Genomic DNA, 362,500 nt, shown 5'->3' on the forward strand with positions numbered 1-362,500 from the left:
AGCGTTCTGTAAGCCTGTGAAGGTGAGTTGAGAAGCTTGCTGGAGGTATCAGAAGTGCGAATGCTGACATGAGTAACGACAATGCGAGTGAAAAACTCGCACGCCGAAAGACCAAGGTTTCCTGCGCAACGTTAATCGACGCAGGGTTAGTCGGTCCCTAAGGCGAGGCTGAAAAGCGTAGTCGATGGAAAACAGGTTAATATTCCTGTACTTCCAGTTATTGCGATGGAGGGACGGAGAAGGTTAGGCCAGCCTGGCGTTGGTTGTCCAGGTTTAAGGTGGTAGGCTGAAATCTTAGGCAAATCCGGGATTTCAAGGCCGAGAGCTGATGACGAGTTGCCTTTAGGCGACGAAGTGGTTGATACCATGCTTCCAAGAAAAGCTCCTAAGCTTCAGATAACTGGGAACCGTACCCCAAACCGACACAGGTGGTTAGGTAGAGAATACCAAGGCGCTTGAGAGAACTCGGGTGAAGGAACTAGGCAAAATGGCACCGTAACTTCGGGAGAAGGTGCGCCGGCGAGGGTGAAGGACTTGCTCCGTAAGCCCATGCCGGTCGAAGATACCAGGCCGCTGCGACTGTTTATTAAAAACACAGCACTCTGCAAACACGAAAGTGGACGTATAGGGTGTGACGCCTGCCCGGTGCCGGAAGGTTAATTGATGGGGTTAGCGCAAGCGAAGCTCTTGATCGAAGCCCCGGTAAACGGCGGCCGTAACTATAACGGTCCTAAGGTAGCGAAATTCCTTGTCGGGTAAGTTCCGACCTGCACGAATGGCGTAACGATGGCGGCGCTGTCTCCACCCGAGACTCAGTGAAATTGAAATCGCTGTGAAGATGCAGTGTATCCGCGGCTAGACGGAAAGACCCCGTGAACCTTTACTATAGCTTTGCACTGGACTTTGAATTTGCTTGTGTAGGATAGGTGGGAGGCTTTGAAGTGGGGACGCCAGTTCTCATGGAGCCATCCTTGAAATACCACCCTGGCAACTTTGAGGTTCTAACTCAGGTCCGTTATCCGGATCGAGGACAGTGTATGGTGGGTAGTTTGACTGGGGCGGTCTCCTCCCAAAGAGTAACGGAGGAGTACGAAGGTGCGCTCAGACCGGTCGGAAATCGGTCGTAGAGTATAAAGGCAAAAGCGCGCTTGACTGCGAGACAAACACGTCGAGCAGGTACGAAAGTAGGTCTTAGTGATCCGGTGGTTCTGTATGGAAGGGCCATCGCTCAACGGATAAAAGGTACTCCGGGGATAACAGGCTGATACCGCCCAAGAGTTCATATCGACGGCGGTGTTTGGCACCTCGATGTCGGCTCATCACATCCTGGGGCTGAAGCCGGTCCCAAGGGTATGGCTGTTCGCCATTTAAAGTGGTACGCGAGCTGGGTTTAGAACGTCGTGAGACAGTTCGGTCCCTATCTGCCGTGGACGTTTGAGATTTGAGAGGGGCTGCTCCTAGTACGAGAGGACCGGAGTGGACGAACCTCTGGTGTTCCGGTTGTCACGCCAGTGGCATTGCCGGGTAGCTATGTTCGGAAGAGATAACCGCTGAAAGCATCTAAGCGGGAAACTTGCCTCAAGATGAGATCTCACTGGGATCTTGAATCCCCTAAAGGGCCGTCGAAGACTACGACGTTGATAGGTTGGGTGTGTAAGCGCTGTGAGGCGTTGAGCTAACCAATACTAATTGCCCGTGAGGCTTGACCATATAACACCCAAGCAATCTGCTACGCAGATTGTGGTGGTGAAGACGAAAGACCCGAAAATTCGTAAGACCACAAATATCGCATATCCGAATTCGCTGGGCTGTCCATCTGGACATTCTGGCAACAGAATTTCTTGACGACCATAGAGCATTGGAACCACCTGATCCCATCCCGAACTCAGTAGTGAAACGATGCATCGCCGATGGTAGTGTGGGGTTTCCCCATGTGAGAGTAGGTCATCGTCAAGATTCATTTCGCAAAACCCCTATCTGCACATGCAGGTAGGGGTTTTGTCTTTAAGTAGGAACTACAGAGATTCGCAGGCACGTCCTAGGGACGGGCCAGCACACAGAATTTCTTGACGACCATAGAGCATTGGAACCACCTGATCCCATCCCGAACTCAGCAGTGAAACGATGCATCGCCGATGGTAGTGTGGGGTTTCCCCATGTGAGAGTAGGTCATCGTCAAGATTCAAACCCAAAGCCCCTGTCTGCGATGCAGACAGGGGCTTTGTCTTTTACGGGTTTCAATATCGGTTAGAACTGATAGCTGACCGTGGCGCTCACATTGCGCTCTTCACCCATGTAGCAGTAGTTCAGGCTGGCACATGAGGTGATGTAGCTTTCATTGGTAAGGTTGTTGGCGTTCAAGCGCACATCCACACCCGTCAGGCCGACCTTGCCCAGGTCATAGCCGATCGAGGCGTCGAACAGGGTGTAGGAAGGCACCTTCATGCTGTTTTCCGCATCGACCCAGCTGTACCCCACATATCGCACCCCACCGCCCAGCCGCAGGCCATCCAGTGCCCCCTGGCGGAAGATATAGTCGGCCCACAGCGAGAGCATCTGTTTCGGCGCCTGAGTCGGCGAATTACCCTTGTTGTCCACGTTGCCTGAGACAAGGCTCGGCATTGACTTCGAATACTCGATATCGGTGAAGGTATAGCCACTCAGCAGTTTGAGGCTGTCGGTCAGCTGTACATGGGCCTCAAGCTCCAGCCCTTGCGAGCGGACTTCACCGACAGGGCGATAGAAGTCTTCGTCAGGCTGTTTAGACGCCAAATTCTCCTGCTCGATGCGGAACACCGATGCGGTGAACAGGTTGTCGCTCCCTGGTGGCTGATATTTGATGCCGGCTTCCCACTGAGTGCCCTCCGTCGGTGCCAGCGGCCGGCCTTGCTGGTCGGACACGGTGTTCGGGTTGAACGACTCCGAGTAGCTGATGTAGGGCGCAATGCCGTTCTCGAACAGGTAGAGCACCCCTGCCCGGGAGGTGAACCTGGAGCGTTGATCACTGACCTTGCTGTCGCTGTCACGGTTCTCTTCGGACACCTTCACCCAGTCCTGGCGCAGCCCCAATGAAAAGCGCCACTGGTCCAGCTCCACCAGATCCTGCAGGTACACACCCGTTTGTTGCAAGCGCCGCTGGTAGCGGTTCTCGCCCAGTACCTGAAGATTGCCATTGCCGTACTGTGGATTGCCGGCATCCAGTGGGCCGACGGTGCCATAGCGCCATGCCACGTCGGCTTTGCGCCGCTGGTAGTCAGCCCCCAGTAGCAAGGTGTGTTTGGCCGCCCCGGTAAAGAATTCTGCCTGCAGCATGTTATCAATGATGTACGAATGCAGACGCTCGTCGCCGCCGGTATAGGCGCGATTTAACATGTTGCTGTCAACATCTGCCCAGCCGGCGGAGTACACCTGGTCCATCGACACGTCGGAATCCTGATAACGGAAGTTCTGCCGCGCTGTGAACACATCATTGAAGCGATGCTCAAACTGGTAGCTGAAGGATTGCTGCGTGCGCTCGTAGTTGTCGATGCTCGGCTCGCCTTCGAAGAAATGGTCTGACAGGCGCAAACCGTTGCGCTTGTGCAGCATGCCATCAGCAGGGTTACCGCCGTGGTACCCACCGTCAGGGTCGTGCTGCAAATAGGCCTGCAGCGTGAGTGAGGTGTCTTCGGTGAAGTCGACACTGATAGCAGGGGCGATGGCGTAACGTTCTTCCTTGTTGTGGTCGAACTGAGTGTCGGAAGCATCCGCCAAACCCGTCAGGCGATACGCAATGCGTTTGTCGTCATCCACAGGACCACTGAAGTCGAAGCCCACGCCACGCTGGCCCTGAGTACCTACCGTGGCCTGAACCTGATGGTAAGGGGCAAAGAGTGGCTTCTTGGTGGTCAGGGCTACCAGGCCACCCGGCGAGCTTCGCCCGTACAGTACCGAAGACGGTCCCTTGAGAATGTCGATGCGCTCAAGAAAGTATGGGTCTACCTGCATTGTGCTGTAGGTGCCGTTGTCTCCCATTGACTTGAGCCCATCGACGTAGATGTTGTCCACCGAACCGTCGTTGAAGCCGCGCATGGCTACATAGTCATAGCGATGAGTGGCACCGTACGGGTTGGTCAGTACTCCAGGCGTGTAGCGCATGGCTTGGGCAACGGTCTGAGAGCCCTGATCGTCCATTTGCTGTCGAGTAACTACCGAGACCGATTGGGATGTCTCCACCAAGGGCATGCTGGTCTTGGTCGCCACCTGGCTGTGCGTGGCGTTGTAACCCTCCATGCTGCCCAGTGCGTTGCCGAGGGAGAAACTACGGATGTCGGTGTCTGGTAACGCCAGGGCGGCGTTCTGACGCTGTGCCTGCAGCACATAGTTACGTCCCCCCTGGCTGACGGCTTCCAGTCCGCTGCCATTTAGCAACTGGCGCAGCGCTTGATCGGTAGTGAACTTCCCCTGCAGTCCGTTGGAATGCAGGCCATCGGTCAGCTGAGGCGTGCTCGATAGGGTGATGCCGGCCTGACGAGCGATCTTGTTGAGCACATCGGTCAGTTGGCCAGCCGGTATTGCATAGTCATGGCTCACTTCGGCTGTGTCGGCCGCTACGGAAAGTTGCGGAGCAGTTGCCAGGCCCAGGGCGGTACCAAACAGAACAGCCCGGATGGCGTGGCGCAAGTGAGCTGATTGCAGGACTGGACGAATATCATTCGGGCTGAAAGTGTGGGTTAACACCGGGTTGGTAGGCATGAAGGGTCCGTTAAAGTGTCGAGGGCAGAAAGTGTTGCTTACTGTCCTAGCCGGACCTGGATTCAAAACCCGCCAGAAATCGATAACGCCTTATCAGGTCATGCTCTCTACATGCACCCACCAGCGTGTACGTCGACGAAGTCGTACGGGCAACGTCTGCGGTAGCAGCCGAAGCAGTTGTTCCGGGTCTTCGAGGCGGAACACCCCCGACAGGCGCAGGTCGGCAATCTCATTGCTGCAGCCCAGGTAACCATGGCGATAGCGGCTGACCTGCGCGAGGAAGTTGGAGAGGAGCATGTCCTGAGTGACGATCAACCCTTCAGTCCAGGCCATCGCATCCATCTCCATGTGCGCGAGCCGGTGCGCACCTTGAGCATCCAGGCGCCAGTTCTGGCCACCTTCGATCCACTGAAGTTGGCCAGTACCAGGCCGGTGTATCGCCACTTTGCCGTGGCTGACGCTGACACGTGTGCAGTCGCTATCCTGATAGGCCACAAAGCGTCCTTCGAAGCCTTCCAGCAGCGCGTCGCGGGTTTGTACCAGCAGGGGATGCCGGGGGTTGCAGTTGATCATCAATTCCCCATGCTTCAAGCGGACCAGACGCTGTTGATCATGGAAGGCCAGGTCCACGGCACTGCAGGTATTGAGTTGCATCAGTGAGCCATCGGGCAGGGTGAAGACGCGTCGCTCGCCCGTGCCGGTGGCATAGTCTGACGTCCAGGCACTCACAGTATCGAGGTCTTTGGCCAGCCAGCTCGCAGATCCTGCCATGACAACGCCGCCAAGCAGCTTCAGCGCCTGTCGGCGGCGCAGGCGCTGCTGGCTGGTTTCCAGTGTCTGCAATGCCAGCCCGGCACCGGGAATAGCGCGCAGGTCAAGGTCCTGATGAAGGTGAACCACACGCTGCCAGGCCTGTTCGTTTTCGTGGTGGCTGCTGCGCCAATGCGCGCACTGTTGTTGCAGAGCTGGATCGTGCCCGCTTTCACGCAGCCGCAGCATCCACTGAATGGCCTGCCTGACCGTTTTTGTATCAGGGCGTGCGACGGTCATGGATTCAGCAGTCGTCTTCATAGCGCAGCACGTAGCAGTGATAGAGCGCATCGGCGATGTAGCGCTCAACGGTGCGCACGGAGATCCCCATCTGTTCGGCGATGGCCTGATGCTTCAGCCCCTCGCATTGAGCCAGCAGGAATGCGCGACGGACCTTGGGTTTGAGGCCGTCGAGCATGCGTGCAATACGCTCAAGCAATTCCAGCAGCAGCTCGCGGGTCTCGACTGAGGGGGCCAGTGCTTCCGGCACATGGGCCAAAGCCTCCAGGTAGGCCCTGTGCAGTTCCTCGCGGCGCCAATGATCGATCACCAGCCCACGCGCTACCGTGCGCAGGAAGGCCCTGGGAGCATTCAGCTGCAATTGTTCACGACGCTGTAGCAAGCGGACGAAGGTATCTTGGGCGAGGTCAGCCGCATCGGCTGCGTTGCCGAGCTTGCTACGCAGCCAGGTATGCAACCAGCCGTGGTGGTCACTGTAGAGCGTTTGCACGGAATCGTTGCTGGGCATGGAGGAGGGCGCCGGCATCAATGGACGTTAATGATAATTAGTCTCATTGTTGGCGGAGCAAGATTAATTTGCAACCCATCAATTACCGCGTAAAGCTGGTGATGGGCTAACGCCCCAATTGCGTATCCAGGTAATTGCGGATCACCCGCGCCCCGCCATTGAGGTGCCGTTCCAGCACCGCTACCGCTTCGTCCACCAGCTTGTCGCTGGCTGCATCTACCAGTGCGTTGTGATCGTCCTGAGTGAGCTTGCCCAGGCCCATGGACGAAAGATGGAAACGCAGGAAGCGTTCTTCCTCGTTCAGTTCGTTCTCGATAAGGCGCAGTAGTTTCTTGTTCGGCGCCTTGCTGTACAGCGCCATGTGGAGCAGGCGGTTGAGGCGGCCAATTTCGGTGTGGCTGGTCTCGTTCTCCAGTTGCTGGATATACCCGCGGGCGCTGGCGATGTCGCTGGCATCAAGCAGCGGGATAGACTGGCGCAGCGCCTCGCTCTCGAGCAATACGCGAAGGGCATAGGTGTCCACTGCATCCTCGCCGATCAGCGGTGCAACGACGGCGCCCTTGTGCATCTCCACTTTCAACAGGGATTGCGCTTCGAGCTGGCGCAGGGCTTCGCGCACGGGCATGCGACTGACGCCGTACAAGGTGGCGAGCTCTTGTTGGCGAACTGCAGTACCAGGGGGCAAGCGACCATCGAGAATGGCGCTGCGCAGGCGTTCTTCGATCACGGCACGGGCCTGATGCGGCAACAACTGCTCGCTGGCCAGCACATTGCTCAATTTGATTTTCTTGGCCACGCGACGCCTGCCTCAACGATGACTGTATTGGATCCAATGACACTAGTAACAGCTTGTGAGGGTGTCAAACCTGCACCCACACTGGTACGGGCGCCCCAAAAGCGCGGCTATGGTGGAGGAAGTCGCACGTCAAAGGAAGCTGCCTATAGAAAGATGTAAGCAGAAAGTATAGGCGGGCTGACAGCCGGGTGCGTGATTGCAGGGTGCCATTGTCTTTTGCGGTGGCAAGCCCCACCATCGCTGCTTTCGACTGGTCTGAACAGGGCTTCGCAGTGGCGATATCCTGGTTGCTCAAAACCGTAGTGCGATATGTCGGCTTTGCCGCGCTGCTGGGCAGTCTTCTGCTGGGCGGCTTGCACGCGGATTGGGATTTCTCCCAGATCAGCCGCAAGTCGCAGGCTCTGTACGGCCCACTAGGTGCCGGGCAGGGGCGCATCGATGCCTGGCAGAGCCTGATGGCCACGCAGAAGCAGGGTACCGAGCTTGAACGGTTGCAAGTGGTCAACCGCTTCTTCAACCAGCAATTGCGTTATGTCGAGGATATCGATCTGTGGCATGAGGTCGACTACTGGGCCACACCTGTGCAGGCACTGATCAAAGGTGCAGGGGACTGCGAGGATTACGCCATCGCCAAATATTTCAGTCTACGGCGCATGGGAATCCCCAGCGAAAAACTGCGCATCACCTACGTCAAGGCGCTGCGGCAGAACCGGGCACACATGGTCCTGACCTATTATTCAAGCCCACAGGCCCAGCCTTTGGTGCTGGACAGTCTGATGGATGCCATAAAGCCGGCAAGCCAGCGTACCGACCTGCTGCCGGTGTACGCCTTCAATGGCGAGGGGTTGTGGCTGACGGGCGCCGCAGGGAACAAGAAGGTTGGTGATACCAAGCGGCTGTCACGCTGGCAGGATTTGTTGAAGAAAATGCAGGCCGAAGGGTTCCCGGCCGAGCCGGTTTACTGAAGGAGCACAGATGTCACTGTTCAAACAATTGCTGTTGGCCATTTGCCTGTTCCTGGTGGTCGCCTTCAGTGGCAGTTTCATGGTCAGCCTGGAAAGCTCGCGCAGCCAATACGTCAACCAGCTGCGCTCGCACGCCCAGGATGCGGCCACCGCGCTGGCGCTTTCGCTGACGCCGAATATCGACGACCCAGCGATGGTCGAGCTGATGGTCAGCTCGATTTTCGACAGTGGTTACTATGCAAGCATCAAGGTCGTCGACCTGGGTTCCAATGCCGTGCTGGTGGAGCGTCACGCCGAGCCAGACCCTGGCGGTGTGCCGCTTTGGTTCGTGCGCCTGATCGGCCTTGAGGCCGCCGGCGGCGATGCAATCGTCAGTCGTGGCTGGCAGCAGGCCGCGCGCGTTGAAGTGATCAGCCACCCGATGTTCGCCATTGCCAAGCTTTGGCAAAGTGCCTTGGGCAGCCTGGGTTGGTTGCTGTTGTGCGGTGCGGCCAGTGCCGTGCTCGGTGCTTTGCTGTTGCGCCGCCAGTTGAGGCCGCTGGACTACATGGTCGAGCAATCCCACGCTATTGCTCGCCGCGAATTCCTCAGCCTGCCAGAGTTGCCACGCACGCCGGAGCTACGCCGCGTAGTGCAAGCGATGAACCAGATGGTCGAGAAACTCAAAGCCCTGTTCACCGAGCAGGCCGAGCGCAGTGAGCGGCTGCGTGCGGAGTCCTACCAGGACAGCCTGACCGGGCTGTCGAACCGCCGCTATTTTGAAATGCAGCTGAACAATCGGGTAAGCAACCTGGAAGACGCGCGCGCCGGCTACCTGCTGTTGCTGCGGGTTCAGGGCCTGGCTGGCTTGAACGCCCGCCTTGGCGGCCAGCGTACCGACCAGTTGCTGCAAGCGGTAGGTGAACAGCTGCGTCGTACTTGTGCCAGCTACCCGGAAACCAACGACCTCATTTCCCGCAGCCGCGGCGGCGAATTTGCAGTGCTGGCACCGGGCATGGTGCATGAGGAGGCAGTACACCTTGCCCAGGCTCTGGAGGCAACGTTGCAGAGCCTGCACGAAACGGGGGCCAGTGATATCGACCCGGTGGCTTGTATAGGCCTGGCGCCGTTCAGCCCTGGTGATTCACCCCAGGCATTGCTGAAGCTCGCCGACGAGGCTCTGGCCCGCGCTGAGAACCAGCCAACGCCGGGCTGGGTATGCCTTGAGCAAGGTGTTGCTGCGGTTGCCGCAGATAGCCAGCATGCCTGGCACGAACGGCTCGACCAGGCGTTTATCAATGGGCATTTCGAGTTGTTCTTCCAGCCAGTGATGGAGTGCGCTTCCTCGCAACGGGTACTGCACCACAAAGTTATTTCGCGTTTGCGCGATGGCCAGGGCGAGGCCTTGCCGGCGGGCCGCTTCCTGCCTTGGCTGGAGCGCTTCGGCTGGATGCCGCGGCTGGATGTGCTGGTGCTGGAGAAAGTGTTGGCGCACCTGCGAGGGCATGACCAGGTGCTGGCGTTGAACCTGTCCGCCGCCACCCTGGCCGACCCCAAGGCCCTTCAACGCATTTTCGAGCTGCTGGGCCAGAATGCGGCGCTCGGCCCGCGGCTGGTTTTTGAAATTGGCGAGGAGCAGTTGCCTGAGCAGGCAGCATTGGAGCAACTCACCCGGCGCCTGCATGGGCTTGGTTTCGGGTTGGCTTTGCAACGCTTCGGTGGGCGCTTCAGTATGATTGGCAACCTGGCGCACTTGGGCCTGGCGTACCTGAAGATTGACGGCAGTTACATCCGCAACATCGATCATGAGCAGCACAAGCGGCTGTTCATCGAAGCGATCCAGCGTGCGGCGCATAGCATCGACCTGCCGCTGATTGCTGAGCGAGTCGAGACGGAAGGGGAGCGGTTGGTGTTGCTGGAGATGGGAGTAGGCGGGATTCAGGGGCAACTGGTGGGTGAGCCTGCGCCTTGGCGCTGAATGGCCTCTCGCGCGCCGCTGTAGGAACAGCCTAGAGTCGCAAAAGGGCCGCATAGCGGCCCCAGGTTCACGTAGCGATGTGCAGGGCTGCTTGTACAGCCTTGTCGCGACACGAGGCCGCTCCTACAGCAATGGCGAAACCAGCAGGTCGGCTATCACCGCTCGCGCAGCGCTTCCGAGCGCGCCTTCATGATCGGCTTGAGCAGGTAGCTCATGATGGTTTTCTTGCCTGTCATGATATCCACCGTCGCCACCATCCCCGGAATGATCAGCAGTGGCTTCTCGTCGGTCCCTAGGTGACTGCGATCGGTGCGCAGCTTGATCAGGTAATACGTAGTCTTCTTGTCTTCATCGGTAATGGTGTCGGCGCCAATCTGCTCCAGCTTGGCCTTGAGCCCACCGTAGATGGTGTAGTCATACGCGCTGAACTTGACCGTCGCTTCCTGGCCAGGGTGCAGGAAGGCGATGTCTTTGGGCAGGATCTTTGCCTCGATGACCAGCGTGTCGTCCAGTGGCACGACTTCGATGATATCGCTGCCTGGCTGGATTACCCCGCCAATGGTGTTCACCAGCAGTTGCTTGACGATACCGCGTACTGGCGAAGTGACCAGTGTGCGGTGCACCCGGTCGTCCAGCGCCTTGCTGGTGGCGGTAGCCTTGTTCAGTTCGGTGCGTGCCTCGTTCAGCTGGGTCAGCGCTTCACTTCGGAACTTGCCACGCGTCTCTTCGATCTTGCTTTGCACCTCGCGGATGGCCGCCTCTGCGCGTGGGATCGCCAGCGCAGTGGAGTCCAGCTGACCGCGGTTTTCCACTTCAGCACGGCGCAGGCGCAGCACTTCAACCTGGGAAATCGCGCCGGTTGCCACCAGCGGTTCGGACATACTGATTTCCTTGCGCAGCAGCTCAAGGCTGTTGGCGTACTGGGTGCGCTTGGAGCTGTATTCGCGCAGTTCCTGCTGGCGTTGGACCAACTGCTGTTGCAGGCCGCCAATTTCGTCCTGCAGTTGCTGGCGCCGGCTCTGGTACAGCGACTCCTCACTGGCCGCCTGGTTTGGCGCGGCTTTACGCAGCTTTTCGTCGATTATCAGCGGGCTGTCCTGTACCTCGGCACTCAAACGTTCGACCCGCAGGGCCATGGCCAGGCGGTCAGCCTCGGTTTCACCAACGTTGGAGGCGAAGCGGGTTTCATCCAGGCGCAGCAATGGCTGGCCCACTTCGACGATCTGCCCCTCCTTGGCGAAGATTTCGGCGACGATGCCGCCCTCCAGGTTCTGGATCTTCTGTACCTTGGAAGAGGGAATGGCCTTGCCTTCACCCCGCGTAACTTCGTCGATGGGCGCAACGCTGGCCCATACAATCAAGAACACGAAGAACAGGATCACGCCCCAGATGGTCAGCCGCACCACCCGCGGTGCATCTTCGATCAGGGCTTTGTTTACCTCGGGCAGCGGCTGGCCGCCAAGCGAGTCGCTGCCTTTGAAATAGCGCCGCAGGCCGTCCTTGAACTGCCCCATATCCAGCTTATGCAACACTGATCTGCCCCTTCTTCAGTGCATCCATGACCGCGGCTTTCGGGCCGTCGGCGACAATCTGCCCGCGATCGATCACGATCAGCCGGTCTACCAGTGACAGCAACGAGGCACGGTGCGTGACCAGCAGTACCGTCTTGCCCTCCACCACCGCCTGCAGGCGCTGCTTGAGGCGTTCTTCACCGGTGTTGTCCATGGCGCTGGTCGGCTCGTCCAGCAGCAGGATCTGCGGGTTGAGAAGCAGCGCACGGCCCAAGGCGACGTTCTGCCGCTGGCCGCCGGACAGGTTCTGCCCGCGTTCACCCACTTGCAGCTCGTAGCCGTCGGGGTGCAGCCGGGCGAATTCATGTACGCCCGCCAGTTCAGCGGCCTGCAGGATCAATTCGTCCTCGATGTAGCGGGCGCCGCTGACCAGGTTGTCACGCAAGGTGCCGGCCAGCAGCTGGATGTCCTGTGGGACGTAGCCGATGTTGTGGCGCAGTTCGCTGACATCGATCTGGCGAATGTCGACGCCATCGACCAGCAGCGAGCCACCATCGGCCTCGTACAGGCCGACAATGAGCTTGGCCAGCGAGCTCTTGCCCGAGCCGCTGCGACCGATGATGCCGACCTTCTCGCCAGGGCGGATGGTCAGGTTGATATTCTTCAGGGCCAGGTTCTGCTGGTTCGGATAAGTGAAGTCGACACCGCGGAACTCGACGCTGCCCTGTAGCACCTTGCGGCTCAGCGGGCGCTCTTCGAAGTTGCGCTCTTGCGGCAGATCCATCATGTGGTCGGTGGAGACCATGGTCACCTTGGCTTGCTGGTAGCGGGCGAGCAGGCCGTTGAGTTGGCCCAACGGGCCGAGGGCGCGGCCGCTGAGCATGTAGCAAGCCACCAGGCCGCCCATGCTCAGGTTGCCGTCGATGATCAGGTACACGCCGACGCAGATCATTGCCACGCCTGCCAGTTGCTGGATCAGCAGGGTGATGTTCATCGCCAGGCTCGACAGCACTTTCACGCGCAGTTCCAGCCGGCTCAGGGTGCCGAGGGTTTGCTCCCACATATACTGGCGTTCGCTTTCGGCGTTGTTGACCTTTACCGCATCCAGACCCGCCAGGGTTTCGATCAGGCTGGACTGGCGCTCTGATGCCAAAGCCATGGTCCGCTCCATGGTCGCCATCAGTGGCCGCTGCAGGGCGTAGCCGATGCCCAGAGCCAGCGGGAAAGCGATGATCGGTATCCACACCAGGTGCCCGCCAATGATGGCGATGACGATCAAAATCAGGATGGTAAAGGGCAGGTCGATCAGGCTGGTCAGGGTCAGCGAGGCGAGGAAGTCGCGCAGGCCCTGGAACTCGTGAATGTTCTGGGCAAAGCTGCCGACCCGCGCCGGCCGGTACTTCATCGACATGCCGACGATACGTTCAAACAGCGTTGCCGAGATGATCAGGTCGGTCTTCTTGCCGGCCAGGTCCAGGCACAGGCCGCGAAGGCCTTTGAGGATCAGGTCGAAGATGTACGCGCCGGCGATACCGATGGCCAGTACCCAGAGCGTCGAGGTGGCCTGGTTTGGCACCACCCGGTCATACACGTTCATCACGAACAGCGGCGCGGCCAAGGCGATCAGGTTGATCACCAGGCTGGCGGCGATAGCGTCGATATACAACCACTTGCTGCGCAGCAGGGTGTCGCGGAACCACGACTTCGCGCGTGGGATGAGGTTGCCGTGGTTGACATCGAACTTGTGCTGCGGCTGCGCGAAGAACACGCGGCCGCTGTAGTCGCTTAGCAGTGCTTCGCGGCTGACGTGCACCTCGCCACCGTCGCTCTCGCTGAGTAGCAGGCGCGCGGTGTCATCGTTCTCCCAGCCGAGCAGGACGGCGCTGCGGCCCTCCTTGAGCAGCAGCATGGCCGGCATGGCGATACTTGGGATCTGCTCCAGCTTTCGCTGAAGCAGGCGCCCCTGCAGGCCTGCCCGGGCTGCAGCGCGGGGCAGCAGTTCAGGGCTCAGGCGCTGGGCGGGTAGCGGTAGACCTGTTGTCAGCATGACCCGGCTGGCGGGCTTCTGGTGCAGGACACACAGGCTCAGCAGACTATCCAGCAGGGGATCGTCATGCTGACTGCGTGGATCGTGGCTGAGTTGGACTCGACTGACTTCGGATTCCACGCGGCGCTCTCTTCATCCTTGTGGTGGGTGGGGTGGGTGTGCCGTCGTTAAGGTCGGGTCGGCTCACCCTGGCTCTCTATTGGTACGGCAAAGCTGTGCTGATTAGGGTTATCACGCCCCGGTGCTTGAGCAGCTGGCCAATGTTCGCCTTGAATCGGTGTTGAGTAAACAATTCTACGTGCTTCATTTTCACCAGACTTAGCGGGGCAATGATTGTTTCATTTTTGATCCAGCCATCATCCGGCTTGTTGCAGCATAGCCTGCCACTCAGCCAAGGGAAGCAAGGGCTGTGGGTTCCAGCTTAGTCATTGTCAGTAAACAGGCGCTGGTTTGTTGGCGCATATCCGTGGCTTGTTAGTCAAAATTCATCTATAGAAAGCAGATCCTTTGCTTTCTTGCATTCAATATTCGCAAGCGATTTCCCATGATAGGGAGGCCAGTATTTGCGCACTCGTACGCCATGTCTTTGATTTGCGACAAATCGCTGCTTGTGGCTTGCGCAGCGTTGAAAGCCTGGTGTGCCTCGAGCGAGCAAGCGCTCCCGGGTCAGGCTGGTTATCGACCTCTGCCTGGCCGCATTCCGGCAAGGTTTGTGCTTATTCGGCAATCAGTGTCCGGGCATTTGACAGTGATCTGGATATTGACGCCAGTAATGCTGACATTGCCGAAGGAGGACAGTCTCGCCGCATGATTTACGGGTGTTGAGGTGTATGAAAAAGTGCTGGAGCTGACGGCTTAACACCCTTTAGATGATGTAAGACATTTGTCCTAAGGAAACGCTTGGCTAAGGTACAAATATCAATGTGACATTACATTGCCGATTGTTTAGGATGGCATGTATAAGGTCAATAGTTTGGCAGTTAGGCAATTCCAAAAAGTTATAGACGGAATATTGACGTCAAAAATCGTCAAGAGATCATCGACATAGTTCCGCCTGAAGTGGCTAGCAAGCGCCGCTCTGGCAGGGAAGTACCCATCGGGTCACACGGAGAGTCCAATGAGCAGCGTTGTAGCCATCGTCAAAAGCATTGTCGGCCAGGTTATTGCGGTATCCCCAGAGGGCATCCGGCGTGTACTTATCGAAGGTGACCGCCTGTTGACCGGTGAGGAAGTGCTCACCGGTCCTGGTGGCGCAGTTACTCTGGAGCTGGCTGATGGCCGTACGCTCGATCTGGGCCGTGACAGCCAATGGAGCGCCGATGCGCCTGACAGCAGCACCGACCTGAGCCAGGCGGCAGCCCAGGCCGCGCCTTCGGTGGAAGAGCTGCAGCAGGCTATTGCTGCTGGTGTTGACCCGACTACTGAGCTTGAAGCTACCGCCGCTGGCCCGTCATCAGCGGGTGGTGGTGCGCTGGGCGGTGGCCACAGCTTCGTGATGCTCGAAGAAACGGCTGGCCGTGTTGACCCGACGGTTGGTTTCCCGACTGACGGGCTGGGCTTTGCGGGCGTGCTCGATAACGAAGAAGTGGGCCTGCTGGACACTAACGGCAACAACCTGGTGACCACACCGACGGATACCAACGTTGCTACTGAGCTGACGCTTGGCGCAACCCCTTCTATCAGTGAAGCGGGTGGCGTAATCGTTTATACCGCCACCGTTGGTCAGGCGCCGACCACCAACCTGGTAATTACGCTGTCCAACGGTGCCGTGATCGTTATTCCGGCTGGGCAGACCAGTGGTAGTGTCAACGTCGTAGTTCCGGCAAACGACACGCCCTACATCGACGGGGGCCAGATTTCGGCGACCGTGACCGGCAGTTCCGGGGGTGGCGGGCTGACGGTGACATTGCCGCAAACGCCAGCGGTTACCCAAGTGACCGATACAATCGACACTACAACCGCGACCCTCACCGCCTCGCCAAGCGTGACCGAAGGCGGCGTGATCACCTACACCGTGACCCTGAGCAACCCTGCCCAGACGCCGGTGACCGTGACCCTGTCCAACGGCCAAACCATCACCGTTGAGGCCGGCAAAACCCAGGGCAGCGTCGACTTCCAGACCCCGGCCAATGACGTCTACAACAACGGCTCGACCGTCAGCGTCACCATCGAGAACGCCACGGGCGGTAATTTCGAGCAACTGACCCCGAACCCGACGCCGGCTCAGACCACGATCAACGACTCGGTCGATACCACCACTGCAACCCTGACCGCCTCGCCAAGCGTGACCGAAGGCGGCGTGATCACCTACACCGTGACCCTGAGCAACCCTGCCCAGACGCCGGTGACCGTGACCCTGTCTAACGGCCAGACCATCACCGTTGAGGCTGGCAAAACCCAGGGCAGCGTCGATTTCCAGACCCCGGCCAATGATGTCTACAACAACGGTTCGACCGTCAGCGTCATCATCGAGAACGCCACGGGCGGCAACTTCGAACAGCTGACCCCGAACCCGACGCCGGCTCAGACCACGATCAACGACTCGGTCGACACCACCACCGCGACCCTGACGGCGAGCCCGTCGGTCACCGAAGGCGGCGTGATCACCTACACCGTGACCCTGAGCAACCCTGCCCAGACGCCGGTAACCGTGACCCTGTCCAACGGCCAGGTCATCACCGTTGAAGCCGGCAAAACCCAGGGCAGCGTTGATTTCCAGACCCCGGCCAATGATGTCTACAACAACGGTTCGACCGTCAGCGTCACCATCGAGAACGCCACGGGCGGCAACTTCGAACAGCTGACCCCGAACCCGACGCCAGCTCAGACCACGATCAACGACTCGGTCGACACCACCACCGCGACCCTGACAGCTAGCCCGTCGGTCACCGAAGGCGGCGTGATCACCTACACCGTGACCCTGAGCAACCCTGCCCAGACTCCGGTAACCGTGACCCTGTCCAACGGCCAGGTCATCACCGTTGAAGCCGGCAAAACCCAGGGCAGCGTCGACTTCCAGACCCCTGCCAATGACGTCTACACCAACGGTTCGACTGTCAGCGTCACTATCGAGAACGCCACGGGTGGCAACTTCGAGCAACTGACCCCGAATCCGACCCCGGCTCAGACCGCGATCAACGACTCGGTCGACACCACCACCGCGACCCTGACGGCGAGCCCGTCGGTCACCGAAGGCGGCGTGATCACCTACACCGTGACCCTGAGCAACCCTGCCCAGACGCCGGTAACCGTGACCCTGTCCAACGGCCAGACCATCACCGTTGAGGCCGGTAAAACCCAGGGCAGCGTTGATTTCCAGACCCCGGCCAATGACGTCTACAACAACGGTTCGACTGTCAGCGTCACCATCGAGAACGCCACGGGCGGTAATTTCGAGCAACTGACCCCGAACCCGACGCCGGCTCAGACCGCGATCAACGACTCGGTCGATGCCACCACCGCGACCCTGACCGCCTCGCCAAGCGTGACCGAAGGCGGCGTGATCACCTACACCGTGACCCTGAGCAATCCTGCCCAGACGCCGGTGACCGTGACCCTGTCCAACGGCCAAACCATCACCGTTGAGGCCGGCAAAACCCAGGGCAGCGTTGATTTCCAGACCCCGGCGAATGACGTCTACAACAACGGTTCGACCGTCAGCGTCACCATCGAGAACGCCACGGGCGGCAACTTCGAGCAGCTGACCCCGAACCCGACGCCGGCTCAGACCGCGATCAACGACTCGGCCGACACCACCACTGCGACCCTGACCGCCTCGCCAAGCGTGACCGAAGGCGGCGTGATCACCTACACCGTGACCCTGAGCAATCCTGCCCAGACGCCGGTGACCGTGACCCTGTCCAACGGCCAAACCATCACCGTTGAGGCCGGCAAAACCCAGGGCAGCGTTGATTTCCAGACCCCGGCGAATGACGTCTACAACAACGGTTCGACCGTCAGCGTCACCATCGAGAACGCCACGGGCGGCAACTTCGAGCAGCTGACCCCGAACCCGACGCCGGCTCAGACCGCGATCAACGACTCGGCCGACACCACCACTGCGACCCTGACCGCCTCGCCAAGCGTGACCGAAGGCGGCGTGATCACCTACACCGTGACCCTGAGCAATCCTGCCCAGACGCCGGTGACCGTGACCCTGTCCAACGGCCAAACCATCACCGTTGAGGCCGGCAAAACCCAGGGCAGCGTTGATTTCCAGACCCCGGCCAATGACGTCTACAACAACGGTTCGACTGTCAGCGTCACTATCGAGAACGCCACGGGCGGCAACTTCGAGCAACTGACCCCGAACCCGACGCCGGCTCAGACCACGATCAACGACTCGGTCGACACCACCACCGCGACCCTGACGGCGAGCCCGTCGGTCACCGAAGGCGGCGTGATCACCTACACCGTGACCCTGAGCAACCCTGCCCAGACGCCGGTGACCGTGACCCTGTCCAACGGCCAGGTCATCACCGTTGAAGCCGGCAAAACCCAGGGCAGCGTCGACTTCCAGACCCCGGCCAATGACGTCTACAACAACGGTTCGACCGTCAGCGTCACCATCGAGAACGCCACGGGTGGCAACTTCGAGCAACTGACCCCGAACCCGACGCCGGCTCAGACCACGATCAACGACTCGGTCGACACCACCACCGCGACCCTGACGGCGAGCCCGTCGGTCACCGAAGGTGGCGTGATCACTTACACCGTGACCCTGAGCAACCCTGCCCAGACGCCGGTGACCGTGACCTTGTCCAACGGCCAGGTCATCACCGTTGAAGCCGGCAAAACCCAGGGCAGCGTCGACTTCCAGACCCCGGCCAATGACGTCTACAACAACGGTTCGACTGTCAGCGTCACCATCGAGAACGCCACGGGCGGTAATTTCGAGCAACTGACCCCGAACCCGACGCCGGCTCAGACCGCGATCAACGACTCGGTCGATGCCACCACCGCGACCCTGACCGCCTCGCCAAGCGTGACCGAAGGCGGCGTGATCACCTACACCGTGACCCTGAGCAATCCTGCCCAGACGCCGGTGACCGTGACCCTGTCCAACGGCCAAACCATCACCGTTGAGGCCGGCAAAACCCAGGGCAGCGTTGATTTCCAGACCCCGGCCAATGACGTCTACAACAACGGCTCGACCGTCAGCGTCACCATCGAGAACGCCACGGGTGGCAACTTCGAGCAACTGACCCCGAACCCGACCCCTGCCTCGACTGTCATCAATGACAGCATCGATGCCGTCACCGTAAGCATTGTCAGCAATGGAAATGTGACCGAAGACCAGCAACCTTCCTTTACTGTGAAAGTTAGCCAGGCGCTGGACCGTCCGTTGACCGTAACCCTGTCGAACGGCGACACCGTGACGATCGAAGCCGGTAAGACCGAAGTCGAGTACAAGACCTCGGTTCAAGGCGATGACGTCTATCTTGATGCAGGCTCCATCACGCTCAGTGTTACCGACGCTACAGTTCCGGGTGCCACCTTCGAGAAGCTGGCCTTGGGTGGCCCGGCTACCGTTGAGATCTCGGACACTATCAGTGAAGTGGTGGCCAAACTGACCGCCAGCCCTTCGGTGACCGAAGGCGGCGAGATCACCTACACCATCACCCTGACCAACAAAGACGGTCTGCCGATCAACAACCACTCGGAGCTGTACTTCAAGCTGACCGACGGCACCACCGTCGTCGTGGCAGCGAACAGCACCACCGGTTCGGCCACTGCAACCGCCCCGGACAACGTCTATGTCGGCACCAACGCGCCGGTGGTCAATGCCATCGACGCGGTCAGCGGCGCAGATGCGTGGAAGTTCGAAAACCTGAACCTGGACAAGACCCCGGTCAGCACCGAGGTCACCGACGAGCCAGGCACCCCAGGCAGCGAAGGCGACATCGTCAAGGTCACCATCACGGCTGACCAGACTTCGGTGGCCGAGAACGTCAAACCGACGTTCACCGTACACATCAACACCGCCCTGGCTCACGACCTGGTCGTGACCCTGAGCAACAACGCTCAGGTCACCATCAAGGCCGGTGAGACCAGCGCGCCGTACACCCACGACGCGCAAGGCGATGACGTCTACAACGATGCGGGCCAGATCAGCCTGGGCATCAACTCGGCGGTGGACGCCACCGGCGCTGCGTTCGAGAACCTTGAGTTGGGCGGTGCTGCTTCGGTTCAAGTGACCGACACCCTCGACGAAGTCGTGGCCAAGCTGACTGCCAGCCCTTCGGTGACCGAGGGCGGCGAGATCACCTACACCATCACCCTGACCAACAAAGACGGTCTGCCGATCAACAACCACTCGGAGCTGTACTTCAAGCTGACCGACGGCACCACTGTCGTCGTGGCAGCCAACAGCACCACCGGTTCGGCCACTGCAACCGCCCCGGACAACGTCTATGTCGGCACCAACGCGCCGGTGGTCAATGCCATCGACGCGGTCAGCGGCGCAGATGCGTGGAAGTTCGAAAACCTGAACCTGGACAAGACCCCGGTCAGCACCGAGGTGACCGACGAGCCAGGTACCCCAGGCAACGAAGGCGACATCGTCAAGGTCACCATCACGGCCGACCAGACTTCGGTGGCCGAGAACGTCAAACCGACCTTCACCGTACACATCAACACCGCCCTGGCCCACGACCTGGTCGTGACCCTGAGCAACAACGCTCAGGTCATCATCAAGGCCGGTGAGACCAGCGCGCCGTACACTCACGACGCGCAGGGCGATGACGTCTATCAGGACGCTGGCCAGATCAGCCTGGGCATCAACTCGGCGGTGGACGCCACCGGCGCTGCGTTCGAAAACCTCGAGTTGGGCGGTGCCGCGAAAGTGGATGTCACCGACACCCTCGACGAAGTGGTGGCCAAGCTGACTGCGACCCCTTCGGTGACCGAAGGCGGCGAGATCACCTACACCATCACCCTGACCAACAAAGACGGTCTGCCGATCAACAACCACTCGGAGCTGTACTTCAAGCTGACCGACGGCACCACCGTCGTCGTGGCAGCCAACAGCACCACCGGTTCGGCCACTGCAACCGCCCCAGACAACGTCTATGTCGGCACTAACCAGCCGGTGGTCAATGCCATCGAGGCGGTCAGCGGCGCAGATGCGTGGAAGTTTGAAAACCTGAACCTGGACAAGACCCCCGTCAGCACCGAGGTCACCGACGAGCCAGGCACCCCAGGTAACGAAGGCGACATCGTCAAGGTCACCATCACGGCTGACCAGACCTCGGTAGCCGAGAACGTCAAACCGACCTTCACCGTGCACGTCAACCAGCCGCTGGCTCACGACCTGGTCGTGACCCTGAGCAACAACGCCCAGGTCACCATCAAGGCTGGCGAAACCAGCGCACCGTACACCCACGACGCACAGGGCGATGACGTCTATCAGGACGCTGGCCAGATCAGCCTGGGCATCAACTCGGCGGTGGACGCCACCGGCGCTGCGTTCGAGAACCTCGAGTTGGGCGGTGCTGCTTCGGTTCAAGTGACCGACACCCTCGACGAAGTGGTGGCCAAGCTGACTGCGACCCCTTCGGTGACCGAAGGCGGTGAGATCACTTACACGATTACGCTGACCAACAAAGACGGCCTGCCGATCAACAACCACTCGGAGCTGTACTTCAAGCTGACCGACGGCACCACTGTCGTCGTGGCAGCCAACAGCACCACGGGTTCGGCCACTGCAACCGCCCCGGACAACGTCTATGTCGGCACCAACGCGCCGGTGGTCAATGCCATCGACGCGGTCAGCGGCGCAGATGCGTGGAAGTTCGAAAACCTGAACCTGGACAAGACCCCGGTCAGCACCGAGGTGACCGACGAGCCAGGTACCCCAGGCAACGAAGGCGACATCGTCAAGGTCACCATCACGGCCGACCAGACTTCGGTGGCCGAGAACGTCAAACCGACCTTCACCGTACACATCAACACCGCCCTGGCCCACGACCTGGTCGTGACCCTGAGCAACAACGCTCAGGTCATCATCAAGGCCGGTGAGACCAGCGCGCCGTACACTCACGACGCGCAGGGCGATGACGTCTATCAGGACGCTGGCCAGATCAGCCTGGGCATCAACTCGGCGGTGGACGCCACCGGCGCTGCGTTCGAAAACCTCGAGTTGGGCGGTGCCGCGAAAGTGGATGTCACCGACACCCTCGACGAAGTGGTGGCCAAGCTGACTGCGACCCCTTCGGTGACCGAAGGCGGCGAGATCACCTACACCATCACCCTGACCAACAAAGACGGTCTGCCGATCAACAACCACTCGGAGCTGTACTTCAAGCTGACCGACGGCACCACCGTCGTCGTGGCAGCCAACAGCACCACCGGTTCGGCCACTGCAACCGCCCCAGACAACGTCTATGTCGGCACTAACCAGCCGGTGGTCAATGCCATCGAGGCGGTCAGCGGCGCAGATGCGTGGAAGTTTGAAAACCTGAACCTGGACAAGACCCCCGTCAGCACCGAGGTCACCGACGAGCCAGGCACCCCAGGTAACGAAGGCGACATCGTCAAGGTCACCATCACGGCTGACCAGACCTCGGTAGCCGAGAACGTCAAACCGACCTTCACCGTGCACGTCAACCAGCCGCTGGCTCACGACCTGGTCGTGACCCTGAGCAACAACGCCCAGGTCACCATCAAGGCTGGCGAAACCAGCGCACCGTACACCCACGACGCACAGGGCGATGACGTCTATCAGGACGCTGGCCAGATCAGCCTGGGCATCAACTCGGCGGTGGACGCCACCGGCGCTGCGTTCGAGAACCTCGAGTTGGGCGGTGCTGCTTCGGTTCAAGTGACCGACACCCTCGACGAAGTGGTGGCCAAGCTGACTGCGACCCCTTCGGTGACCGAAGGCGGTGAGATCACTTACACGATTACGCTGACCAACAAAGACGGCCTGCCGATCAACAACCACTCGGAGCTGTACTTCAAGCTGACCGACGGCACCACTGTCGTCGTGGCAGCCAACAGCACCACGGGTTCGGCCACTGCAACCGCCCCGGACAACGTCTATGTCGGCACCAACGCGCCGGTGGTCAATGCCATCGACGCGGTCAGCGGCGCAGATGCGTGGAAGTTCGAAAACCTGAACCTGGACAAGACCCCGGTCAGCACCGAGGTCACCGACGAGCCAGGTACCCCAGGCAGCGAAGGCGACATCGTCAAGGTCACCATCACGGCTGACCAGACTTCGGTGGCCGAGAACGTCAAACCGACGTTCACCGTACACATCAACACCGCCTTGGCTCACGACCTGGTCGTGACCCTGAGCAACAATGCCCAGGTCACCATCAAGGCTGGCGAGACCAGCGCGCCGTACACCCACGATGCGCAAGGCGATGACGTCTATCAGGATGCTGGCCAGATCAGCCTGGGCATCAACTCGGCGGTGGACGCCACCGGCGCTGCGTTCGAGAACCTCGAGTTGGGCGGTGCTGCTTCGGTTCAAGTGACCGACACCCTCGACGAAGTCGTGGCCAAGCTGACTGCCACCCCTTCGGTTGCCGAAGGCGGCGAGATCACCTACACCATCACGCTGACCAACAAAGACGGTCTGCCGATCAACAACCACTCGGAGCTGTACTTCAAGCTGACCGACGGCACCACTGTCGTCGTGGCAGCCAACAGCACCACGGGTTCGGCCACTGCAACCGCCCCGGACAACGTCTATGTCGGCACCAACGCGCCGGTGGTCAATGCCATCGACGCGGTCAGCGGCGCAGATGCGTGGAAGTTCGAAAACCTGAACCTGGACAAGACCCCGGTCAGCACCGAGGTCACCGACGAGCCAGGCACCCCAGGCAGCGAAGGCGACATCGTCAAGGTCACCATCACGGCTGACCAGACTTCGGTGGCCGAGAACGTCAAACCGACGTTCACCGTACACATCAACACCGCCCTGGCTCACGACCTGGTCGTGACCCTGAGCAACAACGCTCAGGTCACCATCAAGGCCGGTGAGACCAGCGCGCCGTACACCCACGATGCGCAAGGCGATGACGTCTATCAGGATGCGGGCCAGATCAGCTTGGGCATCAACTCGGCAGTAGACGCCACTGGCGCTGCGTTCGAAAACCTCGAGTTGGGCGGTGCCGCGAAAGTGGATGTCACCGACACCCTCGACGAAGTGGTGGCCAAGCTGACTGCCACTCCGTCGGTGACCGAAGGCGGCGAGATCACCTACACCATCACGCTGACCAACAAAGACGGTCTGCCGATCAACAACCACTCGGAGCTGTACTTCAAGCTGACCGACGGCACCACCGTCGTCGTGGCAGCCAACAGCACCACCGGTTCGGCCACTGCAACCGCCCCGGACAACGTCTATGTCGGCACCAACGCGCCGGTGGTCAATGCCATCGACGCGGTCAGCGGCGCAGATGCGTGGAAGTTCGAAAACCTGAACCTGGACAAGACCCCGGTCAGCACCGAGGTCACCGACGAGCCAGGTACCCCAGGCAGCGAAGGCGACATCGTCAAGGTCACCATCACGGCTGACCAGACTTCGGTGGCCGAGAACGTCAAACCGACGTTCACCGTACACATCAACACCGCCTTGGCTCACGACCTGGTCGTGACCCTGAGCAACAATGCCCAGGTCACCATCAAGGCTGGCGAGACCAGCGCGCCGTACACCCACGATGCGCAAGGCGATGACGTCTATCAGGATGCGGGCCAGATCAGCTTGGGCATCAACTCGGCAGTAGACGCCACTGGCGCTGCGTTCGAAAACCTCGAGTTGGGCGGTGCCGCGAAAGTGGATGTCACCGACACCCTCGACGAAGTGGTGGCCAAGCTGACTGCCACTCCGTCGGTGACCGAAGGCGGCGAGATCACCTACACCATCACGCTGACCAACAAAGACGGTCTGCCGATCAACAACCACTCGGAGCTGTACTTCAAGCTGACCGACGGCACCACCGTCGTCGTGGCAGCGAACAGCACCACCGGTTCGGCCACTGCAACCGCACCAGACAACGTCTATGTCGGCACCAACGCGCCGGTGGTCAATGCCATCGACGCGGTCAGCGGCGCAGATGCGTGGAAGTTCGAAAACCTGAACCTGGACAAGACCCCGGTCAGCACCGAGGTGACCGACGAGCCAGGTACCCCAGGCAACGAAGGCGACATCGTCAAGGTCACCATCACGGCCGACCAGACCTCGGTGGCCGAGAACGTCAAACCGACCTTCACCGTACACATCAACACCGCCCTGGCCCACGACCTGGTCGTGACCCTGAGCAACAACGCTCAGGTCATCATCAAGGCCGGTGAGACCAGCGCGCCGTACACTCACGACGCGCAGGGCGATGACGTCTATCAGGACGCTGGCCAGATCAGTCTGGGCATCACGTCCGCTGTGGATGTAGACGGTCACACCTTCGAGAACCTGCAACTGGGCGGCAACGCTTCGGTTCAAGTGACTGACACCCTCGACGAAGTGGTGGCCAAGCTGACCGCGACCCCTTCGGTGACCGAAGGCGGCGAGATCACCTACACCATCACGCTGACCAACAAAGACGGTCTGCCGATCAACAACCACTCGGAGCTGTACTTCAAGCTGACCGACGGCACCACCGTCGTCGTGGCAGCGAACAGCACCACCGGTTCGGCCACTGCAACCGCCCCGGACAACGTCTATGTCGGCACCAACGCGCCGGTGGTCAATGCCATCGACGCGGTCAGCGGCGCAGATGCGTGGAAGTTCGAAAACCTGAACCTGGACAAGACCCCGGTCAGCACCGAGGTCACCGACGAGCCAGGTACCCCAGGCAGCGAAGGCGACCTGGTCAAGGTCACTATTACTGCTGACCAGACCTCGGTGGCCGAGAACGTCAAACCGACCTTCACCGTGCACGTCAACCAGCCGCTGGCCCACGACCTGGTCGTGACCCTGAGCAACAATGCCCAGGTCACCATCAAGGCTGGCGAGACCAGCGCGCCGTACACCCACGATGCGCAAGGCGATGACGTCTATCAGGATGCGGGCCAGATCAGCCTGGGCATCAACTCGGCGGTGGACGCCACCGGCGCTGCGTTCGAAAACCTCGAGTTGGGCGGTGCCGCGAAAGTGGATGTCACCGACACCCTCGACGAAGTGGTGGCCAAGCTGACTGCGACCCCTTCGGTGACCGAAGGCGGCGAGATCACCTACACCATCACCCTGACCAACAAAGACGGTCTGCCGATCAACAACCACTCGGAGCTGTACTTCAAGCTGACCGACGGCACCACTGTCGTCGTGGCAGCCAACAGCACCACCGGTTCGGCCACTGCAACCGCCCCAGACAACGTCTATGTCGGCACTAACCAGCCGGTGGTCAATGCCATCGAGGCGGTCAGCGGCGCAGATGCGTGGAAGTTTGAAAACCTGAACCTGGACAAGACCCCGGTCAGCACCGAGGTCACCGACGAGCCAGGTACCCCAGGCAGCGAAGGCGACATCGTCAAGGTCACCATCACGGCTGACCAGACTTCGGTGGCCGAGAACGTCAAACCGACGTTCACCGTACACATCAACACCGCCCTGGCCCACGACCTGGTCGTGACCCTGAGCAACAACGCTCAGGTCATCATCAAGGCCGGTGAGACCAGCGCGCCGTACACTCACGACGCGCAGGGCGATGACGTCTATCAGGACGCTGGCCAGATCAGTCTGGGCATCACGTCCGCTGTGGATGTAGACGGTCACACCTTCGAGAACCTGCAACTGGGCGGCAACGCTTCGGTTCAAGTGACTGACACCCTCGACGAAGTGGTGGCCAAGCTGACCGCGACCCCTTCGGTGACCGAAGGCGGCGAGATCACCTACACCATCACGCTGACCAACAAAGACGGTCTGCCGATCAACAACCACTCGGAGCTGTACTTCAAGCTGACCGACGGCACCACCGTCGTCGTGGCAGCGAACAGCACCACCGGTTCGGCCACTGCAACCGCCCCGGACAACGTCTATGTCGGCACCAACGCGCCGGTGGTCAATGCCATCGACGCGGTCAGCGGCGCAGATGCGTGGAAGTTCGAAAACCTGAACCTGGACAAGACCCCGGTCAGCACCGAGGTCACCGACGAGCCAGGTACCCCAGGCAGCGAAGGCGACCTGGTCAAGGTCACTATTACTGCTGACCAGACCTCGGTGGCCGAGAACGTCAAACCGACCTTCACCGTGCACGTCAACCAGCCGCTGGCCCACGACCTGGTCGTGACCCTGAGCAACAATGCCCAGGTCACCATCAAGGCTGGCGAGACCAGCGCGCCGTACACCCACGATGCGCAAGGCGATGACGTCTATCAGGATGCGGGCCAGATCAGCCTGGGCATCAACTCGGCGGTGGACGCCACCGGCGCTGCGTTCGAAAACCTCGAGTTGGGCGGTGCCGCGAAAGTGGATGTCACCGACACCCTCGACGAAGTGGTGGCCAAGCTGACTGCGACCCCTTCGGTGACCGAAGGCGGCGAGATCACCTACACCATCACGCTGACCAACAAAGACGGTCTGCCGATCAACAACCACTCGGAGCTGTACTTCAAGCTGACCGACGGCACCACCGTCGTCGTGGCAGCCAACAGCACCACCGGTTCGGCCACTGCAACCGCCCCAGACAACGTCTATGTCGGCACTAACCAGCCGGTGGTCAATGCCATCGAGGCGGTCAGCGGCGCAGATGCGTGGAAGTTTGAAAACCTGAACCTGGACAAGACCCCGGTCAGCACCGAGGTCACCGACGAGCCAGGTACCCCAGGCAGCGAAGGCGACATCGTCAAGGTCACCATCACGGCTGACCAGACTTCGGTGGCCGAGAACGTCAAACCGACGTTCACCGTACACATCAACACCGCCCTGGCCCACGACCTGGTCGTGACCCTGAGCAACAACGCCCAGGTCACCATCAAGGCTGGCGAGACCAGCGCACCGTACACCCACGACGCACAGGGCGATGACGTCTATCAGGACGCTGGCCAGATCAGCCTGGGCATCAACTCGGCGGTGGACGCCACTGGTGCTGCGTTCGAGAACCTGGAACTGGGCGGCAACGCTTCGGTTCAAGTGACTGACACCCTCGACGAAGTCGTGGCCAAGTTGACCGCGACCCCTTCGGTGACCGAAGGCGGCGAGATCACCTACACCATCACCCTGACCAACAAAGACGGTCTGCCGATCAACAACCACTCGGAGCTGTACTTCAAGCTGACCGACGGCACCACTGTCGTCGTGGCAGCCAACAGCACCACCGGTTCGGCCACTGCAACCGCCCCAGACAACGTCTATGTCGGCACTAACCAGCCGGTGGTCAATGCCATCGAGGCGGTCAGCGGCGCAGATGCGTGGAAGTTTGAAAACCTGAACCTGGACAAGACCCCGGTCAGCACCGAGGTCACCGACGAGCCAGGTACCCCAGGCAGCGAAGGCGACATCGTCAAGGTCACCATCACGGCTGACCAGACTTCGGTGGCCGAGAACGTCAAACCGACGTTCACCGTACACATCAACACCGCCTTGGCTCACGACCTGGTCGTGACCCTGAGCAACAATGCCCAGGTCACCATCAAGGCTGGCGAAACCAGCGCACCGTACACCCACGACGCGCAGGGCGATGACGTCTATCAGGACGCTGGCCAGATCAGCCTGGGCATCAACTCGGCGGTGGACGCCACTGGTGCTGCGTTCGAGAACCTGGAACTGGGCGGCAACGCTTCGGTTCAAGTGACCGACACCCTCGACGAAGTCGTGGCCAAGTTGACCGCGACCCCTTCGGTGACCGAAGGCGGCGAGATCACCTACACCATCACCCTGACCAACAAAGACGGTCTGCCGATCAACAACCACTCGGAGCTGTACTTCAAGCTGACCGACGGCACCACTGTCGTCGTGGCAGCCAACAGCACCACCGGTTCGGCCACTGCAACCGCCCCAGACAACGTCTATGTCGGCACTAACCAGCCGGTGGTCAATGCCATCGAGGCGGTCAGCGGCGCAGATGCGTGGAAGTTTGAAAACCTGAACCTGGACAAGACCCCGGTCAGCACCGAGGTCACCGACGAGCCAGGTACCCCAGGCAGCGAAGGCGACATCGTCAAGGTCACCATCACGGCTGACCAGACTTCGGTGGCCGAGAACGTCAAACCGACGTTCACCGTACACATCAACACCGCCTTGGCTCACGACCTGGTCGTGACCCTGAGCAACAATGCCCAGGTCACCATCAAGGCTGGCGAAACCAGCGCACCGTACACCCACGACGCGCAGGGCGATGACGTCTATCAGGACGCTGGCCAGATCAGCCTGGGCATCAACTCGGCGGTGGACGCCACTGGTGCTGCGTTCGAGAACCTGGAACTGGGCGGCAACGCTTCGGTTCAAGTGACCGACACCACCGACGAAGTGGTGGCCAAGCTGACCGCGACTCCTTCGGTGACCGAAGGCGGCGAGATCACCTACACCATCACGCTGACCAACAAAGATGGTCTGCCGATCAACAACCACAGTGCATTGACCTTCACGCTGAGCGACGGCAAAACCGTCATCACCGTGCCGGCTAATGGCACCGTGGGCACTGCCACCGTGACTGCCCCGGACAACGTCTACGTCGGTACCAACGACCCTGTCGTGATGTCGATCGCAACCGTTGGAGGCGCAGATGTCGGCAAGTTCGAACAACTGACACTGGACAAGACCCCGGTCAGCACGTCGGTTACCGACGAGCCAGGTACGCCGGGCAACGAAGGCGACCTGGTCAAGGTCACCATCACGGCCGACCAGACCTCGGTGGCCGAGAACGTCAAACCGACCTTCACTGTTTACGTCAACCAGCCGCTGGCTCACGACCTGGTCGTGACCCTGAGCAACAACGCCCAGGTCACCATCAAGGCCGGCGAAACCAGCGCGCCGTACACCCACGCTGCTCAGGGTGATGACGTCTACAACGACGCCGGCCAGATCAGCCTGGGTATCACCTCGGCAGTGGACGCCACTGGTGCGACCTTCGAGAACCTCGAGTTGGGCGGTGCGGCTTCGGTCCAAGTGACCGACACCACCGATGAAGTAGTGGCCAAGTTGACCGCGACCCCGTCGGTGACCGAAGGCGGTGAGATCACTTACACCATTACCCTGACCAACAAAGACGGCCTGCCGATCAACAACCACAGTGCATTGACCTTCACGCTGAGCGACGGCAAAACCGTCATCACTGTGCCGGCCAACGGCACCGTGGGTACTGCTACCGTGACTGCCCCGGACAACGTCTACGTCGGTACCAACGACCCTGTGATCAAATCGATCGCAACCGTTGAAGGTGCGGATGTCGGCAAGTTCGAGCAACTGACCCTCGACAAAACCCCGGTCAGCACGTCGGTCACCGACGAGCCGGGCACCCCAGGCAACGAAGGCGATCTGGTTAAGGTCACCATCACCGCCGACCAGACCTCGGTAGCTGAGAACGTCAAACCGACGTTCACCGTACACATCAACACCGCCCTGGCCCACGACCTGGTCGTGACCCTGAGCAACAACGCCCAGGTCACCATCAAGGCTGGCGAAACCAGCGCGCCGTACACCCACGCTGCTCAGGGCGATGACGTCTACAACGACGCCGGCCAGATCAGCCTGGGTATCACCTCGGCAGTGGACGCCACTGGTGCGACCTTCGAGAACCTCGAGCTGGGCGGTGCGGCTTCGGTCCAAGTGACCGACACCACCGATGAAGTAGTGGCCAAGCTGACCGCGACGCCTTCGGTGACCGAAGGCGGTGAGATCACTTACACCATCACGCTGACCAACAAAGACGGCTTGCCGATCAACAACCACAGTGCATTGACTTTCACGCTGAGCGACGGCAAAACCGTCATCACTGTGCCGGCCAACGGCACCGTGGGTACTGCTACCGTGACTGCCCCGGACAACGTCTACGTCGGTACCAACGACCCTGTGATCAAATCGATCGCTACCGTTGAAGGCGCAGATGTCGGCAAGTTCGAACAACTGACACTCGACAAGACCCCGGTCAGCACTACCGTCACCGACGAGCCGGGTACCCCAGGCAACGAGGGCGACCTGGTCAAGGTCACCATCACGGCCGACCAGACCTCGGTGGCCGAGAACGTCAAGCCGACGTTCACCGTGCACATCAACACCGCCCTGGCTCACGACCTGGTCGTGACCCTGAGCAACAACGCCCAGGTCACCATCAAGGCTGGCGAAACCAGCGCACCGTACACCCACGACGCGCAGGGCGATGACGTCTATCAGGACGCTGGCCAGATCAGCCTGGGTATCAACTCGGCAGTAGACGCCACCGGCGCTGCGTTCGAGAACCTCGAGTTGGGCGGTGCTGCTTCGGTTCAAGTGACCGACACCCTCGACGAAGTGGTGGCCAAGCTGACTGCGACCCCGTCGGTCACCGAAGGCGGCGAGATCACCTACACCATCACGCTGACCAACAAAGATGGTCTGCCGATCAACAACCACAGTGCATTGACCTTCACGCTGAGCGACGGCAAAACCGTCATCACCGTGCCGGCCAACGGCACCGTGGGCACTGCCACCGTCACTGCCCCGGACAACGTCTACGTCGGCACCAACGACCCTGTCGTGATGTCGATCGCAACCGTTGGAGGCGCGGATGTCGGTAAGTTCGAACAGCTGACGCTGGACAAGACCCCGGTCAGCACGTCGGTCACCGACGAGCCGGGTACCCCAGGCAACGAAGGCGACCTGGTCAAGGTCACCATCACGGCCGACCAGACCTCGGTGGCCGAGAACGTCAAACCGACCTTCACCGTACACATCAACACCGCCCTGGCCCACGACCTGGTCGTGACCCTGAGCAACAACGCCCAGGTCACCATCAAGGCTGGCGAAACCAGCGCGCCGTACACCCACGCTGCGCAGGGCGATGACGTCTACAACGATGCTGGCCAGATCAGCTTGGGCATCACGTCTGCTGTGGATGTAGACGGTCGCACCTTCGAGAACCTGCAACTGGGCGGCAACGCTTCGGTTCAAGTGACTGACACCACCGACGAAGTGGTGGCCAAGTTGACCGCGACCCCGTCGGTGACCGAAGGCGGTGAGATCACTTACACCATCACGCTGACCAACAAAGATGGTCTGCCGATCAACAACCACAGTGCATTGACCTTCACGCTGAGCGACGGCAAAACCGTCATCACCGTGCCGGCCAACGGCACCGTGGGCACTGCCACTGTCACTGCCCCGGACAACGTCTACGTCGGCACCAACGACCCTGTCGTGATGTCGATCGCAACCGTTGGAGGCGCGGATGTCGGTAAGTTCGAACAGCTGACGCTGGACAAGACCCCGGTCAGCACGTCGGTCACCGACGAGCCGGGTACCCCAGGCAACGAAGGCGATCTGGTTAAGGTCACCATTACAGCTGACCAGACCTCGGTAGCCGAGAACGTCAAACCGACCTTCACCGTCCACGTCAACCAGCCGCTGGCCCACGACCTGGTCGTGACCCTGAGCAACAATGCCCAGGTCACCATCAAGGCTGGCGAGACCAGCGCGCCGTACACCCACGCTGCGCAGGGTGATGACGTCTACAACGATGCTGGCCAGATCAGCCTGGGTATCACCTCGGCGGTGGACGCCACTGGTGCGACCTTCGAGAACCTCGAGTTGGGCGGTGCGGCTTCGGTTCAAGTGACCGACACCACCGACGAAGTAGTGGCCAAGCTGACTGCCACCCCTTCGGTCACCGAAGGTGGTGAGATCACCTACACCATCACGCTGACCAACAAAGACGGCCTGCCGATCAACAACCACAGTGCATTGACCTTCACGCTGAGCGACGGCAAAACCGTCATCACCGTGCCGGCTAATGGCACTGTGGGCACTGCCACTGTCATTGCCCCGGACAACGTCTACGTCGGCACCAACGACCCTGTCGTGATGTCGATCGCAACCGTCGGAGGTGCGGACGTCGGTAAGTTCGAGCAACTGACACTGGACAAGACCCCGGTCAGCACGTCGGTTACCGACGAGCCAGGTACCCCAGGCAACGAAGGCGATCTGGTTAAGGTCACCATCACAGCCGACCAGACCTCGGTGGCCGAGAACGTCAAACCGACGTTCACCGTGCACGTCAACCAGCCGCTGGCTCACGACCTGGTCGTGACTCTGAGCAACAATGCCCAAGTCACCATCAAGGCCGGCGAGACCAGCGCGCCATACACCCACGCTGCGCAAGGCGATGACGTCTACAACGATGCTGGCCAGATCAGCCTGGGTATCACCTCGGCGGTGGACGCCACTGGTGCGACCTTCGAGAACCTCGAGTTGGGCGGTGCCGCGAAGGTAGATGTCACCGACACCACCGACGAAGTCGTGGCCAAGCTGACTGCCACCCCGTCGGTCACCGAAGGCGGCGAGATCACTTACACCATCACGCTGACCAACAAAGACGGCTTGCCGATCAACAACCACAGTGCATTGACCTTCACGCTGAGCGACGGCAAAACCGTCATCACTGTGCCGGCCAACGGCACCGTGGGTACTGCTACCGTGACTGCCCCGGACAACGTCTACGTCGGCGCTAACGACCCTGTCGTGAAGTCGATCGCAACCGTTGAAGGCGCGGATGTCGGCAAGTTCGAGCAACTGACGCTGGACAAGACGCCGGTCAGCACTACCGTCACCGACGAGCCGGGCACCCCAGGCAACGAAGGCGATCTGGTCAAGGTCACCATCACGGCCGACCAGACTTCGGTGGCCGAGAACGTCAAGCCGACCTTCACTGTTCACGTCAACCAGCCGCTGGCCCACGACCTGGTCGTGACCCTGAGCAACAACGCCCAGGTCACCATCAAGGCCGGCGAGACCAGCGCGCCGTACTCCCACGCTGCGCAAGGCGATGACGTTTACAACGACGCTGGCCAGATCAGCCTGGGCATCACGTCTGCTGTGGATGTAGACGGTCGCACCTTCGAGAACCTGCAACTGGGCGGCAACGCTTCGGTTCAAGTGACCGACACCACCGACGAAGTGGTGGCCAAGCTCACCGCGACTCCTTCGGTGACCGAAGGCGGCGAGATCACCTACACCATCACGCTGACCAACAAAGACGGCCTGCCGATCAACAACCACAGTGCATTGACCTTCACGCTGAGCGACGGCAAAACCGTCATCACCGTGCCGGCCAACGGCACCGTGGGCACTGCTACCGTGACTGCCCCGGACAACGTCTACGTTGGCACCAACGACCCTGTGATCAAATCGATCGCTACCGTTGAAGGCGCAGATGTCGGCAAGTTCGAACAACTGACACTGGACAAGACCCCGGTCAGCACGTCGGTTACCGACGAGCCGGGCACCCCAGGCAACGAAGGCGATCTGGTCAAGGTCACCATCACGGCCGACCAGACTTCGGTGGCCGAGAACGTCAAGCCGACCTTCACCGTGCACATCAACACCGCCCTGGCTCACGACCTGGTCGTGACCCTGAGCAACAATGCCCAGGTCACCATCAAGGCCGGCGAAACTAGCGCGCCATACACCCACGCTGCGCAAGGCGATGACGTCTACAACGACGCTGGCCAGATCAGCCTGGGCATCACGTCTGCTGTGGATGTAGACGGTCGCACCTTCGAGAACCTGCAACTGGGCGGTGCCGCTTCGGTCCAAGTAACCGACACCACCGACGAAGTGGTGGCCAAGCTGACCGCGACGCCTTCGGTGACCGAAGGTGGCGAGATCACCTACACCATCACGCTGACCAACAAAGATGGTCTGCCGATCAACAACCACAGTGCATTGACCTTCACGCTGAGCGACGGCAAAACCGTCATCACCGTGCCGGCCAACGGCACCGTGGGCACTGCCACCGTCACTGCCCCGGACAACGTCTACGTCGGTACCAACGACCCTGTCGTGATGTCGATCGCAACCGTCGGAGGTGCGGACGTCGGTAAGTTCGAGCAACTGACACTGGACAAGACCCCGGTCAGCACTACCGTCACCGACGAGCCTGGCACCTCAGGCAACCCGGGCGGCAGCAACGAAGGCGATCTGGTCAAGGTCACCATCACGGCCGACCAGACCTCGGTGGCCGAGAACGTCAAACCGACGTTCACCGTGCACGTCAACCAGCCGCTGGCCCACGACCTGGTCGTGACCCTGAGCAACAATGCCCAGGTCACCATCAAGGCCGGCGAAACTAGCGCGCCATACACCCACGCTGCGCAAGGCGATGACGTCTACAACGACGCTGGCCAGATCAGCCTGGGCATCACGTCTGCTGTGGATGTAGACGGTCGCACCTTCGAAAACCTGGAGCTGGGCGGTGCCGCGAAGGTGGATGTCACCGACACCACCGACGAAGTCGTGGCCAAGCTGACCGCGACCCCTTCGGTCACCGAAGGCGGCGAGATCACTTACACCATCACGCTGACCAACAAAGACGGCTTGCCGATCAACAACCACAGTGCATTGACCTTCACGCTGAGCGACGGCAAAACCGTCATCACCGTGCCGGCCAACGGCACCGTGGGTACTGCCACTGTCACTGCCCCGGACAACGTCTACGTTGGCACCAACGACCCTGTGATCAAATCGATCGCTACCGTTGAAGGCGCAGATGTCGGCAAGTTCGAACAACTGACACTGGACAAGACCCCGGTCAGCACGTCGGTTACCGACGAGCCAGGTACGCCGGGCAACGAAGGCGACCTGGTCAAAGTCACCATCACGGCCGACCAGACTTCGGTGGCCGAGAACGTCAAGCCGACCTTCACCGTGCACATCAACACCGCCCTGGCTCACGACCTGGTCGTGACCCTGAGCAACAATGCCCAGGTCACCATCAAGGCCGGCGAAACTAGCGCGCCATACACCCACGCTGCGCAAGGCGATGACGTCTACAACGACGCTGGCCAGATCAGCTTGGGCATCACGTCTGCTGTGGATGTAGACGGTCGCACCTTCGAGAACCTGCAACTGGGCGGCAACGCTTCGGTTCAAGTGACTGACACCACCGACGAAGTGGTGGCCAAGTTGACCGCGACCCCGTCGGTGACCGAAGGCGGTGAGATCACTTACACCATCACGCTGACCAACAAAGATGGTCTGCCGATCAACAACCACAGTGCATTGACCTTCACGCTGAGCGACGGCAAAACCGTCATCACCGTGCCGGCCAACGGCACCGTGGGCACTGCCACTGTCACTGCCCCGGACAACGTCTACGTCGGCACCAACGACCCTGTCGTGATGTCGATCGCAACCGTTGAAGGCGCAGATGTCGGCAAGTTCGAGCAACTGACCCTCGACAAGACGCCGGTCAGCACTACCGTCACCGACGAGCCAGGTACGCCGGGCAACGAAGGCGATCTGGTCAAAGTCACCATCACGGCTGACCAGACCTCGGTGGCCGAGAACGTCAAACCGACCTTCACCGTACACATCAACACCGCCCTGGCCCACGACCTGGTCGTGACCCTGAGCAACAATGCCCAGGTCACCATCAAGGCTGGCGAAACCAGCGCACCGTACACCCACGACGCGCAGGGCGATGACGTCTATCAGGACGCTGGCCAGATCAGCCTGGGTATCAACTCGGCAGTAGACGCCACCGGCGCTGCGTTCGAGAACCTCGAGTTGGGCGGTGCTGCTTCGGTTCAAGTGACCGACACCCTCGACGAAGTGGTGGCCAAGCTGACTGCGACCCCGTCGGTCACCGAAGGCGGCGAGATCACCTACACCATCACGCTGACCAACAAAGATGGTCTGCCGATCAACAACCACAGTGCATTGACCTTCACGCTGAGCGACGGCAAAACCGTCATCACCGTGCCGGCCAACGGCACCGTGGGCACTGCCACCGTCACTGCCCCGGACAACGTCTACGTCGGCACCAACGACCCTGTCGTGATGTCGATCGCAACCGTTGGAGGCGCGGATGTCGGTAAGTTCGAGCAACTGACACTGGACAAAACCCCGGTCAGCACTACCGTCACCGACGAGCCGGGTACCCCAGGCAACGAAGGCGATCTGGTTAAGGTCACCATCACCGCCGACCAGACCTCGGTAGCCGAGAACGTCAAACCGACCTTCACCGTCCACGTCAACACCGCCCTGGCCCACGACCTGGTCGTGACCCTGAGCAACAACGCCCAGGTCACCATCAAGGCTGGCGAAACCAGCGCGCCGTACACCCACGCTGCTCAGGGCGATGACGTCTACAACGACGCCGGCCAGATCAGCCTGGGTATCACCTCGGCAGTGGACGCCACTGGTGCGACCTTCGAGAACCTCGAGCTGGGCGGTGCGGCTTCGGTCCAAGTGACCGACACCACCGATGAAGTAGTGGCCAAGCTGACCGCGACGCCTTCGGTGACCGAAGGCGGTGAGATCACTTACACCATCACGCTGACCAACAAAGATGGTCTGCCGATCAACAACCACAGTGCATTGACCTTCACGCTGAGCGACGGCAAAACCGTCATCACCGTGCCGGCCAACGGCACCGTGGGCACTGCCACCGTCACTGCCCCGGACAACGTCTACGTCGGCACCAACGACCCTGTCGTGATGTCGATCGCAACCGTTGGAGGCGCGGATGTCGGTAAGTTCGAACAGCTGACGCTGGACAAGACCCCGGTCAGCACGTCGGTCACCGACGAGCCAGGCACCCCAGGCAACGAAGGCGATCTGGTTAAGGTCACCATCACCGCCGACCAGACCTCGGTAGCTGAGAACGTCAAGCCGACCTTCACCGTGCACATCAACACCGCCCTGGCTCACGACCTGGTCGTGACCCTGAGCAACAACGCTCAGGTCACCATCAAGGCCGGCGAAACCAGCGCGCCGTACACCCACGCTGCGCAGGGTGATGACGTTTACAACGACGCTGGCCAGATCAGCCTGGGCATCACCTCGGCGGTGGACGCCACTGGTGCGACCTTCGAGAACCTCGAGTTGGGCGGTGCGGCTTCGGTTCAAGTGACCGACACCACCGACGAAGTGGTGGCCAAGCTGACTGCTACCCCGTCGGTGACCGAAGGCGGCGAGATCACCTACACCATTACCCTGACCAACAAAGACGGCCTGCCGATCAACAACCACAGTGCATTGACCTTCACGCTGAGCGACGGCAAAACCGTCATCACCGTGCCGGCCAACGGTACCGTGGGTACTGCTACCGTGACTGCCCCGGACAACGTCTACGTTGGCACCAACGACCCTGTGATCAAATCGATCGCAACCGTTGAAGGTGCGGATGTCGGCAAGTTCGAGCAACTGACCCTCGACAAGACGCCGGTCAGCACTACCGTCACCGACGAGCCTGGTACCCCAGGCAACCCGGGCGGCAGCAACGAAGGCGACCTGGTCAAGGTCACCATCACGGCTGACCAGACCTCGGTGGCCGAGAACGTCAAGCCGACCTTCACCGTGCACATCAACACCGCCCTGGCCCACGACCTGGTCGTGACCCTGAGCAACAACGCCCAGGTCACCATCAAGGCTGGCGAAACCAGCGCGCCGTACACCCACGCTGCTCAGGGCGATGACGTCTACAACGACGCCGGCCAGATCAGCCTGGGTATCACCTCGGCAGTGGACGCCACTGGTGCGACCTTCGAGAACCTCGAGCTGGGCGGTGCGGCTTCGGTCCAAGTGACCGACACCACCGATGAAGTAGTGGCCAAGTTGACCGCGACCCCGTCGGTGACCGAAGGCGGTGAGATCACTTACACCATCACGCTGACCAACAAAGACGGCTTGCCGATCAACAACCACAGTGCATTGACCTTCACGCTGAGCGACGGCAAAACCGTCATCACTGTGCCGGCCAACGGCACCGTGGGCACTGCCACCGTCACTGCCCCGGACAACGTCTACGTCGGTACCAACGACCCTGTGATCAAATCGATCGCAACCGTTGAAGGTGCGGATGTCGGCAAGTTCGAGCAACTGACCCTCGACAAAACCCCGGTCAGCACGTCGGTTACCGACGAGCCAGGTACGCCGGGCAACGAAGGCGACCTGGTCAAAGTCACCATTACGGCTGACCAGACTTCGGTGGCCGAGAACGTCAAACCGACGTTCACCGTGCACGTCAACACCGCCCTGGCTCACGACCTGGTCGTGACCCTGAGCAACAATGCCCAGGTCACCATCAAGGCTGGCGAAACCAGCGCACCGTACACCCACGACGCGCAGGGCGATGACGTCTATCAGGACGCTGGCCAGATCAGCCTGGGTATCAACTCGGCAGTAGACGCCACTGGCGCTGCGTTCGAGAACCTCGAGTTGGGCGGTGCTGCTTCGGTCCAAGTGACCGATACCACCGACGAAGTGGTGGCCAAGTTGACCGCGACCCCGTCGGTCACCGAAGGCGGCGAGATCACCTACACCATCACGCTGACCAACAAAGACGGCTTGCCGATCAACAACCACAGTGCATTGACCTTCACGCTGAGCGACGGCAAAACCGTCATCACCGTGCCGGCCAACGGTACCGTGGGTACTGCTACCGTGACTGCCCCGGACAACGTCTACGTTGGCACCAACGACCCTGTGATCAAATCGATCGCAACCGTTGAAGGCGCAGATGTCGGCAAGTTCGAACAACTGACACTCGACAAGACCCCGGTCAGCACTACCGTCACCGACGAGCCGGGTACCCCAGGCAACGAGGGCGACCTGGTCAAGGTCACCATCACGGCTGACCAGACCTCGGTGGCCGAGAACGTCAAGCCGACCTTCACCGTGCACATCAACACCGCCCTGGCCCACGACCTGGTCGTGACCCTGAACAACAACGCCCAGGTCACCATCAAGGCCGGCGAAACCAGCGCGCCGTACACCCACGCTGCGCAAGGCGATGACGTCTACAACGATGCTGGCCAGATCAGCCTGGGTATCAATTCGGCGGTAGACGTCACTGGCGCTAAGTTCGAGAACCTGCAACTGGGCGGTGCGGCTACCGTTCAGGTTACCGACACCACCGACGAAGTGGTGGCCAAGCTGACCGCGACCCCTTCGGTCACCGAAGGCGGCGAGATCACCTACACCATCACGCTGACCAACAAAGACGGCTTGCCGATCAACAACCACAGTGCATTGACCTTCACGCTGAGCGACGGCAAAACCGTCATCACCGTGCCGGCCAACGGTACCGTGGGTACTGCTACCGTGACTGCCCCGGACAACGTCTACGTTGGCACCAACGACCCTGTGATCAAATCGATCGCAACCGTTGAAGGTGCGGATGTCGGCAAGTTCGAGCAACTGACCCTCGACAAGACGCCGGTCAGCACTACCGTCACCGACGAGCCTGGTACCCCAGGCAACCCGGGCGGCAGCAACGAAGGCGACCTGGTCAAGGTCACCATCACGGCTGACCAGACCTCGGTGGCCGAGAACGTCAAGCCGACCTTCACCGTGCACATCAACACCGCCCTGGCCCACGACCTGGTCGTGACCCTGAGCAACAACGCCCAGGTCACCATCAAGGCTGGCGAAACCAGCGCGCCGTACACCCACGCTGCTCAGGGCGATGACGTCTACAACGACGCCGGCCAGATCAGCCTGGGTATCACCTCGGCAGTGGACGCCACTGGTGCGACCTTCGAGAACCTCGAGCTGGGCGGTGCGGCTTCGGTCCAAGTGACCGACACCACCGATGAAGTAGTGGCCAAGTTGACCGCGACCCCGTCGGTGACCGAAGGCGGTGAGATCACTTACACCATCACGCTGACCAACAAAGACGGCTTGCCGATCAACAACCACAGTGCATTGACCTTCACGCTGAGCGACGGCAAAACCGTCATCACTGTGCCGGCCAACGGCACCGTGGGCACTGCCACCGTCACTGCCCCGGACAACGTCTACGTCGGTACCAACGACCCTGTGATCAAATCGATCGCAACCGTTGAAGGTGCGGATGTCGGCAAGTTCGAGCAACTGACCCTCGACAAAACCCCGGTCAGCACGTCGGTTACCGACGAGCCAGGTACGCCGGGCAACGAAGGCGACCTGGTCAAAGTCACCATTACGGCTGACCAGACTTCGGTGGCCGAGAACGTCAAACCGACGTTCACCGTGCACGTCAACACCGCCCTGGCTCACGACCTGGTCGTGACCCTGAGCAACAATGCCCAGGTCACCATCAAGGCTGGCGAAACCAGCGCACCGTACACCCACGACGCGCAGGGCGATGACGTCTATCAGGACGCTGGCCAGATCAGCCTGGGTATCAACTCGGCAGTAGACGCCACTGGCGCTGCGTTCGAGAACCTCGAGTTGGGCGGTGCTGCTTCGGTCCAAGTGACCGATACCACCGACGAAGTGGTGGCCAAGTTGACCGCGACCCCGTCGGTCACCGAAGGCGGCGAGATCACCTACACCATCACGCTGACCAACAAAGACGGCTTGCCGATCAACAACCACAGTGCATTGACCTTCACGCTGAGCGACGGCAAAACCGTCATCACCGTGCCGGCCAACGGTACCGTGGGTACTGCTACCGTGACTGCCCCGGACAACGTCTACGTTGGCACCAACGACCCTGTGATCAAATCGATCGCAACCGTTGAAGGCGCAGATGTCGGCAAGTTCGAACAACTGACACTCGACAAGACCCCGGTCAGCACTACCGTCACCGACGAGCCGGGTACCCCAGGCAACGAGGGCGACCTGGTCAAGGTCACCATCACGGCTGACCAGACCTCGGTGGCCGAGAACGTCAAGCCGACCTTCACCGTGCACATCAACACCGCCCTGGCCCACGACCTGGTCGTGACCCTGAACAACAACGCCCAGGTCACCATCAAGGCCGGCGAAACCAGCGCGCCGTACACCCACGCTGCGCAAGGCGATGACGTCTACAACGATGCTGGCCAGATCAGCCTGGGTATCAATTCGGCGGTAGACGTCACTGGCGCTAAGTTCGAGAACCTGCAACTGGGCGGTGCGGCTACCGTTCAGGTTACCGACACCACCGACGAAGTGGTGGCCAAGCTGACCGCGACCCCTTCGGTCACCGAAGGCGGCGAGATCACCTACACCATCACGCTGACCAACAAAGACGGCTTGCCGATCAACAACCACAGTGCATTGACCTTCACGCTGAGCGACGGCAAAACCGTCATCACCGTGCCGGCCAACGGTACCGTGGGTACTGCTACCGTGACTGCCCCGGACAACGTCTACGTTGGCACCAACGACCCTGTGATCAAATCGATCGCAACCGTTGAAGGTGCGGATGTCGGCAAATTCGAGCAACTGACGCTGGACAAAACCCCGGTCAGCACCGCTGTGACCGACGAACCAGGTACGGGAACGCCGGGCACCGGCAACCAGGGTGACGTCACCACCGTTGGTATTACCGGCACGTCTTCTCTGACCGAAGGTGAAACCGGCCAGTACACGCTGACCCTGAGCAACGCGTCCAAGTCCGAAGTCACTATCACCCTTAGCTACAGCGGTACCGCCAAAAACGGTGATGACTTCACCGGTGTTGCGACCGTGAAGATTCCGGCCAACAGCACAGGCACGACGTTCAACATCGCTACCATCGATGACAAACTGGTCGAAGGTACCGAGAACTTCGTCGTGAAGATCGAAGCCGCCACGGGTGGTAACTTCGAGAACCTGCAGGTTGATAGCAGCAAATCGAGCGTGACGACCACCATTCTCGACAATGACCACCTGCCGGTTTCGCCTGGCGGCGCAGTATTTGGCGTGGAGGACACCGATTACGTGTTTGCCTGGAGTGATTTCAAAGTCACTGATGCCGATGGCAACACTGATCTATCCGTGACCATTACCTCGCTTCCGGCCGCCGGCAACCTGCAGTTCTTCAACGGTACTGCATGGGTAAATGTGGCCGTTGGCCAGGTGGTCAGCCAGGCTGATATCACTGCCAAGAACCTGAAGTTCGTTCCGGCCCTCAACCAGTCGGGTACGGACAACTACGGTGGTAATGGCGTGGGTAACCAGAAGGCTGACTACGCCCAGTTCAAGTTCAAGCCGAACGATGGCACCAACTTGGGCAGCGAAGTGACCATGAAGGTCGATATCAGCCCGGTTGCCGACAAACCGACCCTGAGCTTCGGCAGCGCCGATATCGAGTCCAAAGGGCTGACCAAGGAAGTCTGGACCAGCCTCAAAGGCCTGGGTACTGGCGGCAACGGCATTACCGGCGAGGATCTGAAGACGGTCTTTGCCAACTCCGGCAGCGCGAACTCCAGCAGCACCACAACCAACGTGCAGTCCGATGGCAGCGTCACCGCTGGCACCGGTTCGAAAACGTCGGGCCTGATCTACCTGGAAGCCGGCAAGGTCTATACCTTCAGTGGTTTGGCCGACGACAGCTTCGTGGTCACCATCGGTGGCAAGACTGTAGTCACGGCTACCTGGGGAGCCGGTGGCGGGGTGTCGGGTACCTTTACCCCAAATACCAGCGGCTACTACCCGATCGAGGTCTACCATGCCAACCAGTCCGGTCCAGGCAGCTATGACCTGAACATCCAGGTAGGCTCCGGTGCCGTTACCGACCTGAGCAGCTCGAACGTCAAGATGTACCAGAACGTTACCGAGATGGCGAACGCAGGCCTGGGCGTGTCCGACCTGCACACCGTGAATGGTCAGAGCTACTACGACGGCTACAAGCTCAACGAAGGGCCTGAGGGTGGCTCGGTGAAACTGGTCGGTATTTCCACCGCCCTGACCGACACTGACGGCTCCGAAAGCCTGAACGTGACACTCAGCGGTATCCCGAAAGGTACCGTGTTGAGCGATGGTGCAGGCCACACGGTCACGGTTGGTACTGCCCCGGTCGATGTGACAGGCTGGAAACTCAGCAGCCTGACGCTGACCCCGCCGGCCTATTACAAAGGCTCGTTCGACATCACGGTTACCTCGACTGCCACCGAAAGCCTGGGCGGCTCGGCCATCACCACCGGCAATATCCCGGTGACGGTGTACGCTGCGACCTACAAGGCCAGTGTGGGTACCTCGGGCAATGACACGATGACCGGTAGTGAAGGCAACGACATCATCGTCGCTGACGTATCCGGGCTCAACGTGGTTCAGGGCAAGAACTACAACATCGCCTTCATGGTCGACAGCTCGGGCAGTATGAGCGACAAGTCGATTGCCGACGCCAAGACGCAGTTGGCCTCGGTGTTCAACACGCTCAAGGCCAGCCTGGGCTCGGACACCTCGGGTACCGTAAACATCTTCCTGGTCGACTTCGATACCCAGGTAAACAAGAACGTGGCAGTGAACCTTGCCGACCCGGATGCTTTGAGCAAGTTGCAGGCGGTATTGAACTCGATGGTGGGCGGCTACTACGGTGGCGGTACCAACTATGAAGACGCGTTCAAGACCACGTCCAACTTCTTCAACAGCACCATGGCCACCGGCAACAAAGGTGCGGAGAACCTGACTTACTTCATTACCGACGGTAAGCCAACCTATTATCAGAGCGGTGAGTCCACCAACCCTAGCCTGTGGAAGAATGGCAAGAGCCTGGATGATGTAGTCAACGTCAACAATTACAAGATGGGTGACACGTTCAGCGCCTGGGCCGATGCGACTCACAAGGTCGAGATCAGCAGCAATGGTGTGGTCAAAGTGCTGACCTATACCGAGAACCGCCGCGGTGAGTTGGTGCTTGACTCCACCAAGACGGTCGGCACCCTTCACGCACAAGGTGATGGTACCTATGAACTCTCCAGCCTGGACGGTACCGGCTACGCGGATTACTGGAACTACGTCTACTCGGCCGCAGGTTCTACTGAAAGTTTCGCAGTATTGGGCGGCACCAATGGCTTGAGCAAAGTCCAGGCTATCGGCCTGAACAGCGATGTCACGCTGAACGATCTGAAACCTTACGACAGTGCCGGCAAGCCACAGACCAATATCGACCCGTCCGATTTGGCCAAGGCGATTCTCGGTCACTCCGAAGCAACGGTGCCAGGTGCCGACACCATTGATAGTGGTAACGGCAACGACATCATCTTCGGTGACCTGATCACCCTCAACGGTGTTGTCAGCGAGGGCTACCAGGCCCTGCAGACGTACGTTGCACAGAAGAGCGGTGTTGAAGTCAGTGCTGTCACTACCAGCAATGTTCACCAGTACATCACCGAGCACTACACCGAGTTCGATATCTCCGGTGCCAAGGACGGCAACGACATCCTGTCGGGCGGCAATGGCAATGACATCCTCTTCGGCCAAGGTGGTAGCGACACGCTCGATGGTGGCAAAGGTAACGACATCCTGCTGGGCGGTACCGGCAATGACTCCCTGATCGGTGGCCAGGGCAACGATATCCTGATCGGTGGCAGCGGTGCCGACACCTTCGTATGGAAGGCTGGCGACATCGGTAACGACGTGATCAAGGACTTCAACAAGGCCGAGGGTGACCGTATCGACCTGAAGGACCTGCTGCAGGGCGAGAAGGGCAGCACCATCGACAACTACCTGAAGCTCACCACGGTGGAGGGTACGACCACGTTGCAAGTCAGCAGCGAAGGCAAGCTCAACGCCGAAGGTGGTATCGCCAACGCCGACGTGACCATCAAGCTGGAAGGCGTCAACTGGTCCAACCAGACGATCAACTCGTTGATCAGCGGTGCCGATCCGACCATCATCATCCACAACAAGGACAGCTGACAGACCACCGGGGCCGCACAGCGGCCCCGGCTCTTTCCTGCCACCCGCCAACAGCGCATACTCTGGCGCCGGGCCTGCGCGCCCGGCGATCTTTGCCTATGCTGCTGTCTACCAACAAGGAACCAACGTGACGAGGGACATCGCCATGTTCTACGTGCAACGCAACGCCGCCGGCCAGTTGCTGCGGGTGGAAGCAGCCGCGTTTGATCAGTTCACCGAAATGCTCCCTTCAGACCATGCCGATATCCAGGAATGGTTTGCCGATGATGTCGTGGAAAACAGCCTCAACCAGCTCAAACAAAGCGACCTGGACATGATCCGCGTGCTTGAGGACCTGATCGACGTGCTGACCGCCAAGGGCGTGTTCAAGATCACCGACCTGCCCGCCGGCGCGCAGGCCAAGCTGCTCAACCGTTCCACGGCGCGCAAGGCGCTCAGCAGCCTCAATAACCTGATTGACGAAGAAGAGCAGGGCGGGCTGATCTGACTGCCGGACGTTCCTGCGACAGTGATATTGTTATTCCTTAATGGTATTTAAAATATTGACTTTATGACTTTATAGTCACTTTCACTGCGTACCCGTCGACCAATCGATGCGCCGCACGACTTGAACCCACACGGGAAATCCCCGTGCGTTTCTGATCGTTGCGCGCCATTGAGGTCGCGCATTGCGTGGGAGTGAAAAATGTCAGCCGCCTTGAACGCCTTGTCGTCCATCGACAGCGCCCAGCCGCAAGTTTTTGAAGTTCGCCCCTTCTCGGGTGCCGTCGGCGCCGAGATCTTAGGCCTGGACCTGGCCAAACCGGTCAGCGCCGAGGATTTCACCCGTATCCATCGCGCCCACCTCGACCACCATGTGCTGGTGTTCCGCGACCAGCGTATCAACCCGGAACAGCAGATCGCCTTCAGCCGCCGCTTCGGTGAGTTACAGATCCATGTGCTCAAGCAGTTCCTGCTGACTGGCCACCCCGAGATCCTGATCGTTTCCAACATCATCGAAAATGGCCAGAACATCGGCCTGGGTGATGCCGGCAAATTCTGGCACTCGGACCTGTCGTACAAAGAGCTGCCAAGCCTCGGTTCCATGCTGCATGCCCAGGAACTGCCCAGTGAAGGCGGTGACACCTTGTTCGCCGACATGCATAAAGCCTGGGACGCTGTACCTGACACCCTGCGCAAAGTTGTCGAGGGCCGCAGTGCCGCTCACTCCTATACCGCCCGTTACGCTGAAACCAAATTCGAAGGCAACTGGCGCCCGACCCTGACTGCCGAGCAACTGGCGCAGGTAAAGGAGGTCATTCACCCGGTAGTCCGCACCCACCCGGAAAACGGCCGCAAGGCCCTGTTCGTCAGTGAAGGCTTCACCACCCGCATTGTCGGCCTGCCTGATGATGAAAGCCGCGACGTGCTGCAGCAGCTGTATGCCCTTAGCGTGCTGGAGCAGAACATTTACCGCCACCAGTGGCAGCCCCATGACCTGGTGTTCTGGGACAACCGCTCGCTGATCCACTTGGCCACCGGCTGCCCCGCGCACCTGCGGCGCAAGCTGTACCGCACCACCATCCAGGGCGATGCCCCGTTCTGACGACTGAGGAAACCATCATGCGCAAATCCATCAGCCGCCTGGCGGCAAGCATCGGCCTGGGCGCAAGCCTGGTCGTCGGCAGCCTAGCCGCCCCCGCCGTGGCCCAGGCCGAAGGCAAGATCCGTATTGCCGAACAATTCGGCATCGTCTACCTGCTGCTGAACGTGGTGCGTGACCAGCACCTGATTGAGAAGCACGGCAAGGAGCAGGGCATCGACATCGAAGTCGATTGGGCGCAGCTGTCGGGTGGCTCGGCCATCAACGACGCATTGTTGTCCGGTTCGGTGGACATCGCCGGCGCCGGTGTCGGGCCGCTGTTGACCGTCTGGGACCGCACCAAGGGCCGGCAGAACGTGAAGGCCGTGGCTTCGCTGGGCAACTTTCCGTACTACCTGGTCAGCAGCAACCCCAACGTGAAGACCATCGCCGACATCTCCGACAAAGACCGTATCGCCGTTCCGGCGGTGGGTGTTTCGGTGCAGTCGCGCTTCCTGCAGTACGCCGCTGCCCAGCAGTGGGGCGACAAGGAATACAACCGCCTCGACAAATACACCTTGGCCGTGCCGCACCCGGACGCCACCGCCGCACTGTTGGCGGGCGGCACCGAGCTGAACGGGCACTTCTCCAACCCGCCGTTCCAGGACCAGGTGCTGGCCAACAAGGATGTGCACGTGGTGCTCAACAGCTACGACCTGCTCGGCCCCAACTCGCCGACCTTGCTGTTTGCTACCGAGAAGTTCCGCAAGGACAACCCCAAGACCTACAAGGCCTTCGTCGATGCCCTGGCCGAAGCCGCAGACTTCGCCCAGAAAGACAAGGCCGCTGCCGCCGACACCTATATCCGCGTAACCAAGGCCAAGATCGACCGCGACGCGCTGATCAAGCTGATCGACAACCCGCAGTACGAATTTACCGTTACGCCCAAGAACACCTACAAGCTGGCCGATTTTCTCTATCGGGTAGGCGCCATCAAGCACAAGCCGCAATCGTGGAAGGATTACTTCTTCCAGGATGAACGCCCGCTGCAGGGGAGCTGACCGATCATGACCGCCCCATTGCCAGGCCACACGGCCAGCAACCTGAGCCGTGTTACAACGCCGCCTTTGCTCAAGGTGGATAACCTCAGCCTCGAATACCGTACTGCGCAACGCGTGGTGCGGGCCACCCATCAGGTCAGCTTCGAAGTCGACCGCACTGATCGTTTTGTACTGCTCGGCCCCTCCGGCTGTGGCAAGTCCACCCTGCTCAAAGCCGTGGCCGGTTTTATCCAGCCGCAAGAAGGCCAGATTCTGCTGCAGGGCCAGACAGTTCGTGGCCCAGGCCCCGACCGCATCGTGGTGTTCCAGGAGTTTGACCAGTTGCCGCCGTGGAAAACGGTGAAGCAGAACGTCATTTTTCCGCTGCTGGTGTCTGGCCAACTCAAGCGTGCGGAGGCTGAGGAACGGGCGCTGCATTATCTGGAGAAGGTCGGTCTGGCCGCCTTTGCCGATGCTTATCCACACACGTTGTCCGGTGGTATGAAGGCACGTGTGGCAATTGCCCGGGCCTTGGCCACCCAGCCCAAGATCCTGTTGATGGATGAGCCGTTCGCCGCCCTGGATGCGCTGACCCGGCGCAAGATGCAGGAAGAGCTGCTGCTGCTGTGGGAGGAAGTGCGGTTCACCCTGTTGTTCGTCACCCACTCCATCGAAGAAGCGCTGGTGGTCGGCAACCGCATCCTGTTGTTGTCGCCCCACCCGGGGCGGGTGCGCGCCGAAGTGCACAGCCATCAATACGGCTTGGGCAGCCTGGGTGGCAGCGACTTCCAGGCCAGTGCCCGGCGTATCCACCGTTTGCTGTTCGATGAAGCCGATATCCCGGAACAGCCTGACAACCTTGGGTTCAACGATATTCGTATCGCCTACTGACAGGAGCCTCAGCCATGACCACTACACCTGTACGCCAGGAATACGAGGTGCAGCTGGAGCCCCTGCTCAGTGTGCCTGTAGAACGACAACTCCCCTTGGCCCAACGCCTGTGGCAACAAGGCTGGTTGAGAAAGGCGGTCATATTGCTGGTGATCGCTGTGCTATGGGAAGCCGTTGCCCGCTACCAGGACAATGACCTGCTGCTGCCAAGCTTTCTGCAAACCGCTGCGGCGCTATGGGACGGCATGGTCAGTGGCGAACTGCCCGCCAAGGTCGGTGTTTCGCTGGTAATACTGCTCAAAGGCTATGTGCTGGGTATCGTCCTGGCCTTTGGCCTGACCAGCCTGGCGGTGTCGACCCAATTGGGCCGAGACTTACTGGGCACGCTGACCTCGATGTTCAACCCGTTGCCGGCCATTGCCCTGCTGCCGCTGGCCTTGCTGTGGTTCGGGCTGGGTGACAACAGCCTGATCTTCGTGCTGGTGCATTCGGTGCTATGGGCGTTGGCGCTGAATACTTATGCCGGCTTCCTCGGTGTGTCGGAGACGCTTCGCATGGCGGGCCGCAACTATGGTCTGAAGGGCCTGCGGCTGGTATTGCACATCCTCGTGCCAGCAGCCCTGCCGTCGATCTTGTCGGGGTTGAAGATCGGCTGGGCGTTTGCCTGGCGTACCCTGATCGCCGCTGAATTGGTGTTTGGTGCCAGCAGTGGCAAAGGCGGGTTGGGTTGGTACATCTTCCAGAACCGCAACGAACTGTATACCGACAAGGTCTTTGCCGGGTTGGCGGTGGTGATCCTGATCGGTCTGCTGGTGGAAGGGCTGGTGTTCAATACGCTGGAGCGGTTGACTGTTCGGCGATGGGGGATGCAGCGCTAGCCGGTAAGCCAGTACCGGCCTTTTCGCGGCAGATTGACGCTAGAATCCGCGTCTGCGGGATCTTCGTCCTTGAAAGAGGGGCGAGGCGCAGAACCGCCGCGAAAGACCCTGTACTGGCTACAAATTCTGATACTGAGCTGCCGCATTGCTCAGAATCCTGCCAATCTCCTCCCGCAAGCCGGCAGGCTGCTCTACCACCACCCTGTCCCCATGGCTCAACAGCCACCAGCGTAATGGCCAACCGTCACTTACCGTGCCGCGTAACCGATGCCCATGCTCCAGCGCCGTCAGTTGCATGTCGCTGCTCAATGGCGCATCCCGCAACTGCCGCGCCAGTGCATCGCTGATTCGCGCCACCAGCTCCACGCCCTCACCCTGCGATGGCTGCAACGCATCCCCTCGCAGATGTGTCAGCAAGTCGAAATTACCGCGCAATTCGCCCACGGCACTGGCCGACCAGTGCCAACCGAACGGAATGCTCTTGTCATTGCGCTCCAGCGGGAATATCAGCGAAAGCTCGTTGAGGTCACGCTCGACAGTGCGTTTGCTGACCGTGAACCCCACGTCACGCAGGCGCCAGACCAGCTCGGCGCTGGTTATGCCTGGGGAACGGCTGGGCAACTGGCGCAGCAGCGCCCACTGTCGGCTAAGGGTGGCGCGAGTGGTGGCGAACGGCAAAAGATAACGTCCTTGTCTAGGCTTGCCGCAATAGGATGGCGGCATGCGAGGGGCATGGCAATTGGCCACAGCCTGCTCAGATCAAGGAAGTCGCATTTGGTTGCCTCGTGCCGGTTCGTTCGCGACAGGTTTTGACGTGACATCACGCAGAATCACGCCTCATCACAGCCGAAGGTTGGGGTTGTGCGTCGTTCAATGAGGATGAACATGTCTGTTGCCAGCAATATCCATTCGCTACTTGCCCGCCTTCTGCCCGAGCGGGTCATCGCCCCTCCGGCTCCTGTAGGAAAGCGACAGCGGCTGTTCTCCGGTGTGGGCTTGCCCAGCCAGCGGTCGCTGCTGGTCAACCGCCTGGATGAGGCCAACGACCTGCAGGCGGTGTATGTCGACCTGCGCCGCCAGGCATTGCAAGGCAGCGTGTCCGCATTGAACGACCTCGGCTGGATCTGGCTCAACGGCAAGTACTGGCGGGCCGATACCGTGCTGGCCGGGCACCTGTTGCGCATGGCGGCCCTGCAGGGCAATGCTGCTGCCTGGTTCAACCTTGGCCAGCAGCACTACTTCGGCAAAGGCATCGACCCTTCCTATGTGCAGGCGGCGGAGTGTTACCGGCAGGCCTTCGACCGCGGCATGCTGCATGCCGCCGCCGCACTGGGTGACCTGTACGAGGAGGAGGTGTGCGACGGTGACCTGGAGTGGCAGGTTGACCTGGTGCAGGCCTACCAGTGGTTCATGCGTGGCGCCGAACAGGGCGAGGCGCGTTGTCGTTTTGAAGTGGGCTACCGGTTGATGCATGGGCTGCACGTAGAGGCCAACCTCAAGGCAGCGCTGTACTGGCTTGAGCTGGCAGCAGCGGCGGGGGTGGTGCAAGCGGCAGAGGAGCTGGCGGTGCATTTCAGCAGCCGTGATGCGGTGCGGTATCAGGAGTGGCGGGACCGGGCGGTGCAAATGGGCAGCACATTGGCCTTGACCATGAAGCTGGAAGACCAGATCCAGCCCTGAGTATTTCTCTCCAGTGCTGCACAGGGATTGCGTAGATCCCGAACCCGGTGCAGCCCCTGTGTGCGGGTTTACCCGCGAAGCGCGCCAGCACTGGCTGAAAAATGAACAACATTTCACCCCGGCTATCCGTCGCCCCCTGTTGACGACAGGGGGATGTCGGGGCGTATATTGATAGTTAGCAAACTATGAATATACTTGGTTCTCTTCATGTCCCTTGATTTCCTGCGCCTGCAAGTCAGCAGTGGCCTGGTAGTTGCTGCCCGCCACTGGCGGCGCATCTGTCATACCGCCTTGACCGGTTACGGCATTTCCGAGGCCTGCGCTGCGCCGCTGCTGATGATCGTGCGCCTGGGCGACGGCGTGCACCAGGTGGCTGTGGCCCAGGCCGCCGGCCTGGAAAGCCCGTCGCTGGTACGCCTGCTTGACCAACTGTGCAAAGCTGGCCTGGTGTGCCGCAGCGAGGACCCACTGGATCGCCGCGCCAAGGCACTGAGCCTGACTGCCGAAGGCCGTGCCCTGGCCGAAGCCATTGAAGCCGAACTGGTGCGCTTGCGCCGCGATGTGCTCGGCGGTATCGATCAGGCCGACCTGGAAGCTGCCTTGCGTGTGCTTCGTGCCTTCGAGGCTGCCGGTCTGGGCAGCGCAGGCGGGGTGGCATGAACGGTTTCTTCAGCTCTGTCCCTCCGGCCCGTGACTGGTTCTACGGCGTGCGCACCTTCGGCGCGTCCATGATTGCCCTGTACATTGCTCTGCTCATGCAACTGCCGCGTCCCTACTGGGCCATGGCGACGGTGTACATCGTCTCCAGCCCCTTCGTCGGCCCGACCAGCTCCAAGGCGTTGTACCGTGCCGTCGGCACGTTGCTCGGCGCTGGCGGGGCAATCTTCCTGGTGCCGCCGCTGGTGCAGTCACCGTTGCTTCTGAGCATCGCCGTTGCCCTGTGGACCGGCACCTTGCTGTTCCTTTCGCTGAACCTGCGCACGGCCAACAACTACGTGCTGATGCTGGCCGGTTATACCCTGCCGATGATTGCCTTGGCCGTGGTGGATAATCCGCTGGCAGTGTTCGATGTGGCCTCTTCTCGCGCGCAGGAAATCTGTTTGGGAATTGTCTGCGCGGCAGTCGTCGGGGCTATCTTCTGGCCACGACGGCTGGCGCCGGTGGTAGTCGGTGCCACCGGAAACTGGTTCACCGAGGCGATTCGCTACAGCGACACCTACCTGGCCCGCGATGCCAGCGCTGACAAGGTCGGTGGTATGCGCGGGGCGATGGTCACCACCTTCAACTCGCTGGAGCTGATGATCGGTCAGCTCGCCCACGAAGGTGCCGGCCCGCATACCCTGAAGAACGCCCGCGAATTGCGCGGGCGGATGATCCATCTGCTGCCGGTGATCGACGCCCTCGACGATGCACTGGTTGCCCTGGAAGGCCGCGCCCCGGCCCAGTTCGCCCAGCTTCAACCCGTGCTTGAAGCGGCTCGTGAATGGCTCAAAGGCACTGCCGACAGCGCTTCGGTAGCGCACTGGGCTACGTTGCACGAGCAGATCGGCCGCTTGCAGCCCGCTACAGCCGCCCTCGACCAGCGCGCCGAGCTGCTGTTGTCCAACGCCCTGTACCGCCTGACCGAATGGGCCGACCTGTGGCAGGACTGCTGCACCCTGCAGCATGCCCTGCGTACCGATGATGCCAAGCCTTGGCGTGCGGTGTATCGCCACTGGCGGCTGGGCCGCCTGACAGCGTTTTTCGATCGTGGCCTGATGCTGTACTCGGTAGCCTCCACGGTCCTGGCGATCGTGGTCGCCTGCGGCCTGTGGATCGGACTGGGCTGGAACGACGGCGCCAGTGCGGTAATCCTCGCGGCAGTTGCGTGCAGCTTCTTCGCCGCCATGGACGACCCGGCACCGCAGATCTACCGGTTCTTTTTCTGGACGCTGATGTCGGTCATCTTCTCCAGTCTGTACCTGTTTTTGGTACTGCCCAACCTGCACGACTTCCCGATGCTGGTGCTGGCCTTTGCCGTGCCGTTCATCTGCATAGGCACCCTGACCGTACAGCCGCGCTTCTACCTGGGCACCTTGCTGACCATCGTCAACACGTCGACCTTCATCAGCATCCAGGGCGCCTACGACGCCGACTTCTTCACCTTCCTCAACTCCAACCTTGCCGGCCCCGCGGGCCTTCTGTTCGCCTTTATCTGGACCCTGGTGATGCGCCCGTTCGGCGTGGAGCTGGCGGCCAAGCGCATGACCCGCTTCGCCTGGCGCGACATCGTCGAAATGACCGAGCCTGCGACCTTGGCCGAGCACCGCCAGGTTGGCGTACAGATGCTCGACCGCCTGATGCAGCACCTGCCACGCCTGTCGCAAACCGGCCAGGACAGTGGCGTGGCACTGCGCGACCTGCGCGTAGGGTTGAACCTGCTCGACCTGCTGGCGTACATGCCGCGCGCCGGCCAGCAGGCTCGCGAGCGCCTGAACACTGTGGTCGAGGAAGTCGGTGCGCACTACGCCGCCTGCCTGCGTGCTGGCGACCGCCTGCATGCCCCGGCCGCACTGTTACGCAACATGGAACGCGCTCGCCTGGCGCTGAACCTGGACGAGCTGTACGAGCGCGGTGATGCCCGCACCCACCTGCTGCATGCCCTGAGCGGCCTGCGCCTGGCGCTGTTGCCTGGTGTGGAGGTGATGCTCGAACCCGCCGAACAACCGCAACTGCCCCCCGGCCTCGACGGAGCACCCCTGTGATTGGTGAACTGGATATCAGCGGGGTGTTCCTGCCCACGCTGCTGGTGATGATGTTTGGCACCTACCTGCTGTTCCTTGGGGTGCACGCGGTGCTGGTGCGCCTGCATTTCTACCGCCTGGTCTGGCACCGGGCGTTGTTCAACGTTGCTCTGTATGCCGTGCTGCTTGGTGCGGTGGACCACTTTTGCCGAAACCTGATGCTGCCATGAAAAAACCTATGCTGACCTTGGGCCGTGTGGTCCTGACCTTGCTGGTAGTGACCTTCGCCGCCGTGCTCGTGTGGCAGATGGTGGTCTACTACATATTTGCCCCCTGGACCCGTGACGGCCACATACGCGCCGACGTGATCCAGATCGCCCCCGATGTGTCGGGACTGATCCAGAAGGTCGAGGTGCGCGACAACCAGACCGTCAAACGTGGCGACGTGCTGTTCACCATCGACCAGGACCGCTTCACCTTGGCCCTGCGTCAAGCCAAGGCAACCCTTGGCGAGCGCCAGGAGACCCTGGCCCAGGCTTCCCGCGAAGCGCAGCGCAACCGCAAGCTGGGCAACCTGGTGGCCGCCGAGCAACTGGAAGAAAGCCAGTCCCGCGAGGCCCGTGCCCGTTCGGCTGTCAGCGAGGCACAAGTGGCTGTCGATACTGCCCAGCTCAACCTTGACCGCTCGGTGGTGCGCAGCCCGGTAGACGGCTACCTCAACGACCGCGCGCCGCGTAACCACGAGTTCGTCACTGCTGGCCGCCCGGTGCTTTCGGTGGTCGACAGTGCCTCCTACCACGTCGACGGCTACTTCGAGGAAACCAAGCTGGGGGGTATCCATATTGGTGACGCCGTGGATATCCGCGTGATGGGCGACAACACCCGCCTGCGTGGCCATGTGCAGAGCTTCGCCGCTGGCATCGAAGACCGCGACCGCAGCAGTGGCGCCAACTTGCTGCCCAACGTCAACCCGGCGTTCAGCTGGGTACGCCTGGCCCAGCGCATTCCGGTGCGCATCGCCTTTGACGAAGTGCCGCAAGACTTCCGCATGATCGCCGGGCGCACTGCCACGGTGTCGATCATCGAGGGCCAGCGCCCATGAAACAGCTGATCCTGGCTGGCCTGTGCCTGTCGCTGGGGGCCTGCATGATGGTGGGCCCCGACTATGAGGTGCCTGGGGATGCGGCCGTGCAACGCAATGACCTGAACGGCCCGCTGCGCCAGGATGCCGACAGCGTCGTATCGGCACCGGTCCCCGAGGACTGGTGGCAGCTGTATCAGGATCAGCGGCTGAACGAGCTGGTGCGTCAGGCGCTGAGTGCCAACACCGAACTGCGCGTGGCGGCGGCCAACATCGCCAAAGCTCGCGCCCAGGTGGAGGTGGCTGAATCGCAAGGCGGCTTCAACGGTGGCGTCAAACTCGGCGCTCAGCGGTTGCAGGAGTCGGGCGAAGCTTTCCTGCAGCCTGAGAAGGTGCCGGTAGCCAATATCGGTGAGGCCATCATCAGTGCCTCGTACCAGTTCGACCTGTGGGGCACCTTCAAGCGTGGTACCGAGGCTGCCAAGGCAAATGCCGACGCGGTGCAGGCCGCTGCCGACACTGCCCGCATCACGCTTGTGGCGGACGTGGTCAAGGCTTATACCCAGGTGTGCTCGGCCAACGAGGAATACCACATTGCCCGTGAGTCCCTCGATTTGCAGGAGCAAAGCGTGAAACTCAACCAGCGCCTGCGCGATGCTGGGCGTGGCGATGAAACCCAGGTCACCCGCTCGCAGACCCAGTTCAAATCGTTGCGTGCCGAACTGCCACGCTTCAAGGCCGAACGCGAGACGGGCATGTACACCCTGGCTGCGCTGCTGGCCAAGCCGGTCGACCAGTTGCCTGCCGGTACCGCCGATTGCGCCGAGCTGCCGCACCTGAACCAGCTGGTCCCAGTGGGCGATGGCGCGGCCTTGCTCAAGCGCCGCCCCGACGTGCGCCAGGCCGAACGCCAGCTGGCTGCCGCCACCGCCTATATTGGCGTGGCCACTGGCGCCTTGTACCCGGACATCAGCATTGGCGCCCAGGTTGGCACCATCGGTATCCTGGAGAACCTTGGTGAGCCTTCGACCAACCGCTGGGGTTTTGGCCCGCAGATCAGCTGGAGCATCCCCACCAACGGCACCCGTGCCCGCATTCGCATGGCCGAGGCCTCGACCCAGGCGGCACTGGCGCACTTCGATGGCGTGGTGCTGAACGCCATTCGCGAGACCCAGACCCGCCTGGCACAGTACAGCGCCTTGCTCGATCGGCGCGATGCGCTGGCCGAGGCGGAGAAGTCGGCGAAGGAAGCCGCGGACCAGACGCACCGGTATTACCAGGCAGGGCGTGAGTCGTTCCTGGCGGATTTGCAGGCCACGCGGACCTATACCGATATGCGTGCGCAGTTGGCTGCAGCCAATAGTCAAGTGGCGCAGGGGCAAATTGCCGTGTTCCTGGCGTTGGGTGGTGGTTGGAAGGGCACCGCCAACCGCTGATGCGATCCTTGAGGGCTGTTCCTCTATGCCCTCCACTTCATCTGATTTGTAGCAAGATTTTTCATGAAATCTGCCCAGCACCCTTGAGTGAAGCAAAGTGGAAGTGAACAATGTTCTCTTTCGCATTTCCTTCGAGACTGGCCATGAAAACCCGTTCCCGCCTGCTTGCCTGGCTGCCGGCTGCATTGCTCGGCCCGTTGCTGGCGCTGTGCAGCACCTTGGCGCTGGCCGAGTCCCCCGCCGAGGCTGCCAAAGCACAGCACCTGCTGGACTACATTGGCGCCGACTACCCGCCGACCGTGCAGGACGGCAAGGTGATCGACGAGGGCGAATACCGCGAGCAACAGGAGTTCAGCGCGGTATTGGCTGACCTGGTCAAAGGCCTGCCCGCAAATACTGAACAAGCGGCTTTGGAGCAGGGCGTCCAGGCGCTGCGCCAGGCCATCGACCAGCGTCAGGAAGGTACCGCGGTCGCCAAGCAGGCCCGGCAGCTGGGTGCGCGACTGGCGGTGGCCTACGAGGTCAGCCAGGCTCCGGTGATTACCCCGGACCCCGCCCGCGGCGCTGCGCTGTACGCACAGAACTGCTCGATCTGCCACGGCGACACCGGCGCCGGCGATGGCCCGGCTGGCGTGGGCCTGGAGCCTGCACCCGCCAACCTGCGTGATGCCTCACGCCTGGACCAGTTGAGCCTGTTCGACCTCTACAACACGCTGGCCCTGGGTATCGACGGCACCGAAATGCCGTCGTTTGCCGACCAGCTGGACGACCGCCAGCGCTGGGACGTGGCCGCGTACATCGCCAGCTTCACCGCCAAGCCGGAAGCGGGCAAGGGTGACAAGACCTGGAACCTCGCCGACCTGGCTCGCCAGACGCCGGCCGAAGTCGCCGCCAACGAAGGCACTGCGGCCGTCGAGGCATTCCGTGCCCAGCGTGCCCAACCGCCGCAAGTAAAGCGCGGCCCGGCGCAATTGCTCGAATACACGGCCAGCACACTGGACAAGAGCCTGGCGGCCTACCGCGCAGGCGACCACGATCAGGCTTATGACCTGTCGGTGGCGGCCTACCTGGAGGGTTTCGAGCTGGTGGAAAGCTCGCTGGACAACATCGACACCCAGGCGCGCAAGGACACCGAAAAAACGTTGATGGCCTACCGCCAGTCCTTGCAGGACGGCTTGCCCGTGGCCCAGGCCGAACAGCGTCTGGCCGACGCCAAAACCAAGCTCGAGCAGGCGGCCGAGCTGCTGGGCAGCGATGGCCTGAGCTGGACGCTGAGCTATATCTCCGGTTTGCTGATCCTGCTGCGTGAAGGCCTCGAGGCGATTCTGGTGCTGGCGGCGATCCTGGCCTTCCTGCGCAATACCGGGCAGCAGTCGGCAGTGCGTAGCGTCAACACTGGTTGGGGCCTGGCGCTGGTTGCCGGCTTCGCCACCTGGGCGCTGGCGGCCTATGTGATCGATGTGGGGGGCGCTCAGCGCGAGCTCCTGGAAGGCTGCACAGCACTGTTCGCTGCTGTGATGGTGCTATGGCTGGGTGTGTGGATGCATGACCGCCGCCACGCCGCCGCCTGGAAGGACTACATCAAGAGCAGCCTGGTCAGCGGTGGCGGGCGCTTCGGCTTTGCTGTGCTGGCATTCTTCTCGGTATACCGCGAATTGTTCGAAGTGATCCTGTTCTACGAGACCCTGTGGCTGCAGGCAGGCCCTGCCGGGCATCAGGCGGTGCTGGCGGGTGGCGCGACGGCATTGTTGCTGCTGGTGGGCCTGGCCTGGGTGATTCTGCGGGGCTCGGCCAAGTTGCCGCTATCGCTGTTCTTCAGCATCAACGCCGCACTGCTGTGCGCGCTGTCGGTAGTATTCGCCGGGCATGGCGTGAAGGCGCTGCAAGAGGCCGGTGTGCTGGGCACACGGCCAGTGGCGTTCTTTGAGTTCGACTGGCTGGGGATTCATGCCGATGCCTACTCGCTGTCGGCGCAAGCGGTGGCCTTGCTGGCCATCGTGTTCCTTTACGGCCGCTCGTGGCTGGCGGAAAAGCGCAGTACTGCGGCCAACTGACTGGAGCCTGCGCGGTCCTGCAGGGACCGCGCAAGGTCTCAGATCTTGCGCAAGCCTGATGCTCAGGCCGGCTGTGGCGCCTTGAGAATGTTCTGTAGCAATTGGACACTTTCAACGGCGTCATGACCCAGGCTGGTCAGGTAGCCGCCATCCGGCTGATCGGTCAGCCCCTTCTCATGCAGGCGTTGCGCAGCCGCGATCAGGGCAGGGGATGCGGTGCTGGTTATCTTGATGCCTTCCTGGCTGCTGTCGTGTTTGAACAGCGCGAGTACTTCCATTTCGTCGATCAAATCGGGGGTAAAAGGCATGGCGACTCCTGACTTCCAGACAAGGATTGCGGCACTTTCTACGGTGCCTGATCTTCGAGTGTAGCCGGGTTATTCGTCGTCGCCTTGATCCATCTCAGGCGGCAGCTCCGGCAGTGCCCGCAGAGCGTTCTCATACCACTCGCCGTTGAACGCACGGTCCTCTACCAGCATGTTGTCGATCTCGAAGGCCAGCACATGGGCCATCAGGTTCAGAATGTCTTCACGCTCATAGCCGACCAGCGTCAGCTTGTTGAAAGTGGCCTTTGCTGCAGGCGGCTCGCCGCTTTCGATCTGGTTTTCGATGGCCTGGGTCAGCGTTGCCTCGGCGAAGGCTTCGTCGTCGTCATTGTCGATGTCGGTGGGCTCGCTCATCGCGGTACTCCTAGGATGGGATGCAACAGTGTGCCATGCCTATGGCGGCAATGCCCGGGCATTGACGGGGTGCATGACGCTGGTCAGGGGCAGGTGTTCAGTCTATAAAGGCCACGCCAACCCCTTACGGCCTGGAGGCTGTTTCGTCATGCTCAAGCTTTATGGATTCTCGGTCAGCAACTACTACAACATGGTCAAGCTGGCCCTGCTCGAAAAAGGCCTGCCTTTCGAAGAAGTCACCTTCTATGGCGGCCAGGCGCCAAAGGCGCTGGAAGTGAGCCCGCGGGGCAAGGTGCCGGTGCTTGAAACCGAGCATGGCTTCCTCAGCGAAACCAGTGTGATCCTCGACTATATCGAGCAGACCCAAGGCGGCAAGGCGCTGCTGCCAGCCGACCCGTTCGGCCAAGCCAAGGTGCGGGAGCTGCTCAAGGAAATCGAGTTGTACATCGAGCTGCCTGCGCGTACCTGTTATGCCGAGTCGTTCTTTGGCATGTCGGTCGACCCGCTGATCAAAGAGAAAGCGCGTGCGGACCTGCTGGCCGGGTTTGCCACGCTCAAGCGCAACGGGCGCTTTGCCCCCTATGTTGCGGGCGAGCAACTGACGCTGGCAGACCTGATGTTCTGCTTCTCGGTCGACCTGGCCAACGCGGTGGGCAAGAAGGTGCTGAACATCGACTTCCTGGCGGACTTCCCGCAGGCCAAGGCGTTGCTGCAACTGATGGGGGAGAACCCGCACATGCCGCGGATCTTGGCGGACAAGGAAGCGTCGATGCCGGCCTTCATGGAGATGATCCGCAGCGGCAAGCGCTAGGATCTGTGTTGGGTCATTCGCGGGTAAACCCGCCCCTACAGGTACAACCGTTGTAGGAGCGGGTTTACCCGCGAACGAGGGCGAAGGCCTCGCCCCGGGAGTTAGCGAGACGCCAACAGGGCCTTGCCACGAACCACGGCAGCACGCACCTGCGCCGGCGCCGTACCACCAATGTGGTCACGCGCATTCACCGAGCCTTCCAGAGTCAGCACGGCAAACACGTCCTGCTCGATCTGGTCGCTGAACTGGCGCAGTTCGTCCAGGCTCATCTCGGCCAGGTCCTTGCCAGTGTCCACACCATACTTCACCGCGTGGCCAACGATCTCGTGGCAGTCACGGAACGGCAGGCCACGGCGAACCAGGTAGTCGGCCAGGTCGGTCGCGGTGGAGAAGCCGCGCAGGGCCGCTTCACGCATGATGGCGTGCTTGGGCTTGATCGCCGGGATCATGTCAGCGAAGGCCCGCAGCGAGTCGCGCAGTGTATCGGCGGCGTCGAACAGCGGTTCCTTGTCTTCCTGGTTGTCCTTGTTGTAGGCCAGTGGTTGGCCTTTCATCAGGGTCAGCAGGCCGGTCAGGGCGCCGAACACGCGGCCGCTCTTGCCACGTACCAGCTCTGGCACGTCCGGGTTCTTTTTCTGCGGCATGATCGAGCTGCCGGTGCAGAAGCGGTCCGGAAGGTCGATGAACTGGAACTGCGCGCTGGTCCACAGCACCAGCTCTTCGGAGAAGCGCGAAAGGTGCATCATCGCCACGCTGGCAGCGGCGCAGAATTCGATGGCGAAATCACGGTCCGACACGCCATCCAGCGAGTTGCCGGCCACGGCTTCAAAGCCCAGCAGCTTGCAGGTCAGTTCACGGTCGATCGGGTAGGTGGTGCCGGCCAGCGCGGCGCTGCCCAGTGGCATGCGGTTGGTGCGCTTGCGGCAGTCGACCAGGCGCTCATAGTCGCGGCTGAGCATTTCGAACCACGCCAGCAGGTGGTGGCCAAAGGTGACCGGCTGCGCCGTCTGCAGGTGGGTGAAACCAGGCATGATGGTTTCGGCTTCACGCTCTGCCTGCTCCAGCAGGCCCTGCTGCAGGCGGGTGATTTCGCCCAGGATCAGGTCGATTTCGTCGCGCAGCCAAAGGCGGATGTCGGTGGCCACCTGGTCGTTGCGGCTACGGCCGGTGTGCAGCTTCTTGCCGGTGATGCCGATGCGGTCGGTCAGGCGTGCTTCGATGTTCATGTGCACGTCTTCAAGGTCGACACGCCAGTCGAAGTTGCCGGCTTCAATCTCGCCCTGGATGGTTTTCAGGCCATCGATGATGGTGTCGCGCTCGGCATCACTGAGCACGCCGACCTGCGCCAGCATGGTGGCATGGGCAATCGAACCCATGATGTCGTGACGGTACAGGCGCTTGTCGAAATCTACCGAGGCGGTGAAACGGGCGACGAAGGCGTCGACGGGCTCACTGAAGCGGCCGCCCCAGGACTGATTGGTCTTGTCGGTGCTCATGGATTCACTCATTGCAGGCGTGAACGAAAAAGTGGCGTCGATGATAGCAGGGTTGGGCTGGCTGCCGCAGGGCGCCGGTCGAGAGAAATGCCCGGAAAATCGCATAGAAGGATTTCAAGGAATGAACGGCAGTGTTCCACGGACCGTCTACAGTTGGACAAAGGACTGGCAGTGAATCTGCCGGGCCGAGTGAATCTTTGGCCATCGCACCGGTCTAGAGCGTGACCGCAGTGTCGCTCGAACCACACCTGTCTACGCTATACCTGTGCGAGACTCATTCAGGAATCCAGCGCAATTATGAATGTCCTGATCGTTGATGACGAACCCCAAGGCCGTGAACGCCTCAGCCGGCTGCTCGGCGAACTGGAGGGTTACACTGTGCTGGAGCCCAGCGCCACCAACGGCGATGAGGCCTTGGCGCTGATTGAAAGCCTCAAGCCCGATGTGGTCCTGCTGGACATCGGCATGCCAGGCCTGGATGGCCTGCAGGTTGCCGCTCGCCTGTGCGAACGCGAGGCGCCGCCGGCGGTGGTGTTTTGCTCCGGGGATGATGAATACGGTGCAGAGGCATTCAAGGACAGTACCCTCAGCCATGTGACCAAGCCCTTCCAGGCCCAGGCCTTGCGCGATGCCTTGCGCAAGGCCGAAAAACCCAACCGCGCCCAATTGGCGGCGCTTACCCGGCCGGCCAATGAAGGCGGCGGCCCTCGCAGCCATATAAGTGCCCGCACGCGTAAAGGCATCGAACTGATCCCTTTATCCCAGGTGATCTATTTCATTGCCGACCACAAGTATGTGACCTTGCGTCACGAAACCGGGGAGGTGCTGCTTGACGAGCCACTCAAAGCCCTGGAAGACGAATTCGGCGAACGCTTCGTGCGCATCCATCGCAATGCGTTGGTCGCCCGCGAGCGCATCGAACGCTTGCAGCGCACCCCGCTGGGGCACTTTCAGCTGTATCTGAAAGGCCTGGACGGCGATGCCTTGACCGTCAGCCGTCGCCATGTGGCCGGTGTGCGCAAGATGATGCAGACCCTCTGAGGCCCTTGGACTCGGGCCGCTCCTGCACCTGACTGTGTGTGGCCTGTTGATCCGTATCTGCAAGCGATACCGGCGATGCTGTTATGATCGGCGGTATTTCTCTGGATCGGGGCGTTTCATGTCCACTCGCGAAATCCGCATTGCCACCCGTAAAAGTGCTTTGGCCCTGTGGCAGGCCGAATACGTCAAGGCCCGCCTCGAGCAGGCCCACACCGGTCTGCAGGTGACCCTGGTGCCCATGGTCAGCCGCGGTGACAAGTTGCTTGACGCGCCGCTGGCAAAAATCGGCGGCAAGGGGCTGTTCGTCAAGGAACTGGAAACCGCGCTGTTGGACAACGAAGCCGACATCGCCGTGCACTCGATGAAAGACGTGCCCATGGACTTCCCCGAGGGCCTGGGCCTGTACTGCATCTGCGAGCGTGAAGACCCGCGTGATGCCTTCGTTTCCAATACCTTTGACAGCCTCGAAGCGCTGCCCGCCGGCAGTATCGTCGGTACCTCAAGCCTGCGCCGTCAGGCCCAGTTACTGGCGCGCCGCCCGGACCTGCAAATCCGTTTTCTGCGCGGCAACGTCAACACCCGCCTGGCGAAGCTGGATGCCGGCGAGTACGACGCCATCATCCTCGCCGCGGCGGGCCTGATCCGTCTGGGCTTCGAGGACCGCATCACCTCCACCATCAGCGTCGATGACAGCCTGCCGGCAGGTGGTCAGGGCGCGGTGGGCATCGAGTGCCGCAGTGCCGACGTTGAGATCCATGCACTGCTGGCGCCACTGCACCATGTCGACACCGCTGACCGGGTGATCGCCGAGCGCGCGCTGAACAAACGCCTGAATGGTGGCTGCCAAGTGCCGATCGCCTGCTACGCGGTACTTGAAGGTGACCAGCTGTGGCTGCGCGGCCTGGTCGGCCAGCCTAGCGGCGGGACCTTGCTGGTGGCCGATGCCCGTGCACCCCGTGCCGCTGCCGAGGCCCTGGGCGTACAGGTGGCCGAAGACCTGCTGGGGCAGGGCGCCGAGGCCATTCTGAAGGAAGTCTACGGCGAGGCCGGTCACCCGTGAGCCAATGGCGCCTGTTGCTGACCCGGCCTGCCGAGGACTGCGCGGCGCTGGCGCAAAGCCTGGCGGCAGCGGGAGTGGGCAGCAGTTGCCTGCCACTGCTGGAAATTGAACCTATTACCGTGCAAGCCCCACAGCGACTGTCGCTGGAGGGCTTGCATGACTTCCAGGCGATCATTGTGGTCAGCAAGCCGGCCGCCCGGCTGTTGCTTGAGCATCTGGCCGAGACCAGCATCCAGCCTCCGCAGCGAGGCTGGTTCACCGTAGGTGAGGCAACCGCTGGGGTGCTGCAGGGTGCAGGGCTGGAGGTAAGCTTTCCGCCGCGTGGCGATGACAGCGAAGCCTTGCTGGCATTGCCGGCCCTGCGCCAGGCACTTACCGAGCCGGCACCGCGTGTCTTGATCGTTCGCGGCGTCGGAGGTCGCGAACTGCTGGCAGAGCGTCTTGCAGAGCAAGGTGCTAGTGTCGAATATCTGGAACTGTATCGTCGCTGCCTGCCAGCCTACCCGGCGGGTACGCTGATGCGCCGCATTGAAGCGGAACGCCTCAATGGCCTGGTGGTCAGCAGTGGGCAGGGTTTTGAACATTTGCAGCAGATGGCCGGTGCCGATTGGCTGCGGCTGGCCCAGTTGCCGCTGTTCGTGCCCAGCCCGCGGGTCGCCGAGCAGGCCAAGGCCGCCGGGGCCCAACAGGTTGTGGATTGCCGTGGCGCCAGTGCCACGGCCTTGCTGGCAGCCGTGCAGCGTAGCGCTGCACCTGCCTCTTAAGGCGCTAAGCTGAATGCGGTGCGCCCCCATGCAAAGGATGGATACGTGAGCGAGACTGTCTTGTCCAATAACGATCAACCGTCGGCACAGGCGCCTGCGGAACCCGTTACCACCCCACCTGCCAAGCGCTCCGGCAGTGGCCTGGCAGCGTTGGCCTTGCTGCTGGGTGCGGCCGGGGTGGCGGTAGGTGGCTGGGGTGTCTGGCAGGTGCGTCAACTGCAGGGCAGTGAGTTCAACCAGGGCCAGCACATCGAGGCGCTGACCCAGCGCGCCGAGGCGTTGCAGCAACGTGAACAGCAGATCAGTGCGCAACTGGCCAGTCTGCCAGCCGCCAGCGAGCTGGAAGACCGCCGGCGTTTGGTAGCCCAACTGCAGGGCGACCAGCAGCGGCTCAGTCAGCGCCTGGAAACCGTGCTGGGAGAAAGCCGCAAAGAGTGGCGCCTGGCCGAAGCCGAGCACCTCCTGCGCTTGGCTACCCTGCGCCTTTCCGCGTTGCAGGACATCACCAGTGCCAAAGCCTTGGTCGAAGGCGCCGACGAGATCCTGCGCGAGCAGAGCGACCCGGGTGCCTTCGCCGCCCGCGAGCAACTGGCACGCAGCCTGGCCACGCTCAACAGCACTCAGCAACCGGACCGCACAGGCCTGTTCTTGAAGCTGGCTGCGCAGCGTGAGCTGGTACAGCAGTTGAGCGCCCAGTCCCCCGAGTTTGACAGTAACGCCGATGCGCTTGGCGCCCTGACCGCCGACGGTGATGGTGCCAGCAGGCTGTCGCAGTGGTGGGCAGAAATATCCAAGTACTTCCAGATCGACTTCAACGCTGATGAAAACGTGCGTCCGTTGCTGGCCGGGCAGCAACTGAACCAGCTGCGCCTGGCCCTGAGCCTGACTATCGAGCAGGCCCAGTGGGCGGCGCTCAATGGTGATGCCAAGGTTTACACGCAGGCGCTGGACGACGCCCGCAGCGTACTGCTGGCCAACTTCAATGCAGACAACCCGCAAAGCAAGGCCATGCTCGACAGCCTCAATGCGTTGGCCGATCAGCCGGTGTCGGTGGTTACCCCTGACCTTAGTGAAAGCCTGGCGGCAGTGCAGGCCTATATTCAGCGCCGTCACCTGCCGGCCGAGGCTGAAGGGGGCAAGCCATGAAGCGTGTCTACCTGTTGGCCGTGCTTGCGATCGTGGTTGCTGCGGCACTGGGCATCGCGGTCGCCAAGCACAGCGGCTATGTACTGATTTCCTATGGTGGCTTCCGTTATCAGTCGGGGCTGTGGGCAGCCTTGGCGGGTATTTTGGCGGTCGTCCTGCTGCTGTGGTTGCTGCGCTATCTGGTCGGCCTGGTGCTGACTTCCAGTGGTGTGGTCAACCCGTGGTCACGGCGTAACCGCAGCCGACGTATCCGCCTGGCGATCGAACAGGGCCAGCTTGATCTTGCCGAAGGCCGCTGGGCCAGTGCCCAACGGCACTTGCACCGTGCCGCCGAGGCTGAGCGCCAACCGTTGCTGTACTACCTTGGTGCCGCGCGTGCTGCCAACGAGCAAGGTCGTACCGAAGACAGCGACAACCTGCTGGAGCGTGCCCTGGAGCGCCAGCCGCAAGCGGAGCTGGCCATTGCCCTGACCCATGCCCAGTTGCAAATGGACCGTGGCGAAAACGATGGGGCCCTGGAAACCCTGCTGGCCATGCAGGAACGCCACCCGCACAACGGCCAGGTGCTGCGCTTGCTGCAACGCCTTTACGTGGAGCGCGGCGACTGGTCTGCACTGATCCGCCTGATGCCCGACCTGCGCAAGGGTAAAGTGCTGCCCGCCGCCGAGCTGGCTGCTCTGGAACAACGCGCCTGGGGCCAGAACCTGAGCCTGGCGACCACCCGTGGCGAAGATGCGCACAGTGCACGCCAATCCTTGGAGCGTGCCTGGCAGCAGTTGACCGCAGCCCAGCGCCAGGAGCCGCAACTGGTGCTGGCGTACGCCGAGCAATTGCGCCAGGTAGGTGCCCAGAACGAGGCCGAACAGGTGCTGCGCACGGCCCTCAAGCGCGACTACGAAAGCCACCTGGCCCGTCTTTACGGCCTGGTGCGTGGTGATGACCCGGCGCGTCAGCTGCAAACCGCTGAAGGTTGGCTCAAGGCTCACCCGCAAGACGCCAGCCTGCTGCTGACCCTGGGCCGTCTAAGCCTGCAAAACCGCTTGTGGGGCAAGGCGCGTGACTACCTGGAAAGCAGCCTGCGCATGGAGCGCAACCCCGAGGCCTGTGCAGAGCTGGCCCGCCTGCTCGCGGGGCTGGGCGAGACCGAGCGCAGCAACCAGCTGTTCCAGGAGGGCCTTGGCCTGCTGGACGAGCGCCTGCTGGCGCTGCCTTTGCCAGAAGGCGTACGCGCCTGACCTACCCCAAGGCCCGCGCAAAGGTGCGGGCTTTGGGGGCAGGTAATTTATCTTTCGCTGTCAGTTTGATCTGAAGTCCATTTCTTCCGTCGCCTCCTACGGCGTATCTGGAAATTTCCTACGCGATTCAGTGACTTGTCGTTGCTGTCGTGCCTTGAAACAAAGCGTGTCTTTCCTCTACCGTTTCAAGCCACTACTTCTTCCCCGGGACCTTCACCGCCCATGCTGCCGGCCCGTTTGCGCACCTTTTTTCTTCCTGCCTGCCTGGTTGCACTGGCGGTACTGGTTGCGTCTTTCCGTCTGGAAAACACAGTGGGGCTGATGCCGTGCCCGTTGTGCCTCAGCCAACGGTTGCTGCTTGGCGTGTACGCGCTGCTGTGCTTCGCAGCCGTGCTGCAGGCGCCGGGCACGCGGGGCATCCTTCGTTATGCTCGCCTGGTGCTGGGCTGCTCGCTGGCCGGCGCATTGCTGGCAGCACGGCATGTCTGGTTGCAGGGGGCTGAGGGGGTCAATGAGGTATGCCCGGTGCCGATCGGGCGAGTGTTCGAGCAATCCTGGGGTGAGGCGGCACGGCAACTGTTGCTGGGTGGCCCGGATTGTCGTTCGCTTGCCTGGAGCTTTCTCGATCTGACACTGCCGGAATGGAGCCTGTTAGCCTTCCTGCTGCTGGCGGTGGTGCCCTTGAGTTGCCTGCTGGCGTATCGTTTCCGCACCCTGGCAAGAACATGACCTGGCGCAAGGTTGTGCCATTAGCGCGACCAATGGTGATGTAACAGGGTATTAAACACTTGTATGAACTTTGTGTGCTGCGTACCTTGAAGGGCAGCACGCGCGGGAATAATCTCCCAGCACGCATACCGGAAAAACAACTGCTCGATGCCGTCCTGCTGATGTCACCTTTGTGCTGCGCGGTCGTGGTGCGAGGTGCAGCGGCATCTACCCAGAAGGGAAGAGATCGCCATGCTCGATAGTTGTCAGAACGCCCAGGAACGCTGGGGTGGGGTTCACAAGCTGATCGACCGTTGGCTGGAGGAGCGCCAGGAACTGGTGCAGGCTTTTCGCGCCCTGCGCGATGTGAGGCCAGCCTTCGCCGACAAGGACACCAACGGGGACTTTTGCGCCCTTCTGGTCGACTACGTTTCGGCGTGGCACTTCGAAGTCTGCGAGCAACTGGTCAGCGAGGCCAAGGCGTTCGGAGACAAGAAGGCGCTGAAGCTGGCCGAAGAGATCAACCCACGGATCAACGACAGTACTCAGATCGCACTGGCCTTCAATGACCATTGCACCAAGGGGGAGTGCAAGGACACCGAACGCTTTGCCGAGAAGCTGGCCAAATTGGGCGGGTTGTTGCATGAGCGCTTCGAGCTTGAAGACTGCCTGATCGAAGTGCTGCACAACGCACACAAAGAAGAGGGTGCAGTGCAGGCCTGAGGTTGGCGTCAGTCGCCAACCGCCAGCAGTTCGATCTCGAATACCAAGGGGGTGTAGGGTGCAATCAGGTCTCCCGCCCCCTCGGCGCCATAGGCTTGCGCTGAAGGAATTACCAGGCGCCACTTGGCGCCGGTGTGCATTTTCGGCAAGGCGACCTGCCAGCCTTCGATAACCGAATCCAGGTTGAACCATTGGGGGGTCTGGTTTTGGTCGAATACTGAGCCATCCGGCAATCTGCCCACATAGCGCACCTGCACTTTGCCGCCCGCTTTTGGCTGTGCACCCGTGCCTGCCTGCAATTCGCTGTACAGCACACCTTCCGTTAGTTCGTGCACCCCATAACGCCCACGTTCATTAGCCATGAAACGCGTTTCGGCGGCCTGCAGCTTTTGCACAGCGGCGTCGCCTTCCTGGGCTTCATGCTGCTGCAGCACCGCGTGCATGCGTGCCTTGTCGAGTTTCAGGGGTTGCCCCTGATAAGACTGCTTCAGGCCTTCGACCAGTGCATCCAGCTGCAAGCCCGGCATCTCCTGGCGCAGGCGTTCACCCAGGCTGGCACCCAGGCTGTAGGCCAAATCGTGTTCGTCGTTGTCGGCCAAGGCGAGCGGTGCCATCAGGCATAAACCCAAAACAAGATATCGAGGCAACGCCTGACTCCCAAATACCAGCAATGATTAATTCAGCAACTACACTTTCACGCAGCTGCAAGATAACAACTTTGCCCAGGCATGCAACGCGGCGTAAACATTACGGTCAACATGCCCTAGCGGCGGTAGCAGCAGAAGCATAGTATGAGCCGCAATCTCGTCAGCCAGGAGGTAAACCATGTCGGCCAAAAAGAAGCCAGTAAGTACGCCGTTACACCTGCTCCAGCAACTTTCGGGCAGCTTGCTCGAACACTTGGAAGAGGCCTGCTCGCAAGCGCTGGCTGATGCGGAAAAACTGCTGGCGAAGTTGGAAAAGCAGCGTGGCAAGGCGCAGGAAAAACTGCACAACGGTCGCCTGAAACTGCAAGACGCGGCCAAGGCAGGTAAAGCCAAGGCGCAAAGCAAGGCGCAAAAAGCCATCGGTGAACTTGAAGAACTGCTCGAGTCTCTAAAGGAACGTCAAACCCAGACTCGCTCTTACATTCAGCAACTCAAACGCGATGCTCAGGACAGCCTCAAGCTGGCTCAGGGTGTAGGCAAGGTACGCGAAGCTGCAGCCAAGGCCCTTGATCTGCGTGCGGCTAAACCCACCAAGCCCGCTGCTGCCAAGCCTGCGGCCAAACCAGCTGCCAAGGCGACCGCTGCCGCCAAGCCTGCGGCCAAACCAGCCGCCAGGGCGACCGCTGCTGCCAAGCCTGCGGCCAAACCAGCTGCCAAGGCGACCGCTGCCGCCAAGCCTGCGGCCAAACCAGCCGCCAGGGCGACCGCTGCCGCCAAGCCTGCGGCCAAACCAGCTGCCAAGGCGACCGCTGCCGCCAAGCCTGCGGCCAAACCAGCCGCCAGGGCGACCGCTGCCGCCAAGCCTGCGGCCAAACCAGCTGCCAAGGCGACCGCTGCCGCCAAGCCTGCAGCCAAACCAGCTGCCAAGGCGACCGCTGCCGCCAAGCCTGCAGCCAAACCGGCTGCCAGGGCGACCGCTGCCGCCAAGCCTGCGGCCAAACCGGCTGCCAAGGCGACCGCTGCTGCCAAGCCTGCAGCCAAACCGGCTGCTAAGGCGACCGCTGCTGCCAAGCCTGCAGCCAAACCTGCGGCCAAGCCAGCTGCCAAAGCCCCTGCTGCCAAGCCGGCCGCAAAACCAGCTGCCGCCAAGGCACCTGCACGCACGGCCGCCAAACCCGCTGCTAAGCCTGCTGAAGCCAAGCCCGCTACACCACCGGCGGCCACAACCAACTCGGTGAGCCCGCCTGCTGCTGCACCGTCGGCACCTGTGAGTACTCCGGCTCAGGCACCTTCGGCGTCCTGAAGCGCAGCCGCTGCGACGCGCAACTGAACTAGCGCGTCATGATGCAGAGCCTGGTCCGGTGCCAGCCGGGCCAGCCAGTCGTCCGCGGGCTCATGGGAGCCCACGGGCCACTGTTGTGAGCGTTCCTGCAAGCGCTCCAGCAAGGCTTTTTCAGCCCGCAACTCCAACCCCTTCACCTGCTCACGTAATGCCGCCAGTTGTGTATCACCCGATGCTGTGGCTCGCCATTGCTGGCGCAGGCTGCGTAGCGGAGTGACCACGTCACGCTGCCAGGGCTCGGCAAGTTCTTGCAGTGCTTGCGCGCGTTCGCCCAGTACGGCCACACCACGTGCTTGCAGCCAGGTCGCGCACAGCAGCAGGCAGACATCGCCACCCAGTGCCTGCAATTCAAGGCAGGCGGCTTCCACGCCGGGCCTGGCATACAGGGCCAGGGCGTAATTCCACAGGTCGGTGTGCATGGTTCCACTCGCGCTATGGGCCGAGGAAGCTGGTAGACTCCGCGACCATCATGATCAGACTATCCAACCTCACTTTACAGCGTGGTCCGCAGCGCTTGCTAGAAGGCGCCGAGATGACCCTGCACGCCGGTCACAAGGCCGGCCTGATCGGCGCCAACGGCGCCGGAAAATCCAGCCTGTTCGCCTTGCTGCGTGGTGAGCTGTCGCCCGATGCCGGTGACTGCCAACTGCCCGGCGACTGGCGCATCGCCCACATGCGCCAAGAGGTCGACACCCTCGACCGCCTGGCTGTGGACTATGTGCTTGACGGCGACGTGCGCCTGCGCAAGGTCCAGGCCGAACTGGCCGCGGCCGAGCACGCCCACGACGGCACCGCCCTGGCGCGCCTGCACAGTGAGCTGGAAAGCGCCGACGGCTATACCGCCGATGCCCGTGCGCGCAAGTTGCTGGCTGGGCTGGGCTTCACCAACGAACAGATGGACCGCCGTGTCGGCGATTTCTCTGGTGGCTGGCGGATGCGCCTGAACCTGGCCCAGGCACTGATGTGCCCGTCCGACCTGTTGCTGCTCGACGAGCCCACCAACCACCTCGACCTCGACGCGATCCTGTGGCTGGAAGACTGGCTCAAGGGCTACCCCGGCACGTTGTTGCTGATCTCCCACGACCGTGACTTCCTCGATGCCGTGGTCGACCATGTGCTGCACGTCGAGCAACGCAAGCTCAACTTGTACAAAGGCGGCTACACCGCCTTTGAGCGCACCCGTGCCGAGCGCCTGGCGCAGCAGCAGCAGGCCTACGAGAAGCAGCAGGCGCAGCGCGCGCACATGGAGAAGTACATTGCCCGCTTCAAGGCGCAAGCCACCAAGGCCCGCCAGGCGCAAAGCCGAATCAAGGCCCTGGAGCGCATGGAAGAGCTGTCGGCGGCGCATGTCGATTCGCCGTTCGACTTTGTCTTCCGTGAATCGCAGAAAATTTCCAGCCCATTGCTGAGCCTTTCCGAAGGTAGCCTGGGTTATGGCGACAAGGCCATCCTCGACAAGGTCAAACTGCAGCTCACCCCAGGCGCTCGTATTGGTCTGCTTGGGCCCAACGGCGCCGGCAAGTCGACCCTGATCAAGAACCTTGCAGGTGAGCTGGAGCCGTTGTCGGGCCGTCTGGTTCGTGGCGAGAACCTGGCTGTAGGCTACTTTGCTCAGCACCAGTTGGACTCGCTGGACGACAAGGCCAGCCCGCTGCTGCACCTGCAGCGCATCGCCCCTACCGAGCGTGAGCAGACGCTGCGCGACTTCCTCGGCGGCTTCGACTTCCACGGTGCCCGCTGCGACGAGCCAGTGGTTAACTTCTCCGGTGGCGAAAAGGCTCGCCTGGCACTTGCGCTGATTGCCTGGGAGCGGCCAAACCTGCTGCTGCTTGACGAACCGACCAACCACCTGGACCTGGAAATGCGTCTGGCACTGACCATGGCCTTGCAGGAGTTTGCCGGTGCAGTGGTGGTGGTGTCCCACGACCGTCATTTGCTCAAGAGCACCACGGACGACTTCCTGCTGGTGGCCGACGGCAAGGTCGACACCTTCGACGGTGACCTGGAGGACTACAGCCGCTGGCTGGTCGAGTACCGCCAGCGCAGTGCGCCGGCCAGTACTGCACCGGCCAACCCGGACAAGACCGACAAGAAAGCCCAGCGCCAGGCTGCCGCAGCCTTGCGTCAGCAGTTGGCACCGCACAAGAAGGCTGCCGACAAGCTGGAAACCGAGCTCAACCAGGTGCACGCGCAATTGGCCGAGATCGAGACCGCGCTGGGTGATGGTGGCCTTTACGAGGCGGCGCGCAAGGACGAGTTGCGCGACCTGCTGGCGCGCCAGACCAAGCTCAAGCAACGCGAAGGCGAGCTGGAAGAGGCCTGGATGGAAGCGCTGGAAACCCTAGAAAGCATGCAGGCCGAACTCGAGGCGTTGTCCTGATGGAGGAACTGCGTTCGCTGCTGCCAGGGCAATGGATGGACACCTTCTGGCTGGGTTTGCAGATCCTCTTGATCCTGGCCGCGGCGTTCGTCCTGCAGCGCATCATTGCTCGCGGGTTGAGCCGCCTGGGCCAGCGTTACCCGTTGCCGCCGGAGTTGCTGGTGCCTGTGCGCGGTGGGCTGCGCTGGCTGATCATGGGCAGCGCGCTGCTGTTCGTGCTGGAGCGCATGGGTGTTTCGGCGACCGTGTTGTGGACAGCACTTTCCGGCTTCGTAGCGGTAGCGGCGGTGGCCTTCTTCGCCATGTGGAGCGTGCTGTCCAACCTGTTGTGCGCGGTGTTGATCTTCACGGTCGGGCCGTTTCGCATCGGCGATGTGGTCGAGCTGGTCGACACCCTCGACAAGCCAGGCGTGAAAGGCCGGGTGATCGCTATCAACCTGCTGTTTACCACCCTGCTGGAAGTGCCCGAAGCGGGCGGGGCGCTGGTGCAGGTGCCCAATAGTCAGTTCTTCCAGAAGTCGGTGCGGCGCTGGCGCGGGGCCGAGGTACAGGCCCTGCACAAAGAAACAGCTGCCGAAGCGGACTGAGCCTGCACTGGCCCCACAAATCCATCAGAAATCACTGGTTATTTTTTCGCCAAAACCTTAGCTTAACGTTTTGCAACAAATGTTCGAGCGAGGTGTGTGATGTCGATGGAAGTATGGTTAGGCTTTTTTGCCGCCTGCTGGGTGATCAGCCTTTCACCCGGTGCCGGGGCGATTGCCTCGATGTCCAGCGGCCTGCAATACGGCTTCTGGCGTGGTTACTGGAACGCCCTGGGCCTGCAGCTGGGCCTGATCATGCAGATCGCCATCATCGCCGCCGGCGTCGGTGCCGTCCTGGCCGCCTCGGCCACGGCGTTCCAGGTCATCAAGTGGTTTGGCGTCGCCTACCTTGTGTACCTGGCCTACAAGCAGTGGCGTGCCCTGCCGATGGACATGAGCGATGAATCAGGCGTGCGCCTGATCGGCAAGCCGCTGAGTCTGGTGTTCCGTGGTTTTCTGGTCAACATCAGCAACCCCAAGGCGCTGGTGTTCATGCTGGCGGTGCTGCCGCAGTTTCTCAATCCCCATGCGCCGCTGCTGCCGCAATATGTGGCGATCACCGTGACCATGGTCACTGTCGACCTGCTGGTGATGGCGGGGTACACCGGGTTGGCTTCGCATGTGTTGCGCATGTTGCGCACGCCCAAACAGCAAAAGCGTTTGAACCGCACCTTTGCCGGGTTGTTCATTGGTGCAGCCACCTTCCTGGCGACCTTGCGCCGCGCGCCGGTCTGACAGACCGCATACAGGCCATTCGCGGGCAAACCCGCGATTGGCCCATCACTATTTCTCCTTGTCCACCAACCCCTTCAGCAGATCTATCGGCAGCGGGAAGACGATGGTCGAGCTCTTGTCCCCGGCAATCGTCCCCAGCGTCTGCATATAGCGCAACTGCATCGCCCCCGGCTCCTTGCTCAGCATTTGCGCGGCTTGCATCAGTTTCTCCGACGCCTGCAGTTCACCCTCGGCATGAATCACCTTGGCCCGACGTTCGCGCTCGGCCTCGGCCTGGCGGGCGATGGCGCGTACCATCGACTCGTTCAGGTCAACGTGCTTGATCTCGACGTTGGCCACCTTGATGCCCCAGGCATCCGTCTGCGCGTCCAGCACCTGGCGGATGTCCATGTTCAGTTGCTCGCGTTCTGCCAACAGCTCATCCAGCTCGTGTTTGCCCAGCACCGCCCGCAGGGTTGTTTGGGCCAGCTGGCTGGTCGCTACCAGAAAATCCTCGACCTGAATGATCGCTTTCTGCGGGTCGAGCACGCGAAAGTACAACACTGCGTTGACCTTGACCGAAACGTTGTCTCGGGTGATCACATCCTGCGGCGGCACATCCAGTACCACTGTACGCAGGTCGACCCGTACCATTTGCTGGATCACCGGGATCAACAGGATCAGCCCCGGCCCTTTGACCTGCCAGAAGCGCCCCAGTTGGAACACCACGCCGCGCTCGTATTCGCGCAGGATGCGAAACGCCGACAGCACCAGCATGGCCAGCACAATCAGAACGGCGCCGAAACCGACTTGCATGAACATGGTCATTCTCCTTGCGTCGCTGGGGCGGCGGCGCTCACTTCCAGCATCACGCCATGGCGCGCGGTCACCCGTACGTTCTGGCCAGTTTGCAGCGGCGTTGCGCACTGCACTTGCCATTGCTCGCCCTGAGCCAGCACAACACCACAGAAGGGGTCGCTTGCCATCACCTGGGTGACGGTAACCAGGCTGCCGACCAGGCCGGCGTCGCCGCTGACCAGTGCCCGTCGGCGGGCCTTGAGGGCCATGCCCAGCACGCCACCGATCAGGAGTGCCGAGAGCAGCGCCAAGGTGCCGATCAAGGCCAGCGGGATGCCGAAACCGGGGGCGTCGGTGTCGATCAGGATCAACGCGCCGACCACAAAGGCAACGATGCCGCCGAAGCCGACCACGCCGAAACTGGGCAAGAAGGCTTCGGCGATCATGAAGGTGATGCCAAGCAGGATCAGCGCCACCCCGGCAAAACTCACCGGCAATAGCTGCAGCGCATACAGCGCCAGCAGCAGGCAGATACCACCGACCACACCGCCCACCGCAGAGCCGGGGTTCATGAATTCGAACAACAGGCCGTAAACGCCGATCATGATCAGGATCAGCGCTACGCTGGGGTTGGTGATTACCGCCAGAACCCGTGTGCGCCAGTCCGGCAGGTGCTCGACCACGCTGGCACCTGCGGTCTGCAACTGGCGTGTCTGGCCGGCCACCTGAAGCGTTTTGCCGTCGAGCTTGCGCAGCAGGTCAGACAGGTCATCGGCCACCTGGTCGATCACGTTCAGGCGCAAGGCCTCGCTGGCGGACAGGCTGACCGCCTCGCGCACGGCCTTCTCCGCCCAGTCGGCGTTGCGGCCGCGCATCTGCGCCAGGCCACGGATGTAGGCGGCTGCGTCGTTGACCTGTTTGCGTGCGAGGGTTTCATCGTCGCCGCCTTTGGCTTTGTCGTCACTGGGCGTGCCAGGCGGGCCGCCGATCCGCACTGGCGTGGCAGCACCCAGGTTGGTCCCGGGCGCCATCGCCGCGACATGGCTGGCGTAGAGAATATAGGTGCCGGCGCTGGCGGCACGGGCGCCGCTGGGGGCAACGTAGCTGGCGACGGGTACGGAGCTGGCGAGAATCGCCTTGATCATCTGGCGCATGGCACTGTCCAGCCCGCCCGGGGTATCCATGCGGATAACCACCAGTTGCGCGCCTTGCGCCTGGGCCTGGCCGAGGCTGCGCACCAGGTAGTCGGCGCTGGCCGGGCCGATGGCGTCGTCAATGCCCAGCACCCACACCGCGCCGGGCGCTGCCTGGCCACCTGGCGTGATGCCAAGCAACAACAGCAGCAACAGCCAACGCCAGCAGCGGGCGATCACCTGTCGTCACCTCATTTGCGCGTATTACACAAGTTTAGCCCCGCCCACCCGTACCCGGCCTAAAATTGAAGATTGGGGGGCGAAACCGGAGGTGCATCATGCGTATGGCAAAGACCCTGCAGGCCCGCCTGGACAAGGCCAACTGCGACTACGACATCATTCCCCACCCACATTCGGCCACCAGCCTGGAGTCGGCCCGAACGGCCGGCGTGCCCGCCGAGCGGGTCGCCAAGTCGGTGATGCTCGATGACCGTCATGGCAACTACATCATGGCCGTGCTACCGGCCAACCGGCACCTGGACATGACCAAGGTGCGTATGTCCGGGGCCTGGCATCTGACCCGTGAAAGTGGTCTGCCGAGCCTGTTCAATGACTGCGAACGCGGTGCCGTGCCGGCCCTTGGCGATGCTTACCAGATAAAAATGCTGCTCGACCCGAGTCTTACCCGCCAAGGCGATGTCTACCTGGAGGCGGGTGACCACGATCACCTGATTCACATGAGCATGGAGCAGTACATGAAACTGGTGCCGCACGCCGAAGTGCGCGAGCTGTGCTGATGTTTTCAAACCAATGCCAGGCGGGCGTCGTGGACGGCTTGCCTGGCGCTAAGGAGGAACCATGGAAGCGCCGATCCATCCCTTTGCCGAACTGTTCAAGCAGTTGGGCTTGCCCGACGATCCCAAGAGTATCGATCAGTTCATCACCAGCCATTCCCCGCTGAAGAACGAAATAAAGCTGGTGGATGCGCCGTTCTGGACCGACTCACAGCGTGCATTTCTCCAGGACATCATCATTGAAGATTCCGATTGGGCCGTGCCCTTCGATCAACTCAACGAAGCCTTGCGCCGCCCCCGAAAATAAAGCGCCGAGCGGCACCTGACGAGTGATCGGCCGTTGCTATGCTCAGGAAAACAATAAGGGGATAGCGCGATGAAAGATCCCTACGCACCAGGTTTCTGGTGTTCCGTGACGATCCTGGGCACCCTGACGGCCAGTTACTTCTATGGCATCAGGCAGACGCAACAGATGAACCAGGCCGTGCATTTCCTGTATGCCGCTGCCGCAGTCACTGTAGCGGTTGCACTGGTGGCGCTGACATGGATCGCCTGGCAGCAGTTGCGCCTGAACAAGCGCGAAGTGGTGCAGGGGCGAACGTTGCTGACCATCTGGAACACCAAGGTTGCGCTACGCCGCGTCGAGACGGTTTTCGACCGTTATTTCTGGGGCAGCTACTGGCATTCGGGGCGTACCTTCGAAGAGGTCATGGGCGAGCTCAGGGGCACTCCGCTGGAGCAGAGCCTGGATGCGCTGAAGCGCCAGTGCCGGGTGCTCGACCGCGAAATCCATGACCGCCATCACCACTGGCTGGCCAACGCTCGCGACCTGTCCAGCGTGGCCCAGGCGATGGCCCGCGAACGCTACCAACTGGACCTCGGCGAGCCCACGCACAGCGGCCACGGCAATACGGCAGTGCTCAACCGTGACCTGGAAGTGCTGGTATACACCTGGTCGGCGCGCCTGCGTAGCTTCGACCATCAGCTGGACGAACTGGAGCGCGCCTACCATTGAGGCGTTTCATTCGCCGCGGATGTACTGCTCCATTTGCTTGATCAGGCTCGCCTGTTCGTCAATGGTTTCCTTGACCAGGTCGCCGATCGACAAAAGGCCGAGCAATCTGCCGTTGTCGACCACCGGCAGGTGACGCAGGTGCCGGTCGGTCATCAGGTTCATGCAGAAATCGAGCTTTTGCTTGGGCTCCACGGTGACCACCGGTGCGCTCATGATTTCGCGTACCGGCGTGGCGGCGGAAGAGCGGCCCTTGAGGACCAGCTTGCGCGCATAGTCCCGTTCACTGACGATACCCACTACCTGGTCACCCTCGACCACGGGCAGCGCACCGATGTTTTTCTCCGCCAGCAGTTTCAGGGCGTCGAGCACCGAGTCATCCGGGCCGATGGTGTACACGGTCTGGTGCTGGGACTTGGTCTTGAGGATTTGTTCGACGGTCTTCATACGGGCCTCTGCGGGTGAAAAAAGCACTGTCTCGGAGTAACTAAAGCATCCGGTACGGCGCTCTGCACGGCAATGCAGGAAACGGCATGGAGGCGATTGAAAAACGTCATGGCTGTTCGCTTGTAGCGGCCTTTTCGCGGCTAAAGCCGCGAAGAGGCCGGTACTGCGCATCAAAGCTTCGGCATCTGCCCGATCCGCGCCACCATTTCGCTCACCACCTGCAAGTCCAGCATGAACTGCTCCACGGTCTTGAACTCATTGTCGTTGTGCCCGGTGTATTTCACGTCCGGCATGGCCAGGCCAAATTGCACACCGTTGGGAAGATCGTGCACCGAAGTCGCGCCGGCCGAGGTACCGAACTCATGCTTCATACCCAGGTTCTCGGTGGCCACAGCGAGCAGGGCCTTGACCCATTCGCCTTCAGGGTTGCGGTACATCGGCTCGTCCAGGCTGAAGTCGAACGCCACCGAGGTGTTGCTTTGCCGGGTCCATTTGCCCAGTTTGTCGGCCAGTTCGTCCTTGATCGTGGCGATCGGCTTCCCCTTGGGAATGCGCAGATTCACCGCAAGTTTCAAGCCTTTGTCATCCACCCCGACAAAAGTCAGCGAGGTGGTCAGCGGGCCCATGAACGGGTCCTTGAAGGCCACGCCTAGCTTGTTGCCCAGGTAGTCCAGGCCCCAGTTTTCGGCGGCGTAGCGGGCCGCGTCGGTAAAGTGGTTGTGCTTGAGCGACACCTGCTGGCCGAGGCCATTGATGAAGTCGAGCATACGCGCCACCGGGTTGATGCCGGATTCCGGCTCCGAAGAGTGTGCGGAAACACCGGTCACGGTGAGCAAGACTTGCTTGCCGTCGGCCTTGGCGTCGATGCTGAAGTCGCTTCCATGCTGCTTCACATATCTGGCACCGGCTTGCTGCAGGTGCTTGACCAGCTGTGCCGGGTTGTCAGAAATCAGGGTCGCAACCGAAGTTGTCGGGATCTGGTTGGTGGCCAGGCCACCGGTCAGGTTGACGATCTCGGCACCCTTGCCGCTGGCTGGGCGTTTGGTGAAGCTGGCCATGACCGTGCCGTAGCCTTTCTCGGCAATCACTACGGGGTAGCCGCCGTCGAGGGCCAGGTTGTAATCGGGCGTAGGGTTGCGCTCAAAGTAGTAGGGGATGGCATCACCGCTGGTTTCTTCGGTGGTGTCGATCAGCAGCTTGAACTGCCGGGCGAGCGGCAGGTTTTCGTCCTTGGCCACTTTCAGTGCGTACATCGCCACCACGATGCCGTTCTTGTCGTCTTCGGTGCCGCGGCCGTACATGCGGTCACCCACCAGGGTGACCTTGAACGGGTCCAGGCGCGTACCGTCGGCCAGCTTCCAGTTGTCCGGGTTGACCGGCACGACGTCAGCGTGGGCATGGATGCCGATCACTTCCTTCCCGCTGCCCAGCGAGATCTCGTACACCCGGTTGTCGATGTTGCGGAAGGCCAGGCCGAAGCGGTCGGCCAAGGCCTTGATCTTGTCGGCGATCTTGAGGAATTCAGGGTTTTCGTACTGCGGTGTACCCTCGACGTTGAAGGTGGGGATGGCTACCAGTTCACGCAGGGTTTCGGTAGCGGCTTTGCCGTACTTGATGCGGGTATACAGGCCGAGCAGGCGGTTGATCTCGTCTTGTTGCCCGGCGGCCAATGGCTTGTTGGCCAGGTAGGCGTCGACGGTTGCCTCAAGGTTGTCGGCCTTGCCCTGGTCGCTGCCTTTGAGCTTGCCGAGGAATTGCCTGAAGTCGCTTGGGTCGCTGCCGTCGAAGGCTTTGATGATGGCTGCGGACTGCTGCTGGGTGAGGTTGGCTTGAGCAGGCAGGGTAAACAGGCCGATGCCGGCCAGCAGCAGGGTGGTGGCGGTGAGTTTTTTCAACTGCATGGTTGTGCGCATTCCTTTGCCAATCATTGTTCAGGGTTACCCGTTCGGGAAACGGGAAGACGCCCACGCTAACACCAATGACCCGTGGTACGGGAGTACCAGAAAGGTGACATGTCGCACAAACGAAAAAGCCCCGGGCTCAGGCCCAGGGCTTTCTTGATATGGCGCACTCGGCGGGATTCGAACCCACGACCCCTGCCTTCGGAGGGCAGTACTCTATCCAGCTGAGCTACGAGTGCAACGCGCACGCATGATACCCATCTGTGTCGTTGACGTCCATCGCCTTGATCTGTAGCTGTTTTTACCGTGTTGGCTGTGCAGATCCCTGTGGGGCGGATACACGACAATACAGATCGGAAATGAACAACGGTGGCCCGGGGGGTACCGGCCGTAACTGGGCGCACGCCAATGCCATCGATTACGGCGCCGATGACGACAGCATCATCGTTTCAGCCCAGCATCAGGGCGGGGGGAAATTGGCCGTGACAAGCAGTAAAACGAATTTTGGCTTCGCCCCACGTCCGGCCGCAGCATCGTCTACCCTTCAGCGGCCATTCTGCGGGCGATTTCAGATGGGCTGTTCAACCATTCGTTCTTTTTTTCGAACAGCCTATTGTCCAACACCCCAGCAGCCGCTTAGCATTCGTTTGAGATTTCAAACGCTCGATGCCCTGCCTTGGGCGCTTTTCAACAATCAACAATTCGGGAAGCCGACATGCAGCTCAAAGACGCTCAGTTGTTCCGCCAGCAAGCCTATATCAATGGTGAGTGGCTGGATGCGGACAACGGCCAGACCATCAAGGTGACCAACCCGGCCACCGGCGAAGTCATCGGTACCGTGCCGAAGATGGGCACCGCGGAAACCCGCCGTGCCATCGAAGCCGCCGACAAGGCCCTGCCGGCCTGGCGTGCCCTGACTGCGAAAGAGCGCTCGGCCAAGCTGCGTCGCTGGTTCGAACTGATGATCGAGAACCAGGACGACCTGGCTCGCTTGATGACCACCGAACAGGGCAAGCCGCTGGCCGAAGCCAAGGGCGAAATCGCCTACGCGGCCTCGTTCATCGAGTGGTTTGCCGAAGAAGCCAAGCGCATCTACGGTGACACCATCCCAGGCCACCAGCCAGACAAGCGCCTGATTGTCATCAAGCAGCCAATCGGCGTTACCGCGGCCATCACCCCGTGGAACTTCCCGGCCGCCATGATCACCCGTAAAGCCGGCCCGGCCCTGGCCGCTGGCTGCACCATGGTCCTCAAGCCGGCTTCGCAAACCCCATACTCCGCTCTGGCCCTGGTCGAGCTGGCCCACCGTGCCGGCATCCCGGCTGGCGTGCTGAGTGTGGTTACCGGCAGCGCCGGCGAAGTTGGCGGCGAACTGACCGGCAACTCCCTGGTACGCAAGCTGTCCTTCACCGGCTCGACCGAAATCGGTCGCCAGCTGATGGAAGAATGCGCCAAGGACATCAAGAAGGTTTCCCTGGAGCTGGGTGGCAACGCCCCGTTCATCGTGTTCGACGACGCCGACCTGGACAAGGCGGTCGAGGGCGCGATCATCTCCAAGTACCGTAACAACGGCCAGACCTGCGTCTGCGCCAACCGTATCTACGTGCAGGACGGCGTCTACGACGCGTTCGCCGAGAAGCTGGCCGCTGCAGTTGCCAAGCTGAAGATCGGTAACGGCCTGGAAGAAGGCACCACCACTGGCCCGCTGATCGATGGCAAGGCTGTCGCCAAGGTCCAGGAACACATCGAGGACGCCGTCAGCAAAGGCGCCAAAGTGCTGTCCGGTGGCAAGCTGATCGAAGGCAACTTCTTCGAGCCGACCATCCTGGTTGACGTACCGAAGACCGCTGCTGTCGCCAAGGAAGAGACGTTCGGCCCACTGGCGCCGCTGTTCCGCTTCAAAGACGAAGCCGAAGTCATCGCCATGTCCAACGACACCGAGTTCGGCCTGGCCTCGTACTTCTACGCCCGCGACATGAGCCGTGTGTTCCGTGTCGCCGAAGCCCTGGAGTACGGCATGGTGGGTATCAACACCGGCCTGATCTCCAACGAAGTGGCGCCGTTCGGTGGTATCAAGGCTTCGGGCCTGGGCCGCGAAGGTTCCAAGTACGGTATCGAGGACTACCTCGAAATCAAATACCTGTGCATCAGCGTCTGATAGCACGGTAAAGGCTTTACCTCTGCCAGCGGGGCGCGAGAGCGACGTCTCGCTGGCCTTTTTTACATTGCAGTACCTGGTGGCCAGGGCGTTCACGACAGTCGATCAACGAATACTGTTCGCGAGCACTCCCAGCCGCCCCCGAATAAAAGCGCCATTCCTGTCGGCGCAATGAGGGCATTATGAGCAAAACCAACGAATCCTTGATGCAACGTCGTGTAGCTGCCGTCCCACGTGGCGTCGGCCAGATCCACCCGATCTTCGTCGACACCGCGAAGAACTCGACCGTGATCGACGTTGAAGGCCGCGAACTGATCGACTTCGCCGGCGGCATCGCAGTACTGAACACCGGCCACCTGCACCCGAAAGTGGTTGCAGCCGTGCAAGAGCAGCTGACCAAGGTCAGCCACACCTGCTTCCAGGTGCTGGCTTACGAACCCTACGTAGAGCTGTGCGAAAAGATCAACAAGCTGGTCCCAGGCGACTTCGACAAGAAGACCCTGCTGGTCACCACCGGCTCCGAAGCCGTTGAAAACGCCGTCAAGATCGCCCGTGCTGCCACTGGCCGCGCTGGCGTCATCGCCTTCACCGGCGGTTATCACGGCCGTACCATGATGACCCTGGGCCTGACCGGCAAGGTCGTGCCGTACTCCGCTGGCATGGGCCTGATGCCAGGCGGCATCTTCCGCGCCCTGTTCCCGAGCGAACTGCACGGTATCAGCGTTGACGACGCCATCGCCTCGGTCGAGCGCATCTTCAAGAACGACGCCGAGCCGCGCGACATCGCCGCGATCATCCTCGAGCCAGTACAAGGCGAAGGCGGCTTCCTGCCAGCGCCGAAAGAGCTGATGAAACGCCTGCGCGCCCTGTGCGACCAGCACGGCATCCTGCTGATCGCCGACGAAGTACAAACTGGCGCTGGCCGTACCGGCACCTTCTTCGCCATGGAACAGATGGGCGTTGCGCCTGACCTGACCACCTTCGCCAAATCCATCGCTGGCGGCTTCCCGCTGGCCGGTGTGTGCGGCAAGGCCGAATACATGGACGCCATCGCGCCTGGCGGCCTGGGCGGTACCTACGCCGGTTCGCCGATCGCTTGCGCCGCGGCCCTGGCCGTGATCGAAGTGTTCGAAGAAGAAAAACTGCTGGACCGCAGCAAGGCTGTGGGTGAGCGCCTGACCGCCGGCCTGCGCGAAATCCAGAAGAAGTACCCGATCATCGGCGACGTCCGTGGTCTGGGCTCGATGATTGCCGTCGAAGTCTTCGAGAAAGGCACTCACACCCCGAACGCTGCTGCTGTTGGCCAGGTTGTCGCCAAGGCTCGTGAAAAGGGTCTGATCCTGCTGTCTTGCGGCACCTACGGCAACGTCCTGCGTATCCTGGTTCCGCTGACCGCCGAAGACGCGCTGCTGGACAAAGGCCTGGCCATCATCGAAGAGTGCTTCGCTGAAATCGCCTGATGTGACGCGCTTCAGAAAAAACCCGCCTCGGCGGGTTTTTTTATGCCCAGATAAGCCATGTGGCGCTATGGTTATCGGAGGACTGGCTTTGGAAGCTGCGACGGACTGTGTGTCAGGGTATTCAGGAGTAGTTGGTGATGAGCGCTGCAGCCCCCACCCCACCAAGCGTACTGATTGTCGAAGGCGATCCTTGGGTACGGGACATGCTCAGCGAGATGCTGCTCAGCGTGCGCTGTGACGCCCGCCTGCAGGTATGCGCTGACGGCGCGCAGGCGCTCAGTGCCTTGTCCAGCAAGCCGGACCTGATCATCGCTGCCCGCGAGCTGGCCGGTATCGACGGCCTCGACCTGCTGCGCAAGGTGCGCGCCAAAGGGCCAGGGGTGCCGTTCATTCTCATGAGTAACCGCAATGACAGCGCCAGTGTGCGCGAAGCGCTGCCCCTGCACCCCACGGCTTACCTGAGCAAGCCACTGAACCTGGATAACCTGCGCAAGCGCCTGCAAGAGTTGCTGCTGGCCGTTGGCGAGGAGATTGCCTGCCCGGTACCGGCGTTGCAGGCGGGAGCCAGCCTGCCAGCCTACCTTGAGCAGCGCCGCGCTACCGCCGATGGCGGGCCGCTGCTGGCCGATGTGCAGGTAGCGATCAATCGAGCGCTAAACCCTCAGGGCCTGAACCTCAGGGTGCTCGAAGAGGAGGTGCGTAACGACCCGCAGGTGACGGCGGTGCTGATCGCTGCCGCCAATAGTGCGGCATTGCACCGTGAAGCCCCGGTGCAGACGTTGCTGCAGGCCCTGAACAAGCTTGGCAGTACCCAAAGCATGAACCTGATCCTGGGCATGACCCTCAAGCGCAGCGCACGCCTCAGCGACCCACTGTTGGCAGAGCACGCCGCCCGTTACTGGGACCTGTCACTGCACACTGCCGAATATGGCCGCACCTTGGCGCGCATGCTCGAACTGGACGAGGGCCGTTGTTATTGCGCGGGCTTGCTGCATTGCCTGGGCGACCTGGCGGTGTTGCGCTGCCTGCAAGAGTGGCGGTTGGCCGGGGGAGACCTGGACGAGCGCAATGTGCAGCAATCGCTGGAAGAGTTTGGTGCGGCGTTCGGCTCGGCGCTGCGTACCCGCTGGCGTTTGCCGCTGGCACTGCGCGAGTTGATCGCTGCGATCTACCAGTTGGGCGGTGGCGTTTACTCGCGGGAGATCCTGGCCATGAACCTGGCTGGGCAGTTGTCGCGGCTGCCGGCTGGGCAGGGGCTGGAGAAGGTGGCCAGCGGCAAGACGGCGCGCCTGCTCAAGCTTGGCCTGCCGGAGCTGAGGCGGTTGCGCAAAGAGGAGAACCCGGAAGTAAAACCGCAGGAAGAACCGCCGGTGGCTGGGGCCGAGGTTTCCAGCTGAGATTCGGGGGCCGCATTGCGGCCCTTCGCGGGCTTGCCCGCTGCCACAGGTGTGGCGCCGGGCCCGCGAATACCGGCCAAAGCCGGTGCCCTTGCCGCCTGATCAGCCGCGGACTATCTGGTTCTTGCCCTGCCGCTTGGCCTGGTACATTGCCGCATCGGCCCGCGCATACAGGCTGTCCAGCGCCACATCCTCATCGGTCAGCTCGGTCAGCCCCTGGCTCACCGTCACCCCGTACGTCTGCTGGCCATGGCTGAAGCTCAAGTGCTGAATCTGCCGTTGCAAGCGCTCGGCAATCTGCTCCGCGACCTGGGCGTTGCAGCCCGGAAACACCGCCGCAAATTCTTCGCCGCCAATGCGTCCGAACAGGTCGCCCCGGCGTAGCACTGCCTTGCCGCTGTCGGCGATGTGTTGCAGCACCTGGTCGCCTTCCTGGTGGCCATAGCTGTCATTGATGCGTTTGAAGTCGTCGATATCCAACAGCAGGAAAGCCAGCGGTGTGCCGTCCTCGCGTGCACTGTCGAAGGCTTGCTGAGCACATTCGAAAAAGTGCCTGCGGTTACTGCTCTGGGTCAGCACGTCGGTGGTGGCCAGGCGCTGCAGTTCGCCTTCAAGCTGCTTCTTCTCGGTGATGTCTTCGGCGATACCGACAATGATTACCCGGTCGCCATCGTGCTGCTGGTTGATGTAGCACTTGTCGCTCAGCCAGCGCAGTTGCCCATCGGCATTGAGGATGCGGTACTCGCGGTCTTCCACCGCGCCCTTGAGCAGTACCTGGGCCAGGCTACGCTCGGCGAACTCGAGGTCGTCGGGGTAGATGCTGTCACGCCATTCGTTGTAGTCAGCCAGCACCAGGCTGACCGGGCGGCCGAAGATGCGCTCGTAGGCTGGGCTCACGTACAGCACCTGACGGGTTTCCCAGTCGAAGGCCCAAAGCACTGCGTTGACGCTGTCGAGCAACGAGCTGAACAGCTGATCACGCTCACTCAGGCGGGCAACCTCACCTTGGGCGTGGAGCAACGCCAGTAAAGTCTGGGCAGCTTCGGGAGGAGGGGTGCCGGGGAAAATCGTTGGAATGTTCTTGGCCATGTGCACGGAGCAGGTCTCAACGTGAAAGCGTGCGGCCAACATCCGGCCCGCCACGCAGGCGATATTCCGGATTCGAGTGGAGAGGCGGGGGCGAAGTTCCGAACGGCACGCCCCGTTGCGGGGCGTGCCGATCAACGGCGGTCAGGCGCCGGTCGGGCGCAGCGAGTAAGTCTTGAGTTGTGCTGCGAAGTCGCGCAGTGCCTGGATGCCGCTGGTTTCGGCCTCGTGTACCCAGTCTTTCATGGCAGCCAGCATGTCGTGGCCGTTGGCACTGGTGCGCGCCCAAATCTGCTGCAGGGCCAGGCGTTTTTCGTAGATGGTTTTCAGTGCCTGGCTGTGCGCGAGCATGGACTCGATGCGCACGTGGTGGCGGTCTTCCAGCAGGCTGGTTTCGCGCGAGAGCAGCCGTTTGGCACGGCGGAAGCGGTGACGCACCGAGGCGTCGACACGGGCCAGTTCCTGTTTCACCAGCGGGCCGATCACCAGCTTGCGGTACTGGGCCATGATCTGGAAGCGGTTGTTGAGGATGGCCATGGCGGTGTCCATGTCCAGGCTGGCCTTGCCGGCCACCCGGTGGGCGATGGGCGCCACGCGCTGCACCTTGGCCAGACGCAGCAGGCAGAACAGGCGGATCCACGCCCAGCCCATGTCGAACTCCCAGCGTTTGACCGAGAGCTTGGCCGAGTTGGGGTAGGTGTGGTGGTTATTGTGCAGTTCTTCACCGCCGATGATGATGCCCCAGGGCACCAGGTTGGTGGCGGCGTCGCGGCATTCGAAGTTGCGATAGCCCAGGGCATGGCCCAGGCCGTTGACCACACCGGCGGCCCAGAACGGAATCCACATCATCTGCACTGCCCAGATGGTGATGCCCAGGGTGCCGAACAGCAGCAGGTCGACCACCGCCATCAGTGCGATACCGCCCAGTTTGTAACGCGAGTACAGGTTGCGCTCGATCCAGTCATCCGGGCAGTTCTTGCCATAGATACGCAGGGTTTCGGGGTTGCGTGCCTCTTCACGGTACAGCTCGGCACCTTTACGCAGCACCGTGCCCAGGCCCTTGTACACCGGGCTGTGCGGGTCGTCGGGGGTTTCGCACTTGGCGTGGTGCTTGCGGTGGACGGCGGTCCACTCACGGGTGTTCTGCGCCGTGGTCAGCCACAGCCAGAAGCGGAAGAAGTGCTTGAGCGCGCCGTTGAGCTCCAGGGCCCGGTGCGCGGAGTAGCGATGCAGGTAGACCGTGACGCTGACAATGGTCACGTGGGTCATCAACAGAGTGATGCCGACCAGTTGCCAGGCCGACAGGTCGAGCAGGCCGTTATACCACATAGGTGCAAATACCCTCGAAATGCAGGGGGAAGGGCTGATTATCCCTTGGCGGGGAAATAAAACCAGTCAACCGTTGAGATAGGAGGTCACGACATGTTTCAGCCTTTATAATGCCCGCTCCTTTTTGATGGCCTTTCCCACCCGACATGTCTGTTTCCGTTCGCGACGCCTTGCGCATGGCTGCGCTGTATGTGGTGCTCTCGATCCTCTGGCTTGCGCTGGCGGAGGTGATGCTGCACAGCATGACTGACGACCCCTTGGCACTGACTGTGGGGCGGCAGATCAACGTGGTGGTCTGGGTGCTGCTCAGTGCCTTGCTGATCTACGTGTCGCGCGTGCGCCTGCTCAATTTCATCGGCCATGGCGCGCGTTTGCGTTGCGAAGACCGTGAACGGCTGCGCATGGCTGCCGCGGTGTTCGACAGTACCCTCGAGGGTGTGCTGGTGACCGACCGCCAAGGCCTGATCGTGCACGTCAATCGTGCCTTCATGCGCATCACCGGCTACCAGCAGGATGAGGTCATCGGCCAGCGCCCGAGCAAGTTCAAGTCGGGCCGCCATGGCCTGGCCTTCTACCAGGAAATTTTTGCCACCCTGGCCGAGAAGGGCGAGTGGAGTGGTGAAATCTGGAACCGGCGCAAAAGCGGGGAAATCTACCCGCAGTGGCAGACCATTTGCGCCATTCGTGATGACGAAGGTGAGCTCAGCCATTACGTGGCGGTGTTCAGTGACATCAGCGCCATCAAGCATTCGGAACAAGAGCTTGCCTACCTCGCCCACCACGACCCGCTGACCGGCCTGCCCAACCGCCTGCTGTTTACCGACCGGGTGGAGCAGGCATTGGCGGCGGCGCAGGCCAACAAGCGCGGTTGCGCCCTGTTGCTGCTGGACCTGGACCATTTCCAGAGCATAAACGACGGCCTGGGCCATACCATTGGCGACCAGTTGCTGAAGCTGGTAGGTGAGCGTCTGGGAGAGGTGTTGGGTAACGGCATGACCCTGGCGCGTCTGGGCGGCGACGAGTTCGGCGTGCTGGCCGAAAACTGCCAGCAGGTTGGCCAGGCGGGCAAGCTGGCGCAATGCATCATCGAGCGCATGCGTGAGCCGTTTCAGTTCGAGGGCAATCGTCTGTTCATCAGCGCCAGCGTCGGAATCAGCCTGTTCCCCAGCGATGCCTTGAGTGCCGAGCAGTTGCTGCGCAATGCCGACTCGGCGTTGTACAAGGCCAAAAGCAACGGTCGGGCCTGTTATGCGCTGTACACCGAAGAGCTGACCGCCCACGCCCAGCATCGGGTCGAGACCGCCGCCGAATTGCGTCGGGCCCTGGAGCAGGATGAACTGCGGGTGTACTTTCAGCCGGTACACGACTTGGCGACGGGCCGGCAGGTCGGGGTCGAGGCGTTGGTGCGCTGGCAGCACCCCGGGCGCGGCCTGGTACCGCCGAGTGAGTTCATCCCGATTGCCGAACGCACCGGCCTGATTGCCGAGATCGATACCTGGGTGCTGCAACAGGCCTGTCGGCAAATGGTGCAGTGGCAGGCTGAAGGCCGGCAGCTGGCATTTGTTGGGGTGAACATCTCCAGTCGCCTGTTTGGCCAGCATGAGCTGTATCGGCAGGTAGCCGAAGTGCTGCACGACACCGGCCTGGCCCCGGCCTTGCTGGAGCTGGAAGTGACCGAAAGCGCGGTGATGGAAGACCCTGAGGTGGCGCTGGAGCAACTGCACCGCTTGCGCGAACTGGGGGTGACCCTGGCCATCGACGACTTTGGCACCGGGTATTCGTCACTGCTGCGGCTCAAGCGTTTGCCGGTGCAGAAGTTGAAAATCGACCAAGGGTTTGTGGCTGGGTTGCCAGTGGATGAGGACGACATCGCCATTGTGCGGGTGATCATCGCCTTGGCCCGTAGCATGGGTATGCAGGTGCATGCCGAGGGCATCGAGCAGGCGGAACAGGCCAGCTTCCTGTTGCAGGAGGAGTGCCAGTTGGGGCAAGGGTACTGGTTCGGGCGGCCAGTGCCGGCTGCGGATCTTCGCTGGGATTGAGACCGGGCTGCAAAGCAGCCCTCAGATTTCAACGCTTGTTCAAACCCTTCGCCAGGCGGTCCCCTACCAGCTGGATCAACGCCACTAACGCTACCAGCATGGCGATCACGGTCAGCATGATCTGGCTGTCGAAACGCTGGTAGCCATACCGATAGGCGATATCCCCCAGCCCGCCGGCACCAATCGCCCCGGCCATCGCCGACGAGTTGATCAAGGTCACCAAGGTAATGGTGAAGCCCCCGACGATCCCCGGCAGCGCCTCGGGCAACAGTACATGCCAGACGATGTGCCAGCGCCGGCAGCCCATGGCCTGTGCGGCTTCCACCAGACCATGGTCGACCTCACGCAGGCTGACCTCGGCAATCCGCGCAAAGAACGGTGTGGCGGCAATGGTCAGCGGCACCACTGCCGCCCACACACCATAAGTGGTACCCACCACCAGGCGGGTGAAAGGAATCAGCGCAACCATCAGGATCAGAAACGGAATCGAGCGGAACAGGTTGACGAAGGCGCCCAGCACCCGGTTCAGCGGCCGCGCCTCGAAGATCCCACCCTTGTCGCTGGTGACCAGCAGCACCGCCATGGGTACACCCACCAGCAGGGCGATCAGTGACGAAACCCCAACCATCAGCAGCGTATCAAGCAAGCCTTCCAGCAGGCGATCAAACCACATGGCCCAATACCTCCACGTCCTCGGCCCAACGGCGGGCACGTTCCAGCAATTGATGGGTGTCGTGCGGCGAGTGTTGCACCGAGAGGATGAGTTGCCCCAAGGCATGTTCGCCGATGGTTTCCACGCCGCCCTGCAGCAGACGCACACGCCCGCCCAGGTCGTTGAACAGGGCAGACAGCTCTGGCTCGCCAAGCACCGTCAGTTTCAGCACTACGGCGCTGTTGCCGCTCGCCGGGTGGGCCTGGAGGCTGGCTTGCAGTGCGGCGGGTAGCTTGGCCTGCAAAGGGGCGAGCAGGGTGCGGGTAACCTCGTGACGAGGTGAACCAAACACCCGCCAGACCTCGCCCTGCTCGACCACTGCGCCGCGTTCCAGCACCACAACCCGGTGGCAGATGTCGCGAATCACCGCCATTTCGTGGGTGATCAGCACGATGGTCAGGCCCAGGCGCTGGTTGATATCGCGCAGCAGCTCCAGGATCGAGGCGGTGGTTTCCGGGTCCAGCGCCGAGGTGGCCTCGTCGCACAGCAGGATCTCGGGGGTGTGCACCAGTGCCCGGGCAATGCCCACGCGCTGTTTCTGCCCGCCGGACAGTTGCGCCGGGTACACGTGATGTTTTTCCTGCAGGCCGACCAGTTCCAGCAACTCGCGCACCTTGCGCTGGCGTTCGGCTTTTGCCACGCCGGCGACTTTCAACGGCAACTCGACGTTCTGCCACACGGTCTTGGCCGACATCAGGTTGAAGTGCTGGAAGATCATGCCGATGCGCCGGCGCAGGGCCACAAGCTGGTCCTCATTGAAAGGCGCGATATCCACCTGGTCGATCAATACGCGGCCCTGGCTGGGTTGCTCCAGGCGGTTGATGGTGCGCAGCAGTGATGACTTACCGGCGCCGCTGCGGCCGATGATGCCGAAGATCTCGCCATGGCGGATGTTCAAGTCGATGCCTTGCAACGCCGGCTGCGCCTGGCCCGGGTAGGTCTTGCCCAGGCCGATGAAGCGCACGTGGGCTTCATTGACCTCGGGGCGCAGGGCCTGTTCCCTGGCCATTGGCGGCAGTGCTTGGGGTGTAGGCGCCCTGAGCGCGCTGGCCTGGCTCATTTCAGCCTTCCCAGCCGGCTTGGTAGAGCTTGCCGTGAGCTTTGTTCAACGCAGCGCGCACCGCTGGCGAATGCTGGTAGATGTCGACGAACTTGGCCAGGCGTGGATCGTCCTTGCTTTGCGGGCGAATGACGAACTGGATCACGTATTCCTTGTTTTCCAGCCCATCGAACAGCAACGCCGAGGTGGCATCGAAGGTGTTGGCCAGGCGGATGTAGGCCGGGTAACCCTGCACCAGGTCGGCGTCGTCGTAGGCACGTACCAGTTGCACCGCCTCGACCTGAAGGATCTTCAGCTTTTTAGGGTTGGCGACGATGTCATCCTCGGTGGCCTTGTAGCCCACGCCGGGCTTCAGGGTGATCAACCCGGCCTTGGCCAGCAGCAGCAGGCCACGGCCGCTGTTGATCGGGTCGTTGGCGATGGCCACGCTGGCGCCTTCAGGCAGCTCGGCAAAGCTTTTGTACTTTTTCGAGTACAGGCCAACGTTGTTGATGATGCCCGGGGCGTAAGGCACGAGGTTGAAGCCTGCAGCAGCCTTGGCGTTTTCCAGGAAAGGGATGTGCTGGAAGTAGTTCGCGTCGATGTCGCCGCTGTTGAGGCTGACATTGGGCGCAATCCAGTCGCTGAACTCGATCAGCTTCACTTCCAGGCCTTGCTTGTGGGCTTCTTCAACCGCGGCTTCCAGCGGAATGGCAAAGGCCGAGGTGGTGCCGATCTTCAACGGCTCGGCAGCAAGGGTACCGGCGCACAGGCCGAGGGTGATGGCAATGGCCGCGACGGGCCGGAACAGTTTCTCAAGCATGGTGCAGGGCTCCAGTCGGGGTAGGGGTAAAGCGGTAAGCCGAGCCAGGGTGGTCGGCGGGTAAGTGCGGGTGGTCGGTATGGAACAGTTTTTCGCGCAGGGTGCCTTCGGTGTAGGCAGTCTTGTAGCGGCCACGCTGCTGAAGTTGCGGGATGACCAGCTCGACGAAGTCCTCGAAGCTTTCCGGGGTGACGGTGCGGGTCAGGTTGAAACCGTCCAGGCCGGTTTCATCGATCCACGCGATCAACTGCTCGGCCACCTGTTCAGGCGCGCCGACCAGGGTTACGTAGCGGCCGCCCAGGGCGTGCTGTTGCAACAGGCGCCGGCGGGTCCAGGCGTTGTCTTGCAACTGGCGCGTGGCTGACTGGATGGCGTTGCCCTGGTTGAAGGCAATGGGTTCGTCCAATTCATAGGCGGCGAAGTCGATGCCAGTGGACGCGGCGAAGTGCGCGACGCCCGCTTCGGCGCTGGCGTGGCGCAGGTACTCGGCGTGTTTGGCCTGGGCCAGTTGCTCGGTGGCCGCAACGATCACCGTGATGCCCATGAACACTTTGACTGCCTGCGGGTCGCGGCCGGCGGCCTGGGCGGCCGCGCGAACCTTGTCGACCTGGGCGCGGGTGGCTGCCTTGTCTTGGCCACTGATGAACACGCATTCGGCATGGTTGCCGGCGAAGGCCAAGCCACGCGGCGAGCTGCCGGCCTGGAACAGCACCGGGGTGCGCTGCGGTGAGGGCTCGCACAGGTGGTAGCCTTCGACCTTGTAGAACTCGCCCTGGTGCTGAACCTTGCGCACCTTGTCGGGCGTGGCATAGACGCGATGCTCGCGGTCGGCGACCACTGCGTCATCGGCCCAACTGCCTTCCAGCAGCTTGTACAACACCTGCAGGTATTCATCGGCCTGATCGTAGCGGCGATCATGCGCCGGTTGCTGCGCCAGGCCCATGGCCCGGGCAGCGCTGTCGAGGTAGCCGGTGACAATGTTCCAGCCCACCCGGCCATTGCTCAGGTGGTCGAGTGTGGAAAGTCGCCGGGCGAACAGGTACGGCGCCTCGTAGGTGAGGTTGGCGGTAAGGCCAAAACCCAGGTGACGAGTGACTGCAGCCATGGCGGAGACCAGCAGCAGCGGGTCGTTGACAGGCAGCTGGATCGACTCCTTGAGGGTGACGTCCAGAGACTGGCCGTAGATGTCGTAGGTGCCGACGATGTCGGCAATGAAAAGCCCGTCGAACAGACCCCGCTCCAGCAGGCGTGCCAGGTTGGTCCAGTAGTCCAGGGTCTTGTACTGGGTTGAAGTGTCCCGTGGGTGGGTCCACAGTCCGTGGTTGATGTGCCCGATGCAGTTCATGTTGAAGGCATTGAGCAGAATCTGCTTGGCCATCAGATGGTCCCCCGGCGTGGCGGGTTGGCATCGTTGAGGTAGTAGTTGCCGATGGCGTGGTACTTCCAGCGCACCGGGTCGTGCAGGGTGTGCACGCGAGCGTTGCGCCAGTGGCGGTCGAGGTTGTGTTCGGCCAATGTTGCCTGGCTGCCGCCCAGTTCGAACAGGGTGGTACCGGCGGTGAGGGAAACTTCGGTGCTGATGGCGCGTGCTTCGGCCACGGCAATGGAGGCGGCGGCAACGTTGTCGGCAGTGCTGTCGTCGCGTGCGCGGTCGAGGTATTCGCCTGCGCGCTCCAGCAGGGCTTCGGCCGCGTGCAAGCGGATCGCCAGATGGCCGAAACTTTTCAGCGTCAGCGGGTCATCCGTGGCCTTGTCCAGGCCGGAGTCGACCCACGGACGGCTGCGGGTGCGCACGAAGTGCAGGGCGTCTTCATAGGCGGCGCGGGCAATGCCGGTGTCGATGGCGGCATGGAGGATCTGCGCCAGCGGGCCAACCGGGGTGGGGCGCTCGAAGGCGCTCTGGAACGGCACCACGTCCGCTGCGCTGACGTACACGTTATCGAACACCACCGAACCGCTGCCGGTGGTGCGCTGGCCGAAGCCGCTCCAGTCGTCGATCACCTGCAGCCCCTGGCTGTCGGCCGGGACGAAGGCCAACTGTTGTATGCCTTGTTCATCCACGACCGAGGTTGGAATGCGTTGGGCATAGATGGCGCCTGTGGAATAGAACTTGCGCCCGTTGATGCGGAAACCGTCGCCGTCACGGCTCAGGCGGGTGGTGCGCTCGTGGGCGGTCTTGGTGCCCAGCTCGGCCAGGGCATTGCCGAAACGGCGGCCGGCCAGTACCTCGGTGTACAGGCGCTGTTGCTGTTCGGGGCTGCCGTTTACCCGCAGCACTTCCAGACCGTAGAAATGATTCTGCGGAATCTGCCCGAGCGAACCGTCGGCCTGCGCGATACGGGCGATGACCTTGGCCAGGGTGACGTTGGATACGCCGGCACCGCCGAAGGCTTTGGGCACGCTGATGGCCCACAGGCCGGAGCGGGTGAACAGCTCGAGTTCGGCCAGCGGCAGGCGGCGCTCGCGGTCGCGCAAGGCGCTGTCGCGGCGCAGTTGCTGGGCGATGTCTTCGGCGACGGCCAGGGCTTGGGCGTCGTTGGTGATGATAGCGATTGTCATGGAGTTCTCCGGGGGCCGCTTTGTGGCCCTTCGCGGGCTTACCCGCTCCCACAGGTGAAGTGATGCCCGTTCAGGCGGTGGCAATCCTGTGGGAGCGGGCAAGCCCGCGAAGGGCTGCGCAGCAGCCCCAAAGGCAGCAAATCAGATCCAGGAATGCCGTGCAGGCAGTGTGCCGTTAAGGTGGTAAGCGCCCACCGCGTGGTACTTCCAGCGCACCGGGTCGTGCAGGGTGTGCACCCGAGCGTTTCGCCAGTGGCGGTCGAGGTTGAACTCGGCAAGGGTGGCGCGGCTGCCGGCCAGCTCGAACAGCTTTTCGCTGGCCTGCAGGGCAATTTCGGTAGTCAGCACCTTGGCCTCGGCCACCGCAATCGAGGCACGTGCCGCACTGGCTGCGTCGATAGGCGCAGCATTGACCTCGTCGAGTACCCGAGCGGCTTTGCGCAGCAGCGCTTCGGCGGCGTGCAGCTCGAGTTTCAGGCGGCCGATGTCGGCAATTACATAAGGGTCGTCACTGGCACGGTCGACGTTGGCTTCAATCCACGGCCGGGACTTTTCGCGCACGAAGGTGATCGCATCATCGATAGCTGCTTCGGCGATGCCAGCGTCGATCGCCGCCTGGATCAGCTGCGAAGCGGCGCCCTGAATGTTGGGGATATCGCGCTGGCGCCAGTTGTCGATTACCAGTTCCGCGTCTACCGGCACCTGGTCCAGCAGCACAGTACCGCTGGCGGTGGTGCGCTGGCCGAACCCGGACCAGTCATCGACAATGCGCAAGCCCGGGCTTCCCCGGCGCACGAATGCCAGGCGCTGGCGGCCTTCGTCGTCGAGGGCTTTTACCGCCACCCAGTGGGCGAACAAGGCACCGGTGGAGTAGAACTTTTCGCCACTTATGCGGTAGCTGTCGCCGGCGCGCGTGATTCGGGCCTTGAGGGTGAGGGTATCCCTGGTGCCACGTTCAGGCCCGGCATTGCCGATGCGCCAGCCGTCGAGCACGCTGCGGAAGATCAGCGCTTGCTGCGCCTCGCTGGCCGTCAGGCGCAGCAGTTGCAGCATGCCGAACTGGTTCTGCGGGATCTGCCCCAGGGCGGGGTCGGCGGCGCTGATCAGGCGGAACACTTCGGCGACGGTTGCGAACGATACGTCGGGGCCACCGTAGGCCTTGGGTACGCTGATGCTGCCAAGACCGCTGCGGGTAAACAGTTCGATTTCGGCCCAGGGCAGTTTGCGTTGCTGGTCGCGCCGGGCAGCTTGCTCACGGGCGACCTTGGCCAGTTCGCGGGCCGCTTGCAGGGCTTCGGCGTCGTTGCGCAGTACCTTGGCCGGCAGCAGCGGGGGCGAGCTGTCGAGATCGCTATGGAATTGGGTGTTGGCTTGGCTGGGCATCAGTGCCGCTCCTTGGCTGCACTCAATGCCCTGGCGTTACGCACTGGGGTGATTGTGATCCTGACCATTCCTGACCTCACAAAATAGTTATGTCGCTACAGCTGATCGCGACAGATGTGTGCTGGTCCGGTGGTCCGGTTTATATACCCTAATGATTTATAAAAATTTTATGAACTAACTTTTTGGAATATTTATAGAAGGGGGGATTTGTTATGGGCGTGCTGGCCTCTTCGCGGGTAAACCCGCTCCTACACATGCCTCAAGATCTGTGCATTCGCTGTAGGAGCGGGTTTACCCGCGAAAGGGCCGGAACAGGTTTACTCGGAGGCCGCAGTCCCGAGGAACTTGCGCAAGAACTGCCGGGTACGTTCTTCCTTCGGCGCCGCGAACAGCGCCTTGGCCTCGCCCTGCTCCACGATCACGCCCTTGTCGAAGAAGATCACCCGGTTCGCCACGTCCCGGGCAAAGCTCATCTCGTGGGTGACGATGATCATGGTGCGCTTTTCCTCGGCCAGGCCGCGGATGGTCGCCAACACTTCACCGACCAGCTCCGGGTCCAGCGCCGAGGTCGGTTCGTCGAACAGGATTACCTCTGGTTCCATGGCCAGGGCACGGGCGATGGCCACGCGTTGCTGCTGGCCGCCGGACAGGCGCCGTGGGTAGGCGTCTTCCTTGCCCGCCAGGCCGACTTTGGCCAGCAGGCGCCGGCCAAGCTCAATGGCCTGTTCGCGAGGCGTCTTCTTGACGATCACCGGCCCCTCGATCACGTTCTCCAGGGCAGTGCGATGGGGGAACAGGTTGAAGTTCTGGAACACGAACCCGGCCTGCTGGCGCAAACGGCGAATCGCACCCTGCTGCCCGCCCAAAGGGCGGTTGGCATCGATGCTGATGGCGCCGATCTGGATCTGCCCGGCATCGGGGGTTTCCAGCAGGTTAAGGCAGCGCAAGAAGGTGGTTTTGCCCGAGCCACTGGGGCCGATGATGGCCACCACTTCACCGGGCTGCACGGTCAGGTCGATACCGTTGAGCACGGTCTGGCCCTTGAACCGCTTGGTCAGGCCTTTGACTTCAATCATGCTCAATGCTCCTGGTCATGCTGGTTGACCCGCGCTTCCATGCGGTTCTGGAAGTGCGCAAGGACGCTGCACAGCACCCAGTAGATGACCGCGACCGCCACGTACATGGTGAACACTTCGAACGTGCGCGCAGTAATCAGCTGGGCTTGGCGGAACAGCTCGGGCACCTGGATGGTTGCCGCCAGGGCAGTGTCCTTTACCAGCGAGATGAAGCTGTTGCCCAGCGGTGGCAGCGCGGTGCGCAAGGCCTGTGGCAGGATCGCCCGGCGCATGGCTTGCACGCGGGTCATGCCGATGCTGGCGGCTGCTTCCCACTGGCCCCGGTCGATCGAGGAAATGGCTGCGCGCAGGATCTCGCAGATGTAGGCCGCCATGTTCAGCGACAGGCCGATCAGCGAAGCGGGGATCGGGTCGAGCTCGATGCCGATTTGCGGCATGCCGAAATAGATGACGAACAGCTGCACCAGCAGCGGCGTGCCGCGGAAGAACGACACGTAGACCCGCGCCAGCCAGTTCAGCGGCAGAATCTTCGACAGCCGCATCAGCGCCAGGGCAAAGCCCAGCACCAGACCGAAGAACATGCCGCCGACACTGAGCAGCACCGTATAACCCGCGCCCTTCAGCAGGAAGGGCGCGGAATCGACAACGAGTTGCAGGCTTTCAGCGATCATTTGGTGACATCGGCACCGAAGTACTTCTCGGACAGCTTGGCCAGCGTGCCGTCAGCTTTTAGCTTGTCGATGGCCTTGTTGATAGCTGCCAACAGTTCCGGCTCACCTTTGCGCAGGGCCACGCCGCTTTCCAGGCGCGAGAAGGCATCGCCAGCAAGTTGGGTGTCCTTGGCTTTTTGCGCGTATTCCAGCGCCGCCAGGCGGTCGATCAGGATGGCGTCGATACGGCCGTTGCGCAGGTCAGCGAACTTGCTTGGGTCGTCTTCATAGGTGCGCACATCGGCTTGCGGCACGTCTTTTTTCACCCACTGTTCGTAGTTGGTGCCAAGGCCTACGCCGACCTTTTTGCCGGCCAGGTCCTGTGCGCCCTTGATGTTCAGCTGCTCGGCTTTCTTCTTCAGGATCAGTGCCTGGATGCCGGAGACAGTGTAGGGCTCGGAGAAGTCGTACTTTTTCTTGCGCTCCTCGGAAATGGTCACCTGATTGACCACTACATCCAGGCGTTTGGATTCCAGCGCGGCGAGGATACCGTCCCACTTGGTCGGCTGGATCTTGGCCTTGACCCCCAGCTCCTTGGCCAGCAGCTCAGACAGCTCCACTTCGAAGCCGGTCAGTTTGCCGTTTTCGTCCTGGAAGCTGAATGGCGGGTAGGTGCCCTCGAGGCCGACGTTGATGACGCCTTTTTCCTGAATGGTCTTCAATTGCTCGCCGGCGAAAGCCTGGCTGAGCAGGCCGGCACCCAGCAGGAGGGCCAGGCTGGCGTTGAGTAGCGGTTTGGCGAATTTCGACATGTCAGAGCCCCGCGCTTGTTGTCTAGGTAGTGAGGTGGCGACTATAGGGTTGGCTGATTAGGCCGGGAAATACTAAAAAATAACTTTAATATTCCTTTTTTGATTTGCGCCAGGTGCTGGCTGCTTTGAGGGTAGGCGACGATACCCACTCCGTCATCGCGGCTTATGCCTGACTTAGTGCAGGATGGAATAAAGCGTTGTTTTTTCCAAGCCTCAGATTTGCCGTAAAGTGGGTTGCAGCAGGCAGGTTCAGCCTTTTCGCGGGCCTGGCAACAAAATCAGATGGCCTATACGGCAGGAGAACACCGTGAGCGAACAACCTTCATCCGCGCATTGGCAGTTGCAGAGCATTGTCACTGGCCTGCGCGGGGCCCGTGAGCAATGGCGCACCCGTAATGGCCGCAGTATTGGCGAGCAGGGCGGGCGCGAGCTGCCGTCGCGTGAAGCGATGCGACAGATTCTGGAGCAACTGTGCGGGGCGCTGTTCCCCATGCGCCTGGGGCCAGTCGACCTGCGCGAAGAAAGTGAAGACTTCTACGTCGGCCATACCCTGGATGCCGCGCTGACCGCCTTGCTGGCCCAGGCTCGTCTTGAACTTCGCTACGCGGCACGGCAAAGCAAGGCTGAGCTGGCGGGCGTCGACGCCCGTGCGCTGAGCCTGATCCAGGGCTTTGCAGCTGCGCTACCGGAACTGCGCGTTCTGCTCGACACCGATGTGCTGGCCGCCTACCACGGCGACCCGGCAGCGCGCAGCGTCGATGAAGTGCTGCTGTGCTACCCGGGCATCCTGGCGATCATCCATCACCGGCTGGCACACCACCTGTACAAGGCTGGGCTGCCGCTGCTGGCGCGGATCAGTTCGGAGCTGGCGCATTCGGCCACCGGTATCGACATTCACCCGGGGGCGCAGATCGGCCCGAGCTTCTTCATCGATCATGGTACGGGTGTGGTCATTGGTGAAACCGCGATCATCGGCGAGCGCGTGCGCATCTACCAGGCGGTGACCCTGGGCGCCAAGCGTTTCCCCAGCGATGAGTCGGGTACGCTGCATAAAGGCCTGCCACGCCACCCGATCGTCGAGGACGATGTGGTGATCTATGCCGGGGCCACGGTGCTGGGGCGTATTACCATCGGTAAGGGTTCGACCATTGGCGGTAATGTGTGGCTGACGCGCAGTGTGCCGGCTGAAAGCAACATTACTCAGGCCAACCTGCAACTGGATTGCCAGGACAAGAACTGATCCCGCATTGCGATTGCCTTGCTGGCCTCTTCGCGGGCAAGCCCGCGCCTACGACGGACGTACCAGATGTAGGTGCGGGTTTACCCGCAAGAGGCCGGAACAGGACGACACCAATCGGCGCCCCAATTCGCATTGAAATCCGATCCATGTTTAACTTGAACGCTTGTTCAATGAAAAACGCTGGTCCGCTGCCGGTGTTCAACAGGAGGATTCCTTTGCTGAACCCGTTCATTCCGAACCTCACGTCATTCGACGAGGTGCACGCCCTATGAGTGCACCGAACCCTTCCGCTGCCAACGGCAAAATCCGCATGAACCCCCCGGTGTTCTACTTTGCGGCGAGTTTCATCCTCATCTTTGGCCTGGTAGTCATCTCCAACCCGCAAGCCGCAGGTGACTGGTTGCTGGCGGCGCAGAACTGGGCGGCCAACACGGTCGGCTGGTACTACATGCTGGCGATGACGCTGTACCTGGTCTTCGTGGTGGTCACCGCCTTGTCTGGCTACGGCAAGATCAAACTCGGTGCCGACCACGACGAACCCGAGTTCAGCTACCTGTCGTGGGCCGGCATGCTGTTCGCCGCCGGCATCAGCATCACGCTGTTCTTCTTCTGTGTCTCCGAACCGCTGACCCACATGCTGCAACCGCCCCAAGGCGAAGCCGGCACGGTCGAGGCCGGGCGCCAGGCGATGCAGATCCTGTTCCTGCACTGGGGCCTGCATGGCTGGGGGGTGTTCGCCTTCGTCGGCATGGCATTGGCCTATTTCGCCTACCGACACAACCTGCCGCTGGCCCTGCGTTCGGCGCTGTACCCGCTGATTGGCAAGCGCATCAACGGCCCGATCGGTTATGCGGTGGATGGCTTCGGCATCATCGCCACGGTGTTCGGCCTGGGCGCCGACATGGGCTTTGGGGTGCTGCATCTGAACGCGGGCCTGGACTACCTGTTCGGCATCAGCCACAGCCAGTGGGTGCAGGTGATCCTCATCACCCTGATGATGGGCGCGGCTGTGGCCGTAGCCGTGGCCGGGGTGGAGAAGGGGGTGCGGGTGATGAGCGACATCAACCTGTTCCTGGCCTGTGCGCTGCTGCTGTTCGTGCTGTTCGCCGGGCCTACCCAGCACCTGTTCAACACACTGATCCAGAACCTGGGCGACTACCTGGGTGCGTTGCCGCGCAAGAGCTTCGACGTGTATGCCTATGGTGAAAACCGTGGCTGGCTGGGCGGCTGGACAGTGTTCTACTGGGCCTGGTGGATTGCCTGGGCGCCGTTCGTGGGCCTGTTCATCGCCCGCATCTCCCGTGGCCGTACCATCCGCGAGTTCGTCTTTGGCGTGCTGCTGATTCCGCTGGGCTTCACCCTGGCGTGGATGTCGATCTTCGGCAACAGTGCCTTGGACCAGGTGATCAACCACGGCATGACCGCACTGGGCCAGTCGGCGCTGGACAACCCGTCGATGAGCCTGTACCTGCTGCTGGAAACCTACCCCTGGAGCAAGGCAGTCATCGCCACCACGGTGTTCATCAGCTTCGTGTTCTTCGTCACCTCGGCCGACTCGGGCACCGTGGTGCTGTCGACCTTGTCGGCCAAGGGCGGTGACGCTGATGAGGATGGGCCGAACTGGCTGCGTATCTTTTGGGGGGCGATGACTGCACTGATCACCAGTGCGCTGTTGTTCGCTGGCAGCATCGATTCGCTGAAGTCGGCAGTGGTGCTGACGTCGCTGCCGTTCTCGCTCATTCTGCTGTGCATGATGTGGGGGCTGCACAAGGCGTTCTACCTGGAGTCGCAGCGGCAGATCGCGCAGATGCACTCGCTGGCCCCGTTCGCCCAGTCACGTCGCGGCCGTGGCGGCTGGCGCCAGCGCCTGAGCCAGGCGGTGCACTTCCCGTCACGTGATGAGGTGTACCGTTTCATGGATGATGTGGTGCGCCCGGCGATTGCCGATGTGCGTGAAGTGTTCGAGCAGAAAGGCCTGGTGCTGATTACCCAGGACGACCCTAGCCATGACAACGTCAGCCTGAAGATTGGCCATGGCGAGGAACAGCCGTTCATTTACCAAGTGCAGATGCGTGGCTATTTCACACCATCGTTCGCCTTGGGGGGGCTGGGTACGCAGGAGTTGAAGAACCGCCGCTATTACCGGGCGGAGGTGCACCTGAGCGAAGGCAGCCAGAACTATGACCTGGTGGGCTACAGCAAGGAGCAGATCATCAACGACATCCTCGACCAGTACGAGCGGCACATGCAGTACCTGCACCTGGTGCGCTGACCAAGCTCTCCTGGCCTGGGCTCTTCGCAGGCAAGCCCGCGAAGAGCCCAGGACAGGCAACCGCTAGTAGGGTGCATCCCCAAGGATGGTCGCCCGGTGCATCACCCGCCGGTTCGGCCGGTAATCATCCACCGCAAAATGCTGGGTCACGCGGTTGTCCCAGAACGCCACGTCATGCTCCTGCCAACGCCAGCGAATGCTGAACTCCGGTCGCGTCGCATGGGCGAACAGCAGCCTCAGCAGCGCATCGCTTTCCAGTTCGCTCAGTTCATTGATGCGTGTAGTGAACCCTTCATTGACGAACAACGCCTTGCGCCCGCTCACCGGATGCGTGCGCACCACCGGGTGCGACAGCGGTGGGTTGTTGCGCCGGGTGGCCTCCCAGCGCGTCAGGTCTTCCGGCGTGGTGCCAAAGCGCTCCAGCGGGAACGACTTGGTGAAGTCGTGGGTAGCGGTCAGCCCGTCCAGCATTTCACGCAGCGGCGCCGACAAAGCCTCGAAGGCCGCAATGCCGCTGGCCCAAAGGGTATCGCCACCGTAAGCAGGCAATTGCTTGGCGCTGAGTACCGCGCCCAGTGCCGGGGTCGGCAAAAAGGTCACGTCGGTGTGCCACACGGCGTTGTCGCGCACATCGGTAACCGCCGTGTCGAGCACCAGCACCTGCGGGGTGTCCGGCACGTTGGGGTAAATCGGGTGGATGTGCAGGTCGCCGAAGCGTGCGGCAAAGCGCGCCTGCTGTTCCGGGTTGATCGGCTGGTCACGGAGGAACAGCACCTGGTGCTGGAGCAGTGCCTGTTCGATGGCATCGCGCTCTTCTGCGCTGATATCGCGGCTGATGTCCACGCCGCTGATCTGGGCGCCGAGTGCTGGGCTTAGGGGAGTGATGGTCAGGCTCATGTCGGTCTCTTCAATCGGGCGCCAGTGTGCTGGCGTGGACAATGGAATTCAGTGAATCTGCCCATGCCAGGGCACCAGCTTGCGTTGCAGGGCACGCAGGCTCATTTCCAGAGCGAAGGCGATCAGGGCGATCAGCAGGATGCCCAGCACCACCACGTCGGTGACCAGAAACTGCGCCGCCGATTGCACCATGAAGCCCAGGCCGCTGGTGGCGGCGATCAGTTCAGCGGCCACCAGGGTCGACCAGCCGACCCCCAGGCCAATGCGGATGCCGGTAAGGATGTCAGGCAATGCACTGGGCAAAATGACGTGGCGGATCAGTTGGGCCTTGGTTGCGCCCAGCGACTGCGCCGCGCGCAGCTTGGCCGGATCTACCGTGCGCACACCGGTGGCTGTGGCAATGGCGATGGGGGCGAAGATTGCCAGGTAGATCAGCAGCACTTTCGACAACTCGCCGATACCGCACCAGATGACGATCAGCGGCAGGTAGGCCAGCGGCGGGATGGGCCGGTAGAACTCGATCAGCGGGTCGAGAATGCCGCGGGCTACGCGGTTGTAGCCGATAGCGATGCCGACTGGTATTGCGGTCAGGGTCGCAGCCACCAGCGCCAGGCCGATGCGGCCCAGGCTTGCGCCCAGGTGCTGCCACAGGCTGGCATCCATGTAGCCTTGGGTCAGCAAGGCCCATGCCTTGGCCAGGATGTCACCGGGCGAGGGCAGGAACAGGGGCTCTACCCAACCGGCAGCCGTCACCAGCCACCAGACCAGTAGCAGGCTGGCCAGGGTCAGGGTGCTGATCCAGCGGGTGGACAGTGGGCGGCGTAGCGTGGCGGCTGGCCGGGTTTGGGTGTTGTGTTTGCCGGCGACCGGCAGGTCCAGGCTGCTCATGCGCGCTCCTGCAGGCTTTGGCGTTGGGAAAACACCCGCGCCAGCACATGCTCGCGGGTTTCGATGAAGGCTGGATCGGACTTGATGGCCCGGGCCGATTCGCCAGCGGCATAGCGCTGGCCGAAGTTCAGCTGCAGGCGTTCCACTACGCGTCCCGGGTTGGGCGCCAGCAGTACCAGTTCGCTGGCGAGGAACACCGCTTCTTCGATGTCGTGGGTAATCAGGAACACCGGCTTGGCGGTGCGTTGCCAAACTTGCAATAGCAGCTCTTGCATCTGCTCACGGGTGAAGGCATCGAGGGCACCGAACGGTTCATCCATCAGCAGTACCCGAGGGTCAGCCGCCAGCGCCCGGGCAAGGCCCACGCGCTGCTTCTGGCCACCGGACAATTGCCAGATACGCCGTTCGCCGAAGCCATCGAGGTCGACCAGGGTGAGCATTTCGCGGGCCTTGGCCTCACGCTGGGCGCGGGGTACGCCGGCCAGTTCGAGGCCGAAGGCGACGTTGCCCAGCACGTTCTGCCATGGCAGCAGGGCATCGTCCTGGAACACCACGCCGCGTTCTGCACCGGGGCCCTGCACCGGCACACCATCGAGGGTGATGTGACCGCCACTGGGGGCGACGAAGCCGGCGATCAGGTTGAGCAGTGAGGTCTTGCCGCTGCCGGAAGGCCCCAGGGCCACCAGCAGTTGGCGTGGTCCCAGGCTCAGGTTGATGTCGGCCAGCACCGGGGTGCTGGCGCCTGGGTACTGTGCGCTGATGCGCTCCAGCTCGAGCAAGGCCATGACGGGCTCCGGATCAGTTTGGAAGGAACTTGGCGCTGACGTACGGCGAGTAGTCCGGCAGCACTGCTTCGACTTTGCCTTGCTGCTTGAGGAAGTTGGCGGTGTCCGTCAGCGCTTGGGTGGTCGGCGCGCCCAGGGCGTTGGCCTGGTCAGCGGCCAGCGGGTAGACGTTGCCCTCCAGCAGCACCGGGATGTCGCTGGCCTTGGCACCGGACAGCTTCACCAGCTTGTCTACGTTGCCCTTGTCGGCCAGCCAGGCTTTCGGGTCTTTGCGGTAGTCGGCGTAGGCATCAAGGGTGACTTTGGCAAAGGCCTTGACCACATCAGGGTGTTTCTCGGCGAAGTCCTTGCGCACGATCCAGGCATCGAAGGTAGGCGCGCCTTTCTGGGCCAGTTCGCCGGAGGTGATCAGGACCTTGCCGTTTTCCTTGGCCACGCCCAGGGCCGGGTCCCACACGTAGGTCGCATCGATGTCGCCGCGCTTCCAGGCGGCAATGATGGCCGGCGGCGCCAGGTTGAGAATCTGTACCTTGGAAGGGTCGATATTCCAGCTTTTCAGTGCCGCAAGCAGGCTGTAATGCCCGGTGGACACGAACGGGACGGCGACCTTCTTGCCGATCAGGTCTTGCGGCGACTTGATGCTGTCACGGGCCACCAACGCTTCACCCGCGCCAATCTGGGTGGCGATGAGGAAGGTTTCAACCGGCAGCTTGCGGGTGGCGGCAGCGGCCAGCGGGCTGGAGCCCAGGTAGCCGATCTGCACGTCGCCGCTGGCCACGGCAGTGATCACGTCTGCGCCGTTATCAAATTTGCGCCAGTCGATGCTGGCCTTGCTGGCTTTTTCGTAGTCGCCATCGACCTGTGCCACTTTGGCCGGGTCGACAGTGGTCTGGTAGGCCACTGTCAGGTCGGCTGCCTGGGCCAACCAGCTGGTGCTGGCGAGGGTCAGGGCGGCGAACAGGCGCAGCGGAGCGTGCGGGATCATGGTTGAACCTCTCGTCAGGCAAGTCGGGTTGGATGACGAGAAGGCTAAATGATCTAAGAAAATTAAAATAAATAACTTTTTTGCATTAGCTTAGGAGCCAAACGCTTTAAAGCCATGACCCGTGACGAAGCCAGAGGTGGCTGCAAGACCCTATAGAACGATTTGGCATTAGGTTATGAGCAAACGTTTGCAAATAACCAAAAGTTATTAAATGAGTCGCAGCTACAACGAATGGCAGTAAAGGTTCCTAATATATTCCTTAAAAGTCTTACAAATTCATAAAACAGTCATTTTGGATTTATAGGATTGTCATTATCCTGTAGCGCAGGTGGCGTCTTAGACCAAAGTCGCGAAACGTTTAGAAACGATTGACTTAACAGTCACGCTTTGGGACTAAATCGCCCATCCCGGTGAGCGGGGCATCAGACCCCTCCGCCAGAGATACACAAAAATTAGAACGTAGAGGAGCAAAACATGTACAAGTCCAGCCTGGCTCTGGCCGTGGCACTGGGGGTTCTCGCCCAACAAGCAGGCGCTGCCGGTTTCGTTGAGGACAGCAAACTGTCGCTCAGCTCGCGCACCATGTACTTCAACAACGACAACCGTGAAGATCACGCAAAACCGGGTGCGGAGCGCCCGGATCAGCGTGAGTCGGGCCAGGGCTTCAAGCTCGACTACATCTCGGGCTTTACCCAAGGCACCGTAGGCTTTGGTGTTGATGCCCAAGCGCTGTGGGGTATTCACCTGGATGGTGGCGAGGGTTACCACAAGTCCGGCTTCTTCCCGGATGACGGCAAAGGTTCTGCAGCCCAGTGGGCTCGTTTCGGTGCCAATGCCAAGGCGCGCTTCTCCAAGACCGAAGCGCATTTCGGTAGCGCGCTCGCACCGAACCTGCCGATCCTGGTTTCCAACGATGGTCGTCTGCTGCCACAAACCTTCGAGGGTGGCACCATCCAGTCGAAGGAAATCGACAACCTGACCATCAACGCGGGTCAGCTGACCCACGCCATGGGCCGTGCTTCGAGCAACCGTACCGGTCTGTCTGTCGCCGGTTCCAATGCCGAGAGCAACAAGTTCCGCTATGGTGGCCTGGACTACAAGCTCACTCCAGACCTGACCCTGCAGTACTACTACTCGAACCTGGAAGACTTCTACAAGCAGCACTTCCTGGGCGCGACCCACGTGTTCAAGATCGCTGACGACCAGTCGTTCAAGACCGACCTGCGCTACTTCGACAGCAGCAGCGACGGCAAGAATGGCAACGACAGCGCTTACAACTTCAACAACAACGGTGGCTACGCCAAAAACACCGGCGAGATCGACAACAAGACCTGGTCCGCCATGTTCACCTATACCTTGGGTGGCCACGCGCTGATGCTCGGTCACCAGCAAGTGGGTGACGATGGTGGCTTCGTATGGTTGAACCAGGGCAGCCTGAGCAACGACAGCGGCACCTCGGAAGGTGCTGGCGGCTCCAGCTTCTACCTGTTCACCGACAGCATGATCAACCAGTTCGCACGTGCTGGCGAAAACACCACCTTCGGTCAGTACTCCTATGACTTCGCGGCGCTGGGTGTGCCAGGCCTGAAGGCATCGGTTGCTTACCTGCGTGGTGACGATATCCGCAACAAGTCGGGCAGCGGCACCTACAATGAATGGGAACGCGATGCGCGCATCGACTACACCCTCCAGGAAGGTGCCCTCAAAGGCTTGGGCTTCAGCCTGCGCCAAGGCGTGTACCGTGGTGCCGGCGAGAGCAGTGCCGACCAGGATCAGGCTCGCTTCATCGTGAACTACACTTACAGCTTCCTGTAAGTCGTAGCCACAAAGAAAGCCTCGCCTAGTGCGAGGCTTTTTTGTGCCTGCTAATTTGTATGCGTTATGGTTATAAATAAATCGTTATTTATTCTTTTTGTTTTTAACTGAATGCAGGCACATTGAACCCATACGGTACAGAACCCAGCCCAGGAGCCGCAGCCCATGAGCCTCAAACTCGGCGATATCGCCCCCGATTTCGAACAGGATTCCAGCGAAGGCAAGATCCGCTTCCACGAGTGGCTGGGCAACAGCTGGGGGGTGTTGTTCTCTCACCCGGCCGACTTCACCCCGGTGTGCACCACCGAGTTGGGCCTGACCGCCAAGCTGAAGGACGAGTTTGCCAAGCGCGGGGTCAAGGCCATCGCCCTGTCGGTGGACCCGGTCGACTCGCATCACAAGTGGATCGATGACATCAACGAAACACAGAATACCGTGGTCAACTTCCCGATCATTGCTGACGCTGACCGCAAAGTGTCCGACCTTTACGACCTGATCCACCCGAACGCCAGCGACACCCTGACCGTGCGCTCGCTGTTCATCATCGACCCGAATAAAAAGGTGCGCCTGACCATTACCTACCCGGCCAGTACCGGGCGCAACTTCAACGAAATTCTGCGGGTGATCGACTCGCTGCAGCTGACCGACAACCACAAGGTCGCCACACCGGGTAACTGGCAGGACGGCGATGAAGTGGTGATCGTGCCTTCGCTCAAAGACGAGGAGGAGATCAAGCAGCGCTTCCCCAAAGGTTACCGGGCGGTCAAACCCTATCTGCGCCTGACCCCTCAACCCAATCGTTAATGGATTCCTCGTTGCATTGCTCTTAGCCAAGCAGGGATTTTCGGGCCGTTTCGACGGCCCTTTTTTATGCCTGTAAAAAACCTGTGGGAGCGGGCGCGCCCGCGAGGAGGCCCTTATGGGTAAAGACAATAATGGAATAAACAAATAAAAAAATATGATTTCTAGATATATGTAGCAGCTGTTAATGTCACCTCCAACAGAACACAAGGAAGCGCAGCAATGCTGGTCGTCTCAATCGGTGGTAGCCCAAGTCTCCGTTCACGCTCCGGCGTGCTGCTCGAGCGTTCGCGCCAGTGGCTGCAGGATCGCGGCGTTGAAGTGGTGACATTCCAAGTGCGTGACTTTCCCGCCGAAGACCTGCTGCATGCCCGTTTCGACAGCCCGCATGTGCAACACTTTCAGCAGCTGGTGGCCCAGGCCGATGGCCTGATCGTCTCCACCCCGGTGTACAAGGCTTCGTTTTCCGGTGCCCTGAAAACCTTGCTTGACCTGCTGCCCGAGCGCGCCCTGGCCCACAAGATCGTGTTGCCCATCGCCACTGGCGGCAGCATCGCCCACATGCTGGCGGTGGATTACGCATTGAAGCCGGTGCTGTCGGCACTCAAGGCACAAGAGACCCTGCAAGGGATCTTTGCCGACGACAGCCAGGTGGCTTACGCAGAAGGCACAAAGCCCGCGCAGTTGGTACAGGCGCTGGAAGAACGCCTGCACGACTCGCTGGAAACCTTCCACGTCGCCCTGGCCCGTCGGCCGCGCCCCGTGGCCCCCGGCGTACTGAACGAACGTCTGATCAGCGCTCGCTGGAGCATCTGAACGGCATTACCCGCTTCACCACCTTACTCGCCCGTTAACGAGGCAAGCAGGTGCAACCCGAACCCCATTCGCACAGGAGAGCGCCATGCGCACAGTCTTCTTGCGTCGTGGTCTGGTCGCCCTGTTTGCGGCGGCTGTGTCCTTCGGCGCCATTACCCAAGCCCAGGCCGAGAGCTTGCGTATCGGTTACCAGAAATACGGCACCTTGGTGCTGCTCAAGGCCAAGGGCACGCTGGAGAAGCGCCTGGCCGAGCAGGGTGTACAGGTGCAATGGACCGAATTCCCCGGCGGCCCGCAGCTGCTTGAAGGGCTGAACGTCGGTTCCATCGATTTTGGTGTAACCGGCGAGACTCCTCCTGTGTTTGCTCAGGCCGCTGGCGCCGACCTGCTCTACGTGGCCTACGAGCCGCCAGCGCCGCACAGCGAAGCGATCCTGGTGCCCAAGGGCTCGCCGATCCAGTCGGTGAAGAACCTCAAGGGTAAAAAGGTCGTCCTCAACAAAGGCTCCAACGTGCACTACCTGCTGGTCCGCGCCCTGGAAGACGCCGGCCTCAAGTACAGCGACATCCAGCCTGTCTACCTGCCGCCAGCCGACGCCCGCGCCGCCTTCGAGCGCGGCAGCGTGGATGCCTGGGTGATCTGGGACCCTTACCAGGCCGCCGCCGAGCAGCAGCTGCAAGCGCGCACCCTGCGTGACGGCAAGGGCCTGGTCGACAACCACCAGTTCTACCTCGCCACCCGCAACTATGCGACACAGCACCCAGCGGTGATCAACACCGTGATCGAGGAAGTGCGCGCCGTGGGTGAATGGTCCCAGGCCAACCCGCAAGAGGTGACCGACCAGGTTGCCCCGCTGCTCGGCCTGCCTGCCGGCATCACCCTGACCTCTGTCAAACGCCAAGGCTACGGCGCTGCGCCGCTGACCCCGGACGTGGTGGCCGCGCAGCAGAAGATCGCCGACACGTTCCAGGCGCTGAAGCTTATTCCCAAGCCGCTGAGCATCAAGGACGTGATCTGGACACCCCCTGCCAAAGTCGCTAGCGCGCCTTGATTGACTGCCAGTGCCGGGGCGCCGCTCCGGCTAGAGCCACCCTTGAGGAGACGACTCCAATGAGCCTTAACATTTTCTGGTTCCTCCCCACCCACGGTGACGGCAAGTACCTGGGCACTTCCGAAGGCGCACGTGCGGTCGACCACGGTTACCTGCAGCAGATCGCGCAGGCTGCTGACCGCCTTGGTTTTGGTGGGGTGCTGATCCCGACCGGGCGTTCCTGCGAGGACTCCTGGCTGGTGGCCGCGTCGCTGATCCCCGTGACCCAGCGCCTGAAGTTCCTTGTAGCCCTGCGCCCGGGCATCATTTCGCCGACCGTGGCAGCACGTCAGGCGGCCACCCTCGATCGCTTGTCCAATGGCCGTGCGCTATTCAACCTGGTGACCGGTGGTGATCCGGACGAGCTGGCGGGTGACGGCCTGCACCTGAACCACCAGGAGCGCTACGAAGCCTCGGTCGAGTTCACCCGTATCTGGCGCAAGGTGCTGGAAGGCGAAAACGTCGATTACGACGGTAAGCACATCCAGGTAAAGGGCGCCAAGCTGCTCTACCCGCCGATTCAGCAACCACGCCCACCGCTGTATTTCGGCGGCTCGTCCGAGGCCGCCCAGGACCTGGCGGCCGAACAGGTCGAGCTGTACCTGACCTGGGGCGAGCCACCGGCAGCCGTTGCCGAGAAGATCGCACAGGTGCGCGAAAAAGCGGCTGCTCAAGGGCGCGAAGTACGCTTCGGTATCCGCCTGCACGTGATCGTGCGGGAAACCAACGAAGAGGCTTGGGCCGCCGCCGAGCGCCTGATCTCGCACCTGGACGATGAGACCATCTCCCGCGCCCAGGCCTCGCTGGCGCGTTTCGATTCGGTGGGCCAGCAACGCATGGCTGCCCTGCACGGCGGCAACCGCGACAACCTGGAAGTCAGCCCCAACCTGTGGGCAGGTGTTGGCCTGGTACGTGGCGGGGCGGGCACCGCACTGGTGGGCGATGGCCCCACCGTGGCAGCACGGGTTAAGGAATATGCCGACTTGGGTATCGATACCTTCATCTTCTCGGGTTATCCACACCTGGAAGAGTCTTACCGCGTGGCGGAGCTGCTGTTCCCGCACCTTGATGTGCAGCGCCCAGAGCAGCCGAAAACCGGAGGTTATGTAAGCCCGTTCGGCGAGATGGTGGCCAACGACATCCTGCCCAAATCTGTGTCGCAGAGCTGAGGGCCTGGCCATGAGTCGTGCAACTTCCTCCAACCTGACCCAGCGCCTGGCGCCGTGGGCGCTGCCGGTGCTGCTGTTGGCCATATGGCAACTGGCCGTCAGCGCTGGCTGGCTGTCGACGCGTATCCTGCCGGCACCTAGCGCAGTGGTAAGCGCGGGCGTCGAACTGGTGCGCAGCGGCGAAATCTGGACCCACCTGGCCATCAGCGGCTGGCGTGCAGGCCTGGGCTTTGTCATCGGCGGCAGCATCGGCCTGGTACTGGGCTTCATCACCGGCTTGTCGAATTGGGGTGAACGCCTGCTCGACAGCTCGGTACAGATGATCCGCAACGTGCCGCACCTTGCGCTCATACCGCTGGTGATTCTGTGGTTCGGTATCGACGAGTCGGCAAAGATCTTTCTGGTCGCGCTGGGCACGTTGTTCCCGATCTACCTGAACACCTACCACGGCATTCGCAACGTTGACCCAGCGTTGGTGGAAATGGCGCGCAGTTACGGCTTGTCCGGCTTCGGCCTGTTCCGCCAGGTGATCCTGCCGGGGGCGCTGCCTTCGATCCTGGTGGGCGTGCGTTTCGCCTTGGGCTTCATGTGGCTGACGCTGATTGTTGCCGAAACCATTTCGGCCAACGCTGGCATCGGTTACCTGGCAATGAATGCTCGCGAATTTCTTCAAACCGACGTGGTAGTGCTGGCCATCGTCCTGTATGCCGTACTCGGCAAGCTTGCCGACCTTGCGGCCCGGGGCCTGGAGCGCGTGTGGCTGCGCTGGCACCCGGCCTATCAAGTTGCCAGGAAGGAGGGCGCATGACCGTGCTCAAGGAACAGCCACCACGCCTGCTGCGTGGCACCCCGCTGGCCTCCAAGGGCCTGCGCAAGACTTTTGGTCAACGCGAAGTTCTGAAGGGTATCGACCTGCACATTCCGGCCGGCCAGTTCGTGGCCATCGTCGGCCGCAGCGGCTGCGGCAAGAGCACTTTGCTGCGGCTGCTGGCCGGGCTGGACCAGCCCACCGCCGGGCAACTACTGGCTGGTGCCGCGCCGCTGGAAGAGGCCCGTGAAGAAACCCGCCTGATGTTCCAGGACGCGCGGCTGCTGCCGTGGAAAAAGGTGATCGACAACGTTGGCCTTGGGCTGTCTGGTGACTGGCGACAGCGTGCACTGGAGGCCTTGGATGCGGTTGGCCTGGCCGACCGCGCCAACGAATGGCCGGCAGCGCTCTCGGGAGGCCAGAAGCAGCGCGTGGCTTTGGCCCGAGCCTTGATTCACCAGCCCCGCCTACTGCTGCTGGACGAGCCACTGGGGGCGCTGGATGCATTGACCCGCATCGAGATGCAGCAACTGATCGAACGCCTGTGGCGTCAGCACGGCTTCACTGTGCTGCTGGTGACCCACGACGTCAGCGAGGCGGTTGCCGTGGCTGACCGGGTGATCCTGATTGAGGACGGCGAGGTCGGGCTCGACCTCACTGTTGACCTGGCACGGCCCCGGGCGCGTGGTTCGCACCGTCTGGCCGTGCTGGAAAGCGAAGTGCTCAACCGTGTTCTGTCCACCCCGGGCACTGCGCCCGAGCCGGATCCTGTAGCCCCTCTGCCCACGCAACTGCGCTGGGCACACTGAATCCCAAAAGCCAAAAGGAAGCAAACCATGACTATCAAAGCCATCAATGTTCGCAACCAGTTCAAAGGTACTGTGAAAGAAATCCTCGAAGGCCCGGTACTGTCGGAAATCGACGTGCAGACGGCTTCGGGTATCGTCACTTCGGTGATTACCACCCGTTCCGTGCGTGAGCTGGAGTTGCAGGTGGGCAGTGAAGTGATTGCCTTTGTGAAGTCGACTGAAGTGTCTATCGCCAAGCTGTGATGCGGCGGGTCGATATTGGGGCTGCTTTGCAGCCCTTCGCGGGTGAACCCGCTCCTACACTTCCCCGCGTTAACCCTGAGATTTGGTGGTGCGCGATCGACGTAGGAGCGGGTTCACCCGCGAAGGGCGCGCAACGCGGCCCCACGATTCAGCGGGAACGCTTGGCCAGAAACGGCGGCAGATACAACCCCAGATACGCTTCGAATACCCGCTTGCCTTCCTCGGCCATGCGCGGGGTGATCGCCTCGTGCAACTGCACCGACCGTGCATACACCCGGTCGCTCAACTCCATGGCTAGGGCAAACACATCCACATCCGGTGGCATCACCGGCAGGTAAAAATGCTGGTCGAACAACGTGTGCATCAAGTCGCCCAGTTCCATGTCGTGCTGCCGGTCGGCCTGCACCACCTCGCTCAGCCCATGCTGCGCCAGGATCAACTGCCGCGCCGCTGCATCCTCGTTATAGATATCAAGCATGCGTTGTTCGATCAGGCGTGACAGTTCGTGCCAGGTGCTGAACGCGCTGCTGTCGATCGGAGCGCTCAGGGCTTCGCGAAACGCCCGGTGCACATCTGCAGTAAGTGCCTCCAGCAAGGCCGGCACGCTGGCGAAAAAGTGATACACCGACGAAGGCGGAATCTGCGCCCGCTCGGCCACGCTGTAGATAGACAGTGCTGCCACCCCTTGCTCGGCCAACAGCTCACGCGCAGCCGCCAGGATCGCCTCGATCCTGGCCTGGCTGCTGGCGCGCGGTTTGCGCGGGGTGGTGGTGCGGTTCATCAGCTGCTGATTGCCAGGATGCTGGCCTGGTAGGCGCCGACGAACAGGTCGAAATCACCGACTTCGTCTCGCTCCAGCTCGGACTGCCTGGCGAGCGACTCTCGGGCCAGCGTCTCGAATGCTTGCTGCTTTTCGTTGCTCAGCGGTTGCTCGCGGAAAGTCTCGGCGTGCACACGGCTCTGGCGCAGCGAGAACTGGACGAAACTCTCGTCATGCTCGGTCATGCGTGCCAGCACCTGGGCCGACGGGGTCAGCGAGGTGTCGTCGACCTTGGCCTGCTGCGCATCCAGGGCCTTGGCGTGCTCATCAGAACCTTGCGCCTGGTCGAGCAGATTGGCCAATTGGCGGATACGCTCGATCAGCTCGCTGGCCCAGTCTTTCAGGCTGATCGGCTGGCCATTGCGGTGCAACTCCAGGCCCGGACGACGACCTTCCTTGACCACGGTCAGGAAGTTGCTGGTGCACTGGCCGCACTCACCGTTGTCCAGTTGCGGGCTGTCTTCCAAGGCGCAGAACAGCAGGAATGCGTCGAGGAAGCGCGCCTCGGTCAGGTCGATACCGACCGGCAGGAACGGGTTGATGTCCAGGCAACGCACTTCCACATACTGCACGCCCCGCGAGGTCAGGGCCTGGATCGGCCGCTCGCCGGTGTAGGTGACGCGCTTGGGGCGGATGTTCGAGTAGTACTCGTTTTCGATCTGCAGAATGTTGGTGTTCAGCTGAACCCACTCGCCATCCACATGCGTGCCGATTTCAACGTAAGGCGGGTAGGGCGTGCCAACGGCCTTGCGCAGGCTGTCGGTGTAGCTGGCCAGGTTGTTGTAGCAGGGCGTCAGGCCGGCCTGGGCGTTGCTCTGGTAACCCAGGTCGCTCATGCGCAGGCTGGTGGCATAAGGCAGGAACAGGGTTTCGGCATCCAGCTCTTCGAGCTGGTGCGGGCGGCCACGCAGGAAGCCTTTGTCCAGGGCCGGCGAGGCGCCGAACAGGTACATCAGCAGCCAGCTGTAGCGGCGGAAGTTACGAATCAGCGCGATGTAGGCCGACGACTGGTAGTCGCGGTCATTTTCCGTACTGCCTTCGGCTTCGCGCAGCAGTGGCCAAAGCGCTTCGGGCAGCGAGAAGTTGTAATGAATACCGGCGATGCACTGCATGGTGCGGCCGTAACGCAGGGCCAGGCCCTTGCGGTAGACGTGTTTGAGCTTGCCGATATTCGAGCTGCCGTACTCGGCGATCGGGATGTCCTCCTCGGCCGGCAGCGTGCACGGCATCGACGGGCTCCACAGGTATTCGTCGCCCAGCTTGCTGTAGACGAAACGGTGGGTCTCTTCGAGGCTTTCGAGCACCTTGGCCGGATCGGCCAGGGCCGGGGTGATGAACTCCAGCAGCGACTCGGAATAGTCGGTGGTGATCTGCTCGTTGGTCAGCGCCGATCCCAGTGCTTCCGGATGCGGGGTCTGGGCCAGGCGACCTTCATCGGTCACGCGCAGGCATTCGCGCTCAATACCGTGCAGGCACTGCTTGAGCAGGGGGAGATTGGCGCCGAGCAGGCTCAGGCGGCGGTTGAGGAGTTCGCTCAAGATGTATTCCTTCACGCGTCAGTCGCCCCAATATGGGGGTAGAGATAACGGTCTACAAGGGTAGGAAGAAAGGAACTGGCGTTGTCGCCTGGTTTACGCGGTTCCAGCAGTGCCAGCGCACTGCTGAAAATACCGCAGATATTGCTTGGTGAGCTAGAGAACCGCGAAGGTTCCTTGCGCTTTGGCCACCAGCTTGTCGCCCTGAACTACGTCAGCGTCGACCACCAGGGTGCGCCGCCCGGCGTGCAGCACGCGGGCGGTGCACAGCACTTCGCCGTCGCTGACGGCACGCATGTAGTTGATCTTGCACTCGATGGTGACGCTTTGCTGGTCAAAGCCATGGCTGGCCGAGCAGGCCAGGCCCATGGCGATATCCACCAGGCTGAAGATCGCCCCGCCGTGCAGCTTCTGGCCACGGTTGCGCAACTGGGGCTCCAGCGCCAGGGCTACCTCGGCAACACCTGTGTCCAGGTGTTGCAGGCGGCAGCCCAGCAGTTGGCTGAAGGCGCTTTCGACGTATTCGCGTGGTACGTCCATTACTTCTTCTTCAATTGCTTGGCGTTGGCGAACAGCGAGGCCATGGCGTTGTTGGCCGGCGCAGCCGTGGCGGTTTCACGCTGGCGCGGTGCCTGCTGCTGGCGGCTGCCACCATTGCCGCGGTTACCACCGCGGTTGCCTTCGACCTTCTCGCCCGGGGTGTCGCTCATGCGCATGGACAGGCCGACGCGTTTGCGCGGGATGTCCACTTCCATGACCTTGACCTTGACCACATCGCCGGCCTTGACCGCTTCACGCGGGTCTTTGACGAACTTCTCCGACAGCGCCGAGATATGCACCAGGCCATCCTGGTGCACGCCGATGTCGACGAAGGCGCCGAAGTTGGTAACGTTGGTCACCACGCCTTCGAGGATCATGCCCGGTTCCAGGTCCTTGAGGTCTTCGACGCCGTCCTGGAAGGTGGCGGTCTTGAACTCCGGACGCGGGTCGCGGCCGGGCTTGTCCAGCTCTTGCAGGATGTCGGTGACAGTTGGCAGGCCGAAGGTTTCGTCGGTGAACTTTTTCGGGTCCAGGCGCTTGAGGAAGCTGCTGTCACCAATCAGCGAGCGGATGTCGCGGTCGGTATCGGCAGCAATGCGCTGCACCAGCGGGTAAGCCTCAGGGTGCACCGCAGAGGCGTCCAGCGGGTTGTCGCCGTTCATCACACGCAGGAAGCCGGCGGCCTGCTCGAAGGTTTTCTCACCCAGGCGGCTAACCTTTTTCAGCGCTGCACGGGTGGCAAACGGACCATTGGCATCGCGGTGGGCGACGATGTTCTGTGCCAGCGTGGCATTGAGGCCGGAGATGCGCGTCAGCAGCGCCACCGAAGCGGTGTTCACGTCCACGCCCACGGCGTTCACACAGTCCTCGACCACCGCGTCCAGGCCACGTGCCAGTTTCAGCTGGGACACGTCGTGCTGGTACTGGCCGACACCGATGGATTTCGGATCGATCTTCACCAGTTCGGCCAGCGGATCCTGCAGGCGGCGGGCGATCGACACGGCGCCGCGGATCGACACGTCCAGGTCCGGGAACTCGCGGGCGGCCAGTTCCGATGCCGAGTACACCGAAGCACCGGCTTCGGAGACCATGATCTTGGTGATTTTCAGGGCTGGATATTTCTTGACCAGCTCGGCCACCAGCTTGTCGCTTTCGCGGCTGGCGGTACCGTTGCCGATGGCGATCAGCTCCACCGAGTGTTTGGCGCACAGTGCGGCCATGATGGAAATGGTGCGGTCCCAGTCGTTCTTCGGCGCGTGCGGGTAGACCGTGGTGTGGTCCAGCAGTTTGCCGGTTGCGTCGACCACGGCGATCTTGCAGCCCGTACGCAGGCCTGGGTCGAAGCCCAGGGTGGCGCGGGGGCCGGCCGGGGCGGCCAGCAGCAGATCGTGCAGGTTGTGGGCGAACACGTTGATCGCCTCGCCTTCGGCATTGTCACGCAGCTCGCCGAACAGGTCGGTCTCCAGGTGGGTGTACAGCTTGACCTTCCAGGTCCAGCGCACCACTTCTCCCAGCCACTTGTCGGCGGGTCGGCTGCGGTTTTCGATGCCGACGTGGTTGCCGATCATCAGTTCGCACGGGTGCAGGGTGCCGGGCAGTTCTTCGCCGACCTTCAGCGAGACGCTCAACACGCCTTCGTTGCGCCCGCGGAAGATCGCCAGGGCACGGTGCGATGGCGCAGTACGCAGCAGCTCGTCATGAGCGAAGTAGTCGCGGAACTTGGCGCCTTCTTCTTCCTTGCCAGCCACGACGCGGGCGCTGAGCACGGCTTCCTGCTTGAGATAGCTGCGCAGCTTGTCGAGCAGGGCGGCGTCTTCGGCAAAGCGCTCCATCAGGATGTATTTGGCGCCTTCCAGCGCGGCCTTGACGTCGGCCACGCCCTTTTCGACGTTGACGAAGCGTGCGGCTTCGCTTTCCGGGGCCAGGGTCGGGTCGTTGAACAGGCCATCGGCCAGTTCGCCGAGGCCGGCTTCCAGGGCGATCTGGCCCTTGGTGCGGCGTTTCTGCTTGTAGGGCAGGTACAGGTCTTCGAGGCGGGTCTTGGTGTCGGCCAGCTTGATCTCGCGGGCCAGTTCCGGGGTCAGCTTGCCCTGTTCCTCGATGCTGGAAAGGATGCTGGCGCGGCGCTCGTCGAGTTCGCGCAGGTAGCGCAGGCGCTCTTCCAGGTGGCGCAACTGAGTGTCGTCAAGGCTACCGGTCACTTCCTTGCGGTAGCGGGCGATGAAGGGCACGGTCGAGCCTTCGTCCAACAGGCTCACGGCCGCCTCGACCTGCTGCGGGCGTACGCCCAGTTCCTCGGCGATACGGCTGTTGATGCTGTCCATGTAAACCACCTGACATTTGTGAATACGGGGGTCGCCTGTGGGCTTTTTGCCCGGCGGCGCTGGATGAAAGCCGCGCATTATACCCATCGCAAACGGCTTGCGGTGATGGCGCCCGGCCAGCCGGAACTGGCGCCGGGGGAAAAATCTGCTAACAATGCTCACGCAACGTGCAGCAATGGCTACGCCATAATGCGCGGCGATATCAGAGGAGTTATTCATGACCGGCACGCCAAACACCGCTGAAGGTGACAAGATTCTCATCGTCGACGACGATCCGGGGCTTAGCAGCCTGCTGGAACGTTTCTTCACCAGCAAGGGCTACCGTGCCCGTGCAGTGCCCAACACCGAGCAGATGGATCGCCTGCTGCAGCGCGAGGTGTTCAACCTGGTGGTGCTCGACCTGATGCTGCCAGGCGAGGATGGTCTGTCCGCCTGCAAGCGCCTGCGCCAGCAGAACAACCAGATCCCGATCATCATGCTGACCGCCAAGGGCGACGAGCTCAGCCGCATCAAGGGCCTGGAGCTGGGCGCCGACGACTACCTGGGCAAACCGTTCAACCCGGACGAACTGATGGCCCGGGTCAAGGCGGTGCTGCGTCGCCAGGCGCCGAGCGTGCCGGGTGCGCCGGGCAGCGAGGACGAGTCGGTCACCTTCGGCGACTATGAGCTGTCGCTGGCCACCCGCGAGCTCAAGCGTGGCAACGAAGTGCACATGCTCACCACCGGCGAGTTCGCTGTGCTCAAGGCTCTGGTGATGCACGCCCGCGAGCCGTTGACCCGCGACAAGCTGATGAACCTGGCGCGCGGCCGCGAATGGGATGCGCTGGAGCGCTCCATCGACGTGCAGATCTCACGCCTGCGTCGCATGATCGAGCCGGACCCGTCCAAGCCGCGTTACATCCAGACCGTCTGGGGCGTCGGCTACGTGTTCGTACCGGACGGAAACGCCGGAAAATGATGCCTGAACGTCGATGAAAACACCGCTCTGGTTTCCGCAAAGTTTCTTCGCCCGCACCCTGTGGCTGGTGTTGATCGTCGTTCTGTTCTCCAAGGCGCTGACCCTGGTCTACCTGCTGATGAACGAGGACGTGCTGGTCGACCGTCAGTACAGCCATGGTGTAGCGCTGACCTTGCGCGCCTATTGGGCCGCCGACGAAGAAAACCGCGACAAGATCGCCGAGGCGGCAGGTCTTATCCGGGTGACCGGCTCGGGTGTGCCCGAAGGCGAGCAGCATTGGCCCTACAGTGAAATCTACCAACGGCAGATGCAGGCCGAGCTGGGTGACGACACCGAAGTGCGGCTGCGCATTCATGCACCGCCCGCGTTGTGGGTCAATGCGCCAAGCCTGGGTCCGGGTTGGCTGAAAGTGCCGCTGTACCCGCACCCATTGCGTGGGCAGAAGATCTGGAACGTGCTGGGCTGGTTCCTGGCCATTGGCTTGTTGTCCACAGCATCGGCGTGGATTTTTGTGCGTCAGCTCAACCAGCCGCTCAAACGCTTGGTGTTCGCCGCCCGCCAGCTTGGCCAGGGGCGCAGTGTGCGCCTGCCGATCAGCGATACCCCCAGCGAGATGACCGAGGTGTACAAGGCGTTCAACCAGATGGCCGAGGATGTCGAGCAGGCCGGGCGCGAGCGCGAGTTGATGCTGGCCGGGGTTTCCCACGACTTGCGCACGCCACTGACGCGCCTGCGTCTGTCGCTGTCCTTGCTGAACAGCGACAACGAGCTGAGCGATGACATGGTTCGCGACATCGAGGACATGGACGCGATTCTCGATCAGTTCCTGGCCTTCATCCGCGATGGCCGTGACGAGCCGGTGGAAGAGGTCGACCTTGCTGACCTGGTGCGTGAGGTGGTGGCTCCGTACAACCAGCCGGTAGAGCGTGTGCGCCTGTGCCTGGAGCCGATTCCACCGTTCCCGCTGCGTCGGGTTTCGCTCAAGCGCATGCTGGGCAACCTGATCGGCAACGCCCTGCACCATGCTGGCAAGGGGGTCGAGGTGGCTGCCTATGTGTCAGGCGACGAGAGTGCGCCGTATGTGGTGCTCAGTGTGCTGGACCGGGGCACCGGTATTGACGAGTCGGAGCTGGAAACTATCTTCAACCCGTTCATTCGCGGTGACCGGGCGCGGGGCGGCAAGGGCACCGGGTTGGGGCTGGCGATCGTCAAGCGGATTGCTGCGCAACATGGCGGGAACGTGGAGTTGCGTAACCGGTCTGGCGGCGGGATCGAGGCGCGGGTCAGGTTACCGCTGGGGCTGCTGCTGCCGCGTAATGCTGTGTGAGGCTCACTGGCCTCTTCACGGCTAAAGCCGCACCTACAGGGATTGCGCAGTACCTGTGGCAGCGGCTTAGCCGCGAAGCGGCGGGTACAGGCTTGAGTCAGCCTTTGCCCTTGGTCCGGGTCTGATTGGGCCCGCCATTCTTCTCCAGGTGCTCGATGATCATCCCGGCGACGTTCTTGCCGGTGGTGACTTCGATGCCCTCCAGCCCTGGCGACGAGTTTACCTCCATCACCAACGGCCCGTGGTTGGAGCGCAGGATATCCACACCCGCCACGCTCAACCCCATCACCTTGGCCGCCCGAATGGCGGTGATGCGCTCTTCAGGGGTGATTTTTATCAGGCTGGCGACGCCACCCCGGTGCAGGTTGGAGCGGAACTCGCCCGGTTTGGCCTGACGCTTCATCGAGGCAATCACTTTGTCGCCTACCACGAAGCATCGGATATCTGCGCCACCGGCCTCCTTGATGTACTCCTGCACCATGATGTTCTGCTTGAGGCCCATGAACGCTTCGATTACCGACTCGGCCGCCTGGGGGGTTTCACACAGCACCACGCCAATGCCCTGGGTGCCTTCCAGTACCTTGATCACCAGCGGGGCACCGTTGACCATCTGGATCAGGTCGGGGATGTCGTCCGGCGAGTGGGCGAAACCGGTGATCGGCAGGCCGATGCCGCGCCGCGACAACAGCTGCAACGAGCGCAGCTTGTCGCGCGAGCGGGCAATGGCTACCGACTCGTTGAGCGGGTATACGCCCATCATTTCGAATTGGCGCAGCACCGCGCAGCCATAGAACGTAACCGAAGCACCTATGCGCGGGATCACTGCATCGAAGCCTTCCAGCGGCTTGCCGCGGTAGTGGATCTGCGGCTTGTGGCTGGCAATGTTCATGTAGGCCCGCAGGGTATCGATCACCACCATTTCGTGGCCACGCTGGGTACCGGCTTCGACCAGGCGGCGGGTGGAATACAGACGCGGATTGCGCGACAGCACAGCGATCTTCATGCAGCACCTGTGACAGGGGAAAGGGTGGCCGGGAAGGCCGGTTTGTCTTGTACGTATTTCAGGCCTGGGTTCACCACCAGCTGGCCGTGTATCAGGGCCTTGGAGCCAAGCAACAGGCGGTAGCGCATGTTCTTGCGGCAGGCCAGGGTGAATTCCACCTCCCACACACCATCACCCAGCGCCAGTGACGTGCGGATGACGTAGCGGGTCTGGGCGTGGCCGTTGGAGCTCTTGATGGTTTTCATCGTCACCAACGGTGCCTCGCAGCGGCGGTGGCGCAACTGCACCACCGAGCCTAGGTGCGCAGTGAAGCGAACCCAGGGCTGGCCGTCGCGCTCGAAGGGTTCCACCTCGGTGGCATGCAGGCTCGACGTGCTGGCACCGGTGTCGATCTTGGCGCGCAGCCCGGCCACGCCGAGGTCAGGCAGGGCGACCCACTCGCGCAGGCCGATCACAGTCAAATGGTCAAATGTCTTCACGAAGCGCACCCTGCGAATGAGGTGGTGAACTTTAAGCACGGCGGGGACTTTTTGCATCCGTATGTGAAGGTAGTACAGTTCGATGAAAGACAGAATCCGAGGTAACGGGATGGCACAAAAAGCCGAAGACGACGACAAGGTTCGCCTGGACAAATGGCTGTGGGCGGCGCGCTTCTACAAGACGCGAGCGCTGGCCAAGGCGGCGATCGAGAGTGGCAAGGTGCATTGCCGGGGCGAGCGATGCAAGCCGGGCAAGGAACCGCGGGTGGGCGACGAGTTCGTGCTGCGTACCGGCTTCGATGAGCGCACGGTGGTGGTGAAGGCGCTGTCGGTGGTGCGTCGTGGTGCCCCAGAGGCGCAAGCGTTGTACGAGGAAACCGAAGAAAGTGTGCGTCGCCGTGAACAGGCGGCAGAGATGCGTAAGGCCGGGGCCATGGGCGTGACCACCGATGGCCGGCCGACCAAGAAGCAGCGGCGGCAGATTCACCAGCTGCATGGAAGTTACGATTGAATGGGGCTGCTGCGCAGCCCCAGGAATCTAGCGCAACACCGCCATTCGTCCGACCAACGGTAACGTGGACAGCAGCTTGAACAAGGGCGCTGTCCAGCGCATCAACGCCTCGCTGCCTTTGGCCGCCAGCGGCGTGTAGTAGCTCCAGCCCAGCGCCAGTACGGCCATCAGCAAGCCGCCGATGTAGTCGTCCTGCCCCCAGTGGGCACCGGCCACCAGGCGCGGCAGCATGAACAGCGCTGCGAGCCCCCAGACCACCAGGTACTGCGCAAGGCCGCGGCTGAACACGCTCATGAACAGCGCCCAGATCAGCAGCACCGAGGCATGATCACCCGGGAAACTCTTGCTGGAGCGGTCCTTGAGTTCCCAGGCAGCCTCCAGGTTCGGGTAATAGTCACTCAGGTGCACGACGTCGTCGAAGATCATCGATGGACTCTTGTGTTGCCACCCGGCTGCATCCACCCACTTGGAAAACAGCGCGCGAATCACCACTAAGAGGAGTAGCGTGACCAGAAAGCCGAAAAATGCCTGGCGAACCTGAGCGGCCTTGAACACCCAGTCACCACGAATGAGCACAGCGAGCAGGATCAGGCCGACGACGATGTCGAACGGGCGTAGGCTGCCGATGGTCCAGATGTAGCGCCAGGTGGTGCTATCGGCCAGCGGCGCGTTCAGGCTGCGGAACAGCCACTCGTCGAAAGTCAGGCACAGGATCTGGCCAAAAGGCCATAACCAGAAACACAGTAGAGCGATGGGAAGCAGCGTACAGGCTGCCAATGGTCCCCAGGACCACCTTGCTTGGAACAGTGGTCGATTGTCCATAAAATACCTCTATTGCAAACAGGAATCGGAGCGCCTTGTGAGCGCTCTGTCACGGGTTCTCGCCGATTCTCGACAACCCTTGTAACCATTTTGTCATCATTTTTTAGATAGCCGAAACCTATGAGCGATTTGCCTGATACAGATTTCACCCAACGTTTCCTCTTCGACGAGCGCGATGTGCGCGGCGAGTGGGTGTCTCTCGATGACAGCTACGCCGCAGTGTTGGCGCGTCATGAGTACCCCCAGCCGGTCAGGGTGCTGCTCGGTGAGTTGATGGCCGCCACCGCCTTGCTGGTGGGTGCGATGAAGTTCGATGGCTTGCTGATTCTGCAGGCGCGTTCGGCTGGGCCGATTCCGCTGCTGATGGTGGAATGCTCCAGCGACCGCGAGATCCGCGGCATGGCCCGCTACGAAGCGGACCAGATTTCGGCTGATGCCACCCTGTCGCAGCTGATGCCCGACGGCCACCTGACCCTGACCATCGACCCGGTCAAGGGCCAGCGCTATCAGGGGACCGTCGACCTCGATGGCGCCAACCTGTCGGAATGTTTCACCAGCTACTTCGTCCAGTCGCAGCAGCTCAATACCCGTTTCTGGCTCAATGCCGCAGGCGGCAAGGCCCGTGGGCTGTTGCTGCAGCAACTGCCGCGTGATCGCCAGCCGGATGATGAAGAGCGCGAAGACAGCTGGCAGCACGTGGTGGCCCTGGCCAAGACGCTCAAGCCTGAAGAGTGGACAGAGGGCAACGAAACCCTGCTGCACCGCCTGTACCACGAAGACGCCGTGCGCCTGTTCGATATCCAGCCACTGCGCTTCAATTGCAGCTGTTCGCGGGAACGCTCCGGCAATGCGCTGGTCAGTCTGGGCGAACACGACGCCAAGGCGCTGGTGGACGAATGTGGCGGGACGGTAGAGATCGATTGCCAGTTCTGCAACGAGCGCTACTTCTTCGATGCCAGCGATGTGGCGCAACTGTTTGCGGGTGGCGGTACTGACGTGGCCTCAGAAACTCGTCACTGAAACGTTAAATCACAGGATAATCTCCTGTCGAATTGCGCAAAAGCGCAGTTCTGACAGGAGGGGCCTACTTTTTTTGGGCGTTTCTGGCATAATCCGGCCACTTTTTTCGCTGTAGTAGTTTTTTCAAGACAACTACAAAACGTTTGGAGCACTCGGCCTCGGGCCGGATGGGGTATCTCATGACGCAAGCCAACAACACCGTGTACACCGACCTGAGCGTCGATGAGCTGGTAAAAGAAGCGCTGCAACGCGGTGAAGGCGTACTAGCCGATACTGGCGCACTGGTCGTGGAGACTGGTCACCGTACTGGCCGCTCGCCGGCTGACCGTTTCATCGTCGAAGAACCTTCCACCCAGGACGCCATTTCCTGGGGCCCGATCAACCGCAAGTTCCCGGCCGACAAGTTCGATGCCCTGTGGGCTCGCGTCGAGGCGTTCAACAACGCCCAGGATCACTTCGTTTCCTATGTTCACGTAGGGGCCGCAGCCGAGCACTACCTGCCGGTGAAGATGACCACCCAGACTGCCTGGCAGAACCTGTTCGGTCGTTGCCTGTTCATCAACCCGGAGCAGTTCAACCCGGCTGGCCGCGACCAGTGGCAGATCCTCAACGTCGCCAACTTCGTGTGCGAGCCTGAGCGTGACGGCACCAACTCCGACGGTTGCGTGATCATCAACTTCGCCCAGAAGAAAGTGCTGATCGCTGGCATGCGCTACGCCGGCGAAATGAAGAAAGCCATGTTCTCGGTGCAGAACTTCCTGCTGCCGGCTGCCGACGTACTGCCAATGCACTGCGCAGCCAACATCGGCGAAGAAGGCGATGTGACCTTGTTCTTCGGCCTGTCCGGCACTGGCAAGACCACCCTTTCGGCTGACGAAAGCCGTTACCTGATCGGTGACGACGAGCACGGTTGGGGCGAAGGCGTTGTCTTCAACATGGAAGGCGGCTGCTACGCCAAGTGCATCGACTTGTCCGAAAAGAACGAGCCGGTCATCTGGAAAGCCATCAAGCACGGCGCAGTACTGGAAAACGTCGTTCTCGACGCCAACAAGCACGCCGACTACACCGACGTCAGCCTGACTCAGAACAGCCGTGCGGCCTACCCGCTGGAGCACGTTGCCAAGCGTTCGGAAGCGAACCTGGGCGGCGAGCCTAACGCAGTGATCTTCCTCACCTGCGACCTGACAGGTGTTCTGCCTCCGGTTTCGATCCTGAACAACGAGCAGGCGGCCTACCACTTCCTGTCCGGCTACACCGCGCTGGTCGGTTCCACTGAAATGGGCTCGGGCGGCGGCATCAAGTCGACCTTCTCCACCTGCTTCGGCGCACCGTTCTTCCCGCGTCCGGCTGGCGAGTACGCTGAGCTGCTGATCAAGCGTATCAATGGTTTCAACTCCAAGGTCTACCTGGTCAACACCGGCTGGACTGGTGGTGGCTACGGCGTTGGCAAGCGCTTCAGCATCCCCACTACCCGTGCCGTGATCGCTGCCATCCAGAGCGGCGCATTGGTCGGTGCCGAAACCGAGCACCTGGACATCATCAACCTGGACGTGCCGAAGGCCGTTCCGGGCGTTGAAACCGAACTGCTCAACCCGCGCACCAACTGGGCTGACAAAGCGGCCTACGACGAGGCTGCCAAAGGTCTGGCCAAGCTGTTCATCGAAAACTTCAAGAAGTTCGAAGTTTCCGACGCCATCAAGGCCGCTGGCCCGCAGCTGTAAGCCGAGCTCAGCCGCAACGAGAAAGCCGCCCCCAGGGGCGGCTTTTTTGTGGGTGCGGGCTTGCCCGCGAAAGGGCCGGGCCTGCTGGCCAATTTCCACCCGTGGTTCACCGTCGCAGCCGCCATCGTATTCGCGGGTAAACCCGCTCCTACATACTGATCGGTGGTGGGCGCAGGCCGTCGTGTAGGAGCGGGTTTACCCGCGAAAGGGCCGGGCCTGCTGGCCAATTTCCACCCGTGGTTCACCGTCGCAGCCGCCATCGTATTCGCGGGTAAACCCGCTCCTACACACTGATCGGTGGTGGGCGCAGGCCGTCGTGTAGGAGCGGGCTTGCCCGCGAAAGGGCCGGACCTGCTGACCAATTTCCACCCGTGGTTCACCGTCGCAGCCGCCATCGTATTCGCGGGTAAACCCGCTCCTACATACTGATTGGTGGTGGGCGCAGGCCGTCGTGTAGGAGCGGGTTTACCCGCGAAAGGGCCGGACCTGCTGGCCAATTTCCACCCGTGGTTCACCGTCGCAGCCGCCATCGTATTCGCGGGTAAACCCGCTCCTACACACTGATCGGTGGTGAGCGCAGGCCGTTGTAGGAGCGGGCTTGCCCGCGAAGGGGCCCGCATAGGCAGCGAAAGTCTGTTTTTTCTGTTTCACTGTCGGCATCCATAGCGAAGACAAGAGCCAGCCAGATGACCGAAGCCCCTCAGCGCACTGCCTTCTCCCACTTCCACCCGATCCTCACCCGCCCCCAGGACAACGACCTGAACGGCCACATCGCCGGTGCAACGGTGCACGGTTTTTTCGAAACCGCGATACAGGCGTTTCTCGTCGAGCAGGCGGAACTGGACCTGCGGCACGGTGAACTGGCCGCCTTCGTGGTCAGTTCGGCTGCGGATTTCTACGCGCTACCGGGCTTCCCGGATTTGTTGGAGGTGGGGTTGGGAGTGACGCGACTGGCGGGCAGCACGGTAGAGTACCGGCTGGCGCTGTATCGCCCGGGCGAACCGGAGGCGTGCGCAGCAGGCACGGTAGTGCAGGTGTTCATCGAGCGCGACAGTGGCCGGCCTGTGGCGTTGCCAGAGGCGCTGCAGGTGATTCTGTCCGGCCTCGTGCTGGAGCGGCAGGCATAAAAAAGCCCCGCTGGCAGGGGCGGGGCTTTTGTTGCCGGGGGCAGGGCCCTCAGGCGTTAGTCGCGCCAGTGGCGCTTGTGCTTGCGGTGGCCATAGTGGTGACCACGGTCCCAGTGACGACGGTCGTCGTCGTAGCCGCGACGATAGCGGCGGCCATCGCGGTAATCGTCTTCGTCGGCCTCTTTGCCCAGGTAGTTACCCAGCGCACCACCGGCACCACCGCCGGCTGCCGCGCCAATGTAGCTACCCGTGGTGCCGCCCACGGAGCGACCGACCACGTTACCACCTGCAGCGCCCAGCGCGCCGCCGATAGCGGCCTCACCACGCTGGCGTTTGTCTGCGCCCAGGGCGCCACCTGCCGCACCGCCCAGACCGGCACCAATGGCGCCGCCGGTGCTGCCACCGATGGAGTTGCCCACGACAGAGCCCAGTACCCCACCCAATGCGCCGCCAATGCCGGCCTCGGTGGTGCCGCCTGCCATGGCAACGCCGCTGAGCAAGCTGAAAGACAACAACAGAATCGAGGAGTACTTCTTCATCAAGAGAGCCTCATAGGGATGACGAGGCGAATTTGAGGCTAAGAGACGTGGCTGGCAACGGAAATCCGACGAGTAACACGAGTTGTACACAATTCTCTAACTTGCTGTATTTACTATGAAACTTTATCGTTTTTAGGCTGTCTGAGACCTTTATGACAAAGCCCTGAGCCGCCACGGAACAGGGCTTTTTTCATTTTTACAGGATACGCCCGTCCTCGCGCGCACGCTCCAGCTTGATGGCAATGAACTTCGATGTTGGCGTATGGCTACCAACACCAATGCTCTCCAGTGGCACCAGCGGGTTCACCTCCGGGTAATACGCCGCCGCCTGCCCGGCAGGTATGTCGAAGGCCAGCAGGGTAAAGCCTTGCACCCGGCGCACATGTTCATCCCCCCACAGCGAAACGATGTCGACCTTCTGCCCCGGCTGGAAGCCCAGGCGGATGATGTCGGCTTCGTTGGCGAACAGCACCTCGCGTTGGCCGCGCACACCGCGGTAGCGGTCGTCCAGGCCGTAGATAGTGGTGTTGTACTGATCGTGCGAGCGCATCGATTGCATGATCAAGTCTGGCAACTGGCCGCTGGCCCGTACGCGTTCGTCAAGCAGCGTGTCGGGCAGCAGGTTGGCCTTGAAGTTGGCGCGGCCGGTGCTGGTCGCCCATTCGCGGCTGGCCGCGCTGTTGCCCAGATAGAAGCCACCCGGATTACGCAGGCGCTGGTTAAAGCCGCTGAAACCGGCAATGGTGTCGCCGATCAGATCGCGAATGCGGTCGTAGTCAGCCACCAGCCAGTGCCAGTCCACCGGTTGCTTGCCCAGCGTGGCGGCGGCGATGCCAGCGATCACTGCAGGTTCCGAGCGCATTTGCGTCGACAGCGGCTTCAGCTGGCCGTTGGAAGCGTGGACCATGCTGAACGAGTCTTCCACCGTGACTGCCTGCGGCCCGTCGGCCTGCAGGTCGATGTCGGTGCGGCCCAGGCACGGCAGGATCAGTGCCTGCTTGCCATGGACCAGGTGGCTACGGTTGAGCTTGGTGCTGATGTGCACGGTCAGCTCGCAGTTGCGCAGCGCCTGGGCGGTACGCTCAGTGTCGGGTGTGGCTTGGGCGAAGTTGCCGCCCAAGCCGATGAAAACCTTGGCCCGGCCATCGAGCATCGCGTGAATGGCTTCGACGGTGTTATGGCCATTGCGCCGTGGCACGGGGAAGCCAAAGCGCTTTTCGATGGCATCCAGCAGCGCCTCTGGCGGGCGCTCGTTGATGCCCATGGTGCGGTCACCCTGCACGTTGCTGTGGCCACGCACCGGGCACAGGCCGGCGCCGGGCACGCCGATGTTGCCACGCAGCATCTGCAGGTTGACGATTTCCTGAATGGTCGGCACCGAATGACGGTGTTGGGTGATGCCCATCGCCCAGCACATGATCACCCGCTTGCCGCGGCAGTACATGCGCGCGGCCAGTTCGATATCGGCCAAGGTCAGGCCGGACTGTGCCTGGATGTGCGACCACGGCGTGGCGTCCACCACGGCCAGGTACTCGTCGACACCATGACCATGTTCGGCGATGAAGGCGTGATCGAACACGGCCGGTTCGCCGTTGGCCTGGGCTTCTCGTTCCCATTGCAGGACGAACTTGGCCATGCCGCGCAGCATCGCCATGTCGCCACCCAGGGCCGGGCGGAAGAAGGCGGTGTTGGTCGGACGGTCACTGTTGGTCAGCATTTCCAGTGGGTTCTGGGGGTGCTGGAAGCGCTCCAGACCACGCTCCTTGAGCGGGTTGATGCACACCACCTGGGCGCCACGTTTTACCGCATCGCGCAGTGGGTCGAGCATGCGCGGGTGATTGGTGCCGGGGTTCTGGCCCCAGACAAAAATAGAGTCGGCGTGCTCGAAGTCGTCGAAGGTGACTGTACCCTTGCCGACCCCGACGCTTTGCCCCAATGCCACGCCGCTGGCCTCATGGCACATGTTCGAGCAGTCAGGGAAGTTGTTGGTGCCGTAGGCGCGCACGAACAGTTGGTACAGGTACGCCGCTTCGTTGCTGGCACGTCCCGAGGTATAGAATTCGGCCTGGTCAGGGTTGGCCAGCTTGTTCAGTTCGCGGGCGATCAGGGCGAAGGCGGCATCCCAGCTGATCGGCAGGTAACGGTCGCTGGGTGCGTCGTAGACCATCGGTTCGGTCAGACGCCCTTGGTACTCCAACCAGTAGTCGCTCTGCTGTAGCAGCGAGGTGACGCTGTAACGGGCGAAGAAGGCAGCATCGACACGGCGCTTGGTAGCTTCCCAGTTCACCGCCTTGGCGCCGTTCTCGCAGAACTTGACCATGCCGCTTTCCGGCGAATCCCCCCAGGCGCAGCCGGGGCAGTCGAAACCGCCGTTCTGGTTGGTCTTGAGCAGGGCGCGAATGTTCTTCAGCGCGTTATCGCTGCCGACCCATGCCTTGGCCACGCTACGCAGTGCGCCCCAACCGCCGGCGGGGCCGTGGTAGGGCTTGTAGCGAGGAGGGGAGGCTGGGGCGTTGTCCGGAAGAGGTTGGTACGAGGTCACGACTGTTACGACTCCGCCGCTGGGCTGTAGACCCGCGGTGCGCTGTGCTTGGGCAAATGGATAAGGTTGAGGTTGTGCTTGCGTGCCCATTGCAGGGCAAGGCCGGTGGGCGCCGACAGGCTGACCAGGGTCTGGATGCCGGCACGCAGTACTTTCTGGATCAGCTCCAGGCTGCAGCGGCTGGTGACGATGGCCAGGCCACCCTGGGTGTCGATGCGTTGTCGCAGCAGGGCGCCGATCAGTTTGTCGAGGGCGTTGTGCCGGCCGATATCTTCGCGGCCAAGCAGCAGTTCGCCTTGGCGGTCCATGAACAGTGCTGCATGCACGGCACCGCAATGCTGGCCCAGTGGCTGGAAGGCGTCGATGCGCTCGCGCAGGCCGACCAGCCACTGGGCCGGGGGCAGGGGCGCACCCGGCAACACGGCCAGATTCGGCAGCGCCTGCTCCAGGGCCTCGACCCCACACAGGCCGCAACCACTGGTGCCGGCCAGTTGGCGGCGCTGGTTTTTCAGGTTCCAGAACGCCCGGCTGGAGATTTCCAGGTCGGCGTACATTGCCGAGCCGCTGCCGGAGAGCTTGAGGTCGTAGATTTCTGCGGTGCCTTCGACAATGCCGCTGCCGACGCTGAAACCGACCGCGAAGTCTTCCAGATCGGTAGGGCTGACCAGCATCACCGCCTGGTTGAGGCCGTTATAGACAATGGCCAGGGCCACTTCCTCGGCCAGCGGGGTGCTGTCGCGTTTGGCGTCGCTGAGCTGGACGTAATCGTAGGTGTTGCTGGCGGCGGGCATGGACAAGGGCGATGAGGCCGCGCAGACCGGAGGCTTGCTGTTCATCGGGGCGCTGAATACCGGCGGCTTTCTGATAGCACAAGCCTAGGCGTGCGGGCCGGCGGCGTCTAATCGCTAGGGTCTATGCCTTGATAGACCGCGTCGATTGGTCGCGCAGGGCGGGAGTGGTAAAGCTGGCCTAGACTCCTGTGTCCAAGGTTTCGTCAACAAGGAGAGCGCAATGAGCCTGTTCAGTTTCGTGAAGGAAGCCGGCGAGAAGTTGATCGACCTGCTGACCCCTGGCAACGCCAATGCCGAAGAGCAGCTTAAGAAACACGTGGAAGCTGTTGGCCTGGGCAACCCCAACATCACGGCCACTGTAGAAGGAGACAAGATCATCCTCAAGGGTGAAGTGGCCAGCCAGGAAGAGAAGGAGAAGATCATCCTGGCGGCGGGCAACATCAGCGGCGTGGCCAGTGTCGAGGACCAGATCACCGTGACCGGGCCGGTAGTCCAGGCGGCAAGGTTCGTCACTGTGAAATCGGGCGACACACTTTCAGCCATTGCCGTGGTCGTGTATGGCAGTGCCAACCAGTACAACAAGATTTTCGAGGCCAACAAGCCGATGCTCAAGCACCCGGACAAGATCTATCCGGGGCAGGTGCTGCGTATTCCTGACTGATCGCTGAAGTCTGTGCCGGCCTCTTCGCAGGCATGCCCGCTCCCACAGGTTGAGCGCCCTCTCACGGCTGGCGCAGTATCTGTAGGAGCGGGTTCACCCGCGAAGAGGGCCTCATAGGCCTACCAGTAACTCCCGGTAATCCTCGACCGCCGCAAACTCTTCAGTATCCCGCGGCCCTGCTTTGCTATCTGGCTGGCGCACCGCCAGCAAGTGCCCCACACCAAACCGCCGCGCACTGCGCAGAATCGCCAGCGTGTCATCAATGAACAGGCTGCGTTCTGGTTCGAAGCCGATATCCGCCTGCAGGGCATCCCAGAACTGCGGGCTTTCCTTCGGGTAGCCATAGTCGTGCGAGCTGATCAGCCGCTCGAAGTACGGTGCCAGCTCCACCCGTTCCAGCTTCAGCGACAGCGAGTCACGGTGGGCATTGGTGATCATCACGACACGCTTGCCGGCCTGGCGAATCGCCGCCAGGAAGGTATCGGCATCCGGGCGCAGGGCAATCAGGTCGGCAATTTCCCGCTTCAGCTCGCGAATGGGCAGGCGTAGCTCGCGGCTCCAGAAATCCAGGCAGTACCAGTTCAATGTGCCGGCATTGCGTTCGAACAGCGGTTGCAGCTCCATTTCCGCCATGGCCCGGCTAACACCGTGCAGCTCGGCATAGCGCTGGGGCAGGTGGTCCAGCCAGAAGCGGTTGTCGTAATGCAGGTCGAGCAGGGTGCCATCCATGTCCAGCAGGACGGTATCGATGGCAGACCAGGGAAGAACAGGCATGGGAAACTCTCGATCAGTCGGCAAGCCACGGTATAGTAACCCGTTCACGCCAAGGAGCCGCCCCATGCGCCAGAAACCCACCGTACTCAGCCGCGAAATTGTCGCCAGTAGCCGCCTGTTCCGCGTCGAAGCCGTACAGCTGCGCTTCAGCAATGGCGCCGAGCGCACCTATGAGCGCCTGGTGGGCCGGGGTAACGGCTACGGCGCGGTGATGATCGTGGCCATGCTCGATGCCGAGCACGCCGTGCTGGTGGAGGAATACTGCGGTGGCTCCGATGAATACGAGCTGTCGTTGCCCAAGGGCCTGATTGAGCCGGGCGAAGACGTGCTGGCGGCAGCCGACCGGGAGCTCAAGGAAGAAGCCGGTTTTGGCGCACGCCAGCTGGAGCACCTGACGGAACTGTCGCTGTCGCCGGGCTACATGAGCCAGAAGATTCAGGTGGTGCTGGCCAGCGACCTGTACGAAGAGCGCCTGGAAGGCGACGAGCCCGAGCCGATGCGGGTCGACAAGGTCAACCTGCGTGAGTTGTCGGCCTTGGCCATGCATCCGCAGTTCACCGAGGGCCGCGCCCTGGCGGCGCTGTACCTGGCCCGTGACCTGCTGATTCAGCGGGGGCTGCTGGAGCTATGAACGACCTGCAACTGATGCACGAAGTGGTCAAGCTGGCGCTGACGGCAGGCGAGGCGATCCTGCCATTCTGGCGCGCCGATGTCGCGGTAACCAACAAGGCCGACGATTCGCCGGTTACCGCCGCCGACCTGGCCGCGCACCGGGTAATTGCCGATGGTCTGCTGGCGCTGGCGCCGCAGATTCCGGTGCTGTCCGAAGAGGACTGCAATATTGCGCTGGCCGAGCGGCAAAGCTGGAGCCGCTGGTGGCTGGTCGATCCGCTGGATGGCACCAAGGAATTCATTGCCGGCAGTGAAGAGTTCACGGTCAACATCGCCCTGATCGAGAACGGCGAGGTGGTGTTTGGCGTGGTGTCGATGCCCACCAATGGGCGCTGCTATTTTGGTGGGCGCGGCATGGGGGCCTGGCGTGCAGATGCCGGTGAGGCAGCCCAGCTGATCCAAGTACGCAACGCACCCGCGCAGGGCGAGCGTTTTACCGTGGTGGCCAGCCGTCGGCATTCCAGCCCGGAGCAGGAAGCGCTGTTGGCCGGCCTTGGGGCTGCGGTGGGCGAGCTGGAGCTGGCCAATATCGGCAGCTCGTTGAAGTTCTGCCTGCTGGCCGAGGGCAGCGCCGATTGTTATCCGCGCCTGGCGCCGACTTCGCAGTGGGACACTGCTGCGGCGCAGGGTGTGGTGGAGGGGGCCGGTGGCGAAGTGATCGGGCTGGATGGCTTGCCCTTCCGGTATCCGCCACGCGAGTCGCTGCTCAATCCGCATTTCCTGGCATTGCCTGCCAATGCTGCATGGCGCCAGGCCTTCCTGAACCTCATCTAACTGCCTGGCACGATCCTGTGGGAGCGGCCTTGCGGCCCTATCGCGACGCAAGGCCGCTCCCACAAAGGCCGCGTTAGTCGTACTAGCGGTGCAGAACGTACTGGCCGCTGAATTTCACTGCAGGCTCGTCACTTCCGGCATTGCTCACGGTGGTTTCCAACGTCAACCGCGCCCGCCCACGGCGCTGGTACAGGGTCAGGAACCGCTCCCAGGTTTTCTCGTCCGGCGCCGCACAACGCGCCACTGCCGTGCCGGTCACTGGCAACGGGTAGCTGATCTGCCCTTCCTGGATGACGATATGCCCGTCATCGATCCCCAGTTCACGCAGGCGTAGGTGCAGCCAGCCCCAACCCACCAGCACTGCTGCGCAGTACAGGCTGCCGCCGAACATGGTGCTTTTGTGATTGACGTTGGCCGCCAGCGGCAGCTGCAGGCGCAGGGTGTGCTGCTGCCAATCGATCACTTCCAGGCCCATCTCGCGTGTCAGGGGGATGTCGCTGTGCAGTACGGACTGCAGGTACTGGCTATTGGTGCTCATTAACGGTTGTCCTCTTGATCGTCATGCCCGCCGCTGCCGCCGTCGAAGTTCAAGCCATGCTTGCGCAGCTTGTCATGCAGGGTTTTGCGGGGGATACCCAGTGCTTCGGCCAGGCTCCGCATGGAGCCGTGTGGCTGGGCCAGTTCGGCGGCGATCAGCGAACGTTCGAACTGCTCGACCTGTTCGCTGAGGTTGCCGCTGAGCATGGGCGCTGCCGGCGCTGCTGCCGAGGGTGCCTGGCCATCCAGTGCCAGTTCCAGGCCAAGGGCGAAACGCTCGGCGGCGTTCTGTAGCTCGCGGACGTTGCCTGGCCAGTCATGACGCAGCAGCAGGGCGCGTTGCGCGGGTTGCAGCGCATGCGGCGACAGGCCATGACGTTGGCTGGCAGCATCGGCGAAATGCTGGAACAACACCAATATGTCGTCGCCGCGTTCACGCAGTGGCGGAATACGCAGCGGCGCCACGTTCAGGCGGTAATACAGGTCCGCGCGGAAACGCCCTTGGTCGGCAGCCTGACGCAGGTCTTCCTTGGTGGCGGCTATGATGCGGATGTCCAGCGGGATCAACTGGTTGCCGCCCAGGCGTTCGACCACCCGCTCCTGCAGCATGCGCAGTAGCTTCACCTGTACATCCAGGCTCATGCTCTCGATTTCGTCGAGGAACAGCGTGCCGCCGTTGGCAAATTCGAACTTGCCGATACGGCGTTTCTGCGCGCCGGTGAACGCACCGGGCTCGTGGCCGAACAGTTCGCTTTCGACCACCGACTCGGCCAGCGCGCCGGCGTTGATCGCCACGAACGGCCCTTCGCTGCGGCTGGACAGGTCGTGCAGCGCGCGGGCCACCACCTCTTTGCCAGCGCCCGTCTCACCCAGAATCAACACGTCGGCGCGGGTGCCGGCCAAGGCGCCGATCTGCTCGCGCAGGCGCAGCATGGCCGGTGAATGGCCGACCAGGCGGGTTGCCAGTTGCTGGCGGTCGCTCAGTGCCAGGCGCAGGCTACGGTTGTCCAGCACCAGTCGGCGCAAGGCCAGGGCGCGGCGTACGCTGTCGAGCAGGGCGTCTGTGGCAAAGGGTTTTTCCAGGAAGTCATAAGCCCCGGCACGCATCGCCTGCACCGCCAGCGGCACATCGCCATGGCCGGTTATCAGCAGCACCGGCAGTTCGCTGTCGCGGCCGTGCAGTTGTTCCAGCAACTGCAGGCCATCGATGCCCGGCATGCGGATGTCGCTGACCACCACGCCTGGCCAGTCGGCCTCGATACGTTCGGCCAGGCCTTGGGCTTCGGGCAGGGCGACTACCTTGAGCCCGGCCAGGTCCAGGGTCTGGCTCAAGGCTTGGCGCAGGTGGGGGTCATCGTCGACCAGGATGACCTGGGCTCGGCTGTCGATCAGTGTCTCGGTGGTCATGCCGAGGGGTCCTCCGAATTGGGCAAAGTAGCGCCAGATGCGGCCACACGCAGCTGGAGGGTCAGCATTGCACCACCTTCCGGGTGGTTGGCCAGCAGCAGTTCACCGCCCAGGGCGCGCATCAGGCTTTCACAGATGGCCAGCCCCAGGCCCAAGCCCTGGGTACGGGTCTTGGTGGTGAAGAACGGCTCCTTGGCGTGCTCCAGGGCCTGGCGGCTGAAGCCGGGGCCGTTGTCACGGATGTACAGGTAGACGCAGTCATCACGCTGCTCGGCACTTAGCCACAGGCGGCGCGGGTTGGCTTTTTCGGTCAGGGCGTCGAGGGCATTGGCCAGCAGGTTGCCTAGCACCTGGCGCAGGCGGGTTTCGCCGGCCTGTACCCACAAGGTGGCTTCCGGCAGGTCGCGGATCAGCTCTACGGCCATCGCCCGGCGGCGCTTGGCCAGCAGCGCCAGGGCATCGTCCAGGGCCGGCTGCAGGGCAACGCTCTCCGGGGCATGGCGGTCACGACGTGCGAAGGCACGCAGGTGGGCAATGATCGAGGCCATGCGCCCGGTCAGCTCGCCGATCAGCTTGAGGTTGCCGCGGGCGTCTTCGGTACGTTGGTGGTCGAGCAGGATCTCGGCGTTTTCTGCGTAGCTGCGGATGGCGGCCAGGGGCTGGTTCAACTCATGGCTGATACTGGCCGACATGGTGCCGAGCACCGACAGCTTGCCGGCCTGCACCAGTTCGTCCTGCGCACGCACTGCCTCCTGCTGAGCGTTTTCGCGCTCCAGCACGGCATTTTTCAGGCGGGTATTCAGGCCTTCAAGGTCGGCGGTGCGTTCGGCCACGCGCTTTTCCAGTTCCTGGCGGCCACGGGCTTCGAAGTCGATGCGGTCGATGTAATGGCGCCGCCGTTGCATCACCAAGCCTGCCAGTAATATCAGTACCAGCAGCGTTCCGGCACCGATGGCCATTACCGTCTGCACCGAGCGATCAACCAGCGTGCGTGGGGCGAGGATGCTGACTTGCCAGCCAGTTTCCTTGATGTCGCGGGTCTGGGTGATCCAGGCCTGCGGGTTGAGAACCAGCGGCTGTGGGGCCTGGGTCGGATAGGGCTGGATGGCGATAATGGCCTGGCGCTCGGCGTCGGTCAGCGTGCGGGTAGCACGGAAGCGCCAGTCGGGCCGCGAAGTCAGGATGACCACGCCATTGTGATCGGTCAGCAACAGCTGCTCGGGCGTACGGCCCCACAGGGTTTCGGTGTGGTCGAGATCGACTTTGACCACCAGCACGCCGACGATCCGCTCGCGGTCGCGCACGGCCGCGGCAAAGAAGTAGCCGCGCTTGGCCGAGGTGGTGCCTTGGCCGAAGAAACGGCCCAGGTGGCCAGCCATGGCTTCGTTGAAGTAGGGGCGGAAGGCGAAGTTTCGGCCGACGAAGCTGTCGTGCTTGTCCCAGTTCGAGGCGGCCAAGGTGTTGCCGCTGACGTCCATCAGGTACATCACCTCGGCACCGGTCTGCTGCACGATATCCTTGAGCAGGCGGTTGGCGTTGGTCACCGCTTCCAGGCGGAAAGGGTCGGCCAGCACGCCACGCAGCGCCGGCAAGTCGCCGAGAATTTGCGGCAAGGTCTCGTAGCGGTGCAGGGTGCCGAGCAGGTTGGCCACATACAGGTCGAGGGTCTGGCGGTTCTGCGAGGCCAGTTCTTCCTGGTAATAGCGTTCGGCCAAGTGATGCAGGGGCCACAGTAATGGGGCCAAGATCAGCGCCAGCAGGGCCAGGCTGCGCCAGCGGGGACGGCGTGGGGGCGTGGGCTTTGCAATCATCAGGTAAATGCGCCAGAAAAGTCTGACGCAATTATGCGCTAGTTAAGGCAGCAGTTCCGCCTCTGCCAATGGCAGGCCCACCTTGTCCTTGTCCGACAACAGCGGAGGCTGCTGCAGCCCCCAGTCGATGGCCAGTTGCGGGTCATCCCAGCGGATGCAGCGGTCGGCGCCCGGGTTGTAGTAGTCGGTGGTCTTGTAGAGGAACTCGGCCGATTCACTCATCACCGCAAACCCGTGGGCGAAGCCAGGCGGAATCCACAGCTGGCGATGGTTGTCGGCCGACAGGTGCACCGCGACCCATTTGCCGAATGTTGGCGAGCTTTTGCGCACGTCCACGGCGATATCGCGGATCTCCCCGTGCACCACGCGCACCAGCTTGCCCTGGGTGTTTGCCACCTGGTAGTGCAGCCCACGGAGCACGCCCTTGATGGAGCGCGAGTGGTTGTCCTGGACGAACTCCATCTTCACGCCGGTTTGCTTTGAGAACTCACGGGCGTTGAATGCCTCGAAGAAAAAACCACGGCTGTCAGCGAACACCTTTGGCTCGATGATCAGTACTTCAGGGATTGCTGTAGGGATGATGTTCATAGCGGCTCGCTGGTCCGTCGTTCAAGTATTGACACTAGTCGGCCTTGCCGAAATTTTCCGCGCGTAGCTGTAACAGGATGCATAAGGTGTGGCTATGGTGGACGGCAGGCCGTTCCTTTCAACAGACCAGCTCTGATATGTGTCGATTGTTATCGATTTAAATTCGCCGAGTGGCGCGGCATTCTTCGATTTTCAGGCTTCAATTATCGATATATATCGGTTATAAATTGACAAACGCCCCAGCACACCCGGCTCAGGGCCATCACAGAGGTCACCCATGAAAACCCTCAACTCCACGCCCCGTGCCGATGGTTTCCACATGCCCGCCGAGTGGGCCCCGCAGACTCAGGTGTGGATGGTCTGGCCGGAGCGCCCGGACAACTGGCGCCTGGGCGGCAAGCCGGCGCAGGCTGCCCACGTAACCCTGGCCAAAGCCATTGCCCGCTTCGAACCTGTGACCGTTGCGGCCTCCGCCGGCCAGTACGAAAACGCCCGGCGCCAACTCGACCAGCCGAACATTCGTGTGGTTGAAATCAGCAACGACGATGCCTGGGTGCGTGACACCGGCCCTACCTTCGTCATCAACGACCATGGCGAAGTGCGCGGCGTAGATTGGGGCTTCAATGCCTGGGGCGGCTTCGATGGCGGCCTGTACGCACCCTGGAACCGCGACGAGGAACTGGCCGCCAAGGTGCTGGAAATGGAGCGCTGCCAGCGCTACCAGACCGAAGGTTTTGTGCTTGAAGGTGGTTCGATCCACGTAGACGGTGAAGGCACCGTGATCACCACTGAGGAATGCCTGCTCAACCGCAACCGCAACCCGCACCTGAGCCGCGAGCAGATCGAAGCGGTGCTGCGCGATCACTTGGCGGTCGACACCGTGGTATGGCTGCCCGATGGCCTGTACAACGACGAAACCGACGGCCACGTCGACAACTTCTGCTGTTACGTGCGCCCGGGCGAAGTGTTACTGGCCTGGACCGATGATTCCAACGACCCCAACTATGCGCGCTGCCACGCGGCCATGGATGTGCTGAAGAACACCCGCGACGCCAAGGGCCGCGAGTTCATCGTGCACAAGATGCCGATCCCGGGCCCGCTGTTCGCCACTGCCGAAGAGTGCGCCGGTGTCGACCAGGTCGCCGGCAGCCAGGAGCGTGACCCGTCGGTGCGCCTGGCGGGTTCGTACGTGAACTTCCTGATCGTCAACGGTGGCATCATTGCCCCAAGCTTCGACGACCCGGCAGATGCCGAAGCCAGAGCGATCCTGGCAAGGATCTTCCCCGACCATGAGGTGGTGATGATCCCGGGCCGCGAGCTGCTCTTGGGTGGCGGCAACATTCACTGCCTGACCCAACAGCAGCCGGCGCCGGTCAAGCGCTGAGCGCGTAATGAATGAAGAGGCCCGTCATGTGATGGGCCTCTTTTCTGCGCGGGCGACGCCCGGAGGCCGAGCTGGCATACGTTTTGTATTGTTTTTCAAGCAGATAGCGAGATGGCACGGTCAGGCCGCGCCTCTGATCTGTAACAATACCTACGTAAATTAGCCGCTCACGGGCCAGGGAGTACGTGTGGACATGAACGCAGCAAGTGAGTCGGCTTTGCGCCCATCGGCAGTTGATCGCCAATCGCTCAGGCTTTTGGCGAAGCGGTTGAAACACCATGGAAGCATCAGGGTCAGGACGACCGACTCGACCGACCCACGACGTCTGCTTGCCGGGCGATACCCCCAAGGGTTGATCAGCGAAGCAGAGATGCAGGCGCTGATGGCGGTGTGGCACTGATCGATTGCACCTGTACCTGCCTCTTCGCGGGCATGCTCGCGAAGAGGCAGGTACAGGCAACTAAGATCAGAAACTGTAGCTACCCGTCACCACAAGGCTACGCGGATCGCCCACCTGGATCTGCGCCGCACTGGTCGCCGAGCTGTAGTAGGTCTTGTCAGCAATGTTGCTCAATGCCGCCCGCACATCCCAGTCATGGGTCCGATACCCCGCCAGTGCATCCCAACGGCCATACCCTGGCAATACCGTGGTGTTCTGGTTGTCCGCATAACGTTCGCCCACCAGTGTCAGCCCGGTTTCGGCGTACCACCCCAATTCTGGCTTCCAGGTCACGAACAGGCTGCCATTGCGCTTGGCCACGTCATTGATGCGGTTGCCTTCCTGGCCGTTATTGTCCTTGACGATGATCGCATCCTGCAGGCCAATGCCGCCGCGTACATACCAGTTGCCGACGATGTTGCCGGTGGCCGTCAGTTCGATGCCGCGCGAACGCTGCATGCCGCTGAGCAAGATGATGTTCGGGTCGTTCGGGTCGCGGGTGCGGCGGTTGTAAAGTTCCAGCTCGTAGATGGCCAGGGTGGTGGTCAGGCGCTGGTCGAGCCAGTCACTTTTCACCCCGATTTCCTTCTGCCGGGTCTGCTCCGGACGGGTGTCGTTGGTATTGCCCGGCGCCCCCGGGGTGATGCCGATCAAGCCTCCGCCCACTGGCGAGAAGGTCTTGCTCCACGAGGCGTAGAACGAATGGTCGCGCCATGGCGTGTAAACCACGCCCAGGCGTGGGCTGGTGCTGTTGCTGTCCTGCGGTTCGCGCAAGCCATCCTTGTTGGTGGTTTCCACTTCGAACTGGTCAAAGCGCACGCCGGCGAGAACCTGCCACTGATCGTTCAGGCGAATCTGGTCCTGCAGATAAACCCCGCGGCTGTCGACCACGGTGTGGTTGTTGCTCGATACCGCCAACGTACCATTGTGCGGCTGGCTGGGTTTGCCCAGGCCTGGCAGGTTCTGGCTGCCGGCGCTGTATAGCAGCGGGTCGCGCCGCTGGTTGCCGAACTCCAGGCCCAGCAGCAGCTTGTGTTCAAGGCCCAAGGTGTCGAAGTCGCCCTCGGCCTCCAGGTTGTTGAACAGGTTGCGGGTGTTCAGGTCCTGCTGCCAGCGTTGGCGGGTCAAGGTATTGGTGCCGGCGTTGTAGCCCGTGACATAGGTGTTGTCGAACTCGCTGTCGAGTTTGAACAGGCCCAGGGTGTGGCGCAGCTGCCAGGTTTCGTTCAACTGGTAGTTCAGGCGCGAGCGCAGCGATTGGGCGCGGTCGTCAATGTAGTCGCGATGGTCGCCGTAGGTGGCGCTGCGGCTGACGTCTGCCGGGCGGCCGTTGACGCTCGGGATGCCGCGGTCTGGTGTGCGGTTGTAGCGGCTGTATTCATACTGCACCAGCCAGTTCAGGTCGGGGGTGATCTGCCAGCTGATCGATGGGGCGAACAGTTGGCGGCTGCCGTCGATACCATCGCGAAAGCTGTTGTTGTCCTGGTTGCCCATGTTCAGGCGCAGGCTGACCGTGTCGCTGGGGTCTGCGCTGAGGTCGGCATACAGGCTGCGCAGGTCTTCGCTGCCGGCCTGCGCTTCGATGGTCGAGCGGCGACCCGGCTCTGGTGCCTTGCTGACCCTGTTGACGATGCCGCCCTGGCTGCCACGGCCATACAGTACCGCTGCAGGCCCCTTCAGCACTTCGACCCGCTCGATGTTGTGCAGGTCGCGGATGTATTGGCTGTCGTCGCGGATACCGTCCAGATAAAAGTCGTTGCTGGCCTCGAAGCCGCGGATGCGTACGCTGTCAAAACGGGTGTCGGCGCCGCTGCTGACGTTTGGGATACCCTCCAGCGCCTTGCCCAGCGTGTTGCTGCCGTAATCCAGCACATTGGCGGTTTTCACCGTATCGATGGCCTGCGGCACATAACGCACGGGCGTCGAGGTGCGGGTTGCGGTGCTCACCTCCTTGACCCGCGGGTTGTCCTTCTCGCGCTCGCTGTCGGCGGTAACCGACGACTCCGGCAGTGTGGTGGTGGCGGCGCTGGCCAGGCTGGCGCTGAACAGCAGCGACAGGCCGAGCGTCAGGGGTGAAAGGCGGCAGGGTACAAGCATGGGCACATCCGGAGCGGGCAGTTGAAAATAAAGTGCGGATGGTAATGCTTGTTATTTGCTCTTGCTCGGCTATTTGTAAAGGGTTGTCTTTACATATGTGTCAGTTTGTAACTGCCTCTAAGGCCACGCTTTGCCTACTTTCAGGAAATTGTCCGCTCGATCAAAAGGCAATTTCCTACACAAGATAAATTGCCCGCTGATAGCGCAAACCTGCATGGAAATGCACCAGACAGGCCGGTAATTTCGGTTATATCAACCTGCATTTCACGACTTTTTGACATTTGTAATCGCACACGGCTAGGATTCGGCCAACGCCAGCTGGCCATGGTATTGGCCAAGCTGCTGCCAAGGGCCGCCGTGAACTTACCGGTCGGCCCGCCCGGCTGGATCCGCATAGCGTCGAACCTACGAAGGGGCGTTGGTTCCTGGCGTCATATTGCAGAGCGTTTTTGATTAAGAAATAAGGAAAACAACATGTTGAAAACCAGGATCAGCCTGGTCGCCCTGGCGATGATCGCCGCGACCCAGGCTCAGGCCAATGACCAGGCTGACAGCAAGGGCTTCATCGAGGACAGTCACGCCAACGTCCTTCTGCGCAACGCCTACATCAACCGCGACAAGAAGCATGGCACCGACGACCAGATCGAATGGGGCCAGGCGTTCATCGCCAACTTCTCCTCCGGTTTCACCCAGGGCACCGTTGGCGTCGGTGTTGACGCATTCGGCCTGTACGCCGTGCGCCTGGATGGCGGCAAAGGCCACAACGGTGGTGGCGGCGTCGACTTCTTCAAACCGCACGAAACCACCAATGCCGAAGGCAACGCCAGCTCGCCGCACAACCTGGCGCGTGGTGGTGCTGCTGTGAAGTTCCGCATTTCCAACACCGTGCTGAAGTACGGTGACCAGATGCCAGCACTGCCAGTGCTGCAGTACGACGATGCACGTCTGCTGCCAGAAAGCTTCACCGGCACCCTGATCACCTCCAAAGAGATCCAGGGCCTGGAACTGAACGCCGGCCGCTTCACCCAGGAAGCGCGCAAGAGCGCCGAGCGCCGTGATGGTGGTGGCCTGAAGTCGATCAACGTCTTAGGTGGCAGCTACAAGTTCACCGACAACTTCACCGCTTCGCTGTACACCGCCGACAACGAAGATGTGATGAAGAAGCACTACCTGGGCTTGAACTACGTCTTCCCGATCGCCAGCGACCAGTCCCTGACCCTGGACTTCAACGGCTACAAGTCGGACATCAACAACAAGTACGTAAAAGCCGCAGGCCTGAACGGCGACTCCAACACCATCTGGAGCCTTGCAGCCACCTACGCGTACGGTGCGCACTCGTTCACCCTCGCTCACCAGCGCAGCACCGGCAGCACTGGCTACAACTACGGCTTCTACCAGAACGCCGGCGGCGTGGGTGACGGTGGTTCCACCATCTACCTGGCCAACTCGTACTGGTCCGACTTCAACGCCGAAGACGAGCGCTCCTGGCAGCTGGGCTACGGCCTGGACTTCGGTGCCTACGGCATTCCGGGCCTGACCTACAAGCTGGCTTACGTGGTGGGTGACAACATCAACACCCGTAACGTCGCCAACCCGCAAGGCTTCGGCGAAGGTAAAGAGCGCGAGATCTTCAACCAGATCCGTTACGTGGTGCAGGATGGCCCGGCCAAGGACCTGTCGATCAAACTGCGTAGCTCGTTCTTGCGTACCAACAACGCCGTGCAGCAGAACGGTTACAACGACGACGGCAACGAAGTCCGCGTATTCGTCGAGTACCCGATCAGCATCTTCTGATTCTGATCTGATGTATCGAACAGCCCCGGCCTATGCCGGGGCTGTCTCTTTTCGGCGAACGGTTACTGGTTGAGCCGGCGCTGGGCTTACGGTCTCCGGCGCAAAACTGTCGCTACGCGCCATCCGCCACATCCGCGCATAAAACTCGCTTTCGATCGAGCCACTGAGTAATTCGCCCGGCTTGAGGAATGTGTGCAAGTCCGAAAACAACCCGATTTCGCTGGGGCTGATGCGCCGTGCCAGGTGCTTGGGCTTGAGCTCCGAAGGGTGCTCCAGGCCTGCGGCAGCCAACATCTCGGCCAGTGCGTGCAGTGTGTTGCGGTGGAAGCTGGCCACCCGCTCGGCCTTGTCTGGCACCACCAGGGCGCGCTGGCGCAGAGGATCTTGGGTCGCCACGCCGGTCGGGCATTTGTTGGTGTGGCAGCTCTGCGACTGAATGCAGCCAATGGCAAACATGAAGCCGCGTGCCGAGTTGACCCAGTCAGCGCCGATGGCCAATACGCTGGCAATGTCGAAGGCGCTGACGATCTTGCCCGCCGCACCAATGCGGATGCTGGAGCGCAGGTTCAGGCCGACCAACGTGTTGTGCACGAACATCAGGCCTTCGCGCATTGGCACGCCCATGTTGTCGCTGAACTCGCGAGGTGCCGCGCCGGTGCCGCCTTCCTTGCCGTCGACAACGATGAAGTCAGGGGTGATGCCGGTGGCGAGCATGGCCTTGGCAATGCCCATGAATTCCCAAGGGTGGCCCAGGCAGAACTTGAAGCCAACGGGCTTGCCGCCCGAAAGCTCGCGCAGGCCGGCTACGAACTGCAGCAGCTCGACCGGTGTGCGGAAGGCGCTGTGCGCCGCCGGCGAGATGCAATCCTCGCCTACACGTACGCCACGGGTCTCGGCAATTTCGGGGCTGACCTTGTGCCCCGGTAAAATGCCGCCGTGGCCAGGCTTGGCGCCCTGGCTGAGCTTGATCTCGATCATCTTCACCTGTGCCGAGCGGGCCTGTTCGGCGAAGCGCTGTGGGTCGAAACGACCGTCCTCGGTGCGGCAGCCGAAGTAGCCGCTGCCAATTTCCCAGATCAGGTCGCCGCCGTGTTCACGGTGGTACGGGCTGATACTGCCTTCGCCGGTGTCATGGGCAAACCGGCCCATGCGCGCGCCGCGGTTGAGCGCAGCGATGGCGTTGGCGCTGAGGGCGCCGAAACTCATCGCCGAGATGTTGAAGATCGAGGCCGAGTAGGGCATTCGGCACTGCGGCCCGCCGATGGCAATGCGGAACGAGGCAGGGTCTGGCGTGGCCACCGGTAGCATGGAATGGCTGATGAACTCGAAACCAGGTTTGTAGGCGTCGTTGAGCGTGCCGAACGCTTTCTCGGCGCTTTCGTTCTTGGCGCGGGCGTAGACCAGCGAGCGTTGCGAGCGGGAGAACGGCAGCTTGTCGTCGTCACCTTCGATCAGGTACTGGCGGATTTCCGGGCGGATGGTTTCGATCAGGTAACGGATATTGCCCAGGATCGGGTAGTTGCGTCGCACCGCATGGTGGCTTTGGCGCAGGTCATTCAGGCCGACCAGGCTGAGCAGCGCGGTGATCAGCGTTACCGGCCACAGCCAGGCATGTTGGGCCAGCAGGGGCAGGCTGGCGAAAGTGAAGACAAGGCAGAGTACGAGGCAGGCGTAGCGGCTGGGAAGAGAGTGTTTCATGGGTCCATCGCAGGCAGGATGACCGGGCATAGGATAGGCAAACGCAGGGGACGGAAAACCTGGGTAATCGGTAAAAGACTGTTACCTGATTGCGAATTCCCAGGCCTGCGCAGCCCTATGTTGTGGGCCTTGTGTCGCGATGGGCTGCGCAGCTGCCCCAGATATTGGTGTCACGGCACTAATCGTCGGGGCTGCTGCACAGCCCATCGCGACACAAGGCTCCCACAGAAGATCGCGTTAGCCAGGCAGCAGTATGCTGACCCGCAACCCACCGCTCTCACGGTTAGACAGCATCAGCTCACCCCCATGGCTGGTGGCGATCCGCTGGGCAATGCTCAACCCCAACCCATATCCGCCGGACGCCTGGTTACGCGACCCGTCACCGCGCACGAAGGGGTCGGTAATGGTCGCCAGCAGGCCCGGGGCAATCCCTGGCCCGCAGTCGTCGATATGGATCAATACACCTGTGGTGGCCCGTTCCAACGTGACCGAAATGTTCTTGGCGTAGCGCAACGCGTTGACCAACAAGTTTTGCAGGCAGCGCTGCAACAGCAAGGCATCTACCAGCAAGTTGCCCGCCTTGCCGTGCACCGGAAGTGGTTCTGCGGCAGTGGCCAGGTCCGCACACTGGCGCGCAACCAATCGGTCCAGGTCCACCTGCTGCAAATTCTGCTGCTCTCCGGCACGCAGGTAATCCAGAACCTGACCGATCATATTGTCCATCTGCGTGATGTTCTGCCGCAGGCGCTGACGGTGTTCGTCATCGGGTAAGCGCTCCAGTCGCAGGCGCATGCGGGTCAGTGGGGTGCGCAGGTCATGAGACACGGCGGCCAGGAAGTAGGCCTTGTCGTTGACCATGGCAATCAGCCGCTGCTGCATCGCGTTGAACGCCTGCGCCGCCTGGCGCACTTCCTCTGGGCCATCCAGCGCCAGGGGAGGCTGCTCGAGGTTGCTGCCCAGGCCGCGTGCGGCATCGGCCAGGCGCCGCAACGGGCGCAGGCACAGGCGCACGGCAACCAGGCATACCAGCAACACCGCGACGATGCGCAGCGCATACACCCGCAGCAGGTAATCGCTGATCAGCACCCAGGCCGACTCGCCGCTCCAGCCCTGCAGTTCCTGGCCCGCAACGGTCAGCCAGTGGCCATCGGCCAGCGGCACCGCGAACTGGATATGCGCCTGGGCCGTGCGCAGGCCGAACAGGCTGCGCCAGACGATCGGCTGGCCCAGTTCGTCGGTGAGTTGCACGTTCATCAGGCGCACGTCCTGGGCATGCCCCAGCTCGTACTTCAGGGCCTGCTGCAACAACAGCTCGACCCGCCTGTGCCCGCGGCGCTCGTCATGCTCTTGCGCAGGCGGGCTTTCGACGCAGTGAAGCTGGTAGTGGGCTGGCGCCTGCAGCGTACCGCCGTGGCAGTCGGCCTGGGTAATCAGGGGTGCGCTGCGTGCAGCAACCAGTCGCACGGGCACCTCTAGCGCCTGAGCGAAACGCACATCGAACCAGATGCTGCTCGACATCAACTGGATCACCAGCGTGCCACTGACCATGATCAGCAGCAGCTGACCAAACAAGGTGCGAGGCCATAGCCGGTGAAACCAGCGCATGTCAGGCACCGGCCGCGAGGGGGGCGAGACTCAGCAGGTAGCCTTCGTTGCGGATGGTCAGGATTTGCGCGGTCCCCGCCGGCGCCCGGCGCAGCTGCTGGCGCAGGCGGCTGACACACATGTCCACCGAGCGGTCGTCGGGCAGGTGGTCGCGGCCGAACGCGCTGCGGGTCAGTTGGTCACGGGAGACCACTCGGTTGTTGGCTTCCAGCAGTTCGCGCAGCACGCGGTAGTCGGAGCGCGGCAGGGTCAGGGTCTCGCCATCCGGGCGGGTGAGCAGGCGCTTGACGTGTTCCAGGCGAAAGCCTGCGAACAGCTGGGCGTCCACCACGGGTTCTTCGGCAGAGGTGCCCAGGCGTTGCGGACGACGCAGTACGGCTTTGATCCGGGCGATCAGTTCGCGTGGTTCGAAGGGCTTGGCCAGATAGTCGTCGGCGCCTACTTCCAGGCCGATGATGCGGTCCAGCGTACTGCCCTTGGCTGACAGCATGATCACTGCCAACCCAGGTGTGGCCTGCAACTGCCTGCACAGGCTAAGGCCGTCCTCGCCCGGCAGCATCAGGTCGAGCACCACCAGCTCCACTTTGTGCCGGGCCAGCTGGTCGCGCATCTGTTGACCGTCGGCTGCCGCCAGTACGTTGTAGCCGGCATCGGTCAGGTAATCACAAAGAAGTTCGCGGATCTCGTCGTCATCATCGACAACCAGCAGGGTCGTGCTCATGCAGAAAAACACCTGTTCGTTGAGGGCCGGTGGCGCTCGTTACGTTCAATTACATCCCCGTACATGTCGGGTCTGGAGCCCGGAGGGCTGATCCCTAGAATCCTAACAAAAAATCATCTGCAAATACGAAGCCTTCCCAAATGAATCCCCAAAGCATCACGCCAGTGTTCACCCCCTTCAGTCAAAGCGGCAATTGCCTCAAGCCGCTGGCCTTCTGCGTCGCCGTCGCCATCAGCGGTGGTGCAGTGGCTGCCGACGGCAAACCCCTTGAACTCGACGCCACACAGATCGAAGACAGCGCATTACAGCCTGCCGACGAGGCCGGCCAGTTGGGCTATACGGTCGAGAGCACCCGCAGCTCCACTGGCCTGGCACTGACACCACGGCAGACACCGCAATCGGTTACCACCATCACCCGCCAGCAGATGGATGACCGCGACATCCACACCATCGAGCAGGCATTGGAAGCCGCCCCAGGCGTAACGGCCAACAAGTCCGAGGTGGGTGGGCGCACCGACTACCGCGCGCGTGGTTACTCGATCAGCAACTGGAAGGTTGATGGCCTGCAGACCCAGGGCGGCTCCGATTTCAGTGGCAGCGGCAATGCGCTGAACATGGACCTGTACGAACGCATCGACATCGTGCGCGGCGCCAACGGCCTGCTGGGCGGCACCGGCGACCCCTCGGCTACCGTCAACCTGATCCGCAAGGCACCCACCAAAACCTTCGGCGGCAGTGCCTATGCCACTTACGGCAGCTGGGACAAGCGTCGTCTGGGTGCTGACTTGAACCTGCCTCTGTCCGAAGATGGCCGCCTGCGTTCGCGCTTCGTGATGACCCAGCAGGATGCCAACTCCTTCCGCGACAACCAGTCCGAACGTTCCCGCGCCGCGTTGGCCAATTTCGAGTTCGACCTGGACGACGCCACCACCCTGGGCGCCGGTTACCAGTATGAATACAACAAGGTCGTGGGCGGCGGCTGGGGCGCGAACATCCCGATCTGGTACCGCGATGGCAGCAAGACCGACTTGCCGCGCAGCACCAACGTGGTGCCCAGCTGGAGCTTTGGCGAGTACACCACCCGCACTGCGTTCGGTTCGCTCGAGCACCGCTTCGACAACGACTGGACCCTGGACCTGAAAGCCGCCCAAGCCACCACCGAAGCCCTGAACCATCGCGGCCTTGCCAAGGTGAACTCAGCTGGGCGCGGCAGCTACGGTGGCTATTGGGACCAGGACGGCAGCGGCGCCGTGCTGAACGGTTTGCACAGCTCCAGCGACACCACCCAGCAGTCCGCGCAAATCGACCTGTCCGGCCCATTCCAGCTGTTCGGCCGCACCCACCAGGCCATGGTCGGCTACAACGACAGCCGCACCGTCGGCTGGTCGCCTCAGTACACCTGCACCATGGTCGGCGACGGCATGACCAGCGCGCCTGCACTGGGTTGCCAGTTCCGCGCCAACAACGGCTTCCCGGTCACCGACTGGCACAATGGCGTGGATGACGACTACGACCTCATCGCCTCGCGCACCGGCCTTCACAGCAAGACCACCACTCGCCTGCAGGGCATGTACGCCGCCACCCGCCTGAGCATCACCGACCCGTTGTCGGTGATCGTTGGCGTGCGCACCAGCAACTATTCCTCGGTCACCCGCAGCGTGGCCGGCGAGCGCAGCAGCCAGGAAGAAAACGGCATCGTCACCCCCTACCTGGGCGCGGTGTATGACCTCAACGACAACTACTCGGTATACGCCAGCTACACCGACATCTTCACCCCGCAAACCTCTGAAACCAGCAGTGGCAGCAAGGTCGAGCCGATTCGTGGGCAAAGCTACGAGACAGGTATCAAGGGTGAGTGGTTCGATGGCCGCCTGAACGCCTCGGCGGCGTACTTCCGCACCAAGCAGGAAAACAAGGCCGTGTTGGACGGCGACCTGACCACTCCGACTGGCGGCAGCGCCTACAAGGCCGGCTCCGGGCAGGAAACCGACGGTATCGACCTGGAAGTCGCAGGCGCCCTGACCCCCAACTGGAACGTCTACGCCGGCTACACCTATCTGCACTTCCGCCGCGTCGACAGCGACGGCCGCAGCGACCCGTCGCACCTGTTCAAGGCCTCCACCACCTACCGCTTGAGCGGCCCGCTCGACCGCCTGACCCTGGGCGCCGGCGTGACTGCGCAGACCAACATCCGCGCCATCTCCAGCCCGGCTGGCCAGCCTACGAACGGTGTGAGCAATGGTGCCACTGACGTGAACTGGTCCGGTTATGCCATCTGGAATGCCATGGCCAAGTACCAGCTGACCGACGACACCAGTGTCAGCCTCAACGCCAACAACCTGTTCGACAAGCACTACTACACCCAATACGGGTTCTATGCCGGGGCCATCTACGGCGACCCGCGTAACCTGTCGTTGACGGTAAGCACCGCGTTCTGATCAAGCCCTTCCACAGGGCCTGGCGCTGTACCTGTGGGAGCGGGTTCACCCGCGAACACCGGCGAAGCCGGTGCCTGCACGCGCATCGCCCGCTCCCACAGAAGCAGCGCTGGGTTCAAGGCCTGCGCTGGGCCGCCAAGCGGCCCTTTCTTACCTGGGCTCTACCGCTTGCCCTGGATCAACCGGCTTCTCCAACTGGCCCTCGAAGCTATCCCAATCCTTGCCAAACAGCTCCACCGGATGCATGGTCCGGTCTGCGCCATTGCCACAGGCTAGCGCCTTGGCAGGGCAGTAAAGGTCGCAACCCCAGCAGATACGCTCGGGGTGGCGAGGGTTTGTGGGGAATCTCTTGGCCATGCTCAACCTCCCTCAGGGCTACCTGATCTGAACGTAAACCCCTCGCCCAGCCCGTCGTTTGACGGGCATCAATCCATTGGCGATCGCCAGGTCACCGTACATCGCGCATCCAGATATCTGGTTGACAGATATCTGGATCAGAGATATTTTCCACCCTATGTTGGTGCGCCGGGACAACACAATGCGGGTCATAACGAAAGCGGCGGTAACCAAGGCGATTGAAGCCCACGGCCAGTGGAAAGCGCCCCTAAGCCTGTGGCTGACGACCTTCGACAGGGCGACGCTGCGGTTTGAATCTTTTGAACAGTTGAGGCAGACGTGGGTCACTGTGTCTGGCTGGAATGTTGATCGCATCCCCCACTCAAAACTTAGGCCCGCCAGCCGCAAAGGGCCGCTTGATATCTACGTGTTCGATATCAAGAAAAACGAATGCCGCCTGATCGCGTGGCTCAATGCGCGAACGGGCACTCTCTACATCAAGGCCATTCTGTCGCACGCCGAGTACGACAAATGGTGCAGAAGCGATATCAGGTAGCAACCTGGGCCGCGCGATATTTCAATTCGACAGGTGACAACATGAAGCGGGATAAAATCGAAGCCAATGGACTAGATGCATTCATCGCTAATATTTCACCCATGCTCGATGGCCTGAACACTCAGATGGCAACCATGGCCCAGCTTCTAGCCGCCTGCCATGACCCCATCAAGGACGATGCCGAGCTTGAGGCACGCATGGCATTGATCGACGAGCTCTACTCCCATGCGGACAGCGAAGGCCACGCTGCGGCACGCTTTGCCGAGATGGTTGCGGACCGCGTCTACGAGTATGAGAGTGAGTCTGTATTGGTGCCGTTCGCGAGCCAGGCCGAAGCGTTGGCCTTTCTGCTGTCGGACAGGGGCGTGAAGCAGAAGGACCTGTCGGCGATAGCGACCCAGAGCGCGGTATCCGAGATTCTGAACAACAAGCGGAAGATGACGGTTGCCCAGATAAAGGGCTTTGCTGAGTTTTTCAGCGTACCGGTTGAGTTCTTCATGCATGGGGTGGTTTGAAATCAAAGCCTTTGCTTGACCGAATGCTCCATATGAAGCGACCAGGCATGAAAAACCTCTCAATTTGTGCAGGGTTGCCGGACCAGCCATAGCCATGGTGGCTGTATTGGTGTAGACGTTCTGTCAATACACTGAGGTGAGTGTTTTACAATCTTGCGAGCCCCGCGGTGGTGGGGTATCGCAGGGTCGATGATGCACTTTGCTTTATCGCAAAAGGAGTTGCTTTGGAGCACCATTCAACCGGCAAGCGCGGCGTGAGTTACGATCCGCCGCAACGGCGGCAACGCAGGGACATCCCTTCCATCGTGCGCCGGGTGACGATGGGCGTTGTGGTCGTCTGGTTGGCACTTGTGGCAAGCCTTGGCGGCTGGATAACACAGCGCCTTACGGCAGAAGAACTCGACAACCTGGCGGCAGGCGCCGAATACGAAGCCCAGATTACGGGGCGAATCGTAGACCGCCTGTTCACCGAAATGGCCAGCGTGGCCAACATGGTGGCCCGTCAAAGCGAAGTGATCCAACTCGCTGCCCGATATCGCCACGATCCGCCCGGCTTCGCCGCACTCACGCGTGAGGAGCGCGCTTCGAAGTTCACCCGTGACCCGCTGGTGCGAAGCGTGGGTGATTTCATGGATAGATTGGCCAGCGATCTCCACTATGGCCGTATCTACATGAACAATCTCTCAGACGATACGGTGACGGCCAGCAACTGGGCGGAGTCATTCAGCATCGTTGGCCAGATCTATACGGGCAGGGCCTACCTCATCGACGCATTGCGCACCGGCAGTGGTGAGATGTTCGGCATCGCCCGCTTGAACAAAACCCCCTCCTATTTCGTCGCCAGCCGCATCGACGATGCTGACGGCAAGCCACTTGGCTCTGTCACGGTCAAGTTCGATGCCCCGGACATAGCCCTCTACCTGACAGGGCGTCACATTGCCTTGATAGTGAACCGTCAGGGCCGTGTGACCACCGCGTCCAGCGAACTTTTCATGCTGCGTAACGTGGTGACACTGCTCCCGCCCGATATTCGCAGGCCTCTGGATGGCGACGAAGAGCCGGGCGAGCCCATGGATATCCGCGCTGTGGCAGACGCGGGTCAGGCCAATCAATGGCTCATTGACGGGCACCCTTATCTGGTGCATCGCCAGCCTCTGAACGACGCGCAATATCAGCTGCTGACGCTGGCAAAGCTTGATCACCTGCAGCCGATGCGTCAGCAGTACTACTGGACCGGAGCCTCTGTGGCAGCGCTCGGGTTGATCTTGATCTTGCTCTCCAGCCGTGTGGCCGGGCAGATGCTATTGCGCCGCCAGGAAGAACGCTATGCAGCCAACTATGACGCGCTGACCGGGTTGAAGAACCGGCGCGCGATCCTGGCTGCCTTGCATCGGCATTTCGCGTTGGCGAAGCGAACGGGGCAGGGGGTGCTGGTGGCGTTTATCGACCTCGACGAATTCAAGGCGATCAACGACACCTACGGGCACGAGGTGGGGGACAAGTTCCTGATCGAAGGCAGCCGGCGCTTGCAGGGCGGGTTGCGGGCAACGGATGAACTTGGGCGCTGGGGTGGTGACGAGTTCGTTGTGATCGGCTTGACCGCTTCGATCCACCCGGACGAAATGGCCAAAACTGCCGCAGCGATGCGCAGACGGCTGGTGCCGCTGCTGATTGGTAGCTACGAGTTTGACGACTGCCGGTTCGATTACGCGGGTGCGAGTTTTGGTATTACGAGTGTTGATCCCGCTGCGACTTCGCTGCAGGCCGCGCTTAAAGCGGCGGATCAGTTGATGTATGCCGATAAAGAGGTGCGGCGGGGGTTGCGGAGGGTTTGAGAGGGGGCTGCTGGATCGAAAGCAAGCACCAAGCTTTCGGGAGTGGCCTTCGCAGCCCGCCCCTAAGCCAGCAGTCTCTCGCAGCTTGTTGCATCCACCGCCGCATCCAGCTCAGCCCCAGCCAAATGCATTGAGGATAAGGTACTACCAATCGCACACTAAGAGAATTTTGCAGGGAGTTAAGAGTTCATTAAGTAGTACCTTATAGGCGTTAAGGTGTCATGAAGTGATACCTTATAAAGGGGTTAAACTAGCACAGGTAAGCCACGGTTGTGGTTCTGGACGATAGATCTGCGTCGCTTCGGCACCAGTCCAGGCTAGATCAGGCTTCTGCTGCGACTGGCGGTTTCTGGCCAATTGCGCTCAGCGTGATCATCAGGATCACTGTGCCATTGGCTTTTAATAAGGTTAGGTGCATGGGAGCGGGGCAGCTGTAGCCCGTTCCAATGAAGCCGCGGGGCCTAGTGCGATCGGTGGATAACTTCATAGCGAGCTTGAGAAAGAATGCGGCGGGCTACTCGGTTCGCATGGCACTGCTGAGGCGCGTGAGGTTCTCAGGCGCCTGGTTCGCGAACTGATTCTGCGTCACACATGCTCATCGCGGTTTGCCTCCAGAAACCGGCTCCATCAGGTTGTGATTATCGGGGTGTTGGGGCTGCTGCGCAGCCCATCGCAGGCAAGCCAGCTCCTACACCGATCGCGGTGGCTTCAGGGCAGTAAGCGTCTGCCCAACACATCTTGCTCAATGTTCAGGGTTCTTCTGTATGCAGGAAATCTACCTCGTAGATACCCCGCGCCGCGCGGATGGTAACAGGGGATATTGGTCTTATGTCACTCAACTCCCATGCGAGCCAGCCGTCTTCAAAATAACTTGCGCAGGCTGCTTCCATGTCAGCCAGGATGAACGGACGCACGGCTTTTACGCGCACAATCGCGACCGCAATACCGTCATCATCTTCCTCCCCGTCGGCATGAAGAAAACGCCCATTTTCGACAATCAGAAGATCCTCGGTAGGTTGTAAGTCTGGATGCCAACGACGGACTTCGAGTGTTTTCTGGCCAGAAGCGATTCGACTGCCACTGGGCCGTACAATTGATAAAGCCTTGATGGTTCTCTCCTAAAAGATATGCGTCCGGCTAAGTTACTTTGTCGGAGGGATGGGAGGTACCGCTACGAGCGCAAGCTTGAGCTGCGGCCAGATTTTCACCCAATTTTTGGACTTGAGGCGGCTTTGATAGATCGCAGTTTTCTCCGTGGCGAACCTCCCCGCTGGCCTGATAATCAAGTCAAAAAGATCATCAAGCCCCAAGGGCGCCGCGACCTCGCATGAGCCTTTCTCTCGCAGTGCTACGGCTACCGCCGTTGCGGTTTCTGGCCAGTAGCGCATTGCGTCGGTCGCTGAGAGATATGGCTTATCGCCGTTCTGAGCATGCATTCTCGCTTGATTTTTCACAGACCATAATACGTTCGGCTCTAGACCTCTGAGAACTGCTTCCAGGGCTTCATCTTGCTCTGGTGTGCAGCGTTGTGCATCAAACCAGATGACATCAACGTCTGTTGAAATCGGGGATGAATCGCGCCCGTGCAGATAATCCCAAACCGCGTTTCGTACAAAGCCTGCTCCGATCCAGCAGTCTGGCAATCCCAAGGAGCGCACTATTTCGAGTAACCGCCACCGAATGGGGTCATCTGAGATAATCGCTTGGATTTTCGAACTATTGTCCACTCAGAAATCACCTTGTTGCAGCTAGGCCGATACCCACTGATGCGGCAGTAGCTGCCCGATCTCACTGGCCCGTTGCGTCGGCAACCGCGTCAGCACATCTTTAAGGTAGGCATACGGATCATGCCCATTCATGCGCGCTGACTGGATCAGGCTCATGATTGCAGCCGCCCGCTTGCCACTGCGCAGTGACCCGGCAAACAGCCAGTTCGAGCGTCCGAGTGCCCACGGCCGTATCTGGTTCTCCACCTGGTTGTTGTCGATGGGCACAGCCCCATCGTCCAGGTAGCGCGTCAGCGCTACCCAGCGTTTCAGGCTGTAATCGAGGGCTTTAGCTGTGGCTGATCCGTTGGGCACCAGGTCGCGCTGGGCCAACATCCAGTCATGCAGTGTTTTGCTGATCGGTACCGCCAGTTCCTGACGTATTCGCCAGCGATCTTCATCACTCATGTCCCGCGCCTGGCGTTCGATCTCGTACAAGCCGCTGATCGAGTGCAGCGCTTGTTCGGCCAACTGGCTTTTGTTCGCAACATGCAGATCGAAAAACTTGCGACGGGCGTGGGCCATGCAGCCGATTTCAGTGATGCCTTGCTCAAAACCAGCTTTGTAGCCAGCGAAGTCATCGCAGACCAACTTGCCGTTCCAGTCGCCCAGGAAGTTGCGCGCATGTTCGCCTGCACGACTGGGGCTGAAATCGTAAACCACAGCTTTGAGTGCCGAAAACGGCGTAGTGCTGTAGGCCCAGACGTAAGCCCGGTGGGTTTTCTTCTCGCCCGGCGCAAGCATTTGCACCGGTGTTTCGTCAGCGTGAATCACACCCTGTTTCAGCACAGCTTCACGCAGCGCATCGACCAGCGGCTGGAGTCGCACGCCGGTCTGTCCAACCCACTGGGCCAAAGTCGAGCGAGCAATCGCCAGCCCGGCGCGGCCAAAGATTTTCTCCTGTCGGTAGAGCGGCAAGTGATCGGAAAACTTGGCCACCATCACATGGGCCAACAGGCCTGCGGTTGGAATACCTTTGTCGATGACCTGCGCGGGCACCGGCGCCTGAATCAGAGTTTCGCACTGACGGCAGGCCCATTTGCCACGCACATGTTGCTCGACGGCAAACACGCCCGGCGTGTAATCCAGCTTCTCGCTGACGTCTTCCCCAATACGCTGAAGTTGGCAGCCACAGGCGCACAGAGTGTTTTCTGGCTCGTGGCGAATCACGGTACGCGGAAATTGCGGCGGCAATAGTGCACGTTTGGGTGATTGCCGTGGCTCGGCCTGTGACGAAGCGGGAAGAAGCTGTTTTAGTTCTGCCTCGATAGCTTCAAGGTCTGTATCGAGCAGGTCATCCAGCAAGCTGCCTTGTGCCGGGCTGATTTGCTCGCTGCGCTTGGCAAACTTGTGGCGTTTGAGCAGGGCGATTTCGAACTTGAACTGTTCGATGAGGATTTCATCGTTCTGGATCTTCCTGCTCATCGCCTCGACCTGAGACTGCAACTGCAACGCCTGTGCCGCCAAGGCACGAAGCTGTTCCGGGGTCATCTGATCGAGATTGGGCGAGAAAGTCATGCTGCCGATTGTGCCAGAGCAGGCGCAGGACGACGACAAGCAGACCAGTCAAATGGCCGGCGATTACAGCATGCTGATCACACCACCTGCGCCGACTCGTTGCCACGGCAGGCCTAGTACCAACGCCTGGAGTTGTTCACTGTCGAGTTCGACTTCGCAACCATGGCGAATGCTGGGCCAGTGAAACTTGCCTTGATTCAGTCGACGCGCGGCAAGCCAGACGCCGACGCCATCGTGCACCAGCACTTTCATCCGGTTAGCCCGGCGATTGGCGAACAGATAAGCGCAGTGCGGCTTCGCCGCACCGAACACCGCAATCACCCGGGCCAATGCCGTTTCGGTGCCGGCGCGCATGTCCATCGGCTCGGTGGCCAGCCAGATCGCATCGATGCGGATCATCGAGCGACAGCCCGGATAAATTGCGCGCAGCCCTCGGGATCTGAGGTTGGCCATTTGACGGTCATCACTAGCCCGGCCATGGGCAACTCGATGATCGCTGACGCTTCGGCTGGCCGTTTAGGTGCGGCTTTTAACGGGACGAAGGCTGGCAGCGAGGTTGTTGCAGGCTGGTCTCGATAGAGCGGCATCCATTTGCGGATGACATTGGCGTTGATGCCGTGGCTGATGGCGACACTGGATACGGTCGCCCCAGGTTGCAGGCATTCCTGAACGACCTGGGCTTTGAAGGGTTTCGGATAAGAGCTTCGTTGGCGCATGGAAATCCTGGCGATAAGGGTGATTGCGTCCGCTTAAAAATACGCGGACACCATCGCCCTTAAAGCTGGAGTTCGGAAGGTGAATTCGCCGGACGCTTACTCAGGGCATCCGTAAGGCAGGGGATTGGGGGCTGCGGGGGGAAAACAAAAAAGGCCCACCTTTCGGTGAGCCTTTTTTGGTACTGCGTATGGTGCCGGCACCAGGAATCGAACCCGGGACCTACTGATTACAAGTCAGTTGCTCTACCATCTGAGCTATACCGGCAATGGGGCGTCATTATAGCGATCGTTTGGCGCCTGTAAACCACTTCCTTGCGAATGTTCGCAAAAGACCTAAGTCACCGGCCTAAAAGAAGAATTTTCCTACCAGCCGCGGTGCATGGTGGTGACGCTAGGCTCGCTTTTGCCCGGGTTGAAAAACAGCTTGTCGTTGTCGCAGCCGCGCTTGCGGCATGGGGCTTCTGTGCGCAGGGGCAGGCCTTTGTCGCCGCCCAGCTGCATGCCGGGGTGGTTCCAGCCCAGGTTGCTGTTGGGGTGGGGCGAGGTGCCGCCGGCGCAGCCGGTCAGGGCCAGGGCGAAGGTCAGCAGGGCGAGGGGGGTGGCTCGGGTCACGATGCTCAGGTCCGGTGGTCCATTGTCGGTTCTGGCGCAACGCCAGAAGGTCGCGGGGCTGGCGGGCAGCGCGCGACGTCACTTTTTAATGATTTGGGGGGCGGATGATACACCGTTGCGGGGGTGGAGCATTAGCCTTGTGTTGTCTGGTATGGCCTCTTCGCGGGTGAACCCGCTCCTACAAGGGGGCGGGTAAGCCGGGTTATCTGTGTAAGGGAATTCTGAACCATGGGGTCAAAAGCTTCAGGGTTTGGATGCTTCGGAAGTATCCTACGCGCGCCGCCGAAGTAACGCTGTTGTCGGGGAAGTGGCTCACGGATACCGTTTTCGGGTCGCTCTGGCGACTGGGTGTGAGAACCCGACTTGAATAAGCGTTACCCGCCATGGTGGTCGTACGTGGGCAGACCTCGGTCTGGCCGGGCTTCCTTATTCACTCGGTTTCTCACCCTGCGTACGGCTGCCGCCCCAAATCCGTGAGAAAGATTTTTGGCAGTCTCCTTCCGTGAATAAGGATTTGCCATGAAAAAAGATGTTTCTGAGCCAATCACAACCGCAGGCGTGGAAACCTTCCTCGCAGCCGGTAACCCATCCCTCAATCTGCTACGCGTAGAGCCCGGCGTCCCCGTCGACGCGGCCTACGAGCATGTCTCGATCCTGATGGGCTACATCAAGCACCTGGTGCGCGAGGGGGATATGGAGGACGACCATAAATTCCTGGGTGCAGCCGATTACCTGTGCGACATGGCCAAGGCGCTGATGAACGATATCGAGATTGCCAAGGGCAAGGCGCATTAGGCATTGACGCGGTCATTTGTGGGAGCGGCCTTGCGTCGCGAAAGGGCCGCAAAGCGGCCCCCGTTTTCGGCACAATCTCTGAAATCGCCGGGGCTGCTTTGCAGCCCTTTCGCGACGCAAGGCCGCTCCCACAAAAGCCGCTTGCGCTAACCACAAGAAATGTTTATGCACAAGTGGCATTTGGGACCTGAGCGAAAGGCATGCCGGATCGCTACGCCGCTTGTCTTTGCGCAAACGCCTGTTTTTACTGGGCTGTAGCCGCAAGCAGGAATAAGCCAAGCGCTTGAAATAGCGCTTGGATCCAACAGGTAATCACAAGCTTGTTCACAGACTTATCCACAGGTTGTGCTGCGGCTAACCGTCGCGTTCCGCGAGAATGAGCAGGTTGCGCGGGGTCAGTGGGTAATCGCAGAACAGGCCCAGGCGCACGTCATAGCCTTGTTCTTCGAGGAACAGGGCGCGATCGAGTACCAGCCACAGCTCCAGTGGCCGACGGAACAGGTTGCGTACGCGTTCCAGGTTCCGGACCTCGGCCAGGCGTTGCCAGCCCGCAGCTTCCAGCATTGCCCAGTCCGGGTTGCCGCTCACTGGCAATTGCTTCAGTTCAGCCAGGTCACGGCAGTATTGCTCGAAGGGCTTCTCCAGCCAGGCCACCGGCAGGGAAGGTGTCGGCAGGTATTCATCGCTCTGGCGCTGCTGGCGTTGCAGCAGGTCGAAGCCCAGGCGCCGGGCCATCGAGGTGTCGCGCTGGCGCCGCACGCGGGCGCCGGCAGTGACGGTTTCGCTCAAGGGCAGGCCCAGGTCGTCAAGCGACAGCTGCAGGCTCGACGCCTGCGCGGCTGTGGATAACGCCTGGTATTGCTGCGCGGCGATGCGGTTGTAGCAGCAGGGGGCTACGGCCAGTTGCCGGCAACCTTGCTGGCTGGCCAGTTGCATCAGGCGTACATGCAGATCGCCACAGGCATGCAGGGCAACCACGCTTTTGTCGTCAGCCAGGTGGCGAGCGCTGTCGCTGGCCATCACATCCTGATGTACGTGCTGTGCTTGCAAGTGGTGGTGTGCACTCAGGGCCTGACCGGCAGCGACCAGGTCGGCGTCGTACTCCAGGCAGGTCAGGTGTTGCCCGGGTTGCAGCAGGCGACGGCCGAGGTGGCCTTTGCCAGAACACCAGTCCAGCCAGTGCCGGGGCTGCTCGCGGAAGGCTAGGTGGCTGGCGAAGGCTTCGATCTGCTGCCATTTGCGGCCGGGGACGGCGACGTCCAGGCGGTGGGCGGCAGGCGGTAGATTGGTTTGCGCAAGGCTGCCGAGCGTGGCGAGCTGTCGGGCTTGCTCGGCCAGTTGCGGAAATGGGGCAGGCAAGCGGTCAGCGGCGCTGTCGGCTTCGGCGTCTGCCAGTGAACATTTGCGCAGGTGGGCGGCAAGCTCTGGGTGGGTGGTTTCCCAGGCCAGTTGCAGGGTGGTGAAGGGGCGGGGTTTCCACAGCTGTTGGTGCTCGATCAGGAACTGGTCGAGGGCCTGGAAGCGGGTGCTTAGGTGGTGGCTGTGGAGGGGACTGGGCATGGGGATGTGTGTTGGGGTTGAGGGCCTGTTCGCGGGTAAACCCGCTCCTACGAAGGTTCAGCATAGGCCTGTTGTAGGAGCGGGCGTGCCCGCGAAGAAGGCTAGGAGATGTTAGCGGCCTTGGCAGGCATCCACGCGCAACCAGCGCTCCAGCAGCTTGAAGCCTTGCACCAGCATGAACGAGATCACCAGGTAGAACACGCCTGCGGCGAAGAAGATCTCCACCGGCAGGTAGGTGCGGGCGATGATGGTACGGGCCATGCCGGTCAGCTCCAGCAGGGTCACGGTACTGGCCAGGGCACTGGCCTTGAGCATCAGGATCACTTCGTTGCTGTACGCCGGCAGGCCGATGCGCGCAGCGCGTGGCAGCATGATGTAGAACAGCGCTTTGCCACGCGACATGCCCAGCGCCCGTGCCGCTTCGATCTCACCTTTAGGAATCGCCTGCAGCGCGCCACGCAGGATCTCGGCAATGTACGCAGCGGTGTGCAGGGTCATGGTCAGCACCGTGCACCAGAACGGATCGCGCAGGTACGGCCACAGCGAACTGGAGCGCACCGCATCGAACTGCGCCAGGCCGTAATAGACCAGGAACAACTGCACCAGCAGCGGCGTGCCACGGAAGAAGAAGATGTAGCTGAACGGCACCGCGCGCACGTACCAGTGGCGCGAGGAACGGGCGATGCCCAGCGGGATGGCCAGGATCAACCCGGCAACCACGGCAATGGCCACCAGCTCCAGGGTCAGGACCGCACCCTCGGCCAGGCGTGGCAGCCATTTGAAGATGACTTCCCAATTCATTATTCAGCCCTCGCAAAGCCGCGAGCGGCGCGTTTTTCCATGAAATGCATACCGGTCATGGCAAGCACGGTCAGGCCCAGGTAGATGCAGGCTGCGACCATGTAGAAGGTGAACGGCTCTTTGGTCACGGTCACGCCGATCTGCGAATGACGCATGATTTCTTCAAGGCCGATTACCGATACCAGGGCGGTGTCCTTCATCAGGATCATGAACAGGTTGCCAAGGCCGGGCAGGGCGATGCGCCACATCTGCGGCAGGATGATGCGCGAGAGGATGCGGCCCTTGGACAAGCCCAGCGCCAGGCCAGCTTCGCGGTGGCCTTTGGGGATCGCCAGGATAGCGCCACGGAACACTTCGGTGGCGTAGGCGCCAAAGCACAGGCCCAGGGCGATCACGCCCGCGGCGAAGGCGCTTAGCTCAAGGCCCGGCATGTTCAGGGCTTCGCCGAGGCTGTTCATGAGCCCGACGGTGCCGAAATAGATAAGCAGTACCCACAGCAGTTCGGGCACGCCGCGAACCAGGGTCGAGTAGAAGCCGCCAAGCCATTGCAGCGGCTTGAGCGGGGAGGTCTTGGCCAGGGCGCCGAGCAGGCCCAGGACCAGCCCCAGCAGCAAGGCGCAAAGCGCCAGTTTTACGGTCATCAGGGTGCCGGCCATCATGGCCGGACCGAATCCGTGCAGGTCGATATTCATGGGCAGGTCATTTTAGGGACTGGCGCGCCACTTGGGCGCGCCGGTCAGGGCGGGTCATTCGATACTGAACGGGAAGTACTTGTCGTTGATCTTCTTGTACGTGCCGTCGGCCTTGATCTCTGCCAGGGCTTTGTTCAGGTCGTCGCGCAGCTTGGTATCACCTTTGCGCACGGCAATACCGATCTTGTCGCTGTCCATCACCGGCTCGCCCTTGAACTCGAAGTTCGAGCCGTCTTTGCTCTTCAGCCACTCGTACTGCACGTACTTGTCGGCGAGGATGCCGTCGATACGGCCGGACACCAGGTCCAGGTAGGCGTTTTCCTGGGTGTCGTACAGTTTGATATCAACATCCGGGTAGTTGTCTTCAAGGTAGGTGCCGGCCAGAGTGGCGCGCTGGGTGCCGATGACCTTGCCCTTCAGCGACGCTTTGTCGGTCTTGAAGTCGACGTTTTTCGGCGCGATGAACTGCAGCTTGTTGGAGTAGTACGGATTGGTGAAGTCCACAGCCTGCTTGCGTTCGTCGGTGATCGACAGCGACGACACCAGGAAGTCGAACTTCTTGGCGTTCAGGGCCGGGATGATGCCGTCCCAGTCGGAGGTAACGACCGAGCACTCGACTTTCATCTTGGCGCACAGGGCGTCGCCAATGTCTTTGTCGAAGCCAACCACGTTACCGCTGGCATCCTTGTTGTTGAACGGTGGGTAGGCGGCTTCGATGCCCATGCGCAGTTTTTCTGCGGCCATGGCGTTTGCCGACATCACCAGCGTGGCAGCAGCTGCCAGGAGAAACTTCTTGTAGGTGTGCATGTATTGCTCCGTTAGCGGTGGCTGGACATGAATTGCTTGCAACGCGCCGAGGTCGGGTTTTCGAAGACCTGCTGCGGCGATCCCTGCTCTTCGACCAGGCCCTGGTGCAGGAAGACGACTTCACTGGACACATGGCGGGCAAAGCTCATCTCGTGCGTTACCAGCAGCATGGTACGGCCTTCTTCGGCCAATGCGCGGATAACGTTAAGCACTTCCTGGACCATTTCCGGATCGAGGGCCGAAGTGGGCTCGTCGAACAGGATGACCTTGGGCTTCATGGCCAGGGTACGGGCAATGGCGGCGCGCTGTTGCTGGCCACCGGAAAGCTGGGCGGGGTAGCTGTGGCGTTTGTCGTAGATGCCGACCTTGTTCAGCAGCGCTTCGGCGGCTTCGATGGCTTCGGCCTTGCTTTGGCCGAGCACGCGGCGTGGCGCCTCGATGATGTTGTCGAGGATCGACATGTGCGGCCACAGGTTGAAATTCTGGAAGACAAAGCCGATTTCGCTGCGCAGGCGATTGATCTGGCGGTTGTCGGCTGCGATCAGGTCGCCATTCTTGGCGGCCTTGAGCTTGAGGGCTTCGCCGGCGACCAGGATTTCGCCCTGGTGCGGGTTCTCGAGCAGGTTGATGCAGCGCAGCAGGGTGGACTTGCCGGAGCCGGACGACCCCAGGATGGAGATCACGTCACCGTCGCGAGCGGTCAGCGAAATGCCCTTTAGAATTTCCTGCTCGCCGTAGCGTTTGTGCAAATTGCGGATTTCCAGCGCGGGCGTGGCCTGAGCCATGTGCGGTCCTCATGTGTTCGGGTGCGTTCCCAGCTGTTGGCGGCCTTCCTGGCGTGCGCCAAGCTAGCATAGCGGCATTATGACGGCCAACAGGGTCGCCGGGGACTGGGGGCGCTGGTGGGGCAGTTTGTCGCATCGCTACAGCGTAACGTCGCGCAGATGTCCGCGAAGGTGTCGCCCAGCACCAGAGCCTTGATGAAAAAAGGCGCGATGGTGCCAGCTTTGGCCGGCTCATGGAAGCTGTTTTGACCCATTGGAGGGGTAAACCCGACCTTTTGCCAGTGCAAACGGGTTCACCCACGAATGCCATGTTGATGTCACAAGGTTGTACCTATGGGTTGCACTTTTTGGCATTGCGGTGGTGCACAGGTGTTACCGAGGAGCACCTTTGGTGCATTTGTAAGTGGGTATTTCAGTAATCCGATGATTTGATGCCCTTTCGGTCATGCAATGGCCGAAAGCCCTCCAAGCCGCATCCTCAAAGGCCTGCAGAATTTTCTGACGGGTGTATTCGGCATGTGGCGCGCTTATTGCCAGTTGGAAACCGCCGATTGCAGCGACGCCTAGGTCATCCCCTGGCGCGCTCTGTACCCGCAGTCGGCGTGGTCCACTCCTTACAAAGGTAGTTTCAATGAGCGGTAACAATTCCAATGACCTCGCTCAGGGGCTCAAACAACGGCATGTGACCATGCTGTCCATCGCTGGCGTCATCGGTGCCGGCCTGTTCGTAGGCTCCGGCCACGCCATCGCAGCTGCCGGCCCTGCCGTGCTGCTGGCTTACGCTGCCGCCGGTACGCTGGTCGTGCTGGTCATGCGTATGCTGGGTGAAATGGCAGTCGCCTCGCCTGACACCGGTTCGTTCTCTACGTATGCCGACCGTGCCATCGGGCGCTGGGCCGGTTTCACCATTGGCTGGCTGTACTGGTGGTTCTGGGTGTTGGTAATTCCGCTGGAGGCCAACGCCGCCGCGGCCATTCTGCATGCCTGGTTCCCGGCGGTTGACCTGTGGGCGTTCTCCCTCATCATTACCCTGGCACTGACACTTACCAACCTGTGCAGCGTGAAGAACTACGGTGAGTTCGAGTTCTGGTTTGCCCTGCTCAAAGTGCTGGCGATCATCGGCTTCATCGCTGTGGGCTGTGCTGCCTTGTTCGGCTTTGTACCGAGCAGCCAGGTGAGCGGTGCCAGCCACCTGTTCGATACCCAGGGCTTCATGCCCAACGGCCTGGGCGCAGTGCTGGCAGCCATGCTGACCACCATGTTCTCGTTCATGGGTACCGAAATCGTCACCATCGCCGCTGCCGAGTCGAAGGACCCGGGCAAACAGATCAGCCGTGCCACCAACTCGGTAATCTGGCGTATCTGCCTGTTTTACCTGGTGTCGATCTTCCTGGTCGTGGCCCTGGTGCCGTGGAACGACCCGGCCTTGGCCGAGACGGGCTCCTACCAGACCGTGCTGAGCCGTATTGGTGTGCCGAATGCCAAGCTGATCGTCGACATTGTTGTGCTGATTGCCGTGACCAGCTGCCTGAACTCGGCGCTGTACACTTCTTCGCGCATGTTGTTCTCGCTGAGCAAGCGTGGCGACGCTCCGGCCATCGCCCAGCGCACCACCAAGGCGGCGACCCCGCACGTGGCGGTACTGCTGTCCACCGCGGCTGCGTTTCTCTGCGTGTTCGCCAACTTCGTGGCACCGGCCCAGGTGTTCGAGTTCCTGCTGGCCAGCTCTGGCGCCATCGCGCTGCTGGTGTACCTGGTGATTGCCGTGTCGCAGCTGCGCATGCGCGCCCAGCGTGAAGCCCGCGGCGAGAAGATCACCTTCAAGATGTGGCTGTTCCCGGGCCTGACCTGGGCGACCATTGCCTTCATCGTTGTCATTCTGGTGGTCATGGCGCTGCGTGAGGATCACCGTGCGGAGATCATTGCGACTGCGTTGCTGAGTATTGGTGTGGTGGCGGCTGGCTTGCTGGTGCACCGCAAGCGCGAGGCTGCCGGGCGGGCGGCGCTGGACAGCTGATCCGCGCTGGCTGAAATGAGAAGGCCGCGCCCTGTGAAGGGTGCGGCCTTTTTTTGTTGCCTGTGATGGCCCTTTCGTGGGCAAGCCCGCAGGTTCGCCACAGGCCCGTAGGAGCGGGTTTACCCGCGAAAGGGCCGGGCCTGCTGGCCAATTTCCCTGGCTAATCACCGTCGCAGCCGCCATCGTATTCGCGGGTGAACCCGCTCCTACAGGGGCCGCGCGGAGGCCACAACGGGTTACATGGCCCTGTCAGCCAAACTGCTTCTGCTGTTGCTTGGCCACGAGTTCGGAAGCAGCGATATAGGCGTCCTGGAACTCATCACTCTCCAGCCAGGCCATGGTGGTCTCTTCGTCAGCGCCGTCCAGCCATTTGCGGTAGGCGTTGAACACCAGCACGATGTAGTCGGTGGCGTGTTCTTCCTTGTGCCCCTTGAGCACCAGGGCGAGCAGCGGATCCACCAGGAACACCGAGATCATTGGCACCAGGCCGCCTTCCTGGGCTTCCTTCATCTTGTTGAACATCGCGTCGTAGCTGCCCGACTCCATGGCCTTGTTGTACACCTGCTCGACGCTGGCGCTGTCGCCGGCGCTGGCCTTGACCGCTTGGCCGCTGCGTACCATGCGGTTCTGCTTGGCCTTGCTGGCGGCGCGCTTGGCGCGTTTCTGTTGCTTGGTAGGGGTGGCCATGGGGAAATCCTTGGGTGTGTCTGAAAGTGCGCGTATTGAAGCGCAATTGCCCGATAAACCCAAGCCGTGCGCCTGGGCGCTGCAGCTTGAGATGTCTGTGGGATACATATCCAGATTATGCGAACCGTGGGCCCTGCGTAGCTTCTCTCCTGTTGCCAGCCATGCTGGCTGGCAGCCTGTCACTGCGCCAATTCGGCGTCTGTGAGTGATGCGCACGTTTGCGCTACAAAGGAGGAGTCATGAAGCACTTTTATCTGGTCACCCTGTACGGCTACACGGACGATGGCAGGGTTTACTATCCAACCGGTTTCGCCGATTGCGACGAGCAAAGGATTACAAAGGCTGACATCGCCGCCATTATCGAAAAAGGCAAGCAACACGGCCACCTTCAGTTGCACAGCATCTCCTACATGGGGCACATGACCGAGGACGCATTCAATCATCTTCGTTCCATGTCGGACGAGTAAGGTTTGGCCCGCAGTCTGCTTATGGCTGCGGGTTTCTCGATTGCATGGCGAGCCTTCAGGTTGCGTTGTGAAATCTGGTGTTCTTCGAAGCCGCATGAAGTTAAAAATCACAGGCAACAAAAAACCCGCACTAGGCGGGTTTCTTGTTGTCGCTTCGGGTAACTTTGCAACCACCAGAAGCTTGAAGGTGGTGCCCAGAGACGGAGTCGAACCGCCGACACGAGGATTTTCAATCCTCTGCTCTACCGACTGAGCTATCTGGGCGACGAGGTGAATTAAATAGATTTCCGGACCGCTCGTCAACGACTTTTTGAAAAAATTTTAAATTAATTCCGTCGCTTACGATTTTTGGGGTCATTCGGCCGGTGGAACGTAGCCTTCGGCCTGGGCGTATTCTTCGCCGGCGAAAAACTTGTCCATCTCAGCCTGGAGGAATTTGCGGTCCTCGGCGTTCATCATGTTCAGGCGCTTCTCGTTGATCAGCATGGTCTGGTGCTTCTGCCAGTCGGCCCAGGCTTTCTGCGAGATGTGTTCGAAGATGTCCTGGCCCTTGGCACCGGGATAGGGCGGGCGTTCCAGGCCTGGCAGTTCTTCTTGGTATTTGCGGCACATCACGGTGCGGGTCATCGGGCGTCTCCTGCAATCAGTTCGTCGGTCGCGCGTTCAAGCAGCTTTTTCACCGGGGCGGCGAGGCCCAGGCGCGGCGGGGTGGCGAGGTTATACCAGAGCCAGTCGGCCTCGACCACGTGCTCGCCGACCGGGTCGACGCGCACGAGCCAGGGCTCAATCGCCAGCTGGAAGTGGCTGAAGGTGTGGGTCAGGCCGTCCATGGCGTGGCGGCCAGCCAGGCGCAGGCCGTGCTGGTAGGCCAGGTCGTCGAGCTGGGCGATGTCGTCCAGCTCCGGGAGGCTCCACAAACCACCCCACAGGCCGCTGGAAGGGCGGCGGTAAAGCAGGATGGCGCCTTCGTGGTTGGCCAGCAGTGGCATCAGTGTGCGCCGTTGCGGCAGCGCCTTACGCGGTTTGGGCTCGGGGTAGCGGGTTTCTTCGCCGTGCAGGTGCGCTTCGCAGCCGCGCTGCAACGGGCAGATCAGGCAACTGGGCTTGCTGCGCGTGCACAGCGTGGCGCCCATGTCCATCATCGCCTGGGTGTAGTGGTTGGCGCGTTGTTGCGGGGTAAAGCGCTCGGCAGTGGCCCATAGCTGGTTGGCAACCTTGGGTTCGCCGGGGTAGCCGGCCTGGGCGGTGTAGCGTGCCAGCACGCGCTTGACGTTGCCGTCGAGGATCGGTGCGCGGATGCCCATGCTGATGCTGGCGATGGCGCCGGCAGTGGAGCGGCCAATGCCGGGCAGCTCGGTAAGCTGCTCGACGCTGCGCGGGAATTCGCCGCCATGTTGCTCGACGACGACCTTGGCGGCCTTTTGCAGGTTACGTGCGCGGGTGTAGTAACCCAGGCCCGTCCACAGGTGCAGCACTTCGTCCTCCGGTGCCTCGGCCAGGGCTTGCACGGTTGGCAGGGCCTGCATGAAGCGGTCGAAGTAGTTGAGTACGGTGCTGACCTGGGTCTGCTGCAACATGATTTCCGACACCCACACCCGGTACGGCGTGATGCCCTGTTGCCAGGGCAGGTCGTGCCGGCCGTGCTCGTCATACCAGTCCAGCACTGCGCTGGAGAACTGCTCGGGGCTCATCGGTTGAACAGCCCCTTGAGCGCGTCTTTGAGTTCCGGGCTCACTTTGTCTCCAAGTTTTTCGTCAAGTTTTTCATCGATCTTGTCTTTCAGGCGGTTGCCGGCCAGCTTGGCGGCAACCTTGCCCAGGCCGTTCTGGTCCAGGCGGCAGGCCTTTGCGCCGAGTTCCAGCGGACCACGGCAGCGCAGGGGTACTTCAACACCCACATAACGTTCGTTGACCTGGCAGGCCGGGTCCGGCATGGCACGCTGGTCGCCTTCGACGACTATGCCGATGTTGTAGTCCATGCCTAGCACGCGCAGGTCGAGGTCACCATGGCCATTGACGGTCAGGCCCGGGATGCGCGCCTTGAGGTCCGGGTTGCTGGCGACGCCATTGCGTACCACCAGGCTGCCGCGCAGTTCCTGGAACGGGGTGTCCTTGCCGCGTGGTTCGCTGCTCAGCGTCTTGCGATTGAGCGTGGCGATGGCCTGGCACAGCTGCTGTTCCAGGTTGGCATTGACCAGCACGCCATCGTTGATGGCGAAGTTTGCGCTGCCGTTCAGGGTGTCGACCAGTGCTTTCTGGCTGTTACCGGTGGCTGTCAGATCACTGGTCAGGGTCAGCAGGCCCTTGACCGGCGGCGTCTGTTCCTTGCCTTCGGTCTTGATGAAGTGTTCCACCGGCACCCGCTGGATATTGGTGTTCACACCCAGCTGTGGCACGGCAGGGCGCACGTCGACCGTGCCCTTGGCTTCGAAGGTGCCGTTGTACAGCTCTCCGCGCAGGGTTTGCAGGGTCAGCAGGCCGCCTTGGCCAACGGCCTTGAGCTGGGCGCTCTCGATCGGCAGCTTATCCAGGGTCAACGAGCCGAAGGCCAGGTCGGCCTGCAGGTCGAGGGCGCGCAGACGGTCGACCGGCAGCAGCTTGTCGTCGCTCCATGCCACTTGCGTTGGGGCGTTGGGCAGTGGTGTGGTGCCGGCACCGGCTACGGCGCTGGCCTCTTGTTGCTTGACCTCGGCCTGGCGCGCAGCGGTGGCGCCCTTGGCTTCTTCGCTCTTGGCCGGCAGGTAGCGGTCGGCGTCGAAGGTGTCGCCCTTAAGTTGCAGGCGCAGGGCTTGTTTGGCGAAATCTTCGACGGCCACGCGGCCGCTGAAGGTGCTGTCGTCCAGCTTCACCGCCAGGTCTTCCAGGGCCAGGCTGCTGGGCGTGCCCTGCAGGCGAGTCACCAGCTCCAGCTTGGCGAAGGCGGCCGGGTCGTTGGTGGCCGGCAGCGGGTGGCCAATGCTTTCAAGGAAGGCGCGCAGGTTGAACTGGGCGATGGACAGGCCGCCGCTCAGCTGGGGTGCCTTGTCCAGATCACGCAGGTTCAGCTCACCGAGGGCGCGCAGTTGGTTGGCCGAAACTTTCAGGCCGTTCCACGAGGCGACATTGGCGGCCAGGTCGACCAGCAGTTGGCCCTGGGCGGCGAAGGTCACGGTCTTGCCGCCGGTAGGCTCACCCGAGGTCTCGCCCGACAGGCGCATGTCTTCGAAGTTGTAGCGCTTGAGCTTGCGGTCGAAGCGCAATTCGCCGGCCAGCTCGGTACGGGCCTTGATGCTCGGCTGGCTGGCGCTGATGAAGGCGCTGGCCTTGAGCGGGATGTTTGCGCCTTCATGGACCGGGCCGGTGCTCAGCTGGATGCTTTCGGCGCTGTAGTTTTGGCCGGTCTTGGCATCGGTGTACTGCACGCGGGCGTTGTTCACGGTCAGGCTGTCGATGTCCAGCTTGATGGCGCGGTCGTTGCTGTCGGTGGTCGCAGGCGTCTGCTCGGCAGGTGCCTGTGCCTGTGCGGGTGCATCGGTGCCTGCGCCATTCTGCGCGGGCAGCGGCTTGCCGATGTCCTCCCAGTTGCCATGGCCCTGTTCGTCACGCGCCAGGGTCAGGTTCAGGCCCTCGACACGTACGTCGCTCATTTGCACTTCGCGGCGCAGCAGCGGCAGCACACGGACTGAAAGGCCAAGCATCTGCAGGTCGGCGAACGGTTCCTTGGGTTTGTTCAAGGTAGCGATGCTGGCTTCATGCAGCTCCAGACCCAGCCACGGGAACAGGCTCCAGCCGATGTCACCGTTGAGGGTCAGTTCGACGTGAGCCTTGTCGCGTGCCAGCTGGCGAATCTCGTCTTTGTAGTTGTTGGGATCAAAGAGGTGGGTCAGGGCGAAGCCCAGCGCCACGATGATCAGCAGTAACCCGAGAAGCCCCAGCCCCAGGATTTTGCCGAACGCTTTCATGGGCGAGTCCTTTTAGTCCGTTAGTGAGTTCAGGCGGCAGAGTATAACGCTGTAGCGGTTACCCCTGCTTGTACGACTAGAGATGTAGAAAATTCCTACGCCTGCATCAGAGGGTACGGCTTTCGACAGCTTAATACTGAGCTTTTGCCGGGGACATGACCGATTCAGTTAGGCAAAAATGGACGATGGCAGATTGCTTTCATGCTGCTTGATGCTGCTACCCTTGCGCCGCTTCGCGAGCACCCTCCCTATAACAAGGATCAGATTCATGACCAGTACCGTCGCGACGGGAAGCTCGGCCAGTGAGCCAGGCTTCCTGTCGAAGGAACGCATAATCGCCCGCCCGGGCTTCAACCGCTGGCTGGTCCCGCCAGCTGCCTTGGCCATTCACCTGTGCATCGGTATGGCCTACGGCTTCTCGGTATTCTGGCTGCCCTTGTCGCAAGCCCTGGGGATCACCGCCCCCGTCGCCTGTGCGGCAGACATGGGCTTCATGGCCCGGATGTTCAGCGCCGAATGCGACTGGCCAATCTCGATGCTGAGCTGGATCTACACCCTGTTCTTCGTCTTCCTCGGTTGCTCGGCGGCGGTGCTGGGCGGCTGGCTGGAGCACGCCGGCCCGCGCAAGGCTGGCCTGGTGTCGGCCTTGTGCTGGTGCGGTGGCATGCTGCTTTCGGCGATAGGTGTGAAAACCCATCAATTGTGGCTGATGTGGCTTGGCTCCGGCGTGATTGGCGGTATCGGCCTGGGCCTGGGCTACATCTCACCCGTGTCGACCTTGATCAAGTGGTTCCCGGACAAACGCGGCATGGCCACCGGTATGGCGATCATGGGCTTCGGCGGCGGGGCCATGGTCGGGGCGCCGCTGGCCACCGCGCTTATGGGGCATTTTGGCAATGAGCACGAAGTTGGCGTATGGCAGAGCTTTGTCGCCATGGCGGCGATCTACTTTGTGTTCATGACCGCTGGCGCCCTGGCGTATCGCGTACCACCGACCGGCTGGAAGCCTGAAGGCTGGGCTGCGCCGTTCAAAAATGCCAGTAACGCCATGGTCACCGACCGCCACGTGCACGTCAGTGTGGCCTGGAAGACCCCGCAGTTTGCGCTGATCTGGCTGGTGCTGTGCCTGAACGTGTCGGCGGGCATCGGCATTTTGGGCATGGCGTCACCGCTGCTTCAGGAAGTGTTCGCCGGTAAATTACTGGGCAACGAACTGACCTTCAGCCAGCTGAGCACTGCGCAGTTGGCGCAGATTGCCGCGATCGCCGCCGGCTTTACCGGCCTGCTGAGCCTGTTCAACATTGGCGGCCGGTTCTTCTGGGCATCGTTCTCCGACTACATCGGCCGCAAGAACACCTACTTTGCCTTCTTCGCCTTGGGCGTGGGCTTGTACAGCCTGGTGCCGAACATGGGGCACCTGGGCAACGTGGCGCTTTTCGTGGCAGCGTTCTGCATCATTCTGTCGATGTATGGCGGTGGTTTTGCAACGGTGCCGGCCTACCTGGCCGACCTGTTTGGTACGCAGATGGTGGGTGCCATCCATGGCCGCCTGCTGACCGCCTGGGCGGCAGCGGGGGTGCTGGGGCCGGTGCTGATCACCTACCTGCGCGAGTATCAACTGGCAGCAGGCGTGGAGCGGGCGGCGGCTTATGACATGACCTTGTACATTCTCGCGGGTCTGCTGGTGCTGGGCTTTATCTGCAACATGCTGGTGCGCCCGGTGGCCGACAAGCACTTCATGAGTGATGCCGAACTGGCGGCCGAGCGCGCGTTGAGCCATGACAAGGGCGCCGATGGGGCGCGGTCGCTGGAGTGGAAGGCGGCGCCAGGCAGCCTGCCACTGGTGCTGCTGGCCTGGGCGGTGGTGGTTGTGCCGTTGGCCTGGGGTGTCTGGGTGACCTTGCAAAAGACCGCTGTGCTGTTCCATTGATCAGGGGGGGGCGCGTGTTGCGCCCCTTTCGCCGCTGCAGGAGCGGGCTGCTGTGGTTGTATAGACCTGTAGCAGCATCCAGCCCGCGTAAAACCTGGCTTTGCCATATGTCATCCGCGTTTCAAGCTGGCGCGTTCTGGGCCTATAATGAAACCCTTTTCGCCCAATGATTTTGCGGAGCTGGTGATGGTCGAACGTAAGGCTTCCGTCGAGCGCAATACCCTGGAAACCCAGGTCAAGTGCTCGATCAACCTCGATGGCAGTGGCAAGGCCCGATTCGATATCGGTGTGCCTTTCCTTGAACACATGCTGGACCAGATCGCCCGCCATGGGCTGATTGATCTGGATATCGAGTGCAAGGGTGACACGCATATCGACGATCACCATACCGTCGAAGACGTCGGCATCACCCTGGGCATGGCATTCGCCCAAGCTATCGGTGACAAGAAAGGTATCTTCCGCTACGGCCACGCCTACGTGCCGCTGGACGAAGCGCTGTCACGCGTGGTCATCGACTTCTCTGGCCGCCCAGGCCTGCAGATGCACGTGCCGTATACCCGTGCAAGCGTTGGCGGTTTCGATGTCGACCTGTTTCAGGAGTTTTTCCAGGGCTTCGTCAACCACGCCCTGGTAACCCTGCACATCGACAACCTGCGTGGCCACAACACCCACCACCAGATCGAAACCGTATTCAAGGCTTTCGGCCGTGCCCTGCGCATGGCCATCACCCTCGACGAGCGTATGGCCGGGCAGATGCCTTCCACCAAAGGGTGCCTGTAAATGCAAACGGTAGCCGTAATCGACTATGGCATGGGTAACCTGCACTCGGTGGCCAAGGCGCTTGAGCACGTAGGTGCCGGTAAAGTGCTGGTGACCAGCGATGCCTCAGTGATCCGCGAGGCCGACCGTGTGGTGTTCCCGGGCGTGGGCGCGATTCGCGACTGCATGGCCGAAATCCGCCGCCTGGGCTTCGACAGCCTGGTGCGCGAAGTCAGCCAGGACCGCCCGTTCCTCGGCATCTGCGTCGGAATGCAGGCGCTGCTCGAGCACAGTGAGGAAAACAACGGCGTCGACTGCATTGGCCTGTTCCCTGGCCAGGTGCGCTTTTTCGGCAAAGACCTGCAAGAAGAGGGCGAGCACCTGAAGGTGCCGCACATGGGCTGGAACGAAGTCAGCCAGACCATCGACCACCCGCTGTGGCACGACATCCCTGACCGCGCACGTTTCTACTTCGTGCACAGCTACTACATCAATGCCGGCAAGCCTGGCCAAGTGGTGGGACGCGGTCACTATGGCGTCGACTTCGCCGCAGCGCTGGCCGACGGTTCGCGTTTTGCCGTGCAGTTCCACCCGGAGAAGAGCCATACCCATGGCCTGCAGCTGCTGCAGAACTTCATCGCCTGGGACGGGCGCTGGTAAATGAGCAGGTCGAAGACCAAGGCCCCGACCATCACCCTGGCCCCCGAGCAGGAGCGCGAAGCGCTCGATACCTTGAAGCGTTTTCTCGAAGACCGCTTCGAGCTGCAGTTGGGGTCGTTCGAGGTGGCCGAGGTCCTCGAGCTGTTCAGCAAAGAGATTGCACCCCATTACTACAACAGGGCGATTGCCGATGTTCAGCTGCACCTCAAGGAGCGGTTCGAGAGCATCGAAAGCGACCTGTGGGCACTCGAGAAGCCCTGAAACCCAACAAATAGACAGGTTCCCAAGATGCTGATTATCCCCGCTATCGATCTGAAGGACGGTGCTTGCGTGCGCCTGCGCCAGGGCCGCATGGAAGACTCTACGGTATTTTCCGACGACCCGGTGAGCATGGCCGCCAAGTGGGTCGAGGGTGGCTGCCGCCGCCTGCACCTGGTCGACCTCAACGGCGCCTTCGAAGGCCAGCCGGTCAATGGTGAAGTGGTTACCGCCATCGCCAAGCGCTACCCGAACCTGCCGATCCAGATCGGCGGCGGTATCCGTTCGCTGGAAACCATCGAACACTACGTCAAGGCTGGCGTCAGCTACGTGATCATCGGCACCAAGGCCGTCAAGCAGCCCGAGTTCGTCGCTGAAGCGTGCAAAGCCTTCCCGGGCAAGGTCATCGTCGGCCTGGACGCCAAGGACGGTTTCGTCGCCACCGACGGTTGGGCCGAAGTGAGCTCGGTGCAGGTCATCGACCTGGCCAAGCGTTTCGAGGCCGATGGCGTCTCGGCAATCGTCTACACCGACATCGCAAAGGACGGCATGATGCAGGGCTGCAACGTGCCCTTCACCAAGGCACTGGCTGAAGCCACCCGTATCCCGGTGATCGCCTCGGGCGGCATTCACAACCTGGGCGACATCAAGGCGCTGCTGGACGCCAAGGCCCCGGGCATCATCGGCGCCATCACCGGCCGTGCCATCTACGAAGGCACCCTGGATGTCGCTGAGGCCCAGGCCTTCTGTGACAACTACCAAGGCTGAGGACTGAACCATGGCACTGGCCAAGCGCATTATCCCTTGCCTGGACGTGGACAACGGCCGGGTGGTCAAGGGCGTCAAGTTCGAGAACATCCGTGATGCCGGCGACCCGGTGGAAATCGCCCGTCGCTACGACGAGCAAGGTGCCGACGAAATCACCTTTCTCGACATCACCGCCAGCGTCGATGGGCGCGACACCACGCTGCATACCGTCGAGCGCATGGCCAGCCAGGTGTTCATCCCGCTGACGGTAGGGGGTGGCGTGCGGACCGTGCAGGACATCCGCAACCTGCTCAACGCCGGTGCCGACAAGGTCTCGATCAACACCGCCGCGGTGTTCAACCCAGAGTTTGTCGGTGAGGCGGCGGACCGTTTCGGTTCGCAGTGCATCGTTGTCGCCATCGATGCCAAGAAGGTGTCCGGGCCAGGTGAAGCGCCGCGCTGGGAGATTTTCACTCACGGCGGGCGCAAGCCGACCGGGCTGGATGCAGTCGAGTGGGCGAAGAAGATGGAAGGCCTGGGCGCTGGCGAGATCTTGCTGACCAGCATGGACCAGGACGGCATGAAGAACGGCTTCGACCTGGGCGTTACCCGCGCTATCAGTGATGCGCTGGGGATTCCGGTGATTGCCTCGGGGGGTGTGGGTAACCTGCAGCACTTGGCTGACGGCATTCTGGAAGGGCATGCCAGCGCGGTGCTGGCGGCCAGCATCTTCCACTTTGGCGAGTACACAGTGCCTGAAGCCAAGGCTTACATGGCTTCGCGCGGGATCGTCGTTCGCTGATCCATTGATCGGGGCTGCTTTGCAGCCCTTCGCGGGCACGCCCGCTCCCACAGAGATCTCAGCAAACCTGGACTGCCCCCAAGAGTTGGATTGGTGTCCAACTTCTTGGGGGCAGTCCACAAACCTGTGGGAGCGGGCGTGCCCGCGAAAGGGCCGCGAAGCGGCCCCAAAGGCCTCACCCGTGGTTCTTGCCGAGCAGCGCGTGGTAAAGCTCGGTATCCCCGAGTATCCCCACCACCCTGTCGTTATCCTGCAGCACCAGCTTGTTGCCGGTTTGATAACGAATCTGCAGTGCCTCACGCATGCCGATGTCAGCGTGCACCACGGTCGGCCTGCGCTCCAGCAGCTCCACATCTTGCCCCGGTGCCCATCTCTGCATATCCAGCCCGTTCTGGCCCTGGCGTGCACGCTTGAGCGCGCCGCCTTCGCCAAGGTCCAGCCACGAATCGATACCTGGGTCCAGGCACACCGAGCCATTGACCCGTTTGCAATTGTCCAGGCTGCGCATCAGGCTGCGCCCGCACAGCACGTTCAGCGGGTTGGTATGGGCGACGAAAGTGCGCACGTATTCGTCGGCCGGGTTCAGCACGATCTCCTCCGGCTTGCTGTACTGGATGATCCGCCCGTCCTTCATGATCGCGATCCGGGTACCCAGTTTCAGCGCCTCGTCCAGGTCGTGGCTGACGAACACGATGGTTTTGCTCAACTTGGCCTGTAGGCCAAGCAGCTCATCTTGCAGGCCCTGGCGGATCAGTGGATCCAGTGCCGAGAACGGTTCGTCCATCAGCAAGATGTCGGCATCCATCGCCAGCGCCCGGGCCAGGCCCACGCGCTGCTGCATGCCGCCAGACAGCTCATCCGGCTTCTTGTTGCGCCACTGGGTCAGGCCCACCAGCTCAAGCTTCTCGTCGACCAGCTTGCGCCGTTCCTTTTCCGGGCGACCCTGCATTTCCAGGCCAAAGCTGATGTTCTCGCGCACCGTCAGCCAAGGCATCAGGGCAAACTTCTGGAACACCATGGCAATGCGCTTGGTGCGCATCATCTTCAGCTCGGCCGCGGAGCAGTTGGCAATGTCGATGTGCTTGCCTTCGTGCTCGACGAACAACTTGCCACGGCTGACGGTGTTGAGGCCGTTGATGCAGCGCAGCAGGCTCGACTTGCCCGAGCCAGACAAGCCCATCAGTACGCAGATCTCGCCTTTGTTGATATCGAGGTTGGCCTTTTCGACACCCACCACCAGGCCGGTCTGCTTGAGGATCTGCTCGCGGGTCTGGCCTTGGTCCAGCAGCGCCAGTGCCTCGCGCGGCTTGTTGGAGAAGATGACGTCGACGTCTTCGAAACGAATGATGCTCATGCCTCACCCCTTACCGGCAGTTCCGGTTGCTTGCAGATACGGTCGAGCATGATTGCCAGCAGCACGATCGCCAGGCCCGCTTCGAAGCCCAGGGAGATATCGGCGGTGTTCAGTGCGTTGACCACAGGTTTGCCCAGGCCGTCAGCGCCAACCAGAGCGGCAATCACCACCATCGACAGCGACAGCATGATGCATTGAGTGACACCGGCGGCGATGCTTGGCATCGCGTGCGGCAGTTCGATACGGGTAAGCAGTTGACGACGCGAGCAGCCAAAGGCCTTGCCGGCGTCCATCAACTCTTGCGGCACGTCGCAGATGCCCAGGTAGGTCAGGCGAATGGGCGCGGCAATGGCGAACACCACGGTGGAGATCAGCCCCGGCACCACGCCCAGGCCGAACAGGGTCAGGGTAGGGATCAGGTAGACGAAGGTGGGCACCGTCTGCATCAGGTCGAGCACCGGGCGCATGGCGGTATAGAACATCGGCTTGTGCGCGGCGAGGATGCCCAGTGGCACGCCGATCACCACACATACCACCGTGGCGAAGGTGACCTGCGCCAGGGTTTCCATGGTTTCCTGCCAGTATCCCAGGTTGAGGATCAGCAGGAACGACAGGGCGACAAATGCGGTCAGGGCCCACTTGCGCTGGATGAAGTGCGCCAGGGCGGCGAACAGGGCGATAAGTACGAACGGGTTGAAGAAAGTCAGGGCGCTGGTGACGCCATGGATCATGAACTCCAGGCCTTGCGCGATGGCGTCGAAGTAATTCGCGCCGTTCTGGGTCAGCCATTCGACGAACGACGCGATGTACTGGCCCAGAGGTATTTTCTGATCGATAAGCATGATAGCGAGCTTCCACCTGCATAGATTGAAATCAACCCGGGGCAGGCACGGTCCTGCCCCGAGGTAGCGCTACTGCGTAGTTCGTTATTGCGTAAGCTTGGCCTTGACCGCCTCCAGGCCAGGCTTGCCATCAACGGTGGTAACGCCGGCCAGCCAGGCATCCAGCTTGCCTGGGTTGTCCTTGATCCATTTCTTGGCGGCGGCCTCGGGTTTCATCTTGTCGTCCAGGACATAGCCCATCATGGTGCTTTCATCCTTGAGCTCGAACGACAGGTTCTTAAGCAGTTGGCCAACGTTGCTGCATTCCTGCGTGTATCCTTTGCGGGTGTTTGTCAGCACGGTCGCCTTGCCGAAGTCGGGGCCGAAGAAGTCGTCCCCGCCGGTCAGGTACTGCATCTTGAAGCGGGTGTTCATCGGGTGTGGCTCCCAGCCCAGAAACACCATTGCCTCGCCGCGTTTCTGCGCGCGGTCAACTTGCGACAGCATGCCCGCCTCGCTGGACTGGACGATCTTGAAACCTGCGTCCTTCAAGCCAAAGGCGTTCTTGTCGATCATGCTCTGGATGGTGCGGTTACCGTCGTTACCCGGTTCGATGCCGTAGATCTTGCCGTCCAGTTCCTTCTTGAACTTGGGAATGTCGCTGAAATCCTTCAGGCCCTTGTCGTACAGCGCCTGGGGGACTGCCAGGGTGTACTTGGCGTTCTCCAGGTTGGCGCGCACGGTTTCTACCGTGCCGGCGTCGCGGTACTGCTTGATGTCGTTCTCCATGGTCGGCATCCAGTTGCCGAGAAACACGTCCAGGTCCTTGCCGGTGGCCAGCGACTTGTAGGTCACCGGTACCGAGATCATGGTGGTGTGGGTCTTGTAACCCAGGGCTTCGAGCACAACGCTGGTGGTCGCGGTCGTGACTGTGATGTCGGTCCAGCCGACATCGGAGAAGCGTACAGTCTGACATTGCTCGGGTTCGGCTGCTTGGGCCAGCAATGGCGCGGACAGCAACGCAACCAGTAACAGCGAGGGTGAACCTTTCATGGATGGACTCCTGAGATATTGTCTTCGGGTTCGCGTGGGTCGCCGGGCTTTCTGAGGGTCCGGTCGACCAGGCCTGCAGAGGGCAGGATGCGTGGCCGTGCTTTACGAGTCGCTTTCGATAATCCTCCAGCTCCGGGCAATCGCCTACTGGTTGGGTCGTATCCAGTACGGAACGGGTCGTATCCAGTATGGGCGATGTCGCTTATGGATTTTTCCACCCCCTCGCGCGCATTTTTGCGTCACCAGGCCGCTGGAAAACGGCGCGGTGGGCGCAGTTTCTGGTTGAGAACAGCGCGGCGCTGCTGGACAAAAGTACGTCGGTTGCAGACGGCGAGGTGGGCGGTAAAAGCCCGATGATGCTGGCATTCAAGGCGGCCCGCTGTTTGAGCCTAGCAGCTACCCCGCCCTGCGCATGGCGCGCAGAGACAAGCCCAGCAAGAGGTGATTCGACAATGGCCATCAGCGTGTTCGACCTGTTCAAGATCGGTGTCGGGCCCTCCAGCTCCCACACCGTCGGCCCCATGCGTGCTGGCGCCCTGTTCGTTCAGGGCCTGCGCGAACGCGGTGAGCTGGAGCGTGTAAAACGGATCGAAGTGCGCCTGTATGGCTCGCTGTCGGCCACCGGTATCGGCCATGGCACCGACAACGCCACCATCATGGGCCTGATGGGCGAGTGGCCTGACGCCATTGACCCGACCCAGATCGTGCCGCGTATCGCCGACCTGCGCGAAACCAACACCCTGCAGCTGGATAGCCGCTTGCCCATCGAGTTTGTCTGGGCCCGCGACATGCTGCTGCTGGACGAGAACCTGCCCTATCACCCCAACGCCATGACCCTGATTGCCGAAGGCGAGCAGGGCGAGTTGCACCGCGACACCTATTACTCGGTGGGCGGCGGCTTTGTGGTCGATGCAGCCCAAGCCGCCAGCGGTGTGCTGGATGCTGACCAGACAGTGTTGCCGTACGACTTCAACAGCGCCGCCGAACTGCTGCGCCTGTGCAAGCAAAACGACCTCAGCGTGTCGCAATTGATGATGGCCAACGAGAAGGTCTGGCGCAGCGAGGAAGACATCCGCGCTGGCCTGCACAAGCTCTGGGAAGCCATGCAGGAATGCGTCAACAACGGCCTCAAGTACGAGGGCACGCTACCCGGCGGGCTGAACGTGCGCCGCCGTGCCGCCAAGCTGCACCGCAGCCTGCAGGAAATCGGCAAGCCCAACGTGATCGGCTCGACCATGAGTGCCATGGAATGGGTCAACCTGTTCGCCTTGGCGGTCAATGAAGAAAACGCCGCCGGCGGGCGCATGGTGACCGCGCCTACCAACGGCGCGGCAGGCATCATCCCGGCGGTGCTGCATTACTACATGCGATTCAGCGATGCGGTGGATGAGTCCAGCGTTGTCGATTACTTCCTGGCTGCCGCCGCTGTGGGCATCCTGTGCAAGAAGAACGCTTCGATCTCCGGTGCCGAAGTGGGTTGCCAGGGGGAAGTCGGCTCGGCCTGCGCGATGGCCGCAGCGGGGCTTGCCGAAGTGCTCGGCGCCACCCCGCCACAGGTTGAGAACGCCGCTGAAATTGCCCTGGAACACAACCTCGGCCTGACCTGCGACCCGGTTGGCGGGTTGGTGCAAGTGCCCTGCATCGAGCGCAACGCGATTGCTGCGGTGAAGGCTATCAACGCGGTGCAGATGGCGTTGCGCGGCGATGGTGAGCACTTCATTTCCCTCGACCAGGTAATCCGCACCATGCGCGATACCGGGGCCGATATGCACGACAAGTACAAAGAGACCTCGCGCGGCGGCTTGGCGGTCAGCGCTATCGAATGTTGATTTCCTGACGTGACCTCCAGGGCCGCCTCTTCGCGGGCAAGCCCGCTCCTACAGGAACTGTGAAATCCCTGTAGGAGCGGGCTTGCCCGCGAAGAGGCCCTTGAGGCTGATGCAGGTGCAACACAACCGCCAATGCCTCTTTATGGTGCGGCGCCACGCTACCGATCGTCGGATGTCGCGATCAGTGTGAGGGTTGTCGGTGACACTTAAAGGTGTCGCTTCTGGGAAACCCACGCGGCGCGTGTCACTAAACTGCTCAACCGTTACAGGCGACGCGCTAGCTCGCCTGTTCTGGACGACTGGCCAACACGATGCAAGCACTTGAATTGCCCCATAAAGGCGTCGTTTTCAGGTTTTTTTGGATGGCCGTTCAAGTTTAGGCACGGCGTTTGCGTTGAGATTGGCAAGCCTACCCCCGGAAAATGACCGAGGGGTCATAACAAGAAGTAAGTGCCCGCCTGAGGCACACCCTGCATTTGTGTGAGGAGAAATCGCGATGACGTCGTACACCTCCGGGAATCCAACCCAGAACCGCACAGCACCCCAGTCCATCGGGTTTCTTCTATTGGACAATTTCACCCTGATTTCCCTGGCATCGGCGGTCGAGCCGCTGCGCATGGCCAACCAGCTGTCTGGTCGTGAGCTGTATCGCTGGCACACGCTGACCATCGATGGCGGCCAGGTGTGGGCCAGCGATGGTCTGCAAATCACACCGGATGCTGCCATCAGCAATGCTCCGCCTATCGACACCGTGATTGTCTGTGGTGGTGTTGGCATCCAGCGTTCCGTCACCCGTGAACACGTCACCTGGCTGCAAGCCCAGGCCCGTCAGTCGCGCAGGCTGGGCGCCGTGTGCACCGGCAGTTGGGCACTGGCCTGCGCTGGCCTGCTCGACGGCTTCGATTGCAGCGTGCACTGGGAATGCCTGGCCGCGATGCAGGAAGCCTTCCCGCGGGTGAACATGAGTACCCGCCTGTTCACCCTTGACCGCAACCGCTTCACCAGCTCCGGTGGCACCGCGCCGCTGGACATGATGCTGCACCTGATCAGCCGTGATCACGGCCGCGAGTTGTCGGCAGCGATCTCCGAGATGTTCGTCTACGAGCGTATTCGCAACGAGCAGGACCACCAGCGTGTGCCGCTCAAGCACATGCTTGGCACCAACCAGCCGAAGTTGCAGGAAATCGTCGCGTTGATGGAGGCCAATCTGGAGGAACCGATCGACCTGGACGAACTGGCGGTCTATGTGGCGGTTTCGCGGCGTCAGCTGGAGCGCCTGTTCCAGAAGTACCTGCACTGCTCACCTTCGCGCTACTATCTGAAGTTGCGCCTGATCCGTGCGCGACAGCTGCTGAAGCAGACGCCGATGTCGATCATCGAAGTGGCATCGGTGTGCGGCTTCGTGTCGACCCCGCACTTCTCCAAGTGCTATCGCGAGTACTTTGGCATTCCGCCGCGTGACGAGCGCGTGGGCTCCAACACCGCGCAGCAGGTGGCCATGATGCCGATTCCTCAGGCCATGACCCTGTCGCCGCACAGTGGGCCGATGGCGGCCCTGAGCCAAGCGCGCAACGAGTCGACATTTGCCAGTGTAAGGCTCTAATACCGAGTCGACTTTTTCGCGGGACAAGCCCGCTCCCACAGGTCACCCGCTGAACTGAGTCAGCGGTGACCTGTGGGAGCGGGCTTGTCCCGCGAAGGGGCCGGTCCTGGGTAAATGAATTACGCGCGTTTGTTGAACTGCGCCAGCGCCGGCAACAGCTGCTTGTCGATGGCTTGGCGCACTGCCGGCAGGATCGTCGCACTACCGGTGTACATTTGCTCCACCATCCCCTTCAGCGCCCGCGCATTGGGCTCGGTCAGCCCACGAACCACCGCTTCACACGCCTGTTCGGCACTGGCCCCGGCCGGAATATCGAAACCGCGCGCGCGCAGGTGGCCGGCGAGGTCGTCCTGATCAATCAAATCCGCATGCATCATGGCTGTTGTCCCTTTTATCGCTAAGAGAGTGCTGCTGTGATTTACGACCGATTCTGTGACGTGCGCGACAGCCTCGCAAGGACAGAATGTCGCCATGGCTGCTTTGGCTAAGAACAGGTCGTTTACGACTAAATCCCCTGCCAGGCAAGCACGCACACTGAAGCCATTCACGGTACAGAGGGTTTGGTCACCCTCGCTCACGCACAGTGGATGTTGCTCGCTCTTGGCCCCGGTAGCTCACGGCTTTCCGGGGTTATTTTTTTGCAACTGTTATTTATGTCAGTTGTTGAGAATCGATGCATATAGACTGGAAAAATCAAAGTTTGGCTTATTGGATGCAGTGTTTATTTTTGTAAGGTGCACAGCCTCGGAGCACACAGACTGTTGGGGATATTCGTGTCGATGCCACTAGGGGCTAAGGTTCCTTTCGAACGTCAGAAGGTGCGCGAGCCGACCTGGTAACAATGTTTTCGACGTTTAGAATTTACTGTGGTATCGCGAAAACGCCAGCGTCCCTGGAGACGGCTTTCTCGGCCATTAGTTGCTTTGGTGCGTTAACCCACGAATTAGGGCATAACATGGGGACCTCGCATAGCGACGAGGATCCAAGCATATAGCGCCAAATTTCCATACGCAGATGCGGACGTTGCAGTGCGCCATACCCTATCACTCAACCCGCAGCTGCAGAATCAAGGGGTTCCGATAGGTACGGCGGATAAGAATGATGTGGCGCGAACTTTCAAGGCGCCATGGCGCTTCCTAGATTTGGAAACCCTGGCGCCCGCTCTCTGATCACTCAAGAGGGAAGTTTTATGGTACGCCCCATGTATTGCGGCGCCGGCGCCCCCTCCTGTTGCTCTACCAAGTGGTTCAATTGGCAAACAGTCGTGTGCCCAAAAGGCGCTGACTTCGGCCCCGCCAGGTCCACGTGCAGTAACATCTGCTCGCTCGCCGCCAGGACCTCGTCGAACCCTGCCCGGTGCAGGCTGTGATACACGTGAAGACGCTTGCGATCAAAACCGATGATCTGCGTCTGCACCCACACCTCGGTGCCCAGCTTCACCTCGTGCAGATAATTGATATGCGCCTCCAGCGTGAACAGTGAATTACCGCTTTGCCCGCGGCTGTCGGCGTCCAGGCCAATGCGCTCCATCAGGGCATCGGTCGCGTAGCTGAAGATCAGCAGGTAGAAGGCATCCCGCAGGTGCCCGTTGTAATCGACCCAGTCCTCCTGGACCGTGGTGCGGTAGGTGATCAGAGCGGGCATCTTGGCCTCCTTAATCGCTGAACGACATGCCGTGGCTGGCCTTGCTGGACTTCACCGCTTCCAGTACCGCCAGCAGGGTGTCGTCACGGTAGCGCTCCAGTGCAGCGATGCTGCGCTCGCCCTGTTGCTCGGAAGTGCCGCTCACCACATCGTCGATCAGCTTGTCGGTCAGTTCCGGTGCTGGCAGGTACGTCCAGGGCAGCTTCAGGGCAGGGCCGAACTGTGACATGAAGTGGCGCATGCCGGCATCGCCACCGGCCAGGGTATAGGTAAGGAATGTGCCCATGAACGACCAGCGCAAGCCTGCGCCGAAGCGGATCGCGTCGTCGATTTCGCCCGTGGTGGCAACGCCGTCGTTGACCAGGTGCAAGGCCTCGCGCCAGAGCGCTTCTAGCAGGCGGTCGGCGATGAAGCCTGGCACTTCCTTGCGCACATGCAGTGGGCGCATGCCGAGTGTGGTGTAGATGGTTTTGGCAGCTTCAATGGCCTCGGGTGAGGTGCGGCTGCCGCCGACGATCTCGACCAGCGGCAGCAGGTACACCGGGTTGAACGGGTGGCCGACGACGCAGCGCTCAGGGTGAGTGGACGACTCGTAGAACTCGCTGGGCAGCAGGCCCGAAGTGCTTGAGCCGATGATTGCGTCAGGCTTGGCTGCGGCGCTGATTTTGGCGTGCAGGCCGAGCTTGAGGTCCAGGCGCTCTGGTGCGCTTTCCTGGATGAAATCGGCGTTGTGCACGCATTCCTCAATGGTTGTCACGAACTTCAGGCGGTCTTGCGATGCGCCAGGGGCCAGGCCTTGTTTTTCCAGTGCCGGCCAGGCGTTGGCGACACGTTTGCGCAGTGCCTGTTCGGCGCCGGGCGCCGGGTCCCAGGCCACCACATCCAGGCCATGGGCCAGGGCGCGGGCGACCCAGCCGCTGCCGATCACGCCGCTACCCAGGGCGGCGAAGGTTTTGATCTCGGTAATGAAGGGCATATCGATCTCCTGAAAGGATCAGCGGCGCTTGAGGTTCATTTTTTCCCGGCCTTCTGCCGGGCTGAGCACGCGGCCACCCATGCGGGTGATGATCTCGCTTGCGCGTTCCACCAGTTGGCCATTGCTGGCCAGCACGCCACGGTCCAGATACAAGTTGTCTTCCAGGCCCACCCGCACATTGCCGCCGAGCAACACGGCCTGCGCGGCCATGGGCATCTGCATGCGGCCGATGCCGAAGCCGGCCCAGGTGACGTTGGCAGGCAGGTTGTCGACCATGGCCTTCATGGTGGTGGTGTCGGCCGGTGCGCCCCACGGGATGCCCAGGCACAGCTGGAACAACGGGTCTTCGAGCAGGCCTTCCTTCATCATTTGCTTGGCGAACCACAGGTGGCCGGTGTCGAAGATTTCCAGCTCGGCCTTCACCCCCAGTTCGGTAATGCGCTTGGCACCGGCGCGCAGTTGGGCCGGGGTGGACACGTAGATCGAGTTGCCATCGCCGAAGTTGAGGGTGCCGCAGTCGAGGGTGCAGATTTCCGGCAACAGTGCTTCGACATGGGCAAGGCGCTCCAGCGGGCCGATCAGGTCGGTGCCCGGGCCGAACGCCAGCGGCGTTTCACCCGGGCCGATTTCCAGGTCGCCGCCCATGCCGGCGGTGAGGTTGACGATGATGTCCACGTCGGCTTCGCGGATACGCTCCATGACTTCGCGGTAGAGGTTTACATCTCGGCTGAAACGGCCGGTCTGCGGGTCGCGGACGTGGCAGTGGACCACGGTGGCGCCGGCCTTGGCGGCCTCTACGGCGGATTCGGCGATCTGTTTGGGGGTGACCGGGACCAGGTGGCTTTTCGAGGCGGTGTCGCCGGCACCGGTGAGGGCGCAGGTGATGATGACGTCGTGGTTCATGGCGGGTTCCTTGTATGGTCAATGCTGGCCTCTTCGCGGGCAAGCCCGCTCCTACAGGGAGCCGTGATGGCCCTGGCGAGCGCGTTACCTGTGGGAGCGGGCGTGCCCGCGAAAGGGCCCTGTCAGTTGGCGGTAAGCTTGAGGTTGTCCGCAGCCGGCTTGCCATCGAAGGTGGTCACACCCTCAAGCCAGCGGGCCTTGTCCTCGGGGTGGTCCTTGAGCCACTGGCGGGCTGATTCCAGCGCGTCCTTGTGGTCGAGCAGTGGCTGCATCATGCGGCTCTCGTCCTCGGCGCTGAACTTCAGGTTGGCCAGCAGGCGGTGGGCATTGGGGCAGCGTTCGGCATAGTCCGGCGCCGTCACCGTCCAGACCGTCGCGCGGCCTTCGTCAGGGCCGAGTGCATCCTGGCTGTCACCCAGGTAGGCCATGTCGATGTTCACGTTCATCGGGTGTGGCGCCCAGCCGAAGAACACCACGGCCTCCTTGCGCCGCACGGCGCGGTCGACGGCGGCGAGCATGCCGGCCTCGCTGGACTCGACCAGCTGGAACTTGCCCAGGTCGAACTGGTTCTTGGTGATCATCGCCTTGATCTGGGTATTGGCGCCGGAACCCGGTTCGATGCCATAGATCTTGCCGCCCAGCTCTTTCTCGAACTTGTGGATGTCGGCGAACGTCTTCAGGCCCTTGTCGTAGAGGTATTTCGGCACGGCCAAGGTGGCGCGCGCGTCCTCCAGGCTTGGCTTGTCCAGCACCTTGACCTGGTTGGCATCGACGAACGGGGTAATGGTCTGGGTCATGATCGGGTTCCAGTAACCCAGGAACATGTCCAGGCGTTTGTCGCGTATGCCGGCGAAGATGATCTGTTGCGAGGCACTGGTCTGTTTGGTCTGGTACCCCAGGCCGTCGAGCAGTACCTGGGCCATGGCGCTGGTGGCAATGACGTCGGTCCAGTTGACCACGCCCAGGCGCACGTTTTTGCAGGCGGCGGGCTCGGCGGCGAAAAGCGGGGTGGCGACGATGCTGCTCAGGGCAAGGGGCAACAGGCTGCGGCGGATCAAGCTGTGCATGGTGGCTCTCCATCGGCAGTGCATATTGTTATTGAGGGCGGCCTCTGCGGACCGTGTGAATACGCTACGCTGGCGCTACCTTGCCCAAGCGCACGCTAGCGACAGGAATTAGCACCGGGGCGACCAGTTTCTGTGGAGGAGGGGATGATGGAGACGATTGCCTTTCTGTTGGTGCCCGGCTTTTCTGCCATGGGGTTCATTTCGGCGGTGGAGCCACTGCGGGTGGCCAATCGTTTTGGCGGGCAGTTGTACCGGTGGCAGGTGCTTAGCCTGGACGGTGAGGCGGTGCTGGCGAGCAATGGCATGTCGATCAATGCCGATGCCGCCCTGGGGGAAGGAGAGCCGGCCAACATCCTGCTGGTGGTTGCGGGCTTTGAGCCACTGGCCAATGTCGCACCCAAACTGCTGCATGCGCTGCGCCGGCTCAACCACGAAGCTGTCATGCTCGGTGGCATCGACACGGGCGCAATGGTGCTGGCCGAGGCAGGGCTGCTCGAGGGCTACCGGGCGACATTGCATTGGGAGGCGCTTGAGGCATTCAAGGAACGCTATCCAGGCCTTCAAGCCACCCAGGAGCTGTTCGAGATTGACCGCAGCCGTATCACCTGTGCCGGCGGAACCGCCTCGATCGATTTGATGCTGCACCTGATTGCCCAGTCTCACGGCAGCGAACTGGCGGTCAAGGTGTCGGAGCAGTTCGTGCTGGGTCGTATCCGTCAGCGCCAGGACCACCAGCGCATGCAGATCGGTGCGCGTTATGGCATCAGCAACAAGAAGCTGGTCCATGCCATTGGCGAAATGGAAAAACACATCGAGCCACCGTTGAGTACGCTGGAACTGGCTGCCGCGATCAAGGTGACACGGCGTCAACTGGAGCGTTTGTTTCGCATGCACCTTGATGCAACCCCGAGCGGTTTCTATCTCGGGTTACGGCTGGACAAGGCGCGCCAGCTGTTGGCCCAGACCGACATGTCGGTGACTGAAGTCAGCCTTGCGTGCGGGTTTGAACTGCCATCCTATTTCACGCGGCGCTACAAGCTGAGGTTTGGACGGTGCCCGCGGGAGGAGCGACGGCCCAGCGGTACAAAATGAGCTTCAATCCAGTTCACGCTCGAGGATGGCCCTTAGCTTTTCGCGATTCCTTGTTTGCAGATCTTTGCGAAGCGGGGCGAAATCCGCTGCATTGAAGCGTGCACCCAGGTGGTCGAATACCAGGTTCAACTTTCTGGTTGGCTCGACCGGGTCGGTAATGCAGTAGGCATAAAACAGGATCGCAACCGGGACTTGGTCCCCTTCATGGTCCATTTCGATACTGAGATGTGAAGAGGCGTTCATGACGGTGAAGGTACACGTACCTGCCGACTGCAGAGCGGCTTGAACATTTTCGTCGAGGCTCTTGAACCAAGGCCCTTTTTCGCGCGGTGGGGGTAGAAAGCCACTGTACACATCGCTTAATGCAAGCAAGTGCGGCTCATACACAATGGTTTTATGTGTATGTTCGAGCAGGGTGAATTTCAATGATTGCAAGGTGGCGATAGCGACAGTGAACCATTGCTGAGGCTGGGTTTCCATCGAGTATTTTTCATTGGCCACTGCTTGTGAATAACGCAGGCATAGCTGCAAATCTTCCCATGTATCGAGTGTCAGCCAGGGCGCAGGCTTGATGCTTAGCCGCTCCTCGAATATTCGGGTGTCCAGGCTCGTATCGTCCATGTGGCATTGCTCCTTGATGGATGCAGATGACCAGAACCGGGTACCAGCGCGCTCTGGTACCCGGCCTCGCTAATCAGATAGCGAGAAACGCGCCGAGGTCGCCTTTGATCTTCTCATTCACAAGGTCACGTGCAGCGTCGAAGTGACGAACGCTGAACGTGCCCTGTTGCGAAGCGCGATAGACGCGGGTAGAGGTTTTGTCGACCTTGCGGGTCAGGGCGCCTTCACGCTCGACTTTCGAGTCGTAGCTGGCCTGGAAGCTGGTCATGTGCATCGCGGGCAGGCCTTGTGGCGTCATTTCGCACTGGGCGACCACGAAGTTGCTCGATTTGCCGGTTTCGCTATGGCTGTGCTTTTCCAGGTGCGCCTTGACTTCCGGCTTCTGCACGACAATTTGCAGAACACGCCTGGCGCAGGCGGCGCGACGAGGGTCCGCGGAGACGCTGATGGTGACGGACTTGGTAATCAGCTGTGCCAGGGTCAGGTTGTCCTCATCAATGGCATCTTCGGCATGTGCTGCGCCCGTCATGGTCCAGCCAAACTTGATCAGGCCATCGTTGTAGAAGTTGTACCACTCGCGCTGCTGGGTCTCCTTGTCGAACTTCTTGTTGGCCAGTTCGGTCATCAAGCGCATGCCGGCCAGGATGTCTTCTGCAATGTTGGCAGGGACATTGTCAGCGAAGATGCAGATGGTCTGGCCGGTAGCGGCTACGCGCTCTTGACCCTCTTTGCGGATTTTTTCCATTTCAACTTTGATGTCAGCCACTTTGTAATTCCTTGATAGTTGTGAGTTCCAAGACACACATGGTGAGCACGTGGTCTGGGGGCACTATCGAGCAATTACGCAGGGGGCATCAGCGGCATGTTGTTCCTCTGGAGTTGATCCTTCACTCGCGCGTGCTGATCAATCTTCGGGCGCCGGCTCGTCACTGTTTTGCGCGCCCAGGCTGCGCAAATACTCGGCTCGCTCATCGCTGCGCTGTGCAATGCAGCTGTTCCAGGCGATCTGGTAGGCCTTGCTGCCGGGTTGTTCAGCATGGGTTTCGACCTTGCAGTCTGCATCGCGCAGTTGGCTCCAGACTTTCTCGGCTGCCTCTATTCGCGACATCAGGCCTGCCTCGTCGCCGAACTGATCACGCATGCGCGCGACCAGGTCGTCATAGGCCGACTGCAGCTCACGCTCGGCGACCTGCTTGTTGAATGCTGCACAGGCGAAGGTTTGCTGGTCGGTCTCCACATTGTCGCAAGGTGTGCTTTCGTCCTCACTGGCCTGGGCCCCGCTCACGATGGCCAGCAGCACCAGCCATGCCATTGATTTCATCCGTTTTCTCCTCAACAGGCTGTCGAATCGCAGGGATTCTCGCTCAGCCAGAGGCCAGGTGGTAGCTCCCTGACCAAATGTTCATGTACCGGCCGCAAATGTCGTTATCGAGACTGTCTCTCATCCCCGGAACACGCGCCAGACGCGCTCTTGTCGCGCATTGACGCTTTCGGCAAACCCCCTGTCGTTTTTGCACCGGGGCGCCTCGGGGCACAGGCATATGCTGGCCTCAAAGCGCCGGCAGAAGGTTTGGCGCGACCCAACTCTATAAAAGGGGACAGCCTGATGAGCCCAGCCGAATTACACGCCGACAGCATCGTCATCGATGGCCTGATCATCGCCAAATGGAACCGCGAGCTGTTCGAAGACATGCGCAAAGGCGGCCTCACTGCGGCCAACTGCACGGTGTCGGTCTGGGAAGGGTTCAAGGCTACCGTCGACAACATCGCGTCCAGCCAGAAGCTGATCCGCGACAACAGCGACCTGGTGATGCCGGTGCGCACCACCGCCGACATCCGCAAGGCCAAGGAGCTGGGCAAGACCGGCATCCTCTTCGGCTTCCAGAACGCCCATGCGTTCGAGGACCAGATCGCTTATGTGGACGTGTTCAAGCAGCTGGGCGTGGGCATCGTGCAGATGTGCTACAACACCCAGAACCTGGTGGGCACCGGCTGCTACGAGCGTGACGGCGGGCTGTCCGGCTTCGGTCGCGAGATCGTTGCCGAGATGAACCGTGTCGGCATCATGTGCGACCTGTCCCACGTTGGCTCCAAGACTTCCGAAGAAGTCATCCTCGAATCGAAAAAGCCGGTGTGCTACTCGCACTGCCTGCCCTCGGGCCTGAAAGAGCACCCGCGCAACAAGTCGGACGAAGAGCTGAAGTTCATCGCCGATCACGGCGGTTTCGTTGGCGTCACCATGTTCGCGCCGTTCCTGGCCAAAGGCATTGACTCGACCATCGATGACTACGCCGAGGCCATCGAGTACACCATGAATATCGTCGGTGAAGACGCCATCGGTATCGGTACCGACTTCACCCAGGGGCACGGCCAGGACTTCTTCGAATACCTGACCCATGACAAGGGCTACGCCCGCCGCCTGACCAACTTCGGCAAGATCATCAACCCGCTGGGCATTCGCACTGTCGGCGAATTCCCCAACCTCACCGAGACCTTGCTCAAACGCGGCCATTCCGAGCGCGTGGTGCGCAAGATCATGGGCGAGAACTGGGTAAACGTCCTCAAGGATGTCTGGGGCGAGTAAGCCGCTCTCCAAGCCTGATAGCCCCTGCCAGCAACGCCGGGGCACCCACAAAAAAATTTTATGGAGTTGAGTTTCCATGGCCAAAATCGCCCCGCAATTGCCAATCGAAGTCGACAGCGAGACCGGTGTCTGGACCAGCGACGCCTTGCCGATGCTGTATGTGCCTCGTCATTTCTTCGTCAATAACCATATGGGCATCGAGGAAGTGCTGGGCGCCGACGCCTATGCCGAAATCCTCTACAAGGCTGGCTACAAGTCCGCCTGGCACTGGTGTGAAAAAGAGGCCGAGTGCCATGGCCTGGAAGGCGTCGCGGTGTTCGAGCACTACATGAAGCGCCTGAGCCAGCGTGGCTGGGGCCTGTTCGAGATCCAGGATATCGACCTGGATAAAGGTACCTGCAGCGTCAAGCTCAAGCACTCTGCGTTCGTGTACGTCTATGGCAAGTGCGGCCGCAAGGTCGACTACATGTTCACCGGCTGGTTCGCTGGCGCGATGGACCAGATTCTCGCTGCCCGCGGCAGCAAGATCCGCACCGTGGCCGAACAGGTCTATGGCGGGTCGGAAGAAGGCCACGAAGATGGCCTGTTCGTTACAAAGCCGTTGTAAGCCGGAGATAGCGTCATGGCATTCGAAGCAATGTTCCAGCCGATCCAGATCGGCAAACTGACCATCCGCAACCGTGTGCTCAGCACCGCGCACGCCGAGGTCTACGCCACTGACGGCGGCATGACGACCGACCGCTATGTGAAGTACTACGAAGAGAAGGCCAAGGGCGGCATCGGCCTGGCCATCTGTGGCGGCTCGTCGGTGGTTGCCATCGACAGCCCGCAGGAATGGTGGGCATCGGTCAACTTGTCGACCGACCGCATCATCCCGCACTTCCAGAACCTTGCCGACGCCATGCACAAGCATGGCGCCAAGATCATGATCCAGATTACCCACATGGGCCGCCGCTCGCGCTGGGACGGCTTCAACTGGCCGACGCTGATGTCGCCATCGGGCATTCGCGAACCCGTGCACCGCGCCACCTGCAAAACCATCGAGGTGGAAGAGATCTGGCGGGTGATCGGCAACTACGCGCAGGCTGCGCGGCGTGCCAAAGAGGGCGGCCTGGACGGCGTGGAGCTGTCGGCAGTGCACCAGCACATGATCGACCAGTTCTGGAGCCCACGGGTCAACAAACGTACCGACGAATGGGGCGGTACCTTTGAAGGCCGCATGAAATTCGGCCTGGAAGTACTGAAAGCTGTGCGCGCCGAAGTGGGTGACGACTTCTGCGTGGGCATGCGTATCTGTGGTGACGAGTTCCACCCTGATGGCCTCAGCCACGAGGACATGAAGCAGATCGCTGCCTACTACGACGCCACCGGCATGCTCGACTTCATCGGCGTGGTCGGCTCGGGTTGCGATACCCACAACACCCTGGCCAACGTCATCCCCAACATGAGCTACCCGCCGGAGCCGTTCCTGCACCTGGCAGCCGGTATCAAGGAAGTGGTCAAGGTCCCGGTGCTGCATGCGCAGAACATCAAAGACCCGAACCAGGCCACGCGCATCCTTGAAGGCGGCTACGTGGACATGGTCGGCATGACCCGTGCGCACATGGCCGACCCGCACCTGATCGCCAAGATCAAGATGGGCCAGATCGACCAGATCAAGCAGTGCGTCGGTGCCAACTACTGCATCGACCGCCAGTACCAAGGCCTGGATGTGCTGTGCATCCAGAACGCCGCGACCTCCCGTGAGTACATGGGTGTGCCGCACATCATCGAGAAGACCACCGGCGTCAAGCGCAAGGTGGTGGTGGTTGGCGCAGGCCCTGCCGGCATGGAAGCGGCCCGCGTGGCTGCTGAACGCGGCCACGACGTGACCCTGTTCGAGAAGAGGGACCAGATTGGCGGGCAGATCACCATTGCCGCCAAGGCCCCGCAGCGTGACCAGATTGCCGGTATCACCCGCTGGTACCAGCTTGAGCTGGCTCGCCTGAAAGTCGACTTGCGCCTGGGCACTGCCGCTGATGTGGCCGCCATCCAGGACCTGCGCCCGGACGTCATCGTGCTGGCCGTAGGTGGGCACTCGTTCCTGGAGCAGAACGAGCACTGGGGCGCTGCTGAAGGGCTGGTGGTCAGCAGCTGGGATGTGCTCGATGGCAAGGTAGCGCCGGGCAAGAACGTGCTGGTGTACGACACCATCTGCGAATTCACCGGTATGTCGGTCGCCGACTTCATCGCCGACAAGGGCAGCCAGGTCGAGATCGTAACCGACGACATCAAGCCAGGCGTGGCCATGGGCGGTACCACCTTCCCCACCTACTACCGCAGCATGTACCCCAAAGAAGTGATCATGACCGGCGACATGATGCTGGAAAAGGTCTACCGCGAAGGCGACAAGCTGGTGGCGGTACTGGAGAACGAATACACCGGCGCCAAGGAAGAGCGCGTGGTCGATCAAGTCGTGGTTGAAAACGGCGTGCGCCCTGACGAAGAGCTGTACTACGCGCTCAAGGAAGGTTCGCGCAACAAGGGCCAGATCGACGTGGAGGCGCTGTTCGCCATCAAGCCACAGCCGATCCTGAGCCAGCCGGGCGAAGGCTACCTGCTGTACCGCATCGGCGACTGCGTGGCCCAGCGCAACGTGCATGCGGCGATCTACGACGCCTTGCGCCTGTGCAAGGACTTCTGATCGTTAACAGTCGCCGCCATCGGGCGCGATCCCTGTAGGAGCGGGTTTACCCGCGAATGCGTCAGCACTGACAACACTGTTGCCTGACCGGACGCATTCGCGGGTGAGCCTGCTCCTACATGGGGCCAGTCCCGCCCTCTGGTCGGCGCAAGAATCCAGCTGTTTGTGGGAGTCTCCCATGTTGAACACCCTTCTACCCATCCTGCTGTTCGCTGCCCTTGGCCTGGCAGTGCTCGGTGCCTTGCGCCGGGTGCGCATGTGGCGCCGTGGCCGGCCGTCCAAGGTCAACCTGATCGGCGGCCTGCTGGCCATGCCGCGCCGCTACCTGGTGGACCTGCACCATGTGGTTGAGCGCGACAAATACATGTCCAAGACCCACGTGGCCACTGCGGGCGGCTTTGTGCTGTCTGCTGTGCTGGCCATTCTGGTGCATGGTTTTGGCCTGCAGAGCAAGATCCTCGGCTATGCACTGCTGGTAGCCACGGTGATCATGTTCACCGGTGCCATCTTTGTCTTCAAACGCCGCCTGAACCCGCCCTCTCGTCTGTCCAAGGGCCCGTGGATGCGCCTGCCGAAGAGTTTGCTGGCGTTCGCCGTGAGCTTCTTCATTGCCACCCTGCCGGTCGCCGGTATCCTGCCGGCCAACACGGGTGGTTGGGTGATGGTCGCCGTTCTGGGCCTGGGCGTGCTGTGGGGTGTGTCGGAGCTGTTCTTTGGCATGACCTGGGGCGGCCCGATGAAGCACGCCTTCGCCGGTGCCTTGCACCTGGCCTGGCACCGCCGTGCCGATCGCTTCGGCGGCGGCCGCTCCACCGGCCTCAAGCCGTTGGACCTGGAAGACCCGAACGCACCCCTTGGCGTGGAAAAGCCGGTGGACTTCACCTGGAACCAGCTGCTGGGCTTCGATGCCTGCGTGCAGTGCGGTAAATGTGAAGCCATGTGCCCGGCCTTTGCCGCTGGCCAGCCGCTGAACCCGAAAAAACTCATCCAGGACATGGTCATCGGCCTTGCCGGTGGCACTGACGCGCAATTTGCCGGTAGCCCATACCCTGGCAAACCAATCGGCGAACACGGTGGCAATCCACACCAGCCGATCGTCAATGGCCTGGTCGACGCCGAAACGCTGTGGTCCTGCACCACCTGCCGTGCCTGCGTCGAGGAGTGCCCGATGATGATCGAGCACGTCGATGCCATCGTCGACATGCGCCGCCACCTCACCCTGGAAAAGGGCGCAACCCCGAACAAGGGCGCCGAGGTGCTGGACAACCTGATCGCCACCGACAACCCCGGCGGCTTCGCCCCCGGCGGGCGCATGAACTGGGCTGCCGACCTTAATCTGCGGCTGCTGTCTGAAGTGAAAGCGACCGAAGTGTTGTTCTGGGTCGGTGATGGTGCCTTCGACATGCGTAACCAACGCACTTTGCGTTCGTTTGTCAAAGTATTGAAAGCCTCGGGTGTGGACTTCGCCGTACTCGGCCTGGAAGAGCGCGACAGCGGCGACGTGGCGCGTCGTCTGGGCGATGAGGCGACCTTCCAGCAACTGGCCAAGCGCAACATCCAGACCTTGGCCAAGTACAAGTTCCAGCGCATCGTCACCTGCGATCCGCACAGCTTCCATGTGCTGAAGAACGAATACGGCGCCCTGGGCGGTGACTACCAGGTGCAGCACCACAGCACCTACATCGCCGAACTGATCGCGGCCAAGAAGCTCAACCTGGGCCAACACAAGGGCGGCAGCGTCACCTACCACGATCCGTGCTACCTGGGCCGCTACAACGGCGAGTACGAAGCCCCGCGCGAAGTGCTCAAGGCGCTGGGTATTGAGGTGCGCGAGATGCAACGCTCGGGCTTCCGTTCCCGTTGCTGCGGTGGTGGTGGCGGTGCGCCGATCACTGACATCCCTGGCAAGCAGCGTATTCCCGATATGCGCATGGACGACATTCGTGAGACCGAGGCCGAGCTGGTAGCCGTGGGTTGCCCGCAGTGCACCGCCATGCTTGAAGGCGTGGTCGAGCCGCGCCCACAGATCAAGGACTTGGCCGAACTGGTGGCCGACGTGCTGATCGAGGAGGACGCATCCACTGTCCCAAAGCCGCAAACGGCTAAACGTGAACCTGCGGAGGTGCACTGATGAGCGACATTATCCGCCGCGACCCACGCGCCGAGTGGATCGCCCGTAACCGACTGCACCCGCTGCATGCCGCGATGCAGACGCAGCAGACCAGCTGGATGGGGCCTAACGGCATCATCCGCAAGAACCCACATGCGATTGCCGCAGGCTTTGTCGGCCCGGCCGGCATCAAGCGTATCGACCGCAGCGGCGCCCAGCAGGGCACCGGCGCGGGCGGGCGGCGCACGGCAGCAGTCGAGGTCAAGTTGCCACTGCACCAGGTGGCGGCGCCGGCGTTCTACATTGCCGTTGTGCCGGACATGGTTGGCGGCCGCCTGAGCAGCCACGACCGCGACCTGCTTGGCCTGGCCCACAGCCTGGCCGGCAGCGACGGGGCGGTGCTGGCCGTGGTGTTCAACGAGCACAAGGAAAGCAACTTTTCCACAGCCGGTGTCGATCGCCTCCTGGTTATCGAAGGCGAGGCCTTTGAAGGTTATGCACCGGAGCAACTGGTGCAAGGCCTGCGGGCTGTGGATAACCAGTTCGCGCCGCGCCACTGGCTGCTGCCTGACAGCCGCACCGGTGGCGGCGAACTGGGTCGGCGCCTGGGCGCCGCGCTGGGCGAGCGCCCGGCAACGCGGGTATGGCAGGTCAAGGACGGCCAGTGCATCGGCCGCGCCGGCGCCGGCCAGCAAGACCTGCAACGCACCGTGCCGCGCCTGATCCTGGCGGCGGCCGAGTGCGCCGAGCCGGTCAGCGAAACCCGTCACGAAGCGCTGCCGGTGGAGTTGTCCACAAGCGTGGTACGCAGCCTGCCGCGCATCGAAGACCTTGGCTCGGTGGCTGTCGACCCGGCCACCATTGCCATGGCCGAAGCGGAGTTCATCGTTTCGGGCGGCAACGGTGTCAAGGACTGGGACCTGTACCACAAGGCCACCGCAGCCCTCGGCGCTACCGAAGGTGCCTCGCGGGTGGCGGTGGACGACGGCTTCATGCCGCGTAACCGCCAGGTGGGGGCTACCGGCACCTGGGTTACCGCGCGTGTCTACGTGGCTGTGGGTATCTCGGGCGCGATCCAGCACCTGCAGGGTATCGGTGCCTGCGACAAGGTGGTGGCGATCAATATGGATCCAGGCTGCGACATGATCAAACGGGCTGACCTGTCGGTGATTGGCGACAGCTCGGCGATTCTCAAGGCGCTGATCGAGGCTGTGGACAACTACCGCAGCGGCGGCCAGCGCGACGCGGCATAAGGGCACGAGCATGAGTACGAAAGTGATCAGCCTGGTTTCCATTGGTGCCCACCCCAGCTCTGGCCGCGCCCGCCGCGCCGAGCAGGATGCCCGTGCCGTGGAGCTGGGTTTGCAGCTGGCTGGGGATAACTTGCAGGTGGTGCATGCGGGCAATCCACAGGAAGAGGCCTTGCGCGCTTACCTGGGCATGGGCCTGGACCACCTCGACGTGCTGGAGCAACCGGCCGGGGCCGATGTGCTGGGCGTGCTGGGCGATTATTTGCGCGACGCCGGGGCCCAGTTGGTGCTGACCGGCAGCCAGGCCGAGACTGGCGAGGGTTCGGGCATGTTGCCGTTCCTGCTGGCCGAAAAGCTCGGCTGGCCGCTGATTGTCGGGCTGGCTGAGGTGGAGTCGATCGACAACGGCACCGCGCAGGTATTGCAGGCTTTGCCGCGTGGTCAGCGGCGTCGCTTGAAGGTGCGTTTGCCATTGCTGGCGACTGTGGATAACGCTGCGCCCAAGCCGCGCCAGAGCGCTTTTGGGCCTGCGCGCCGGGGGGTATTGGCGGCGCGTAATGTGGCCATTGTCGAAGATGAACTGTTGGCTGAAGCCGAGTTGCAACCGGCCCGTCCAAGGCCCAAGCGCTTGAAGGTGATCAAGGCCAAGAGTGGCGCCGACCGCATGAAGGCCGCGACGGCCAAGGCCAGTGGCGGTGGTGGCAAGGTGCTGAAGGACGTTTCGCCGCAGGAAGGCGCTGAGGCGATCCTCAAGCTGTTGGTGGAAGAGGGCGTGCTGCGCTAAAGGCTCATGCACTCCCCGGCAAGGCGTTCTCCTGGAGCAACGCTAAATTACTGATTTTCCAGTGACCGAGTGCGGGCGGGCATGCCCCGCCAACACCGGCGCAGCCGGTGCCAGGCACTGGGTCTCCTGCTCCACGGGACAAGCCCGCTTCCACAAGGGCGTCCCGATCTGCCAGACGCACATTCTATCTGTGCATAAGTCCCTGCCGGACCCATCACACTGCTCGTCAGGCACGGATATGCATGCCTCCAGCTCGTATTGCCCACAATCGCTGTTAGCTGCTCTGTGGATAATCTGTTGGGCACTAGCTGGAGTACGCGTAGGGCGTGGCTTGCGAAGAAATGATTAAAAAACGATCAAGGTGGGTCAGAAGTCTCGAATTCTTGATTATCAGAGCTTTGAACCGCTTATCCACAGAACTACAGTTGTCGGCTCCGTGTTTTGCTCACAAAGTCTGTTAGTGTCTCTGTGGACAAGTTGTACGGAGTGCACTGTAGCCCTTTAAAAACAAGGGCTCCGTTGTTTTGATCAAAAATTGATCATCTGCTTGAATCCGATTGATACCTGTGGGCACTGACAGAATTGCCAGTGTTTGAGTACGCGGCGGCTGGATATCCTCCATAGAACCATTCCAGGAGTTATCCACATGACCCTCATGCCAGCAGTTGTCAACGGATACTCACCCTATGGCTATCGAACGCATCGCGGAGCTTGTGTACTTGCGTTCAACGGCGAGCGGCGAGACCCGTTCACGGGTTGCTATCACTTGGGTAACGGTTATCGTGCCTACAATCCGGCATTGATGCGGTTTCAAGCCCAAGACTCCTTCAGTCCTTTTGGGGCAGGGGGGTTGAACGGTTATGCATATTGCGCTGGCGATCCGGTTAACCGAGTCGATCCCAGTGGCCATAGTTTTGATGTTGGGGGCTTGCTGCTGCGTGGTTTAGGTATGCTGTCGAACGGAGCGACGATTGCTTATAACTTTCTCGGACCTACGCCTGAAACCTGGATAGGCCTTAATGCCACACGAGTGAGCACCTTCGGTTCCATACTGAGCTTAGGAAGCTCCGCGGCATTGTACGCAGGGGTGCCGAGCGCTATTTTTGGCGCGAACGTGGGTACGGCAATCAGTGCTGCAGCAACGCTCACGCGAGCGATCAACGCAGCGATTGGGCCGGGGAGCCGCCCATTGAATCAGATCAAGACGAATTGGAATTTGATGACAGGAGGCTTATCCGAGGCGCCAATGCCGCACGAGTTCGTGCTGGAAGTTGTCACTCCAACTGGTAGGCCACCCGTGACCCCTTCGAATCAGAATGTCGTGTATGACATCAATGGAAGAATACGGCTGCGGGGAATTGCGGGTGCTTCGCCGCCTTCACAAGCGTTGGATATACGGCGACCGCGTAGTCAGTCACAGTGAGCCAACTGCTATGAGGTTACGCCCTGCCGCAAAGTGCATTTTTTGCGGCAGGGCGTTTTTGTTTACTGAGCCTGCACTTCTTTCAGGTAGGCCGCCGGCTCTGCTCCCAGGTTGTTGAGCATCCGCCCGCTGTACCAGTCAATGAAGTTCACCACACCAAACTCGTAAGTCTTCGAATACGGGCCGGGTTGGTACGCGGTGGAGTTGATCCCACGCTGGTTCTCTTCCGCCAGACGGCGGTCCTGGTCGTTGGTGGCGTCCCACACCTTGCGCATGTTCTCGGGGTTGTAGTCCACGCCTTCCACGGCATCCTTGTGCACCAGCCACTTGGTGGTGACCATGGTTTCCTGGGCGCTGATCGGCCACACGGTGAACACGATCATGTGGTCGCCCATGCAGTGGTTCCACGAGTGCGGCAGGTGCAGGATGCGCATCGAGCCAAGGTCCGGGTTCTTGATGCGACCCATCAGCTTCTGGCAGGCCTGCTTGCCGTCCATGGTCATCGACACGGTGCCCTTGAGCAGCGGCATGCGCACGATGCGGTTACGCAGGCCGTGGCTCTTGTGCAGGTAAGGGATCTTCTCGGCTTCCCAGGCAGCGGCGGAGGCGGCCACGTGGTCCTTGAATTCCTGGCTGGCACGCGGGTCGTTGGTGTCGTCCCATTCCAGCAGGGTTTGCAGCAGTTCCGGGTGCGAACCGGAGCAGTGGTAGCACTCGCGGTTGTTTTCCAGCACCAGTTTCCAGTTGGCCTTTTCCATCAAGGTGGTCTGCACCGCCACCTTGGTGTTCTCCATGTCGTACGGTTCCATGTAGTGCTCGAGCGTGGCCAGGAACTCGTCGATGGCGGGCGGGTTTTCCGCCAGGCTGATGAAGATGTAGCCGCCGGCCACCTTCACGTTCACTGGCTTCAGGCCATATTCCTTCATGTCGAAGTCGGCGCCCATCTCGGTACCGGCGAACAGCAGGCGACCGTCCAGTTCGTAGGTCCACTGGTGGTAGTGGCAGACCAGCTTGGCCACCTTGCCTTTGTCGCTGACGCACAGGCGTGAACCGCGGTGACGGCAGACGTTGTGGAAGGCGTGCACCTTACCTTCGGCACCCCGGATAACGATGATCGGGTTCTTGCCGATCTGCAGGGTGATGTAGTTGCCTTTCGCCGGGATCTCGCAGGTCATGCCGGCGATCAGCCATTCTTTGTGGAAGATCTCCTGCATGTCGATCTGGAACAGACGCTCGTCGGTGTAGAAAGGCTGGGGCAGCGAGTAGGTTCGCTCGCGGGTCTGCAGCATCTCGGCGGTGGCCTTGCGTGCAGGTTCCAGTGGATCGCCCAGGCTCAGGGTTGCGGTGACGTCCATCGTGTATTCCTCGGGGCCGTATGCGGCCGGCAAAAGGTGGCTAATCGTTGTTGTGGTGCCGCAAGGCTGCTTGTCAGAAAACAGCATGTTGTTTTGCCGTGGAGTGTGCGTCCGAAGACGTCGCGAACCGTATCCATGGGCGACATGGCCGATTTGAATAACGACGCGCCAGCCCTTGTATCGCGGGGCTGGTCGCGATAAGCACGCCGATGTCGCTGGCAGGAATGTACGTCGCTCTCAGCTTGCGCATTATCCAAGCCATATAAAGCCCGATAGTCGGCTGCTGGAGATGAACATGTCCGATACCTTCCTCAATCCGGTCACTACCCAGACCTGGGCCAACGGCCGCCACATCGTGCGCTGCGTCAAGGTCATCCAGGAGACCTGGGACGTGCGCACCTTCTGCTTCATGGCCGACCAGCCAATCTTGTTCTTCTTCAAACCAGGGCAGTTCGTCACCCTGGAGCTGGAGATCGAAGGCAAGCCGGTAATGCGTTCATACACCATTTCCAGCTCGCCATCGGTGCCGTACAGCTTCTCGATCACCGTCAAGCGTGTGCCGGGTGGCCTGGTGTCGAACTTCCTCCACGACACCATGCACGAAGGCGCCGAGCTGCCGGTGCACGGCCCGGTGGGGCTGTTCAACGCCATCGACTTCCCTGCTGGCAAGGTGCTGTACCTGTCGGGCGGTGTCGGTATTACCCCGGTAATGTCGATGGCGCGCTGGTTCTACGACACCAATGCCAACGTCGACATGGTGTTCGTTCACAGCGCCCGTTCGCCGAAAGACATCATTTACCACCGCGAGCTGGAACAGATGGCGTCGCGCATCCCCAACTTCAGCCTGCACATCATTTGCGAGAAGCACGGGCTGGGTGAGCCGTGGGCGGGTTACCGCGGTTACCTGAACCAGCGGCTGATGGAGTTGATTGCGCCCGACTACATGGAGCGCGTTGTGTTCTGCTGTGGCCCGACGCCGTACATGACGGCGGTCAAGCGCATGCTGGAAGCGGTCGGCTTCGACATGAAGAACTATCACGAGGAGTCGTTCGGTGCCACACCTCCAGAGGCCAAGGCTGATGCGGTGGAGCACGCCGAGCAGGCAGCCGATGCACCTGAGCTGGATGTTTCCGACCTCAACCTGGTGGAGTTCATCGGCAGCGAGAAGAGCATCCGCGTTGCCCCGGGCGAGACCGTGCATGCTGCTGCAGCCAAAGTTGGCCTGATGATCCCCAAAGCTTGCGGCATGGGCATCTGCGGCACCTGCAAGGTGCTCAAACTGGGCGGCGAAGTAGAAATGGAGCACAACGGCGGCATTACCGAAGAGGATGAAGCCGAGGGCTACATCCTGTCGTGCTGCAGCGTGCCGAAAGGGGATGTGCGGATCGATTACTGATTCCAGATAGCGGGGCCCCGACAGGTACCTCGCTAACCCCTTTGCGCCCTGTCATTTCTGTCAGTAATCATGAGGGGCCGTTGGCTATAGAATATGCTCTACAAAACAGGGGGGGGCATGGTGGACGAAGGAATATTGCATCTCCATTTATCCAGCTCATTCCTGCCCAATGCTGGCCGTAGGGTCTGCGCATATAGCCCTTATGGTGTAGTTCATGACAATGGCGCTGCCATGATCGCATTCAATGCTGAACTGCGTGACAGCGCTACCAGTAATTATCTGCTCGGAAAAGGCAGGCGTATGTACAGCCCAGCATTAATGCGATTTCTCAGCGCGGATCGGCTAAGTCCCTTCTCGCGGGGAGGAATCAATGCATACGCTTACTGCCATGGGAATCCTGTCAACCGAGTGGACCCCACTGGCCAATACAGCGTCCCCAAGGTCATTGCGAACACTGTTTGGCTTGGAAAACGTGTCAAAGCGTCTATGTCCAATCTTAAGGGGCTGAAGCGGCTAGACGATAGGAACAAGTGGGTAAAGAAGGTCGGCGTAGTGATGGTTGCGGCGGGAGTGCCGGGTGCTAACTGGGTCAACGCGGCAAGCTTTGCTGTAAAAATGGGAAGCGCGACAGTTGATATCGGCTTCTTCTTTGGCCGTAAGGCTGTTGACTATTTTGTCATGCATAAAGTCAGGCCCATGATAGCGGGGATCCTACCGCCCAATGGGCTCTCGCATGTCAATAGTGCCCCTCCTGTGTCGCAGGTCACGCAAGTTCGAGAGGGGCACTCATCAAGGCGGCATAGCAGTGCCTTTTAGGCTCAGGTGCGGAACCGCGCCACCAAACTATTAAGGTCCACCGCCAACCGCGACAGCTCTGCACTCGCCGCACTGGTCTGATGGGCACCGGTAGCGCTCTGCACCGACAAGTCATTGATGTTCACCAGATTGCGGTCCACTTCCCGCGCCACCTGTGCCTGCTCTTCCGCCGCGCTGGCAATCACCAGGTTACGCTCGTTGATCTGGGCTACCGCCCCGGCAATCGTATCCAGCGCCATGCCCGCACCGCGGGCGATGTTCAGCGTCGATTCGGCGCGTTCGGTGCTGGTGCGCATCGACTCAACCGCTTCTTCGGTACCCCCCTGGATGCTGCCGATCATCCGCTCGATTTCACTGGTCGACTGCTGGGTACGATGGGCGAGCGCGCGCACTTCATCGGCGACTACGGCAAAGCCACGGCCCGCTTCACCGGCACGCGCCGCTTCGATGGCAGCGTTCAGCGCCAACAGGTTGGTCTGGTCGGCCAGCCCTCGAATCACATCCAGCACTTTGCCGATATCACGCGATTGCTCGGCCAGGTGGGTGATCAGTTTCGCCGTAGCCTGCACATCACCGCTCATGCGCTCGATGGCGCCGACCGTTTCCATTACCAGGTCGCGACCATCGCCGGTCGAGCGGCTGGCCTCGCTGGACGCTTCGGAAGTGCTCACGGCATTGCGCGCCACTTCTTCCACAGCACTGGTCATTTCCGTAACGGCCGTGGCGGCTTGTTCGATTTCGTTGTTCTGTTGCTGCAGGCCGCGGGCACTTTCGTCGGTGACCGCATTCAGCTCTTCGGCCGCCGAGGCCAATTGGGTGGCGGAGCCGGCGATCTGTTGCAGGGTGTCACGCAGCTTGTCCTGCATGCGCGCCATGGCGCGCAACAAGCGGGCCGCTTCATCAGTGCCTTCGGCGCGGATGACGTGGGTCAGGTCACCGTCGGCGACCTGCTCGGCACTCTTGAGCGCTTCTTCGATGGGCTTGACGATGCTGCGGGTCAGCAGGAACGCGCAGAGGAAAGTCAGCACGGTGGCCGCGACCAGCAGGCCGATCACCAGGGCGAAGGCGGCCGCGTACTGGCTGGCGGCCTTTTCGTTGGTGGCGCGAGTCTGGTCGGTGTTGATGCGCACCAAAGTGTCCATCACCTTGTTGACCTGCTCGGAGTTGGCCAGCAGGTCGCGGTTGAGCAGGTCGCGCAATTCGGCAGTACGGTCGGCCTGGCTGAGGCTGCGCATGCGCGATTCCAGCTGGCGGTACTGGTTGAGCAACTGGCCGTACTGGTCGAATGCAGCCTGTTCGTCAGCGGCGCCGATCATCGGCAGGTAGGCCTGGCGTGCGCGGTCGATCTGGGCGTTACGCTGGTCCAGCAAGGCAAGGGTGTCGCGCAGGGTTTCCGGTTCGCGGTTGAGCAGCAGGCGGTAGGAGAGGGTGCGCATGCGCAGGTTAAGCGCGGTGAGCTCGTCGAGGATCTTGATACTTGGCACGCTGACCTGCTCGATAACCACGCCGGCCTGGCGGATGTTGCCCATCTGCACCAGCGAGAAGATACCAAGGCCGAGCATCAGCAGGCCGATAAGCGCGAATCCGAGTAGCGCGCGGGGGGCAATATTCATGTTGCGTAGAGACATTGAAGAAGGGATCCAGGCAGGGAAAAGAACGTGAGTGAAGTGCGACGAAATGGGACTTGCCGGGCTATCGGTCGTGACCGGCCAGTCTTGAGTACCTGCTGTCAAAATTGTGAGGTAGCTAACCATTTCCTGACCGGCGGTTGACCCAGGTCGGAACAAGGGGGTGATTACCCTGTCAATCTGCGGGCCAGACACCTTGTGAATCCGATTTTTAATGGCGATGGGCCGCACTTTTCTTTATCGTGTGCGCCCCTCGCAACAACCTGAGATAGACCCATGCTGGAAGCTTCCCTGAATCAAATCGAGCAACTGGTCAGCGACCTGATGCAGAAGAACGCTCAACTCACCGAGCAGAACACCGCCCTCGGCCAGGAACTGGCCCAGGCCAAGGAAGAAAACGAAACCCTGCAGCTCTCGCTGATGGAGCAGGAAGAGAAGAACGGCGCTACCGCAGCGCGCATCCAGGCCTTGGTTGATCGCGCCAGCGCGGGCGTTGTCGGCGCATGAGACTGCAAGAGCAGCCGATCAATGTCGTGTCGATTCTCGGCATCGACTATTCGATCAAGGCGCCCGAAGGCCAGGAAGAAACCCTGGCCCAGGCGGTACGGATGCTCAACACTGCCCTGAACGAGACCAAGCGCCAGTACCCGACCTTGATCGGTGACAAGTTGCTGGTGCTGGCTGCCCTCAACCTTTGCTCCAAGCAGGTTGAGCTGCAGAAGGAACATCAGCAGACGCTGGCGCGCACCCAAGCGCAGATCGATGCCACGGTGGATGCCATCGTGCGGACCATTGCAGAGCAATAAGACCGCACACCGTCCCGTGTAGGAGCGGGTTTACCCGCGAAAGCGTCAATGGCTTCAACATCGCATTCGCGGGTAAGCCCGCTCCTACAGGGTGCATCTGATTGCTTCAGATCACTGGATTAACTGGATACGCAAGTGTATACACTTTCCGCAAAACAATAATGTTGCGGGGGGTAGGGCATGGGTATCTGGCGCAAGAGCATCCAGTGGCAATTGATCACCAGCATGGGCGCTGCCCTGCTGGCGAGCATCCTGGTGGTGGTCATTATCTTCACCGTGGCGCTCAACCGCCTCACCGACCGCTACCTGGTCGACACTGCCCTGCCAGCCAGCATCGAAGCAATCCGCAACGACATCGAGCGCATGCTGGGCCAACCGTTGGTTGCTGCCGCGGACATTGCCGGTAACACCCTGCTGCGCGACTGGCTTGCTGCCGGTGAAGATCCCGCGCAGGCACCCCAATTCATCGAATACCTGGCCGCCGCCAAACAGCGCAACCACGCCTTCACTACGCTGTTCGCCTCGACTGAAACCGGCCACTACTACAACGAGAACGGCCTGGACCGCATCCTCAGCCGCAGCAACCCCAAGGACAAGTGGTTTTACGGTTACATCGACAGCGGCGCCGAGCGGTTCATCAACATCGACATCGATGGTGCCACCGGCGAACTGGCTCTGTTCATCGACTATCGCGTGGAAAAGGAAGGCAAGCTGGTGGGTGTGGCCGGCATGGGCTTGCGCATGACCGAATTATCGAAGCTGATCCACGACTTCAGCTTTGGCGAGCACGGCAAGGTGTTCCTGGTGCGCAACGATGGCCTGATCCAGGTGCATCCCGATGCTGCCTTCAGTGGCAAGCGCCAGCTTGCCGAACAGCTTGGCGCGGACGCAGCCAAAGGCGTCATGACCGGAGGCGAGAGCCTGCGTAGCAGCCGCTTCAGCCGTGACGGTGAGCGCTACCTGGCGCTGGGCCTGCCGCTGCGCGACCTCAACTGGACCCTTGTGGCCGAAGTGCCAGAGTCGGAAATTTACGCGCAAATGCATCAGGCCGTCTGGCTGACCAGCCTGATCGGTGGCGCCGTCGCGTTGGTGTCGCTGCTGTTGGTGGTACTGCTGGCGCGTGGCCTGGTGCGGCCGATCCGCCGCGTTACCGCCGCATTGGTTCAGATTGGCGGGGGAGCGGGTGATCTCAGCCATCGGCTGGACGATTCGCGTCAGGATGAGCTGGGTGACCTGGCCCGTGGTTTCAACCGCTTCCTGGACAGCCAGCGCAGCCTGATCGGCGAGGTGTTGAGTACCTCCGAGCGGCTGCGGCGGGCCGTGGAGCAGGTAACCCAGGTGGTGGACAACACCGCCGAGCGCTCCGGGCGCCAGCAGGAGATGACCGAAATGGTCGCCACTGCTGTACACGAGATGGGCCTGACCGTGCAGGACATCGCCCGCAATGCCGGCGATGCGGCCCAGGCGTCGCAGTCGGCACGAGACGAGGCGCTGCAGGCCCGCGAGGTGGTGCAACGATCCATTCGGGGCATTGAGGGCATGTCAGGCGACATCGGCAAGGCGGCCGATGCGGTCAGCCAGCTGGCCGACGAAGTCGCCTCGGTCGATGAAGTGCTCGCGGTAATCCGCAGCATTTCCGAGCAGACCAACCTGCTCGCGCTGAACGCTGCCATCGAGGCCGCGCGGGCAGGGGAGATGGGGCGGGGGTTCGCTGTGGTGGCCGATGAAGTACGTACGCTGGCCAGGCGCACACAGCTGTCCACCGATGAAGTGCAGCAGATGATCCAGCGCCTGAAGCTGGGTGCAGGTTCGGCGGTGAGTTCAATGCAGGCAGGGCAGCAGGCGACCGGCAGTGGCGTGGAATCGAGCCAGCGCACCGGGGCATCGTTGAGCGCGATTACCGACCAGGTTGAGCACATCAGTGACATGAACCACCAGGTGGCCACGGCTACCGAGGAGCAGTCGGCGGTGACCGAGGAAATCAACCGGACGGTGCAGGGGATTTCCGATTTGGCGCGTGAGACGGCGGCGGAGGTGCAAGGGTGCCGCGAGGAGTGTCAGGCGTTGCGTGGGTTGGCTGATGACCTGGCGCGGCAGATGGGTGGGTTCAGGCTCTAGATCGCGGGGGCCGCAAGGCGGCCCCGACTCTCGCTCAGTCACCAATGATCGCGCGGATATCCGCCGCCAGCTCACGCACCCGCGCTTCTTCGGTATCCCACGAGCACATGAAGCGCGCGCCACCGTTGCCAATGAAGGTATAGAAGCGCCAGCCCTTGCCCCGCAGCGCCTCGATGGCGTGCTCCGGCATCTGCAGGAACACCCCGTTGGCCTCTACCGGGAACATCAGCTCTACCCCCGGCAGGTCACTGACCAACGATGCCAGCAGCTGCGCGCAATGATTGGCGTGGTTGCCATGGCGTAACCAGGCGCCACCTTCCAGCAGCCCGACCCATGGCGCCGACAAGAAGCGCATCTTCGACGCCAGTTGCCCGGCCTGCTTGCAGCGATAATCGAAGTCTTCGGCCAACTGGCGGTTGAAGAACAGAATCGCCTCGCCCACCGCCATGCCGTTCTTGGTGCCGCCAAAGCACAGCACATCCACACCGGCCTTCCAGGTCAGTTCGGCCGGGCTGCAGCCCAGGAAAGCACAGGCGTTGGTAAAGCGTGCGCCGTCCATGTGCAGGTTCAGGCCCAGCTCCTTGCAGGTGGCGCTGATCGCCTTCAGCTCGTCGGGGCGGTACACCGTGCCGACTTCGGTGGCCTGGGTAATGGTCACCACGCGCGGCTTGGGGTAGTGGATATCCTGGCGTTTGAGCGCCACTTCACGAATAGACTGTGGCGTCAGCTTGCCGTTGACGCTGGCCGCTGTCAGCAGCTTGGAGCCGTTGGAGAAAAACTCCGGCGCACCGCATTCGTCGGTTTCGACGTGGGCGGTCTCGGAGCAGATCACGCTGTGATAGCTCTGGCACAGCGACGCCAGGGCCAGGGAGTTGGCCGCGGTGCCGTTGAAAGCGAAGAACACCTCGCAGTCGGTTTCGAACAACTTGCGGAAATACTCCGAAGCACGCTCTGTCCACTGGTCGTCGCCGTAGGCGCGGTCGTGGCCGTGGTTGGCTTTTTCCATCGCCGCCCAGGCTTCGGGGCAGATGCCGGAATAGTTGTCGCTGGCGAATTGTTGGCTCTTGTCTGTCATGGCACGGTCCTGTGAACGACGCAGATCAGCACTCTAAACCATCGATTCAGCACTTGCCTATACAACCCGTGCATCGGCTGATTTCTGTGTTGTCCGGGCTGGCCCTTTCGCGGGTGAACCCGCTCCCACAGGGCGTCGTAAGCCTTCAGAGCGCCGCCGTACCTGTAGGAGCGGGTTCACCCGCGAAAGGGCCAGCACAAACAGCACAACAGCGAATGTCGTAAACGCGCCATTGCAAGGCGTGCGCAGGCATCTGACCCGACCCCGCCAGTCATAACATCGCCACAAAGGGCCACAGTGCCCCACGACAAAAAACGATCGCTGCCGGGAGATACACAATGTTCAGCAAGCAAGACCAGATCCAGGGTTACGACGATGCACTGCTGGCGGCGATGAATGCCGAAGAACAGCGCCAGGAAGATCACATCGAGCTGATCGCCTCGGAGAACTACACCAGCAAGCGCGTCATGCAGGCCCAAGGCAGCGGCCTGACCAACAAGTACGCCGAAGGCTACCCGGGCAAGCGTTACTACGGTGGCTGCGAGCACGTAGACAAGGTAGAAGCCCTGGCCATCGAGCGCGCCAAGCAGCTGTTCGGTGCCGATTACGCAAACGTCCAGCCGCACTCCGGCTCGTCGGCCAACGGCGCGGTCTACCTGGCCCTGCTGCAAGCCGGTGACACCATCCTGGGCATGAGCCTGGCCCACGGTGGCCACCTGACCCACGGCGCCAAAGTGTCGTCCTCGGGCAAGCTGTACAACGCTGTCCAGTACGGCATCGACACCAACACCGGCCTGATCGACTATGACGAAGTCGAGCGCCTGGCGGTCGAGCACAAGCCGAAAATGATCGTTGCCGGTTTCTCGGCCTACTCCAAGACCCTCGACTTCCCACGCTTCCGCGCCATCGCCGACAAAGTGGGCGCACTGCTGTTCGTCGACATGGCCCACGTTGCCGGCCTGGTTGCCGCTGGCCTGTACCCGAACCCGATCCCGTTCGCCGATGTGGTCACCACCACCACCCACAAGACCCTGCGCGGTCCGCGTGGCGGCCTGATCCTGGCCAAGTCGAACGAAGAGATCGAGAAAAAGCTGAACGCCGCTGTATTCCCGGGTGCCCAGGGTGGCCCGCTGATGCACGTGATCGCTGCCAAGGCAGTGTGCTTCAAGGAAGCGCTGGAGCCTGGATTCAAGGCCTACCAGCAGCAAGTGATCGAAAACGCCCAGGCCATGGCCCAGGTGTTCATCGACCGTGGCTACGATGTGGTTTCCGGTGGCACCGACAACCACCTGTTCCTGGTCAGCCTGATCCGTCAGGGCCTGACTGGCAAAGACGCCGACGCCGCCCTGGGGCGTGCGCATATCACCGTCAACAAGAACGCCGTGCCGAACGACCCACAGTCGCCGTTCGTCACGTCGGGCCTGCGTATCGGCACCCCGGCCGTCACCACCCGCGGCTTCAAGGTCGCCCAGTGCGTGGCCCTGGCTGGCTGGATTTGCGACATCCTCGACAACCTCGGTGACGCAGACGTCGAAGCCGATGTGGCGAAGAACGTCGCGGCGCTGTGCGCAGATTTCCCTGTCTACCGCTGAGTGGAGTCACACACCATGCAACGTTACTCGGGCTTCGGCCTTTTCAAGCACTCCCTCAGCCACCACGAAAACTGGCAGCGCATGTGGCGCACGCCAACCCCTAAAAAGGTTTACGACGTGGTCATTGTCGGCGGTGGCGGCCATGGCCTGGCCACGGCCTACTACCTGGCCAAAGAGCACGGCATCACCAACGTTGCCGTGATCGAGAAGGGCTACCTGGGCGGCGGCAACACCGCCCGTAACACCACCATCGTGCGTTCCAACTACCTGTGGGACGAGTCGGCGCACCTGTACGAGCACGCCATGAAGCTGTGGGAGGGCCTGTCCCAGGACCTGAACTACAACGTGATGTTCTCCCAGCGCGGCGTTTACAACCTGTGCCACACCCTGCAGGACATGCGTGACTCCGAGCGTCGGGTCAGCGCCAACCGCCTCAACGGCGTGGATGGCGAGCTGCTGAACACTGCCCAGGTTGCGGCCGAAATCCCGTACCTGGACTGCTCGAAGAACACCCGCTACCCGATCCTCGGCGCCACCGTACAGCGCCGTGGCGGCGTTGCCCGTCACGATGCCGTGGCCTGGGGCTTCGCCCGCGCTGCCGACGCCCTGGGCGTCGACCTGATCCAGCAAACCGAAGTGATCGGCTTCCGCAAGGAAAACGGCGCGGTCATCGGTGTTGAAACCAACAAAGGCTTCATCGGCGCCAAGCGCGTCGGCGTGGTCACCGCCGGTAACTCCGGGCACATGGCCAAGCTGGCCGGCTTCCGCCTGCCGCTGGAATCGCACCCGCTGCAAGCGCTGGTATCCGAGCCGATCAAGCCGATCATCGACAGCGTGATCATGTCCAACGCCGTACATGGCTACATCAGCCAGTCCGACAAGGGCGACCTGGTGATCGGTGCCGGTATCGACGGCTGGGTCGGCTACGGCCAGCGCGGTTCGTACCCGGTGATCGAGCACACCCTGCAGGCCATCGTCGAGATGTTCCCCAACCTGTCGCGTGTTCGCATGAACCGCCAGTGGGGCGGCATCGTAGACACCTCGCCGGACGCCTGCCCGATCATCACCAAAACCCCGGTCAAGAACATGTTCTTCAACTGCGGTTGGGGTACTGGCGGCTTCAAGGCGACCCCCGGTTCGGGCAACGTCTTCGCCGCGAGCCTGGCCAAGGGCGAAATGCACCCACTGGCCGCGCCGTTCTCCATGGACCGTTTCTACAACGGCGCACTGATCGACGAACACGGCGCCGCCGCCGTCGCCCACTAACCGGAGACACCGTCATGTTGCATATTTTCTGTCCCCACTGCGGCGAGCTGCGCTCCGAAGAAGAGTTCCACGCCTCTGGCCAGGCACACATCGCCCGCCCGCTGGACCCTAACGCCTGCTCCGACGAGGAGTGGGGTACCTACATGTTCTACCGTGACAACCCACGCGGTATTCACCATGAACTGTGGGACCACGTTGCCGGCTGCCGCCAGTACTTCAACGTCACCCGTGACACCGTGACCTACGAAATTCTGGAAACCTACAAGATTGGCGAGAAGCCGCAAGTGACCGCCAATGGCAAAGCCGCCAGCGCCACGTCGACCGTCAAAGGCCAAGGGGAAAAAGTATGAGCCAGACCTATCGCCTCGCCAGCGGCGGCCGTATCGACCGCAGCAAGGTCCTGAACTTCACCTTCAACGGCAAGACCTACCAGGGTTATGCCGGTGACAGCCTGGCCGCCGCGTTGCTGGCCAACGGCGTCGACATTGTCGGCCGCAGCTTCAAGTACTCGCGCCCGCGCGGCATCATCGCCGCCGGTACCGAAGAGCCGAACGCCATCCTGCAGATCGGCTCCAGCGAAGCTACCCAGATCCCCAACGTGCGCGCCACCCAACAGGCACTGTACGCGGGCCTTGTCGCCACCAGCACCAACGGCTGGCCGAACGTCAACAACGACGTCATGGGCATCCTCGGCAAGGTTGGCGGCAGCATGATGCCGCCGGGCTTCTACTACAAAACCTTCATGTACCCCAAATCGTTCTGGATGACTTACGAGAAGTACATCCGTAAAGCCGCCGGCCTGGGCCGTGCGCCGCTGCAGAACGACCCTGACAGCTACGACTACATGAACCGGCACTGCGACGTGCTGATCGTCGGCGCCGGCCCTGCTGGCCTGGCTGCCGCACTGGCCGCTGCGCGCAGCGGTGCCCGCGTGATCCTGGCTGACGAGCAGGAAGAGTTCGGCGGCAGCCTGCTCGACACCCGCGAAACCCTCGACGGCAAGCCTGCTGCCGAGTGGGTCAACGCCGTGGTCAAAGAGCTGGAAGGCCTGCCGGAAGTGACCCTGCTGCCACGTGCCACGGTCAACGGCTACCACGACCATAACTTCCTGACCATTCACGAGCGCCTCACCGACCACCTCGGCGACCGCGCCCCGATCGGCCAGGTTCGCCACCGCGTGCACCGCGTTCGCGCCAAGCGCGTGGTACTGGCTGCCGGCGCCCACGAGCGCCCGCTGGTGTACGGCAACAACGACGTGCCGGGCAACATGCTGGCCGGTGCTGTTTCCACCTATGTTCGCCGCTATGGCGTGGCGCCGGGTCGCAAGTTGGTACTGTCGACCAACAACGACCACGCTTATCGCGCCGCGCTGGACTGGCACGACGCAGGCCTGCAAGTGGTCGCCATCGCCGACGCCCGCCACAACCCACGTGGCTCGCTGGTTGAAGAGGCGCGTGCCAAAGGCATTCGCATCCTCACCTCCAGCGCCGTGATCGAGGCCAAAGGCAGCAAGCACGTCACCGGCGCCCGTGTGGCGGCGATCGATGTGCAGGCGCACAAAGTCACCAGCCCAGGCGAAATCCTCGAGTGCGACCTGGTCGCGTCCTCGGGCGGTTACAGCCCGATCGTGCACCTGGCTTCGCACCTGGGCGGTCGCCCGGTATGGCGTGACGATATCCTTGGCTTCGTGCCGGGCGATGCCCCGCAGAAGCGCGAGTGCGTCGGTGGTGTCAACGGCGTGTATGCCTTGGGCGATGTGATTGCCGATGGCTTCGAAGGCGGCGTCCGCGCAGCCAGCGAGGCCGGTTTCAAGGCCACTGTCGGCACCTTGCCAAAAACCGTGGCGCGCAAGGAAGAGGCCACCGTGGCACTGTTCCTGGTGCCGCACGACAAAGGCACCAAGGGGCCGAAGCAGTTCGTCGACCAGCAGAACGACGTGACCGCCGCCGGCATCGAGCTGGCCACCCGTGAAGGCTTTGAGTCGGTCGAACACGTGAAGCGCTACACCGCGCTGGGCTTCGGTACCGACCAGGGCAAATTGGGCAACATCAACGGCCTGGCCATCGCCGCCCGTTCGATCGGCATCACCATCCCGGAAATGGGCACCACCATGTTCCGCCCCAACTACACGCCGGTCACTTTCGGCGCGGTAGCGGGCCGTCACTGTGGTCACCTGTTCGAGCCCGTGCGCTTCACTGCCCTGCATGCCTGGCACGTGAAGAACGGCGCCGAGTTCGAAGACGTCGGCCAGTGGAAGCGCCCGTGGTACTTCCCGAAAGCCGGCGAAGACATCCATGCTGCCGTCACGCGTGAATGCAAGGCCGTGCGCGACAGCGTGGGCCTGCTGGACGCCTCGACCCTGGGCAAGATCGACATCCAGGGCCCGGACGCGCGCGAATTCCTCAACCGCATCTACACCAACGCCTGGACCAAGCTCGACGTGGGCAAGGCCCGCTACGGCCTGATGTGCAAGGAAGACGGCATGGTCTTCGACGACGGCGTAACCGCCTGCGTCGGCGACAACCACTTCATCATGACCACCACCACCGGCGGCGCTGCCCGCGTGCTGCAGTGGATGGAGCTGTATCACCAGACCGAATGGCCAGAGCTGAAGGTGTACTTCACTTCGGTCACCGACCACTGGGCCACCATGACCCTGTCCGGCCCTAACAGCCGCAAGCTGCTGAGCGAGCTGACCGACATCGACATGGACAAGGAAGCCTTCCCGTTCATGACCTGGAAGGAAGGCAACGTCGGTGGCGTGCCGGCCCGCGTGTTCCGTATCTCGTTCACCGGCGAGCTGTCGTACGAAGTGAACGTGCAGGCCAACTACGCGATGGGCGTGCTGGAACAGATCATCGAGGCTGGTAAGAAATACAACCTGACCCCGTACGGCACCGAGACCATGCACGTACTGCGTGCAGAGAAGGGCTTCATCATCGTTGGCCAGGACACCGATGGTTCGATGAACCCGGACGACCTGAACATGAGCTGGTGCGTTGGCCGCAACAAGCCGTTCTCGTGGATCGGCCTGCGTGGCATGAACCGCGAAGACTGCGTACGTGAGAACCGCAAGCAGCTGGTGGGCCTGAAGCCGGTCGACCCGACCAAGTGGCTGCCGGAAGGCGCCCAGCTGGTGTTCGACCCGAAACAGCCGATCCCGATGGACATGGTCGGCCACGTCACCTCCAGCTACGCGTCCAACTCCCTGGGCTACTCGTTCGCCATGGGTGTGGTCAAAGGCGGCCTCAAGCGCATGGGCGAGCGTGTCTACTCGCCGCAGGCAGATGGCAGCGTGATCGAGGCGGAAATCGTGTCTTCGGTGTTCTTCGATCCGAAGGGTGAGCGGCAGAACGTCTAAGGCCCCGGATGGCGGCGCAGCCTGATTGCACGGCTGCGTTGCCCTGACGAACAAGAATTCAAGGCAGGTAAGAAATGAGCGCTATCAACGTCTTCCAGCAAAACCCCGGCGCCGAGGCCAAAGCCCAGTCGCCACTGCACCATGCCGACCTGGCCAGCCTGGTAGGCAAAGGCCGCAAGAACGCAGGCGTGACCCTGCGTGAACGCAAGTTCCTCGGTCACCTCACCCTGCGTGGTGATGGCCACAACCCGGAATTCGCCGCCGGCGTGCACAAGGCCCTTGGCCTGGAGCTGCCCGTGGCGCTGACCGTGGTCGCCAACAAGGACATGTCGCTGCAATGGGTCGGCCCCGACGAGTGGTTGCTGATCGTACCCGGCGGTCAGGAGCTGGCAGTCGAGCAAAAGCTGCGCGCGGCCCTTGAAGGCCAGCACATTCAGGTCGTCAATGTCAGTGGCGGGCAAAGCCTGCTGGAACTGCGTGGCCCGAACGTGCGCGACGTGCTGATGAAGTCCACCAGCTATGATGTTCACCCGAACAACTTCCCGGTGGGCAAGGCCGTGGGCACCGTGTTCGCCAAGTCGCAACTGGTGATCCGCCGCACTGCAGAAGACACCTGGGAGCTGGTAATTCGCCGCAGCTTCGCCGATTACTGGTGGCTGTGGCTGCAGGACGCTTCTGCCGAATACGGCCTGAGCATCGAAGCCTAAGGAGCAAGAACATGAGTCGGGCACCGGATACCTGGATTCTCACCGCCGACTGCCCGAGCATGCTCGGCACCGTCGACGTGGTGACGCGTTACCTCTTCGAGCAGCGCTGCTACGTGACGGAGCATCACTCCTTCGATGACCGGCAGTCGGGACGCTTCTTCATTCGCGTCGAGTTCCGTCAGCCGGACGATTTTGACGAGGCGGGCTTCCGGGCCGGCCTCGCAGAGCGCAGCGAAGCGTTCGGCATGGCTTTCGAGCTGACCGCACCCAACCACCGCCCCAAGGTGGTGATCATGGTGTCCAAGGCTGACCATTGCCTGAATGACCTGCTGTATCGCCAGCGCATTGGCCAACTGGGTATGGATGTGGTGGCCGTGGTGTCGAACCATCCTGACCTAGAACCCTTGGCGCATTGGCACAAGATTCCTTATTACCACTTCGCCCTCGACCCCAAGGACAAGCCTGGGCAAGAGCGCAAGGTGCTGCAGGTGATCGAGGAGACCGGTGCTGAGCTGGTTATTCTTGCCCGCTATATGCAGGTACTGTCGCCCGAGCTTTGCCGCCGTCTGGATGGTTGGGCGATCAATATTCACCACTCGCTGTTGCCGGGTTTCAAAGGCGCCAAGCCTTATCACCAGGCCTACAACAAGGGCGTGAAAATGGTCGGTGCCACGGCGCACTACATCAACAACGACCTGGACGAAGGGCCGATCATTGCCCAGGGCGTCGAGGTGGTGGATCACAGTCACTATCCCGAAGACCTGATTGCCAAAGGACGGGATATCGAATGCCTGACATTGGCGCGGGCGGTGGGTTATCACATCGAGCGGCGGGTGTTCCTGAACGCCAACCGGACTGTCGTTCTGTAATAACCGGTACCAGCCTCTTCGCGGCTAAAGCCGCTCCTACAGGTACTGCACAGCCCTCGGGTTGGTGCGGTCCCCGTAGGAGCGGCTTTAGCCGCGAAGAGGCCCGCGCACCGGCCGCCCCTCTGTTTGCCCATATTCCCCAACGACACTCCTGCCGCTAAAAGGCATCTCTCTGTCGCTCCCAGTCAGCGCAGATCTCCCCATCCGGCCCACAATTCCCTCATTCCAGAAACACATGCCGCCCACGGATGGCGGCGCGTTCAACCACCGCTGCATAAATAAAAATCAAGCGAGGTAAGAGCATGTCTGGCAATCGTGGAGTGGTGTATCTCGGCGCTGGCAAGGTCGAAGTACAGAAGATCGACTACCCGAAAATGCAGGACCCGCGCGGCAAGAAAATCGAACACGGCGTCATCCTGAAGGTGGTCTCCACCAACATCTGCGGTTCTGACCAGCACATGGTCCGTGGCCGCACCACTGCCCAGGTCGGCCTGGTCCTGGGCCACGAAATCACCGGTGAAATCGTCGAGAAGGGCCGCGATGTCGAGCGCATGCAGATCGGCGACCTGGTATCGGTCCCGTTCAACGTCGCCTGCGGCCGCTGCCGCTCCTGCAAAGAGATGCACACCGGTGTCTGCCTCACCGTCAACCCGGCCCGCGCCGGCGGTGCCTACGGCTACGTTGACATGGGCGACTGGACCGGTGGCCAGGCCGAATACGTGCTGGTGCCGTACGCCGACTTCAACCTGCTGAAGCTGCCTGAGCGCGATAAGGCCATGGAAAAGATCCGTGACCTGACCTGCCTGTCCGACATCCTGCCCACCGGCTACCACGGTGCCGTGACTGCTGGCGTTGGTCCAGGCAGCACTGTCTATGTTGCTGGTGCCGGCCCGGTCGGCCTGGCCGCCGCTGCCTCGGCGCGCTTGCTGGGCGCCGCCTGCGTAATCGTCGGTGACCTCAACCCGGCCCGACTGGCACACGCCAAGTCGCAGGGCTTCGAAGTGGTCGACCTGTCCAAGGACACCCCGCTGCACGAGCAGATCGTCGACATCCTCGGCGAGCCGGAAGTGGACTGCGCTGTCGACGCCGTCGGCTTCGAGGCCCGTGGTCACGGGCACGAAGGTGCCAAACACGAGGCCCCGGCCACCGTGTTGAACTCGCTGATGCAAGTGACCCGCGTGGCCGGCAACATCGGTATCCCGGGCCTGTATGTAACCGAAGACCCAGGCGCAGTGGATGCCGCTGCCAAGATCGGCGCGCTGAGCATCCGCTTCGGCCTGGGCTGGGCGAAATCGCACAGCTTCCACACCGGCCAGACCCCGACCATGAAGTACAACCGCCAGCTGATGCAGGCGATCATGTGGGACCGCATCAACATTGCTGAAGTGGTGGGTGTGCAGGTGATCAACCTGGATCAGGCGCCGGAAGGGTATGGCGAGTTTGATGCGGGTGTGCCGAAGAAGTTTGTGATTGACCCGCATAAGATGTGGGGCGCGGCGTGATTAGTGCTGAATAAAAATAGCCCCTCGATTCGAGGGGCTTTTTTTACAGCTGTGTTCAACTATCGGGCATTTTGTAAGTTGGTTTGCCCTGATCTCAGTGCCTCGATTTGATTTTCAATTGTATGGTACTTGGTGGTTTCATGGCTGATATCTTGTTCGATTTGTGAGAGTAAGTTCCTCTCGTGATTAGGCTTATTGCCGACACTGATTTGCCTGTTTATTGTCGAGACAAGATTACTTCTTTTTTCTCCTAGAGCGAGTAAGCGATTCTCGCTGCTTGTCAATTTGGTTTGTAGATACATCGCTTGCCTTGCATCATTTGGGGAAGAGTATCCAATACCGAATTGATTGTTGCTGCGCGATTCTGCAAGTCTGGCTCCGGCTGGAGGGGGGGGCAGTGGTCTACCTTCATTCGGACGGCGTCGTGGAGCCGCTGAATAGTTGTTGGAAACTTGGGTGGCGGGCCTGTTGGGAGCAGTAGGACGGTTACGAGAGGGAGTTCTGAACCCCACTGCGTTCCCCAGCCCCTTCAGCGCTCTGATAATCAAGGTTGACGCTTGTCCAGAGGAATCGATTTTGTTGATCGGATCATTCTCGCAGTAAGCGTAGGAGTTTACGCCACCATCGCCAAATGGGCTCTGAAGTAAATCCGGGGCACAAAAACGTCTGAGTGTAGTATTAAATGGACGGTGTCCGTTACCTAAAATGTCCATTTGGCTAAATGGGTCGCGCCATTGCCCATTGAATAGGATTAGTGTCTTGATAGCTTGGGGGGGGAGATATCCATAAGGTGATAGTGACACAGCCTCGTGCAGTATTCCGAGAACTGAATTAGCACGATCAATTGACAGTAGATTTACTTGTTTGGATTGTGCGAGCTGTGCAGCTGGTATTTCTTGCGCCCATAGAATTTGCCGATGTCCCTGAGCTGATATTTCAGATGCTAGGTGCCCATTTTGGTAAAAGTGCATTATATCTGGAGTTGCCGATTTTTCGGGGGGCACCGTTGCGACATCGGCGTGTTCTAAAATCTGAGATACTGGATTGTCGGTCATGGCTTGTTGCCTTCGGAGATGTATCTAGAGTGTTTACTTTGCATGCCCTAATTTGCCAGCACAACTAGCATAATTATCAGGTGGTTGGGCATTTGGAACAAACCCCTAAACCTAGAGTCCAACACACGTTTCCCCGGCCAACCTGGTCCACGAGGTCCCTCCCGATGAAAGCAATCACCCTGGCAACCCTGATGACCCTGGCCGCAAGCCCGGTGTTCGCCTTCAACCTCAGCGACGCCGCCAACGCCGTGTCCGCCATGCAGAACCAGCAACAACAAGGCCAGATACAGGCACCGGAAGCGCAGGCCAATCTGCTCAACACCCTGGGCAGCCAGCTGAACATCACCCCCGAACAGGCGGTAGGCGGAGCAGGAGCCATGCTGGGGCTGGCGCGCAACAACCTTAGCAGCGATGACTACGGGCAACTGACCAAGGCGGTGCCAGGGCTGGACCTGCTGGCCGGTGCAAATGCGCTGGGCGGGTTAAGTGGGTTGAGTGATTTGCTGGGCAAGAACAGCGAAAGCCAGTCGGCCTTGAGCAATGCGCTGGGCAACAACGTGGAAAACCGCAGCGACCTGGACAGTGCGTTCAAGGCGCTGGGCATGGACACCGGGATGATCGGGCAGTTTGCGCCGTTGCTGCTGCAGTACCTGGGGCAACAGGGGATTGCCGGGGCGTTGTTGCAGAATCTGGGGAGTTTGTGGGCCACACCGGCGCCGTTGGCTCAGCCCTCGGTCTGAAGGTCGGGTGAGGATTCTTGCGCAGTCTGCCCGGGCCTCTTCGCAGGGTACCCGCGAAGAGGCCCGGGCAGACACTTAGAAAATATCAGCTCATTTCCTGCCGTAGCTGCTCGATCCGCTGGTCCTTGGCCACCCACACCTGGTTGACCCAGGCCTGCACCGTTTGCCGAAACTCGGGATCATTCTCGTAATCCCCCGCCCACAACGCCGGGTCCAGCTCACGCACCTGAATGTCGATAATCACCCGGCTGATGCTGCCATTGAGCAAGTCCCAAAACCCCGGCGCCTTGTTGCCGGGGTACACGATGGTCACGTCCAACAGGGCATCCAGCTGCTCGCCCAATGCGGCGAGCACAAACGCCACACCGCCCGCCTTGGGCTTGAGCAGGTAGCGATACGGCGACTGCTGCTCCTGGCGCTTGGCTTCGGTAAACCGGGTGCCTTCCAGGTAGTTGACCACGGTCACTGGCTGGCGCTTGAACAGCTCGCAGGCCGCCTTGGTGATTTCCAGGTCCTTGCCCTTGAGCTCCGGGTGCTTTTCCAGAAACGCCTTGCTGTAGCGCTTCATGAACGGGTAATCCAGCCCCCACCAGGCCAGGCCAAGCAACGGCACCCAGATCAGCTCCTTTTTCAGGAAGAACTTGAAGAACGGTGTCCGGCGGTTGAGGCTTTCGATCAGCGCCGGGATGTCGACCCAGGTCTGGTGGTTGCTCACGGCCAGGTACGAGGTGTCCTTGCGCAGGTTTTCCACACCGCGGATGTCCCACTGAGTAGGGATGCACAGGGCGAAGATGGCTTTGTCGATTTCCGACCAGGTTTCGGCCACCCACATCACTGCCCACGAGGCATAGTCACGCCCACGGCCTGGCAGCACCAGCTTGAGCAGGGCGAAGACCAGCAGCGGGCAGATCAACACCACGGTGTTGAGCAGCAGCAGGGTGGTAGTGAGAATGCCGGTCAGCAGGCGACGCATAAAGAGACTCTTGTTGTGGGAGATAAACGGTTGGCAATGATAAGCAGGGCGGTGGCCTACGCCAAATGTCCAATGCCCGACGGCGGGGACAAATGTTTCACATTATGTTGGTTAGGCTCGTGACAGCGAACCTATCTGCCCAGTGCAGTCTAAGCATTGACCCTCTCAAGGAAGCCTGCTTGTGAAATCTCTTTTAGCCATGTTGTCGCTGTTGGCGCTGCCGGTGATGGCCGCCGAACCCACTATCTACGGCCGTTACGAGAATATTGCCCTGCCTGAACTGGGCGAAACCCTGAAAGCCAAGATGGACACTGGCGCCTTCACCGCGTCGCTGTCGGCCAAGGATATCGAGCTGTTCACCCGCGATGGGGACGAGTGGGTGCGCTTCCGCCTGGCGACCAAGGAATCGGACGGCAAGGTGTACGAGCACAAGGTCTCGCGCATCAGCAAGATCAAGGGCCGTGCCGATGAAGAGGACGAAGGGGATGCGCCAGAGATCTCCAAGCGCCCGGTGGTCGACCTGGAGTTGTGCCTGGGGGATGTGAAGCGCACCGTCGAGGTGAATCTGGTGGACCGCAGCAACTTCAACTACCCGCTGCTGGTGGGTTCCAAGGCGCTGCGCGAGTTCAAGGCGGCGGTCAACCCGGCGAAGAAGTTCACTGCTGGCAAGCCAGGCTGCTGATCTGAAGCGTGCGCCATACAATGTAGGAGCGGGCTTGCCCGCGAACACACATAATGGGGTGTCAGGCACCGGCTTCGCCGGTGTTCGCGGGCAAGCCCGCTCCTACACTGAAATGTGCCAACCTTCAAAACCGCAAGGCCGGACGCCATGCCCCATATCCTCATCGTCGAAGACGAAGCCGCCATCGCCGACACCCTGGTCTACGCCCTGCAGGCCGACGGTCACAGCACCGAGTGGGTAACCCTGGGCAGTGCCGCCCTCGAGCAGCAGCGCCAGCGCCCGGCCGACCTGGTCATCCTCGACATCGGCCTGCCCGACATCAGTGGCTTCGAAACCTGTCGCCAGCTGCGTCGGTTCACCGAGGTGCCGGTGATGTTTCTCAGCGCGCGGGACGGTGAAATCGACCGCGTCGTGGGCCTGGAAATCGGTGCCGACGACTACGTGGTAAAACCATTCAGCCCTCGTGAAGTGGCCGCGCGCGTTCGGGCGATCCTCAAACGCATGGCCCCGAGGGCCGAGGTTGTCGGCGAAACCACCTTGTTCCAGCTCGACACCTTGCGCATGCAGATTACCTACCGCAGCCAGCCGCTCACGCTGACCCGGCATGAGTTCCGCTTGCTGCAATGCCTGCTCGAACAACCGCAGCGGGTGTTCAGCCGCGAACAGCTGCTCGACGCTTTGGGCGTGGCCTCCGACGTGGGCTATGAGCGCACCATCGACAGCCATATCAAGAGCCTGCGCGCCAAGCTGCGCCAGGTAGCGGGTGACGCCGAGCCGATCCAGACCCATCGCGGCCTCGGTTACAGCTATAGCCCGGAGCACGCCTGATGCGGTTGGGCATTCGCATCTTTCTGGTGTACTTCCTGTTCGTCGGCTTGGCCGGTTACTTCTTGCTCAATACCGTACGCGAACAGATTCGCCCGGTGGTGCGCCAATCCTCCGAAGAAACCTTGGTAGACACTGCCAACCTGCTGGCAGAAATCCTGCGGGATGACGTCAAGGCCGGCACCCTGAACCAGGGCCGCCTGCCCGAGGTGCTCGAGGCCTACGGCTCGCGCAGCCCGGGCGCACAGATCTGGGGGCTGGCCAAGAACCAGGTCAGCCACCGCATCTACGTCACTGACGCCAAGGGCATCGTGTTGCTGGACTCCAGTGGCGAGGCCCTGGGCAAGGATTACTCGCAGTGGAATGACGTGCTGCTGACCCTGCGTGGCCAGTATGGCGCCCGCTCCACCCGCAGCGACCCCAACGACGAAAGCACCTCGGTGATGCACGTTGGCGCGCCGATCATCGACAACGGCAAGATCATCGGCGTTGTCACCGTCGCCAAGCCCAATAGCTCATTGCAACCCTACATCGACCGCTCCGAGCGGCGCCTGCTCACCCTGGGGCTAGGGCTGATCGGCCTGGGCTTGTTGATCGGCGCGGCTCTGTCGTGGTGGCTTGCGCGCTCGCTGCGCAAGTTGGCAGGTTATGCGCAGGCGGTCAGCGAAGGGGAACGTGCGGAGCTTCCGCATTACAAGGGCGGCGAGCTGGCGAACCTGGCACAGGCAGTGGAACGCATGCGCACACAGCTGGAAGGCAAGGCCTATGTCGAGCGCTACGTGCACACCCTGACTCACGAGCTGAAGAGCCCGCTGGCGGCCATCCGTGGTGCTTCCGAGCTGTTGCAGGGCGAGGACATGCCCGCTGATCAGCGGGCGCGCTTTGCCGGCAATATCGAGCGCGAGAGCGAGCGTTTGCAGCAGATGATCGAGCGGCTGCTCAACCTGGCCAGGGTCGAGCAGATGCAGGCGCTGGAGGACGAGCAGCAGGTGGCGCTGGCGGCGTTGGTCGATGAGTTGCTGCTGGCCCATGCAGCGCGTATCGAAGGCGCCCGTTTGCAGGTACGTCAGCGGGTGCCTGCCACTTTGCGCTTGCTCTGCGATCCGTTTCTGATGCGCCAGGCGTTGGCCAACCTGCTCGACAACGCACTGGACTTCACCCCGGAAGGGGGCACGCTGCTGTTCGACCTGGAGCGCGATGGCGAACGGGTGGCGTTGAGCTTGTTCAACCAGGGGCAAGCGATACCGGCCTACGCCATCGGGCGGGTCAGCGAGCGGTTCTACTCGCTGCCGCGACCCGGGAGCGGGCGCAAGAGCACCGGGCTGGGGCTGAACTTCGTGGCCGAGGTGATGCAGTTGCATGGCGGGGCATTGGCGGTGGACAACGTCGATGGCGGGGTGCGCGTGCGGTTGTGGCTGCCGGTTCGGCGCATCAGCTGAGACAGCCGGGGCTGCACAGCAGCCCCAAATACACTCAAATCACACAGTCTCTCCACAAAGCCTCCACGCAAGGCGCAGACACTGCGCCCACTGCCACAGGAGGCCACATGAACAAGACCCTCGGTTTCAAACTCGGCATGATCGCCATGCTGATGTTGCTGTTGCTCATCCCGCTACTGCTGATCAACGGCCTGATCGACGAACGCCAGGCCATGCGCGACGGCGTGCTGCGCGATATTGCCCAGAGCACCAGCTTCGACCAGCAACTCAGCGGCCCGCTGCTGGTGGTGCCGTACCGCAAGTACCAGCGCCGCTGGATCGAAAAGGACGGTGAGCGTACCCAGGAAACCAGCACCATCGCCGGCCACCTGTACTTCCTGCCGGAAACCTTCGACGCCGACCTGGGTGTGGACACCGAACTGCGCGCCCGCGGCATCTACCAGGCCCGGTTGTTTCACACCAAAGGCCGTATCAGCGGCCGCTTCAAGCTCCCGGCGCATTGGGGCATCGACAAGGACTTTGACGACTACCGCTTCGACACGCCGTTCCTGGTGGTGGGCATCAGTGATATCCGCGGTATCGAAAGTGCTCTGGAGCTGAGCATGGACGAGCAAAAAGTGCCGTTCGAGCCCGGCACCCAGCTCGACTGGATGCGCGGCGGCGTGCACGCCAGCCTGCCGGGGCTGGACGGGCTACAGGCGCGAGCGTTCAGTTATGGCTTTGACCTGGCGCTGCAAGGTACCGGCCAATTGCACGTGGTCCCCGTGGGCCGTACCAGCAGCGTGGACATGCGCGCCAACTGGCCGCACCCGAGCTTCGTCGGCAACTACTTGCCCAACCGCCGCGAAATCGATGCTCAAGGCTTCAGTGCCCATTGGCAAACCTCGTTCTTTGCCACCAACCTTGAGGATGCCATCCGCCAGTGTGCTAACGCCGGGCAGTGTACGGATTTCAGTGAGCGCAGCTTTGGCGTGAGTTTTATAGACCCGGTGGACCAGTACCTGAAAAGCGAGCGGGCAATCAAATACGCGTTGTTGTTCATTGCCCTGACCTTTGCCGGCTTCTTCCTGTTCGAGGTAATGAAGAACCTGAGCGTGCACCCCGTGCAGTACATCCTGGTGGGCGTGGCGCTGGCGTTCTTCTATCTGCTGCTGCTGTCGTTGTCCGAGCACATTGGCTTTGGTCTGGCGTATGGGCTGTCGGCTTCAGCCTGTGTGATGCTGATCGGCTTCTACCTGAGCCATGTGTTGCGCAGCCTGTGGCGAGGGGTGGGTTTTGCAGCGGGTTTGGCGGCGTTGTACGCGCTGCTCTTCGGGCTGCTGAGTGCCGAAGACTATGCGCTGCTGATGGGGTCGCTGTTGTGTTTCGGCTTGCTTGGGGTGTTCATGGTGCTGACCCGGCGGCTGGACTGGGCGCGTGTGGGGAGGGCGGCATGAGGGAGGATAGAGAGATCGGGCGCTGGTTGGCGCTCAGGATCGGGCTGTTGTTTCCTGTGATACCGAGGTGAGGCCTTCGCGGGCACGCCCGCTCCCACAAGCCAACCACAGATAGCGCACACTGTGGAAAACCTTGTAGGAGCGGGTTTACCCGCGAAGGGGCCCTCAGGCCACTGGCGCTGTAGCGACCATCGATGGCCGCTTGACCACCTCGGCATACCACGCCGCCAACCCAGGCTGGCGCTCACGCCAGCCAAACCCGGGCTGACGCAAATCCAGATAGCCCAGCGCACAGGCCACACCAATCGCCGCCAGGTCGAAGCCGGAGATCAGCTCCGGCAAGTGCTCCTGCTCCAGGTTGGCCAGGCTACGGCGGATCTTGTCACCCTGCGCTTGCAGCCAGCCATCCCAGCGCTTGTCTTCTGGCCGCAGGAAGCTCTCATACCGGCTCGACACCGCCGCATCCATGATCGCATCGGCCTGTGATACCAAGGTCATGCGCCGCCAGCGCGCCGAGCCTTCTCGCGGCAGCAGCGGCAGGCCTACGTGCTGCATGTCGAGGTACTCGCAGATTACCCGGCTGTCATGCAGCACGGTGCCGTCTTCCAGGCGCAGGGCCGGGATCTTGCCGATCGGGTTGTCCAGGTTGAGCTGCGGGTCGCCGCTCACCGGGCTGATGTTCACCGGCTGCAGCTGCACACGCTCAAGCTGGCCGGTTTCGTGCAACACCACCATGACCTTGCGCACGAAAGGCGACAATGGCGAGTGGAACAGGGTCATCGTGCTCATGCTTCAGTTACCTTGCAGGCTGGGTGGCAGGCACACGCCGGTGCCGCCGATGCCGCAGTAGCCGTCCGGGTTCTTGGCCAGGTACTGCTGGTGGTAGGCCTCGGCGAAATAGACGGTCGGTGCCTGGTCGATTTCGGTGGTGATCTCGCCGAAGCCGGCCTTGCTCAGCTCGGCCTGGAAGGCGTCGCGGCTGGCCTTGGCCTGTTCCAGCTGTTCCGGGCTGGTGCAGTAGATGGCCGAGCGGTACTGGGTGCCGATGTCGTTGCCTTGGCGCATGCCTTGGGTCGGGTTGTGCAGCTCCCAGAACATTGCCAGCAGTTCGCGGTAGCTGACCTTGTCCTTGTCGAACACCACCAGCACCACTTCGGTGTGGCCGGTCAGGCCCGAGCAGACTTCTTCGTAGGTAGGGTGTGGTGTGAAGCCGCCGGCGTAGCCGACCACGGTGCTGACCACACCTTCACGCTGCCAGAAGCGGCGCTCCGCGCCCCAGAAGCAACCCAGGCCGAAGATGGCGAAGTCGATGGCGCCTTCGAAGAACGGGCCGAGCAGCGGGGTGTCTTTGAAGACGTAGTGGAACTCGGGCAGGCTCATTGGCGTGTCGCGGCCAGGCAGGGCCTGTTCCGCAGTTGGCATGACGTTTTTGTTCACCAGGATTTCCGAACGCAGGACCATGGCCGTTCCTCTGTGTTTATTCAGTGGGGTAGGGGTTTGGGCCTTCGCGGGCATGCCCGCTCCCACAGGTACAGCACAGGTTTCAAAGGTTGTGGTGTTTCTGTGGGAGCGGGCGTGCCCGCGAAAGGGCCCGAATGGCTTCTATAGTGCCCGAGGATTACGCAGCTGTCAGGCCACCGGGCCACGCGGATAGCGCTTCAGCCGCTCGGCCAGCTCGCGCCCGGGAATCGGCCGGTCGAACAGGTAACCTTGGCCCACGTCGCAGCGGTGACGGCGCAGGAACGCCAGCTGCTCCGGCGTCTCGATCCCTTCGGCCACCACCTTCAGCTTCAGGTTGTGGGCCATGGCCACCACCGCCGAGGTGATTTCCATGTCGTCCTGGTTGTCGGGGATTTCGTTGATGAAGCTGCGATCGATCTTGAGGATGTCGATCGGAAACTTCTTCAGGTAGCTCAGCGACGAATAACCGGTGCCGAAGTCGTCCATGGCCAAGGTCAGGCCCAGGGCCTTCAGCTCGTCCAGCTGGCGGTGGGTGTCTTCGCTGGCTTCCAGCAGCAGGCCTTCGGTCAATTCCAGCTCCAGCAGGTGCGGGGGCAGGGCTTCTTCCTTGAGGATGGTGCTGATCGACGCCACCAGGTCCGGGTCGGAGAACTGTTTGGGCGACAGGTTGATGGCTACATGCAAGTTGCCCAGGCCGGCCTTGCGCAGTTGCTGGCTCATGCAGCACGCCTGGCGCACCACCCATTTGCCGATAGGGATGATCAGGCCGGTTTCCTCGGCCACGCTGATGAACTGGTCCGGGCGGATCATGCCGCGTTCGGGGTGGTTCCAGCGCAGCAGCGCTTCCAGGCCCAGCAGGCGACCGCTGCGCAGGCACAGTTTGGGCTGGTAGAACACGTCCAGCTCATTCTGGGTCAGGGCACGGCGCAGGTTGTTCTCGACGAACAGCTTGTAGCTGGCTTCGGCGTTGAGCACTTCGGTAAACACCTGTACCTGGTGTTTACCGTTGGCCTTGGCCTTGTGCAATGCAAGGCCGGCATTCTTCATCAGGCTGGCCGGGTCGACGCCGTGCAACGGTGCACAGGCCAGGCCTACCGAGGCGGTGACGTTGATCAGCTGGTTGTCGACGAACATCGGCTTGTCGAGGGTGCACAGCAACTGCTGGGCGACGCCTTGGCCATCTTCAAGGCTGGTGTGGTCGAGCAGCACGGCGAACTCGTTACTGGCAAAGCGCGCCAGGATGCCACCGCTGTGCAGGCTGTTGCGCAAACGCCTGGCCAGGCTGATCAGCAGCTTGTCGCCGGTCTGGTGGCCTAGGCTGTCGTTGATGCGCTTGAAGTTGTCGATGTCCACCAGCAGCAGGCACATCGAGCTTTCGCCATCGCGGGCGAAGCGCTCGTCCAGGCTGCGGATGAACGCCGGGCGGTTGCCCAGGTTGGTGAGGTTGTCGGTGTAAGCCAGGCGTTCGATGCGTTGCTGGGCCAGCTTGGTCTGGGTGACGTCTTCGTAGATGCCGATGTAGTGGGTCAGCTCACGGTTGTCACCGTACACCTTGGAAATCGACAACTGGCCCCAGTACGGCTCCAGGTTTTTGCGCCGGCTCTTGAACTCGCCCTGCCAACTGTTGCCCATGGCCAGGCTCGACGGCGAGTCGAACAGCAGTTCGCTGAGGTTCTCCAGGGCCGGTAGCTCGCCCAGCTGGCGGCCCTGCACTTCGTCGGTACTGTACTGGGTGATGGCGGTGAAGCTGGGGTTGACGTACTCCACCCGGCCGTCGCGGTTCACCAGCAGAAAGGCGCTGGCGCTCTGCTCGACCGCACGCTGGAACAGGTGCAGGGCGCTGGCCGCGGCCCGTCGTTTGTGGTTTGTGATAACTTGGGCGAACTGGTCGGCCAGCTCGCCGGCAAAGGCAATCTCGTCCGACTGCCAGGCCCGTGGCTGGCCGGTTTGCTCCAGGCACAGCACGCCAATCACCTGGCCATCGACACGGATGCTGGCGTCGAGCATGGCCTTGTTTTCCGGGCGCATGCTTTGCGCCAGGGCGCGGGTGCGCGGGTCGTGGCCGGCGTTGTGAGCGTCGATGGCGCGGCTTGCGTGCAGTGCATCCAGGTAGTCGGGGAAGCGGCTGGCATCGATGGCTTCGGGCTGGCGGTGCTCCTGTGCGTCGCGGTACCAGGCGATGATCGGTTCCAGGCGTTGGTCTTCCAGGTGCCAGATGCTGGCGCTGTCGACCTTGTAGATTTCGCAGGCGCTCTGGGTGATTAGCTGGGCCGCTTCGAGCAGCGAGTTGCCCGCGCTGTAGCGATGGCGGGCAAGGCGCAGGATAAGGTCCTGCTGGCCGCGCACCCGCTCCAGGTGCTCCAGTTGTTCTTGCTGCGTGCGCTGGTTCAGCTGCAGGGCCAGTTGCAGGCGGTTGTTGCGTGACTCCAGGTCGCTGGCGCCGGGTTCGCCGGTCTCTTCCTGCTGGTCGTCGAGCACGCTCAGGTAGCCGCGCAACAGCTGGCGGTTGTGTTGCTTGTAGGCTTCACCCGCTTCCAGCAGGCGCAGCGAGGTGCTCGGCGTGTGCAGGGTGTAGCGCACGCGATAGTAGCCGCGCTGCGCCAGTTGCAACTGGATTTCGTCGTGCAGCCGGTAGCGTGCTTCGGGTTCCATCAGGCTGGCGTAGGGCGCGTCAATCAGGGCACACAACTCGCCGGTTTTCAGGCCGAACTGGCGCTCACAGGCTGGGTCAAGGTAGAGCATGGCCCAGGTGGCTTCGTTGAGCCTTTCGAAACGCAGCATGCCGAGCCGCGAGGGCACGGGTAACTGTGTCACGACCTCGGCCGCCACACGGCTGGCGGCATCGGGTTGGCTTTTCATCGAAGACTCGCTTGAAGAGGGAACGCTGCCTTGTGGCTGCGGCGGATTTGGCAAGGTTGCATCATGTCCCGAGGGCTGGCAAGCGGCCATGCTTGATGCTGTGGACAGGTTATCGGCTGACGTGGCCGATTCTGCAGTTTGGCTGGAGATTTTGGGGCCGCTTTGCGGCCCATCGCGACACAAGGCCGCTCCCACACGGATCGCGCCAGCTTTTAGAAATTGAGCAAGACAGTTGCTCCCACAATGTGGACTGCGATTGCCTGTGGGAGCGGCCTTGTGTCGCGAAAGGAGGGCGAAGCCCTCCCAGCTTTTTCCAGGCAAAAAAAAGCCCCGCCAATCGACGGGGTTGAGGTACGAGCGTGGCAGCTCGAAAAGGGTACTGCCCCTCGCAAGGAGGGGCAGTGTGCTGGCTTACAGCAGCATGGTGCGGATATCGCCCAGCACGTCGCCCAGGCGCTTGGTGAAGCGCGCGGCGGCAGCGCCGTTGATCACACGGTGATCGTAGGACAGCGACAGCGGCAGCATCAGCTTTGGCTGGAAGGCCTTGCCATCCCAGACTGGCTGCATGGTCGCCTTGGAGACGCCCAGGATAGCCACTTCCGGCGCGTTGACGATCGGCGTGAAGCCGGTGCCGCCAATGTGGCCGAGGCTGGAGATGGTGAAGCAAGCGCCTTGCATCTCGTCGGCCGACAGCTTCTTGGTGCGCGCCTTCTCGGCCAGTGCAGCGGCTTCGGCAGCCAGTTGCAGCAGGCTCTTCTGGTCGACGTTCTTGATCACAGGGACCAGCAGGCCGTCCGGGGTGTCCACGGCAAAGCCGATGTGCACGTACTTCTTGCGGATGATGGCCTTGCCGCTTGGCGCCAGCGAGCTGTTGAAGTCCGGCAGTTCCTTGAGCAGGAAGGCGCAGGCCTTGAGCAGCAGAGGCAGCACGGTCAGCTTCACGCCAGCTTTCTCGGCCACGGCCTTCTGCGCAACGCGGAAGGCTTCCAGCTCGGTGATGTCGGCAGAGTCGAACTGGGTCACGTGCGGCACGTTGAGCCAGCTGCGGTGCAGGTTGGCAGCACCGACCTGCATCAGGCGGGTCAGGGCCACTTCTTCCACTTCACCGAACTTGCTGAAGTCCACGGCAGGGATCGGCGGGATGCCAGCACCACCGGTCGCACCGGCGGCTGCCGGCGCTTCCTTGGCCTTCTGCATCATGGCCTTGACGTAGACCTGCACGTCTTCTTTCAGGATGCGACCGTGCGGGCCGGTGGCAGCAACTGCACCCAGCTCGACACCGAATTCACGGGCCAGCTGACGAACAGCAGGGCCTGCGTGAACCTTGGCATTGCTGCCAGCGGCCGGTGCGGTAGCAGCCGGTGCAGGGGCAGCAGCCGGGGCTGCAGCGGCAGGTGCGGCAGCCGGAGCAGCCTCAGCCTTGGCTGGTGCAGGAGCAGCAGCCGGTGCCGGCGCGGCAGCCGGGGCGGCACCCGCCACTTTCAGCTTGAAGATCAGGTCGCCAGTGCCGACTTCGTCTTCCAGCTTGCACAGCACTTCTTCGACCACGCCGGCGGCCGGCGACGGGATTTCCATGGAAGCCTTGTCGGACTCCAGGGTAATCAGCGACTGGTCGGCTTCGACGGTGTCGCCGACTTTGACCAGCACTTCGATGATCTTGGCCTTGCCCGACGAACCGATGTCCGGCACGTGGATGTCCTGCACGCTGGCAGCAGCCGGGGCTGCGGCCGGAGCAGCCGGAGCGGCTTCAGCGGCTGGCGCTGGCGCCGCAGCCGGAGCAGCGGCAGCGGCCGGAGCCTCAGGGGCCGCAGCAGCGGCGCCCTCGGCTTCCAGGACCAGCAGCTCGTCGCCTTCTTTCAGGCGGTCGCCCAGCTTGACCTTCAGTTCCTTGATGACGCCGGCCTTGGGCGCCGGAATTTCCATGGAGGCCTTGTCGGACTCCAGGGTCAGCAGGCTCTGGTCAGCCTCGATACGATCACCGACCTTGACGAACAGCTCGATGATTTCACCTTCACCGCTGCCGATGTCAGGTACGCGAATGAGTTCGCTCACTTAAAAATACTCCTCAGCAGTCCAGTGGGTTGCGCTTGTCCGGGTCGATACCGAACTTGACGATAGCGTCTGCAACAACCTTGGGTTCGATCTCGCCACGGTCAGCCAGGGCTTCCAGGGCAGCCAGCACCACGAAGTGGCGGTCGACTTCGAAGAAGTGACGCAGCTTCTTGCGGCTGTCGCTGCGACCGTAACCGTCGGTACCCAGGACTTTGAACTCTTTGCTCGGTACCCACTGGCGAATCTGCTCGGCGAACAGCTTCATGTAGTCGGTAGAGGCGATAACCGGGCCTTTGCGACCGTTCAGGCACTGCTCGACGTAGGTCTGCTGTGGCTTCTGGCCAGGCTTCAGGCGGTTGGCGCGTTCCACGGCCAGGCCGTCGCGGCGCAGTTCGTTGAAGCTGGTGACGCTCCACACGTCGGCACCGACGTTGAACTCTTCACGCAGGATCTTCGCGGCTTCGCGGACTTCGCGCAGGATGGTGCCGGAGCCCATCAGCTGTACGTGGTGTGCGGCTTCGCGGGTGTCCTCTTCCAGCAGGTACATGCCCTTGATGATGCCTTCCTCGACACCGGCCGGCATGGCTGGCTGCTGGTAGGATTCGTTCATCACGGTGATGTAGTAGAAGATGTCCTGTTGCTCTTCGGTCATCTTCTTCATGCCGTCCTGGATGATCACCGCCAGCTCGTAGCCGTAGGTCGGATCGTAGGTGCGGCAGTTCGGGATGGTGCCCGCCATCATGTGGCTGTGACCGTCTTCGTGCTGCAGGCCTTCACCGTTGAGGGTGGTACGGCCGGCGGTACCGCCGATCAGGAAACCACGGGTGCGGCTGTCGCCAGCGGCCCAGGCCAGGTCGCCAATACGCTGGAAACCGAACATCGAGTAGAAGATGTAGAACGGCAGCATCGGCTGGTTGTGGCAGCTGTACGAGGTACCGGCAGCGATGAACGACGACATGGCGCCGGCTTCGTTGATGCCTTCCTCGAGGATCTGGCCCTTCTTGTCTTCGCGGTAGAACATCACCTGGTCTTTATCGACTGGCTCGTAGAGCTGGCCGACCGACGAGTAGATGCCCAACTGGCGGAACATGCCTTCCATACCGAAGGTACGGGCTTCGTCCGGGATGATCGGGACGATGCGCTGGCCAATGTCCTTGTCCTTGACCAGCTGCGCCAGAATACGCACGAAGGCCATGGTGGTGGAGATTTCGCGGTCGCCCGAGCCGTCCAGGATCGCTTTTAGCGTTTCCAGTGGCGGGGTCGGCACGCTGAAGCTCTTGGCACGGCGCTGCGGTACGAAGCCACCCAGGGCTGCGCGGCGCTCGGCCAGGTACTTGGCTTCGGCAGAACCTTCTTCCGGCTTGAAGAACGGCAGGTTCTCCAGGTCGGCATCCTTGACCGGGATGTCGAAGCGGTCACGGAAGTGACGCAGGCTGTCGACGTCGACCTTCTTGGTGTTGTGCGCGGTGTTCTTGGCTTCGCCAGCACCGGTGCCGTAACCCTTGATGGTCTTGGCCAGGATGACGGTCGGCTGCTCTTTGTGGTTCACAGCCTGGTGATACGCCGCGTAGACCTTGTACGGGTCGTGACCGCCACGGTTGAGCTTCCAGATCTCTTCGTCGGACAGGTCTTCGACCATGGCCTTGAGTTCCGGGGTGTTGAAGAAGTGCTCGCGAACATACGCGCCGTCTTTGGCTTTGTAGTTCTGGTATTCGCCGTCGATGACTTCGTCCATGCGGCGCTGCAGGGCACCGTTGGTGTCCTTGGCCAGCAGTGGGTCCCAGAAACGGCCCCAGACGACTTTGTTGACGTTCCAGCCACCGCCACGGAACACGCCTTCGAGTTCCTGGATGATCTTGCCGTTGCCGCGAACCGGGCCGTCGAGGCGCTGCAGGTTGCAGTTGATGACGAAGATCAGGTTGTCCAGCTTCTCGCGGCCGGCCAGGGCGATTGCACCCAGGGATTCCGGCTCGTCGCACTCACCGTCGCCCATGAAGCACCAGACCTTCTGCTTGCCGGCCGGGATGAAGCCACGGGCTTCCAGGTACTTCATGAAGCGTGCCTGGTAGATCGCCTGGATCGGGCCCAGACCCATCGAAACGGTCGGGAACTGCCAGAAGTCAGGCATCAACCATGGGTGCGGGTACGAAGACAGGCCGTTGCCGTCCACTTCCTGACGGAAGTTGTTCATCTGGTCTTCGCTGATACGGCCTTCCATGAAGGCACGGGCGTAGACGCCAGGCGAAGCGTGGCCCTGGAAGAAGACCAGGTCGCCGCCGTGTTCTTCGGTAGGGGCCTGGAAGAAGTAGTTGAAGCCGATGTCGTACAGGGTGGCACTGGAGGCGAAGCTAGAGATGTGTCCGCCCAGGTCCGAGTCTTTCAGGTTGGTACGCATGACCATGGCCAGCGCGTTCCAACGCACCATCGAGCGAATGCGGCGTTCCATGAACAGGTCGCCAGGCATGCGTGCTTCGTGGGTGACAGGGATGGTGTTGCGGTATGGCGTGGTGATCGCATACGGCAGCTGGGAGCCACTACGGGTGGCCAGCTCGCCCATACGGGTCATCAGGTAATGAGCGCGGTCTTCGCCTTCTTTGTCGAGGACCGACTCCAGGGCATCCAGCCATTCCTGGGTTTCGATTGGATCGAGGTCTTGCATGGCTTGCTCCAGGGCGGAAAGGCAACCAGAATCGATTGCCTGAGATTGCGACTGGCCTTATGGGCAGACGTCGTGAATTCTTGGATTACCGGGGTGTCTTCCGGCGCGTTGTAGTTTTACTACATTTGCTTTCGCATTTCATGCTTTTACACGACACGAGTAGTAGTAAAACTACATTTGTGCGACGTTTGGTCGCACCTTGGCTTGTGAGGAAAAACGTTCATGTTGGTTGGCATTGTGTCGCGAACGGGTGGTTCTTGATGTTTGTTGCCAAGTTTTCGTTTTTTTCAGCTATTTCCAACTTTTGTACGACAGTCCAACCGTGGTCCGGCTTCCCCTTGGCCGCTTTTTCCCCTCTATTTCACGCCGATCAAGGATAGACCATGCGCCTACCTTTGCCCTCCGATCTGCCTGCCACCTTGCAGCCGCTGGTCACTCGCAACCAGCAGTTCATCAGCGATGCCGTGGCCGGCCACCCCGAACTCGACCTGCAGGCCTGGAGCCCGCTGCACCGGCAGCAGTTCGACCAGGTGGCTGCTGCCAGTGAATTCGTGCTCAGTTTGGCCCAGCGCGAGCCCGCCATGCTGTTCGCCCTGCTGGCCAGTGGCGAGCTGGAGCGGCGATACGCCCCGGGTGAGCTGCGCGGGCAAATCGCCGCAACAGCCCAGGCGGCACAGAGCGAGGACGAGCTGGCGCGCAATCTGCGCCGCGCGCGCAACCGCCAGCAGTTGCGCATTATCTGGCGCGACATTACCCGTCAGGCGGAACTTGGCGAAACCTGCCGCGACCTGTCGGACCTTGCCGATGCGGCCATCGACGAAGCCTACCAATGGCTGTACCCGCGCCATTGCCAGCAATTCGGGACGCCCATCGGCAACCGCAGCGGCCAGCCGCAGCACATGGTGGTGCTGGGCATGGGCAAGCTGGGAGCGGTAGAGCTTAACCTGTCGTCGGACATCGACCTGATCTTCGGTTTCCCCGAGGGCGGTGAAACCGAAGGGGTGAAGCGCTCGCTGGATAACCAGGAGTTCTTCACGCGCCTGGGCCAAAGGCTGATCAAGGCGCTGGACCCGGTTACCGTCGACGGCTTTGTATTCCGCGTTGACATGCGCCTGCGTCCCTATGGTTCGGCGGGTGCCCTGGTGCTCAGCTTCAATGCACTGGAGCAGTACTACCAGGACCAGGGCCGTGACTGGGAACGCTACGCGATGATCAAGGCGCGGGTGGTGGCCGGCGACCAGGCGGCCGGCGCGCAGCTGCAGGAGATGCTGCGCCCGTTCGTGTACCGCCGCTACCTGGACTTTTCCGCAATCGAAGCGCTGCGCACCATGAAGCAGCTGATCCAGCAGGAAGTGCGGCGCAAGGGCATGGCCGAGAACATCAAGCTGGGTGCCGGTGGTATTCGCGAAGTGGAGTTCATTGCCCAGGCTTTCCAGCTGATCCACGGCGGGCGTGACCTCAGCCTGCAGCAGCGGCCGTTGCTCAAGGTGCTGGCCACCCTGGAAGGCCAAGGCTACCTGCCGCCAGCAGTGGTGGCCGAGTTGCGCGAGGGCTATGAGTTCCTGCGGTACACCGAGCACGCCATCCAGGCCATTGCCGACCGCCAGACGCAAATGTTGCCGGAAGGTGAGACTGATCAGGCACGCGTGGCCTATGTGCTCGGTTTTGCCGACTGGCAGAGCTTCCACGACCAGTTGATGTACTGGCGTGGTCGTATCGACTGGCATTTCCGCCAGGTCATTGCCGACCCGGATGATGAAGACGGCGAAGGCGAACTGGTGGTGGGTGGTGAGTGGTCGCCGTTGTGGGAGCAGGCGCAGGATGAAGAAGCCGCTGGCCGGCAATTGCAAGAGGCTGGCTTCAAGCAACCCGCCGAAGCCTTGAGGCGCCTTGCCGGGCTGCGTTCCAGCCCGCAGTTGCGCTCGATGCAGCGCATCGGCCGTGAGCGACTTGACGCATTCATCCCACGGCTGCTTGCCCAGGCGGTGGAGCATGACAACCCTGACTTGGTGCTTGAGCGGGTGCTGCCATTGGTCGAGGCTGTGGCAAGGCGTTCTGCCTACCTGGTACTGCTGACCGAAAACCCCGGTGCCTTGCGCCGTTTGCTGACGCTGTGCGCCGCCAGCCCGTGGATTGCCGAGCAGATTGCCCTTTACCCGCTGCTGCTCGACGAACTGCTCAATGAGGGCCGCTTGTTCAGCCCGCCCTTGGCGCCAGAACTGGCCAGCGAGCTGCGCGAGCGCCTGACGCGCATCCCCGAGGATGACCTGGAGCAGCAGATGGAGGCGCTGCGCCATTTCAAGCTGGCCCACAGCCTGCGCGTGGCCGCCTCGGAAATCAGCGGCAACTTGCCGTTGATGAAAGTCAGCGACTACCTGACCTGGCTGGCTGAAGCCATCCTCGACCAGGTGCTGGCCTTGGCCTGGCGCCAGACCGTGGCCCGCCACGGCCAACCCAAGCGCAGCGACGGCAGCCTGTGCGACCCGGGTTTCATCATCATCGGTTACGGCAAGATGGGCGGCCTGGAGCTAGGCCACGGTTCGGACCTGGACCTGGTCTTCATCCATGACGGCGATCCGCAGGCGGAAACCGACGGTGCGAAGCCTATCGACAGCGCGCAGTTCTTCACGCGTCTGGGGCAGCGCATCATCCACCTGCTGACCACCCAGACCAACTCGGGCCAACTGTACGACGTGGATATGCGCCTGCGCCCGTCCGGCGCCTCGGGCCTGCTGGTCAGCTCGCTGGGTGCCTTCGAGCGCTACCAGCAGCACGAAGCCTGGACCTGGGAACACCAGGCGCTGGTACGGGCCCGTGTGCTGGTGGGTTGCAAGCAGGTGGGTACGGCATTCGAAGGTGTGCGTGCCAAGGTACTGGGCCAGGCCCGCGACCTGGAAAAACTACGCGGCGAGGTGAGTGAAATGCGCGCCAAGATGCGTGACAACCTCGGTACCAAGGCTACGGCTGCCGGTACCGCGGCGAACGCCTTCGACGCCGGCGTACCCTTCGATATCAAGCAGGATGCCGGCGGTATCGTCGATATCGAATTTATGGTGCAATACGCCGCTTTGGCCTGGTCCCATGACCATCCGGCCATACTTCGATGGACCGATAACATCCGCATTCTGGAAGAGCTGGAGCAGGCGAACCTGATGCCGGCCAGTGACGCGGTGCTGTTGCGTGAAGTGTACAAGGCGTTCCGCTCGGCCTCCCACCGCCAGGCCCTGCAGAAGCAGGCCGGGGTGATCGATGCGGCACAGTTTGCCGATGAACGCCGTGAAGTGCGGCGGATCTGGGGTGAACTGGGGCTGACTTGAGATTGTTGGGGCCGCTGTGCGGCCCTTTCGCGACACAAGGCCGCTCACACCATTGGCCGGCGTATGCAGTACCTTTTGTGGGAGCGGCCTTGTGTCGCGAAAGGGCTGCAAAGCAGCCCCAAAGGCTCATGCCTCACCACCGGTGTTACACTGTCGGCCACATAGCCTGAATATAAAGAGGGGAGGCCAGGCTGTACCGCAGTCTGTAGCCTCCCCGAGCGTTTCTGGACTAAGCATGAGAATACTGATCATTGGCCCCAGCTGGGTCGGCGACATGGTGATGGCGCAGACCCTGTTCCAGTGCCTGAAACAGCAGCACCCCGACTGCGTGATCGACGTGCTGGCCCCTGAATGGAGCCGGCCGATCCTCGAACGCATGCCTGAAGTGCGTCAGGCCTTGAGCTTCCCGCTCGGTCACGGCGCGCTGGAGCTGGCCACACGTCGGCGCATCGGCAAGTCCCTGGCCGGCCAGTACGACCAGGCTATCCTGCTGCCCAACTCGCTCAAGTCGGCGCTGGTGCCCTTTTTTGCCGGCATTCCCAAACGCACCGGCTGGCGCGGTGAAATGCGCTTCGGCCTGCTGAACGATGTGCGCAAGCTGGACAAGGCCCGCTATCCGCTGATGATCGAGCGCTTCATGGCCCTGGCTTACGCACCCGGCGCCGAGCTGCCGCAGCCATACCCGCGCCCCAACCTGCAGATCGAAGCGCAAAGCCGTGACGCCGCCCTGGCCAAGTTCGGCCTGGAACTGGACCGTCCGGTACTGGCGCTGTGCCCTGGCGCCGAGTTTGGCGAAGCCAAGCGCTGGCCGGCAGAGCACTATGCCGCTGTGGCCGATGCGATGATTCGCCAAGGCTGGCAAGTGTGGCTGTTCGGCTCGAAGAACGATCACCCGGTCGGTGAGCAGATCCGCGACCGGCTGATTCCGGGGTTCCGTGAAGAGTCGTCCAACCTGGCCGGTGAGACCTCGCTGGCCGAGGCCATCGACCTGATGTCCTGCGCCCATGCCGTGGTGTCCAACGATTCCGGCCTGATGCACGTGGCCGCTGCGCTGAACCGTCCGTTGGTGGCGGTGTACGGCTCGACTTCACCCGGCTTCACCCCACCGCTGGCCGAACAGGTGGAAGTGGTGCGCACCGGTATCGAGTGCAGCCCGTGCTTTGACCGCACCTGTCGCTTCGGCCATTACAATTGCCTGCGTCTGCTGGAACCGGGCAAAGTGATTGCCGCCCTGCACAGCCTCAGCGGACCGGACCTGATCGATACCGTGGCCGAGGTCGACTAAGTGCGGGTACTGATCATCAAGACCTCGTCGCTGGGGGATGTCATCCACACCCTGCCGGCGCTTACCGATGCCGCCCATGCCATTCCCGGCATCCGTTTCGATTGGGTGGTGGAAGAAGGCTTCGCCGAAATCCCCAGTTGGCACCCCGCGGTCGACCAGGTCATCCCGGTGGCGATCCGTCGCTGGCGCAAGAACCTTTGGCAAACCATCAAGAGTGGCGAGTGGAAGGCGTTCAAGCAGCGCGTGCGCGAGCGCAAGTACGACCTTGTGATCGACGCCCAGGGCCTGGTCAAGTCGGCCTGGTTGACCCGTTACGTGAAGGCACCCGTAGCCGGCCTGGACCGCTACTCGGCGCGCGAAGGCTGGGCCAGCCGCTTCTACGACCGGCCTCTGTCGGTCGCTACCGGCCAGCACGCAGTGGAGCGGGTACGCCAACTGTTTGCCATGGCCCTGGCCTATGACCTGCCAGAAGGCATCGGCAACTACGGCCTGGACCTCGACCGCCTGCAACTGCCCCCGGCTGCGCCCTATGTGGTGTTCCTGCATGGCACCACCTGGGCGACCAAGCATTGGCCCGAAGCCTACTGGCGCGAACTGGCCGAGCGCATGGGCCGGCGCAAGCTGGAAGTGCGCCTGCCTTGGGGTAATCCGGCTGAGAAGGCGCGGGCCGAGCGAATTGCCCAAGGCTTGAACAACTGCCAGGTGCTCCCCAAATTGAACCTTGCCGGCGTCGCTCGTGTTCTGGCGGCGGCAAAGGCCTGCGTGGCGGTCGATACCGGCCTTGGCCACCTGGCGGCGGCACTCGATGTGCCCACCCTTTCGCTGTTTGGCCCAACCAACCCGGGCCTGACTGGCGCCTACGGACGGACCCAGATTCACCAGGCCAGTGACTGGCCTTGCGCTCCCTGCCTGCAGAAGAAGTGCACCTACAAACCGAGCGCCGATGACCTGGCCCGGTTCGATCTGAAACGCGAGTGGCCCCTGTGCTTCACTCGCCTGAATCCCGAGCATGTGGCGAGCCGCTTGAGCGCGTTGCTGCTGGCTGAGGATGTCCGTTGATGCAACTGGCTTTCGTGCTTTACAAATATTTCCCCTTCGGCGGGCTGCAGCGCGATTTCATGCGCATTGCCCTGGAATGCCAGAAGCGGGGCCACCAGATCCGTGTGTATACGCTGATCTGGGAGGGTGACATTCCGCCGGGCTTCGAAGTGCTGGTGGCGCCGGTGAAGGCGATCTTCAACCACCGCCGCAACGAGAAGCTCAGCGCCTGGATGGCCGCCGACCTGGCCAAGCGCCCGGTCGACCGCCTGATCGGCTTCAACAAGATGCCGGGGCTGGACGTGTACTACGCCGCCGACGGCTGCTTCGAGGACAAGGCGCAGACCTTGCGCGGTGGCCTGTACCGCCGCTGGGGCCGCTACCGGCACTTTGCCGAGTACGAGCGTGCGGTGTTTGCCAAGGACGCCCATACCGAAGTGCTGATGATTTCCGAAGTGCAGCAGCCGCTGTTCATCAAGCATTACGGCACCCCGGTAGAACGCTTCCACCTGCTGCCGCCAGGTATTTCCCAGGATCGCCGTGCGCCGGCCAATGCCGCCGAGATCCGCGCCGAGTTCCGCAAGGAATTCAACCTGGGGGATGACGACCTGCTGCTGGTGCAGATTGGCTCAGGCTTCAAGACCAAAGGCGTGGACCGCAGCCTCAAGGCACTGGCCGCGCTGCCGTCGGCCCTGCGCAAACGCACCAGGCTGATGGTGATCGGCCAGGACGACCCCAAGGTATTCCAGCTGCAAAGCGCTACCCTGGGCCTGGGCGACCAGGTGCAGTTCCTCAAGGGCCGCAGCGATATCCCGCGCTTCCTGCTGGGCGCCGACCTGCTGATTCACCCGGCGTACAACGAGAATACCGGTACGGTGCTGCTCGAAGCGTTGGTCGCCGGCTTGCCGGTGCTGGTGTCCAAGGTGTGCGGTTATGCCCACTACATTGCCGAGGCCGACAGCGGCCTGGTGCTGGACGAGCCGTTCGAACAAGATCAGCTCAACGGCTATCTGCAGCGCATGCTCGAAGACCCGCAGGCGCGTGCCAGCTGGTCGCGCAATGGCCTGGCATTTGCTGATAGCGCCGATCTGTACAGCATGCCGCAGCATGCTGCCGACGTGATCCTGGGGCAAAAAACCGCATGAAGCTGATATTGGCCGAACCCTTCAAACGCCTGTGGGCCGGGCGTGATGCCTTCGACGCCGTGGAGGCGCTGCAAGGCGAGGTCTATCGCGAGCTGGAAGGGCGCCGCACGCTGCGCACCGAAGTGGCTGGCGAGGGCTTTTTCGTCAAGATCCACCGTGGCATCGGCTGGGGCGAGATCTTCAAGAACCTGTTCACCGCCAAGCTGCCGGTGCTCGGTGCCGGCCAGGAGTGGAAGGCCATCCAGCGCCTGCATGAGGTGGGTGTGCCTACCATGACCGCAGTTGCCTATGGCGAGCGTGGCAGCAACCCGGCAGCGCAGCACTCGTTCATCATCACTGAAGAGCTGGCGCCGACCATCAGCCTGGAAGACTTCAGCATCGACTGGGTCAAGCAGCCGCCTGAGCCGCGCCTGAAGCGTGCACTGATCGCCGAGGTGGCGAAGATGACCGGCGGGATGCACCGCGCCGGGGTCAACCACCGCGATTGCTACATCTGCCATTTTCTGCTGCACACCGACCGACCGGTGACGGCAGATGACTTCAAACTGTCGGTGATCGACCTGCACCGCGCGCAAACCCGTGCCAGAATCAGCCGCCGCTGGCGCGACAAAGACCTGGCTGCGCTGTACTTTTCGGCCCTGGACATTGGCCTGACCCAACGCGACAAGCTGCGCTTCCTGCGCGGTTACTTCCAGCGTCCGCTGCGGCAGGTGCTGAAGGACGAAGCCGCGCTGCTCGCCTGGTTGGAGCGCAAGGCCCAGAAACTCTACGATCGCAAGCAACGCTATGGGGACGCACTCTGATGGCGAGTTGGACACTGGCGCCGGGGTACGAACACCTGGCGGCGGACTTCGGCAGCCTCGACGCGGTGTTCGCCCTCCAGGGCGAACGGCTGACCCGCGACCCGCTCAGTGAGGTGGTACGCATCGAGCGTGACGGGATCAACTACTACGTCAAGCGCTACACCGGGGCCGGCAAGCACATGCGCCGGTACCTGGGGCGGCCACGCATCAAGGCCGAATGGCAAAACCTCAAGCAGTTCGCCAAATGGGGTATTCCCACTGCCGAAGTCGTGGCCTGGGGCCTGGAGCGCAACGGCCTGGCCTTTGGCCGTGGCGCTATGATCACCCGTGAGCTGCCGCACACCGAAGACCTGTCGGCCCTGGCCGATAACAACGATGCGCGCTTGGCCGACCGCAGCTGGGTCGACCATGTCAGCCGTCAACTGGCGCGCCATACCCGGGTCATGCACCAACACCGCTTTGCCCATAACGACCTGAAGTGGCGCAACCTGCTGGTCGATGACCAAGGCACGCTATTCTTCATCGACTGCCCTACCGGCGACTTCTGGCGCGGTTTCATGTGGCGCCACCGGATGATCAAGGACCTGGCATGCCTGGACAAAGTGGCCAAATACCACCTGTCAGCTACCCAGCGCCTGCGCTTCTACCTGCAATACCGTGGCCGCGACCGGCTGAATGTGCGTGACAAGAAGCGCATTCATCGGGTACTGGGCTTTTTCGAGGGAAGGGAATGACCGATTACCTGGCCAGCGCGGACCTCGCGCTGCTCAAGCGCCATGGCCTGGACAACTTCGAGGCACTGTGGGCGCTGCAACTTGATGCTGTGGACGAACCCAACACCGGCCGTGGTGGCTGGAGCAGCGTCTTCCGTCTGGAACTCGAAGGCAAGGGCTACTACCTCAAGCGCCAGAGCGACTACCTGACCCGTACCTTGCACCGGCCGTTCGGCGAGCCCACCTTCGCCCGCGAATTCCGCAACATCAGTCGCTACCAGAAGCTGCGCATTCCGGCATTGCAGGCGGTGTTCTACGGCGAGCGCAAGCAGGGCGGCAAGCACCGGGCTATCCTGATGACCCGCGCTCTGGACGAATGGGCCGACCTCGACAGCCTGCTGGCGCAGTGGCCGCGGTTGGGTGAAGCCGAGCGCACTGGCATCCTGCAGGCCTGCGGTCAGCTGGCACGCACCCTGCACAGCGCCGGCCAGGTGCATGGTTGCTTCTACCCCAAGCACATTTTCCTGCGTCAACGCCGTGAGGGTTGGGACGCGCAATTGATCGACCTGGAAAAGACCAGGCCGCTGCTGTTCGGCATGCGTGACCGCCTCAAGGACCTGGAGCCGCTGCTGCGCCGCGCGCAAGCCTGGCGCGTGCCGGATGTACGTACTTTGCTGGCGACCTACCTGGGGCAGCCGGCTGACGGCGCGCTGGTCGACACCTGGCTGCAACGGCTGACGCAACGCCGTCGTGAAAAAGAGGCTCGCTGATGCGTTTGTCTGAACTGAAGGATGCCGGGCGCAGCCCGACGCTGCCCCTGAGTATCACGTTGGTTGATGCCGCCGGCAGTGCCGACTTGCAACTGCTCACCCTGCTGCGTGTGCTGCCGGGCCAGCGTTATGTGGGCGCTGGTGTCTGGCGTGGCACACCGGTGCTGGCGAAGCTGCTGGTCGGTGGTAACGCCGCGCGGCATTTCCAGCGCGAACTGCAGGGTGTGAAGTTGCTGGCCGAACAAGGCCTGACCACACCGACGCTACTGGCCGACGGCCTCAAGGAAGGCGAGGGCGGCTGGCTGCTGTTCGAGTTCCTTGACGGTGCCCAAAGCCTGGCCGATGCCTGGGCCGCAGTGGAAAACCTGCCAGTGCTGGCGGACGAGCAGCACCTGGTACTGGGCGAAGCGCTCACGGCTGTGGCGCACATGCACGCCCAAGGCCTTTGGCAGGAAGACCTGCACCTGGACAACCTGCTGCGCCATGCCGGCAAGCTGTACCTGATCGACGGTGCGGGCATCAGGGCGGAAACACCCGGTCAGCAGTTGTCGCGTCCACGCGTGCTGGAAAACCTCGGGGTGTTCTTCGCCCAGTTGCCCAAGCGCCTGGAGCCGTTCATCGAAGAGCTGCTGGTGCATTACCTGCTGGCCAATGCCGAGCATGCGTTGCCGCTGGAAGCCCTGCAGAAACAGGTGGACAAGGTGCGCCACTGGCGGCAGAAGGACTATCTGGACAAGGCTGGCCGCGAGTGCAGCCTGTTCAGCGTCCAGCGCACCCTCTCGGGCTTGCAGGCGATCCGCCGCAGTGAGGTCCAGGCCATGCAGCCAGTACTGGAGCAGGCCGATGCGCTGATCGACAAGGGCCATTTGTACAAGACCGGTGGCGCTGCCAGCGTGGCGCGCATCGAGGTCAATGGTCGCCCGTTGGTGATCAAGCGCTACAACATCAAGAACACCGCACATTGGTTCAAGCGCTTCTGGCGCCCGAGCCGGGCCTGGCATTCCTGGATTGAAGGTCACCGCCTGGAATTCCTCGACATCGCCACGCCACGCCCCCTCGCGGTGCTGGAGCAGCGGGTGCTGGGCCTGCGCAGCCGTGCTTACCTGGTCACCGAGTATGTCGACGGCCCGGACCTGACGGCATGCTTCGCGCCCTACGTCGAAAGCGGCGATGCGCCCGAGGAGCAGGTGGATGCCTTGGTGCACGTGATGCAGCAGCTGATTCGCGAGCGCATCAGCCACGGCGACTTCAAAGGCCATAACCTGTTCTGGCACAACGGCCAATGGTCGTTGATCGACCTCGATGCCATGTGCCAGCACGCCACCCAGCTCAGCTTCGCACCGGCCTATGCCCGTGACCGGGCGCGGCTGCTGCGCAACTGGCCCAATGGGAGTGCCTTGCATCAGCGGCTGGACCGGCTGTTGCCAAAACTGGTCGACTGAGGCCGCCGGTTCCGGCTGTCAGTGGGCCGGCGGTGGTTGATCTGGCAATGTCAGCCAGTCACTGCTGCGCCCTGCCTGACGAACGCGTATCAGCCACTGGCCGTTTTCGTGGCGCAGCACCGCCCACGGCACCACGCCGGCGTTGCTGGCGATGGCAAGCTGCAAGTGGTAATGATCCGGCAGCAAGTGGCGGCGCACAGGCAACTGCCCGTCCTTGAGCGCCAGGTACAGCTGATCGTCAGCTTGAAAAAGCCCTTGTTCGATGTTTACCGGCAGGCCGTCCACAGGCGTTTGCAGATAGCAGTCCTGCAGTAATTGTGTCAGGTCGGGCAGCCCGTCGTACCAGAGCACCGGTGAGTCGATGACCCACTGCCCGTCGGCTTTGCGCTTGAGCGGTTGCTGCAGATAGGCATCTGGCTGGTCAGGGTCGATGGCTCGCCAGCGGTAGCCGTCGAAGCTGACCCGGTAATAGCGGTTGTCGTTGTCCTTGACGAAGTACAGTGATTGCCCACCAAACGCCGAGCTTTGCTCGTAGACACCTTCACCGTAGATACCGTCTATGCGATAGCGCAGGCTGCTGCTGCCCGATTGTACCTGGAGGCGTGCGGGCAGCGGCAGTGGCGGTGGTTTGGGGATCCCGCGCAGGGATCGGCGTAGCACTCTGGAACCCAGAAAACTGGTACCCGCATCGTTGAGGTGGCTAAGCGCCTGATAGGCATGCCGCATCACCCCTTCGACATCCTCTTGCTTGAAGGCCTCGGCGCCGTCCCAGATGTCGATTGCCATGCGGCTGATCGACAGCACCAGCAGCGCACGGTTCGGCAGCAGCAGGCTGATGAAGTCCAGCAAGCGCCAGCTCAACGCCATGACCGATTCCGTATTCACTTCCCTGGTCGTCATGCTGTCGGCGTCGGCTTGGGCAATCAATGCTCGGGCCTCGGCCATGTAGTAGACGAAGAACAGGTCGTCCTGGATCTCGGGTGTCGTCAAATGTGTGCTCATGCGACCCTTCTCCAGCAGCCGCTGCACCGTGACGGCTGGCAGCAATGGCAGACGCTGGGCTACGTATGCTCTCAACGTGGGCTGTTGGCGCAATGTGCGAAGCAGTTCGCGGGTTGTTCGAAAACGGCGCCAGGCCCTGCGGTCCGGGGCATCCGGGGTGTACAGCACGCATGCCGGAGACTTGTAGGGGAGGCTGTTGAGCAGAAGCACGCCCTGCAGGGTATGGCCCATGATGTTCAACTGCCGAACAGTGACCGGGTAGCCTGCTACTGGCGCACGCAAGGCATTGTGTGGTTGGTCCAGCACTGCGCGCACCCAGTTGTAGCCATGTTCGAAAGGGTCTTCGCCAAAGTGTCCGGCGTAGCGCGCCTTCACGGCTTCAGCGTGCATGCGTGCACGGTTGACCTTGCTGTGCGCAGTCAGGCGCCATTTGCCCGCTCTGGAACTGATGAGCTGGGTGTGCAGGTACTTTGCGTAGCTGTCACCCACGTTCAGTTCCCGGACCATGTGCTTGACATACTGCGGCGTGAGCCCGGCGGGCATGGCTTTGCCGTGGGCATGGATTACCCGGGCAGTCAGCCAGTAATCGCTGTCGAACCACGGCAAGTTCTTGAGGGCGATCTCTTCGAGGGTGTTGATTTCCTCGACCATTTCCACCATCTCGTGGCCCACGCGTCGCATGCCTACATAGGTGACATAGGATGAGAGGGCGAAGGGATGCATGATGGCGCCCGTGCGGCGGGCGCGCACGACGATGATCTTGATCTCGCGAGGATCTGTGTCGTATCCCAGGTCATGGCTCAGGCGCTCGCGAAGGCGTGCGTTGGCCCAGGCCAACAGGCTATTGCGTTGCTTGAAGTCGTTAAGGCTCAGCACTCCCGGGGCAGCAGCCTGCTCGGCGATTGCCACCAGCGTTTGCATGGCCTGCATCATATGGCTCAGGCCTTGCGCAGATGTATTGCGCAGCCAGTTGGGCAGATTCTTCTCAAGCAATTGAGAGTAGCGTGTTTGCAGGATGGGTTTGGCGCCGACTTCGGGCCATAGCGCCAGGGCTTTATGTATTCGGGTGTGCTGGTCGGGTGAGCCGTTGCTCCACAAGCCGGTGTCACTCAGGCGTTGGCGTTGGGCTTCTATCACACTGTCGATCTGGGCCTCCAGCAGGCTGTCGGCGTACCAGTCATAGCGCAGGCGCTGTGACCGGCGAGCGCGGTCCGCCTGCGTGTCAGTGTACAGATGCAGCAGCGGTCTGCTCTGGAGTGGGTCTTCCAGGCGTTCGCAAAGCTCCTGGTGCAGTGCGCCCAAGGAGTCGAAAGCCTCGATGCCTTGTGACAGGCTGCACAGCAAAGCAGCGCCTGCGGCATCCTGAGGCGTGAGCATAGGGCCTTCGGCGGTACCGGCAACGATGATCAGTGTGCCTGGCAGGTAGCTTCGCCAGTTGGGCCGTAGGCCTTCCAGCAGAACGCGGTAGACCTGTGGCCTTTTGGCCAGGGGCATATGCCTGCGCTGGGAGGGTAGTGGCTGTTGCAGGCAGGCCCATAGTTGATCGGCTGAGCGGTAGCCCAAGGTCTCGTCGCCCAGGCGCAGTTCAACCTCGGCCAGCATCAGCGCCTTGCGCAGTGCCAGCAGCTTTTGTCTGGGGGTTTCGCCTTGCTCATCGGCCGTGGTCCAGAAGCTGGCCAGTTCGCCGTGCAGCCAGGTGCGCGTGTCGGGGTTGATGGGGTGTTGAAGGTCGAGGGTCGGAAGGCCGTCGAGCAAGTCACCGATTTGTCGGTCGATCTGTTCCAGTTGTTCGAGGGGGCGCATGGGGCGGTTCCTTGGTTGAGGAAAACCCCATGCTTGGCAATACCTGCGGTTGCGGGGTGGTAGCGGGCTAGCGCCCCCGACGCCAGAGCAGCCCGCGCAGGCTCAGCAGGGCCGGCAGGCCCAGGCCGGCCCATGCCAGAACGTCCCAGCCACCGTCGCCGAGCAGTGCGGCGAACAGGCCCAGAAAGCCAAGCAGGGCAATCAACGCTGGCCAGGCGAAGAGGCGCGCAGTGGGTTGCGACCTGTGGCTCATGCGCGTGCCTCCCTGGGTTTGCGCTGCTTGCCCCACCACAGGTAGAGGCCGCTGCCGAGCACGATGATTGTCAGCACGTCCAGTAACGCCCAAAGGATCTGCATCGGTCGCCCGCCGTAATCGCCGAAATGCAGTGGCTGCGACAGGCCCATGGCATCCATGTACCAGGGACGGTTGCCGACGGCAGTCACTTCAAGGGTGCGAGCATCGATCAGTACTGGCGTGAACAGGTGCGAACTCAGGTGGGTGGCACCGTTCATGAACACCGCATAGTGGTGCTCGCTGGAGAAACGCGTGCCAGGAAACGCGATGAAGTCCGGTGCGCATGCCGGGTGCGGCCCGCTCGGCAATTTCCAGCAGGCGAGAGGCTGGGGCGCGCTCGACGAGCGGCGGGGCGTCGCGGTAGGGGGCAACCATCGCAGCCAGGCTGTCGTTGCGCCAGGCTGCGATGACCAGGTCGGACAGGGCACTGATTACCCCGGTCACGCTCACCGTCAATGCCCAGGCCAGGGTGACCACGCCGATCAGGTTGTGCAGGTCGAGCCAGCGCAGGCGGCGGGACTTCTTGTGGCGTACGGTGCCGAATTCCAGGCGGCGCATGAACGGCGCATAGAGCACGGTGCCGGAGACAATCGCGACAATGAACAATACGCCCATGAAGGCCAGCAGCAGCTTGCCCGGCAGGCCTGCGAACATGTCCACATGCAGGCGCAGCATCACCATCATGAAACCGCCGTTGGCGGCCGGCATGGCCACCGCCTCGCCGGTGCGTGCATCGAGCATGAAGGTGTGCGACAGGTTGGGGTCGGTGCCGGCGGTGGCGGCGGTAATGGCGACCACGCCGTTGGGCTCGTCTTCATCGTAGCCGAAGTACTGCATGACCTCGCCGGGGCGATGTTGTTCGGCCTTGAGCACCAGTTGCTGCAGGTCGAGGTGCGGGGTGCCTGCCGGCATTTCACGCAGTTCAGGGGCGTCGCCTAGCAGGTGTTCGAGTTCGTGGTGGAAGATCAGCGGCAGGCCGGTGACTGCCAGCAACAGCAGGAACAGGGTACAGACCAGGCTGCTCCAGGTGTGGATCAAGGACCAGCGGCGGATGGTGGGGCTCTTCATCACGGTACCGATTGTTGTCGGTTGGAACCCGGGGCCGCAAGGCGGCCCCAGCTCACTCAGAACTTGTAAGTGGCGCTGGCGACAACGCTGCGCTCATCGCCGTAGTAGCAGTAGTACGCGTCACAAGTAGAGAGGTAGTCCTTGTTCAGCAGGTTGGTGGCGGTGACCGCGACCGACGCGCCCTTCAGGCTGCCGTTCAGGCGACCCAGGTCGTAATGCACCGACCCGTCGAAGACGGTGTAGGCCTTGGCCTTGCCCAGGTAGGTATTGCCTTGGTCGCCGTAGGTATTACCGGTATAACGCGCGCCCAGCCCGATGCCGAAGCCGTCGAGTACGCCTGAGTGCCAGGTGTAGTCGCCCCAGATGGACGCTTGCTGGTTAGGCATCAGTTGCAGGCGGTTACCTTTGAAATCGCCATCCTGCACCTCGGACTTGGCCAGGGTGTAGGCGGCAATCACCTTCAGGTTGTCGGTCACATCGGAAACCGCTTCCAGCTCAAGGCCGCGGACTTTCACTTCACCGGTCTGGCTGGTGATGGTCACACCACCGACCGTGTTGGTGACCGAGACGTTTTTCTGAGTCAGGTCGTACACGGCTGCCGACAACAGGGTGTTGGACCCCGGTGGCTGATACTTCACGCCCAGCTCCCACTGCTTGCCTTCGGTGGGCTTGAACGAGTCCGAGGCCGACACACTGGCATTGCTGGACGGCTGGAACGACTCGGCATAGGACAGGTACGGCACGAAGCCCGAGTCGAACACGTAGCTGATGGCTGCGTTGCCGCTGAACTTCTTGTCCCGCTGGGTATTGGTGGCATCGCCCTGGTTGAAGAACTTGGTGCCGGTGTGCACCCAGTCTTCACGACCGCCCAGGGTCAGGCGCCAGTTACCAAGCGCCATCTGGTCCTGCACATACAGGCCAGTCTGACGGGTTTTCTGGTTGTAGTCGTAAAACGCGGTCGAGCGATCAGGGCGAGTGATCGGCAGCCCGTAGACCGGATTGTTGACGTTGCTGTCCGGCACGGTGAAGTCGAAGATCGACAGGTAGTTGGTGTTGATGCGCTGGTGGTCCAGACCGATCAACAGCGTGTGGTTGATGTCCCCGGTAGCGAAGTCCGCCTGGAAGTTGTTGTCCACCGCGAACTGGCTGATGTCTTCATCGGTGTTGGTGGACATGCGGCTGACAGTGCCATCGTCTTTGACCGGGCCGCCGGGCTCGTAGTAACTGCCAGGGGTGATGGTCTGGAACGACAGGTCTGACTTGGTGTAGCGCAGGTTCTGGCGGAACTGCCAGACGTCATTGATGCGGTGTTCGAAGGCGTAACCCAGCGCGTAGTAAGTACGGTCGTAGAACTCGTAATCCGGGTCACCCAGGTTTTTGTGGTGCGAGATCTTGCCGAACGGCATGTCGATCTTGGTGCCCTGGATGGGCCGGAATTGGCTGGTGGCACCGGTATCGTCACGGGTGAACTGGGTCAGGAAGGTCAGCGTCGTGTCTTCGTCAATGTTCCAGGTCAGGCTTGGGGCAATGTTGTAGCGCTTGTTGTCGATGTGGTCGATCTGGGTGCCACTGTCACGGATAACGCCACTGACGCCATAGAGAAAGCGACCTTCATCGTCGATCTTGCCGGTGCTGGCGAAGTTGATCTGGCGATGGTTGTCGCTGCCGTATTGAAGCTCGATTTCGTGAGCGCTTTCCGCTTGCGGACGGCGGCTGACCATGTCCAGCAGGCCGCCAGGTGGGGTCTGGCCGTAGATCGAAGAGGCCGGGCCGCGCAGCAGGGCGAGGCGGTCGAGGTTCCAGGTTTCGGCTTTCGGGTTGGCGTACACGCCGCGTGGCAGCGGCAGCCCATCGAGGAATTGCGTTGGTTCGAAGCCGCGCACGCGCATCCAGTCATACCGCGTATCGCTGCCGAAGCTGGCGGAGACGATACCTGGCATATAGCGCACTGCATCATCCAGGCTGTGTACACCGCGGTCTTTCATTTGCTCGCGGGTGGCCACAGAGATGGAGCGGGGGACCTCCACAAGTGCCGTGTCAGTCTTGGTGCCAGCAGCAGTGCGCTTGGCCACGTAGCCTTCAACCGGGCCCCAGGCGCTTTCGCTGGCGCTGGTGGCATTCACGGTGGTTTCCGGCAAGGCCAGTGTGCCATCCGGCACGGCCACCAGGCTGTAGCTGCCCGCACTGCTCTGCTGCAACTGCAGGCCGGTACCGCTCAGGGCGGCTTGCAGGGCGCCCAGGCCGTCGTATTGGCCGCTTACCGGGGCCGAGGTGCGTCCGCTGACCAGTGCCGGGTCGATGGCCAAGGCAATGCCGGCCTGGCTGGCGATCTGGTTGAGGGTGGTGGCCAGTGGCGCGCTGGGCAGGTTGTAGGCGCGCGACATGGATTGCTCGGCGGCGAACAAGGCAGGGCTGGTCAGCGGGGCAGCCAGGCCGATGGCCAGGGCCATCAGGCTGGGGCGCAGAATATGATCAACGGCACGGGACATGCGGCGGTTCCTCGACGGGTAAGTGCTTGCTGCTTCCTTGCCGAGCGAGATCTGAAAAGTGACAGGGTGAATCTGAAAAATATTGAGAATTATTTAAAAGAGGGTTTGCCAGCACCGGCCTCTTCGCGGGTGAACCCGCTCCTACGACGACCGTGATGTGTGCCCACCACCGTGGTAGGAGCGGGTTTACCCGCGAATACGGTGGTGGCGGCAACGGTGAACGGCGGGTGGAAATTGGCCAGCAGGCCCGGCCTCTTCGCGGGTGAACCCGCTCCTACGACGACCGTGATGTGTGCCCACCACCGTGGTAGGAGCGGGTTTACCCGCGAATACGGTGGTGGCGGCAACGGTGAACGGCGGGTGGAATTTGGCCAGCAGGCCCGGCCTCTTCGCGGGTGAACCCGCTCCTACGACGACCGTGATGTGTGCCCACCACCGTGGTAGGAGCGGGTTTACCCGCGAATACGGTGGTGGCGGCAACGGTGAACGGCGGGTGGAATTTGGTCAGCAGGCCTGGCCTCTTCGCGGGTGAACCCGCTCCTACGACGACCGTGATGTGTGCCCACCACCGTGGTAGGAGCGGGTTTACCCGCGAATACGGTGGTGGCGGCAACGGTGAACGGCGGGTGGAATTTGGCCAGCAGGCCCGGCCTCTTCGCGGGTGAACCCGCTCCTACGACGACCGTGATGTGTGTCCACCACCGTGGTAGGAGCGGGTTTACCCGCGAATACGGTGGTGGCGGCAACGGTGAACGGCGGGTGGAATTTGGTCAGCAGGCCTGGCCTCTTCGCGGGTGAACCCGCTCCTACGACGACCGTGATGTGTGCCCACCACCGTGGTAGGAGCGGGTTTACCCGCGAATACGGTGGTGGCGGCAATGGTGAACGGCGGGTGGAAATTGGCCAGCAGGCCCGGCCTATTTGGACGTGACGTTCACCCACCACTGCGTATGGCGCTCGATCTTCACCGGCAACGCCGGCACCAGCGAGGCCAGCGCCAGGTCGGTGTTGGTCAGCGGGAAGCTGCCGGTCACACGCAGGTCGGCGACCTTGGCATCCACCCCGAGGTAGCCGCTGCGGTACTGGCCCAGTGTGGCGAGCAGGTCGCCCAGGCGTACGTTGTCGACCACCAGCATGCCGCGGGTCCAGGCATCGGCACCGGCAGGCACCGTGCCAACCTCGCCGAGGCCGTTGGCGTTCATCAACACCTGCTGGCCTTCGCGCAGCACCTGTTCGTCGCCGCTGTTATGCGGCATGGCGGCGACCGAGGCTTGCAGCACTTCCAGGCGCGTACCGCCGGCTTCGCGGCGCACCAGGAAGCGCGTGCCCAGTGGCCGCAAGCGACCGTCTTCAGTGCGTACCAGCAGCGGGCGCGAGTCCTGGTGGCCGGTTTCGACCGAGATTTCGCCTTGGTGCAGCACGATCACCCGTTGCGCGCCGGCGTAGTCGATGTCCACGGCGGTGTGGGTGTTCAGGCTCAGCAGTGTGCCGTCTTCCAGGCGCAAGGTACGCAACTCTCCCGTGGCGGTGCGCTGGTCAGCCAGCCAGTAGCTGGGTGCCAGCGACGGGGCGCCGCCCCATGCCAGCAGCGCGCCGAGCAGAAACGTGCCAGCCAGCCCGCCGCCAACCTTGCCAATGCGTCGCCGCAGGCTGGCGCGTGATTGCAGCAGCGCTTGGCGTGCCGGGCCAGCCGCCGCGCTAACGCGTTGGTCCATGGCGCCGAGCTGGCGCCAGGCACGTGCGTGCTCTTCGCTGGCGGCATGCCAGCGCATGAATTCATTGCGCTCATCAGGCGTGCTGCTGCTGTCGCCGAGGCTGAGTTTCCAGGCAATCGCGGCTTCCAGGACCCGGGACGAAACCGGGACGTTGCTCACGTCGGCTCCCCATACAGGGCTACATAGCACTGGCGCATCCCTTGGGCGATGTACTGGCGCACCCGCGACACCGAAACGCCAAGGCGCTCGGCAATCTCGGCATGGCCCATGCCGTCCAGGCGGCTGTGCAGAAACGCAGCGCGAGCCTTGCTCGACAGCTTGCCGAGCAGGCGGTCGATGGCTTTGAGGTCTTCAAGGATCAGGTGCTGCATTTCTGGCGACGGCTGTTCGGCTTCAGGGATCAATGCCAGCTCGGCCAGGTAGGCTTGTTCCAGCGCGGTGCGACGGAAGTGGTCGAACATCAGCCCCTTGGCCACGGCGGCCAGAAACGCGCGGGGTTCGCGGGGTGTCTCCAGTTGCTCACGACCAAGCAGGCGCACGAAGGTGTCCTGGCTCAGGTCTTCGGCACGTTGGCGGCAGGCCATGCTGCGTTGCAGCCAGGCGAGCAGCCAGCCGCGGTGGTCGCGGTACAGCGCACCGACCAGATCGGCGTGTGGGCTTTGTGCAGAAGACAAGCAGCGTCCCCCCGGAACGAATGCATTAACTAACGATAATTATTCTCGATTGTTGCAGAGGGGAGGGGGTGGGTGCAATGGACGCTTATCGGATTGCCATCATGGGGCTTGGTTTGAGTTATGTGGCGCCGGTGGGATCGAGCTTGCTCGCGATACGCCGCGCGGGCGGCGCTCAATCTCACCGGCGCTGCAAATCCCACGCCTTACAAACCATGACTCTGCATCTTGCGCCGTCGCCACCCGCGCAACCGTTGCTCCAGCTGCAGCGGGCTGTCCAGCTGCTGGCGCCGGGCCTGGCTGAACAGGATCAGCGCAAGCTCTGCGGTCACCTGGGCATCGGCACTGGCATGATGGCGTTCTTCAACCTGCAAGCCAAACCGTGCCACCCAGTCATCCAGCCCGGCCTCGCGCAGTACCGTGTCTGGGTTGAGCATCGGTGCCAGTTCGGCAACGTCGAGGAACATTGACTGCAAGCGATGCCCAAGGGTCTCTTTCAGCGCACGGGCCAGCATGCGCTGGTCGAATGGCGCGTGAAACGCCAGCACCGGGCTGTTGCCAATGAAATCGAGTAAATCCAGCAAGGCCTCGGCTGGGTCGCAACCGGCAGCCAATGCGCTGGGGCCCAAGCCGTGGATCAGTACGCTGGCGTTGGTCTTCTGCAAAGGCCGGTGCAATGTGCGTTCGAACTGCTGGGCAAAGTCGATGGCACCGTCCTCGATGGCCACCGCCCCAATCGACAGTACCTGATCACGGTTGGGGTTGAGCCCGCTGGTTTCCAGGTCCAGCACCACCCAGCGCTGCTCACGCAGGGTACATACCCCCAGCGGCACGGGCTTGGGCAACCGGGCCAGGCGCTGGCGCTTGGCGTGGTCCAGCTCGGGCGCGCTGGGGCGCAGCCAGGCGAACAGGCTCACAACTGGTACCTCAAGGCCAGGCTGCTTTGCAGGCGCTGGGCCTGGCGCAGCGACTCGCGCAGGATGCGCCGGTCCAGGTGGTTGAGGCTGTCCGGGTCGACCCGGTTGGAGTAAGGCAGGTTGTCGCGTATCTGGCGCTGGTGCTGCTGCATGCGGGTTTGCTGGATGAAGTGGTAGGCCTCTTCATAGGCGGCGCCGTCCAACGGCTCGATCACGCCCTTGGCCACCAGTTGGCGTAGGCGCTCCAGGGTATTGCAGGCTGCTATGCCATTGGCCAGGGCCAGCAAACGGGCACCATCCACGAAGGGCGTCAGGCCCTGGACCTTGAGGTCGAGGGTCGCCGCCTTGTCGTTGCCCTGGCGTGTCAGCACGAACTCGCGCAACCGGCCCACCGGCGGGCGTTGGCGCAGGGCGTTGTCAGCCATCATGCGCTGGAAGATGCGGTTGTCGGCTACCTGTGCCAGCAGGCCTTGGCGCAGCTGCTCGCAGCCTTGCTCGTCGCCCCACACCACCCGCAGGTCGAAGTAGATGCTCGAGCCCAACAGGTTCTCCGGGCTGGCTTCGCGAACAAACCCGGCAAAGCGTCGCGCCCACTCGCTGCGCGACAGGCACAGTTCGGGGTTGCCGGCCATGACGTTACCCATGCACAGGGTGAAACCGCACTGGGCCAGGCATTGGTTGATGTATTGCGCCAGCGGCAGCAGGCGAGCGCGGATGGCGTCGGCCTCGGCGCTGTCGACTGCTTCGAAGAGGATGCCGTTGTCCTGGTCAGTGTGCAGGGTCTGCTCACGTCGCCCTTCGCTGCCAAAGCACAGCCAGCTGAACGGCACGCCCGGGTCGCCACGTTCGGCCAGGGCCAGTTCGATGACCCGGCACACGGTATGGTCGTTGAGCAAGGTAATGATCTGGGTGATCTGCGTCGACGATGCGCCATGGGCCAGCATGCGTTCTACAAGCTGGCTGATTTCGCCGCGCAGCGAAACCAGCGTATCCAGGCGTGGTGCATGGCGTATGGTGCGCGCCAGGTGAACCAGATCGACCCGTTGCAGGGAGAACAGGTCGCGCTCGGAAACCACGCCGCACAAGCGTCCGTTTTCCACCAGGCAGACATGGGCAATATGCCGCTCGGTCATGGCCATGGCGGCATCGAAGGCGCTGGCCTGGGGTGGGAGGTAGAACGGTTTGGCGGTCATGTGCTGGTCGATGGCGGCGCCCAGGTCGGCATCTACTGTCGCCACCACCTGGCGCAGGTCGCGCAAGGTGAAGATACCGATGGGGTAGCGCTGCGGGTCGACCACCACGATGCTGCCCACCTGTTGCTCGTGCATCAGCCGCACGGCTTCGCGCAGGGGCGTATGGGCGCTGCAGACCACCGGATGACGCATGGCCAGTTCACCCAGGGGGGTGTTCAGCGAGTATTGGGTGCCGAGGGTTTCCACAGCGCGCTGGCGTACTTGCTGATTGACCTGATCAAGCAGGCTGCTGACACCGCGCAGGGCAAAATCCCGAAACACTTCAGACATCGAGAACACGCGGATGAATGCGGCCTTGTTCAGTTGCAGGCAGAAGGTGTCTTCCCCGGCCAGGTGCTCGGTGCGGGTTGCCCGCTCACCCAGCAGGGCTGCCAGCGGGAAGCACTCCCCGCTGGTGATCTCGAACGTGGTTTCGACACCCGGTTTGGCCAGGTGCTGGCGCTCGCCAACCACGCGGCCCTGCTTGACGATGTAGAAGTGCTCGACCGGCCCGTCGGCAGGTTTGACGATGCTTTCACCGCAGGCGTAGAAGCGCAGCTGGCACTGCTCGACCAAGAAGGCCAGGTGGCTGTGCTCCATCTGATTGAACGGCGGAAAGCGCTGCAGGAACTGCAATGTGCCTTGGATGTTTTGCAGTACCGCTGTCTTGCCCGCCTGGCTGTAGGCGTCCTTTTTGCTCATGAAACTGACCGTATCGCTATGCCGAACTATATATATCTATATATAGGTACCGGCCATGTTGTTCTCTGCCTCCATGGTCGGCTTGCGGCGGGGTGGTGCCCATTGGACGTAAGTCTATGAGCGCCCTTGTCAAAGACCCGACGAAAGGCGAAACGGGTTACGCAAGTAATGCGGTCCTAATGCTGAAGCGGAATTATTTTGACGAGACAAGCATGCCCGAGCACACCGACATCCTGAGCGACGCCGAGCGCGAGGCCTTGGCCGTGATAAACCAAAGTGCGCCTGTGGCAGCTAGACCGTTGGTGCTTGTGGTGGATGACAACGCGGTTAACCGCGAGGCGCTGATCCTGTACCTGAAAAGCCGGGGCATCGATGCGGTGGGGGCGGATGGGGCCGAGGAAGCCAGGTTGTACCTGCACTACCAGAAGCGTATCGGGTTGATGATTACCGATTTGCGCATGCAGCCTGAAAGTGGACTGGACTTGATCAGGACAATTCGCGCGTCGGAGCGGGCGGCGTTGTCGATCATTGTGGTGTCGGGTGACACCGATGTGGAAGAAGCAGTGGATGTGATGCACCTAGGGGTGGTGGACTTCCTGCTCAAGCCGGTGGATTTGGGCAAGCTGTTGGAGCTGGTGAGGAAAGAACTGAAAATGGGTTGATGCGCCGAGGGGGCCGCAAAACGGCCCCCTGGCGCAGATGTTACTTACAACCCGTTACGCGCCTTGAACTCGCGGCGACGGCGGTGCAGTACCGGCTCGGTATAACCGTTCGGTTGCTTGCCACCTTCCACTACCAGTTCTACAGCCGCCTGGAACGCCACGTTGTCGTCGAAGTTCGGCGCCATCGGGCGGTACAGGGCGTCGCCAGCGTTCTGCTGATCGACCACCACGGCCATGCGCTTGAGGCTTTCCAGCACCTGCTCCTGGCTGACCACGCCGTGGCGCAGCCAGTTGGCCAGCAGCTGGGCAGAGATGCGCAGGGTGGCACGGTCTTCCATCAGGCCGACGTTGTTGATGTCCGGCACCTTCGAGCAACCCACGCCCTGGTCGATCCAACGCACCACGTAGCCGAGAATGCCCTGGGCGTTGTTGTCCAGCTCGTTGCGGATCTCTTCGGCCGACCAGTTGGTGTCGGCAGCCAGCGGAATGGCCAGAATGTCGTCCACCGACGCCGGGGTACGTGAAGCCAGTTCACGCTGGCGCGCCTGTACGTCCACCTTGTGGTAGTGCAGGGCGTGCAGGGTGGCGGCAGTTGGCGACGGTACCCAGGCGGTGTTGGCACCGGCCAGTGGGTGGGCGATCTTCTGCTCGAGCATGGCGGCCATCAGGTCAGGCATGGCCCACATGCCTTTGCCGATCTGCGCACGGCCTTGCAGGCCGGTGGCCAGGCCAACGTCGACGTTGTTGTTTTCGTAGGCGCCGATCCACTTCTCGTTCTTCATGGCACCTTTGCGCACCACGGCGCCGGCTTCCATCGAGGTGTGGATTTCATCGCCAGTGCGGTCAAGGAAACCGGTGTTGATGAACGCCACGCGCTCGGCGGCTGCCTTGATGCAGGACTTGAGGTTGACCGTGGTACGGCGTTCCTCGTCCATGATGCCGACCTTGACGGTGTTGCGCGGCATGCCCAGCAGGTCTTCGACCTGGCTGAAGATCTCGGCGGCGAAGGCCACTTCCTCAGGGCCGTGCATCTTCGGCTTGACGATGTACACGCTGCCGCTGCGGGTATTCTTGCGGCTGGTGTTGCCGTTGAGGTTGTGCAGGGCGATCAGGTTGGTGAACAGCCCGTCCTGGATACCTTCGGGGATTTCGTTGCCTTGGGCATCGAGGATCGCCGGGTTGGTCATCAGGTGGCCAACGTTGCGCACGAACAGCAACGAACGACCGTGCAGGGTCACGCTGCCGCCGTTAGGCGCTGCGTACTCGCGGTCCGGGTTCATGGTGCGGGTGAAGGTTTTGCCACCCTTGCTCACGCTTTCGGCCAGGTCGCCTTTCATCAAGCCCAGCCAGTTGCGGTAGACGATGACTTTGTCGTCAGCGTCTACGGCTGCAACCGAGTCTTCGCAGTCCATGATGGTGGTCAGTGCCGACTCCATCAGGATGTCTTTGACGCCAGCGGCGTCGGTGCTGCCGACGGGGGTGCTGGCATCGACCTGGATTTCGAAGTGCAGGCCGTTGTGCTTGAGCAGCACGGCAGTCGGCGCGGCGGCGTCGCCGTGGAAGCCGATCAGTTGCGCATCGTCGCGCAGGCCGCTGTTGCTGCCGCCTTTCAAGGCAACAACCAGCTTGCCGCCTTCGATGCGGTAGCCCGTGGAGTCAACGTGCGAGCCGGCGGCCAGTGGCGCGGCTTCGTCGAGGAAGGCGCGGGCGAAGGCGATGACCTTGTCGCCGCGTACCTTGTTGTAACCCTGGCCTTTTTCGGCGCCGCCTTCATCGCTGATGGCGTCGGTGCCGTAAAGGGCGTCGTACAGCGAACCCCAGCGGGCGTTGGCGGCGTTCAGGGCGAAGCGGGCGTTCATCACCGGAACGACCAGTTGTGGGCCGGCCATGTGGGCGATTTCTTCGTCCACGTTCTGGGTGGTGGCCTGGAAATCGTCGGCTTGTGGCAGCAGGTAGCCGATTTCCTGGAGGAATGCTTTGTAGGCTGCGGCGTCGTGGGCCTGGCCTTTGCGTGCCTGGTGCCAGGCGTCGATCTTGGCTTGCAGCTCGTCGCGCTTGGCGAGCAGGGCTTTGTTCTTTGGAGCGAGGTCATTGATGATCTTCTCTGCACCCGCCCAGAACTGCTCGGCGACGATGCCGGTCCCGGGGATGGCTTCGTTGTTCACGAAGTCGTACAGGACCTTGGCGACCTGAAGGCCACCGACTTGAACGTATCCAGTCATTGCTTGCCTCACTCTGCTCAGCTATTTCGCTCTTCTGTATTAAGCCTGTAGCGCTTCTCTAAACACGGCACCAGTGCATGCTCCCGGTTTTGCTCGGGGGCGGCTGGGTGCGGCCTGCCAGACAGGCTGGCGGGCAGTGTGCGTATTTTCACAGGCGCCTTGGCAGACATCCAAACGACGTTTTGTAGTCCGCGCCACGGGATACTACATGAAGCAGTAGGCGGGGCAAAATCAGACTAAAAGCGCCGTTATGCGACCCGTTGGTCGCGTATGGTCACGCTGGGAGAGGGTATGTTCGCAAAAAACAGGTGGATTGTTCCAGATAAATCTTGAAACAGTACACGATTGGCTGTGCAGATTGCCCTGCGGCAGGTTGCCGCGCCTTGCCTATACTGACTCGATCCCCCGATTTTCTGCCGCCCGGCGCGGTCCGACACGAGGAAGGGCTTGTGGATCATCTTGTACTGACTGTAATTGCCCCTGACAAGGCCGGCCAGGTCGAACGTATTGCCCAGTGCATCGCCGACCACAGTGGTAACTGGCTGGAAAGCCGCATGTCGCGTATGGCCGGGCAGTTTGCTGGCATTCTGCGGGTGGCGGTGCCGGCAGAGAATTACGCCGAGCTTGTGGCCTCGCTGCAGGGGCTGGCCAGGTATGACATTCGCGTGCTGATTGCCGAGAGTGGGATCGAGCCGTCGTGCACCTGGAAGCCAATTGCCATGGAGCTGGTGGGTAACGACCGGCCGGGGATCGTGCGGGACATTACCCGCTTGCTGGCCGAGTTGCAGGTAAACGTCGAGCGGTTTTCCACAGACGTGCAGCCGGCGCCGATGAGCAGTGAGCCGTTGTTCCACGCCGACGCATTGCTGGCGTTGCCGTTGACCTTGCCGCTGGAAGAACTGCAGCAGCGGCTGGAGAGCCTGGCGGATGACTTGATGGTGGAGTTGAAGCTGCGGGCAGAGGATTGATCAGCGATTGCCGGGGCCGCTTTGCGGCCCTATCGCGACACAAGCCCGCTCCCACACGGTCCTGCGTACACCGGACAAATGTGGGGCGGCCTTGTGTTGCGAAGCGGCCATCTGCGGTTATCCCGATATCACGGGGAAGGCCCTGTGGATAACCTGGGGGTGTACCTCTCCAGCCCAGGTATCACGTGCCTTGTACTGTTTTGCTCAAAAAATGCTCAATTATCAGCAGCTTGTGCACAAAGCGCGGGGACGAGGGTGTGGATAACCTATGGAGATGTCTCTGCAGGCCAGGCGCTACATGGCCTGCAGATCTTTGATCGTTTTCTGATCAGCTACGTTTGCGCAAGTTCAGCCATGCATCGACGCTGTAAATCGCCAAACCTGCCCAGATGAACATGAAGGCCGCCAGGGTGCTCGACGACAAATGCTCATCGAACAGCACTACAGCCTGCAACAGCACCAAGGTCGGTGCCAGGTACTGCAGGAAGCCCAGCGTGGTGTACGGCAGGTGCCGTGCGGCGGCGTTGAAGCATACCAGCGGCACCAGCGTCACCGGCCCGGCCGCCATCAGCCACAGCGCCTCGCTGCTGGTATAGAACGCGCCCTGGGCACTCATCGCGGCCGGGTGCAGCAGCAGCCAGCCAAGGGCCAGCGGCACCAGCATCCAGGTTTCCACCACCAGGCCGGGCAGTGCCGCCACCGGCGCCTGCTTACGGATCAGCCCATAGAAGCCGAAGCTCAACGCCAGCACCAGTGACACCCACGGCAGGCTGCCCACTTGCCACACCTGCTGCGCCACACCCACGGCAGCCATGCCCACCGCCAGCCATTGCAGGCGGCGCAGGCGCTCGCCAAGAATCAGCATGCCCAGCAGTACGTTGATCAGTGGGTTGATGTAATAGCCCAGGCTGGCCTCGAGCATACGGCCGTTGTTCACCGACCACACGTAGGTCAGCCAGTTACCGGCGATCAGTGCCCCGCTCAGTGCCAGGATGCCCAGCCGGCGCGGGTTGTTGCGCAGTTCCCGCCACCAGCCGGGGTGTTTCCACACCAGTAGCAGCAGCGAGCCGAACAGTGCTGACCAGAGCACCCGGTGGACAATGATTTCCACCGCCGGGACGCTCTGGATTGCCTTGAAGTAGAGGGGGAAAAGGCCCCAGATGATGTAGGCGCTCAAGCCCAGTATGTATCCGCGACGCGGGTTTGCGGCGTGCATGCAGAATCCTTGCTTAGGTTGCTAAATAAAGCGACGCCTATTGTAGACAGAGGCGGGCGTGCTTCTAGAACAATTTCAGCGGTGCTTCATCCAGCGCAGCCATCTGTTCGCGCAAGGCGAGAATCTGGTCGCCCCAGTAGCGTGGCTGGCCAAACCAAGGGAAGCTGGGCGGGAACGCGGGGTCGTCCCAGCGCCTTGCCAGCCAGGCGCTATAGTGCAGTTGCCGCAGGGCGCGCAGGGGCTCGATCAGGGCCAGTTCGCGCGGGTCGAAGTCGTGGAACTCGTTGTAGCCGTCGATCAGCTCGGCCAGTTGCCCCAGGCGCTCCTCGCGGTTGCCGGCCAGCATCATCCACAGGTCTTGCACCGCTGGGCCCATGCGGCAATCGTCGAGGTCGACCACGTGGTACACCTCGTCACGGTGCATCAGGTTGCCGGGGTGCAGGTCGCCGTGCAGGCGAATGAGCTGGTGTGGTGTGCGAGCGTAGATGTCCTCCACCCGCTTGAGCAGATCGCGGGCCACGGACTCGAACGCCGGCAGCAGTTCACGCGGGACAAAATTACCCTCCAGCAAGGTGTTCAGCGAGGCGTGGCCAAAGTTGTCCACAGCCAGTGCCTCGCGGTGCTTGAACGGCTTGCTGGCGCCCACGGCATGCAGGCGGCCAAGTAACTGACCCAGGCGATACAACTGGTCGAGGTTGCCAGGCTCGGGGGCGTGGCCGCCGCGACGGGGGAACAGCGTGAAGCGGAAGCCCTTGTGTTCGAACAAGGTGCGGTCATCGTGCTGCAGGGGCGCAACCACCGGGACTTCGCAGTCGGCGAGTTCGGCCGTGAAGGCGTGTTCTTCGAGGATGGCTGCATCGCTCCAGCGGCCTGGGCGGTAGAACTTGGCAATCAGCGGCTGCGCGTCTTCGATGCCCACCTGGTACACGCGGTTCTCGTAGCTGTTCAGCGCCAGCACCCGCGCATCGCTGAGAAAGCCCAGGCTTTCCACTGCGTCCAGGACCAGGTCGGGGGTGAGGGTGTCGAAGGGGTGGGACATGGTGGCTCCGGAGGGTAAGCGGCGTGGGGCCATGGTAGCGCGTTATGCCTGTGCCGGCTTCTTCACAGGCAGGCCCACAATCTGCTCACCGCGTGGCCAGGCTATGCCGGTATCCCGATCAGCACATAGGACGGATGGAACTGCACCCGCACCGAACTGCCGGCCGCCACCTGCTGCCCAGCCAACCACTGCGCCTCTGCAATGGCACACAACGTCTGGCCATTCCCCAGCGCCAGCCTGACCTCGCTGGGGCCGTCATCCTCGGCCAGCACTTCTTCCACCGTCGCGCTCAAACAGTTACTGCCCCTCTCGGCTTCTTCCTCTTGCGCCAGTAAACGCACCCACCCGGCCTTTAGCAGTGCCACCACCATCGTTCCCGGTGTCAGCTCCAGGCGCGCCGTGCTGTCGTGGGTGATCAGCGCATCGATCTCCAGCCCGCCACCCAATGCCAGGCTGACGCGGTCATACCGGCCTTCAGGGCGCAGGCCGCTGACCTGGCCCTGCAACTGGTTGCGCGCACTGGTGCGCAGCATCAGGCGCCCGAGCAGGTCGAGGTCGCTGGATTCTTCGGCGGCTTCAAGGATTTGTGCCTGCAGGGCCTGCAGCCTTTGGTACAGGCGCAACACCCGCTCGCCTTCCGGCGACAAGTGCGCACCGCCACCGCCGCGGCCACCGGTGCTGCGCTTGACCAAGGGCTGGCTGGCCAGGTTGTTGAGCTCGTCGATGGCATCCCAGGCCGCCTTGTAGCTGATACCTGCGGCCTTGGCGGCGCGGGTGATCGAGCCTTGTTCGGCAATGTGCTGCAGCAGCGCGATGCGCTGTGGGCGGCGGGCGATGTGCTGGGTGAGAACGGGGGGTAGGGACATGGGTATTCCGTATACAAGGGTGCTTTACAAAGGGGCAGGTCGCGCCTGGTCATACATACCCCGGTTTGGGCGTACGTGCCAGGCAATACACATCCACCCGCCGCGCACCTGCCTTGCGCAGTGCCTGGGCGATAGCCTGCGCAGTGGCACCGGTGGTCAACACATCATCGACGATGGCGACATGCTTGCCTTCCAGTTTGCCCATGACCGCGAACGCCTGGCGCAAATTGCGCTGCCGTGCCTTGGCGCCCAGATGTTGCTGTGCCGGTGTCTCGCGTGTGCGGACCAGCAAACGCTCGTTGCAGGTTACCCCGACGTGCGACGACAACCACCGCCCAAGCATCCCCGCCTGATTGAACCCCCGCTCGCGTAGTCGACGCCTGGCCAAAGGCACAGGCAACAGCAGGTCAGGGCGAGGCAACCCTTCGGCATAGCGATACAGCAGCCCCTGCCCCAGCAGCTCAGCCATCAGGCGTCCCAAAGGCCATTGGCGATTGTGCTTGAAACGGCTAATCAACGTGTCCACCGGAAAACCGAAATGCCACAGGGCAATGACCTGATCGAAGGCCGGCAAGCAGCGGCCACACGGGGCGCAGGTCAAGCCGGCCATGGGCAAGGGCAGGGCGCAATGCCGGCACTGATCACCCAGCCAGGGCAGCGCCTGTTCGCAGGTAACGCACAGCGGGTAAGGCTGCTCGGCAGGCTCATCGCATAACAAGCACTTCTGATTAATAAGTGAGCACTTGTAAACCAGTCGCTTCCAGTGCAGTTGACAGTTCATAGGCCTTCCATGACTATGCGAGCTATCCGTGATGCGCTGGCGGGCTTTCCTGTCCCGGCGCCAGCTACAGCCTAAACAAGGAAACGCCGATGAGCGCCAGCACAACTGCAACAACACGTCACGATTGGGCCCTGGCCGAGGTCAAGGCGCTGTTCCAGCAACCGTTCAATGATTTGCTGTTCCAGGCGCAGACCGTGCACCGCGCGCACTTCGACCCCAACCGCGTGCAGGTTTCGACCTTGCTGTCGATCAAGACCGGCGCCTGCCCGGAAGATTGCAAATATTGTCCGCAGTCCGGCCACTACAACACCGGGCTGGAGAAACAGAAGCTGATGGAAGTGCAGAAGGTGCTGGAAGAAGCTGCCCGCGCCAAAGCCATCGGTTCTACCCGTTTCTGCATGGGGGCGGCGTGGAAGCACCCGTCGGCCAAAGACATGCCCTACGTGCTGGAGATGGTCAAAGGCGTCAAGGCCATGGGCCTGGAAACCTGCATGACCCTCGGCAAACTCGACCAGGAGCAGACCAAGGCCCTGGCCCACGCTGGTCTGGACTACTACAACCACAACCTCGACACCTCGCCGGAGTTCTACGGCAGTATCATCACCACACGTACCTACAGCGAGCGCCTGCAGACCCTGGCCTACGTACGCGATGCCGGGATGAAAATCTGCTCTGGTGGCATTCTGGGCATGGGTGAATCGCTGGATGACCGCGCCGGCCTGCTGATCCAGCTGGCCAACCTGCCGGAACACCCGGAGTCGGTGCCGATCAACATGCTGGTCAAGGTGGCCGGCACGCCGCTGGCTGAGGAAGAGGACGTCGACCCGTTCGACTTTATCCGTATGCTGGCCGTGGCCCGTATCCTCATGCCCAAGTCTCACGTGCGCCTGTCCGCCGGCCGCGAGCAGATGAACGAGCAGATGCAGGCCCTGGCCTTCATGGCGGGCGCCAACTCGATCTTCTACGGCGAAAAGCTGCTGACCACTGCCAACCCCCAGGCCGACAAGGACATGCAGCTGTTCGCACGCCTGGGCATCAAGCCCGAAGCGCGTGAAGAGCACGCCGACGAAGTGCACCAGGCAGCCATCGAGCAAGCGCTGGTCGAGCAGCGCAGCAGCGAGATGTTCTACGACGCCGCGACAGCCTGATATGGCTTTCGACCTGGCAGCGCGCCTGGCCGAACGGCGCGCCGCAGACCTGTATCGGCAGCGGCCATTGCTGGAAAGCCCGCAAGGGCCGGAAGTGGTGGTCGACGGCCAGCGGTTGCTGGCCTTCTGCAGCAATGACTACCTGGGCCTGGCCAACCACCCCGAGGTGATCGCCGCCTGGCAGGCCGGCGCCGAGCGCTGGGGTGTGGGTGGTGGTGCCTCGCACCTGGTGGTTGGCCACAGCACCCCGCACCATCAGGCTGAAGAGGCACTGGCTGAACTCACCGGCCGCCCGCGCGCCCTGTTGTTCTCCACCGGCTATATGGCCAATCTGGGCGCCATCACCGCGCTGGTGGGGCACGGCGACACGGTACTGCAAGACCGCCTCAACCATGCCTCGCTGCTGGATGGCGGGCTGCTCAGTGGTGCCCGCTTCAACCGCTACCTGCATAACGACCCGGCCAGCCTGGCCAGCCGCCTGGACAAGGCAGTCGGCAATACCCTGGTGGTGACCGATGGCGTATTCAGCATGGACGGTGACCTCGCCAACCTTCCGGCGCTGGCCGATGTCGCCCGTGCCCGCGGAGCCTGGCTGATGGTTGACGATGCCCATGGCCTGGGTACCTTGGGCGCACAGGGCGGCGGCATCGTCGAGCACTTTGGCCTGGGCGTGGATGACGTACCGGTGCTGATCGGCACGCTGGGCAAGGCTTGCGGCACTGCGGGCGCCTTTGTTGCTGGCAGCGAAGCGCTGATCGAGGCGTTGGTACAGTTCGCCCGCCCCTATATCTACACCACCAGCCAGCCACCGGCGCTGGCCTGCGCCACACTCAAGAGCCTGGAGCTGCTGCGCCGCGAAACCTGGCGTCGTGAGCACCTGGCAGCCTTGATTCGCCAGTTCCGAGAAGGCGCGCAGCAGATGGGGCTGCAATTGATGGATAGTCCGACGCCGATCCAGCCCATCGTCATCGGCGACAGTGCGCAGGCGTTGCGCCTGTCACGCCTGCTGCGTGAGCGCGGCTTGCTGGTGACGGCCATCCGTCCACCCACCGTGCCGGCTGGCAGCGCACGCCTGCGGGTAACCCTGAGCGCCGCACACAGCGAGGCGCAGGTGCAGCTATTGTTGAATGCATTGGCCGAGTGTTATCCACAGTTGGAGAACGCCGATGCGTAATCGACTTGTTCTATTGCCCGGCTGGGGCTTGGGAACTGCTGCGCTGGAGCCGCTGGCCGCTAGCCTGCGTGCCCAGGATGCCCGCCTGCAGGTAGAGCTGATGCCCCTGCCAGAACTGGCCCACAGCGATGTGCAGGCCTGGATCGACCATCTGGACCGCAAGCTGCCCAACAATGTCTGGCTGGGTGGCTGGTCACTGGGTGGCATGTTGGCCAGCGCGCTGGCGCACAAGCGTGGCGACCACTGCTGCGGGCTGCTGACCTTGGCCAGCAACCCCAGCTTCCTGGCCCGGCCAGATTGGCCCCATGGCATGGCCGAAGACACCTTCGGCACCTTCCTCGACGGCTGCCGCAACCACACCCAGGTCACCCTCAAGCGCTTCCGTACCTTGTGCAGCGACGGCGCCCTGCAGCCGCGCACCTTGTTGCGCCAGCTGGGTGTCGGCGTGCCGGATACCGACCCGTTGTACCTGGCTACTGGCCTTGAAGTGCTGGCCAAGCTGGACACCCGTGAAGCCTTGCAGGCCTATGGTGGCCCGCAACTGCACCTGTTCGCTGGCAGCGATGCGCTAGTGCCGGCAGAGGCGGCAAAGGCGTTGAGCGAGCTGTTGCCCGATGTAGAAGTGGGCCTGGTCGAAGACAGTTCCCACGCGTTCCTGCTGGAGTACCCGCAGGAGCTGGCGGCGGGCATCAAGAGTTTTCTGCATGAGAGTGGCGATGACTGACCTTTCCCGTCCGACCCTGCCCGGCGCATTGCCCGACAAGCGCCAGGTGGCGGCCTCGTTCTCCCGCGCCGCGGCCAGCTACGACAGCGTGGCGGCCCTTCAGCGTGCTGTAGGCTTGAGCCTGCTGGAGCAGTTGCCGGCAGGCCTGAAGCCGTCACACTGGCTGGACCTGGGCAGCGGCACCGGCCATTTCAGCCGCATGCTGGCCGAGCGTTTCGCCCAGGCCAGCGGCGTGGCGGTGGATATAGCCGAAGGCATGTTGCTTCATGCCCGTCATGTAAAGGGTGGAGCGCAGTATCACGTGGTTGGCGACGCCGAGCGTTTGCCGCTGTGCGATGGCAGCGTCGACCTGGTGTTTTCCAGCCTGGCGGTGCAGTGGTGCGATCAGTTCGCCAGTGTGCTGGCCGAGGCGCAGCGGGTGCTGCGCCCAGGTGGAGTACTGGCCTTCAGCAGCCTGTGCGTGGGCACCCTCGACGAACTGCGCGCCAGCTGGCAGGCGGTGGATGGCCTGGTGCATGTAAACCGCTTCCGCCGTTTCGAAGACTATCAGCGCCTGTGCGCAGCCAGCGGTTTTGAGCAGCTTGAGCTGGAGCGGTGCCCGCATGTGCTGCACTACCCGGATGTGCGCAGCCTGACCCACGAACTGAAGGCGTTGGGGGCGCACAATCTGAACCCTGGGCGACCTTCCGGCCTCACCGGCCGGGCGCGAATGCAGGGCCTGTTGCAGGCCTATGAGGCATTTCGCCAACCCGCGGGGCTGCCAGCCACCTATCAAGTGGTCTATGGTGTGTTGCGCAAGCCACTGGCGTAAGGGGAGCACGATGAGCCAGGCCTTTTTCATTGCGGGTACCGATACCGATGTCGGCAAGACCACCATCGCCGCTGGCCTGTTGCATGCGGCGCGTTTGCAGGGCATGAGCACACTGGGTGCCAAGCCGGTTGCCTCGGGCTGCACCATGACGCCGAAAGGTTTGCGCAATAGCGATGCCCTGGCGCTGATCGACGAAAGCACGGTCAAGCTGCCCTATGAGCAGGTCAATCCGTTTGCCTTCGAGCCTGCTATTGCCCCGCATGTGGCGGCGCGCGAGGCAGGGGTGACGCTGGCTGTGCCAGAACTGCTCGCGGCGATGCGCAATGTGCTGCAACAAAATGCCGACTTCACCCTGATAGAGGGGGCCGGTGGCTGGCGCGTACCGCTGTCGGGCCTGGAGAACCTGTCCGACCTTGCCGTTGCCCTGCGGTTGCCGGTGATTCTGGTGGTAGGCGTGCGGTTGGGTTGCATCAGCCATGCCTTGCTCAGCGCCGAAGCGATCGAGCGTGATGGGCTGCAGTTGGCGGGTTGGGTGGCAAACATCATCGAGCCGCGCACCTCACGCCTGGAAGAGAACCTGGCCAGCCTTGCAGAGCGCTTGCCGGCGCCTTGCCTGGGGCGGGTGCCCAAGCTCAAGCAGGCCAGTGCCGACATGGTGGCTGAGCATCTGCAGCTGGATCTGCTGGATTAGTGTGATGCAGGCCCGGCCTCTTCGCGGGTAAACCCGCTCCTACGAGGGGACGCATACCGTTGTGGGCGCGGGTTTACCCGCGAGGCGGCCAGTGCAGGAATACCCAAGGCCTATCAACTGGCATTGAGCCATTAGGGATTTAAACGGGCCTTTTCGCCCCTAGCCTGTTTTAATTGGGGCTGTTCGTCATCCAGCGTCAATGGAGTCCTGACATGGAAATCACCGGTAGCTCCGCCTACTACGCGGGCCTGAGCGCAATCCAGACCGGCCAGAACCGCGTCGATCAGGCCGCCAGCCAGATCGCCAACACCACTGCCGAACGTACCGCCACTAGCCAGTCCAGCGATTTTCAGGCCGAACGCCTGCGCGCGGTCGACCGCAGCCAGCAGATGGACCTGGCCACCAGTGTCGTGCAACAGGCGGTGGGCAAGACCGAAGTCGAGCTTGGCGCGAAGGTCGCCAAGGCATCCGACGAAATGCTTGGCCGGATCATCGACACCTACGCCTGAACACTTGCGTCATCCCCTATTTCAGCGCCTGCCCTTGTAGGAGCGGGCTTGCCCGCGAATGCGTCCGATCAGACAACAATTTTGTCTGGTCGGGCCTCTTCGCGGGCAAGCCCGCTCCTACAAGGGTTTGTGCCATGGCATGACTGATTTGCCATTTTTCGTGGCGTAAATGGCACCATAGTCCATCCTTGACAGAAAGCTGAGCTAAACGTAAGTTTCAAACAACTGTTTGATCGGCTTCCGCCAAGCGCGGGTCACCCCACAGAACTCACCTAGAGGTTCATCGCAATGCCTGACTACAAAGCCCCCTTGCGTGATATCCGCTTCGTTCGCGACGAGCTGCTTGGCTATGAGGCGCACTATCAGAGCCTGCCGGGCTGCCAGGACGCCACGCCCGACATGGTCGACGCGATCCTTGAAGAAGGCGCGAAGTTCTGTGAGCAGGTGTTGTCGCCGTTGAACCGCGTGGGTGACCAGGAAGGCTGCACCTGGAGCGAATCGGGGGTGAAAACCCCAACCGGCTTCAAGGAAGCCTACCAGCAGTTCGTCGAAGGCGGCTGGCCGAGCCTGGCACATGACGTCGAGCATGGCGGCCAAGGCCTGCCAGAGTCGCTGGGCCTGGCCCTGAGCGAAATGGTCGGTGGCTCGAACTGGTCGTGGGGTATGTACCCAGGCCTGTCGCATGGCGCGATGAACACTATTTCTGCGCATGGCACTGCCGAGCAGCAGCACACCTACCTGACCAAGCTGGTGTCCGGCGAGTGGACCGGCACCATGTGCCTGACCGAACCGCACTGCGGTACCGACCTGGGCATGCTGCGCACCAAGGCCGAGCCACAGGCCGACGGCAGCTACAAAGTGTCGGGCACCAAGATCTTCATTTCGGCCGGTGAGCACGACATGGCCGACAACATTGTCCATATCGTCCTGGCCCGCCTGCCGGACGCACCGGCCGGTACCAAGGGGATTTCGCTGTTCATCGTGCCGAAGTTCCTGCCCAACGCCGAGGGAGGCGTGGGCGAGCGCAACGGCGTGAGCTGCGGCTCGATCGAACACAAGATGGGCATCCACGGTAACGCTACCTGCGTCATGAACTTCGATGCTGCCACCGGCTACCTGATCGGCCCAGCCAACAAAGGCCTGAACTGCATGTTCACCTTCATGAACACTGCTCGCCTGGGTACCGCGCTGCAAGGCCTGGCCCACGCCGAGGTGGCGTTCCAGGGTGGCCTGAAGTACGCCCGTGAGCGCCTGCAGATGCGTTCCCTGACCGGTCCGAAAGCACCGGACAAGGCCGCTGACCCGATCATCGTCCATCCCGACGTGCGCCGCATGCTGCTGACCATGAAGGCCTTCGCCGAAGGCAATCGCGCGATGGTGTACTTCACTGCCAAGCAGGTGGACATCGTCAAGTACAGCCAGGACGAAGAAGAGCGCAAGAAGGCTGATGCCCTGCTGGCGTTCCTGACCCCGATCGCCAAGGCATTCATGACCGAAGTCGGTTTCGAAGCCGCCAACCACGGCGTACAGATCTACGGTGGCCATGGCTTCATCGCCGAATGGGGCATGGAGCAGAATGTGCGCGACAGCCGTATCTCCATGCTGTACGAAGGCACTACCGGTATTCAGGCCCTCGACCTGCTCGGTCGCAAAGTGCTGATGACTCAGGGCGAAGCACTGAAGGGCTTCACCAAGATCGTGCACAAGTTCTGCCAGGCGCAGGAAGGTAACGAAGCGGTCAAGGAGTTCGTCGAACCGCTGGCGGCCATCAACAAGGAGTGGGGCGAGCTGACCATGAAAGTGGGCATGGCTGCCATGAAGGACCGTGAAGAAGTGGGTGCGGCTTCGGTCGATTACCTGATGTACTCCGGCTATGCCTGCCTGGCTTACTTCTGGGCCGACATCGCCCGTCTGGCCGCCGAGAAACTGGCAGCCGGTACCAGCGAGGAGGCGTTCTACACCGCCAAGCTGCAGACTGCCCGCTTCTACTTCCAGCGCATCCTGCCACGTACCCGTACCCATGTGGCGACCATGCTGTCGGGCGCCAACAACCTGATGGCGATGGACGAAGAGCACTTCGGCCTGTCGTACTGATACTGGCGCTGTAGCCAAAACCCGCCTGCCCTGACCGGCAGGCGGGTTTTTTTGTCTTCAGGTTCAGCGTGGTCCCTCGTAGGAGCGGGTTTACCCGCGAAAGGGCCGGCCCTGCTGACCAATCTCGATCAGCCGTTCACCGTTGCCGGCGCTACCGTATTCGCGGGTAAACCCGCTCCTACCACGGTGGTGGACACACATCAGGGGTTGGACACAGGCCGTCGTGTAGGAGCGGGTTCACCCGCGAAGAGGCCGTGCCTGCTGGCCAATCTCCATCAGCCGTTCACCGTTGCCGGCGCTACCGTATTCGCGGGTAAACCCGCTCCTACAAGGCTCGCGTGGCGGCCGGAAGTTCGTTCATCCAACCGCAAATTCAACTGTTCCAGTGCACTGCCGATGAAGTGAGGGCACAATGCCATTATGAATCTGCCGGGTTGGAGATTACCCTTGTTTCGTTTTAACGCTGTTCGCGCAAGCCACTTCCTGCCGTCGCTGTTCTTGTTGCTGGCAGGGCTCGCCGCAGCCTATGTGAGAGACCTCAGCGTCTTTTTCACATCGCTGTTCAATGTCCTGCCTACCTTGGTTCTACTACTGGGCGGCGCCTACTGCGCGGTTTATCGCCGCCAGCGTGAGCTGTTCCTGATGCTGACGGTGTACATCGCCTACTTCCTGCTCGATACCCAGACCGACTTCTACCGTGACCATGGCCGCGTGCGTGAGGACGCCGCGGTGATCTTCCACCTGGTCTGCCTGTTGCTGCCGGCGCTGTTCGGGCTGTACGGCGCCTGGCAGGAGCGCACGCACCTGCTGCAGGACCTGGTCGCCCGCGGTGCCGTACTGTTTGCCGTGGGCAGTGTGGCGGTGGCCCTCCAGCAAAGCTACCCCGAGGCGTTGCTGACCTGGTTGGCGGAGATCCGCTGGCCGGCTTTGCATGGCCACTGGATGAGCCTGATCCAGATGGTCTACCCACTGTTCCTGGGTGTGTTCATTCTGCTGGTGGTGCAGTACCTGCGTGCACCCCGGCCGCTGCACGCTGCGCAGTTGATCGGCCTGCTGGGCATTTTCTGGATGCTGCCGCAAACCTTCATCCTGCCGTTTACCTTGAACATCATGTGCAGCCAGGTAATGTTGATGATCGCCGCAGCCGTGGCGCACGAGGCTTATCAGATGGCCTTCCGTGACGAGCTGACTGGCCTGCCGGGGCGTCGTGCGCTGAACGAGCGCATGCAGCGCCTGGGGCGTAACTATGTGATCGCCATGACCGATGTCGACCACTTCAAGAAATTCAACGACACCCACGGCCACGATGTCGGTGACCAGGTGCTGCGGTTGGTCGCCAGCCGCTTGTCCAAGGTCACCGGCGGTGGCCGCGCCTACCGTTATGGCGGGGAGGAGTTCGCCCTGGTGTTCGCCGGCAAGACTGCCGCGGAATGCGTGCCGCATGTGGAAGCCGTGCGTGAAGTGATCGCCAATTACGTGATGCACCTGCGCGATCAGCACAACCGCCCGCAGGACGATACCGCCGGGCGCCAGCGCCGGGCGGGCAGCGCCGGCGGCACGGTCTCGGTCACCATCAGTATCGGCGTGGCCGAGCGCCAGGCCGATCATCGAAACCCCGAGGCGGTGCTGAAATCCGCCGACCAGGCGCTTTACAGTGCCAAAGGCGCGGGGCGAAATTGTGTCATGGTGCATGGGCGACAATCACAGCGTGGGGCAGTGCGCACGGCGTGACCAGTCGAGACTATGCAGTCGATTGATGACCCTATGTCTCGCAAAAGTTGTTCGGTTACACTGCCAGTAACCCCAGTGTCGCGGTTCCCCGAGACCGCCCCGACCCGACTAGCGAGAGGTTGTCATGGCTGACTATAAAGCGCCGCTGCGCGACATGCGCTTCGTACTGAATGAAGTCTTCAACGTGGCCGAGCAGTGGACGCAGTTGCCCGGGCTGGCCGAGGTTGTCGATGCCGACACGGCCATGGCCGTGCTGGAAGAAGCCGGCAAGGTCACCGCCAGGACCATTGCGCCGCTCAGCCGCGCCGCCGACGAAGAGGGCTGCCACTGGGACAACGGCGCGGTACGCACCCCAGCCGGTTTCATCGAGGCCTACAACACCTACGCCGAAGGCGGCTGGGTGGGCGTGGGCGGCGACCCGCTGTTCGGCGGTATGGGTATGCCCAAGGCCATCTCGGCCCAGGTCGAGGAAATGGTCAACGCGTCCAGCCTGGCTTTCGGCCTGTACCCGATGCTGACCGCCGGCGCCTGCCTATCGATCAACGCCCACGCCAGCGAGGCCTTGAAGGAAAAATACCTTCCGAACATGTATGCCGGCGTTTGGGCCGGCTCCATGTGCCTGACCGAGCCGCATGCCGGTACTGACCTGGGCATCATCCGCACCAAGGCCGAGCCCCAGTCTGATGGCAGCTACAAGGTCAGCGGTACCAAGATTTTCATCACGGGTGGCGAACACGACCTGACCGAGAACATCATCCATCTGGTGCTGGCCAAGTTGCCGGATGCACCGGCGGGGCCGAAAGGTATTTCGCTGTTCCTGGTGCCGAAATTCCTGGTCAATGAAGACGGTAGCCTCGGCGCGCGGAACCCGGCCACCTGCGGCTCGATCGAGCACAAAATGGGCATCCAGGCTTCGGCTACCTGTGTGATGAACTTCGACGAAGCTGTCGGCTACATCGTCGGTGAGCCGAACAAAGGCCTGGCGGCCATGTTCACCATGATGAACTACGAGCGCCTGGGCGTTGGCATTCAAGGCCTGGCGTCGGCCGAGCGCTCCTACCAGAACGCCGTGGAGTACGCCCGCGATCGCCTGCAAAGCCGTGCCCCGGCCGGCCCACAAGCCAAGGACAAGGCTGCCGACCCGATCATCGTCCACCCGGACGTGCGTCGCATGCTGTTGACCATGAAGGCGCTGATCGAAGGTGGCCGCGCATTCTCCACTTATGTGGCCATGCAACTGGACAGTGCCAAGTACAGCGAAGACGCCAGCGTGCGCAAACGCAGCGAAGAGCTGGTGGCACTGTTGACGCCGGTGGCGAAGGCCTTCCTCACCGACCTGGGCCTGGAGTGCGCAGTGCACGGCCAGCAGGTATTTGGCGGGCATGGTTACATTCGTGAGTGGGGGCAGGAGCAGTTGGTGCGCGACGTGCGCATTACCCAGATCTACGAAGGTACCAATGGCATCCAGGCCCTCGACCTGATGGGGCGTAAAGTGGTGGCCAGCGGCGGGGCATACTACAAGCTGTTCTCTGACGAGATTCGTCAGTTCATTACCGGTGCAGGCAGCGAACTGGACGAATTCGCCAAGCCACTGGGCGCTTCGCTCGACCAGCTCGACGGGTTGACCGAGTGGGTACTGCAACAGGCCAAGGGCAACCCGAATGAAATTGGCGCGGCTTCGGTCGAGTACCTGCATGCCTTTGGCTATGTTGCCTATGGCTACATGTGGGCACTGATGGCGCGGGCGGCCCAGGCGGGCGAGGGGGATGCGCCGTTCTATTCGGGCAAGCTGGGTACGGCGCGGTTCTACTTCGCGCGGTTGCTGCCACGGGTGGATTCGCTGGTGGCTTCGGTGAAGGCGGGAAGTGAGTCGCTGTACCTGCTGGATGCCGAGCAGTTCTGATCGATTTCTGGGGCTGCTGCGCAGCCCAATCGCGACGCAAGGCCGCTCCCACAGGTATCGCCTAAGTTTGGATATGTGGGCCTTGCGTCGCGATTGGGCCGCAAAGCGGCCTCAGCCATCGCATATCTGTGAATGAACTCCCTGTGTAAGCTTTTTCCTACACGACGCGGTGACTTTTCACCACTGTTCTAAGATTGGATCCACGGTTAATCTTTACCACATGGACGTTGCGCAGGAAGCGCATAGGACAGATCAAGGATGACGACGAAGGACCACCTGCCAGGATGGCGGGGCGATACGGATGTCACAGGGAAACAGTCTGGAAAACCCCGCTTCGGCGGGGTTTTCTTTATGTGCGTGTTTTAGGCCAGCACATCCAGCGGTGATGCCCCCAGCAGGCGGGCGTCCGTCTCTTCCTCAAGCAATGTGCGCAGCAGCTCTACAGAGGCCTGCTGGCGCTGGGCATCGCGAAATACCAGGCCAACCTTCAATGGCACGCGCGGCTCGCTCAACGGCTTCCACAGCAGCCCCTGATCATCTTCGGCGGCCTCCTTGGCGCGCCCCGGCAGAATGGTAGCCAGCGCCGTGTGCGCGAGGCTATCGAGAATCCCTGCCATATTGTTCATCTCTGCCTGCACCTGCGGCCGTCGGCCTTGGCTGGCCAGCTGCGCCTGCCAGATCTGGCGGATCTGGAACTCTTCGCCCAGCATCAGCATGGGCAACTCGGCGGCCTGACGGATGGACACCTTCTTGAAGTCCTTCAGCGGGTGGGTATCGGGTATGACCAGTTGCAGCTCATCTTCGTACAACAGCAGGCCATGCAGCCCTGGCTGGCGCGGCGGCAAGTAGCTGATGCCGATGTCCAGGTTGCCGTTGAGCAGGCGCCGTTCGATCTCCATCCCCGACAACTCGTAAATCTGCACGACCAGGTGAGGTTGAGCCTTGCGCAGCCGTTCAAGCAGCTGCGGTATCAGGCTTGGCCGCACGGTCTGCAATACACCGATAGCCAAGGTGCGCAGCGACTGGCCCTTGAAGTTGCGCATAGCCTCGTGGGCGCGCTGCAGGCCGTCGAGCAACGGCAGGGCATGGTTGTACAAGGTGTGGGCGGCCAGGGTCGGCAGCAAGCGTTTGTTGCTGCGCTCGAACAGGCTCAGGTCGAGGCTGTGCTCCAATTGGCGAATCTGCTGGGAAAGCGCCGGCTGTGACAGCGACAGGCGTTCGGCGGCACGGCCTACGTGGCCTTCTTCGTACACCGCGACGAAATAACGCAGTTGGCGGAAATCCATAAGCAACACTTATCAAAAATGCTGGAAAAACGAAATGGTCGAAAACCCTGCTGAAGCCTAGTCTATCGCCGTATTCCAAAGGGTTACAGCGATGATTCGGTCGATTGTTACCCCGGATGAAAAACACTTTTGATAGGAAAGGCAAAATATCGAGTGCCGGCACCAAGACCGCACCGTGGCTGCCCTTTACCGTGATTGGTTGGAGCCCTTGATGAACCTGTTCAACCTGCGCCGCTCGGCTCCTGCCGCCGCCGCCGAGCCCAAGCGTGCGCCGGTGATCGTGCCGCACGCGTCTGAGCTGTCGCCTGAGCGCCTGATGCCCGGCGCCGAACGTGCAGCGCAGGTATTCGTGCGTGGCCAGGGCTCGTGGTTGTGGGACAACGAAGGGCATGCCTACCTGGACTTCACTCAGGGCGGTGCGGTCAACAGCTTGGGCCACAGCCCCAGCGTGCTGGTCAAAGCGTTGGGCAACCAGGCTCAGGCGTTGATCAACCCAGGCTCGGGCTTCCACAACCGTGGCCTGCTGGGGCTGGTCAACCGGCTGTGTCAGAGTACCGGCAGTGACCAGGCCTACCTGCTCAACAGCGGTGCCGAGGCCTGTGAAGGGGCGATCAAGCTGGCGCGTAAGTGGGGCCAGCTGCACCGCAATGGCGCCTATCACATCATTACTGCCAGCCAAGCCTGCCATGGCCGTAGCCTGGGCGCGCTGTCAGCGTCCGACCCGTTGCCGTGCAATCGCTGCGAACCTGGCCTGCCGGGTTTCAGCAAGGTGCCGTTCAATGACCTGGCGGCGCTGCACGCCGAGGTGGATTCACGCACCGTGGCAATCATGCTCGAGCCGATACAGGGCGAGGCGGGCGTTATTCCCGCTACTCAGGAATACCTCAAGGGTGTGGAAACGCTCTGCCGCGAACTGGGCATCCTGCTGATCCTTGATGAGGTGCAGACCGGTATTGGTCGCTGTGGTGCGCTGCTGGCCGAGGAGCTCTATGGCGTGCGTGCCGACATCATCACCTTGGGCAAGGGCCTGGGGGGCGGCGTGCCGCTGGCCGCCTTGTTGGCGAGGGGCAAGGCATGCTGCGCCGAGCCTGGTGAGCTGGAAGGCAGCCATCACGGCAACGCGCTGATGTGCGCCGCCGGCCTGGCGGTGCTGGACAGCGTGCTGGAACCTGGCTTTCTGGCCCAGGTACAGGACAACGGTCGTCACCTGCGTGAAGGCCTTAGCCGCCTGACCGGGCGCTATGGTCAGGGTGAAGTGCGCGGTCACGGGCTGCTATGGGCCCTGCAACTGAAAGAAAACCTGGCTCGCGAACTGGTGGCTGCGGCCCTGCACGAAGGCCTGCTGCTCAACGCGCCGCAAGCGGATGTAGTGCGCTTTTCACCGGCGCTGACTGTGAGCAAAGGCAACATCGACGAAATGCTGCTGCGCCTGGCGCGCGCTTTCGCCCGCCTGCATGCCCAGCAGCAGGCCCGTCGCGAAATGCCGGCGTAGCGGCCTGGCAAAGAATTCAACGAACCGTCTGGCGTTCCTGCGCATCGCCCCTGGCCTGTTTCATTCGGCCCGGGGCGTTTTTTTTTGCCTGTGGAACCTCTACGGCTGGGAGCTAGTCTTTGATGTAACCCTTCAGGAGAGACTCGCATGGACTTTATTCGCATCATCATCGCCATTCTTCTGCCACCGCTGGGCGTGTTTCTGCAGGTGGGGTTTGGCGGGGCGTTCTGGCTGAATATTCTGCTGACCTTGCTGGGGTACATTCCGGGGATCGTGCATGCGGTATACATCATCGCCAAGCGCTGACACAGGCAGAGACTCGCCCCTGCAGGAGCAGCGCAAGGTCGCTCCTGCTCGGGGCGCCTGGAACTATTGCGCCAACACCCGGCAATAGAATTTCCACTCTTCTTCCAAGGCATGCGCCAGGTTCTCCGCCTTGCGGAACCCGTGCCGCTCCTGCGCATAAAAATGCCCTTCAGCGTCGATCCCGTTGGCCTGTAGCGCCGCCAACATGGCGCGTGTCTGCTCCGGCACTACCACCGCATCCAGCTCACCCTGGAAGAAAATCACCGGCACCTTGATGCGCTGCGCATGCAGCAGCGGCGTGCGCTGGCGATAGCGTTCAGTGTCGCGCTGCGGGTCGCCGATCAGCCAGTCCAGGTAATCGCCCTCGAACTTGTGGGTGGCACGGCCCAGGGCTATCGGGTCGCTGACCCCGTACAGGCTGGCGCCGGCGCGAAACACGTCTTGGAACGCCAAAGCGCACAGGGTGGTGTAGCCCCCGGCGCTGCCGCCGCGGATGAACGCCTTGCGTTTGTCGACCACGCCCTGAGCCGCCAGGTATTCGACTACCGCGCAGGCATCGGCCACATCGCTCTCGCCCCAGCGCTGGTGCAGTGCCTGGCGGTATTCCCGACCATAGCCGGTGCTGCCCCGGTAGTTGAGGTCGGCCACGGCAAAGCCGCGCTGGGTCCAATACTGGATACGCGGGTCGAGCACGGGATAACAGGCTGAGGTTGGCCCGCCGTGGATGAACACCACCAGCGGTGCGGCGCCTTGCGGCTGCGCTGGCGGGTAGAAGAAACCATGGGCCTGCTCGCCGCCACTGTCGTAATGGATCGGCTGCGGCAGGCTGATTTGCCCTGCCGGCAGCATTTCGGCACCACCGGCCAGCACGCGTACTTCATGGTTGCTGCGGTCAATGGCAATGACTGCCGGGGGGCTGATGGGCGACGCGGCGATGGCATACAGGTGTTCGCTGTCCATGGCCAGGCTGCGAAAGCGTGTGTAGGCACTGGCGAAACGCTCCATACGGCCATCTTCACCACGCAGCCCCAATTGCCCGAAGCCGTCTTCGAACCAGCTGGCCAGGTAGCTTTGCGGGCCCAGTGCCAACCAGGTACAGGTGCCCAATTGCCAAGGCGCAGCAGCATGGTCTGCCGGTGCGGCAGGCAACGCCTGCCATTGGCCATCGACCTCACCCCAGGGTTGCCAGAAACCATTGCGGTCGGACAGGCAGTAGAGCCGACCTTCGGCATCGAAGCGTGGTTGTTGCAGCGATTCTTCTGCGGCGGCTACACATTGCGCCGGCCCCCAGTGGCCGCTGGCATCGCGCGCGCGATACATCAGCCGGGTGACGGTCCAGGGCTGCGCCGGGCGGTCCCATTCGATCCACGCCAGGCGCTGGCCATCGGCACTGACGGCAGGCGAGGCGTAGAAGTCGGCGCCCTCGGCGAGCACCTGGCGGCTGCTGTTACCCAGAGCGACCAGGCGGTGCTCTACCTGCTCGGCATGGCGCTCTTCGACGGCCAGCACCTGGCCGTCGTGCCACTGCACATCGCCGTAGCGGCAGCTGACATCCTGAGTCAGCGCACGCGGTAGCGAATCGTCCAGCGGCTGGGTGTAGACCTGCTGGTCCTTTTCGTTGACGAACACCAGCCCGTCGCCACCCAGGCAGAAGCTGCCGCCGCCGTACTCATAGACCCGGCTGCGTACGCTGAAGCCGTCCGGAGTCAGGCAGCGGGCCTGGTAGTGCAGCCAGTGCCAGATACGGCACGCTCCATCGGCCGGGCGGAATTCGTTCCAGAACAGCCCGTCGGCACTGACCTTGAGTTCGGCGAAGTCGGTGCCGGCGGCAACCGCCTGGGCCGCGCTGAACTCAGCCGCGGGCGATGACACGGGAGTTTCGATCATTGCGGAAGGTCATCTGTTCGATCGCGAGCTGGGCGGTTTCTGCCTCCTCGCGGGCCTTGAGGATGATGCCGTGCTCGGTCGATTTGGCGCACACCGGGTCTGCGTTGCTGGCATCGCCGGTCAGCATGAAGGCCTGGCAGCGACAGCCGCCGAAGTCCTTTTCTTTCTCGTCGCAGGAGCGGCAAGGTTCGCGCATCCACTCATAGCCACGGAAGCGGTTGAAACCGAACGACTCATACCAGATATGGTGCAAGTCGTGGTCGCGTACATTCGGAAACTGCACGGGCAGCTGGCGGGCGCCGTGGCAGGGCAAGGCGGTACCGTCCGGGGTGATGGTGAGGAACAGGTTGCCCCAGCCGTTCATGCAGGCCTTGGGGCGCTCTTCGTAGTAGTCAGGGGTAACGAAAATCAGCTTGCACGGGTTGCCCTCGGCCTTGAGCTTGTCCCGGTATTCGTTGGTGATACGTTCTGCCCGCTCGAGCTGCGCGCGGGTTGGCAGCAGCCCAAGGCGGTTGAGGTGCGCCCAGCCATAGAACTGGCACGTGGCGAGCTCGACAAAGTCGGCCTCCAGGGCAATGCACAACTCGATGATGCGGTCGATCTTGTCGATGTTGTGCCGATGGGTGACGAAGTTGAGCACCATCGGGTAGCCATGGGCTTTTACCGCGCGGGCCATTTCCAGCTTCTGTGCAAAAGCCTTTTTCGAGCCGGCCAGCAGGTTGTTCACCTGCTCGTCGCTGGCCTGGAAGCTGATCTGGATATGGTCCAGGCCGGCCTTCTTGAAGTCGGCGATGCGCGCCTCGGTCAGGCCAATGCCCGAGGTGATCAGGTTGGTGTAGTAACCCAGGCGGCGGGCCTCTGCGATCAGCTGGGCAAGGTCCTGGCGTACCAGCGGTTCGCCGCCGGAAAAACCGATTTGTGCGGCGCCCATTTCCCGCGCTTCAGCCATGACCTTGAACCACTGTTCGGTGCTCAGCTCCTGGCCCTGGGCGGCGAAGTCCAGTGGGTTGGAGCAGTAAGGGCACTGCAGCGGGCAGCGGTAGGTCAGTTCGGCCAGCAGCCACAGCGGCAGGCCGACCTCGGGCGTGGGCGGCAACTCAGGCGAGGACGATCCAGTGTTCGGCACGGGCCACCTCCATGAACTGCTCGATGTCATCGGCCACTTCCGGGACACCGGGGAATTGCTGTTCGAGTTCGCTGATGATCGCTGCCACGTCACGCTGGCCGTCGATCAGGCCACCGATCAGGCTCGCGCTGTCGTTGAGCTTGATCATGCCTTCGGGGTACAGCAACACATGGCCCTTTTGCGCCGGCTCGTACTGGAAGCGGTAGCCGGGGCGCCAGTTGGGTACCTGGTTACGGTCGAAACTCATAGGGTGATTCCCTTGTGCCACACCCGTTCCTGGGTGACGGAGTGATAGGGTGGGCGGTTCAGTTCGTAGGCCATGCTCATGGCATCGAGCATACTCCAGAGGATATCCAGCTTGAACTGCAGTATCTCCAGCATACGCTCCTGGCCCGCACGGGTGGTGTAGTGCTGCAGGGTAATCGCCAGGCCGTGTTCCACATCGCGTCGCGCCTGGCCCAGGCGGGTACGGAAATACTCATAGCCGGCGGGGTCGATCCACGGGTAGTGTTGCGGCCAGCTGTCCAGGCGTGACTGGTGGATTTGTGGGGCGAACAGCTCGGTCAGCGAGCTGCTGGCGGCTTCCTGCCAGCTGGCGCGGCGGGCGAAGTTGACGTAGGCGTCCACGGCAAAGCGCACGCCTGGCAATACCAGTTCTTGCGAGCGCAATTGGTCCGGGTCCAGCCCGACAGCCTGGCCCAGGCGCAGCCAGGCTTCGATGCCGCCATCCTCGCCGGGAGCACCATCGTGGTCGAGCAGGCGCTGGATCCACTCGCGGCGCACTTCGCGGTCCGGGCAGTTGGCCAGGATCGCGGCATCCTTCATCGGGATGTTGACCTGGTAGTAGAAGCGGTTGGCTACCCAGCCCTGGATCTGCTCGCGGGTGGCGCGCCCCTGGTACATCGCCACGTGGTACGGGTGATGGATGTGGTAATAGGCGCCCTTGGCGCGCAGGGCCTGCTCGAATTCGGCAGGGGACATTGGCAGTGCGTCGCTCATTCGGCTGGCTCCTGTAGAACGATTATCTGGCCGGGCACATCCCTCTCCCTTGTGGGAGCGGGCGTGCCCGCGAACACCGGCGAAGCCGGTGCCATGGACCGTGTTGGCTTTTTCGCGGGCATGCCCGCTCCCACAGGGTCTGGTGTCGCCTCACAGACTGTTTTACAACGCGATGCTCATGCCATCGAAGGCAACTTCGACGCCTCGGCGCAGGACTTCGGCGCGCTCGGGTGAGTCTTCGTCGAGAATCGGGTTGGTGTTGTTGATGTGGATAAGTACCTTGCGCTGGCGCGGGAAGCCGTCGAGCACTTCCAGCATGCCGCCAGGGCCGTTCTGGGCCAGGTGACCCATCTCGCGGCCGGTGCGGGTGCCCACGCCACGGCGCTGCATTTCGTCGTCTTCCCACAGGGTGCCGTCGACCAGCAGGCAGTCGGCACCGTGCATCATCGCCAGCAGCTTTTCGTCTACCTGGCCCAGGCCCGGGGCGTAGAACAGCTTGCCGCCGGTGCGGGTGTCTTCGACCATCAAACCCAGGTTATCGCCCGGGTGCGGGTCGAAGCGGTGTGGCGAATAAGGCGGCGCGGCGCTGCGCAGGGGGAAGGGGGTGAACTTGAGGTTGGGGCAGGCGTCGATCACGAAGCTGCCTTCCAGCTCGATACGGTTCCACTGCAGGCCACCGTTCCAGTGGCTGAGCATGTTGAACAGCGGGAAACCGGTGGTCAGGTCCTGGTGGACCATGTCCGTGCACCACACCTGATGCGGGCAGCCTTCGCGCAGGCTGAGCAGGCCGGTGGTGTGGTCGATCTGGCTGTCCAGCAGGACGATGGCGTTGATACCGGTGTCGCGCAGTGCCCGGGCCGGCTGCATCGGCGCAAAGGCCTGCAGTTGGGCGCGGATGTCGGGCGAGGCATTGCACAATATCCAGTGCACACCGTCGTCGGACAGGGCGATGGATGACTGGGTGCGCGCCGTGGCTTTCAGGGTGCCATCACGGTAGCCCTTGCAGTTGACGCAGTTGCAGTTCCACTGCGGGAACCCGCCACCGGCGGCGGAGCCGAGAACCTGGATGTACATGGCCACTCTCTATGCAGAAACCGGATCGGAAAAACGAAAACGCCCCGGCAGGCCGAGGCGTGAAACCCTAAGCCTGGCTTAGCGGTTAGCGAAGTACATGGTGACTTCGAAGCCGATACGCAGGTCAGTGTATGCAGGTTTGGTCCACATGGAATTACTCCTTCCGAATGAGGGTTGGGTTGTTCAGCTACTACTTGGGTACCGCCATGCGTTGGCAGTTCCGTGAAAACGGGATTGCGCTATCTTACAAGAAAAATTTGAACCGGAAGGTTAATTATTCGAGAAGCGCCGTTGCAGTTCGCGTAATAATCATCGATTTTCGCCCTGCCAGGAAGTGTCTGGCGCGGCAGCGTTGGCCAAACATAGCCAAGCGGAACCTGGGTTGAGCAGGTCGCTCAGCAGGTGGTCCAGATCCGTCTGCCGCGTAGTCAGGATAGACCTGCGCAGCACATCCAGCCGATCGGCTTGTGTGGCCAAGTGTGTCTGCCACGCCCATTCGGCGACATCGGCATTGGCCATGGCGGGTTCGTCGAATTGCCCAGCCAACGCCTGGCTAGCGGCCGGGTCAAGGGTGACGCCATGGCGCAGCAGGCTGAGCAGGTGGTCGAGCACCTGTGCCTGACCGGTGTGGGGGGATTGCACGCCGAACAACAGCCCACCGACCCCCTCGACCTGACGAAAGGCGCTGAACACCGCGTAGCCGAGTTGCAAGTCTACCCGCAGGCGCTGGTAAACCGGCCCTTGCAGCAATTGGGCTAACAGGCGGCCCGCGGCCTCTTTTGCCGCCGGCAACGGGCAGAACAGCAGCAGGGCATGTTCGCTGCCTGGCACTTGGGCATGCTGCCAGCGGTGGTTGGCCCATGACGGCAGGGGGCCAGGCCGCGAGCCTTGCCCAGGGCACTGCAACAGCGCGGTGCCCAAGGCGTTTAGCGCGGTATCCTCGAAGCCTGCAGCCATGCCATGCCACTCGGTGTTCAGCCACAGGGTGTCAAGTTGCTGCTGGGTAAGCGTGCAGGCAGGCACCACTGCGGGCAGGCTACCCCGTACCGCGTCTGGCAGTTGCTTGAGCAGGGCCCTGATGGGGATCAGGGCCGGGGGCAGCGCCGTGCAGGGCAGCCAGCAACTGGCAGGTGGCTTGAGCATCAAGGCCAAGGCTTGTTCCACTGCCCGCAGCACTGCTGCTGGCAGGCCGGCGCAGCGCAACTGCCAGTATTCTCCGGCGCTGCTGTACTGCAGTTGCACGGAGGCGCGGTCACAGCGTTCCTGCAGTGGTGCCAGGGCCAGTTCCAGCACACGCTGTAGCTGCTGGCGCAAAGGCGAAGGTACATACCAGCGCAGGTACAGCGCAGCGTATTGGCGCGCGGGCGGGAGCTGGTCACTGATCTTCAGCGCTGCCGGCAGCGGCTGCGCCTTGGCATGGGGCAGGTCAGCCTTCAGCAATGGATCGACTGGCAAAAGCTGCCAATCGCCATGGTCGCCACCTGGCAGGCTTTCCAGCAGGGCGCCAAGCGCCTGCAACCCTTGGGCATCCAGCCTGGCGAACGGCTGGCCTGTGCTGTCCCGGCGTGCCAGCTCGAGCGCGCTGGCACTGTGCGCACGGCTGTGCTGCAACAGGCCGAATTGGTGGTTCAACTGTTCGCGGTCGGCCTGGCGGATGAACCTGAACCAACCTTGCAGCAGGGCGCTGGCTTCGTCCGGGCAAGCGTCGGCACTGAGCTTCAGGTCAAGGTGCCACAGCAGCTGACCGGCGAACGCATACAGCCTTTCGGCCGTGAAACGTTGTAGCCAGTCACGCTCGCGAAGCGCGCCCAGCCAGGTACCTGGGCGGCTGTCCTCCAGGTAAGCGATCAGCAGTTCCAGGGCGTGCTCGGCGCCGCTGGGGAGGCCTTGGTGAGTGAAGGTCAGGGAGCTAGCGATTGCTGGCAGTGGCGGCGGCGGCATTTGCGGCACGCGCTCACCTGCGGCGAACAGTTCGGCATGCTGCCGGGCAAGGTGTTCAAGTTCATCCAGCGGCTGCGGACCGCAAAGGCTCAGGCAGATCTGGCCGCCTTGGTAGAAGCGCTGATGAAAGCCCGCAAGCGCTTGCTGGAAGGCCGCATCGTGCAAGGCCAGGGTGTATCGATTGCCAGCATGAAAAGCGCCCAGTGGATGCTTGGCTGACACTGACTGCAGCAAGGCGAACTGCTGTTGGGCCGATGGATTGCGCGACCAGGCGATGAATTCGGCATGGATCACTTCGCGTTCACGGCGTTGGCGTTCGATGCCCAGATCCGGTTCTGCCAGCATTTGGCACAGGCGCTCGAGACCGCCACCGAGCGTGTTGGGGGGCACCTCGAAGAAAAAGTCGGTGGCGCGTTCCCGGGTGCTGGCGTTGACCTGGCCGCCCAGGGCTTGCACGTAGCGCATCAGGCCGTCTTCCAGCGGGAAGCGCGGGGTACCGAGGAAGAACAGGTGTTCGAGGAAGTGCGCCAGACCGGGCCATTTGGCAGGCGCGTCGTGGCTGCCCGCGTGCACCCGCAGTGCGGCGGCCGAGCGCTTGAGGCGCGGGGCGTGGCGCAGGGTCAGTTGCAAGCCGTTGGCGAGGGTAAGTTGGCGGATGGCGTCAAGCATGGGGGCTCCGGTGGCTGCGCTCCATGCTAACCGATTTGTTCGTAGGCCCGGCCTTTTCGCGGGTAGGGCGCCGGTATGAAAGGCAGCGCAGACCCCGTGGGAGCGGGCGTGCCCGCGAATGGGCCGCATAGCGGCCCTTGTCAGCCTTTACGCAGGTGCAGCTCCTGGCGCAAATCGGTCAGGTAGGGAAACGCCGTGCGCCCCTGCACCACCCGCTCATGTTCAAGCTCTGCCAACAACTGGCACTCATCCCGCCCGGCCATGGCCAGCAAGCTGCCATCCGGGCCGATGATGCTGCTCTGCCCGCAATACTCGATCTCGTCTTCCGCACCGCAGTAGTTGGCATATACCAGGTAGCACTGGTTTTCCTGTGCCCGCGCTCTCACGGTCACCTGGCAGGTAAAGTCGTACGGCGTCATGTTCGCCGTCGGCACCAGGATCAGCTCGGCGCCATCCAGCGCCAGGCGTCGGGCGTTCTCCGGGAACTCGATGTCGTAGCAGATCAGCAGGCCAACCTTCCAGCCTTCCAGTTCCACCACCGGGAAGTGGTCGGCACCTGGGCTGAACATCGAGCGGTCCAGTTCACCGAACAGGTGCGTCTTGCGGTAATTGCTCAGGCTGCGGCCATGCGCATCGATCAACTGCACGCTGTTGTAGATCGCCCCGTCATCGCCGCGCTCCGGGTAGCCATAGACAATGGCGATACGGTGCGCCTGGGCGATCTCTACCACGGTCATGGCTGCCGGGCCATCGGCGGCCTCGGCCAGGCGCTCGACCTGGGCCAGGCCGATGTTGTAGCCGGTCAGGAACATCTCCGGGCACACCAGCAACTGTGCGCCGCGTTCGGCTGCCAACTGCGCCTGGTGGCGCAGCCGTTGCAGGTTGCCGGGGACATCCAGTGGCTTGGGTGCGCCCTGGTACAGAGCGATGCGCATGGTGCCTCCTTGTCTCAATCCGCCAGGGCGATCGGGCCGATTTCGTTGAACACATCGCCCGGGCCGGGGTTGTCGGGGTGGGTGTGGCCACCAAAGTGGTTCATGATACCCCACACCGCATTCAGCGACGTCTGCACCGCGCCTTCAACCCAGGCGGGGGTCCATGACACGTCGTCACCGGCAATGAAGATACCGCGCTGCTCCGCCGGCATGTCCTGCTGCATGAAGTGCGCGTACATGCGCTGGTTGTAGCGGTAATGGCCCGGAAGCGCGCCTTTGAAGGCGCCGAGGAAGTACGGGTCGGCCTCCCAGGAAACCGTGATCGGGTCGCCGATGATGTGGCCGGCGATATCGGTCTTCGGGTAGATCTTCTTCAGCGCATCCAAGGCCAGTTGTACGCGCTTCTCCACCGGGTGCGGCAGCATCTTCAGCGCGTCGCTCATCCACGAGTATGACAGGCAGATCACCCCGGGCTTGTCGTTGCCGTTGTCGAACAGGTAAGTGCCGCGGGTGAGGCGATCGGTGAGGGTCATGCTCAGCAGGTCACGGCCGGTTTCCGGGTCCTTGTCCTTCCAGAACGGGCGGTCGACCATGACGAAGGTTTTCGACGATTGCATGTAGCGGGTACGGTCCAGGGCCATCCACATCTTTTGCGAGAACAGCGATTCTTCGCAGTCGATCTGGGTGGTCAGCAACCAGGTCTGGCAGGTGGCGAGTACTGCGCTGTAGTGGCGGGTATCGCCCCAGTTGTCGGTGACCGCCAGGCGGCCATCGGCGGCGCGGGCAATGCGCTTGACCCCGGTACGCGGTGCGCCGCCATGCAGCGTGCTCAGGCTGGTGCCCTCTGGCCAATGCACGCAGCGTTCCGGTACGTGGCGCCAGATGCCTTGTGGCACTTGTTCCACGCCCCCGACCACCAGGTGCTGGTGGTCGTCGCAGTTGGTCATCACCACGCGGAAGATTTCCAGCATCGAGTTGGGGAAGTCCGAGTCCCAACCGCCGGTGCCGAAACCGACCTGGCCGAACACTTCGCGGTGCTGGAAGCTCAGCTTGGCAAAAGAGCGCGAGGTGGCGACGAAGTCGTAGAAGGTGCGGTCGTCCCACAGCGGCACCAGCTTGTTCCAAAGTTCCTTCAGGCGCGGTACATCACGGTCGCGGATGGCCTGCTGGATATCGGCGAACTGCGCACCACTCTCCAGCGCATCGGCCCAGGCGTCGGCTACCTCATGAAACAGTTGCGGCAGGTCGGTGGGCTTCTCGGCGTAGTAGGTCTGGCCTTCCAGGTCGATCACCGTGCTGCCCGAAGCTGGGGTCAGCGGGTTGGGGAAGGGCTTGGTTTCCAGGCCCAGCTTGTCGACGTAGTGGTAGAAGGCGGTGGACGACACCGGGAAGCGCATGCCACCCAGCTCGGCAACGATCCCGTCAGTGCCATTGAAGGCTTGCGAGCGCAGCCGGCCGCCCAGCTTGGAAGCCTCGTACACCACCGGCTTGAGGCCCAGCTTCATCAGCTCGTAGGCCGCTACCAGGCCGGCGATACCGGCACCGACAATGGCCACCTCTTCCCCATGGCGCTCAGCCGGAATGCTGCCCAGGCCTGCCGGGTGTTCCAGCCAGTCGTCGAACGCAAAAGGGAAGTCCGGGCCGAAAATGGTGATCGGCTTCTTGCCGTCGGCGGGGTGGCGGTTCTTCTTGTTCATGAAATGACCTTGCCAGAGAGGCTGCGCGAGGAGCGGAGCCTGAGTATAGGAGATGCCTGGGGGTCATTTTAGGGAGTGAGGTGTTCGTTATTAAGGTGCAGAGTGTTGTCTGAATGTAGTTAGTTTCGTCGTAATGATTAAGCTTATGTTCATTAAGACGAGGCAGGCGGTCGAGGTAGTTCACAAACCGCCCTGGCCCTTTGTAGGAGCGGGTTCACCCGCGAATGCGTCGGTAGATTCTCTGCCCTATTCGCGGGTAAACCCGCTCCTACAACCGGCCTCATCGATAACCCCACCCGAGCGCCAGTCCGTTCAAAGCGGCTGTCCACGGTCCACCTTGCTGCTGAGAATGATCGACGTGGTGGTTTTCTCCACCCCGTCGACACTGCCAATCTGGTCGAGCAACTGATCCAGCTGCTCGGGCGAGTCCGTACGCAGCCAGGCCACATAGTCGAATTCGCCGCTTACCGCACACAGCTGCTGCACCTGGCCCATGGCACTCAGGCGCCGCACCACGTCCTTGCCGGAGCGTGGCTGCACCTTGATCCCGACATACGCCTGCAACCCGCCGCCTATCACACTCTGGCCCAGGCGTACGCCATAGCCGGAGATAACCTTGTTCTTCTCCAGACGCTCCAGGCGCGAATTGACGGTGGTGCGGGCGATGCCCAGCTGGCGGGCGAGGGTGGCGACGCTTTCGCGGGCGTTGATCTGCAGCAGGGCGATCAGCTGGCGATCGATTTCATCCAGCGTGATGGAGCGGGCATCCGACATGGCGAGTCTCTACGGTTGGCCCGCTAGCCTAGCCAGCCTGTGCCAATCAGGGCAAGGCCAGGTACAGTCGATCACCGTTGACGGCGTCGGCTTGGCACTTTGGGTGAGAACGGCCGCGCATGTCCGAAGGCTGCGTCTTCGGCACTAATTCGGCATGATGAAGCGCTAGTCCAACGGGAACCTCAGCGTGAACCTTGACCACCTGCTCGAATGCTGGCGACTGGAAGTCTCTAACAAGAAAAGGCCCGGGCGCCCTATCAGCCTGCTGTTCAACGTGCTGCGCCGCGCACGCAAGGACAACAAACTGCGTTTCCTCTTCGCCTATCGCCTGGCCCAGTACCTCGACGCCCGCGGCGGCCTTGCCCGGCGTCACGCCCGGCGCATGCAACAGCGGCTCAACCTCAAGTATGGGGTGGACATCGACATCGGCGCCCAGATTGCCCCCGGCCTGCGCATCGCGCACCTGCCTGGGGTAGTGATTACCCGGTATGTGAGCATCGGGCGCAACTTTTTCATCCGGCAGAACTGCTCGATCGGCATCAAGACCCTGGGGTTGCAGGAGTACGCACTGCGCATTGGTGACAACGTGAGCATGGGCGCCAACAGTTGCATCGTTGCTGATCGCATCGACATTGGGGATGACGTAGTGATCGGCGCGATGTCGTTGGTTACGCGGGATATTCCGTCTGGCATGACCTTCTACAACCCACGACAGGTCGAGATGCGTCCGGGAGGGGATTAACCAACAGAGTTACATTTTTGCGGACGCTGGCGATGGCTTATTGATACCTTTTCCGCCGCTACCCTCTGGACGATATCGTTGTTGGTCATGACGTACTCGGGTTCGTGGCCTGGTAGGGACGTTCGGGCTGGTTGATCTGATAACGGGTACTGCGCCCTCCGCCGGGCAGTCGCCGCAAGCAGCCTTTCTCCAGCAGGTCGCTTAAGTGCCGAGTTGCGGTGGCCTTGGAGACCTGTGCCACAGATTGGTACTGCGAAGCACTTATGCCTGCCTCAAAGCCTTTCTCGCCGCCGTCAAGCAGCCGATTGAGTACTTTGATCTGCTCGGGGGCAAGAGAGTCTGTGCGATGTGCCTGCCAAAAGCGCGCTTTGGCCAGTACGCGGTCGATACGGGCAAGTGCCTGCTCCAGACTTTTGAGCAATGTGCCGAGAAACCACTGCAGCCAGGCAGTGATATCCAGCGTGCTTTTCTGGCTCGCTTCGAGGATGCGGTAATAGCCGGCTCGGTCGTTGAGGATGCTTGCGGACATGGCGTAAAAACGGATGGCTTGCTGTTCGCCTTGGGCCAGCGCCAAGTCTGTGATGGCGCGAGTAAGACGGCCGTTGCCGTCATCGAAGGGGTGCAGGGTGACAAACCAGAAGTGGGCGATGCCGGCGCGTAGCAATGGGTCGAGGCTGGCATCGCTGCGGCTGCTCTCGAACCAGGCGAGGAACTCGGCCAATTGAGTTTCCAGCCCGGCACGGGGTGGAGCTTCGAAATGCACGGTAGGACGGTCAACGCGGCCTGAAACGACCTGCATGGGCTCCTCGCCCCGCAGTGTGCCAATACGTAGCGGGCGTGCCAGCAGGTTGTCGCCACTGGGGAACAGCCAGCAGTGCCAGCCGTACAGTCGCTCCAGATCCAAAGGTTGCTGGTGCGCGCGGATGGCATCGAGCAGTAACGCTGCCAAGCCTTCCGAGCGTGCAGTGGTGCGGCCTTCTTCGTTTATCCCCAGGCGCCGCGCCAGTGATGAACGCACTGAGCCGACATTCAGCTGCTCACCCTCGATAGCTGATGAGGTGACGATGTTCTGTAGCAGGGCATCCAGGCTGCTCTGCGCCTCGGTATCGCTACCGACAGCGCCGAGCATGCCAAGCAAGCGCCCCTGGGCCTGATTGCAGGCGCGCAGCAGCTGGGCAAGCGGTTCGGCTTGCCAGGTGAAGTGTGGCCAGTTGGACTGCTGCCAGATCCAGTAGGGTTCATTCATAGGCTTGCTCATTTGTGAGCCGATTAGCGAGCCTATTCGGCTCATTATGTGAGCTGATAATGCTGGCTATTCGGCTCATTGTCTAATCCTCACGCTAGGGTGCTTGGCTGGAAGAGTGCGCTTGGTCAGGGTTGTCGGTTGGGCGGGAATTTGCGGTGGTTCGGGATAGATTGTTGTATTTGCCCAAGTGGCTGATTAGCTGCTGGGCTTTGGTGGCTTCGGCGCGCTGGGTGGTCGGCTTCTTGGTGGGGCTGATTTCGCTGAGATGGTGTTTCAGCGCCACTTCCAAGGTCATGCGCTCGGCGCCGCTGCGCTGGATGTACACGCCCCGAACATTTATTTCTTGCGGGCATGAAAAAGCCGCGCAGTGCGCGGCTTGTAAGCTGGTGGGCCCACACGGACTCGAACCGTGGACCAAAGGATTATGAGTTCGCAAGCGAGCATGACAGTCTGTAGAAGTCAGCGTTTGCTGAGCGAAATGTACCGTAAAGATGCATCGCTGAAAGCCTAATAAAATCAGTAGATTAACGTAATCTACCGATGCAGCGAGAAGCTTTGCTGTGTACCGCTAGTGTACCTTTCTTCACCAGATTTGGTAGCTTCAGCATCAAGCTAGAGGTGGTGCGGACTATCGTACCTCATAGTCATAGAATTCCGGTCGTGGACTAGCTCGGGCCTGCGTAGGTCGGGCGAACAGCAGAAAGGAGCGCATCACCTGCTGTCAGCGCCAACTCCAGGATAATGGATAATTTCGAGAGCATGTATGAATGACGCCGTAGCGTTCCAGACGAGAGCGCGAACGATTGACCACCTCGGCAGAGAGCAGATCGCCGATGTGCCGACTGCCGTGAGTGAGCTCTGGAAAAATGCTTACGATGCTTACGCGCATGAGGTTTCACTACAGATCCACAGCGCTGATCAGCCTGCTGCCGTGGTAATGGATGATGGTCATGGCATGACCCGTAAGCAGTTTTTGGAAAAATGGCTGGTGGTTGGTACCGAGTCGAAGGCTGGCAACGATTCAGTTCCCAAAGCGCTTAGAAATGGCTTGTCCGAGAGACCCAAGCAGGGTCAAAAAGGCATCGGAAGGCTCTCGGTCGCCGCCTTGGGATCTACGGCCTTGATCGTTTCTAAGCAGGCACAGGAAAAGTTCGTAGCATGCTTGATAGATTGGAGGCTGTTCGAGAATCCTTATATCTTGCTCCAAGATATTAAGCTGCCTGTCAGAGAATTTTCTGAAGCAGCGGAGCTTGCAGTACTCATCCCAGAGATGCGTAGCTCTCTTCTAGAGAATTTGACCGGAGCTGATGGAGATGATGGACGTGCTTCAAGGCTATCATCCGCTTGGAGAGACTTTGATCAACTCATAAAAGAGCGTGATGAAACGGAGCAATCAGTTTCTACTCAGATCAAAAATTCTGCATCCTATGAGTTGGATCTGAATACACTCCTTAACTCGTGGCCGGTTTGGACGGGACAGAAGGAATCTGGTACGGCAGTAATTATTACCGAGCTCAACTCGGCGCTTTTGGCATGGATTGCAGACGGGGAAGATGTTAATTCAGACGAGGTAGAGGCAATCAAAGCCTCAATGGTTCGTACTCTTTCAGGGTTCTCTGATCCATATGTTGAAAATGATGAGGCCTTAGATTATCGGGTTGTTGTCCATAATCGTTCTGGAAGTAAGACTGTTGTTGGTCGAGAAGATGGCTTTGGCCTTGAATATCTGGAAAGTCTCGATCATAGCCTAATAGGTGAAATAGATGAGTACGGGGTATTCCGGGGGAGGGTGAAAGTCTTCGGGAAAGATATCGGAAATGTCGAGATCGTGCCTTCACACCCGATACCTACGTCAAATAAAGATAGGATAGGTAATTTTCTTCTTTGCTTGGGAGCGTTTGAGCCTATCCCACGTTCGAGTTCTCTAACTGAGGCAGTGCACGCTAAGGTTGTGGAGAGGGCTGAAACCCACTCAGGTTTGAATATTTATCGGGATGGCTTAAGGGTAATGCCCTATGGACGCCCAGAAAGCGACTTTTTCAAAATTGAAGAGCGAAGACAGTTTCACGCCGGACGAGAATTTTGGGCAAGTCGGCGGATTTTTGGCCGTATTGGCATTACTCGATCAGATAACCCTAACTTGAGAGATAAGGCCGGCCGTGAGGGGCTGATTGATAACGGAGCGAGTCGCGCGATACAGGCATTGGTTGTTGACTTACTTAAGGTAACTGCTCGTAGATATTTTGGCACAGATGCTCCTGTCCGAAAGGAGCTCTTGCCAGGTGTGGAAGCGGAAAATGACGCGGCTGCAAAGAATGCAAAGCAGGCGCGAAGCGGTCAACTTGCAAATTTCAAATCCTCGGTCAAAAATCAACTGCCCGACCTGAAAATTGCTCTCTCGAAAGCAAAATCGCTCGAAATCCACCTTAACTCGGTTTTGGATGGAAATGAGTTGGATGAGTTGTGGAAGTTGTCTACTGCTGTAAGCGACTTGCAAGACTCAAGGTCCGAATTACGGCTTCCCCCAAAACCCAAAGTTTTAGGGAAGTTTGAAGAGCGTTACAGAGAATATAGGGATCAATATGCTATCTTGGTAGATGTCATTGAAGACGTCCGGCAAAGATGGGCGGTTGAGACGGAGCGACTGAAGGCCAAGCCTGCAATTGATGTCGTAAAGTCTCGATTGGCCAGTCACCAGAGTGCTTTGAGTGATCAATTATCTCGTTGGCGGAGGGCAGTTGTCGATATTTTGACAACAGAGCAGGCTCGCATAATTAACTCAGTTCAAGATGATCAAAAAGAATATTATAAGCAGGTTTCGCCCTTGCTTTTTGAGGTCGAAAACGAAAGGGTGGCGCTGACAGCCGCCTTGTCGGAGCTAGATGAAACTAGGCAAACACTGAATGATCAGTTTTCATCAAAATACGAGTCGTATAAACGTAGCTTGCAACAGCTCGCAAATGGGGTGGACCTAGATGGTGCCTTTGCGTACGCCGGCGCTAGAAGTGAAACGCTTGAAGGGCGGTTAGAGAAGTTACAAAGCTTAGCCCAGGTCGGTATTAGTGTAGAGATTTTAAGCCATGAACTGCATTCCCTTGACAGGCGGCTTCAGACGAGTTTAGACAATCTTCCTGGCGAAATTAAAAAAACGAAAGAGTTTGCAGAAGCTAATTGGGCACGTCAAGAGTTAGTGGAAAGGCTTAGATTCTTGTCGCAGATGCAAATATCGGGAAGCGACGTGCGTCAGAGGATAACGGGTTCAGATATAGATGAGTATCTGAGAGCGTTCTTCGGGAATTCGCTTTCTGAAAAAAGTGCTGTTATTAAGACTTCTGATGTGTTCAAACGGGTGGCTTTCTACGAGTTTCCATCTCGGATTTTCCCCGTTTTTATCAACTTGATTAATAACTCTCTCTATTGGCTTCCCTCTGTGGGGGAAAGAACAATCCAGATCGACATTGTCGAGGGTTCGATAGTTATTTGTGATTCAGGGCCTGGTATCGATCCCGACGATGTAGATAACTTATTTGAGCTGTTCTTTACAAGGCGAATAAGGGGGCGAGGTGTTGGGTTGTACCTTTGCAGGCAAACATTGGCTGCAGGTGGACACACTATCAATTACACCGAAGACAAGCCTTGGAAGCAGCTGTCGGGTGCATGCTTTGTAATAAATTTGCGGAACGGATTCGATGCCTAATATATCTCCCGAGTTGTTGAAAGAAGCCTTTATTGATCCAATCCGTTTCGCGCTAGTGGTGGATGACGAATTTCCAACCTACTCGCAAATGGCTCGCCAGGAGCTTGAGAGCTATGATGCTGCTCGTGCTGAAAGTTTGTTTGGGTTCTGTCGTAGGCAGGGCTGGCTTTGTGATGTAGATAATGCCGTTCGAGTCGCGGAAGAGTTTGAACGAGATAAGCACCTGAATCAGTCTGATCTCTTGATACTCGATTTTCATCTCGAATCTGATAAGCCCGAAGACCCCACCCGGGCGTTAGGTGTGCTTCAGTCTTTAGCCGCATCTGATCACTTTAACTTAGTTATTATCTACACGGCAGCTCCGCCATTGGATGTCGTGCGAGATGTTGCATTTAGCTTGGGCGGTGGAGTAAGTATTTCTCAAGAGAATTCTGATAATGTTTCGGATTTTATCGAAGGCATTGACCCTGATGTGTATGAGGGTATTTTAGATTGCTCGAATGCAGAAGTTATACAGAACTTCTTGGCTTCTAAGCGGCCAAACGGCAGCGCCCGCGCTTTAATACAAGCACTTCGTGATGCTGGGATAGATCAGAACCTTATTGGGAGTGCTGTGGCATATATTTGTATGGAGCAACTGAAAGAAAGTCTCTCGGGGATAGTTACAGGCCGCCGTAAAGCATCTGCAAATGTGGAGGTCAGTTTTTCGGCTGATGGGCCTGTGTGGGTGGCAGAGGGGAACTTATTCGCCGTCGTTGTTAACAAGCAGGAAGCGGTAGATGTTCTGCTGGAAAGATTAAAGAGTGCCTTGGTCTCGTGGAACCCTTCACCGCTTAAACTCATGATGATCCAGGCCCGCGCGGCGCTAGAGAAAGCAGGAACTACCGTCGACTTGAAGGTTCTGGATACCCCACGTCGCCAGGCAGGGTGGCTCTTGAGGATTCTTACGGCTACTGATGCCGTCGAGAGAAAGCGGCACATTCATGAACTATATGGTCGTTTGTTTGAACGCCTAGTTAAACATGTTGATGATGTTGTGATAGGTTTCGGCTGGAAATTGTTCGAGGAATTTACAGAGCGCCCTGCGGCTATTGCCAAGGAAATGGCCAAAGCCACAACGGTGACGGATGAAGAAATTTACCATGCTCTCAATGAGCATCTTTGTTCGGACTCCTACACGGACGGGGTCATAACGACCGGAGTCGTATTTAGATGCAAGCGCGGAAATGATTTTAGCTACTGGCTATGCGCTTCTCCGGCTTGTGATTTAGTCGTAGGCCAAAATGCCAATGGCTGGGATGGCGACTTGCATCCTTATCGGCCAATTAACGCTGTAAGGCTTACGCCGGTCAGTGCTATAAGGAAAAGACTAGAAAGTGCAACAAATGGCAGGGATATATTCTTGTATGTGGACGGAGTTGCGTTAGTGTTGGAGGTCGCAGATAGCATAACCCGTCAGATGAAAATGGAAACTTTACTTTTGGCTGATGGTGGGGCTATCAACTCCTCGAGCTTTACTGGTCTTATCATTGCGCTTGATGATAAAAAGAGTCCGGGGGTTATTTCTGTGGAGTTCCAGTCTGTAGCTCTATTGCGGTCCGACTACGCTAATAAGTTTTTGGCGGAGTCTGGCTATCAGCGTGCACGCATAGGAGTTGATTTTGTGCCTATCCCTAAACAGGCCGGCTAGCCGGCTTGTTGTGTTAAAGCTTTGTAAATTTCTTCAATAATCGCTTTCGCCAGTTCTACTGGTACAGCATTACCAATTTGCTCTCCGGCGGCCATCAATCCGCCGCCGAAGACAAAATCATCAGGGAATGTTTGGAATCGTGCTGCTTGGCGTAGTGTAATTCCATGATTTTCAGTCGGGTGTACAAAACGCCCCTTTGAAGGGTTTATGCAAGCGGTTGTCATGGTTGGCGCTGGTTTAGAAGGATTGATGCGGCCATATACATCATTATGGCCACCGTGTCCTTCGTGACATTTTAGAGTGCGTCCAGACTGAGAGCGACTTCCTCCATTAATAGGAGTGCATCTGAATAATTCGACCATTTCAGGGGAATGATTCATGTGAATGTTATTTGGATCGTTTTCCTCAGAGGGATAGAATGCCACTGAAGCATTTTTCCAAACAGGTCTGCTGTCTCGACAAGGTTCGGGCGTGTTTGGAGACACATGGGTCGGGCGTGGTGGCCATTGGATGTCTAACGGCCTTCTGGAGTCTACTCCTAGTATAAATACTCTCTTTCGATTTTGTGGTACGCCAAAATCGCAGGCATTTAGAACAGCCGGGGGAAATAAATTGTACTCCGCTTCGCGCCCCATCTCGTAGAAGCGTTGAAGATATTCCTTGTGCCTCGGCCAGAGTAAGCCAGGGACATTTTCTACTAAGAAAACTCTCGGTCTAATCGTTTTTACGTAGTCGAAATACCTACATAATAGAGCATTTCGAGGGTCCCCCACGCCTTTGTCTTTGATGCGGTGGCTAGAAAACCCTTGGCACGGAGGCCCACCAATTATAAAGTCGCATACTCCTGGCTCGATTCCCCACTGTTTAAGTGCTTCTTCAGGATCAAGCGGAAGTATGTCTCCATTGATGACAGGAACGTTCTTTCCGGCATATTTCGGTATGTTGTCCGAATATGTTTTTGCAGCCTTTTCTTTGATCTCAAGGGCGCCGACTACGTCTATGCCAGCCCGGATAGCACCCAGCGAAAAACCGCCCGCGCCGGCGAATAAATCAACGCATTTCACGACGGATGGCTCCACGGCGCCTGTCGCTCCGGAAGGTTCACGCTGCTCGACGCCAGGCTGCAGCAGCCGGCCATCAGCATTTTCAGGGGTCACTTGAAGCATTGATGGCCCACAATCCAAAAATCCTCCATTGTAAGGATATGGAATTTTGGCGCAATGGGTTTGAGTGGCAATATTTCACTACGATCTGGCTGCTAGGCGCGCCCGCGGTGCCTTCGAAGCGTGAGAAATGCTGGAGGGTTTGTGTGAAGACTATGTCAAGCCTCATGGGTAATGCTCCATCTCTCCAAGCTAGCCCGAATCGCGCTACTTACAACCTCTGTATGCATTCTTATTAATTGACTAAGTGCTTCGATTCGCTCAATGGTTACCGGTTCGTAACGTCCCTCATTCAAGCTCCGAGCAATTTGATTAAGGTTCCTGCCTAGCGCCAGCAACTGATAATTTGACTCACCCAAGGCCTCAATTTCAGGCATGCTGAATTGGGACTCACGCGTGAGTCCCACACGGATGGCATCTACGATCCAGCGTCTTGAAGAACAGCGCTCAAAATCGGCGCGTTCCTTGATAGCTTCCTTTTCGGATTTCGTTAGCAGTATTTCAAACCGTTCCTTTGGGTCCTGAATGTTTTCCGTCTGCGTGTAGGATCTGGGCAGTTGAACGGTGCCTATATTCTCAAGCTGGTGCTCGATTGCTTCCTTCAACGCAGCGCCCGGTGTCTTGCCTAAATGGCTGCAATAGCTGATCCAGCGCAATTTCAACTCCACTCCGAGATGAACATTAATAGAGCGACCGCCGTTTGCCACAGCTGCACCTCCTGAATTTGGGTGGATGGGAACATCTGGGCTGAATCTAGTGTGCGCACATACTACCGGCGATTAGCCTATCCTGCAGTAGTCCTTCCTAGCGATCGTGATTTCGTCATGACGAAAAATTTGGGATGTATGGTACTTTTTAATAATTAGCCAAAGTGAGATAATAGTTGTCGCCAAAATACAGTGTTTTGGTTCAATTCTTCGAGCGCTGTAACCGCCTCGCTGATGCTTATTGCATTATGGGCGCGGCCCTTAAAAGACGGGGCCTACACCGGGTAAGACTGGCGCATAGTCATCCCAAGAACGGTATAGCCGTACCGGGTGCGATTCCTGAACAGATCGACAGGCCGGACAGACGGTCCAGCGTTCACCATGTCCAATGGAGAGGTGACTATGGATCTGTTCAAGCGTTTCGCCTTCAAAGGCGTCCGACCATTTAGTTTTGCGACAACACTCGCGTTGATGCTGGGCTCGCAGCAGGGATATGCGCAAATCCCGGTAACCGTTACTACCCAAGTGACGGATTCCCCCATGACAGTCGCAGAGTTCGCAGCTAACACGACTCGCTGGGCCCAGCAGGTTCAGCAGATGACATCTCAGATTGATCAGATGAAGCAGCAGTACGGTGCGCTCACAGGGTCGCGTGGACTCGGTCGAGTATTCGATGACCCGCAGCTGCGAGATTATCTGCCACAAGATTGGCAGGCTGTGTATGACGCAGTGAAGCGTGGCGGCTATTCAGGCCTGAATGGTCGTGCTGGTTCGATCTATGCGGATAACAAGGTGTTCGATGCTTGCGGAAGCCTGGTTCAGGATCAGCAGCGCGATGCTTGCCGAGCACAGGCGGTGAAACCTTCGCAAGATAAAGCGTTTGCGCTGGAAGCCTATGACCAGGCCGAAGCCCGACTACGCCAGATTGACCAGCTCATGGGGCAGATCAATCAAACGCAAGATCCCAAAGGGATCGCAGAGCTGCAAGGTCGCATCGCGGCAGAGCAAGCGATGATCCAGAACGAGCAGACCAAATTGCAGATGTTCCAAATGGTCGCTGAGGCTGAGGGTAAGATTCAGGAGCAGCGACAACGGGAATTGAACGCCCAGGTGCTCGACAAGAGAGGCTACAAGAATCGCGAAGTGCTGAACCTGGGAGGCAACTGAAATGATCTCGTACGCTCATATCCTCCCCTTGGTCGTGTGCTTCTTCATCCTCACTTCCTTACGACGATTCTGGATTTGCATTGGCCGGTTCGGGGCTTTGAAAGAGGTGTCAAGACGTGCACCTGAGTTGATCCAGAGCGATCTCCTGGCGGCGTCGGCCGCGATCATGCCTTTTGTACTGGCGCTTGCCGATTGGTTGCAGATAGTGCCGCCCCGAGCAACTGGGCCAATTTCGTCAACGCTCGCAGTTTTGATCTCGTTCGCATGTGCACTGGGTTCGTCGCTATTGATTTCGAGGTCTGAATACCGCATCGCGGGTAGTTGGGCAGGGACAAGGGAAAGCGCGTTGAGAACGCTTGCAGCACTTCAGATTATCAACGCTGCTGAGCTGGCCTATTCGCTAAAATTTGCTGGGGAATTCCGTACGGAGGCGGAGCATCTGCCGCCTCGTGAAGTGAATGGGGCGGATCAGAATCGGGAGGGCCGGAAATGACAGCCTCTCGTTTCCCAATTGTTGTTTTGTTTCTGCTCACGGGCTGCGGGGCGGATGAACCGATCCATTCTGTCGATTGGTACAAAGCCCACAGCTCGGAAAGGGATATCCAAATATCGGAGTGCGAGCGACATGCCGGGACTCTGGCCCTTTTGCCGAACTGCGTTAATGCCAAGCAGGCCAGGAATGAGCAGCAGCTTGATCAGCGCGGCTATCGGAAGCGCGAAATGCTGAATTTGGAGGGGCAATGACCATGGAGTCCAATTTTTACGAATGGGTAGGTGGCTCAATCGACTCGGTGTTGAACGGCTACGTGCAACTCATGGCACATAGTGTCATTGATAACTCCTCGGGCTTGTTCGTTGCTGGCGGCGGCCTTTTCTTCATGATCCTAGGCCTTCTGTCCGTCGGTGGCTTCATCGAGCATCCTCTCCCGCATGTCTTCAAGCTCATGTTGAAATGGGTATTCATCGGCGCATTGGCACTCAATGCTGATACGTACCTTGGTTGGGTCGTGGAAGCGATTCGCGGCCTGGAGGTTGGCTTGGCAGATGCGTTCTCGCCAAATGGCAAAGGTGTGGCTGCCACATCGGTGTATCAGGTGATTGATAGAGCCATGACCGATGGATTTGATATCGCTTCCGATCTGATTGCTCGCGCCGGACGTCGTGGCATGACCGAGATAGGCATGATTCTTTATGACTGGCTTATTGCAGGAACGATGATCATCGCAACATTCCTGATTACGCTGCCCGCTGGAGCGATGATCATCACGGCCAAGGTGCTGTTGGCGTTTTTGCTGGGGTGCGGACCACTGTTCATCGCACTGCTGCTGTTTGGGCAGATGACCAGCAAGTGGTTCGATCAATGGTTCGCCCAGGTGATGACCTACATCATTCAATGCGCAGCGATCACCTCAGTGCTTACGCCGGGAATGAAGTTCTTTTCGACAATGCTGGCCGATGTGCAGCCCACCGCTGGAAACGGCCCAGCGACCGACATGCTGGAGATCCTCGCGTTGAGTGGGATCGTGCTCTATATGGTTTATCAGGCTTACTCATTGGGAGGTCAGCTTGCAGGTGGTCTGTCGTCCAGTGCGATCACACTGCGGCAGATGGCTCAGGCTGCGGTAAACCCAGCCAAGGCGGTCTTCAACACAGTTAATCCGATGTCAACGCGTCGTGACCTGCAGTCGGGCATGATGACGACTGCGAGAGGTTTGAATCATGTGATCGCAGGGAACAGTGTTTGGAATCCCGCCTACCGGCAGCATGTCATGCAGAACCTGGGCAAGAACTGGGGTAGGGCGAGAGGAGGGAAGGTCGGCAGTTAAAGGTTTATTGGTGCCGTGGAGCATGCTGCGCGCCCTGGCGGGCTTACCCAAAGGGGCTCTGCCCCTCTGGACTTCCCGCCCTCGCCGGTAGCAGGGGCCGCAGGGAAAGGCATCCAGCAGCCCCCGCATGTAGGATTGGAGGTGCGCAGCGTCAAGGGTTCGCTTCGCCGTCATCCTCGCCCGGTCCCGTTTCACGGGCTGCGGCCTCCGGTGACGCCCTTGACCCTCGTTTATCTGTTCAGCGCTGAAATTGTCTTGCTTTAGTCACCGACACGAGGGGAAAGCCCGTGAATACTTCGGAGAGCATCATCACCACGAGTGCTGAGCGGGAGCGGCGTCGGAAGGCTGTCGAGTATGCTTGCGCGTCAATCGGGCTCGAGGGCTTTGTAATGAGCGTTGAAGAAAAGCGACGCGCTCAAGCTTTTGTGGACGGGAAGCTCACCTTGACCGAATTTGTTTCAGCCAGCATCCACGAATAGCTGGAAGCTGGGTCAAGGGCATCACCGCAAGCCGCAACGGAGCGCAGCCCGGAGGGCGAGCACCGAACGGGTGAGGATGATGGGCGTAGCCGTACCCTTGATGCAGCTGTAAGCGACCAAGCCTAGCGACAGGGGGAGGAACAAGGCGAAGCCGCCGGACCTGCCCCTGCCGCCCGTCCGGCAAGGATAGGACGCGGGATGCAACCGAAGGGGTTGCCCAAGCGAAGCGCGGAGTGTTCGGAACCATGATGTTCTCATTGGTTAGGACGGTTTCGCTGCAGCTTGGCGAGGAACTTGTTTCCAATCTCACGATTGATTTCGAGCACTTGCGCGTTCTGGCGTTCTTGGGCAGGCATCGCGGATTTTCGTTTTCTTTCCCTGGCGATTTCGAGTCCCAGGTTTGCTCTGAACTGCCCCGCCCGGTACTTCATCGCGACTCCTGAAAGCCAATACTCGGGAGCTTTCCTGATGAGGCCGTTGGCCATAGCTCCTGCCAGTTCATCGAGGAGCATTTGCGCATCATCAAGCGAAATGCCCTGGAGTATCCGGTCAACCGAGCTTTTCGAGTGCATAGACAACCCACCGGGATAGGCCAACTGCAAGACGTTTGCTAGCGCTTCCCGTAGTGGTGTCTTTGATTTTGTTTTCTTTGGTAGTTCTTGGTCCGTCACCTTGGCGACAGTGGGTGGTGACCCTATGCTGCCACTCCCCCCTGCCACATTGATGTCATGGGGGGGGGGACACAGCTGTGTCGTTCTCTACCACGTTGACTGTGTAGAAATTACTCGTTTGCGAGCCGTCGCTCCTGAAGCGCGGCGTGGAAGTGACGTATCCGGCACTGCACAATTTTTTAAGAACTCTCTGAATGGTGCGCGTGGATACCCCGCACTTATTGGCTAGGTGCTTTACACTTGCAAAACAGGGCTCGTTCGGGTTTTCGCACTTTGCAATGTATACCAATATCAGCTTCTCCTGCGCAGGCAGATTCTGGTTGTACACCCAGTCAATTGTGCTGTAGCTCATAGTTAAGCTCGCAAAGCAGGTACGTCGAGAGATAGTGCCTGGTTGACTTGTAGCGTGCGGAAATACACTCGCCGCCCCACGCGTACTACGGTAGGCTTCAGCTTTCGTGAAAGCTCTGAATCGCTGTACATGGCGACTCTGAAGCCATCTGGCGATCTGTCCAACAGGCTTGCAACCTGTGCCATGCTCATCAAAGGGCCGAATCGGTCTAGAAGGTACTCTTCAGCAGTCATGGACTTTCTCCTTGCTTACGTTGAATTACGTATCTTTGTAAGTTCGGAGTGAAGCTATCAATTAAGTTTGGTGACAGTAAAGACAGTGGAGTGTCGTTGAGTTGTCACCAAGCCTCGTTCTAAGATCTGCTGGAAAACAGTGTTGAAAACACGTTGAAAACAACATGGCAACAGAAAAGAAAACAAGAGGAAAACAAAATGGCGGTTATTTAGTTCCTAGTCTATCTAGCTTATGAACTAAATCTTCAGCCCGCAGATGAGTGTAACGCTTGAGCATCTGCATCGATTTATGCCCGCTGATTGCCGAAACTTCTTGATCGGAAAGACCGCCCTCAACCAGTCTACTCACGGCTTCGTGCCGCAGATCGTGAAAACGGAAGTCCGGCACGCCAGCCTTTTTCTTGATGGCGGCCCAGATCTTGGTGAACGCATAGGGGCGACGCTTTCCATCACGCCCAGGCTCACCGAAAAAAACCAGATCGCAGTCAATTGGCCGCACGGGATTCGCCAAGGCGACGCGGAAAACCTCGGTAGCGAGCTTCGTCAACGGAACCGTGCGAGCACTATCATTTTTTGTATCCGACAGCCGGACGATCCGTTTTTGGACATCCACCTGTGATCGCCGCAGGCCTGCGATCTCTGATGCGCGCATACCCGTTGCCAAGGCTATCTGGACGATCCAGCCCAGCATTGGATTGCTGTGCTTGCCCACAGCGGCCATAAGGCGCTTTTCCTCATCAGCCATCAGGCGCCTGTTACGACCTTCACCGGGGCTCGGTTTTCGAATGTTGAGCACGGGGTTAAAGGTGAGGCCAAGTCCCCACTCCTGAATTGCGACTGTGAACAGGTGGCTGAGTAGGGCAAGCTCCAGCCGCACAGTGTTATTACTCGTGGGTTGGCCGCGGTTGGTCAGCGAGCCCAGACGTGTATCGCGATAGTTGGCGATCACCTCGGATGACAGAGCTGCAAGCGAATACTTTCCCAGGTGCTGGATCAGCTGCTGAGCCTTGGTCGCCTCGGCCTTCTGCGTGGTGGGCTTCTTGGTAGGGCTAACTTCGCGCAGATATCGCTGCAGCGCATTTTCGAGTGTCAGTCGCTCGGACCCGCTGCGCTGGATATAGACACCCCGCACCATTTCATCTTCGGTGCGCCGCGACCAATCCTCGGCGTCGCGTTTGGTGCGGAAGGTTTTGGCGTTGGTCGGCCATCCGGTCTTGCGGATAACGGCCTTCCAGGTGCCGGCAGGGGTTTTGACGATTGTGGCCATCTGAAGGACTCCAAAGGCGTGCAAGCGAAGCCGCACTGTACCTAATTTGTACCTTCGGACCATAGGACTGATCCGCCTGCCACAAACCTAAAAAGCCGAAAGCCGCGTAATACGCGGCTTCAAGGTTGGTGGGCCCACACGGACTCGAACCGTGGACCAAAGGATTATGAGTCCTCTGCTCTAACCGACTGAGCTATAGGCCCTCAGTAAGTGGGCGGATTATAACGAGGGTTTCGCACCTGTGCCATCTGAAAGATCCGATAGTGCTATGCGAAGAAACGCGGCCGCGAATTCCTCTGGTGGTAGCGGGAGGCTGACGATGTAGCCCTGGATCTGCTCGCAGCCTTCGGCTGCCAGAAAACGTTGCTGGGCCTGGTTCTCCACGCCTTCGGCAATGATGGTCAACTGCATGCTGCGGCCCAGGGCAATGATCGCCCGGGCAATGGCGGCGTCGTGTGGATCGTCGGGCAGGCCGCGGATGAACGACTTGTCGATCTTGAGGATGTCCAGCGGCAGGCGCTTCAGGTAGCTCAGCGAGGAATAGCCGGTGCCAAAGTCGTCGATGGCTAGCTGTACACCCAGTTTTTTCAGTTGGTACAGCACGGCCAAGGCCTCCTCTGCCTGGCTCATGATGAAGTTCTCGGTGATTTCCAGCTGCAGGTCACCGGCCCTCAGCTGGTAGTGCTTGAGCAGTTGTTCGATGCGCCGTGCCAGGTGTGGGTGGCGCAGCTGGGCGCCGGCAAGGTTGATCGACAGCGGGCCGAAGGGTTCGTAGTGCTGCTTCCAGGCTTGCATCTGCCGGCAGGCTTGCTCCAGTACCCAGTCGCCGAGCTGCAGGATGGTGCCATTTTCTTCCGCCAAGTGGATGAAGTGTTCCGGCGGTACCTCACCAAAGGTCGGGTGGCTCCAGCGGATCAGCGCTTCGGCACCCACCAGGCTCTGGGTCTTCAGGCTGAGCTTGGGCTGGAAGCACAGGCTCATTTCGTTGCGTTCGACGGCCCGGCGCAGCTCATGCTCCAGGGCGATGCGCTCGCTGGCCTGGGCGGTGAGGTCGCGGGTGTAGGCTTCGACGCGGTTGCGGCCTTTGGCCTTGGAGCGGTACATGGCGGCGTCGGCGTTGCGGATCAGTGTGGAGACGTCAGTGCCATCCTGTGGGTAAAGACTGATGCCGATGCTGGCGCTGGTGAAAAACTCATGCTCGCCGGCTTGGAACGGTGCGTTGAAGCAGGCCAGTAGTTTGTTGGCGATAGTGCTGGCGTCACTGGGCTTGTGCAAGCCGGGCAGCAGAATGATGAATTCGTCGCCACCCAGGCGGGCTACGGTGTCAACGTCGCGTACCTGCTCTTTCAGGCGCTGGGCGATGCCCTTGAGCAGCAGGTCGCCGACCGGGTGGCCAAGGCTGTCGTTGATGTGCTTGAAGCGGTCGAGGTCCAGGAACAGCACTGCGCCCTGGCGGTTGGACACCTGCGCGCAGGTAAGTACGCCCTGCAGCCGGTTTTCGAACAAGGTGCGATTGGGCAGGCCGGTCAGCGGGTCGTGGTGGGCCTGATAGTCGAGTTTGGCCTGGGCGTGCTTGATGCTGGAGATGTCTGCAAAAACCGCCACGAAGTGGGTGATCTCGCGGTCGCTGTTGCGCACGGCACTGATGGTCAGCCAGCTTGGGTAAAGTTCGCCGTTCTTGCGCTTGTTGTAGATTTCGCCCTGCCAGTGGCCCTCGGCGGTAAGCTGGTGCCACATGGCCAGATAGAAAGCGCTGTCGTGCTGGCCAGAGGCGAGCAGGCGCGGGGTCTGGCCGAGGGCCTCGATCTCGCTGTAGCCGGTGATTTCGCTGAAGGCGCGGTTGACGGCACTGATGCGCTGGTCAATGTCGGTAATCAGCACCCCTTCGGCAGTGTTCTCGAACACAGTGGCGGCCAGCTGCAGTTTTTCTTGCATCAGGTGACGCTCGGTGATGTCGCGGGCGATGGTCAGCATGCAGTCGACGCCGGTAATCGGCAGGGGCCGGGCGGACAGCTCGCACAGTCGGATCTGCCCGTCGCTGCGGCGGATATGGCAGGTGAAGTCGCGCACGAAGCCGTCGCGGTTGAGCTGGTCGACCAGGCGTTTGCGCTCGTTGAGGTCGACCCAGATACCCAGGTCCAGCGAGGTCTGGTCGATGGTTGGGTTGAGGTCGTAGCCGGTGAGGCGGCAGAAGCCTTCGTTCACCTCCAGCAGCAAACCGTCGCTCTGGCGCGACAGCAGCAGGCCGTCGGGCGAAGCGTGGAAGGCCTTTGCGAACTTTTCTTCCGAAGTTTGCAGCTGCTGCTGGGTCTCCTTGAGCTGGCTGATGTCGCGTACTGCCACTACCAGCGCGGGTGTGCCGTCCAGTTCGAAGGTTTCAGCCGAAGTCAGGCCAGTGAACAGTTGGCCGTTGCTGCGGCGGAAGCTCATTTCCAGGTTACGGATACCACCTTGGTGCAACCTTTGAAGCAGGAGCGGGCCACTACCCTCTACGCCCCACAGGTCAAGGTCGGTGGCGGTGCGGCCTATGACCTGGTCTGGGGGCAGCCCGATCTGCTCTTCGAAAGCCTCGTTCACCTCCAGCAGGCAGCCATCGCTGTGGCGGGCGATCAGCAATATATCGGGGCACTGCTGGAATACCGAGGCAAACTTCTGTTCGGACAGCCGCAGGGCGTCCTCCGTGCGCTTGGTTTCGCTGATGTCGATCATCAGCCCGCGCATCACTGGCTGGTGGCCGTGCTCGATCATACTGACGATGTTGCGTATCCAGAGGGGCTGACCGTCAGCCCGGATCACCCGGTAGTCCAGGCTGTGGTCGCGCCCCGCTGCGGTCTCGCTGTCGCAGTAGGCCTGAGCCCAGAGCGCGTCCTCCGGGTGCAGGATGCTGCGCCAGAAACCGGGCCTGAGCCAGTCGCTCAATGGGTAGCCAAGCAGGTCTTCGGCATGGGGTGAAACGTAGCTGTAGGTGAAGTCGTTGGCATCGGCTTCCCAGGCGATGGCTGACAGGCTCTCGACCAGGCCGCGGTAGTGGTACTCGCTGCTGCGCAGTTCTTGCTCAAGGGCGATGCGCCGGGAAATTTCCGAGCTGAGCCGGCGGTTGATGCGAATGACCACTGCCAGCACAGCCATCAGCAACAGCACCGTTGGCAGGCCATACACCAGCAGGTCGGACCAGAACATCCGCTGGTCGACCACATTGCCCACCCAGTGCTGCTGGATCTGGCTGATTTCGCTGCTGCTCATGTCGGCCATCACTTTGTCGAGGATGCCGACCAGCACGCTCTTGTCGCGGGGAACGCCCATCGCCAACTGGTAGCGGTAGGGCGTTTCGCCGCTGACGTATAGGCCGTCAAGCTTGAGTTGGCGCAGGCTCCAGATACTGGAAGCGAGGTCGCCGACCACGGCATCCACTTGGTCGGTGGCCAGGGCTTGCAGCGTGGAGCTGACGTTTGGCAGGGCAACCAGGTTGAGGTCCGGGTGGTGGGTACGCAGCAACTCGTGCGGGGCGTAGTTCTCGACCACGGCAATTTTCAGGCCGTACAGGTCAGCCAGCTTGCGCGGTTGTGCGCCGCCTTTGTGCGCGAGGATGACAATGGGGAAGTCGAGGTACGGGCGAGTGAAAGCCAGGAAGCCCTGGCGTTCGGGGGTGGACATGATGCCGGGCAGCAGGTCGATACGGCTTTCCCGCGCCTGCGCCAGCACCTCGGTCCAGCTGCTGGGTTCGACCGGTTTGAACGTCACGCCCAGGCGCTGCTGGATCATGGCGATGTAGTCGGCGGCCAATCCCTGGTACCGGCCCTCCTGGTCGCGAAACTCGAACGGTGGCCAAGAGGCGTCTACGCCCAGTTTCAGCTGCGGGTGGGCAGCCAGCCAGGCGTTCTCCTCATCTGTCAGGGTCAGGGCGCCGGCCGTTGTGTTCCACAAAATCAGGATCAGCAACAGAATGGCCGGCTTCAAGGACATGGCAGCCTCGCACTCAGGTGGTCTGCAGTCGAGTGTAGACGGGCATTGCCGCAGGTGTGCAACGGAAGGCGGGCTTTATGTCACGGGCCACTAAAGAAAAACCCCGGCCTGGGCCGGGGTTTTGTCATCACTCGTCGAGGAAGGAGCGTAGGTGCTCGCTGCGAGTCGGGTGGCGCAGCTTGCGCAACGCCTTCGCTTCGATCTGACGGATCCGCTCACGCGTTACGTCAAACTGCTTACCCACCTCTTCGAGGGTGTGGTCGGTGTTCATGTCGATACCGAAACGCATGCGCAGCACCTTGGCTTCACGTGCGGTCAGGCCCGAGAGCACGTCACGGGTGGCTTCCTTGAGGCTTTCGACCGTGGCCACGTCTATCGGGGACTGCATGGTCGAGTCCTCGATGAAGTCGCCCAGGTGCGAATCTTCGTCGTCACCGATCGGGGTTTCCATGGAGATCGGCTCTTTGGCGATCTTCAGTACCTTGCGGATTTTGTCCTCAGGCATTTCCATGCGCTCGCCCAGCTCTTCCGGAGTCGGTTCGCGACCCATTTCCTGCAGCATCTGGCGGGAAATACGGTTGAGCTTGTTGATCGTCTCGATCATGTGCACCGGAATGCGGATGGTGCGTGCCTGGTCGGCGATCGAACGGGTGATCGCCTGACGGATCCACCAGGTGGCATAGGTCGAGAACTTGTAGCCACGACGGTATTCGAACTTGTCCACCGCCTTCATCAGACCGATGTTGCCTTCCTGGATCAGGTCGAGGAACTGCAGGCCACGGTTGGTGTACTTCTTGGCGATGGAAATCACCAGACGCAGGTTCGCCTCGACCATTTCTTTCTTGGCGCGGCGGGCCTTGGCTTCACCGATCGACATGCGACGGTTGATTTCCTTGATCTCGGCAACGGTCAGGCCGGTTTCGGTCTCAAGGTCGATCAGCTTCTGTTGGCAAGCGACGATGGCAGCGTTCTTTTCACCCAGGGCGGCAGCCCACTTGGTGTTGCGCTTGGCCAGGTCACCGCTCCAGGTCTGGTCGGTTTCGTTGCTTGGGAACATGCGCAGGAAGTCGGCTCGCGGCATGCGGGCGTCACGTACGCACAGCTGCATGATGGCGCGTTCTTGCTGCCGCAGACGGTTCAGGGCATCACGTACACGCTCGACCAGTACCTCGAACTGCTTCGGTACCAGCTTGATCGGCATGAACAGGTCAGCCAGGGCCTGCAGGGCCTCGATGCTTTCCTTGTGGTTGCGACCATTTTTCTTCAGGACCTTGGAGGTTGCCTGAAGTTGATCGGATACCGCACCGAAGCGTTGGGCTGCGACGACCGGATCCGGGCCGCTCTCGGCCTCTTCCTCGTCGTCACCGCTTTCGGATTCTTCTTCGTCGTCGTCGGACTCTTCCTTCGCCGCAGCGGCCTTGGCACCTGGGATCGGCACTTCTTCGGTTGGCGCGGCAATGTTGTCGTCAGGGTCGATGTAACCGCTGAGAACGTCCGACAGGCGGCCACCCTCGGTGGTGACGCGATCATATTCGCCGAGAATGTAGTCGACAGTGCCCGGGAAGTGGGCGATGGCGCCCATGACTTCACGAATGCCTTCCTCGATACGCTTGGCGATTTCGATCTCGCCTTCGCGGGTCAGCAGCTCGACAGTACCCATTTCGCGCATGTACATGCGCACCGGGTCGGTCGTGCGGCCGATATCGGTTTCAACTGCCGCCAATGCAGCAGCGGCTTCTTCGGCCGCGGCTTCATCGGTGTCGGCTTCCGCCAACAGAAGGGCATCCGCATCCGGAGCACTCTCGAATACGTTGATCCCCATGTCGTTGATCATGCGGATGATGTCTTCCACCTGTTCCGGATCTGAAATATCCTCAGGCAGGTGGTCGTTGACCTCCGCGTAAGTCAGGTAGCCCTGCTCACGACCGCGGGTGATCAACTCTTTGATACGAGACTGCTGTTGCGCTTTTCCGGACATAACACCCTATCCACTGAAGGTCTTGGCGGGCAAAAAACAAGCCGAGGATTATACCCGAGCATGGGCCTCACGCGCCAGATGAGGTCGGCGTTTGTGCGGGAACATTTCGGCTCAGCAGGGCGAGGAGCTGGGTTTTTTCCTCGCTGGTCAATTCGCTTTGACGTGATTTCCTGAGCAGTTGTTCCAGGCTGCGCTCGCGTTGGCGGGCGGACAAGCTAGTTATAGTGTCGAAAAACTGTTGTTCAAGGTTGTCGGCCACGATAAGCCATTCCTTTTCCGCCAGGGCCCGCAGCAGGCGGCCCTGTTCGGTGCCATGCCAACGTGCGATCAACTGCATTGAGCTTAGCCCAGGATTTTTCTGCGCGGCTTCGATCAACGCCACCAGCAGCTGGCTGTACAGGTGTTCTTCGTCGGCGAAGTGGCTGGCATCTTCCACCTTGCCGGCCAGCAGTGGGTGGTGCAGCAGGGTGCGCAGGGCGGCCAGGGTGGGCGGCTCGACCGGTGCTGGCACGCGGGGAGGTGCTTCGTCGCGTTGCTGCCAGGGCTTGCCGCCCTTGCGGTTCTTGTCCCAGGGTTTGTCGCTCCACGGCTTCTTGCTGCCCCCCTTGTTGGGTTTCCATGCCTGCTCCTGATGAACGGGGGCATAGTCGTGCTGCGGCATGTCGCCATAGTCGGGGGTGTAGCTGGCCATGGCGTCGTAATCGTAGCCAGGGTCGTAGTCCGGCATGCTGCTGGTCGCCGGCGCTTGCTGCGCCAACTGCTCGACCTGCTGCGGGTCGAGGCCGGTGATTTCCTTCAGGCGGTTGCGCATCAGCTGACGCAGGTTGGCGCCGGGGATCTTTTCGATCAACGGTGCGGCCAAGGTCGCCATATGCGCCTTGCCTTCCAGCGAGCGCGGGTCGGCTTCTACGCCAAGTTGCTCGAAGAAGTAGTCGGCCAGCGGTTGGGAATGCTGGTTGATACGGGCCATGAAGGCGTCGGTACCTTCGGCGCGCACCAGGCTGTCCGGGTCTTCGCCTTCGGGCAGGAACAGGAAGCGCGCGCGACGGCCGTCCTGCAGGTTCGACAATGTCGATTCCAGTGCGCGCCAGGCGGCCTTGCGCCCGGCCTGGTCGCCGTCAAAACAGAACAGCACGCTGGGCACCACGCGGAACAGGCGCTTGAGGTGCTCTTCGCTGGTGGCGGTGCCAAGGGTGGCCACGGCATTGCGCAGGCCTTGCTGGGCCAGGGCGATGACGTCCATGTAGCCCTCGACGACGATGATCTCGTCGAGGTTGCGGTTGTGCTTGCGCGCCTCGTACAGCCCGTACAGCTCCTGCCCCTTGTGGAACACCGGGGTTTCCGGGGAGTTCAGGTACTTGGGCTTGTCGTCGCCGAGCACCCGGCCACCGAAGGCGATGATGCGCCCGCGGCTGTCACGTATCGGGAACATCACCCGGTCGCGGAAGCGGTCGTAGCGCTTGCCGCTCTCGGCGTTCTCGATCAGCAGGCCGGCATCGATCATCACCTTCTGTTGCAGGGTGTCGGCACCCAGGTGCTTGAGCAGGTTGTCCCAGCCGGGCGGGGCAAAGCCCAGGCCGAAGTCGCGGGCAATTTCCCCGGACAGGCCGCGGCCCTTGAGGTAGTCCACCGCTGCCTTGCGGGACGGGTGGCTGCGCAGGGCCTGGCGGTAGAACTCCGAGGCGGCGTCCAGAAGCGGGTACAGTGGCGAGTCAGTGGGCTGGCGCGGCTTCTGGTCGCGGCGGCCTTGCTCGCGGGGCACTTCCATGCCGGCGGCGCGGGCCAGTTCTTCGACGGCCTGGGGGAAGTCCAGGTTGTCGTGGTCCATGACAAAGCCCAAGGCGTTGCCACCGGCGCCACAGCCGAAGCAGTAGTAGAACTGCTTGTCGGGGCTGACCGTGAAGGACGGGGTTTTTTCTTTGTGGAACGGGCAGCAGGCCGAGTAGTTCTTGCCGGTTTTTTTCAGCTGGACGCGCGAACTCACCACGTCGACGATGTCGAGGCGGTTGATCAGGTCGTCAATGAAACTCTGGGGAATCAGCCCGGCCATGGCAGTCTCGTTATCTGGCAACTGGCAAGTCTAATCGCTCACGCGCCGAAGGGGGCGAGTGCTGCTTGGGGAAGTGCGAGGGAATGTGTGCTCGTCGCCAGCCCCTAAGGGCTCGTCAGTCGGACGTGCACGTCTGGTCATACAGCAAGGAGGACCAGCTCTGACGTTTCAGGCAGGTTGCCCATGATGCAGTTCGCATGAAGCTTGTGCAGGGCCTTGAGCTAGCTGCTCAAGTTTGAAACGACCACTGCCATCGCCCGGGGGTTAGCCGGGCAGGGCAGAAGCTTTGCGTTGAACGCCTGTATTAGTACAGACGAACGGCGCGGCGCTGTTCGCGCTGAACTTTCTTGGCGTGACGCTTAACAGCAGCAGCTGCTTTGCGCTTACGCTCTGCGGTCGGCTTCTCGTAAAACTCGCGGCTACGAACTTCAGCCAGTACACCGGCTTTTTCGCAGGAGCGCTTGAAACGACGCAGAGCTACGTCGAAGGGTTCGTTCTCTTTAACTTTGACGGCTGGCATCCAGGGCTACCTTAATTCATTACCGGGGTAGACGTGCTCCTGGCAAAACAAAGGTGTGCTGGAGAACGTCGGTTTTCAAGGGTTGCGGATGTTAACCCTTAGCAAGCCGGAATGCAAAGCCTCTGATCGAAAACCGCTGGTCGGCACCCGACACGGGGACTATCATGCGCGGCTTCGAATTCAGCCCCCACAAGGGACGAGCCCATGCTAGTACTGGGATTGGAAACATCCTGCGACGAAACCGGCGTCGCATTATACGACAGTGAACGCGGTTTGTTGGCCGACGCACTGTTCAGCCAGATCGACCTGCACCGCGTCTTCGGCGGCGTGGTGCCCGAGCTTGCCTCGCGTGATCACGTCAAGCGCATGCTGCCGCTCATCCGCCAGGTGCTGGACGAGGCAGGTTGCGTTGCCACCGAAATCGACGCCATCGCCTACACCGCGGGCCCCGGCCTGGTCGGCGCCTTGCTGGTGGGCGCTTCCTGCGCCCAGGCGCTGGCCTTTGCCTGGGACATCCCGGCGATCGGTGTGCATCACATGGAGGGTCACCTGCTGGCACCCATGCTGGAAGAAAACCCGCCAGAGTTTCCGTTCGTCGCTTTGTTGGTTTCCGGTGGCCATACCCAGCTGGTTCGGGTCGATGGCATCGGTCAGTACGAACTGTTGGGCGAGAGCCTGGACGATGCTGCCGGTGAAGCGTTCGACAAGACCGCCAAGCTGATCGGCCTCAATTACCCGGGTGGTCCGGAAATCGCGCGTCTGGCCGAACAAGGTGTGGCCGGGCGCTTCGTGTTCCCGCGGCCAATGACCGATCGTCCAGGCCTGGAATTCAGTTTTAGTGGCCTCAAGACCTTTGCCCTGAACACCTGGCAGCAATGCAAGAATGCTGGCGACGACAGTGAGCAAACCCGTTGCGACCTGTCCCTGGCATTCCAGCAGGCGGTGGTGGAGACTTTGACCATCAAGTGCAAGCGGGCGCTCAAGCAGACCGGCCTCAAGCGGCTGGTCATCGCGGGTGGCGTGAGTGCCAACAAGGCCCTGCGCGCGTCCCTGGAGGACATGCTCGGTAGCATCAAGGGCAACGTGTACTACGCGCGCCCGCAATTCTGTACCGACAATGGTGCGATGATCGCCTACGCCGGTTGCCAGCGCCTACTGGCCGGGCAGCAGCAAGACCTGGCGATCAGCGTGCAGGCACGCTGGCCGATGGAACAGTTGCCGCCGCTGTAAGGTAGCGTGTCGAAGGTTCAGAAATGCCGTTCGCGCCCTGCAAACAAGTCGCGCAGGTTGTTGCGGTGGCGCCACACGATCATCACTGTCAGTACGCTGATCGGCAGCAGGGCTTCGGGCTCGCGCCAGGCCAGCAATGGCAAGGTGAGTGGCGTGGCAATCAGTGCGGCCAGTGAGCTGGTGCGCGTGAGGTAGAAGGTCAGCAGCCAGGCGCCGATGGCCAGCAGCGCGGCCGGGAAATACAGGCCCATGAGCATGCCGGCAGCCGTCGCCACGCCCTTGCCGCCCTTGAAACGGAAGTACAGGGGGAACAGGTGGCCCAGCACCGCGCATATGCCCACCCAGGCCTGCGCATGCAGGTCCAGCCCGGCAGCGCGGGCGAGCAATACCGGCAAAAGGCCCTTGCACAGGTCGCCTAGCAGGGTCAGGATCGCCAGTTTACGGCCTGCCAGGCGTAGCATGTTGGTGGCGCCGGCATTGCCTGAGCCGCTGGAACGCGGGTCCGGGCTGCCCGAGAGGCGGCTGAGAACAATGGCGAAGGACAGCGAGCCGAGCAGGTAGGCGAGCAACGCCAGTAACCAAAACATGCTAACTATTCCGGGCGAGGACGCCCTGATTCTAACGGCGCCAGTCGCCCTTGTCGTGCTGTGGAGAGAAGTGCTTGGACAGAGTGTTCATCGAAGGCCTGGAAGTCGATACCGTTATCGGTGCCTATGACTGGGAGCGGGATATTCGCCAGTGCTTGCGCCTGGACCTGAGCTTTGCCTGGGACAACCGCCCGGCCGCCGCCGGAGACGACCTGAGCCTGGCGCTGGATTACGCCAGTGTGTCGGCGCGCATCCAGGCGTTTGCCGAACAGGCCCGTTTCGAACTGGTTGAAACATTTGCCGAGCGCCTGGTGGCCACCCTGATGGACGAGTTCCACATCCCTTGGGTGCGCTTGAAGCTGACCAAGCCGGGCGCGGTGCCGGCGGCCCGTGGTGGTGTAGGCGTGGAGATCGAGCGCGGATGTCTTTGAGCACGGTTTACCTGGGCTTGGGCAGCAATATCGACCGTGAGGCGCATTTGTGCGCCGGGCTCGATGCGTTGGCTGGCATCCTGACCGACATGCGCTGTTCGCCGGCATTCGAAAGCCAGGCGGTGGGCATCAAGAGCGGGCCGTTCATCAACTTCGTGGTGACCGGGCAAACCGCGTTGCCGTTGATCGAGCTGGACCGCCGGCTGAAGTTCATCGAGGCCGACAATGGCCGCTATGCCCCGGACCGCAAAGGGTTGCCGCTGGATATCGACGTGCTGATGTATGACGATTTGCACGGTACCTTCGATGGGCTGGTATTGCCCCGTGCCGAGATCCTGAAGAACGCTTTTGTGCTGTGGCCGCTGTCGTTGCTGGCACCCGACCTGGTGCATCCGGGGGTGGGCAAGTGCATGGCGCAGCTGTGGCAGGAAGCGCAGATCGATCAGGTACTGGCCCCGGTCGCCTTTGAGTGGCGCGGGTTGCAGTTGACGCCCGCTTAAGCCTGTATCGGCCTCTTCGCGGGTAAACCCGCTCCTACAACGGGCTGAGCCCAACCTCTGATGTGTGCCCCCTGTAGGAGCGGGTTTACCCGCGAATACGGTGGCGGCTGCGACGGTGAACAGCGGGTGGAAATTGGCCAGCAGGCCCGGCCCTTTCGCGGGTAAACCCGCTCCTACAGCGGGCTGTGCCCAGCCCTTGATGTGTGCCCCTGTAGGAGCGGGTTTACCCGCGAAGAGGCCGGTAGGTCTAACCGCGCTGGTAAGCTTCGAGCGCTTTCAGCCGTTCACCTTTGAGTGCTTCGCCCAGTGCCTGCCCCGTGAGCCCGGCTTGCACCAACGGTTTCACATCCACCGCTCGCGCCGCCGCTGCTGCGCCTCGCAGGTAATCGGCCTGTGGGTAACCCTGCTCGCCATCGCCCCGCGCCGCCATCTCACAAACGGTCAGAAAATCCTCAAATCGCTGCGGCCGTCGGTAAACATCGAACTTCTGCAACAGCTCCAGCAGTGCCGTGGCAGGCAGTTCGAGCGCCTGATTGCCCTGCGCCAGGCATTCCCCTGTCAGCATGGCCAGTTCCTGGCACTCACGCGGTGCCTTCAGGCGCTGGTTGACGGCTTTGATCGATGTCGGTGCCAACCCCCGCAACAGGCAGGCCCAGCGCACGTGCAGCGGTTGTTCGTGCACCGCTGCCTGCTCCAGCGCCGCCAATGTCCGGGAGCTGTCATCGAGCTCAGGCAGCAGCTCCTGCAGGGCCCCACACGCGCTCAGCACCTTGAAGAATACCTGCGGTTGCACCTCCATCAGCGCGCGCTCGATTTCCTTCCAGCTGCGCTCGGCAGTGAGTGCCTGCAGTTCGCCCGAGGCACTGATCTGGCGCATCAGCGCCAAGGTTTCATCGGCAACCCGGAACCCCAGTGGTGCGTAACGGGCAGCAAAGCGTGCAACACGCAGCACGCGCAAAGGATCTTCGGCGAATGCCGGGGAAACGTGGCGTAGCAGGCGTTTATCCAGGTCTTGCTTGCCTTGGTAGGGGTCATATACCGTGCCGGCCTCATCCTCGGCCATCGCATTGATGGTGAGGTCGCGACGGATCAGGTCCTCTTCCAGGGTTACGTCGGGGCTGGCGTGAAAAGTGAACCCGCCGTAGCCTCGGCCACTCTTGCGCTCGGTGCGCGCCAGGGCGTATTCCTCACCGGTTTTCGGGTGCAGGAACACCGGAAAATCGGCACCCACCGGCCGATAGCCCTTGGCGAGCATTTCTTCGACGGTGGCGCCCACCACCAGCCAGTCGATATCGCTGACAGGGCGGCCGAGCAGGCGGTCGCGCACGGCGCCGCCAACTTTGTAGATGTGCATGTGCAGCTCTCCATAACTGCCGACAGGATAACCCGTCGGCGGTCATGGGGTTGCATCAGAGGTGGTGGATAACAGCCAGGTCCATGCGGCCGTAGTCGGCGCTTTCGCTATGCTCGCCGCGCGGCGGCATGTGGTGAGTACTCATCACTTGCTCGCCTTGCACGGTCTCCAGGTGGATATCGAAGCCCCACAGGCGATGCAGGTGCTTGAGCACTTCGTCGGTCGAGTCGCCCAGCGGTTTGCGGTTGTGTTGCTGGTGTCGCAGGGTCAGCGAGCGGTCTCCGCGGCGGTCGACGCTCCAGATCTGTACGTTCGGTTCACGGTTGCCCAGGTTGTACTGCGCTGCCAGCTGCTCCCGAATCACCCGGTAACCGGCCTCATCATGGATGGCGGGCACCAGCAGGTCGTCGCGCTGGTCGTCATCGAGGATGCTGAACAACTTGAGGTCGCGCATCACCTTGGGCGACAGATACTGCAGGATGAAGCTCTCGTCCTTGAAGCTGCTCATGGCGAACTTGATGGTAGAAAGCCAGTCACTGCCGGCAATGTCGGGGAACCAGTGGCGATCTTCTTCGGTGGGGTTTTCGCACATGCGGCGGATGTCGGTGTACATCGCAAACCCCAGCGCGTAGGGGTTGATGCCGCTGTAGTACGGGCTGTCGAAGCCGGGCTGGAACACCACGCTGGTGTGCGACTGCAAGAACTCCATCATGAAGCCTTCGGTAATCAGCCCCTCGTCGTACAGGTCGTTCATCAGGGTGTAGTGCCAGAAGGTTGCCCAGCCTTCGTTCATGACCTGGGTCTGGCGCTGCGGGTAGAAGTACTGGGCGATCTTGCGCACGATGCGCACTACTTCACGCTGCCAGGGTTCAAGCAGCGGGGCGTTCTTCTCGATGAAATACAGGATGTTTTCCTGCGGTTCGGCGGGGAAGCGCCCCTCATCGCGGTCGTTGCCCTTTTCGGCGTTTTTCGGAATTGTCCGCCAAAGGTCGTTGATCTGACGCTGAAGGTGCTCTTCGCGCTCCTGTTGCCGGCGCCGCTCTTCTTCGGCAGAAATAGGGTAAGGCCGCTTGTAGCGGTCGACACCGTAGTTCATCAGGGCATGGCAGGAGTCGATCAAGTCCTCCACAGCATCGATACCGTGGCGCTCCTCGCACTGGGCGATGTACTGCTTGGCGAACACCAGATAGTCGATGATCGAACTGGCGTCAGTCCAGGTACGGAACAGGTAATTGCCTTTGAAAAAACTGTTATGGCCGTAGCACGCGTGCGCAATCACCAGTGCCTGCATGCACATGGTGTTTTCTTCCATCAGGTAGGCGATACAAGGGTCGGAGTTGATCACGATCTCGTAGGCCAGGCCCATCTGGCCGCGGCTGTAGGACTTTTCCGTACTGAGGAACTGCTTGCCGTAGGACCAGTGGTGGTAGCCCAGCGGCATGCCGACCGAGGCGTAGGCGTCCATCATCTGTTCGGCAGTGATGACCTCGATCTGGTTGGGGTAGGTGTCCAGGGCGTAACGCTCGGCCAGGCGGCTGATTTCCCGGTCGTAGGTCTGGATCAGCTCGAACGTCCACTCGGACCCAGTGGAAATGGGTTGGCGTCTCTGTGCTCTGGCGGTCATGTGGCTAACCTGCGCTGGAAGAGTTCACGGAAGACCGGGTAGATATCGCCGGCCGATACCAACTGCTGCTGGGCGAACGTGTCGGGGAAAGCATCTCCGATACGCTCGTATTCATACCACAGCGCCTGGTGTTCACGGGGGGTGATCTCAACGTAAGTGTAGTACTGCACATGCGGCATGATCTGTTTGGAGAGGATGTCGCGGCAGATGGGCGAGTCGTCGTTCCAGTTGTCGCCATCAGAAGCCTGCGCGGCATAGATGTTCCAGTCGCTGGCCGGGTAACGCTCGGCCATGATCTCCTGCATCAGCTTGAGGGCACTGGAGACGATGGTGCCGCCGGTTTCCCGCGAGTAGAAGAACTCTTCTTCATCGACTTCCCGGGCACTGGTGTGGTGGCGAATGAACACGACTTCGATGCGCTCGTAGTTACGCTTGAGGAACAGGTACAGCAGGATGAAGAAGCGCTTTGCGATGTCCTTGGTGGCCTGGGTCATCGAGCCGGATACGTCCATCAGGCAGAACATCACTGCCTTCGAGCTGGGGTTGGGTTGCTTGACCAGCAGGTTGTACTTGAGGTCGAAGGTGTCGAGGAAGGGCAGGCGGTTGATACGTGCCTTCAGGCGCTCGATTTCCTGTTCGACTTCCTGGATATCGGTGAAATTGTCTGGCTCTTCGACCCGCAGGCGATCGAGTTCCTTTTGTGCTTCGCGCAGCAGGGCGCGGCTGCTGCCGGTCAGGGCGATACGCCGGGCATGGGCCGAGCGCAGGGTGCGCACGATGTTGATGCGTGACGGGTTGCCTTCGTTGGCGATGCCGGCGCGAACAGTCTTGAAGGTATCGGCGCCAGTCAGGTGACGTTTGACCAGGTTGGGTAGCTCAAGGTCTTCGAACATGAATTCGAGAAATTCTTCCTGGGTGATCTGGAAGACGAACTCGTCCATGCCCTCGCCGGAATTGCCGGCCTTGCCGCGACCGCCACCGCCTCCACCGCCTTGCGGCCGTGGGATGTGTTCACCGGCAGTGAACTCTTTGTTGCCAGGATGCACGATGGTCTGTTTGCCCCCACGACCATGATGCAAGACGGGTTCGTCGATGTCGCGCCCGGGAATACTGATCTGCTCGCCGTGTTCCATATCCATGATGGAACGGCGGCTCACCGCCTCTTCGACGGCCTTCTTGATATGTTCGCGGTACCGCCGCAGGAAGCGCTGGCGGTTGACCGTGCTCTTGTTCTTGCCGTTCAGGCGTCGGTCTATAACGTAGCTCATGGTCCCTCCGGTGACTGGATGCAGCTGCAACCCACAAGCTGCAAGCCACAAGCTTCAAGCTGCAAGAAAGAGCAGCCACCGCCGCTGCAAGCTGTGACGCGGGCAGCAATGCCAACGCCAGGCAGCTTGCAGCTTGCGGCTCGTAGCTTGCCGCTTTATTGCGATTTCCTGACCCGCAGGTACCATTCCGACAGCAGGCGCACCTGTTTGTCGGTATAGCCACGCTCCACCATCCGGGTGACGAAGTCGTTGTGTTTCTTCTGGTCCTCTTTGCTGGCCTTGGCGTTGAAGCTGATGACCGGCAGCAGGTCTTCGGTGTTGGAGAACATTTTCTTCTCGATTACGACCCGCAGCTTTTCATAACTCAGCCAGCTTGGATTCTTGCCATTGTTGTTAGCGCGTGCGCGCAGTACGAAGTTGACGATCTCGTTGCGGAAGTCTTTCGGGTTGCTGATGCCAGCCGGTTTCTCGATCTTTTCCAGTTCCTCGTTGAGCGCAATGCGGTTGAGAATTTCGCCGGTTTCCGGGTCGCGGTATTCCTGATCCTGGATCCAGAAGTCTGCATACAACACGTAGCGGTCGAAGATGTTCTGGCCGTATTCGCTGTAGGACTCCAGGTAGGCGGTCTGGATTTCCTTGCCGATAAACTCGATGTAGCGCGGTGCCAGGTATTCCTTCAGGTAGCGCAGATAGCGTTCGCGCACTTCAGCCGGGAATTGTTCCTGTTCGATCTGCTGTTCGAGGACATACAGCAGGTGCACCGGGTTGGCGGCAATTTCGTGTGGGTCGAAGTTGAACACCTTGGACAGGATCTTGAAGGCGAAGCGCGTCGACAGGCCGTTCATGCCTTCGTCGACACCCGCAGAGTCCCGGTATTCCTGGATCGACTTGGCCTTTGGATCGGTGTCCTTGAGGTTTTCCCCGTCGTAAACGCGCATCTTGGAATAGATATTGGAGTTCTCTGGCTCTTTCAGGCGGGAAAGCACCGTGAACTGAGCCAGCATCTTGAGCGTATCTGGCGCACAGTGGGCCTTGGACAGCGAGCTGTTGACCAGCAGTTTGTCGTAGATCTTTATTTCATCGCTGACCCGCAGGCAGTACGGCACCTTGACGATATAGATCCTGTCGATGAACGCTTCGTTGTTCTTGTTGTTACGGAAGGTGTGCCACTCCGATTCGTTGGAGTGCGCCAGCAGAATCCCGGTATAGGGAATCGCCCCAAGGCCTTCAGTACTGTTGTAGTTGCCTTCCTGGGTGGCGGTGAGCAAGGGGTGCAGGACCTTGATCGGCGCCTTGAACATTTCGACGAATTCCATCAGGCCCTGGTTGGCCCGGCACAGCGCGCCCGAGTAGCTATAAGCATCGGCGTCGTTCTGTGGGTATTCCTCAAGTTTGCGGATATCGACCTTGCCGACCAGGGCCGAGATGTCCTGGTTGTTTTCATCGCCGGGTTCGGTCTTGGCAATGGCGATCTGGTTAAGAATCGACGGGTACAGCTTCACCACCTTGAACTTGGAGATGTCCCCGCCAAACTCCTGCAGGCGCTTGGTGGCCCAAGGCGACATGATGGTATTGAGGTAGCGCCGTGGGATGCCGAACTCTTCCTCGAGAATGGCCCCATCTTCGGTGGCATTGAACAAGCCCAGAGGTGACTCGAATACCGGCGAGCCCTTGATCGCGTAGAACGGCACCTTTTCCATCAGCTGCTTGAGTTTTTCCGCCAGCGAGGACTTGCCGCCGCCTACCGGGCCCAGCAGATAGAGGATCTGTTTCTTCTCTTCCAGGCCTTGGGCGGCGTGGCGGAAGTACGACACGATCTGGTCGATGCACTCTTCCATGCCATGGAAGTCGGCAAAGGCCGGATAGCGGCGGATAACCTTGTTGGAGAAGATGCGCGACAGCCTGGAGTTGGTAGAGGTGTCGATCAGCTCTGGCTCACCGATGGCCAGCAACAGCCGTTCGGCCGCCGATGCGTAGGCACTGCGATCCTCTTTGCACAGCTCGAGGTACTCCTGCAGCGAGAGTTCTTCCTGGCGCGTAGACTCGAAACGTTGTTGGAAGTGGCTAAAAATACTCATGACGTCACCTCGCTCGATACGTGGAGACGACGCCGGATCAGTCAGCTGATGCTGGCATGCAACCGGGTTGGCCGATTGCTGTATACCCCCCAGAACACCCTGTAACGCTACCGATGACCCGCACGCCGGTGTACCGGCTCTCCCCTTTTTGGATGGCCTGAGCTTAAGCGTAGTTGGTTATCTGCAAGGTAAAGGGGCGAGAAAGGCAGAAGTTACGAACGACCGTTCGTCAGATAAGCCGCAAGCCCGCGCGGGGCACGGGCTGCAGGGGAAAATAAAAAATTATTCAGCCTTGCCCTGGGCGGTCTCGGCCGGGTAGGTCGCGCGCCACAGTTCGAAGCCGCCGTCCACGCTGTAAACGTCGGAGAAACCCTGGCCTACCAGGTAGGCAGCAGCACTTTGGCTGGAATTGCCGTGATAGCAGACCACCAGGGTTGGCGCGTCGAGGTCGGCGTTGCGGATGAAATCGGCGACCGAGTGGTTATCCAGGTGCCGGGCGCCGGTGATGTGGCCGGCGGCGAAGGCCTGCGGGTCGCGAATGTCGACGACGACCGCACCTTCTTTCTTGCGAAGCTCCAAGGCCTGCTCAGGAGGGATGCGCTTGAATTCGCTCATGGGTACTACTTCCTTCAGGTGTGGTCGTTGAGTGTAGTGGGTTGTGCCGGCTGGCGCAGGGTGCCGTCGTCGGCGCAGTCGCAGCGGTGGTATTCGCCGCTGTCGACGTTGTACAGGGTCATGGCGCCGCCCCATACGCAGCCAGTGTCCAGGGCGATGACGTCGGGCTCGGTGACCTCACCCTGCAGAGCGGCCCAATGGCCAAAGATGATCTTCACGTGGCGTGAGCGGCGGTCCTTGTGCGCGTACCAGGCTTTGTAGCCTTTGGGCGCGCTACCCAGGCCTTCCTTGCTCTTGAGGTCGAGTTTGCCATCGGCCGTGCAGAAGCGCATGCGGGTGAAGTAGTTGGTGATGACCCGCAGGCGTTCGACGCCGGCGAGGTTCTTGCTCCACTTGTTCGGCTCGTTGCCATACATGCCGTCGAGGTACAGCTGCAGGCGGGTGTCGTCACGCAGCACTTCCTCGACCTCGGCAGCGAGCTCCAGGGCTTTGCCAAGGGTCCATTGTGGCGGTATGCCGGCATGAACCAGGGCGATGCCGCGGGGCTCGTCGTAATGCAGCAGCTTCTGCTGGCGCAGCCAGTCGAACAGCTGGTCGGCGTCCGGCGCTTCGATGATCTCGCGCAGTGTGTCGCTTTTCTTGAGGCGCTCGACGTTGTGCCAGGCGGCCAGCAGGTGCAGGTCATGGTTGCCCAGCACGCAGACCAGTGAATGACGGATCGAATACAGGAAGCGCAGGGTTTCCAGTGACTCGGGGCCGCGGTTGACCAGGTCGCCGACCAGCCACAGGCGGTCGACGGCGGGGTTGAAACTGACGCGATCGAGCAGGCATTTGAGTGGCTGCAGGCAGCCCTGCAGGTCACCGACGGCGTAGGTGGCCATCAGTGCAGCGCTCCGGGCACTGCCAGCCGAAAGGGGGCAATCTCGGCGTCGAAGCGCTTACCGTCTTCGGCGAACATCTGGTAGCTGCCCTGCATGGTGCCAACGCGGGTGCTGATGACGGCACCACTGCTGTAAGTGTGGCTCTGGCCTGGGTCGATGTTGGGTTGCTGGCCGACCACACCGGCGCCGCGGACTTCCTCTACCTCGCCGTCACCGTTGGTGATCAGCCAGTGGCGCGACAGCAACTTGGCGCTGAGCGAGCCGTTGTTCTGCACGGTAATGGTGTAGGCGAAAGCGAAGCGACTGTTTTCGGGGTCGGATTGTTCTTTCAGGTAGCGGGTCACGACGCTGACGTCGATTTGATAGCGGGGGTCGGACATGCAAGGGCCTTGGGCGAACTGACGCAATAATGCAGTCTAGGCCATTGGGAGGGGGGAGGGCCAGCGGTGATCGGGCTTGGGGGGTGTGTTGTCTGTGCCGGCCTCTTCGCGGGTAAACCCGCTCCTACAAGGGGTCGCACAGGATTTGAGGGTTGTGCGATCCCTTGTGGCCCGCGAAGAGGCCGGAACGGGCTAAATCAGGCTTGTTGCTGATCAGCCAGCTGGTCAGCCAGGCGCACGAAGGCTGCCAGGTCGAGCTGTTCAGGGCGCAGGCTGCCATCAACGCCGGCAGCCTCGATGGCGGCGCTGTCCAGCAGGCCTTTCATGGTGTTGCGCAGCGTCTTGCGGCGCTGGTTGAACGCTTCGCGAACGACACGCTCCAGCAGCAGGTGGTCCTTGGCCGGGAACGGCAGCACTTCGTGCGGCACCAGGCGGACGATTGCCGAATCCACTTTCGGGGGTGGGTTGAAGGCACCAGGGCCGACATTGAACAGGTGCTCCACGCGGCAGTGGTACTGCACCATGATCGACAAGCGCCCCCAGTCACCGCCGCCAGGGCCGGCGGCCATGCGCTCGACCACTTCCTTCTGCAGCATGAAATGCATGTCGCGGATCAGCCCGGCGTGGCTGAGCAGGTGGAAGATCAGCGGGGTGGAGATGTTGTAGGGCAGGTTGCCAACCACCTTGAGGCTGCGCGGCGGCACGCCCAGCTGGTTGAAGTCGAACTTCAGGGCGTCGCCCTGGTGCAGGCGGAAGTTGCTGCGATCAGCGAACTTGTGCTGCAGGATCGGCACCAGGTCTTTGTCCAGCTCCACCACGTCCAGCTGTGCGCCACTGCCCAGCAGGCCTTCGGTCAGGGCGCCTTGGCCCGGGCCGATTTCCAGCAGGTGTTCGCCGGCCTTGGCGTTGATGGCACGCAGGATGCGGTCGATGATACCGGCGTCGTGCAGGAAGTTCTGGCCGAAGCGCTTGCGCGCCCGGTGTTGGTATTGCTCGTTCATGGTCGGTTCTCGGCCATCTGGTAGGCGGTTTCCAGTGCGACGCGCAGGCTGCCGGTGTCGACTTTGCCAGTGCCGGCCAGGTCCAGGGCGGTGCCGTGGTCAACCGACGTGCGGATGATTGGCAGGCCCAAGGTCACGTTCACTGCTGCGCCGAAGCCTTTGTACTTGAGTACGGGAAGGCCCTGGTCGTGGTACATCGCCAGCACCGCATCGCAGTGCTCCAGATATTTGGGGGTAAACAGGGTATCGGCCGGCAGCGGCCCGCGCAGGTCCATGCCTTCGGTGCGCAGGCGGGCCAGGGTCGGCTCGATGATGTCGATTTCTTCGCGGCCCAGGTGGCCGCCCTCGCCCGCGTGCGGGTTGAGGCCACACACCAGGATACGCGGGTTGGCAATGCCGAACTTGTCGCGCATGTCGGCATGCAGGATGCGGGTTACACGTTCGACGCGCTCTGCAGTGATAGCGTCGGCAACATCACGCAGTGGCAGGTGCGTGGTCACCAGGGCCACGCGCAGGCCGCGGGTGGCCAGCATCATTACCACTTGTGCGGTGCGGGTCAGTTCGGCAAGGAATTCGGTATGCCCGGAAAAGGCGATACCGCTTTCGTTGATCACTCCCTTGTGAACCGGGGCCGTGATCATCCCGGCGAAGTGCCCGTCCAGGCAGCCTTGCCCAGCGCGGGTCAGGGTTTCCAGCACGAACGCTGCGTTGGCCTTGTCCAGCTGGCCTGGCACCACCGGAGCCGCCAAGGGGGTATCCCAGACGTACAGGCTACCTGCGGGTGCCGGGAGGTCAGGCCATTGGCCCGGGGCTACCGGCAGCAGGCTGACGGCCAGCCCCAGCTGCGTGGCCCGCTCGGCGAGCAGGTCACGGCTGGTGATGGCGATCAGGGGGTGGGGCTGGGCGTCTGCGGCGAGCAGCAGGCACAGGTCGGGGCCTATGCCGGCCGGCTCGCCGGGGGTGACGGCGAAGCGCAGGGGCTTCACTGGGCGGCCTGGTCAGCGCCAGGCAGCTTGATTTCAACGTAGGCTTCGTCGCGGATCTGGCGCAGCCAGGTTTGCAGCTCTTCGTCGTACTTGCGGTTGCGCAGTACGCTCAGGGCCTGCTGTTCGCGAGCCTGCTCGGTGCTGTCGGTGGCGCGGCGGCCCAGCACTTCCAGAACGTGCCAGCCGTACTGGGTCTTGAACGGTTTGGTCACTACGCCTTGCTGGGCATTGGCCATCTGTTCACGGAACTCCGGTACCAGGCTGTTCGGATCGACCCAGTTGAGGTCGCCGCCGTTGAGTGCCGAACCCGGGTCTTCCGAGAAGCTCTTGGCCAGTTCGCCGAAGTCTTCGCCGTTCTTGATCCGATCGTACAGGCGCTCGGCCAGCTGCTGGGTGGCCGCCTCGCTGCGGATCTCGCTTGGCTTGATCAGGATGTGGCGTACATGCACTTCGTCACGCAGTACGTTCTCGCTGCCGCCGCGCTTCTCCTCGAGCTTGAGGATGATGAAGCCGTTGGGGATGCGAATAGGCTGGGTAATTTCGCCCACCGGCATGCTGCTGAGCATCTTGGCGAAGTCGGGTGGTAGCTGACCGGCTTTACGCCAGCCCATCTCGCCGCCTTCCAGGGCGTTTTCGCTGGCCGAGTTGGCAATCGCCATCTGGCCGAAGTCAGCACCCTGGCGCAGTTGCTGGTAAACGTCACCGACCTTGCGCGCAGCCTTCTGGATATCGTCCGAGTTGGCGGCTTCCGGGGTCGGGATAAGGATGTTGGCCAGGCGGTACTCTTCCGACATCTGCATCTTGCCCAGGTCCGAGGCCAGGAAGTTCTTCACTTCCTGCTCGGACACCTGAATGCGTTCGGCAACGCGGCGTTGGCGCACGCGGCTGATGATCATCTCGCGCTTGACCTGCTCGCGAGCGTCGTCGAACGACAGGCCGTCATGGGCCAGTGCCGCGCGGAACTGGTCCAGCGACATACCATTGCGCTGGGCAATGGTGCCAATGGCCTGGTTCAGCTCTTCGTCGGTGATGCGGATGCCAGAGCGCTCGCCGATCTGCAACTGCAGGTTCTCGACGATCAGGCGTTCCAGTACCTGCTGTTCCAGGGCGCTGGTCGGCGGCACGCCGCCGCCGCGCTTGGCGATGGTTTGCTGGACCTCATGGACACGCTGGTCCAGCTGGCTTTGCATGACCACGTCGTTGTCGACGATAGCCACCACGCGATCAAGAGGTTGCACCGCGGCATGCACCGCGCCACTCAGCAAAGCGACGCCCAGCAACACTGGGCGCAGACGATCAATAAGCTTGGTCTTCACGTTCACGGTAACCTTGAATGCCTTGGTCGAGGAAAGACTCGACCTTGTTGCCAACTACGCCGCCGAGGCCTTTCAGGACGATCTGAAGGAAGACACCGTGGTCGCCTTTTTCGTTCTGTGGAAGGGCCTGGCTGAAATCGTCGTAGTCGATCCAGTAACGGTTGATCAGGCGCAGCTTCCAGCAGCAGTTGTCGTATTCGAAACCACCCATGGCTTCCAGGGTACGGTTGCGGTTGTAGTCATGCTGCCAGCGAGCGATAACGTTCCATTGCGGCACGATCGGCCAGATGACCGAGAAGTCGTGCTGCTGGATCTTGTAGTAATCCTTGATGTAGTTCGGATCGCCCGGGGTGCCATAGTCACCGCCGCCCACTTTCCAGGTACCCGTGGTCGAGTCGTAGGCAATGGTGTCGTTACGGTAGCGATAACCGAGGTTGACGATCTTGTTCGGGTTGTCTTCAGGCTGGTAGTGGAACATCGCGCTGCCCGAGCGGGTGCTGCGGCTGTCCGGGTCCCAGTTGAAGTCCGAATTGAGGCGCCAGTCGCGGTTGAAGTAGTAGTTGTACACCAGGGCGTATGGCGATACATCGGACTGCGCGTCCTTGCGGGTGCGGTAGTCGATGCCTGGCAGCTGGACCTTGCGGTCTTTGAAGTAGTAGGCCTGGCCGATGCTGAAGTTCTGGCGCTCGAAGCCGTTGTCTTCGATCCAGCGTGTGGTCACGCCCAGCGACAGTTTGTTTTCGTCGCCGATACGGTCAGTGCCGCTGAAGCGGTTGTCGCGGAACAGCGAGTCGTAGCTGAACAGGGTTTCACCCGTATCGAACAGCGGGATGTCCTTCTGGTCCTTGTACGGAACATAGAGGTAGAACATGCGCGGTTCGAGGGTTTGACGGTAATTGTTGCCAAACAGCGAGGTGTTGCGGTCGAAGTACAGGCCGCTGTCGACGCTGAAGATTGGCACGTCGCGGCTAACAGAGCTGTCGTAGCTTCCGTACGCGTCTGGATTGGCGGTTTGCAAGGCGATTGCATCGGCTTTGCCTTTGCTGTCCAGATCAAGATCGTACTGGGTGTAGGCATATTTCAGCTTGGGTGTGAGGAACCCATAGCTGGCTGTCATTGGATAGCTGATTGACGGCGCGACATTCAGGCGCGTGCCGTTGGCCCGCTCGATACCTTGAATATTTTCGTCAAGCCGACGACCATCGGGCCCCGCTGTGAGGTCCAGGTTGCCGTCCTTGTCGAACACAGTGTCGTTCTTCAAGTCACGTTCGAAGCGCGCGGCCTCGGTTTCGTAAGCGAAGTTCAACCCCCCTGGCTGAGAAGGCAGTACGCCATTGAGGGTAATCTGCGGCAGTCGATCATAAGGCGTGATCTGCGAAATGGTCGCCGCCTCATAGGCATGTACGTTCAGCCGCGCGGTGTAGCTATCGCCCCGGTAGGTCAATGCACCCTGCTGATTCAGGAAGTCGCGGCTTTCCACGCCAATCTGGTCAGATTCCAGGTCCTGGAAGTAGAACGGGTCGCTGATGTCGGTGTAGTCCACCTCGGTCATCAGGCGTTCGTCCAGGCCACCCTTGTGCTGCCAGTTGACCATCCAGCGCTGATCTTTGTAATCCGTCTGATCTTTGCGGTCGTCGTTCTTGTCGTTCAGGTAGGCGCCGCCGAACTGGCCTTCGCTGGAAGGTGTCAGGTAGCGGAACTCGCCTTCCATCAGCAGGCCGCGCTTGGCCATGTAACGCGGGTACAACGTGGCGTCGTAGTTAGGCGCCAGGTTGAAGTAGTACGGCGTGACCAGCATGAAGCCGGTGTCGCTGCTGGTGCTGAACGACGGCGGCAGGAAACCGGACTGGCGACGGTCGTCAATCGGGAAGTAGATGTACGGTGTATAGAACACCGGGAAATCCTTGACCCGTAGCGTAACGTTGGTCGCAGTACCGAAACCGGTGGCCGGGTTCAGGGTGATGTTGTTGCCCTTCAGCTGCCAGGCGTTGCTGCCCGGTTCGCAGGTGGTGTACGTACCGTCTTTGAGGCGGATGATGGCGTTTTCGCCACGCTTGGCGTACAGGGCACTGCCGCGGATGTGCGACTTGTGCATCACGTATTCGGCGTTGTCGACCTGGGCTTCGCCAGTGTCGAGCTGGATCTGGGCCTCGTCACCGACCACCAGCGAACCGTTGTCACGGATCTTGACGTTGCCCTTGAGCTCGCCACGGTTTTCGGCCTGGTAGAGGTTGGCCTCGTCGGCTTCGGCCTGCATGCTGCCCTGGCGCATTACCACGTCACCGGCGAGGGTAGCGACCTGCTGCTCCTGCTGGTACTTGGATACCTTGGCATTGATGTAGGTTGGCGACTCGTCCTTCGGCGTGGTGTCGGCCATGCCCGGGCGGGTTGGCTCGATATACGCGCCACCGCAGTACGGGCCGGTTTCAGCCAGCTGCGCGGCGGTGAGCTTTTCACGCGGAACCCAGTCCAGGTGGCTGTAGTCTTCGCTGCGCGACTTCAGACCACGGCCCTTGGCCTCGGTAACCAGCACGGGCCGGTCCGCAGTTTCGGCTTCGCCCGCCGCTTCGGTACCGGAGCTGACGGCTGCACCTTCGTGCACCGGGCGCGGTGGCAAGTTGTTGACTGGGGTTTTGGGCTTGCAGTCCCAACCACCGGCGGCGGACACTTGGCAGTCGAACTGTTCGGCTGCCACTACGTATGAGGTGGCCAGAGGTTGCAGGGCCAGCAGACCGCCGGTTACCAGCAACGGAAACTTTTCTACGAAACGCGGGGGATTTCAATGCCATCTTATTAGTCCGGGCTTCCTGCGTGCCATCTGCCCGCGTGTGGGGCCGCACGCCTCTCGATGGTCTGAAAAAGATGCTGGATAATAAAGCATGACCCGCTTGACGGCTAGGGCCGTCGGAGACCCTTGCAATGCCTGAACACGATGTACGCCTGCAACAACTGACGGTCTGGCTCGATGAACAGCTCAATGATCTTTTCCGTGACAACGCCTGGGGCGAGGTGCCTGCAGGCAGCTTGACCGCTGCCAGCAGCGACGCCAGCTTCCGCCGCTATTTCCGCTGGCAGGGCGCTGGCCACAGTTTCGTGATCATGGATGCGCCCCCCCCGCAGGAGAACTGCCGACCGTTCGTCGCCATCGACCACCTGCTGGCCAGCGCTGACGTCCATGTGCCGCTGATCCACGCCCAGGACCTGGAACGCGGCTTTTTGTTGCTTGGAGATCTGGGCACTCAGACATACCTTGACATCATCAATGCCGACAACGCCGATGGCCTGTTCGCCGACGCCATCGATGCCCTTCTGAAGTTCCAGCGTTTGCCGATGGACGCGCCGCTGCCCAGCTACGATGACGCCCTGCTGCGCCGTGAAGTGGAACTGTTCCCCGAATGGTACGTTGGGCGTGAGCTGGGCCTGACCTTCACCGATGCACAGAAGGCCACCTGGCAGCGCGTCAGCCAGTTGCTGATCGACAGCGCCCTGGCGCAACCCAAGGTGCTGGTACACCGTGACTACATGCCGCGCAACCTGATGCAGAGCACCCCCAACCCTGGTGTGCTGGACTTTCAGGATGCGGTATACGGCCCGGTCACCTACGACATTACCTGCCTGTTCAAGGACGCCTTTGTCAGCTGGCCGCAGGCGCGGGTCGAAGGCTGGCTGAGCGACTACTGGCAGCGGGCACAGGCGGCTGGCATCCCGGTGCACGCCGAGTTCGAAGCCTTCCACCGCGCCAGTGACCTGATGGGCGTGCAGCGGCACCTGAAGGTGATCGGCATCTTCGCCCGTATCTGCCACCGCGACGGTAAGCCGCGTTACCTGGGCGACGTGCCGCGTTTCTTCGCCTATATAAATGAAGTGATCGGTCGCCGGCCCGAATTGGCGGAGCTGGGTGAGCTGATTGCCGAGTTGCAGGCCGGAGCGCGTGCATGAAGGCCATGATCCTGGCTGCGGGGAAGGGCGAGCGCATGCGCCCGCTGACCCTGCACACCCCAAAACCGTTGGTCCCGGTCGCCGGCCAGCCGCTGATCGAGTACCACCTGCGCGCCCTGGCGGCAGCGGGCGTGACCGAAGTGGTGATCAACCATGCCTGGCTTGGCCAGCAGATCGAGGACCATCTGGGCGACGGTAGCCGCTTCGGCCTGAGCATCCGCTATTCACCTGAAGGTGAACCGCTGGAAACCGGCGGCGGCATCTTCAAGGCCCTGCCTTTGTTGGGTGAGGCGCCGTTCCTGCTGGTGAATGGCGATGTGTGGACCGACTACGACTTCGCGCGTTTGCAGGCTCCCCTGCAAGGCCTGGCTCACCTGGTGCTGGTCGACAACCCTGGCCATCACGGCCGCGGTGACTTCCGCCTGATGGGCGAGCAGGTCGTTGACGGCGATGACGCGCCAGGCACGCTGACCTTCAGCGGCATTTCTGTGCTGCACCCGGCGCTGTTCGAAGGTTGCCAGGCGGGTGCCTTCAAGCTGGCACCGTTGCTGCGCCAGGCGATGGCGGCCGGCAAGGTATCTGGCGAACACTACCGTGGGCACTGGGTGGATGTTGGCACGCTTGAACGCCTGGCCGAGGCTGAGTCTCTGATTGGCGAGCGCGCCTGACATGTGGTGGCCAGGCACGGTGATAGGTGTGGGTGCCGGCTTTGCCGTTGCGAGCATACCGGGTGCCTTGCTCGGTGCGTTGCTTGGGCAGGCCATTGACCGCCGGCTGCGCTTGCAAGGCTGGGAAGACATGCGCGAACGCCTGGGTGGGCGCCCCGCATTACGCGATGACGAGTTGTTGTTCGTGATGCTCGGGCGTCTGGCCAAGTGCGATGGCCGGGTAGCCGAGCAGCATATCGAGCAGGCGCGTCAGGAGATGGTGCGCCTGGACCTGGCCGAGGCAGCCCGGCTGCGCGCCATCAATGCGTTCAACCGTGGCAAGGCGGGCAAGGACCGGCTTGGCGGGCACCTGCGGCGCATCAGTCAGCAGCCCCACGCGGCGGAAGGTACCTTGCGGGCCTGTTGGCGCATGGTCTGGGCTGACGGCAAGATGGGCAACAAGGAGCGTGAGCTGCTGCTCGACTGGGGGCAGAAGCTGGGCATGAGCCGACGCCAGGTGCAGGCCATGTCGCTGGAGTACGAGCCGCGCAAGGCCACGGGCGCAGAAAGCGTGCCCATGACCTACGCGGCAGCGTTGCGCTTGCTGGCGGTGGACGCAGACACCGACACCGATAAGGTCAAGCAGGCGTATCGTCGGCTTGTCAGTCGGCATCACCCGGACAAGCTGGCGGGTACTGGTGCCAGCGAGGCGCAGGTGCGTGAAGCGACCGCACGCACCCGTGAGTTGCACCAGGCCTATGCCATGATCCGCAAGCGGCGCGGCCTTTGACGCCCCGCCACAAGGATCAAGCCGAACTCAGCCCTGAGGGCTCATCCACCCCCGCACCCGGCGGAACAATTGCTCTTGTTCCGCCGCTTTGTTTGCTGGCATGGCAATCAATGACAATTGTCGGTACTGGCTATCCTTCTGCCGCTTGCTGGCCTGCAGCCGTTGCTGGGCTGCGTTGCGGTCAGCGCTGCGGGTGGCGTAGTAGATATCGGCCGTGGGTACCTTCAAGGTTGGGGCCAGGCTTTCCAGGTCCTGCTCCACCCGTGCAGGGGTCTGTGCAGCGACCATCACCAGTTTTTGTACCTGCGGTGGCTGCTTCTCGCTCAGGTAGCGCGCCGCCCAATATGCACCGCTACCATGGCCGATCAGTACGATGCTGCGGGCATTGTGTTGTTGGGCGAACGCCACGGCGGCATCCAGGCGGGCGAAGATGCGTTCGGCATCTGCCGGGTCGGCCTGCTCGCTGGCTTGTTCGGCATCGGTGCTTTCTGCTGTGTCGGCATCGGCCGCGGTGGCTTGGGCCACGTTGGCGTTGGCGTCGGCCGGTACGTCCTTGACCGGTGCGCTTTCGCCTTTGTCTGGCGCAGGCGCTACCGGTGGTGTGGCTTCGACCCGTGCTTGCGGGCTGTCTGCGAGCAGGTCGGGCAGGCTTACGCTGAGGCTGTGCCAGCCGATATCCGGGAATTTTTGCCGCAGTGGGCCGACTGCATTTGGCCAGTCGGCCGTTTCGCCTGCACCGGGGACAATGATCACCGCCCCTTGCGGATCGTTGTCGTTGGCCGGCTTCCACAGGGCCAGGAAGCTGTCGGCACCGGCCTGCAGGGTCTGCTGCTCAGCCTTGGGCAGCAGCCGCTCCAGCGCCAGTGCATCCTCCTGGCTGCGTTCCAGCAAGGGTGGGCGTGGGGCCTCGGCAGCCGGTGCCATGGTATTTGCAGGTGGTTTTTCGGCATCGGCGGCCAGGGCGCCGAGTGGAAGGACCGAGGCCAGGCAGCACATTGCCAGCGTCGTGCGATAAAGTGTGGACATGAGTCAACCCAAGGCCAGAATGAAACCGGCAGCCTAATAGTATTTGCCCGTGACGGCCATGCTGCATGGCCGTCTTTACCAAGTCGAGCGTATAGATGAAGCGAGTGCGTCGCCTGTTGGTTATCGGCTGCTTGTGGCTGCCCTTGATTGCCTGGGCCAAGCCCGAGGCGCTGCCCTCTGTGGTGCTGGAGCCTGACCAGCAGCAGTGGCTGGACACCCACCGCAGCCTGCGTGTCGGCCTGGTGTTGCAGGCGCCCTACGCCCAGTTCGACCGGCGTCTGCAGCAACTGTATGGGGCCAATGTGGAGCTGGTGAACAGCCTGGCGCAGGCGCTGCGGCTGGACCTCACCTGGCGTAACTTCAGTGACCAGGCCAGTTTGGAACATGCCCTGCAGAGCGGCGAAATCGACTTCGCCCCTGGCCTTACCCAGACGCCAGCCAGCCTGCGCCTGTGGCTATTTAGCGACCCATACATGCGCGTGCCACAGCTGGTGGTGGGGCCGCGCACCGGGGCCATGGCCGTGGAGCTGGAAAAGCTTGAAGCCGAGCAACGCGTCGCGGTGCGCATGCCCAGCCCGCTGGCGGATTACCTGCGCGGCAACTACGGCAACCTCAACCTGCAGGGGGTGCCCGACGATCGTGAGGCCTTGCAACTGGTGGTAGGTGGCCAGGCCAGTTTCGCCGTGCTGGATGAAGCGCAGCTCAGCCGCCTGTCGCGCGAGAGCGAGTTCGGTGAGCTGGCGGTGGTCGGCGATATTGGCCTGCCGCAGCTGTTGCGTATCGGTTCGCGGCGCGACTGGCCGCTGCTGGCCGATGTACTTGAACGTGGCTTGCAGGCAGTGCCGGCCAAGGAGCTGGAACAACTGCATCAGCGCTGGTTGCAGCCGAAGTACCCGCGCCTGAGCGAGTCGCCGGGCTTCTGGCAGAACATGGCCTTGCTGTTCGGTCTGTTGCTGTTGTGTGCCTTGGCCACGCTGGTGTGGCAACGCCGTCAGCAGCGCCAGCTGGAGCGCAGCCTGTTGGCCGCGCGGGAGAGCCTTGTTGAACGCCAGGTGCGCGAAGAGGCGTTGCGCCTGAGCCAGTTCGCCATCGATCAGAGCACCGTGGGTATCCTCTGGGTCAACTGGGACAGCCATGTGCGTTACGCCAACCATGCCGCCGAGCGCATGTTGGGCTACAGCGAAGGGGCGTTGCTGGAGCGGCCGCTGAGCGACTTCGAGCCGAGCCTGAACATGGACCGTTGGCTGGAGCTGTGGAAAGGGGCGCGGACAGGGGCGGGGGGTGTCGGTCAGTTTGAGACGCAATGCCGGCGGGCTGATCAAAGCTTGCTACCCGTGGAGCTGTCACTGAGCTTTCTGCGCTTTCGTGATTCCGAATATCTGGTGGTCTACCTCGCCGATGTCACTGAGCGCCACCGTGCCTTGGCGGCCCTTCGCGAAAGCGAGGCGCGGCTCAAGGGCATTGCTGGCAACGTACCAGGGTTGGTGTTTCGCCTGGAACGTGACCCGGCCGAGGGCGATCTGGAGTTCCCCTATATCAGTGAGGGTAGCGAGGCATTGGTGGGTTATGCACCCAGCGAGATCCAGCACCCGCAGATGGGCCTGCGCAACCTGGTGCACCCCGAGGACCGTGCTGATTATCACAAGGTGCAGGACCTGGCCCTGGCCAGCGACCAGGACTGGTCCTGGCAGGGGCGCATCCTCACCCGGCAGGGCGAACAGCGCTGGGCCGATATCAAGGCCAGCGCCCGGCATCTGGGCAACGGCCAGGTGGTGTGGGACGGTGTAGTCTGGGACATCACACAGGGCAAGCGGGCCGAGCTGGCGCTGGCAAAGTCCCAGGAGCAGCTGCGCGAACTCTCGGCCCACCTGGAGAGCGTGCGTGAAGAAGAAAAAGCCCGTATCGCCCGGGAAGTGCATGATGAGCTGGGGCAGATGCTGACCGTGCTCAAGCTGGAAGTGTCGATGTGCGAGCTGGCCTATGCCGAGCTGGACCCTGGCCTGAATGATCGCCTGGCGAGCATGAAACGCCTGATTGCCCAGTTGTTCCAGTTGGTGCGCGATGTCGCCACTGCCTTGCGTCCGCCGATCCTCGATGCCGGCATTGCCTCGGCCATCGAATGGCAGGCGCGGCGTTTCGAGGCACGTACGCAAATCCCCTGTCTGGTGCAAGTGCCCGATAATCTGCCAGCATTGAGTGATGCCAAGGCCACCGGGCTGTTTCGTATCCTCCAGGAGGCGCTGACCAATGTGATGCGTCACGCCCAGGCGCACAGCGTAGAGATTGAGCTGGTACGTGAGGGCGGACAGTTGCGCATGACGGTCAGTGATGATGGCCAAGGCTTTTGCCGCGAGCAGACCCGGCCTACCTCGTTTGGCCTGGTGGGTGTGCGCGAGCGGGTGCTGATGCTGGGGGGGAGCATGACGCTGGAAAGCGAGCCGGGCGAAGGCACCAGCCTGAGTGTGGCCATTCCGTTGGAGTAGGAGAGCAATCGTGATTCGAGTACTGGTGGCCGAAGACCACACCATTGTCCGTGAAGGCATCAAGCAGTTGATTGGCCTGGCCAAGGACATGCAAGTGGCGGGGGAGGCCGGTAATGGCGAGCAGTTGCTCGAAACCCTGCGCCACACACCGTGCGAGGTGGTACTGCTGGATATCTCGATGCCGGGTGTGAACGGCCTGGAGGCGATCCCGCGTATCCGTGCGCTGCACGATGCTCCAGCGATCCTGATGTTGTCGATGCATGACGAGGCACAGATGGCGGCGCGGGCGCTGAAGGCCGGTGCTGCGGGCTATGCCACCAAAGACAGTGACCCGGCGCTGTTGTTGACGGCGATTCGTCGGGTGGCCGGTGGCGGGCGTTATATCGACCCGTCGCTGGCCGACCGCATGGTGTTCGAAGTAGGCCTCACCGAATCCCGGCCGTTGCACACACTGCTCTCGGAGCGGGAGTTTTCGGTGTTCGAGCGCCTGGCCCAAGGCGCCAACGTCAACGACATCGCCCAGCAGTTGGCGCTGTCGAGCAAGACCATCAGCACCCACAAGGCGCGCCTGATGCAGAAGTTGAAAGTGAACTCGCTGGCGGAGCTGGTGAAGTACGCCATGGAGCACAAGCTGGTCTGATTGCGACATGCCGTTTTGATGACTACGCCGCTCTCTGTTGTAGGGTCGGGTTTACCCGCGAGGAAGTCTGGCCTGCCATCTGCGGTGCCTGAACCGGCCTATTCGCGGGTGAACCCGCTCCTACAAGGGGGCGATGCAGCGCTGAGGTGAGTGTTCAAAACCCGCCATCCTTGTAGGGCGATCCCTACAACAAATCTTCCATCCGGATGATGGCATTCTCTCAGTGCCCCCGATTTTCGGGCGCTTGCGTCTCTTCTACTCTTTTGCCTACGCAGTCATCCAACAAGAAGGTGCAGGCATGAGCGAGGCGAAGTCGAACGCTGCAACCGGCGAAACGCTGGTCAGCTTCCGTGGTGTGCAGAAGAGCTACGACGGCGAGTCGCTGATCGTCAAAGACCTCAACCTGGATATCCGCAAGGGCGAGTTCCTCACCCTGCTTGGCCCGTCCGGCTCGGGCAAGACCACCAGCCTGATGATGCTGGCGGGCTTCGAGACCCCCACCGCCGGTGAAATCCAGCTTGGCGGCCGCTCGATCAACAACGTGCCGCCGCACAAGCGTGATATCGGCATGGTGTTCCAGAACTACGCGCTGTTTCCGCACATGACCGTGGCCGAGAACCTGGCCTTTCCGCTGACCGTGCGCAACCTGAGCAAGACCGACATCAGCGAGCGGGTTAAGCGTGTGCTGAACATGGTCCAGCTCGACGCTTTCGCCAAACGCTACCCCGGCCAGCTGTCTGGCGGCCAGCAGCAGCGTGTGGCGCTGGCCCGGGCATTGGTGTTCGAGCCGCAACTGGTGCTGATGGACGAGCCACTTGGCGCGCTGGACAAGCAGCTGCGCGAACACATGCAGATGGAGATCAAGCACATTCACCAGCGCCTGGGTGTGACCGTGGTGTACGTGACCCACGACCAGGGCGAAGCGCTGACCATGTCTGACCGCGTGGCGGTGTTCCACCAGGGCGAAATCCAGCAGATCGCCGACCCGCGCACGCTGTACGAAGAGCCCTGCAACACCTTCGTCGCCAACTTCATCGGCGAGAACAACCGCATTAGCGGCACCCTGCTGGCCAGCGATGGCAAACGTTGCCAGGTGCAGTTGCCTCGCGGTGAACGGGTCGAGGCGCTGGCGGTGAATGTCGGCCAGGCCGGCGAGCCGGTGACCCTGTCGATACGCCCGGAACGCGTGCGTCTGAACGGCCACAGTGAAAGCTGCGTGAACCGGTTCTCTGGCCGGGTGGCCGAATTCATTTACCTGGGCGACCACGTGCGGGTGCGTCTGGAGGTTTGCGGCAAAGGCGACTTCTTCGTGAAGCAGCCCATTGCCGAGCTCGACCCGGCGTTGGCCGTGGGCGATGTGGTACCGCTGGGCTGGGAGGTGGAGCACGCCCGCGCGCTCGATCCGATTGCCGAAGCCCATTGATGGATTGCTTCACCAACCCTGTACTGTGGAGAGAATAATAATGCGCAAGCAGTTGAAACTGACCGCCCTGGCTTTGGGGCTGTTCACCGCTGGCCAGGCCATGGCCGCAGACCTCACCGTGATCTCGTTCGGGGGCGCCAACAAGGCTGCCCAGGTCAAAGCGTTCTACGAACCCTGGGAAAAAGCGGGTAATGGCAAGATTGTCGCGGGTGAGTACAACGGCGAAATGGCCAAGGTCAAGGCGATGGTCGACACCAAGAGTGTGTCGTGGAACCTGGTAGAGGTTGAGTCGCCAGAGCTGGCGCGCGGCTGCGACGAGGGCATGTTCGAAGAGCTCGACCCAGCCCTGTTCGGCAATGAGGCCGACTACGTGCCTGGTGCCATTCAGCCTTGCGGCGTGGGCTTCTTCGTCTGGTCCACGGTCATGGCCTACAACGCCGACAAGCTCAAGACCGCCCCCACCAGCTGGGCCGATTTCTGGGACACCAAGCAGTTCCCGGGCAAGCGCGGCCTGCGCAAGGGCGCCAAGTACACAATGGAATTTGCACTGATGGCCGACGGCGTTGCGCCCAAGGACGTCTACAAAGTGCTGGCAACCAAGGAAGGCCAGGACCGCGCCTTCAAGAAACTCGACGAACTCAAGCCCAGCATCCAGTGGTGGGAAGCGGGTGCACAGCCACCGCAGTTCCTGGCCTCTGGCGACGTGGTCATGAGCTCTGCCTACAACGGCCGTATTGCCGCTGTGCAGAAAGAAAGCAACCTCAAGGTGGTGTGGAACGGCGGCATCTACGACTTCGATGCATGGGCAATTCCTAAAGGCGCCAAAAACGTCGAAGAGGCGAAGAAGTTCATCGCCTACAGCGTCAAGCCCGAGCAGCAGAAGATCTACTCCGAAAACATCGCCTATGGCCCGGCCAACTCCAAGGCCGTGAGCCTGCTGTCGGACGACGTGAAGAAAGACATGCCGACCACGCCTGAGAACATTGCCAACCAGGTGCAGATCGACGTGGCGTTCTGGGCCGACAACAGCGAGCAGCTGGAGCAACGCTTCAACGCCTGGGCGGCGAAGAAGTAAACGTCCAGTGTGTGGGGCCGCAAAGCGGCCCCCAATTCAGCCTGTATTGCGGAGTTCGCCATGGCCATTGCAGTGCCCCTCAACGAAGGCGCAGGTTCAAGTCTCAAGCAGCGCCTCAAACACGCCGAGCGGGTCAACCGCTGGAAGGCGCAGGCGTTGATCGCGCCGCTGGCGCTGTTTCTTCTGCTGGTGTTCCTGGTGCCGATTGCGGCGCTGCTGTACAAGAGCGTCGGCAACCCTGAAGTGGTCGGCGGCCTGCCGCGCACGGTGGAAGTCATCAGCCAGTGGGATGGCAAAAGCCTGCCAGGCGAGGACGTTTACAAGGCGCTGAGCCAGGATTTGGCCGAGTCGCGCAAGAACCAGACCCTTGGTGACCTTTCCAAACGCTTGAACATGGAGCTGGCCGGTTACCGCAGCTTGTTGACCAAGACTGCCCGTGCACTGCCCTTCAAGGCTGAGCCTGCCTCTTATAAGGATGCGTTGCAGGCTGTCGACGAGCGTTGGGGTGACCCGGCTTATTGGCAGGCGATCCGCCGCAATACCAGTTCGGTGACTTCTTTCTACCTGTTGGCCTCGGTGGACCATCGCATCGATGACCTTGGTGAGCTGGCCAAGGCCACCCCGGACCAGGCCATTTACCTGGACATTTTTGTCCGTACCCTGTGGATGGGGGTGGTGATTACCACTATCTGCCTGGTACTGGCCTACCCACTGGCCTACTTGTTGGCCAACCTGCCGACCCGGCAGAGCAACCTGCTGATGATTCTGGTGCTGTTGCCTTTCTGGACATCGATCCTGGTGCGGGTGGCGGCCTGGATCGTGCTGCTGCAGTCGGGCGGGCTGATCAACAGCGCGCTGATGGCCATGGGCATCATCGACCAGCCGCTGGAGCTGGTGTTCAACCGCACAGGTGTCTACATCTCGATGGTGCACATCCTGCTGCCGTTCATGATCCTGCCGCTGTACAGCGTGATGAAGGGTATTTCCCCGAGCTACATGCGTGCGGCGATCTCGCTGGGCTGCCACCCGTTCGCCAGTTTCTGGCGGGTGTACTTCCCGCAGACTTACGCCGGTGTTGGCGCCGGTTGCCTGCTGGTGTTCATCCTTGCCATCGGTTACTACATCACCCCGGCGCTGCTGGGTAGTCCGAACGACCAGATGGTCAGCTACTTCGTCGCCTTCTACACCAACACCAGCATCAACTGGGGCATGGCCACCGCACTGGGCGGGCTGTTGCTGCTGGCGACCGTGCTGTTGTACCTGATCTATAGCTGGCTGGTCGGCGCCAGCCGTCTGCGCCTGAGCTGAGGAGCCTGTCATGCTGAGCCCATACATGTCGCCCGTGGAGCGGGTCTGGTTCTACAGCCTGCGTATTCTCTGCGGCTTGATCCTGCTGTTCCTGATCTTGCCAGTGCTGGTGATCGTGCCGCTGTCGTTCAACAGTGGCAGCTTCCTGGTGTACCCGCTGCAGGGCTTCTCGCTGCAGTGGTATCAGGACTTCTTCGGCTCGGCCGAATGGATGCGGGCGTTGAAAAACAGCATCATCGTTGCCCCAGCGGCCACGGTGCTGGCCATGGTGTTCGGCACTTTGGCGGCCATCGGCCTGACCCGTGGCGATTTCCCCGGCAAGTCGCTGGTGATGGCGCTGGTGATCTCGCCCATGGTGGTGCCGGTAGTGATCATCGGGGTGGCCAGTTACCTGTTCTTCGCCCCTCTGGGCATGGGCAACAGTTTCACCTCGCTGATTCTGGTGCATGCGGTACTGGGTGTGCCGTTCGTCATCATTACCGTGTCGGCGACGCTACAGGGGTTCAACTACAATCTGGTGCGTGCGGCGGCCAGCCTGGGAGCCTCGCCTCTGCTGGCTTTCCGTCGGGTGACCCTGCCGCTGATCGCGCCCGGTGTCATCTCGGGCGCCCTGTTTGCCTTTGCCACCTCGTTTGACGAGGTGGTGGTGACGCTGTTCCTCGCCGGGCCGGAACAGGCAACTCTGCCGCGGCAGATGTTCAGTGGTATTCGCGAGAACCTGAGCCCGACCATTGCCGCGGCGGCGACCTTGCTGATTGCGTTCTCGGTGTTGTTGCTGCTGACCCTGGAATGGTTGCGTGGGCGTAGTGAGAAGCTGAGGACTCAACAGCCGGCTTGATGATGGGTTGCCTGTGCCGGCCTCTTCGCGGCTAAAGTCGCGGAGGCCGGCACAGGTTGCGCTGGTCGACACCAATTGATACCAATCAGCCTTCATCGCTTTCCCTGAGTTACAATGCGCGCCACCGTGACTCTGCCAACAGGTGCGCCATGCAGCCCTACGCTATTGCCCCCTCCATTCTCTCTGCCGATTTTGCCCGCCTGGGTGAGGACGTCGACAAGGTATTGGCTGCGGGTGCAGACATCGTCCACTTCGATGTCATGGACAATCACTATGTCCCCAACCTGACCATCGGTCCGATGGTTTGCACCGCTCTGCGCAAGTACGGCGTTACTGCGCCGATCGACGTGCACCTGATGGTCAGCCCGGTTGACCGCATCATTGGCGACTTTATCGAAGCGGGTGCCACCTACATCACCTTCCACCCTGAAGCCACGCAGCACATCGACCGTTCGCTTCAGCTGATCAAGGATGGTGGTTGCAAGGCCGGCCTGGTGTTCAACCCGGCCACCAGCCTGGACGCCCTGAAGTATGTGATGGACAAGATCGACATGGTGCTGCTGATGAGCGTCAACCCAGGCTTCGGCGGGCAGAAGTTCATCCCCGGCACCCTCGACAAGCTGCGCGAAGCGCGTGCGCTGATCGACGCCAGTGGCCGTGATATCCGTCTGGAGATCGATGGTGGCGTGAACGTCAACAACATCCGCGAGATCGCTGCCGCTGGCGCCGATACCTTCGTGGCCGGCTCGGCGATCTTCAACGCCCCGGACTACCAGGAAGTGATCGCCAAGATGCGCGCCGAACTGGCCCTGGCCCGCCCATGAGTGGCTTCGAGCAGCTGTTCCCGGGGGCGCTGCCAAGGCTGGTAATGTTCGATCTGGACGGTACCCTGATCGATTCCGTGCCTGACCTGGCCGCCGCTGTGGACCGCATGCTGCTCGAACTGGGGCGCCCGCCTGCTGGCCTTGAGGCAGTGCGCCATTGGGTTGGCAATGGCGCCCAGGTGCTGGTGCGCCGCGCGTTGGCGGGCGGCATCGACCATGCCGACGTGGACGATGCGCTGGCAGAACAGGCGCTGGCGCTGTTCATGGACGCTTATGCCGAAAGCCATGAACTTACCGTGGTCTATCCTGGCGTGCGCGACACCCTGCGCTGGCTGCGCAAGCAGGGCGTGGAGATGGCGCTGATTACCAACAAGCCTGAGCGCTTTGTTGGCCCACTGTTGGACCAGATGAAGATCGGTAATTTCTTCCGCTGGATCATTGGTGGCGACACCCTGCCGCAGAAAAAGCCCGACCCGGCGGCGTTGCTGTTTGTCATGCAGATGGCCGGTGTCACCCCGCAGCAGTCCCTGTTTGTCGGTGATTCGCGCAGTGACGTGCAGGCGGCCAAGGCGGCTGGCGTGCAATGCGTGGGCCTGACCTACGGCTATAACCATGGCCGGCCGATCGACGACGAATCCCCCAGCCTGGTAATCGACGACCTGCGCGCATTGCTGCCCGGTTGCGCAGACCCGGCCACTGGGATAACGTTGGCGGACCTTCAAGCCTCACAAGACAGAGAGTCCACCGTGGCGGTTACTGGCAAATTCTGGATGAAAGTCATCAAGGCCTTGGCCCGTTGGCGTTGGCGCGCCTGACTTCAGCCTGCCGGCGTGTGCCGGCCCGTCCGTTTGCCTGACCTATTGCTGCTTGCCACGAGACCACTCATGAACCGCGAAGAATTCCTGCGCCTGGCCGCTGCCGGCTACAACCGTATTCCCTTGGCCTGTGAAACCTTGGCCGACTTCGACACGCCGCTGTCGATCTACCTGAAACTGGCTGACCAGCCCAACTCGTACCTGCTCGAATCGGTGCAGGGCGGCGAGAAGTGGGGCCGTTACTCGATGATCGGCTTGCCATCGCGCACCGTGATGCGTGTGCATGGCTACCATGTCAGCATCCTGCACGATGGCGTCGAGGTGGAAAGCTGCGAGGTCGAAGACCCGCTGGCATTCGTTGAAACCTTCAAGGACCGCTACAAAGTTGCCGATATCCCCGGCCTGCCGCGTTTCAATGGCGGCCTGGTTGGCTACTTTGGCTACGACTGCGTTCGTTATGTAGAAAAGCGTCTGGGCGCCAGCCCCAACCCGGACCCGCTGGGCGTACCGGATATCCTGCTGATGGTGTCCGACGCGGTGGTGGTGTTCGACAACCTGGCGGGCAAGATGCACGCCATCGTGTTGGTCGACCCCGCTGAAGATCAGGCCTTCGAACAGGGCCAGGCACGTCTGCAAGGCTTGTTGGAAACCTTGCGCCAGCCAATCACCCCACGCCGCGGCCTGGACCTGAGCGGCCCGCAGGCGGCCGAGCCGGCGTTCCGCTCCAGCTACACCCGCGAGGATTACGAAAACGCCGTCGGTCGTATCAAGGAATACATCCTGGCCGGGGACTGTATGCAGGTGGTGCCGTCGCAGCGCATGTCGATCGACTTCAAGGCTGCGCCTATCGACCTGTATCGCGCGCTACGCTGCTTCAACCCGACGCCATATATGTACTTCTTCAACTTCGGTGACTTCCATGTGGTCGGCAGCTCGCCCGAAGTGCTGGTACGTGTCGAGGACAACCTGGTCACCGTGCGCCCGATTGCCGGTACCCGCCCGCGTGGTGCGACCGAAGAGGCCGATCGTGCGCTGGAAGACGACCTGCTGTCGGACGACAAGGAAATTGCCGAGCACCTGATGCTGATCGATCTGGGCCGCAACGATGTCGGCCGTGTGTCTTCGACCGGCAGTGTGCGCCTGACCGAGAAGATGGTGATCGAGCGTTACTCCAACGTGATGCACATTGTTTCCAACGTTACCGGCCAGCTGCGTGAAGGCCTGACGGCGATGGATGCACTGCGGGCGATTCTGCCGGCTGGCACCTTGTCGGGTGCGCCCAAGATCCGCGCGATGGAGATTATCGACGAGCTGGAACCGGTCAAGCGTGGGGTTTACGGCGGTGCTGTCGGCTATTTTGCCTGGAACGGCAACATGGATACCGCAATTGCCATTCGTACTGCGGTGATCAAGGATGGCGAGCTGCATGTGCAGGCCGGTGGCGGCATCGTTGCCGACTCGGTGCCGGCGCTGGAATGGGAAGAAACCATCAACAAGCGCCGGGCGATGTTCCGTGCGGTGGCGTTGGCCGAGCAGACTTCCGCCAGATAAATTGATTGGGGCTGCTGCGCAGCCCATTCGCGGGTAAACCCGCTCCTACAAGGTTGTGTAGGAGCGGGTTCACCCGCGAAAGGGCCGGGCCTGCTGGCCAATTTCTACCTGCCGTTCACCGTTGCCGCCGCTATCGTATTCGCGGGTAAACCCGCTCCTACAAGGGATGCGCAAGCCTCAGGTATACGAGGCCGTCGTAGGAGCGGGTTCACCCGCGAATGGGCCGGGCCTGCTGGCCAATCTCCACCCGCGGTTCACCGTTGCCGCCGCCACCGTATTCGCGGGTAAACCCGCTCCTACAAGGGTTGCGCAAGCCTCAGGTACACGGGGCCGTCGTAGGAGCGGGTTCACCCGCGAATGGGCCGCAAAGCGGCCCCCAGCAATTCAAAAGTCCACGCTAACCCCCACGCTAACGCCCTGCTGCGTCAACTCATCACTCTTGCGCCAATTGTAGTTCCCGCGCAAATGCACCCCTGCCACCAGTTCATGGCTCACACCCAGGCTCGCCCGGGTCAGGTCGCTGTGCGGCGTATACCCGGTCAGGGTGAAATCATTCGCTGGCAAGCTGGTCAGGTGCATTGTCACATCCTGCTGGTCGTCCTCGAACTCATGCTCCTGCGCCACCTCGGCAAAAAGCCGGGTATTTGGCTGTACCTGCACACTGCCCAACAGCCCCACGCCCAGGCGACGTGACGTGCGCTCCTGGTCATCGAAGCCAAGCGCCGTCGAGCGCCCGCTCTTCTCTTCGTAGCCATCCACCTTCACCCGCGCATAGTCGGCACTGATGAAAGGTGCCAACTGCCAGTTGCTGGTGTCGGCCGCCAGGTTGTAGCCCAGCCGCCCGGACATTGCCCAGGCCTCGCCGTCGGTGTCGCCTTTTTCACTGCGGTCATTCACGCCCAGGGCGAAGGTACGCTTGAGGTCGCTGTAGTCCAAGTGCCCGGCGGTCAGCGCCGCGTCGGCCCACCAGCGATCCTGACGGTATTGGGCAAAGGCGCTGGCCATATAGCTGTTCAGCTTGTAGTCCGAATCCTGTTCGCCAGCTTCCAGCTTCTGCCGGTACGCACCGCCGGCCAGGCCCAGGCGCCAGGCGTCGTTCAGGCGATAGCTGCCGCCCACGGTCAGGTTGTAGCCGCGGCCGTCACCGCTGGCCGCGCTGCGCTGGCCGTCGAAGTCCAGGTCCTGAGCGCCACTGGCGACAAAGGCTTGCCATTGGCCAACGGCTTGCCAAGGCGTCTGCCACTGATTGCGCAACTCATCCTGATGAGCCCGCAGGCTGGCGTGGGCCATTTCCGGTAGCAGAGTCAGTTCCCAGGGGGCTGCGAGGATCGAGTAGGCGTAATCGGCAATCAGCTGCTGACCCGTGATGGTCGGGTGGACCGAGTCGTTGAACAGCAGTTTGGTCGGGTCTGGCGTTGTGCCGTTGATACCGTACACCGGGTTTTCCACGCAGCTATCACCGCTGTAGCAGGTACCGACCAGGTTCTGGTCGCTGGCCAGGCCGTACTGACTGGGGCTGGACAGCGCCTCGCTCAACAGCACAGGGATGTTCAGTGGAATGATCTGGGCATCGATCTGCCCTAGCTGGCTGATCAGTGACTGGTTGAACGCAGCGGAGAGCAGTGACAGTGGGTTTTGCTGTGGCGTGCCGCTGAAATTGGGCGTTTGGCCGAGGTCAGGTAGCAGCCAGACCATGATGTAGCGCGCGCCTCCTTGCTGAAGGGCTTGGGCGCTGGCAGCCAGGCGGGCGCCGGCGGCTACGGCGTCGGCCGGGCTATTCACCAGGCCCTGCAGGAAGTCGTTACCGCCACCTGTCAGGTAATACAAGGCATTTGGGTCGGCGCGCAGGCCGTTGGCCAGGTAGCCGGGGCGCTCGCGCAGCACCAACCCGGCATTGGGGTTTCCTGGTGGGATGACGGTCTCGGACGTTGTCGTGATCGAGTCCAGGATCTGTTGGGTGGTGTACCCGCCAACTGCCCAGTTATTACCATCGGGCTGGATGCCTATGGATGTCGACGGGTTCAGGTCGCCAGGCGCGACGCCCAGGCGGCCACCGAGGATCATCGGTGACACCGGAGCGAAGTTGCCGTCGGCATCGCGGTTGGTGAAACGCGCGCCTGGGGTACCGCCGCTCAGGTCGGGAAACTGCCCTGCATCGGCGAGGCTGTCGCCAAACACGATGAGGGTTGAATAGGGCGAAGGGCCGGCCAACGCCTGGCTACAGGCCAAGGCCAGTGAAGCGAGGGTAAAGCGCAATAACGGGGCTTTTCGCATCAGGGAACATCCTTTTCTTTGTTTTTATCAGGACAACCCCATCGACCTTAGCAAATCGTAGTGCTTCGCTCCCAAGTCCATTCGTTTCCCCGTGTTTACAGGCATATTGCGCCCGTCGCCCCGGTAGGCTACTGTGCCGGGACGTATGAGCGAGACCTATCCTGTGTTGATCGTCAGCAAACTCTTGATGCGCGTAATCAAGGCCCACGCCCGTTGGCGTTGGCGCGCCTGACTTTATCTCCTGCCGGCCCGCCCGGCCCGCCCCCGTTTGCCTTCTCGTTTACCGCCTGTTGTGGCAAAGCCGCGCCTGTGGCTGGTGCAGGAAGGTTCGAATCATGAAGTCAGTAGATTCAAGAGGTTTAACACCATGTTACTGATGATCGACAATTACGACTCATTCACTTACAACGTCGTTCAGTACCTTGGCGAGCTGGGTGCCGAGGTCAAGGTCATTCGCAATGACGAATTGACCATCGCTCAGATCGAGGCCCTCAACCCTGAGCGCATCGTCGTATCCCCGGGCCCATGCACCCCAAGCGAGGCGGGCGTGTCCATCGAGGCCATCCTGCATTTCGCCGGGAAGTTGCCAATCCTCGGCGTATGCCTGGGCCACCAGTCAATCGGGCAGGCCTTTGGCGGCGACGTTGTACGTGCACGCCAGGTCATGCACGGCAAGACCAGCCCGGTATATCACCGCGACCTGGGCGTGTTCGCCAGCCTTAACAACCCGCTGACCGTGACCCGTTACCACTCGCTGGTGGTAAAGCGTGAAACCTTGCCCGACTGCCTGGAAGTGACCGCCTGGACCTCCCATGCCGACGGTTCGGTCGATGAGATCATGGGCCTGCGCCACAAGACGCTGAATATCGAAGGGGTGCAATTCCACCCTGAGTCGATCCTGACCGAGCAGGGCCACGAACTGTTCGCCAACTTCCTCAAGCAGACCGGCGGCCGCCGTTAAGGATCGAACATGGATATCAAGAGTGCGTTGAGCCGTATCGTCGGCCAGTTGGACCTTACTACCGAAGAAATGCGCGAGGTCATGCGCCAGATCATGACCGGTCAGTGCAGCGAGGCGCAGATAGGCGCTTTCCTGATGGGCATGCGCATGAAAAGCGAAAGCATCGACGAAATCGTCGGTGCGGTGTCGGTGATGCGTGAGCTGGCCGAAAAGGTCGAGCTGCAAAGCCTCGATGGTGTCGTCGATATTGTCGGGACCGGCGGTGATGGCGCCAACATCTTCAACGTGTCCACCGCTTCGTCCTTCGTCCTGGCGGCGGCGGGTTGCCCGGTGGCCAAACATGGTAACCGCGCAGTATCGGGCAAGAGCGGCAGTGCCGACCTGCTGGAAGCTGCCGGCATCTACCTGAACCTGACGCCGACTCAAGTGGCACGCTGCATCGACAGCCTGGGCATCGGCTTCATGTTCGCGCAAAGTCACCACTCGGCCATGAAACATGCCGCTGGCCCACGTCGAGAACTGGGGTTGCGCACCCTGTTCAATATGCTCGGCCCGCTTACGAATCCGGCCGGAGTGAAGCACCAGGTGGTCGGTGTGTTCGCGCAAACCCTTTGCCGCCCGCTGGCTGAGGTGCTGCAGCGCCTGGGGAGCAAGCATGTGCTGGTCGTACACTCGAAGGATGGTCTGGACGAGTTCAGCCTGGCTGCACCCACCTTCGTTGCCGAACTGAAAAACGGCGAAATCACTGAATATTGGGTAGAGCCGGAAGACCTCGGCATGAAGAGCCAGAGTCTTCATGGCCTGGCTGTCGAGAGCCCTCAGGCTTCGCTGGAGTTGATCCGCGATGCGCTGGGCCGGCGCAAGACCGAGAACGGTCAGAAGGCCGCCGAGATGATCGTGCTTAATGCTGGCGCGGCGCTGTATGCCGCTGACCATGCTATGAGCCTGAAAGCCGGTGTAGAACTGGCCCATGATGTACTGCACACCGGCTTGGCCTGGGAAAAGCTGCAGGAATTGGGTGCCTTTACTGCAGTATTCAAGGTGGAGAACGAAGCATGAGTGTGCCGACGGTGCTGGAAAGGATCATTGCCCGCAAGTTTCAGGAAGTGGCCGAGCGCAGTGCGCGCGTCAGCTTCGCCGAACTGGAGGGCCTGGCCAAGGCCGCTGACGCCCCGCGAGGCTTCGCCAACGCGCTGATCGAGCAGGCCAAGCGCAAGCAGCCCGCGGTGATTGCCGAAATCAAGAAAGCTTCGCCAAGCAAGGGCGTGATCCGCGAGCACTTCGTGCCAGCGGAAATCGCGGTCAGCTACGAGAAGGGCGGGGCCACCTGCCTGTCGGTGTTGACCGATGTCGATTATTTCCAGGGTGCCGATGAGTACTTGCAGCAGGCCCGCGCGGCGGTTTCGCTGCCGGTGATCCGCAAGGACTTCATGGTCGACCCTTACCAGATCGTCGAAGCCCGGGCCCTGGGCGCAGATTGCGTACTGCTGATCGTGTCGGCGCTGGATGACGTGAAGATGGCTGAACTGGCGGCCACCGCCAAGGACGTCGGCCTCGACGTGCTGGTAGAAGTGCACGATGGCGATGAACTGGAGCGCGCGCTTAAAACCCTGGATACACCGCTGGTTGGGGTGAACAACCGCAACCTGCACACCTTCGAGGTCAGCCTGGAAACCACCCTTGACCTGCTGCCGCGCATTCCGCGTGACCGTCTGGCGATTACCGAAAGCGGTATTCTCAACCGGGCCGATGTGGAGCTGATGGCAATCAACGAGGTTTACTCGTTCCTGGTGGGAGAGGCGTTCATGCGCGCCGAGCAGCCTGGCCTGGAATTACAGCGGCTGTTCTTCCCCGAGCAGGTGAAGAAGACTGTTCAGCAACTGGACTGATCAAATGAAGCCGGCGTTTTTGCCGGCTTTTTTGTACCTCTAATGGCCTCTTCGCGGGCAAGCCCGCCCCTACACGGGTACGCGCCCTGTCGTAGGAGCGGGTTTACCCGCGAAGAGGCCAGTGAAATCAACATCATAGGTGGATCAATGACCGATCAACCCCTGGCCCTGAGCGTCGAACAAGGCCTGCACGCCGAGCAGGAACTGCTGGCCGCCGTCTGCCGAGGCGAACGCGAAAGTGGTGTGCTGTTCTGGCGCCCCACCGACCACGCGCTGGTCATGCCTCGACGCATGAGCCGGCTGGGCAACTTCGAGGTCGCCTGCGCGGAATTGGCTATTGCTGGCTGGCCGGTGCTGCTGCGAGAAACTGGCGGTGAGCCGGTGCCTCAGTCGCATTCGACGGTGAACGTTGCACTGGTCTACGCCGCGCCGCGCAGTGAAGGCGACCACGGCCGTATCGAAAATGCCTACGAGCGCCTGTGTCTGCCGCTGTGCGATGTGCTGCGCGAGTGGGGCGGGGTGGCGTCAGTCGGGGAAATCGACGGGGCCTTCTGCGATGGCCGCTACAACGTCAACCTCAATGGCCGCAAATTGGTGGGTACCGCCCAGCGCTGGCGTCAGGGCCTGGGTGGCAAGCGCCCTGTGGTGCTGGTGCACGGTGCGCTGCTGCTGGACAACGAGCGTGAGTCGATGGTGGCGGCGGTCAACCGCTTCAACGAGTGCTGTGAGCTGGAGCAACGCTGTCGCGCCGATGCGCACATCGCCTTGCACGAAGTGGCGCCGGCAGCGCCCTGGTTCGAGCGCCTTTCGCAGGCCTACGCCAAGGTGCTGGCCGAGTTGCCCAAGGACTAGCGGGTACCGTAGACCACCATGGTCTTGCCCTTGACCTGCACCAGGCTGCGTTCCTCGAGGTCCTTGAGAACGCGGCCGACCATTTCCCGAGAGCAACCGACGATTCGGCCGATTTCCTGACGGGTAATCTTGATTTGCATGCCATCGGGGTGAGTCATGGCGTCGGGCTGCTTGCACAGTTCCAGCAGGCAGCGGGCAACTCGCCCGGTCACGTCGAAAAATGCCAAATCGCCAACCTTGCGCGTAGTGTTGCGCAGGCGCTGGGCCATTTGACTACCCAGGGCGTAGAGGATTTCAGGGTCCTGGCGCGCCAGTTCGCGAAACTTTTCGTAGCTGATTTCGGCCACTTCGCATTCGGTCTTGGCGCGTACCCAGGCACTGCGCTGCTGCTCGCCATCAACGGGCTCGAACAGGCCTAGCTCGCCAAAGAAATCGCCATTGTTGAGGTAGGCAATGATCATTTCATGGCCGTCGTCGTCCTCAATGATGATGGTTACCGAACCCTTGATGATGAACGACAGTGTCTCGGCCCGGTCGCCGGCGCAGATGATGTTGCTTTTGGCGGTGTAGCGGCGGCGCTGGCAATGCACCAGCAGTTTGTCGATGTTCTTGATCTTAGCGGGTAGGGCAGAGGCGACCATCACGAAATCCTGTTCGATACGAGGCATAGGCTTTTTATAGAGGCTGGCTGGCGGAAAGCGCCAGTCATTTGGCGCCAGCTTATCAGACACTACGGTATGTTTCGGTAGTAAACCGACACGTCACGTACTTTTCCCACAGCCGCACAAGGTCTAAGCTGACACCCTTTTCCGAAAATCAGGAGTCCAGGTAGATGAAGGCACGTATCCAGTGGGCCGGTGAGGCGATGTTCCTCGGCGAATCGGGGAGCGGCCATGTCGTCGTGATGGATGGCCCGCCCGAGGCCGGTGGCCGCAACCTGGGTGTGCGCCCGATGGAAATGCTGCTGTTGGGCCTGGGTGGCTGCAGCAGCTTTGACGTGGTCAGCATCCTGAAGAAGTCGCGCCAGGCGGTGGAAAGCTGCGAGGCATTTCTGGAGGCAGAGCGCGCCAGCGAAGACCCCAAGGTGTTCACCAAGATTCACATGAACTTCGTGGTGAAGGGGCGTGGGCTGAAAGAAGCGCAGGTCAAGCGGGCGGTGGAGCTGTCGGCGGAAAAGTATTGCTCGGCTTCGATCATGCTCGAGCGTGCCGGGGTTGAGATTACCCATGGGTATGAAATCGTAGAGCTGGGTTAAGGCTGAGATTCCGGGGCCGCTTTGCAGCCCTTGTGGAAGCGGGTGAACCCGCTCCCACCTGCGGCCCGGGCGAGCTTCAGTCGCGCAGGGCCGGAAGGGCCATCCGCAACCATTGCGGAAGACGGCTTCTTAGCGCCTGGCTCAACCGCTCCCGGCGCTTTTGGTAAACCAGGCCAAGCCAGATAACCCCCAGCCCGATCATGGTCAGCACCACCGGGAACAGCAACGACTGGGCAAACACCTCGTACGACAGATATCCCAGATAAGCCGCCACCCCCAGCGCACCAAACACCATGAACACCGGCCGACGCAGCAGCACCGCCATGCCCATCAGCGCAATGTTGATCAGGCAGTACATGGCCTTGCCCAACTCACTGCCGCTGTCCAGCAGCGTCAACCCGCCCCAGAATGCTGCCAGCCCGGCGAGGTAACCCCAGCGGGCGTAGTCTTCACGCGTGCGGCCGTCTATCACGAGGAACACCACCAGCAAGCCCAGCCCAAACCACAGGGAGACGTGGCGACGCTGCTCCCAGCTGAACGGTGAGCCGAAGAACCACTCGCTAAGGTCCATCGACATGAACCACAAGGCCACGGCCATTGGCATGACGACGAACGGGTAGGGGATCAGCCGAAGCATTAGCAGCCCGGCAAGCACCGTGGCTGCTTCCATCGCCAGCCAGCCGCCTTGCACGTAGGTGTAGTACTGGTGGTAGTCAGCCTGCGCATCGTCCAATGGCCACCAGCCGAGCATGCGCTCGATAGCGAATACCGCCAGCGGCACGATGCTGACGGCTACTGCTGCCAGCACGCCAGCGGCGACGGGCTGGGCGCGGCGTTGCAGATTGAGGGCGAACAAGGTGATCAGCAGGATATAGAGGCTGGCGATGATCAACAGCGCGCCGTCACCGAGGCTCATCCAGGCCTCGGTGAGCAACCAGCCCATTGCCGCCATGATCAGCATGGCGCCAAAGTAGAAGGCAACATGGGCCAGCTGAAAGCTGCCACGTGGTGCGGGTTGCTGGCGCAGGAATGCCAACAGGCTTTGGTCCTGGCCTGGTTGGAGAATGCCTGCTTGCACGGCGCGCGCCAGGTCCTTGGCGTCGAATCGATCCGTCATGGTGATGCCTTCAGATGCGGTATGTGCTCTTGGTCATGACCTTGGCCAGCAAGCTCATGCCAAAGCGGACGGGGGCCGGGAAGCGATAACCACCGGCTTCCAGTGCAGACTCGGCGTGCTGCTCTTCGTCTATGCGCATCTGCTCGAGAATGGCCCGGGATTTTTCATCTTCGTGCGGGAGTTGCTCCAGGTGCTCGTCGAGGTGCTTGCACACCTGATGTTCGGTAGCGGCGACGAAGCCCAGGCTGACCTTGTCGCTGACCAGCCCGGCCAGTGCGCCAATGCCGAACGACATGCCGTAGAACAGAGGGTTGAGCACGCTCGGGTGGCTGTTCAGCTGGCGAATGCGCTGCTCGCACCAGGCCAGGTGGTCGATTTCTTCCTCAGCGGCATGCTCCATGGCCTTGCGCACTTCGGGCAGCTTGGCGGTCAGGGCCTGGCCTTGGTACAACGCCTGGGCGCAGACTTCACCGGTATGGTTGATGCGCATCAGCCCGGCAATATGGCGGGCCTGTTGCTCGTCCAGGTCAACGTCTGGCTGGACGATGGCCGGCGATGGCCGGGCGGGTTGGCCGCTGAAAGGCAGCAAGGTGCGCATGGCGGTATCGGCCTGCAGCAACAAGCGGTCGAGCGGCGAGTAGTGACGTTCGGTAGCCATCGGGCACCTCCGCAAGAATGTGCCCGACAGTTTACCGCAATAGCGGCGGGGTCGCTTGCCGTGGGTCAGCCCGGTGGCCAGTTCATCTGGCGCTGGCCAAGCACGTGCATATGGATGTGGTAGACAGTCTGGCCGCCTTTGGGGTTGCAGTTCATGACCACGCGGAAACCTTCCTCGCAGCCTTGTTCGACAGCCAGGCGCTGGGCGGTGAACAGGATGTGGCCAGCCAGGGCCTTGTCTTCTTCGGTCAGGTCATTGAGGGTGCGAATGTGCTTTTTCGGGATGACCAGAAAATGTACCGGTGCCGCGGGTGCAATGTCCTTGAAGGCCAGGATCTGGTCGTCTTCATAGATGATATCTGCCGGGATTTCCCGGTTGATGATTTTGAGGAATAGATCGTCCACAGCACTTGCTCCATGGTGAGGGTCGGGCCGAGTGTACTCAGCCGGGCGCCGCTCGCCCAGTGGCTATTCCATGCCTAAGGGGCAATAGCGGCGGTGGATGGCCCCGGCCAGCTTGCGCACCAGCCAGCGCGGCAATAGCCGCGGTGCGAACGCCAGCCAGCGGTTGCGCCGGCCAGGCATGATCAGTGCGCGGTTCTTGTCCAGTGCCCGCACGGTGTACAGCGCCACTTCCTCGGGGCTGAGACAGCGCGGCTTGCCATCGAGCCGCGCAATGCGCCGGCGTGCGGAACGTACCGGGCCAGGGCACAGTACAGAGACCTTGATGCCGGTGCGCTTGAGTTCTTCGCGCAGGGCCTGTGAAAAGCTCAGCACATAGGCCTTGCTGGCGGCATAGGCGGCCATCCATGGGCCAGGCGCCACCCCGGCCAGGCCGGCGACGTTGAGAATCTGCCCGCCACCCTGCACAGCCATCAGGTTACCGATGGCGTGACACAGGCGGCTCAGGGCCAGCACGTTGACTTCCAGCAGATCCTGTTCGTCGGCCCATTCATGGGCCAGGAACGGCCCATAGGTGCGCAAGCCCGCGCAGTTGACCAGCAAATCGATACGCCGCTCACCTTCTTCCAGCTCGAGCACGAAGCCTGAAAGGCGCAACGGCTGACTGAGGTCGCAGGCGCGGAACAGCACCTCGACACCGAAACGCTGGGTCAGCTCGATGGCGACAGGCTCCAGCGTTTCTCGTTGGCGTGCCACCAGGATCAGATTGCGCCCGCGCCGTGCCAGCGCTTCCGCCAAGGCCAGGCCCAGGCCGCTGGAAGCACCAGTGATCATGGCGTAACGGGTCATGCAAGGCTCCTGGGGGCGGAAGAGGGCGCCTAGTGTACAACTTGCCCGTGCAAGGTGTTGCCTTTTGCTACAAGGCGCGGGCGCGCAAAACCTGGCAGCGTTCCAGGGCTTGTCGGTACTCGCCATGCAGGCGCTCGATCAATGCGCTGGCGCTGGGCAGGTCATGGATTGCACCGACGCCCTGGCCCGCTGACCATACGGTCTTCCAGGCCTTGGCTTCGTCATCGATCGGCTTGAGCTTGCCTTGCACCTGCCCGCCTTTGAGGGCGTTCATGTCGTAGCCGGCCTGCTCCAGGCTCTGGCGCAGGAAGCTGGCGGGGATGCCGGACACCACGGGTGTGTGGATGATGTCGGCGGCATGGGCGTTCAGCAGCATCTGTTTGTAGGCGCCCTGAGCCTGGCTTTCTGTGGTGGCGATGAAGCGCGTGCCCATGTACGCCAGGTCCGCCCCCAGCAGTTGTGCGGCCAGGATTTCGTGGCCGTGGTTAATGCAACCAGCCAGCAGCAGGGTCTTGTCGAAGAACTGGCGAATTTCTGCGGCCAGGGCGAACGGGCTCCAGGTGCCGGCATGGCCGCCTGCGCCTGCGGCGACGGCGATAAGGCCATCGACACCCGCTTCGGCGGCTTTTTCGGCATGCCGGCGGGTGATGACATCGTGGAGCACCAGGCCGCCGTAGCCGTGTACGGCATCGACCACTTCCTTTACTGCCCCCAGGCTGGTGATAACGATTGGTACACGGTGTTCGACGCACAAGGCCAAGTCGGCCTGCAGGCGCGGGTTGGTCGGGTGGACGATCAGGTTGACGGCGTAGGGCGCTGGCGCCTGCAGTTGAGCCAGGCCTGCCTCGATCTCTTCCAGCCAAGCCTTGAAGCCAGCGCTGTCGCGTTGGTTCAGGGCCGGGAAACTGCCAACCACGCCGCTGGCGCAGCAGGCCAGCACCAATTGGGGGTTGGAGATGAGGAACATCGGTGCGGCAACCACGGGCAGCCGCAGGCGTTGTTCGAGCGAGGCAGGTAGCGACATGGCAAGGCTCCTTGAGCGGGTGGCTATGTCAGAACGGTTTCACCACCACCAGAATGACGATACCCAGCAGGATCAGCACGGGCACTTCGTTGAACCAGCGATAGTAGACGTGGCTGCGGGTGTTGGTGCCATTGGCGAAGCGTTTGCGCTGGGCACCGCACACGTGATGGTAGCCGGTCAGCAGGATCACCAGGGTGAGCTTGGCATGCAGCCACCCCTGGCTCAGCCAGCCGGGATTGAGGTACAGCATCCAGGCGCCAAAAACGTAGGTGGCGATCATCGCCGGATTCATGATGCCGCGGTACAGCTTGCGCTCCATGGTCGCAAAGCGTTCCTGGCTGATGCTGTCCTGGCTCTGGGCGTGGTAGACGAACAGCCTGGGCAGGTAGAACAGGCCGGCGAACCAGCAGACCACGCTGACGATATGCAGCGCTTTGATCCATAGGTAAAGCATGGAGGGAGTTCCTTCAGGTAATCACGGTCGTCAGATAGTAGTGGTCAAGCGCCCGAAGGGTCACCCGAAGAGTTGTTACAGGCGCCCTGCGCCCCTATTATCGTGCGCTTTCCAGACGGCTCGTTGATAAGGGGCAAGCGTTATGATCAAGGTCGGTATCGTCGGCGGCACGGGTTACACCGGCGTCGAACTGTTGCGTCTGCTGGCACAGCATCCACAGGCCGAAGTGGCGGTCATTACTTCGCGCTCCGAGGCGGGCGTGGCGGTGGCGGACATGTACCCGAACCTGCGCGGCCACTATGACGGGTTGGCGTTCAGCGTGCCGGACAGCAAGGCTCTGGGGGCCTGTGATGTGGTGTTCTTCGCCACCCCGCATGGTGTTGCACACGCCCTGGCCGGTGAGCTGCTGGCGGCCGGCACCAAGGTGATCGACCTGTCTGCCGACTTCCGCCTGCAGGATGCCGCCGAGTGGGGCAAGTGGTACGGTCAGCCGCATGGCGCGCCTGAGCTGCTCAAGGACGCGGTATACGGCCTGCCAGAAGTGAACCGCGAGAAGATCCGCCAGGCGCGTCTGATCGCTGTGCCGGGTTGCTACCCGACTGCCACCCAGCTGGGCTTCCTGCCGCTGCTGGAAGCGGGCCTGGCCGACGCGTCGCGCCTGATCGCCGACTGCAAGTCGGGTGTCAGCGGTGCTGGCCGTGGCGCCGCGGTCGGTTCGCTGTTCTGCGAAGCCGGCGAGAGCATGAAGGCCTATGCAGTCAAGGGGCATCGTCACCTGCCAGAAATCAGTCAGGGTTTGCGCCTGGCCGCAGGCAAGGATATTGGCCTGACGTTCGTGCCGCACCTGACGCCTATGATCCGTGGTATCCACGCCACCCTGTACGCAAACGTGGTCGATACCTCGGTCGACCTGCAGGCGCTGTTCGAGAAACGCTACGCCGATGAACCGTTCGTCGACGTGATGCCAGCAGGCAGCCATCCGGAAACCCGCAGCGTGCGTGGTGCCAACGTCTGCCGCATTGCCGTTCATCGCCCGCAGGGTGGTGACCTGGTGGTGGTGCTGTCGGTGATCGACAACCTGGTCAAGGGCGCCTCCGGCCAGGCGGTGCAGAACCTCAACATCCTGTTCGGGCTGGATGAACGCATGGGCCTGTCCCATGCCGGCTTGCTGCCGTAAGGCCGCCAGCATTGGAAAAGGCCCGCGTCGTGCGGGCCTTTTTGCAGGTCGCGACTAAAGCCGCACAATTCTTGACCGATTTTCTCGGGAAAGCGGATAATACGCGTCATCGAGTTTTATGGCGGCTACCGCGCCGGGAGAATCAACATGAGCGTCGAAACCTTCACCCCTACCGGTCTGGAGTTTACCCACGGGGCAGCCCAGAAGGTGAAGAACCTGGTCAATGAGGAAGGCAATGAGCGTCTGAAGCTGCGAGTGTTCGTTACCGGTGGCGGTTGCTCGGGCTTCCAGTACGGCTTCACCTTCGATGAAGACGTGGCCGAAGATGACACCATTGTCGAGCGCGAGGGCGTTTCCCTGGTGGTCGACCCGATGAGCTTCCAGTACCTGGCGGGTGCCGAGGTGGACTATCAGGAAGGCCTGGAAGGCTCGCGCTTTGTGATCAAGAACCCGAATGCCGCGACCACCTGCGGTTGCGGATCGTCGTTCTCGATCTAAGGGCTGGGCATACGAAAACGCCGCGCAATTGCGCGGCGTTTTGCTTTTTGGCGTAGTGGCTATGCCGGGTAGATCGCGCCCAGTACGCGTAGGCCCTTGGCGGCAGTGACGCTGGGGCGGTTGGCGGCGATACCCTCCAGGCAGCAGTGAGCCAGCCAGGCGAAGGCCATGGCTTCGACCCAGTCCGGGTCTACGCCATAGGCGCCAGTGCTTGCAACACGGGCCGCCGGTAGCAGCTGGCCAAGACGGGCCATCAGCGCGCCGTTGCGGGCGCCCCCACCACAGACCAACAGCGCTTCGGTGCTTTGCTGGGCTTTGCCAAGCGAATCGATGATGCTGCGTGCGGTCAGCTCCAGCAGTGTCGCCTGCACGTCCTGGGCCCGGTATGCCGGCAGGTTGGCCAGGTGGCGATCCAGCCAAGGCAGGTTGAACACCTCGCGGCCGGTACTCTTGGGGCCGCTGCCGGCAAAGAACGGGTCAGCCATCAGTGCGCTGAGCAACCCGTGCTGAACCACACCCGAGGCAGCCCAGGCGCCATCTGCATCGTAGGCGTGGCCGTGCTCGCGCTCGATCCAGGCATCCAGCAGCACGTTCCCCGGGCCGCAATCGAACCCATGAACTGGCTTGTCCTGCTCGATCAGGCTGAGGTTGCTGAAACCGCCTACGTTGAGGATTGCCAGGCGTCGGCCAAGCTGGCTGAACAGGGTTTCGTGGAAGGCCGGTACCAGTGGCGCGCCCTGGCCTCCGGCAGCCACATCGCGACGGCGGAAGTCGGCGACCACGCTGATGCCTGTCAGCTCGGCGAGCAGTGCGGGGTTACCGATCTGCACAGTAAAGCCGCGGGACGGTTCATGGCGAATGGTCTGGCCGTGGCTGCCGATGGCGCGAATGGCTTCGGGCTTCAGTCCCTGGCGAGCCAGCAGTTGGTGGATACCTTCGCCGGCCAGGCTGGCCCAGCGGTTTTCCGCCAGTGCGGCACGGGCAATCTCGTCAGTGCCGCTGCTGCACAGGGCCAGCAGGTCCTTGCGCAGGTCCGGGGGCATGGGCAGGTAGTGGGTGGCGAGCAGTTCAAGCTGCTCGCCTTGTTCGATCAGGGCGATATCCAGGCCATCGAGGCTGGTACCGGACATCACCCCCAGGTAGAGCGCCATGGGTTAGCGCTTGTTCGCTGCGAGCAGGGTGGCCTTTTCCTGATCCATGCGGGCAATCAGCGGCTGGCTCTGCTGCAGGAAGCGCTGACGCTCGTTCTTGGCAATCGGGTCAGCCATTGGCACCTTCTGGCTCAGCGGGTCGACGTGCACGCCGTTGACCTGGAACTCGTAGTGCAGGTGTGGGCCGGTGGACAGGCCGGTAGTGCCGATGTAGCCAATGATCTGGCCCTGTTTGACCGTACTGCCGGTCTTGATGCCTTTGGCAAAGCCCTGCATGTGGCCATACAGCGTCTTGTAGCGGTTGCCATGCTGAATGATCACGGTATTGCCGTAGCCACCACGGCGCCCGGCCAGTTCGATGCGACCGTCACCGGCTGCCTTGATCGGCGTACCTCGTGGGGCCGCGTAGTCGACGCCTTTGTGGGCGCGGATCTTGTTCAGGATGGGGTGCTTGCGACCGGCGGAAAAGCGCGAGCTGATGCGGGCGAAGTCCACCGGGGTGCGGATGAATGCCTTGCGCAGGCTGTTGCCGTCGGCGGTGTAGTAGGTAGTGTTGCCCTGCTTGTTGGTGTAGCGCACGGCAGTGTAGGTTTTGCCGCGGTTGGTGAAGCGCGCAGAGAGGATGTTACCGGTGCCGACGACCTTGCCGTCCATCACCTTCTGTTCGTAGACCACGTCGAACTCGTCCCCTGGGCGAATATCCTGGGCGAAGTCGATGTCGTAACCCAGCACGCGGGCCATGTCCATGGTCATGCTGTGGGACAGGCCGGCGCGCTGGGCGGAAGCTGACAGCGAGCTCTTGATCACGCCGTGGGCATAGGCGGTGCGTATCACCGGCTTGCTGATTTCACGGTTGAATGTGTAGCCCTTGGCGGTTTTGGTCAGGCGAATGGTTTCGAGGTTGCTGACTTTGCTGTGCAGGCTGGCCAGCTGGCCATCCTTGTCGAGCTCGAACTGCAAGACCTGGCCGTGCTTGAGCTGGCTGAATTGCTTGGCCTGCTTGTTGCTGGCCAGCAAGTCATGCACAGCATTGGCGGGCAGGCCGACCTTGGCGAACAGGGTGGACAGGGTATCGCCGCGGGCCACGGTGACTTCGCGGTGGCCAGGCTCCTTGGCGGCCTCGGCAACCGGTTCGGCAGCCGGGGCCTGTTGATCGGCCTTCTGGGTTTCGGGGGTAGCCTCTTCGATCTGGGCGAAAGGCGAGCCTTGCTCACCTTCGCTTTGCACCAGGGGCGCAGCGCGGGATTCGTCTTTCAGCTGCTCGGCAGGGCTTTCGAGCTCGAGGTTGAGGGTAGTTTTCTTGGCTTCCACTTCGCTGGAAGGAAATACCAGCAAAGCCAGGCTGAGCAGGGCGGCGATGCCGCTGGCGGCCAACAGATGGCTCTTCGGATAAAGCGGGGGCGCTTTAGGCGGTTCGTTGGTCATGGGCAAGGTGACTTTGAAAAAGGTGAAATGGAAAAGATGAATGACATGATGAAGATGAAATAACTGTATAAAATATAACCAAATCCATTTTCACGCAAGGGCGCGTAGACGCCGCAAGCCTGTGTTCGGGTCACATTCCTTTGCGAAACTTGTATTTGACGGCCGATCTTGTATGGTTGGCTCCCCCTGAATCTGAGCCTTGCGGGTTTGTCTATGAAGTCGGTTGAAGAGCAGCTGGCGCTTATCAAGCGCGGTGCGGAAGAAGTACTGGTCGAGTCGGAACTGGTGGAGAAGCTCAAGCGCGGCCAACCTCTGCGCATCAAGGCCGGCTTCGACCCGACCGCTCCGGACCTGCACCTGGGTCACACGGTGCTGATCAACAAGCTGCGCCAGTTCCAGGATCTGGGCCACCAGGTCATCTTCCTGATCGGTGACTTCACCGGCATGATCGGTGACCCGAGTGGCAAGAGCGCCACGCGCCCGCCGCTGACCCGCGAACAGGTGCTGGAGAACGCCGAGACTTACAAGCAGCAGGTGTTCAAGATTCTTGACCCGGCCAAGACTGAAGTCGCGTTCAACTCCACGTGGATGGACAAGCTGACCCCTGCCGACTTCATTCGCCTGGCTTCGCAGTACACCGTCGCGCGCATGCTGGAGCGTGATGACTTCGACAAGCGTTACACCTCCAATCAGCCGATTGCCATCCACGAGTTCCTCTACCCGCTGGTGCAAGGCTATGACTCGGTGGCGCTGAAGGCGGATGTTGAGCTGGGTGGTACCGACCAGAAGTTCAACCTGCTGATGGGGCGTGAACTGCAGCGGTCTTATGGGCAGGAAGCGCAGAACATCGTGACCATGCCACTGCTCGAAGGGCTCGACGGTGTGAAGAAGATGTCGAAGTCGCTGGGCAACTATGTCGGCATCCAGGAAGCGCCAGGGGTGATGTACAGCAAGCTGGTGTCGATCCCGGATACCCTGATGTGGCGTTACTTCGAGCTGCTGAGCTTCCGTTCGATGGAAGAAATCGAGCAGTTCCGGGCCGATGTTGCCAATGGCGCCAACCCACGTGACATCAAGATCAAGCTGGCGGAAGAAATTGTGGCGCGCTTCCACGGTGAGGAGGCTGCGGCCAATGCTCACCGTGCTGCCGGTAACCGTATGAAGGAAGGCGAGCTGCCGGAAGACTTGCCGGAGATCGAAGTGGCTGCGGCGGAAGACCTGCCAATTGCTGCGGTGTTGAATCGGGCTGGTCTGGTCAAGAACTCGGCTCAGGCGCGAGATTTGCTGAGTGGCGGCGCGGTGAAGGTTGATGGTGCAGTGGTCGACAAGGACTTCATATTTGTCCTTGGTGCTACGCATGTGTGCCAGGCGGGCAAGAAGTCGTTTGGC

Annotated in this window: 292 protein-coding genes, 4 tRNA genes, 3 rRNA genes and 5 pseudogenes (2 of these 304 only partly in view); 154 read left to right on the forward strand and 150 right to left on the reverse strand. The window is 61.5% G+C overall.

From position 1 onward, the window contains the following. The 3 genes from ACZ889_RS04640 to rrf (ACZ889_RS04650) form a co-directional block, all read left to right on the forward strand. Positions 1-1,710 (forward strand): 23S ribosomal RNA (locus tag ACZ889_RS04640); it begins 1,185 nt to the left of the window's first position. Positions 1,711-1,840: 130 nt separating this feature from the next. Beyond that, a 5S ribosomal RNA gene (rrf, locus tag ACZ889_RS04645) occupies positions 1,841-1,956 on the forward strand. A 109-nt stretch (positions 1,957-2,065) separates the two neighbouring features. Next, positions 2,066-2,181: ribosomal RNA gene (gene rrf / locus ACZ889_RS04650) — 5S ribosomal RNA — on the forward strand. A 66-nt stretch (positions 2,182-2,247) separates the two neighbouring features. On the opposite strand, the gene ACZ889_RS04655 is transcribed toward rrf (ACZ889_RS04650), so the two are convergent. The 4 genes from ACZ889_RS04655 to ACZ889_RS04670 form a co-directional block, all read right to left on the reverse strand. Continuing rightward, positions 2,248-4,662, reverse strand: a complete 2,415-nt coding sequence (locus ACZ889_RS04655) for a TonB-dependent siderophore receptor (protein ID WP_180689023.1) — start codon at positions 4,660-4,662, stop codon at positions 2,248-2,250. Between the two features lie 165 nt (positions 4,663-4,827). Then, positions 4,828-5,784, reverse strand: a complete 957-nt coding sequence (locus ACZ889_RS04660; RefSeq protein ID WP_180689022.1) for a FecR family protein — start codon at positions 5,782-5,784, stop codon at positions 4,828-4,830. A gap of 4 nt (positions 5,785-5,788) precedes the next feature. Beyond that, positions 5,789-6,292 (reverse strand): sigma-70 family RNA polymerase sigma factor, encoded by a 504-nt coding sequence (locus ACZ889_RS04665; protein WP_003256011.1) that lies wholly within the window; start codon positions 6,290-6,292, stop codon positions 5,789-5,791. A gap of 106 nt (positions 6,293-6,398) precedes the next feature. Beyond that, complete coding sequence (locus tag ACZ889_RS04670; RefSeq protein WP_003256010.1) at positions 6,399-7,088, reverse strand: GntR family transcriptional regulator; 690 nt, start codon at positions 7,086-7,088, stop codon at positions 6,399-6,401. A 203-nt stretch (positions 7,089-7,291) separates the two neighbouring features. On the opposite strand from ACZ889_RS04670, the gene lapG reads away from it, so the two are divergent. Both lapG and lapD read left to right on the forward strand, forming a co-directional pair. Next, entirely contained in the window at positions 7,292-8,053 is a 762-nt protein-coding gene (gene lapG / locus ACZ889_RS04675) for a cysteine protease LapG (RefSeq protein ID WP_011953175.1), read from the forward strand. A gap of 10 nt (positions 8,054-8,063) precedes the next feature. Next, positions 8,064-10,010 carry a cyclic di-GMP receptor LapD gene (lapD, locus tag ACZ889_RS04680; RefSeq protein WP_003256007.1) on the forward strand — a complete coding sequence of 649 codons (1,947 nt, stop codon included), beginning with the start codon at positions 8,064-8,066 and terminating at the stop codon, positions 10,008-10,010. A gap of 155 nt (positions 10,011-10,165) precedes the next feature. Here the strand turns inward: lapD and ACZ889_RS04685 are convergent, their stop codons facing one another. Both ACZ889_RS04685 and ACZ889_RS04690 read right to left on the reverse strand, forming a co-directional pair. Then, a complete protein-coding gene (locus ACZ889_RS04685) occupies positions 10,166-11,524 on the reverse strand; it encodes an HlyD family type I secretion periplasmic adaptor subunit (RefSeq protein WP_476258011.1) in 1,359 nt (452 codons plus the stop codon). A 7-nt stretch (positions 11,525-11,531) separates the two neighbouring features. After that, positions 11,532-13,688 carry a type I secretion system permease/ATPase gene (locus tag ACZ889_RS04690; RefSeq protein WP_003256004.1) on the reverse strand — a complete coding sequence of 719 codons (2,157 nt, stop codon included), beginning with the start codon at positions 13,686-13,688 and terminating at the stop codon, positions 11,532-11,534. A 997-nt stretch (positions 13,689-14,685) separates the two neighbouring features. Between ACZ889_RS04690 and ACZ889_RS04695 the strand changes: the two genes are divergently transcribed. The 6 genes from ACZ889_RS04695 to ACZ889_RS04720 all read left to right on the forward strand — a co-directional run bounded on the left by ACZ889_RS04695 (position 14,686) and on the right by ACZ889_RS04720 (position 49,610). Continuing rightward, positions 14,686-45,240, forward strand: coding sequence for an immunoglobulin-like domain-containing protein (locus tag ACZ889_RS04695; protein ID WP_476257202.1), 30,555 nt, complete (start codon positions 14,686-14,688; stop codon positions 45,238-45,240). 145 nt (positions 45,241-45,385) lie between these two features. Further along, positions 45,386-45,727 carry a hypothetical protein gene (locus ACZ889_RS04700; protein WP_003255921.1) on the forward strand — a complete coding sequence of 114 codons (342 nt, stop codon included), beginning with the start codon at positions 45,386-45,388 and terminating at the stop codon, positions 45,725-45,727. Between the two features lie 198 nt (positions 45,728-45,925). Beyond that, entirely contained in the window at positions 45,926-46,825 is a 900-nt protein-coding gene (locus tag ACZ889_RS04705; RefSeq protein WP_180689020.1) for a TauD/TfdA dioxygenase family protein, read from the forward strand. Positions 46,826-46,842: 17 nt separating this feature from the next. Further along, entirely contained in the window at positions 46,843-47,862 is a 1,020-nt protein-coding gene (locus ACZ889_RS04710; RefSeq protein ID WP_003255916.1) for an ABC transporter substrate-binding protein, read from the forward strand. A gap of 6 nt (positions 47,863-47,868) precedes the next feature. Beyond that, positions 47,869-48,732: an ABC transporter ATP-binding protein gene (locus ACZ889_RS04715; protein WP_180689018.1), complete on the forward strand. Its 864-nt coding sequence runs from the start codon at positions 47,869-47,871 to the stop codon at positions 48,730-48,732. Positions 48,733-48,746: 14 nt separating this feature from the next. Further along, positions 48,747-49,610: an ABC transporter permease gene (locus ACZ889_RS04720; protein ID WP_476257203.1), complete on the forward strand. Its 864-nt coding sequence runs from the start codon at positions 48,747-48,749 to the stop codon at positions 49,608-49,610. A gap of 117 nt (positions 49,611-49,727) precedes the next feature. Here ACZ889_RS04720 and ACZ889_RS04725 read toward each other — a convergent pair whose 3' ends face one another. Next, positions 49,728-50,288 carry a WYL domain-containing protein gene (locus ACZ889_RS04725; RefSeq protein ID WP_003255912.1) on the reverse strand — a complete coding sequence of 187 codons (561 nt, stop codon included), beginning with the start codon at positions 50,286-50,288 and terminating at the stop codon, positions 49,728-49,730. A gap of 207 nt (positions 50,289-50,495) precedes the next feature. On the opposite strand from ACZ889_RS04725, the gene ACZ889_RS04730 reads away from it, so the two are divergent. The 7 genes from ACZ889_RS04730 (at position 50,496) to ACZ889_RS04760 (ending at position 58,584) form a co-directional block, all read left to right on the forward strand. Beyond that, positions 50,496-51,290: a tetratricopeptide repeat protein gene (locus ACZ889_RS04730; RefSeq protein WP_108078195.1), complete on the forward strand. Its 795-nt coding sequence runs from the start codon at positions 50,496-50,498 to the stop codon at positions 51,288-51,290. A gap of 207 nt (positions 51,291-51,497) precedes the next feature. Further along, positions 51,498-51,950, forward strand: a complete 453-nt coding sequence (locus ACZ889_RS04735; protein ID WP_003255908.1) for a MarR family winged helix-turn-helix transcriptional regulator — start codon at positions 51,498-51,500, stop codon at positions 51,948-51,950. Beyond that, the gene (locus ACZ889_RS04740; protein ID WP_180689016.1) at positions 51,947-54,034 is read left to right on the forward strand and encodes an FUSC family protein; all 2,088 of its coding nucleotides are present in this window, start codon (positions 51,947-51,949) and stop codon (positions 54,032-54,034) included. Before ACZ889_RS04735 ends, ACZ889_RS04740 begins: the two co-directional genes overlap by 4 nt. Next, entirely contained in the window at positions 54,031-54,243 is a 213-nt protein-coding gene (locus ACZ889_RS04745; protein WP_003255905.1) for a DUF1656 domain-containing protein, read from the forward strand. The genes ACZ889_RS04740 and ACZ889_RS04745 overlap by 4 nt, the downstream gene beginning before the upstream one ends. Further along, entirely contained in the window at positions 54,240-55,115 is an 876-nt protein-coding gene (locus ACZ889_RS04750) for an efflux RND transporter periplasmic adaptor subunit (protein ID WP_476257204.1), read from the forward strand. The genes ACZ889_RS04745 and ACZ889_RS04750 overlap by 4 nt, the downstream gene beginning before the upstream one ends. Then, positions 55,112-56,530 (forward strand): efflux transporter outer membrane subunit, encoded by a 1,419-nt coding sequence (locus tag ACZ889_RS04755; protein WP_476257205.1) that lies wholly within the window; start codon positions 55,112-55,114, stop codon positions 56,528-56,530. The genes ACZ889_RS04750 and ACZ889_RS04755 overlap by 4 nt, the downstream gene beginning before the upstream one ends. A 110-nt stretch (positions 56,531-56,640) precedes the next feature. Then, on the forward strand, positions 56,641-58,584 hold the full coding sequence (locus ACZ889_RS04760; protein WP_180689014.1) for an FTR1 family protein: 1,944 nt from the start codon (positions 56,641-56,643) through the stop codon (positions 58,582-58,584). A 62-nt stretch (positions 58,585-58,646) separates the two neighbouring features. On the opposite strand, the gene ACZ889_RS04765 is transcribed toward ACZ889_RS04760, so the two are convergent. Both ACZ889_RS04765 and ACZ889_RS04770 read right to left on the reverse strand, forming a co-directional pair. Continuing rightward, complete coding sequence (locus tag ACZ889_RS04765) at positions 58,647-58,892, reverse strand: TIGR02647 family protein (protein ID WP_003255900.1); 246 nt, start codon at positions 58,890-58,892, stop codon at positions 58,647-58,649. 69 nt (positions 58,893-58,961) lie between these two features. Next, the gene (locus ACZ889_RS04770; RefSeq protein ID WP_010951568.1) at positions 58,962-59,264 is read right to left on the reverse strand and encodes a hypothetical protein; all 303 of its coding nucleotides are present in this window, start codon (positions 59,262-59,264) and stop codon (positions 58,962-58,964) included. 148 nt (positions 59,265-59,412) lie between these two features. Here ACZ889_RS04770 and ACZ889_RS04775 point away from each other — a divergent pair, with 148 nt between their 5' ends. Next, the gene (locus ACZ889_RS04775) at positions 59,413-60,075 is read left to right on the forward strand and encodes a glutathione S-transferase (protein ID WP_476257206.1); all 663 of its coding nucleotides are present in this window, start codon (positions 59,413-59,415) and stop codon (positions 60,073-60,075) included. A gap of 101 nt (positions 60,076-60,176) precedes the next feature. Here the strand turns inward: ACZ889_RS04775 and argH are convergent, their stop codons facing one another. After that, positions 60,177-61,571, reverse strand: coding sequence for an argininosuccinate lyase (argH, locus tag ACZ889_RS04780; protein WP_003255897.1), 1,395 nt, complete (start codon positions 61,569-61,571; stop codon positions 60,177-60,179). A gap of 297 nt (positions 61,572-61,868) precedes the next feature. Here argH and ACZ889_RS04785 point away from each other — a divergent pair, with 297 nt between their 5' ends. The 7 genes from ACZ889_RS04785 (at position 61,869) to ACZ889_RS04815 (ending at position 68,248) form a co-directional block, all read left to right on the forward strand. Next, the gene (locus tag ACZ889_RS04785) at positions 61,869-62,612 is read left to right on the forward strand and encodes a LytR/AlgR family response regulator transcription factor (protein ID WP_003255896.1); all 744 of its coding nucleotides are present in this window, start codon (positions 61,869-61,871) and stop codon (positions 62,610-62,612) included. A gap of 118 nt (positions 62,613-62,730) precedes the next feature. Then, the gene (gene hemC, locus ACZ889_RS04790; protein ID WP_003255895.1) at positions 62,731-63,672 is read left to right on the forward strand and encodes a hydroxymethylbilane synthase; all 942 of its coding nucleotides are present in this window, start codon (positions 62,731-62,733) and stop codon (positions 63,670-63,672) included. Beyond that, entirely contained in the window at positions 63,669-64,436 is a 768-nt protein-coding gene (locus ACZ889_RS04795) for a uroporphyrinogen-III synthase (RefSeq protein WP_003255894.1), read from the forward strand. The genes hemC and ACZ889_RS04795 overlap by 4 nt, the downstream gene beginning before the upstream one ends. A gap of 45 nt (positions 64,437-64,481) precedes the next feature. After that, a complete protein-coding gene (locus ACZ889_RS04800; protein ID WP_003255892.1) occupies positions 64,482-65,582 on the forward strand; it encodes a uroporphyrinogen-III C-methyltransferase in 1,101 nt (366 codons plus the stop codon). After that, entirely contained in the window at positions 65,579-66,817 is a 1,239-nt protein-coding gene (locus tag ACZ889_RS04805; RefSeq protein ID WP_230064770.1) for a heme biosynthesis protein HemY, read from the forward strand. Before ACZ889_RS04800 ends, ACZ889_RS04805 begins: the two co-directional genes overlap by 4 nt. Positions 66,818-67,039: 222 nt before the next feature. Then, entirely contained in the window at positions 67,040-67,546 is a 507-nt protein-coding gene (locus ACZ889_RS04810; protein WP_004576400.1) for a disulfide bond formation protein B, read from the forward strand. 231 nt (positions 67,547-67,777) lie between these two features. Further along, positions 67,778-68,248 carry an Rsd/AlgQ family anti-sigma factor gene (locus tag ACZ889_RS04815; RefSeq protein WP_003255887.1) on the forward strand — a complete coding sequence of 157 codons (471 nt, stop codon included), beginning with the start codon at positions 67,778-67,780 and terminating at the stop codon, positions 68,246-68,248. 8 nt (positions 68,249-68,256) lie between these two features. Here the strand turns inward: ACZ889_RS04815 and ACZ889_RS04820 are convergent, their stop codons facing one another. Then, entirely contained in the window at positions 68,257-68,895 is a 639-nt protein-coding gene (locus ACZ889_RS04820; RefSeq protein ID WP_003255886.1) for an FKBP-type peptidyl-prolyl cis-trans isomerase, read from the reverse strand. 178 nt (positions 68,896-69,073) lie between these two features. On the opposite strand from ACZ889_RS04820, the gene ACZ889_RS04825 reads away from it, so the two are divergent. Next, positions 69,074-70,198, forward strand: a complete 1,125-nt coding sequence (locus ACZ889_RS04825) for an AlgP family protein (protein ID WP_476257207.1) — start codon at positions 69,074-69,076, stop codon at positions 70,196-70,198. Here ACZ889_RS04825 and ACZ889_RS04830 read toward each other — a convergent pair. Beyond that, positions 70,177-70,656 carry a TIGR02444 family protein gene (locus tag ACZ889_RS04830; RefSeq protein WP_476257208.1) on the reverse strand — a complete coding sequence of 160 codons (480 nt, stop codon included), beginning with the start codon at positions 70,654-70,656 and terminating at the stop codon, positions 70,177-70,179. The genes ACZ889_RS04825 and ACZ889_RS04830 overlap by 22 nt on opposite strands. A gap of 50 nt (positions 70,657-70,706) precedes the next feature. On the opposite strand from ACZ889_RS04830, the gene ACZ889_RS04835 reads away from it, so the two are divergent. The 3 genes from ACZ889_RS04835 to ACZ889_RS04845 all read left to right on the forward strand — a co-directional run bounded on the left by ACZ889_RS04835 (position 70,707) and on the right by ACZ889_RS04845 (position 73,936). Next, a complete protein-coding gene (locus ACZ889_RS04835; protein ID WP_100774345.1) occupies positions 70,707-72,617 on the forward strand; it encodes an ATP-binding cassette domain-containing protein in 1,911 nt (636 codons plus the stop codon). After that, entirely contained in the window at positions 72,617-73,204 is a 588-nt protein-coding gene (locus ACZ889_RS04840; RefSeq protein WP_003255880.1) for a mechanosensitive ion channel family protein, read from the forward strand. The genes ACZ889_RS04835 and ACZ889_RS04840 overlap by 1 nt, the downstream gene beginning before the upstream one ends. Before the next feature lie 99 nt (positions 73,205-73,303). Continuing rightward, positions 73,304-73,936, forward strand: a complete 633-nt coding sequence (locus ACZ889_RS04845) for a LysE family transporter (RefSeq protein WP_476257209.1) — start codon at positions 73,304-73,306, stop codon at positions 73,934-73,936. Positions 73,937-73,984: 48 nt separating this feature from the next. On the opposite strand, the gene ACZ889_RS04850 is transcribed toward ACZ889_RS04845, so the two are convergent. Then, on the reverse strand, positions 73,985-74,737 hold the full coding sequence (locus tag ACZ889_RS04850) for a slipin family protein (protein ID WP_064491757.1): 753 nt from the start codon (positions 74,735-74,737) through the stop codon (positions 73,985-73,987). A gap of 2 nt (positions 74,738-74,739) precedes the next feature. Beyond that, positions 74,740-76,086, reverse strand: a complete 1,347-nt coding sequence (locus ACZ889_RS04855; protein WP_180689007.1) for an NfeD family protein — start codon at positions 76,084-76,086, stop codon at positions 74,740-74,742. Between the two features lie 98 nt (positions 76,087-76,184). Between ACZ889_RS04855 and ACZ889_RS04860 the strand changes: the two genes are divergently transcribed. The 3 genes from ACZ889_RS04860 (at position 76,185) to ACZ889_RS04870 (ending at position 77,655) form a co-directional block, all read left to right on the forward strand. Further along, a complete protein-coding gene (locus ACZ889_RS04860) occupies positions 76,185-76,643 on the forward strand; it encodes an aminoacyl-tRNA deacylase (protein WP_003255874.1) in 459 nt (152 codons plus the stop codon). Between the two features lie 61 nt (positions 76,644-76,704). Further along, on the forward strand, positions 76,705-76,947 hold the full coding sequence (locus tag ACZ889_RS04865; RefSeq protein ID WP_003255873.1) for a DUF2789 domain-containing protein: 243 nt from the start codon (positions 76,705-76,707) through the stop codon (positions 76,945-76,947). A gap of 69 nt (positions 76,948-77,016) precedes the next feature. After that, on the forward strand, positions 77,017-77,655 hold the full coding sequence (locus ACZ889_RS04870) for a hypothetical protein (RefSeq protein ID WP_003255871.1): 639 nt from the start codon (positions 77,017-77,019) through the stop codon (positions 77,653-77,655). A 6-nt stretch (positions 77,656-77,661) separates the two neighbouring features. Here ACZ889_RS04870 and ACZ889_RS04875 read toward each other — a convergent pair whose 3' ends face one another. The 3 genes from ACZ889_RS04875 to ACZ889_RS04885 all read right to left on the reverse strand — a co-directional run bounded on the left by ACZ889_RS04875 (position 77,662) and on the right by ACZ889_RS04885 (position 80,239). Then, positions 77,662-78,099 (reverse strand): CBS domain-containing protein, encoded by a 438-nt coding sequence (locus ACZ889_RS04875; protein ID WP_180689006.1) that lies wholly within the window; start codon positions 78,097-78,099, stop codon positions 77,662-77,664. Positions 78,100-78,269: 170 nt separating this feature from the next. Next, positions 78,270-80,000, reverse strand: coding sequence for a dipeptidase (locus ACZ889_RS04880; RefSeq protein ID WP_180689005.1), 1,731 nt, complete (start codon positions 79,998-80,000; stop codon positions 78,270-78,272). Positions 80,001-80,162: 162 nt separating this feature from the next. Beyond that, positions 80,163-80,239: transfer RNA gene (locus ACZ889_RS04885), tRNA-Arg, on the reverse strand. Positions 80,240-80,359: 120 nt separating this feature from the next. Between ACZ889_RS04885 and ACZ889_RS04890 the strand changes: the two genes are divergently transcribed. The 4 genes from ACZ889_RS04890 to ACZ889_RS04905 all read left to right on the forward strand — a co-directional run bounded on the left by ACZ889_RS04890 (position 80,360) and on the right by ACZ889_RS04905 (position 85,015). Continuing rightward, positions 80,360-80,806, forward strand: a complete 447-nt coding sequence (locus ACZ889_RS04890; RefSeq protein ID WP_476257210.1) for an aryl-sulfate sulfotransferase — start codon at positions 80,360-80,362, stop codon at positions 80,804-80,806. Beyond that, complete coding sequence (gene gabD, locus ACZ889_RS04895; RefSeq protein ID WP_010951596.1) at positions 80,716-82,158, forward strand: NADP-dependent succinate-semialdehyde dehydrogenase; 1,443 nt, start codon at positions 80,716-80,718, stop codon at positions 82,156-82,158. The genes ACZ889_RS04890 and gabD overlap by 91 nt, the downstream gene beginning before the upstream one ends. Before the next feature lie 182 nt (positions 82,159-82,340). Continuing rightward, entirely contained in the window at positions 82,341-83,618 is a 1,278-nt protein-coding gene (gene gabT, locus ACZ889_RS04900; protein ID WP_003255866.1) for a 4-aminobutyrate--2-oxoglutarate transaminase, read from the forward strand. Between the two features lie 137 nt (positions 83,619-83,755). After that, positions 83,756-85,015 (forward strand): response regulator, encoded by a 1,260-nt coding sequence (locus ACZ889_RS04905; RefSeq protein ID WP_121782724.1) that lies wholly within the window; start codon positions 83,756-83,758, stop codon positions 85,013-85,015. 102 nt (positions 85,016-85,117) lie between these two features. Here the strand turns inward: ACZ889_RS04905 and ACZ889_RS04910 are convergent, their stop codons facing one another. Both ACZ889_RS04910 and desA read right to left on the reverse strand, forming a co-directional pair. Then, positions 85,118-86,146, reverse strand: a complete 1,029-nt coding sequence (locus ACZ889_RS04910; RefSeq protein WP_003255864.1) for a GGDEF domain-containing protein — start codon at positions 86,144-86,146, stop codon at positions 85,118-85,120. A gap of 99 nt (positions 86,147-86,245) precedes the next feature. Continuing rightward, positions 86,246-87,430, reverse strand: a complete 1,185-nt coding sequence (desA, locus tag ACZ889_RS04915) for a delta-9 fatty acid desaturase DesA (RefSeq protein WP_180689003.1) — start codon at positions 87,428-87,430, stop codon at positions 86,246-86,248. A gap of 146 nt (positions 87,431-87,576) precedes the next feature. On the opposite strand from desA, the gene dibA reads away from it, so the two are divergent. Further along, positions 87,577-89,472 carry a phosphodiesterase DibA gene (dibA, locus tag ACZ889_RS04920; protein ID WP_180689002.1) on the forward strand — a complete coding sequence of 632 codons (1,896 nt, stop codon included), beginning with the start codon at positions 87,577-87,579 and terminating at the stop codon, positions 89,470-89,472. Between the two features lie 28 nt (positions 89,473-89,500). Here dibA and ACZ889_RS04925 read toward each other — a convergent pair whose 3' ends face one another. From ACZ889_RS04925 to tcyJ, 9 genes are all read right to left on the reverse strand, one after another. Next, positions 89,501-90,145: a methionine ABC transporter permease gene (locus ACZ889_RS04925; RefSeq protein ID WP_476257211.1), complete on the reverse strand. Its 645-nt coding sequence runs from the start codon at positions 90,143-90,145 to the stop codon at positions 89,501-89,503. Then, positions 90,135-91,244: a methionine ABC transporter ATP-binding protein gene (locus ACZ889_RS04930; RefSeq protein WP_033726693.1), complete on the reverse strand. Its 1,110-nt coding sequence runs from the start codon at positions 91,242-91,244 to the stop codon at positions 90,135-90,137. Before ACZ889_RS04930 ends, ACZ889_RS04925 begins: the two co-directional genes overlap by 11 nt. 1 nt (position 91,245) lies before the next feature. Continuing rightward, positions 91,246-92,046 (reverse strand): MetQ/NlpA family ABC transporter substrate-binding protein, encoded by an 801-nt coding sequence (locus tag ACZ889_RS04935; RefSeq protein WP_064491763.1) that lies wholly within the window; start codon positions 92,044-92,046, stop codon positions 91,246-91,248. Then, positions 92,039-93,424, reverse strand: coding sequence for an LLM class flavin-dependent oxidoreductase (locus tag ACZ889_RS04940; RefSeq protein WP_054889040.1), 1,386 nt, complete (start codon positions 93,422-93,424; stop codon positions 92,039-92,041). Before ACZ889_RS04940 ends, ACZ889_RS04935 begins: the two co-directional genes overlap by 8 nt. Further along, positions 93,424-94,605, reverse strand: a complete 1,182-nt coding sequence (locus ACZ889_RS04945) for an SfnB family sulfur acquisition oxidoreductase (RefSeq protein WP_047603223.1) — start codon at positions 94,603-94,605, stop codon at positions 93,424-93,426. Before ACZ889_RS04945 ends, ACZ889_RS04940 begins: the two co-directional genes overlap by 1 nt. 141 nt (positions 94,606-94,746) lie before the next feature. Then, positions 94,747-95,988: an SfnB family sulfur acquisition oxidoreductase gene (locus tag ACZ889_RS04950; RefSeq protein WP_180688999.1), complete on the reverse strand. Its 1,242-nt coding sequence runs from the start codon at positions 95,986-95,988 to the stop codon at positions 94,747-94,749. Positions 95,989-96,305: 317 nt separating this feature from the next. Beyond that, a complete protein-coding gene (gene tcyN / locus ACZ889_RS04955; RefSeq protein WP_003255850.1) occupies positions 96,306-97,064 on the reverse strand; it encodes an L-cystine ABC transporter ATP-binding protein TcyN in 759 nt (252 codons plus the stop codon). Between the two features lie 2 nt (positions 97,065-97,066). After that, positions 97,067-97,735, reverse strand: a complete 669-nt coding sequence (gene tcyL, locus ACZ889_RS04960; protein WP_409282918.1) for a cystine ABC transporter permease — start codon at positions 97,733-97,735, stop codon at positions 97,067-97,069. Further along, on the reverse strand, positions 97,732-98,526 hold the full coding sequence (gene tcyJ / locus ACZ889_RS04965; RefSeq protein ID WP_003255847.1) for a cystine ABC transporter substrate-binding protein: 795 nt from the start codon (positions 98,524-98,526) through the stop codon (positions 97,732-97,734). The genes tcyL and tcyJ overlap by 4 nt, the downstream gene beginning before the upstream one ends. Positions 98,527-98,833: 307 nt before the next feature. On the opposite strand from tcyJ, the gene epsC reads away from it, so the two are divergent. Together epsC and betT are read left to right on the forward strand one after the other, a co-directional pair. Next, positions 98,834-99,766 carry a serine O-acetyltransferase EpsC gene (gene epsC, locus ACZ889_RS04970; RefSeq protein ID WP_003255846.1) on the forward strand — a complete coding sequence of 311 codons (933 nt, stop codon included), beginning with the start codon at positions 98,834-98,836 and terminating at the stop codon, positions 99,764-99,766. 268 nt (positions 99,767-100,034) lie between these two features. Next, a complete protein-coding gene (gene betT, locus ACZ889_RS04975) occupies positions 100,035-102,038 on the forward strand; it encodes a choline transporter BetT (RefSeq protein ID WP_003255844.1) in 2,004 nt (667 codons plus the stop codon). Positions 102,039-102,101: 63 nt separating this feature from the next. Here the strand turns inward: betT and tauD are convergent, their stop codons facing one another. From tauD to tauA, 4 genes are read right to left on the reverse strand one after another with little or no spacing between them, the layout of a single operon-like run. After that, positions 102,102-102,935 carry a taurine dioxygenase gene (gene tauD / locus ACZ889_RS04980; RefSeq protein ID WP_047603219.1) on the reverse strand — a complete coding sequence of 278 codons (834 nt, stop codon included), beginning with the start codon at positions 102,933-102,935 and terminating at the stop codon, positions 102,102-102,104. A gap of 48 nt (positions 102,936-102,983) precedes the next feature. Then, complete coding sequence (tauC, locus tag ACZ889_RS04985; RefSeq protein ID WP_019750186.1) at positions 102,984-103,823, reverse strand: taurine ABC transporter permease TauC; 840 nt, start codon at positions 103,821-103,823, stop codon at positions 102,984-102,986. Continuing rightward, on the reverse strand, positions 103,820-104,608 hold the full coding sequence (gene tauB / locus ACZ889_RS04990) for a taurine ABC transporter ATP-binding subunit (RefSeq protein WP_010951613.1): 789 nt from the start codon (positions 104,606-104,608) through the stop codon (positions 103,820-103,822). Before tauB ends, tauC begins: the two co-directional genes overlap by 4 nt. Before the next feature lie 13 nt (positions 104,609-104,621). Next, on the reverse strand, positions 104,622-105,593 hold the full coding sequence (tauA, locus tag ACZ889_RS04995; RefSeq protein WP_003255840.1) for a taurine ABC transporter substrate-binding protein: 972 nt from the start codon (positions 105,591-105,593) through the stop codon (positions 104,622-104,624). Positions 105,594-106,067: 474 nt separating this feature from the next. On the opposite strand from tauA, the gene ACZ889_RS05000 reads away from it, so the two are divergent. The 8 genes from ACZ889_RS05000 (at position 106,068) to ACZ889_RS05035 (ending at position 113,144) form a co-directional block, all read left to right on the forward strand. Next, positions 106,068-107,408, forward strand: a complete 1,341-nt coding sequence (locus ACZ889_RS05000; RefSeq protein ID WP_108191881.1) for an OprD family porin — start codon at positions 106,068-106,070, stop codon at positions 107,406-107,408. 165 nt (positions 107,409-107,573) lie between these two features. Further along, positions 107,574-108,212 carry a peroxiredoxin gene (locus ACZ889_RS05005; protein WP_003255836.1) on the forward strand — a complete coding sequence of 213 codons (639 nt, stop codon included), beginning with the start codon at positions 107,574-107,576 and terminating at the stop codon, positions 108,210-108,212. Positions 108,213-108,431: 219 nt separating this feature from the next. Continuing rightward, positions 108,432-109,025, forward strand: coding sequence for an NADPH-dependent FMN reductase (ssuE, locus tag ACZ889_RS05010; RefSeq protein ID WP_003255835.1), 594 nt, complete (start codon positions 108,432-108,434; stop codon positions 109,023-109,025). An 85-nt stretch (positions 109,026-109,110) separates the two neighbouring features. Then, positions 109,111-110,076, forward strand: a complete 966-nt coding sequence (locus ACZ889_RS05015) for a sulfonate ABC transporter substrate-binding protein (RefSeq protein WP_476257212.1) — start codon at positions 109,111-109,113, stop codon at positions 110,074-110,076. A 59-nt stretch (positions 110,077-110,135) separates the two neighbouring features. Next, complete coding sequence (gene ssuD, locus ACZ889_RS05020) at positions 110,136-111,284, forward strand: FMNH2-dependent alkanesulfonate monooxygenase (protein WP_476257213.1); 1,149 nt, start codon at positions 110,136-110,138, stop codon at positions 111,282-111,284. Between the two features lie 10 nt (positions 111,285-111,294). Then, positions 111,295-112,092 carry an aliphatic sulfonate ABC transporter permease SsuC gene (gene ssuC, locus ACZ889_RS05025; protein WP_003255831.1) on the forward strand — a complete coding sequence of 266 codons (798 nt, stop codon included), beginning with the start codon at positions 111,295-111,297 and terminating at the stop codon, positions 112,090-112,092. Next, entirely contained in the window at positions 112,089-112,901 is an 813-nt protein-coding gene (ssuB, locus tag ACZ889_RS05030; RefSeq protein ID WP_180688997.1) for an aliphatic sulfonates ABC transporter ATP-binding protein, read from the forward strand. The genes ssuC and ssuB overlap by 4 nt, the downstream gene beginning before the upstream one ends. Before the next feature lie 27 nt (positions 112,902-112,928). Further along, on the forward strand, positions 112,929-113,144 hold the full coding sequence (locus ACZ889_RS05035; RefSeq protein WP_003255829.1) for a TOBE domain-containing protein: 216 nt from the start codon (positions 112,929-112,931) through the stop codon (positions 113,142-113,144). 148 nt (positions 113,145-113,292) lie between these two features. On the opposite strand, the gene ACZ889_RS05040 is transcribed toward ACZ889_RS05035, so the two are convergent. The 4 genes from ACZ889_RS05040 to ACZ889_RS05055 form a co-directional block, all read right to left on the reverse strand. Beyond that, complete coding sequence (locus ACZ889_RS05040) at positions 113,293-113,925, reverse strand: TetR/AcrR family transcriptional regulator (RefSeq protein WP_180688996.1); 633 nt, start codon at positions 113,923-113,925, stop codon at positions 113,293-113,295. After that, entirely contained in the window at positions 113,925-115,502 is a 1,578-nt protein-coding gene (gshA, locus tag ACZ889_RS05045; protein WP_029611781.1) for a glutamate--cysteine ligase, read from the reverse strand. Before gshA ends, ACZ889_RS05040 begins: the two co-directional genes overlap by 1 nt. Before the next feature lie 153 nt (positions 115,503-115,655). Further along, positions 115,656-116,039 (reverse strand): PaaI family thioesterase, encoded by a 384-nt coding sequence (locus ACZ889_RS05050; protein ID WP_003255824.1) that lies wholly within the window; start codon positions 116,037-116,039, stop codon positions 115,656-115,658. After that, positions 116,039-118,363 (reverse strand): Tex family protein, encoded by a 2,325-nt coding sequence (locus ACZ889_RS05055; protein WP_004576371.1) that lies wholly within the window; start codon positions 118,361-118,363, stop codon positions 116,039-116,041. Before ACZ889_RS05055 ends, ACZ889_RS05050 begins: the two co-directional genes overlap by 1 nt. Positions 118,364-118,580: 217 nt before the next feature. On the opposite strand from ACZ889_RS05055, the gene ompR reads away from it, so the two are divergent. Together ompR and ACZ889_RS05065 are read left to right on the forward strand one after the other, a co-directional pair. Further along, complete coding sequence (ompR, locus tag ACZ889_RS05060) at positions 118,581-119,321, forward strand: osmolarity response regulator transcription factor OmpR (RefSeq protein WP_003255821.1); 741 nt, start codon at positions 118,581-118,583, stop codon at positions 119,319-119,321. A gap of 13 nt (positions 119,322-119,334) precedes the next feature. Further along, entirely contained in the window at positions 119,335-120,648 is a 1,314-nt protein-coding gene (locus tag ACZ889_RS05065) for an ATP-binding protein (RefSeq protein WP_014589336.1), read from the forward strand. Between the two features lie 97 nt (positions 120,649-120,745). Here the strand turns inward: ACZ889_RS05065 and rimK are convergent, their stop codons facing one another. Continuing rightward, positions 120,746-121,651 (reverse strand): 30S ribosomal protein S6--L-glutamate ligase, encoded by a 906-nt coding sequence (gene rimK, locus ACZ889_RS05070; RefSeq protein WP_003255817.1) that lies wholly within the window; start codon positions 121,649-121,651, stop codon positions 120,746-120,748. Continuing rightward, entirely contained in the window at positions 121,648-122,130 is a 483-nt protein-coding gene (gene rimB, locus ACZ889_RS05075) for a retropepsin-like aspartic endopeptidase RimB (RefSeq protein WP_004576370.1), read from the reverse strand. Before rimB ends, rimK begins: the two co-directional genes overlap by 4 nt. A 109-nt stretch (positions 122,131-122,239) precedes the next feature. Between rimB and ACZ889_RS05080 the strand changes: the two genes are divergently transcribed. After that, positions 122,240-122,641, forward strand: coding sequence for an RNA-binding S4 domain-containing protein (locus ACZ889_RS05080; RefSeq protein WP_003255812.1), 402 nt, complete (start codon positions 122,240-122,242; stop codon positions 122,639-122,641). Between the two features lie 27 nt (positions 122,642-122,668). Here ACZ889_RS05080 and ACZ889_RS05085 read toward each other — a convergent pair whose 3' ends face one another. Continuing rightward, entirely contained in the window at positions 122,669-123,463 is a 795-nt protein-coding gene (locus tag ACZ889_RS05085; protein WP_104886822.1) for a phosphatase PAP2 family protein, read from the reverse strand. A 120-nt stretch (positions 123,464-123,583) separates the two neighbouring features. Here ACZ889_RS05085 and hslO point away from each other — a divergent pair, with 120 nt between their 5' ends. From hslO to ACZ889_RS05100, 3 genes are all read left to right on the forward strand, one after another. Further along, on the forward strand, positions 123,584-124,483 hold the full coding sequence (gene hslO, locus ACZ889_RS05090; RefSeq protein WP_180688994.1) for an Hsp33 family molecular chaperone HslO: 900 nt from the start codon (positions 123,584-123,586) through the stop codon (positions 124,481-124,483). Between the two features lie 179 nt (positions 124,484-124,662). Further along, a complete protein-coding gene (locus ACZ889_RS05095) occupies positions 124,663-126,204 on the forward strand; it encodes a phosphoenolpyruvate carboxykinase (protein ID WP_003255806.1) in 1,542 nt (513 codons plus the stop codon). Positions 126,205-126,890: 686 nt separating this feature from the next. Continuing rightward, positions 126,891-127,331: an acyl-CoA thioesterase gene (locus ACZ889_RS05100; protein WP_003255804.1), complete on the forward strand. Its 441-nt coding sequence runs from the start codon at positions 126,891-126,893 to the stop codon at positions 127,329-127,331. Between the two features lie 56 nt (positions 127,332-127,387). On the opposite strand, the gene ACZ889_RS05105 is transcribed toward ACZ889_RS05100, so the two are convergent. The 3 genes from ACZ889_RS05105 to fdhD all read right to left on the reverse strand — a co-directional run bounded on the left by ACZ889_RS05105 (position 127,388) and on the right by fdhD (position 131,248). Beyond that, positions 127,388-127,870, reverse strand: coding sequence for a glycine zipper domain-containing protein (locus tag ACZ889_RS05105; RefSeq protein WP_003255803.1), 483 nt, complete (start codon positions 127,868-127,870; stop codon positions 127,388-127,390). 196 nt (positions 127,871-128,066) lie between these two features. Further along, the gene (locus tag ACZ889_RS05110; RefSeq protein ID WP_476257214.1) at positions 128,067-130,412 is read right to left on the reverse strand and encodes an FdhF/YdeP family oxidoreductase; all 2,346 of its coding nucleotides are present in this window, start codon (positions 130,410-130,412) and stop codon (positions 128,067-128,069) included. A gap of 5 nt (positions 130,413-130,417) precedes the next feature. After that, on the reverse strand, positions 130,418-131,248 hold the full coding sequence (gene fdhD, locus ACZ889_RS05115) for a formate dehydrogenase accessory sulfurtransferase FdhD (RefSeq protein ID WP_476257215.1): 831 nt from the start codon (positions 131,246-131,248) through the stop codon (positions 130,418-130,420). A gap of 175 nt (positions 131,249-131,423) precedes the next feature. Here fdhD and lysM point away from each other — a divergent pair, with 175 nt between their 5' ends. Then, positions 131,424-131,864 (forward strand): peptidoglycan-binding protein LysM, encoded by a 441-nt coding sequence (lysM, locus tag ACZ889_RS05120; protein ID WP_004575933.1) that lies wholly within the window; start codon positions 131,424-131,426, stop codon positions 131,862-131,864. A 111-nt stretch (positions 131,865-131,975) separates the two neighbouring features. Here lysM and yrfG read toward each other — a convergent pair whose 3' ends face one another. Beyond that, positions 131,976-132,638: a GMP/IMP nucleotidase gene (gene yrfG / locus ACZ889_RS05125; RefSeq protein ID WP_003255795.1), complete on the reverse strand. Its 663-nt coding sequence runs from the start codon at positions 132,636-132,638 to the stop codon at positions 131,976-131,978. A gap of 64 nt (positions 132,639-132,702) precedes the next feature. Here yrfG and nudE point away from each other — a divergent pair, with 64 nt between their 5' ends. Together nudE and cysQ are read left to right on the forward strand one after the other, a co-directional pair. Beyond that, the gene (gene nudE / locus ACZ889_RS05130) at positions 132,703-133,269 is read left to right on the forward strand and encodes an ADP compounds hydrolase NudE (RefSeq protein ID WP_180688990.1); all 567 of its coding nucleotides are present in this window, start codon (positions 132,703-132,705) and stop codon (positions 133,267-133,269) included. Further along, positions 133,266-134,084, forward strand: coding sequence for a 3'(2'),5'-bisphosphate nucleotidase CysQ (gene cysQ, locus ACZ889_RS05135; protein ID WP_003255792.1), 819 nt, complete (start codon positions 133,266-133,268; stop codon positions 134,082-134,084). Before nudE ends, cysQ begins: the two co-directional genes overlap by 4 nt. Before the next feature lie 82 nt (positions 134,085-134,166). Here the strand turns inward: cysQ and ACZ889_RS05140 are convergent, their stop codons facing one another. Genes ACZ889_RS05140 through rfbC form a run of 4 tightly spaced genes read right to left on the reverse strand, consistent with a single transcriptional unit; the run spans position 134,167 to position 138,427 of the window. Beyond that, on the reverse strand, positions 134,167-134,622 hold the full coding sequence (locus ACZ889_RS05140; protein ID WP_004575932.1) for a thioesterase domain-containing protein: 456 nt from the start codon (positions 134,620-134,622) through the stop codon (positions 134,167-134,169). After that, entirely contained in the window at positions 134,622-136,028 is a 1,407-nt protein-coding gene (locus ACZ889_RS05145) for a sigma-54-dependent transcriptional regulator (protein WP_003255789.1), read from the reverse strand. The genes ACZ889_RS05140 and ACZ889_RS05145 overlap by 1 nt, the downstream gene beginning before the upstream one ends. Then, positions 136,025-137,839, reverse strand: coding sequence for a sensor histidine kinase (locus ACZ889_RS05150; RefSeq protein ID WP_180688989.1), 1,815 nt, complete (start codon positions 137,837-137,839; stop codon positions 136,025-136,027). Before ACZ889_RS05150 ends, ACZ889_RS05145 begins: the two co-directional genes overlap by 4 nt. Positions 137,840-137,881: 42 nt before the next feature. Beyond that, positions 137,882-138,427 carry a dTDP-4-dehydrorhamnose 3,5-epimerase gene (rfbC, locus tag ACZ889_RS05155; RefSeq protein ID WP_476257216.1) on the reverse strand — a complete coding sequence of 182 codons (546 nt, stop codon included), beginning with the start codon at positions 138,425-138,427 and terminating at the stop codon, positions 137,882-137,884. A 277-nt stretch (positions 138,428-138,704) separates the two neighbouring features. Between rfbC and aguA the strand changes: the two genes are divergently transcribed. Then, complete coding sequence (aguA, locus tag ACZ889_RS05160) at positions 138,705-139,811, forward strand: agmatine deiminase (protein WP_019438876.1); 1,107 nt, start codon at positions 138,705-138,707, stop codon at positions 139,809-139,811. Between the two features lie 193 nt (positions 139,812-140,004). Next, entirely contained in the window at positions 140,005-140,211 is a 207-nt protein-coding gene (locus tag ACZ889_RS05165; RefSeq protein ID WP_033726529.1) for a hypothetical protein, read from the forward strand. Positions 140,212-140,277: 66 nt separating this feature from the next. Here the strand turns inward: ACZ889_RS05165 and ACZ889_RS05170 are convergent, their stop codons facing one another. Continuing rightward, positions 140,278-142,347 carry a TonB-dependent receptor gene (locus ACZ889_RS05170; RefSeq protein WP_100774353.1) on the reverse strand — a complete coding sequence of 690 codons (2,070 nt, stop codon included), beginning with the start codon at positions 142,345-142,347 and terminating at the stop codon, positions 140,278-140,280. 474 nt (positions 142,348-142,821) lie between these two features. On the opposite strand from ACZ889_RS05170, the gene ACZ889_RS05175 reads away from it, so the two are divergent. Continuing rightward, a complete protein-coding gene (locus tag ACZ889_RS05175) occupies positions 142,822-144,141 on the forward strand; it encodes an OprD family porin (RefSeq protein ID WP_003255784.1) in 1,320 nt (439 codons plus the stop codon). 30 nt (positions 144,142-144,171) lie between these two features. Here ACZ889_RS05175 and ACZ889_RS05180 read toward each other — a convergent pair whose 3' ends face one another. The 3 genes from ACZ889_RS05180 to ACZ889_RS05190 form a co-directional block, all read right to left on the reverse strand. After that, positions 144,172-145,839, reverse strand: a complete 1,668-nt coding sequence (locus ACZ889_RS05180; protein WP_173879228.1) for an FMN-binding glutamate synthase family protein — start codon at positions 145,837-145,839, stop codon at positions 144,172-144,174. A gap of 237 nt (positions 145,840-146,076) precedes the next feature. Continuing rightward, positions 146,077-147,444 (reverse strand): ATP-binding protein, encoded by a 1,368-nt coding sequence (locus ACZ889_RS05185; protein WP_476257217.1) that lies wholly within the window; start codon positions 147,442-147,444, stop codon positions 146,077-146,079. Between the two features lies 1 nt (position 147,445). After that, the gene (locus tag ACZ889_RS05190; RefSeq protein WP_060545248.1) at positions 147,446-148,165 is read right to left on the reverse strand and encodes a response regulator; all 720 of its coding nucleotides are present in this window, start codon (positions 148,163-148,165) and stop codon (positions 147,446-147,448) included. Between the two features lie 140 nt (positions 148,166-148,305). Between ACZ889_RS05190 and ACZ889_RS05195 the strand changes: the two genes are divergently transcribed. Next, positions 148,306-150,603 (forward strand): TonB-dependent siderophore receptor, encoded by a 2,298-nt coding sequence (locus ACZ889_RS05195; protein ID WP_476257218.1) that lies wholly within the window; start codon positions 148,306-148,308, stop codon positions 150,601-150,603. 150 nt (positions 150,604-150,753) lie between these two features. Here the strand turns inward: ACZ889_RS05195 and ACZ889_RS05200 are convergent, their stop codons facing one another. Beyond that, the gene (locus tag ACZ889_RS05200) at positions 150,754-150,960 is read right to left on the reverse strand and encodes a DUF3079 domain-containing protein (RefSeq protein ID WP_011953227.1); all 207 of its coding nucleotides are present in this window, start codon (positions 150,958-150,960) and stop codon (positions 150,754-150,756) included. Between the two features lie 58 nt (positions 150,961-151,018). Between ACZ889_RS05200 and ACZ889_RS05205 the strand changes: the two genes are divergently transcribed. The 3 genes from ACZ889_RS05205 (at position 151,019) to ACZ889_RS05215 (ending at position 153,845) form a co-directional block, all read left to right on the forward strand. Then, positions 151,019-151,495 (forward strand): type II toxin-antitoxin system HigB family toxin, encoded by a 477-nt coding sequence (locus ACZ889_RS05205; protein ID WP_230849509.1) that lies wholly within the window; start codon positions 151,019-151,021, stop codon positions 151,493-151,495. A gap of 41 nt (positions 151,496-151,536) precedes the next feature. Beyond that, positions 151,537-152,010 carry a helix-turn-helix domain-containing protein gene (locus ACZ889_RS05210; RefSeq protein ID WP_004575922.1) on the forward strand — a complete coding sequence of 158 codons (474 nt, stop codon included), beginning with the start codon at positions 151,537-151,539 and terminating at the stop codon, positions 152,008-152,010. 224 nt (positions 152,011-152,234) lie between these two features. After that, on the forward strand, positions 152,235-153,845 hold the full coding sequence (locus tag ACZ889_RS05215; RefSeq protein ID WP_088513481.1) for a sensor domain-containing diguanylate cyclase: 1,611 nt from the start codon (positions 152,235-152,237) through the stop codon (positions 153,843-153,845). Between the two features lie 749 nt (positions 153,846-154,594). Here ACZ889_RS05215 and ACZ889_RS05220 read toward each other — a convergent pair. From ACZ889_RS05220 to ACZ889_RS05250, 7 genes are all read right to left on the reverse strand, one after another. After that, on the reverse strand, positions 154,595-154,954 hold the full coding sequence (locus ACZ889_RS05220) for an ASCH domain-containing protein (protein ID WP_080580377.1): 360 nt from the start codon (positions 154,952-154,954) through the stop codon (positions 154,595-154,597). Between the two features lie 33 nt (positions 154,955-154,987). After that, positions 154,988-155,572, reverse strand: coding sequence for a nucleotidyltransferase family protein (locus ACZ889_RS05225; protein ID WP_014756466.1), 585 nt, complete (start codon positions 155,570-155,572; stop codon positions 154,988-154,990). Between the two features lie 21 nt (positions 155,573-155,593). Next, on the reverse strand, positions 155,594-157,129 hold the full coding sequence (gene tnpC, locus ACZ889_RS05230) for an IS66 family transposase (RefSeq protein WP_014861581.1): 1,536 nt from the start codon (positions 157,127-157,129) through the stop codon (positions 155,594-155,596). Between the two features lie 63 nt (positions 157,130-157,192). Further along, positions 157,193-157,528: an IS66 family insertion sequence element accessory protein TnpB gene (gene tnpB / locus ACZ889_RS05235; protein WP_014861582.1), complete on the reverse strand. Its 336-nt coding sequence runs from the start codon at positions 157,526-157,528 to the stop codon at positions 157,193-157,195. Beyond that, the gene (gene tnpA, locus ACZ889_RS05240) at positions 157,525-157,845 is read right to left on the reverse strand and encodes an IS66-like element accessory protein TnpA (protein ID WP_144180134.1); all 321 of its coding nucleotides are present in this window, start codon (positions 157,843-157,845) and stop codon (positions 157,525-157,527) included. Before tnpA ends, tnpB begins: the two co-directional genes overlap by 4 nt. A 189-nt stretch (positions 157,846-158,034) precedes the next feature. After that, positions 158,035-158,110: transfer RNA gene (locus ACZ889_RS05245), tRNA-Thr, on the reverse strand. Positions 158,111-158,208: 98 nt separating this feature from the next. Next, positions 158,209-158,457: a hypothetical protein gene (locus tag ACZ889_RS05250; protein ID WP_135198937.1), complete on the reverse strand. Its 249-nt coding sequence runs from the start codon at positions 158,455-158,457 to the stop codon at positions 158,209-158,211. 519 nt (positions 158,458-158,976) lie between these two features. On the opposite strand from ACZ889_RS05250, the gene ACZ889_RS05255 reads away from it, so the two are divergent. Further along, on the forward strand, positions 158,977-159,252 hold the full coding sequence (locus tag ACZ889_RS05255) for a DUF3077 domain-containing protein (RefSeq protein WP_019439071.1): 276 nt from the start codon (positions 158,977-158,979) through the stop codon (positions 159,250-159,252). A 354-nt stretch (positions 159,253-159,606) separates the two neighbouring features. On the opposite strand, the gene ACZ889_RS05260 is transcribed toward ACZ889_RS05255, so the two are convergent. The 5 genes from ACZ889_RS05260 to ACZ889_RS05280 form a co-directional block, all read right to left on the reverse strand. Then, positions 159,607-160,812 (reverse strand): adenovirus L4-33K/L4-22K family protein, encoded by a 1,206-nt coding sequence (locus ACZ889_RS05260; protein WP_476257219.1) that lies wholly within the window; start codon positions 160,810-160,812, stop codon positions 159,607-159,609. A gap of 111 nt (positions 160,813-160,923) precedes the next feature. Then, complete coding sequence (locus ACZ889_RS05265; protein WP_019439073.1) at positions 160,924-161,613, reverse strand: ABC transporter permease; 690 nt, start codon at positions 161,611-161,613, stop codon at positions 160,924-160,926. Then, positions 161,613-162,305 (reverse strand): ABC transporter permease, encoded by a 693-nt coding sequence (locus ACZ889_RS05270; protein WP_003255749.1) that lies wholly within the window; start codon positions 162,303-162,305, stop codon positions 161,613-161,615. Before ACZ889_RS05270 ends, ACZ889_RS05265 begins: the two co-directional genes overlap by 1 nt. 54 nt (positions 162,306-162,359) lie before the next feature. Further along, positions 162,360-163,112 carry an ABC transporter substrate-binding protein gene (locus tag ACZ889_RS05275; RefSeq protein WP_054888459.1) on the reverse strand — a complete coding sequence of 251 codons (753 nt, stop codon included), beginning with the start codon at positions 163,110-163,112 and terminating at the stop codon, positions 162,360-162,362. An 11-nt stretch (positions 163,113-163,123) separates the two neighbouring features. Next, positions 163,124-163,897 carry an ABC transporter ATP-binding protein gene (locus tag ACZ889_RS05280; RefSeq protein WP_003255746.1) on the reverse strand — a complete coding sequence of 258 codons (774 nt, stop codon included), beginning with the start codon at positions 163,895-163,897 and terminating at the stop codon, positions 163,124-163,126. A gap of 631 nt (positions 163,898-164,528) precedes the next feature. On the opposite strand from ACZ889_RS05280, the gene gabP reads away from it, so the two are divergent. Next, positions 164,529-165,914, forward strand: coding sequence for a GABA permease (gene gabP, locus ACZ889_RS05285; RefSeq protein WP_180688981.1), 1,386 nt, complete (start codon positions 164,529-164,531; stop codon positions 165,912-165,914). A gap of 249 nt (positions 165,915-166,163) precedes the next feature. Here the strand turns inward: gabP and ACZ889_RS05290 are convergent, their stop codons facing one another. Continuing rightward, on the reverse strand, positions 166,164-166,601 hold the full coding sequence (locus tag ACZ889_RS05290) for a hypothetical protein (RefSeq protein WP_003255744.1): 438 nt from the start codon (positions 166,599-166,601) through the stop codon (positions 166,164-166,166). 239 nt (positions 166,602-166,840) lie between these two features. Between ACZ889_RS05290 and ACZ889_RS05295 the strand changes: the two genes are divergently transcribed. Continuing rightward, complete coding sequence (locus tag ACZ889_RS05295) at positions 166,841-167,068, forward strand: hypothetical protein (RefSeq protein ID WP_003255743.1); 228 nt, start codon at positions 166,841-166,843, stop codon at positions 167,066-167,068. A gap of 188 nt (positions 167,069-167,256) precedes the next feature. Here the strand turns inward: ACZ889_RS05295 and ACZ889_RS05300 are convergent. The 4 genes from ACZ889_RS05300 to ACZ889_RS05315 all read right to left on the reverse strand — a co-directional run bounded on the left by ACZ889_RS05300 (position 167,257) and on the right by ACZ889_RS05315 (position 171,008). Then, positions 167,257-167,332 (reverse strand) — tRNA-Phe (locus tag ACZ889_RS05300). Between the two features lie 90 nt (positions 167,333-167,422). Continuing rightward, positions 167,423-167,695: an oxidative damage protection protein gene (locus tag ACZ889_RS05305; RefSeq protein WP_003255742.1), complete on the reverse strand. Its 273-nt coding sequence runs from the start codon at positions 167,693-167,695 to the stop codon at positions 167,423-167,425. After that, the gene (mutY, locus tag ACZ889_RS05310) at positions 167,692-168,759 is read right to left on the reverse strand and encodes an A/G-specific adenine glycosylase (protein WP_003255741.1); all 1,068 of its coding nucleotides are present in this window, start codon (positions 168,757-168,759) and stop codon (positions 167,692-167,694) included. The genes ACZ889_RS05305 and mutY overlap by 4 nt, the downstream gene beginning before the upstream one ends. Continuing rightward, the gene (locus ACZ889_RS05315) at positions 168,756-171,008 is read right to left on the reverse strand and encodes an AsmA family protein (RefSeq protein ID WP_476257220.1); all 2,253 of its coding nucleotides are present in this window, start codon (positions 171,006-171,008) and stop codon (positions 168,756-168,758) included. Before ACZ889_RS05315 ends, mutY begins: the two co-directional genes overlap by 4 nt. A 268-nt stretch (positions 171,009-171,276) precedes the next feature. Between ACZ889_RS05315 and ACZ889_RS05320 the strand changes: the two genes are divergently transcribed. The 6 genes from ACZ889_RS05320 to hisF all read left to right on the forward strand — a co-directional run bounded on the left by ACZ889_RS05320 (position 171,277) and on the right by hisF (position 176,164). After that, positions 171,277-172,938 carry an OFA family MFS transporter gene (locus ACZ889_RS05320; RefSeq protein WP_476257221.1) on the forward strand — a complete coding sequence of 554 codons (1,662 nt, stop codon included), beginning with the start codon at positions 171,277-171,279 and terminating at the stop codon, positions 172,936-172,938. Between the two features lie 186 nt (positions 172,939-173,124). Then, on the forward strand, positions 173,125-173,718 hold the full coding sequence (gene hisB / locus ACZ889_RS05325; RefSeq protein ID WP_003255736.1) for an imidazoleglycerol-phosphate dehydratase HisB: 594 nt from the start codon (positions 173,125-173,127) through the stop codon (positions 173,716-173,718). Then, entirely contained in the window at positions 173,719-174,357 is a 639-nt protein-coding gene (gene hisH / locus ACZ889_RS05330) for an imidazole glycerol phosphate synthase subunit HisH (RefSeq protein ID WP_003255735.1), read from the forward strand. Then, entirely contained in the window at positions 174,358-174,618 is a 261-nt protein-coding gene (locus ACZ889_RS05335; RefSeq protein WP_003255734.1) for a DUF2164 domain-containing protein, read from the forward strand. Between the two features lie 27 nt (positions 174,619-174,645). After that, positions 174,646-175,383, forward strand: coding sequence for a 1-(5-phosphoribosyl)-5-[(5-phosphoribosylamino)methylideneamino]imidazole-4-carboxamide isomerase (gene hisA, locus ACZ889_RS05340; protein WP_003255731.1), 738 nt, complete (start codon positions 174,646-174,648; stop codon positions 175,381-175,383). Positions 175,384-175,393: 10 nt separating this feature from the next. Beyond that, positions 175,394-176,164: an imidazole glycerol phosphate synthase subunit HisF gene (gene hisF / locus ACZ889_RS05345; protein ID WP_003255729.1), complete on the forward strand. Its 771-nt coding sequence runs from the start codon at positions 175,394-175,396 to the stop codon at positions 176,162-176,164. Between the two features lie 175 nt (positions 176,165-176,339). Here the strand turns inward: hisF and choV are convergent, their stop codons facing one another. The 3 genes from choV to ACZ889_RS05360 all read right to left on the reverse strand — a co-directional run bounded on the left by choV (position 176,340) and on the right by ACZ889_RS05360 (position 179,392). Further along, the gene (choV, locus tag ACZ889_RS05350; protein WP_003255727.1) at positions 176,340-177,518 is read right to left on the reverse strand and encodes a choline ABC transporter ATP-binding protein; all 1,179 of its coding nucleotides are present in this window, start codon (positions 177,516-177,518) and stop codon (positions 176,340-176,342) included. Further along, positions 177,515-178,363, reverse strand: coding sequence for a choline ABC transporter permease subunit (gene choW / locus ACZ889_RS05355; protein ID WP_172830946.1), 849 nt, complete (start codon positions 178,361-178,363; stop codon positions 177,515-177,517). The genes choV and choW overlap by 4 nt, the downstream gene beginning before the upstream one ends. An 81-nt stretch (positions 178,364-178,444) precedes the next feature. Beyond that, positions 178,445-179,392: a choline ABC transporter substrate-binding protein gene (locus ACZ889_RS05360; protein ID WP_180688979.1), complete on the reverse strand. Its 948-nt coding sequence runs from the start codon at positions 179,390-179,392 to the stop codon at positions 178,445-178,447. A 452-nt stretch (positions 179,393-179,844) separates the two neighbouring features. Here ACZ889_RS05360 and ACZ889_RS05365 point away from each other — a divergent pair, with 452 nt between their 5' ends. Further along, positions 179,845-181,221 carry an L-serine ammonia-lyase gene (locus tag ACZ889_RS05365; protein WP_010951662.1) on the forward strand — a complete coding sequence of 459 codons (1,377 nt, stop codon included), beginning with the start codon at positions 179,845-179,847 and terminating at the stop codon, positions 181,219-181,221. Positions 181,222-181,717: 496 nt separating this feature from the next. Further along, the gene (gene gbdR / locus ACZ889_RS05370) at positions 181,718-182,824 is read left to right on the forward strand and encodes a choline metabolism transcriptional regulator GbdR (protein WP_003255719.1); all 1,107 of its coding nucleotides are present in this window, start codon (positions 181,718-181,720) and stop codon (positions 182,822-182,824) included. 119 nt (positions 182,825-182,943) lie between these two features. Here the strand turns inward: gbdR and ACZ889_RS05375 are convergent, their stop codons facing one another. Continuing rightward, complete coding sequence (locus ACZ889_RS05375; RefSeq protein ID WP_003255717.1) at positions 182,944-183,201, reverse strand: hypothetical protein; 258 nt, start codon at positions 183,199-183,201, stop codon at positions 182,944-182,946. Positions 183,202-183,665: 464 nt separating this feature from the next. Here ACZ889_RS05375 and ACZ889_RS05380 point away from each other — a divergent pair, with 464 nt between their 5' ends. Then, the gene (locus ACZ889_RS05380; RefSeq protein WP_476257222.1) at positions 183,666-183,818 is read left to right on the forward strand and encodes a hypothetical protein; all 153 of its coding nucleotides are present in this window, start codon (positions 183,666-183,668) and stop codon (positions 183,816-183,818) included. Positions 183,819-183,997: 179 nt separating this feature from the next. Here the strand turns inward: ACZ889_RS05380 and ACZ889_RS05385 are convergent, their stop codons facing one another. From ACZ889_RS05385 to choX, 4 genes are all read right to left on the reverse strand, one after another. Further along, positions 183,998-184,468: a thioesterase family protein gene (locus ACZ889_RS05385; protein ID WP_070096867.1), complete on the reverse strand. Its 471-nt coding sequence runs from the start codon at positions 184,466-184,468 to the stop codon at positions 183,998-184,000. A 10-nt stretch (positions 184,469-184,478) separates the two neighbouring features. Then, entirely contained in the window at positions 184,479-185,444 is a 966-nt protein-coding gene (locus tag ACZ889_RS05390) for an L-carnitine dehydrogenase (protein WP_476257223.1), read from the reverse strand. An 18-nt stretch (positions 185,445-185,462) separates the two neighbouring features. Next, positions 185,463-186,347, reverse strand: a complete 885-nt coding sequence (gene cdhC, locus ACZ889_RS05395) for a 3-dehydrocarnitine:acetyl-CoA trimethylamine transferase CdhC (protein ID WP_003255710.1) — start codon at positions 186,345-186,347, stop codon at positions 185,463-185,465. Between the two features lie 122 nt (positions 186,348-186,469). Then, the gene (gene choX / locus ACZ889_RS05400; protein WP_014589378.1) at positions 186,470-187,414 is read right to left on the reverse strand and encodes a choline ABC transporter substrate-binding protein; all 945 of its coding nucleotides are present in this window, start codon (positions 187,412-187,414) and stop codon (positions 186,470-186,472) included. 144 nt (positions 187,415-187,558) lie between these two features. On the opposite strand from choX, the gene ACZ889_RS05405 reads away from it, so the two are divergent. Further along, positions 187,559-188,506, forward strand: coding sequence for a GlxA family transcriptional regulator (locus tag ACZ889_RS05405; protein WP_011953245.1), 948 nt, complete (start codon positions 187,559-187,561; stop codon positions 188,504-188,506). A gap of 3 nt (positions 188,507-188,509) precedes the next feature. On the opposite strand, the gene ACZ889_RS05410 is transcribed toward ACZ889_RS05405, so the two are convergent. From ACZ889_RS05410 to ACZ889_RS05420, 3 genes are all read right to left on the reverse strand, one after another. Next, positions 188,510-189,127 (reverse strand): hypothetical protein, encoded by a 618-nt coding sequence (locus ACZ889_RS05410; protein WP_476257224.1) that lies wholly within the window; start codon positions 189,125-189,127, stop codon positions 188,510-188,512. Positions 189,128-189,200: 73 nt separating this feature from the next. Then, positions 189,201-189,893, reverse strand: coding sequence for a hypothetical protein (locus ACZ889_RS05415; RefSeq protein WP_180688977.1), 693 nt, complete (start codon positions 189,891-189,893; stop codon positions 189,201-189,203). A gap of 138 nt (positions 189,894-190,031) precedes the next feature. Beyond that, positions 190,032-190,448, reverse strand: coding sequence for a lysozyme inhibitor LprI family protein (locus tag ACZ889_RS05420; protein ID WP_180688976.1), 417 nt, complete (start codon positions 190,446-190,448; stop codon positions 190,032-190,034). Positions 190,449-190,733: 285 nt separating this feature from the next. Between ACZ889_RS05420 and ACZ889_RS05425 the strand changes: the two genes are divergently transcribed. From ACZ889_RS05425 to ACZ889_RS05455, 7 genes are all read left to right on the forward strand, one after another. Further along, positions 190,734-191,711, forward strand: a complete 978-nt coding sequence (locus ACZ889_RS05425) for a dipeptidase (protein WP_003255700.1) — start codon at positions 190,734-190,736, stop codon at positions 191,709-191,711. A gap of 76 nt (positions 191,712-191,787) precedes the next feature. Beyond that, entirely contained in the window at positions 191,788-192,318 is a 531-nt protein-coding gene (locus ACZ889_RS05430; RefSeq protein WP_003255698.1) for a DUF5943 domain-containing protein, read from the forward strand. A gap of 15 nt (positions 192,319-192,333) precedes the next feature. After that, on the forward strand, positions 192,334-194,394 hold the full coding sequence (dgcA, locus tag ACZ889_RS05435; protein ID WP_003255697.1) for a dimethylglycine demethylation protein DgcA: 2,061 nt from the start codon (positions 192,334-192,336) through the stop codon (positions 194,392-194,394). 178 nt (positions 194,395-194,572) lie between these two features. Next, a complete protein-coding gene (gene dgcB / locus ACZ889_RS05440; protein WP_004575952.1) occupies positions 194,573-196,525 on the forward strand; it encodes a dimethylglycine demethylation protein DgcB in 1,953 nt (650 codons plus the stop codon). Continuing rightward, positions 196,525-197,757 (forward strand): electron transfer flavoprotein subunit alpha, encoded by a 1,233-nt coding sequence (gene etfA, locus ACZ889_RS05445; RefSeq protein ID WP_180688975.1) that lies wholly within the window; start codon positions 196,525-196,527, stop codon positions 197,755-197,757. Before dgcB ends, etfA begins: the two co-directional genes overlap by 1 nt. A 10-nt stretch (positions 197,758-197,767) precedes the next feature. Continuing rightward, positions 197,768-198,538 carry an electron transfer flavoprotein subunit beta gene (gene etfB / locus ACZ889_RS05450; RefSeq protein ID WP_010951675.1) on the forward strand — a complete coding sequence of 257 codons (771 nt, stop codon included), beginning with the start codon at positions 197,768-197,770 and terminating at the stop codon, positions 198,536-198,538. Between the two features lie 646 nt (positions 198,539-199,184). After that, positions 199,185-199,961, forward strand: coding sequence for an RHS repeat-associated core domain-containing protein (locus tag ACZ889_RS05455; RefSeq protein ID WP_476257225.1), 777 nt, complete (start codon positions 199,185-199,187; stop codon positions 199,959-199,961). A gap of 62 nt (positions 199,962-200,023) precedes the next feature. Here ACZ889_RS05455 and gbcA read toward each other — a convergent pair whose 3' ends face one another. Continuing rightward, the gene (gene gbcA, locus ACZ889_RS05460; RefSeq protein WP_003255692.1) at positions 200,024-201,316 is read right to left on the reverse strand and encodes a glycine-betaine demethylase subunit GbcA; all 1,293 of its coding nucleotides are present in this window, start codon (positions 201,314-201,316) and stop codon (positions 200,024-200,026) included. Between the two features lie 295 nt (positions 201,317-201,611). Between gbcA and gbcB the strand changes: the two genes are divergently transcribed. Together gbcB and ACZ889_RS05470 are read left to right on the forward strand one after the other, a co-directional pair. Beyond that, positions 201,612-202,712, forward strand: coding sequence for a glycine-betaine demethylase subunit GbcB (gbcB, locus tag ACZ889_RS05465; protein ID WP_110744753.1), 1,101 nt, complete (start codon positions 201,612-201,614; stop codon positions 202,710-202,712). Positions 202,713-202,943: 231 nt separating this feature from the next. Continuing rightward, positions 202,944-203,528: an RHS repeat-associated core domain-containing protein gene (locus ACZ889_RS05470; RefSeq protein ID WP_371921791.1), complete on the forward strand. Its 585-nt coding sequence runs from the start codon at positions 202,944-202,946 to the stop codon at positions 203,526-203,528. A gap of 2 nt (positions 203,529-203,530) precedes the next feature. Here the strand turns inward: ACZ889_RS05470 and ACZ889_RS05475 are convergent, their stop codons facing one another. Together ACZ889_RS05475 and ACZ889_RS05480 are read right to left on the reverse strand one after the other, a co-directional pair. Further along, a complete protein-coding gene (locus tag ACZ889_RS05475; protein ID WP_414003953.1) occupies positions 203,531-204,403 on the reverse strand; it encodes a methyl-accepting chemotaxis protein in 873 nt (290 codons plus the stop codon). Then, positions 204,386-205,282 (reverse strand): annotated as a pseudogene (locus tag ACZ889_RS05480) (MCP four helix bundle domain-containing protein); the annotation flags it as partial. The pseudogene ACZ889_RS05480 and the gene ACZ889_RS05475, both read right to left, overlap by 18 nt. 150 nt (positions 205,283-205,432) lie before the next feature. On the opposite strand from ACZ889_RS05480, the gene ACZ889_RS05485 reads away from it, so the two are divergent. From ACZ889_RS05485 to ACZ889_RS05500, 4 genes and pseudogenes are all read left to right on the forward strand, one after another. Beyond that, complete coding sequence (locus tag ACZ889_RS05485) at positions 205,433-205,663, forward strand: hypothetical protein (protein WP_110744750.1); 231 nt, start codon at positions 205,433-205,435, stop codon at positions 205,661-205,663. Beyond that, positions 205,660-205,962, forward strand: a complete 303-nt coding sequence (locus ACZ889_RS05490; RefSeq protein ID WP_110744749.1) for a cell division protein ZapA — start codon at positions 205,660-205,662, stop codon at positions 205,960-205,962. Before ACZ889_RS05485 ends, ACZ889_RS05490 begins: the two co-directional genes overlap by 4 nt. A gap of 225 nt (positions 205,963-206,187) precedes the next feature. Next, positions 206,188-207,216, forward strand: a pseudogene (gene mcpH / locus ACZ889_RS05495) (methyl-accepting chemotaxis protein McpH); the annotation flags it as partial. A 135-nt stretch (positions 207,217-207,351) separates the two neighbouring features. Further along, positions 207,352-208,080, forward strand: a complete 729-nt coding sequence (locus ACZ889_RS05500; RefSeq protein WP_407473313.1) for a methyl-accepting chemotaxis protein — start codon at positions 207,352-207,354, stop codon at positions 208,078-208,080. Positions 208,081-208,114: 34 nt separating this feature from the next. On the opposite strand, the gene ACZ889_RS05505 is transcribed toward ACZ889_RS05500, so the two are convergent. Further along, positions 208,115-209,155: a threonine aldolase family protein gene (locus tag ACZ889_RS05505; protein ID WP_476257226.1), complete on the reverse strand. Its 1,041-nt coding sequence runs from the start codon at positions 209,153-209,155 to the stop codon at positions 208,115-208,117. A 338-nt stretch (positions 209,156-209,493) separates the two neighbouring features. Here ACZ889_RS05505 and ACZ889_RS05510 point away from each other — a divergent pair, with 338 nt between their 5' ends. The 7 genes from ACZ889_RS05510 (at position 209,494) to fdhA (ending at position 218,452) form a co-directional block, all read left to right on the forward strand. Beyond that, entirely contained in the window at positions 209,494-210,747 is a 1,254-nt protein-coding gene (locus ACZ889_RS05510) for a serine hydroxymethyltransferase (protein WP_003255681.1), read from the forward strand. A gap of 15 nt (positions 210,748-210,762) precedes the next feature. Then, positions 210,763-212,013, forward strand: a complete 1,251-nt coding sequence (locus ACZ889_RS05515; RefSeq protein ID WP_003255680.1) for a sarcosine oxidase subunit beta family protein — start codon at positions 210,763-210,765, stop codon at positions 212,011-212,013. Positions 212,014-212,027: 14 nt separating this feature from the next. Then, positions 212,028-212,363, forward strand: coding sequence for a sarcosine oxidase subunit delta (locus ACZ889_RS05520; protein ID WP_003255679.1), 336 nt, complete (start codon positions 212,028-212,030; stop codon positions 212,361-212,363). Further along, positions 212,360-215,374: a sarcosine oxidase subunit alpha gene (locus ACZ889_RS05525; RefSeq protein WP_108191848.1), complete on the forward strand. Its 3,015-nt coding sequence runs from the start codon at positions 212,360-212,362 to the stop codon at positions 215,372-215,374. The genes ACZ889_RS05520 and ACZ889_RS05525 overlap by 4 nt, the downstream gene beginning before the upstream one ends. A gap of 74 nt (positions 215,375-215,448) precedes the next feature. Next, entirely contained in the window at positions 215,449-216,081 is a 633-nt protein-coding gene (locus ACZ889_RS05530; RefSeq protein WP_014589391.1) for a sarcosine oxidase subunit gamma, read from the forward strand. Positions 216,082-216,092: 11 nt separating this feature from the next. Then, positions 216,093-216,950 (forward strand): formyltetrahydrofolate deformylase, encoded by an 858-nt coding sequence (gene purU, locus ACZ889_RS05535; RefSeq protein WP_003255675.1) that lies wholly within the window; start codon positions 216,093-216,095, stop codon positions 216,948-216,950. Positions 216,951-217,252: 302 nt separating this feature from the next. Continuing rightward, positions 217,253-218,452, forward strand: coding sequence for a formaldehyde dehydrogenase, glutathione-independent (gene fdhA, locus ACZ889_RS05540; protein WP_003255673.1), 1,200 nt, complete (start codon positions 217,253-217,255; stop codon positions 218,450-218,452). A 59-nt stretch (positions 218,453-218,511) separates the two neighbouring features. Here fdhA and ACZ889_RS05545 read toward each other — a convergent pair whose 3' ends face one another. Further along, entirely contained in the window at positions 218,512-219,507 is a 996-nt protein-coding gene (locus ACZ889_RS05545) for an RHS repeat-associated core domain-containing protein (protein WP_180688970.1), read from the reverse strand. A gap of 164 nt (positions 219,508-219,671) precedes the next feature. Between ACZ889_RS05545 and ACZ889_RS05550 the strand changes: the two genes are divergently transcribed. Next, a complete protein-coding gene (locus ACZ889_RS05550) occupies positions 219,672-220,247 on the forward strand; it encodes a DUF2780 domain-containing protein (RefSeq protein ID WP_180688969.1) in 576 nt (191 codons plus the stop codon). A gap of 85 nt (positions 220,248-220,332) precedes the next feature. Here the strand turns inward: ACZ889_RS05550 and ACZ889_RS05555 are convergent, their stop codons facing one another. Next, positions 220,333-221,220, reverse strand: coding sequence for an acyltransferase (locus ACZ889_RS05555; RefSeq protein ID WP_180688968.1), 888 nt, complete (start codon positions 221,218-221,220; stop codon positions 220,333-220,335). 181 nt (positions 221,221-221,401) lie between these two features. Between ACZ889_RS05555 and rloA2 the strand changes: the two genes are divergently transcribed. From rloA2 to creD, 4 genes are all read left to right on the forward strand, one after another. After that, on the forward strand, positions 221,402-221,902 hold the full coding sequence (rloA2, locus tag ACZ889_RS05560) for a retropepsin-like aspartic peptidase RloA2 (protein WP_014860930.1): 501 nt from the start codon (positions 221,402-221,404) through the stop codon (positions 221,900-221,902). Between the two features lie 147 nt (positions 221,903-222,049). After that, positions 222,050-222,730 carry a two-component system response regulator CreB gene (gene creB, locus ACZ889_RS05565; protein ID WP_108078224.1) on the forward strand — a complete coding sequence of 227 codons (681 nt, stop codon included), beginning with the start codon at positions 222,050-222,052 and terminating at the stop codon, positions 222,728-222,730. After that, complete coding sequence (gene creC / locus ACZ889_RS05570) at positions 222,730-224,166, forward strand: two-component system sensor histidine kinase CreC (protein WP_003255662.1); 1,437 nt, start codon at positions 222,730-222,732, stop codon at positions 224,164-224,166. Before creB ends, creC begins: the two co-directional genes overlap by 1 nt. 107 nt (positions 224,167-224,273) lie before the next feature. Then, complete coding sequence (gene creD, locus ACZ889_RS05575; RefSeq protein WP_476257227.1) at positions 224,274-225,602, forward strand: cell envelope integrity protein CreD; 1,329 nt, start codon at positions 224,274-224,276, stop codon at positions 225,600-225,602. Positions 225,603-225,767: 165 nt separating this feature from the next. On the opposite strand, the gene ACZ889_RS05580 is transcribed toward creD, so the two are convergent. From ACZ889_RS05580 to aceE, 5 genes are all read right to left on the reverse strand, one after another. Beyond that, complete coding sequence (locus tag ACZ889_RS05580; RefSeq protein ID WP_019437095.1) at positions 225,768-226,391, reverse strand: glutathione S-transferase; 624 nt, start codon at positions 226,389-226,391, stop codon at positions 225,768-225,770. Between the two features lie 3 nt (positions 226,392-226,394). Beyond that, positions 226,395-227,063: a peptide-methionine (S)-S-oxide reductase MsrA gene (msrA, locus tag ACZ889_RS05585; protein ID WP_010951691.1), complete on the reverse strand. Its 669-nt coding sequence runs from the start codon at positions 227,061-227,063 to the stop codon at positions 226,395-226,397. Between the two features lie 168 nt (positions 227,064-227,231). Continuing rightward, a complete protein-coding gene (locus tag ACZ889_RS05590; RefSeq protein WP_017148050.1) occupies positions 227,232-229,922 on the reverse strand; it encodes a putative bifunctional diguanylate cyclase/phosphodiesterase in 2,691 nt (896 codons plus the stop codon). Between the two features lie 411 nt (positions 229,923-230,333). Next, entirely contained in the window at positions 230,334-231,974 is a 1,641-nt protein-coding gene (gene aceF, locus ACZ889_RS05595; RefSeq protein WP_003255652.1) for a dihydrolipoyllysine-residue acetyltransferase, read from the reverse strand. A 13-nt stretch (positions 231,975-231,987) separates the two neighbouring features. Continuing rightward, on the reverse strand, positions 231,988-234,633 hold the full coding sequence (gene aceE / locus ACZ889_RS05600; protein WP_003255651.1) for a pyruvate dehydrogenase (acetyl-transferring), homodimeric type: 2,646 nt from the start codon (positions 234,631-234,633) through the stop codon (positions 231,988-231,990). 383 nt (positions 234,634-235,016) lie between these two features. Here aceE and glnE point away from each other — a divergent pair, with 383 nt between their 5' ends. From glnE to ACZ889_RS05640, 8 genes are all read left to right on the forward strand, one after another. Then, the gene (gene glnE, locus ACZ889_RS05605; RefSeq protein ID WP_173879283.1) at positions 235,017-237,950 is read left to right on the forward strand and encodes a bifunctional [glutamate--ammonia ligase]-adenylyl-L-tyrosine phosphorylase/[glutamate--ammonia-ligase] adenylyltransferase; all 2,934 of its coding nucleotides are present in this window, start codon (positions 235,017-235,019) and stop codon (positions 237,948-237,950) included. 235 nt (positions 237,951-238,185) lie between these two features. Further along, complete coding sequence (gene waaF, locus ACZ889_RS05610; protein ID WP_003255649.1) at positions 238,186-239,235, forward strand: lipopolysaccharide heptosyltransferase II; 1,050 nt, start codon at positions 238,186-238,188, stop codon at positions 239,233-239,235. Next, the gene (waaC, locus tag ACZ889_RS05615) at positions 239,236-240,294 is read left to right on the forward strand and encodes a lipopolysaccharide heptosyltransferase I (protein WP_003255648.1); all 1,059 of its coding nucleotides are present in this window, start codon (positions 239,236-239,238) and stop codon (positions 240,292-240,294) included. After that, positions 240,294-241,418: a glycosyltransferase family 4 protein gene (locus tag ACZ889_RS05620; RefSeq protein WP_003255647.1), complete on the forward strand. Its 1,125-nt coding sequence runs from the start codon at positions 240,294-240,296 to the stop codon at positions 241,416-241,418. The genes waaC and ACZ889_RS05620 overlap by 1 nt, the downstream gene beginning before the upstream one ends. Beyond that, on the forward strand, positions 241,415-242,221 hold the full coding sequence (gene rfaP, locus ACZ889_RS05625; RefSeq protein ID WP_003255644.1) for a lipopolysaccharide core heptose(I) kinase RfaP: 807 nt from the start codon (positions 241,415-241,417) through the stop codon (positions 242,219-242,221). The genes ACZ889_RS05620 and rfaP overlap by 4 nt, the downstream gene beginning before the upstream one ends. After that, positions 242,221-242,955, forward strand: a complete 735-nt coding sequence (locus ACZ889_RS05630; protein WP_003255642.1) for a lipopolysaccharide kinase InaA family protein — start codon at positions 242,221-242,223, stop codon at positions 242,953-242,955. Before rfaP ends, ACZ889_RS05630 begins: the two co-directional genes overlap by 1 nt. Next, a complete protein-coding gene (locus tag ACZ889_RS05635; protein ID WP_121782764.1) occupies positions 242,952-243,704 on the forward strand; it encodes a lipopolysaccharide kinase InaA family protein in 753 nt (250 codons plus the stop codon). Before ACZ889_RS05630 ends, ACZ889_RS05635 begins: the two co-directional genes overlap by 4 nt. Further along, positions 243,704-245,146 (forward strand): lipopolysaccharide kinase InaA family protein, encoded by a 1,443-nt coding sequence (locus ACZ889_RS05640; protein WP_019750251.1) that lies wholly within the window; start codon positions 243,704-243,706, stop codon positions 245,144-245,146. The genes ACZ889_RS05635 and ACZ889_RS05640 overlap by 1 nt, the downstream gene beginning before the upstream one ends. An 18-nt stretch (positions 245,147-245,164) precedes the next feature. Here the strand turns inward: ACZ889_RS05640 and ACZ889_RS05645 are convergent, their stop codons facing one another. The 8 genes and pseudogenes from ACZ889_RS05645 to ACZ889_RS05680 all read right to left on the reverse strand — a co-directional run bounded on the left by ACZ889_RS05645 (position 245,165) and on the right by ACZ889_RS05680 (position 257,040). After that, complete coding sequence (locus ACZ889_RS05645) at positions 245,165-247,951, reverse strand: dermonecrotic toxin domain-containing protein (protein WP_476257228.1); 2,787 nt, start codon at positions 247,949-247,951, stop codon at positions 245,165-245,167. 67 nt (positions 247,952-248,018) lie between these two features. Next, positions 248,019-248,204 (reverse strand): hypothetical protein, encoded by a 186-nt coding sequence (locus ACZ889_RS05650; protein WP_014860432.1) that lies wholly within the window; start codon positions 248,202-248,204, stop codon positions 248,019-248,021. Further along, positions 248,201-249,314 (reverse strand): annotated as a pseudogene (locus ACZ889_RS05655) (PepSY-associated TM helix domain-containing protein). The gene ACZ889_RS05650 and the pseudogene ACZ889_RS05655 overlap by 4 nt, the downstream one beginning before the upstream one ends. Before the next feature lie 56 nt (positions 249,315-249,370). Next, the gene (locus tag ACZ889_RS05660; RefSeq protein ID WP_003255632.1) at positions 249,371-251,803 is read right to left on the reverse strand and encodes a TonB-dependent siderophore receptor; all 2,433 of its coding nucleotides are present in this window, start codon (positions 251,801-251,803) and stop codon (positions 249,371-249,373) included. Between the two features lie 917 nt (positions 251,804-252,720). Then, positions 252,721-253,677, reverse strand: coding sequence for a FecR domain-containing protein (locus ACZ889_RS05665; RefSeq protein ID WP_003255630.1), 957 nt, complete (start codon positions 253,675-253,677; stop codon positions 252,721-252,723). Continuing rightward, entirely contained in the window at positions 253,674-254,192 is a 519-nt protein-coding gene (locus ACZ889_RS05670) for an RNA polymerase sigma factor (RefSeq protein WP_003255629.1), read from the reverse strand. Before ACZ889_RS05670 ends, ACZ889_RS05665 begins: the two co-directional genes overlap by 4 nt. A gap of 203 nt (positions 254,193-254,395) precedes the next feature. Further along, a complete protein-coding gene (locus tag ACZ889_RS05675; RefSeq protein WP_011953275.1) occupies positions 254,396-255,106 on the reverse strand; it encodes a 3'-5' exonuclease in 711 nt (236 codons plus the stop codon). Then, complete coding sequence (locus ACZ889_RS05680; protein WP_047603141.1) at positions 255,103-257,040, reverse strand: putative nucleotidyltransferase substrate binding domain-containing protein; 1,938 nt, start codon at positions 257,038-257,040, stop codon at positions 255,103-255,105. Before ACZ889_RS05680 ends, ACZ889_RS05675 begins: the two co-directional genes overlap by 4 nt. Before the next feature lie 116 nt (positions 257,041-257,156). Between ACZ889_RS05680 and ACZ889_RS05685 the strand changes: the two genes are divergently transcribed. Next, on the forward strand, positions 257,157-257,702 hold the full coding sequence (locus ACZ889_RS05685) for a response regulator (RefSeq protein ID WP_033726058.1): 546 nt from the start codon (positions 257,157-257,159) through the stop codon (positions 257,700-257,702). Between the two features lie 44 nt (positions 257,703-257,746). On the opposite strand, the gene ACZ889_RS05690 is transcribed toward ACZ889_RS05685, so the two are convergent. Next, on the reverse strand, positions 257,747-259,924 hold the full coding sequence (locus tag ACZ889_RS05690) for a malate synthase G (RefSeq protein ID WP_003255621.1): 2,178 nt from the start codon (positions 259,922-259,924) through the stop codon (positions 257,747-257,749). A 449-nt stretch (positions 259,925-260,373) separates the two neighbouring features. On the opposite strand from ACZ889_RS05690, the gene ACZ889_RS05695 reads away from it, so the two are divergent. After that, positions 260,374-260,892, forward strand: a complete 519-nt coding sequence (locus ACZ889_RS05695; RefSeq protein ID WP_003255620.1) for a glycine cleavage system transcriptional repressor — start codon at positions 260,374-260,376, stop codon at positions 260,890-260,892. Between the two features lie 328 nt (positions 260,893-261,220). Here ACZ889_RS05695 and rarD read toward each other — a convergent pair whose 3' ends face one another. The 4 genes from rarD to ACZ889_RS05715 form a co-directional block, all read right to left on the reverse strand. Next, positions 261,221-262,108 carry an EamA family transporter RarD gene (gene rarD / locus ACZ889_RS05700; protein ID WP_003255619.1) on the reverse strand — a complete coding sequence of 296 codons (888 nt, stop codon included), beginning with the start codon at positions 262,106-262,108 and terminating at the stop codon, positions 261,221-261,223. Positions 262,109-262,172: 64 nt separating this feature from the next. After that, a complete protein-coding gene (locus ACZ889_RS05705) occupies positions 262,173-263,147 on the reverse strand; it encodes a serine/threonine protein kinase (protein ID WP_004577117.1) in 975 nt (324 codons plus the stop codon). A gap of 101 nt (positions 263,148-263,248) precedes the next feature. Continuing rightward, positions 263,249-264,013: a TOBE domain-containing protein gene (locus ACZ889_RS05710; protein WP_476257229.1), complete on the reverse strand. Its 765-nt coding sequence runs from the start codon at positions 264,011-264,013 to the stop codon at positions 263,249-263,251. 49 nt (positions 264,014-264,062) lie between these two features. Further along, entirely contained in the window at positions 264,063-264,794 is a 732-nt protein-coding gene (locus tag ACZ889_RS05715) for a ComF family protein (protein ID WP_003255613.1), read from the reverse strand. A gap of 89 nt (positions 264,795-264,883) precedes the next feature. On the opposite strand from ACZ889_RS05715, the gene bioB reads away from it, so the two are divergent. The 9 genes from bioB (at position 264,884) to ACZ889_RS05760 (ending at position 275,579) form a co-directional block, all read left to right on the forward strand. Next, entirely contained in the window at positions 264,884-265,942 is a 1,059-nt protein-coding gene (gene bioB, locus ACZ889_RS05720; protein WP_003255611.1) for a biotin synthase BioB, read from the forward strand. 1 nt (position 265,943) lies between these two features. After that, on the forward strand, positions 265,944-267,116 hold the full coding sequence (gene bioF, locus ACZ889_RS05725; RefSeq protein WP_476257230.1) for an 8-amino-7-oxononanoate synthase: 1,173 nt from the start codon (positions 265,944-265,946) through the stop codon (positions 267,114-267,116). Then, positions 267,109-267,840 carry an alpha/beta fold hydrolase gene (locus ACZ889_RS05730; protein WP_004577121.1) on the forward strand — a complete coding sequence of 244 codons (732 nt, stop codon included), beginning with the start codon at positions 267,109-267,111 and terminating at the stop codon, positions 267,838-267,840. Before bioF ends, ACZ889_RS05730 begins: the two co-directional genes overlap by 8 nt. Beyond that, positions 267,833-268,651 (forward strand): malonyl-ACP O-methyltransferase BioC, encoded by an 819-nt coding sequence (gene bioC, locus ACZ889_RS05735; RefSeq protein WP_180688960.1) that lies wholly within the window; start codon positions 267,833-267,835, stop codon positions 268,649-268,651. Before ACZ889_RS05730 ends, bioC begins: the two co-directional genes overlap by 8 nt. A gap of 10 nt (positions 268,652-268,661) precedes the next feature. Then, positions 268,662-269,342 (forward strand): dethiobiotin synthase, encoded by a 681-nt coding sequence (gene bioD, locus ACZ889_RS05740; protein WP_003255605.1) that lies wholly within the window; start codon positions 268,662-268,664, stop codon positions 269,340-269,342. Positions 269,343-269,554: 212 nt separating this feature from the next. Beyond that, the gene (locus tag ACZ889_RS05745; RefSeq protein WP_003255603.1) at positions 269,555-269,851 is read left to right on the forward strand and encodes a hypothetical protein; all 297 of its coding nucleotides are present in this window, start codon (positions 269,555-269,557) and stop codon (positions 269,849-269,851) included. Positions 269,852-270,139: 288 nt separating this feature from the next. Continuing rightward, positions 270,140-271,945 carry a phenylacyl-CoA dehydrogenase gene (locus ACZ889_RS05750; RefSeq protein ID WP_010951720.1) on the forward strand — a complete coding sequence of 602 codons (1,806 nt, stop codon included), beginning with the start codon at positions 270,140-270,142 and terminating at the stop codon, positions 271,943-271,945. A gap of 447 nt (positions 271,946-272,392) precedes the next feature. Next, the gene (locus ACZ889_RS05755) at positions 272,393-273,676 is read left to right on the forward strand and encodes a GGDEF domain-containing protein (protein WP_003255601.1); all 1,284 of its coding nucleotides are present in this window, start codon (positions 272,393-272,395) and stop codon (positions 273,674-273,676) included. Positions 273,677-273,800: 124 nt separating this feature from the next. Beyond that, positions 273,801-275,579 (forward strand): acyl-CoA dehydrogenase C-terminal domain-containing protein, encoded by a 1,779-nt coding sequence (locus ACZ889_RS05760; RefSeq protein WP_047603137.1) that lies wholly within the window; start codon positions 273,801-273,803, stop codon positions 275,577-275,579. Between the two features lie 362 nt (positions 275,580-275,941). On the opposite strand, the gene ACZ889_RS05765 is transcribed toward ACZ889_RS05760, so the two are convergent. Continuing rightward, complete coding sequence (locus ACZ889_RS05765; protein WP_476257231.1) at positions 275,942-276,865, reverse strand: LysR family transcriptional regulator; 924 nt, start codon at positions 276,863-276,865, stop codon at positions 275,942-275,944. Between the two features lie 211 nt (positions 276,866-277,076). Between ACZ889_RS05765 and ACZ889_RS05770 the strand changes: the two genes are divergently transcribed. Continuing rightward, positions 277,077-278,357 (forward strand): aspartate aminotransferase family protein, encoded by a 1,281-nt coding sequence (locus tag ACZ889_RS05770; RefSeq protein ID WP_180688957.1) that lies wholly within the window; start codon positions 277,077-277,079, stop codon positions 278,355-278,357. A gap of 147 nt (positions 278,358-278,504) precedes the next feature. Then, positions 278,505-278,663 carry a YqaE/Pmp3 family membrane protein gene (locus ACZ889_RS05775; protein ID WP_003177654.1) on the forward strand — a complete coding sequence of 53 codons (159 nt, stop codon included), beginning with the start codon at positions 278,505-278,507 and terminating at the stop codon, positions 278,661-278,663. Positions 278,664-278,726: 63 nt separating this feature from the next. On the opposite strand, the gene ACZ889_RS05780 is transcribed toward ACZ889_RS05775, so the two are convergent. The 10 genes from ACZ889_RS05780 to ACZ889_RS05825 all read right to left on the reverse strand — a co-directional run bounded on the left by ACZ889_RS05780 (position 278,727) and on the right by ACZ889_RS05825 (position 289,765). Next, positions 278,727-280,550 (reverse strand): S9 family peptidase, encoded by a 1,824-nt coding sequence (locus ACZ889_RS05780; protein WP_180688956.1) that lies wholly within the window; start codon positions 280,548-280,550, stop codon positions 278,727-278,729. Beyond that, positions 280,516-281,676: a pyrroloquinoline quinone biosynthesis protein PqqE gene (gene pqqE, locus ACZ889_RS05785; RefSeq protein WP_014860209.1), complete on the reverse strand. Its 1,161-nt coding sequence runs from the start codon at positions 281,674-281,676 to the stop codon at positions 280,516-280,518. The genes ACZ889_RS05780 and pqqE overlap by 35 nt, the downstream gene beginning before the upstream one ends. Then, complete coding sequence (gene pqqD, locus ACZ889_RS05790) at positions 281,648-281,923, reverse strand: pyrroloquinoline quinone biosynthesis peptide chaperone PqqD (protein WP_010951728.1); 276 nt, start codon at positions 281,921-281,923, stop codon at positions 281,648-281,650. Before pqqD ends, pqqE begins: the two co-directional genes overlap by 29 nt. After that, on the reverse strand, positions 281,920-282,675 hold the full coding sequence (gene pqqC / locus ACZ889_RS05795) for a pyrroloquinoline-quinone synthase PqqC (protein WP_003255592.1): 756 nt from the start codon (positions 282,673-282,675) through the stop codon (positions 281,920-281,922). Before pqqC ends, pqqD begins: the two co-directional genes overlap by 4 nt. A 162-nt stretch (positions 282,676-282,837) precedes the next feature. Continuing rightward, positions 282,838-283,749: a pyrroloquinoline quinone biosynthesis protein PqqB gene (gene pqqB, locus ACZ889_RS05800; protein ID WP_003255590.1), complete on the reverse strand. Its 912-nt coding sequence runs from the start codon at positions 283,747-283,749 to the stop codon at positions 282,838-282,840. A 78-nt stretch (positions 283,750-283,827) separates the two neighbouring features. Then, a complete protein-coding gene (pqqA, locus tag ACZ889_RS05805; RefSeq protein WP_003243383.1) occupies positions 283,828-283,899 on the reverse strand; it encodes a pyrroloquinoline quinone precursor peptide PqqA in 72 nt (23 codons plus the stop codon). Between the two features lie 159 nt (positions 283,900-284,058). After that, positions 284,059-286,359 carry a pyrroloquinoline quinone biosynthesis protein PqqF gene (gene pqqF / locus ACZ889_RS05810; protein ID WP_476257232.1) on the reverse strand — a complete coding sequence of 767 codons (2,301 nt, stop codon included), beginning with the start codon at positions 286,357-286,359 and terminating at the stop codon, positions 284,059-284,061. Between the two features lie 140 nt (positions 286,360-286,499). Further along, positions 286,500-287,294 (reverse strand): carbon-nitrogen hydrolase family protein, encoded by a 795-nt coding sequence (locus ACZ889_RS05815; protein ID WP_003255587.1) that lies wholly within the window; start codon positions 287,292-287,294, stop codon positions 286,500-286,502. 14 nt (positions 287,295-287,308) lie between these two features. Beyond that, the gene (locus tag ACZ889_RS05820) at positions 287,309-288,991 is read right to left on the reverse strand and encodes a flavin monoamine oxidase family protein (protein ID WP_003255585.1); all 1,683 of its coding nucleotides are present in this window, start codon (positions 288,989-288,991) and stop codon (positions 287,309-287,311) included. A gap of 312 nt (positions 288,992-289,303) precedes the next feature. Next, on the reverse strand, positions 289,304-289,765 hold the full coding sequence (locus ACZ889_RS05825; protein ID WP_011953292.1) for an Lrp/AsnC family transcriptional regulator: 462 nt from the start codon (positions 289,763-289,765) through the stop codon (positions 289,304-289,306). Between the two features lie 187 nt (positions 289,766-289,952). Here ACZ889_RS05825 and ACZ889_RS05830 point away from each other — a divergent pair, with 187 nt between their 5' ends. Next, the gene (locus tag ACZ889_RS05830; protein WP_121782776.1) at positions 289,953-290,507 is read left to right on the forward strand and encodes a serine acetyltransferase; all 555 of its coding nucleotides are present in this window, start codon (positions 289,953-289,955) and stop codon (positions 290,505-290,507) included. Between the two features lie 85 nt (positions 290,508-290,592). Here the strand turns inward: ACZ889_RS05830 and ACZ889_RS05835 are convergent, their stop codons facing one another. Then, entirely contained in the window at positions 290,593-291,753 is a 1,161-nt protein-coding gene (locus tag ACZ889_RS05835; protein WP_180688951.1) for a Fic family protein, read from the reverse strand. Positions 291,754-291,925: 172 nt separating this feature from the next. Beyond that, a pseudogene (locus ACZ889_RS05840) lies at positions 291,926-292,087 on the reverse strand (site-specific integrase); the annotation flags it as partial. Positions 292,088-292,516: 429 nt separating this feature from the next. On the opposite strand from ACZ889_RS05840, the gene ACZ889_RS05845 reads away from it, so the two are divergent. Both ACZ889_RS05845 and ACZ889_RS05850 read left to right on the forward strand, forming a co-directional pair. Next, positions 292,517-295,450, forward strand: a complete 2,934-nt coding sequence (locus tag ACZ889_RS05845; RefSeq protein WP_476257233.1) for an ATP-binding protein — start codon at positions 292,517-292,519, stop codon at positions 295,448-295,450. Continuing rightward, on the forward strand, positions 295,443-297,140 hold the full coding sequence (locus ACZ889_RS05850) for a response regulator receiver domain (protein WP_476257234.1): 1,698 nt from the start codon (positions 295,443-295,445) through the stop codon (positions 297,138-297,140). Before ACZ889_RS05845 ends, ACZ889_RS05850 begins: the two co-directional genes overlap by 8 nt. On the opposite strand, the gene ACZ889_RS05855 is transcribed toward ACZ889_RS05850, so the two are convergent. Together ACZ889_RS05855 and ACZ889_RS05860 are read right to left on the reverse strand one after the other, a co-directional pair. Then, complete coding sequence (locus tag ACZ889_RS05855; RefSeq protein WP_476257235.1) at positions 297,137-298,306, reverse strand: DNA cytosine methyltransferase; 1,170 nt, start codon at positions 298,304-298,306, stop codon at positions 297,137-297,139. The two genes, ACZ889_RS05850 and ACZ889_RS05855, sit on opposite strands and share 4 nt — an antisense overlap. A gap of 155 nt (positions 298,307-298,461) precedes the next feature. Continuing rightward, on the reverse strand, positions 298,462-299,010 hold the full coding sequence (locus tag ACZ889_RS05860) for a plasmid mobilization relaxosome protein MobC (protein WP_476257236.1): 549 nt from the start codon (positions 299,008-299,010) through the stop codon (positions 298,462-298,464). 402 nt (positions 299,011-299,412) lie between these two features. On the opposite strand from ACZ889_RS05860, the gene virB5 reads away from it, so the two are divergent. The 5 genes from virB5 (at position 299,413) to ACZ889_RS05885 (ending at position 302,482) form a co-directional block, all read left to right on the forward strand. Continuing rightward, entirely contained in the window at positions 299,413-300,177 is a 765-nt protein-coding gene (gene virB5, locus ACZ889_RS05865) for a P-type DNA transfer protein VirB5 (RefSeq protein WP_476257237.1), read from the forward strand. Between the two features lies 1 nt (position 300,178). After that, positions 300,179-300,670, forward strand: a complete 492-nt coding sequence (locus tag ACZ889_RS05870; protein WP_476257238.1) for a hypothetical protein — start codon at positions 300,179-300,181, stop codon at positions 300,668-300,670. Continuing rightward, a complete protein-coding gene (locus ACZ889_RS05875; RefSeq protein ID WP_476257239.1) occupies positions 300,667-300,921 on the forward strand; it encodes an EexN family lipoprotein in 255 nt (84 codons plus the stop codon). Before ACZ889_RS05870 ends, ACZ889_RS05875 begins: the two co-directional genes overlap by 4 nt. Then, a complete protein-coding gene (locus ACZ889_RS05880; RefSeq protein WP_476257240.1) occupies positions 300,918-302,003 on the forward strand; it encodes a TrbL/VirB6 family protein in 1,086 nt (361 codons plus the stop codon). Before ACZ889_RS05875 ends, ACZ889_RS05880 begins: the two co-directional genes overlap by 4 nt. A gap of 287 nt (positions 302,004-302,290) precedes the next feature. Beyond that, complete coding sequence (locus tag ACZ889_RS05885) at positions 302,291-302,482, forward strand: antitoxin VbhA family protein (protein WP_104572872.1); 192 nt, start codon at positions 302,291-302,293, stop codon at positions 302,480-302,482. Positions 302,483-302,736: 254 nt separating this feature from the next. Here the strand turns inward: ACZ889_RS05885 and ACZ889_RS05890 are convergent, their stop codons facing one another. The 8 genes from ACZ889_RS05890 to rpsU all read right to left on the reverse strand — a co-directional run bounded on the left by ACZ889_RS05890 (position 302,737) and on the right by rpsU (position 313,516). After that, the gene (locus tag ACZ889_RS05890; protein ID WP_476257241.1) at positions 302,737-303,054 is read right to left on the reverse strand and encodes a hypothetical protein; all 318 of its coding nucleotides are present in this window, start codon (positions 303,052-303,054) and stop codon (positions 302,737-302,739) included. A gap of 154 nt (positions 303,055-303,208) precedes the next feature. Further along, a complete protein-coding gene (locus ACZ889_RS05895; RefSeq protein WP_476257242.1) occupies positions 303,209-303,505 on the reverse strand; it encodes a helix-turn-helix domain-containing protein in 297 nt (98 codons plus the stop codon). A 438-nt stretch (positions 303,506-303,943) separates the two neighbouring features. Beyond that, the gene (locus tag ACZ889_RS05900) at positions 303,944-305,005 is read right to left on the reverse strand and encodes a site-specific integrase (protein WP_476257243.1); all 1,062 of its coding nucleotides are present in this window, start codon (positions 305,003-305,005) and stop codon (positions 303,944-303,946) included. A gap of 126 nt (positions 305,006-305,131) precedes the next feature. After that, positions 305,132-305,208, reverse strand: a tRNA-Ile gene (locus ACZ889_RS05905). 16 nt (positions 305,209-305,224) lie between these two features. After that, the gene (locus ACZ889_RS05910; protein WP_180688950.1) at positions 305,225-308,968 is read right to left on the reverse strand and encodes a bifunctional diguanylate cyclase/phosphodiesterase; all 3,744 of its coding nucleotides are present in this window, start codon (positions 308,966-308,968) and stop codon (positions 305,225-305,227) included. A 127-nt stretch (positions 308,969-309,095) separates the two neighbouring features. Then, positions 309,096-310,946, reverse strand: a complete 1,851-nt coding sequence (gene rpoD / locus ACZ889_RS05915; RefSeq protein WP_003255578.1) for an RNA polymerase sigma factor RpoD — start codon at positions 310,944-310,946, stop codon at positions 309,096-309,098. Between the two features lie 67 nt (positions 310,947-311,013). Next, positions 311,014-312,996: a DNA primase gene (gene dnaG, locus ACZ889_RS05920; protein ID WP_010951735.1), complete on the reverse strand. Its 1,983-nt coding sequence runs from the start codon at positions 312,994-312,996 to the stop codon at positions 311,014-311,016. 304 nt (positions 312,997-313,300) lie between these two features. Next, complete coding sequence (rpsU, locus tag ACZ889_RS05925; protein WP_003255575.1) at positions 313,301-313,516, reverse strand: 30S ribosomal protein S21; 216 nt, start codon at positions 313,514-313,516, stop codon at positions 313,301-313,303. A 204-nt stretch (positions 313,517-313,720) separates the two neighbouring features. Between rpsU and tsaD the strand changes: the two genes are divergently transcribed. Then, positions 313,721-314,746, forward strand: a complete 1,026-nt coding sequence (gene tsaD, locus ACZ889_RS05930) for a tRNA (adenosine(37)-N6)-threonylcarbamoyltransferase complex transferase subunit TsaD (RefSeq protein ID WP_021782705.1) — start codon at positions 313,721-313,723, stop codon at positions 314,744-314,746. A gap of 17 nt (positions 314,747-314,763) precedes the next feature. Here tsaD and plsY read toward each other — a convergent pair whose 3' ends face one another. Further along, a complete protein-coding gene (gene plsY / locus ACZ889_RS05935) occupies positions 314,764-315,333 on the reverse strand; it encodes a glycerol-3-phosphate 1-O-acyltransferase PlsY (RefSeq protein ID WP_014589441.1) in 570 nt (189 codons plus the stop codon). 74 nt (positions 315,334-315,407) lie between these two features. On the opposite strand from plsY, the gene folB reads away from it, so the two are divergent. Together folB and folK are read left to right on the forward strand one after the other, a co-directional pair. Then, on the forward strand, positions 315,408-315,764 hold the full coding sequence (gene folB / locus ACZ889_RS05940; RefSeq protein WP_003255570.1) for a dihydroneopterin aldolase: 357 nt from the start codon (positions 315,408-315,410) through the stop codon (positions 315,762-315,764). After that, a complete protein-coding gene (folK, locus tag ACZ889_RS05945) occupies positions 315,755-316,264 on the forward strand; it encodes a 2-amino-4-hydroxy-6-hydroxymethyldihydropteridine diphosphokinase (RefSeq protein ID WP_010951738.1) in 510 nt (169 codons plus the stop codon). The genes folB and folK overlap by 10 nt, the downstream gene beginning before the upstream one ends. 247 nt (positions 316,265-316,511) lie before the next feature. On the opposite strand, the gene ACZ889_RS05950 is transcribed toward folK, so the two are convergent. The 11 genes and pseudogenes from ACZ889_RS05950 to ACZ889_RS06000 form a co-directional block, all read right to left on the reverse strand. Beyond that, positions 316,512-317,618, reverse strand: coding sequence for a multifunctional CCA addition/repair protein (locus ACZ889_RS05950; RefSeq protein WP_476257244.1), 1,107 nt, complete (start codon positions 317,616-317,618; stop codon positions 316,512-316,514). A gap of 55 nt (positions 317,619-317,673) precedes the next feature. Beyond that, positions 317,674-319,242, reverse strand: coding sequence for a SpoVR family protein (locus tag ACZ889_RS05955; protein ID WP_003255566.1), 1,569 nt, complete (start codon positions 319,240-319,242; stop codon positions 317,674-317,676). Next, entirely contained in the window at positions 319,239-320,510 is a 1,272-nt protein-coding gene (locus tag ACZ889_RS05960; protein ID WP_003255564.1) for a YeaH/YhbH family protein, read from the reverse strand. The genes ACZ889_RS05955 and ACZ889_RS05960 overlap by 4 nt, the downstream gene beginning before the upstream one ends. A gap of 155 nt (positions 320,511-320,665) precedes the next feature. Continuing rightward, positions 320,666-322,588, reverse strand: coding sequence for a PrkA family serine protein kinase (locus tag ACZ889_RS05965; protein ID WP_003255563.1), 1,923 nt, complete (start codon positions 322,586-322,588; stop codon positions 320,666-320,668). Positions 322,589-322,870: 282 nt separating this feature from the next. Next, on the reverse strand, positions 322,871-323,203 hold the full coding sequence (gene glpE / locus ACZ889_RS05970) for a thiosulfate sulfurtransferase GlpE (protein ID WP_476257245.1): 333 nt from the start codon (positions 323,201-323,203) through the stop codon (positions 322,871-322,873). 14 nt (positions 323,204-323,217) lie between these two features. Then, a complete protein-coding gene (locus ACZ889_RS05975; protein ID WP_004576191.1) occupies positions 323,218-324,084 on the reverse strand; it encodes a symmetrical bis(5'-nucleosyl)-tetraphosphatase in 867 nt (288 codons plus the stop codon). Then, positions 324,084-324,464 (reverse strand): Co2+/Mg2+ efflux protein ApaG, encoded by a 381-nt coding sequence (gene apaG / locus ACZ889_RS05980; RefSeq protein WP_003255559.1) that lies wholly within the window; start codon positions 324,462-324,464, stop codon positions 324,084-324,086. The genes ACZ889_RS05975 and apaG overlap by 1 nt, the downstream gene beginning before the upstream one ends. Before the next feature lie 197 nt (positions 324,465-324,661). Further along, a complete protein-coding gene (gene rsmA / locus ACZ889_RS05985; protein ID WP_003255558.1) occupies positions 324,662-325,465 on the reverse strand; it encodes a 16S rRNA (adenine(1518)-N(6)/adenine(1519)-N(6))-dimethyltransferase RsmA in 804 nt (267 codons plus the stop codon). Further along, positions 325,462-326,451, reverse strand: a complete 990-nt coding sequence (pdxA, locus tag ACZ889_RS05990) for a 4-hydroxythreonine-4-phosphate dehydrogenase PdxA (RefSeq protein ID WP_003255557.1) — start codon at positions 326,449-326,451, stop codon at positions 325,462-325,464. Before pdxA ends, rsmA begins: the two co-directional genes overlap by 4 nt. Next, complete coding sequence (surA, locus tag ACZ889_RS05995) at positions 326,448-327,773, reverse strand: peptidylprolyl isomerase SurA (protein WP_019750284.1); 1,326 nt, start codon at positions 327,771-327,773, stop codon at positions 326,448-326,450. Before surA ends, pdxA begins: the two co-directional genes overlap by 4 nt. Then, positions 327,748-330,556 (reverse strand): annotated as a pseudogene (locus ACZ889_RS06000) (LPS-assembly protein LptD). Before ACZ889_RS06000 ends, surA begins: the two are co-directional and overlap by 26 nt. 130 nt (positions 330,557-330,686) lie before the next feature. Between ACZ889_RS06000 and ACZ889_RS06005 the strand changes: the two are divergent. From ACZ889_RS06005 to ACZ889_RS06015, 3 genes are read left to right on the forward strand one after another with little or no spacing between them, the layout of a single operon-like run. Beyond that, positions 330,687-331,706 (forward strand): aminoglycoside phosphotransferase family protein, encoded by a 1,020-nt coding sequence (locus tag ACZ889_RS06005; protein WP_011953308.1) that lies wholly within the window; start codon positions 330,687-330,689, stop codon positions 331,704-331,706. Further along, positions 331,703-332,374, forward strand: a complete 672-nt coding sequence (murU, locus tag ACZ889_RS06010) for an N-acetylmuramate alpha-1-phosphate uridylyltransferase MurU (RefSeq protein ID WP_003255553.1) — start codon at positions 331,703-331,705, stop codon at positions 332,372-332,374. Before ACZ889_RS06005 ends, murU begins: the two co-directional genes overlap by 4 nt. Before the next feature lies 1 nt (position 332,375). Beyond that, entirely contained in the window at positions 332,376-333,143 is a 768-nt protein-coding gene (locus tag ACZ889_RS06015; RefSeq protein ID WP_476258012.1) for a TerB family tellurite resistance protein, read from the forward strand. Between the two features lie 27 nt (positions 333,144-333,170). Here the strand turns inward: ACZ889_RS06015 and ACZ889_RS06020 are convergent, their stop codons facing one another. After that, a complete protein-coding gene (locus tag ACZ889_RS06020; protein ID WP_054888494.1) occupies positions 333,171-334,169 on the reverse strand; it encodes an alpha/beta hydrolase family protein in 999 nt (332 codons plus the stop codon). Positions 334,170-334,264: 95 nt separating this feature from the next. On the opposite strand from ACZ889_RS06020, the gene ACZ889_RS06025 reads away from it, so the two are divergent. The 9 genes from ACZ889_RS06025 to trpE all read left to right on the forward strand — a co-directional run bounded on the left by ACZ889_RS06025 (position 334,265) and on the right by trpE (position 345,126). Continuing rightward, positions 334,265-336,652 carry a PAS domain-containing sensor histidine kinase gene (locus tag ACZ889_RS06025; RefSeq protein ID WP_180688946.1) on the forward strand — a complete coding sequence of 796 codons (2,388 nt, stop codon included), beginning with the start codon at positions 334,265-334,267 and terminating at the stop codon, positions 336,650-336,652. Positions 336,653-336,659: 7 nt separating this feature from the next. Then, positions 336,660-337,292 (forward strand): response regulator, encoded by a 633-nt coding sequence (locus tag ACZ889_RS06030; RefSeq protein ID WP_173401663.1) that lies wholly within the window; start codon positions 336,660-336,662, stop codon positions 337,290-337,292. Positions 337,293-337,590: 298 nt separating this feature from the next. Beyond that, positions 337,591-338,715 carry an ABC transporter ATP-binding protein gene (locus ACZ889_RS06035; RefSeq protein ID WP_003255547.1) on the forward strand — a complete coding sequence of 375 codons (1,125 nt, stop codon included), beginning with the start codon at positions 337,591-337,593 and terminating at the stop codon, positions 338,713-338,715. A gap of 40 nt (positions 338,716-338,755) precedes the next feature. Next, positions 338,756-339,790, forward strand: a complete 1,035-nt coding sequence (locus ACZ889_RS06040) for an ABC transporter substrate-binding protein (RefSeq protein WP_004576195.1) — start codon at positions 338,756-338,758, stop codon at positions 339,788-339,790. A gap of 60 nt (positions 339,791-339,850) precedes the next feature. Further along, the gene (locus tag ACZ889_RS06045) at positions 339,851-341,098 is read left to right on the forward strand and encodes an ABC transporter permease (protein WP_011953311.1); all 1,248 of its coding nucleotides are present in this window, start codon (positions 339,851-339,853) and stop codon (positions 341,096-341,098) included. A 10-nt stretch (positions 341,099-341,108) separates the two neighbouring features. Next, the gene (locus tag ACZ889_RS06050; protein ID WP_003255542.1) at positions 341,109-341,936 is read left to right on the forward strand and encodes an ABC transporter permease; all 828 of its coding nucleotides are present in this window, start codon (positions 341,109-341,111) and stop codon (positions 341,934-341,936) included. Between the two features lie 149 nt (positions 341,937-342,085). Then, complete coding sequence (gene rpe, locus ACZ889_RS06055) at positions 342,086-342,760, forward strand: ribulose-phosphate 3-epimerase (RefSeq protein ID WP_003255539.1); 675 nt, start codon at positions 342,086-342,088, stop codon at positions 342,758-342,760. Further along, entirely contained in the window at positions 342,757-343,575 is an 819-nt protein-coding gene (locus ACZ889_RS06060) for a phosphoglycolate phosphatase (RefSeq protein ID WP_054888495.1), read from the forward strand. Before rpe ends, ACZ889_RS06060 begins: the two co-directional genes overlap by 4 nt. 69 nt (positions 343,576-343,644) lie before the next feature. Next, the gene (trpE, locus tag ACZ889_RS06065) at positions 343,645-345,126 is read left to right on the forward strand and encodes an anthranilate synthase component I (RefSeq protein WP_014589456.1); all 1,482 of its coding nucleotides are present in this window, start codon (positions 343,645-343,647) and stop codon (positions 345,124-345,126) included. Positions 345,127-345,510: 384 nt separating this feature from the next. On the opposite strand, the gene estP is transcribed toward trpE, so the two are convergent. Further along, positions 345,511-347,400 carry an esterase EstP gene (estP, locus tag ACZ889_RS06070; protein WP_476257246.1) on the reverse strand — a complete coding sequence of 630 codons (1,890 nt, stop codon included), beginning with the start codon at positions 347,398-347,400 and terminating at the stop codon, positions 345,511-345,513. A 367-nt stretch (positions 347,401-347,767) separates the two neighbouring features. Between estP and ACZ889_RS06075 the strand changes: the two genes are divergently transcribed. The 4 genes from ACZ889_RS06075 to ACZ889_RS06090 all read left to right on the forward strand — a co-directional run bounded on the left by ACZ889_RS06075 (position 347,768) and on the right by ACZ889_RS06090 (position 351,102). Further along, positions 347,768-348,361, forward strand: coding sequence for an aminodeoxychorismate/anthranilate synthase component II (locus ACZ889_RS06075; RefSeq protein ID WP_004574924.1), 594 nt, complete (start codon positions 347,768-347,770; stop codon positions 348,359-348,361). 9 nt (positions 348,362-348,370) lie between these two features. Continuing rightward, positions 348,371-349,420, forward strand: coding sequence for an anthranilate phosphoribosyltransferase (gene trpD, locus ACZ889_RS06080; protein WP_014589458.1), 1,050 nt, complete (start codon positions 348,371-348,373; stop codon positions 349,418-349,420). Continuing rightward, positions 349,417-350,250: an indole-3-glycerol phosphate synthase TrpC gene (trpC, locus tag ACZ889_RS06085; RefSeq protein ID WP_103443394.1), complete on the forward strand. Its 834-nt coding sequence runs from the start codon at positions 349,417-349,419 to the stop codon at positions 350,248-350,250. Before trpD ends, trpC begins: the two co-directional genes overlap by 4 nt. A 147-nt stretch (positions 350,251-350,397) precedes the next feature. Continuing rightward, positions 350,398-351,102, forward strand: a complete 705-nt coding sequence (locus ACZ889_RS06090) for a lipoate--protein ligase family protein (RefSeq protein ID WP_014589460.1) — start codon at positions 350,398-350,400, stop codon at positions 351,100-351,102. Here ACZ889_RS06090 and crp read toward each other — a convergent pair. Next, positions 351,099-351,743: a cAMP-activated global transcriptional regulator CRP gene (crp, locus tag ACZ889_RS06095; protein WP_180688944.1), complete on the reverse strand. Its 645-nt coding sequence runs from the start codon at positions 351,741-351,743 to the stop codon at positions 351,099-351,101. The two genes, ACZ889_RS06090 and crp, sit on opposite strands and share 4 nt — an antisense overlap. A 191-nt stretch (positions 351,744-351,934) precedes the next feature. On the opposite strand from crp, the gene ACZ889_RS06100 reads away from it, so the two are divergent. Further along, a complete protein-coding gene (locus tag ACZ889_RS06100) occupies positions 351,935-352,357 on the forward strand; it encodes an OsmC family protein (protein WP_004376171.1) in 423 nt (140 codons plus the stop codon). A gap of 76 nt (positions 352,358-352,433) precedes the next feature. Here the strand turns inward: ACZ889_RS06100 and ACZ889_RS06105 are convergent, their stop codons facing one another. The 6 genes from ACZ889_RS06105 to hemJ all read right to left on the reverse strand — a co-directional run bounded on the left by ACZ889_RS06105 (position 352,434) and on the right by hemJ (position 356,860). Next, positions 352,434-353,474 carry a DUF2157 domain-containing protein gene (locus ACZ889_RS06105; protein ID WP_180688943.1) on the reverse strand — a complete coding sequence of 347 codons (1,041 nt, stop codon included), beginning with the start codon at positions 353,472-353,474 and terminating at the stop codon, positions 352,434-352,436. 10 nt (positions 353,475-353,484) lie between these two features. Continuing rightward, the gene (gene coq7 / locus ACZ889_RS06110) at positions 353,485-354,132 is read right to left on the reverse strand and encodes a 2-polyprenyl-3-methyl-6-methoxy-1,4-benzoquinone monooxygenase (RefSeq protein WP_003255520.1); all 648 of its coding nucleotides are present in this window, start codon (positions 354,130-354,132) and stop codon (positions 353,485-353,487) included. Between the two features lie 65 nt (positions 354,133-354,197). After that, positions 354,198-354,536, reverse strand: a complete 339-nt coding sequence (locus tag ACZ889_RS06115; RefSeq protein WP_003255518.1) for a histidine triad nucleotide-binding protein — start codon at positions 354,534-354,536, stop codon at positions 354,198-354,200. Between the two features lie 63 nt (positions 354,537-354,599). Further along, positions 354,600-355,382, reverse strand: a complete 783-nt coding sequence (locus ACZ889_RS06120; protein ID WP_003255516.1) for an SDR family NAD(P)-dependent oxidoreductase — start codon at positions 355,380-355,382, stop codon at positions 354,600-354,602. Positions 355,383-355,449: 67 nt separating this feature from the next. Then, a complete protein-coding gene (locus ACZ889_RS06125) occupies positions 355,450-356,406 on the reverse strand; it encodes an NAD(P)H-dependent flavin oxidoreductase (RefSeq protein WP_476257247.1) in 957 nt (318 codons plus the stop codon). A 28-nt stretch (positions 356,407-356,434) separates the two neighbouring features. Continuing rightward, complete coding sequence (hemJ, locus tag ACZ889_RS06130) at positions 356,435-356,860, reverse strand: protoporphyrinogen oxidase HemJ (protein WP_004574934.1); 426 nt, start codon at positions 356,858-356,860, stop codon at positions 356,435-356,437. A 142-nt stretch (positions 356,861-357,002) separates the two neighbouring features. Here hemJ and argC point away from each other — a divergent pair, with 142 nt between their 5' ends. Both argC and erpA read left to right on the forward strand, forming a co-directional pair. After that, entirely contained in the window at positions 357,003-358,037 is a 1,035-nt protein-coding gene (gene argC, locus ACZ889_RS06135; protein WP_003255512.1) for an N-acetyl-gamma-glutamyl-phosphate reductase, read from the forward strand. A gap of 147 nt (positions 358,038-358,184) precedes the next feature. Next, positions 358,185-358,535: an iron-sulfur cluster insertion protein ErpA gene (gene erpA, locus ACZ889_RS06140; RefSeq protein ID WP_003255511.1), complete on the forward strand. Its 351-nt coding sequence runs from the start codon at positions 358,185-358,187 to the stop codon at positions 358,533-358,535. Between the two features lie 59 nt (positions 358,536-358,594). On the opposite strand, the gene ACZ889_RS06145 is transcribed toward erpA, so the two are convergent. Then, positions 358,595-359,686, reverse strand: a complete 1,092-nt coding sequence (locus ACZ889_RS06145; protein ID WP_014861772.1) for an anhydro-N-acetylmuramic acid kinase — start codon at positions 359,684-359,686, stop codon at positions 358,595-358,597. Between the two features lie 3 nt (positions 359,687-359,689). After that, positions 359,690-361,111 carry a peptidoglycan DD-metalloendopeptidase family protein gene (locus tag ACZ889_RS06150; protein ID WP_003255509.1) on the reverse strand — a complete coding sequence of 474 codons (1,422 nt, stop codon included), beginning with the start codon at positions 361,109-361,111 and terminating at the stop codon, positions 359,690-359,692. 213 nt (positions 361,112-361,324) lie between these two features. Between ACZ889_RS06150 and tyrS the strand changes: the two genes are divergently transcribed. Continuing rightward, positions 361,325-362,500, forward strand: partial view of a tyrosine--tRNA ligase gene (tyrS, locus tag ACZ889_RS06155; protein WP_180688940.1) — the 5' portion only. 24 nt of this gene lie beyond the right edge of the window; the window shows 1,176 of its 1,200 coding nt (coding positions 1-1,176); its start codon is at positions 361,325-361,327; its stop codon lies off the right edge, out of view.

This window comes from Pseudomonas sp. TE3895, assembly GCF_056278855.1.

Excerpts from the sequence above, each read along its gene's own strand:
- ACZ889_RS04660 (WP_180689022.1), bottom strand. The coding sequence starts at position 5,784 with ATGACCGTCGCACGCCCTGATACAAAAACGGTCAGGCAGGCCATTCAG.
- ACZ889_RS04665 (WP_003256011.1), bottom strand. The coding sequence starts at position 6,292 with ATGCCCAGCAACGATTCCGTGCAAACGCTCTACAGTGACCACCACGGC.
- lapD (WP_003256007.1), top strand. The coding sequence starts at position 8,064 with ATGTCACTGTTCAAACAATTGCTGTTGGCCATTTGCCTGTTCCTGGTG.
- ACZ889_RS04685 (WP_476258011.1), bottom strand. The coding sequence starts at position 11,524 with ATGGGGCAGTTCAAGGACGGCCTGCGGCGCTATTTCAAAGGCAGCGAC.
- ACZ889_RS04695 (WP_476257202.1), top strand. The coding sequence starts at position 14,686 with ATGAGCAGCGTTGTAGCCATCGTCAAAAGCATTGTCGGCCAGGTTATT.
- ACZ889_RS04700 (WP_003255921.1), top strand. The coding sequence starts at position 45,386 with ATGTTCTACGTGCAACGCAACGCCGCCGGCCAGTTGCTGCGGGTGGAA.
- ACZ889_RS04705 (WP_180689020.1), top strand. The coding sequence starts at position 45,926 with ATGTCAGCCGCCTTGAACGCCTTGTCGTCCATCGACAGCGCCCAGCCG.
- ACZ889_RS04710 (WP_003255916.1), top strand. The coding sequence starts at position 46,843 with ATGCGCAAATCCATCAGCCGCCTGGCGGCAAGCATCGGCCTGGGCGCA.
- ACZ889_RS04715 (WP_180689018.1), top strand. The coding sequence starts at position 47,869 with ATGACCGCCCCATTGCCAGGCCACACGGCCAGCAACCTGAGCCGTGTT.
- ACZ889_RS04720 (WP_476257203.1), top strand. The coding sequence starts at position 48,747 with ATGACCACTACACCTGTACGCCAGGAATACGAGGTGCAGCTGGAGCCC.
- ACZ889_RS04730 (WP_108078195.1), top strand. The coding sequence starts at position 50,496 with ATGTCTGTTGCCAGCAATATCCATTCGCTACTTGCCCGCCTTCTGCCC.
- ACZ889_RS04735 (WP_003255908.1), top strand. The coding sequence starts at position 51,498 with ATGTCCCTTGATTTCCTGCGCCTGCAAGTCAGCAGTGGCCTGGTAGTT.
- ACZ889_RS04740 (WP_180689016.1), top strand. The coding sequence starts at position 51,947 with ATGAACGGTTTCTTCAGCTCTGTCCCTCCGGCCCGTGACTGGTTCTAC.
- ACZ889_RS04750 (WP_476257204.1), top strand. The coding sequence starts at position 54,240 with ATGAAAAAACCTATGCTGACCTTGGGCCGTGTGGTCCTGACCTTGCTG.
- ACZ889_RS04755 (WP_476257205.1), top strand. The coding sequence starts at position 55,112 with ATGAAACAGCTGATCCTGGCTGGCCTGTGCCTGTCGCTGGGGGCCTGC.
- ACZ889_RS04760 (WP_180689014.1), top strand. The coding sequence starts at position 56,641 with ATGTTCTCTTTCGCATTTCCTTCGAGACTGGCCATGAAAACCCGTTCC.
- ACZ889_RS04765 (WP_003255900.1), bottom strand. The coding sequence starts at position 58,892 with ATGCCTTTTACCCCCGATTTGATCGACGAAATGGAAGTACTCGCGCTG.
- ACZ889_RS04770 (WP_010951568.1), bottom strand. The coding sequence starts at position 59,264 with ATGAGCGAGCCCACCGACATCGACAATGACGACGACGAAGCCTTCGCC.
- ACZ889_RS04775 (WP_476257206.1), top strand. The coding sequence starts at position 59,413 with ATGCTCAAGCTTTATGGATTCTCGGTCAGCAACTACTACAACATGGTC.
- argH (WP_003255897.1), bottom strand. The coding sequence starts at position 61,571 with ATGAGCACCGACAAGACCAATCAGTCCTGGGGCGGCCGCTTCAGTGAG.
- ACZ889_RS04785 (WP_003255896.1), top strand. The coding sequence starts at position 61,869 with ATGAATGTCCTGATCGTTGATGACGAACCCCAAGGCCGTGAACGCCTC.
- hemC (WP_003255895.1), top strand. The coding sequence starts at position 62,731 with ATGTCCACTCGCGAAATCCGCATTGCCACCCGTAAAAGTGCTTTGGCC.
- ACZ889_RS04805 (WP_230064770.1), top strand. The coding sequence starts at position 65,579 with ATGAAGCGTGTCTACCTGTTGGCCGTGCTTGCGATCGTGGTTGCTGCG.
- ACZ889_RS04810 (WP_004576400.1), top strand. The coding sequence starts at position 67,040 with ATGCTGCCGGCCCGTTTGCGCACCTTTTTTCTTCCTGCCTGCCTGGTT.
- ACZ889_RS04815 (WP_003255887.1), top strand. The coding sequence starts at position 67,778 with ATGCTCGATAGTTGTCAGAACGCCCAGGAACGCTGGGGTGGGGTTCAC.
- ACZ889_RS04825 (WP_476257207.1), top strand. The coding sequence starts at position 69,074 with ATGTCGGCCAAAAAGAAGCCAGTAAGTACGCCGTTACACCTGCTCCAG.
- ACZ889_RS04830 (WP_476257208.1), bottom strand. The coding sequence starts at position 70,656 with ATGCACACCGACCTGTGGAATTACGCCCTGGCCCTGTATGCCAGGCCC.
- ACZ889_RS04835 (WP_100774345.1), top strand. The coding sequence starts at position 70,707 with ATGATCAGACTATCCAACCTCACTTTACAGCGTGGTCCGCAGCGCTTG.
- ACZ889_RS04840 (WP_003255880.1), top strand. The coding sequence starts at position 72,617 with ATGGAGGAACTGCGTTCGCTGCTGCCAGGGCAATGGATGGACACCTTC.
- ACZ889_RS04845 (WP_476257209.1), top strand. The coding sequence starts at position 73,304 with ATGTCGATGGAAGTATGGTTAGGCTTTTTTGCCGCCTGCTGGGTGATC.
- ACZ889_RS04850 (WP_064491757.1), bottom strand. The coding sequence starts at position 74,737 with ATGTTCATGCAAGTCGGTTTCGGCGCCGTTCTGATTGTGCTGGCCATG.
- ACZ889_RS04860 (WP_003255874.1), top strand. The coding sequence starts at position 76,185 with ATGCGTATGGCAAAGACCCTGCAGGCCCGCCTGGACAAGGCCAACTGC.
- ACZ889_RS04865 (WP_003255873.1), top strand. The coding sequence starts at position 76,705 with ATGGAAGCGCCGATCCATCCCTTTGCCGAACTGTTCAAGCAGTTGGGC.
- ACZ889_RS04870 (WP_003255871.1), top strand. The coding sequence starts at position 77,017 with ATGAAAGATCCCTACGCACCAGGTTTCTGGTGTTCCGTGACGATCCTG.
- ACZ889_RS04875 (WP_180689006.1), bottom strand. The coding sequence starts at position 78,099 with ATGAAGACCGTCGAACAAATCCTCAAGACCAAGTCCCAGCACCAGACC.
- ACZ889_RS04880 (WP_180689005.1), bottom strand. The coding sequence starts at position 80,000 with ATGCAGTTGAAAAAACTCACCGCCACCACCCTGCTGCTGGCCGGCATC.
- ACZ889_RS04890 (WP_476257210.1), top strand. The coding sequence starts at position 80,360 with ATGAACAACGGTGGCCCGGGGGGTACCGGCCGTAACTGGGCGCACGCC.
- gabD (WP_010951596.1), top strand. The coding sequence starts at position 80,716 with ATGCAGCTCAAAGACGCTCAGTTGTTCCGCCAGCAAGCCTATATCAAT.
- gabT (WP_003255866.1), top strand. The coding sequence starts at position 82,341 with ATGAGCAAAACCAACGAATCCTTGATGCAACGTCGTGTAGCTGCCGTC.
- ACZ889_RS04905 (WP_121782724.1), top strand. The coding sequence starts at position 83,756 with ATGAGCGCTGCAGCCCCCACCCCACCAAGCGTACTGATTGTCGAAGGC.
- ACZ889_RS04910 (WP_003255864.1), bottom strand. The coding sequence starts at position 86,146 with ATGTTGGCCGCACGCTTTCACGTTGAGACCTGCTCCGTGCACATGGCC.
- desA (WP_180689003.1), bottom strand. The coding sequence starts at position 87,430 with ATGTGGTATAACGGCCTGCTCGACCTGTCGGCCTGGCAACTGGTCGGC.
- dibA (WP_180689002.1), top strand. The coding sequence starts at position 87,577 with ATGTCTGTTTCCGTTCGCGACGCCTTGCGCATGGCTGCGCTGTATGTG.
- ACZ889_RS04925 (WP_476257211.1), bottom strand. The coding sequence starts at position 90,145 with ATGTGGTTTGATCGCCTGCTGGAAGGCTTGCTTGATACGCTGCTGATG.
- ACZ889_RS04930 (WP_033726693.1), bottom strand. The coding sequence starts at position 91,244 with ATGAGCCAGGCCAGCGCGCTCAGGGCGCCTACACCCCAAGCACTGCCG.
- ACZ889_RS04935 (WP_064491763.1), bottom strand. The coding sequence starts at position 92,046 with ATGCTTGAGAAACTGTTCCGGCCCGTCGCGGCCATTGCCATCACCCTC.
- ACZ889_RS04940 (WP_054889040.1), bottom strand. The coding sequence starts at position 93,424 with ATGGCCAAGCAGATTCTGCTCAATGCCTTCAACATGAACTGCATCGGG.
- ACZ889_RS04945 (WP_047603223.1), bottom strand. The coding sequence starts at position 94,605 with ATGACAATCGCTATCATCACCAACGACGCCCAAGCCCTGGCCGTCGCC.
- ACZ889_RS04950 (WP_180688999.1), bottom strand. The coding sequence starts at position 95,988 with ATGCCCAGCCAAGCCAACACCCAATTCCATAGCGATCTCGACAGCTCG.
- tcyN (WP_003255850.1), bottom strand. The coding sequence starts at position 97,064 with ATGATTGAAGTCAAAGGCCTGACCAAGCGGTTCAAGGGCCAGACCGTG.
- tcyL (WP_409282918.1), bottom strand. The coding sequence starts at position 97,735 with ATGATCGCTGAAAGCCTGCAACTCGTTGTCGATTCCGCGCCCTTCCTG.
- tcyJ (WP_003255847.1), bottom strand. The coding sequence starts at position 98,526 with ATGTCGAAATTCGCCAAACCGCTACTCAACGCCAGCCTGGCCCTCCTG.
- betT (WP_003255844.1), top strand. The coding sequence starts at position 100,035 with ATGAGTGCACCGAACCCTTCCGCTGCCAACGGCAAAATCCGCATGAAC.
- tauD (WP_047603219.1), bottom strand. The coding sequence starts at position 102,935 with ATGAGCCTGACCATCACTCCCCTAAGCCCAGCACTCGGCGCCCAGATC.
- tauC (WP_019750186.1), bottom strand. The coding sequence starts at position 103,823 with ATGAGCAGCCTGGACCTGCCGGTCGCCGGCAAACACAACACCCAAACC.
- tauB (WP_010951613.1), bottom strand. The coding sequence starts at position 104,608 with ATGGCCTTGCTCGAGCTGGAGCGCATCAGCGCACAGTACCCAGGCGCC.
- tauA (WP_003255840.1), bottom strand. The coding sequence starts at position 105,593 with ATGATCCCGCACGCTCCGCTGCGCCTGTTCGCCGCCCTGACCCTCGCC.
- ACZ889_RS05000 (WP_108191881.1), top strand. The coding sequence starts at position 106,068 with ATGTACAAGTCCAGCCTGGCTCTGGCCGTGGCACTGGGGGTTCTCGCC.
- ACZ889_RS05005 (WP_003255836.1), top strand. The coding sequence starts at position 107,574 with ATGAGCCTCAAACTCGGCGATATCGCCCCCGATTTCGAACAGGATTCC.
- ssuE (WP_003255835.1), top strand. The coding sequence starts at position 108,432 with ATGCTGGTCGTCTCAATCGGTGGTAGCCCAAGTCTCCGTTCACGCTCC.
- ACZ889_RS05015 (WP_476257212.1), top strand. The coding sequence starts at position 109,111 with ATGCGCACAGTCTTCTTGCGTCGTGGTCTGGTCGCCCTGTTTGCGGCG.
- ssuD (WP_476257213.1), top strand. The coding sequence starts at position 110,136 with ATGAGCCTTAACATTTTCTGGTTCCTCCCCACCCACGGTGACGGCAAG.
- ssuC (WP_003255831.1), top strand. The coding sequence starts at position 111,295 with ATGAGTCGTGCAACTTCCTCCAACCTGACCCAGCGCCTGGCGCCGTGG.
- ssuB (WP_180688997.1), top strand. The coding sequence starts at position 112,089 with ATGACCGTGCTCAAGGAACAGCCACCACGCCTGCTGCGTGGCACCCCG.
- ACZ889_RS05035 (WP_003255829.1), top strand. The coding sequence starts at position 112,929 with ATGACTATCAAAGCCATCAATGTTCGCAACCAGTTCAAAGGTACTGTG.
- ACZ889_RS05040 (WP_180688996.1), bottom strand. The coding sequence starts at position 113,925 with ATGAACCGCACCACCACCCCGCGCAAACCGCGCGCCAGCAGCCAGGCC.
- ACZ889_RS05050 (WP_003255824.1), bottom strand. The coding sequence starts at position 116,039 with ATGGACGTACCACGCGAATACGTCGAAAGCGCCTTCAGCCAACTGCTG.
- ACZ889_RS05055 (WP_004576371.1), bottom strand. The coding sequence starts at position 118,363 with ATGGACAGCATCAACAGCCGTATCGCCGAGGAACTGGGCGTACGCCCG.
- ompR (WP_003255821.1), top strand. The coding sequence starts at position 118,581 with ATGACCGGCACGCCAAACACCGCTGAAGGTGACAAGATTCTCATCGTC.
- ACZ889_RS05065 (WP_014589336.1), top strand. The coding sequence starts at position 119,335 with ATGAAAACACCGCTCTGGTTTCCGCAAAGTTTCTTCGCCCGCACCCTG.
- rimK (WP_003255817.1), bottom strand. The coding sequence starts at position 121,651 with ATGAAGATCGCTGTGCTGTCGCGCAATCCGCGTCTGTATTCCACCCGC.
- ACZ889_RS05080 (WP_003255812.1), top strand. The coding sequence starts at position 122,240 with ATGGCACAAAAAGCCGAAGACGACGACAAGGTTCGCCTGGACAAATGG.
- ACZ889_RS05085 (WP_104886822.1), bottom strand. The coding sequence starts at position 123,463 with ATGGACAATCGACCACTGTTCCAAGCAAGGTGGTCCTGGGGACCATTG.
- hslO (WP_180688994.1), top strand. The coding sequence starts at position 123,584 with ATGAGCGATTTGCCTGATACAGATTTCACCCAACGTTTCCTCTTCGAC.
- ACZ889_RS05095 (WP_003255806.1), top strand. The coding sequence starts at position 124,663 with ATGACGCAAGCCAACAACACCGTGTACACCGACCTGAGCGTCGATGAG.
- ACZ889_RS05100 (WP_003255804.1), top strand. The coding sequence starts at position 126,891 with ATGACCGAAGCCCCTCAGCGCACTGCCTTCTCCCACTTCCACCCGATC.
- ACZ889_RS05105 (WP_003255803.1), bottom strand. The coding sequence starts at position 127,870 with ATGAAGAAGTACTCCTCGATTCTGTTGTTGTCTTTCAGCTTGCTCAGC.
- fdhD (WP_476257215.1), bottom strand. The coding sequence starts at position 131,248 with ATGAACAGCAAGCCTCCGGTCTGCGCGGCCTCATCGCCCTTGTCCATG.
- lysM (WP_004575933.1), top strand. The coding sequence starts at position 131,424 with ATGAGCCTGTTCAGTTTCGTGAAGGAAGCCGGCGAGAAGTTGATCGAC.
- yrfG (WP_003255795.1), bottom strand. The coding sequence starts at position 132,638 with ATGCCTGTTCTTCCCTGGTCTGCCATCGATACCGTCCTGCTGGACATG.
- nudE (WP_180688990.1), top strand. The coding sequence starts at position 132,703 with ATGCGCCAGAAACCCACCGTACTCAGCCGCGAAATTGTCGCCAGTAGC.
- cysQ (WP_003255792.1), top strand. The coding sequence starts at position 133,266 with ATGAACGACCTGCAACTGATGCACGAAGTGGTCAAGCTGGCGCTGACG.
- ACZ889_RS05140 (WP_004575932.1), bottom strand. The coding sequence starts at position 134,622 with ATGAGCACCAATAGCCAGTACCTGCAGTCCGTACTGCACAGCGACATC.
- ACZ889_RS05145 (WP_003255789.1), bottom strand. The coding sequence starts at position 136,028 with ATGACCACCGAGACACTGATCGACAGCCGAGCCCAGGTCATCCTGGTC.
- ACZ889_RS05150 (WP_180688989.1), bottom strand. The coding sequence starts at position 137,839 with ATGATTGCAAAGCCCACGCCCCCACGCCGTCCCCGCTGGCGCAGCCTG.
- rfbC (WP_476257216.1), bottom strand. The coding sequence starts at position 138,427 with ATGAACATCATCCCTACAGCAATCCCTGAAGTACTGATCATCGAGCCA.
- aguA (WP_019438876.1), top strand. The coding sequence starts at position 138,705 with ATGAAAACCCTCAACTCCACGCCCCGTGCCGATGGTTTCCACATGCCC.
- ACZ889_RS05165 (WP_033726529.1), top strand. The coding sequence starts at position 140,005 with ATGAACGCAGCAAGTGAGTCGGCTTTGCGCCCATCGGCAGTTGATCGC.
- ACZ889_RS05170 (WP_100774353.1), bottom strand. The coding sequence starts at position 142,347 with ATGCTTGTACCCTGCCGCCTTTCACCCCTGACGCTCGGCCTGTCGCTG.
- ACZ889_RS05175 (WP_003255784.1), top strand. The coding sequence starts at position 142,822 with ATGTTGAAAACCAGGATCAGCCTGGTCGCCCTGGCGATGATCGCCGCG.
- ACZ889_RS05180 (WP_173879228.1), bottom strand. The coding sequence starts at position 145,839 with ATGAAACACTCTCTTCCCAGCCGCTACGCCTGCCTCGTACTCTGCCTT.
- ACZ889_RS05185 (WP_476257217.1), bottom strand. The coding sequence starts at position 147,444 with ATGCGCTGGTTTCACCGGCTATGGCCTCGCACCTTGTTTGGTCAGCTG.
- ACZ889_RS05190 (WP_060545248.1), bottom strand. The coding sequence starts at position 148,165 with ATGAGCACGACCCTGCTGGTTGTCGATGATGACGACGAGATCCGCGAA.
- ACZ889_RS05195 (WP_476257218.1), top strand. The coding sequence starts at position 148,306 with ATGAATCCCCAAAGCATCACGCCAGTGTTCACCCCCTTCAGTCAAAGC.
- ACZ889_RS05200 (WP_011953227.1), bottom strand. The coding sequence starts at position 150,960 with ATGGCCAAGAGATTCCCCACAAACCCTCGCCACCCCGAGCGTATCTGC.
- ACZ889_RS05210 (WP_004575922.1), top strand. The coding sequence starts at position 151,537 with ATGAAGCGGGATAAAATCGAAGCCAATGGACTAGATGCATTCATCGCT.
- tnpC (WP_014861581.1), bottom strand. The coding sequence starts at position 157,129 with ATGACTTTCTCGCCCAATCTCGATCAGATGACCCCGGAACAGCTTCGT.
- tnpB (WP_014861582.1), bottom strand. The coding sequence starts at position 157,528 with ATGATCCGCATCGATGCGATCTGGCTGGCCACCGAGCCGATGGACATG.
- tnpA (WP_144180134.1), bottom strand. The coding sequence starts at position 157,845 with ATGCGCCAACGAAGCTCTTATCCGAAACCCTTCAAAGCCCAGGTCGTT.
- ACZ889_RS05255 (WP_019439071.1), top strand. The coding sequence starts at position 158,977 with ATGAAAAAAGATGTTTCTGAGCCAATCACAACCGCAGGCGTGGAAACC.
- ACZ889_RS05260 (WP_476257219.1), bottom strand. The coding sequence starts at position 160,812 with ATGCCCAGTCCCCTCCACAGCCACCACCTAAGCACCCGCTTCCAGGCC.
- ACZ889_RS05265 (WP_019439073.1), bottom strand. The coding sequence starts at position 161,613 with ATGAATTGGGAAGTCATCTTCAAATGGCTGCCACGCCTGGCCGAGGGT.
- ACZ889_RS05270 (WP_003255749.1), bottom strand. The coding sequence starts at position 162,305 with ATGAATATCGACCTGCACGGATTCGGTCCGGCCATGATGGCCGGCACC.
- ACZ889_RS05275 (WP_054888459.1), bottom strand. The coding sequence starts at position 163,112 with ATGCACACCTACAAGAAGTTTCTCCTGGCAGCTGCTGCCACGCTGGTG.
- ACZ889_RS05280 (WP_003255746.1), bottom strand. The coding sequence starts at position 163,897 with ATGGCTCAGGCCACGCCCGCGCTGGAAATCCGCAATTTGCACAAACGC.
- gabP (WP_180688981.1), top strand. The coding sequence starts at position 164,529 with ATGAGCGGTAACAATTCCAATGACCTCGCTCAGGGGCTCAAACAACGG.
- ACZ889_RS05290 (WP_003255744.1), bottom strand. The coding sequence starts at position 166,601 with ATGGCCACCCCTACCAAGCAACAGAAACGCGCCAAGCGCGCCGCCAGC.
- ACZ889_RS05295 (WP_003255743.1), top strand. The coding sequence starts at position 166,841 with ATGAAGCACTTTTATCTGGTCACCCTGTACGGCTACACGGACGATGGC.
- ACZ889_RS05305 (WP_003255742.1), bottom strand. The coding sequence starts at position 167,695 with ATGACCCGCACCGTGATGTGCCGCAAATACCAAGAAGAACTGCCAGGC.
- mutY (WP_003255741.1), bottom strand. The coding sequence starts at position 168,759 with ATGAGCCCCGAGCAGTTCTCCAGCGCAGTGCTGGACTGGTATGACGAG.
- ACZ889_RS05315 (WP_476257220.1), bottom strand. The coding sequence starts at position 171,008 with ATGAAAGCGTTCGGCAAAATCCTGGGGCTGGGGCTTCTCGGGTTACTG.
- ACZ889_RS05320 (WP_476257221.1), top strand. The coding sequence starts at position 171,277 with ATGACCAGTACCGTCGCGACGGGAAGCTCGGCCAGTGAGCCAGGCTTC.
- hisB (WP_003255736.1), top strand. The coding sequence starts at position 173,125 with ATGGTCGAACGTAAGGCTTCCGTCGAGCGCAATACCCTGGAAACCCAG.
- hisH (WP_003255735.1), top strand. The coding sequence starts at position 173,719 with ATGCAAACGGTAGCCGTAATCGACTATGGCATGGGTAACCTGCACTCG.
- ACZ889_RS05335 (WP_003255734.1), top strand. The coding sequence starts at position 174,358 with ATGAGCAGGTCGAAGACCAAGGCCCCGACCATCACCCTGGCCCCCGAG.
- hisA (WP_003255731.1), top strand. The coding sequence starts at position 174,646 with ATGCTGATTATCCCCGCTATCGATCTGAAGGACGGTGCTTGCGTGCGC.
- hisF (WP_003255729.1), top strand. The coding sequence starts at position 175,394 with ATGGCACTGGCCAAGCGCATTATCCCTTGCCTGGACGTGGACAACGGC.
- choV (WP_003255727.1), bottom strand. The coding sequence starts at position 177,518 with ATGAGCATCATTCGTTTCGAAGACGTCGACGTCATCTTCTCCAACAAG.
- ACZ889_RS05360 (WP_180688979.1), bottom strand. The coding sequence starts at position 179,392 with ATGAAAGGTTCACCCTCGCTGTTACTGGTTGCGTTGCTGTCCGCGCCA.
- ACZ889_RS05365 (WP_010951662.1), top strand. The coding sequence starts at position 179,845 with ATGGCCATCAGCGTGTTCGACCTGTTCAAGATCGGTGTCGGGCCCTCC.
- gbdR (WP_003255719.1), top strand. The coding sequence starts at position 181,718 with ATGACGTCGTACACCTCCGGGAATCCAACCCAGAACCGCACAGCACCC.
- ACZ889_RS05375 (WP_003255717.1), bottom strand. The coding sequence starts at position 183,201 with ATGATGCATGCGGATTTGATTGATCAGGACGACCTCGCCGGCCACCTG.
- ACZ889_RS05380 (WP_476257222.1), top strand. The coding sequence starts at position 183,666 with ATGTTTTCGACGTTTAGAATTTACTGTGGTATCGCGAAAACGCCAGCG.
- ACZ889_RS05385 (WP_070096867.1), bottom strand. The coding sequence starts at position 184,468 with ATGCCCGCTCTGATCACCTACCGCACCACGGTCCAGGAGGACTGGGTC.
- ACZ889_RS05390 (WP_476257223.1), bottom strand. The coding sequence starts at position 185,444 with ATGCCCTTCATTACCGAGATCAAAACCTTCGCCGCCCTGGGTAGCGGC.
- cdhC (WP_003255710.1), bottom strand. The coding sequence starts at position 186,347 with ATGAACCACGACGTCATCATCACCTGCGCCCTCACCGGTGCCGGCGAC.
- choX (WP_014589378.1), bottom strand. The coding sequence starts at position 187,414 with ATGCACAGCTTGATCCGCCGCAGCCTGTTGCCCCTTGCCCTGAGCAGC.
- ACZ889_RS05405 (WP_011953245.1), top strand. The coding sequence starts at position 187,559 with ATGATGGAGACGATTGCCTTTCTGTTGGTGCCCGGCTTTTCTGCCATG.
- ACZ889_RS05410 (WP_476257224.1), bottom strand. The coding sequence starts at position 189,127 with ATGGACGATACGAGCCTGGACACCCGAATATTCGAGGAGCGGCTAAGC.
- ACZ889_RS05420 (WP_180688976.1), bottom strand. The coding sequence starts at position 190,448 with ATGAAATCAATGGCATGGCTGGTGCTGCTGGCCATCGTGAGCGGGGCC.
- ACZ889_RS05425 (WP_003255700.1), top strand. The coding sequence starts at position 190,734 with ATGAGCCCAGCCGAATTACACGCCGACAGCATCGTCATCGATGGCCTG.
- ACZ889_RS05430 (WP_003255698.1), top strand. The coding sequence starts at position 191,788 with ATGGCCAAAATCGCCCCGCAATTGCCAATCGAAGTCGACAGCGAGACC.
- dgcA (WP_003255697.1), top strand. The coding sequence starts at position 192,334 with ATGGCATTCGAAGCAATGTTCCAGCCGATCCAGATCGGCAAACTGACC.
- dgcB (WP_004575952.1), top strand. The coding sequence starts at position 194,573 with ATGTTGAACACCCTTCTACCCATCCTGCTGTTCGCTGCCCTTGGCCTG.
- etfA (WP_180688975.1), top strand. The coding sequence starts at position 196,525 with ATGAGCGACATTATCCGCCGCGACCCACGCGCCGAGTGGATCGCCCGT.
- etfB (WP_010951675.1), top strand. The coding sequence starts at position 197,768 with ATGAGTACGAAAGTGATCAGCCTGGTTTCCATTGGTGCCCACCCCAGC.
- ACZ889_RS05455 (WP_476257225.1), top strand. The coding sequence starts at position 199,185 with ATGACCCTCATGCCAGCAGTTGTCAACGGATACTCACCCTATGGCTAT.
- gbcA (WP_003255692.1), bottom strand. The coding sequence starts at position 201,316 with ATGGACGTCACCGCAACCCTGAGCCTGGGCGATCCACTGGAACCTGCA.
- gbcB (WP_110744753.1), top strand. The coding sequence starts at position 201,612 with ATGTCCGATACCTTCCTCAATCCGGTCACTACCCAGACCTGGGCCAAC.
- ACZ889_RS05470 (WP_371921791.1), top strand. The coding sequence starts at position 202,944 with ATGATCGCATTCAATGCTGAACTGCGTGACAGCGCTACCAGTAATTAT.
- ACZ889_RS05475 (WP_414003953.1), bottom strand. The coding sequence starts at position 204,403 with ATGGCGCGCATGCAGGACAAGCTGCGTGACACCCTGCAACAGATCGCC.
- ACZ889_RS05485 (WP_110744750.1), top strand. The coding sequence starts at position 205,433 with ATGCTGGAAGCTTCCCTGAATCAAATCGAGCAACTGGTCAGCGACCTG.
- ACZ889_RS05490 (WP_110744749.1), top strand. The coding sequence starts at position 205,660 with ATGAGACTGCAAGAGCAGCCGATCAATGTCGTGTCGATTCTCGGCATC.
- ACZ889_RS05500 (WP_407473313.1), top strand. The coding sequence starts at position 207,352 with ATGGTCGCCACTGCTGTACACGAGATGGGCCTGACCGTGCAGGACATC.
- ACZ889_RS05505 (WP_476257226.1), bottom strand. The coding sequence starts at position 209,155 with ATGACAGACAAGAGCCAACAATTCGCCAGCGACAACTATTCCGGCATC.
- ACZ889_RS05510 (WP_003255681.1), top strand. The coding sequence starts at position 209,494 with ATGTTCAGCAAGCAAGACCAGATCCAGGGTTACGACGATGCACTGCTG.
- ACZ889_RS05515 (WP_003255680.1), top strand. The coding sequence starts at position 210,763 with ATGCAACGTTACTCGGGCTTCGGCCTTTTCAAGCACTCCCTCAGCCAC.
- ACZ889_RS05520 (WP_003255679.1), top strand. The coding sequence starts at position 212,028 with ATGTTGCATATTTTCTGTCCCCACTGCGGCGAGCTGCGCTCCGAAGAA.
- ACZ889_RS05525 (WP_108191848.1), top strand. The coding sequence starts at position 212,360 with ATGAGCCAGACCTATCGCCTCGCCAGCGGCGGCCGTATCGACCGCAGC.
- ACZ889_RS05530 (WP_014589391.1), top strand. The coding sequence starts at position 215,449 with ATGAGCGCTATCAACGTCTTCCAGCAAAACCCCGGCGCCGAGGCCAAA.
- purU (WP_003255675.1), top strand. The coding sequence starts at position 216,093 with ATGAGTCGGGCACCGGATACCTGGATTCTCACCGCCGACTGCCCGAGC.
- fdhA (WP_003255673.1), top strand. The coding sequence starts at position 217,253 with ATGTCTGGCAATCGTGGAGTGGTGTATCTCGGCGCTGGCAAGGTCGAA.
- ACZ889_RS05545 (WP_180688970.1), bottom strand. The coding sequence starts at position 219,507 with ATGACCGACAATCCAGTATCTCAGATTTTAGAACACGCCGATGTCGCA.
- ACZ889_RS05550 (WP_180688969.1), top strand. The coding sequence starts at position 219,672 with ATGAAAGCAATCACCCTGGCAACCCTGATGACCCTGGCCGCAAGCCCG.
- ACZ889_RS05555 (WP_180688968.1), bottom strand. The coding sequence starts at position 221,220 with ATGCGTCGCCTGCTGACCGGCATTCTCACTACCACCCTGCTGCTGCTC.
- creB (WP_108078224.1), top strand. The coding sequence starts at position 222,050 with ATGCCCCATATCCTCATCGTCGAAGACGAAGCCGCCATCGCCGACACC.
- creC (WP_003255662.1), top strand. The coding sequence starts at position 222,730 with ATGCGGTTGGGCATTCGCATCTTTCTGGTGTACTTCCTGTTCGTCGGC.
- creD (WP_476257227.1), top strand. The coding sequence starts at position 224,274 with ATGAACAAGACCCTCGGTTTCAAACTCGGCATGATCGCCATGCTGATG.
- ACZ889_RS05580 (WP_019437095.1), bottom strand. The coding sequence starts at position 226,391 with ATGAGCACGATGACCCTGTTCCACTCGCCATTGTCGCCTTTCGTGCGC.
- msrA (WP_010951691.1), bottom strand. The coding sequence starts at position 227,063 with ATGGTCCTGCGTTCGGAAATCCTGGTGAACAAAAACGTCATGCCAACT.
- ACZ889_RS05590 (WP_017148050.1), bottom strand. The coding sequence starts at position 229,922 with ATGAAAAGCCAACCCGATGCCGCCAGCCGTGTGGCGGCCGAGGTCGTG.
- aceE (WP_003255651.1), bottom strand. The coding sequence starts at position 234,633 with ATGCAAGACCTCGATCCAATCGAAACCCAGGAATGGCTGGATGCCCTG.
- glnE (WP_173879283.1), top strand. The coding sequence starts at position 235,017 with ATGCGCCTACCTTTGCCCTCCGATCTGCCTGCCACCTTGCAGCCGCTG.
- waaF (WP_003255649.1), top strand. The coding sequence starts at position 238,186 with ATGAGAATACTGATCATTGGCCCCAGCTGGGTCGGCGACATGGTGATG.
- ACZ889_RS05620 (WP_003255647.1), top strand. The coding sequence starts at position 240,294 with ATGCAACTGGCTTTCGTGCTTTACAAATATTTCCCCTTCGGCGGGCTG.
- rfaP (WP_003255644.1), top strand. The coding sequence starts at position 241,415 with ATGAAGCTGATATTGGCCGAACCCTTCAAACGCCTGTGGGCCGGGCGT.
- ACZ889_RS05630 (WP_003255642.1), top strand. The coding sequence starts at position 242,221 with ATGGCGAGTTGGACACTGGCGCCGGGGTACGAACACCTGGCGGCGGAC.
- ACZ889_RS05635 (WP_121782764.1), top strand. The coding sequence starts at position 242,952 with ATGACCGATTACCTGGCCAGCGCGGACCTCGCGCTGCTCAAGCGCCAT.
- ACZ889_RS05640 (WP_019750251.1), top strand. The coding sequence starts at position 243,704 with ATGCGTTTGTCTGAACTGAAGGATGCCGGGCGCAGCCCGACGCTGCCC.
- ACZ889_RS05645 (WP_476257228.1), bottom strand. The coding sequence starts at position 247,951 with ATGCGCCCCCTCGAACAACTGGAACAGATCGACCGACAAATCGGTGAC.
- ACZ889_RS05650 (WP_014860432.1), bottom strand. The coding sequence starts at position 248,204 with ATGAGCCACAGGTCGCAACCCACTGCGCGCCTCTTCGCCTGGCCAGCG.
- ACZ889_RS05660 (WP_003255632.1), bottom strand. The coding sequence starts at position 251,803 with ATGTCCCGTGCCGTTGATCATATTCTGCGCCCCAGCCTGATGGCCCTG.
- ACZ889_RS05680 (WP_047603141.1), bottom strand. The coding sequence starts at position 257,040 with ATGAGCAAAAAGGACGCCTACAGCCAGGCGGGCAAGACAGCGGTACTG.
- ACZ889_RS05685 (WP_033726058.1), top strand. The coding sequence starts at position 257,157 with ATGAGCGCCCTTGTCAAAGACCCGACGAAAGGCGAAACGGGTTACGCA.
- ACZ889_RS05690 (WP_003255621.1), bottom strand. The coding sequence starts at position 259,924 with ATGACTGGATACGTTCAAGTCGGTGGCCTTCAGGTCGCCAAGGTCCTG.
- rarD (WP_003255619.1), bottom strand. The coding sequence starts at position 262,108 with ATGCACGCCGCAAACCCGCGTCGCGGATACATACTGGGCTTGAGCGCC.
- ACZ889_RS05705 (WP_004577117.1), bottom strand. The coding sequence starts at position 263,147 with ATGTCCCACCCCTTCGACACCCTCACCCCCGACCTGGTCCTGGACGCA.
- ACZ889_RS05710 (WP_476257229.1), bottom strand. The coding sequence starts at position 264,013 with ATGTCCCTACCCCCCGTTCTCACCCAGCACATCGCCCGCCGCCCACAG.
- ACZ889_RS05715 (WP_003255613.1), bottom strand. The coding sequence starts at position 264,794 with ATGAACTGTCAACTGCACTGGAAGCGACTGGTTTACAAGTGCTCACTT.
- bioB (WP_003255611.1), top strand. The coding sequence starts at position 264,884 with ATGAGCGCCAGCACAACTGCAACAACACGTCACGATTGGGCCCTGGCC.
- bioF (WP_476257230.1), top strand. The coding sequence starts at position 265,944 with ATGGCTTTCGACCTGGCAGCGCGCCTGGCCGAACGGCGCGCCGCAGAC.
- ACZ889_RS05730 (WP_004577121.1), top strand. The coding sequence starts at position 267,109 with ATGCGTAATCGACTTGTTCTATTGCCCGGCTGGGGCTTGGGAACTGCT.
- bioC (WP_180688960.1), top strand. The coding sequence starts at position 267,833 with ATGACTGACCTTTCCCGTCCGACCCTGCCCGGCGCATTGCCCGACAAG.
- bioD (WP_003255605.1), top strand. The coding sequence starts at position 268,662 with ATGAGCCAGGCCTTTTTCATTGCGGGTACCGATACCGATGTCGGCAAG.
- ACZ889_RS05745 (WP_003255603.1), top strand. The coding sequence starts at position 269,555 with ATGGAAATCACCGGTAGCTCCGCCTACTACGCGGGCCTGAGCGCAATC.
- ACZ889_RS05750 (WP_010951720.1), top strand. The coding sequence starts at position 270,140 with ATGCCTGACTACAAAGCCCCCTTGCGTGATATCCGCTTCGTTCGCGAC.
- ACZ889_RS05760 (WP_047603137.1), top strand. The coding sequence starts at position 273,801 with ATGGCTGACTATAAAGCGCCGCTGCGCGACATGCGCTTCGTACTGAAT.
- ACZ889_RS05765 (WP_476257231.1), bottom strand. The coding sequence starts at position 276,865 with ATGGATTTCCGCCAACTGCGTTATTTCGTCGCGGTGTACGAAGAAGGC.
- ACZ889_RS05770 (WP_180688957.1), top strand. The coding sequence starts at position 277,077 with ATGAACCTGTTCAACCTGCGCCGCTCGGCTCCTGCCGCCGCCGCCGAG.
- ACZ889_RS05775 (WP_003177654.1), top strand. The coding sequence starts at position 278,505 with ATGGACTTTATTCGCATCATCATCGCCATTCTTCTGCCACCGCTGGGC.
- ACZ889_RS05780 (WP_180688956.1), bottom strand. The coding sequence starts at position 280,550 with ATGATCGAAACTCCCGTGTCATCGCCCGCGGCTGAGTTCAGCGCGGCC.
- pqqD (WP_010951728.1), bottom strand. The coding sequence starts at position 281,923 with ATGAGTTTCGACCGTAACCAGGTACCCAACTGGCGCCCCGGCTACCGC.
- pqqC (WP_003255592.1), bottom strand. The coding sequence starts at position 282,675 with ATGAGCGACGCACTGCCAATGTCCCCTGCCGAATTCGAGCAGGCCCTG.
- pqqB (WP_003255590.1), bottom strand. The coding sequence starts at position 283,749 with ATGTACATCCAGGTTCTCGGCTCCGCCGCCGGTGGCGGGTTCCCGCAG.
- pqqF (WP_476257232.1), bottom strand. The coding sequence starts at position 286,359 with ATGCTTGACGCCATCCGCCAACTTACCCTCGCCAACGGCTTGCAACTG.
- ACZ889_RS05815 (WP_003255587.1), bottom strand. The coding sequence starts at position 287,294 with ATGCGCATCGCTCTGTACCAGGGCGCACCCAAGCCACTGGATGTCCCC.
- ACZ889_RS05820 (WP_003255585.1), bottom strand. The coding sequence starts at position 288,991 with ATGAACAAGAAGAACCGCCACCCCGCCGACGGCAAGAAGCCGATCACC.
- ACZ889_RS05825 (WP_011953292.1), bottom strand. The coding sequence starts at position 289,765 with ATGTCGGATGCCCGCTCCATCACGCTGGATGAAATCGATCGCCAGCTG.
- ACZ889_RS05835 (WP_180688951.1), bottom strand. The coding sequence starts at position 291,753 with ATGAATGAACCCTACTGGATCTGGCAGCAGTCCAACTGGCCACACTTC.
- ACZ889_RS05845 (WP_476257233.1), top strand. The coding sequence starts at position 292,517 with ATGAATGACGCCGTAGCGTTCCAGACGAGAGCGCGAACGATTGACCAC.
- ACZ889_RS05850 (WP_476257234.1), top strand. The coding sequence starts at position 295,443 with ATGCCTAATATATCTCCCGAGTTGTTGAAAGAAGCCTTTATTGATCCA.
- ACZ889_RS05855 (WP_476257235.1), bottom strand. The coding sequence starts at position 298,306 with ATGCTTCAAGTGACCCCTGAAAATGCTGATGGCCGGCTGCTGCAGCCT.
- virB5 (WP_476257237.1), top strand. The coding sequence starts at position 299,413 with ATGGATCTGTTCAAGCGTTTCGCCTTCAAAGGCGTCCGACCATTTAGT.
- ACZ889_RS05870 (WP_476257238.1), top strand. The coding sequence starts at position 300,179 with ATGATCTCGTACGCTCATATCCTCCCCTTGGTCGTGTGCTTCTTCATC.
- ACZ889_RS05875 (WP_476257239.1), top strand. The coding sequence starts at position 300,667 with ATGACAGCCTCTCGTTTCCCAATTGTTGTTTTGTTTCTGCTCACGGGC.
- ACZ889_RS05880 (WP_476257240.1), top strand. The coding sequence starts at position 300,918 with ATGACCATGGAGTCCAATTTTTACGAATGGGTAGGTGGCTCAATCGAC.
- ACZ889_RS05890 (WP_476257241.1), bottom strand. The coding sequence starts at position 303,054 with ATGCACTCGAAAAGCTCGGTTGACCGGATACTCCAGGGCATTTCGCTT.
- ACZ889_RS05895 (WP_476257242.1), bottom strand. The coding sequence starts at position 303,505 with ATGAGCTACAGCACAATTGACTGGGTGTACAACCAGAATCTGCCTGCG.
- ACZ889_RS05900 (WP_476257243.1), bottom strand. The coding sequence starts at position 305,005 with ATGGCCACAATCGTCAAAACCCCTGCCGGCACCTGGAAGGCCGTTATC.
- ACZ889_RS05910 (WP_180688950.1), bottom strand. The coding sequence starts at position 308,968 with ATGTCCTTGAAGCCGGCCATTCTGTTGCTGATCCTGATTTTGTGGAAC.
- rpoD (WP_003255578.1), bottom strand. The coding sequence starts at position 310,946 with ATGTCCGGAAAAGCGCAACAGCAGTCTCGTATCAAAGAGTTGATCACC.
- dnaG (WP_010951735.1), bottom strand. The coding sequence starts at position 312,996 with ATGGCCGGGCTGATTCCCCAGAGTTTCATTGACGACCTGATCAACCGC.
- rpsU (WP_003255575.1), bottom strand. The coding sequence starts at position 313,516 with ATGCCAGCCGTCAAAGTTAAAGAGAACGAACCCTTCGACGTAGCTCTG.
- tsaD (WP_021782705.1), top strand. The coding sequence starts at position 313,721 with ATGCTAGTACTGGGATTGGAAACATCCTGCGACGAAACCGGCGTCGCA.
- plsY (WP_014589441.1), bottom strand. The coding sequence starts at position 315,333 with ATGTTTTGGTTACTGGCGTTGCTCGCCTACCTGCTCGGCTCGCTGTCC.
- folK (WP_010951738.1), top strand. The coding sequence starts at position 315,755 with ATGTCTTTGAGCACGGTTTACCTGGGCTTGGGCAGCAATATCGACCGT.
- ACZ889_RS05950 (WP_476257244.1), bottom strand. The coding sequence starts at position 317,618 with ATGCACATCTACAAAGTTGGCGGCGCCGTGCGCGACCGCCTGCTCGGC.
- ACZ889_RS05955 (WP_003255566.1), bottom strand. The coding sequence starts at position 319,242 with ATGACCGCCAGAGCACAGAGACGCCAACCCATTTCCACTGGGTCCGAG.
- ACZ889_RS05960 (WP_003255564.1), bottom strand. The coding sequence starts at position 320,510 with ATGAGCTACGTTATAGACCGACGCCTGAACGGCAAGAACAAGAGCACG.
- ACZ889_RS05965 (WP_003255563.1), bottom strand. The coding sequence starts at position 322,588 with ATGAGTATTTTTAGCCACTTCCAACAACGTTTCGAGTCTACGCGCCAG.
- glpE (WP_476257245.1), bottom strand. The coding sequence starts at position 323,203 with ATGAGCGAATTCAAGCGCATCCCTCCTGAGCAGGCCTTGGAGCTTCGC.
- ACZ889_RS05975 (WP_004576191.1), bottom strand. The coding sequence starts at position 324,084 with ATGGCCACCTACGCCGTCGGTGACCTGCAGGGCTGCCTGCAGCCACTC.
- apaG (WP_003255559.1), bottom strand. The coding sequence starts at position 324,464 with ATGTCCGACCCCCGCTATCAAATCGACGTCAGCGTCGTGACCCGCTAC.
- rsmA (WP_003255558.1), bottom strand. The coding sequence starts at position 325,465 with ATGAACGAGCAATACCAACACCGGGCGCGCAAGCGCTTCGGCCAGAAC.
- ACZ889_RS06005 (WP_011953308.1), top strand. The coding sequence starts at position 330,687 with ATGCCTGAACACGATGTACGCCTGCAACAACTGACGGTCTGGCTCGAT.
- murU (WP_003255553.1), top strand. The coding sequence starts at position 331,703 with ATGAAGGCCATGATCCTGGCTGCGGGGAAGGGCGAGCGCATGCGCCCG.
- ACZ889_RS06015 (WP_476258012.1), top strand. The coding sequence starts at position 332,376 with ATGTGGTGGCCAGGCACGGTGATAGGTGTGGGTGCCGGCTTTGCCGTT.
- ACZ889_RS06020 (WP_054888494.1), bottom strand. The coding sequence starts at position 334,169 with ATGTCCACACTTTATCGCACGACGCTGGCAATGTGCTGCCTGGCCTCG.
- ACZ889_RS06025 (WP_180688946.1), top strand. The coding sequence starts at position 334,265 with ATGAAGCGAGTGCGTCGCCTGTTGGTTATCGGCTGCTTGTGGCTGCCC.
- ACZ889_RS06035 (WP_003255547.1), top strand. The coding sequence starts at position 337,591 with ATGAGCGAGGCGAAGTCGAACGCTGCAACCGGCGAAACGCTGGTCAGC.
- ACZ889_RS06040 (WP_004576195.1), top strand. The coding sequence starts at position 338,756 with ATGCGCAAGCAGTTGAAACTGACCGCCCTGGCTTTGGGGCTGTTCACC.
- ACZ889_RS06045 (WP_011953311.1), top strand. The coding sequence starts at position 339,851 with ATGGCCATTGCAGTGCCCCTCAACGAAGGCGCAGGTTCAAGTCTCAAG.
- ACZ889_RS06050 (WP_003255542.1), top strand. The coding sequence starts at position 341,109 with ATGCTGAGCCCATACATGTCGCCCGTGGAGCGGGTCTGGTTCTACAGC.
- rpe (WP_003255539.1), top strand. The coding sequence starts at position 342,086 with ATGCAGCCCTACGCTATTGCCCCCTCCATTCTCTCTGCCGATTTTGCC.
- ACZ889_RS06060 (WP_054888495.1), top strand. The coding sequence starts at position 342,757 with ATGAGTGGCTTCGAGCAGCTGTTCCCGGGGGCGCTGCCAAGGCTGGTA.
- trpE (WP_014589456.1), top strand. The coding sequence starts at position 343,645 with ATGAACCGCGAAGAATTCCTGCGCCTGGCCGCTGCCGGCTACAACCGT.
- estP (WP_476257246.1), bottom strand. The coding sequence starts at position 347,400 with ATGCGAAAAGCCCCGTTATTGCGCTTTACCCTCGCTTCACTGGCCTTG.
- ACZ889_RS06075 (WP_004574924.1), top strand. The coding sequence starts at position 347,768 with ATGTTACTGATGATCGACAATTACGACTCATTCACTTACAACGTCGTT.
- trpD (WP_014589458.1), top strand. The coding sequence starts at position 348,371 with ATGGATATCAAGAGTGCGTTGAGCCGTATCGTCGGCCAGTTGGACCTT.
- trpC (WP_103443394.1), top strand. The coding sequence starts at position 349,417 with ATGAGTGTGCCGACGGTGCTGGAAAGGATCATTGCCCGCAAGTTTCAG.
- ACZ889_RS06090 (WP_014589460.1), top strand. The coding sequence starts at position 350,398 with ATGACCGATCAACCCCTGGCCCTGAGCGTCGAACAAGGCCTGCACGCC.
- crp (WP_180688944.1), bottom strand. The coding sequence starts at position 351,743 with ATGGTCGCCTCTGCCCTACCCGCTAAGATCAAGAACATCGACAAACTG.
- ACZ889_RS06100 (WP_004376171.1), top strand. The coding sequence starts at position 351,935 with ATGAAGGCACGTATCCAGTGGGCCGGTGAGGCGATGTTCCTCGGCGAA.
- ACZ889_RS06105 (WP_180688943.1), bottom strand. The coding sequence starts at position 353,474 with ATGACGGATCGATTCGACGCCAAGGACCTGGCGCGCGCCGTGCAAGCA.
- coq7 (WP_003255520.1), bottom strand. The coding sequence starts at position 354,132 with ATGGCTACCGAACGTCACTACTCGCCGCTCGACCGCTTGTTGCTGCAG.
- ACZ889_RS06120 (WP_003255516.1), bottom strand. The coding sequence starts at position 355,382 with ATGACCCGTTACGCCATGATCACTGGTGCTTCCAGCGGCCTGGGCCTG.
- ACZ889_RS06125 (WP_476257247.1), bottom strand. The coding sequence starts at position 356,406 with ATGTCGCTACCTGCCTCGCTCGAACAACGCCTGCGGCTGCCCGTGGTT.
- hemJ (WP_004574934.1), bottom strand. The coding sequence starts at position 356,860 with ATGCTTTACCTATGGATCAAAGCGCTGCATATCGTCAGCGTGGTCTGC.
- argC (WP_003255512.1), top strand. The coding sequence starts at position 357,003 with ATGATCAAGGTCGGTATCGTCGGCGGCACGGGTTACACCGGCGTCGAA.
- erpA (WP_003255511.1), top strand. The coding sequence starts at position 358,185 with ATGAGCGTCGAAACCTTCACCCCTACCGGTCTGGAGTTTACCCACGGG.
- ACZ889_RS06145 (WP_014861772.1), bottom strand. The coding sequence starts at position 359,686 with ATGGCGCTCTACCTGGGGGTGATGTCCGGTACCAGCCTCGATGGCCTG.
- ACZ889_RS06150 (WP_003255509.1), bottom strand. The coding sequence starts at position 361,111 with ATGACCAACGAACCGCCTAAAGCGCCCCCGCTTTATCCGAAGAGCCAT.